Origin of the sequence: Paucibacter sp. B2R-40 (assembly GCF_025717555.1) — a bacterium.
Lineage (GTDB): Bacteria > Pseudomonadota > Gammaproteobacteria > Burkholderiales > Burkholderiaceae_C > Paucibacter_A.
This window is the reverse complement of record NZ_JAJIRP010000003.1, coordinates 113214-574586: the sequence shown is the minus strand read 5'-3', so window position 1 is coordinate 574586 and position 461373 is coordinate 113214. Positions and strand designations below refer to the sequence as shown.

Below are 461373 nucleotides of genomic sequence, written 5' to 3'. Positions count from 1 at the left end.
CTCAGGCCCGCGTCACGCTGGACCCGAATGGAGGCTGGCTGCTCAAGGATGCGATACGCCTGATGCGCGATATGCGCGGCGTTCTGGCTTATGCCGAAGATCCTTGCGGCGCCGAAGACGGCTATTCCGGCCGCGAGGTGATGGCCGAATTCCGCCGCGCTACCGGCTTGCCCACGGCCACCAATATGGTCGCCACGGACTGGCGTCAACTCAGCCATGCCCTGGCCTTGCAGGCGGTAGACATCCCCTTGGCCGACCCGCATTTCTGGACCATGGCCGGCTCGGTCCGAGTGGCGCAAACCTGCCGCGACTGGGGCCTGACTTGGGGTTCGCATTCGAATAATCATTTCGATGTTTCGCTCGCCATGTTCACCCATGTGGCGGCGGCGGCGCCCGGTCGGGTGACTGCCATCGACACCCATTGGATATGGCAAGACGGCCAGCGCCTGACCCAGCAGCCGCTGCAAATCGTGGGCGGCCATGTGCAAGTGCCCAAACAGCCGGGTCTGGGCGTGAGCCTGGACATGGTCGAGGTCGAGAAAGCGCACCAGCTCTATCTTCAACATGGCCTCGTCGCGCGCGACGACAGCATGGCCATGCAATACCTGCTGCCCGGCTGGAATTTCAATCCCAAGCGGCCCGCCCTGGACCGATAAAAAGGCAATTCCCATGTTCAAGAATTTCATTGCCGGCGAATGGCTGGACGGCGCGCGCGTGTCGCGCAATATCAACCCCTCGGACACGCGTGACTTGGTGGGCGAATACGCGCAAGCCGATGCCGCCCAGGCCAGGCTTGCCGTCGCTAGCGCCGAGGCGGCGTTCCCGGCCTGGAGCTTGTCGACGCCTCAACAACGCTTTGACATCCTCGATGCCGTGGGCAGCGAGATCCTCGCCCGGCGCACTGAGATCGGTGATTTGCTGGCGCGCGAGGAAGGCAAGACGTTGCCCGAAGCGGTGGGCGAAGTGACGCGGGCCGGCCATATCTTCAAGTTCTTTGCCGGCGAGGCCTTGCGCCCGGGCGGCGAGCAATTGCCCTCGGTGCGGCCCGGCGTTGGGGTCGAGATCACGCGCGAGGCGCTCGGCGTGATCGGCATCATCACGCCCTGGAATTTCCCTATCGCCATACCGGCCTGGAAGATCGCCCCGGCCCTGGCCTATGGCAATTGCGTGGTTTTCAAGCCGGCCGATCTGGTGCCGGGTTCGGCCTGGGCCTTGGCCGAAATCCTCTCGCGCAGCGGGCTGCCGCAAGGGGTGTTCAATCTCGTGATGGGGCGTGGCTCCGAAGTGGGCGCCGTGCTGCTCGAAGATGCGCGTGTTTCGGCAGTGACGTTCACCGGCTCGGTCGGCACCGGGCAGAAAGTGGCAGCGGCTTGTGTGGCGCGCATGGCCAAGTTCCAGCTCGAGATGGGCGGGAAAAACCCGCTGGTCGTGCTGGATGACGCCGATCTGGATGTGGCGGTCAATTGCGCGGTGCAAAGTGGCTTTTACTCAACCGGCCAGCGCTGCACGGCTTCTTCCCGCGTGATCGTCAGCGAGGGCCTGCAGCAGCGCTTCGTCGCGGCCATGGTCGAGAAGATGAAGACGCTGAAGGTGGGTAACGCCCGCCAGGCCGGCATCGACATTGGCCCCGTGGTCGATCAGACGCAGCTCAATCAAGACCTCGACTATGTCCGCATTGCGCAGCAGCAAGGGGCCAGTCTGGCCTTTGGCGGCGAGGCCTTGGCCGAGAACGACCAAGGGCAGCCCGGCTTTTACTTGCGGCCGGCCTTGATCACCGAGACTTCGCCCGAGATGCGCATCAATCGCGAGGAGGTCTTCGGCCCGGTGGTGAGCGTGCAGACGGCGCGCGACTACGAACATGCTTTGGCGCTCGCCAATGACACGCCGTTTGGCCTGGCCGCAGGCATCGTCACCCGCTCGCTCAAACATGCCACGCATTTCAAACGCCATTCACAAGCCGGCATGGTGATGGTCAATCTGCCCACGGCGGGTGTCGACTACCACGTGCCCTTTGGCGGGCGCAAGGGCAGCAGCTACGGCTCGCGCGAGCAGGGCCGCTACGCCGCCGAGTTCTACACGGTGGTGAAGACGGCCTATACGCTGCCCTGAACAAGCCTCAGCAAGCCTGCCTCGCTGTATCAGGGTGTTTGCTGTTCCGAATTTCCACTTGATAGATATAAAATAAAGAAACACCGTTTCAAAATATCAGGTACACGATGAAAACAAGTAGAACGATGCAGGTGGCCCTGGTGGGGGAGTGCATGCTGGAGTTGCAAGGCCAGGCCTTTGGCGCGATGCAGCAGAGCTACGGCGGAGACACCCTCAACACGGCGGTCTATCTGGCGCGCTGCGGCGCCGCGGCCGGTGTTCGCAGCCATTACGCCACCGCTTTGGGTGACGACAGCCTGAGCAGCGGCATGCTGGAGCGCTGGGCTGCGGCCGGCATCGAGACCGATTTGGTGCGGCGCATTCCCGGCCGCATGCCGGGGCTCTACATGATCGAAGTCGACGCGCAGGGCGAGCGCCGCTTCAACTATTGGCGCGACACCAGCGCCGCCAAAGCCCTGTTCGATGATGGCATCACGGCGCTGGAGCAAGGCCTGTATCGCTGGGACGCGCTCTATCTGAGCGGCATCAGCTTGGCGATATTGCCGCCCGGCGGGCGTCAGCGGCTGTTGATGTTGATGCAAGCGATGCGTGAGCGCGGCCAAATGGTGGTGTTCGACAACAACTACCGGCCGCGCCTGTGGCGGGATGTGGCCGAAGCGCAAGCCGCTTTCATGCAGGCGTTTGAGCTGGCCAGCATCGCCTTGGTGACGGCGGACGATCATCAAGCGCTGTTCGGCCTGCCCACGCTGGAGGCGGGTGTGGCCGCCGCGCAAGCGCTGGCGCCGCCCGAGTTGGTGATCAAGCGCGGCATGGCGGCGACCTTGGTGCGTGCGCCGGATGCGATCGAGCTGGGCTGGCAGCAAGCGGCCACCGAGCATGTGCCCAAGGTGGTGGACACCACGGCCGCCGGCGACTCCTTCGCGGCCGGCTATCTGAGCCGCCGCCTTGTGGGCGCTTCGGCCTTGGAGGCGGCCCGCTTCGGCAATCGCCTGGCGGCACGGGTGATACAGCACCGCGGCGCCTTGATCGCGCCCGAGTTGATGGCCGATTTGTTGCATGAACCCTTGATCGCTCCACAGGCGCCTCAGCTATGACACCTCCCACCTATCGAAACCGGCCGTCCAAAAGCCAGGGCCTGAGCAAGCTGATCAGCCTCACCGTTGGTATTGGCCTGGGTGCCGCCGTCTTGATGACGGTCGCTTCGCCGCCAATGAGTGAGCCCGCCAGCAAGCCTGCTTCCGCATCTCAGACCTTGGCGCTGCCCGCAGCCGACGCAGCGCCGGGAGCCTTGCGCGTCTTGGCGCAGCTCAACCCCGCCAGCTACGACATCCTCGGTTGGGCCGCAGGCACGGTGGGCGGGCAGGGCGGCCGGATCATCCGCGTGCGCAATCTGAAGGAATCGGGGCCGGGCTCCTACCGGGAGGCGGTCGAGGCCGAGGGGCCGCGCATCGTTGTCTTCGAGGTCGGCGGCGTGATCGATATGGGCGGCAAGAACCTCACCATTCGCCACCCCTATTTGACCGTGGCGGGCCAGACCGCGCCCAAGCCCGGCATCACCATCATCAAAGGGCAAACCAATATCGCCACTCACCAGGTGATCATCCAGCACTTGATGATTCGGCCCGGCGAGTTCGGCCGCGCCAAGCGCAGCGGCTCTGATCAAGACGGCATTGGTACGGTAGGGGCGCCGGGCGGCGCCCACCATGTGATCGTCGACCACTGCAGCTTTTCATGGGCGACCGACGAAAACCTGTCGGCCAGTGGTCCGCGCTTTGAGGGTGCTAAGCCCGAAGAATGGCGGCGCAACACCTCGCATGCGATCACCTACAGCTACAACCTGATCTATGAAGGCCTGGCCAATTCGGTCCACAACAAGGGTGAACATTCCAAGGGCAGCCTGATTCACGACAATGCCAATGGCATCCTGCTCTACGCCAATATCTATGCCTCGAATCAGGAGCGCAATGCCTTGTTCAAGGGCGGCGTGCGCGCGGCCATGGTCAACAATCTGATCTACAACCCCGGCGCCAAGGCTGTGCACTACAACCTGGTTGCACATGAATGGGTTGGCCGAGAGCCGCAAACCGGCTGGGTCACGCTGGTCGGCAATGTCTACCGCCAAGGGCCGGACAGCAAGCCCAACACGCCGCTGTTCGCGCTCGGCGGCGTCGGCGATGTGGAACTGTTTTTGCAAGACAACCTGGCGGTTGATGATGTCGGCAAGCCGCTCGCCCAGACCGGCCTCTACACGGCCAGCCAGGCGCGCATATTGCAGGCGGGCAAGCCCTATCTGCCGGACGATATCCAGGTCTTCCCGGTGCAAAAACTTGAGCGCGAGCTGCCGCTGGCCGCAGGCGCGCGGCCCTGGGACCGCGACCCCATCGACTTCAAGCTGCTCTCCGACGTTGCCGAGAGTCGCGGCAAGATCATCGATTCGGAGCTGGATAATGCCCACGGATATCCGCGTTATGCGCCGACCAGCAAGGCCTTCAATCCGGCCGAATGGCAGCTGCAGGACATGAGCCCGAAAGCCGGTTGGGGCTCGCTCTTCCAGCTCGTCGCATCCCATTAAGCTTGGGTCATCCCAAGGCCCATATATTCGGAGTCAACGAGATGAAACTTTTACGCTGGGGCGCAGCCGGTCAGGAGAAACCGGGCATCTTGGGGTCGGACGGCCAGCGCCGCGACCTGTCCATGCTGCTGAGTGATATTGGCCCGGCGCAGCTGAGCCCGCGAACCTTGGCCGCTTTGGCCTTGCTGGATGTGGACAGATTGCCGCTGGTGCCCTTGGACCAGCGCCACGGCACGCCGTTTGGCGGCACCGGCAAGATTGTCTGCGTCGGCCTCAATTACGCCGACCATGCGGCCGAGGCCGGGCTGGCCTTGCCGCCCGAGCCGGTCTTGTTCTTGAAGCCCAGCAGCGCGATCTGCGGGCCTTTTGACGAAGTGATCATTCCGCGCGGCTCGCGCAAGACGGACTGGGAAGTCGAACTGGGCGTGGTGATCGGCAGTACCGTCCGCGACGTCAGCGAAGCCCAGGCGCTGGCCCATGTGGCTGGCTACACCATCGTCAACGACATTTCCGAGCGGGAATTCCAGCTCGAGCGCAGCGGCCAATGGGACAAGGGCAAGGGCTGCGATACCTTCGCGCCGATTGGCCCCTGGTTGGTGACGGGCGATGAAATCGCCGATCCGCAAGACCTGAGCCTATGGTTGGAGGTCAATGGGCAGCGCGTGCAAAACAGTTCGACCCGGCAATTGGCTTTCGGCATCGCCGCCTTGGTCAGCTATATCAGCCGCTTCATGACCTTGCAGCCCGGCGACGTGATCAGCACGGGCACACCACCCGGGGTCGGCTTGGGCCAGAAACCCGAGCCTTGGTTCCTCAAGGCCGGGGACCGCATGAGCCTGGGCATTCAGGGCCTGGGCGTGCAGGAGCAGCGCTGCGTGGCGCCCGGCGATCCGCAGATGCCGCATGTCTGAGAGGAGGGGGCCTGACGCGCTTGTGATGGCCCGATGTTGGCTCCGTTCGTCCCTTCAGTTGCTGTGCCTGGTGCTGATGACCTTGAGCCCGGTCTATGCGGACGGTCTGGTGGTCAGCTATCGCTCGCCGGAGAGCGATAACGATCGTCGGCTTGACTACACGACCGACCTGTTGCGCTTAGCACTCGACAAGACGGTGTCCAGCCATGGCGGCTACCGCTTCGAGCAGCAAGACCGCATGAACAAGGTGCGCAATATCCGGGTCGCCAAGAGCAATATGCATCCCAACTTCTTTGCGGTCTTGTCCTTTGATGAGGCCTTCGCCAAGGAAGGGCTCGACTATGTGCGCTTCCCTTTGCATCTGGGCGTTGTCGGCTACCGCGTCTGTTTTGTCGCGCCGGCCGCGCGTGCGGTGGTTGCCAATGTGGAGAGCGTGGCTGAGCTCAAAAAAATTGAGCATCGGCCAGGGAGCGGGTTGGCAAGACGTGAATGTGCTGCGCAGCAATGGCTTCGAGGTGGCGGAGGTGCCTTCGTATGAAAGCCTGTTCGCCATGCTCAGCAAAGACAGGTTTGATCTGCTGTGCCGCGGCATCAATGATGTGGCGGGCGAAATGCAAGCCCATCCCGAGCTGGTGTTGGACCACAGCTTCATGCTGAGCTATCCGATGCCGCAGTTTCTCTATACCCACAAAGACAATCAGGCCGCCCGTCAGCGCGTGGAGTTAGGGCTCAAACGGGCCTATGCCGATGGTTCGCTGTTGAACTTGTTCAAGCTGCATTTTCGCCAGAGCATTGAAGCGGCGGAGCCGCGTAAGCGCCGGGTCATCAAACTGAGCAATGCAGCGGTGATGGGCATTGACTTCGATTGCAAAAAGTATGACTTCGACTTGAATGAATTTTCGCGTTAGGCCCGCACTTCAGCCACCCCAAGGAAAGCGAATAGCAGTGAGCATCACATTCCCCTCATCCCGTTCGCGCTGGACTGCAGCGCTGTTGCTGGGCCTCGCCTGCGCAGTTCAATCCGCCGTGATTGGTGTCAACGCCCCGGTCGTGCCGCTGACGCCCGAGCGTCTGGGCGAGCTCGAATCGGCCGATCTGCGGCGGGCTTGGGGCCAATATCTGGAACACTCAGCCCAGCAACGCGCCGCCGACAAGGCCGCGTTGGCGGCCGAGCGTGCGGGCAGTGCAGCCACGCCAGCCGGCCCTGATGGGGGCAATAGCGAAAAGAGCATGCCGCTGAATCAGCCGGCGGCCTGGTACGGCTCGGCCCAGGCCTTGCTCGTGGCCAACAATATCGTCAGCTTTCAAACACCCGCCGGCGGCTGGGGCAAGAACCAGCCGCGTGATCGCCCGGTGCGCCTGCCGGGCCAGGACTATGTGGCCAATAGCAATTCCAAGCACCCGACGCCGGGCGATTTTGACCAAGCGATGGAGCCTCACTGGAGCTATGTGGGCACCATAGACAACGATGCCACCGTGACCGAAATTCGCTTCCTGGCCAAGGTCGCGGCGCAATTGCCGCCGGAGCAGGCGGCAGCTTTTCGCCAAAGCTTGCTCAAGGGTCTGAGCTATTTGTTCAGCGCGCAGTTCCCCAATGGCGCCTGGCCCCAGGTCTGGCCCTTGCAAGGGGGTTATCACGACGCCATCACCTTGAACGATAACGCGATGGTTGCGGTGGCCGAGTTGATGGGGGCGGTGGCGCGCGGCGAGCAGGGGTTTCATGGTCTGCCCCAGCGCGTGCAAGAGCAAGCCGCGCTGGCGGAGCGCCGGGCGATCGAGAGTCTGCTGGCGACGCAGGTTAGCGCCCACGGCCGCAAGCTGCTGTGGGCACAGCAATACGATGCCCTGAGCTTGGCGCCGGTGTCTGCCCGCAACTATGAACCCGCCGCCTTGAGCAGCGCAGAGAGCGCGCAGGTATTGATTTACTTGATGAGCTTGCCGCAACCTTCGCCGGCCGTGGTTCAGGCCGTCGAGGCCGGCATTGCCGCCTTGCGTGCAATAGCCATCGAGGGCATGGTGTGGGGCAAGGTCGACGAAGCGCAGGGCCGACGCCTGCGGCCACGTGCCGGCGCTGCTCAGCTCTGGGCGCGGTATTACGACATTCAGACCTTGAAACCGGTGTTCGGTGACCGTGACAAGAGCTTGCACGATGACGTGGACGACATCAGCCTGGAGCGCCGCAATGGCTACGCCTGGTACGGCACGGGGCCGGCCAAGGCGCTCGCGGCCTATGCCGAGTGGCTCAAGTCATGCTGTGCGCCGCCGCAGGCGCAGCAGAGTCATGATATTCGTCGCAGCGATGGTCGCCTCCAACAGGCTGCCTCCGATCGAGCCGACCCATAGGTTGTTGGCGAGCCAGAGCAGCGTGCCTACCAGCATCAGCAAGCGCATCTGCATGCCTTTGAGAAAAAACAGCGCCGTCGTGCCTATGCAGGATGCGGCTATCGGCAGCAGCGAGAGCCATCCGGTTTGCAGCCGGGCGCCCAGGCTCAGACTGAGTGCAATGAAGAACCCTGCGACCCAAGGCGAGCGACTGCGAATTGCTGCCACCGAACGGCCCAGGGAAACCAGGCTGCTGGCCACGGCTGTGGGTTGGCCAAGCAGGCTGAAATGCAGGGCGTAGCTCAAGCACTCCAAGGCCATGAAGATCTTGAAACGCCTGTCGTCGGTCTCCGCAAAACAGGCCACGCCCAGAGCAAAGGCCGCATAACCGAAAAGCTGAGCGGGCTCGAATGGGTTGCTTATTGGGAGTTGCGGCATCGGCGGGCATTGTGCCCGAGGGCCAGCAGACCCACTGCCAACAAGCCATAGCTGTTGGGCTCCGGTACCGCGGAAATGCCGGCGAAGCTGAGCGTGCCAGAGTTCCATTGGCCGTCCGCGACACCGGTGACATCGTCATAGTCTTCATAAAACTCCAGCCGCAGCAGCCCGTCGCCAGCGAGCTGGAAGGCAAAGCCCAAGGCGTTCAGATCAGCCGAGCCGATATAGCTCTTGGTGCCAGGCTCTTGCAGAGAGTCCAGGGTCAAGGTGATGCCGTCCCCGGCTGAATTGCCGATGCGCACGCGCATGTCCTGCAACCAGCTGTCGCCGAAGGCGCTCAGCGATACATTCCATTCGAGGCTGTTGATCATCGAATTTGGGGCGACGCTGCGAGTGATGACGGTGTTGGCGCTGGCGCCCAAAGCGTCAAAGCTCGCCGTATTGCTAACGTCTATGCTGAGCGTGGCAGCATGCGCCGCGCCAAGGGCGAGTGCGGGCATCGTCAAGGCGCCGAGGCTCAAGCGCAATGCATTGAGAATCTTCATGGTTGCTCCCGAATGCTTCTGCTGATGGTGCTCGGTGCAGCCATGCGGCCCGCGCCGGCGTTGACCATGACCTTCTTGGTGACTTGCGCGGTCGGCAGCAAGCTGTAGCTGTAGGGAATCATCCAAGTGACGTTATTTCCCATGCTGCCGGTATTCAGACATTGCGCCGGGTCCAATGCGACGCCGTTGATGCTGCTGCCGTTGTCGAGAATGTCGCCTTTCAGGCTGGCCGGATTGTGGATGACATCGAAGCAGCTGGCGGCGCCGGCAATGGCGAAGACATTGTTCTGCGAGTAAATCTTGGCCAGGTAGCCGACGCCAATGCTGTAGGAATGGGGGTAGACCGGGTGCGCCTTGCTGCCTGTAAATAGATTGTTATAGCTGTGCAGCATGGCGAAGCGCACGCGCGGTGCGCGCTGGCCGATCTGGCGGAACAAATTGTTGTTGAAGGTGATGGTCTGGTGACCGTTGTCGCCGGTGTTGCTGTCGGACGAGCCGATCAGGCTGTTCTTGTTGTGGTTCTCGAAAACGCTGTTCGAGACAGTGACGTAATCGGAGGCCTTCTTGATGTCCAAAGCCCCGTCATGGCATTGCTTGGTTTTGCCGTTCTCGATCGGCAACAGGTCGTCGGTCAGGTCGCCATCGGTGAAGGTCATATGATCAACCCAGACATGGCTGCTGGTTTCAATCGTCATGCCGTCCCACTCGGAATTCCAGTTGCCTGCCGCGCCATCGCTGGGGTCCCAGACCGGCAGCACATCGCAGGGGTTCTGGATGCTGATATTGCGCAGAATGACGTTGTTGACCTTCTTCAAATAGAACCATCCATTGATCAGCTTGGCGTTCGTCCCCAGGCCGATCAAGGTGGTGTTGGCGCTGACATCGATTTGGCCACGCAGGCGCTGGTCGTTGTGGTCGGTGAACGGGCGACCTTCCGAGGCGTCGATCAAGCCTCGCACGCGGATGATCTTGGGGCGGGGCACGGCCAGCGCCGCAACCAGTTGGGCGCGGTTGCTGACCGTGTAGATGTCGGCCGCGGCCGCTGCGGCGCCGCCGCTGGTGCCGCCGGCCTGGCTGGCCCAGCCGGGGCCAGGCTCCAGCTCGAAGGTGGTCGGAGCGGCGTATGCGACAAAGCTGGCCAAGCTGGCGAGCAGGGCAGCAAGGCGTGGGAGGGGCTTGATCATGGGCATGGTGGGCTCTCTTTCCTGCTGACAGCCCCGGGCGGCCGCCGGGGCTGTTCGGTGGGTTTAGGCTGGGCGGCGGCGGCGGGCAACAGCGCCAATGGCGGCCAGCCCGGCCAGCAGCAGTGCGTAGCTTTGCGGCTCGGGCACGGCGGCTGTGACGGCCAGAACGTCTGACACCACCGGAATCGTGTTGGACGCCGAGACCGTGGTCCAGTTGGCGTTATCGGCCAGCGCGGTTTTCAGCTCTGCCATGCTGCTGAACGGTGTGTCGTTGGTGCTGATCTGGGCGCTGAACTGGCTGTAGCGGGTCGCGGTGCTGTTATTGATTCGGTACTCCCGCACCTGTATGCCGCTCAGGCCGGTGGCCGCAAAGGGGTTGTCGGAGCTCGCGTAAGGCGTGGTTCGGTTTGATGCTGCACCGAGGAAGGTGATGTCGGCGGCTTGGTAGTTGGTGGCGTAGCTGGCGGCCTGGAAGGCATACAGGATGTCGCCGCTGCTGGAGATGTTGGAGGTGGCGCCGTTGTGGTTGGTGACCGTGCCATTGGCGCTGCCGCCGGCCGCGCCCGACTTGGCAGCGTAGGCCCCCGACACGCCGGTGCCGAGCAGCGCAACCGAAGTGCCCGCGGCCACATCGGCGCTGGCCGTCCAGGACCAGAAAGTCTCGGCGGTGGCGGAGAAGACGCCGGCCGCGACCGTAGTCTGCAGCACATTGGTGTCGGTGAAGAAGATCCTTGTTCCTGCTGCGATATCGGTGAAGGTCACAAAGGACCAGCCGCCCAGCGTGGTGTTGCCATTGATGCCGGTGAAGGCAAAGTCGCCGTTGCTCAGGCTGGTGGCTTGGGCCGAGGCGAGGGCGCCCAGGCTGAGGGCTACTGTGCTGGCCAGTTTGATGATTTGATGCTTCATTTCAAGTCTCCGTTGCTTTGATGATTCGCCGGCGGCTGCCGGCTTGGGGTCGCCAGAAAGAACTTCTCAAGCTTGGCGGGCGGTAGAGAAGGAGGGAAATCTGCGCTGGGTTGCGGCGCCCAAGCCCAAGCTCAGCAGGCCGATCAACAGCGTCCAGGCCGAGCGCGGTTCCGGGACGGCGCTGACGCTGCCGTAGACCAGGTTGTCTATGGCGACGCCGTAATAGCTGTCCACATTGGTCAGCGAGAAGCCGGCAATGTCGGCCTCGCCGCCGCTGCGTGCGAAGGCATAACTCTGATCGGCCACGGGTCCAAGATGGAGGGACTGGATCAGGCTGCCGTCGGCGCGGTACAGGCTCAACAGTGCGCTGCCGCCATTGGCGTCGCGCAGCTGAAAGCCGATCGCCTGTTGGCCGCTGCTGAAGCGGGCCGAGATGGCACCCAGGCCAAAAGCGTCGCTGCCGTCGGTGTTCTGCGGGCCGATGCCGGCCAGCGCTTGGGCGCGGGCGTCGCCGTAGTCATAAACGCCCAGATTGGCGCCGCTGGCGCCCGCCTGCAGCAGCAGGCCAGGGCTGGGCAGGCCGAAGCTGAGGTCGTCGAACCAGTCCTGCGCGATCTCGCCGGGGCGCGGTGCCTTGGTGACGCTGAGTTCCTGGCCGGCAAAGCGCTCGCCGAACTGCATGCCGCCGCTGCTGAGCAGGCCGTCGAGTAGGCCGTCGGCGCCCAGTTCGTTGAAGCTGACCGAGGTGCCGTTGAGTGTTGTGTAGTCAACGCTATTGAGCGCGGTGGCGCCGGCGAGATGGGGCAGTGCCAGCAGAAGGGTGATGAGTATTTTCATGGGATGGTCTCGTGCTTGTTGGTGTTCAGCGGCCGCCGCCGACTATGCTGACCTGGTCGAAATCGGCGCTGACCACCGCCGTATTGCTGCCCGAGGACACAGCCAGGCCGACCTGCATCTCGGCCGCGCTGCTGCTCAGATTGCTGGTCTGCACCCAGTTCACGCCGTTGCTGGAGGCGGCTGAGTAGACGGTGCTGCCGATGCGCTGCACGCGCACCCAGACCGGCGGCGTCGAAGTGGCGAAACCGGTCAGCGTGTTCTTGGCGTTACCGTTTATGGCGGCGCGGATCTCGCCGGTATTCGCGTAGCGGGCGGTCCAGGCATAGGCCGGTGTGCCTGAGGTGCCGGCGCTGGCGACGATGCCGGCACGCGCCGACGAGCTTGCGCCGCCCTGCTTGAGGATGCGTGCGGTGAAGGTGAAATCCCCGCTCAGCGTGGTGTAGCGGAACTTGAAGTTATAGCTGTTGCTGTTGTCGACCTTGCCCGCGCCGCTGACGGTGTAGGTGTCGGTCGTCGCCACATAGCTGACCGGCGGCACGCTGGCGGTGACGGCGCTGCTCATCAGCAGCTCGCCATTGCCGGCGGTGCAGGGCAGCGCCGTGCTGCAGTCGCCGCCGGGCGGTGGAGTGGGTGTTGGGGCGGGCGCTGGTGCCGGCGTGGGTGCAGGTGTTGGGGCCGGTGAAGGCGCCGGCGAGGGGGCTGGTGGCGGCGCGGCGCTGGCAAACATGCCGATGCGGCCGGCGCCAGCGCTCAGCCTGAGACTTGCGCGCAGCGGGTCGGCGGCGCGCAAGGTGTAGGCATAGGGCGGCACCCATTTCTGCGCCACGGGCAGTCCTTCGCAGCCCTGCAACTCGACGTCGATGATGGCCGTCATCGGCTTGCCCAGATCGTCCTTGTCGCTGATGAAGCGGTGGCCCGAGCTGCGAAAGCTGAAGGCATCCTTGCCGCCGGCCAGCTTGCCGCAGATCTCCTTCGGCTTCAGCCCGGTGAAGTCATAGAAATTGTTTTCCGAAATCACGTCGGATTGGTAGCGCACGTCCAGGCCGCCCTCGTACTTCATGTCCGGGTCGTCAGTGGTGGTGCTGCCGCTGATCAGGTTGTTGTACAGATGGACCTGGCCGAAGCGCACCAGCGGCAGTCGGCTGGCCGGGCTGTCCCACCAGTTGCCGGTGAAGGTCACATGCAGGCGGCCTGCATCGCTCCAGGCGCGACCCGAGTCGCCATTGCCGACCAGGGTGGTCTTGTGATGCTTGGTGAAGTAGTTGTTCGACAGCGTCACATAGTCGGAGCCGCGCACGATGTCGAGCGCGCCGTCATGGCGGGTGTCGCTGGCCAGCGAGTCGGGCGTGTCGCCGTCGCTGATCGACACATGGTCAATCCAGATGTACTGGCCGCGGGTGATGGTCATGCCGTCGGCGTAGGCATTGGCGCTGTCCTCGGGGTTGACGTCCCAGGGCGTGTCGATGCGCAGATTGCGCAAGATGATGTTGCGCGTCCAGGTCGGAAATGTTTCCGGGTCCTTGCCGTCGGCGACCCATTTCTTGAAGTCGGCCTCGCTGCCTGCCGCCGTGGTCGCCGCTTCGATTCCGATCAGCAGCGTCGTGCCGCTGATGCGGGCCGGGCGGCCATTCGCATCATTGATGCCCACCAGCGTGGTGTTGGACGGAATGGAAAGCGAGCCCCCGTGCTTTTGGTCAAGATAGCTGGTGTACTCTTGAAATACCGTGTTGCCTTGGCTCCAGCGGAAGTCGATATGACCGACGATGCGGATGATCTTGGGCTCGTTCTTGGCCTCCCGCAAGGCCGCCAGCAATTGCTCCTTGTTGAAGACCGTGTAAACGCGATTGGCGGCGGCCGAGGCTCCACCGCTTACCAGCAGCTTGCCCTTGCGCGAATAGCCATGCCAGCCAATGTCGGGGGCTGTTTCGCGCTCAAACGTCAGGGCGCCGCCGGTCGGGTCAACCGTAGCGAATTGCCAGTCCGGCAGCTTGGGCGCGGCGCGGTAGTTTTCGGGCTTGTGTTTGCCGTCGATGGCGACGGCGGCGGAGTAGGTGCGGTCGCCAATGTCGAACAGCAGTGGCGCGGTGGTGTCGGTCAGGCTGATGGCGTAGATCACTGGCGCGGGTGCCGGTGCCGGCGCTGGCGGCCGATTGGCGCGGGCCGCCAGGGCCTTAGACATGCTGTCATTGGCACTGGCCAGCGTGCTGGATTGACTTGCGCTGTCATTGCCACCGCCACAGGCGAGCAATCCCAGGGCGATCGAGGAGGCCAGCAGCGAGCGGGTGAAGGCAGGCATGCGCTGGCGCCGCAGATTGGATAGTCGGGTCACGTTTTGTCTCCTACGCCGGTCAAGTCAAAGAGGTCATGGCCTCGCTGATCACGCCGACGTGTCTCGTTTTTCTGGCGGTTATTGCGTGCCCTGCAGTCCTCTACCGATTCGGCCCACCATGCGGCAGCCCAATCAAGTACCGATTTACATCGGCGGTATCGACAGTGAACCTGCTCAGGTACGCAATGAGGGTAGGGACTTCAAGCGATCGGCGTCGGGCCGAGGGGCAGGGCAGCTGGCGCCCAAATCAAGCGGCCCCCCACTTGCAGACGCTTCAGGCGACTGGTGCGGCCTTGCCAGAGGGCAAGTCGTTCGGGGCTTGACACAGGATACGTTGCTCGGCAAATTCAGCATGGAACTTGCCGGCTATCAGCAAGAGGCCGGTCCGTTCAGCCAGGAGCGTAGGTTTGGCTGTGGGTCGGATCAGCTGGAGAAGGTAGCTTCTCGCAGCGTTGGTACTGCATGGCGCCTTCTTTGAAACAGTGTTTCACTTCTGTCAGCCTGCGTCCATGCAAGAAAACCCTGATAGGCGCATTTTTAAGCCCCTCGCTTCAGGGGGGGCACCCCGGCTAAATTTCGACCGGGCGCGAGTCCAAATACAGTGGCAGATGCAGGTCGAAGCGGCATCCAAACCCTGGCTTGCTGCTGACTTCAATGCGTCCGCCCAAGACGCTGGTGACGAGGTTGTAGACGATGTAGAGGCCCAGGCCGCTGCCGCCCTGGCCGAACCGGGTCGTATAAAAAGGCTCGAAAAGATGGCGCAGTGCGGCCGGCGCTATGCCACAGCCATTGTCGGCATAGCTGATGGAGACCTCAGTGCCCTGTGCCTGCGCTTGAATGGTGATGCAGCCTTCGGCCTGTGCCTCAAAGCCATGTTTGACGGAATTCGTCAGCAGATGACTGAGAATTTGTTCCAGCGGCCCGGGGAAGCTGTGCAGGTGAATGCCGGGGTCGATATCGACTTGAATTTGCACCTGGCCCAGCAGGTGGCTGCTGCTCAGCATCGACAGGGTGTCATTGACCAGATCCTGCAAGGCAAATTCACGTCGATGCGTGCTGCTTTGATCCACCGCGATTTGTTTGAAATCCGCCACCAGCTTGGCCGCACGCTTGGCGTTGCGCTCGATCAGCAGGCTGGCTTCATGCAATTGGTTCAAGCGAGCCTCAACCTCGGCGCGGCGCAGGCGGCCACCGAGCAATTCTTGGCCAAAGGCCTTGCTGGTGTCCGCTATCGTCGAGGCGACGGTCAGTACATTGCCCAGCGGCGTGTTCAGCTCATGCGCTACACCGGCGACCAAGCTGCCCAGCGCGGCCATCTTGTCGGCCTGCAGCAGTTGCTCCATGGCCAGCTCCAACTCATGGCTGCGCGCCTCAACGCGGGCCTCCAATTGTTGATTGAGGGCCTGCAGGCTTTCTTGCGTGCGTTTGAGAACCGTCACGTCGATCACGGTTTCAATCGCCCCGACCACCTGACCCTGCTCGTCACGCAAGGGCGCCGCGCAAAAGCGCAGCCAAAGCTCGGCGCGTTCGCCCTGCGCGGGAATACAGGACTCGCCTTCCATTGCCCCCAGCACCTCATCACTGCTGCGGAGTTGGTCGCCGTAGAGCTGAGTCAGGCTTTCGACGCCAAGGCCGTCCACCACCGCATCAACCAGGCAAGGTCGGGCCGTAGGGTAGATGCCGCGCCAAGCCTCATGACTGCCGATGATGTCTTTTGCCTCGACCCCGGTCAGCCGCGTCATCTGCTCATTCCAGAAGCTCACCCGGTGCAGGGCATCGATGACAAACACCGCCACCGGCAGGTTTTGATAAATCTGCTTGACTTGATGCTGGAAGGCCTGGGCTTGTGTCTCCAACTGTTTGCGGTCGGAGATATCGCGTACCGTGGAAATGATGCGTTCGCCCTCCGGTAGTTTGAAGGAGGTCAGCGATACGTCGGCCCAAAAATGGCTGCCATCTTTGCGGCGCGAACGCCATTCAAAAAACTGCGGCCCTTCGTTTCTGGCCTTGTCGATTCGCTCGGCCACCATGGCGCCGGTGTAGAAGTTGGCTTCGTCGCTGAGTTGCGATGCGCTGAGCAAACGGGCTTCATCCGGGCTATAGCCATAGAGGCTGCAAAAACGCGGATTGACGTCGATGATGGCCAGGCTTTTGCCGTCGCGCACCAGTATGGCGTCGCTGCTGCTGTTGAACAGCGCCAGATAATTTTGAGTGCTTTGCCGCATGGCCTGCTCCGAGCGGTGGCGCAGTCGAATTCCGTTGATCAAGAGCGCGATGATGACCAGCAAGCTGCCAAACAGGCTGAACAACCAGCCCAGATAGGGCCGCAAATCGGCCCACCAATTGATTGGGCGATGCAGTACCACGGCACTTTTGGGCAAGGCGGCCTCGTCAATGCCCCAGCGGCGCAGTTGTTGGTGTTCGAAAGTTGGCACACCCAGGCCGGTCAACATCGGCAGTTCATCTGCGTTTTTGCCCTGCAAGACCTGCACGGCAAGCCGGCCCAGATGTTCGCCCTGCTGGCGGCCGGTGACCAGAAAGCCGCCCAATACACCCGGCCGCATGCTGACGTCGCGCGTGACCGTCAACGGGGCCGCTGCAGCTTCGGCCCAGAGTTCGCTGGCCTCCTCGTGGCTGATGACGCGACCCTGGGCGTCGAGATTGAAGGGCAGGGCCAATACGAGATCGGTGCCGCTCAAGGCCCGCAAACGGGTCTGTACCTCCTGCACCGACATCCGCGTCAGATGTTCGACCTGCAGGCCGGGGTGCTGGGCCAAAACAGGCGCGAGGCTGCTCACTTGGGCCAGGCTGGTTCTGCTTTGGTCGTGCACGATCACGGCCCGTTTGGTTCGCGGTAGCAGTTTCAACATCAAGGCGAGGTTTTGGCTGTCGTCGACGTCATCGAATACACCACTGATGTTGCCCTCATCCTGCAGGCTGGCCCGGCGACTGCCCGAAACGCCGGAGAACAAAATCGGCACAGCCGGGAAATGGCGGGCCCGCATGCGCAGGGCTAAGTCCAGCGCATCATCATCGGTGGCCAGTAGCAGGCGCGGCGGCGTGAGGCCGTACTTGCTCAGCAGCAGGTCTTCGAACTGTTGCTGATAAGCGGGCAGCGGTTGCACATTCTTGGTGTCAAGAAAGTCCAGGCTCAGCTTGAGGGGCCGCTCATACCGGCCCAGTTCGCGACGCAAGCCGGCGATTTGCTCGTCACTCCAGGCCATGCCGGCGTGGTAGGACACCAGCAGCATGACTCTCGCGGCTGGTGCTGACTCGCTCTCAGCTGCCGTCTGAGGCGGCTTGTTTGGCTGCGTCTGTTGGGTGGCTTGCGCCCCAGCCTTGGCAGTGCAAACGAGCCAGAAGGCAAGCAGCAAAGCCTTCAGCCAGTACCCCCAAAAGCCAAGGAAGCGGGCCACGGAAGTACGGCTGATGGGCCGTGGTGTACGCATGAGCGACGCTTAGCGATGAGCGCGCCTATCCGCCAACTTGAAGATCGCCATGACCTGCACCAAGGCCTGGGCCTGGAGGCGCAAACTGCTGGCCGCCGCCGCCATCTCTTCGACCAAGGCGGAGTTCTGCTGCGTCACCTGGTCCATCTGCTGTACCGCCGAGCCGATTTGCGAAACGCCCGAACTTTGCTCGCTGCTGGCGGCGCTGATCTCGCCCATGATGTGGGTGACTTTCTGAATCGAGGCCACGACCTCGGTCATCGTCACACCTGCTCGGTCGACCAAGCTGCTGCCCAACTCGACCCGCTCGACGCTGGTGCTGATCAATGACTTGATCTCCTTGGCAGCCTCGGCCGAACGCCCCGCCAAGCTGCGCACTTCGGACGCCACCACTGCGAAGCCGCGCCCCTGCTCGCCGGCCCGCGCCGCTTCCACGGCGGCGTTGAGGGCCAGGATATTGGTCTGAAAGGCGATGCCGTCGATCACGGTGATGATGTCGGCAATGCGTTTGGAGCTGTCGTTGATCCCCTTCATCGTCTCGACCACTTCGTTGACGACATCGCCGGCTTTGATGGCCACGTTGGATGCCGTCAAGGCCATCTGATTGGCTTGGTGAGCGTTCGCCGCGTTTTGCTTGACGGTGGCGCCCAACTCTTCCATTGACGCAGCCGTCTGCTGGATGGCGCTGGCCTGCATCTCGGTGCGCGCGCTCAAATCATGGTTGCCCTGCGCAATTTCGGCGCTGGCAGTGGAGACGCCCTCGGCGTTCTCCCTGACCTCGCCGACGATGTGGGCGAGCTTGTCACGCATGGCCAACAAGGCTTGCAGCATCTGCGCGGATTCGTCACTGCCCTGTGTGGCAATGCTCACAGACAGGTCGCCGTCGCTGATCGCTTGAGCCGAACTCACCGCCTGGCTGATCGGGCGCGTGATGGCGCGGGTCGCCACGATGGCAAATCCCAGGCCCAGGCCCAAGGACAGAACGGCACCCAGACCCAACATCCATTGACCGGTCTGGGCCACGGCATTGGTTTCGGCCTGACTCTTGCTCAGCATCTGATCCATATGCTGATCGAGCTTGTCGAGCGCGGCCAAATAGGTCATGGCCAAGGGTTGCAGATTCGACTTGACCGCTTCTGCGACATCTTCTCCCGCCAGCTTCTTTTTCATCAACTCACTGCGTGGCCCACGGTAGATCTCGCGCGCCTTGCTGATGTCGGCCAGCAAGTCTTTGCCCTTGGTGTCGGTAATCAGGGGCTCCAACTGCTTTTGGGTCTCGCCTATCAGCTTGGAGGTGGCTTCCATGTCGGCTTGCAAGGCCTTGACATAGGCGGCGTCGCTGGCGAACAAGGCGGCCGAGGTGCGAACCCAGTTCAGATTGATATTGGCCGACCAGCGCGCAGCTAAGCTGCTGCGCTCCATCTCGACGGTGGCTAAATCATTGGCGGCGGCCTTTAGTGTGCCGAGCCGCCAGGCGCCAATGCCCGCGATCAAGGCAGTGATCAACAGCACCACGCCAAACGCCAAACCTAAGCGGGTGCCGATCTTGATATTACTGCCAGATCCCATGCTTGTCTCCGTTCTCATCAGCGCCGTGATGGCGCCTGTTTTTTGGTGCCCGAACAATTCGCCCATGGCACTGGTTTTTTCTGCTGACTGAGTCGGCGGTATGCTCGTGTCAGCATACAGTGGGCTTGCATGGCAAAGAAGACAATTTTGGTGAAAACATCAGTGCAGCCAAACATTTGTAGCCTCAGTGCCATGTGGCGGCATGTTTTGTGTCTTCGTCGATCCTTGGCCGTTGCCTGGCCTTTGCTAGCCCTGCTTCAAATTGGCCCGGCCCGGGCCGATTATCAGAACCCTGGATTGCTGGCCCCCGAGAGCCAGCTGCCGGTCTTCCACCAACAACTGCGTGACAAACTGACTTTCAGCCTGGGCTGGGCGAACGAGCATCACGCCAAGCCCCAGGACTGGACCCAGGCGGGTTTGCGCAAGGCGCGTGAATTGATGCTGTTGCCCGGGCAAGACCTGACCCCGTTCTCGGCCCGCGTGATTGAAGAGCTGGATCGCGGCAGCTATCTCGCCCGCAAGCTTGAGTTCAATGTCAGTGCAGAAAGCCGTGTCGCGGCGCTGTTGCTCGTGCCCAAGGGCAAAGGGCCGTTTCCGGCGGTTTTGGCATTGCATGATCACGGCGCGCGTTTTGACATCGGCAAAGAGAAGTTGATCCAGCCCTGGGGCAACCCAGCCCGTGAACGTGCGGCTGCCGAATGGGCTGGCCGCTACTTTTCTGGCCATTACCCCGGCGACGAATTGGCCAAGCGCGGTTATGTGGTCTTGGCGGTCGATGCGCTGGGCTGGGGCGACCGCTCCGGTGCTGGCTTCGAGCGTGATTCGCAACAAGCGCTGGCGGCCAATCTGTTCAATCTGGGTAGTTCCTGGGCCGCTTTGATCGCGAGCGAAGATGCACAAGCGGCGAAGTTTCTGGCAGAGATGCCCGAGGTTGACGTCCGCCAGGTCGCAGCGCTTGGTTTTTCGATGGGCGCCCAGCGGGCCTGGCAGGTGGCAGCCTTGTCCGACGCTGTGACGGCCAGCATCGCCGTCAACTGGATGGCCGGCTTGCAAGGCTTGATGGTGCCAGGCAACAACCAGCTCAAGGGCCAGTCCAGTTTCGCCATGCTGCACCCCTATTTGGCGCGTTACCTGGACTACCCCGATGTGGCCGCTCTGGCGGCGCCCAAACCTATGCTGCTCTATGCCGGCGCACAAGATGCCTTGTTCCCGCTAGCCTCGGTGAGCCAGGCGTTCGCCAAGATGGCGCAGGTCTGGTCGGCCTATGGTGCGGCCGAGCGCTTGCAGACTTGCATCTGGCCCGGTGCCCATCAGTTCACGGCAGCGCAGCAGGACGCTGCCTTTGACTGGCTGGACCTGCAGTTCAAACGGTCGAATCGGATGCCGCTGCCCGCCTGCGGCGAGCCGTCCAAATGAGTCGCATCAGCCGCCTACTCCAGATGTACCAGGCCGTAAGCCGCTGCCGGCGGCGTCGGCACCCTGAATGGACCAATTTCGGCCGTTTCCTTCTTGCCCATCAGAACGCCGTGTTCGGGGAACCGTTCAGATCCATGCTGCCGAACACCGAGCTGAGCATGGAGACGGCACCGAAAGGACTTGATCCACGGAAAAGGGCGGTGCGACTGAAGAGTCGCACCGCCCCATCCGTTCAGCCGTGGCCTGACTTAGAGCTTGTAAGAAACACCCACATTGAAGCGCCGACCGAACTGGAAGTTAGTCTGGTGGTAAGCATTCATCGGATCGGTGTAGATGACCTTTTGGTTGGTCAGATTTTCGACCCCGAAGCGGACCTGCATCTGCTGCGTGATCTGCTGGGACAGATTCAATGAGACCCAGGTTTCCGCACCGTTGAGCTGGAAGGCGGTCGAATCCCAGGTCGGGGCGCGGTTGAAGGCCGAGTGGTAATTGGCCGCCAGGCGAGCCTCGAAGCCATTGTGCTCGTACCAGAGTGTTAGGCCACCGTTGTGCTTCATCAGGCCGTTGGTGGCGATGGGGGTGAAGCTCTGGCCGCTGCGGTCACCGTTCTCCTTGATATTGCTGTCGGAGTAGGTGTAGTTGCTCAGCAAGCCCAAGCCGTTGAACGGCGCCGGCAAGGCAGTGAAGGCCTGCTGGTAGACCAGCTCAAAGCCCCGCACATGGCCGCCGTCGCGATTGACCTGCTGGGTGAAATAGGCCGGCTTGCCTTCGAATGAGCCCTTGACCGAAGCGATGCCGATGTAGTCGCTGATCTCCTTGTAGAACAGGCCGGCAGAGACCAGGCTGCCCTTGCCGAAGAAGCGCATAAAGGTCAGATCGAACTGATCAGCCATCATCGGCTTGAGCCGCGGGTTGCCGCCGCTCACGATGGTCGGGTCAATCCCCTTGGGATCAATATAGACCGTGTGGGCGTTGTTCATCACGTCCAGCGGCGCGCGCGACATCGCACGTGCCAAGCCGAAGCGCACCTGATTCACTTCCTCTTCGTCCAGATTCAGGATCAAGTTCATGCTGGGCAGGAACTTGGTGTAGCTGGTGCCATCGGAGACGGCGGTGGGCTTGCCGCCATTGCGCTGCTCGTAGCCATAGCCGGTCTGGCTGGTGTGGATGGCGCGCAGGCCAGCGTTGCCGCGGTAGCTCATGCCGCCGAAGGCCTGGCCGGCCAAGTCGGCTTGGGCGTAAAGGGCGGCATTGCTTTCTTTAGCGCGCCAGTTGTCTTGCACCAGATTGGCGTCGGTCGAGGTGCGGCCAGCCGAGCTCAGTGCTGCCGGGCCGAAATACTTGCCGACGGCATCGGCGAAGCCGCCGACCAGTTCGACAAAGTCGGGCCGGCCGTCAACCGTCGCGCGTTGGAAGCCTGAGGTCGGGATCGTTACCGTGGGCCCAAGGTTCCAGGAGATCGCCTCGTAAGACTTTTCGCGCTGGGTGGCGCGGGCGCCGAACTTGATCTTGTTGACGTCGCCCCAGTCCACCAGCCGGCTGGCGCTCAGTTGTTGGGAGTTCAGCGAGTCGTCCAGCTTGCCACCCTTGGTCGGCCCCCAAGTCTCACTGACCTGGTTCGCGTAGTTGGCCGGATTACCGGTGTCCAGATTGCTGGAATAGGTCATCCACTGGTCTTTGCTGAAGTCAAAGGTGGTGGCGCCGGACTTCAGGTTTTTCAATTCGACGGCCGACCACAGCGTGTCGCGGCTGGCGGTCGAGTGGGCAATGTCGGCGTCGAGCTGCCAGCCATTGGTCTTGAACTTGCCGTTCAAGCCGGTGGCGAAATTCTTCATGTCCTGCTTCCACAGCGAATTCAGCGTCTGCAGGGTCACGTCCTTGACCGTTGCGGCGGTGACGTATCCGCCATCGACCTTGACATTGCTGAAGTTCGCGCTTTGCCAGCCATCCCAGTTGCCGATGCCGTCTTGCACATGGGTCAGCGCCGGTTCTTCAATATTGGAGCGCGCCGCGTAGATGTCGGCGGTGATGGCGAGGTCGGCATTGGGCTTGTACTCGAGCTTGCCTGTGGCGCTGGAACGCTTGTTCGTGCCCTTTTTGACGCCGGTCTGGAAGCCCCAGCGGGTTTTGTCGATCTTGCCGTCGCCGGTGATGTCGGCGGAATGGTCGTTATTGAAGTCCCAGCTCTCCACCCGGTCTTCCAGGGAAGGCTGGTCGAAGTAGCTGAAGGCTACCGCCACACCGACGGTGCGGTCGGCAAACTGATCGACATAGATGCCACCCAGGCGAGGTGCCGTGGTCTTGGCGCCGTCGATCTTGCTGCCCATTTGGTAATACAGCGCATCGGCCTTCAGTGCCAACTGGCGCTCTTTGTAGGCCAAGGGCTGAACCGTTTGCAAGTCAATCGTCGTGGCGATGCCGCCTTCGATCAGCTCGGCGGATTGGGTCTTGTAGACAGTGGCGCCCGATACCGATTCGGACGGGAACATCTCGAAGCGCACCGCCCGGTCCGGCTCGCTGGAGGCGAACTCGCGGCCGTTCAGCGTCGCGCCGACGAAACGAGGGCCCAGGCCGCGTGCCACGATCTGGCTGGCGTTGCCGCGGTCGATGCCGGCCGACAGGCCCGGCAGACGAGCTAGAGACTCGGCGATGGTGGTGTCGGGCAGCTTGCCGATGTCCTCAGACGCGATCACCTCAACCATGCTGTTGGACAGCTCTTTGGTCGCCAAAGCACTGCGCACCGAGGCGCGGATGCCGGTCACCACCACCGCTTCAAGCTCGGCGCTCGGCTTTGCTGCAGGGGCGGCTTGTTGCGCCAGCGCCTGACCGCCGACTGCCGGCAGCACGAAGATTGCCCGAATCAGCCAGGCCATTTTTTTCTGTCTCATGTCTTGTCCATTCTTATATTGACAAACCGGCGGAGCGCTGAGGGCAGGCCGAGCCGGCAGCAGTGCTGTCATTGATGTTGGCTGCTGGAGGCCATGCTAAGGACACAGGCGTATGCCGTCTTATCACTTATCTCGCAGGAAATATATGAATTTCGGATGCCAGGCCTTTGCATGCAGTGCATGCTCACTCAAGGTCGAGCTAAAGCCGAGTTATGGCCGAGTTATGGCCACTTCCCGCAGGGTCTGCAGCATGGCCAGGGCACCAGGGGAGAGCTGGTTATTCTTGCGGGTCACGATGCCGTACAGGTCCATGCGAATGCCGAGTTCTATCGGCAAAATGGACAAGAGTTTGGCGTCCAAATAGGGCTGCACCAGCTCGGTAGGCAGCGCGCACACCATGTCGCTGTCAAGCAGTAGATTGGTAATCACCGGCAGCGCCAGGGTTTCGACAATCTCGGCCGGTTGATCCAGGCCTTGGGACAGAAACAAGGCGGTCAGCCGATCGCGCAGGATGCTGCCGCTGGGCGGCAAGATCCAGCCCAGGCCTACTAACTCGGCCAGCTGCAGATTGGCCCGTGTGGCCAGCGGATGGCCGGCACGCGCGATCAGGCTGTGTGGCTCATCATTGAGGGGCTCAAAGTTCAAGACGGCGGCCGATTCGGTGTCCAGAATGCGCCCGATCACCAAGTCCAGTTCGCCGGCGCGCAGGCGTTGAATCATCGGCTTGCTGGTGTCGACCGTGATCGCGACATGGACGCGCGGGTAGTTCTGCTTGAGCCGCTTGACCGCCTCCGGCAGCAGCGAGGTGGACGGCGTCATCACTGTGCCCACCGCGACCCGGCCACTCAGGCCCGACAGCAACTCCATCACCTCTTGATGGGCGGCGTCCATCTCGGCCAGCGCGGCACCGGCGCGTCGGATCATCACGTCGCCGTACAAGGTCGGCGCCACGCCGCGCGGCAGCCGCTCGAACAATTGCACGCCTAAAGCATGTTCCAGCTCGGCCAATAGTTTGGAGGCGGCCGGCTGCGTCAGGTTGGCGGCCTGCGCTGCATGCAGGATGGAACCATGCCGACCCAGTTCGACCAGCAAGACCAATTGCCGCGTCTTCAGATGGGATCGGACAAAGCGGTCGGAGGGCTTGTTGGTTCGATGTTCGGTCATGCTTTCAGTGTAGGGCGAGGGCTCGGGTGCTAGAACTTGCGCAAAACAGTTCCAGCGAGGCGCGACGCCGCAGACAGTACGCTGAGTACGGCAAGGCGGAGCAAGGACGCTGGAGCGGTTTTTGCAAGTCCTACTCGTGATACAGCTGGCTGCGGCCGCCGTCGATCAAGATGTCTGCGGCGTTGATGAAGCGAGCCTCATCGCTGGCAAGGAAGAGGGCGGTATAGGCCACCTCGATCGGCTCGCCCAAGCGCTTGACCGGCAGCAGCTCGGCCTGCCGCTGTGCTTCGGCGGCCGGGTCGGCAAAGCCGGCCAGCCAGGCCTGGTTCGACTCGGTCATGATGAAACCCGGTGAGATCGAATTGACCCGCACGCCGCGCGCCGCGTACTCGATACCGAGCGACTTGGTCAGGCCCAGCAAAGCATGTTTGGCCACCGGGTAGGGAAAGCAGCCGGGGATGATGCGGTGACCATGGACCGAGGCGATGTTGACGATGCTGCCCGCGCCTTGCGCCAGCATGTGGGGGAGGGCGGCGCGCGCGCAATGCCAGGCGCCGTCCAGATCGACGGCAAAGCAGCGCTGCCATTGCTCGCTGCTCATCGCCAAGGGGTCGGCAAACACATTCATGCCGGCATTGTTGATGAGGATGTCGAGGCGGCCGAAGCGCTGCACCGTCTGCGCCACCATGTCATTGACGGCAGCTGCATCGGCCACATCGGCCTGCACGAACAGGCAGCGCCCGCCGTCTATGTCTGCATGCAACTCGGCACGCAAGTTGGCAGCATCCGCATCATCGCGGTGGCTGTTGATGGTGACGCAGGCGCCTTCGGCCAGGAATAACCTGGCGATGGCGCGGCCTATGCCCAGCGTTGAGCCGGTCACGATGGCGACTTTGTTTTGCAGTCTTAGGGTCATGGTTTTACCTGGGGAGATTGATGGTTCAAGGACTGCTCACGCCAAGCGTCGAGCACTGGCAAGGCGCGGCCTTTGAAGTCAAACAAGGTGGTGTTGGACACCACATTCGGGCCCGCCTGGGCCTTGCCGCCGCCCTTGCCCTCAAGCAGGGCCCAGCCGACGCCCGGCTTGGCAATCATCACCGGGTCCCAGTAGAGCAGGCCCAGCACACGCGGCTCGCGTTTGAGCAGGCCGAACAGCTCGGCCATGAAGTCGCGCTGGCCCTGCGCCGAGCTCATGCTGGCGGGGTAGGGGCCGTTGTCGCTCAACTGGCCGGGCCAGCCATTCGGCAGCTTGGGCGTCCAGTTGAAGCCGACCTCCATCACCAGCAAATCCTTGTCATACAGCGCCGTCACCGCACGGCTGAATGCTGCCATCTGGGAGGCTGTCTTCTGGGTCCAGAACGGGTAATAAGACGCACCGATCACGTCCCATTCGACGCCATGCGCCTTGGCCTGATCGAACCAGTCGCGGTACTTGCCCAGATTGCCGCCGTCGTCCAGATGCAGCACGATCTTGGCGCTAGGAGTGACTGATCTGACCGCAGCATGGCCGGCGCGCAAGAGTGGCGCCAAGCCGTCCCAACCTTCGGCGCCGGGCGGCGAAATCCTGCCGTAGGGGTAGAGCATGCCGTGCTCGATCTCATTGCCCAGCGAGACGAACTCTGGGCTGGTGCCCTGTGCCTGCATGGCCAGCATGACCTCGCGGGTGCGTTCGAACACCAGCTCGGCCAAGCGGGCGCGGCGCGCCGTCTCGTCGGGTAGGCGAGCCAGCTCACGAGCCCAGGCGGTGGGCAGGTTTTGCGTCTTCGAGTTGGTCCAGAAATCGCTGTAATGCAGGGTCAGCTGAATCTGCATCTGCAGTGCCTTGGCGCGGCGGGCCAGTTTGAGCAGATCGGGCAGATCCATCGAGCCTTCGGGCCAGTAGTAGCCGTCCGCACCCGTGCCCGGGCCGGGGCTGTCGTACAGGCGCAGGCGGGCGATATTGTGGCCATAGTCGGCCAGTATCTTCAGCGCGTCGCCGGGCTTGCCCTGGCGGTCAGAGTAGATCGCGCCATGTGCTTCCATCAAGGGCAAGACCGAGACATCGCCGCCGGCCAGAAAGGGCGCCGCCTGCGCGGCCGAGCAGGCCAGCAGCGCCGCTACAAGCAACTTAACCATGCTTGCTACCGCGCGCCTTCAGCTGATCCAAGAGCACAGCGGCCAGCAGAATCAAGCCGCGCATCAGGTACTGATAGAACGCGTCAACATTCATTAGATTCATCACGTTCTCGACCGTGCCCATGATGAGCACGCCGATCAGCACGCCGAAGATGCGCGCTTTGCCGCCCTGCAGCGAAACGCCGCCCAGCACGCAGGCCGAGATCACGTCGAGCTCGAAGCCGGTGGCCGAATTGGGCTGGCCGCTGGTGATGCGCGAGGCCAGGATCAGGCCGGCCAGCGCCGTCACCAGACCCTGCAGCAAGAAGATCCAGACGCGCAGCTTTTCGACCTTGACGCCCGCCAGCCGGGCGGCTTCCGGGTTGCCGCCGATTGCCAGCGTGTTGCGCCCGAACACCGTGTGGTTGAGCAGCACGCCGAAGACCAAGAAGCAAGCACCCGTCACCCAGATCGGCAGCGGCAGGCCGAGGATGCGGGCGTCGCCGAAGGCGATAAAGCCTTCGTCGGCAATGCCCACCGCTTGGCCCTGCGAGACGATGAAGGCGAGGCCGCGCACCATCAACATGGTGGCCAGCGTGGCGATCAAGGCGTTGACCTTCAGATAGGCGATCAGCACGCCGTTGCCGGCGCCGATCAGGGCGCCGGCGAGCAAGCCGCCGCCGACCGCCAGCGTCACGCTCTGGGTGTGTTCCAGGATGATGGCGCCGAGCACGCCGGCAAAGGCAATCGTCGAGCCGACCGAGAGGTCAAAGTCACGTGAGGCCAAGCACAGCATCATGGTGCACGCGACCATGCCGATCTGTGCCACCGACAGCATCAGGCCGACGATATTGGCGGCGGAGAAAAAGTTCTCGACGCTGACGGCCAGCACGAGGAACAAGACGGCATAGCCGAGTGTCATGCTGTGCTCGGTCAGCCAAGCGCGGTTCAGGGGTTTCTTCATGGTGGCTTGGTCGAGCGGAGTCTTGCTGATGGCAGTCATGGTGAAAAATGTTCCGTGCAAATATCTAGTTACGGTCTCAGACCAGGTCGGGCAAGGCCATGCGCAAGACAGCGGTTTCGCTGGCAGCCGAGCGGTCGAGCTCGCCGCTGATGCGGCCTTCGCGCATCACGATCACGCGGTCGGCGATGCCCAGTACCTCGGGCAGTTCGCTGGAGATCACGATCACGCAGCAGCCGCTTTCAGCCACCTCGTGAATGATCCGGTAGATCTCATTCTTGGCGCCGACGTCGATGCCGCGGGTCGGCTCGTCCAGGATCAGCACCTTCAGGTCGGGCTCAGCCAGCCAGCGCGCCAGAATCACCTTTTGCTGGTTGCCGCCGGACAGCAGGCGGATCTCCTGCTCGCGGTTCGGGGTCTTGATGCGCAGGCGCTTGATGAAAGCATCGGCCAGCGCCGCCTCGCGCGCGTGGCGCAGGAACAGCCCGCCCAGCAGACCGTGGCGGCGGCAGCTGATATTGATGTTCTCGGCCACCGAGGATTGCGCCAGGATGCCTTGCTCCTTGCGGTCCTCCGGGCACAGCACGATGCCGGCCTCAATCGCCGCTGACGGGCCCCTGGCCGAGACGGTCTTGCCGTCCAGCAAGACCTGACCCTGGCTGCGCGCATCGGCGCCGTAGAGCAAGCGCATCAGCTCGCTGCGGCCGGCACCGACCAGACCAAAAAAGCCCAAGACCTCGCCGGCGCGGACCGCAAAGTCCAGCGGTGCTGCAAGGTGTTCGCCGAGCATGCCGCGCACCTGCAGGCGCTCCTGGCCCAGCTGGCGCGGCCGGTAGTCATAAATATCGCTGACCTCGCGGCCCACCATATCGCTGATCAACAGATCGCGCGGCACATCGGCCATCACCGGATGCGTGGCGACCTTGCGGCCGTCGCGGAAGATGGTGCAGCAGTCGCACAGCGCGTACAGCTCTTCCAGACGGTGCGAGATGTAGATGAGGGTCTTACCGCTAGCGCGCAGATCCTTCACCAGCTTGAACAAGACCTCGCTCTCGCGATGCGAGAGGCTGCTGGTCGGCTCGTCAAAGGCGATCACTTGCGCGTCCTGCAGCACCGCCTTGCAGATCTCGGCCATCTGGCGCTGCGCGATCGAAAGATCGATCATCAGCGCGTCCGGGTCGAGGTCAACGCCGATCTCGGCCAGCCGCGCCGCCACCTGGGCGCTGGCGGCTCGTTTGTCGACGAAGCCGAAGCGCTGCGGCAGCCGGCCCAGCAAGACGTTCTCGGCCACCGTCAGCTCGGGCACATATTGCAGCTCTTGGTGGATGACTGCGATGCCGGCCTTGATCGCGTCCGCCGCCGAGCCGAAATGGCATTCCTGGTCATTCAAGAGCAGGCGGCCGCCATCCGGCCGGTACTGGCCGCCGAGTATCTTCAGCAGCGTGGACTTGCCCGCGCCGTTTTCACCCAAGAGGCCATGGACCTGACCGGCGCGCGCCTCGAAGCTGACGCCATTGAGCGCCTTGACGCCGGGGAAGACCTTGCTGACTTGGTCGAACTGAAGGGATGCTGTGTTCATCTGGATCGGGCGGTGACAAAGGTTGCGTCAGAGCGGTCGTCTAGCAAGTGGAGCCCGCGGAACCGGCCTTGCCGGGTCGCTGGGCTCGCCCCCTTGAGGTGGGCGTTGCTCGAACACAAAGAGTCCTGTGGACTGTTTGCGCCTAGCAAGGGCCAAGCCCTCTGGGCCTGGCGGCGCGCAGCGCTTCGGGGGTGAGTCACAGCCCCATCTGCTTGCGCAGCTCGGTTTGGTTCTGGCGGGTCATCAAGGTGCCGCTGGTCAGTGTGACGGCCGGCGGCGCTTGGCTTGTAGTGATCCAGCTGTACATATTGGCGGCGGTCTCGTAGCCATGGCGCTTGGGGCTGATCAAGACTGTGCCGAAAAAGGCGGTCGGCGCCGGCTTGGTGAACTCGTTCAGTGCGGTCTGGCTGCCGCCGATGCCGATGGCGATCAGCTCATCCTTGCGGATGCCGCGGCCCTCACCGGCGCGCACGGCGCCCAGCACCGCTTCGTCATTCATGCCCATGGCCACCCAATGCTTGAATTTCGGGTTCTTGGTGAAGGCGATATTGGCGGCGTTGAAGGCGTTCTCGGTGTCGGTCTTGGCCTGCGGCGCGGCTATCACATTGTCAGCAGGCAGGCCGGCGGCCTTCAAGGCGTCAACGGCACCTATGGTGCGCTCGCGCCCGGTCGGCAACTGGTCAAAAGCGACGCGCAGCGCGCCGACTTCGTTCAAATTCCAACCGCGCTTTTTGATTTCTTCCAGCAGACCGAGGCCGACCTGCTTGCCGATCTCATAACCCGAGATGCCCATGTGAGGGATGCCGGCAATCGGCTTGCCGGCGCCGTCGACCAATTGATCATCGACCGAGATGACCTTCAGGTCATGGCGCTTGGCGGCGCGGGCGACCGCCGCGCCCAGCTTCACATCGGGGGCGCATATCACAAAACCTTGCGCTTTTTGCGTGGCCAGATTGTCAATCGCGGCCATCATTTTTTCGCCGTTCGGGATGCCGATCTTGACGAGCGTGAAGCCCTTGTCCTTGGCGGCTTGCTCGGCGTATTTCCATTCGTCCTGGAACCAGGGCTCCTCGGCTTGCTTGACCAGGAAGCCGATTTTGACGGGGTCGGCGGCATGGCTGGCCAATGGCAGCAGGGCCAGCAGGGCGCTGGCCAATAGGGGCTTGGCCCATTGTTGTAGTTTGATTTTCATGGCTTTTTTGTCTCCGTTCTTGGGGCGTAAAACTAAGCAATCGGACTGTCGTCGAACAAGGCATCCGGCAGGCCGCGCACCAGCGGCTGCCGGCCTCCGAACAGGCTGCCTGAGCCGGGCAAGCGCTCCAACTCCTCGCGGCTCAAATCGGCGCGCGCCGAAGTCACCATCAGCTGATCAAAATCATCGCCGCCGAAGGCTGGGCAGGTGGTGTTGGTGGCCGGCACGCCGACGATGTGCATCAGCTGCCCATCAGGCGAGTACTGCGCGACGCGGCCCGCGCCCCATTGGGCATTCCAGAGGCTGCCGTCGGCCGCGATGACCGAGCCATCAGGCCAGGCATGGTCCGGTGTGACGCGAGTGAACAGGCGCAGATTGGCGACCTGCGCACTGTCCGCGTCGTAGTCGCACTGCATGATGGCTTGGCTCAAGGTGTCGCAGAAGTACATGGTGCGGCCGTCCGGGCTGAAGCAGATGCTGTTGGCAATCGCCACCGCCGGCAGGGCCAGGCGGCGCAGGCCGTGCTGCAGCGAATATTGGTAAAAACTGCCGATCGGCCGTTTGTCGCTGGCCTGGTTCATGGTGCCGAAGACGAAGAAGCCGCGCCGGTCGGTGCGCCCGTCGTTGATGCGGGTGCGCGGCTCGGCCGGGTCGACCGGCACCAGCGATTGGATGGCGGGAACGCTGCTACCTGTTGCCTGAAGGTCCGCCAGCGTGGCCAGGCATAGGCGCTTGGCCAGGCCCAACAGCAAACGGCCCGAGCGGCAATGGGCAAAGCTGCCGAGCCGGTCAGGCAGTTTGACGTTCAGCGTGCTTTCGTCGCCCGGTGTCCAGGCGTGCAGCGTCGATGCCTCGATATCGGTCCACCACCAGCGCGCGCTGCCGGCATGCCATTGCAGGCCCTCGCCCAAGGTCGCGCCTTGCGCGAGGGCGAGGGTGAGCGAGGCCTGCTCATCAGCGTGTTCAAAAGGGCTCGGTGTTTCGGTGGGCATGGCTGGCTGAGGGCGAATGTGGTGGCGAGTGCAGTCGGCAATGAGCGACAAGAACCCTTAAGTTAACGGCCTTTGCAATGCCTAACAAATGGTTTATTCGGCTGCAGCTATCAGGATTATGTATAGCTACAAGGCTCCGGGCCGCAGGCTCCAGCGGTAAACGGGGATCAGATCGATCTTGCGCAGGGCGGCTATTTGCGCCTCGCCCTTGAAGTCCGGGCGAGCTTCGCGCGGCAGGTAGATTGGCGCATCGGCGCGCAGCGGCAGCACGCTCAGGTTTAGGTTTAGTTTCAGGTTCAGAGGGCTCTTGGTCTTCAAACCCTTCAAACCGATTTGCCATTGCTGGCCGTTGTAATACCAGTCGTCCAGCATTTTTGTGCCGGCAAACAGGCGCCCAATGTCGCCGACGAAATCGATCTGCAAAAGCATATCGTCGACACCGTTCAAGGCCTGGTCCGGCAAGTCGATCTTCCAGCTGGCCGCCGCCTTGAAACTCTCCGGTATGGGCTGCAGCGCGGCGCGCGCCAGCCCGCCGATCATGACGGGCGGTGCTTTTTGTGCCTCGCGCACCTGCGTGACCTTGGCGGCGAGTTGGCTTGGCGCATGCTCGGCGGCCAAGACTTGGAACAGCCCGTCGCGGGCCGCCGGCTTGAGCGGCAGGCTGGACTTGGGCAACTTGGGTAAGGCGGGAAAGACGGCCACGCGCAGGCTCGGCGCGCCGGCCGACAGCACATCCAGGCCGCTAGCAGCGAAATGGCTGTCCTGCGCGCTCAGTACCAGGCGGCGCTGGCCGGCCAGCTCGCCAATCGACAGTTGTTGCGTCTGCTCCGGCGTCAGCAACAGGACGGTGACGGGGCGGGCACCAGGGCGCTTGATCGTCAGGGCCGCGTCGAGGCCGGGCTGCAACTGGTCGAGCACCAGCTTATCTCCGAGCGATTGGCTGCGCGCATGTGGTGCGCTGATATGCGTGCTGCTAGCCGCATAAAAACCCAGCTCGACCGGGATGCCGGCCTGGGCCGAGAACACATAGACGAGGCCGTCCTTGCCCTGGTCGAGCCGCGCGACCGGCTGGACCGTTGCGTAGCGCAAACGGGTGCCGCCCAGATCCAGATTGAGCGGCCAGATGAAGTAGGCGCCGTCGGCGATGTCGACCGGCTGCTGCGGGAACTGCAAGGTCTCCGTCGCCAGTTTCACCGAGAAGCGGATCTGCTTTTGCGCCGGCATCGCGTACTGCCGCACATGATTGTTGAAGAACAGGAAGCCGCTGTCACCGTTGGCGCGCACCGACCAGCGCGGCGTGCTCAGCTCGGCCGCGTCCGCCGGCGTGCTGGCCGGCTTGCGCACCGTCATGGTCGCCAGTTGCGGGCCGAAGTCCTGCAAGAAGTAGTGAAAGGGCCGCAGCTTGTTCAAGACCGGGCGCTGCTGGCCATCGGGCCCGAGCGGGGCATTGAAGTCGTAGTTGATTGCGGGCGTGTCGTTGTAGCCGCCGCTGAGGGTGCTTTCCTCTAATGTGTTGACGCCGTTCACGCTGAGCGGATTGCGCCCGCCGTGGAACATGTAATAGCCCATCAAATTGACGCCCGAGCCCAGCTGTACCGGCAGCATCGATGCGATGTCATCCGCCGACACGAGCGTGCGGCGGCGGTACATGGCCGGCAGGCCGGCACCATATTCGGCACCCAGGAAGGGCGTCAAGCCGATATCGGTCTCGGCCGTGCCGGGCGCGGTCGCGGCCGTCTGCGCGCCGAGGTCGCCGGAGACGCGGCTGTCGAAGCGAAAGGCATAGGTCTCCTTGGGCGGCAGCTCGGTCGTCGAAACGCCCCAGGGCTCGTCGGGGTAGCCGCCGAAGACGGGCGTTACTTCGCCGGATGGGTAAATCGTGCCGTCCCAGCCGGTGACGGTGTAGAGCGGCGCGTCCATGCCGGCTTGCCGGGCCAGGAGCTTCAGCTTGCTGATATGGGCGGCGCCTTGGCCGGGTCCATTCAGGTTGTATTCGTTTTCAAGTTGAATCGCGATGACATGGCCGCCGTCTTTCCACATCAGGCCCTTCAGTTGCTGACCGATCTGGCCATACAGGCGCTCGACCAGGGCCAGGTACTGCGGGTCATTGCCGCGCGTGGGCATGGCAGCCACGACCCAATCCGGGATGCCGCCGAAGCGTGCCTCGGCATGGGCCCAGGGGCCGATGCGCACCACCACATCGAGGCCGATCTTGCTGGCCAGCTGCACAAAGCGGCGCAGATCGCGGTTGCCGCTCCAGATGAATTGACCTTCTTGCTCTTCGTGGTGGTTCCAGATCACATAGCTGGCGACGATGGTGATGCCGGCCGACTTCATCTTGCGCAGCTCGCCCTCCCAACTCTCGGCCGGGCTGCGGCTGTAGTGGAATTCACCCATCACTGGCAGCCAGGGCTTGCCATTGCGTGTCAGGTACTGGTTGTTGGCGCCCAGCGTCTCGCCTTTGGGCGAGACTGCACTGCCGAGTTGCAAATGGCCGGTTTGCGGTGCCGGGGCTGGCGCACTGGCGTCGATCTGCAGCAGGGTCTGTGCCTGGCTGAGGCTGCTGACGAAGCTGCCGACGCAGGCGCCAAGCAGTCCTGCCGCGATTCTTTTTTTGTTCATGGTGTCTCTGGTTTTTTTCTTGATCAGCGCCTCGGCGCGGCGGTTTATAGCGCGCGCCAGGCCTGTACAAAAGCACGCGCGCGCTCGGCGACGGCTGCGGCAGAGTAGCCCGGCGCATACAGGGCCGAGCCGAGGCCGAAGCCGGAGGCGCCGGCCTGCACATAGGGCGCCATGGTTTGTGGCGTCACGCCCCCGACGGGCAGCAGAGGCAGGCTGAGTGGAATCACCGCTCGCATTGCTTTGACGATCTGCGGCGTGATCAGCTCGGCCGGGAACAGCTTGACGGCGTCGGCGCCTGCATCGGCGCAAGCAAAGGCCTCGGTCGGCGTCACTGCACCGGGCACGCAGAACATGCCGTCCGCCTTGGCGGCCCGCACGACGGCAGTATCAGCATGGGGCATCACGATCAAGCGGCCACCGGCATCGCGGACCTGGCGCGCAGCGGCGGGGCTCAAGACGGTGCCGGCGCCCAAGAGTGCGTCGGCCGGCAGGCAGCGCGACAGGCGCGCGATTGAGTCCAGCGCCTGTGGCGAATTCATAGGCACCTCTATCAGGCGAAAGCCTTCTTCATAGAGGCCCAGCGCGATTGCCTCGACTTCGTCGGGGCGTACGCCACGCAGGATGGCGACCAGGGGCAATTCGGCAAAAACTCGGTCGAACAAGGAAGTCGTCATAGGTCGGTCCAATTCAGTGCGAGGTCTGTAGCCAACCGGCGCTTTGCGCCAGCCGCCAAAGCCCTGTCGGTGCGGTGTTGTCGAGGCGCAGCGCGACCCCACAATCAAAGGCGTTCAAGCCTTGCTCGTAGCGAGCGCAAAGTGCCGGTTCGCCGATCAGCAGCAGTGGCGCCAAGCCCAAGCCATGCGCTGTGCGCCAGGCCAGGCCGGTGCGCAGTTCATGGCCGATCAGCAGGCCGGACATATAGTCGGCCAGGCCGCTGGCAGGCAGTTGCTCGGTCAAGCCCAGGGTGCGCACGGCAAACAGCTGATGGCCCAGGCCCAGGTGGCCAGCGTCCCGCGCGGCCCGCACGCCGGCTAGAAAGGTGCTGGAGTCGGTGGCCGCCACAGGCTCGGGCATCAGTCGCCCTAACACCGAATGTTGACGCAGCAGGGCAAACAGCTCGCCGGTCATCTGGGTGGCAAAGCCGCGCACCTTGGCGTCGCGCAGCTCGGCCCATTTCGAATGGGTGCCCGGCATCACGACGCAGGCCGCCTCGGCCAAACCGGGGTGCAGCGCAAGGGCGCCGAACAGCTGTGTCTCTTCGCCCCGCATCACATCGGGCGGCATGCCCTGGGGCTGGTATCGCAGACCCGGCAGTATGCGCAAATGTTGACCCACGCCGAAAGCTACTTCGACGGAGCTTGCGGCCAAATCGGCTCCGCTTGCGGGGCAGTCCACATAGGGCGCCTCGCGCCAGCCATGTTTGGCGCCGACCATGCCACAGGCCAAGACCGGCAGCTGCGGCTGGACTTGCAGCCAGTCGCCGGCGATTTGTTCGAGCGCCTGTGCGTAGGCTTGGGGCTTGCCGTCCATCACGCTGGCACCCATGGCCGAGCTGCGGGACGCGAGCGTCTGGCCCTGCGCGTCGATCAGAAAGGCGCGCAGCCCGCTGCTGCCCCAGTCGAGGGCGAGCAGGGCGGCGTGCTGGCCGCTGCTGGAGATCACCATTCGGCCACGCTGCCATCGGCATGGCGCCACAAAGGGTTGCGCCAATCGGGTGCATTGCGGCTGGCTTCGATGACGCGGGCCTCGTCGATCACGACACCCAGGCCCGGTTTGGGCAGTGGCGAGATGTAGCCGCCTTCGATATGGAAGTCGTCCTTGTTCAACACATAGTCCAGCAGCTCGCCACCCTTGTTGTAGTGGATGCCCATGCTCTGCTCTTGCAGTACCGCGTTGTGCGACACAAAGTCCACCGCCAGGCAAGCGGCCAAGGCTACCGGGCCGAGCGGGCAATGAGGTGCCAGCGCTACGTCATAGGCCTCGGCCATGGCGGCGATCTTCACGCATTCGGTGATGCCACCGGCATGCGAGAGGTCGGGCTGCACGATGGCGATGCCGCCTTGCTCGAACACGCGCTTGAATTCGAAGCGCGAGTACATCCGTTCGCCGGCGGCCAGCGGAATCGAGGTGCTTTCGGCCAGTCGGGGGTAATGCTCGGCCTGCTCGGCCAGCACCGGCTCTTCGACGAATAGAGGCCTGTAGGGCTCCAGCGCCCGCAGCAGAACCTTGGCCATGGGCGCAGCGACGCGACCGTGGAAGTCAATGCCGAACTCAATCTCGTTGCCAAAGGCGGCGCGGATCTCAGCGATACGGGCGACGGCGCTATCCACCGCCGCCGCACTGTCGATGATGCCGAATTCCTCGGTGCCATTCATCTTGAAGGTATCGAAGCCACCGGCGCGCAGGCGCCGGATATCGGCAATCACATCGGCCGGGCGGTCGCCGCCGACCCAGGAATAGGTCTTCATGCGGTCGCGCACCAAGCCGCCCAGCAGCTCGTAGACCGGTACACCCAATAGCTTGCCCTTGATGTCCCATAGCGCTTGGTCGATGCCGGCAATTGCACTCATCAGGATGGCGCCACCCCGGTAGAAACTGCCGCGGTACATCACCTGCCAGAGGTCATTGATGCGCGCCGGGTCTTGGCCGATCAAAAACGGGGCGAACTCCTGGACAGCGGTTTCGACGGTGCGGGCGCGGCCCTCAATGACAGGTTCTCCCCAACCCACCACGCCCTCATCGGTTTCGATCTTGAGCAACATCCAGCGTGGCGGCAGGCGGTAGGTCGTGAGCTTGGTAATCTTCATGGGGCCGTTGGCAGTCAAGAAACAGCCGTCAGCTTAAGTCTGCGAGATAGCTTCAAAGTATCACTTTTGAGTGATTAACTATGTTGGATCCGGATAGGTGAGAGCGTGGCCGATGGCGATGCCCAGCGGTCAATGGGCCGCTGCTGCCGGCGCCGCTTGGGCCCCGGGGCCCAAGACCTTGAGCAAGAAGGCATCGAGCTCTTGCAGCAGTTGCAGCTGATAAGGCTGGTGGCTCAGTTGATGGTCTCCGCGGTCTTGGCTGATGAAGCGATAGTCTTTGCCGGCGGCCTTGAGTGCATCGGCCATCCAGACGCTGTGCTCGTAAGGCGCTTGGCGGTCCAGGGTGCCATGCACCAGCACCACCGGGACTTCGATTTTTTCGACTTGCAGCCGGGGTGACGTGGCTTCAAGTCGAGCCCGGTCGGAGACCAAGCTACCGATTTGTCGCTCAAGCGCATGGGTGCTGACCAAGAGTCGGTTGTTCGCGATCTCGCGCGCGTACTCGACCAGATCGGTCAATGGCGCAAAGGCGAAGGCGCCGCGATATTGCTGCGGTGTTTTGACCGCGCCCATCAAGGCGGCATAACCGCCATAGCTGGCTCCCACGATCGCTACGCGTTGGGGGTCGGCGATGCCGCGCCTGACCAGTTCCGCGACGCCGTCGCTGAGGTCATCCTGCATCTCCAGGCCCCAGCGCTTCAGACCTGCCTCCATAAAGGCCTGACCAAAGCCGGTGGAGCCGCGGAAATTGACCTGCAAGACCGCGTAGCCCCGCTCCGCCAGAAAGGCTGGCCAGGTTTCGAATTGGCTGCCGGTCGCCGCTTGCGGACCGCCATGGGGCAACACCACCAGCGGCAAGTTCTTGCTCGGCACTCCCTTACTGAGTTCAGGCAGGCTCAGATAGGCCTGCAAGGGCAGGCCGTCGCGGGCCTTGAATCGGATGCTTCGCTTGCGGGCCAGGTGCTCTGGGTCGAGTTGCGCGTTGAGCTCGGCCAGTACCGCCAAGGCACTCTTGCTGCGCTGACCGAGCAAGTATTCACCCGGTTGGCCGTTGCCAAAGGAGCGCAGCAGGTAGACATCGTCGTCCTTGACCAACTGCAAGAGGCGGTTGGCCCGCTTGGGCAAGGCTTTGTCTATGCGTTCAAGCAAGGCCTTATGTTCCTCGCTCCAAAAGTAGGCGGCAGCGTCTTGGCCGTTGGAGACGAAGCCCACGGCCTCACCGGTTTTGCTGGAATGCAGCAAGCGGCCCTCCAGGTCTCTGCCGGACTTGGGCTGGAACTTCAGCGTCAAAGGCAAGGCCGGGTCGCTCAGGTCCATGGTGTAGATGGCTTGGAAGCCTTCATGCATGGCACTGACGAAAAGGACTTGCGGGTCGAGCCCGAAGCCCAGTGGCAGGACGCGGGCGGGGTCAAAGTAGCCGAAGCTGCGTGCCAGCCGCCAGTTGTCACCCGCCGGGTCGCTGACCCAGAGCGAGAACCGGCCCTCGGTGAAGCCGACACCGACCCTTACCCGGTGCTGGGCATCGGTGAACCAGCTGCGGATGTCGGCCTTGGCCTCGCGCAGCAATTGCCGCGCGCCGGTGTTGACGTCGACTTTGAAGACGGCCGGCGCACCGCTGAATTTGGCATTCGGCTGACTCATCAGTATGTGATGGCCATCGTCAGCCAGCCAGTCAATCACCACCGCTTGGTCGAGCGCTTGGGCGATGTCCTCTTGGCCCCGCATGCGGCTGAGATTGAGCAGGTGTGAGCCATCGGCGTTGACCGCCAAGAGACGCGATTCCATGCTGTCGGCGCTGCTGAACCAGCTCACTTGGCGCGTGCTGGGGTAGCGCAAGCTGACCACCAAACGGTCGGCGTTGACCCAGCGCAGCCAGTTGAACTGGTGCTCCAGATTGTCGCTGGCCATCAGTTGCTTGAACGTGCCGCCCTTGACCGGGCGAGTCACCAGCACACTGAGCTTGCCTTGGTTGAGGACGGCGGCAATTTGCTTGCCATCCGGCGAGAGCTGCACATGCTGCAGCAAGGGCGCACGAGCGAAATCTTCTATGGTCTGGGCCGGCAGTTTCTTTGTGCTCGGGCTGCTGCTTGGCTGCGAGGCCTGCACGGTTGACTGCTCGGTAGGCTCGCTGTCTTCGGCTTGTGCAAATGCAGCGCTGCTGCTCAGGAGCATCAGAGCGCCCAGAGCCAGCAGCGCTCTGGCGAAATGCTGGTGGGATTTCATGCGTGCTGATCTCGTTGTTGATGGCGTTGGCGGGCGGGGCCAGGCTGCAGAACTCAAACAGCGACCTTCAACCAGCTGCAGAGCGGGTGGTTTTGCAGCCGCAGCGTTTGTTCGGCCAGGCCAGCCATTGCGCGCGCGCCGGCTTCGCTGAAATGGGTGTTGTCTTTCTTGCCGGCCGGGTAACGTTCATACTCACCGGGTTTGGCCCAGAGAAAGAGCGGCTCGGATTGAGCCGGGCCGAGTGCTTGCAGCAGCACGGCGCTGGCGCGGTGCAGGTCCAGCAGGGGCACGTCCATTTCAACGGCGACTTCCCGCATCACGACGGGGTAGTCGGCATGGGTGTCTTTCAAGCGGCCTGTGGCGTCAAACTCGCGCCGCATCAGGGAGGTCGCCAGCAACGGTGTGGCGCCGCGCTCACGCACATCGCGCACGAACAGCCGCAGGTTGTCGCGGTAGGCGCCGTGCGCGGCGGCGTAGCGTGCCAGGTCCTCTTTTTTTGCGTCGTTGTGGCCGAACTGGATCAGCACAAAGTCACCCTGCGCCAGTTGAGCGAGCAGATGGGCCCAGCGGCCTTCGTCTTGAAAGTTCTTGCTGCTGCGGCCATTGACCGCGTGGTTGACGATGCGCACCGGCTCTTTGACCCGCTCGCGAAACATTTGGCCCCAGCCGCGTTCGGGGTTGGGCGGGTCCAAGGGCTTGTCCGCCATGGTGGAGTCGCCGACCAGATGCAGGGCAGGGTGGACGGTGGCCAGCGGCGGCGGAGCAGGGGGTGGCGGTGGTGGGTTGACGGCGGCGGGCAAGCCGGCATCGGCCCAAACCGGCTGGCCAGCGCCGACGGTTAAGGTCAAGGCACAAGCCTGTTTCAAAAGCTCGCGCCTCTCCAAGGGCATGGTCCTGGGCATGGCATCTCCAAATTGACATCAAACAGCCGGCGAAAAAAGGGGTGCCGAGCTTGCACTCGCACCCCTTGGACTACAGCTGCAGTTTCAAGCGCGGGGCTTAGAACTTGTAGCGGAAGCCAATCAAATACTCACGGCCGGTCACGTTATTGACCACCACGCTGTCGCGCTGGCTGCTGATGTATTGATCATTGGGCTGGTTGGTCAGGTTGACGCCTTCCAGCGTGATGTCCAGCTTGTCATTGACCTTGTAGGAGATCGATGCATCAACGTTGAAGGTCTTGTTCTTGCCTTCCACATCGTTGTTGTTCTGACCCGGCACGCGCGTCAAATAGGCCTCGCGCTGCGAGCCCGACACCCGGGCGCTGAAGGTGCCGTCGTCGTAGTACAGGGTGGTGTTGTAGCTGCGCGGTGACAGATTGATCAGGTCATTGGTGATCGTTGCCGTGCTGGTGGGCGAGACGATGTATTCGATCTGTGACTTCACATAGGTGTAGTTGAACAGTGCGCCAAAGTTTTTGCCCCAGGCCGGCAAGAAGCTGAACGGCTGCTGGATATTGAGCTCGAAGCCGCTGAGCTTGCCGCCATTGGTGTTGACCGGCGAAGTGACCGCAAAGACCTCTTCGCCCGTCATGCCTGGTGGCAACAAGGACATCGGCAAGCCGGTCTGGTTGTAGGGCAAATTGGTCTTGACGGTCTGGATATAGGTCTTGATGTTCTTCTGGAACAGACCCAGGCCGACGAAGGCGTTTTTCTCGTGGTACCACTCCAGGCTGGCGTCGAAGGTGTCGGCGCGGAAGGGCTTGAGCAGCGGGTTGCCGCCGGTATAGGTCAGCGTGCCGGTAGTGCTGAGCGTGCCGCCGGGGCTCAGGTTGGCCAATTGAGGCCTGGACATGACCTTGGCAGCGGCACCGCGCAGAATCAAGTTCTTGCTTAGGTTGGCGGCGACGTTTATCGCGGGCAGCCAGTCGTCGTAGCTGTTTTCCGCTGTGACCGGGGTGCCGCCGGCCGTGGCCAGATAGCCATCCGCCGTCATCTTGGTCTTGACGTAACGCACGCCCACGTTGCCGCGCAGCGGAATGCCGCCCAGCTCGGAGGCGAAGTCTGCCATCGCGAAGCCGCCGCTGTCGGTTTCGGTGACGGTGCGGTTGTTGCCTCGGGCGTTGGCGTTCGTGGTCGAAGTCAGCGTGTAGTCGCCTGGGCCGCCGGCTGCGCCGGTTTTCAGGCAGTTGCAATAGATGTCGTAGGCGCTGCTGATGGCATTCAGGTCGGGCAGCACCCAGCTGGTGATGGTGCCGGCCGGAATGCTTTGGCCCTTGCCGAAGCCGGTCAAGCTGGTGACCAAGCTGGCCTGCGTGACCCCGGCGGGCAGGGTGTTCATGGTTTCGACCGTGCGGCGGGCCTCATAGGTCTCGAACTTGAACTTTTTGAAGTCACCGCCTACTTTAAGCGTCAGCTTTTCATTGAGCTCCCAGGCCAGATCCAGATGTGCCAGGTCGTTGGTGTTGGTGGTGCCGTTCGGGCGGATACGCACTTCGCTGGGCGTGAAGTTGCTGATGCTGGCCGAACCGACCGGCACGCCGATGATCTTCAGACCGCCATTCGGGTCGGACGGGTTGAGCGAGCCGTAGTTCAGTATGGGCAGGCGGTCGCTATTGCGGAAGTCCATCTCGTAGCCCTGCACATTGGCGGCGTCCAAGGTGGTGGTGGTCTGGATCGGGTTCCTGAATTTGGATGTGGCGCGGCCGAACCTTGCGTTGAGTTTCAAGGTGTCGGTCAGATCCTGCTCCAGCGTCAGGGTGGGCTGGGTGAAGGTGGTAGAGAGCTGATCGAAGCGGGACTCCGAACGGATATCGACACCGTTGTACTTGCCGTACAGCAGGGCGCCGTTGGGCGCATATTCGGTTGCCAGCACGCTGGTTTGCGGCTTGCCGCCCTGCGACAAGGAGCGGCTGAAGGAGATCGCTTCGAGGAAGTCTTCCTTGCGCGTTGCGTCGAGCTTGGAGTACAGCATGTCGACGGTAACCAAAGTGCCTTCGGCCGGCTTGATCTGGAAGGAGCCGGTCAGACCCAGGCGTTCCTGGTCGTGAGTCAGGCGGCCATAGCGTGGCAGGCGCGGGTGGAAGTTCTCGGCCTTGCTGGCTTCTTGGTAGGCAGCTTGGTTGGCCGGCGTATTAGCCAGGCGAGGCACGCCGTTGGCGGCCGGGCCGCACGTCGTTGCGGTGGAGCCGGTCGGCAAGGTGGTGCCGGGGGCGATGGTGGCGCCCTGTGGTGGGCACCAGCCGCCGGACGATGGGCCGTTGTCCCAGCGCACGGTGCTGAAGCCTTCTTCCAGAACCTCACGTTTGGAATAGGCGCCGGAGAACAAAACACCGATCTTATTGTCGGCGAAGGTGTTCGACAGTAGGAAGGAGGCTTTGGGCGTGGTTTTGCCGGACAGGTCGTTGTACATGCCCTTGAGCGACATCGCACCAGTGAAACCCGCTTTGAGGTCCAGGGGGCGGGTTGTTTGCAGGTCAACGGTGGCACCCAGCGAGCCTTCGTCGATATCGGCGGAGCTGCTCTTGCGCACGGTCAGGGAGCTGAACAGGTCGGCGGCAAAGACGTTGAAGTCAAAACCGCGCGACCGGTTGGCGCCGCCCGAGCTGTCGGTGCCGCCGGTGGTGGCCAGCGCCTCGATGCCATTGATGCGCACACGGGTGAAGTCCTGGCCCAAGCCGCGCACGGTGATGGAGCGTCCTTCGCCGGCATCGCGGTCGATCACCACGCCGGGCACGCGCTGCAGCGACTCGGCCAGATTGGTGTCGGGGAACTTGCCCATGTCCTCGGCCTTGATGACGTCAACAATGCTGTTTTCGTCGCGCTTGGCGCGCAAGGCCGTTTCCAAGGAGGCGCGAAAGCCGGTCACCGAGATGGTGTCCAGCCTGGACTCGCTGGCCGCCGCGGGCTTGCTCGCTTCTTGCGCATGGGCCGAGCCGATCAAACTCAGCACGGCCAAGGAAATCATCGACATCACGAGGGCGTGGGGATGGGACTTGTTACTGCTGCTGGGGCGCGGGTTCATGGTTTGTCTCCTGCTGTTTTTCAATGAGCGCACCGCCGCTGGGCAGCGGTACACATAGCTGGCTTGGCCTGGATGACATGTCTTCGCATGTTTGAGGGCCGGTGTTGTGTCGAATTGCATCGCGGTGCGCGCAGGGCGCCGCGATGTCTTCATGTCTGCCCGGGCGCTGCAGTGCGCCCCGGGCGAGAAAGGGGGTTTAGAGATAGTCCTCGCGGCGAGGTGAAAACTGGTCCAGCAAGGTGCTGCCGGCTGCCAGCGCGACCACGCCATGCGGTGTCAGGCGCGGCGCCACAAAGGCGTCGCCGACGCGCAAGACCTTTTTGACGCCACCGACGTCGGCCTCAAACTCGCCGCTGATTACAAAAGCGATCTGGTCATGGTCGTCATGCGCATGGACGGAGCCAATCGCACCCTGATCAAATTGCACCAGCACCGACATCAGCTCCGGCGTATGGCCGACGACCTTGCGGCGTATGCCGTCACCCAACTCGGTCCAAGGTGTGGCGGCATTGTCAAAGTAGGCGGTCATAGGTTTGGGTTCCTGCGGTCGTTGTGCTGTGGCGTCTTGCCTGCGACCTCGGCTGCTGCTTGAAGTTGCAAGTCTGAGGCTGCGATGGACTCACTATACCGTCTGCGTGAAAAAATGAAACAGTGGTTCACTAAATAGAAACCATTATTCCGGGAAAGCACTAACATCGGTTACGCTTGCACCCAACAAGACCGCAGAGTGCCAGATTAGGGCACTCGAGACCCCAGCCGAGACCAAGGAGCACCCTATGCAAGTCCGTCAACCCGTTCACAGCGAACACGCCCGCAGCCTCGATACCGAAGGCCTGCGCCGCCACTTTTTAGTGGAAGACATGTTCAAGCCCGATGAGGCCACGCTGACTTACAGCCAGATCGACCGCATCATCGTTGGCGGCATCATGCCTGTCAGCAAGGCAGTGACCTTCGCTGCTGAGTTGGGCAAGTACACCGGCACCGATTTCTTTCTGCAGCGCCGCGAGTTGGGTCTGATCAATATCGGCGGCGCAGCGCGCGTCACGGTGGATGAGCAGGTCTTCGAGGTCTGCGCCCGCGAAGCGCTTTATGTGGGCCAAGGCGCCAAGGTCTTGGCGTTTGAGAGCGTCGACGCGGCCATACCGTCCAAGCTCTATTTCAATTGCGCACCGGCGCATACGGCTTACCCGCACCGAAAGGTGACCTTGGCCGAGGCTTCGCCCGAAACCTTGGGCGCGCCCGAGACCAGCAATCGCCGCACCATCTATAAATTCCTGGTGCCCGATGTGCTACCGACCTGCCAATTGCTGATGGGCATGACGCAGTTGGAGCCGGGCAGCTTGTGGAACACCATGCCTTGCCACCAACATGACCGCCGCATGGAGGTGTATTTCTATTTCGATATGAACGAGAACGCCGCCGTCTTCCACATGATGGGCGAGCCGACGCAGACGCGCCACCTGGTGGTGCGCAATGAGCAGGCGGTGATCAGCCCGAGCTGGTCCATCCACTCCGGTGTGGGCACCCAGGCTTACACCTTCATATGGGGCATGGTGGGCGAGAACCAGGTCTTCAAGGACATGGATCATGTGCCCATGACCGCGCTTCGCTAAATTTCAAACAAGAAGAACACCGAAAGCCAAGCATCATGATTCTCGAAAACTTCCAACTCAACGGCCAGGTCGCCATCGTCACCGGTTGCAATACCGGCTTGGGGCAAGGCATGGCCCTGGCCTTGGCGCAGGCCGGTGCCGACGTGGTCGGCATCAATGTGACCGAACCGACCGAGACGCGTCAGCAAGTTGAGGCCACCGGCCGGCGCTTTCTGGACCTGCGCGCGAATCTGTCCGACATCAGCTGCATCGATGGGCTGATCAAAGAAGCGCTGACCTTGACCGGCAAGATCGACATTCTGGTTAACAACGCCGGCATCATCCGCCGCGAAGACGCGATCAAATTCAGCGAGAAGGATTGGGACGATGTCATCGACCTGAACCTGAAGACGGTGTTCTTCTTCTCGCAGGCCGCGGCCAAGCAATTCATTGCGCAGGGCAATGGCGGCAAGATCATCAATGTGGCCTCGATGCTGTCCTACCAGGGCGGCGTGCGGGTGCCGTCCTACACCGCGTCCAAGAGCGCGGTGATGGGCATCACCCGCGCGATGGCGAACGAATGGGCTTCGCACGGCATCAATGTGAACGGCATTGCGCCCGGTTATATGGCGACCAACAACACCGCTGCACTGCGCGCCGATGAGGGCCGCAGCGCCTCCATCCTTGAACGTATCCCGGCTGGCCGCTGGGGCTCACCGGAAGACTTGGCCGGCCCGGTCGTGTTCCTGTCTTCCAAGGCGTCCGACTATGTCAACGGCTACACCGTCGCCGTCGATGGCGGCTGGTTGGCTAGGTAGAACACCCCCGTAGGCGCTGCGCGCCACCCCCTCAAGGGGGCGAACTCAGTGGCCCGGCGGAGCCGGTTCCACGAGTTCTACTTGAGAGGTCGGCTCCTACTGCTGCGCAGTGGGGCCTCCAAGTTGTTCCGTCGGAGACACGGTGACGCTATGTATGAAAACAAAAAACTAGGCTTTCTGTTCGTGCTGCCCTTTGTCTTGGGCGTGCTGGGCTTCAAGCTATTTCCCTTCGTGATGAGCTTCGCGCTCGGCTTCACGCAATACGATCTGATGGACCCGCCGGTGTTTGTCGGCCTCGACAACTATGTAGAGATCGCCAGCGCCGACCCGCTGTTCCGCAAGTCGCTGGGCGTCACACTCTTGTTCGCCGTGCTGGCGGTGCCGCTGCGCGTCGGCTTCGCGCTCTTCATTGCCCATGTGCTGAACTACAAGCTGCGCGGCATCAACTTCTTCCGCGCCGCTTTTTACCTGCCGTCCATCCTCGGCGGCTCGATCGCCACTGCGGTGCTGTGGCGCTTCATCTTCGCCAAGGAGGGTCTCGTTAATCTGCTGATGATCAAAGTGGGCCTGGAGCCTATCGCCTGGCTGGCCGACGAACACTACTCGCTCTGGACCATCGTGCTGCTGTTCACCTGGCAGTTCGGTTCGGCGATGGTGATATTTTTGGCCGCGCTGCAGAACGTGCCGGTATCGCTGTACGAGGCGGCCGAAATCGACGGCGCCAACAAGCGCCAGCAGTTCTTTCGCATCACTGTGCCGCTGATCACGCCCGTTATCTTTTTCAACATGATCATGCAGATGGTGCAGGCCTTCCAGGAGTTCAACGGCCCTTATGCCATCACCGAAGGCGGCCCGCTGCATTCAACCTATGTGCTGGCGCTGTACATCTATGACCAGAGCTTCCGCTACTTCAACCTCGGCTATGGCGCGGCGCTGTCCTGGGTCTTGTTCGCCCTGGTTGGCGGTCTGAGTGCGATCTCGTTCTGGAGTTCCAAGTACTGGGTCTTCTACTCGGGTGAGAAGGAGACGTCCAAATGAGCGGCGCAAATAGTGATGTACCTGCGCTGATCCTGGGGCGCGACCAGGGCAATTCCTGGCTCCGCTACGTGGCGCTGTTTGCCGTCGCTCTGGTGATGCTGTATCCCTTGGCCTGGCTGATCGGTGCATCGTTCAAGAGCAATGTTGAGATCTATAGCGAAATCGGCTTCTGGCCCAGCCGATTCGATTTCGGCGCCTACGTCAAGGGCTGGAAGACCAGCACCGAGTACACCTTCGCGACCTATTTCCTGAATAGCTTTTTGATCACCATCCCGCGCATCATCGTGACGGTGATCTCCTGCGTGCTGGTGGCCTATGCCTTCGCCCGCTTTGACTTCTGGGGCAAGAAGTTCCTGTTCAGCATCATGGTCGGCACGATGATGTTGCCGCTGATCGTCTTGCGCCTGCCGCAATACCTGATGTTCCGCGAGTTCGGTTGGCTCGACACCTATCTGCCGCTGATCCTGCCCTCGGCCTTTGCCACCGACACCTTCTTCGTCTTCATGCTGGTGCAGTTCCTGCGCGGCATCCCGCGCGATATGGAAGAGGCGGCCCAGATCGACGGCTGCAACGCCCTGCAACTGCTCTGGCACATCATCGTGCCTATGCTCAAGCCGGCCATCATCTCGGTCATCGTGTTCCAGTTCATCTGGACCATGAACGACTTCATGGGCCCGCTGATCTATCTGGCCTCGGTGGAGAAATACCCGGTTTCGCTGGCCTTGAAGATGAGCATAGGCGCCACCGAAGAGGTCGAGTGGGCCAGCGTGATCGCGATCTCGGTGGTTGCCCTGATCCCATCGGTGGCGGTGTTCTTCGCCGCCCAGCGCCATTTCATTGAAGGTTCCGCTTCAAGCGGAATCAAAGGATAAAGAGAGAGACAACAAAATGGCGCAGCTAAGCCTGAAGAAAATAGAGAAGGTCTACCCGAATGGCTTCAAGGCCGTGCATGGGGTGGACTTGGAAATCCGCGACGGCGAGTTCATGGTCTTTGTCGGCCCCTCGGGCTGCGCCAAGTCCACGCTCTTGCGCATGATCGCCGGCCTGGAGACCATCACCGGCGGTGAACTGCATATCGGCGGCAAGCTGGTCAATACCCTGGCGCCCAAGGCGCGCGGCATTGCGATGGTGTTCCAGAACTATGCGCTCTACCCGCATATGAAGGTCTATGACAACTTGGCCTTCGGATTGAAGCTCGCCGGCGCCAAGAAGGACGAGGTCGACCAACGCGTGCGCCATGCGGCCAAGCTGTTGGAGATGGAGCATCTGCTGGACCGCTACCCCAAGCAGCTGTCGGGCGGCCAGGCGCAGCGCGTCGCGGTCGGCCGCGCCATCGTCAAGAAGCCCGAGGTGTTCTTGTTCGATGAGCCGCTGTCCAATCTGGATGCCAAGCTGCGCGCTTCGATGCGGGTGCGCTTGACCGAGCTACACCGCACGCTGCGCGAGTCGGGCCAGCCGGCCACGGTCGTCTACGTCACTCACGACCAGGTCGAGGCGATGACCATGGGCGAGCGCATCTGCGTGCTCAAGGACGGCGTGATCCAGCAGGTCGATACCCCGACCGCGCTCTATGACCGTCCGGCCAACGCCTTTGTCGCCAGCTTCATCGGCTCGCCGGAAATGAATATCCACCCGGCCACCCTGCAGGCCGACGGCGCCGGTTTGGCCGTGCTGCTTGGGGGTCAGGTCTTGCCCTTGCCCGAGGCCAAGGCCCAGCGCATGCGTTTGCAAACAGGGCCAATCAAGTTCGGTCTGCGCCCGGAACATATCTCGGCCGAGGCGCGCCCGCAGGGCGACAGCTTCCCGGTGCCGGGGGCGCTGCGTTTCTCCGAGCATATGGGCAGCGAGGTGTTTGTGCATTTCGACATCGGCAACGTGCCCATGACGGCGCGCGTGCCAGCCGACCAACTCGGCAGCTTGGCTGGCAAGACGCGCGGCGCGGCCCATACATTTCATCTGCAGCTCGGGTGCAGCCACTTGTTTGATGGCGCTGAAGACGGCAGCGGCGCCAACCTGCTGCTCTGAAGGTTGATATGAGCTTATTTGAAAGACGCCGTTCGCTGTTTGCGCTGGCCGCCGCCAGCTTGGTCGCTTTGGCCAACGCCCCGGCAAATGCCGCCGATGCTGCCGAGCCCACCGTCTTGCGCTTCGCCTGGTGGGGCGGCGGTGCCCGCCACCAAGCCACGCTGAAGGCAATCGCCGCTTTCGAGCGCCAAAACCCCGGCCTCAAGATCAAGGCCGAGTACATGGGTTTTAACGGTTACCTGGAGCGCCTGACCACGCAAATCGCCGGCGGCTCCGAGCCCGACGTGATGCAGATCAATTGGGCCTGGATGGCGATGTTCTCCAAGCGCGGCACCGGCTTCACCGACCTGAATCAGTACCGCCATGTGCTGGCGCTGAATCAGTTCAGCGAGCAGGATCTCAGCATGGGCATGGTGGCAGGCAAACTCAATGCCTTGCCGGTGGGCTATAGCGCGCGGATATTCCTGTGGAACAAGGCCGCGTTTGATCGCGCCGGTTTGCCTCTGCCCAAGACCTGGGACGAGTTGTTCGCCGCCGGCGCGGTCTTCAAGCAGCGGCTCGGCCCTAAGGCCTTCCCGCTGGACGGTGAGCTTTACGACATGATTCTGCTGTCGCAGGCCTATGTGCACCAGAAGCTCGGCACCGCCTATCTGGACCCCAAGCAGCCGCGCGTGGCGATGAGCCCGGCGGCGGCGTTGGAATGGGTGCAGACCTATAAGCGCCTGGTCGACGGCCACACCGCCACACCGCTGCGGCTGCGCGCCAGCCTGGGTGGCGCGGAAAAAGCGACCGAGCAGCAGCAGGATTGGGTGGTCGGCAATTGGGCCGGCAACTACACCTGGGACAGCGCGATCGCTTTGCGCGCCAGCACGCTGGATGCGCAGCAAAAGCTGGCGCTGGGCGAGTTCCCGACCCTGCCCGGAGCGGCCAATAGCGGCATGTTCGGCCGTCCCTCGCTGATGTTTGCGGTTGGGCGCAACAGCAAGAAGGCTGAGCTGGCGGCGCGCTTCATCAATTTCCTGCTGACCGATCCGGAAGCCGCGCGCATCCTCGGCAAGACCCGTGGCGTGCCCGGCGCGCAGAGCCAGTTTGATTTGTTGGTGCGCGAGAACGCCTTGCCGCCGCTGGAGCTGCAGGCCCATGCGCAGATACAGGCGCAAAAGCAGGCCGGGCGTATCGAGCTGCCGTCGCCGCTGTTCGAGCATGCGCGCATGCAAAAGTTCATGCGTGAGGTGTTCGAGACGGTCGCCTATGGCAAGACCACCGACGCTGAGGCCGCAAAACGTCTGGTCGAAGAGGGTAATGCCTTACTTAGGCGTATCAAGTAGATGCTGGCATGAATGACGAGAGAGGGCCGGAGAGCCGGAGAGTGAGCTGGGTGGCGAGCGGATGGCCGCAGCCGCCAATGGCTGCCACCTTCAGCCTGACGCTGAGGGTGGCCCATATTTTCTTGAAACTATTGATGTGCCGAGCAGGCAAAGAAGAGCAATCACCATGAGCAAATCAACGCAGCGACAAATGCAATTCGTGTCCCGCCAGGACCCCGATACCGGTGCTCGCGTGACCCGCCTGACGCCCTTGGATGTGACTTGTCATCGGAATTATTTCTACCAAAAATGCTTTACCAATGACGGCAGCAAGCTGATCTTTGGTGCCGAGTTTGGACCTGATATTGGTGATCCCGCGAGGCCGAACTGGAACTACCATCTGCTCGATCTGCAGACGCAGGTCGCCACCCAGCTGACCGACCAGGCGGGTGAAAACACCTTCGGGGGCTTCTTGAGCCCGGATGACCAATACCTGTACTTTGTGCGCGCCGAGCGCCAGCTGATCCGCCTGCATCTGAGTGATCTGAGCGAAGACATCGCCTACACCGTGCCTGCCGGCTGGGTCGGTTATGGCACCTGGGTGTCCAACAGCAGTTGCACCCAGATGGTCGGCATCGAAATCCATGCCGATGACTGGTTTCCCTTGAGCGACTGGAAGAAGTTCCACGAGATGTTCCATAAAAAGCCGCGCTGCCGCTTGATCCGTATCGATCTGGCGTCGGGCGAGCGCGAAGTGATCCTGGAGAAAGACGGCTGGCTCGGCCATCCACAGTACCGCCCCTTTGATGACAACACGGTCGCCTATTGCCATGAAGGCCCGCATGACTTGATCGACGCGCGCATGTGGTTCATCGATGAAGACGGCCGCAATATGCGCTGCGGCAAGACGCATGAGAAGGGCGAAAGCATCACGCATGAGTTCTGGGTGCCGGACGGCTCGCAGATGATGTTTGTGTCCTATTTGGAAGGGCAGACCGAGCGCTGGATCTGCACACTGGACCCGGTCACTTTGGAGTCGCGGCGCATCACTTTGATGCCGCCCTGCTCGCATTTAATGAGTAACTTCGACGGCACGCTGCTGGTCGGTGACGGCAGCGGCTCGCCGGTCGACGTGGCCAATGCCAGCGGCCATGAGATCAAGAACGACCCCTATCTGCATCTCTTCGATCTGAAGGCCGACACCCGCCGCACGATTGCCCGGCATGACAGCAGCTGGCGCGTCTACAAGGGCAACCGCCAGGTCACCCATCCGCACCCCAGCTTCACGCCGGACCAAAAGCAGGTCTTGTTCAGCTCGGACGCCGAGGGTGAGCCGGCGCTGTACCTGGCCGACTTGGGCTGAGGCTCAAGCGCCATGCGAGCCTGGCTCTTGCTGATGACCCTGAGCGCCAGTGCGGCTTTCACCCAAGCCAAGGCCCAGCCCCGGCCGCAGCTCAGTGAGGCCGAGGCCAGCCACCATCAGCGCGCCGACTACCTCGGCGATTGGCAGCCGCAGCCCTTGCTGGACGCGGCCCGCAGGCCGGCCGATTTCATCGTCGCGGCTGACGGCAGCGGCACACACGGAACGCTGCAGGCGGCGATCGATGCCGTGCCCTTGGCCGGCGCCGGGCAGCGGCGTTACTTCATTCGCCTGCGGCCGGGCATTTACCGCGAATCCGTCTGCGTGCAGGACAAGGCGCCCGTCAGCTTGTATGGCGAACCCGCGGATGCGGCCGCCGTGACCCTGGTCAACGGCAACTACAGCGCCAAGCCCAAGCGGGCCGGGATAGATGCGGCCAACGCTTGCGTGCCGAATCTGGCCGCCGCTACTTATGGCACTGCGGGCAGCGCCACGCTGAGCTTGTTCAGCGACGCGGTGCATGTGGCGCATCTGACGATCTCCAATGACGCGATGGATGGCGTGCGCGCGGGTGTCGGCTATCCGCCCCAGGTCGGGGAGGGCGGCGGCGCGCAGGCGGTGGCCCTGATGACGCGCGGCGACCGGCAGCAATTGCACAAGGTGCGCTTGCTCGGCCACCAGGACACTTTTTATGCCGCCAGTCCGGCGGATGCGCTCAAGCCTGCGCGGGTCTGGGTGCAGGCCAGCCTGATCGCCGGTGATGTCGACTTTGTGTTCGGCAACGCCCGGCTAGTGATCGAAGACAGCGAGATTCTCAGCCGCGCCGGTCGGCGCAGCCTAGGGGAGGGCGGCATCGTGCTGGCGCCCAGCACAGCGGCCGCTGAAGCGCTGGGCTTTTTGGTTTTGCACAGCCGCTTCGTGGCCGAGCAAGGCTTGGCTGCCGGCTCGGTGGCGCTCGGCCGGGCCTGGGATCAGGGCGTGGCCAAGGGGGCCTGGCTAGCGGGCCAGTCGCCGAATGGCCAAGCGCTGGTGCGCGACAGCCAACTCGGGCCCCATATTGCGCCCTGGGCCCCGTCAACCTCGCGGCGGCCGTTCGCTAGCAGCGGTGAGCAGGCCAATCGCCTGTTGGAGTACCGCAATCAATCACTACCCTGAGTTTTAGTCGGCTTGCACTCGCTCGGTGCAAGCCCTCATGGGGGCGGGCAACCGTTCAGAGATAATTCAATTCAATTGAAACGCTTTACCAAGGCATTTGGAACAAATGGACGATGAGTCAAACGATGCCAAGCAACCGGAATCGGTTGCGGCGGTACTGAAGGTTTTTGCGATCTTGCAGGCCTTGTCAGAGCGCAGCGAGACCGGCATTTCGGATCTGTCGGTGCGCTTGGCCATGCCCAAGGCGACGGTCTATCGCTTCTTGCAGACCATGATGACGCTGGGCTATGTGCATCAACAAGCCGACAGCGAGCGCTATGGCCTGACCATGCGGGCTTTCGAACTGGGCGCCAAGGCCTTGCAGTACCCGGATCTGGTGGATCTGGCCAAGCACCATATGCAGATGCTGGCCGACAAGACCGGCGAGACGGTTCACTTGGGCACTTTGATCGACAGCGAGATCATCTATGTGCACAAGATCGATTCACGCCACACGCTGGGCATGTATTCCAAAGTAGGGCGGCGCGCGCCGCTGCACAACACCGCCATCGGCAAGGTGCTGATGGCCTGGGAGCATCCCGAGCGGCGCGACCGCATCCTGGATGGCGCCGAGTTCAAGCGCTTCCGCGACAAAACCATCGTCGACCGGCAAGCCTTTTTGGTCGAGCTGGAGCGAGTCAAGGCGCAAGGGTATGGCGAGGACAGGGAGGAGTTCGATGAACATATCCGCTGCCTGGGCATCCCGATTTTTGACCGGCTGAACCAGCCGATTGCCGGCATGAGCGTTTCCTTTCCGACCTTTCGCTATGACGAGGAAAAGGCGCCGGAAGTCATTGCGATGCTGACTGCGGCCAGTCGCGATATCTCCAGCAAATTGGGTTGCACCAAGTTCCCGCTGGACCGGTAAGGTCGCTCGATTGCCTGTGATCCTGTCATTGCCGGAGTCCACGCCTGCGGGCCATGGTCTTTCACCCGAATAGCTCTGCTCGGCGCTCTTGCGCGCGGTCGACTGACAGCCCCGGCACCAGTCTGCTGCGGCTGGGCGGCGAGGGCAGTTGGTCGAACACGCCGACGGTGACCTACCAGCCGGTCATGGGCGACCGCTTCACCCAATCGCTGCTGCAGTCGGTGCCGCCGGCGGCCGTGATCCAGCTGATTCAGGGCAGCTGGCCGGTGTAGTTGGTGCCGTTGAGGTGCTTAGTTTCTGCTTGCGGGGTGCAAAGATTCTGCTACCGTCTGCGGCAATCGTTAACGTCGGCATGTAAGGTTCTTGGCAATCGCTGGAGGAGTGAGCGACTGGTCTTGTCTACCGCGAATGATTTCTAAGGATCGGTACCGCCTATTCGACGGTTCAAGCGTTGGACATTTGACCGCGGCCTATTGAGGCCGAATGAGTTGCCGACCTGAATGACCGCAGCACATTCGATACCCGACATCGGTGCAGCCAACACTGGGGCGGGTCAGTGACCGCTGAGTGGCAGGCACCGTGAGTCTGGCCCTTGACCGCCAAAGGCTGCAGCAGCTGCATCGTTGACTTAGAAAGCGTGACTTTGGATGCCCGCAATGGGCACACTGCTGCCGCAGATGACGAGGGAACGATCGACTCCTATGGAGTCGATCGCGCTTATTCGACGAGTCAAACAGTAGCCCTTCGACTCCGGTTGACCGACGATTTCGTGAGCGGCTCCTCTGAATGACTGCAGCACATTCGAGACCGGACATCCGCGCCGCAAACTCTGCTCCGGTCAGTGACGGCTGGGCGGCCCGCACCGTGAGTCCGGCTCTCCACCGCCAATGGCCGCAGTCGCTGCGGTGCAGACGCTTTCCATTTGGTATTTCAACCCTGCATCGCTCACAGCGGGCCGCTAGGTTTTTGTGCTGGGCAACCAGATTTTGCACAAATCAGACTGGTTTCAAGGCGCCGTTGTCGCCTAGTTTCCAACCTCAGAATGCAAATAGCCCTTGAAACCTTCGACGCACAGGGCTGCCTATCTGCCACTGGTTGCCTTTCGGACCTTTGCTGCTTATCCGCTAGCCTGCAGCCAGCATCGCCATCAGTTCCTCGCGGACCGTCGTCAGAAGCTTCTCCACAGCGTCCTCTCCAGCTTGATCAGGAAGGTAGGCAAGAGCAACAAGTGCTGCGGGGTGTATCTGCAACACGGAGGCGAGATCATCAATCTTCGCCAGCGTGGCTTGGCGTTCACCTCGCTCCAACTGGCTGATGTACGTCCGCCCAGAGACCGCGCCGAACTCCTCTTGGGACAGACCGGCTGCATTTCGAGCCTTGCGCAGCGCGCTAGCGAGGTGGTTCTGAGGTGAGTTCTTCATATCAAGGCGTAAAACCTTGATTTCCTCACCTAGAATGCCAAAGCGCTACACGCTATAGCGTTCATTGCGCGAATCTGGAGAAACTATTGATGCCTGTGTGCGAAACGAACCAACTGGGAATCCTCTCCTGATATGAAGGCACCAGGCATCAGAGAACGGATCAAACTGCAGGCGGTGGAGTTGATCAAGGCGCACCCTGAAGGGCTGCATTACTCGGAATTGTTCCGCAGGCTGCGCGATGGGCCGCCGTCGTTCAACACGGGAACAATCAACTCGACAATCTGGAACTTGGACGTGGTCCTGCCTGAGTCGGTCTGGAAGCCATCAAAAGGCCTCTACCGCCACGCTGACTATAAGGAGCCTGAAGCCACCGACGAGCCCATCGTCCGAGCGGGACCAGCTCAACCAAAGGTCCGTCAAGATCAGTTCTATTCGCCGTTCGCAGACTGGCTGAAGAACGAGGCCGAGGAAGCAACCCACGCCATTCCACTTGGCGGTAACATCTTCCGGGATCGTTGGGGAACGCCTGATGTGATCGGCAAGCGAGAGTCAAAGCGCAGCGACGTGATCAAGGTTCCCACTGAAATCGTCGCGGCAGAGATCAAGGCGGACACAATGCAACTCGTAACGGCCTACGGCCAGGCCTGTGCATACCGTCTGTTCAGCCACCGCTCGTATCTAGTCATTCCTCGTCAAGCAAATGCCGACGAAATCGCTCGCTTGGATGCACTCTGCGAGATCTCTGGTGTCGGCCTGGTCACCTTTGATCTTGATGATCCGAAAACTCCCGGCTTTTTGGTCCTGGTTCGTCCGCGACCACATCAGCCCGACTTGTTCTATACGAATCGCTACTTGGCACTGATCGAGCGAGAACTGTTTTCTTAGTCGGCTGAGGGCAACCGCCAGAGCTTAGAAGCCATTTGCATTCAATGGGGTGGCTCGGTGGTTGGCATGCTGCTCCGCTGTAGCAGCATGCAGCGAGTTGGCGCAGCACCTACGTATTTCAGACCTGCTCGTCACGGATCTGGGCCTTGTCGCAAGCGGTGACGGCTTTGGTGCCATCCGCCACGTACAGGCGGCATGCGGCGAAGAACTCTCCGCGCTGATTGTCACAGCAGACGTCGATGCAGCCTCGGCTGCGGAAGCGGCTCGCCTGGGCTTGCCCTTGATGCACAAGCCAGTATCCGCCTCACGCCTTGTAGAGACCTTTGTTCGCGTCCTGCGCGAGGCTGCTGCGCTACAAGGCTCCTGCCCAAGCAACCGCGTCAGGCGAGGCCAGGGCTGGCGTCAAGGTATTGAACGACACGCACCAGACCTTCAGTGTTGCGAATCATCTCGATTGGCTTGGCGTTCAAGCAAAGGTTGTCACTGCCAAGCCACTTGCGGGCGATCGATGCGTCACCGACGACGGAGTCCAGCGCGTGAAAAACGCGCACGAACAGCAAGGCAAATTCCCACTCCTTGTGGTTTTTGTCCAGCAGGTAAGTGCCGCTGTAGAGGCGCGTGATGGTTGGTGGGCTACTACATGAAGGAAGAGTCCAAAGAGCCGGGCATTGCCGAGATCATCATCGCCAAGCAGCGAAATGGTCCCGTCGGTACGGTCAAGCTGTTCTTCCAGCGCATGCACACCAAGTTTGAGAATCTCGCACCCGGCTATGTGGGGGTGAGTGGCGACGAGTATTGATTTTTCTTGCGCCGCGCGCGAGGGTGCACTACGGCATCAGGTGCGCAAAGCCAGTCCGCCAGCCGCTCGCTTGCGGTTGGCCGTGCCGCCCAGCGGCAGGACATACTTGGTGTGCAGCTGCTGAATCGTTTCAGCCAGATCTTCGGCGTCCTCAATTTTTTCGGTATGACGTTTGAGCACCAGGCTGGCCATATCAATGAGCTTGGCGTTGCGAGTGGCTTCACCCTGCTGAATCAACAGTTCCACGCCGACCCGAGCCGATCCGCGCATTGAATGGCGCATCGCGGTTTCGGCGATGCTGAAAATCTTGGCGTGGCTGTTGCGCAGCTCCTCAGCCACACGTTGATTGCCTTCGCTCATGGCAACGAGCACTTCAGTGGCTGCCTTGGCCGTGCAAAAACGCAGACCCAGTTGAGTCACCAACTGATCCATTTCATCCAACTCGATCATCGCGGCCAGGCGCACCCACAGGGCCAACAAAAGACTCGCCGCCTCTAGGTCGAAGTCTTCTTGTTCACTGGCTCGGCGGGTCAAGTTGCGCGCCAATTCAAGCGCGTCGGCGACGCGCTTCTCCATCATGAAACGCAGGCATTGGAACAGCACATCAAAGCGCTGCAAGCGCTTGGAATTCGGGTGGCGTTCAAGCTCGCTGGTCATCGCGTCGCAAGCGTACTTGAGCCCTTTGCTGTCCCGGTTATCAAATCGCATCAAACCAATCAGGGCCAGGCTCAGCATGTCGAACAGCTTGGAGCGCAGACCCTGCGCCATCGTCTGCTCAAGCTGTTTCAGCGCTTCGGGGCGTTGGCCGGCGTAGAAGGCCAGGCAGCCGCAGCGCTGTGCCCGCAGCAGGCAGCCCGGTGTCAGGCGCGCAGCGGTTCGATAGGTGGCCAAGGCGCCTTCGATTTCGCCCAAATCCATTTGCACCCGGCCCATCACATCGTGGGAATCCGCATGGTCGGGTATGTCGCCAATCAAGGTCTCCAGCGTACGGCGTGCCGCAGCCATATTGCCCGAACCCAGCTCGGTGCGGGCCACACCTAAGCGAGCCCATGGCACTGTTTTGGCCTCGATGATGGCGTCATAAAGCTTGCGGGCGTCATCGAAGCGGTTGAGCCGCAGCAGCAGCTCAGCGCCAATGCGGGCGGCGTAGAGCCAAAACTGACCACGCGCCTCGAAGCGTTTCAGGCAATGACCGGCCGCACTTTCAAAGTCCTGTCGCTCGATCGCCTCAAAGATATCCTTCAGGACACGCTTGCGATGGCGTGCATTGGCCAAGCGGTCGGCCAAGGACGCCATGGTGTAGGGCTTGACCAGGTAGGCATCAAGTGCCGCTTCGGCAGCCTCCGCCACCTTGCTGTAAGACGCTTCGCCAGTGACCATCACGAACACGGTCGAATAAGGCAGTAAATGTTCGCGTCGCAGTTCATCCAGAAGGTCCTGCCCCGACATCTCGCTGCCATCAAAATGGTAGTCGCATAGCACGATGTCATAGGCCTTGTGCTCAAGGATCACGCGCGCATCGTTGATGCGCGTGGCTTGGCGCACCTGAGCCACGCCCAAGTCTCTCAGTTGGGAGGCCATCAGGCTGCGCGATGTTGCGTTACTGTCGATGACCAGTGCGCAAGCATTCTGAATATCGCTGTCCATCATCGCCATGCCTGGCTCCCGCGCGCTTGCTGAGTCATCTGTGGATTTGAGCTTGGTTGGGGTGCAGGGCTTCTCACACCGACTTTATCGGCTGGACTGCGGAGAACATGAATCAAGCTGACCTTGGGGCGTGCAAGTTGACACAAAAAAAGCGCCCTTGCCTGTGGGGACAAAGGGCGCTTTGGCTTCATGGCGGTGAAGCTGATTACTTGAAAATATCCTTGACCCGGTCAGTCCAGCTCTTGGTGTTGGGCGAATGGCGCTCACCACCGTCACGGAAGGACTTGTCCAGCTCCTTCATCAGCTTGCGCTGATGCTCGGTCAGCTTGACCGGTGTTTCGACGCTGATATGGCAGTACAAGTCACCCGGGTAGCTCGAGCGCACGCCCTTGATGCCCTTGCCGCGAAGGCGGAAGGTTTTGCCATGTTGCGTACCCTCAGGCAGGTCGATCTCGGCCTTGCCACCCAGGGTCGGTACTTCAATGGTTCCACCCAATGTGGCCGTGGTCAGCGGCGTTGGCATGGTGCAGTGCAGATCATCGCCGTCACGCTCGAAAATCTCGTGCTGTTTCAGACGGATCTCGATATAGAGATCGCCGGCCGGGCCGCCATTGACACCGGGCTCACCATTGCCGGCCGAACGAATCCGCATGCCTTCGTTGATGCCGGCCGGGATCTTGACTTCCAGCGTCTTGCTCTTCTTGACCTTGCCTTGGCCATTGCAGGCCGTGCAAGGGTCGGGAATGATCTTGCCGGTCCCGTGGCAATGCGGGCAGGTTTGCTGCACCGAGAAGAAGCCTTGGCGCATGTGCACGGTGCCGGCGCCATTGCAGGAGCCGCAGGTCTTGGCGCTGGTGCCGGGTTTGGCGCCACTGCCGCTGCAGGTCTCGCAGCTTTCCCAACTCGGGATGCGAATCTGGGACTCCTTGCCGCGCGCCGCCTCTTCCAGCGTGATTTCCATCGCGTAGGACAGATCACTGCCGCGGTAGACTTGTTGGCCACCGCCGCCACCGCGCCGGCCAGCACCACCGGCGCCGCCATTGAATATGTCGCCGAAGATGTCGCCAAAGGCCTCGGCAAAGCCACCAAAGCCTTCGCCGCCGGCTCCGCCTCGGCCACCCATATTCGGGTCCACCCCCGCGTGGCCATGCTGGTCATAGGCAGCGCGCTTTTGCGGGTTGGAGAGCATCTCGTAGGCTTCTTTGCCTTCCTTGAATTGCTCTTCGGCCTTTTTCGCACCCTCGCCCTGATTGCGGTCAGGGTGGTACTTCATGGCCAGCTTGCGGTAGGCCTTCTTGATTTCGTCCTCGGTCGCATTTTTTGCGACACCGAGGGCTTCGTAATAGTCACGCTTTGCCATGAGCCAGATCCGTGCATTTCAAACAACAGCGCCGCGACGAGCTTTTGGGATTTGAACCCGGGGCTGCGACGCGGCGGCGGTGACGGCCAAATTCTTTGCCGGAGCAAAAGACTTGGCTCGCCAGGAACATCACTTCGAGTCTTTGACTTCCTTGAACTCGGCGTCGACGACATTGTCATCGGCCGGTTTGGCAGAAGCCTGAGCTTGTGGCTGCTCGGGAGCACCTTCGGTCGCACCACCGGCTGCCGCTGCTTGCGCTGCTTGCGATTCGGCATAAACCTTCTCGCCCAGCTTCTGGCTGGCAGTCATCAGCGCTTCGGTCTTGGCTTCGATATCGGCCTTGTCCTCGCCCTTGATGGCTTCCTCGGCATCCTTGAGTGCCGTTTCGATCTTCTCTTTCTCGGCCGCGTCGAGCTTGTCGCCATGCTCGGTCAGCGACTTCTTGACCGAGTGCACCATGCCGTCAGCCTGGTTGCGGGCCTGTACCAGCTCGACCTTCTTCTTGTCCTCACCGGCATTGGCCTCAGCGTCCTTGACCATCTTCTCGATCTCGGCTTCGGTCAAACCAGAGTTGGCCTTGATGGTGATCTTGTTTTCCTTACCGGTGCCCTTGTCCTTGGCGCCGACATGCAAGATACCGTTGGCGTCGATGTCGAATGAGACCTCGATCTGCGGCGTGCCGCGTGGTGCCGGCGGAATGCCTTCCAGATTGAATTCACCCAGGCTCTTATTGCCCGAGGCCAGCTCGCGCTCGCCCTGATACACCTTGATCGTCACGGCCGGCTGGTTGTCGTCAGCGGTCGAGAAGGTCTGTGCGAACTTGGTCGGGATAGTGGTGTTCTTGGTGATCATCTTGGTCATCACGCCACCCAGGGTTTCAATACCCAGGCTCAGCGGTGTGACGTCCAAGAGCAGCACGTCCTTGCGCTCGCCGCCCAAAACCTGGCCTTGAATCGCGGCGCCGACGGCCACGGCCTCGTCCGGGTTCACGTCACGACGGGGCTCCTTGCCGAAGAACTCCTTGACCTTGTCCTGCACCTTGGGCATGCGGGTCATGCCGCCGACCAAGATCACGTCGTCAATGGCGGACACGGCGATGCCGGCGTCCTTCATGGCGATGCGGCAAGGGGCGATCGTGCGCTCGATCAGCTCGTCCACCAAGGACTCCAGCTTGGCGCGGGTCAGCTTGACGTTCAAGTGCTTGGGGCCGGTCGCGTCAGCGGTGATGTAAGGCAGATTGACGTCGGTCTGGGCGGAGTTGGACAACTCGATCTTGGCCTTCTCGGCCGATTCCTTCAGGCGCTGCAGGGCCAGCACGTCCTTGGTCAGATCAACGCCCTGGTCCTTCTTGAACTCGCCAACGATGTAGTCAATGATGCGCTGGTCGAAGTCTTCGCCGCCCAGGAAGGTGTCGCCATTGGTCGACAGCACTTCGAATTGCATTTCTCCGTCGACGTCGGCGATCTCGATGATGGAGACGTCAAACGTGCCGCCGCCCAAGTCATAGACGGCGATCTTGCGGTCGCCCTTGCCATGCTTGTCCAGACCAAAGGCCAGTGCCGCAGCGGTTGGCTCGTTGATGATGCGCTTGACGTCCAGACCGGCAATACGGCCGGCGTCTTTGGTTGCCTGACGCTGTGCGTCATTGAAGTAAGCCGGCACCGTGATGACAGCTTCGGTGACTTCTTCACCGAGGTAGTCCTCGGCGGTCTTCTTCATCTTGCGCAAGATCTCGGCCGACACTTGCGGAGGTGCCAGCTTCTTGCCGCGCACTTCAACCCAGGCGTCGCCGTTATCGGCCGCAGCAATCGTGTAAGGCATCAGGTCGATGTCTTTTTGCACTTCTTTTTCGGTGAACTTGCGGCCGATCAGGCGCTTCACCGCGTACAGGGTGTTCTTGGGGTTGGTGACAGCCTGGCGCTTGGCCGAAGCGCCGACCAGGATTTCGCCATCTTCTTGGTAGGCAATGATGGACGGTGTCGTGCGAGCGCCTTCAGCGTTCTCGATCACGCGCGTCGTGTTGCCTTCCATGACGGCCACGCACGAATTCGTGGTGCCCAAGTCAATACCGATGATCTTTCCCATTGTCTTTTCTCCTGAAGATTTGTTGATGGCCGAAGCTTTTTTGCTTTGCAGGCCGCCTGAAACTGATGCTTATAAGCTGTGGATAACTTGCCGGCTTTCAAGCCCCGCAAGTCATATTTATTTAGGTGCAGTGACCGTCACCAGGGCCGGGCGCAGCGTGCGATCGGCGATGGAATAGCCTTTTTGCAGCACCATCACCACGGTGTTGGGTTCTTGCTCGGCCGGCACGACCGAGATCGCCTGGTGCTGATGGGGGTCGAACTTGGTGCCGGCGGCCGGGTTCAGCTCGATCACCTTGTTGCGCTCCAAGGCGGCTGCCAGCTGGCGCTTGGTGGCGTGCACGCCTTCCAGCACCGTTTCAACTTTGGCGTCGGGCAGGGCGATCGCAGCTTCCATGCTGTCCATCACCGGCAGCATCGATTCGGCAAAGGACTCGACTGCGAACTTGCGCGCCTTGCTCACGTCTTCATCGGCGCGGCGGCGGATGTTTTCCACCTCGGCCTTGGCGCGCAGATAAGCGTCCGACATTTCGGCCAAACGCGCTTCCAGTTCAGCCACTTTGCTGTCATCGGCGCTGTTGACAGCGGCAATCAGTTCGTCCGGGCTGAGGGGCTCTTGGGGGGGGGTATTGGATGTCGTCATGATGCGGAAATAAGCAATGGTGTTTATATGGACGCCATTCCAGTAATTTCAAGAGGGCTATTTGGGACTGTTGATGCGGAAATTCGCGCGTCAGTCCCGGTCTGAAGTTGCAGACCAGCGATCCCAGTCCGCTAGCTTGCGGCGATCCTGCTTGGTGGGCCGCCCTTGCGTGATGCTTTGGGCGGGCTCAGGGGCTAAGCGCCGTGCTTCGCTGAGCTTCTCGCGCAGGGCGACGCTGTCCGGCGTTTCCTCGTACAGCGCCTGCGCCTGCGGCGCCGGGCCGCGCACATGGCTGAGGCCGCAGACCCGTACTTCGCGCTCCACCACGCCTTGGCGGAATTTCAGCAGATCGCCGAGTTTGAGTTCACGCGAGGCCTTGGCCACTTGCTCATTGACCTGAACCCGGCCGCGGCCAATCTCCTCCGCCGCCAGGGAGCGGGTTTTAAAGAAACGCGCCGCCCACAGCCATTTGTCCAATCGCACGGGGGAGATGGTTTTGTCTGGGCTGCCGGCTTGCTTCAACATGACAATCAGGTGGCGGCACCCGCCGCCAGTGCCATTTGCCGCTGCGCTTGAAGCGCAGACACATCTGTTTTGAGTTGTGTTGGCCAGCCTTGCAGATGCCGCTCAGCCAGCGCTGTCAGCGCCCGCATACCGGCCGGGCTGTCGTTCAGGCAGGGGATGTAGCTGAATTGCTGGCCACCCGCCGCAACGAAGGCATCGCGCGCTTCCATGCTGATTTCTTCCAGGGTTTCCAGGCAGTCGGCGCTGAAGCCGGGGCAGATCACGGCGATTCGTTTGACACCTTCGGCGGCAAGCTTCTTCAGTGTCGGCTCGGTGTAGGGCTCTAGCCATTTGGCTCGGCCGAAGCGGCTCTGGAACGTTACAACGTATTCGGTCTTGCTCAAGCCCAGCGCTTCGGCCAGCAGGCGGCCTGTCTTCAGGCATTCGCAATGGTAGGGGTCGCCCAATGCCAAGGTGCGCGCCGGCATACCGTGAAAGCTGATGATGAGCCGCTCGGGTCGGCCGTTAGCGGCCCAGTGCGCGCGCACGCTCTCGGCCAGCGCAGCAATGTAGAGCGGCTCGTCGTGGTAGCGATTGACGAAGCGCAACTCAGGCAGGTGACGAGTCTGCAGCGCCCAGTTGGCCACATCATCCACCACGCTCGCGGTGGTGGCGCCCGAGTACTGCGGGTAGGCCGGCAGCACCAGAATGCGGGTCGCCCCCTCGGCTCGCAGTTGGTTGAGTGTGTCGGCAATCGACGGCGAGCCGTAGCGCATCGCATAACGCACCGTGACGGCGTGGCCGCGCTCACCCAGATAACCTTGCAGCAGCTTGGACTGCTTTTCCGTCCAGACCTTCAGTGGTGAGCCTTGCGAGGTCCAGACACTGGCGTATTTGGCGGCCGACTTGGCCGGGCGCACGCGCAGGATGATGCCGTGCAGGATGGCCAGCCAGATCAGCCGGGGGATTTCAACCACGCGCGGATCGCTCAGAAACTGCGCCAGATAGCGGCGCAAGGCTGCAGGCGTGGGTGCGTCGGGCGTGCCTAGATTGCAATAGAGCAGGGCGGTCTTCGGCGAACTGCCGTGGCTGTAAGCGGCTTCGGGGCGCGTCGTCATTCGGTCTAGTGCTCTCTTTCGATGGGTTTGGTGATGCGGGGTCAAGCTCGACTGCGCGTATGGCCAAAGCTATGCGGCTCGGTATCGGCGAAATGCAAGACTTCGAATTTGACAATCGGTGAACTGGCATCGACCGGTGGGCTGCCCAAGCCAATCACGCCGCTGCCGTGCAGCGTGCAACTGCCGCGCTTCAAGCTGACCACATCACCGCTGCTGCCAAAGCGCACAAAGCTGCCGTTGTAGCTGAGGTCGGTGATCGAAAAACTGCCCGCATGCCAGTCGATGCGGGCGTGCGAGCGCGACACGCGGGCGTCGGTGATGCAATAGGTTGCCTGCACGCTACGACCCAAGATGATGGGCATATTGTCGACATCAAAAACACGGTCCAGATCCAGCCAAACGAGCCGAATGCCGTCGGGTTCGACCGCATGCTGAATCTCGCCAAATTGAGTCGCGGCCACGTCGCCATGAGTCGCTTGATCAAGCACATGCACATGTACCGGTTCGGCCCGGCCGCGAATGGCGATCAAATCCAGGCTGCGAAAACGCAGCTTTTTGGCCGAGGGCAGGCCGTGCAAGACTTCGGTCGTGATCAGGGTTTCGTTGTCGCCGGCGTGATTCAGCAGGCGGGCCGCGACGTTGACCGCGTCGCCGAAGCAGTCACCATTCATTTCGACGACCTCACCGCGCGCCAAGGCGACCTGCATGCGCAAGGCGCGCAGGCTGGGCGAAGCGCCATGGCTTTTGCCCCGGGCCACCACACGCTCCAACATTTCGTGCATACGTATGGCCGCCTGCACGCCGTCATTGGGAGTTTCAAAGACAGCCATCAACCCATCACCCAAGGTCTTCACCAAGCGGCCCTTGCATTCGTCGACGGCCTGTGCGATCAGGCCCACCGTTTGCGTCACTAGGGCGGTCGCCTCGGCATTGCCCAAGGTCTCGAAAAGCCCCGTGCTGCCACGCAGATCGGCAAACAAAACAGTGCGTTCCCGGATTTGGGTCATGGTCAATGAATGAAAAGAGCTTCAGCTGTGAAATTGTTGGCAGTGTAGCCGCGCCGGATTGCACCGTCGCTATGGGCGGTTAAACGAAAAAAGGGGCTGGATTGCGCCAGCCCCTTTTTGCCTCAGTCAGGTCCTGATCAGAGGTTGTCCAAATACGTGCGTAACTTGTGCCTGCGGCGCAAATTGCGATGCGCCCTTGGCGCACAAGCGAGTGACAAGCACTCGCTTGCCTATTTGGCCAATCAGAGATTGTCCAAATAGGTCCGCAATTTGTCACTCCGGCTTGGGTGCTTGAGCTTGCGGATCGCCTTGGCTTCGATCTGACGAATGCGCTCGCGCGTCACGTCGAACTGCTTGCCGACTTCTTCCAGCGTGTGGTCGGTGGACATCTCGATGCCGAAACGCATCCGCAAAACCTTGGCTTCGCGCGGCGTCAGGCTGTCGAGGATGTCTTTCACCACATCGCGCAGGCCCGCTTGCATCGCGGCTTCGATAGGCGCGGTGTTGTTGGTGTCCTCGATGAAGTCGCCCAGATGCGAATCATCGTCGTCGCCGATCGGCGTTTCCATCGAGATCGGCTCCTTGGCGATCTTCATGATCTTGCGGATCTTGTCCTCGGGAATCTCCATCTTCTCGGCCAGCGTTGGGGCATCTGGCTCGAAGCCGAATTCCTGCAAATGCTGACGCGAGATGCGGTTCATCTTGTTGATCGTTTCGATCATATGCACAGGGATGCGGATGGTGCGGGCCTGGTCAGCGATCGAGCGGGTGATGGCCTGACGAATCCACCAGGTCGCATAGGTCGAGAACTTGTAGCCGCGCCGGTATTCGAACTTGTCGACCGCCTTCATCAAGCCGATATTGCCTTCCTGGATCAAGTCGAGGAACTGCAGACCGCGGTTGGTGTACTTCTTCGCAATCGAGATCACCAGGCGCAAGTTCGCCTCGATCATTTCCTTTTTGGCATCACGCGAGGCCTTTTCGCCCTCGTTCATCTTCTTGTTGATGTCCTTCAGGTCCTCGATCGGCACCACCGCCTTGGACTGGATGTCCATCAGCTTTTGCTGCAGTTCCTGCACCGGCGGCAGATTGCGCGCCAGCACATTGGCAAACGGCTTGCCGGAAGCGATTTCCTTCTCGGCCCATTGCTTGTTCAAGGCATTGGGCGGGAAGCTCTTGATGAAGTACTCCTGCGGCATGCCGCATTTGTCGACCACGATTTTGCGCAGTTCGCGCTCATAGCGGCGCACATCATCAACTTGCGAGCGCAGCAGATCGCAGAGCTTCTCGATCGTCTTGACGGTGAAGCGGATCGTCATCAGCTCTTGGCTGATGGCTTGTTGTGCCTTGTTGTAGGAAGCTGACTTGTAGCCGTCCTTCTCGAAGGACTTGCGCATTTTGTCGAAGTTGGTCGACAGCGAGTCGAACTTGACGAGCGCGGCGTTCTTCAACTCTTCGAGCTTCTTGGTCAGCGCCTTGGAGCCGCCGTTGCCGTCGTCGTCGTCTTCTTCGTCGAATTCGTCGAAGTCTTCTTCTGCCACATAGTCGTCGGCCTCATCGGCGGCAACAAAACCGTCCACCACTTCGGAGATGGTCTTCTCGCCGGCGCGGATCTTCACGCCCAGGTCGATGATGTGGGCGATCGTGGTGGGCGAAGCGGAGATGGCCAGCATCATCGCCTGCAAGCCACCTTCGATGCGCTTGGCGATTTCAATTTCGCCTTCACGGGTCAGCAACTCGACCGTGCCCATTTCGCGCATATACATGCGCACCGGGTCGGTCGTGCGGCCGAACTCGGAGTCCACCGTCGACAGCGCGGCTTCGGCTGCTTCTTCGGCTTCTTCTTCGGTCGCGGTCGCGGTGGTGCTGCCCTGGATCAGCAAGGTAGCCGCGTCAGGGGCCTGCTCGTAGACCGCGATGCCCATGTCGTTCAACATGGAGATGATCGCCTCGAGGATTTCCTCGTTGACCAGTTTTTCTGGCAAGTGGTCGTTGATTTCCTGATGCGTTAGGAAACCACGCGTCTTGCCCATCTTGATCAGCGTCTTCAGCTCATGGCGGCGCTTGGCGGCTTCTTCTTCGGTAAGCGCCGTTTCTTCCAGGCCGAACTCACGCATCAGCGCGCGTTCCTTGGCCCGCGAGACCTTCATGCGCAGTGGCTTGGCCTTGGGCTTGTCGGCCTCGACCTCGGCGACTTCCGCGACATCACCTTCTGCTTCGGGTTCGCCTTCCAGGTCAGCTTCCAAGTCGGTGAAGTCTTCTTCATCAGCCTCGGCGGCCTTTTTGGCCGGAGCGGCCTTCTTGGCCTCGGTGGCTGCCTTGGGCTTGCGACCGCGCTTGGGCTTGTCGTCTGCAGCGGCTGCAGCCTCCTCTGGCGCGGCGGCCTTGGCAGCTTTGGCGACTCTCACGACTTTGCCGGCGGGCTTTTTGAGCTCTTCAGCAGCGGCGACGGTGGGCTCGGTCTTCTTGGCAGTCATGCAGATCCTCGGGTGGATATTGGCGGGCGGGCCGGGGAGTAGGTCATTCAGTAAAAAAATCTGAAAATATTTTTAGCTAGCAATGCAGCAGCCACCTGGGGGCGTTTACTGCGCTTTTCAAGGCGAAGCTCGTCTCAGGTGGCATTCATACGCTTCAAATCGAATTGTTTTCGCAATCCTTTTCTCAGCGCGGCGCGTGCAAGCTAGCGTGGACGTTTGAGTTTGCAAACTTGTGCGGATACAGGTGACCTTGATACCTCGATGGGTGCCCAGTTTCGCTGGGTGGCCGGGTCCGGCAAGCTTTGCCGTCACTCTTGACGCGCGCGGAAAACCCTTAATTATCGCTCAAAACGGTACGGAGCACAAATCCCTACGAATTTTGCGCGCTGTTTGGAAGCTTCAGAGTCCTAATTTGAGCGAGTAGGCGTTTGTAACGCTCGAAGGCCTCGCCTTGCGGATTGCTGGCGGCGATACGAGTGGTTTCGGCTTCCAGCTGCACGATCCAAAGCTTCTTGAGCAGGTTTTGCAAGCCCTCAAACTCCGATTCGTCCTCGCTGTGCAGGCCGCCCAGCAGCCGCTTCGCACGTTCGAGCAGGCCGTCCTCGGCCAGCGCCGCTTCCAGCACCGACCAAGCACAGTGACCGTGATTCAGCAGATGGCGATCCAGCCAGTTGATCAATTCACCGTGAATGCCAGGCAACTGATGCAGCAATTGGTGATCGTCCGGGCTGAGTCGCTCCCACCAAGCACTGTTGAGAAGCAGCATGCGCAGCGCATGGTCGGCCGGTACATTCGGCGCGCTGCGCGGCGTGCCGATGGTTTCATCGTCCGGCTCACCTTTGCGTTTCCAATTGCCGCTGGGCTTCCAATCTTTCTTCCATTCCTTCTTCTTGGCAGGCCTGGCTTCGCCGCCGTGGGTGCTTGGAGCTTCTTCGGGCGGGTGTTCGCGACCGTCGGCATGTGGCTGTTCTTGCGGCGCCGGCCCGCCCACCTGCCACAAGCCCATCAGTTCCTGATCCGGCAATTGCGCGCGGCGCGCCAAGTCGCCCAGCAACTGGCGCTTCAGCAAGCCCTGCGGCAGGGTTTGCCAGAGCGGCCGGGCAGTCGCCAACATGCGTGCCCGGCCTTCCGCGCTGCTGAGGTCGCAGCCCTCGCCGGCGACCTCCATCAACTGCCTGGAGAGTGGAATGGCTTCAGCAATGCAGCGCTCGAAGGCGTCGGCGCCCAAGTCCCGGACATAGGAGTCGGGGTCATGCTCGGTCGGCAAAAACAAGAACTTGACCGAGCGGACGTCGGTGGCATGAGGCAGCGCGGCCTCGAGCGCGCGGCCCGCCGCGCGGCGTCCAGCCGCATCACCGTCGAAGCTGAAGATCACCGATTCGGTGAAGCGGAACAGCTTCAGCACATGTTCGGCCGTACAAGCTGTGCCCAGCGTCGCCACCGCATTGTTGAAGCCATGCTGGGCCAGTGCCACCACGTCCATATAGCCTTCAACCACCAAGGCGTAGCCACGCTGACGCAGGCCCTGACGGGCTTCATACAGACCATACAGCTCGCGGCCCTTGCTGAACACCGGCGTCTCCGGCGAGTTCAGGTATTTGGGCTCGCCTTTGTCCAACACGCGACCGCCGAAGCCAATCGTTTCACCCTGCACATTGCGGATCGGGAACATGATGCGGTCGCGAAACCGGTCGTATCTTTTTTGCTCTTCACCTTCTTCGCCTTGCGTGATGACCATGCCCGATTCGGTCAGCAAGGGGTCGTCATAGGAGGGGAAGGCGCTGGCCAGGCTGCGCCAGCCTTCCGGCGCGTAGCCGAGTGCGAACTGGGCGGCGATCTGACCGGTCAGGCCGCGCTTCTTCAGGTAGTCAATTGCGCGCGATGTTTTCTTCAACTGCGCGCGGTAATGGTCGCTGGCGCGCAGCAAGACTTCGGTCAACGTGGCTTGGCGTTGCTTTTGCTGGGCAGCGCGCTCGCGCTCTTCGCTGGAGCGCTCATCCTCGGGTACTTGCATGCCGGTCTGCTGCGCCAGGTCCTGCACCGCTTCGACAAAGCCCAGGCCGCTGTGCTCCATCAAGAAACCGACTGCATTGCCATGCACGCCGCAGCCGAAGCAATGGTAGGTCTGGCGCGTCGGACTGACGATGAAGCTGGGCGACTTTTCGCCGTGGAAGGGACACAGGCCCTTGTGGTTGATGCCGGCTTTTTTGAGCTCGACATGGCGACCCACCACCTCGACGATGTCGACGCGTGAGAGCAGGTCCTGAATAAAGCCGGGTGGAATCACCGCGCGAGTCTAAGGCAAGGCCGGTGCAGCGCCGCTCATTTGAGTCAGCCACTTGGAGTTGGCGAACTCGCCCACCCAGCCTTGCACCTCGGCGGCCGGCATGGCCGGCGCAATGCCATTGCCTTGACCTTGCTCGCAACCCAGCCGCAACAGCGCGCGCGCATGTGCGGCCGACTCCACGCCCTCTGCGATCACGCTGCAGCCAAAGTTGCCGGCCAAACGGATCACGCCTTCGACCAAGGTGCTGTCTTGCGCGTCGATCAGCATATTTTGCACAAAGGAGCGATCAATCTTAAGCACGTCCACCGGCAGGCGCTTCAGGTAGGTGAGGGTCGAATAGCCGGTGCCGAAGTCATCCAGGGCGAACCTGACACCGAAGGCGCGACATTGCTGGATCAGGGAGTGGGTGGTGGCGATGTCGGCCAAGGCGGCCGACTCCAGCACTTCCAAACACAGATGCGCCGCCACCGGTTCTTGATGGCGTTTGATCAGCTCTTGCAAGCGTTGCGTGAAGTCAGGCATTTGCAATTGCCTGGCCGTCACGTTCACGCTGATGTTCAGGCGCAGGCCTGCCTTCAACCACCGCGAGCTTTGTCGCAAAGCCTGCTCGAGCACCCAGTCGCCGACCTGTACACCCAAACCGGTCGACTCGATCAAGGGCAAGAAGTGCAAGGGCGCGAGCAGACCCCGGTCCGGGTGTTGCCAGCGCAGCAGTGCCTCCATGCCCAGCACGAGGCCGCTGTTCATATCAATCTTGGGTTGGTAGAACAGGCGCAATTCACCCGCGTCCAAGGCCTGCTGCACGCGGGCCAAGGCGATCAAGCTGGCTTCGTCGCGCAGGCGCTTGGCGGTGTCAAACAATTGGTAGCCGTGGCGCCCCGAATGTTTGACCCGGTAGAGCGCATGGCCGGCGTGGCGCAGCAGGGTTTCCGCGTCGGAGTTGTCCTGCGGGAATAGCGTTGCGCCGATGCTGGCGCTGATGTTGATCGTCATCGTCTCGCCCGTTGGCGCGGCGTCCTTGCGCGTCAGATAGGGCTCGGCCAAGACCTTCAGCAGGCGCTCCATCGCGAGCTGCGCTTCCTCCGGGCTGTTGCTGCGCAGCAAGAGGCCGAATTCGTCGCCTCCAAGCCGGGCAAGGCAATCCGACCATTGGGGCGAACTGCGCAGGGCTGCTTGCAGGCGCTGTCCAACCAGTTGCAGCAAAGCATCGGCGACAGCGCTGCCATATTGGCTGTTGACGAGCTTGAACTGATCCAGGTCGACCCGGCATATGCTCAGACGAAATCCTTCGCGGCCGGCCATCTCCAAGCCTTGGCGAAGCATTTGCATGAATGCGTCCGCATTGGCCAAGCCCGTCAAGGGATCGACACGCGCCCGCGTTTGTAGCAAGTCTTGTTGGCTCAGGGTTTCCGTCAGATCCGAGACGCTGACCACTTGGTAGCGCAATGGCCCGTCGGGCTCGGGAATGCTGGAGACGGTGACTTGCAAATGGCATCGCGACCCGTCTGCCCGTTCGGTCTGTACTTGACCCTGCCAGAATCCTTGGCTTTGCAGCGCGTATTGCACCTGGGCAGGCGTCAGCCCCGAGCGATGCAGGCTAAGTGATTGCAGCGGCGCGGCAGGTCGGCCAATCAAGGCTTCGCGACTCAGCCCCAACATGCGGCAATAGCTGGGGTTGGCGTCTAGCACGAGGTGTTCGGTGTCGGTGACCAGCAAACCTTCATGCAGATGCTGAAACAGGCTCACGCTCATACGCTGGCGTTCTTGTGCTGTATGGCGCCAGCTGACATCGGTCAAGGTCATCAGCAAGCGCGTTGCCAAACCTTTTGCATCGCGTTGCTGAACATGAGCTCTCAGTTCGAACCAACTCCAATCGGCTGCGTGGCCAGCCAGTCGCAGGGGCTCGCAGCAAGCTGCTTGCACTGACTCCCCTGTTTGGCGCCTATTCAGCAGCGCGTCAAGGGCTGCGCTGACTCGATCCTTGTCGAGAGGATGTGCGGCGGCCAAGCAGTCTTGTGGGCGCCCAGAGCGCTCGGTGAAGGCGCCGATACGGTTATGCCAGTCCGTGGAGGCGTAGGTCTGGCGGCTTCCGGTCGGGCCCAACTGCCATTCGGCCAAACTCATGCCGGCCGATTCGAGCGCGCCCCGCCAGCGTTGGCGCTCACTATGTAATTCGCTGCGCAGGCTGTGGATCAGCAGCGGCAAAGCCGCTGCGCTGCCCGAAAAGCCCCAAAGCAGCGCCAGACTCTGTTGCAAGGGCAACTGCCTGAAAGGACCGCAAGCCTGAGCTGCCGCTGCGGCTGCGGACAGTGTGATCAAAAACGCAGCACCTGCTGTCGCAGCCAAAGATCCAAGCAGCGCCAGGCCTGACAGCAGCAATAGAGGCAGCAGCAGCCATGGGCTCAGGCCCGTGACCGCCGTCTGTGCGTTGACAAAAATGAGCGCGGCACTGCCGCCGCAAGCCAGCATCAAAGCGACCGAGCCGGCCCAATGGGCACTACCGCGGCGCCAAGCGGACCCGCCCGCCTGGGCCAACTGGCATTGCTGTCTACTTTGCAACTGGCCTTGCCAATGCACCAGTGCGGGCGCAAGGGTCAATGCGCCCAAGGCTTGACCGCCGAATCCGCTGCTCAAAGCGTCCCGCCACATGCCGACCTGCAATTGATCTTGCAGTAGCAAAGCGCTCACGCCGGCCAAGGCGCTCATCAAGGCCCCGCCCAATACCCCGACCACCAAGAGCAGCGGCAAGTCGGTGCGGCGCCGAGGCGCCGCGCCATAGCCCAGGCGACGCATCAGGAGCAAAGCCATGGCTGGACCCAGCAGGCCGCTCAAGGCCAGCAAGACGGCCAAGCTCAAAGATGCGCCTTGCAGCAAGCCCAAGGCCAACAAGCCTAAGAGCAGCGGAGCAGTCATGCCCCAGCCCCAGCAGGTCAAGGCGGCCAGCGCAATGCCGGCAGGGGGCCAAAACAGAGCAGTATGAGGCAGTAGGCCAAGCGACAACTGCCCCAAAGCGCCGCCAGCCAAGCAAGCGAGCAGTGTCGCCAGCAGGCGTAGGCTTTCCAACTGCCGCTTGGCTAGGCGGGGCTGGTCGATCGACCCTGAGTCCAATTTGAAAGTTAATTCATCCACACTTTATTTGGGACGTCAAAGTTTTAGCTGCGGCGGGGAGTGAATCGCTGAATGAATAGGGCAATACCGAGCAAAACAAACCAGACAAGCACAGGATCGATCAGCGTCAAACATGCCCATAGTTTGAACGCGGCGCGATGCTAGCAGTTAACGCAGCTAGACAGGTGAACAACACCCCCCTTGAATCGGGCGGGTGGTCCAGCAAAATAGCTGACGACCGGGTTCTTTTTGGGCAAGAAAAAAGCCACCCCTTGCAGGTGGCTTTTCTAACTACAGCTTCGGCCAATAAAACCGAGGCGCAGTGTTTCCTTAGACGTGGAATTCGGCCAAAGTGGCGCCCGCGCCTAATGCGGCCTTCAGCCATTTAGGTTGCAAGCCACGGCCACTCCAAGTTTCCCCGGTGGCTTGGTTGCGATACTTGGCTGCAACCTTGGATGTTTTGGCTGCTTTGGGTGCGCGGGTATTCAGATCCGCTACCGTCAAACCGTAATCATCCATCAAGGATTTAACCTTGGCGATCGCGTCAGCCCGCTCGCGATCTTTGGTTGACGAAATTTGTTCATCAAGTGCAGCCCGTTGGGCCAGAAGTTCTTTTAGCGATGCCATCAGTGCAAATCCTCGCGAAGTTTTAGAGTTCAGCCAAAGCGAACAGAGCAATTATAGGCGCAGCAAGAATAAAAAATCCAATAAGTAATTACTCTTGCCCGCGCCAGCCCAAAGGCGCACGAAATTTACACGCTCGGCCCTCGCCATTTAGATATTGCAGAGCTTTGCAATCACTTATAGCCGACCCGGTCCAACATTTGCTGAACCTTGGGTAAATGGCTGCCCATCACCGCCACGGGTATGGTTTCGGTCTTGAATTTCCCCATAGCTTCAAGGGCCGGGTTGCTGATGCGCAGTCCGGGCACGGCTGGCCATTCATTGTTGCCATTGGCAAAGTAGGCCTGCGCTTCGTCGCCGCTCAAATACTCGAGAAACTTGACGGCACTTTCGCGATTTTTGGCATGTTTGGCGATTGCGCCACCGGCAATATTGATGTGCGTACCCCAGCTTTGCTGGTTCGGAAAAACCACGCCAATCTTTTCCATCGCCGCGCGGTCCTCCGGCTTCTCGGAGCGCATGATGCGGGCCAAATAGTAACTATTGGTAATTGCTACGCCGCACTCACCACTGGCAACCGCCTTGATTTGGTCGGTGTCGCCACCTTTGGGAGGGCGCGCCATATTGGCCACCATACCTTTGAGCCAGTTCTCGGTTTCGACCGCACCCAAATGTTCGTAAACCGCGCCAAATAATGACAGGTTGTAGGGGTGCGAGCCCGAGCGTGTGCACAGCTTGCCTTTGATCTTTGAGTTGGCGAGATCTTGGTAGTTCAAAACGTCTTCTTTATTGACGTTTTGTTTGTTGTAAACGATCACGCGGGCGCGCGTCGACAAGCCAAACCAAGCCGTGCCTTTGTCGCTCGGTTTCGCGCGCAATTGGGCGGGTATGCGCTCTTCCAAGCGGCTGGATTTGAAGGGCTGGAATAAGCCGTCTTCCTCTGCCTGCCAAAGGCGTGCCGCATCGACCAACAAAATGACGTCGGCCGGGCTGGCCGAACCTTCGCTCTTTAACCTGGCCAACAGCCCCGCATCATCGGTATCAACTCGGTTGATACGAATGCCGGTGGCTTTGGTGAAATTGGCGTAGAGCGCCTCATCGGTTTGATAATGGCGCGCCGAATACAGATTCAATACCTGTTCCTGCGCATTGGCGGAAACGATGCTGCCGGCGAGCAGGCCGGCGGCCCACAGGGTTTTTTTGAGGACAGAGAACGGCATGACGGCTCCAAATCGGTTGAAGATTGATGTGGAGTGCATCTTAACAAGAATGATTCTTGTTTGCTTTGGCCTTGCAGATTTCGAGTGGCATCTGCGCCGAAAGAGAATTCTTGGTGAGCACATCACCTGCGCTGCGCGCAGATGAGGGCTCACCGCAGTTTTTTGCCCGAGCTTCGCTCAGGCCGTTGGCGGGACGTAACCCGCCACCGCTTCGGCGCCTTCGCCGAAGAAAAACTGCTCCATTTGCCTTGCCAGGTATTGGCGGGCGCGTTGGTCGGCGAGGTTCAGACGGTTTTCATTCACCAGCATGGTCTGGTGCTTCATCCAGGCTGCCCAGCCTTCTTTGCAGACATTCTGGTAAATGCGCTTGCCCAAGTCCCCAGGGTAGGGCGCGAAGTCCATGCCTTCGCCCTCTTTTTTCATGTAAATGCATTGCACGGTGCGGGCCATATTTACCTCTTTGAATGAAATTAAAAATCAGCTGAGTTTCTTGACCAAGACTTGCGAGCGTCGGTCCCAGTTGTATTTGCGCTTGCGCTCTTCGGGCAGCCACTCGGGGTCAACCGGCTGGAAGCCGCGCTTGATGAACCAATGCATGGTGCGCGTGGTCAGCACAAAGATGCTGGCCAGTCCCTGTGATTTGGCTTGCTGCTCGACGCGTTTCAAGATGCGGTCGCCGTCGCCCTGGCCTTGCACGGCCGGCGAGACGGTCAAAGCTGCCATTTCACCGGTACGGGCCTCGACATAGGGGTAGAGGGCCGCGCAGCCGAAGATCACACCGTCGTGCTCGATGACGGTGTAGAGGTCAATATCGCGCTCGATTTCGGTTCGATCGCGCTTGACCAGGGTGCCGTCCCGCTCCAGCGGTTCGATCAGCGCGATGATGCCGCCGATATCGTCGGAGCCGGCCTCGCGCAGGCTCTCCAGCTTCTCGTCCACGACCATGGTGCCGATGCCGTCATGGGTGTAAACCTCCTGCAGCAGCGCGCCGTCCACCGCGAAGGGGATGATGTGTGAGCGCTCCACGCCGGCCTGGCAGGCCCGCACGCAATGGCGCAAATAAAACGCCACATCGGTCGGCTCGGTCGCGGCGGGCAGGTTGGCCAGCATGCGCACGGCATCGGCCAGGGTCAGCTCGGTGTCGACCGGGCTGCTGACATCGCCGGGCTGCTCGTGCACGCCGTCAACCTCGCAAACGAACAGCAGCTTGTCCGCCTGCAGGGCGATCGCGGCGCTGGTCGCCACGTCTTCCATATTCAAATTAAAGGCTTCGCCGGTCGGCGAGAAGCCAAATGGCGACAGCAAGACAACCGCGCCGCTATCGATGGCGCGTTGAATCGCCGCCCCGTCCACTTTGCGGACTACGCCGCTGTGTTGGAAATCGACCCCGTCGACGATGCCGACCGGGCGTGCGGTCAAAAAGTTGCCCGACACCACCCGAACCGTGGCATTCGCCATCGGCGTATTGGGCAGGCCCTGCGAGAACGCAGCTTCGATCTCGAAGCGCAGTTGGCCGGCCGCTTCTTGAGCGCAGTCAAGCGCTAAGGCATCGGTGACACGCATGCCGTGGCTGTATTGAGGAGACTGTCCCTTGGCGGCCAATTGTTCATTGACTTGCGGTCTGAACCCATGGACCAGCACGATCTTGATGCCCATCGCATGCAAGATCGATAAGTCCTGCACAAAGGCATTCAGTTTGCCCGCGGCAACCAGCTCACCCGGCATGCCGACGACAAAGGTTTCACCTCGGTAAGCGTGGATGTAGGGTGCGACGGAGCGAAACCAGGGGACGAAGGTATGGGGAAAGACAAGGCTCATGGGCGCAATTGTGCCGCAGGCCGTTGCCAATGACTGCTTTTGGCCAGCTTCTGGCCTGCTTCTAGGGGCTTGATTTGCCTCAAACCCTCGCTCAAGATCGGGTGCGTTTTCTAAACTAGGAGATGACAAATGGATGCTTACAAAACCCATGGCGCATTCAGCTGGGCCGAGCTGATGACGTCGGAGCCGGCCAAGGCGGCCGAGTTCTATGGCTCGCTGTTTGGCTGGGTGGTCGAGACCATGGCCATGCCCATGGGCGATTACCACGTCATCAAAGTCGACGGTACGCCGATGGCCGGCATGATGGCCTGCCCCGACCCCGCCCTGCAGATGCCGACCAGCTGGAGCAGCTACGTCACCGTCAACGATGTGGACGAAACGATTGCCAAGTGCACCGAGCTAGGCGGCGCGGTGCTGATGCCGGCGATGAATGTACCCACGGTAGGGCGCATGGCCACCATCCGCGACCCTCAAGGTGCGGCCATCAACATCATCACTTACGTGGCAAAAACTTGAGTTTTCGGCGGGCGCGGATAATCCGCGCCTCGTGAATGATTCCAGCCCCCCCACCAAACCCACCGCGCCAGCCGCGCCCGGCTTCAAGGCTAACGCCAACGCAAGCAAGGCTGGCGCTGCGCGCCGTCCAGGGCCGCCCGCCAATCCGCTGCCGCCGATAACTTTTCCCGAGTCGCTGCCGGTCTCCAGCCGGCGCGATGACATTGCGCAGGCGCTGCGCGAGCACCAAGTCATCATCGTCTGCGGTGAAACCGGCTCCGGCAAGACCACCCAGTTACCCAAGATTGCGCTCGCATTGGGGCGTGGCCGCGCCAACACCGGTAAGCTGATCGGCCATACCCAGCCGCGCCGGATCGCCGCCAGCAGCGTCGCTAAACGCATCGCCGAGGAGCTGAAAACGCCGCTGGGCGAGGTGGTCGGCTTCAAGGTGCGCTTCCAGGACCGGCTCTCGCCGGGGGCCTCGGTCAAGCTGATGACGGACGGCATTTTGCTGGCCGAGACCCAGACCGACCCGCTGCTGCGCGCCTATGACACCTTGATCATCGACGAGGCCCATGAGCGCTCGTTGAACATCGACTTCCTGCTCGGCTACTTGCGCGAGGTGCTGAAAAAACGGCCCGATCTGAAGGTCATCGTCACCTCGGCCACCATCGACGCTGACCGCTTCGCCAAGCACTTTGAATCAGCCAAAGGTCCGGCGCCGGTGATCACCGTGTCGGGGCGGCTGTTCCCGGTCGAACAGCGCTACCGGCCGTTCGAGGAGTCACGCGAGTACGACCTCAACAACGCGATTTGCGATGCGGTCGATGAGTTGTGGCGCGAAGGTGGCGGCGATGTGCTGGTCTTCCTGCCCGGCGAGCGCGAAATTCGCGAGGCGGCCGAGGCGCTGAGAAAACACCATCCGCCCGGTGTCGAGGTCTTGCCGCTGTTCGCGCGCCTGTCCCAGCAGGAGCAGGACAAGGTCTTCGAGCCGCACGGCCAGCGCCGCATCGTCTTGGCCACCAATGTGGCCGAGACCTCGCTGACCGTGCCAGGCATCCGTTATGTGATCGACCCCGGCACCTCCCGCGTCAAGCGCTACAGCTACCGCAACAAGGTCGAACAGCTGCAAATCGAGCCGGTCAGCCAGTCTTCGGCGAATCAGCGCGCCGGCCGCTGCGGCCGTGTCGCTAACGGCATCTGCATACGGCTCTACGCCGAGAAAGACTACCTCGCAAGACCGCGCTTTACCGACCCGGAGATCCTGCGCAGCTCGCTGGCCGGGGTGATTCTGCGCATGAAGACGCTGGGCCTGGGCCAGGTCGACGACTTCCCCTTCATCGAGCCGCCGCCGCGCAAGGCGATCGCCGATGGCTACCAATTGCTCAACGAGTTAGGTGCCGTTGACGACGCCAATGAGCTGACGGCGATGGGCAAGGAGCTGGGCAAGCTGCCACTTGACCCGCGCGTCGGCCGGATGATTCTGGAGGCGCGCAGTCGCGAGGCTTTGGCCGAGATTTTGATCATCGCCAGCGCCTTGTCCGGCCAGGATGTGCGTGACCGGCCGATGGAGCAGCAACAAGCGGCGGACGAGCGGCACAAGAAGTTCGATGACGACAAGTCCGAATTCTTGGGCTATCTGAAGCTGTGGAAGTGGCTGGAAGAAAGCAAGGGTGGTGCGGGTGAGCACAAGCTCAGCCACCGCCGCTACGAGGCCTTGCTGCGTGAGAATTTCGTTAGCCCGCGCCGCGTGCGTGAGTGGCGCGATGTCTATTCGCAGCTGCACACGGTTGTTGCCGAACATGGCTGGCGCATGAATACCGCGCCGGCCACCTATGAGCAGGTGCATTTGTCGATGCTGGCCGGCTTGCTCGGCAATCTGGGGCTCAAAAGCGACGAGGACGAGTGGTATCTGGGCGCGCGCGGCATCAAGTTCTGGCGCCACCCCGGCGCGCATCTGAGCAAGAAGCCGGGCCGCTGGATCGTCAGCGCCGAGTTGGTCGACACCACACGTCTGTTCGGTCGCGGCATCGCGGCGATTGAGCCGCAATGGCTGCCGGGCATCGCCGGCCATTTGATCAAGACCCAGTTGCTTGAGCCGCATTGGGAGAAGAAGGCGGCCGAGGTGATCGCCCTGGAGCGGGCGACGCTTTACGGCATTGTCATCTACGCCAACCGGCGTGTGAACTTTGGCAATGTGGATGCAGCGGCCGCGCGCGCGATCTTCATTCGCGAGGCGCTGGTCAATGGTGAGTGGGAATCGCGACTGCCGTTTCTGGCGCACAACAAGCGTCAGATCGCTCATGTCGAGGAGTTGGAGCACAAATCCCGCCGCCAGGACGTGCTGGTCGATGATGAGCTGATCTACGCCTATTACGACGAGCATCTGCCCGCCGATGTGGTGTCCGGCGCGACGCTGGAGCGCTGGTATCGCCACGCCTCCAAGGCCGAGCCCAAACTGCTGCAATTGAGCCGTGACGAGTTGATGCGCCATGAGGCGGCCGGCATTACCAGCAATGCCTTCCCCAAAACCTTGCGCATGGGCGGTGTCGATTGCCTGGTCAGTTACTTGCACGAACCCGGCGATGCGCGCGACGGTGTGACGGTCGATGTGCCGATCTACGCGCTCAACCAGGTCAGCGAGGAGCGCTGCGAGTGGTTGGTGCCCGGCATGTTGGCGGCCAAGGTCTTGGTCTTGCTGAAGAGCCTGCATCAGCGCCCGCGCTCAAGATTGGTGCCGCTGCCTGAGTTTGTGGCCGAGTTCATCGCCGCCAATCCCTTCGGGCAGGGCGCGCTGATCGAGGTGCTGCTGAAGGCGGTCAAGGAGCGCACGCAACTGGCGATCCAGCGCAATGACTTCAAGCTGGAGCAGTTGCTGCCGCATCTGTTCATGAACTTCCGGGTCATCGACGAGCATGGCCGGCAGCTCGGCATCGGTCGCAATCTGGCGGCTCTGAAGGCCGAGCTGGGCGGGCAAGCCAGGTCGGCGTTTCAGGCGCTGGCGGCGCTGCGTCTGCCCGCGTCGGCGCCTGCTGTCGCTGAGCAGCAGCCGGTCAAACCGGGCGGCATCCGCGCCGAGGTCAAGGCGCCGCCTAAACCGATACGCGAAGTCAGCAAGACTTACACCGCATGGACCTTCGGCGAGTTGCCCGAGCTGATGGAGGTGACGCGCGGCGCGCAGACGCTGATTGGCTTTCCGGCGCTGTTGGACCGTGGCACGCATGTCGAGATCGAAGTCTTCGATGAGCCCGATGTGGCCGCGGCCCGCCACCGCCTGGGCCTGCGCCGTTTGCTGGCCCTGCAGCTGAAGGAGCCGCTGAAGTTTCTGGAAAAGAACATCCCCGATCTGCAAAAGATGTCGGTGCTGTTCATGAGCTTGGGCACGGCCGAAGAGCTGCGCGATCAAATCATCGGCGTGGCGCTGGACCGGGCCTTTCTGGCCGAGCCGCTGCCGACCGATGAGTTCAGCTTCAAGAAGCGTATTGATGAAGGCCGGTCGAGACTGAATTTGATTGCCCAGGAGGTCGCGCGGCAGGGCGGCGTGGTGTTGCTGGAGTACGCCGCTGCAGTGCGCAAACTCAAAGACGCGCGGGCACCCAAAGAAGCTGCCGATGACATCACCGCGCAATTGCAGCGCTTGGTGCCCAAGCAATTCGTCAGCGCCACGCCTTGGGCGCAGTTGCAGCATCTAGCGCGTTACTTGAAGGCCATCACGGCGCGGCTGGATAAGCTGCGTGCCGACCCTGCGCGCGATGCAAAGTTGCTCGCCGAGCTGCGCCCGCTGGAGCAACGCTATCTGAGGCGCGTCATGGAGATGAAGGGCGCACCGGACCCGCGCATGACTGATTTCCGCTGGCAATTGGAGGAGTTGCGGGTCAGTCTGTTTGCACAGGAATTGCGCACGCCGCAGCCGGTCAGCGTCAAGCGCCTGGAGAAGGTTTGGGCGCAATTGGGGCATTGAGGGCTCAGTGCAGCCCCGAAGCCGAGGGCAGAGTTTGCATTAGATTGGGGATTAGGGCTGAGAATCTTGCTCAGCTTGGTCTATCGAGACGCGGCGAAATTGGGTTAAATGGGGGTCAAGTAGATTTATTGGCACAAGTGCCCCTTTCTCGTGTCCGATTCCACGCCCAGTTCCAAGCCAGCCAACTCTCCTGCTGCCGCTAAGCCAGCCGCGCCGATGCGTCGCTTCGGCCGTTTCGAGCTGCGCCAACTGCTGGGCAAGAGTACGCGCAGCATGATCTGGTTGGTGTTTGATGCCAAGCTGGATCAGGAGTTGATGCTGTGCATGCCGCGGGTGGTGCCCAATAGCGCCGCGGCCACCGAGCATTGGATCAAGACCGCCAGTGCCGGCGCGCGCGTCCTGCATCCGAATCTGGCCCATGTGATCGAGGTCGGACAGGTCGAGAAATGGCCTTATATGGCGTACGACCGCGCCTTGGGCGAGACCTTGGACGAGCGTTTGACGCGCCAGCCCACGCCCTTGCCACTGGAGGTCGCCGAATGGGTTTGCCAATATTTGGAAGGCTTGGCCTTTGCCCATGAAGCCGGCCATGCGCACCGGGACGTGCAGTGCGCGACGCTGATCATCGGCCCGAACAACCAGGTGCGGGTCCTGGGCCTGGAAGCAGCGCAAGAGGTTTTTCCTGCCAATGCCGACTACAACTCGGTCACGCGGCGCGCGGTGCGAGATTCAGCCGCTGAAGACATTTTGTGTGTGGGCCTGATGCTGCACCGCCTGTTGAGCGGGCGGCCGGTGCTGGAGCAGCCCGACTTGCATTTGGTCGTGCAACAAATGCAGCCGACCGGCCATGAGTTGGTGCGCATGGGCTGGGAAACGCCGCATCCGATTCCTGAGCCGCTGCGCGCGATTTGCAACCGCGCCACCGACCGCCAAGAGCGCCAGCGCTATCACATCGCCCGCAGCTTTTTACGGGCGCTCGATGGTTGGCGCACCTCGGCCGGCCATGATGAGCAAGGACCGATTGCTTTGCTGATCGACAAGTTGCAGCGCATCGGCCATCTGCCCAGCACCTCGACTGCTTTGCAAAGAGCCGGGCAATCGTCAGCCATGGACAGGCAGCACACCAGCGCACTGGCCACGCTGGTGATGCAAGACATGGCGCTGGCCTTGGAGCTGCTGCGCCGGGTCAACAACGCCTTGAAGCAAAGCGGTGCGGCGGTCGACGGCACGGTGCTGAATATGCAGCGGGCCATCGCCATGCTGGGCCTGGAAGGTGTGCAACAAGCGGCCCGCGCGCTCAAGCCCTGGCCCGGGCCCTTGAACGAGACGCAAGCGGTGATGCTGCAAAGCCTGATGAAGCGGGTGCACCGTGCAGGGCAAATCGCGCAGGCGCTGCGCCCGGCCGGCTATGACGCCGAGGTGGTCTACCTGATCACGGTGATGCAAAACCTGGGCCGCCTGCTGCTGCAATATCACTTCCCGGATGATGCGCAGCAGATCCGCCAATTGATGCAACCGCCTGAGCCGACCGCCGATCAACCCCATCCTGCCAGTATGAGCGAGCAGGCGGCGGCCTTTGCGGTGATGGGTTGCGACCTAGAGTCGCTGGGCACGGCGGTGGCCAAGCATTGGAGTCTGGGTGAGGAGTTGCTGCACATGATGCGGCGCCAGCCGCCCACTGCCGCGCTGCGCGCCAGCGCCCACGGCAAGGAAAGCGATAACGAAGTGCTGCGCCTGACCTGCAGTCTGGCGAATGAATTGGTCGACGCCTTGATGCAGCCCGAGGCCAAGCGCGTGGCCGGCGTCGAGGTCGCGACCAAACGCTATGCGCGCACCTTGGGGCTGGGATTGAAAGATATTCAGCTGGCGCTCAATCCAGAAGCCGCGCCGCCAGTGGATCGGGGTCGCTCCGGCTTTATGCCGCTGGACGGCGACGCGCCAAAGCCTTCCGCCCTGCGCGCCCGGCTTGCGGCCAAGGCAGCAGCGGACGGCGGGGCCAATGGCGATCTGCCGCATTGACCGTGGGTCTGCAACGAAGGCCGCGAACTCCACGCGAAGGTCAGGATAGAGCAATATATTCGAGATGAACCCCGACGACTCCTTGACCTACTCTTCCGCTGCGCCCCATTTGCCCGACCTGGGCCGCTTTCATTTGCTCAAAAAATTGGGCGAGGGGGCCCAAGCCACCGTCTGGCTGGCCCATGACCCCAGGCTCGACCGGGATGTGGCGCTGAAGGTCTTGCGGCCGGGCGCCGATCCGCTCAGCGTCGATGAATGGCTGCACGAGGCGCGCGCGGTGAGTCGGCTGACGCACCCCCACATCGTGCCGGTGTTTGAGGCCGATAGCCAAGATGGGCAGTCCTATTTGGTGTTTGAATATGTGGCCGGCGGCACCTTGGCGGATCGTCTGCTGGGTGGGCGCAACGCTCGCTTCGGTGTGCGTGCTGCGGTCGAGCTGCTTCTTGGCATCTTGGATGGCTTGCAGGCAGCTCATGCGGTCGGCGTCGTGCACCGCGACTTGAAACCCAGCAATATCCTGATCGATGCCAAGGGCCGTGCGCGCGTGATGGACTTTGGCATTGCGGCGCGCTTGTCGGCTGAGGAGGCCGGGCAGGCATCGGCCCAGCCACAGCGCGTGGTCGGCACGCCCGGCTATATCTCGCCCGAGGCGGCAAGTGGTGAGCCGCCTAGCGCGCAGATGGACGTTTTCGCGGCCGCCGTGATCTTGGGTGAAATGCTCAGTGGCCAGCGACTGAATTACGACCCCGATCCCTGGGTGTCGGTGCAGCGCGTGCTGGAGCAAGACCTGACCCTGCCGTCTGATCTGGGGTTGGACGTCGATGATGCGCTGCGAGCCATCGTGCAGCGCGGCCTGGCGCGCAAGGCCGTAGAGCGTTGGCCAACGGCCAAGGCCATGCATGATGCCTTGGCAGAGTGGCTGTATCCGGCACAAACAGCCGTACCCGATGTGGTGGACGGCGCGGCGCTCGAGTTCTTGCTGCGCCGCATGCGCCACAAGAGCGACTTCCCGGCCATGTCGGACGCAATCGGCCGTATTCAACGCCTGACCGCGTCCGAGAACGGCAGCCTGGCCAGCTTATCAAATGAAATCCTCAAGGACGTGGCGCTGACCCACAAGCTGCTTCGTCTGGTCAACACGGTGCAATTCAGCCATGCCGGGGGCGGCAGCATCAGTACCGTCTCGCGGGCGGTCGCCTTGGTGGGTTTTTCCGGCATCCGCAATCTGGCTTTATCGCTGATCCTGCTGGAGCGCATGGAGAACAAGGCTCATGCGCAGCAATTGCGCGAGGAGTTCTTGCGTTCGTTGATGGCGGCGTCGCTGGCGCGAGAGCTGTGCCTGAATCCGCGCGAGGCCGAGGAGGCCTTTTTATGCGCGATGCTGCACAACCTGGGCCGCTCGCTGAGCGAGTTCTATTTCCCCGAGGAGGCACAACAAATCCGCCGCATCACGCGCACCGAGCGGATCGCCCAAGCCACCGGTCAAGCCGCCCCGCCTTTGAGCGAGGCGGCCGCTTCGGCGCAGGTGCTGGGCATGAGTTATGAGCAACTCGGCCTGGGCGTGGCCCGTCAATGGGGCTTGCCGGAGTCCTTGCAGCTGAGCATGCGCCGGCCCGACGGCGATCCGCCGACACGCCGCGCCGAGCACAGCGATGAGCGCCAGCGCTGGCTGGCCCATGCGGCCAATGATGTGGCGGATGTCATCTTGCACACCGACCCGGCCGATGCCCATGGTCGCGTGCATGCGATGGCGCAACGCTACGCACGCGTGCTCGGCGTGACGGCGCAGACCTTCGATGTGGCCGCTGATCAAGCGCGCCAGCGCTTGGCGCAGGTGGCCGATGCGATGGGGATTCATTTGCCCAAGAATTCGCATGCGCGCCGGCTGCTGTCGCCGCTGGCGCCTACGGTCGATGACTCGCTGGCCGCTCATCAGCTGCAAGCCACGCAGATCTTGGAGCCCACGCAAGGACTGAGCCCGCAGCAGCTGACGCGCGAGCAGGCCGTCGAAATGATGGCCGCCGGCATTCAGGACATCACCAATGTGATGGTGGAGAACTTCAAGCTCAACGAAGTTTTGCGCATGATTTTGGAGACCATCTTCCGCGCCCTGGGCTTCAGGCGGGTGGTGTTTTGCCTGCGCGACCCCAAGACCGAGACCTTGACCGGGCGCTTTGGTTTGGGGGAGGGCGTCGAAGCTGTTGTGCCCGCCTTCAAGGTGCCCCTGCGCTTGGTTGATGGCGCCAACGCGGATCTTTTTGCCGCTGTCTGCCAAAAAGGTGTGGACACCTTGATTGCCGATGCCACCGTGGCCAAGATCGCCGACCGCCTGCCACTTTGGTACCGCGGGGAAGTGCGCGCACCCAACTTCTTGTTGCTGCCGATGACGCTCAAGGGCGCGCCATTTGCGCTGATTTATGCCGATAAGGCTAAGGCCGGCGGCATAGACCTGGGCGAGAAAGAGCTGCAACTGCTGCGCACGCTGCGCAATCAGGCGGTGATGGCGTTCAAGCAAATCGGCTGAAAAAAGAAAGGCTCCACGAGGGAGCCCTTTTTTTGCAGCGCGAGCCGAGCTCGCACCGTTTTCAGCTGTTGCGACGACGGGCCACGAAGCCCAGCACGCCCAGACCGGCCAGCAGCAAGGCATAGCTTTCGGGCTCTGGTACTGCGCTAACGTTCAATGTGCCACTGTAGCTGGCGTTGGCAGCCGATGTGCCCTTGACGATCAGCGTCAGCGGGCCTGTCACAGCATAGGCTGACGGCGTATACAGCAGTTCAACAAAGCCGCCGGCATCGGTAGTCAAGACCAATGGCATGCCATTCAAGGTGGCCGAGGCGAAGTCGATGTCGGCCGCACCCGCGCCGATGGTGACCACACTGGCGTCGGCCGAGGTGATGCCGGGCAGCGTGAAGGTGAAGGTATCGATGAACGAACCGGCGGTATGCAGGGCCGCAAAAGTGGCGGTCAGGCCGGTGAACGAAGGTGAGCTGCTCACGTCGTTTGCAACCGCGGCATTGGCGCCGGCGGCGAGCGCGACGGCGACGGCAAGGGATTTAATCAACATGGTAACTCCTGTGGGGTAGATGGCTGCGGGCAATAGGGAATTGGCGCGCTTGCAGGCGAATGTACCTGAACAGTGATGGCGCGCGAACTCCCTGGTTCGGGGGGGGCGGGAATTCCCGCCCCAGACTTCCATTCTGCTTCTATCTTGTTTTCACCTTGCAGCACTGCCCCAAATAGGGGCTGGGCTAGACTGTTCGGACAAAGCCTTGCTACCCAAGCAAAAGCCGCCTCTAACCGACCGCTGACATGTCCACGATCCAAGAATCCTCCCTGCTGCAAGCCCTGCAAACCGTCGTCGACCCCAATACCGGCCAAGACTTTGTCGCCGCCAAACAGTTGAAGAATCTGCGCCTAGACGGCGCGGATGTGTCCTTCGAGATCGAGCTGGGCTACCCGGGCGCCAGCCAGGTCGCCGAGCTGCGCCGGCAATTGGTGGCCGCTGCCCGCACGGTGGCCGGCGTTGCCAATGTCAGCGTGCAGATCCACAGCAAGATCGCTGCGCACGCCGTGCAGCGCGGTGTGCAACTGCTGCCGGGCGTGAAAAACATCATCGCCGTGGCCTCGGGCAAGGGCGGGGTTGGCAAGAGCACTACCGCTGCCAATCTGGCGCTGGCGCTGGCCGCCGAGGGTGCACGCGTGGGCATGCTGGACGCCGATATTTATGGCCCCAGTCAGCCGACCATGCTGGGCGTCAGCGGTCGCCCCGAAAGCGAAGACGGCAAGCTGATGGAGCCTATGGAGGCTTACGGCCTGCAGATCATGTCGATCGGCTTTCTGGTCGAGGAAGACCAGGCGATGATCTGGCGCGGCCCTATGGCCACGCAGGCGCTGGAGCAGTTGCTGCGCCAGACCCGCTGGCAAGACTTGGACTATTTGATCGTCGACATGCCGCCCGGCACCGGCGATATCCAGTTGACGCTGTCGCAGCGCGTGCCTGTGACCGGTGCCGTGATTGTCACCACGCCGCAGGACATCGCGCTGATCGATGCCAAGAAGGGCTTGAAGATGTTCGAGAAAGTCGGCGTGCCGATTTTGGGCTTGGTCGAGAACATGGCCGTACATATCTGTACCAACTGCGGCCATGCCGAGCACATCTTCGGCGCCGACGGCGGGCAGAAAATGGCGCAGCAATACGGCATCGATTACCTGGGTGGCTTGCCGCTGGCGATGTCCATCCGCGTTCAAGCCGATGCCGGTCAACCGACCGTGGTGGCCGATCCGGACGGCGAAATTGCTGGCCTCTACAAGACCCTGGCCCGCAAGGTGGCGGTGAAGATCGCGGCGCAGTCCAAGGACTATTCGGCCAAGTTCCCGAGCATTTCGATTTCCAAGGGCACTTGAATTGATCCCCTGGCTGCTCGGCCGGGGTAAGGTGAAAAATCACCTTCAGCTGAGTTTGGTTTGATCCGATAGGCCATAGGCGTCGGAACCGGCTGCCCGATGGGGCATGGGCCGGTCATCGGCGGGTGAATTCGTTTCGCTATCGGCCTAGGGATGATCAAATGAAAACTGTCAAGCAGATGTTCGGCATGGCTTTGCTGGCGATGGGGGTGGCCGTGTTGCTGCTGCTGTTTGCTATTTCCCGCTTGCATGCTGCCGGCAGCGCCTTGTCCGCCGCTGAAAATTCTCGTTATGTGTCCTCGATGCTGGCCGATGAGCTACGGCAGAGTTCCGATGATCTGACACGGTTGGCGCGCACCTATGTGATGACCGGCGATGCCCAATGGGAGCAGCAGTACTTCGAGGTGCTGGACATCCGCAACGGCAAGAAACCCAGGCCGGCGGGGTACGAGAAGATCTATTGGGACTTTCGTGCTGCCGGCAGCGAGCCGCCTATGGGCAAGGGGGGCAGCACCAGCACGCCCTTGCTTGAATCCATGAAGGCGGCCGGTTTCACCGAGGCCGAGTTCGGCAAGCTCAAAGAGGCGGCCGGCAATTCCGATGATCTGGTCAAGACCGAGACCGTGGCGATGAATATGGTCAAGGGCCTGTTCGATGATGGCGCGGGCAAGTTCACCAAACAAGGCGAGCCCGATCTGCCCAAGGCGCAGGCCATGATGCATGACAAGAACTACCACCAATACAAGGCTAAGATCATGAAGCCGGTGGATGAGTTTTTGCGCATGCTGGACGCGCGGACCGAGGCACAAGTGAGCGCCGCCCAAGCCGCCGAGGGTCGCTGGTTCGGCATCGTCATGGGCTTGGCGTTTTTATTGGCGAGCCTTGGCTTGGGTCTGCTTTGGTATGCCAAGCATTGGATGGCCCAGCGTTTGGGGGGTGAGCCTCATCAGGTGGTGGCCGCGGTCAAAGAAATCGCCGAGGGCAATTTGGCCCAGCGCCTGCACAACGAGAGCCAGGACGCGCACAGCGTGATGGGCGTGTTGATGACCATGGTGGAGCAGTTCTCGCAGGCGGTTTCGCAGGTGCGCAATGGCACCGACGGCGTGGCCACGGCCAGTGCCGAGATCGCGCAGGGCAATAACGATCTGAGTGTGCGCACCGAGCAGCAGGCCAGCAGTCTGCAGCAAACCGCCTCGTCAATGGATGTGTTGGGCGACACCGTGCGGCGCAATGCCGACAGCGCTGCGCAGGCCAACCAGCTGGCGGCCAACGCCAGTTCGGTGGCCATCAAAGGCGGGGCAGTGGTCAGTCAGGTGGTCGACACCATGAAGGGCATCAACGACAGCTCGCGCCGCATTTCGGACATCATCAGCGTGATCGACGGCATTGCCTTCCAAACCAATATCTTGGCCTTGAACGCGGCAGTGGAGGCGGCTCGTGCCGGCGAGCAAGGGCGCGGTTTTGCGGTGGTGGCCAGCGAGGTGCGAAGCTTGGCGCAGCGCAGCGCCGAGGCGGCCAAAGAGATCAAGCAGTTGATCAACGACAGCGTCGAGCGGGTCGAGCGCGGCACCAGCCTGGTTGATCAAGCCGGTGCCACGATGGAAGAAATCGTTACATCCATCAAGCGCGTGACCGACATCGTGGCCGAAATCAGTCATGCCAGCCGGGAGCAAAGTGCCGGTGTGGCCGAGATCGGCGCTGCGGTCGGCAAGATGGATCAAAGTACACAGCAAAACGCGGCCTTGGTCGAGCAAAGCGCAGCTGCCGCCGAAAGTCTGCGCCACCAAGCGCAAAACCTGCAACAGGCGGTGGCTGTGTTTACGCTGCGCTGAATTCCCTGGCTTGACCAGGTTGTGCAAGTGGGCGGCGCAGCTCAATTGGCAAGAGGGCGCTAGACTGGCTGCATGAATTCGGATCTTGCTGCCGCGCACCCGCCCTCTTTGCCTGGCTCAACAGCCCTGGCCTCGCCCGCACAGCGCCCGTCGGTGCGCGTGGCTGTCGTGATGGAGCGGCAGGCGCAGCCCAATCAATGGGAAGCTTGGCGTTTTTCGGTCGTGGATGTGGTCGCGCATGAAGCCGGGTTTGGCCATCAGCCGCGCGTGCTGCGCGATGACGGCAAGCTGCAGACCAGCCTCTACCCAAACTTCGAACTGGCTCTGTTTGCGGATGAGGCCGAAGGCTATTTTCTTAATTTGAATACGCGCGCCCCGGTTTGGTTTGTGGTCTGGCGCATTGATGATGAAGACCCCTCATCGGCCTGGGCCGAACGCGTGAGCCTCAGCTATACCGAAGCTGGCCGCTGGTTGGACGCGCAGGAGCGGGTCGACAACGTGCCGCTGCCGGCCGATCTGGCAGCTTGGTTGCAAGCCTTTGTTGAGCAGCATTACCGCCCCGAAGTGAAGAAGGAGCGGCGCCGCCCGCAGTCCTTCTTGCCGCCGGAGCAAAGACGCTGATGGCGGCTCAGGACAAAGACGCGGCCGCCCAGGAGCCGGTCGGCTTTTTGGCGCGCTGGGGCAAACGCAAGGCCGAGGCTCGCGCGCCAGTGGCGGCGGCGCCCTTGACGCTGCCCTTGACGCCGCCGCAAGCCAAAGAAGCTGCGGCAGCAGAAGTTGCCGCCGAGCCCGCCCCGAGCTACGCCGATGTCGAACTGTTGACGCAGGCCAGCGACTACACGCGCTTCATGAGTCAGGATGTTGATGCCGGCGTGCAGCGTGCGGCGATGAAAAAACTGTTCTTCTCCGACCCCCATTTCAACTTGATGGACGGGCTCGATACCTATATTGATGATTACAGCCAGCCCGACCCGCTACCCTTGAGCATGTTGCGGCAGTTGCATCAAAGTCAGGCCTTGGGCTTGTTCGAGCTTGAAGAAGAAGCGCCAGTTGCCGCAGCGCAAGACCTGACCCCGCCAAAACTTGTCGCACCCGAAACCCCGAGCCCTATCCATGACGACGACCACGCTGATTTGCGACTGCAACAAGACGATGCCGCTGGACGGCCCGGCCCTGAAGACGGCTCTGAAAGCGGCGCTCGGGCCTGAAGCCGGCGCGGGTCTGGAGACGGTTCACACCTTGCTGTGTCGCCGCGAGGCCGCCGCGTTTCAGCGCGCAGCCAAGTCCGGTGACGATCTGTTGGTGGCCTGCACCCAGGAAAGCCGGCTGTTCCTGCAGCTGAATGAGCAGACCGAGGGTGCGCTGCCGCTCAGCGAGCGGCCGATTCGCTTCGTCAATATTCGCGAGACGGGTGGCTGGTCCAAGGACGGCCTGCAGGCCAGCCCCAAGATCGCTGCGCTGCTGGCGCTGGCGCAATTGCCCGATGCCGCGCCGGTGCCGACGGTCAGTTATCGCTCGCAAGGCCGTGCCTTGATCATTGGTGATGCTGAGCGCGCCGCGCGTGCGGCCGAGATGCTGGCCGATAAGCTGGACCTGAGTTTGCTGCTGCACCCAGGGCAGGGCGCATTGCCGCAGACCCGCACGCTGCCGGTCTTTGCTGGCGAGCAGGTGCAGATCAGCGGTTGGCTGGGTGCGTTTGAAGTCAGCTGGACGCAGCGCAATCCGATTGACCTGGACCTGTGTACCCGCTGCAATGCCTGCGTCGAGGCCTGCCCTGAAGGCGCGATCGATTTCAGCTACCAAGTTGATCTGAGCAAGTGCCGCAGCCACCGCGACTGCGTCAAGGTTTGCGCCGCCGCCGGAGCCATAGATTTTGATCGCTTGCCACAGAGCCGCAGCGAGTCGTTCGATCTTGTGCTGGACCTGAGTCGCGCGCCCTTGATCTCCCTGCATCAGCCGCCGCAGGGCTATTTCCACGCTGGTGACGACGCGCAGCTGATGGCCGCCGTCTTGCAACTGCGCGAGGCGGTCGGTGAGTTCGAGAAGCCCAAATTTTTCAACTACAAGCAAAAGCTTTGCGCGCACAGCCGCAATGAGCAGATCGGCTGCACGGCTTGCATCGATGTCTGTTCGGCGCAAGCGATTCGCAGCGATGCGTCCAGAAAAGGCAAGGCCGGCGGGCCGACCTTGGCCGGCATCATCGTGGAGCCGCATCTGTGTGTGGGTTGCGGTGCTTGCACCACCGTCTGCCCGAGCGGCGCGTTGCAATACGCGACGCCCGGGCCTGATGCCCAGGGTCAACGCATACGCACGCTGCTGAGCACTTATGCCCGCGCGGGCGGGAAGGACGCGGCGCTGCTGATCCACAGCCAAGGCGGCGGCGCCAAGTTGGTCGGCGAGCTGGGCCGCGCGGCGCGTACGCGGGCGGCCGTGCAGGGCGTGCCGGCCCGTGTGCTGCCGCTCGATGCCTGGCATACCGCCTCAATGGGGATGGAGTTGTGGCTGTCGGCGATTGCCTACGGCGCCTCCCAGGTCTGGGTTTTGATGACGACGGAAGAAGCGCCCGACTACCGCGCCGCCGTGCGTGCGCAGATGGCCGCAGCCCAGGCGATCCTGCATGGCCTGGGCTTCAAGGGGCAACATCTGACCCTGATTGAGGCCACGGACCTTGCGGCCTTGGATCTGGCTTTGCAGGCGCAGCCGGCCCAATCCGTGCCGCAAGTCGCCAGCTACCGCGTGCTGGCCGACAAGCGCGCCACCTTGGAGTTATGCCTGGACCATTTGATGACCCAGGCGACACAGCTGCCCGACGAGATTGCCTTGCCGGCTCTGGGCAGCCCTTTTGGGACATTGCAGGTCGACCCGGATCGCTGCAGCATGTGTTTGAGTTGCGTCAGCGCCTGCCCTGCAGCCGCCCTGGCCGACAACCCGGACAAGCTGCAACTGCGCTTCATCGAAAAGAACTGCGTCCAATGTGGCCTGTGCGCGAGCACCTGCCCAGAGCGCGCGATCAGCTTGCAGCCCAGATTCTTGCTGGCCGACGGTGGGCGGCTGCGCAAGCAAATGCGAGTGTTGAATGAGGTCGAACCGTTTTGCTGCGTCCGCTGCGCCAAGCCCTTCGCGACGCCGAAGGCGATCGAGCTGATGTTGGCCAAGCTGGGTGCTCACCCGATGTTCCAAGGAGCCGCTGCCGATCGATTGAAAATGTGCGGCGATTGCCGCGTCATCGCGATGCACAGCAACCCCAATGAAGTCAGGATCGATCAGCTATGAGCAAGACTGCCTCAATCGACTTTCACAGCCCGGATGCGGCTGAAGAGTTGGCCCGTGCCGAGGTTTACGGCTTGCTGGCCGAGTTGTTCTACGCGCCGCCCTCGAATGACTTGTACAGCCAGTTGCGCGTGGCGGTGACCGAGGCACCCATGGCGGGCGCCTTCTTGGAATCGTCTTGGGGTGAGTTGGTGGCAGCCTCGCGGCGTCTGGGCTTGGCGGCCATAGAGGCCGAGTTTGTCGCCCTGTTCGGCGGCGTCGGCAAGCCGGCGGTTTGCCTGTTCAGCTCGCAGTATTTGGCCGGCTCGCTGAATCAACAGCCCTTGGTCGAGTTGCGTAGCGCCTTGGCGGCGCTGGGCCTGGAGCGACCGCAAACGGTGCTGGAGACCGAGGACCATGTCGCCAGTCTGTGTGAAGTGATGCGTTACCTGATCGCCGGCGAGGACGCCGGTGTCAGCAATCTGGCCGGGCAGCAGCGCTTTTTCAACCTTCACCTGCGCGGCTGGGTTGATGGACTTTGCGATGCGCTTAGCGCCCAGCCACAGGCTGATTTTTATCGCGCCTTGGCCGGCTTTGCGCGGGACTTCTTTGCCGTCGAAGCGCAGGGTTTTGATCTGCTTGAGACCTGAGTTTTCTCTGCCTGTGCGCTGCGCGGGTGTAGCCCGATGCAAAAACCAGGCAACAGGGCTATATTCGTCCAGCAAGCTTGTTACGGAGTTGATGACCATGAGTATGAGCAAACAGCAAGTCACCGAAAAGATGGACAGCATGGCAGCCAGCGCACCGTTGAAGCGACGCGGTTGGCTATTGGGCTTAGGTGCGGCGGGTGCTGCCGCCGTGGTGGCCAAGGCCTTGCCCGTCGTTGCGGTCGAGGAGCAGGCCCCTGCTCTTGCTGAGAAGGTGGCGGCCGACACCGCCGGTGGCTATCAGCTCAGCCCGCATGTGCTGCGCTATTACGAAACCGCGCGCTCCTGATTTCACCTTCTGGTACTGGGTTTTGACGGGCCGACAACAGGCCCCGCTGGAGACAATATGCTGCTGACACGCAAGACTTCTGCCACTGCGTCGACTTCGACGGGCCTGCTGAACAGCCTGAGCCGGGGCCTCGATGGCCAACGCAGGGCCATTCCGACCATGGACCGACGCCTGTTCCTGCGTCGCTCCGGTTTGGGCTTGGGCGCTGGCTTGGCCGCCACGCAGCTCAGCCTGGTGCAGCGCAATGCCCAGGCCGCCGAAACTGCGGCGCCGGCCGCCGGTCCTGGCGCCAAGGTGGAAGTCAAGCGCACCATCTGCGGCCATTGCTCGGTGGGTTGCGCGGTCGACGCGGTGGTCGAGAACGGCGTCTGGGTGCGCCAAGAGCCGGTGTTTGACTCACCCATCAATCTGGGCGCGCATTGCGCCAAGGGTGCGGCCTTGCGCGAGCATGGCGCCGGCGAGCACCGGCTGCGCACGCCGATGAAGCTGGTGAACGGCAAGTACCAGAAAATCAGCTGGGACGTGGCGCTGACCGAAATCAGCGCCAAGATGCTTGAGTTGAAGAAACAGTCCGGCCCGGACTCGGTCTTTATCGTCGGCTCCTCCAAACACAATAACGAGCAGGCCTATCTGCTGCGCAAGTGGGTGAGCATGTGGGGCAGCAATAACTGCGACCACCAGGCGCGCATCTGCCATTCCACCACGGTGGCCGGCGTGGCCAATACCTGGGGTTACGGCGCGATGACCAACTCGTACAACGATATGCGCAACTCCCGCGCTGCGATGTACATCGGCTCGAACGCGGCCGAGGCCCATCCGGTCTCGATGTTGCACATGCTGCATGCCAAGGAAAACGGCTGCAAGATGATCGTCGTCGACCCGCGCTTCACCCGCACGGCGGCCAAGGCCGATGACTATGTGCGCATCCGCTCCGGCTCTGACATCCCCTTCGTGTTCGGCCTGATTTATCACATCTTCAAGAACGGCTGGGAAGACAAGCAGTACATCCACGACCGTGTCTTCGGCATGGACAAGGTGCGTGAGGAGATCATGGCCAAGTGGACGCCGGACAAGGTGCTTGAGGCCTGCGGCGTCGACGAGGCCACTTGCTACAAGGTGGCCAAGACCTTGGCCGACAACCGGCCCAGCACGGTGGTCTGGTGCATGGGCCAGACCCAGCACACCACCGGCAATGCGGTGGTGCGGGCGTCCTGCATCCTGCAGTTGGTACTGGGCAATGTGGGCGTGAGTGGCGGCGGCACGAATATCTTCCGTGGCCACGACAACGTTCAAGGTGCCACCGATGTAGGCCCGAATCCCGACTCGCTGCCTGGCTATTACGGCCTGGCCGAGGGTGCCTGGAAGCATTTCGCCAAGATCTGGGATGTCGACTTCGAGTGGATCAAAAAGCAGTACGCGCCGGGTATGTTGACCAAGCCCGGCATGACCGTCTCGCGCTGGATCGATGGTGTGCTGGAGAAGAACGAGCTGATCGACCAGGACAGCAATCTGCGCGGCCTGTTCTTCTGGGGCCATGCGCCCAACTCGCAGACCCGTGGTCTGGAGATGAAGAAGGCGATGGACAAGCTCGACCTGCTGGTTGTGGTTGACCCGTTCCCGTCCGCTACCGCCGCGATGGCCGCCATGCCTGGCAAGGCGGAGGAGCTGAACCCGAACCGCGCGGTCTATCTGCTGCCGGCCTGCACGCAGTTCGAAACCAGCGGTTCCTGCACCGCGTCGAACCGCTCACTGCAATGGCGCGAGAAGGTGATCGAGCCGCTGTGGGAGTCGCGCACCGATCACATGATCATGTACCAGCTGGCGCAAAAACTTGGCTTTGACAAAGAGCTGATGAAGAGCGGCAAGCTGGTGGCGGGCAAGGGCGGCATGATGGAGCCGGAGCCCGAGTCGCTGCTGCGCGAGATCAACCGTGGCCTGTGGACGATTGGCTATACCGGCCAGAGCCCTGAGCGGCTCAAAGCGCATATGCGCAATATGAATGTCTTCGATGTCAAGACCCTGCGCGCCAAGGGCGGCATCGACAAGGAAACCGGCTACAAGCTCGACGGCGACTACTTCGGCCTGCCTTGGCCCTGCTACGGCACGCCCGAGCTCAAGCACCCCGGTTCGCCCAATCTCTACGACACTTCCAAGCATGTGATGGAGGGCGGCGGCAACTTCCGCGCTAACTTCGGCGTTGAGCGGGATGGCGTCAGCTTGCTGGCCGAAGATGGCTCTCATTCCAAGGGCTCGGCCATCACCACCGGCTACCCGGAGTTCGACCATCTGCTGCTCAAAAAACTGGGCTGGTGGAACGACCTGACCGAGGCCGAAATGAAGTTGGCCGAGGGCAAGAACTGGAAGACCGATCTGTCCGGTGGCATCCAGCGTGTGGCGATGGCACATGGCTGCCATCCCTTCGGTAACGCCAAGGCGCGGGCGGTGGTCTGGAACTTCCCCGATCCGATTCCGCAGCACCGGGAAGCCTTGTTCTCGACCCGGCCAGACTTAATTGCCAAGTACCCCACGCATGATGACAAGAAGAGCTTCTGGCGCTTGCCCACGCTGTACAAGAGCGTGCAGGACAAGAACATCGACATTGGTAAGACTTATCCCCTGATCATGAGTTCGGGCCGTTTGGTCGAGTACGAGGGCGGCGGCGAGGAGACGCGCTCGAACCGCTGGCTGGCTGAGTTGCAGCAGCATATGTTTGTCGAGATCAACCCGGCCACGGCCAATGACCGAGGTATCCGCGACGGTGAGGATGTCTGGGTGACCACGCCGACTGGCGCCAAGCTGACCGTGCGGGCCCTGGTGACCGAGCGGGTCGACCGCGATACCGTCTGGCTGCCGTTTCACTTCTCGGGCCGCTGGCAGGGCGTTGATCTGCTGCAGCATTACCCGGAAGGCGCAGCACCCATTGTGCGCGGCGAGGCGGTCAATACCGCCACGACTTATGGTTATGACAGCGTGACGATGATGCAAGAGACCAAGACGACGGTCTGCCAAATCGCTAAAGCGACCGTCTAAGGGGAGTACTGACATGGCAAGAATGAAATTCATCTGCGACTCGGAGCGCTGCATCGAGTGCAATGGCTGCGTGACCGCCTGCAAGGCCGAGCATGACATCCCCTGGGGTGTCAACCGCCGCCGCGTCGTCACCTTGAACGATGGCGTGGCGGGCGAGAAAAGCATCTCGGTCGCCTGCATGCATTGCTCGGACGCGCCCTGCATGGCGGTCTGCCCGGTCAACTGCTTTTACCGCACCGACGAAGGTGTGGTGCTGCATGACAAAGACATCTGTATTGGCTGCGGCTACTGCTCCTACGCCTGCCCCTTTGGCGCACCACAGTTCCCCAGCACCGGCGCCTTTGGTCTGCGCGGCAAGATGGACAAATGCACTTTCTGTGCCGGTGGCCCCGAAGAAAATGGCAGCCAGGCCGAGTTTGAAAAATACGGCCGCAACCGTCTGTCCGAGGGCAAGTTGCCGGCCTGTGCCGAGATGTGCTCAACCAAGGCCTTGCTGGCCGGCGACGGTGATGTGGTCGCCGACATTCTGCGCAACCGGGTGCTGGTGCGTGGCAAGGGCAGCGAGGTCTGGGGCTGGGGCACTGCTTACGGCAAGCCCGTCGGCGGCAAGCCCGGCGAGGCGAAATCATGAAGGCCCGGCTCTTGGCGCTCGCCGCGATTGCTTTGTTGAATCTGCAGGCTTGTGCCGAACGCGAGCAAAAGCTGCTCAAGAGGGCGGGCTCCGATGCGTCGACCTGGAGCGTCAGCGCGGCCGCCAATCCGGCCTTCAAGGCGCCCGGCTGGACGCCTGGCGACCAAGCCTCTTGGGAGGGCCAGATACGCCGGCGCAACCAGGCGCAGAACGACTATTCACGCTGAAGACGGAGGCCAAGATGCGCAACTTCTTTGCTTCTTTGCTGGCGTTGTTGACACTGTCGGTGGCCTGCGCGCAGGCCGCACCGGACTCCGCAGCTTCGGCCGCTGCGGCGGTCGCGCCACCGGCTGGTTTTGTCGCTCCGGCCCTGCCCAAGGCGGACGACAGCAACGCCCAGCGCGCCAAATCCCAGCCCGGCAATAACGCGCCTTTTTGGCGGGCCGTGCATGGCTCCGGTGATCATGCCGGTACCAGCAATCTGCCCGGCGCTGAGAAGGGCGTCTTGATTCAGTCCATGATCCAGTACCCCGGCTCCAAGCTGACCACGGCCGGCGAGGCCTGGCGCCAAGTACGCAATCAGTGGATCATTCCCTATGGTGGGTCGCTGCTCTTGATCACGGTGTTGGCCTTGGCGCTGTTCTATTTTTCCAAGGGCACGCTGGGCGGCCATGTGCCCTATACCGGCCGCCTGATCGAACGCTTCACCTATTTCGAGCGCGCCGCGCACTGGAGCAACGCGGCGGCCTTCAGTCTGCTGGCCATCTCGGGCCTGGTGATGGCCTTCGGCAAGTTCTTCTTGCTGCCGGTGCTGGGTGCCACGCTGTTCGGCTGGCTGACCTATGCGCTGAAGACCGCACACAATCTTGCCGGCCCGCTGTTTGCGGTCTCGCTCTTGGTGGTGTTCATGACCTTTGTACGTGACAACTTGCCTACAGTTCATGACCTCAAATGGATGCTCAAGGGCGGTGGTCTGTTCGGTGAACATGAAGTGCCGTCGGCGCGCTTCAATGCCGGTGAGAAGGTGGTGTTCTGGGGTGGTGTGTTCTTGCTCGGCTTCACCGTTGTCGGTTCGGGCCTGGTGCTTGATCAGTTGCTCCCGGGTCTGGCCTATTTGCGCGGTGATATGCAGATCGCTCACATGATCCACGCGGTTGCGGCCATGCTGATGATGGTGCTCTTCCTCGGCCACATTTATATGGGCACCGTGGGCATGAAGGACGCGCTGAAGGCGATGCAGACCGGTATGGTCGATGAGGGCTGGGCAAAAGAACATCATGAACTCTGGTTCGATGACATTCGCGCTGGCAACATCCCCGCCCAACGCTCGACGCCAGTGGATCAGTCGCGGCCAGCGAATCCGGCCGCTCAGCACTGAACAACGACGACATTTGACAAGGAAGCCGATCATGCGCCGCTTGACCAACTCTTTTCCTAGACTGTGCCTGGCCACCTTGATCTGTCTGGCGGCCGCGGGCGTTTCAGCCAAGTTGCCGGCGGCCAGCGATGAAGCCAAGGCCAAGGCGGCCGCTGCAGCTGCAAAGACGGCTTGGTCCGACAAGCTGGCGGCCTACCAGCTCTGCCAAGCGATGAACCGGGTTGCCGATGGCTACCGAAAAAATGCCAAGGCCGAAGGTCGCGAGGTCCAGCCTGCTGTGGATACGCCGGCTTGCGTCGATCCAGGAGCCTTTGTGCCGCCCGAGCTGCTTGCCGTATCAGCCGCTGCCTCTGCTCCTGCGACAGCTCCAGTTCCGGCCAAGAAGTGACGACCCTGGATCTGAACCCTTCGACATCCTTGCATGATTTCTGGGACCTTGGCGCGCGCTCAAATTTGACGACGAACGCCCAGGGTTGGCTGCTGCCTAACGATGATTTTCTGCGGCTGTGGCTGCAGGGCCCCGAGTTGACCTTGTTGGACGAGTCATGTCCGGCCGAGATCGCGCTCCACCAAGCCTTGTCGCTCGCGCCCTCAGTAGCTGTTTCGCCCGCCCAGTTGGTGGAAATCGCGGACCCCGACGCGCGCGCCAACTATCAGTTCTTTTTGCGTTTCAGAGACGAGTTGCTGGCCGCCGGCACCTTGGAAGCCTGCTATTTGGGCCTGCTCGGGCGCCCCTTGAACCTGCCGCCGGTGTTTCTGGACGGACTGGTTGCAGCCATCGTGGGCCACCTGCAGGCCGGCCAGGCGGATGCTTTTCAAGTCCGGGCTGGGCAAATGCTATTCCGCACGCAGCGACTGAGCTTGGTCGAGGGCCGGCTGCTCTGTGTCGATCAGCAGGGCTTGGATCAGCGCCAAGCCGCTGCAGGCCTGTTGGACGTGCTGAGCCCGGGCAATGCCGCCGACTTCTGGCGCGCTGGCGCTGATGGTCTGTTCGCGCTCGACCTGACGCATGAGATCAGCACCGAACTCGGCCATGGCTTCAAATTCAATCTCACGCTGAAACATTCGGGCCTGAGTGCGCTGGCCCGCGTGCTTGAACAATGGCTGCAGCATTTTCTGGGGCAGCCGCTCAGCATCACGCCGCTGCAAAAGGTCGATGACCCAGCTTGGAGCTGGCATATCGGCCTGGATGTGGAGGCGATGGGCTTGCTGAACGATTTGTACGAGGGCCAGCCGCTTGCGAACGAGCGCCTGACGCAGCTGATCAGCCTGTTCAGACTTGATGTTCCGGGCGGCTATGCCAAGCCCATTTACCTGGGTCTGGCGATGACGGCCGACAAGCGGCTGAAGCTGAAGCCGCAGAACCTCCTCCTGAATTTGCCGGCCGAGCTGGCCTTGCTGGGGTGATCGCCGTTTGAGCGCAGCATTTTCCGAGAGCCTGGGCGCGGCGTGGGCGATGCTGCTGAGCGCCGACCCGGTATTGATGCACACCTTGCGCCTGTCCTTGCTGGTCAGCGGCTCGGCCTGCTTGATCGCCGCCGGCTTTGGGCTGGCCGCAGGCGCCTGGGTGGCGGTCGCGCGCTTCCCCGGTCACCGCATCCTGCAGGGCTTTTTGGCGACCTTGTTGGCTCTGCCCTCGGTGGTGGTGGGTCTGGTGGTCTATCTGCTCTTGTCGCGCAGCGGGCCACTTGGTTCCTGGGGCATTTTGTTCACGCCGTCAGCGATGGTGCTGGCGCAGACCATTTTGGTCTTGCCGGTGATGGCCGCGCTCTCGCAGCAACTGGTGCGCGACGCGCTGCGCGACGGCGGCGAGCAGCTTCGCTCGATGGGTGCGCGGCCTTTTACCGCTGCCTTGCTGATGCTGGTCCATGAGCGCTGGGCCGTGCTGACGATTTTGCTGACCGCCTTCGGGCGCGCGATCTCTGAAGTTGGCGCGGTGATGATTGTCGGCGGCAATATTGACGGGGTGACCCGTGTCATCACCACCTCGATTGCTCTTGAAACCAGCAAGGGCGATCTGCCACTGGCGTTGGCGCTGGGCCTGGTGCTGCTGGGTCTGGTCGCTCTGATCAATCTCATGATTGCACTGGTGCAGGCATGGCAACGGTCGCAGGGCGGGCAGTCGGAGTATGCCAAGTGAGTGATGACTTGCTGAATCTGAAGGACGTCGGCGTTTCCTTCGGCTCTGTGCAGGCGCTGAGCGAGGTCACGCTGCAAGTCCATCAGGGCGAATTCATTGCCCTGGTCGGCGCCAATGGCTCGGGCAAGACCACGCTCTTGCAGGCCTTGCACGGCTTGCTGCCGCTGAGCGGCAGTCGCACGGTGGGCCAGAGTTGCGGGCCGCAGGTGATGGTGTTTCAGCGGCCCTTCATGTTGCGGCTGTCGGTGCGGCGCAATCTGCTGTTGGCGCTGTGGCTGGCTGCCGTTCCGCGGCTAGAGCGGGCGACGCGGGCCAATGAGGCCTTGCAACGTGCAGGGCTGATGGCGCTGGCGGACCGCCCGGCGCGCGGCCTTTCGGGCGGCCAGCAGCAGCGCTTGGCTTTGGCGCGGGCCTGGGCCGTCAGGCCGGCTATTCTTTTTCTGGACGAGCCGACCGCCAACCTCGACCCCTCGGCCAAACAGGAGATCGAGCAACTGCTGGCCGGCTTCAGTGCGGAGGGCATGACCCTGATCATGAGCACGCACAATCTGGGTCAGGCCAAGCGTTTGGCCAGCCGGGTGATCTATCTGGACCGTGGCAAGATCCGTGTCGATCTGCCCAGCGCTGATTTCTTCAACAAGCATGCACTCGATGCAAGGCTTGAATTGTTTCTAAAAGGGGAGTTGACATGGGATTTGCTGTGAAGTCTGTTCTTGCATTCTTGTTCGCCGCAGCCCTGAGCGCGAGCGGCCACGCACAGGATCGGTCTATCGTGATGGCTTCGACCACCAGCACCGAGCAGTCGGGCCTGTTCGCTCATTTGTTGCCGGCCTTCAAAAAAGCCAGTGGCATCGAGGTGCGCGTGGTCGCCCAAGGTACCGGCCAGGCGCTTGATATGGGCCGGCGCGGCGATGCCGATGTCTTGTTCGTGCATGACCAAGTGGCCGAAGAAAGGTTCGTTGCCGAGGGTTTCGGGTTGGCCCGCCGGCCGGTGATGTTCAATGATTTCGTCTTGGTCGGACCGAGCAGTGATCCGGCCGGCGTGCGCGGCCAGGATGTGGTGGTGGGCTTGAACAAGCTGGCCTCGGCCAAGGCGATCTTCGTGTCGCGCGGTGACAAGAGCGGCACCCATGCGGCCGAGCTGCGCTTCTGGAAGGCCGCCGGCATCGCCGACCCCGCCGTCAAGGCAGACGGCAGTCTGTTCGACTACCGCGCCTGTGGCTGCGGCATGGGACCGGCGCTGAATATCGCGTCCAGCGTCGATGGCTATGCTTTGACCGACCGCGGCACCTGGCTGTCCTTCAAGAATCGCGGCAATCTGGCCGTTTTGGTCGAGGGCGACAAGCGCCTGTTCAACCAATATGGCGTGATCGTCGTCAATCCGGCCAAGCACCCGCACACCAAGACCGCGCTGGCACAGGCCTTCTCCGACTGGGTGGTATCGCCGGACGGCCAGGCCACCATTGCCGCCTACAAGATTGGCGGCGAGCAGTTGTTTTTCCCTAACGCAAAAAACTGACGCAAGTTGGAGCAGTGACGTGATTGATCCCAAAGACATCACCGGCCTGATCCTGGCCGGCGGCCGCGGCAGCCGCATGGGCGGCGTCGACAAGGGCCTGCAGCCGTACCAGGGCACGGCCTTGGCCTTGCATGCGCTGTTGCGTTTAGGGCCGCAAGTGGGCGAAGTCATCATCAATGCCAACCGGAACTTGAGTGCCTACGAGTCCATGGGTGCGGCAGTCTGGCCGGACAGCTTGCCCGATTTCGCCGGCCCGCTGGCCGGCTTCATGGCGGGGCTGGAGCATTGCGAGACCCCGTATATGGTCACGGTGCCCTGCGACTCGCCCTTGTTTCCCACTGATATGGTGGCGCGGCTGGCGGCGGCCATGGAGCATGAGAACGCCGAGCTGGCGATGGTGCTGACGACAGACGCCGAGACCGGCCGTCCGCAGCCGCAGCCTGTGTTCTGCCTGCTGAAGACCGAGCTGCTGGAAAGCCTTGTGCGCTTCACCCAAGGCGGCGAAGCCAAGATCGGTAAATGGGCGGCGCAGCATCGCTGTGCGCGGGTCCTGTTTGACGATGCCGAGGCGTTCGCCAATGCCAATACGCTGGACGAGTTGCAGCGCTTGCCTGCGCCTCGCTGAGCTCGAATGCGAAATTTGCCAAGGCTGACCCAATGCTCAGCGCCTTTGACCCATGAAGTGACGGTGCTGGACGAGTTCGGTGCGCGCCGCCCCATGCACATCCCGGCCGAGCGGCCGCTGACGGTGTTCGTTGACAAGCGTGAGTTGGTCACCTTGATGACCCTGGGCCTGGCGCCCGAGCTGCTGGTGCTGGGCTACCTGCGCAACCAGCGTCTGATCAATGACGTGACCGAGATCGAGTCGATCACGGTCGACTGGGAGGTCAATGCGGCGGCCGTGCGCACGCGCGCCGGCATTGCCAATATCGAGCAGAAAACGGCGCAGCGCATCGTGACCACCGGCTGTGGACAGGGTACGGTGTTCGGTGCCCTGATGGCCGATGTGAACAGCGTGCAACTGCCCAGCGCGGCCAGCGCCCGTCTGCGCCAGAGCAGCTTGTACGCGATGCTGGAGCAGGCCCGCAAACTTGACAGCGTCTATAAAAAAGCCGGCTCGGTGCATGGCTGCGCGCTTTTCTGCGGCGAGCAGATGCTGGTTCACATGGAAGACGTGGGTCGCCATAACGCGATCGACAGCATTGCAGGCTGGATGTGGATGCAGGCTGGGGAATTACCCGTTAGCGGGGCAGACAAGTGTTTCTACACCACCGGCCGCCTGACCAGCGAGATGGTGATGAAGTCGGCGCAAATGGGCGTGCCCATCATCGTCTCGCGCAATGGCATCACGCAGATGGGCCATGCCTTGGGGCAGCAACTTGGCCTGACCTTGATAGGCCGCGCCAAAGGCCGGCATTTCATTTGCTATAGCGGTTTCGAGCGCTTCGATGGCGAGCCGGAGCCGGCGCGACTATTGTCGGAGGCGTCGTGAATGAATGACGAACACAAGGCTTTGCAGGCGCTGCTGAGCCGCTATTCGGTCGGACCCAAGCACCTCGCCGAGCCGGGGCCGAATCAGGCGGAGCTGAGTCTGATGGTGGAGGCGGCGCTGCGCGCGCCCGACCATGCCGAGCTGCTGCCCTTTCGCTTCAAAATCGTGCGCGGCGAGGCGCGTGTGCGCATGGCCGAGTTGTTCGTGGCGGCGGGCCGGGCGGCTGGTAAGGACGAGGCCGGTGCCGCGATCGATGCCGAGCGGGCCTTGCGTGCGCCGGTCACCGTGGCGGTGTTGGCGCGCATCGATCTGAGTCATCCCTTGGTGCCGGCCCATGAGCAATGGGCTTGCGTGGGCGGGGCGCTGACCAACTTTCTCAATGCCGCGCATTTATTGGGTTATGGCGGCAAGATGCTGTCCGGCGCCAAGGTACGCGATGCCGCCATCATGGCCGCGTTTTGCGGCCCCGGCGAAACGCTGCTAGGCTGGATCGCCCTGGGCACGCCGCTGCGGCGCGCCACCGGACCCTCGAGAAAGGGCGGCGTGGCGCTCGCCCTTTCTGAATGGCCTTAGCCGGCTAGGCCGACGTAGACGTTTTGCACATCATCCTGGCCGTCGATGGCATCCAGAAAATGCTCGACCTCGGCCATTTCGGCCTCACCCAAAGTGACCGGACTCTTGGACTTGTAGCCAATCTTGGCCGACAGCACGGTGAATCCGAAGTTAGGTAGGGCGCGGCAAACCAGATCCAGGTCGGCCGGCTCGGTCAAGAACAACGTGGCACCGTCCTCGCCGGGCTCGAAGTCCTGCGCGCCGGCTTCGATCGCCGCCAGTTCCGGGTCTGCACCTGGGTTCGGTGCGGCTTCGATCATGCCGAGGTGATCAAAATCCCAGGCCACCGAGCCGGCGGCACCGAGCTGCCCCTTGCGGAAGCAGACGCGGATCTCGGAAACAGTGCGGTTGATGTTGTCGGTCAGACATTCGACGATCACCGGCACACGGTGTGGTGCAAAACCCTCGTAGGTGACGCGCTCGAAATGCACCGGCTCGCCCAGCAGCCCGGCGCCTTTCTTGATCGCCCGCTCAATCGTGTCGCGCGGCATCGAGACTTTTTTGGCCTGCTCGACCACCAGGCGCAGGCGCGCATTCATGTCGGGGTCGGCGCCATTGCGGGCTGCCACCATCAAGTCCTTTGACAACTTGCCGAAAGCGCGACCGCGGGCATTCGCCGCCAGGTCCTTGTGTTTGGCTTTCCATTGCGCACCCATCTGAGAGTCTCCTTGGTTGAAGGCCGGGTTTATACAGCAGCCCCGGGCCTCGATATGAAATAGTTCTTACATCAAGCCGTCAAACGGCAGCACATCAACGAAGTCGCCTGTGGCCACATCGCCTTGTTCATGCCCCAGCAGCACCAGGCCATTGGCCTGACACATGCTGGACAAGATGCCCGAGCCTTGGTTGCCGGTGATGGCGACCTGCCATTGTCCGTCCGGGCGGCGCGTCACGACGCCGCGCTGATACTCGGTGCGGCCGGCTTTCTTGCGCAGCGCGCCGGTGCTGGCCGCGCGCAGCATGGGCATGGGCTCGGAGTTGGCGCCGCTCATGCGCAGCAAGGCATCGCGCACAAAAGCATAAAAAGTCACCATCACCGCGACCGGGTTGCCCGGCAGGCCGAACAGCAGTGCTGATTTTTCACCACTGCGAATGCGCCCAATCGCCATCGGCCGGCCCGGCCGCATGGCGATGCGCCAGAACAGCACTTCACCGAGTTCGGCCATCACCCGCTTGGTGTGGTCGGCTTCGCCGACGCTGACGCCGCCTGAGCTGATGATGGCATCGGCCTGCTGCGCCGCGCGGCCAAAGGCTTCGCGCAGCGCTTCGGGTTGGTCACGCACGATGCCCAGATCGATGATTTCGACACCGAGTCGCTCCAGCATCGCCCACATGGTGTAGCGGTTGCTGTCGTAGACGCAGCCGGGGGGTAGTGGCTCGCCCAAGCCTCTTAACTCGTCGCCGGTGGACATGATGGCGACCCTGAGTCGCCGCCAAACCACCACCTCGGCCAGCCCCAAGGAGGCCAGCAGCCCCAGGTCGGCCGGCTTCAAGACACGCCCAGCCGCCAGCGCCACGCTGCCCAGCGCCAAATCCTCACCGGCCAAGCGGCGGTTGTCGCCGGCGCGCAGGAGACCGGCGGGAATTACGACGAATTCGCCGTCCCTTTGGGTGAATTCCTGCGGCACCACGGTGTCCAGCCCCGGCGGCATCAAAGCGCCGGTCATGATGCGTTGGCAATGGCCCGGCGCCAAGGCCGCGCTCGGTACAGCGCCGGCCAGGCTGGTGCCGGCCAGCCGCAGCCGCGTCTGGCCGCCAGGCAAGAGGTCGCTGGCGCGCAAGGCATAGCCGTCCATGGCCGAGTTGTCGGCAGCGGGCACTTGCAGCGGCGAGATGAGGTCGGCCGCCAGCACCCGGCCCAACGCGGCGCGCAGGCCCAGTTTTTCCGTCTCTTGCGGCAAGGGCAAGAGCGCTTTGATGAACTGCTGCGCCAGCTCGACCCGCAGTGCTTGCGGGTCATAACCGTCCAGCCGGGCGGCAATGGCTTCAAAAGTTGGGTTCATGGCTGAGCTTCCGGCAGCGACTTCGGCGCATTCAGAGCTGTATGCACGCGCAGCGCCACATAGGCATCGTTGGCGGCGTAAAGCAGCTGGCGCTCCGTCAGCTGGCGCTCGGCCCAGTTGGAGGTGGTGATTTTTTTCGACTTGTGAAACTTCTGCTCAAACATGATGGCCACGGCGGCGCGCGCGCCGGTCGAGTTGGCGTAGCCGTCTTTGCGAAAAACCTGGTTCAAGTCCAGCACGTTGGCCAAGCGAAAGCCCAGCTTGTGCTGAATCTGTTCATGATCGGACTCCAGCCCGAAGCCGACCTTCAGGACCTCGCTGGAACACAGCAGGTCGGCCAAAAACTGCCGGCAGTCGCCCTGGTGCAGCTGAAAGATATAGGCCTTTTGCTGAGTCGCAAATTGCACGATGTGCGGGCCTTCACTGACGCTGTCTTTTAAAAAAGTCGGTTTGGACTCGGTGTCAAAGCCGACCACGCCGGCTTGTGCGATGTCCACGGCCGCTGCCTCAAATTGGAGCCGGGTGGTCGGCACCAGGATCTGGTCCAGACGCAAGCATTCAAACGGCGGCAGCAAGGTGGTTTGCTCTTTGCTCGGGGCTATTTTTCTTGTCATATCCGGGTTTCAGTTCGGTCAGTTTCAACGCAGGCGGCGGCTCATCAAGTCCTTGGCCAGCACCTGTCCGTCCTGCAGCTTGATCGCGCCCTCCAGCCGGCCATAACGGGTGAAACCACAGCCCTCGTACAGGCGCACGGCGCGGGTGTTGCTGCTGGTCACCGTCAGCGTGACCAACTCCAGCACCGGCTCGCCTTGCAGCAGCGTCAAGGCACGCTCCAGCAAACGACGGCCCACGCCTTGCCCATGCATCTCGTTGCTGACCATCATGCCGACGATGTGGGCGATGTGGCGCACCTTGACGCGCGCCTCATGCTCGCAACTGATGGCGCCAATCATGCGCGGCCCGGCCCAGGCGCACAGGGTGAAGAGGTTGGCGCCGTCGCCGCCGGCGCTGAGCCGGCCCCGGTAGCTGTCGGCGTCGCGCAAGAGCTCGGTTGCCGCATCCGAGGTAAAGGCTTGCGGATGGTCGGCCAACATGCCGTCGCGCAGCTCTTTGTAAGCCGCCAAATCGGCCAAGCGCATCAGCCTGATGGGTGGATCGGCGGTGAAGTCCTTGCTTGGCATGTGCGCTCAGCCTCCGATGTAGTGCATTTCAACCCGTCGCTCGCCCGGGCCAAGCTCGGCAGCGCCACTGGCGCGCAGTTGTGAATAGCGATCACTTCGCGAGCCCCAGAGCAAGCCCAGCGCGCCACTGAGTTCGGCGTCGCTGGCCTCGCTGCGCAGCAGCGCACGCAAATCATGGCCGCTGTGAGCGAATAGACAGGTGTAGAGCTTGCCCTCGGTGGACAGGCGTGCGCGGTTGCAGTCGCCGCAAAAGGCTTGCGTGACGCTGGAGATCAGCCCGATCTCGCCCTGGCCGTCGGCGTAGCCCCAGCGTTCGGCCGTTTCGCCCGCGACGCTGGCCGACAGCGGCTGCAGCTCAAATTCTTCGCGCAGCCGCGCCAGCACCGCACTGGACGGCAGCACCTCGTCCATGCGCCAACCGTTGGTGGCGCCGACATCCATGTATTCGATGAAGCGCAAGCTGACGCCGCAGCCGCGAAAATGCCGCGCCATCGGCAAAATCTCTTGGTCATTGACGCCGCGCTTGACCACCATATTGACCTTGATGGGGCCCAGGCCGGCCGCTTGGGCTGCGTCTATGCCGGCCAGCACGTCGGCGACGGGGAAGCCGACATCGTTCATACGCTGGAACACCGCGTCGTCGAGCCCGTCCAGGCTGACCGTCACGCGCTGCAGTCCGGCCGCCTTCAAAGAAGCGGCCTTGCGGGCCAGCAGCGAGCCATTGGTGGTCAGGGTCAGGTCCAGCGGCTTGCCCTCGGGCGTGCGGATCTCGCTGAGCATTTCGATCAGCGCCTCGATATGTCGGCGCAGCAGCGGCTCGCCGCCGGTCAGGCGCAGTTTTTGCACGCCGTGGGCGACAAAGACGCGCGCCAAGCGGCTGATCTCTTCGAAGCTGAGCAGGTCGCTGTGCGGCAAGAACTCGTAGTGCTTGTCAAACACCTGCTTGGGCATGCAGTAGCTGCAGCGGAAATTGCAGCGGTCGGTGACCGAAATGCGCAGATCGCGCAAGGGCCGGCCCAGGGCGTCGACCAACAAGCCGCTTGGAGGCACAGACTGCGCCGGGATGGCCGGCCTTGGCTGCAAGCGACGCTGGTCGAGGAGGGGAATCACCTTGTCTGACATAGCGCTGCATTGTGCCCGCTTCAAGCGGGTCAAATCAGCAAATGGCTCCGGTTGCGCTCAAGCTCGTCTTGCAGTTGCTCGCTGCGCCACATCGCATGATGAGCCAGGCCGTGTTGAGCCGGCTCGGCTGCAGGCGATTCGGTCGGCGCCGCCTTGTCGGTCAAAAGATTGGTCGAGGGGCCTTGCAGCAAGTCATGCAGAGTCGGACCTGAGTTTGCCGTGTTGCTGGACGTGGGTGCCTGCGCAAACCAGACGTCGACCAACTCATGCTTGGCGCCGTCCGCAGACTTGAAGCTGGACGCCATGCCGACAAGATTGCCGTTTTGCATCACTTCTTGGTGATTGGCGTTGAGGTCCAACTCGACGATGCCCAACTCGGCCAGGCTATGCAGTTGGCCTTTGCTGGTGTTGCTGGCGCCAACCCAGACCTGCAGATGATTGAACTCGGCGTCGGCGGCCGAAATCTTGCCGTCGTGATTGCTGTCCAGCTGAGCCAGCGCCTGAAAGCCGTTGTCGGCCAGATGACCATTGTTCAGCTTGGTCGCGGTGCCAAACAGCTCGCTGCCGTTGTCAATCTGGCCATTGCCATTGCGGTCCAAGGCCAGCATGCCGTTGTGGGCTCCGGCCCAACCGATTTGCGAAGCGTGGCCGGTGGCATTGATGTCGAAGGTGACGCCGTTTTCCACGCCAAGGGTATGAATACCGGCAGCTTCGCCGACACCGATGCCGCTCAGATCCAGCATCAAAGGCGAGGCGGCCGCCAGCACGCCCAGTTGGGCCGCTGTCATGGCTTCGCGCTGTGTGCCGGTAAACGCGGCCGCATGCGGCATGTCCAAAGTTGCCAGCTGTTGGGTGCTCAGCGCCGAGATCTGGCTTTGCGTGAAAGCAGCAAGGTCGGCAACGGGCAGCCCATTGAGCTGAACGCCCGAAAGCGCCGCGACAGCGGTGACGTTGAGTGCGGCAATTTGTGTCGGCGCGAACAAGGCCAGGTGGCTCGGGCCAATCGCCTCTACCTGTGATGCGCTCAGTGCAGCCACCTGGGTGGGCAGCAAGGCCTTCCATTGCAAGGGCTCCATCGCCGTGATGTGCGAGGCGCTCAGATGAGACAAATCGGCCGGTGACAAGGCGACAACTTGGGCCGAGGTCAAGGCCGCAAACTGGTCGGGACGGAACTCGCCAAATTGCGCCGGCGCCATCGCACGCAATGCGTCGACGCTGATGCCGGGTATTTGCGCTGCACTGAGCGCGCCGAACTGCGCGTCGGTGAGCGTCAAGACTTGCGGCACCGTCAGCCCGGCCAATTGGCTGGCGCTGAGCGCGGCTATATGGGTGGTGGGCAGCTCGCTGAGTCTGAACGGTGCGATGGCAGCCAGCTGTGTCGCAGACAACTCGCCCATATGGGTGGGGCTCAGCCCTTTCAATTGATCCAGGCTCAAGGAGCCAATTGCGGCCGTGCTCAAGGCCACCAATTGCTGCGGCGCAAAAGCGTTGATCTGACTACCGCTGAGGCCTTGCAATTGCTGCGTCGTCAGCAAATTGAGTTGGCCCACATTGAGGGCCTGCAAGGCCGAGGCCGACATGGCATGCAGCTGCCCTGCGTCAAGCACAGCGATCTGCGCTTCGCCCAGGGCGGCAATTTGGGCCGGTCTCAAGGCGCCGAAATTCTCGGCGCTGATCGCATCCAGTGCGGCCGTGGTCAAGGCGCGCAAACTGTCCGGATTGATGGCCTGCAGCTGTGCGCTGCTCAGCAGCACGACTTGCGCCGCGCTCAGGGCTTGAATCTGATTGGCTTTGAGCCCCTGCATGGTGTCCGCACCCAGGAAGGGCAAGTCGTTTTTGTCGAGCGTTTCGATTTGAGCCGAGCTCAGCGCCAACAGCTGTGCGCTGCTGAAGGCCGCGAACTGTGCGCTGCCCAGGCCATTCAGGGCCGCCACCGACAGCGCTTCCACTTGGCCGGTCGTCAGGCTGCTCAGCTGGACGGTGCTGAGTCCGGGCGCCTGGGTCGAGGTCATCGCCGCCAGTTGGGCATTGCTGATCTCGGGCCGGGCTTGAGCGGTGATCTGGGCCAGGGCCATGCTGCTGAGGCTGGCGAAAGTGGCCGTGCTGACGGCTGCCAGGTCATTCATCACCAAAGCGGTCAATTGCGCGCTGCTCAAGGCGGCGATGGCCGAGGGCTGCAGTGCATAGACTTGCTGGCTTGAAAAAACATCCAACTGAGCCGTGTTCATCACGCCCAGCTCGCTGCTGGTGAGGGCTTGCGCTTGCTCGGTCGTCAAGGCGGCAATATGGGCGTTGCTCAGCAGTTTGATCGCCGACGTCGACAAGGCCGCAATCGTGCTCGCGCTCAAGGCCGCGACCTGCGCGGTGTTCAGCGCCAGGATGTTGGCGCTGCTGAAGGCTTGAATCTGGTTGTTCGTCAGGCCGGCGACTTGGGCCGTGCTCAGCGAGGGCAGGGCGGCGTTCATGGAGGGCCAGACATTGGCCGCCAACGCGCCGATTTGTCCGCTGCTGAAAGCTTGAATCTGCGTGCCGCTGAATTCCTGCATCTGGGTGCTGTCGAGTTGGCGCAGCGCCACGTTGGACAGGGCTTGAATTTGCAGCGTCGACAGCGCTTGAACCTGCGCCTGCGACAAACTGATCAATGAGCTGCCGCTGAGTGCGCGCACGGACTCGGTCTCAAAGCCCTGCAGTTGCTGCGTGCCCATGGCACGCCATTGCTGGGTACTCAAGCCACTCAGGGCCGCGGCATCCAGGGCGCTGGCTTGCGCGACGCTGAGATGGGAGATCTGTGCCGTAGCCAGCGCGTTCAGCTGGCGCGAACTGAGTTCACCCCATTGCTCATCGCTGAGTTTGCCCAGTTGCTGGCTGCCGAGGCTGCGCAGTGCGGCGGTGGACAGGCTGAGCACTTGGCTCGAGCTCAAGGCCAGCACCGCGTCGGCTGCCAAACTGTTGAATTGAGCGGTGCTGAGGATGGCAACTGTGGCCGTATTCAGTGCGGCCGCTTGGGCGCTGCTGATGCCTGCCCATTGTGCGGTTGACCACGCATGGGTCGCCTGGGTGCCCAGCATTTGCATCTGCGCGGCGCTCAGGCTATCGACTTGCGCGGCAGACATGGCCTGCGCCGCTTTGGCCGACAGCGCGCCAATCGCGTCGGTGCTGATGGCCGCGATCTGGCCGGGTGAGAGCAGGTCTATTTGATGGGCGGTCAGGCCGGAGACCTGGACGGCGCTCAATCCAGCAACTTGGGTATTGCCGAAAGTGGCAATCGCCGCATCGCCGAGCGACTGAATTTGCACCGCCCGCAGGCCGGCCAACTGGGTCGGCGTCAGGGCGTCCAGGCTGAGTACTTTGACGGCATCCAGCGACAGACTGCCGATGGCCGAGGGACTCAGGGCCTGGACCTGCAGATGTGAGAGCGCTTGCAGCTGTGTGCTGCTCATGGCCTGCAGTTGGCGGCTGCCAAGTGCTTCAATTTGCTCGACGCTCAGGCCTGGTACGGCGGCAGCGCTGAGGCGATTGAACTGGCTGGCGCTGAGCGCAGCCAGCTCGGCCGGCGTCAGCATCGAGGCTTGTGCAGCACCCAGCGAAGCGATTTGTGTCAGCGTCAGCGCCGCCACGTTGGCGGGCCCAAGCGCCGCCCATTGGTCGATGTTGAGCACCTGGAGCTGGCTCGCGTCCAAGCTGGTCAAGGCCAATTTGGAGAGCGATGCAATTTGATTCGGGTCAAGCGCACGGAGTTGGTCGGCGCTCAAAGCCTGCGCTGCACCGGCGCCGAGCGCGCGCAAGGCCACGCTGCTGAAGGCAGCCAGTTGATCGGGCAGCAGGGTTTGAATTTGATGAGCTTGCAGGCCGGCGGCTTGGGTTGCGCTCAAGCCCCCCAATTGGTCGATGCTCAACGACACCAGGACCGCATCGGGCAAGGCCCGCAACTGGGCGGGGCCGAGACCGGCGAACTGCGTCCCACTCAGCGCCGCGATGTCGGCCGCACTCAAAGCGGCGACTTGACTGTTGTTCAAGGCGCCCAAGGCCGCCGGGCTGATGAAGCGGAACTGCTCCGGGCTGAGCAGGCCGATCTGCGTGGGCGTGGCGCCGGCAATTTGGCGCGCCGTGATGGCGGCGAGTTGATCCGCGTTGAGGGACGCGATGGCTTCGGCGCCAAGTCGGCTGAACTGATTCGAGGTCAATGCCGCGACTTGAGGCGCGCTGAGTGCGTCGATCTGAGCTGCCCCCAAGGCGCTGATCTGAGCCGTGCCGAGCAAGCCGATTTGCGTCGGGGAGAGGGCGGCCAACTGGGCCGGCGTCAAGCCGACCATCACGCCGCTGGTCAAGGCGTTGATGGCCGAGCCCGAAAGGGCGCGAAACTGATCCGCGTCCAAGGCGGCCACTTGGCTGGAGCTCAGCGCACTTGCCCCGGCACTGCCCAGGCCGCTGATCGCTTGGGTGCTGAGTACGGCGATTTGTTCCAGGCTGAGCTGGTGCAGCTGAGCGGCGCTGAACCCACCCATTTGCGCCGAGCTGATGGCGGCGATTTGCTCAATGCCCAGCTTGTCGATCAAGCCCTCGCCCAAGCCCTTCAATTGACTGGCGCTGATGGCCTGGAATTGCTTTGCGCTGAGGGCCTCAAAGTCGTCCGAGCTCATCCCGGCCAGCTGCCCGCTGCTCAGACTGCGCAAGCTGCCCAGCGACAAGGCTGCCACATCACTGCTGCTCATCAGCGCGAACTGCGTACTGCTCAAGCCCATCAGCTGCTTGCTGCTCAGCAAGCCCACTTGATCGGGTGTGAGGTCGGCAATCGCAGCATTGCTCAGGCGCGCAAATTGGCTGGAGCTGAGCGACATCAATTGGCCGCTGGACAAGCTGCCCACGATGCCCGCGTCCAGGCCGGCCACTTGCGTGCTGCTCAAGGCGCTGATTTGAAGGCCGGTGAGCGCACCCAACTGATCCGAGTCGAGCTGGTTCAGCTGGGTAATTTGGAGCGCGCGCACGGCCTGTGTGCTGAAGGCCCGCACCTGCTCAACCAGCAAAGCGTCGAGCTGCGATTCGGTCAATGCGGCGACGCTGGTGCCGGCCAGGCCACGCAAAGCAGCGGTACTCAAGGCCGCAATCTGATCCTCACCCAATTGCTGCAATTGATGGGTGCTGAAGGCATTCAGCTGGCTGGCGCTGAAGGCCGGCATTTGTTCGGTATTGAAGGCGGCCAGCGCAAGATCCGACAGCCCGCGCAGAGCGGCGGTGCTGAGGGCTTTGATCTGCGCCGGGTCGAGCGCGGCAATCTGTTCCGGACTGAGTGCTTGCAAAGCGGTGCCGCTCAAGCCGGCCAGCGCCGAGCTCGACAATGCTTGCAGTTGCAGGCTGGACAAGCCGCTCAAAGCCAGGCTGTTCAAGCCGGCTGCTTGAGCCGAGCTGAATGAGGCAAGCTGGGCCTCACTCAGGCTGCCCAATTCGCTCGCATCGAGTTGGGCTATATGCCGGCTGCCCAGGCCACGCAGCTGCGAAGTCTCAAGGCCTTGCAGGTCGTCCGCGTTCAAGGCATTGAACTGCACCGTGCTCAGCAGACCCAGTTGGTTGCTGGTCAAACCGTCGAGTTGAGCCGCGCTGAGCGCGTTGATTTGGGAGCTGCTCAGGGCATGCACCTGCGCGCTGACCAAGGCGCGCATATGATTGGAAGCGAGCGCACCCAGACCCTCGTCCTCGAAAGCGGCGATCTGTTGGGTTTTCAGGACGCGGATTTGATTTTCTGAAAAACTCTGCACCGTCTGCGCATGCAAACCCGCAATCTGACCGGTGTCCAGCGCCGTAAGCGCTGCGTTCGAGATGGCCTGAACCTGCGGCGAGGCCAAGGCCTCCAGCCAGTCGGGCCTGAGCGCAGGCGCTTGGGCACTGGTCAGGGCGCGCAGGCCGATCGCGCTCAGCGCGGCAATCTGATCCTGCTCCATGGCGCCAAGCAGCTTGATCGGCACCAGTGGCATCGAATGCGCATTGAGGCCCGCTACCGCGTCAACGCTCACTGAGACAAATTGCTCGGCGGCAATGCTCATCCAGCCGCGTGCCGTGATGGCGCTGATTTGGATCGCCGTCAAGGCGGCCATTTGGCTGGCGCTGAAGTCCTGCCAATCGCTGCTGGTCAATGCGGCTATCGCCTTGGTGGACAGCTTGGCAATTTGTTCGGGCGGCAGGGTTGATATGAACGACATCTTGAACTCCGGAATCAAGACAGACCCAGCCGGCCCAGAAAAATTCGAAAGTCTGGAAGATACGGCTAAAGCTTTGTTTATCTTGTCCGATAAATGTAGGTAAGCCGGGGCCTTGGTGGTCGCCGGAAATGAACTGCTCTTTGGACTAGTTCAGCGCGCTGGGCGGTCCATTTGATGCAAACGCCAGAACTGGACGGTAAAAACGGGTCAGTTCTTTCGTTGTGGCGCCGGGCCTACTCGGCCGAAAAGCATTGCAAGCATTGCGCTGTTCGGCTCGTGATGTTTGAATGGCGGGCATGCCCTACACCCCCACCATGTTGCACCCCGACCTGGCTCGTTTTGTTTCCTTTGGCGAGGTCCGCATCGACCTCGTCAGAGCAGGCGACGGGAGCTGGCGCAGCGCCTGCGCGGGCTCGCCTTGGCAAGTCGCGATGGCGATGTCCAGCTTGGGCGAGCTCAGCGCCTATGGCGGCGCGATCAGCTCGGACCTGTTCGGGCAAGAAGTTTGGGCGGCCTGCACCGACGCCCACCTGGATCTGCGTTATTTGCAGCAACTCCCGCGTCCGCCACTGCTGAATTTCATTGACGCCGATGAGGCGCCCGAGGGGTTTTTTGTCGGCGCCGATAGCGCCGACCTGCACTTTCGGCCCGAGGGTTTGCCCGCCGGCTGGGTCAAGGCCTTGCGCTGGGCTCATTTTGGCGGCCTCGGCCTGGTGCGCCAACCACAGGCCCAGCGACTTGAAGCCTTGGCCGCGGGACTCAAGGCGGAGGGCAAAAAGATTTCCTATGCGCCGGGCTTTCGGACCCTGATGGATTCGCGCTATGACGACTGTCTGGAGCGCATGTGTCGCTTGGCCGATGTCATCAAGGTCTCTCCCGCCGAGCTGTGCGGCTTGTTTCGCACGGCCGACTATCACTCCGGTCTGGCCCAAATCGGGGCCTGGAATTCGGGTGCTTATGTCTTGCTGACGCGTGGCGCTCAAGGTGCCACGCTGTACAGCGGGACCGGCGAGTGGCATGCAGCACCTCCCCAATTGGAGGATATTGCGGGCAAGACCGCGCTTGGTCTGGGTGACGCTGCGGCAGCGGGATTGCTCTTGAGTTTGATGCGTGAACCCGCCGCCGCCGCCGAGCAGCATTTGCGCTGGGCGGTCGCCGCTGCCTCGGCCGCCTGCACGGCCTGCAGTGACTACGCGTTGCCGCGCGCTCAGCCTTGGACCTTGCCGCCGGCCTTGGTGGCGACCTTGGCCGCGTCCGTTCGGGTGCTGCCGGGCGAGTGACTATGTGCCGGCCTGGCTGGGCGCACGCGGTTTGTGTTGCTGAGTCGGGAGCGCGGGACGGTCAGCTTCCAATTCGGCCAGCGGCTGCACTTCTTGCAGCGTCGCCAAACAGCGCTGGGTCAGGTCTTGATAGGTCCGGGTGCCGGCCAACTTCCAGTTGATCTCGTCCTCGCTCAAAGCGCGCAACACCTTGGCCGGCAGGCCGGCGATCAGCGACTTTTCGGGCAGCTTCATGCCGGCCCGCACAAAGGCGCAGGCGGCCACGATGCTGTAGGCGCCCACCTCGGCCTCGTCCATTACCACTGCGTTCATGCCGACCAAAGCGTCATGGCGCACCACGCAGCCATGCAGCACCGCGCCATGGCCGATATGGCCGTTGGCCTCGACAACGGTCTCCGAGTCCGGGAAGCCGTGCATCACACAGCTGTCCTGCACATTGGCGCCGGCGTGCAAGACGATGCGGCCGAAGTCGCCGCGCAGGCTGGCCAAGGGGCCGATATAGCAGCCCGGGCCGATGATCACGTCGCCGATCAGCACGGCTGTGGGGTGAACATAGGCGCTGGGGTGAACGACGGGAATCACGCCGTCGATGGCATAGCAAGGCATAGGGACATTCCTTTTCAAAGAGCGGGCAAGGCGCTCCTAGGGTTTTCACCAGGGCGGCCCGACTTGCGCTAAATCAATGCCCACCTTACGATCTACCGACCGGTCGGTCAAGAGTGTTTGCGGGTATTTCCGTGAGTCGCGTAGACCGATTTGATGCCTGAGGCCTTCCATGAATGACCCTTTGATCGAGATCAGCCAGGATGGCGCTGTACGGACGCTGACGCTCAATCGGCCGGCCGCGCTGAATGCCTTTACGGCCGCAATGCTGGCGCAACTGCGTGGAGCCCTGGATGCCGCAGCGGATGATGCAGCCGTGCGCTGTGTCGTCATCACCGGCGCCGGCCGTGGCTTTTGTGCCGGTCAAGACTTGTCCGACCCCTTGGTCAATCCGCAGTTGCAGCCCGGCGAGGCGCCCAAGGACATCGGCCATCTGCTCGATGCCTATTACATCCCGCTGGCGCTGCGGGTGCGCAGCATGCCGGTGCCGGTGATCGCGGCGGTCAACGGCGTGGCGGCGGGCGCCGGTGCCAATCTGGCGCTGGGTTGTGATCTGGTCATCGCCGGGGCTTCGGCGAACTTCATTCAGGCCTTTTCCAAGATTGGTTTGATCCCGGACTGCGGCGGTACTTGGCTGCTGCCGCGCCTGGTCGGCCGCGCACGCGCCTTGCAATTGGCTTTGCTGGGCGAGAAGTTGTCGGCCGCCGAAGCGCAGGCGATGGGCCTGATCTATCGCTGCGTCGCCGATGAGGACCTGGTCGTCACGGCACAAGCCTTGGCGCAGCGTCTGAGTCAAATGCCGGTGCGCGCGATGGCCGAGACACGCCGCGCCTTTGACGCGGCGGGCAGGTTGGAGTTTGAGGATGCCTTGAAGTTGGAGGCGACGCTGCAAAGCCGGCTCGGATTTGCCGATGATTACCAAGAAGGCGCGGCCGCATTTCTGCAAAAGCGCGCGCCCAAGTTCAGCGACCGTTGAGTCAGGAGAAAGCCTATGACCTCACAAGAAATTGCCGAGGCCGTCCGGGACGGCATGCTCGCCAACGACAGAGCCAGCAAAGCGCTGGGCATGGATGTGCTGGCGATCGGCCCCGGCTCGGCCACGCTGGCGATGACGGTGACCGAGGCGATGCTGAACGGCTTCGACATCTGCCATGGCGGCATGGTCACGGCGCTGGCCGATTCGACCTTTGCCTTCGCCTGTAACTCCTACAACGAGCTGACCGTGGCCTCGGGTTTTTCGATCGACATCGTGGCGCCCTCAAGGCTGGGTGATCGCTTGAAGGCGGTGGCCAAAGAAACTTCGCTGGCCGGCCGCACCGGCGTCTATGACATCACCATCACCAACCAGGCCGATGAGCTGATCGCCGTGTTCAGGGGGCGCTCCTACCGCATCAAGGGCAAGCCGGTGGTGGCACTGCACGGTCCCAGCGAGCCGCAAGGCTGAGCCTGAATCAAGGAAGACAAACTATGTATACCCAAGCGATGAGTGTGGGCCCGCAGGACGCGGCCGCCAAGGTCAAGAGCGCCGAGGATGCGGCCAAAGAAGCGGCTTTTGAGGCGCGCATCGATGCCGGTGATTTCATCGAGGCCAAGGACTGGATGCCGGAGCATTACCGCAAGACGCTGGTACGCCAGATCAGCCAGCATGCGCATTCAGAAATTGTCGGCATGCTGCCCGAAGGCAACTGGATCAGCCGCGCACCGACGCTCAAGCGCAAGGCGATTTTGTTGGCCAAGGTGCAAGATGAAGGCGGCCATGGTCTCTACCTCTATTCGGCCGCAGAGACGCTGGGCACCAGCCGTGATCAGATGCTGAACGCGCTGCATACAGGCAAGGCCAAGTACAGCTCGATCTTCAACTACCCGACCACCAGCTGGGCTGATATCGGCGTGGTCGGCTGGTTGGTGGACGGCGCGGCCATCATGAATCAGGTGCCACTGTGCCGCTGCTCCTACGCGCCTTACGCTCGGGCCATGATCCGCGTTTGCCGCGAAGAGAGCTTCCACCAACGACAGGGTTATGAGTCGCTGCTGGTGATGATGCGCGAGGGCAATGCCGCGCAAAAAGCGATGGTGCAGGACGCGGTCAACCGCTGGTGGTGGCCGTCGCTGATGATGTTCGGCCCGGCTGATAAAGACTCGCCGAACTCCGAGCAGTCGATCCGTTGGGGCATCAAGCGCATCACCAATGATCAGCTGCGCCAGAAGTTCGTCGACGCGACGGTGCCGCAGGCCGAATTGCTCGGCATCACGCTGCCGGACCCGGACCTGAAGTGGAACGAAGCGCGCGGCGAATACGACTTCGGTGCGATCGACTGGGCCGAGTTCTGGCGCGTCGTCGGCGGCGACGGGCCCTGCAACCGCGAGCGCCTCTCAGCCCGCGTCAAGGCCTGGGACGACGGTGCCTGGGTGCGCGAAGCCGCGCTCGCCCATGCACGCAAACAAACGATGAAGACACAGGAGCAAGCAGCATGAGCAGCGTGAGCAACACGGGTACTGACAAAGAATGGCCGCTGTGGGAAGTCTTTGTGCGCAGCAAGGCAGGGCTGGATCACAAGCACTGCGGCAGCCTGCATGCGGCCGACGCCAAGATGGCAATTCAGATGGCCCGCGAGGTCTACACCAGGCGCCAAGAAGGCACAAGCATCTGGGTGGTGCTGTCAAACCAGATTGTCGCCTCGGACCCGGGCGAGAAGGGCATGTACTTCGACCCGATGGAAGACAAGGTGTATAGGCATCCGACCTTCTATGAGTTGCCTGATGCCATCAACCACATGTAATCCAGCCATGAGCCAAGCCTCCGTACAAGTCGGTTCCTCGCCACAGGTCCAATACCTGCTGCGCATCGGCGACAGCTGCCTGATCTTGGCCCAGCGCCTGGGTGAGTGGTGCGGCCATGCGCCCATCCTCGAAGAAGACCTGGCCCTTGCCAATATGGCCTTGGACCTGCTCGGCCAAGCACGCGCCTTGCTGACCCATGCCGCTCGCTTAGACGGGCAGGGCCATGACGAAGATCAACTGGCCTTTCTGCGCGAAGAGCGCCAGTACCTGAACCCGGTGCTGATGGAGCTGCCGCGCGGCGACTTCGCCTTCACGCAAGTGCGCAACTTCGCTGTGGCGACTTGGCTGCTGCTTTTGTGGCGGCGCCTGCAAAGCTCGACCGATCCGGATGTGGCGGCAATCGCCGCCAAGGCGGTCAAGGAAAGCGCCTACCACCAGCAGCATGCGGCCGATTGGCTGGTGCGCCTGGGTGACGGCACGGCCGAGTCCACAGCCCGTATGGTTGAGGCTTTGGCGCAGTTGTGGCCCTTGTTCAATGAACTGTTTGATGCGGATGCGGTTGATGCCGCAGCTGTCGTTCAAGGCCTGGGCCCGTCATGGGCCGAGTTGGAGCCTGAGTGGACCGCGCATCTGAACGAAGTCTTGGCCGATGCCGGTCTTGCTCATCCAAAAGCCAGTGCTTATGTGTCGGCCGGCCGGCGCGGTGTGCACAGCGAGCATATGGGCCACCTGCTGGCCGAGATGCAGTATTTGCAGCGCGCCTACCCTGGCGGAAAGTGGTGAGTTTGGACATGCCATCCAGTCCCTGCGGGCGCTTGGCCGCTGCCTGGGAGGTGTTGCGCCAGATCCCTGATCCGGAGGTGCCGGTGATCTCTTTGTGCGAGCTGGGCATTGTGCGCGGCCTGAGAGAAACAGCCGGCGGCCTGGAAGTGGTGCTGACACCAACCTATTCCGGTTGCCCGGCGACAGAGTTGATTCAAGACGATGTGCGCGCCGCGCTGGCCGCGTTCGGCGAGATTCAAATCACGATGCAACGCGCGCCGGCCTGGACGACCGACTGGATCAGCGAAGAAGGGCGCGAGAAGCTGCGTGCCTACGGCATTGCGCCGCCCGGCCGGGTCTTGTCGGCCGATGCGCAGCCGATCCGCTTGGTTCACCGTGCGTCTTTGAACAAGCTGGCCTGCCCGCGTTGCGGCAGCGATCACACCGAGAAGCTCTCGGCCTTCGGCTCCACCGCCTGCAAGGCCTTGTACCGCTGCCTGGCTTGCCAAGAGCCCTTCGAACACTTCAAACCTATTTGACAAAAGAGAGCGCGGCAATGAGCAGCTTGCATTTTCATCCTCTGACGGTACGCGCCATAACGCCCGATACCGACGAAGCGGTCGTGGTCTCGTTTGACGTGCCGGTCGCGCTGCGCGAGGCCTTCAAGTTCAAGGCCGGGCAATACCTGACCCTGCGCCACGAGATCAATGGCCAGGACCTGCGCCGCAGCTATTCGATCTGCGCCGGCGCGGATGACGGCGAACTTCGCGTCGGCGTGCGCCAGGTCGAAGGTGGCGCGTTCTCGACCTGGGTCAACCAGGACTTGAAGCCCGGCGCGGTGATCGAAAGTTATCCGCCGCAGGGCCGCTTTGGCGCGGTGGCAGCGGCCCCGGGCGAAGCGCGCCACTATGTCGGCATTGCCGCCGGCTCGGGCATCACACCGATTTTGTCCATCATGAAGACGCTGCTGGCGCGCGAGCCTTTGAGCCGCTTCACGCTGATCTACGGCAATCGCGCGCAGGCCTCGACGATGTTCAAGGAAGAGATCGAGGACCTGAAAAACCGCCACATGACGCGGCTGGCCTTGCATCATGTGTTCTCGCGCGAACATGTGGATTCGCCGCTCCAGGCCGGGCGCATCGACGCCGCCAAGCTGAGCGAATTCATGCAAGCCTTGCTGCCGGCCAACAGCATTGACCATGTCTTTGTTTGCGGTCCTTTCGAGATGAACGAAGCGGCCGAGGCCGCGCTGAAGGCGGCCGGTGTGGCCGATGATCGCATTCATGTCGAGCGTTTCGGTACCGTCGAGATGCAGACCGGCCGGCCTGCGCCGCATCTGGTCTTGGCGGGCGATGCCGACAGCGCCCGCGTGACGGTGATTCGCGACGGCGTCAGTCGCGAGATCGAGTTTGCCAAGACCGACGCCAGTCTGCTCGACGCGGCGGCGCGTGCCGGCATGGACGTGCCGTTTTCCTGCAAGAGCGGCGTTTGTTCGACCTGCCGCTGCAAGCTGATGGAGGGTGAAGTGCGCATGGACAAGAACTTCGCGCTCGACAAGGCCGAGGTGGCAGCAGGATTCATCCTCAGCTGCCAGGCCCATGCTTTGACACCGCGCGTGGTGATTTCTTTTGATGAACGCTGATTGAGGACTGAGCAGCCATGGCTCGTGGACGCGCCCCCGGTTTTGAGAATCAACGCGATGAAATTTTGCGCAACGCGGCGCGCCTGTTCGCGAACCAGGGCTACCCCGGCACCTCGATGAATGCGGTAGCCGAGGCTTGCGCGGTCTCTAAGCCCACGCTTTATCACTATGTGCGCGACAAACATGAACTCTTGATGCAGATCTGCGAGACCCATGTGCAGTGGTTGGAGACTCTGGTCACCGAGGTGCAAGCGCAGGCACGTGAGCAAAACCTGGCGCCCGAGGCCTTGTTGCGGCGCTTGATTGCGCGCTTTGTGCAGGCTTACGGCGAGGCGCAAAACGAACACCGGGTCTTGACCGAGGACGTCAAGTTCTTGAACGACGAGGACCGCGCCCGCCTGTTAGAAATCGAACGCCGTGTGGTCGCCGCCTTTGCAGACGCGGTGGCGGCACTGCGGCCGGAGTTGAGTGCGGCCAAGCTGCACAAGCCGCTGACCATGCTCTTGTTCGGCATGATCAACTGGACTTTTACTTGGCTCAAGCCCGATGGTGATTTGAGTTATGAGGCGGTGGCGCCTATGGTCGCCGACCTGTTCTTTGGTGGCATCTCAGCCGTCAAGGCTTGACGAATATTTGAATAGCGAGACATTGATGAACATCCAAGCCCCCATTCTGCAAAGCTTGATCGCCAACCGCTGGGTCGGCACGCAGGCCGCGCGCAGCCTGCACAGCGCCGTCAACGGCCGCATCGTGGCGCAGACGCATGCGGACGAGATCGACTTCGCCGAGAGCCTCGCCTTTGCCCGGGGTCAGGCCTTGCCGGCCCTGCTGAAGTTCGACTTCCAACAGCGCGCCGCCTGCCTGAAGGCCTTGGCCACCTATTTGATGGAGCACAAAGAGTCGCTCTACGCCGTGTCGGCCCATACCGGCGGCACGCGCAGCGACAACTGGATCGATATCGAAGGCGGTATCGGCACCTTGTTTGCGTATGCCAGCATAGGCCGGCGCGAGTTGCCGTCCAGCAACGTGTTGCACGAAGGCCCGGCGATTCCGCTCAGCAAAGAAGGGCAGTTCATCGGCTCGCATGTGCTGGTGCCCAAGCGCGGCGTGGCCGTGCACATCAATGCCTTTAACTTCCCGATGTGGGGCATGTTGGAGAAGTTTGCGCCGAGCTTTTTGGCCGGCATGCCTTGTATCGTCAAGCCCGCCACCGCCACCTCCTTTGTCGCCGAGGCCTGCGTGCGCTTGATTCACGCCAGCGGCCTGCTGCCGGCCGGCGCTTTGCAGCTGATCATCGGCGGCTCCGGCGATCTGCTTGATCGCTTGGAGGAAACCGATGTCGTCACCTTCACCGGCTCCGCCGACACCGCTGCGATGCTGCGTGTGAATGCCAATCTGGTGCGCCGCTCGATTCCGTTCAACGCCGAGGCCGACAGCCTGAATTGCTCGATTCTCGGGCCCGATGTCGAAGCCGGTGATCCGGAGTTCGAGCTGTTCGTCAAGGAAGTAGCAAAAGAGATGACGGCCAAGGCGGGCCAGAAGTGCACGGCCATTCGGCGCGCCATCGTGCCGGCCCGCCATATCGATGCAGTAGCCTCGGCGCTGCGCGAGCGGCTGGCCAAGATCAAGGTCGGTGACCCGGCGGTCGACGGTGTGCGCATGGGCGCGCTGGCCTCGAAGGCGCAGCAGGCCGATGTGGCCGAGCGGCTGGCAGCGCTAAGCGCCGGCAATGAAGTCATCTTCGGTGAGCGCGATGGCTTTGCACCGATCGGGGAGGGCGTTAGCGAAGGCTGCTTCTTCGCGCCGACCCTCTTGCTCTGCCGGGATGGCTTCGCCAATCAGGCGGTCCACAATCTGGAAGCGTTCGGCCCGGTCTCGACCTTGATGCCTTATGACGATCTTGATCAGGCCCTGAGTCTGGCCGCCAAGGGGCGCGGCAGCCTGGTTGCCTCGGTGGTCACCAAGACGCCGGCAATCGCGGCGCAAACGGTCTATTTCGCCGGTGCCTTCCACGGCCGTATCCTGGTGCTGGATCGTGATGCCGCGAAGGAGTCGACCGGCCACGGCTCACCGATGCCGCAACTCAAGCATGGCGGCCCGGGCCGCGCCGGGGGCGGCGAGGAGCTGGGTGGTTCGCGGGCCATCAAGCATTACCTGCAGCGCTGTGCGGTGCAAGGCAGCCCGACCATGTTGAGCGCCATCACCGGCGAATACCAGCGCGGCGCCAAGGTGCAAGAGCACGCCGTTCACCCCTTCCGCAAGCATTTCGAGGAGATCCAGATTGGCGACTCCTTGTTGACCCACCGACGCACCGTCAGCGAGGCCGATATCGTCAACTTCGGTGGTGTGTCGGGTGATTATTTCTATATGCACTTTGATGCGATCGCCGCCAAAGATACACAGTTTGGCCAGCGCATCGCGCATGGCTATTTTGTCTTGTCGGCGGCGGCCGGCTTGTTCGTGTCTCCTGCACCGGGGCCGGTGCTGGCCAACTATGGCCTTGACACGCTGCGCTTCGTCAATCCGGTGGCCATCGGCGACACGATTCAGGCACGGCTGACCTGCAAGCGCCGTATCGATCGGGGCAATCGCCCGGATCAGCCGCCGCAAGGCGTGGTCGCTTGGGACGTGCAAGTGATGAATCAGCGTGGCGAAATGGTGGCCAGTTACGACATTCTGACCCTGGTGGCCAAGATGTCGTGATATCGTAGCTGTATGGATATACAGCTTGAATCACCATTGAACGAAATGGCGTTGAACGCCGAAGAAACCTGGACCCAGGGCGACCTATGCTGGCGTGACGAGCGCTGGACTGCCCAGGTCATCAAGAACGAAGATGACGAGGGCTGGGCCGTCGCGATGACCTTGGCGGGTGAGGTCGAGCCGGCGCTGGTCGGGCCTTGGACCATGGGGCGCGATAAAAAGAACCCCAAGCCGCTGTCGGCGCCGGCCTTTCACACCTTGGTGAAAACGGCCTCAGAAGTCTTGCGCCGCCATGAGCAGCAACTGCATGCGCAACTGCACAAGAGCCTGAAGATAGACAGCGAGAAGGGCCGTTTGACCGTGCTGCTGGACATCGTGCCCGATGAAGATAACCCTTATGCCACGCTGAGCGCCAAAAATGCCGATGGCGATGTGTTGGCCGAGGTCAAAGTCAGCGCTGGTTTCAAATTGACCGAGAACAGCGCGCAGGCCTGGGTGGAGCGGGACTTCTTAAAGCCGTCGAAATAGCTTCAAACTTGCTCAGCGTGAACTGTCGATGGCTGCGGCGCCGGCGGACTTGAGGTCGGCGCGGCGTGCGCCGGTGAAGCGTTTGGCCCAATAGGCTTCACGCATATCTTCTACACGCACGGCTCCGCCCACGCGCGGCGAGTGGATGAACTTGCCTTCGCCGACATAGATGCCCACATGCGAGAAAGTGCGCTTCATGGTGTTGAAAAACACCAGATCGCCAGGCTTGAGCTCGTCCCGCTTGACGCTCAGCAGATTCGACATCTTGGCCTGCTCATCAGCGCGGCGTGGCAGGATCATGCCGACACTGGACTCGAAGATATGGCGGGTAAAGCCACTGCAATCGAAGCCACTTTCTTCTGACGAGCCGCCGCGCGTGTAACGCACGCCCAGAAAGTTCATCGAAGAGATCACCAGGTTGGAGGCCGCGTCGCGCACCTGCTCCATCAGGCGGCCAGGCTCAGACTGAGCGGCCGACAAGAAGCCCCGTTCCTGCAAGAAGCGACTGACCGGGTCAGCCACCGGATTCGCAACGGTGGCGGGCACGGCAGCCGCCTGCACCGCTGCGGAGGCTATAGCGGCTGATGCGGGCGTCGCAGCAGGGGCCGGTGCAACAAGGGCTGGCGCTTGCGCTGACTTTGCTGAACTCGTGGTCTGCAGCAGGCTCAAGCCCCAGGCGCCGGTGACCATGCCTGGCGGTGGCGCGTTCTGTGCCTGGCTTGCCGTACTGACGCACAAAACCAAGCCAACCGTGCTGGCCGTCAGGCGGCACAGGGTCAAGATGGTGTTGATTGGAGAGGAGTGGCGGAGGCTGGCGTCGAGCATAGGTTCGGCGCGCAGCTTAGGCGGGGGCTGTTGCAAGTGTCAAGCAGTCGGGCGTGTAAGCGATGAAAAGCGAGGGAAAGCCCGGAGCAAGCCAGGTGTTGGACAAAGCATTTTACCGGAATTTAAGGGTAATCCCCAATCTAACTCAGATGCACTACCGCGCCGGTGACTGAGGGCAAGAGTTTCCCTGTCCCTAACTTTTTTTCACAGGGGTGTGCTGCTCTGCATAGACAATCTGCGCACGGTGAATGGCATCGTGGTTTTGAACTAGGGAGCGAAACATGGGCTTGATGGATTCTTTGATTGGTGCGGCAACGCAAGCATTGGCAGGCCAGGGGCAAGGCCATGGCGGCAGCGGCCCGGACTGGGTCGGTATCGTTTCAGGCCTGCTGGCCAATGGCTCGGCGCAGGGCGGCTTGGGCGGTTTGTTGAAACAATTGGAAGGCGCCGGCCTGGGCGAGCAAGTGCAGTCCTGGGTGGGCCACGGCGCCAATCAGCCGGTCTCGGGCGATCAACTCAGTGCGGCCTTGGGTGGCGATCTGATGTCTCAATTGGCCGGTCAGGCCGGTGTCTCGCACGCGGAAGCGGGCTCGCAATTGAGCCAAATGCTGCCGGAAATCATCAATATGCTGACGCCTCACGGTGAAGTGCCGGCAGCCGGTGCCGGCGGTCTGGGCGATATGGGCGAATTGGCCAGCTTGCTGGGTGGCCTGCTGAAAAAAGCTTGACCCTCAGCGTCGCCAGTCTGCGTCAATAAAGCGCAGCACACTGTCCTCAAAATGTGGCCCGATCACCTGATGGGCCTCATCTTTGACCGCTGCGATCGCGTTCGAGACCGCGATGCCGCGATGCGCGGCGCGCAGCATCTTGATGTCGTTGACATGGTCGCCGAACACCACGACTTCGCGCTCGGCCAGCCCGTAACGCTCGGCCACCGTCTTGATCCCTTGATCCTTGGTGGCGCGTCTATCGTGTACGGTCAGCCAGGGCCAGCCGGGTTTGTAGAGATCTTCGGCCAGATGGGTTTCGACCGCATCGCCGCATAGTTCGTCGATCGCCGCTTGCAGCGCGGCCAAAGGCGCCTCGCGCGCCACCACGACAAAGGTCACTGCGGGGTCCACTAACTCGTCTTGTAGACGGGCGCTGTGGCGCAGGCGCGGGTCGGCATTGCGCAGGCGTTCGTCGACAAAGGCCTGCTGTGCCTCGTTGTGCACCGATTGGTAGAACAACTGGTCGCCCTTGCGGCCATGGGTTGAAACAAAGGGCATCAAGCCGTACTGGCGTATCAAGGCGAATACCGCTTGCGCCATGGCGGGCTCGATCGCGTGCACCAATTCGTGCCGGCCTGTGGCCATCTCGCTGATATAGGCGCCGTTGGACGCGATCACGGGCAGGCGCAGCGGCAAGTCGCCCAAAATCTGGCGTATCGATGAGACATGGCGTGCACTCGCCACGGTGAAGGTCAGGCCGGCGTCGAGCAGGCGCATCAGGCCTTCGCGGGTGCTCAGGGCCAATTGCCCCTGCTGGTCCAGCAAGGTGCCGTCAAGGTCAGAGATGTAGAAACTCATTTTTTGAATTCATCAAACAAGAAGGGCGACCGTTGGGTCGCCCTTGGTGAAGAGTCGAAGCAGGCTCCGGCGTCAGAGCACCTCGGAGGCAAAGTCGGCCAGCCTGGATCGCTCACCCCGCGCCAGCGTCACGTGGCCACTGTGCGCCCAGCCCTTGAAGCGGTCCACTGCAAAGGTCAGGCCCGAGCTGCCTTCGGTCAAATAGGGTGTGTCGATCTGCGCCAAGTTGCCCAGACAAACAATCTTCGTGCCGGGGCCGGCCCGCGTGATCAAGGTCTTCATCTGCTTGGGCGTCAGGTTCTGCGCCTCATCGATGATCACGTACTTGTTCAAGAAGGTGCGGCCGCGCATGAAGTTCATGCTCTTGATCTTGATCTTGCTGCGCACCAAGTCATTGGTGGCGGCGCGGCCCCATTCGCCGGCCGCGTTATCGCCGCGCCCCAGCACTTCCATATTGTCGTCCAGCGCACCCATCCAGGGGCTCATCTTCTCCTCCTCGGTGCCAGGCAGGAAGCCGATGTCCTCACCCACCGGCACAGTCACGCGGGTGACGATGATTTCGGAATAGCGGCGCTCGTCCAAGACCTGAGACAGACCGGCTGCCAGCGTCATCAAGGTCTTGCCGGTGCCGGCCGTGCCGGTCAGGGTAACGAAGTCGACATCGGGGTCCATCAGCAAGTTAAGCGCAAAGTTTTGCTCGCGGTTGCGTGCGGTCACACCCCAGACCTTGTGCTTCTGGTTACCGTAGTCTTTCAGCGTCCTCAGCACGGCGGTCTTGCCGGTGATCTCCAGCACCTTGGCATAGAGCGGTGCGGCGCCCGCTGCTTCCAGATAGACCAATTCGTTGACCAGCAGCGAAGGCACCAAGGGCCCGCTGATGCGGTAGAAGGTGATGCCGCCTTGGCTCCAGCTCTCCATGGTCTTGCCGTGGCGCTCCCAGAAGTCGGCCGGCAAGGCTTGCACGCCGGTGTAGAGCAGGTCGGAGTCTTCCAGTGTCTTGTCGTTGCGGTAGTCCTCGGTCGGCAGGCCCAAGGCCCGCGCCTTGATGCGCATATTGATGTCTTTGGACACCAACACGACCTCGCGGCCGGGCTCTTGCAGTTTCAGCGCCGTCACAACGGCCAGAATCTGGTTGTCGGCCTTCCCTTGTGGCAAGCCGGCGGGCAGCGGCGCGTCAACCAACTGGGTCTGGAAGAACAGTTTGCCGCCGGCTTCGCGGTGGCCGGTGTGGTTCAGTGGCAGGCCCTTGGCCATTTCCTCCAGACCGCTGCTTTTCAAGCCACCGGCGAGGTTGTCCAGTTCGCGGCTGACCTGGCGCACATTGCGTGCGACCTCGGTCATGCCCTTCTTGTGACCGTCCATTTCCTCCAGCGTAATCATCGGCAGATAGATGTCGTGTTCCTCGAAGCGGAACAAGCACATCGGGTCATGCATCAGCACATTGGTGTCGAGCACGAAGAGCTTGGGCGCTCCGGCCGCTGCGGCCTTTTTCGATTTGGACGACTTGGGCTGGGCGGCGAGGTCGGTCAAAGCGGGCTTGGCGGCGGGGGTCGCCGTCGGGCGAGGCTTTGCGCCGGTCGCGCGTGGCGGCGCAAAAGTCGTCTGCACGTCCTGGCTTGTAACTGCCGGCGTGGCAAGCTTGCTGCTTGCTGCGGGCTTGGCGCTGGCTACGGGCGCGGCTTGGCTGACGGTCGGTGCCGGTTTGGCGGCGGCGATAGGCGGCGCTGACTTACGCGGCGCATCAGGCTTGCTGACGGCCAAGTTGGCCTCGAAGGCGGAAGACTCCAGGCGGCTGGCACGTTTGGTCGGGGGCTTTGGCAGGGGCATGGTGGGCGTCAGTCTGCGTTGAGAAATGGGGTCGGTGCGCAAAAAACAAAAGCCGCACAGGCAGCTGTGCGGCTTTGGGGTTTGGCTTTGCGGCTCTCGGGCATGGACCCATTATGCACAAAGCATGGTGACACAAAAGGAAGGTCTTGGCCCAAGAAAAAACCGGCCGGGCTTGAACAGCGCGGGCCGGTTTTCCTGTCTCAATGCAGCAGTTGCAAGGTTCAGGCAATTTCCTTCTTCAAGTTGCCAACTTCCTTCAGCACTTCGTCCACATGGCCAGCGACCTTGATGCCGCGCCATTCGGCGCGCAGCACGCCGGCCGCGTCGATCAAGAAGGTGGAGCGCTCGATGCCCTTGACCTTTTTACCGTACATGATCTTGTTCTTGACCACGCCAAACATATGGCAAAGCTTTTCTTCGGTGTCGGCAATCAACTCAAACGGCAACTCAAGCGTTTGCTTGAACTTGTCATGTGAGGCCATGTTGTCACGCGAAACTCCCAGCACAACCGTGCCGGATTTCACAAAGTCTTTGTAGCGATCGCGGAATTGCATCGCCTCGGTGGTACAACCCGGCGTGTTGTCCTTGGGGTAGAAGAACAAGACAACGGCATGTCCGAGGTAGGTGTGCGGAGTGAACTTCACGCCTCCCGTGGCAAGGGCTTCAATTTCCGGGAGAGGTTTGTTGAGCGCTGGCGTCATTTGGCGATGTAGGTATGATGCGCCCGAGTAGGCATAGCTGCTGATTATACGTTGTTCGGCAGGCCCCTCCGAGGAGGAGTGGTCCGCACGCTCAGGAGACCGCTGCTGCGGGCGGCGCAGGGCGTGCCGCAAAGCCTGCTGCGTAGCCGCCTTGCTCGGCCTTCAAGCCTCGATCAGCAAGGCCGCTAACACATTGCGGCCCTCGCTCGCCAACACGTTGTAAGTGCGGCAAGCCGCCGCCAAATCCATAGTTTCGACACCTATGCGGGCCTGAATCAGCGCCTGGTAGAGCGCCGGTTTGGCAAATCTGATGCGCGCACCGCTGCCGAAAATCACCAACTCGGGACGCAGACTCAAAATTTGCTCAAAGTGCTGTTCGTTGAGATCTTCAAAGCGCTGCAAGTCCCAAGCCTGCACCTCACCGCGCCAGGGCACCAGCAAACTCGCTGCATGTGCAGCGCCATTGACCCAGACGGTCTGGCCATCATGCTTTGAGATGCTATTGCCACCCAGTGGCTCATCGAGTTGAAATTTCATGTGGCTTGTGGAGGTTGATGCTGAAAGTTGCTGACGAGGCTTGCCTTGAAAGCTGGCTGAGTCTGGAGGGGATTCAATCCGGCTGAGCGTGCGCTTCGTAGCCCGCTCGCTCGCCTGTGATTAAATTGTATGTATTGCGGCGCAGCATTTGCGCGCCTCTGGCGCTTATCCCTGTCGAAGACCCGCCATCTTTCAGCCGTCCCTGAGGAGTTCAAGTCTTGTTGAAGCCCACGCTCAAGTCTCGCAAATTGTCCAATGTCTGCTATGACATTCGCGGGCCCGTGCTCGACAAGGCCCGGCAAATGGAGGAAGAAGGGCACAAGATCATCAAGCTGAACATCGGCAATATTGCCGCCTTTGGCATTGAGCCGCCGGACGAGATCGTGCAAGACATGATCCGCAACCTGCCCGCTGCGGCCGGCTACACCGACTCCAAGGGCCTGTTCGCCCCGCGCAAGGCCGTGGTGCACTACTGCCAGGAAAAGAAGATCGCCGGCGTCACCATCGACGATGTCTATCTGGGCAATGGCGCGTCTGAATTGATCACGATGAGCATGAACGCCTTGCTGAATAGCGACGACGAAATCCTGGTGCCGGCGCCTGACTATCCCTTGTGGACCGCTTCGGTGGCGCTGGCCGGTGGCACGCCGGTGCATTATGTGTGTGACGAGCAGGCCGACTGGATGCCCGATGTGGCCGACATCCGCCGCAAGATCACGCCCAATACCAAGGGCATCGTGGTCATCAACCCGAACAACCCGACCGGCGCGCTCTACCCGGATAGCGTGCTGCTGGAAATCGTTGAAATCGCCCGCCAGCACCAGTTGATTATTTTTGCCGACGAGATCTACGACAAGACGCTCTACGACGGCAATGTGCACACCAGCCTGGCCTCGCTGGCCGACGATGTGTTGTTCGTGACCTTCAACGGCCTGTCCAAGAACTACCGCTCCTGCGGCTACCGCGCCGGCTGGATGGTGGTGTCGGGCGAAAAGCGCCACGCGCAGGACTACATCACCGGCCTGAATATGCTGGCCTCGATGCGCTTGTGCGCCAACACGCCGGGTCAGTTGGCGATTCAGACCGCCTTGGGCGGCTACCAGAGCATCAACGACCTGGTCGCACCAACCGGCCGCCTGTGCCGCCAGCGTGACCTCGCCTACGACTTGCTGACGCAGATTCCTGGCGTCAGCGTGGTCAAGCCGAAAGCGGCTTTGTATATGTTCCCCCGCCTGGACCCGAAGATCTACCCGATCGAGGATGACCAGCAATTCGCCTATGAATTGCTGGCCGAGGAAAAGGTACTGATCGTGCAAGGGACGGGCTTCAACTGGATAGCCCCCGATCATTTCCGGCTCGTTTTTCTGCCCAACTCCGACGACCTGCGGGAAGCGGTGGGGCGAATCGAGCGTTTCCTGACGCATTACCGCAAGCGGGCCGGGCGCTAGTCGCCGGTCGCCTTGGTTTATGAGCGAAGAGCAGAGAGAAAGAATCCCCATGAAAGCGATCAAAGTTGGCTTGCTGGGCATTGGCACCGTGGGCAGCGGCACTTTTAATGTGCTGCGTCGCAACCAGCAAGAAATTCGCGGCCGCGCCGGCCGGGGCATCGAGATCACGACGGTGTGCCGCCGCAATGTGGCGCTGGCCCGGCAAATCGTTGGTGAAGGCGTGACCGTGACCGCCGACCCTTACGACATCATTCGCGACCCCGAGATTGACATCGTCGTCGAAACCATTGGCGGCTGCGATTTGGCGCGCACGCTGGTGCTGGAAGCGATCGCGGCCGGCAAGCATGTGGTCACCGCCAATAAGGCCTTGCTTGCCGTGCATGGCACCGAGATTTTTGCCGCCGCGCGTGCCAAAGGTGTGATGGTGGCTTTCGAAGCGGCGGTGGCCGGTGGCATCCCCATCATCAAGGCCTTGCGTGAAGGCTTGACCGCCAACCGCATTGAGTGGATCGCCGGCATCATCAACGGCACGACCAATTTCATCCTGTCCGAGATGCGCAGCAAGGGCTTGGACTTCGCGACCGTGCTGAAAGAGGCGCAACGCCTCGGCTATGCCGAGTCAGACCCGACCTTCGACGTGGAAGGTGTGGACGCCGCGCACAAGCTGACCATCATGAGTGCGATCGCTTTCGGTGTGCCGGTGCAGTTTGACAAAGCGCATGTCGAAGGCATCAGCCAGTTGCAGGCGGCCGACATCAAGTACGCCGAACAACTCGGTTACCGCATCAAGCTGCTGGGCCTGACGCGCCGGCGCGAGAAGGGCATCGAGCTGCGTGTGCACCCGACCTTGGTGCCGATCACGCGCTTGATTGCCAATGTGGAAGGCGCGATGAATGCGGTGGTGGTGCAGGGCGATGCCGTCGGCACCACGCTGTACTACGGCAAGGGCGCGGGTGCGGAGCCGACCGCCTCGGCCATCATTGCCGACCTGGTGGACATCACCCGCCTGCACACCGCCGACCCTGATCACCGCGTGCCGCACCTGGCCTTCCAGCCCGATGCGATCAGCGATACCGCCATCCTGCCGATGGAAGACGTGCTGACCAGCTACTACCTGCGCCTGCGCGTGGCCGATGAGGCCGGCGTGCTGTCCAGCATCACCACCATCTTGGCCGAGGGCGATATCTCGATCGATGCGGTGCTGCAACGCGAATCTGCTGATGGTGAGCGTCAGACCGATCTGATCATCCTGACGCATGAAACCAGCGAAGGCGGCATGAACAAGGCCTTGGCACGCATGCAAGGTCTGCCGACCGTGTTGGCGCCTATCGTGCGACTGCGCAAGGAAGAGTTGGCATGAAGTACATCAGTACCCGTGGCGACAAGACCGAGCGTGCTTTTTGCGAAATCCTGCTGGAAGGCCTGGCGCCCGATGGTGGGCTGTATTTGCCGGTCAGCTATCCGCAGATCGACGCCGCGACGCTGAGCAAGTGGCGTGGTCTGAGCTACGCCGATCTGGCCTTCGAGATCTTGTCGCTCTATATCGACGACATCCCGACAGAAGACTTGCGCGCGATTGCCCGCCGGACCTATACCGAGGCAGTGTTCGGTACGCCCGAGATTACGCCGCTGAAGGTCTTGGAGCCCGGCCTGGCCCTGCAAGCCTTGTCCAACGGCCCGACGCTGGCCTTCAAGGACATGGCCATGCAGCTGCTCGGTCAGCTGTTCGAGTATGAGTTGAAGCGTCGCGGCGAGACGCTCAACATCCTTGGCGCCACCTCGGGTGACACCGGCAGTGCGGCCGAGTATGCGATGCGCGGCAAGGCCGGCGTCAATGTCTTCATGCTCAGCCCGCATGGCCGCATGAGCCCGTTCCAGCAGGCGCAGATGTTCAGCCTGCAAGATGCCAATATCCACAACATCGCCATCGAAGGCGTGTTTGACGATTGCCAGGACATCGTCAAGGCGGTTTCCAACGATCTGGATTTCAAACGCAAATACAAGATCGGCACGGTCAACTCGATCAACTGGGCGCGCCTGCTCGCTCAGGTGGTCTATTACTTCGCTGGCTACTTTGCCGCCACGAAGTCGAACGAAGAGAAGGTGAGTTTCACCGTCCCGTCCGGCAATTTCGGCAATGTCTGCGCCGGCCATGTGGCCCGAATGATGGGCCTGCCCATTGTGAATCTGGTCGTGGCGACGAACGAAAACGATGTGCTGGACGAGTTCTTCCGCACCGGCGTTTACCGCGTGCGCGGCAGCGCCGATACGCATGAGACCTCCAGCCCCTCGATGGATATTTCCAAGGCCAGCAATTTCGAGCGCTTTGTGTTTGACCTGCTGGGGCGTGACGGCGTGCGAGTGAAGTCGCTGTTTGATGACGCCATCGCCAAGGCTGGGCGCTTCGAGATCAGCTCGGACGAACTCGCGCAGATTCAGCCCTACGGCTTTGTCTCCGGCAGCAGCAGCCACGCTGACCGGCTGGCGACGATACGCTCGACCTATCAGAAATACGGCGTCATCGTCGACACCCATACCGCCGACGGCTTGAAGGTGGCGCTTGAGCACCGCCAGCCAGGCACCACCATGCTGGTGTTGGAGACAGCTTTGCCGGTGAAGTTCGCCGCGACCATCGAAGAGGCGCTGAATCTGACCCCGCCGCGCCCGGCCGGTTTGGACAACATCGAGTCGCTGCCCAAGCGTGTGAGCGTGATGCCGGTCGACGTTCAAGCGGTCAAGTCCTTTATCCAAGCCCATGTCTGAAGCTGCCCCTCACCGTCCGGCCATGCAAAGCCTGGACGAGGCGCTGGAGCGCTTGCTGTCAACCGTCCAGCCGCTGGGGCTGAGCGAGTGCATGCCCACCGGCGACGCGCTGGGTCGGGTACTGGTTGAGCCAGTGGTGTCGCTGATTGATGTGCCGCCGGCCGATAACAGCAGCATGGATGGTTATGCGCTCAGTGCGGCCGACGTGCAGGCGCTGGGCAGCTTGCTGCCGGTCGCTCAGCGAGTGCCGGCCGGCGTGGTCGGCGCTGTCCACCAAGCGGGCACGGCCGCGCGCATTTTTACCGGCGCGCAGATCCCCATCGGTGCCGATGCCGTCATCATGCAGGAGCAGTGCGAGGCGCTGGCCGGCGAGGGTTTGGGCAGCGTGCGCGTCAATGCTGCAGTGCAAGCTGGTCAGTGGATTCGCCGCCGTGGCGAGGATGTGAAAGAGGGCGCCACCGTGCTCGCCGCGGGCTGCCGGCTTGATGCCGCAGCCTTGGGCCTGGCTGCCTCGGTTGGCGCAGCGCAGCTGACGGTCGCACGCCGTCCGCGCGTGGCGCTGTTCTCGACCGGTGACGAGTTGGTGATGCCGGGCGAGCCGCTCAAGCCCGGCGCGATTTACAACTCCAATCGCTACACCTTGCGCGCCATGCTGCAAGGCCTGGGCTGCCAGGTGATCGACTTGGGCATCGTGCCCGACAAACTAGACGCCACCCGCGCCGCGCTGCGCGAGGCGGCTGGGCAGGCCGACCTGATCATCACCTCGGGCGGCGTTTCGGTCGGCGAGGAAGATCATCTGCGCCCGGCCGTGCAGGCCGAAGGCAGCCTGGATCTGTGGCAGATTGCTATTAAGCCGGGCAAACCGCTGGCTTTCGGTCGAGTGGCGGGGGCTTGGTTCATTGGCCTACCCGGCAATCCGGTCTCCAGTTTTGTGACCTTTGCCTTGCTGGTGCGGCCGGTGATTCTGCGACTGCAGGGCGCCACCAAGCTCCAACCGCGCGGCTTCATGCTGCGGGCCGATTTCGATTGGCCCAAGGCCGACCGGCGGCGTGAATTTTTGCGTGTCCGGCTGAACGACGCCGGCGGCTTGGACTTGTTTCCCAATCAGAGCTCGGGCGTGCTGACCTCGGCCGTGTGGGCCGATGGCTTGCTCGACAATCCTGCCGGCCAAACCATCACTGCCGGTCAACTGGTGCGTTACTTACCGATGAGCGAGCTATTGGCATGAGCATGATCACGGTCAAGCTGAAGTTCTTTGCGGCCTTGCGCGAACGGCTCGGTGCCAACGAGGTGTTGAGCTTGCCGTCCGGCACCACGGTGGGCAAGCTGCGCGATCTGCTGCTGGCCCGCTCTGACCTTCACGCCGAGCTGCTGGCCCGAGGCCGCGCGGTTCGTTGTGCCTTGAATCAGCAGTTATGTGCCGAAGACGCAGTGATCACCGACGGTGCGGAAGTCGCCTTCTTTCCGCCCGTCACCGGCGGCTGAGCCAAGCCAATTCGGTATGCAAGGCTTGCACCTGACGGCCGATTTGAGCGGTGTCCAGGCCGACCATGCCTTGATGCTCGAGCCGGCCGCGCTGCAAGCGCTCTGTGTCGACGCGGTGGCGCAGGCGGGCCTGGGCGCTGTGGCCGAGTTGTTTCATCGTTTTACGCCGGCCGAAGGCGAAACCCAGTCCGGCATCACCGGCGTCGTGCTGCTGGCCGAGTCGCATCTGGCGGTTCACACCTGGCCCGAATTGGGCAGCGTGACGCTGGATGTTTATGTCTGCAATATGGGGCAGGACAATAGCGTCAAGGGGCAAGTCCTGATGGCGCGCTTGATCAGCGCTTTCGGGCCGACGAACGTGCAGCAGCAGGCTTTGCAGCGCGGCGGCTTGCTTTAGCGGCCTCGGCCATTACGGCCTGAGCGCTGTCTCCCAGCAAGTAGCGCGCGCCTGATCCGGCCTTGGCGGCGGCGTCGGCGGGGTTGTAAAGCGCGCATTTGCTCAGCGACAGGCAGCCGCAGCCTATGCATGAAGTCAAGGTGTCGCGCAGCCTGGTCAATTCGGCAATGCGTTGATCCAGCAAGGGCCGCCAAGCGCTAGACAAGCGCTGCCAATCGGCGGGGGTCGGCGTGCGTCCGTCCGGCAACTCCGCCAAGGCTGCGCGAATTTGCTCCAGGCTCAAGCCGACCGCTTGGGCGGCACGAATAAAGGCGACTCGGCGCAAATCGCCGCGCGCATAGTGGCGCCGGCCGCCCTCACTTCTTGTGCTGAGCAGCAGGCCTTGCTCTTCATAAAAACGCAGGGCGCTGGCCGCCACACCGCTGCGCCGCACCAACTCGCCAATCGGTAGGCGGGTCTCTACCGCGATTGTTTTGTATGGGGCCTCAGGCTTTGTCATCATGGTTTGAAAAGGCGCTTGACTTCAAGTTAACTTGAACTTTCAGTATAGAGGCCTTGTTAATCAATTCGACGGCTTTGCCATGCACCACGCTGAAATCAATTCCAATTCCGCCTTGGCCCCTTGGCTGGAACTCAATCTGCAGCAATTCCCGCCCGACTATGGCGATCAGCTAAGCAGCCATCTGCCGATGGCGCTGCATGCGCTGCACAGCCTGGGGGCGGATGAGCCGCGCATGCGCGCCTTTTTCGATCGCTACACGCGCCGGTTTGAGGGCATGCCTGCGCCGACCTCGGCGCTAGTGCCGAAAGATTGGCTGGCAGTGCGCGGCGACTTCTCGGCCTATAGCGGCTTGCGCTGTTTTTTTGAGCGAGCGCTGGCCGAGCAAGGTGCCGACGCGCTTTTGCGCCGAGCATTGCCCGAACTCTTGCCGGGCGTGTCGGCGGTCGCTTTTCATGGCCTGATTCGCTTGGCCCATGCGGTTCAGGGCGGTCATCAGGGCGAGTTGGCTGCGGCACTGGCCTACTGGGCCAGTCGTTGGCAACTGCTGCCTGCGCCGCCGCAACTGAGTGGAGTCAGCAGCCTGTCTTTAGGCGAATGGTCGGCTCGCTTAGTCAGCGAAGCGACGGGCTGGCGCAGCGATGCTCCCTTGATCTTTTTGCGCATGATGGAGGCCAGTGCAAGGCCCTTGTATGCCGAGCTGGCAGGTGGGGTCTTGCCCGCAGCCCCGTCTTTGCAGCTGCGTGTTTCGGAGCTGGCCGGCCTGGCCCTGGACTACTACCTGCACAGCGGCAATTTCACCGTGCTGCACATGATTACCGGCCTGCGCTCCATGCGGGTGCTGGCGCCTTGGCTGCCGAATGACGCGGCCTTTCAAGCGCAAGCGCAGCAAATTTTGATGCAGGCTTTTGTTGCCGCTTATATGGCCGGCCGTGTGCAGCGACGCGATCTTCCGAGCCCCGAGCCTACACTGAATTGGCTCGATCTCGCTGCTGCCGCGACACGCGCCGAAGACGATCATGCAATCAAGCTGGTGCATGCCTGCCGCGACGAGTGGGCCTTCTATGGCGACTCGCGCTACCTGCAGGCGGCGGCGATGGCTTTGCGATGAAATGGCAAGCTAAACCCCGAGTTGAGCGGCTAGGCCGGACGCAACCTGCCGCCCCCGCGTATAAGCCTCTTCAAAGACCGAATAGCCGGCCAGATCGCTGTGCGCAAAGTGCAGCCGACCTTGCGGCAGCAGCAGCGCGCTCAAGGCTGCCGAGCTGCGCAGCCCCGGCACCGGGATGCTCATCGCATGACCCCAGCGCACCAAGTCGGCACGCTGCAGTTGGTCAGCCAGATCGGGGTGCACAGGGCTTAAATCCGCCAGCACTTGGCGCAGCCAGTGGCGCCAGTCTTGCGTCAACAATTCAGCTCGCCGCGCTTGCGGCAGAGCCCAGTAAGCGCTCAGCACCGTTGGGCCAGCCTGCGGCTTGAGGCTTTGGTGCATCGCATCGACATAGCCCAAGCCCTGGCTGGCGTAGAGCACATTGTCCCAAGAGGGAGGTGCGCCCGTACGTTGCAGCAGCGGCGCCTTGAGTTGAAGATTGGCCACCAGCCAGGGCGCATAACGCAGCTGTTCGGCGGCGGCTTTGAGTGGTGCGAGGGTTTGATCCAGCAGCTTGTTGGCAATGAAGAGAGGTGTCGCAAACACGATTTGATCGGCCACCCAGCGCTCGGGCGACTGTGTGGCTTCATGCCAGGCCAGCAACTCAACCTGATGCTTACCTGGCTCAACGCGCATGACGCTGCGGCCGGGGTGAATGTGCTCGGCCAGAGGCGCGGTGATTGCGTCGGTCAAAAAGGCGTTGCCCTGCGGCCAGGTCAGCACTGCTTCGCGCTCGCTGTTCGAGTTGGCCGGATGAAAGCCGTGGCGGCTGGCAAAGTAGTGCAGCCCGGCCCAGGCCGACACATCTTGAATGCCCGCGCCGTAGTCGTCGCGGCAGCAGTAGTCCAGGTACCAGAGCAGATGTGGCTCATGCAGGCCCTGGCGTGTCAGCCAAGCGGCAAAAGTCTCGGCGTCCAAGGCCGCATGACCCGGCGTCCAGCGCGCGCGCCGGCTCGGCATGGCAAAACCCAGCGTGGCCTGGGCCGCTTCGACGGCGCGTTCGAACAAGTGCTGCTGAGCGACGGCCGATGGCGTCTGCGGCGGCGGCAACAGGCCTTCATGCCAGCTGCCCTCGAAAAACAAGCGTTCCTGCGGGCTGTGGCAGAGATGGCGCTCATCCCACACCGCCCGGCCGAGCTGCTGGCTCACCAGGCCTAGCTCTTCAAGCAGTTGGTACACCTCTTGGGAATGCGGCCCCGGCAAGGGCAGGTAATGCGCGCCGGTCGGGCAGGCCATGCCGCCCATCTGGTGGGCGCGACTGTTTCCCCCGCTAGCGTCCTCCAGCTCCAGCAGGGCAAAGTCAGTGATGCCGGCCTGGCTCAGACCCCGCGCACAGGCAAGACCTGACACCCCGCCGCCAATGATCAAGATCTTGGTGCGGCGCAGCGGCCCCTCGCCGGCCTTGGGCAATGGCGCGCGCAGGCGATGGCCGCGCGCTGCATTGGCGCCACCCACCCAGCCGCCGGTCAGCTCGGGGGCAGGCGAATCACAGCCCGCCAGCAGCAGCGAGGCGCTGCCGATCAAAAGCTCACGCCGTTTCACTCAATGCACCTTGCCCCATTCGGCCTCGAATTCATGCACCAGTTGCTGGTTCGACAAGCGGTTCACTTCGGTCCTCACGCGGGCCATATCGGGGGGGAAGTTCATCAGCACGGGCAGGCCCTCGAGGTCCAGAAACTTGAGGCCGGCAGGCAAGGCCCGAGGCGGCGCCCAGGGCCGCCGCCCAGCAAGCACAAAGCCCCATTCGCCAAAGCTCGGTACATGGGCGTGGTAAGGCGTCGTCGTCAGGCCCACCGCTTCCAAGGTACTGACCACGGTCCAGTAGCTGCGCCGCGCGATCAAAGGCGAAGTCGTCTGCACGACCGTATATCCGCCGGCCGCCAGATGCTGATCGATCAGCTGGTAGAAGCTCGTCGTATAGAGCTTGCCCAAGGCGAAATTACTCGGGTCGGGGAAGTCGATCACGATCACGTCGAAGTGCTCCGGGTGCTGCTCCAACCAGCCGAAGGCGTCGGCATTGACGATGCTCAGCTTCGGCGACAGCAGTGCATCGCCATTGAGCTGGCGCAACAAGGGCAGGGTGGAGAACAGGCGCGTCATATGCGGGTCTAGCTCAACCAGGGTGATGCATTGCACGCTGGGGTAACGCAATATTTCCCGCACCGCCATTCCGTCGCCACCGCCCAAGACCAAGACTTTTTTCGGCGCACCGTGGCCGGCCATGGCCGGGTGTACCAGCGCCTCGTGATACCGATACTCATCTTTGGAATTGAATTGCAGATTGCCATTCAGGAATAGCCTTGTGCCGGCATTGCCCTGGGTGATGACGACGCGCTGGTAGTCCGAGCTTTCGCGCACCAGCATGTGCTCGCCGTAGAAGCGATCCTCGGCCCAGCTTGTCAGCCGGTCAGCGCCTGCCATTGCCACCAACAACAGCCCCAAACTGGCCGCGCAGGCGACTGCATGGCCACGCCAAGCGCGCAGTTGCGCGCGAAACAGCCACAGCGCCCAGATCGCCACCAGGACATTCAAGAGCCCAAAAAACAGCCCCGTGCGCACGAGACCCAAATGCGGCACCAGCAGCAGCGGAAACGCCAAGGCCACGACCAAGGCGCCAAGGTAATCAAAGGTCAGTACCTGCGAGACCAGATCGCCCAACTCATAGCGTTCGCTGAACTGCTTTTTGAGTATGCGCATGACCAGCGGAATCTCCAGCCCGACCAGCGCCCCGACCAAGAGCACCAGGCCATAGAGCAAGACCCGGAAGGCCGCCACTTGGCCGGGCGGCAAGAGGCTGTGAGCCATAAAAAGTGCCGCCGGCATCAACCCGCCGATCACGCCGACCAGCAGCTCGATCTTCAAGAACTGCGCGACCAACTGGCGCTTCAAGTAGCGGCTCAACCAGGAGCCCAGTCCCATCGCGAACAGATAGCTGCCGATGATGGTTGAGAACTGCAAGACCGAGTCACCAAGCAAGTAACTGGCCAGCGCACCGGCCGTCAACTCATAGACCAGGCCGCAGGCGGCGATGACAAAGACGCTGGCGAGCAGCAGCAACTCGGGCAGGGAGATTCGGCCGGTGGTGGAAGTTGGTGACATGGTCGCGAGCTTAGCCGATCGCGCAAACCGGCAAGGCGGCCTAGACGGGGAGTAGACGGGGAGTAGGCGGGGCCCTCGAACAGGGGGGATTTTCAGCGTCTTTTCAACCGCTCGTGATATGCGTCACTGCGGCAGGCAAATGCAGGGGTCAGGTCTTGTTTTTTGCGTAGACACTGCGGCCAGCAAGTCCTTCACTACCTGGAACTCAACATGAAAAAGCAGATGATTTCGACCTCCTTCTACAGTGCCTTGAGCCTGGCTGCGACGCTGATGTTGGCCGCTACGGCGCAAGCTGGCCCTGTGACCCATGTCGTGAAAAACGGAGGCTTCGAAACCCAGACCGGCAGCAATCTTGGTGGCTATTGCTATACCTACCAGGCCGGCTGCACGCTGGCCGACTGGACCTCCTCGGGCAACACGGTCGTGATCGGTGCCAATAGCGGCGCTTGGGGTGGCCCGTCCAGCTTGGCCAATGGCCAGACCGGGCTGGGCAGCTTTGTGCTCGGCCTGCAGGGCACCGACGCAAAGTTGTCGCAATACCTGACCCTGGATGCCGGCACGCAAGTGGCTTTGAGCTGGTTTGATGCTGGTCGCAGCAATTGGTCTAACGGCTTGCAAAGCTACGAAGTCTCTTTTGCGGGTGCGAGCTTGGGCATCTTCTCCAATTCCGTCGGCCAGGGCTGGAACCAACACAATCTTGCCTTCACGGCCAGCGGCTCCGGTGCTTTGCAATTCCGCAGTCTGCATGTGAGTGACTTTGACCGCACCAGCTTCATCAACGGCATTGATGCCGTAGCCAGCATCAGCCAAGTGCCCGAGCCGCAGTCCTTTGCGCTGGTTTTGATGGGCTTGGCAGCAGTTGCCGTGGCGCGCCGACGCAGCCCCCGCGCTTGAACTTGAAGGGCCTGGCGGTGTCGAACTGCCGGGCGCCTAGCGTCGGCGCCTCGCTCGGCCCCTTCATGTTTGAGACAATCAGTGCATGAAGATCTCTCAAATCGAATTTGAACTGCGCGGCGAGTACATCGAGTTGGACAAGCTGCTCAAGGCCAATGGCTTGGCCGAGAGCGGCGGGCGCGCCCGCGTGCTGATCAGCGAAGGCCATGTGCAAGTCAATGGGCAGGATGAGTTGCGCAAAACCGCCAAGATCCGCGCCGGACAGGTCGTGTCCATGCAGGGCGTGCGGATCAAGGTTTTGGCCGACCCCTTGTCGAATGAGGGGGTGATGCCATGACCCAGGCCTTTTCGACCTGCGATTTCTGTGACGCCCACAAGAGCGATGACTCGGGCAACTTCCGCTGGCTGCCCGGCGTATTTCGCAGTTATGGCGGACTGAGCCGCTTTGCTGGCCCGGTCGGCACGGTCAAGTGCTTTGAGGACAATAGCCTGGTCAAGGCCGCCGTGGAGAGCCCTGGAAACGGGCGCGTCCTGGTGGTTGACGGCGCCGGCTCGCTGCGTCGCGCCTTGCTGGGCGGGCAACTGGCCATGGCCGCCGCCCATCACGGCTGGGCCGGACTCGTGATCAATGGCTGTGTGCGCGATGTGGCTGAGCTGGCACAGGCGCAAGTCGGTATTTTGGCGCTGGGACTGGTGCCCATGCCCACCGATCGCAAGGGCCAAGGGTTGGCCGATGTGCCGCTGCAGGTACAAGGTGTCAGCGTTCGTCCTGGCGACTGGCTGTATGCCGACGCTGACGGCGTGGTGATCAGCTCAAATCGTTTGTAGCTTTCGTCAGCGTAGCTTGAGCCAATCCTGCAAGTCCTGCGCCGACTGCGGGCGGGCGAACAGATAGCCTTGTGCGATTTCGCAGCCAGCTTCGATCAGCACGCGCCGCTGCCCCTCGGTCTCGACCCCTTCGGCCACCACGGCCAGCCCCAAGGCGCGACCAATGCCGATCACGGCACTGGACAGCGCACGGTCATCGGCGTCGCTCTCCAGATCGCGCACAAAACTCTTGTCGAGCTTGACTTCGCTGACCGGCAGGCGCTTCAAATAGCTCAGGCTGGAGTAGCCGGTGCCAAAGTCATCGATGGACAAACGTACGCCCATCGCATGCAACTGATTGAGCTGATCGACGGTGCGCGGCTCATGCTCCAACAGCAGGCGCTCGGTCATCTCCAGCGTGATCTGTTCGGCGCGCAGTTCATGTTTTTGCAGCAATGAGTGCACATGCGCCGCCACATCGTCTTGCTGAAAGCGGGTGGGCGAGACATTGACCGCGACCGCTTGAATAGCCACGCCTTGCTCGCGCCAACTCGCCAGCTGCGCGCAAGTCGCCTCCAGCACCCAGGCGTCGAGTGCATTGACCAGACCACATTCCTCGGCCATCGGAATGAAGGTGTCGGGCGGCACCTGTCCGAGCTGCGGGTGCCACCAGCGCAGCAAGGCTTCCGCACCCACCAGCGCGCCGTCCAGCAATCGCACCTTGGGTTGATAGTGCAGGGCCAGGGCGTTGCTGGACAAGGCTTGGCGCAGCGCACTTTCAAGTGCCACGCGGGTGTCCAAGGCCTGATTCATCGCCGGCAGATAAAAGCGTGCGCAGTTGCGTCCGGCGCGCTTGGCTTCATACATGGCGATGTCGGCATGCTTGAGCAGCTTGTCCAGCTCATGGCCGTCCTCGGGGTAGCAGCTCACGCCGATGCTGGCGCTGATCAGCAGCGGCGCGGTCTGGCCCACCAGTTCCAGGGGTGACGCGAGGCTGGCAAGCAGCTTGGCGGCCACTTGCATGGCATAGCTGGCGCTGCAGCCAGGCAGCCAGGCGACAAATTCATCACCGCCAAACCGTGCCAAGGTGTCCGCCTCGCGCAGGCAAGCGCTCAGGCGCTGCGCGGCTTGGCGCAGCACCTCGTCGCCGCTGGCATGGCCGAGCGTGTCGTTGACGGTTTTGAAGCGGTCCAGGTCCAGCAAGAGCAAGGCCGCCGGCGCGTTGGTGCGCCCGGCCAAGGGCAAGGCCTGCTTAACCCGGTCGGCAAACAAGCTGCGATTGGGCAGACCGGTCACACCGTCGAAATAGGCCAGGCGTTCGATTTGGCGCAGGTGCTCGTCATGCTTGAGCGCCACCGTGCAGAGCTGCTCGCAGGCCTCGACCATGCGGCGATGGAAGGGCGCCGCGCCGCGTGCCTCGCGGTAATAAAGCGCAAACGTGGCGCCCACGCGTTGCGGGTTGAGAAAAATCGGCGTTGACCAGCAGGCACCCAGGCCGAAGGATTGCGCCAAGTCTTTGTAATTGGCCCACAGCGGATCATGGGCAATATCGCTGACCTGGACCGCCTTGCCGCGCCAGGCGGCCGTGCCGCAAGAGCCGACCGAAGGACCAATCGCCAGACCGTCCAAGGCGGCGCTGAAATTGGAGGCCAGGCTGGGTGCGGCCAAAGGGTGCAGCAAGCCGGCCTCGTCAACCGCTAGCACCGAGCAGATCACGTCCGGCGCCAAGGCCTCGACGCGCCGGCACAGCAGGTCCATCACCACCGGCAAGGGCCGCCCCAGCGCCACGGCTTCCAACACCTCATGTTGAAGCCCGGATACGGCCTCGCGCTCGCTGCGATCATCCATAGGGCGCAGCAGCATCAGCGTCAGCCTGGACTCACCGTCAGGCAGTGACTGGAACTGCAACTCGAAGCTGCGCTCGCCGCCCTCGGCCAAGCTCAGCTGCAGCAAGAGGGTCTGCTGCTTCAGCTCCGCCGGGCCATCCTGGCGCAGCAAGGCCTGCCAGCGTTCAAGGCTGAGGTCCCGAAAGCATTCATGCAGATAGTCGGCCGCGACGCTGAAACGACGGAAAAAATGGTTGGCATGCCGAATCGTGCTTGCTTCGTCCACCCAGATCAGGCCAAGACTGGCCCTGTCCAGCGATTCGAACAACTGCTCGGGCGGCAAGGCGGGCGGGGCAGCGTGATCAGGCATAGGGCTAGGGCTCGCTTGGATGGTCCAAGTTCATCCTACGCCAGCTTTGGCCTGGGCTAGTTGCGAGTCATCAAACTCAGCAATTTTTCCAGCCCGCCTTCATTGATCGCCACCATCGCCTGCTCGCGCACCCGGGGTTTGGCGTGATAGGCCACCGACAGGCCGGCCGCGCCCATCATCAAGAGGTCGTTGGCGCCGTCACCGACCGCGATGCATTGCTCGGGGCTGCAGCCAATCTCGGCCGCGCATTGCAGCATCATGCGGCGCTTTTCTTCGCCGTCACAGATATCGCCCCAGTCTTGCATCACCAGTTCGCCGGTGAGCAGGCCGTCTTTGACTTCCAGCTCATTGCTGCGCACAAAGTCCATGCCCAGCTCAGCGGCCACATAGCGGGTAAAAAACGTGAAGCCACCCGACACCAGCAGCAGCTTGATGCCGGCGGCCTTCAGCGCCGCGCACAGCTCGCGCGCGCCGGGGTTGAATTGCAGACGCTCTTTCAAGACGGCATCCAGCGCCGTGACCGGCACGCCCTTGAGCAGCGCCAAGCGCCGGCGCAAGCTGTCTTTGAAGTCGGTGATCTCGCCTCGCATCGCCGCCTCGGTGATGGCCGCCACTTCGGCCTTGCGGCCGGCGGCGTCGGCGATCTCATCGATGCATTCGATGCTGATCAGCGTCGAGTCCATATCGAAGGCGGCCAGCTTGAAATTAGCCAAGGCCAGCGGCGGAGTGAAGCCTTGCACCAGCAAATCTTGTGTAGTCATCTTGAAGCTCAGTCGCTCAGTCTTGTTTGATCGGGGCGCCCAGCAGCCGCAGCACTTCACGGATCGCCTGCGCCCGGTCCTTGGGGTCGCTCAGCGCCTTGTCGATGCGCAACTTGTCGTTGCCGACCAGTTTGATGTTGCGGTTCTTCTGCACCAGCTCGATCACGCGCATCGCATCGATCGGCGGATTGGGGCGGAAGTTGATATTCATCGCCAGTGGCGCAGCGTCGATCTTGCTGACGCCATAAGGCTTGGCCAGCACACGCAGGCGGTGCGTATCGAACAAGGTCTGACCCTGGCTGGGCAGCTTGCCGAACCGGTCGGTGACTTCTTCCAGCAGCTTATCGATCTGCTCGCTCTTCTCCGCCGAGGCAAGGCGCTTGTAGAGCGAGAGGCGCTGGTGCACGTCGCCGCAGTAGGCGTCGGGCAGCAGGGCCGGTGCGTGCAGATTGATTTCGGTGACGGCGCCCAGCGGGCTGAGCAAATCGGGCTCTTTGCCGGACTTGAGTGCGCGCACCGCCTCGGCCAGCATCTCGTTATAGAGCTGAAAGCCGATTTCCATCATATTGCCGCTCTGGTTCTCGCCCAGCATCTGGCCGGCGCCGCGAATTTCCAGGTCATGCATGGCCAGGTAGAAGCCCGAACCTAACTCCTCCATCGCCTGGATCGCGTCCAGCCGCTGCGCCGCCTGCTTGGTCAGCCCTTCGATATCGGGCACCAATAAATAGGCGTACGCCTGATGGTGCGAGCGGCCAACCCGGCCGCGCAGCTGGTGCAGCTGGGCCAGGCCGAACTTGTCGGCGCGCGCCATGATGATGGTGTTGGCGCTCGGCACGTCGATGCCGGTTTCAATAATCGTCGAGCACAGCAGCACATTGTGCTTGCCGCCGACGAACTCGCGCATCACCCGCTCCAGCTCGCGCTCGGGCATCTGGCCGTGCGCAATGATGATGCGCGCCTCGGGGACCAGCTCGGCCAATTTTTGGCGCCGGTTCTCGATCGTCTCGACCTCGTTGTGCAGGAAGTAGACCTGCCCACCGCGCTTGAGCTCGCGCAGAATCGCCTCGCGTATCGTGCCGCTGCTCTCGGCCCGCACAAAGGTCTTGATCGCCAGGCGGCGCTGCGGTGCCGTGGCGATAACGCTCAAGTCGCGCAGGCCTTCGAGCGCCATCCCTAAGGTGCGCGGAATCGGTGTGGCGGTGAGCGTGAGCACATCGACCTCGGCCCGCATCGCCTTCATCTGCTCCTTGTGGCGCACGCCGAAACGGTGTTCCTCGTCGATCACCAAGAGGCCCAGCCTAGCGAACTTCACATCCGGGCTGAGCAGCTTGTGGGTGCCGATGACGATGTCGATGGTGCCGTCGGCCAGGCCGGCCATCGCCGCCTTGATCTCCTTGGCGGAGCGGAAGCGGCTCATCTCGGCCACCCGCACCGGCCATTTGCCGAAGCGGTCGGCGATGTTCTGGTAATGCTGTTCGGCCAGCAGCGTGGTCGGCGCCAGGATGGCGACCTGCTTGCCGCCCATCACGGCCACGAAGGCCGCGCGCAAGGCCACCTCGGTCTTGCCGAAACCCACATCGCCGCAGACCAGGCGGTCCATTGGTTTGGGGCTGATCATGTCCTGGATCACCGCGTGAATGGCAGCGCGCTGATCCGGGGTTTCCTCGAAGCCGAAGCTGGCCGCAAAGGCCTCGTAGTCGGGGCCGGAGTATCTGAACGCGTGGCCTTCGCGGGCGGCTCTGCGGGCATAGAGATTGAGCAGTTCGGCGGCGGTGTCGCGCACCTGCTCGGCGGCCTTGCGTTTGGCTTTTTCCCATTGGCCGGAGCCGAGGCGGTGCAGCGGTGCTTCCTCGGCGCTGACGCCGGTGTAGCGGCTGATCAGATGCAGCTGCGAGACCGGCACATAAAGCGTGGCCTCATCGGCATAGACCAGGTGCAGAAACTCCGATGGACCGTCACCGATATCGATATTGATCAGGCCCTGGTAGCGCCCGATGCCGTGGTTGTTGTGCACCACCGGGTCACCGACCTTGAGCTCGGACAGATCCTTGATCAGCGCATTGACGTCGGAGACCTGCTCTTGCTTGCGGCGCCGGCGCGTAGTCGGCGTGGTCGCAAACAGCTCGGTCTCGGTGAAGAGTTGAATCTGGCGGCCATCCTCAGGCTCATGCCAGAAGAAACCGGCTGCCAAGGGTGCGGCGGTGATCGCGAATTTTTCCGGGCTGACTTCGAACTCGGCCAGATTCGTGACCGAAGGCGGGTCGATCTTGTTGTCGCGCAGCAGCTCCAGCAGGCTCTCGCGCCGGCCTTCGCTTTCGGCCAGCAGCAAGACCCGGTGCGGCGTGGCCTTCAGGTGGGCAGCCAAACGCGCCAGCGGCTCTTGCGCGCCGCGCTCGACGCTGACATCGGGCAAGGGCCGCGCATAGTCGACCGGTTCGTTGCCGCGGATGGCGAGCACTGGATGCACATGGGTCAGTGCAAAAAAATCCTCGACCTTCAGGAAGATTTCTTCCGGCGCCAGAATGGGCCGCTCGGGGTCATGCTGCAAGAAGCGGTGGCGTTCGCGGGTGTCGGTCCAAAAGCGCGTCAGCGCCTCGTCGACCTCGCCGTGCAGCGCCAACGCGCATTGCTCCCCCAGGAACTCGAAGATGCTGGCAGTCTGCTCAAAAAAGATCGGCAGGTAATACTCGATGCCGCCGGTGGCGATGCCTTGATCGATGTCTTTGTAGATGCGCGAGCGGGTCGGGTCGCCGTCCATCTTCTCGCGCCAGCGCGAGCGAAAGGCCTTGCGGGCTGCCTCATCCATCGGGAACTCGCGGCCCGGCAGCAGCCGCACCTCGGGCACCGGGTAGAGGCTGCGCTGGCTGTCGGGGTCGAAGGTTCGGATCGAGTCAACCTCGTCACCGAACAGATCGACCCGGTAAGGCACCAGCGAGCCCATCGGGAACAGATCGATCAGGCCGCCGCGCACCGCATATTCGCCCGGCGACACCACTTGCGAGACATGCGAATAGCCGGCCAGCGTCAGCTGCGACTTCAGTGCGGCCTCGTCAAGGCGTTGCTTTTGCTTGAAGTTGAAGGTGGTGGCGGCAAAAAAACTCGGTGGCGCGAGTCGGGTCAAGGCGGTCGCGGCAGGCAGCAAGACCACATCCAGCTCGCGCTGGTCGGCGGGTTTGCCGCGGCTCTGCAGCAGCTGCCATAGCGTGGCCAAGCGCTCCGAGATCAGGTCCTGATGCGGGCTGAAGGTGTCGTAGGGCAGGGTCTCCCAGTCCGGGAACACGCCGACGCGCAGCTGCGGGGCGAAGAATTTCAGCTCGTCCTCGAGGCGCTGGGTGTCACCCGGCTCGGCCGTGAAGATGGCCGTGATGCGCCCCGCAGCCATCTGCTGCACGGCAAAGCGGGCCAGCAGCAGCGCGTCGGCCGAGCCGGTCGGGCGCGCCTGGGTGAATTTCTTGCCGGGAGAGATCAGAGGAAGCTGCATGGGGCCACAAATGGAAACAGCCCCGGGGTGGGGCTGCTGTGATTGTAGGCAAGCCCTGAGAGCCGTATCAGTTGTGGGGTCGCCGGGGGTGCAGCTTGACCGGGATGCTGTCGGCTTGCGCCCGCGCGCGCAGCTGCCCGCAGCCGCCGTCCACATCCTGCCCCGCTGAGTCGCGCAACTTGGTCAGAATGCCGCGCTGGTGCAGATGGCGTGCGATCGCGGCGGCTTTCTCCCAGCTCGGGCGCTGGAACTCGAGGTCCGGGATGGTGTTGTAGGGGATCATGTTCAAGAGCGCGTATTTGCCGCTGAGCAGGCGCACGATGCCGTCGAGTTCCTCGGCGCTGTCATTGATGCCGTCCAGCAACGTCCACTGATACTGGATTGGGTAACCGGTCGCGCGCGCATAGCGTTCGCCGAGCTCGACCAGTTCATCCGGCGTCAGGCGCGGCGCGCGCGGCAGCAGGCGTTCGCGCAGCTCTGGCTTGCTGGTGTGCAGCGACAGGGCCAGGGCTGGCTTGACCGGCCCCTCGGCCAAGCGCGTGAAGATGCGCGGGTCGCCGACGCTGGAGAAGACCAGGTTCTTGTGGCCGATATTGCCTTCGCTGCCGAGCAAGTTGATCGCCTCGATCACGTTGTCGAGGTTGTGCGCGGGCTCGCCCATGCCCATGAAGACGACTTTTTTGACCGGTCGCAGGGTCCGTGCCAGCGTCACTTGGGCGACGATCTCGGCGCTGGAGACTTGGCGAATCAAGCCGTCCCGTCCGGTCATGCAAAACACGCAGCCGACCGCGCAGCCCACCTGGGACGACACGCACAGGCCGTCGCGCGGCAAGAGCACAGACTCGACTGTTTGGCCGTCCTGCAAGCCCACCAGCAGGCGCGCCGAGCCGTCCTCGCCGGGGTGGCTGGAGATCAAGCGGGTCAGGCCCGCCAACTCGGCCTCGATGGCCGGCAAAGCCTCCCGCAAGGCCAGCGGCAGGTAGTTGCCGGGGCGCCGCCGGCCACTGTCGCGCACGCGCACCTGCACCCAGTCGCGCAAGACGCGTTGTTCGTGTTCGGGTTTGGCGCCGAGGGCGCGCAGGCGCTGGCGTAGGTCTTGGATCTGCATGGAGCCGGGCATTTTAGAGCGCGACCCTAGAATGAAACGATGATGAGTCAGAACAACTACACGGTGGGCGTGCAGCCACGCTGTTATGCCTTGGTGCCGGCCGCCGGCATCGGCAGCCGCTCGGGCGCCGAGGGCCCCAAACAATATGTGGCGCTGGCCGGTCGGCCGATGATGGCGCATACCTTGAGCGCCTTGGCGCAGGTGCCAGGTCTTGCCGCCACGCTGGTGGTGCTGGCGCCGGATGACGATGTGTTCGAAGCGGCGCTGCCGGAATTCAAGGGCGATACCTGCTGGTTGGCGCGTTGCGGCGGTGCCAGCCGGGCCGAGACCGTCGCCAATGGCTTGCGTGAACTGCTGGCGCGCGGCGCCCAGCCGCATGACTGGGTGTTGGTGCATGACGCGGCGCGCTGCCTGCTGCGCCCCGAATGGGTCGAGCGTTTGATCGCGGCCTGCGACGCCGATGAAGTGGGCGGTTTGCTGGCTCAGCCCTTGGCCGATACCTTGAAGGCATCGAGCCAGGGCCGGGTGGCGGCCACCATTCCCCGCGCCGAGAAATGGGCGGCGCAAACGCCGCAGATGTTTCGCCTCGGTCTCTTGATGCCGGCGCTGGCGCATGCCGGCGAATCCATCACCGACGAGGCCAGTGCGGTTGAAGCCTTGGGTCACAGCCCCTTGTTGGTGCCATGCTCGATCGAGAACTTCAAGGTCACTTGGCCCGAGGACTTCGCTTTAGCCGAGCGCTTGCTCAGCACGAGGTCTTGAGGGTTGGTTTATCAATTTATAGAACTCCTTGGGTGGTTTTTCATGTTTGGTATTAATATTCGCCACCAAATAAGCCGAGCCTGGGAGGGCGTATGAGTAGTCCAGAAGTTTTGATCCAAGTGCTGCGCAGCGAAATGCGAGCTGCAGACATGACCTACAAGCAGCTGGCGCTGCGATTGGGCATGAGCGAGTCCAGCGTCAAGCGGGTGTTTTCGCAGGGCGATATGAGCCTGAGCCGGCTGGAGCAGATCTGCAAGGCGGTCGGTGTGGCGATGGAAGATGTCTTGCGCCAGGCGGCTGATTGCGCGCCGCATGCCGACACGCTGACGCTCGATCAAGAGCGCTCATTGGTGCGTGACCCCAAGCTGCTGCTGGTGGCGATCTGCTGCCTGGGCCACTGGACCTTGGCGCAGATCATCGAGGTCTACGCGATCAGCGAGACCGAATGCATCGGCTATCTGGTCAAGCTCGACCGGCTGGAGCTGATCGAGCTCAAGGCGATGAATCGCTACCGCATGCGGGTCTCGATCGCGTTTCGCTGGATCGCGGACGGGCCGGTGCAGCAGTTCTTCCGCAAGCATGTGGTGGATGATTACTTCGGCGGACGCTTTGATGGCGCCGGCGAGGCCTTGCTGTGCGTGCATGGGCGGCTGTCCAACCCGAGTGCGCAAGAGTTGGTGCAAAAGATTCGCCAACTCGCGGCCGAGTTGGCGCGCCTGCACCAAGACGATCAGCGCCTGCAGGCCAGCGAGCGCGACGGCTTCACGCTGCTGCTGGGCCTGCGCTCCTGGGAGTTTGCGCAGTTCACCGCGATGCGGCGGAGCGCGGATTAGAACAAGAGCGCATCAGTTACCAGATCGGCCCGAGGAACAGATACAGCGAAGATCTGCCCTGGTAGGTGCTGCCCGCCGCTAGGTAGAAGGGGCCAAAGCGGGTGTCCAAGGACAGAAAGCCGCTGCCGGCCAGCTTTGATTCGGGCAAGGCAAATGCGAACAAGCTGTTGTCGCTGGCGCGCAAGATTGATCCGGCTTCCAGCGAGAAACCGGCACGTATGGCGCCGCCCAAACCGACCGGCATTTGCGCAATATTGCGCGCCATCACCAGGCGCGTCATCGCCACGGCCCGGCCGTTCAAAGAGCCTTGCGGCGAGCCGGAGAGGCGTAAGAAGCCACCCAAATCTCCGGTCGTGCCGATCGAGGAGGAGGCCACTTCGCCATACACATGGCCGGCCCATTGACCCCAGCGGAAGGCGCTCAGACCGCGCAACTCCACCTTGCCTACTGACTCCTTGTTGCGGTTTCGGTATTCTTCCAAGCTGAGGCCGAACAGCAGGCCCCGGGTCGGGAAGGCCAGGGAGTCCAAGGTGTCGGTCCGGATTTCCATGAATCGATGCGAGTAGTAGCCGCTCAGCTGCTCGGCATTCTGAGGCTCGGGAATCGTCAGTCTGGCGCTTTCCCGCAGCTTGCCCACGCCAAGGCGCACATCGCCCCAATTGGAGAGTTGCCGACCCAAGGCGAGCGAGACTTCCGCACCATTGGCGCTCAGCCTAGCGGTACGCAAACCCAGGCTGCTGTATTGGTCAATGCTGCCTGCCCGGTAATGCGCTTCGGTGCTCAAGAACCAGGGTGAGCCGGCGCCCAAGGGTTGAAACAACTCCGTGCCCAGCCAGCGCTTGTCGCCGATGCTGGCATTGGTGCGCAGCTCGGCCCCCCAGGGGTTGAGCCAGGTCCAGACATGCATCAGCCGCACCGTGAATCGATTGGCGTCATCAAAGTCGCTGTAAAGCTCCAGGCCGACTCTGAGACGGCTGCTGGCCCAATCGGCCTCGCTGACGTTGAGGGTGACCTGGCGTTGGCCTTTTTCGTCGCTGATCTGCGTGTCGATACGCTCGAAGTCGCCGCGGCCGTAGAGTTGCGCGCTGGCTTTTTGAATGTCGCCAACGCTGACCGGCTCGCCCAGCGGCAAGTCGATCTCGGCCTTCAAGGCAGCCGGGTTGCTGCGTTGCGTGCCGCGAATCTCCAGGCTGGCCAAGGGCAGGCGGCTGATATGGCTGGCCAATTCACCCGCTTGTTGCCGATTGGCTTCTAAAGCGGCGTAGTCCTCGGCTTTGAGCGCCAATTCGCGCAGCCGCTCGTGCGATGCAAAAGCGGCGCGCTGGCCGGATGCGATCGCCTCTTGATGGCGGCTAAAGTCCATGAATGCGATATTGCCCAGATCGGGGTCGATCAGCACGTCGTTGGAGCGCAAGTCCCGCAAGGAATGTGCCACGTTCTGATTGGTCAGAATTTGCAGCATCTGGTTGGCCACGCCGACCGCGCTGTTGATCTCGCGCTCCTCCAGTAACGGTGAGCCTACATTGACCGCGATGATGATGTCGGCGCCCATTTTGCGGGCGATGTCGACCGGCAAATTGCGCACCAAGCCGCCGTCCACGACCGCCCGGCCATTGATGCGCACCGGGGTGAAGACGCCCGGCACCGCCATCGAGGCACGCATGGCCAAGAATAGCGGCGTGTCAATCATCTCGAGCATGTCGCCGCTGAGCAAGTCGGTGGCCACGGCGCGAAAGGGCAGGCTCAGCTGACTGATTGGCGCCTCGGCCTGCGCGGGCCGCACCAGGCGCTCAAGTGCGAACTCCAGCGCGCTATTGCCCGCAGCCGAGGGCGGCAGGCTGACGCCGGTGGCGCGGTGCAGGCCCAGCTCGATGCGCGAAGGCAGCAACTGGTCTTCCTCGCGGCGGCGAAAACTCAAGGATTGGCGGGGCGGGCGGTCGGCCAAAATGGCCGGCCAGTCGGTGGCGCGAACAAAGTCTTCCAACTCCTCAATGCTGCGCCCTGACGCAAAGGCACCGCCCACCACCGCGCCCATGCTGGTGCCCACCACCACATCCACCGGCACATGCAACTCATGCAGCACGCGCAGCACGCCGATATGGGCCAAGCCGCGTACGCCGCCGCCGGACAACACCAGGCCGATCTTGGGCCGTTTGAGCGCTTGTTCAGTCGTGGCGGGCGCTTGTTCTTGAGCAAAGCCAGCGCCGGCCCCCAGCGTCAGTGCCGCCGCGACAAATTGAAGAACGGTTCGGCGCGCCGAACTTGTGGGAGACCCGGGGCGTGTTTGAAAAATGAGTGCAAGCATGGTCAGCAGATCGGCAAGGCCGCGAGCGTAGCTCAGCTTTAGTTGAATCCGCGCTAAGCTCGCGGCGATTTTGACCTACGCTTACCGCCGGACTTGCTTGCAAACCATGAAACCAACTCAAATCCTCCCGATCCCATCCCCCATCTCGATCCGCATTGGAGAAGGCTGGGACACCCATGCCCTGGTGTTGGGCCGGCCGCTGGTGCTGGGCGGGATCACCATTCCGCACAGCCACGGCTTGCTGGGTCATTCGGACGCTGATGCGCTCGCGCATGCGATCACCGACGCGCTGCTGGGTGCGGCGGCGCTGGGCGATATCGGCAAGCTATTCCCCGACACGGCGGCCGAGTTCAAGGGCGCTGATTCAATGGTTTTGCTGGCCGAGGCCTACCGGCGCGTGCGCCTGGAGGGCTGGCAGATCGTCAACATTGACAGTACCATCAAGGCGCAAGCGCCCAAGATGGCGCCACATATCCCCTCGATGCGCACCCGCTTGGCCGAAGTGTTAGGCCTGGAGATCGGGCAGATCAATGTCAAGGCCAAAACGGCCGAGAAGATGGGTCCGGTCGGCGAGGGCCAGGCCATCGAAGCGCAGGCGGTGTGCTTGCTGGCCAAGGGCTGAGCGTCGCTGCATTGAAAAGGCCCCTGCCGCACATTTTGCGCTGCAGGGGCCCTTTTCAGATGCCGCTGGTGATGTTTACAAGGTTTTCTTTACCAAGGCCTCCAACTCGGCCGCGCTGATGGTCTTGGTCAAGACCGGCGTGGCGTTGCCGGGTTCGCGCAGCTCCAAGGTGTAGGTTTTACCGTCGGCGCTTTCAATCGCCGTCAGCGAGGAGCCGTCGCCGCGACTGCTGATCTTGACGCTATTGGTCTTGGCGTCGCCTGTGATCACCAGTTTTTGAGGGAAGCGTGAGGTGTCGATCACGACCAAAAGATTGCCGCTGGCGTCCAGCGTAAGCGCAAAAGCGTCGGTGCGGGTAGCGCGGGTCACGCTGAGGTCGATCGCGGCGCTCACCGGTGTGCCATCGGCCTTGGCGACGACCTTCAGGTCGCCGTTGACCTTCAGCATGGTCAGCTCGGTGTCGCTGGTGCGCAGGTTCAGATCCTTGATCTTGACGCTACGGCTCAGGCCGTCGGGGCTGTCAACGCTTTCGGTCAACGTGCCCGAGGCAATGAAGACCGGTCCGGTCTTGCAATTCACGGCCGTGTAGGTCCGCAGCTTGTCAGCAATGTTCAATTCCAGGCTGCCGCCATCGACACAGGCCAAGCTGCCCGACTGGGTTTGCGTGAAGCCGACGGCAATGGGAGCCAGACCGGCCCTCATCAAACCCTCGCTCTGGTCCGTACTGCCCGCAGCGATCCCCAAGACGTCGCTGTAGTTGGCGCTGTTGATCGACGCGGTTTTGGGCTCCGGCTTTGGCTCCGGGTCGCTGCCGCTGCCGCAGGCGCTCAAGATGAGTGTGGTGGCGCTCAGGCACAGCAGGCCGGAAATGGATTTCAGGGTCGCTTTCATCGCAAGTCTCTCCGATCTTTAGGCTCCGGTAGGGGCCTGTAGGGGTGGTGGTTTGGGTGGACGCGCTGCAGTGTTGCGCAGTTCGCGAGCCCTTGCCAGCAGGCCCTCAGAGGTAGCGAAATTTGCACCCTCAGGGGGCCTAACTTGCTACTTGCCTGTGCAAGCCAGCGGTGTCAGAGCGCGCGCCAGACCAACTCTTGCAAGTCGTTTGCGGAGATGATTTTTTCAAGCGTCGGGGTGTCGGAGCCGTAGGCTCGCACTTCGAGTTTGATGCTCTGGCCGGTCGGCGCCAGCTTGGTGCCGGTGACCGAGGATTTGTCGCCGCGGCCGGTGACGATCAAACGCGTGTCGCCCAGTTCGGCGCGCACATCGAGTGTCTTTGCGTAGTTGACGGCGCCGGTCGCTTTGTCCACGTCGGTATGGATGGCAATCCAGCTTGGCGTTTCAGCCTCAGCGCCCGGTACTTTGGTGACACTGCCCGCATAGCGCTGCTTCTTGTCGTTCTGGCTGACAAAGAAAAAGTAGGCCACGTCCAGGGTCTTGCCGCCGCTGATGAAGCGCTCGCCCACGCTGGCATCCATCACCTGCAGCAGTTGCGCGGTGCTGTCGGCCCGGTAGCTGAGGGTCTTGATGTTGACGCCATATTCGACCGGTGCTTGACCGGGCACGATGACCTGGTCGTTGACATCGAGGATGAGTTGGCCGGACGACACGAACATGCTGCCGACATCGCAGTTGTTGAAGCTGAAGCTATAGGTCTTGCCGACGACATCCATGCGCAGCGAGCCGCCCAGACCACAGCGGTAGTCGCCGCTTAGACTGGCTTTGTTCAGCATGGTTTGGACCGCGAGCTTGCGCAAAACGTTGACCTCACCGAAGCGTCGGTAGGCGCCTTCGCCCAAGGCGTAGACATAGGCGTAGTTGTAGTTGTTGACCCGGTTGAAGTCTTGCGCGTCGGGCAAATTGCCGTCGCTGCCTTCATTGCCGGCGCCTCCTCCTCCGCAGGCGCAAAGACTTAGCGCCGCCAAGAAAGTGGTGATTCGAGGAATGAAGTTTGAAGTTTGCATGGTGTTTGAGATCCGCTAATCGCGGGCCGCGCCCGGCCGCGCCTGAGTGTCGGGTCGCTGTGCTTGCTTTGCCAAATGCGCCGTCGCCGGTGCCGGCTTTTGCTGCTCTCGGGTTCGAAATTTGCTACTTTGGCGCTTTCACCACAGCGGCCCGAGGAAGAAGTAGACCGTGCTGTCGCCATCGCGCGTGCCGCCATAGGCCAGGTAGAAGGGACCCAGGCGGGTGTCAACGGCCAAGAAACCGCTGGCCGCTGTGCGCAGTTTGGCGTCACCCAGTGGGCGCCCCAGGCTGGCCGATTTGCCGGCTTCCAAAGAAAAGCCTGCCCGCACCGCGCCGCCCAGGCCGACCGGCATTTGCGCCAACTGCTTGGCCATCACCAGGCGTGTAAAGGCCAGCGAGCTGGCGCCATTGGGCAGCGGCGGGCGGCTGCCCGACAGGCGCAGAAAGCCGCCCAGCGGGTTATCCACCTTGCCGCGTGGTCGCGGCACGGCATCGGTCTTTTTGGCAGCGGCCTCGGCATATTCGGCATACAAATGGCCGGCCCAGCTATTGATCTGGAAGGCCGCCATCGCGCGGGCCTCAAATGGCATTTCGCCCGTTTGATCACCGCTGCTCAGTCGCCGGCCATGCAGGTCTAGCAAATAGCCGCGACCGGGGAAGGCCGGGGCGTCCAGCGTGTCGATCCTGAAGCGCGCTTCCGGACCGGATTCCACGGTGGCTTCGTTGCTGTCCGGGAAGCCGAAGGCGACGCCGATGCCGCTGGTTTTGTAGGTTTCGCTGCTGTGGCTATAGCCCAGTTGCAGATCGCCCCAATTGCCCAGCCGCCGGCCCGCCATCAAGCCCGCACGGCTGCGGCGATAGGCCAGGTCGGAGAAGAACAGCGGCATATAGGTGTTGTAAGCCCGGTAGTTGAACTGCGGCTCCAGATACCAGGCCGAGCCGGGGCCCAGCGGTTGATTGAAGCTCAGGCCCAGCTCGCGCTCGCTACCGACGCGGGCCAGCGTGCGCAGCTCGGCGCCCCAGGCGTTGATCCAGCCCAGGCTGTGCAGCAGCGTCAAGGCATAGGCGTTGTTGCGACCAAAGTCGCTTTCCACTTCAAAACCCAGGCGCAAGCGGCTGCGCGCCCAGGCGGCCTCGCTGACGGTCATTTGCACATCGCGCACGCCGGCGTCGTCGATCACGTGCGTGTCAATGCGGTCAAAATCGCCACGCCCTTGCAGTGCTGCGCTGGCCTCATTGATTTGCGCATGCGTGACCGGCTGGCCGGGCTTCAAACCTTGGGCTTCCACCATGAGCTTCAAAGCGGCCGGGTTGGTGAAGCCTGTGCCGTCTATGGTCAGTCGGCCCATGGGCAGCGCAGCGACGCTGCTTGTTGCGGCCGCACCCGGTCGTCTGCGCGAGTCCTCGTGGCGGCGGTAATCAAGCTCGCTGAGCGCCAGTGCCTGGAGTTGCGCGGATGCAGCCAGCGATGCCTGTTGCCCGCTTTGCAAAGCCTGTTCGCGGCGGCTGAAGTCGGTCAGTCCGATCTGCTCCATGGCGGGCGTGATCAGCACGTCTTGGGGGCGCAACTCGGCCAATGAGTGTTCGACGTTCTGCGTGGTCAGCAACTTGACCATCTGATCCGTCACGCTCAGGGCGCTCAGCAGTTCTTGCTCGCTCAGCAGCGGTGAGCCGACGTTGACGGCAATGATCACGTCCGCTCCCATGGTGCGCGCCACGTCCACGCCGAGGTTGCGCACCAGGCCGCCGTCCACCACCAGGCGCCCGTCGACCCGCACCGGCGAGAACAAGCCCGGCACCGCCATCGAGGCGCGCATGGCGAGGAACAAGGGCTGATCGCTCAGGGTGACCAATTTGCCGTCCAGCAAGTCGGTGGCGAGGGCTCGAAAGGGCAGCGGCAACTGCTGCAGACCTTGCTCGCTCTTGGCGCCCTGGGCCAGCCGTGTCAATGTGAACTCCAGCGCGCTGTTGCCGGCTGCGGCGGGCGGCAGCGTCACGCCCTTGAGTCCGACGCCAAAATCAATTCTGGATGCCACTAAACGGTCATCCTCGCGGCGCTGAAAGCTCAGCTCACGGCGCGGCGCACGGTCCGACAAAATGGCGTCCCAGTCGGCGCTGCGCACAAAGGCCTCGAGTTCCTCGACACTTTGGCCCGATGCGAACGCGCCGCCGACCACCGCGCCCATGCTGGTGCCTACCACCATATCGACCGGCACGCGCAGCTCTTGCAGCGCCTTGAGCACACCGATGTGCGCTATGCCGCGAGCGCCGCCGCCCGACAGCACCAAGGCAATGCGTGGACGTTTGGGTTCGAGAATTTTTTCGTTTGCCTGTGCCAGGCAGGGGCTGGTAAAGCAGGCGATGGTGCTCAAGCTCAGCAAGAAGGCAAGGGCGGTTTGGCGCATGATGAATGTCGGCGGTGCAACAAGGGCGGGTAGCCCCAAGTGCCGCTTCAAGGGGTGATGAAGCCGGCGCAAATGGCGCGGATTCTAGCCAGCCAGCCGGCCAAACACTTGCGGGTTTAGCCTTAGCCTAGCTGGCTTTTTGCAGTTTGATCAGCGCGAACAAACCGCCACCTTCGGCATTGCCGATTTCCAGTTGGCCGCCCAGGCGCTGGACTGACTTTTCAACGATGGCCAGCCCGAGGCCCGCGCCATTGGCGGCGGTGCGAGCGGCGTCACCGCGAAAGAAGGGCGTGGTCAGTTTGGCAAGTTTGTCTGCCGGCACGCCGCGGCCAAAGTCTCGCACCAGCAAATGCACCCAATTACCGCTTAAAGTCGCCGTCACTTCGACCTTGGTGGCCTGGTCAGCGGCATCGCCCGAGCGACCATAGCGACGTGCGTTTTCAAACAGGTTCAGCAGCACGCGACCGAGTTCGGTGTCGTCGGCCCAAACTTTGAGATCCGACAGCACCGCGTTGTGAATCCGGATTTGTTGTGGCTCGCGAAAACCCTGCGCGACCCGCTCGACCAGCTCGCCCAACAGCAGCGGCTGCAATTGCAGCTCGCTTGGCCGCGCGTAGTCCATGAATTTGTGAATGATGGCGTCGAGCTGATCGATGTCTTGCGCCATGAACTGGCGCGCCTGCTCGTCCGGCACACTCATCTCGGCTTCAAGACGCAAGCGGGCCAGGGGGGTGCGCAGATCATGCGAAATACCGGCCAGCATGACGGTGCGGTCTTCTTCCATCTTGGCCAACTCGCGCGCCATCCGGTTGAAGCCCATATTGACATCGCGGATCTCGCTGGTGCGCGTGCTTTCGTCCAGCACCGAGTCGTACTCGCCCTCGCGAATGCGGTGGGCGGCCAGGCTCAGGTCACGCAGTGGTTGATTGATCAGCCGGGTGATCGCGGCCGACGCCAGCACGGTGCCGATCAAGGCAATCAGCAGCCACCAACTGCTGGCCGAGGCGGCAATGCTGAAAGGCCGCGCGCTGGTCTGCAGCCAGTAGGCGTCCTCGCCGATGCTGAATCGCACCCACAGGCCGGGTGCCTCGTTGACGCTGCGCGCCACCACGGTGTCGGGCCCAAGACGCCCACGCATCTCTGCCGCCAGTTGCTTGGCGAAGGCGGAGGTGTCGTAGGGCTGCCAGCGGTCATGCGCCTCGGCCACGCGCACTTGAACCGTCTCGCTGCGCGCCAGCGAGCTCAACACGGCAACCCGGTTGATGCTGTCGGTGTCGGCCAAGGCGACCCGGCTCAGATTGACCAAGCCGGCCAATTGCTGGGCCGCCTCGAGTGCACGCGGTTCGGCTTCCAGCACCTTGAAGGTCTGCTGCCAAGCCAGCACCCCGCCGGCCAAAAGCAGGGCCAAGAGCGCGAAGGTGCGCCAAAACAGATTGAGTGCGAGCTGGGGACGGGTCATGAGGTCACCCGCCGCACAGAAGCGGCCCGCCCTGCGATAGGGCGCCGATGATCACGGGGCTTTCCCCGCGATCACTTCGGCAGACGCCGTCCTTGGGGCTGCCGGTTGAACGGCTAGGGCTCCTAGGCATCAATAGACTCAGACTGCCTCATCCGGCACAAACACATAACCCACGCCCCAGACGGTCTGGATATAGCGCGGCTGCGCCGGGTCGGTCTCCAGCAATTTGCGCAAGCGCGAGATCTGCACATCGAGGCTGCGATCAAAGGGCTCGAAGTCGCGGCCGCGTGCGAGCTGAGCCAGCTTGTCGCGGGTCAGCGGCTGGCGCGGGTGGCGCACCAAGGCTTTCAGCATCGAGAACTCGCCGGTGGTCAAGGGCAAGGCTTCACCGCCACGCGACAAGCGGCGCAAGGCCAGGTCAAATTCAAACGGGCCGAAACTGACCGTCATGGCCTCCAGCGATGGCGCACCCGGCGCCTCCATCACGGGCCGACGCCGCAGCACCGCGTTGATGCGGGCCAGCAGTTCGCGCGGATTGAAGGGCTTGGACAAATAGTCGTCGGCGCCGACTTCAAGGCCGACGATGCGGTCCACGTCTTCGACCTTGGCCGTCAACATGATGATGGGCGTGAGGTCGTTGCCGGCGCGCAGGCGGCGGCAGATCGTCAGTCCGTCTTCGCCCGGCAGCATCAGGTCAAGCACGATGAGGTCCACGGTCTCGCGGCTGAGCTGCTTGTTGAGCGCGCGACCGTCCTCGGCCAGCAAGACCTCGAAGCCTTCTTGGCTCAGGTAGCGGCGCAGCAGGTCGCGGATGCGCGCGTCATCGTCGACGATCAAGATGCGGTTAGGCCTTGCGGGGGGCGTGCTGGTCATGGCCTTGGTCCTTGTTAGTCCTGGTTAGTCTTGGTTGCTGCCAATTTGTAACAGTGTCATTGTCAGTGTCTTTTGGCCAATTTCTGTGCCGCAGGGACGGCTCGTTACAGTTCATTAACATCTTGGTCTTGGCCCAAGCCGATTCCGTGCAATGCTGCGCGTCCTTGGGCGCAATGCGCTGTCAGTCAAAATTTGGAGTGTCATGAAAACAATCATTTATCTTGGGTTGCTGACCTTGGCCGGCGGCGCCTGTGCAGCGCCCGATGCTTTACCCAGAGACCGCCTCAACCTGACGGCCAATGCCAGCGTGGAGGTTACGCGTGATGTGCTGGGCATTGCCTTTTCGACCAGCAAGGAAGGCAGCGATGCGGCCGTGGTGCAAGCTCAGTTGAAGCAGGCACTCGACGCCGCCTTGGCCGAGGCTCGCAAAATTGCCCGGCCGGGTCAGGTGGAAGTGCAAACCGGTAATTTCTCGCTGTACCCGCGTTATGCGGCTAAGGGGGGCATCAATGGCTGGCAAGGCAATGCGGAGCTGCTGGTGGAGGGTAAGGACGTCGCCGCGATCGCGCAGCTGAGCGGTCGTATCAGCAGCATGAGCATTGCCCGTGTCGGCTATAGCTTGTCCAAGGAGCAGCGCGAGAAGGTCGAGGGTGAGGTGACGGCGCAGGCGATTGCGCACTTCAAGGCGCGCGCCGCCGATTACGCCAGGCAGTTTGGCTTCAATGGCTACTCGATCGGAGAAGTTACCGTCAACAGTTCTGACCCGGGCAATATGCCGATGTCCGCGCCGCCCATGCGCTTCAAGGCGATGGCCGCGTCGGCCGATGAGGCCTTGCCGGTAGAGGCGGGCAAGGCCTCGGTCAGCGTGACGGTGAATGGCTCGGTGCTGATGACGGCGCGGTGAGCGTGGCATCAAGCGCCTTGTTAGGATGAGGCGAGGAGGGCCGTAAAAATGACAGAGCCGCAACTGAAATTCGTGCAATGCCTGGGCAGCGCCGGGCTGCGTCGCATGGCTTATTGGGAATGGGCTTGCAGTGGTGCAGCCGCAGCGAAGGCGCCGGTCTTGGTGTGTGTGCACGGCCTGACCCGCCAGGGACGCGACTTTGATGCTCTGGCCCGCCGCATGAGCGAGAGCCACCGGGTGATATGCCCCGACGTGGCCGGCCGCGGGCGCTCGGACTGGCTGCCTCAGCCCTTTGGCTACCAAATCCCCACCTATGTGGCCGATATGGTGGTGCTGCTGGCGCGACTGGATGTGGAGCAGGTCGATTGGGTCGGCACCTCGATGGGCGGGCTGATCGGCATGGGTTTGGCGGCCTTGCCGGCATCGTCGGATACTGCAGGTAAAGCAGGTAAAGCAGATAAAGCAGGTACAGCGATCAGTTTGGTGCGCCGCATGGTCTTGAACGATGTCGGTCCGGAGCTGGGTTTCGAGGCCTTGCAGCGCATCGGCAGTTACTTGGGCCAGCACATGAGCTTTGATTCGCTGGAGCAGGGCGCGGCCTATTTGTCCAGCATCTCGCAAGGCTTTGGCCCACACAGTGCGGCGCAATGGGCGGCGCTGTCGGCGCCGATGTTCAAGCCCGTTCAAGGAGGCGCCGGCGGAGTGTGCCTGCACTATGACCCGCAACTGGCCGCACCTTTTGCGCAAGTCTCGCGTGAGGCGGCGGAGGCCGGCACGGCCGCGCTCTGGCAGGCCTATGACAGCCTGACTTGCCCGACTCTGCTGCTGCGCGGTGCCGATTCTGATCTGCTCTCCAGCGCAACTGCGCAGGCCATGACGCAGCGCGGGCCGCGGGCACAACTGCATGAGTTCGCCGGCGTTGGTCACGCGCCTACGCTGGTGCAAGCCGATCAAATCGAGGTCGTGCGGGAGTTTTTTGGAGCAGTATGAAGACGGGTTCACAGGCGGGGCAGGCGCAGACCGCAGCGATCGTGAGTTTGCTGGAGGCGTCGCCGGCGCTTGAGCTGACGCCGGTCGGGTGTGCGCCGACGCCCGATATTCCGGCGCTGGACGCGGTGGCCAGGGCACGGGCCTTTGCGGAGCCCTTGCTGGCAGGCCAGTTGTTGGACACGGGCGAGGAAGCGCTGGTCCATGCCGACGGTGTGGCCGCGATTTTGGCCGGCATAGGCGCAGCGCCGGCCATGCAGGCGGCCTCATATTTGGTTTACGCGGGTGACTTTCTGACCCGCCCTGAGGAGTTGGTCAGCAAGGCCTTTGGCGAGTCGTACGCAAGCTTGGTCATGCACACGCGCAAGCTGGTGCAGATTCAGCGTGCCGCACGCGAAGCGCGGGTGCTGGCCTCGGATCGCGCCGAGCAGACCGAGCGGGTGCGCAAGATGTTGCTGGCCTTCTCGCGCGATCTGCGCGTAGTGCTTTTGCGGCTGGCTTCGCGATTGCAGACATTGCGCTTCTTCGCCTTGTCTAAGCAGGCTTGCCCAGGCAGCTTGGCGGCCGAGTCGCTGCAAGTGTTTGCGCCGCTGGCCAACCGTTTGGGTATCTGGCAAATCAAGTGGGAGCTGGAGGATTTGTCCTTTCGCTTCCTGCAGCCGCAAGCCTACCGTGAACTCGCGCGCGCGCTGGACGAAAAAAGGCTGGGCCGAGAACAGAGCATTGAGGCCGCGCGTGCCGCGCTGCAGGCGGATTTGCTGGCGCTCGGTATCGAGGCACAGGTTCAGGGGCGGCCCAAGCATCTCTACAGCATTCATAAAAAAATGCAGGGCAAGGGCTTGGGTCTGGAGCGTGTGTTTGACCTGCGTGCGCTGCGCGTGGTGGTGCCCGCTGTGGCCGACTGTTATGCGGTGCTGAGCCGCTTGCATGAGGTCTACACGCCGGTCGACGGTGAGTTCGATGACTACATCGCCCGACCCAAGCCAAATGGTTATCAGTCGCTCCATACGGTGGTGCTGGGCGCCGATGGCCGAGCGATGGAGGTGCAGATCCGCACAGCGGCGATGCATGAACATGCCGAGCATGGCGTAGCCGCGCATTGGGCCTACAAAGAGGCCGGTGCGCGGGGCTATGCCGGCGTTAGTGCGGCCGGTGACTTCGAGGAGCAGGTCGCGCAGGCCCGCAAGGCAGTGCTGCGCCAACTCTTGGCTTGGGAGCGTGATTTTGTGGAGGCCGAGGCGAGTGCCGAGGCCAGTGCGGTATTCGATGACCGCATCTATGTCTTCACTCCACAGGCCTCCATTGTTGAGCTTGCTGCGGGCGCAACGCCGATCGACTTTGCCTACGCCGTTCACACCGACCTGGGGCACCGCTGCCGAGGTGCCAAGGTGGACGGCGCGATGGTGCCGCTGAATACACCGCTCAAGAGCGGACAAACGGTTGAGGTGACGGCCGCCAAAGAGGGCGGGCCGTCGTTGGATTGGCTCAACGTCGAGCTGGGTTTTTTGCAAAGCCAGCGTTCACGCACCAAGGTGCGGGCCTGGTTCAACGCGATGGCGCAGCGCCAGACCGCAGCGCGGGGCCGCGAGGCTGTCGAGAAGCTCTTGCAGCGCGAAGGCAAGACGGCGGTCAAACTGGAAGATCTGGCCGGCAGGCTTGGCTTTAAAAATGCCGACGCCTTGTTTGAAGTGGTCGGCAAGGACGAGTATTCGCTGCGCAATATCGAGCAGTTGTTGCGCCCGCCGGTGCCCGAGGCCGATAGCGACGAGTTGCTCGCTCAGCGCCGCAGCAAGGCCGGAGCTACAGCACCGCGCGGCGGGGTCTTGGTGGTGGGGGTCGATTCCCTGCTGACCAATTTGGCGCGCTGCTGCCGGCCCGCGCCACCCGATGCGATTGGCGGTTATGTGACGCGCGGCAAGGGCGTCGCGATTCACCGGCGTGATTGCAGCAACTTCAGGCAAATGGCGGCCTTGGCTGGCGAACGGGTGATCGAGGTGGAGTGGGGCGGTCGACCGGGCGAGCAGGGCGTCAAGGGTCCTGGCGCGGCGCAGTATCCGGTCGATGTGATCGTGGAGTCGAGTGAGCGCCAAGGGCTGCTGCGTGACGTGCTGGAGGTGTTTTCGAAGGAAAAAATGAATGTGGTGGCCGTCAATACGCAAGCACTCAAGAGCTCCGTGAGGGCCGCGCGTAGCGGCACCACGTGGACCAATTTCACCGTAGAAGTGGCGGATTCAGGGCGATTGGCCCAAGTGCTGCGCCATGTAGCTACGGTCAACGGTGTACGTTCAGCAAGAAGAAAATGAATGATTTGCAAAAATTCTTGCGGACCCGCGAAAAGCGGGCTATACTGCGAAGCTCTTGAGGCGCGTAGCTCAGCTGGTTAGAGCACCACCTTGACATGGTGGGGGTCGTTGGTTCGAGTCCAATCGCGCCTACCAAATTAGGTAGGCGTTACCTTCAAGTAACGTTGAAATAAGAAGCCCGGTAGATCGCAGATCTGTCGGGCTTTTTGCTTTGCGGCCCGCTTTCAGATCTGGGTTCTTACGCCATGCTGGTTGGTGGTCGCGTCTTGGACATGTACTCCAAAAAGGCCCTGCCTAAGGGGTAATCCCCTTCGGAATGCCTGTGGGCGTCTTCTAGAATATTGTTGCACCTGCACAAATTGATGCAATGACAGCCCTGCTCGGCAGAGGGCCCTAGGCGCGGCGTCTAAAGCGCTGCCGCTAATCGAATCGAAGAGGAGTTGTCCATGGTTACTGCCCGCAAAAAGGCCGCGGGAAGCTCGGCGCAAGAGGCGGGAGCAGAGCAGAACAGCGGCGTTCGCGTGCTCAAGAAGTATCCGAATCGGCGTCTCTATGACACTCAAACCAGCAGCTACATCACCTTGGCCGATGTCAAGAAGATGGTGTTCGCCGGTCAGGCTTTCGAGGTGCGCGACGCCAAAACGAGCGAAGACCTGACGCGCAGCATCCTGCTGCAGATCATTCTGGAAGAGGAAACCGGCGGTGTGCCGATGTTCAGCACCGCCGCGCTGGAGCAGATCATTCGTTTTTACGGCCATGCGATGCAAGGCGTGATGGGTGACTATCTGGAAAAGAATGTGCAGAGCTTCGGCGACTTGCAGACCAAGTTCGCCGAGCAAAGCAAGGGTTTGGCCTTCAGTCCCGAGTTGTGGACGCAATTCCTTGGTGCTCAAGCGCCAATGATGCAGGGATTGCTGGGTGGCTATGCCGAGCAGTCAAAGACCTTGATTTCGCAGATGCAAGAAAAAATGCAGGAGCAGATTCAGCAGGCGTCTGCGCTCTTCCCGGGCATTCCAGGGCTGCCTGGATTTCCCAAAAAGTAGCGCATTGCCGCCTTTGTGTTGGGCCTTTGAGCCCGGCCGCTTCGGGATGAGCGAAAATCCCCGGATGAACACAATCAACACAAGCGGCGTCAATGTCGCCGCCGCGCCCAAAATCGGCTTTGTATCCTTGGGCTGCCCAAAGGCTCTGACCGACTCTGAACTGATCCTGACCCAGTTGCGGGCCGAGGGCTACGAGACTTCCAAGACCTTTGCCGGCGCCGATTTGGTGATCGTCAATACCTGCGGCTTCATTGATGACGCGGTGCGGGAGAGCCTGGATACCATCGGTGAAGCCTTGGCCGAAAACGGCAAGGTGATCGTGACGGGCTGCTTAGGTGCTAAAGCTGGGGCGTCGAGCCCGGACGCGGGCGGCTTGGTGCGCGAGATGCACCCCAGCGTCTTGGCCGTGACCGGCCCGCACGCCACGCAAGAGGTGATGGACGCCGTGCATCTGCATGTGCCCAAGCCCCATGACCCATTTTTGGATCTGGTGCCCGAGTCGCGCGGCATTGCGGGCATCAAGTTGACGCCAAAGCACTACGCTTACTTGAAGATCAGCGAGGGCTGCAACCATCGCTGCACCTTCTGCATCATCCCGAGCATGCGCGGTGATCTGGTGTCGCGTCCGATCGGCGATGTGCTCAATGAAGCGCGAGCATTGTTTGAATCCGGCGTGAAGGAATTGCTGGTTGTCAGCCAGGACACCAGCGCCTACGGCGTAGACGTCAAATACCGCACCGGCTTTTGGGACGGCAAGCCGGTCAAGACCCGCATGTACGACCTGGTCGCGCAAATGGGTGAGATGGCCAAGCAGTACGGCGCCTGGGTGCGCCTGCATTACGTCTACCCCTATCCGCATGTGGACGAGGTCTTGCCGCTGATGGCCGAAGGCCTGATCCTGCCTTACCTGGACGTGCCGCTCCAGCATGCCCACCCTGACGTGCTCAAGCGCATGAAGCGCCCGGCCAATGGCGAGAAGAATATGGAGCGCATCCTGCGCTGGCGCGAGATCTGCCCGGACATCGTGATTCGCTCGACCTTCATCGCCGGTTTCCCCGGTGAGACTGAAGCCGAGTTCCAGTATCTGCTGGACTTCATGGCCGAGGCACGTATCGACCGCGCCGGTTGCTTTGCCTATTCACCGGTGACGGGCGCCACGGCCAACGAATTGGACGGCGCGCTGCCGCAGGAGGTGCGCGAAGAGCGCCGAGCGCGCTTCATGGCCATGGCTGAAGCGGTGTCCACCGACAAGCTGCGCGCGCGCATTGGCTCCACGATGCAAGTCTTGGTCGACTCCGCCCCGGCGATGGGTCGCAAGGGCGGCGTCGGCCGCAGCTACGCGGATGCGCCAGAGATCGACGGCACGGTGCGCCTGGCTGCGCCGCAAAAGGCCAGCAAGACGCTCAAGGTCGGTGAGTTCACCAAGGCCAAGATCGTTGCGACCGAAGGCCATGACTTGATCGGCGTGCCGATCTAGTCGCTGTTCTTGACTCAAACGGGCTGCGGCCCGTTTTCTTTTTCCTGGTCGGAGTATTCACTTGAGCAAACGCGCCATCTCCACGGATCAAATCCACCACCCTTACCATGCTCCCGAGGGCTGGAATGCGTTCCCGCCCGGCGTCTTCAAAGCGTCCACGGTGCTGTTCAAGAACACCGCTGACCTGCATCAATACCGCCCGCGCGACGGCCTCAGCTACCGCTACGGGCTGCATGGCACGCCGACCAGCTATACCCTGGCGGCCCGCATCGCCAGCCTGGAGAGTGCCAAGCATTGCTTGTTGGTGCCCAGCGGCTTGGCGGCGGTGACCTTGGTCAGCCTGGGCTTGCTGCGGCCCGGCGATGAGGTGCTGGTGCCCGATAACGTCTATGGACAAAACCGCTATTTGAGCGAGTCCTGGTTGCCGCAGTTCGGCATCACGCACAAGTTCTATGACCCGCTCGATGCGGCGGGGTTCAAGACGCTGTTGACGCCGCAGACCAAGCTGGTCTGGCTGGAGGCGGCCGGCTCGATCACGCTGGAGTTCCCCGATTTGCTGGGACTGTTGGCCGCTTGCAAAGCGCGTGGCGGCGTTATCACCGCCTTGGACAACACCTGGGGATCAGGCGTCGCCTTCAATCCTTTTGAGATCGTGCCCGGTGTGGGGGTGGATATCTCCATGCAGGCGTTGACCAAGTATGCGTCGGGTGGTGCTGATGTACTGATGGGTTCGGTCTGTACGCGCGATTTGGACCTGCATGAGCGGCTCAATCATGCTCATGAACATCTGGGTTATGGGCTCGGCCAGAACGATGTGGAAATGGTTCTGCGTGGACTGCCTACGCTGGAGTTGCGCTACCGCGCGCAAGACGCCACCACGCGCGCGCTGGCCGCCTGGATGCAGACCCAGCCGCAAGTGGCGCAGGTCTTGCACCCGGCGCTGCCGGGCTCGCCAGGCCATGCCCATTGGTTGCAGGCCAGTTCGGCCGGCGCGGCCTGTTTGTTCTCCGCCGTGTTCAAGCCCCAGTACAGCGCGCGTCAGGTCGACGCCTTTGTCGATGCGCTGGCGCTGTTCGGCATCGGTTATTCATGGGCCGGGCCGATGAGCTTGGCGGTGCCCTCTGACATGAGCCGCAGCCGCAGCTTGGCTCGAAGCTTTGCTGATGGCGTGATCGTGCGTTTTGCGATCGGCCTGGAGGCTGAAGCCGATTTGCGTGCCGACTTGGCGCAGGCGCTGGCTATTCTTTAGTCTCGGGATGGGGCTTTGGCGGCGTGACGCATCAGCTGCCCCTTCTCCTTTTCCCAGTCGCGTTTTTTCTCGGTGTTGCGCTTGTCATGTTCGGCCTTGCCCTTGGCCAGGCCGATCTCGACCTTGACGTAGCTGCCCTTGAAGTGCAGGTTGAGCGGCACCAGGGTGAAACCTTTTTGCTCGATCTTTCCAATCAGGCGACGGATGTCTTCGCCTTTGAGCAAGAGCTTTTTGATGCGATCGGCCAGCGGGCTGATATGGGTGGAGGCATTGCGCAGCGGGTTGATGCGGCAACCGATCAAATACATCTCGCCGCCCTTGATCATCACGTAGCCGTCGGTCAGCTGAACCTGGCCAGCGCGGATGGACTTGACCTCCCAGCCCTCCAGCACGATGCCGGCCTCATGCCGCTCTTCGATGAAGTAGTCATAGCGGGCGCGGCGGTTCTCGGCGATCGGGGCGCTGGATACAGCCGGCTTTGCTTTGGCTGGTGGTCTGAAGGACGAGTTGGAAGCAGTGGACATGGGCTCTTGTTTTCGGGTGCCGTTGGCGGCGCTGTGTTGAGGCGGCTGCGCCAATACAATCCCTGCATTGTATGAAGCATGTTAAAAAATCCGTTCTGCTCTGGTACTCGCCGCGCGAGATGTATGACTTGGTCGTCGGCATTGAGCGCTATCCCGAGTTCTTGCCATGGTGCGAGCGTGCTGAGTTGCTGGAGCAGCAGGACGACGCCGTCACCGCGCGCCTGTCGCTGGCCTATGCTGGCGTGCGCCACGCCTTCACCACCCGCAACAGCCATGAAACCGATCGGCGCGTCAGCATGCGCTTGGTCGATGGCCCTTTTTCAATGCTGGACGGTGACTGGCGCTTTGTGCCCCTGGCCAAGCCGGGCGGCAACGCTGAAACCGAGCTCGCCTGCAAGATCGAGTTCGAGTTGCGCTATGCCTTCTCCAGTGTGGCGCTGGAGGCGGTGGTCAGTCCGGTGTTCGATCGGGTGGCCAATACCTTTGTGGAAAGATTTGTCCAACGCGCCGAGGCGGTTTATGGGCCACGCTGAAGCTGCTGCACCAGCGATTCAGGTCGAACTGGTCTGGAGTCCCTGTGCGGGTGATGTTAGGCGTTTGGAACTGCGGGTGGCCGAAGGCGCGACGATAGAGCAGGCGCTGCGGGCTTGCCCTGAATTTGCTGATCAGCTGCCGCGCTTAGGCACAATGAAAATCGGTGTTTGGGGGCGTTTGATGCCCTTGAGTACAGCCCTGCGCGAACGGGATCGGATCGAGATTTACCGGTCTCTGACGGTGGACCCGAAAGAATCGCGGCGACTGCGCTTTCGCAAGTCGCCCGAACGGGTCGCTTCTCGGCACCGCCCGCTGGGCGGCAAGATCGGGCTCTAGCGGGCTCGGGCTGCGCCGATCGGTCAGCGGCGGCACTCGCTGTCAATGACGCTTCGGGTGCGCGCTATTTCGTCGGCACGCTGACGCTCATCGATGACGATCGGTTCACCCTTGTCGTTGTTGCGCGTCAGCCGCACGCCGTCTTGCAGCAGCTTCATGTTTTCCTGGGCGCGCAGGCAGTTGTCGCGGCGTTGCTCGACCAGCCTTGCTTCGTTTTCCTTGCGGAGTTTTTGCGCGTCCTTGTCTTGCTGCTTCTCGCGAGCCTGGCGTTCCAATTCAGCCTTGTTCGGCGTGCTTGCGGCCTGGGTTGGGGCGCTTGCGGCGCTGGCGCTGCTGCCGTAAGGCACGATGACGATGCGCTCTTGCTGTTGGTTTTTGGGTCGCTGCAGAATGTCTTTCTCAGCCGTGCCCTGGGGTGGCGGTAAGTCGCTGAACTGCAGCTTGCCTGCAGCGTCACGCCATTTCCATTGTGCTTGCGCGGGAGACGCGATGCAAAGCAGCAACAGGCCAAGCAGGCCAATGCGTTTGAGGTCGAGAGTAGCGAGTAGATTTGGCATATTTTGAGTGTAGCCTTGGCCACCCAAAGTTGGGGGCCTTGCGCGCCTCCGTATAATGCCGCTTTGCGTCTGGAGCTTCCCCTATGCGCCTACTCGGCAAAGCGCTCACCTTCGATGATGTTCTCTTGGTGCCAGCGTTCTCGCAAGTCTTGCCTCGCGACACCAGTTTAGCCACTCGGCTGTCCCGCAATATCCGCCTCAACCTGCCCCTGGTGTCAGCCGCCATGGACACGGTCACCGAAGCGCGTTTGGCCATCGCCATCGCGCAAGAGGGCGGTATCGGTATTGTTCACAAGAATCTGACTGCGGCGCAGCAAGCGATCGAAGTCGCTCGCGTCAAGCGCTATGAGTCGGGCATCGTGCTCGAGCCCTTCACGATCACGCCCAGCACCACGGTGCGCGAAGTGATCGAGCTGCAGCGCTTGCACGGTGTGTCGGGCTTCCCGGTGCTGGACGGCAAAAAAGTCGTCGGCATCGTCACCGGCCGCGATGTGCGTTTCGAAACGCGCATGGATCTGGCCGTCAGCCAGATGATGACGCCGGCCGACAAACTGATCACTGTCAAGGAAGGCGCTTCGCTGGAAGAAGCCAAGGCTTTGATGCACAAGCACAAGCTGGAGCGCGTGGTCGTCATCAATGAGGCCTTTGAGTTGCGCGGCCTGATGACGGTCAAAGACATCACCAAGCAAACCAGCTTCCCGCTCGCGGCGCGTGATTCGCATGGCAAGCTGCGCGTCGGTGCTGCGGTCGGCTTTGGTGATGACACCGAAGAGCGCGTGACGCTGCTGGTCAAGGCCGGCGTGGACGCCTTGATCGTGGACACCGCCCATGGCCACAGCGCCGGCGTGCTCGAGCGCGTGCGCTGGGTCAAGGACAAATTCCCCGGCGTCGACGTGATCGGCGGCAATATCGCCACCGCAGCGGCTGCCTTGGCGCTGGTGGAGGCGGGCGCCGATGGCGTCAAGGTCGGTATCGGCCCAGGTTCCATCTGCACCACCCGCATCGTGGCCGGTGTTGGCGTGCCGCAGATCACCGCGATCGACAACGTCGCCACTGCTCTGCGCGGCACCGGCGTGCCGGTGATTGCCGACGGCGGCGTGCGCTTCTCGGGCGATCTGGCCAAGGCGATTGCCGCCGGCGCCGACTGCGTGATGATGGGCGGCGCTTTTGCCGGCACCGAAGAGGCGCCCGGTGACCTGATCTTGTATCAGGGCCGCAGCTACAAAAGCTACCGCGGCATGGGCTCGATGGGCGCGATGGCCAAGGGTTCGGCCGACCGCTACTTCCAGGACACCTCGGCCAACAACCCCAACACCTCCAAGCTGGTGCCCGAGGGCATCGAAGGCCAGGTGCCATACAAGGGCTCGGTGGTACAGGTGATCTTCCAGATGGCCGGTGGCCTGAAGGCGTCCATGCATTACTGCGGCTGCGCGACCATCGAAGACATGCAGAACAAGGGCGAGTTCGTCGAGATCACCTCGGCGGGCATGCGCGAAAGCCATGTCCACGATGTGCAGATCACCAAAGAGTCGCCGAACTACCGAAGCGAGTAGTCGGCAGGAAGAAAGGGGCCTCGGCCCCTTTTTCACATTGAGCAGCAGCAAGGATTTCGATTGAGCGAACGAGCGACAGAGCCAAGCCAGGGGGCCAAGATCAGATCGGCCGGCATGGGTTTCATCATGGTGGCGGTGTTGATCGACATGATCTCGATCGGCCTGATCATCCCGGTCTTGCCGCCGCTGGTGGGCAGCTTTACCAATTCGGCCGCCAATCACACGCTGGCCTATCTGATGGTGGCCTTCGCCTTTGGCTTCGCCAACTTCATCGGCTCGCCAATTCTTGGGGCCTTGTCCGACCGCTTTGGCCGCCGGCCGGTGATGCTGATTGGCTTTTGCGGCCTGGCACTGAGCTTTTTCGTCACTGCAATGGCCACCGCCTTGTGGATGTTGGTGGCGGTGCGCCTGGTCAGCGGCGCGATGCAGGCGAATGCCTCGGTCGCCAATGCCTATGTGGCCGACATCAGCGCACCGGACGAGCGTGCCAAGCGCTTCGGCATGCTGGGCGCGGCCTTCGGCATGGGTTTCATCCTCGGCCCGGTGATGGGCGGCATTCTGGGTGATATCGACCTGCACCTGCCGTTTTACGTGGCCGGTACGCTGGCACTGATCAACTGGTGCTATGGCTTCTTCGTCCTGCCCGAATCGTTAAAGATCGAGAACCGCCGGCCCTTCACTTGGCAGCGCGCCAATCCAATCAATTCGCTGAAGAAGTTGAGCAGCTTGAAGGGCGTCGGTCCTTTGGTGTTCGTAATTGGCTTGTCGGGTTTAGCTCAGATGGTTTTGCAGTCCAGCTGGGTGCTCTACACACATTTCAAATTCGGTTGGGGTCCCAAGGAAAACGGCTGGTCGCTGTTCGCAGTGGGCGTGATGTCGGTGCTGGTGCAGGGCTTTTTGTTACCGCATCTGCTGAAGATTTTCACGCCGCAGCGCTTGGTCGTGCTGGGTTTGCTGTCCAGCGCCGTGACGAATTTTGTCTGGGGCGCCTCGACAGCGGGCTGGATGATGTACGCCATCATCGGCTTCAACCTCTTGGGCTTTGCCGTCAGCGCCGCGATGCAAAGCCTGATCTCGAATGCCGCCGACGCCTCGACCCAGGGCGAAACGATGGGCGCCGTGTCCTCGCTGAACAGCATCATGGCCGTATTGGCGCCTGCGGTTGGGCCGGGCCTGATTTATTTCGTTGCCGACTTGCCCAAGGGCGACTGGCGTATCGGCGCGCCGTTCTATTTTTGCGCCGCCTTGCAGGCGCTGTCGCTGCTGTTCGCCTGGCGGCATTTCGCCCGCACGCGGTCTGCGGCGCCGGCGGCGGCTTGAATACAAGTTTTAAAAAGATTGAAGAAGAGAGAACGCTATGCATGACAAAGTCCTGATCCTCGATTTCGGCTCCCAAGTCACCCAGCTGATCGCCCGCCGGGTGCGCGAGGCGGCGGTGTTCTGCGAGATTCACCCCAATGATGTGTCGGACGAGTTCATCCGTGAATTCGCACCCAAGGCCATCATCTTGTCAGGCAGCCATGCCTCGACCTATGAAGACCATGAGTTGCGCGCGCCGCAGGCAGTCTGGGACCTGGGCGTGCCGGTCTTGGGTATTTGCTACGGCATGTTCACCATGGCCGTGCAACTCGGCGGCAAGGTCGAGGCCAGTGATCACCGCGAATTCGGCTATGCCGAGGTGCGTGCCCATGGCCATACCCGGTTGCTTGACGGCATCCAGGACCACGCCACGCTGGAAGGCCACGGCATGCTCAAGGTCTGGATGAGCCATGGCGACAAGGTCACCGTGATGCCGCCCGGCTTCAAACTGATGGCCGAAACGCCGAGCTGCCCGATTGCCGGCATGGCGAACGAAGAAAAAGGCTATTACGCGGTGCAGTTCCACCCCGAGGTGACGCACACGGTCAAGGGCCAGGAGCTGCTGACGCGCTTTGTGCGCGAGATCGCCGGCTGCAAGGGCGACTGGATCATGGGCGACTACATCGAAGAAGCCGTCGCCAAGATCCGCGAGCAGGTCGGTGATGAAGAAGTCATCCTGGGTCTGTCCGGTGGGGTTGATTCCTCGGTCGCTGCGGCGCTGATCCACCGCGCCATCGGCGATCAGCTGACCTGCGTGTTTGTCGATCATGGCCTTCTGCGCTTGAACGAGGGCGCGATGGTGATGGAGATGTTCGCTGGCAAGCTGCATGCCAAGGTCGTGCATGTGCAGGCCGAAGCGCAGTTCCTCGGTCATCTGGCGGGCGTCACTGACCCCGAGCAAAAGCGCAAGATCATCGGCCGCGAGTTCGTCGAGGTCTTCAAGGCCGAGGCGGCCAAGCTCAAGGCCGGCAATGACAAGTTGCAGGGCGCTAAATGGTTAGCTCAAGGCACCATCTACCCGGATGTGGTGGAGAGCGGCGGTACCAAGACCAAGAAGGCGATCACCATCAAGAGCCACCACAATGTCGGCGGCTTGCCCGAGCAATTGGGCTTGAAGCTGCTGGAGCCGCTGCGCGAGTTGTTCAAGGACGAGGTGCGCGCCCTGGGCGTGGCGCTGGGTCTGCCGGCCGATATGGTGTATCGCCACCCCTTCCCAGGCCCGGGCCTGGGTGTGCGCATTCTCGGCGAGGTCAAGCAGCAATATGCTGATCTGCTGCGCCGGGCGGACGCGATCTTCATCGAAGAGTTGCGTGGCTGGAAGGATGAGGCCACCGGCAAGAACTGGTATGAGCTGACCAGCCAGGCCTTCACCGTCTTCTTGCCGGTCAAGAGCGTGGGCGTGATGGGCGACGGCCGCACCTATGACTACGTGGTGGCGCTGCGTGCGGTGCAAACCAGCGACTTCATGACGGCCGACTGGGCCGAGTTGCCCTATGGTCTGCTGAAGAAAGTGTCGGGTCGCATCATCAACGAGGTGCGCGGCATCAACCGGGTCACTTACGACGTGTCGAGCAAGCCGCCGGCGACGATCGAGTGGGAATGAGTTGAGCCATTGGCCAACTGACTGATTTGCCGAACTACTGAAAGCCGCCCAGCATCGCTGAGCGGCTTTTTTCATGTCGGTTGATCAAGACTTCCAGTTGAAATTCATCGCCAGGAAGATGAAGTTGACCTTCTTGTATTCGCCGACCACGCTGCCGCGTCCACCCAAAACGACGGGCACCGCGCTCTGGGCATTGCTGCGCAAAGTGCCTTGCGGCGTGTACTCCAGGCTCCAACCCCAGTTGAAGCTGCTGGATTCTTCCTTTTGGCCGCCGACACCGAAGCGCCAAGTGGCATTGACTGGCAGCGCCAAAGCAATCTGGCCATTCCTCTGAAAACCCGAGTCATAGCCGATCCCGGCATTCAGCAGCCAAGCATTTGACCATTTGTACTGCGTGCCGACCGACAGATGCCAGGTGTCCCTGAAGGGCAGCTGTGTCGACAGTCCGACGGGGTTGTTGGAGTCGATGCCGATTTCGGCCTCGCCAAATTTCGACCATTGCTGCCAACCGACGCTGCCCAGCAGCGCCCAGTCCCCTGCGATTTGCTGGTAGGTGCTGGCCATCAGCCCTTGCGGCACTGTCACGCCGAGATCGACTTGCGTGTCCAGCAAGCCTCGGGCGTTGAGCAGCGCTCGCACGCCGGGCGCCAAGTCGCTCCACTGCGCTTGCGCCTTGAAGTTGAGCTTGACCGGCGAGGTATAGGTCAGACCGAAGCGTCGGCCGGCATCGACTTCGTACATCAGCCCCAAGTTGGCGCCTGCGCCCCAGCTATTGTCTTTGAGGGTCAGGCTGGCGTCGCTGCCGATGATGTTGTTGATGGCCACTTTGTTGTCCAACATGCCGTACATCAGGTTCAGGCTGGCTCCGAGAGACAGCTTGTCGTTGATGCGGGTGGCCACCGAGGGCAGCAGCGAGACGCCCAGCAGCTTGCCTTCTTGGACGCGGTAGCGGCCCACCCAGCCGTCCTCAAACTTGGTGGCCGAGCCAAAGTTGCCTGTCACGCCGAAGCCGAGTTTCAAATCCTGTGACAAGCTGTGCGTGTAGAACGCACCGCCGCCCGGAAACCAGCCGACCGGGTTGCCGCCGCTCTTGTTGCCCAGCGCGGCGGAGGTGCCGTCACCGATCGAAAAACCCACATCGCCGTGCAGTACTTGCGCGCCCAGCGTGGCTTGATTGCCGCTCAGTCGCGTCATGCCGGCCGGGTTGGTCAGCACGGTGGATGCGTCTTGCGCGCGAGCCGCATAGCCCGCAGCGGCCAGGCCGACGTCGGCTGTGCCGACCTCGTACAAAAGGATGCCGCCGGCTTGAATAGCCGGGCTCAAAGAGAAGAGGGCGGCAGCGACGGCCGTCGCCAACAAGGTCTGTTGAAAGTTGTTGTTAGCCATGGCGGCGTTCTCCAAAATGATAAGCGCCGGGAAGCAGCCGCAGCCGCCATCCCGGCGCTCAAAGAGGTGTTAAACCGAGATCAATCGCTGTCCAACTGGTCGGGCAAGGCAAAGGCCGGCAGGCCCTGGCTAGCCGCCTTGGGCTTAGATCCCGGAATGATCTCGAAGCTTGGCGAGAACGAGACCATCAAGCTGCGCAGCTGATCAAAAGGCTTGCGCTCGCCTTCGAATTTGGCCTTGCCTGCCTTGAGCAAGTCATCGAAGGAGCTCAGGCCCATCATCACGCGGTTGAGCTCGCTGCGATTCAGCGTGATCGTCAGATCGGCGTTCTTGGCTTGCTGGCCTTTGATATTGGTCAGCGTGGCATTGCTCAACTCGATCAGGTACTTCTCGCCGTTGTCGGGCGTGATGAGGTTGATAGCGAAACGCATGCCGTCGGCCTTCTTGGGGTCCATGCTGATGCCCAGGAAGTCCAGCCACATCTCGGTCGACATGGCGCGCACCACGTCGGGGCCGGTGCTCTTTTGCGGCGTGCCGCCGGGCAGGCCGTTGCGCAGCTCATAAGCGCCCTGCAAATAGCTGTTGCGCACGCTGGTGCTTTCGCCTTGATAGCCGAGTTGCTCATAAACGCTGGCCAGCAAATCACGCGCCGGCTGGTTCTGATGCTCGGCGAACACCAGCTTGTTCAAAATCTCCGACGCTTCCAGATACTTGCCCTTGGCCATCAGTTGCTTGCCCTTGGCGATGATCTTGGCCGAGCCGCCCATCATCTCGACGTAGAGCGGCGCCGAATCTTGCGGCGACAGCGGATGCAGATTGACCGGGTTGCCGTCATAGAAGCCCAAGAAGCGGTTGATCACGGCACGCGCGTTGTTCTGCGAATCACCGTGGTAGCTGCGCGCCGACCATTGCTGCTGCAAGCTCTTGGGCACTTCGTAGACGTTGTGGATCTCGTTGATCGTCACGCCCTTGTTGGCATAGTGCAGCGCCTGGTTGTTCAGGTTGGCGTAGGCATCGCGCTGCGAGCGCAGCACCTCTTGCACGCGAGCGTTGCCGAAGCGCGGCCAGCTGTGCGAGGCGAACATCACCTCGGCTTCTTGACCGAACTGCCATAGCGCCACATTGATCTGCTTGGACCAGTTCAGCGCATTGCGCACCGGAGCGCCGCGCAGCGTGTAGATATTGTGGATGGTGCCGGTGACATTCTCGGCCGCCCAGAAGGCCTTGAACTGCGGGAAGTAGGTGTTCATCTCGACCGGGGCTTCGGTGTCCGGCGTGTTCTGGAACACCATCTTGACGCCGTCCAGCGTCAGCTCCTCGATGTCTTTGTTGATCAGCAGATTCGGCGCAATCAGTCCGGTATTGCCGTTAGCGACGTTCTTGCCGATGGCTTGATCGACGTGGCCATGCGGGTCGCGTGGCAACAGGATCGCGTATTGCCACTGCGTGCGGCGCGACATCGCGTTGCCGGCCAGCACGTTCTCTTCGATCGCGGCCTGCATAAAGCCTACCGGTGCGATCACCTTGACCTTGCCGCTGGCCACATCGGCCTCGTCAACAACGCCGCGCACACCGCCGAAATGGTCCACATGCGAGTGCGAGTAGACGACGCCGACGACCGGGCGTTTACCCAGCTTGTCGTTGATGAACTCTAAAGCGGCCCGGGCGGTTTCTTTGGCCGTCAGCGGGTCAAAAATAATCCAGCCGCTGTCGCCCTTGATGAAGCTGATATTGGCCAGGTCGAAACCGCGCACTTGGTAGATCTTGCCCGGCACCACCTCAAAGAGGCCGTAGCTCATATTCAGCACCGCTTGGCGCTGCAGCGAGGGGTGGATGCTCTGAAAGTCTTTGCCTTGTAGCAGCCACTGATAACTGCCCATATCCCAGGCGACTTGGCCGGCATCGGCCATGATCTGCTTGTAGGCAGGCTCGGCGATGAAGCCCTTGTTTGCTTCATCGTAATCACGTTTATCACTGAAGGGCAGGGAAGCGGTGATGCCACGGCGCAGCTCCAGCGTGAAGGTCGACGGCGGGCTGCCCTTGGGGTCGAAATGCTTGACCTGCGCAGGTGGCATGCCGACCGATGCGCCCTTGGCTTGGTTGGTTTGTGCCTGTACGCTGACTGCAGCCGTTAGCCCGACGCAAGCCGCAGTGATCAGTGCCACATGTGAGGCTTGTATGGAAAGCTGTATTTTGGATTTTTTCACTCTATGCTCCTGCGACACCAGCAAGCCCCGGAGTAGGGCTATAACTGTTCAAATCGGCGCAGAGTTTTAGCCTTTGGTGGACCTTTGTCAAATGAATCCTGGGCACATCAGCCTGACATTTGATCTTTGGCAAGTTCGCTGGATTTTGTTGTCGATCAATCCTGGCCCTGCGCTGCTAAGGGTAGGCAATTGGCTGTTGCGAAGTGGCGTCCCAGCTCGCTTGCTTGCTTCTTGTGCTGAGGCACAATCAGGCCGTCTTGGACCCAGCCAGCCTCTCGATCGACGAGCGGAAAATCATGCGCGCAGCACTCAGCATCCTCGGATTGGTCATCGTGTTCGCCATCGTGCTGACGCAGATGAAAAAGCAAGCGGTCTCATTGACCAAGGTCGGCGTGGCAGCCTCCGCAGCCAGCGGCAGCGGAGTGGCCCAAAATGTGCCCGACGCCTTGCGCCAGCAGTTGCAGGATGCCGCGCAGCAAGCTGCCAAGGCGGCGTCCGAGGCAATGCCCTGAGGCAAATCCCCGAGGCCAATGCGTCCAGGGCTTTGGCCTCACGTCACTGAGGCGGCCAAGTGCAGGCGGCAAGAAGCACCGCCCTTGTCGCTTTTGCTCAGATCACCTGTCTTCAGAAGAAGCCCAGCGCATCGGGCGAGTAGCTGACCAGCAGGTTCTTGGTCTGCTGGTAATGGTCCAGCATGGCCTTGTGGGTCTCGCGGCCGATGCCGGATTCCTTGTAGCCGCCAAACGCCGCATGCGCCGGGTAGGCGTGGTAGCAATTGGTCCAGACCCGACCGGCCTGTATGGCGCGGCCCATGCGATAGGCGCGGCTGCCGTCGCGCGTCCACACACCCGCACCCAGGCCGTAAGGCGTGTCATTGGCGATCTGCAGGGCCTCTGCTTCGTCCTTGAAGGTGGCCACGGCCAGCACCGGGCCGAAGATCTCTTCGCGGAACACGCGCATATTGTTATTGCCTTTGAACAGCGTCGGCTCGATGTAATAGCCGCCGGCCAACTCACCCTCCAGCTGCTTGCGGCTGCCGCCGATCAGCAGTTGCGCACCTTCTTGCTTGCCCACTTCCAGATAGGACATGATCTTGTCCATCTGCAGTGACGAGGCCTGCGCACCCATCATGGTGTCGGTGTCCAGCGGGCTGCCTTGCTTGATTGCGGCGACGCGCTTGAGTGCGCGCTCCATGAAGCGGTCGTAGATGGGTTCCTGGATCAGCGCGCGGCTCGGGCAGGTGCAGACTTCGCCCTGATTAAAGGCGAACAGCACCAGGCCTTCGATCGCTTTGTCGAGGAATGCATCGTCCTTGGCCATCACATCGTCGAAGAAGACATTCGGGCTCTTGCCGCCCAGCTCCAGCGTGGCGGGGATCAGATTGGTCGCCGCGGCCTGCGCGATCACGCGGCCGGTGGCGGTAGAGCCGGTGAAGGCGATCTTGGCGATGCGCTTGCTGGTAGCCAAGGGCATGCCGGCTTCGCGGCCATAGCCGTTGACGATATTGAGCACGCCCGGCGGCAGCAGGTCGGCGATCAGCTCGGCCAGCACCAGGATGCTGATCGGCGTCGACTCGGCCGGCTTGAGCACCACGCAGTTGCCCGCACCCAGGGCCGGCGCCAGCTTCCAGGCCGCCATCAGAATGGGGAAGTTCCAGGGAATGATCTGGCCGACCACGCCCAGCGGCTCGTGAAAGTGGTAGGCCACGGTGTGATCATCGATCTGGCTTAAAGCGCCTTCTTGCGCACGCAAGCAACCAGCGAAGTAACGGAAATGGTCAGCGGCCAGCGGGATGTCGGCATTGAGCGTTTCGCGGATCGGCTTGCCGTTGTCCACCGTCTCGGCGTAGGCCAGCAACTCCAGATTGGCGTCGATGCGGTCAGCGATCTTGAGCAGGACGTTGGCGCGCGTGGCGGCATTGGTGGCCGCCCACTGGGCGGTGGCGGCATGGGCGGCGTCCAAAGCCAGCTCGATGTCCTCGGCGCTGGAGCGGGCGGCGCGGGTGTAGACCTGGCCGCTGATTGGCGTGATCACGTCAAAGTACTCGCCCTTCACCGGCGGCACAAAGCGCCCGCCGATGAAGTTGTCGTACTGGGCCTTGAAGGCGAGTTTGGCGCCTGGGGTATTGGGGCTGGCGTAAAGCATGTCGGTCTCCGGTTTGGTTTGAATGAGGTCAAGAGCCTCTGGCTAGGCTTGAGCAGAAGGCGTGCCAGCCACTCGGTTTGAGCCGAAAGCATGCTGTTTAGGGCCGTCAAGGCGGCTGCAAGGCGGCGGTCAGGCCTGGCACTGACACTGGGCGGTGACTCACCGCTGGGCAGACCTGTCACGAAACGGTACAGCGCCTGTACCGATAGTCAGCAATTGCCTCTATTTGGTTGAATCGCTTGGCAGCGAAGCTTGAACTGCTATGGTTGGCGCAGCGCCGTAGCAAAGGCTGGGCGCTGCAAGCAGCGCCTGAAGAGCTCGAACCAATAGCGAGCCGGACAAGGAGACAAGAATCATGACGATGTATGCACCGCCGCGTCTGAATACGCCGCCGAGTCGCCTGCGCCTGGCGCGCCGGCAGTTGCTGGAAACCGGCGAGCTGGCCACTGGCCTGCTGGAAGCGCGGCTGCAGCAGAGCTGGCAGCGCAGCCGTCAGCACGGCCTGGTGCCCGAAGGGCGCGCCAGCGGCGTGCCGCATGCCTCTGCCGCGCAGCTGGCGCGGGCCCTCGAGCAGCGCCGCACTTTATTGGCGCAGGCCCGGCCGGTGATGGAGTTTGTGGCCGAGCAGGTGCGTGCCAGCGACAGCCTGGTCATCTTGGCCGACCCGCAGGGCATGCTCCTGCACGCCCTGGGCGACGACGGTTTTGCGGATAAGGCGGCACGGGTGGCGCTGCGTCCCGGCGCGGTTTGGCTGGAACAATGGCGCGGCACGAATGCCATCGGCACGGCTTTGGCCGATGGTCAGGCCGTGGTGATCAACGGTGCCGAACATTATCTGCAGCGCAATGCTTTTTTGACCTGCGCCGCTGCCCCGATTGCCGATGCCAACGGCGCGCTCTTGGGCGTGATCGATATCTCCGGCGACAGGCGCAACCATCATCCTCACACGCTGGGCCTGGCACGGTCGGCTGCACGCTTGATCGAGCACCAGCTGTTTGAGGCGCGGCATGGCGCTGGCCTGGTTCTGCGCCTGCATGGGCGGCCCGAGGGACTATGCAGTGTGACCGAAGGCTTGGCGGCTTTGTCGGAAGAGGGCGTGATCATCGGCGCCAATCCGATGGGCCTGGAACTGTTGGGGCTGTCCAGCTCGGCGCTGGGCCGCTGCACGCTGGAGCAGGCCCTGGGCCTGACTTTGCGCAGCCTGCTGGCCGGCAGCCCTGAATTGGGCGTGCGCCCGGCCGGTCTGCCCTGGCAGCTGCGCGGCGTGTCTGGAAGCCTGCTGTGGTGCAGGCTAGACGGCGCGCGCAGCCGCGCACCGGCGCCGGCACAGGTGATGGCGCCCGCGTCATTGCAGCTGACCAGCACCCCGCCCGTGCCCGTGGCGGCGCCTCAGAATGATGCGCTTGCTCGCCTAGATAGCGGCGACGCGACCATGCGCAACTTGATCGCCAGGGCCCGGCGCGTGATCGGCAAACCAATTGCCCTGCTTCTGCAAGGTGAGTCGGGCGTGGGTAAGGAGTTGCTGGCCCGCGCTTGCCATCTCAGTGGACCGCGCCGAGCCGGCGCTTTTGTGGCCATCAATTGCGCGGCCATGCCCGAGAGCTTGATCGAGGCCGAGTTGTTTGGCTACCGCCCCGGCGCATTCACCGGCGCCAGCCGGGACGGCGCAGCGGGATTGCTGCGCCAAGCCGACGGCGGCACTTTGTTCCTGGACGAAATTGGCGATATGCCGCTGGCGATGCAGGCACGCCTGCTGCGGGTCTTGCAGGAGCGCCAGGTTGTGCCTCTTGGGGGCGGCGCACCCTTGCCGGTGGACTTTGCGCTGATCTGCGCGACGCATCGTTGCTTGCCGGTCGAAGTGGAGGCGCAGCGCTTTCGAGAGGACTTGTACTACCGCCTCAACGGTCTGAGCTTGCAACTGCCGCCGCTGCGACAGCGCACAGACTTCTCGGCCCTGGTGCAAGCCTTGTTGATCGAGGCGGCTCCCGGGCGCTGCGTCAGCCTGCATCCCGAACTGCACAGGGCGCTGTCCGCTTACCGCTGGCCGGGCAACCTGCGACAGTTGGCGAATGTGTTGCGCACCTGTTGCGCTTTGCTGGATGAGCACGAGGACTGCATAGACTGGGCCCATTTGCCGGACGATATGGCCGCAGCGTTGGCGCCCTCGCGGCCCTTACCGGAAAGGGTGCGTGAGGAAGGCAGAATGACCGAAGATTTGCGCCAATCGTCGGCGCGTTGCATCCAGCAAGCCTTGGGCCTGGCCCAGGGCAATCGATCGGAGGCGGCTCGACGCCTGGGTATCAGCCGCAACACGCTCTACCGCAAGCTGAGGGAAGTCGGGTCTTGAAGAAGGGCGCTTGCTAAACTGCAGCCGCCCACTATGACAGCAGCCCCCTTTCCTCCACAGCCACCCGCCGTCCAGTCGCTCAGCGCTGCGGGCGATGAATTCGCAATTCGAAGTGCAGCCGATGAATACGCAATGCGCATCGCGCTCGACCAAGCGCAAAACGCCTGGCTGGCCGGCGAGGTGCCGGTCGGCGCCGTCGTGATGCGCGCCGGCCAAGTGATCGCCACCGGCTACAACCGCCCCATCACCACGCATGACCCGACCGCGCATGCCGAGATTGTGGCGCTGCGCCATGCCGCCAGCTTGTTGGGTAACTACCGTCTGCCGGAATGCGAGTTATTCGTGACGCTGGAGCCTTGCGCGATGTGCGCGATGGCGATGCTGCATGCGCGCATCAAGCGGGTGGTGTTCGCCGCGACCGACCCCAAGACCGGCGTGGCCGGCTCGGTGCTCAATCTGTTCGAGCAGCCGCAACTCAATCACCACACCTGTATCCAGGGCGGCGTGTTGGCCGACGCTTCGGCGCAACTATTGCGGGAGTTCTTTGCCCAAAGGCGCGAGGCTGCGCGCGAGCGCCGGGCCGCCATGCGGGCCTTGGCTCAAGCGCCTTTTGATCCCATTCCCACCGGCGACGCAACGCATCTCGATGTGCTGCCGGATTTCACTTCTACGGACAAGCCCCAATGAGCAATTCACTGACCCTCTACACCCCGGCCGGCGTGCTGGACAAGGCCCAGCCGATCAAGCGCGCCGCCAAACGCCTGGCCAAGCTCGGCTTCGAGGTGAGCATTGACGGGTCCGCATTCGACAAGCACCAGCGCTTTGGTGGCGACGATGACACCCGCCTCGCCGCCATCCACCGCGTCGCGGCTGCGGCGCCCAGCGTCGCGCTGGCCACCCGGGGCGGCTATGGCCTGACCCGTTTGCTGGACCGCATCGATTGGAAACTGCTGGCCAAGAGTGTGGAGTTGGGCACTCGCTGGGTCGGGCAGAGCGATCTGACTGCCTTGCAGCTCGGCCTGTTGACGCATGCCAAGGCGCAAAGCTGGGCCGGCCCGCTGGGGGTGGATTTCGGCCGCCCGGACAAAGACGGCGGCGTTGACGATGTCACGCAGGACTGCTTCACCGAGGCGATGAACGGCCAGCTCGAGGCGGTGGGTTTCAGGACCGAAAAAGGCTTGGACGGTCTGTGCCTGCGCGGACAGCTCTGGGGCGGCAATCTGTGCATGGTGAATTCAATGCTGGGTACCGCGCATTTCCCGCGCATCAAGGGCGGCGTGTTGTTCCTGGAAGACATCAACGAGCACCCCTACCGGGTCGAGCGCAGCCTTTTGCAGCTGGCGCAAGCGGGCGTGTTGGACGCGCAAAAAGCCATCGTGCTGGGAGACTTTGGCGGCTGGCGTGCCTCGCCGCTGGACCGGGGCTATGACCTGAAGTCGGCCATCTCTGCGGTGCGCGCCATCACCAAGACGCCGATCCTGACCGGCCTGCCTTTCGGCCATGTCGACACCAAGGTCTGCCTGCCCGTCGGCGCCAAGGTCGATTTGGTGGTGCAAGGGCGTAATGTGCTGCTGGGCTGGCAGAACGATCCGCTGCTCAAGCATGAGCACGGAAATGCTGATGGGCATACCCATCAGCATTGAGGCGACTTGGATTGAGTGCAGCGCTTGCCGTTTGCGCTTGGTTTAGCCGCCACAAGCTCTGCACGATATTCGGCATTGTCAAATTGGTTATCGTCGCGCCAAGGCAACATTGAATTCGTTTAGCGCGCTGAATTCAAGGGGTTAACCCTCGTTATTTTGAGTGAAATCAGGCTTTGAGGGGCCTCTTAGGGACATCACGGGGGTGCATTGGCGTTCAGCGGCAGGACACTCAAACGACAAAATGCAGGGCTGGTGAACACGCTCCCACAAGGTGTCTGGCCCGCGAGTTGCATTTTCTATGTACCTATCCATACACCCCCTTGGTTTTTCTATGACGGAGTTCACAATGTTCCAAAGAAAACGCATCAATATAGCGGTCTTGACGGTCCTGGGCAGCGCTCTGGCCGGCGGGGCTCAGGCCCAAACCGAAGCCCCGCAGAAAATTGAACGAGTCGAAGTCACTGGCTCCTCGTTTGTGAAGCGAATCGATGCTGAATCCGGTTTGCCGATGACAGTCATCAGCAGGGCAGAAATTGCCCGTACCGGCGTGACATCCGCTCAGGATCTGGTCAATTTGATCCCGGCCAACTTTGGTGGTGGCGTTGTCGCCAACAATGTGGGTGCGACAGGCGGTGCTTCGACGGCCAACTTGCGCGCACTCGGCTCCAAGTACACCCTGGTGTTGCTCAACGGTCGGCGTGTCGCCAATTTTGCGTTCGGTAACAGCCCGGTTGACCTGAACTCCATTCCCTTGTCAGCGGTCGAGCGCGTTGAAGTGTTGCGGGACGGCGCTTCGGCAATTTACGGCGCTGATGCCGTGGCAGGCGTGATCAACTTCATCTTGAAGAAGGACTATCAAGGTGCCGAGGTCAGCGCTGGTCAAACGAGCTCAGACCAGGGCGGCGGCAACACGTCGAACATCAACTTTGTCGGTGGCTTCGGCGATCTGAACAAGGACAAGTTCAACGTGATGCTGAGTGCGAGTCGTGAAGATACGACCGCCCTGAAAGCGACCCAGCGCGATTTCGCGAATACGGCCGTACGGCCCGATTTGGGCCTGGACAAGTCGTCCCCTCGCAACGGTGTTCCCAACCTGAATTTCACCGATACCTTGGGGAACTCCTACCGCGGCGTGAATCCCTATAGTTATAAAGGGTGCGATAGCGCTGAATTTGCGTTGACTGTTCGTCCCGGCACGGCTTGCGGGACTGATTATGTGAAGTTCATCGATTTGATTCCTGAGCAGACGCGCTCAAACTTCGTTGCGCGTGGCGTGTATCAGCCCAATCTTGACAATCAGATCTATGCCGAGGCGATGCATACGAGTGATAAGGTCACCTCGGTCTATTCACCGTCCCCGTATACCAAGACCATGACCTATCCGGCCACGGGTCGGTTCTACCCCAAGAGCATTACCCTGCCCAAGGGTATGACCCTCGCAAAGGGCTATGTCATGCCGAATGGCTCGGTGCTGGCGGCTGATACGGTGCTGGCGGCGGACATGGCTGTGACGCCTCAGGGCGATATGGGGGGGACATGGCGCACGGTCGCGGGTGGCGGTCGATCCGACATTACTGAGACCGAAAATGACCGCTACGTTTTGGGTGCCAAGGGTTTGATGTTCGGATGGGATTACGACACGGCCTTCACTTACTCGCGTAACAAGGGCGAAATCAGTTACGGCCCGGGCAAATTCAGCTACGCCAAGCTGACGCCGCTGTTGGCGTCAGGTGAAGTCAACGTTTTTGGTAGTCAAGATGCCAAGAGCCTTGCGGCGTTGAACAGCGCCTTGATTCTCGGTACGCAGCAGACGGCTGAGTCGATTTCTAAAGAAGTCGATTTCAAGATTTCGCGCGAAATCTATCAAATGACTCATGGCGCCGTCGGCTTGGCTTTTGGCGCCTCGTATCGCGATGAATCATTGGCGCAGGTGTCCTTCCCGATTCTGGCCAGCGGTGACGAAGTCGGCGGATCAGGCCCGATCCCGAGCGTGACCGGTGACCGCAAGGTTTATGGTCTCTACAGTGAGATCGTTGTGCCGGTCCTCAAAGAGTTGGAGCTCAATTTCGCAGGCCGTTACGACAACTACAAGAACGGCTTTGGTACGGGCTTCAATAACTTCAGTCCAAAGGCCAGCTTCCGCTACCAGCCTGGCAAGGAAATGTTGTTCCGTGGCTCGATTGCGCAAGGCTTCCGTGCCCCGACTTTGTATGAAAACCTTCGTCCATTGACGACCGGTAACAATACAAACGGTAACTTCAGCGATCCAATCCGCTGCCCGAACGGCGTGGCGATCAAAGATACGGTGAACCCGGTCGATGCAGACACCGAGTGCAATGTGCAAATGCCAACTGGCACTTCAGGTTATGCCAATCTGAAGCCAGAAAAATCCACGCAGTTCTCGCTCGGCATGGCGTTCACCTTGAGTGATAACTTGAACACCACGTTTGATTACTGGAATGTGGACATCAAGGATCCGATCGTGACCAAGTCGGAGCAGCAAGTGTTTGGCGATCCGGCCAAGTACCTGGACTACTACTACCGCTATGACCCAAAGAAGGACCCAGATCAGGCCAATCCGATCAAAGGCAGTTCCAACAAGGACTTCCCGCTGGCCTATGCTTACTTGCCGATTGAAAATACGGCCAAGACCTATGCCTCTGGTTTGGACGTTAGCGCGCAGTACCGTTTCAAGACGGCTGAGCTGGGTCTTTTTGGCGCATCGATCGACGGTACTTACTTCCTGACGCACGGCTATCAGTACACCGGATTGGCCAAGGTCAGCGATTTGGGCAAGTACAAAGACTTTGGTCCCGCACCGAAGTGGCGTCATGCCCTGAGCTTCACTTGGCTGAAAGGTCCGTTCGCCGTCTCCCTGACGAACAATTACACGATGGGCTACGAGGACTTTACTGATCCACTTGCGATCGGTCCTGATTACCCGCTGGTGCGCAATGTCTCCAACTATTCAACCTGGGATACTCAGTTCAACCTGCGTCCTACCAAGTCCCTGGAGTTCACGGCTGGTATCAAGAACTTGCTCAACCAAGACCCGCCAGTCTCGCGGACCACGCAGGGCTTCCAGACCGGCTATGACGCCACGTTTGCAAACCCAATCGGTCGCCAGTACTACGGCCGGGTGAAGTACAGCTTCTTCTGATCTGATATCTAAGATCTAGTTTGCACGTCATAGGAGGGGGCCCAGTTTGGGCTCCCTTCTTTTTGGGGATTGAATCTTCAGCTAGCGTGGGCCAACATCAAGGGCACCAAGCGCCAGTTAGTCATTCATCGAAAGAATTTTTCAAGGGAGAGGTCAATGAACCGAAGAACTGTGAAGTTACTTTTCTGGGCTGCTGCGGCTGTGTCGCTATTGCCAGCATGCAGTAGTGTGGAATCGGTTGATTCAAAGCCGAGCTTCAATACCTCACTGGAGGATAGGCCGGAAGTTGCTACAGGCAGCAATCTTGTGAGGCGCGACAAAAATGCGATGAGCAGCAATGTGCGTCAGGCCGATAAGGATGGGCTTGAAATCAGGCGAGCGCCGGTGAATACAGGGGGTGGTTGATTGAGTGGTGGTGCAAAGACGATTTCTTGACCTTCGACATCGCAAATCCTCCAGGATGGCGGCATGCCGATAGGGCTTGTTTGCGATGGGCAACAGAAGGTTTGATCGGTACTCGCATGTGTTGTCGGCGCCGCCTATGAGATATAGCCAAAGCAAAGGGTTGAGGACCAGCTGGCTGGGTGTCGTGGTACCGAAGGCGACTAGGGCGCCTTTGTAATTTAAAGTGACAAATTGGTGAAAACCCTAGGTCGACTGCAGCGCACGCCAAGTCTGATACCAGTAAAATACCAACTGCTCAAGCGGGCTGAAACTGCCTGGTAACTTTGGGTGCAGCGCCGAGCCGCCTCGGGTAATCCCCATGATCGAGTGGCTTTGGAACTCGTTTATGATCCGGGGCGCTGAAGATTTGGGCTCTTGCTGCAAGCTGCAAGTAAGGTCTTTTGCTTTCGGCGAGGCCCGTGGTCCAAAGCTGACGGGCATTTTTTTTGAAGTGGCAATCGGTTGACTTGCCTTGTTCTGGTGGTCTTGCTGTGATGGTGTGGCCGCTGCGGCGAGCAAGTAGATGAGCGCCTCAGGTTCGAGACGGGCACTGCGCAGGGCGGAATTTGCTCTCGCGTCTTGATGGAAGAATTTCGCAGTCTTATGAAGGAGCGCGCATGAACTTTGCGCAGGAGAAGAACGGCTCGTCACGTTTCATGGGTTTCGGCATTGTGGTCCTGATCCACGTGTTGCTCGTGTGGGCGATCGCCAGTGGTTTGGCACGTAAGGCGGTTGAAGCCGTCACGGGCCCGATCGAGACCAAGGTGATTGAAGAGAAGGTCAAGCCGCCAGAAGAGATCAAGAAGATCGAGCTGCCGCCGCCTGATCTGAAAGCACCGCCGCCGCCATTTATTCCGCCGCCTGAGTTTCAGGTGACGGCACCGGCACCGCCAGCGCCTGCGATTGCGTCAACTCAGGTTGCGCCACCGCAGCAGCAGGTGCAGGCCGCCAAGCCACCCGTGGCAGCAGCGCCACCGGCACCTCCGCCAGTGCGCACCGGTCCGGTCAAGGCTGGTATGGTCTGCACCAAGATGGGCAAGCCAGAAGTGCCGTCGGTGAACTGGAGTGGCGAGGCCTTGTTCAGGGTCGTGGCAACAGTCAAGTCGGGACGTGTCTCCGGCATCGAGGTGCAAAGCCTGCGCGCCGGTGTCGATCGCAAGGCTCAGCGAGCGCTGGTTGCGGCGATCGAAGAAACGCTGCGCGACACCTACGAATGTCCAGGTGATCACGTGTTCGAACAAGAGTTCCAATTCAAGATCGAATAAGAACTCGCTAAGTCCTCATCTACGGGGCTGGAATATCCTCTGGCCTTGTTTCTCTCTTTTTTGTTTCGATTTCATCCGCAGGAGCTGACTCCATGATCTCTCGTATTTCCGGCCTGTTCGCCGCCATCGCTTTTGCCGCGGCAATCGCTGTTTCCCCTGTCCACGCTCAAGAAGCCAAGCCTGCTGATGCAGCTTCGGCGGTGGTTGAAGGCGCTGCAGCTGATGCAGCTGCTCCTGCTCCTGTCGCTGCCGCTGCGGCCAAGCCGGTTGACAATCCATACGGCCTGAAAGCCATGTTGGAGCACGGTGACTTCGTCTCCAAAGGCGTGCTGGCTTTGCTGGTCATCATGTCCATGGGCAGCTGGTACATCCTGATCACCAAGCTGTGGGATTCGCATAAGCTGTCGGCCGAAGCCAAGAGCGTGCGCACCAACTTCTTCAAGAAGGCTTCTTTGGCCGAAGGCATCAAGGGCCTGAGCGAAGGCAGTGCCTTCCGCTTCATCGCCGCTTCGGCGATTGAGGCTTCCGAGCATCACGAAGGTGCATTGACTGAAAACATCGACCACAGCACATGGGTGACGATGAATGTTGAGCGCTCGGTGAGCGAAGTCAACAGCCGCGTCCAAGGTGGCCTGGGCTTCCTGGCTACCGTCGGTTCGACCTCGCCGTTCATCGGTTTGTTCGGCACGGTGTGGGGCATTTTGCAAGCGCTGACCGCCATCGGCGTTGCCGGCCAAGCATCGATCGACAAGGTTGCCGGCCCAGTGGGTGAAGCGCTGTTGATGACCGCCTTCGGTCTGGCAGTGGCTGTGCCTGCAGTGTTGGGTTACAACTGGATGGTGAACCGCAACAAGGAAGTCATGGGCCAGATCCGTGCTTTCGCCGCTGACGTGCACGGCGTGCTGATGGGCAACCGTCAAGTCACCAAGCGTTAATTCTCGCGTTCAAGCAAACCTCAGCGCGGAGAAGACAATATGAGCATGAATGTCGGATCCTCTTCCGGCGAAGACGAAGTGGTTTCGACCATCAACACCACGCCCCTCGTGGACGTGATGTTGGTGCTCTTGATCATCTTCCTCATCACCATTCCAGCGGTTATCAACGCGGTCAAGGTCAAGCTGCCCAGCGAAACCAATATCGCGCGGGTCACGAAGCCGGAGAATATTGATATCTCGGTGACCAAGGATGGCGAAATCTACTGGAACACCACCCCAGTCAATGACACCGACGAGCTGGTCAAGCGTTTGGGCAAGGTTTCGGTCTTGAACCCTCAGCCTGAACTTCATGTCCGCGGTGACAGCGGTGCGCGTTACGAGTCGGTCGGCCGTGTGGTTTACGCCGCTCAGCGCGCTGGCATCATGAAAGTCAGCTTTGTCACGCAGCCACCTGAGCGTGGCGGCTGATTGAAGGGATAAGACATGGGTATGAATGTAGGTAGTTCGTCCGGCAGCGACGAACCCGAAGTGATGATGGACGTCAACACGACGCCCCTGATTGACGTGATGTTGGTTTTGATCGTTATGTTGATCATTACCATCCCGATCCAGTTGCACTCTGTGAATCTGGACATGCCGCCACCGAGCACTCAGCAGCCGCTGAAGGATCCGGTTGTGCATGAAGTCTTCATCGACTTTGACGGCACGGTCAGCTGGGACGGCGTGGCTTTAGCCAATCATGCTTCGGTCGAAGCAAAGCTGGCAGAAGTTGCGGCTGAGCCTGATCAGTCCGAAGTGCACATCAAGCCTAATAAGCTGGCCGAGTACGGCAGTGTCGCGGCCGTGATGGCAGCAGCGCAGCGCCTCGGTGTCAAGAAGATGGGCATGGTCGGTAACGAACAATACGTCAAGTGACGCGGCTCGGTACATGAGTATCGAGTGAAATAAGAGACGCGCAGCCTGAAAGGGCCGCGCGTTTTTTTTCGCTTAAGTCGCACGATCAAAAATTTTTCGCAGAAAGTAGCTAACGATGAAGTTAAAGACACTGTCCCTGGTAGCTATCGGCGCCATGGCATTTGTGATGGGTTCGGCCCCTGATGGACAACTGGGTTTTGCGCCCGCGCAGGCGCAGTCAGAAGGCGTGCGCCCGGCGGTCGGCAAGAGCCTGAAAGATGCCAGCGCCTTGTACAAGGCTGGCAAGTACCGCGAAGCGCTGAGCAAAGTCGCTGAGGCCGAGGGCGTCAGCGGTCGCAATGCCACCGAGAACTACAACATCGAAGCGATGCGCGTGGCGGCAGCCTCGGGCGCCGGTGACACCGAGGCCATGGTCAAGGGCTTCGAAGCCTTGAAGGCCAGCGGCCGTTTGGCACAGCCCGAGCAATTGCGCATGATGGAGTCGATTTCCGGCACCTATCTGCGCAACAAGGACAATGCGCGCGCCCTGACTTGGGCTCAGCGCTACTTCAAGGAAGGCGGCAACAGCGCCACCATGAAGCAAGTCTTGACGACGGCTCAGTTCAACTCCGGCGATATGGGTGCCATCATCAAGGACACTGAAGCCGAAATCAATGCGGACGAAAAGGCCGGCCGTACGCCTTCAAAAGACAAGCTCAATTTGTTGCTGAGCGCTGCCATGCGTCAAAAAGACGGCAATGCCGAGCAATTGGCGATTGGCAAGCTGCTGACCTATTACCCAAGCAAGGAGCTGTGGGTGCAGGTGTTGGGTACGCTGCCGCAGAAGAAGGGTTTCTCGGATCGTTTCACGCTCGACGTCTATCGCCTGAAGTTGGCGACCGGCAATATGCGTGATGCGGCCGACTATATGGAGTACGCGCAGTTGGCTGCTCAAGCCGGTTTCCCTGAAGAGGGCAAATCGGTAGTGGACAAGGGCCTGGCGGCCGGCGTCCTGGGCCAAGGCGCCGAAGGTGCGCGCCACAAGCGTTTGCTGGACTTGATGAACAAGCGCATCGCTGAAGCCAAGGCTGGCCAGGTAGAAGCCGAGCGTTCGGCCAATGAGTCCAAGGATGGCAATGCCATGATCTCCATGGGTCTGGCCTATGCCTTCCGCGGCGAAGCTGCCAAGGGCGTCAAGATGATTGAGGCCGGCATCGAGAAGGACGCCTTGAAGCGTCCCGAAGATGCCAAGCTTTATCTGGGTTTGGCTCAAATGATGGCCGGCGACGTCAACAAGGCCAACGCAACTTGGCGCACTGTCAAGGGCACGGACGGCTCGGCCGATCTGGCGCGTCTGTGGATTGTGCAGACACGTGGTGCCAAGCGCTGATCGCTGCTTAGTCTCCTGAATGCAAAACGGGCCTGATCGATTTGATCAGGCCCGTTGTTTTTGGCGATTCGCCAGCTTACTTTGGTGCCAGCCTGATCGCACCGTCAAGCCGGATCACTTCGCCGTTGAGCATCTCATTGGTGATGATTTGATGGACCAGCTTGGCGTAGTCAGCCGGGGTGCCCAGGCGCGAAGGGAAGGGCACGCCAGCCGCCAGTGCGTCCTGTACTTCTTGCGGCATGCCAAACAGCATTGGTGTCCCGAAGATGCCCGGTGCGATGGTCATATTGCGGATGCCGTTGCGCGCCAGATCGCGGGCGATGGGCAGCGTCATGCCAACCACGCCACCCTTGGACGCAGCATAGGCCGCTTGGCCGATCTGGCCGTCGTAGGCCGCCACCGAGGCGGTGGAAATCAACACGCCGCGTTCGCCGGTGGGCTCGGGCGCGTTCTTGCACATCGCCTCGGCCGCGAGCCGGATCATATTGAAGGAGCCGATCAAATTAACCGTTATGACCTTGCTGAAGGCGGCCAATGAGTGCGCCCCCTCCTTGCCGACAGTCTTGGCTGCGGGCGCAATGCCGGCACAATTGACCAAGCCGAACAAGGCACCCAACTCCAGCGCTTTGGCCACCACGGCTTGCCCTTCAGCCTCCTGGCTGACATCGGCGCGTACAAAGGCACCGCCCAACTCCGCCGCCAGTGCTTCGCCGCGCTCGACCTGCAAGTCTGCGATGACGACCTTGGCGCCGTGGGTGGTGAGCATTCGAGCCGTGCCTTCGCCCAAGCCCGACGCGCCGCCGGTGACGATGAATACCTTGCCTGCGATGTCCATTTTCTATCCTTTAGTTGACGTTGACGTAAACGTAAATTGTCCGGCAAAAATATAGCCACAGTGATGCGGCTATGCTTGTTTCGGGCCTGGCTCAGGCCAGCGCTGCCAGGGCGCGTTGGGTAATTTCGTCCACCGAACCGATGCCGGCAATGCAGCGGTACTTCGGAGCGTTCACATCGCCTTGGGCCGCCCACTGAGAGTAGTAGTCCACCAAGGGGCGCGTTTGGGCCTGATAGACCTCCAGCCGCTTGCGCACGGTCTCTTCCTTGTCGTCGTCGCGCTGCACCAGCGCTTCGCCGGTCGCGTCGTCAATGCCGTCGACCTTGGGCGGGTTGAACTTGACGTGGTAGGTGCGACCCGAGGCCGGGTGCACGCGGCGCCCGCTCATGCGCTCGATGATGGCGCTGTCCGGCACATCGATTTCCAGCACCAGATCCAGCTTGACACCGGCGGCCTTCATCGCGTCGGCTTGCGGGATCGTCCGGGGGAAGCCGTCGAACAAAAAGCCGTTGGCGCAATCCGCCTGAGCAATGCGCTCTTTCACCAGACCGATGATGATGTCGTCACCGACGAGGCCGCCAGCGTCCATCACCTTCTTGGCGGCGATACCCATGTCTGTGCCCGCCTTGACGGCCGCGCGCAGCATGTCACCGGTTGAGATTTGCGGGATGCCGAATTTTTGGCAGATGAAGGCGGCTTGAGTGCCTTTGCCGGCGCCGGGGGCGCCCAGAAGAATCAGTCGCATGGGTCTCCTTGTTATGTCTCTAAACAGTCGCCAATCTTGCTTGCCGACCCGTCCAACGGTCACGCGAGTGTGCTTGACACGCGCGTGTTGATAGCGGGCGAGGATAGCATGTGCAGGCCTACGTCAGCCTGACGCCGATGCAGCTTGTTCCTCTATGTAACTTGACTCGATTGGCCCGCTCTGATGATGGCCCGCACGCGCTCCAGATCCTGCGGCGTGTCTACACCTGGCCCGGGCTTGTCGGCGCTGACGTAAACCGCGATGCGCTCGCCATGCCACAAGACCCGCAACTGCTCCAGCGACTCGATTTGCTCCAAGGGGCTCGCTGTCAGCGTCGGGAAGCGCCGCAGAAAGCCGGCGTGATAGGCGTACAGGCCTACATGGCGCAAGGCGCTTGCGGCCTGAGGCCTCGCTTGCTCCGGCGCCGAGCCATCGCGCCACCAAGGGATCGGCGCGCGCGAAAAATACAGGGCCAGTCCCTGCGCGTCCAGCACCACCTTGACCACATTCGGGTTGGCGAACTCGGCCGCGTCATCCAAGGCATGGGCGACCGTGCTCATCACGCATTGCGGCCGCGCACGCAGCAGTTCGGCGCAAGCATCGATCATGGCGGGCGCAATCAACGGCTCGTCGCCCTGCACGTTCACCACCATGTCTTGACCCTCCAGCCCCAATTGCTCGCAAGCTTCGGCGAGGCGGTCGCTGCCCGAAACATGGTCGGCGCGAGTCAGCAAGGCCTGCACACCGTGCGCGCGGCAGGCCTCGATGACGGCTTGCGAATCGGTGGCGACGACAACTTGGGCAGCCTTGGACAAAGCCGCGCGCTGGGCCACCCGCACAATCATCGGCAAGCCTTCGATGTCGGCCAGGGGCTTGTTGGGCAGACGGCTGGAGGCCAGTCGCGCCGGTACGATCACCGTGAAACTCATGGCGCAGTCGGACGCGGTGGACGCGGTTCGGTCTCTGGGTCGATCGCCCGTGCTTCATTCTCCAGCATCAAGGGAATACCGTCGCGGATCGGATAGGCCAGCCGGTCGGCATAACAAATCAGTTCCTGGGCCGTTTCACTGCGCTTGAGCTCCAGCGGCCCCTTGCACAGCGGGCAGACCAACATTTCCAGCAATTGCTTATCCATTTTTCGGGGTCAGGTTGTTGGCAGGACGCAGCAAACGCTCGACTCGCGCTTGCACGGCCTGCTGAAAAGCTTGTTCGGGGCTGAAGTCTAGCGCCACCACCCAGACCCGCATGCCTTGGCAACGCTCGGGCTGCAGCTTGACCGCGTCTTTCTCTGTCAGCAGCACATCCTCCATGCCGGCGTAGGAAACACTTTGCCAAGGCAGGCTGCTGAAGTCGAAATGATCGGCCAAGGGTATGGGCTCAATGGTCAAGCCGGCGTCGCTGAGCATGTCAAAAAAGCGCTGCGGGTGAGCCATGCCGGCAGTCGCCAATACTGGGCGGCCGCGCAAGGCCTTGAGCGTTTCGATCTTCGCCGGCTCACCACGCCACCAGTCGGCCAAGCTGACAGCGCCGGCCAAGCTGCGCTGCGCCAGATAGCCCGGCAACAAGGTGCTGGGGGACGCTGCGTTATAGAGCACCAACTCATGCGGCGCCAAGTGGCGGCTGGTCGCTTGCCGCAAGGGGCCGGCGGGCAGCAACTGGCCATTGCCCAGGCCGCGCTCATCAAACAGCAGCACGGCCAAATCACGTGGCAGGCGCAGATGCTGAAGCCCGTCATCGCTGAGCAGGATTTGCAAGTCCGGCCTGGCCTGCAGCAAGAGCCGGGCTGCCGCGACCCGGTCGCGCCCCACGGCCACCGGCGCGCTGCTGCGCAAATGGATCAGCAGTGGCTCATCGCCGACTTGACCTGCCGTGCAATCTCGGCTGACCAGGCGCGGCGCGTCGTCCGCTCGACCGTAGCCGCGCGAGATCACACCGACCTTGAAGCCTTGGGCTTGCAACTGTTTGAGCAAGGCCAGGATGGTCGGGGTCTTGCCGGCGCCGCCGACAATCCAATTGCCAACCACGATGACCGGTACCGGCAGGCTTTCGGTGCGCAGCCAGCCCCAACGGTAGAGCTGTGTGCGCAGGAGCAGCAACAGGCCGTAGATCCAAGCCAGCGGCCGCAGCGAGGTGGCGAGGGCGCCGCCGCCATACCACTGCGCTTGCAAGCGCTGGCCCCAGGCGCTCACGTTCAAGGGCTCAGCAAGGGTCTATCACTGCGCATTGGCTTGCGCGGCAAAGGTCAGATGGGACAGCCCCGCGCGGCGTGCGGCGTCCATCACATTGATGACGGCCTGATGCGCGGCCGCGGCATCGGCCGAGACGATCACCACGCTGTCGGCGCGGCCTTCCGAAGCCTGGCTCATTGCCGCGCTGAGCAGTTCGACCGCGCGCCCCTCGACCGGCTGTGAATTCACCACATAGCGTCCATCTGCCGCCACTGAGACGATGATTTCCCGCGGCCTGTCCTTGAGTTTGTCGGCGTCCGCCACCGGCAAAGTGATCTGCAGTTCGGTGAATTTGGAATACGTGGTGGAGAGCATCAAAAAGATCAAAATCACCAACAAAACGTCGATGAAAGGGATCAGATTGATCTCCGGCTCTTCGCTGCGCCGTTGCCTGAACTTCATCGCCGGCTCAGCCCGTGAAGCGCTGCAGATGGCTCAACATGCGGTCGCTGGACTGCTCCAGCTCCAGCACATATTCCTCCACCCGGCCGCGGAAATAGCGATAGAACATCAAGGAGGGAATAGCCACCATCAAGCCCAGCGCGGTGTTGTACAGCGCCACCGAGATACCGTGCGCCATTTGCGCCGGGTTGCCGCCCGCGCCACTGCCTTGGCTGCCGAAAATTTCAATCATGCCCACTACCGTGCCCAGCAAACCCAGCAGCGGGGCGGCGGTGGCGATGGTGCCCAAGGTATTCAAGTAACGCTCCAGTTGATGAATGGCGCGCCGCCCCGCCAATTCGAACACCTGTTGTAGTTTGGCCGCAGGCAGGCGCGGCTCGCTGGTGACGGCACGCAGGCCCGCCGCCAGCACTTGACCCAACAGCGAGTGCTCGGCCAAACGATTCACCACGTCCGGGGTGGGCAGGCTTTGGCTGGTCAGCCCGAGCACTTCGTCGAGCAAACGAGTGGGTGCCACTCTGCTGGCACGCAGACTGGAAAAACGTTCGATGATCAGGGCGAGGGCGATGACCGAGCAAATGAGCAAGGGCCAAATCGGCCAACCGGCGGCTTGTATGATCGAAAACAACGGGCGACCCCTGTGCGAAAAAGCTGAAAAAAGCAGCGGGGCGCCGAGGCGGCGCCGGCTGCCGGCGTGCGGGCGATTATGGCCCGAACCGACGCCGGATTTTTGGTCCAATTTTTGGGAGCAGTTCGCTCTGTAACAATCCACTTTTGCTGTGGATAACTTTGTGGGCAAGCGGCTTCAAGTGGCCGTAAAAGCCCGAAAACCATGGCCTGAGGATAAATTGCTTAATTCTTGGGCAGGAAAAAGATCTTGAAAAACAAGCGTTTATATGCTTATGTCAGCGCCGTGACGGGCCAATTCGCCAGACGGCCCATGATGATGGCCGCTGTGGAGTTCTCGCTCGTCAGGGCCGAGAGCTGCCCTCATGTTTGACCGAGCACAAGCCGCGCCGCAGCGCACGGTGTGGGGCGTTGCTGCGCTGTTGGCGGCAGTGACGGAAAGCCTCAACACCCGTTTCGCCGTCTGCGTGGTGGCAGGCGAGCTATCGGGGTTTACGCGCGCGGCGAGTGGGCATTGTTATTTCAATCTCAAAGACGCCAACGGCCAAACTGCGATGCTGAGATGCGCGATGTTTCGTCGCGCGGCCAGCTTGCTGGACTTTGCGCCCGCCGATGGCGGCTTGGTCGAGATGCGCGGCCGGCTCACGCTGTACGAGCCGCGCGGAGAATTGCAATTTGTGGTCGAAGGCATGCGCCGGGCCGGCGCCGGGGCGCTGTATGAGCAGTTTTTGCGCCTGAAGGCCAAGCTTGAGGCCTTGGGTTTGTTTGACCCGAGCGTCAAGCGGCCATTGCCGGCTTTTCCTCGCCGGCTCGGTGTGATCACGTCCACGGCGGGTGCGGCCTTGCATGATGTGCTGACGGCCTTGGCTCGGCGCGCACCGCATATTGAAGTGATTGTTTATCCCAGCGTGGTGCAAGGCGAGCAGGCGCCGGCGTCTCTGGTGGCGGCGCTGCAAGTTGCCAATAGCCGCGCCGAGGTCGACGCACTGCTGCTGGTGCGCGGTGGCGGCTCGCTGGAAGACCTTTGGGCATTCAATGACGAACGCGTGGTGCGGGCGGTGGCGGCGTCCCGCTTGCCGCTGATTTGCGGCGTGGGCCATGAGACGGACATTACCTTGTCCGACTTGGCGGCTGACCTGCGGGCACCAACGCCGACCGCAGCAGCGGAGCTGGCCGCGCCCTCGCGCCAGGCCAATCTGGATGCCCTGGCGGCTTTGTCTGCCGCCTTGACGCGCCGAGTTCAACAGCGTCTGGATCTGGCCGCACAGCGGCTCGACCGTATGGCCTTGAGGCTGGCGCGGCCGACCGATATGTTGGCGCGCCAGCGCCGCCATTTGGCGTTGTTGGCGCAGCGCTGGGCGCAGGCCTTGCCCAAGGTGCAGGCGATGCAGATGCAGCGTTTGGCTCATCTGGAGCAGCGCGTTCGGCGCGCCGCACCCGTCCTGATGAGCCAACAGGATCAGCGCTTGGCCGGCTTGCAGGCGCGGCTGGCCGCGCTCGACCCCAAGCGGGTGCTGGCGCGCGGCTATGCTTGGCTGGACGACGGTCAGGGCCGCGCACTCACCTCGATACAGCAGTTAGTTGTGGGCGAGCAGGTGCACGCTGTCTTGGCCGACGGCGAGGCGCAGATGCAAATACTCTCGGCTGCCCCTAAAGTCTGACGGGCACTGTCGGGCGCCAAGACGCAGCGCCCGCAAAGACCTAGAATCGCGCCCGAAGCTCAACACCACAGTATTTTTTCACCGAGGAATCGATATGGAACATACCCTGCCCGCACTGCCCTATGCCAAGGACGCCCTGGCACCACACTACAGTGCCGAGACGCTGGAGTACCACCATGGCAAGCATCACAACGCCTATGTGGTGAACCTGAACAATCTGCAAAAAGGCACTGAGTTTGAGGCCATGGATCTGGAGGCCATCGTCAAGGCGTCTTCCGGCCCGATCTACAACAATGCCGCGCAGATCTGGAATCACACCTTCTTCTGGAATTGCATGAAGCCAAACGGCGGCGGCGCTCCAACGGGCGCGCTGCTTGAGGCCATCACCGCCAAGTGGGGTTCCTTCGACGCTTTCAAGGAAGCCTTCACCAAGAGCGCGGTCGGCAACTTCGGTTCCGGCTGGACCTGGCTGGTGAAGAAGGCGGACGGCTCGGTCGACATCGTCAACACCGGGGCAGCTGGCACGCCGTTGACCGGCGCCGACAAGGCCTTGCTGACTGTTGACGTGTGGGAACATGCCTACTACATCGACTACCGCAATATGCGCCCGAAGTTTGTTGAAGTTTTCCTGAATAGCCTGGCTAACTGGGATTTCGCGCAGGCAAACTTTGCATAAATGCAGGCGATGCGTAGGCGGGGCGCAAGCCCTGCGTACCTCTGAGCTTGAACTATTTTTTAAAGGCCGGTCACTGACCGGCCTTTTTTAATGCCGTTGCGGCGCAAGGCGCTCGAACACGCGCCCGCGCCTACCGCCTTGATCGCCTCAAATCGGCGTCAAGACCCCCAAGGCCGGCCGGTCAATTTGCTGCCGGTCTTGATGCCGCGTTTAGCGAACCAGCCTTGGTTCATCTCCAGCGCATAACGCACCGGCTTGGCGGAGCAATGTGAATCAAGGGCCTGCGGCTTCATGTCGGCGATGTTGACGACCGTGCCGTCATCGGCGATGAAGGCGATGGACAGCGGCAACAAGGTGTTCTTCATCCAGAAGCATTGCGGGTTGGCTTCCTCGAAGACAAACAACATACCCTCGTTGGCGCCCATGCTGGGTCGGTTCATCAACCCTGTGGCGCGCTGCTCGGGTGACTGCGCCACTTCCGCACTGATCACATGCATGCCGGCACCGAGCTTGATGGCCGGCAGGCTTTGCGGCCGGTCTTGCGCCAGCGCTAGCTGGCTGCCGAGCAGGCCAGCACTGGACAAAGCCAAGATTGCCGCTGCGCTGTAGACACGATGCGACAGGCTGGCATGCTGCGCAGCGAATGAATGGTGAAAACGCTTAAGAAAACTGGTGGTCTTGATATATATCATTTGGCTTGCCCTTGGACTCGCCTAGATTATGGTGCCGAACCCCGCATGATGATCTCCGCCTCTAAGCTTCTTCTCCCAGCCGACCTTGGCCTCGCAATGGCCGATCAAGGTATTGCCGCGCTTGACGATCCCGATCTGTTGGCCCCGTTCACGCGTTGGTTGGCAGTTGAGCCTGGGGCGCCGGGCGTGGCGGTATCGCAGTTCCAACTCGCCGGCCTGCACTGCGGCGCCTGTGCGGGCATCATCGAACGCGCCTTGCTGGAGTTGCCCGGCGTGAAGTCGGCCAGGGTCAATGCTGCCAGTGCACGCTTGACTTTGACTTGGCTGCCGGCGCAGACCCGTTTGGCAGGCATTCTGGAACGCGTTGAGCGAGCCGGTTATGGCGCTGCGCCGGACGCGGCGGCGCCGGCCCGCGAATTGCGCGAACGCGAACAACGCACGGCCTTGTGGCGCTTGTTTGTGGCGGTCTTTTTGATGATGCAGGTGATGATGATGGCCGCCCCGGCCTACTTTGCCGCGCCCGGCGATCTGAGCCCTGATCTAGCCCGCCTGCTGCAGTGGGCTTGCTGGGTTTTGAGTCTGCCGGTCTTGCTGTTTTCGGCCGGACCCTTCTTCAGTGCGGCGTGGCGTCAAATCAGAGCACGCCGCTTGGGCATGGATGTGCCCGTGGTGCTGGGGCTGGCGGTGACTTTTGTGGCCAGCAGCGGTGCGCTGTTTGAGCCCGGCGGCTTCTTTGGCGATGAGGTCTATTTTGATTCGCTGACGATGTTCGTGGCTTTTTTGTTGTCCGGGCGCTTTCTGGAAATGCGTGCTCGGCACCGCGCTGCCGCCCAGTTGGAGCAATCCAGCGAAGCCCTGCCGGACGCGGTGGAGCGCATCGAGCTTGATGGCAGCAGTTGCAGCGTGGCGCCCAGCCGTTTGCGCGTCGGTGATCTGGTGCGGGTCTGCGCCGGTCAAGCGTTTCCGGCCGACGGCAGGATTGAATCGGGGGCCACCAGCGCGAATGAGGCGCTGCTGACCGGCGAGTCGCTGCCGGTCGCCAAAGGTGTTGGCGATGAGGTGGTGGCGGCGAGCTTGAATTTGCAGTCACCGGTGCTGGTGAGAGTGCAGCGCGTCGGTGCGGACACCCGCCATCAAGCGATTCAGCGCCTGATGCGCGAGGCGATGACGCAGCGCCCGGCCACGACCGAGTTGGCCGACCGTGTGGCCGGACCCTTCCTGTGGGCGGTGTTGGCGCTGGCGCTGGGCGGCGCGCTGTTGTGGAGTTTCATTGATCCGTCCAAGGCGGTCTGGGTTGCCGTCTCGGTGTTGATCGTCACTTGCCCATGTGCGCTGTCGCTGGCCGCGCCTTCGGCCCGCTTGGCCGCGACCGGCGCCTTGGCCAAACGAGGTGTTTTGCTGCTCAGGCTGGAGTTGCTGGAGACCTTGTGCAAAGTGGATACGGTGGTGCTGGACAAGACCGGCACCTTGACGCAAGAGCAGATGGTGTTGCTGCAGCAGCAGGCTTTTGGCGGCGAGGCGGCCGATTTGTTGAGTGCTGCACGAGCCTTGGCGAGGCATTCGCAGCATCCGTTCTCGCGCGCCTTGGTCGAAGCGGGCTCATCCGCCGTGCCTCAGAACGACTGGACCCAGGTCCAAGAGCTGCCGGGGCTGGGTTTGCAGGCCGTCGATGCAGGGGGTCAGGTCTGGCGTCTGGGCGCGCCGGCTTGGGTGGCCGAATTGGGCCATCTTGAGCCCAAGCTGGCTGATACTCAAATTGAAGCTCAATTGGCCTTCGGCAGTGGCGAACAAGTATTGAAGATGCGTTTCGGCGAAGTGCTGCGCCCTGATGCGCGCGAGGCCTTGGCGGCCTTGCACGGCCAAGGTCTGCGCAGCCTGCTCTTGTCGGGGGATGGCAGCGAGCGGGTCACGCGCCTGGCCGCCAGCGCCGGCGTGCAGTCTGCGCAGGGAGATGCGACGGCGGCCATGAAGTTGGCGACGGTGGCGCAGTTGCAGGCCGAGGGCCGCTGTGTGCTGATGGTCGGCGACGGCATCAATGACGCGCCGGTCTTGGCGCGTGCCGATGTCAGCGTGGTGATGGGGCAGGGCGCCATGCTGGCGCGCGCAAGTGCCGATGCCTTGCTGCTATCGAATCGTTTGTTGGACTTGGCCTTGGCGCGCGGCTTGGCGCTGCGCACCGCTCAAATCATCCGTCAGAACCTGCTTTGGGCTGCTGCTTACAACGCTGCCTGCATTCCCATGGCTTTGGCCGGTTGGTTGCCGCCATGGGCAGCCGGCTTGGGTATGGCTGGCAGCTCGCTTTTCGTCGTGCTGAACGCTCAGCGTTTGGCCAGGCCGCTCCACTGAAGCCCCTATGGACATTTTGTATTTGCTGATTCCTCTGTCCGTACTCTTGGTGCTGCTGATCGTTGGTGTCTTCGGGTGGGCAATAAACAACGGTCAACTGGAAGATTTGGAACGTGAAGGCAATCGAATCCTTGAAGATGGAGATGGGTTTGATGAACATCAAGTTCCCCCCCCTGGCGATGGCAAAGAATCGCCTTCGTCTAATTAGAAGCCGTAAGGAGCCGACACAATGGCAAAAACCGCTGGACCGGTAAGTTCTACCGGAGGAGTGTACGAAGATGGCGTAGTGCGAGCATTCGCACTGGCCGCCGTACTGTGGGGTGTTGTGGGTATGTTGGTGGGGGTGATCATTGCCGCCCAATTGACATGGCCAGAACTCAATTTGGGCATACCGTGGCTGACCTATGGTCGCTTGCGACCGTTGCACACCAATGCCGTGATTTTTGCCTTTGGCGGCTGCTCGCTGTTCGCGACCGCTTACCACGTGGTTCAGCGCACCGGCTACACGCGTTTGTTCGCGCCCGGGCTGGCCTGGTTCACGTTCTGGGGCTGGCAATTGGTGATTCTGTCGGCGGCGATCACGCTGCCGTTGGGCATCACCAGCGGCAAGGAATATGCCGAGCTGGAATGGCCGATCGACATCTTGATCACCTTGGTTTGGGTGGCTTATGCGGTCGTGTTCTTCGGCACGGTGGCGATCCGCAAGGTCAGGCACATTTATGTGGCGAACTGGTTCTTCGGCGCCTTTATCCTGGCCGTGGCACTGCTGCACTTGGTCAATAGTGCAGCCATCCCGGTCACTTTGTTCAAGAGCTACTCGGCCTATGCCGGTGTGCAAGACGCGATGGTGCAGTGGTGGTACGGCCACAATGCGGTGGGCTTTTTCCTGACGGCGGGCTTCCTCGGCATGATGTATTACTACATCCCCAAGCAAGCGGGTCGCCCTGTTTACAGCTACCGGCTGTCCATCGTCCACTTCTGGGCGCTGATCTTCACCTATATGTGGGCCGGCCCGCACCATCTGCACTACACCGCGCTGCCTGACTGGGCGCAAAGCGTGGGCATGGTGTTCTCGCTGGTGTTGCTGGCGCCAAGCTGGGGCGGCATGATCAACGGCGTGATGACCTTGAGCGGCGCCTGGCACAAGCTGCGTGATGACCCGATCCTGAAGTTCCTGATCGTGTCGCTGTCCTTCTACGGCATGTCCACGTTTGAAGGTCCGATGATGTCGATCAAGACCGTCAACGCCTTGAGCCATTACACCGACTGGACCATCGGCCATGTGCACTCCGGCGCCTTGGGCTGGGTCGGTCTGATCTCGATGGGCTCGCTCTACCACCTGATTCCGCGCATGTTCGGTCGCACCGAGATGTACTCGAAGTCGGCGATTGAGTTGCACTTCTGGGTCGCCACGCTGGGCATCGTGCTCTACATCGCTGCGATGTGGATCGCCGGTGTGATGCAAGGCCTGATGTGGCGTGCGGTCAACCCTGATGGCACATTGGTTTACACCTTTGTGGAAAGCGTCAAGGCGACCTACCCCTTCTACGTGGTGCGTCTGGTGGGTGGCGTGCTGTATCTGGGTGGCATGTTGATCATGTCCTGGAACGTGATCAAGACAGTGCAAGTCGGCCGCGCTCAGTCAAGCGCCATTCCGACCGCCCTGGCTCACGCTTGATGTATCGCTGACCAAGGAGAAATTGATATGGCATCGACAAACGATAAAGCCACAGGTCACGCGAAAATCGAGACCAATAGTTTTCTGATGATTGTGCTGGTGCTGCTGACGATCATCGTCGGCGGCGCGGTGGAAATTGTCCCGCTGTTCTTTCAGCGCTCGACCACCGAAGCCACCCCCGGGCTCAAGCCTTACACCGCGCTGCAACTGGCCGGGCGCGACATCTATATCCGCGAGGGTTGCTACAACTGCCATTCGCAGATGATTCGCCCCTTCCGTTCGGAGACGCTGCGCTACGGTCATTTTTCGACCGCCGGTGAATTCGTCTATGACCACCCTTTTCAGTGGGGTAGCAAGCGCACCGGGCCGGATCTGCACCGGGTCGGCGGCAAGTACAGCGACGAATGGCATCGCATTCACATGACCAATCCGCGCGACTTGGTGCCCGAGTCCAATATGCCGGCCTACCCTTGGCTCGCCAAGAACATGCTGGATCCGGCCGAGTTGGCGCCCAAGATGCGCGCACTGCGCATCGTCGGCGTGCCCTACACGGACCCGGAAATTGCCGAAGCCGCTGAAGCCGTCAAGGGCCGCAGCGAGCTGGAGGCGGTAATTGCTTACTTGCAGGTGCTTGGCACTGCGCTGAAGTGAAAGGTTGATTGCTATGGATATCAATACTTTGCGGGCTGCAGTGACAGTGTTTTCGCTGCTGGTGTTTCTGTGTATCGTGGTTTGGGCTTATTCCAGCCGCAACAAGGCGAGCTTTGAAGAGCAGGGCCTGCTGCCGCTGGGTGACGATGTGATGGGGAGGCCCCAATGAGTGATTTTTTCAATGATGGCTGGTCCTTGTTCGTTGCCGCCGGCACGATTCTGGGCTTGGTTTTTTGCATCTTCTTGCTGTTCATCGCCAGCCGCCGCAAGGTCATGGCTGATGACAACAGCACCGGCCATGTGTGGGACGAAGACCTCGTTGAGCTGAACAACCCCTTGCCGCGCTGGTGGGCAATTCTGTTCGTGCTGACCGTGGTGTTTGCCGGCATCTATCTGGCCATGTACCCGGGTCTGGGCAGCAAGCCCGGCTCCTTGGGTTGGACCAGCGAGGGCCAGTACCGCCAGGAACAGGAAGCCGCGCACAAGGCGATGGCGAGCTTGTTTGCGAAGTTTGAGGGCAAGCCGGCCGAAACGCTGGCGCAAGATCCGGTCGCAATGGGTATCGGCGAGCGCCTGTTTGCCAATAACTGCGCCGGCTGCCACGGCTCCGACGGCAAGGGCAGCAAGGGCTTCCCGAACCTGACCGACACCGACTGGATTTATGGTGGCAGTCACGAGACCATCACCCAGACCATCACCAACGGTCGCACCGGCATGATGCCGCCGATGGCCGCTGCGGTGGGCACTCCGGACGATGTGCGCAACGTCGCCAACTATGTGCTGAGCCTGTCCGGCAGTGCGCATAACGCGATCGCTGCGCAGATGGGGCGTGCCAAGTTTGGCGTTTGTGCCGCTTGTCATGGGGCGGACGGCAAAGGCAACCAAGCGATTGGTGCGCCGAATCTGACCGACAAGGTCTGGCTGCATGGCTGGGGTGAAGACGCCGTGATCAGCATGATCAACAACGGCAAAACCAATGTCATGCCTGCACAGTCCAGCCGCCTGAGCCCAGAGCAGATTCATGTGCTGGGGGCGTATGTCTGGAGCTTGTCGAGCAATGCTGCAGCCGCAGCGAAGTAGAGTCTGAGCAATGAGCTCCACCCAAGGTAGGCATGAACGCAGAGTCAGGTAAGAGCCAGAACAAGACCCTTGAACCTGCCGCGGCGGGCAAGGGCCGCGACACGGTCATCGAGATCGTTTCTTTGTACCAAGCGCAAAGCAAAATCTACCCGCGCTCGGTCAGCGGCTTGTTCGCGCGCTGGCGTTGGGGTTTGGTCTGGTTCACCCAGCTCTTGTTCTACGGCCTGCCTTGGTTGCAGTGGAATGACCGCCAGGCGGTCTTGTTTGACCTGGCCACCCGGCGGTTTTACATCGGCGGCCTGGTGCTTTACCCGCAGGACTTTATCTACCTGACGGGGCTGTTGATGGTGTCGGCCTACGCCTTGTTTCTGTTCACGGCGGTGGCCGGGCGGCTGTGGTGTGGCTTTGCCTGCCCGCAGACGGTCTATACCGAGATCTTCATGTGGATAGAGCGCCAGTTTGAGGGCGACCGGCAAGCACGGATCAAACTTGACGCCGCCCCATGGGGCTTCAACAAACTATGGCGCAAGAGTGCCACCCAGCTGGCCTGGATCTCCTTGGGCTTGTGGACCGGCTTCAGCTTCGTTGGCTACTTCACCCCGATCAAACAGTTGTGGGCCGAGGCCTTCACCTTGGGCTTCGGGCCCTGGGAATGGTTCTGGGTCTTGTTCTATGGTTTTGCCACCTACGGCAATGCGGGCTATATGCGTGAGCAGGTCTGCAAATACATGTGCCCTTATGCGCGCTTTCAAAGCGCGATGTTTGACAAAGACACGCTGATCATCAGTTATGACGCCGAGCGCGGTGAGCCGCGCGGCTCGCGCAGCAAGAAGACCGACATCAAGGCCGCCGGCCTGGGTTCTTGCATCGATTGCACGCTGTGCGTGCAGGTCTGCCCAACCGGCATTGATATTCGCAAGGGCCTGCAATACGAGTGCATTGGTTGCGCGGCCTGTATCGATGTGTGCGACGGTGTGATGGACAAGATGGATTACCCGCGCGGGCTGATTCGCTATGACACCGAAAATGGTTTGAGTCAGCACCTGAGTCCGGCGCAAAAGCTGCGCCGGGTCTTCCGTCCGCGGGTGGTGATTTACACCATTGTTCTAGTGATTTTGTGCGCGGCCTTGCTGGGCAGCCTGTTGTTCCTGCGCAGCCCCGTCAAGTTGGATGTGGTGCGCGACCGAGGCGTGATGGCGCGTTTGGTCGAGGACGGTTTTATTGAAAATCTGTACCGGCTGCAGGTGATGAACACCACCGAGCAGCCCCAGCAGTTCACTGTGTCGGTCACAGGTTTGGACGGCGCCACGCTGGCACGGCCGGTTGCCTTGACGGTAGGCCCCGCTGAAGCGCGCTGGGTGTCCGTGGCTGTTCGAGTGCCCCCGGAAGTGGCGGCCCGGGCCGGTGCCGGCGCACACCCGATTCAATTCCAATTGATGCGCCCACAGCAGGCGGGCAAGGAGCCGGTCCAGGCTTCAATAGAGAAATCAACGTTTGTCGTGCCGCGCTGATGCGCAGCCGCACAGCCGCACAGCCTTGGAAGAGATCATGACAGAGCATCAAAATATCAATTCATCCGCCTCATCGTCTGCATCGGGCTCAATTGCGGCTCCTACTGCGGCACCCGAGGCGACACGCCCCTGGTGGCGAGAGCCGGTGATGTGGTGGGTGGTGGGCGGCCCGTCCTTGGTCGTGGTGGCGAGTTTCATCACCCTTGGATTGGCGCTGCGCTATCCCGATCCGGTGCTGCAAGAGCAGGCCTCCGCCAAAGCCATGCAGCCTGCGAAAGAGGCCCGCAATCACGCCGCGACAGGTGGAAAATGAGCGACTCGCCCGCCCCAGCTTCAGGCTCGAGCTCAGAGTCAACAACACGGACGGCCTTGGGCCGGGTCGCGATGGCGGTGGTGTGGCCCTCGTTCTTGATGGCCGGGGTGTTGACGGCGCTGGTGTTCGCGCTGGTCGATCCGGGTGATCTGACTTGGTTTGGCGGCGCGCCGGTCGAGCTGCCGCGTCAAGCGGTCTACACCATGGGCTTTTTGCTGTTCTGGCTCATCATCAGTCTGGCGGCCAGTTTGAGCGTACTGATGGCCACCTTGCCCGAGCTGCCGCAGGACAGGCACCCCCGAGCCTGGCCTCGCTGAACTTGCGTATCAGCAGTTGGTGCTATTGACCAAGCGTTGCAAGCCGGCTTGATCGAGGATGCGTAACTGGCGCTGTTTGACTTCCAGTAAACCGTCGTCTTGGAATTTCGAGAAAGTCCGGCTGACGGTTTCGAGCTTCAAGCCCAGGTAGCTGCCGATTTCTTCGCGCGTCATGCGCAGCACCAGGGCGGCGGCCGAGAAGCCGCGCGCTTGCAGGCGCTGGGTCAGATTCAGCAAGAAAGCCGCCAGCCGCTCTTCGGCGCGCATGCTGCCCAGCAGCAACATCACGCCATGGTCACGCACAATTTCGCGGCTCATGATCTTGTGAAACTGGCGCTGCAAGTCGGTGAATTCGCGCGACAGCTCTTCCAGTTGCTCATAAGGGATCACGCAGACCGACGAATCCTCCAGCGCTACTGCATCGCAGCTATGGCGATCGGTGCTGATGCCGTCCAGGCCCAGCAGCTCGCCGGCCATCTGAAAACCGGTGACCTGGTCGCGGCCATCTTCGGACGTTACGCAAGTCTTGAAGAAGCCCGTGCGAACTGCGTACAAAGAAAGAAAACTGTCGCCACTGCGAAACAAAGTGTCGCCGCGGGAGACTTGGCGGCGCGTCGCGACCAGCTGGTCAAGTTGCTCCAAGTCGCCCGACGACAGGCCCACCGGCAAGCACAACTCGCGCAAATTGCAACTCGAGCAGGCAACCTTCAGGGGTTCGATTTTGATCGGGATGGTGGCGTTCATTTGGCTCTTTTCAACTGATTCGCCGCCTTAACAGCGGGGCTGCGAATCTTTGGGGGAAAGTGGCTCCCGAGATCATCAGCCTGATGTATCTCAAGAACTGCTGCATTGTTGGTCTCGCCAAGCGGCTCAAGCTTGATCTTGATCAAGGAGCGAAAGCAAACTCTTGGCAAAGTGTGTGCCATGGTACAGATCATTCACGCTAGCCCCGCTTTGGGCGCCGTCCAAGCCTCCGACAATATCAGCGAAGAGCTGTTGCGCCGCTTCGATGTCTCGGGGCCGCGTTACACCTCTTATCCGACCGCAGACCGGTTTGTTGAAGCCTTTTCGGCCGAACAGTACACGCAGGCCTTGCAGCAAAGAGCTGGCGGCTCTTTAGGCAGTGCCTCGCCCTTGTCGCTGTACATCCACATTCCGTTTTGCGAGTCGGTCTGCTACTACTGCGCTTGCAACAAGGTCATCACCAAGCACCACGACAAGGCGGTCGAGTATTTGCAGGCCTTGGTCACCGAGATGGATTTGACGCTCGCTCATCTGGGGCGCGGCGCGGCGGTGTCGCAACTGCATTTGGGTGGCGGATCACCGACTTTTTTGAGCGACGCCGAGTTGAGCCAGTTGATGCTCGCGTTGCGTGAGCGCTTTCGCGTGGCGCCCGGGGCCGAAGTCTCGATCGAAGTGGATCCCCGCACGGTCACCAAGGACCGGCTCAAGCATTTGCGCGAACTGGGCTTCAACCGGCTCAGCTTTGGCGTGCAGGACTTTGACGCAGCGGTACAAAAGGCCGTCCACCGTGAGCAGAGCTACGAGAGTGTCGAGGCCTTGATGATCGCCTCGCGCGAACTGGGTTTCGAGTCCACCAATGTCGATCTGATCTACGGCCTGCCGCTGCAGACGCCGGACTCGTTTGCTCGCACGATTGCGCAAGTTGGGGCCTTGAAGCCGGATCGCATCGCGCTGTACGGCTACGCCCATCTGCCGCAACGCTTCAAGCCGCAACGCCGCATCGACACGGCCCAACTGCCGCCGGCCGGCGACAAGGTCGCGATGCTGGCGGGGGCCATCGCCGGCTTCCAAAGCCATGGTTACAGCTATATCGGTATGGATCACTTCGCCCTGGCGAGCGACTCGCTGGCTGTGGCCAAACGGCAAGGGCGTCTGCACCGCAACTTCCAGGGCTACAGCACCCAGCCCGATTGCGATCTGGTGGCGCTGGGCGTGTCGGCAATTGGCCGTGTCGGCGCCTGCTACAGCCAAAACGCCAAGACCTTGGACGAGTATTACGACGCACTGCGTCAAGGCCAACTCCCCATCGTGCGCGGCTTGGCATTGACGCGCGATGACATCGTTCGGCGTGCGGTCATCATGGCCTTGATGTGCCAGGGCAGGTTGGAGTTTGAGTCGATCGAGTTGTCGCACTTGGTCGACATGCAGGCCTATTTCAAGCCGGAGTTGGCCCGCATGGCCGAACTGGCCGAGCAAGGACTGGTGACACTGGAGCCGGGCGCCATTCAAGTCACGCCCATGGGCTGGTATTTCGTGCGCGCGGTAGCCATGGTGTTTGACCGTTATTTGCAAGCCGACCGGAGCCGCGAGAGATTCTCTAGAATCATCTGATGCTTGATGTCGCTTTAGCCGGTTCGGCCCTATTGATGGGGCTGGCCGGTACTCCCCATTGCTTGGCCATGTGCGGCGGCGCCAGTACGGCGGTTGCAGGCCCCTCACGTTCGGCCATGCTCGGCTTTCAGATCGGGCGTCTGTTCAGTTATGCCGTCGCGGGAGGGGTGGCCGCAGCCAGCGTGGGCTTGTTGGCGCAATGGGGGCAGGCCTCGGCCCTGTTGCGGCCACTGTGGGTGCTGCTGCATGTGGCGGCTTTTCTGCTCGGCTTGGCCTTGCTGTGGCATGGGCGCCAACCGGCCTGGCTCGAAGGCATTGGCCAGCGTATCTCCAACGGCATTCGTCCCTCGGTGACAACGTCCTTGGACGGTTTGAAGGGGGGCGGCAAGATCTTCGCTCGGCCCGCGCGAGCCGGCATTCTTGGGCTTGCCTGGGCCGCTTGGCCCTGTGGGCTATTGCAGTCAGCCTTGCTGGTGGCGGCCTTGGCCTCGGGGCCGGCCCAGGGAGCGGCGGTGATGGCGCTGTTTGCGATGGCTTCCGGCTTAGGGTTGGCTTTGGGGCCGCTGCTCTGGGTCAAACTGCAAGGGCAGGGCGGTGCAGCGGTCGCAGGCATGCGCTGGTCTGTGCGGCTCAGCGGCCTGGGTTTGGCGGCCGCTTCTGGCTGGGCTTTAGGCCACGGCGTGTGGGCACAGGTGCTCGCGTTTTGCCGATGAACAGGGGCGTTCGGGTCGCGGTCAACTAGCAGCTTGCCGCGACACTGGGAGTAACCGGCGTTTCAAGCGGGCATTGCTCGCATAGAATTAAAAGCGAATTTTCTCAATCACGCTCCGTGGAGACGACATACATGTACCAACACATCAAGGTGCCCGAGGGTGGGCAGAAGATCACCGTCAACGCTGACTTCTCGCTCAACGTGCCCGATCAGCCCATCATTCCTTTCATCGAAGGTGACGGCACTGGTCTGGACATCACCCCGGTGATGATCAAGGTGGTTGACGCAGCAGTGGCCAAGGCCTACGGCGGCAAAAAGCAAATCCACTGGATGGAGATCTATGCCGGCGAGAAGGCGACCAAGGTCTACGGCCCCGACGTTTGGCTGCCGGCCGAGACGCTGACGGTGCTGAAGGACTATGTCGTGTCCATCAAGGGCCCGCTGACCACGCCGGTCGGCGGCGGTATCCGTTCGCTCAACGTGGCACTTCGTCAAGAGCTGGATCTGTATGTGTGCCTGCGCCCAGTGCGTTACTTCCCCGGCGTGCCTTCGCCGGTGAAAGAGCCCCACAAGACCGATATGGTGATCTTCCGCGAGAACTCGGAAGACATCTATGCCGGCATCGAATTCGAAGCCGAGAGCGACAAGGCCAAGAAACTGATCAAGTTCTTGCAAGAGGAAATGGGTGTCAAGAAGATCCGTTTCCCCGAGACTTCAGGTATCGGCGTCAAGCCGGTCTCGCGTGAGGGTACCGAGCGCCTGGTGCGCAAGGCGATCCAGTACGCGATCGACAATGACAAGCCCAGCGTCACCATCGTGCACAAGGGCAACATCATGAAGTACACGGAAGGTGGCTTCCGTGATTGGGCCTACAACCTGGCGCAGAAGGAATTCGGCGCCGAGTTGATCGACGGCGGCCCATGGTGCAAGCTCAAGAACCCTAAGACCGGCAAGGACATCATCATCAAGGATTCGATCGCCGACGCCTTCTTGCAGCAGATCCTCTTGCGTCCAGCCGAGTACTCGGTGATTGCCACGCTGAACCTGAACGGCGACTATGTGTCCGACGCCTTGGCCGCTCAAGTGGGCGGTATCGGCATCGCCCCGGGTGCCAACCTGAGCGACTCGATCGCGATGTTTGAAGCCACGCATGGCACAGCACCCAAGTACGCCGGCAAGGACTATGTGAACCCGGGTTCAGAAATCCTCTCGGCCGAAATGATGTTGCGTCATATGGGCTGGCTGGAAGCGGCCGACCTGATCATTGAATCGATGGGTAAATCGATTCTGAGCAAGCGGGTCACTTATGACTTTGCGCGCCTGATGGACGGCGCGACGCAAGTCTCGTGCTCGGGTTTCGGCGCCGTCATGATTGAGCATATGTAAGACGAACGTCGGCTTCGGCTGACGGACAAAAGCCCCGTTCTCCTGTGGAGAGCGGGGCTTTTTTACGCGCAGTGCATGAGAAAACAGCCGCCAATTTGGCGGCATGGGCTTCAGCCCTGTAGCGCGGCCGAGGCTGCCAAAGCGGCGTTAAGCGTCGTGCTTGGGCGCATCACAGCTTGGGTCTTCACCGGGTCGGGCAGGTAGTAGCCGCCGATGTCGGCTGCTTGACCCTGAATGACCTGGAACTCGTCCACGATCTTCTGCTCATTGTCGGCCAGCGACTTGGCCAGCCCAGCGAAGTGCGCGGCCAATGCGCTGTCCTCGGTCTGGGTCGCCAGTTCCTGCGCCCAGAACATGGCCAGGTAGAACTGGCTGCCGCGATTGTCGAGTTGGCCGGTCTTGGGCGAAGGGTTCTTGTTGTTGTCGAGCAGCCGGCCTGTGGCCGCGTCCAGCGTCTTCGCCAGCAGCTTGGCGCGTGCGTTGTCGGTCTTGATGCCAAGATCCTCCAAGGACACCGCCAAAGCCAGGAACTCACCCAGCGAGTCCCAGCGCAGATGGTTTTCTTCGACCAACTGTTTGACGTGCTTAGGTGCCGAACCGCCAGCTCCGGTCTCGTACATGCCGCCACCAGCCATCAAGGGCACGATCGACAGCATCTTGGCCGAAGTACCGAGTTCCATGATGGGGAACAGGTCGGTCAGGTAGTCGCGCAAGATATTGCCTGTGACCGAGATGGTGTCCAGGCCGCGCACGACGCGCTCCAAGGTGTAACGCATGGCGCGCACCTGCGACATGATTTGGATGTCCAGACCCGTCGTGTCGTGATCCTTCAGGTAGAGCTTGACCTTTTTGATCAGCTCGTTTTCGTGCGGGCGGTACGGGTCCAGCCAGAACACGGTTGGCATGCCCGAGTTGCGCGCGCGTGTGACGGCCAGTTTGACCCAGTCGCGCACCGGCGCGTCCTTGACCTGGCACATGCGCCAGATGTCGCCGGCCTCGACGTTCTGGCTCAGCAGCACTTCGCCGGTGGCGAGGTCGGTGATGTTGGCCACGCCGTCCTCGGGCGCCTCGAAGGTCTTGTCATGTGAACCGTACTCCTCGGCCTGCTGCGCCATCAGGCCCACATTGGGTACGGTGCCCATGGTGGTGGGGTCGAAGTTGCCATGCCATTTGCAGAAGTTGATCATCTCCTGATAGATGCGAGCAAAGGTCGATTCGGGCATCACGGCTTTCACGTCCTTCGGACGGCCATCGGCGCCCCACATCTTGCCGCCCATGCGGATCATCGCCGGCATCGAGGCGTCGACGATGATGTCATTGGGCGAGTGGAAATTGGTGATGCCTTTGGCCGAATCGACCATCGCCAACTCGGGACGCTTTTCATGGCAAGCGTGCAGGTCACGCATGACTTCTTCGCGCTGCGAGCTGGGCAGCGTGGCGAGCTTGTCATACAGATTGACCATGCCGTTGTTGACGTTGACGCCGAGTTCCTCGAAGAGTTGGGCGTGTTTGGCGAAGGCTTCCTTGTAGAAGATCCGCACGCAGTGGCCGAAGACGATCGGGTGCGAAACCTTCATCATCGTGGCCTTGACGTGCAGCGAGAACATCACGCCGTGCTTGTAGGCGTCTTCAATCTCTTGCTCATAGAACTCGCACAGCGCCGTCTTGCTCATGAACATCGAGTCGATGATCTCGCCATCTTTCAAGGACACCTTGGGTTTCAAGATGATGGTCTGGCCGCTCTTGGTCACCAATTCCATCTTGACGTCACGCGCTTTGTCCAGCGTCATCGACTTTTCGCCATGGTAGAAATCACCGTGGTGCATGTGCGAGACGTGGGTGCGCGAAGCCTGCGCCCAATCGCTCATGGAGTGAGGGTGTTTGCGGGCGTATTCCTTGACGGCACGCGGCGCGCGGCGGTCAGAGTTGCCTTCGCGCAGGACCGGGTTGACGGCGCTGCCGGTGCAGCGTGAGTAGCGTGCGCGAATGGACTTTTCTTCCTCGGACTTCGGGTCTTCCGGATAGTCGGGGATGGCGAAACCCTTGGACTGCAATTCGCGGATGCAGGACTGCAGCTGACCCACCGATGCGCTGATATTGGGCAACTTGATGATGTTGGTGTCGGGCAGCAAAGTCAGGCGCCCCAGCTCGGCCAAGGTGTTCGGCACACGCTGGGCTTCGCTCAGGAATTCAGGGAACTCGGCGAGCACGCGCGAGGCCACCGAAATATCGCTCTCCTCGATTTGGATACCAGCGGGCGCCGTGAAGGTGCGGATGATGGGCAGGAAGGCGCAGGTCGCCAGCAAGGGGGCCTCATCGGTGAGGGTGTAGATGATGGTCGGCTGCTTGGTGGTCATTCACAAATCTCCGGAAAGGGCTGCTGAGTGTTGCATCGTTTGAGCTGATGGCTTTTGGCTTTGCGCGATTGGTTTGCGCAGACCCGTCACTGTGCCATCAGTTGCTGATACAGGTCTGACGGATGGGTCAAGCGGCCTGCATTCTACGGACAGGGCGTCATAGTTCCCAGGTATGTCTGCGGGCGCCGTGGCGGTGAGCTCGCACGGATGGCCCAAATGCGTGACCAGTTTGATGTGGACGAGGCCGCTGGTGCGACCCGTTTGCAAGGCCGCGTTACCTGCTGTGAGCGGCCGGATTCAAGCCGCTTTCGCAAAAAATCGGCGGGCGCTGAGGCGTCCTGAGCGCTCGCCTTTTTCGAGTACTCGTGCGCCGGTTCAGGCCATTTCACTCAACTCACTCAATGCCTTTGGGTGGGCTGAGCTCTGATTGGCAGGTGTATCCATTGGCGTGATGTTCTGCGCCAGCTGACCCTTGGGGCCTTGGATCAGTTCATAGCTGACCCGCCCGCCTTGCGGCAAAGTTCGAAAACCGTCCATTTGTATGGCCGAAAAATGGGCGAATACATCGTCGCCGCCGGCTTCAGGTTCGATGAACCCGAAACCCTTTGCATCGTTGAACCACTTGACTGTCCCAAAGGCCATAGCCAACTCCTTCCCCATAGTCACGGTGCTGTTTGCACCGCCGGGGATTTTGAAATTCAGCCAAGGCTGTGTCAATTCGGGACCTGCCCGAATGGGGCAGACCCTTGGTCTCTCTCAAGTTTGTGAAAAAAGCCTTGTGGACGCACCAATTCAAGGCTTGCAATTGGCCGCTATGGCGCAAGATGCAACTGAGTCCAAGCGTGGCTTGGACTCAGTCGATAGAATCAAGACATGCCAGATATTCCCAGTCAACCGCCGGTGCCGCCGACCCTCAATCCGGGTCGCGAGGGTACCGACGGCACCACCACCCTCGAGCGTGCGACCCAAAAAACCGAACCACCGCGGCTTTATCAAGTCCTGCTGCTGAACGATGACTTCACGCCGATGGAATTTGTCGTGATGGTTTTGCAGGAGTATTTCCGTCATGACCTGGATACCGCAACCCAGATCATGCTAAAAATCCACCACGATGGTCGTGGGGTGTGCGGCGTCTTCAGCAAGGACGTCGCAGCGACGAAAGTCGAATTGGTGCTGGCAGCCGCAAGGCGAGCCGGCCATCCTTTGCAGTGCATTATGGAGGCCGCATGATTGCGCAAGAGCTTGAAGTTAGCCTGCACATGGCGTTCGTCGAGGCGCGCCAGCAGCGCCACGAATTCATTACCGTCGAGCACTTGCTGATGGCATTGTTGGACAACCCTTCAGCAGCCGAAGTGCTGCGGGCTTGTTCGGCCAATCTTGATGATTTGCGCAAGAGTTTGGCGCAATTCATCAAGGAAAACACGCCCACCGTGGGCGGAGCAGATGAGGTGGATACGCAGCCCACGCTGGGTTTTCAGCGTGTGATTCAGCGCGCCATCATGCATGTGCAATCCACTGGCAGCGGTAAGAAGGAAGTCACCGGCGCCAATGTGCTGGTGGCGATCTTCGGCGAGAAAGACTCGCACGCCGTCTACTACTTGCATCAGCAGGGTGTGACCCGCTTGGACGTGGTGAACTTCATCGCCCATGGGATCAAGAAGTCTGATCCCCCTGACGCACCCAAGGGTGCCGACGCCGCGGCTAACCCCGAGGCAGAGCGTGAAGATGGCGAAGGGCAGGGCAAGGGCTCGCCTTTGGATCAGTTCACCCAGAACTTGAATCAACTCGCCAAAGACGGCAAGATCGATCCGCTGATTGGCCGTGAGCTGGAAGTCGAGCGCGTGGTGCAAGTGCTGTGCCGCCGGCGCAAGAACAATCCGCTGCTGGTCGGTGAGGCCGGTGTGGGCAAAACGGCCATCGCCGAGGGCTTGGCCTGGCGCATCACCGAAGGCCAGGTGCCCGACGTGCTGGCCGAGGCAGTGGTTTATTCACTCGATATGGGCTCGCTGTTGGCAGGCACCAAATACCGGGGTGACTTCGAGCAGCGGCTGAAGGCGGTCTTGAAGCAATTGAAAGATCAGCCCAACGCGATTCTGTTCATCGATGAAATCCACACCTTGATCGGTGCCGGTGCCGCCTCGGGCGGTACGCTGGATGCCAGCAACTTGCTCAAGCCGGCGCTGTCGAGCGGCGCCATGAAGTGCATCGGTGCGACCACTTTCACTGAGTACCGCGGCATCTTCGAGAAGGATGCGGCGCTGAGCCGGCGCTTCCAGAAGGTTGATGTGGCCGAGCCCTCGGTCGAGCAGACGATCGAGATTCTGAAGGGTTTGAAGTCGCGCTTCGAGGAGCATCACAGCGTCAAGTACGCTTTGGGTGCCTTGCAGGCTGCCGCCGAGTTGTCAGCCAAATACATCAATGACCGGCATTTGCCCGACAAGGCGATCGACGTCATCGACGAGGCCGGCGCCGCTCAGCGCATCTTGCCCAAGAACAAGCAGAAGAAGACCATCACCCGCAGCGAAGTCGAGGACATCGTCGCCAAGATTGCGCGCATCCCGCCGGCATCCGTGTCCAGCGACGACCGCAGCAAGCTGAAGTCTTTGGACCGTGACCTCAATAGCGTGGTGTTTGGTCAGGGGCCGGCGATCGACGCCTTGGCTGCGGCCATCAAGATGGCGCGTTCGGGTCTGGGCAAGCCGGACAAGCCGATCGGCAGCTTCTTGTTCAGCGGCCCGACCGGCGTGGGCAAGACCGAGGTGGCCAAGCAGTTGGCCTATATCCTGGGCATCGAGTTGGTCCGCTTCGACATGTCCGAATACATGGAGCGTCATGCGGTCAGCCGATTGATCGGGGCCCCTCCGGGCTACGTGGGTTTCGATCAGGGTGGGCTGCTGACCGAGGCGATCACCAAGAAGCCACATGCGGTGCTCTTGCTCGATGAAATCGAGAAGGCGCATCCGGATGTCTTCAATGTGCTGCTGCAGGTGATGGACCATGGCTCGCTGACCGACAACAACGGGCGCAAGGCGGACTTCCGCAATGTGATCATCATCATGACGACCAATGCGGGCGCCGAGACGATGAACAAGTCGACCATCGGCTTCACCAACTCGCGCGAGCAGGGCGATGAGATGGCCGATATCAAAAAGCTGTTCTCGCCCGAGTTCCGTAACCGCTTGGATGCCATCGTGTCCTTCCGTGCGCTGGATTCCGAGATCATCATGCGCGTGGTCGACAAGTTCCTGCTGCAACTGGAAAGTCAGTTGCAGGAGAAGAAGGTCGAGGTCACCTTCAGCGACAAATTGCGCAAGCATTTGGCGGTCAAGGGTTTCGATCCGCTGATGGGTGCACGTCCTATGCAGCGTTTGATTCAGGACACTATTCGCCGCGCTTTGGCGGATGAGTTGCTGTTCGGTCGCCTGGTGGATGGCGGGCGCTTGAGCGTGGATGTGGACGATGAGGGTCAGACCTTGCTGGACATCCAGCCGCTCAAGGTGCGTGACAACAAACCCAAGGCAGAGCCGGCCACGGCCAGCTGAGCCGCTGCGTTAGTGAGTTGTAAAAAGAGACCCTGCGGGGTTTCTTTTTTTTAGCCGGCCGGGTCTTGCTGGAAGAAGCCGGCGAGCAGCAGGTACAGCGCAGGTTGTTCGCCCAGCAGCGCCCGTGGTGCTACAAAGAAAGCCTCGACCGCGACGGCGAAGAACTCCTCCGGGCTCTCGGCGCCATAGGGGTCGATCAGCGTCGCAGCGCCCGCATCGACGCGCTCGCAAAACCATTGCCACTCCGCTTCGATCACCGCCAGCCAATGCGCGTGAGCGGCCTTGTCAGCCTGGCGTGGTACGCCGTCGGCCCAGCCGCCGTGCATATCGATGATGTGGGCGAATTCGTGGATGACGACATTGAAGATCGCAGCATCTGCTGATGCACTGCCCGGATCAGGCTCGAAGGCCGACCACACCAGCATCAGCGGGCCACCTTCCATCGCCTCGCCGGCCAGTTCTTCTTCGAATTCGTGGACCACGCCGTCCTCGTCCATGAACTCGCGCTGGGCCACCACCTCGTCGGCATGGATGACGATGCCGACAAAGCCCGCGTACCAGCTCAGCCCCAAGCGTAGCACCGGCAGGCAGGCTTGCGCCGCGACGGCCAGGGCGATGTCATCGCTGACTTCGAAGCCGGCCACCCCGTGAAACTCTTTTTCGGCCAAGAATAGGGAGCACAGTCGGCGCAGCTCGGCCAAATCGGCGGCGCTGCGCTGCGCCAAGAAGGGGTAGCGCAGCAAGGTCAACTGCCAGAGCGGCTCGGGGATGGGGTGGCGGCGTAGCGTGCGCGCCTCAAGTTTAGCGGCCCATGCATGCTGCAGGCGGCGCCACATCAGACCAGCGGGATGCGACGCAGGCCGGAAGCGCGCAGGCGCAGTACATCGCCGCGCGGTGCCTCGGACTCGAAGTCCCAGTCCGACAAGACATGGCGGATCAGCCCCGGCGCCAGCACATGCTCGGCCGGCCGGTGGGTGTGGCCGTGGATGAGCGCCTTGCAGTCGGTGGCCTTGAGCCAGGCTATGCAGGCCTCGGTGTCAAGATCGGCCCACAAGTCCTCTCGCTGCATCGCTTGCTGAGCTTTGCTGCCGTCGCGCATCTGCTGGGCCAGTGCACGGCGTACGTCCAGCGGCTGCGCAAGGAATTGAGCTTGCCATTGCGGTGTCCTGACCTGCGTCCTGAAGGCCTGGTAAGCGCTATCGGCCAGGCACAAGGCGTCACCGTGCGTGAGCAGCCAGCGCTGGCCAAAAGCGCACAGTACGGTGGGGTCGCTCAAGGCCTGCGCGCCGCAGTCTTTGAGCATGTCGGGCCCCAGCAAAAAGTCGCGGTTGCCGGCCATGAAGTAGAGCTTCAGGCGTGCGCCGGCGCTGCGCAGAATCTCAAGGCAAGAGGCCTCGAATTCATCAAAGCGGGCATCGTCACCGACCCAGACCTCGAAGATATCGCCCAGCAGCAGCACAGCGTCCGCGCTGGTCGCTTGGAGATGGGCCTGCAATGCCGCCAGCGTCGCCGGTGTTTGCGGCGAAAGGTGCAGATCGGAGAGGAATTCGATGCGGCGCCACGCGGGCGGCGCCGTCAGTTCGTCAAAAGCCAGCGAGGGGGCCGCTTTTGCCGGCCCCGCATCAAGCGTTTCAGGCGAGTTCAACCGCGCGCTCAATGATCACGTCTTCCACCGGTACGTCACCATGACCGCCCGAGTTGCCGGTGCGGACTTTTTCGATCGCGTCCACGACTTCTTTGCCGGCGATGACCTTGCCAAAAACCGCATAACCCCAACCGCCAGCGGTTTCTGATTTGAAGTTCAGAAAGTCGTTGTTGGTGGTGTTGATGAAGAACTGGCTGGAGGCCGAGTGCGGCGCGCTGGTACGTGCCATGGCCAGCGTGTAGTGCTCGTTCTTGAGGCCGTTATTGGCTTCGTTCTGGATCTCGCCGGTGGTTGGCTTTTGCTTCATGCCGACCGCGAAACCGCCGCCCTGGATCATGAAGCGCTTGATGACGCGGTGAAACACCGTGCCGTCATAGTGGCCGCTGCGCACATAGGCGAGGAAGTTTTCGGCCGAGATGGGCGCTTTGGCCAGATCAAGCTCGACGGTGATCAGGCCATGGTTGGTATGCAGTTCGACGGTCTTGGTGCTCATTTGTTGGACTCCACAATGGCTTTGTTGATGATGACGGGTTTTAGGGGAATGTTTTGGTGCTGGCCACTATTGCCAACCGGCACCGAGCGGATCTTGTCGACCACATCCATGCCTTCGATGACCTGGCCGAACACCGCATAACCGCCTTGGCCGCCGGGCGAATTGGCGGCGTCGAGGAAGGCGTTGTCGACGGTGTTGACAAAGAATTGCGAGGTGGCCGAATTGGGGTCGTTGGTGCGGGCCATGGCGAGGCTGCCGCGCAGATTCAACAGACCGTTATTGGCTTCAAGCGGGATCGGCGGCTTGGTCGGCCTTTGCTTCATGTCGACGCTGAAGCCGCCGCCCTGAATCATGAAGTTCTCAATCACCCGGTGAAAGATCAGCCCGTTGTAATGGCCTGACTTGACGTATTGCAGGAAGTTGGCGACCGTCTTGGGCGCCTTTTCGGCGTCCAGCAAGATGCGAATATCGCCCTCACTGGTGCTGAGCTTCACAGTCTGAGCCTGGGCTGCGACGGCCGCCAAGGCAATGCCGGCGGCCAGCAGAAGGCTGCGAATCAAAGGGGTGCGTCTTGGAGCGTGCATAGATTCTGTTGTTGGAACAAAAGTCTGGGTGACTGGATTGTCACTCACAAGAAAGAGCCGGGCCGTGCTGTGTCTACTTGACTCTCTCGACACGGGTGACGTGGCTTGATGGCCCGGGCGCTCACTGCGCGGACAGCTTCAGGGTTTGCAGCAGCGCTTGCGTTTGCGTCAGCTTGAGGCCAAGCGAGCTGGAGGGGGCGGTCTGGCTCGCTTGCGCGCGCTGATAAGCACGGTGTGCTTGGCGAAGCAAGATATCGCCCAGGTTCTCTTGCGCTTGAGCATGGCCGGGCTGCAAGGCCAGCGCTTGCTCCAAGGCCTGCTGGGCCAGATCCAGCTCGCCCATGCCGGCATGCAGGACGGCAAGATTGTTAAATGGGTCTGCGAGATCTGGGAAGTCCTGAGTCAAGGCGGTGAAGATGGCGAGGGCGGCGGCGGTCTCGCCCAGCTCCATACGCATCACCCCCAGGGCGAAGCGAAGCTTCAATTCATGCGGCGTTTTTAGCAGCGCGGCCTCCAGCGTGGCGACCGCTTGCGGGCGCTGGCCGGCCAGCCATTGGCGCTGGGCGGCCTCGACGTCACCGGCGCGCGCCGAACTCAAGGTGAGTAGCAATGCCAGCAGCAAAAACAAGGTGTTTGGCTTTATATATTTGCTAAATGGCATGAGGATTTGGGCTGGTTTTCCACCGCTTGCGCGCGCTAGATCAGGGTCAGTCCGGGCTTGAAAGCCCGGGTCAACCGCTATACTGATGGCCATTCTACGGCGACCCGCCTGAAGCCGGACCGCTCTTGGAACGGCCTATGACGGGGCGCTTTGTAGGCCCCCATGAACCGCAGGTCAGCCCGTCGGCACCTTGCCGACGTAGCCCCCGAGAGCTCCATGTCCCTTCGCATTTACAACACGCTGACCCGCGCGGTGCAGCCCTTTGAACCCCTTGAACCCGGCCACGCACGCATGTATGTGTGCGGCATCACGATTTACGATCTTTGCCATGTCGGTCATGCGCGGATGATGGTGGCGTTCGACCTGATCTACCGCTGGTTGCGTGCGAGTGATTATCGGGTGACTTATGTGCGCAACATCACCGACATCGATGACAAGATCATCCGCCGCGCGCTGGAACGCGCTATTCCGATCCGCCAGTTGACCGAGGAGATGGTCGCGGCCATGCATGCCGATCTGGATGCGCTGGGCGTCGAGCGGCCCACCCATGAGCCGCGCGCGACCGAGTTTGTGCCGCAGATGTTGTCGATGATTGGCGCGCTTGAGGGCAAGGGTCTGGCCTATCGCGCCAGCAATGGTGACGTCAATTATTCGGTTCGCAAGTTCGAGGGTTACGGCAAGCTGAGTGGGCGTTCGCTGGACGATCTGCGCTCGGGTGAGCGGGTGGCGGTTGACGAGGGTAAGCAAGATCCGCTCGACTTCGTGCTTTGGAAGGCTGCCAAGGCCGAGGAACCCGAGGACGCCAAGTTCGCCTCGGACTACGGACCCGGCCGGCCCGGTTGGCATATCGAATGCTCGGCGATGGCCTGCGCGCTCCTGGGCCAGCAGTTCGACCTGCATGGCGGCGGTGCTGATCTGCAATTCCCTCACCACGAGAACGAAATTGCCCAGAGCGAAGGCGCCAGCGGTCTGCCGCCTGCCACCATCTGGGCGCACAACGGTCTTTTGAATGTGGATCAGGTCAAGATGTCCAAATCCCTGGGCAACTTCTTCACGATCCGCGAAGTGCTGGCGCGCTATGACGCAGAGACTCTGCGTTACTTCATGCTGCGCACCCATTACCGAAGTCCCTTCAATTTCAGCGATGTGAACTTGGATGACGCTCGCGTCGCCTTGTGCCGGCTGTATACCGCGCTGGACGGTTTGGACGTGCCCCAGGGTGGCAGCGAGATCGACTGGACGCATCCTCAAGCGGCAGCCTTCCGCGCGGCTATGGATGATGACTTCAACACACCGGGCGCGATCGCCGCGCTTTTTGAGTTGGCGGCACAAGTCAATCGCAGCGCATCTCTCGCCGATGCCACATTGTTGAAGCAGTTGGGCGCCATCTTGGGGGTGTTGCAGCAGCGGCCGCGTGACTATCTGCAAAACGGTGGTGTTAGTACGGTCTTGGATGAGTCGGCCATTGAGCAGCAGATTGCAGCACGCGCCGCGGCTAAAGCGGCACGTGACTTTGCTGGCGCCGACAGGATTCGTGCCGAGTTGCTGGCCGCCGGGATTGTTTTGCAAGATTCGGCCAACGGTACGACCTGGATGAAGGCCTGAAGTGGGGCGCACAAGTGCGACCGGTGTAACGCCGGACTATTGGGACGAGGCCTGCCGGCATCTGGTCAAGCGTGATCGGGTGATGAAGAAGTTGATTCCTGCTTTCGGCGAAGCCCGTCTGCAGAGCCGCAGCGATGCCTTTACGACCCTGGCCCGCTCCATCATCGGGCAGCAAATTTCCGTCAAGACGGCGCAGGCTGCGTGGGAGAAATTCTCCGGCTTGATCGGTGGTTCGGCCAACCGTGTGCAGCCTGCAGCGGTGCTCGCTTTGCCCGATGGTGCTCTGCGAGCAGCCGGCCTGTCGGCGCGCAAGGTGGACTATCTTTGTGATCTGGCGCAGAACTTTGAGGCCGGCAAGGTCCATGTGCGTCAATGGGCGCAGATGGAAGACGAGGCCATCATTGACGAGTTGGTCGCCATTCGCGGCATTGGCCGCTGGACGGCCGAGATGTTCCTGATCTTCCACCTGATGCGGCCCAATGTGATGCCGCTGGATGACCCCAGGCTATTGAAGGGCATCAGCGAAAATTACTTCTCCGGCGAGCCGGTTTCCAGGGCCGAAGCACGCGAAGTAGGTGACGCTTGGTCACCTTACCGCTCGGTAGCCACATGGTACATTTGGCGCAGCCTCGATCCGCTCCCGGTGGAGTAACGATCTTCCGTTCTCGGGCAGCCCTTAAAATGGGCGGCCCGGCATAGGACCTTCCTCACTGAAAAAGATTCGCAGGATGAGCAAGAAACATTTTCTAGACTTCGAGCAGCCCATCGCTGAACTCGAGACCAAAATCGAAGAGCTGCGCTACGTGCAAAGCGAGTCAGCGGTCGATATCTCCGAGGAGATCGACCGACTCAGCAAAAAGAGCATGCAGCTCACCAAGGATGTCTACGCCAGTGTGGCGCCTTGGCAGGTCTACCAAATCGCCCGCCACCCGCAGCGCCCGCAGACCCTCGACTACTGCAAGGAAGTCTTCACCGAATTCCAGGAACTTCACGGTGACCGTCACTTTGCCGATGATGCGGCGATTGTGGGCGGCTTGGCGCGCTTCAATGGCCAGGCCTGCATGGTGGTTGGCCATCAGCGCGGAGCAGACTCCAAGGAGCGTGCGCTGCGCAATTTCGGCATGCCGCGCCCCGAAGGCTATCGCAAGGCCCTGCGGCTGATGAAGCTGGCCGAGAAGTTCGGCCTGCCGGTGTTCACGATGATTGACACCATGGGTGCTTATCCCGGCATTGGTGCCGAAGAGCGCAGCCAGTCGGAAGCGATTGGCCGCAATATCTTCGAGATGGCCCAGTTGGAAGTGCCCATCATCGCGACCGTGATCGGTGAGGGCGGCTCCGGTGGCGCGCTCGCTATTGGCGTGGCCGATCAGGTGTTGATGTTGCAGTTCTCGGCCTATTCGGTGATTTCTCCGGAAGGCTGTGCGTCGATTTTGTGGAAATCGGCTGACCGTGCGGCGGAGGCCGCCAGCGCCTTGGGCATCACCGCCCATCGGCTCAAGGCCATGGGCTTGATCGACAAGATCGTCAATGAGCCGGTCGGTGGCGCGCATCGCGACAACAAGCAGATGGCCTCGAATTTGAAGCGCGCTTTGAGTGATGCGCTGCGTCAAGTCAGCGACCTCAAGCCCAAGGAATTGCTGGATCGCCGCTATGAGCGCCTGCAGTCCTATGGCCGATTCGGCGATACCAAGAATCGCTGATCGCAGCGAGCCGTCGCTGATCGCCGTCGCCTATAGCGGCGGCCGAGATTCCACCGCCTTGCTGCATGCCTGTGTCCAACAAGCTGCAGCCTTGAATGCGGCCGGCGCCCAACTTCAGGTGCTGGCTCTGCATGTGCATCATGGGCTTAGCGCCTTTGCCGATGATTGGCTGGAGGCTTGCGAGGGGCAATGCGAAAGCTGGTCGGCAGCGGGTCAGCCGGTACGGTTTTTGTCGACCCGACTTGAAGGCAAACCGGCCCCGGCACAAAGTACCGAAGCCTGGGCGCGCGAGTTGCGTTACGCCGCTTTAACCGCTATGGCCAAACAGGCGGGCGCCGATTTGATCTTGCTTGCGCACCATCAACGCGATCAGGCCGAGACGCTGTTGCTGCAAGCACTTCGTGGTGCCGGTGTGGCAGGTATGGCCGCTATGCCGGCGCAGCAATGGCGCGATGGCATCTGTTGGGCCCGGCCTTGGCTGAATCAGCCTCGTGAGGCTATTGAGTCTTATGTGCTGGCGCATAGCCTGACCCACATTGAGGACGACAGCAATAGCGACCCCCGCTTTGCCCGCAATCGGCTGCGCCTGACGGTCTGGCCGGCCTTGCTGCAAGCCTTCCCGCAGGCGCAAGCAAGCCTGGCGCAGGCGGGGACTTGGGCGCAGCAAGCCTTGGCCTTGCAGCAGGAAATCGCAAGTGCAGACTTGGCCGGCTTGGCCAGCTTGGCAAGTCAAACGGGTTTGGCCGTCGACGGCTTGCTGGCCTTGTCACCAGCCCGTGCCAGTAACGCCTTACGTGCCTGGTTGGCAGCGCAATTGGGGCGGCCTGCTTCGGCCAGTTTGGTACAGCGCTTGCTGCTTGAGTTGCCGGTGAGCAGTACCGGGACTTGGTACTGTGGCGGTGGTGAGCTGCGGCTTTACAGGGGGGAGCTGCAATGGTTTTTGAAAGCCGATGCCGGCTTGAGCAATGAACCAGTATTGCCGCCGCAGGAGATCGACTTATCCAGCGTCGGTGTACATCCCGTGCCGGCATGGGGTGGTGCGTGGCTGGTCGAGCCGGTGGGGTCTGGCGGTGTCGAATTGGCCAAATTGACGCAGTTGACGTTGCGAACCCGTGGCGGCGGCGAGCAGTTCCAGTTCAAGGCCAAAGGCGTGCTGCGCAGCCTGAAGAAGGTCTATCAAGAGCAGGCTGTGCCGGCTTGGTGCCGGCGGGGCCCCTTGCTGTTTCTGGGTGAGGACTTGCTTTTTGTTCCTGGCCTCGGTTTGAATGCGCGCTACAGGGCAGCGGACGGCCTGCCTCAAGTCAGCTTGGCTTGGTGGGTCGATCCGGGATGAGTAGAGCCGGGATGATTTGTTGCTAAAGCCCGGTGCTTGCAAGCGATGTAACCCGATTGAATGTCATATTGCTGCAATGCAACAGTAGAATTGGCGCCGGCGACCGCGGCGCTTTTCGATTCTTTCTTACTTATTTCGACCCGACAGGGCCTTTCGACCCCTCCGCGAAAAATACAAAGCTATGGCATTGATTGTTCACAAATATGGCGGCACCTCGATGGGTTCGGCCGAACGCATCCGCAATGTCGCCAAGCGCGTTGCCAAATGGGCGCGCGCCGGCCACCAGATGGTGGTTGTGCCTTCGGCGATGAGCGGCGAGACCAATCGCTTGCTCGGGCTTGCCAAGGAGTTGTCCCCCGCCGTCGGCAGCCCCGAGTTGAACCGCGAGCTTGACATGATTGCCGCCACCGGCGAGCAGGTGTCGGTTGGCTTGTTGGCGATTGCCTTGCAGGCCGAAGGCGTCGAAGCGGTCAGTTATACCGGCTGGCAAGTGCCGGTCGCGACCGACTCCAGCTTCACCAAGGCGCGCATCGAGAGCATTGACGACACCCGCGTGCGCGCCGACCTGGCGGCAGGCAAGGTGGTGGTCATTGCCGGCTTCCAAGGCGTGGACGAAGACCAGAACATCACGACCCTGGGTCGCGGTGGTTCAGACACTTCGGCGGTCGCGATTGCGGCGGCCTTGAAGGCGGCCGAATGCCTGATCTACACCGATGTGGACGGCGTCTACACGACCGACCCGCGCATCGTGCCGGAGGCCAGGCGCTTGCACACCATCAGTTTCGAAGAAATGCTGGAGATGGCCTCCCTGGGCTCCAAGATCCTGCAGATCCGATCGGTTGAATTTGCCGGCAAGTACCGGGTGCCGCTGCGTGTGTTGTCCAGCTTCACACCCTGGGATATTTCCATCGAAGAAGAAGCCAAGTCTGGCACTTTGATCAGTTTTGAAGAGGACGAGAAAATGGAACAAGCCGTCGTATCCGGCATTGCCTTCAACCGCGATGAGGCCAAGGTGACCTTGCTGGGCGTGCCCGACAAGCCAGGCATCGCTTTCCAGATTCTGGGCCCGGTGGCAGACGCGAATATCGACATCGACGTCATCATCCAAAACGTCTCGCATGACGGCAAGACCGACTTCAGCTTCACCGTTCACCGCAACGATTACGCGCGCACGATGGAGTTGCTGGAGAAGACGGTTGGACCGGCCACACAGGCGGCCAAGGTGGTCGGCGATGCGCGCATCTGCAAGGTTTCTATCGTCGGCATCGGCATGCGCTCGCATGTGGGCGTGGCATCCAAAATGTTCCGCGCCTTGAGCGAAGAGGGCATCAATATCCAGATGATTTCCACCAGCGAAATCAAGACCAGCGTCGTCATCGACGAGAAGTACATGGAGTTGGCCGTGCGTGCCCTGCACCGCGCGTTTGAATTGGAACAAATTCCTACATAAGTCTTCTCAGTCTTGAATTCTTAGTATAGAATTCAAGGCTGTGCTGGAGTCGTGACCGAGTGGCCGAAGGTGCTCCCCTGCTAAGGGAGTATGTGGGCAAAACCTGCATCGAGAGTTCGAATCTCTCCGACTCCGCCAAGATGAAATTGAGTAAGGCCCGCTAGTTTCTAGCGGGCCTTTTCTCATTTCAGCCCGCGAAAAACTTCGGGAATTTCATGGGCTATGGGCTATAGGCTTTGCACCTAATTCAACCTTGTTGGCCCTTCGCCGACACCCAGATTCCACTCACGATCAGGGCAAAGGCGAGGCCGTGGTACCAATGCGGCCATTCGCCCAGAAGTGCGGCCGACAGCAGCCCGGCGAATACCGGCGTTAGGTTGTTGAAAAAAGCCGCCACGGCCGGCCCGGCTTGGGCGACGCCCTGAGCCCAGCAGCGGTAGGCAATCAGGGACGGGCCTATCGCCACAAAGGCCAGCGCCAAGCCAAGGCTTGGCCCCCAGTGAATTGGCGCCGGCCCGGCAAATTGCTCCAGCCCGGCCATGCTGCCCGCAAACAAAAGGCCAAAGAGGATTTGCGCCAGCAAGAGCTCGGCCCAGTTCCAGTCGGGTTTGGCTGCCTCACGCATGGTTGCCGTCGGGCGCGCCAGCAACCAGCTGTAAATGGCCCAACTGAAAACCGCCAACAGCATCAGCAAGTCGCCACTGACGAACTGCACTGCGGCCAAGTTGCCGATTTGGCCGCGCGCAATCACACAGGCCACGCCGGCGAGCGACAAGACTGCGCCGATCAATTGTGGCCGCTTCGGCCTAACGCCAAACATCACCGCACCCACAGCCAGCATCCAGACCGGCATGCTGGCGGCAATCAGGGTGACGTTGAGCGGGGTTGAGGTGCGCAGCGCCTGGTATTGCAGGGCGTTGTAGCAGCCCATGCCCAGAAAGCCGGTCAGCGCCAGGTAACGCCAATGCTGCAGCAGCGGCGCTGGCCTGGCAAGTAGCCGCCAGGCCAGCGGCAGCAAGAGCAAGGCGGCCAAGGTCCAACGCATCGCATTCAAGGCCAATGGCGGGACGCTGCCCACCATCAAGCGGCCGACGACTGCATTGCCAGCCCACATCAAGGGCGGCAGTGTCAGCATCAATGCCAGACGAGGGCTGAGATGCAAAGCTTGCGTCCTCAGGACCCCGCCGCAACGGTCGGCTTGGGCTCCATCTTCAAGGCCACTTCAAAGCTGAAGCAGGAGCCGGTGCCGGGCTGACTTTCGACCAAGATGCGCCCACCCATCAAGTTGACCAAGCGCTGGACGATGGTCAGCCCCAGACCGGTGCCGCCATAGCGACGCGTGATGCTGCCGTCGGCTTGGGTAAAGGGCTCGAAGATCTGCGTAATCTGGTCTTTGGTCATGCCGATACCGGTGTCGTGAACGCTGAAGCGCAGGCGCAGGCCGGTGTCGTCGATCGCAAGGTCTTGACCAGCTTGAGGCTCGCTGAGATCTGGTTCCACCATTTTCACTTCCAGCCGCACTTCGCCTTTCTCAGTGAACTTGAGCGCATTGCCGACCAGATTGACCAGCACCTGGCGCAGCCTGAGCGCGTCGCCCAGCGCACGTTGGGGAACGCCAGGTTGGACGCGGGCGTGCAGCTGTATGCCTTTTTCATGCGCTTGCAGCAGCAAGGGGTGCAGGGCTTCGCGCAGGCAGTCATGCAGCGAGAAGGGCGCCTGATCGATCTGCACTCGGCCGGCTTCGATCTTGGCGACGTCGAGCAAATCGTTGATGATGACCATCAGACCTTTGGCCGAGTTGTGCGCCAATTCGATGAATTTGCGTTGCTTGTCGGTCAGCTCGGTCAGCAGCACCAACTCGGTCAGACCCAGTACGCCATTCATCGGCGTGCGGATCTCATGGCTCATATTGGCCAAAAAGCTACTCTTGGCCTGACTGGCCGCTTCAGCGGCTTCGCGCGCCGTTTCCAACGCTGCCTGACTGGCCTTCAAGTCGGCGATATCGCGGGCATTCAAAAGCAGGACGGGCTCTCCGGTGGCCGGGTCGCGCATCAGACTGGCATTGATGCCATGCCAGCATTGACCGGCACTGGTGAGTAGCTCGAAGTCCGCCTTGACGTTCTGGCCGGCACGCACTTGTGCGATCACGTGAGCCGCGTCATCCGCGTGGGCAAAGACGGCGGCCAACTCGGTTTGTTGGGCCGGCTTGGAGGGCTTGCCCTGCGCAAAAGCCAATGCGGCGGCCGGATTACGCATCAAGCAGCTTCCGTCCTTGAGACTGAAAACTGCGATGCGAACGGAGGTGTGTTGCAACGCTTCGATGCCGCGCAGCGCGCTCAGGTCCGCGCCACTGGCCAGGGAGTCGGCGGCGAACAGCATCACCTGGCGACGATCTGGCGTCAGAATGCCGCGCGAAACCAGCATGACGGTCGTTGGCAGGCCCTTGGGGTAGAGCGTCCATTGCTCACGCACGATCTTGCCTTGCGCGTGGTCGGCCGCAGTGACGGCCAGGCGCTCCCGCACGGCCATGCTGGTGTCCGAAAAATCACTGGAGAGAAACTTTTCGGCCGTACCGGCCTGCCAAAACCGCAGAGCGGCCGCGTTGGCCCAAAGATTGCGCTGGCGCTCGGCGTCGAAGACCCACATGGGTACGTCAAGCCAGTCGTAATGCGTCAAACAAGAAAAGTCGAGCATGAGAATTCAGTTGGGACCGTACAAGAGAGGGAGCTAACCCTGCATTGTGTCTTGACCCGCTTGACGTGGCCCGGAGTGGCCAAGTTTTATTGCTCGACCAAGCCCAAGAAATTGCTCAATCGACCACGGCCGCACGGTAAGCATGCCAACTGGCGTGTCCCAGCACCGGCCCGGCGATCAAGAGTCCGGCAAACCAAGGCAGGAGTGCCAGCACCACGATGCTGGTGATCAAAAATCCCCACAGCAGCATCACGCCCGGCTGTGCCAGCACCAAGCGCAAGCTGGTCAGGCCGGCCGTCACCGCGTCGGCTTGACGGGCCAAGAGCATGGGCATTGCAATCACACTGATCGAAAAAATCAAGCCCGCGAACAGGCCGCCTACGGCCATGTAGGCGACGATGAAGCCGAGGTTCTCAGGGTCAAGCAGCTTGGTGATCGAGCCGGCAAAGTCGGGCATGCCGTCAAAGCTAACCGCAAAAACAATCAGCGCGGCGCGCCCCCAGATCATCTCCAGTATCAAGAGTACGCCACCAAAGATGGCGATTTGCGACAGGCGGCGCCGCCAAGCGGTCAGCGAGTCGAGCAAGGTCGGTTTCTCGCCTCTCTCCAGCCGCGCACTCACTTGGTAGAGGCCCAGGCACATAAAGGGCCCCATCAGCAAGAACCCGGCCGACAAGGCCAGGGTGTAAATCGGCGCATGCCGAAACACGCCCAGAATTGCCCAGCCCATCAGCATGAAGCACAGGCCGTAAAACAGGCCGATAGCGGGCGCCCGGCGGAAATCGCGCAAGCCCGCTGCCAGCCAGCACAAGGGGTCGCGCAGACTCAGGCTACGCAGCGCAATATTGAAAGAGTTGTCGAGCGGCGGTGGCTCGGTGGCCAGTTTTTCCGAAGCGGACGGGGGCAGGTACGCTGGCTCGTTTTCTGGCGTGTTGGGCATCATGCGCGCAGCGTAGTGCACAGCCGACCCGGCGCGCCACCGGGCTTTCCAGCAGACTGGCGAACTAATTCAAGATTCAGCCGCGCCGCACGCGCCGGATTTCGTCCCAGATCAGCAGCACCGCGCCGACCGTGATCGCGCTGTCGGCGATATTGAAGGACGGGAAGTACCAGCCGCCCGCGTGCACCTGGATGAAGTCGACCACATAGCCGTGCAGCAGGCGGTCGATCACATTGCCGATGGCGCCGCCCAGAATCAGGCTCAGCGCTGTTGCGAACAGCGTCTGCTGGCCATGGCGGCGCAGCATGACGGTGATGAAGATCGTTGCAAGCGCGCCCAGGCCAACAAAGAACCAACGCTGCCAGCCGCCCGCGCCGGCCAGAAAGCTGAAGGCCGCCCCGGTGTTGTGAACGCGCACGACATTGAAAAAACTGGTGACGAAGCGGCTATCCCCTAACTGAAAGTTCCCCAGGATCAAGACCTTGGTGAACTGGTCCAGCAGGATCACGATCAGGGCCAGGCCTAGCCACTGACCGAGCTTGTTGCCGCCGCTGCTTTTCCCTTTGGTCGCCATGGCTCAGGCCACCAAGCGGGTTTCACCGCGGCCGTGCAGATTGCTGTCGCAGCGCCCGCAAATCGTCGGATGTGCCGGGTTGGCGCCCACGTCCGCGCGGTAGTGCCAGCAGCGCTCGCACTTGACTTGCGTCGACGGCGTGACCGAGACGGTCAGTTCAGCCGCTTCGACCAAGGTGGCGGCCGAAGTGATCAACACAAACTTCAAGTCATCTGCCAGTGTTTGCAGCAGCGCCAGGTCGGCGGCCGGCGCACCCAGCACCACGTCGGCTTGCAAGGATGAGCCGACATCGCCGGCCTTGCGCACCTCTTCGATGCTGCGGTTGACGGCCTCGCGGATCTCGCGGATGCGACTCCACTTGGCCAGCAGTTCGGCATCGACAGCCTCGAACTTCCAGTAAGTCTCGATGAAGATGCTCTTGCCTTCGTGGCCGCCTTCAAAAATGCCCCAAGCCTCCTCGGCCGTGAAGCTCAAGAACGGCGCCATCCAGCGCAGCATCGCGTGGCTCAAATGCCAGAGCACGGTCTGGGCCGAGCGGCGCGCCAAGCTGCCGGGCGCGGTCGTGTAGAGCCTGTCCTTCAGTACATCAAGGTAGAAGCCGCCGAGGTCTTCCGAGCAATAGACCTGCAGCTTGGCCACGACCGGGTGGAATTCATAGCGCTGGAAATGCGCCAGGATCTCGCCCTGCAACTCGGCCGCGCGGGCCATCGCGTAACGATCTACTTCCAGCAGCTGATCCAGCGGCACGGCGTCCTTGGCCGCATCGAAGTCGCTGGTATTGGCGAGCAAGAAGCGCAGGGTGTTGCGGATGCGGCGGTAGGCGTCGACGACGCGGGCGAGGATTTTTTCATCCAACCCTAAGTCACCCGAATAGTCGGTGGAGGCGCACCACAGGCGGATGATCTCCGCGCCCATCTTGTCGCTGACGGTCTGCGGCGCCACCACATTGCCGACCGACTTGCTCATCTTGCGACCCTGGCCATCCACCACAAAGCCGTGGGTCAGCAATCCCTTGTAGGGCGCACGGCCGTAGAGCGCGCAGGCGATCAGCAGCGAGGAATGGAACCAGCCGCGATGTTGGTCATGGCCTTCCAAGTAGAGGTCAGCCTCGGGGCCCTTGTCGTGCGCGGCACCCAGATGGCTGCCCTTTAAGACATGCTGGAAGGTCGAGCCGGAGTCGAACCAGACGTCCAGGATGTCGCTGCCCTTGCTGTACTCGGCGGCTTCGGCACCCAGCCACTCGGCCGGGTCCAGCTTGGCCCAGGCCTCGACGCCACCGGCCTCGACGATGACGGCCGCACGCTCGATGAACTCCAGCGTGTTCGGGTGCGCCAGGCCGCTGTCTTTGTGCAAAAAGATCGGCAGCGGCACGCCCCAGCTGCGCTGGCGCGAGATGCACCAATCGGGCCGCCCGGCGATCATGTCGCGCAGGCGGGCGCGGCCATTTTCCGGGTAGAAACTGGTCGCCTCAATGGCTTCCAGCGCGGTCTGGCGCAGCGATTTTTCGGGTGTCTCGCTTGCAAACAAACCCACACCTTCGTCCATGCGTACAAACCACTGCGCCGCCGCGCGGTAGATCACTGGCGTCTTGTGGCGCCAGCAATGCGGGTAGCTGTGGGTGATCTTGGTGTGCGAGAGCAGGCGGCCGGCGTCTTCCAAGGCTTGGGCGATGACCGGGTTGGCTTTCCAGATATGCATGCCGCCGAACAGCGGCAGTTCGGCCTCGTAAGCGCCGTTGCCTTGTACCGGGTTGATGATGTCCTTGAAGGCCATGCCATGGGCGACGCAGGACTGGAAGTCATCCAGGCCATAGGCGGGCGCCGAGTGGACGACGCCGGTGCCGTCATCGGCGGTGGCGTAGTCGGCCAAGTAGACGGGGCTCAGGCGATCGTAGCCGGCGTCCACATGGGCCAAAGGATGCTTGAAGTTCAGACCGGCCAGATTCTTGCCGATGGTTGTGGCCAGCACGGTGCCTTCGAGCTGCCAGCGGCTCAGACACTTCTCGACCAGCGCCTCGGCGATCATGAAGATGCCGCGCGGCGTGTCGACCAGCGCGTAGCTCAGATCCGGGTTCAGATTCAGCGCCTGATTGGCAGGGATGGTCCAGGGCGTCGTCGTCCAAATGACGGTGAAGGCTTCTTTGTCCAGTTGGGCCAGGCCGAAAGCAGCGGCCAGCTTTGCCGGCTCCGCACTCAAGAAGGCCACGTCCACCGCCGGGCTTTGCTTGTCCTGGTATTCGATCTCGAATTCGGCCAGCGAGGAGCCGCAGTCAAAACACCAGTACACGGGCTTCAAGCCACGGTAGACAAAACCGCGCTCGAACAGGCGCTTGAGCACGCGGATCTCGCCGGCTTCGTTCTTGAAATCCATGGTGCGATAGGGCTTGGCCCAATCGCCCAACACGCCCAGGCGCTTGAAGTCCTGGCGCTGCGCGTCGATTTGCTCGCCCGCATAGGCGCGGCTCTTGGCCTGCACCTCATCGCGTGGCAGGCCGCGGCCGAAGGTCTTTTCGATCTGGTTTTCGATCGGCAGGCCGTGGCAGTCCCAGCCGGGGATGTAGGCGGCGTCAAAGCCCTCCAGCTGGCGCGCTTTGACGATCATGTCCTTCAAGATCTTGTTGGCGGCGTGGCCGATGTGGATCTGGCCGTTGGCATAGGGCGGGCCATCATGCAGGACGAATTTGGGCGCCCCGGCGCGCGCTTCGCGCAGACGCTGGTAGGTGCCTTGCTCTTCCCAGGCCTTGACCCAGCCCGGCTCGCGCTTGGGCAAGTCGCCCCGCATCGGGAAAGGCGTGTCCGGCAGATTCAGCGTGGCGCGGTAGTCTTTTTTGTCGGTGGTCATGATGGCGGAACTCAAACGTTTGGGCTGCCTGCACGCTTGATGCATGAAGCCGCAGCTAGGGAGGAAGGGCGCTTGTTCGGGCGGCGTCCGGTGCGAATCTAAAGCGAGCGGCGCGATTCAAAAGGCCGCAGCAGCAGCGTCAAATTCGGTCGCGGGTGGTTTGGCGCAGGCTTGCCGCATGGGTGGCCAAAAAAGCGCGGGCGTGCGCCACATCCTGCCGGATGGCGGCCGTCAAGGCGGGCAAGCCGTCGTAGCGGGCTTCGTCGCGAAGTTTATGCAGTAGTTCCACACGCACGAGTTTACCGTAGGCCCCGTCTACGCCGATTTGCGCGGGCCAGTCCAGGCAATGCACCTCCAGCAAGACGCGGCCTGCGTCCTCTACCGTGGGCCGGCGCCCCAGTGAGGCGACGCCGTCCAAATTCTGCTTGGCCAAGCCATGCACGCGCACGGCAAATATGCCATTGGCGGCCGGCTTGTCATGGGCAAAGCGCAGGTTCAAGGTGCGAAAGCCATCGGCCGCCCCTTCGGCCGACTCGCCCAGGCTGCGGCCGAGCTTTTTGCCGTGGACCACGTGACCGGAGATCGAGTAAGGCCGACCCAGCAGCCGGGCTGCCGCCGCCATATCACCGGTGCCCAGCGCTTGACGCACGGCCGAGCTGCTGACGCGCAGGCCGTGGACTTCATAACTCATCATCCGAGCGACATCAAAGCCCTGGACGCGGCCGGCCGCGTCCAGCGTCGCGTAGTCGCCCTGGCGCTTGGCGCCGAAGCGAAAGTCGTCGCCGACCAAGATGTATTTGGCGCCCAGACCTCGCAGCAACACTTGCTGAATAAAGTCCTGCGCACTCAAGCTGGCCAGGCGCTCATCAAAACGCAGCACCACCACCTGCTCGATGCCGCAGCGCTCTAACTCGCTGAGCTTGTCGCGCAGCGAGGCGATGCGCGCCGGGGCCAGTTCGGGCTGACCCAGTTTGGCGGCGAAGAAATCCCGCGGATGCGGCTCAAAGCTCATCACGCAAGACGGCAAGCCGCGGTGCTGCGCCTCAGACTTGAGCAGGGCCAGCATGGCCTGGTGGCCGCGGTGGACGCCGTCGAAATTGCCTATGGTCAGCGCGCAAGCGGGCGCGATGCCGGGGTGGTTGAAGCCGCGAAAAACATGCATGGCCGAGATTATGCGTCGGGTGCGGCGGGCATCATGCGAAGTGCGGCCGAGAGCGCAAGCACCTGGGGCTGAGCCTGGGTGAAGCCAAACGGCTATCAGGCTTTGCAGCTTCTATCCAGCCAAGCCGCAGCCGCTTGCTCGGCGCTCAATTGAGCACCATGGGGCTCGATGCGCTCATCCGGCTGAATCGGACCTGGGTGCGGCGCGCCGCTTCGGTCCAGCGTCGTGGAAGTCGCCAGATTCAAGACCCCGCCATGTCTGAGTGGAAAGGGCTGGTTGGCGCTGGTGACGCCGGCCGTAGGCAGACCGAAGGAGCGGGTGTTGGTGCGGCCCTTGAAAGCCAACACCAGCATTTCTCCCGAACTGCCCGTTTGCGGCCCGGTCAATACAGCGACATGCACCGGCATGACGGGGATGGCAGGCATTGATGAGACGCTTTCAAGCGCGTCGGTGGCTTTGTTGCCGGCCAGCCAGATTTCCCCGCCCTGGCGTGATACATCGGTCGACACACCCTTGACCGACTTGAAACTCAACATCAGGCCCTCCGGTAACAAGGGCAAGATGCCGACCAGCATGGGGTACATATTGCCGCCTGAATTCGTTCTGAGGTCCACGATCAAACCACATGAGTTGCTGGCGCTGGCTCTATTGAGCAGGGCTCTCAAATGACCAGCTGCGGCCAATGCCATCGCAGGCTCGAAGGTCAAAAAACTCTGTACAGCAATCGCAGGATAGCCATGGAGCGCCGTCAAATCGGCGATTGATGCGGGTTTCTTCGGGCTCGCGGCTGGCTCTGCCAGCAAAGGTTCGACCGCAGCACGCGGCATGTAGAAGGAATGCCCATCAGCCAGCTTCGAAACGAGGTAGTGCAAAGCCGAATCTAAATCGCGCTCACGCTCGCCACCATTGTTGCGAGCAACTTGATTGGCCAGCGCTTGGATCTCCGGCCAGTCCGAGCGCTCGCCATTGAGCGCGTTGGCTCGCATGAGGTCAATGACTTCGGCCACGATCTCTGTCGGCCTATCGATCACGGCGCTTGCACGGTATTGGTAGACGCGCAGCAGCACGTAAGCAATGACGCAAGCGCAAGCAATCGACGAGGACAGGACCAGCCAGAAAGCTCGCCTTGAGCGGCCGGCGACAGGGCCGACGGTATCGCCGGCATTGCCCGATTGGGCCGGCAGTGGCCGACTCAAACCAGCTCTGCCACCTGAATATGCCGCTGCACGACGGCGACCAGGTCATCCATCTCGAAGGGCTTGACCAAGTAGTCGTCCATGCCTGACAAGATGCAGCGATCGCGGTCGCCGTTGACTGCGCTGGCCGTCAGGGCGACGATGGGTACATGACCGAGCGAGAGCTTGCGCTCATGCGCGCGCCAGCGCCGCGTGGCCTCAAAGCCGTCCATTTTGGGCATCTGGCAGTCCATCAAGACGAGGTCGTAGGCGGCGGTCTCGAGCCGCTCAAGTGCTTGCAGGCCATCTTCGGCTTGCTCGACCTGCAGGCCGCAGCTCTCCAGCATGGCGGTGGCGACCAGCACATTGACCATGCTGTCGTCGACCAGCAGCACGCGGCCAGACAATTTGGGCGCGGGTTGCACTACACCGCGCGCTGTGCTGAGCGGGGGGATCTCACTGACGCAGGCCTGCAGCGGCAAGGTGAACTCGAACAAGGAACCCTGACCGGGGACCGAGCTGCAGCGCAGGTCGCCGCCCATCGCGCGCGCCAGTTCGCGTGAAATGGTCAGGCCCAGGCCGGTGCCGTCTTGGCGGCGCGGTTTGCGCGCCTGGCCCTGGGCGGCCTCGGCCTGTTCGGCCTGCTCAAAGGGCGCGAACACGCGCTCCATCTGGTCGGCCGCAATGCCCTCGCCGGTGTCCCGCACGGCAAAGCGCAAGAGCGTGCCGGCGCGCATGTCCAGCGTGGTGCCGACCTCGATCAAGACCTGACCCCGCTCGGTGAACTTGATCGCATTGCCGATCAGGTTGTGCAGCACCTGCTTGATGCGCGAGGCGTCGCCGAGTGCATAGTGGGGCAGGGCGGGGCTCATTTGAAGTTCGAAGGCCAGACCCTTGTCGCGCGCTGTTTCGCCCAGCAGGCGGCAAACGTCGTCGACGGTCTCGCGCACATTGACGGGCCCGGCATCCACGGCCAGCTTGCCCGACTCGATCCGGGCCAGATCAAGAATGTCATTGACCAAGGCCAGCAAGTGGTGGCCCGAGCGGCGCATGATGTCGACCTGCTCGCGCTGCTGCACATCCAGCGTGGATCGCTCCAACAGCTGTGTCATGCCCAGAATGCCATTCAGCGGGGTGCGAATCTCATGGCTCATGTTCGCGACGAAACGGCTCTTGCTGGTGCTCGATTGCTCGGCTGACTGCAGTGCCTGTTGATGCTGCTGGGCGACCCGATCGGTGATCAAGCGCAGGCGCAAGAGCTCGGTGCTGCGATGGTCGGCACGGCGCGATTCATTCAGGCCGATGGCCACAAAGGCCATCAGACCCAGCGCGGTCAGGGCGCCAACTTGGCTGCCCAAGCTCAGATGATAGGCAATCAATGGTGCCAAAGCGAAGCCGCTGAAGAGCAGATTGGCACGCCAGCGCCCGCCCAGATTGAGCAGGCCGATGCCACTCAAGGCCACCAGGGCCGCCAAGATGACGCCCTCGAGCTCGGGTGCTGCAGTCGCATGAAAGATCCAACCGGCCGCGCCCCAGCTCAGCGAGTCCAGCCCCAGCGCCAGCATGAAACGCCGCCGCCATGGGGCCAGCTCAGCGGTGCTCGGTGTTTGGCTGCAGGCCTGCCAGTAGCGCCTGAAGCGCAGAACATCGAAGCAGCGCAGACCACTCAGAGCCAGGCGTACGCCGAACCAGGTCAGCAAGACGGCATGTGGCAAGTGGGGCCAGAACAGGAGTACCGGCATCAGACTGAACACCAGACCCATCAGTGTCGGGATGGTGATGCGTTCGCACAGCGATGCGAAACGCTCCGACTTCACCTGCTCGGTGATGTCGGGTCTGGCCGTTTTGCTCGGCGCCACAAGGCTGGGCGCGGTCGCGTTCATCTGCCCCAAGGCAGCTGCTGCAGTCATAAGTCGGTATTCCCTCGGCAAATCGGCTGCACTTTCTGGGCAGCTCTTTGACAGTGGGCGCTTGGCCCCTGTGTTAAGGACGAGGTTCTACAGACAGTTTGTTACAACATGACTCGGGTCTTCCCTAGATCGTCGCAAAGTTGCCGCATTTCTAGGGCAAACACCGATCGGTGATGCCGTGTCATCAACTTGTTATGTGGGTGTGATCAAGCTCGGGCTGCTGAGCCAAATCCACTCGCCCGGCTTCAAATCGGGCGGCAAGGTGAGCGCGCCAAACTGCGGGCGATGCAGGCTCTCGACCCGGTTGCCGACGGCAGCCACCATACGCTTGACCTGATGGTATTTGCCTTCGATCAAGGTCAAACGCAGACCATGCGTGCCGAAGGCCTCGGCGCCCTCGGCGCGCACCTGTTCGGGCTTGTAGGGCACGGTGCGCTCGGGCTTTGCGCCAGGAGATCCGGGAGGCTTGCTGGATTCCGGCTCGCGCAACTCCACGCCGGCCAGCAACTGTGCCACCATTTCAGGCGTTACGGGGTGCTTGCACTGCGCCTCATAGACCTTGGGCACATGGTGCTTGGGGCTGGTCAGCTTGTGGATCAGGGCGCCGTCATCGGTCAGCAGCAGCAGGCCGGTGGTGTCTTCGTCGAGCCGGCCAATCGGCTGCGCGTCACGCTCACGCAACGGGGCGGGCAGCAGATTCATCACGCTGGGGTGATGCTTGGGTTTGCGCGAGCATTCATAGCCGCTGGGCTTGTTCAGCAGGATCAAGGCCTTGGCGTAATAGGGCCAGGTCTTGCCCGACACCTCGAACTCCAGACCCTCGGTTTCGAACTCCTCCCAGGGGTCGGCAATGACATGGCCGCCAATGCTGACCTCGCCGTTGAACAGCAGGCCGGAACACAGGCGACGGCTGCCGAAGCCTTGGGAAAACAGGATTTGGGCGATATGCATCTTCATGAGCGCATTGTCCCTCAAGGCCGTCCGAGGGTTAGTCGGGGTGAGGCCGCCGGCGTCAGGCTGAAAGAATGCGGGCTTCGAGTCGAGGCTTTTGACCGGCGGGGTGAATTTTGGGATGCGTGCGATGTCAAACAATCAAATGATGCCGGTCCTGGCCATCCACGGCGGCGCCGGCACGCTGCTGCGCAGCCAGATGAGTGCCGCGAAAGAGGCCGAATATCTGGCCGCCATGGCCCGCATCTTGTTGGCCGGCCAGGCCCAACTGGCTGCCGGTGTGGCGGCGCTTGAGGTGGTGGTTGCGGCGGTGCGGCAGATCGAGGAGTGCGAGTTGTTCAACGCCGGGCGCGGCGCTGTCTATACCGCCGCCGGCACGCATGAGTTGGACGCCAGCGTGATGGACGGCAGCAATTTGCAGGCGGGGGCGGTAGCCGGCCTGAGTACCACCCGCAACCCGGTGCTGGCGGCCCGCGCCGTGATGCAGCACAGCGAACATCTGATGTTTGTGGGCGCGGCGGCCGACGCGTTTGCGGCCAGTTATCAACTCGAGCAGGTTGCGCCGGAATGGTTCGGCACCGAGTTGCGGCTGGCGCAATTGCGTGCGGCCCAGCGCGCGCAGCGCGGTGCCTTGCTTGACCATGATGGCGAAAGTTCAGGCTCGGGCCCGATCGATGACGCTTGCAAACTCGGCACCGTTGGCGCGGTGGCTCTCGATGCAGCCGGGCACTTGGCCGCCGCCACCTCGACCGGCGGCATGACCAATAAGCAACTCGGCCGGGTTGGTGATTCACCCATCATCGGTGCCGGCTGCTACGCCAATGACGCCACGGTGGCGGTGTCTTGCACCGGCACGGGCGAAGCTTTTATGCGCGCTTGCGCCGCACATGATGTGTCGGCCCAGATGGCCTATTTGGGGCTTTCGGTACAGGCCGCGGCCGACAATGTGGTGAAAACCAAGTTGCCGAATCTGGGCGGCAGCGGCGGCTTGATCGCGGTGGCGGCAAATGGCGATATTGCCTTTAGTTTCAACTCCGAGGGCATGTACCGGGGCTATGCGCGCGTCGGCGAGCTGCCGTTTGTGGCCATCTATGGGGACCAGGCATGAGGGCCAAGCCGATGGAGGTCTTTCCCCGCATTGGCGTGCTGCCCAGTGGCCCGCTGGACAGTTTGGCCGATGTGGCCGGGGTCACGGTGGGCCACCACACGCTGGCCGCCGGCCCGGTGCAGACCGGAGTGACCGTCATCAAGCCGCATGACGGTGATTTGTTTTTGAACAAACTGCCGGCCGGTTTGGCCGTGCTGAATGGTTTCGGCAAGAGCATGGGACTGCTGCAAATGCAGGAGTTGGGGCAATTGGAGACGGCCATCGTGCTGGGCAGCACCATGGCGGTGGGCACCTTGGCGACCGCCTTGACGCGAGAGACCATCGCCCGCCACCCGCAGATTGGCCGCGACTGGCCGACCGTCAATCCGCTGGTCTTGGAATGCAATGACGGCTATCTGAATGACGCACAGGCCTTTGCCGTACAGCACTTGCACTTGGCGCAGGCCTTGGCCGACGCCGGAGCTGACTTCGCTCAGGGCAGCGTCGGGGCAGGGCGGGGCATGAGCGCCTTCGGTCTGAAGGGCGGCATCGGTTCGGCCTCACGGCAGATAGAGGGTTATGTGGTCGCAGCCTTGGTGCTGGCCAACTTTGGCCGCCCCGAGGCCTTGACGCTGCAAGGGCGCTGCATCGGGCCCTTGCTGCAACAGCGGCTGCGTGAGTCGGACAAGACGGCCGGGCCGGAGAAGGGCTCCATCATCCTGATTCTGGCGACCGATGCGCCGCTGGACGCCCGGCAGCTGAGTCGATTGGCGCGCCGGGCCGGGGCCGGTTTGGCGCGAACTGGCTCCGACTATGGCCACGGCAGCGGCGATATTGCCTTGGCTTTCTCCACCGCTTACCAGCTACCGCACAGCGCCACGCAGGCAATGCCCTCGGTCGCCATGCTGCACGAAGCAAGACTTGACTCTTTGTTCCAGGCCGCCGCCGAGGCCTGTGAGCAGGCGATTGTGAAGGCCCTATTTGCTGCCACCACGGTGGAGGGGCGCGATGGACACCGCCGTATCGGCTTGAGTGATTTGGCGCCGGACTGGCGCGAACTGCTGGCTTAGCTCAAACGAACACGCCGGCCTTGTCCGTCATGCGGGCACTGACCTCGGCGAGTTGGTGCAGGCTGTCGCCAAACTGCATTTCCATCACGGTCAGACGTTTGAAGTAATGGCTGGAAATGTATTCATCGGTGACGCCGATGCCGCCGTGCAACTGCGTGCATTGCTGGCCGACATAGCGCATGGATTGGCCCAGTTGCAGCTTGGCCTGCGCCAAGGCGCGGCGCCGGGCTGCCGGCTTTTCGCCCAGCTTCAAACTGGCAAAGTAGCTCATCGAGCGGGCCAACTCGAGCTGCATTTTGACGTCGGCGATACGGTGGCGCAGCGCCTGAAAACTGCTGATCGAAACACCAAATTGCTTGCGCTGGTTCATATAGTCGGCGGTGATGGCGATCAGTTCTTCCATCGCGCCTACGGCCTCGGCGCACAAGGCGGCAATGCCGATATCGACGGCCAACTCCAGTACGGCCAGACCTTGCTCGGGTCCGACCAAGCATGTGGCCGGCGTATCGCACAGGCTCAGGTCTCCCGCACGCGACCCGTCTTGCAGGCTGTAGGGGCGAATCCCGACACCTGCCGCGTGCCGCTCGATCAGGTAAAGCGCGATGCCGTCGGCAGCATTGATGCTTCCATGCACACGCGCCGGCACGATGAAGGCATCCGCCGCGTCAGCCGCGGCGACCAGGTTTTTGACGCCGCTGAGCTTGCCGTCTAAGGCGCGGGCGCCGACATGGTTCAGGCCGTAGCGCGCCCCGCGTTCTTGTTGGGCCAGCGCGATCAAGGCTTCGCCGCCGGCTATTCTGGGCAACCATTCGGCCTGCACCGCCTCGGGCGCATGGCCGAGTACGGCGGGGGCGATCAAGCCGGCTTGTGCGAACGGCTCCATCACGAGGCCACGGCCTAACTCTTCCATCACCACCATCGCATCGACGCTGCCCAAGCCCATGCCGCCATGGGCTTCGGGCACGGCCAGCCCCAACAAGCCCAGGCCTGCCATCCCGTCCCAGGCCTCGCGCGAAAAGCCGCCGGAGCGCACAAAACCTTGCCGTTGCGCGAAGTCGTAGTCTTTGGCTACCCAGCGGCGCACCGCGTCGCGCAAAGAGGCTTGGTCGTCGGTGAAATCGAAGTCCATCCTGCTAACCCCTTAGCTCAAGACCGTCTGCGCGACGATATTGCGTTGCACTTCGTTCGAGCCACCGTAGATGGTGGTCTTGCGGGTGTTGAAATAGTGACTGGCCAAGGGCGCGCAATAAGCCGCGCCGACATGGTCGCCCTGCCAGCCGGCCTCCATCGCCTCATGGATATAGGGCAAGCTGAAAGGGCCGGCGGCCAGCATCATCAACTCCGTATAGCGCTGCTGAATCTCGCTGCCGCGGATCTTGAGCAGGCCCGCCACATCAAGGGACTGCTTGCCACTTTTTTCGGCTGACAGCACGCGCAAGACCATCATCTCCAAGGCAATGATGTCGACCTCCAGCAATGCCACTTGGTCGCGAAAGCGTGTGTCCTTCTCCATCAAGCCCTCGGCCGTGGCAATGCGCTTGAGCCGCTCCAACTCCCGCTTGGCGCGGTTCACGTCGGCGATATTGCTGCGCTCATGCGCCAGCAAATATTTGGCATAGGTCCAGCCTTTGTTTTCCTCGCCGATCAGATTGTCGGCCGGCACCTGGACATTGTCGAAGAACACCTCGTTTACCTCATGTTCTCCGTCCAACATGATGATGGGCCGCACGGTCACGCCGGGCGACTTCATATCAATCAGCAAAAAAGAGATGCCGGTCTGAGGCTTGCCGGAGGAATCGGTGCGCACCAGGCAAAAAATCCAGTCGCCATATTGGCCCAAGGTAGTCCAGGTCTTTTGGCCATTGACGAGGAAGCTGCCGCCCGCTTGCCGCTCAGCCTTGCATTTGACCGAAGCCAGATCCGACCCCGACCCCGGCTCGCTGTAGCCCTGGCTCCACCAGACCTCGCCACTCGCGATGCCGGGTAGAAAGCGCTGCTGCTGCTCCGGTGTGCCGAAGGCCATGATGACTGGAGCCACCATCACCGGGCCAAACGGGACGATGCGCGGCGCACCGGCCAGCGCACATTCTTCCTCGAACAGATGGCGTTGCACGGCGTTCCAGCCCGGACCTCCAAACTGCTTGGGCCAAGCCCAGCCCAGCCAGCCCTGCGTGCCCAGGATCTTGGCCCAGCGCTGCATATCGCTCTTGCCCAGGCGCTGCGCCTGATGCACCTTGGCGCAGATGTCTTGGGGCAGGTGCTCCGCCACCCATTGCCGGATTTCGGCGCGGAAAGCAATTTCTTCCGCCGTGAAGTTCAAGTCCATGCTGTGTTGCTGCCTTGTTCAGAACCTTGCTACAGAGCTGGGTTTTAGCACGAACGTTCTATTTTTCTTTGTCTCGGCAGCGACAGTGGAGTCGCCGCCGCTGAAAAACAAAAAAGCGGCCACAAGGGCCGCTTTCGCTATTCAAAAAACCGAAGATCTATTCTGGCTCAGAGCTGTTTTGCCTTGCTCTGGCGACGGGTGTAGACCATGCCGAACAGCGCCAAGCCAGCGAGCGCCAAGGAGCCTGGCTCAGGAACTGCGGTCGCAGACATCACCGCTTGGCCACTGCCCGATGGGTTGGGGTTGTAGACATTGAAGGTGTAGTTGGTCACCGTAGTGAGGCCGTTTGCCCAGGTGCCAGTGTTCAAACCGGCTAAATATTTATCAACCGTGGCAGTGAAAACTCCGTCAGCGCTGTCTGTGCCGGTGTATTTAAAGCTGCCAGTGGTCCTTGAATAGGCGCCAGCCCCATCGCCTTCAATTTCCCAAATTGCATATTGAAAGGCGGCAGATTTCTTGGCGTCGGTCAGGCTGTCGGCATAAGCATGCTGATAAAGCGACGTCAAATTGTTCAGCACTTTCGCTGTTGTCGCATTTGTTGAGTCATCGTATAAGTTCACGATGCCATTCGCTTGATAAGGCGTACTGGCGAACAGCTTGGTATAGCCTGCGTCTGCTGCGGCCGCAGTAACGAAATTGCTCAAGCTCACCTTGTCATAGGTGTCCGGCGAAATGCTTGTGTGCAAGGGGTCAAGGCAATAGACCCAAAAATTCTGCGCCCCATTGGTTTCGTTGACCTTCCAGGCGCCCATGGTTGATTGACCACCCGGAACTACAGAACCAAATTGCACCGTACGGCCGTCAAATAAGTTTGCGCCGGTCTTGGTCAACTCAACCGTGGCATGGGCAGCACCAGTGGCAAGACCGAGCAATGCGATGGCAGTACACGCAGTGAGTTGATTCACGATCTTGCTAAGCTGCGATGTGTTTGTCATGGTGTTTGCCTTGTGTCCGGAAATTCTGGTGTTCATGTTGTTGGCTGCGATCCTAACGATTTCAGCTGTGCGAGCAATCCCGCGAATCGGGGGGTAATGCGTCGCGTGGGGTGATGCATGCGCTGAACGAGTGCGCCTGTCGGCACTTTAGCGACCTTGAACCCATCAAGCGCCGCCCTTAGAGGCCTTCACGTAGCTTTTGCACGAACTCTTGGCATTATTTACAGGCCCAACTCCGTTTTCAGCTTTTCCAGTTGTGCGCTCGGCCGCACCTTGTTGGGCACAGAGGAGGCCGCCGCCAACTCTTCCTTGGCCTCAATCTTGCGGCCGGACTTGGTCAGCGCATAGGCGAGGTGAAAACGGATGTCGCCCGAGTTGGGGTTGCGCAACCTCGCTTCGCGCAAATGACGCAGGCCGGCGTCCACATTGCCGCGCTGCACCAAGATCCAGCCCAGGTTGTCGGTTGCCTCGGCATTGCCTGGCGCGAACTTGACGGCTTTCTCGGCCGCGTCAACGGCGGCCGGGTCGCCGAGTCGCTGCAGCAGCGCGGCGTAATAGATCAAGGTGGCCGCATCATTTGGTTCGATCGCCAAGACCTGCACAAAACTCTTGCGTGCGGCCTCATTCTTACCGGCTTGTAGTTGCACCTGCGCCAGTGCCTTGAGTGCATTGCGGTCCTTGGGGTTCTTTTTGGCCCATTCCTCCAGGCCGCTCAAGGCCTTTTCGACCTCGCCGGCGGCAATTTGCGCCTGTGTGATCAGGATCGCGTTGCCGGTGCTGGGCTCCTTCGCCATCACGGCTCGGTAGCCGCTGAGCGCCGCCTGGTATTGGCCGCGAGACATCGCCACATGCGCCGTAGCCATCAAGCTCAAGCTTGCTCCAGGGTGAGCTGAGTTAAGCGTCTTTAACGCCGCGTCGACTCGCGCCACATCGCCGCGCCTGGCTTCAACTTCGACCTGCAGACCCAAGGCCTCTAAATAGTTCGGCTGCGCCTGCAAGGCCTTTTGAACGTTGTAGGCCGCGCCGTCTATGCCGCCCGCCATCAGGTTCATGCGGCCAATCTGCACTTGCTGCGCCGGATTGAATTCGGCAATGCGGGTGGCGGCTTGCAGAGTGAGGCGTGCATTATTGCCGTCTCCGGCGTTCAAATAGAGGCGACTCAGCGTCAGTTGAGGCGTCAGCAAGGTGGAATATTTCGCCGCCAAGGCTTTGGCCAAGCTCAGCGCCTTGTCGTTTTGCTGTTGCCCGCTCAGCAATTCAATCATCAGCAGTCCGGCACGCGGGTCGGTACGCTGCAGTTCATCTGACTTTTGCAGGAAAGTCATCGCTTCGGCTGAGCGCTTGGCGCGCAGTTCCAGCACACCCAGTTGAAACAACACATCGGGGTCGTCTTTTGCGCCCACCACCATTTTGCTCAGGCGGCTGCGAGCCTCGTCAAAGCGCAATTCCTCCATGTCCAGCCAACTCAGATTGATGGCAGCCGGCCTGAAGTTGGGGTCTTTAGTGAGTGCCTGTTGAAACGCCTCGCGGGCACCCTTTTTATCGCCGGTGCGGCCTTTGATATTGCCCAAGAAATTGAGCATGGTCAGGTTGTCGGGATCCTTCTTGACGATGGCCTGTGCGGTCTGCATGGCTTTGGCGTTATTGCCCTGAGCCAGGTATGTCATCGTCAATTGAACACCGGCGCGAGGGTCGCCAGGTTTGGCCGCAAAGGCCTTCTCCAGATTGGCCATGCCGGCCTTGTCCTGCCCCAAACTGAGCTGGCTGAAGCCCAATTCACGCACGGCGGAGGCGGTGCCGCTTTTGGCGGCAGCCTTTTCAAACAACTCACTGGCCAACTGATATCTCTTGCGGGCCATTTGCAGTGAGCCCATCAGATACATCACTTGCGCGTCATCGGGCTTGGCGCGTTGCGCATTCTCGAGCAGTGGCGCGGCGCGGTTGTAGTCGCGCTTGTCGATATAGACACCGGCCAGCATCACCATGGCGTTGTAATGCTTGCTGTTCGACGTCAGCAATGTCTCCAGGTAGAACTGCGCCTTTTCGGCATTGCCTAGCGCGCGATGTGACAAGGCGCCGGCCATCAGCAAGGGCTCATTGCCGGCAATGATTTCGGGAGGAATGGCATCGACCAGGCCAACTGCTGCGCCAAAGGCGGTTTTGGCTGCGGCGTCGTCCCCCTTGCGGCTGGCCAGCAGGCCGGTCAAGTAGTAGGCGCGAGGATCTTCTTGCTCTTGCTCGACCAGCAGCGCCAAGTCCTTTTCGGCCTCCTTCTCCCGCCCCAGACCAATCAAGAGCGAGGCGTGGGCGATGCGCGCATCAACCTGTTTAGGATTCAGTGCCAAGGCTCGCTCTTGCGCGACCAGCGCTCCCTTGGCCTCTTGCAAGGACTGCAGGATCACACCCTGCGTGTACCAGGCAGCAGCATTGGTCGGTGCCAGTTCTACCGCCCTGGCTGCCATCGCGCGAGCCTTGTCGGGCTCGCCCATGCGCAAGAGCAGGGGGGCCTCCGCAATCAGCGGTGTGGCCGAGTTAGGGTTGAGTTGCTTGGCCTCGGCGTAACTCTTGCTGGCCATTGCCATGTTGCCGGACATGGCGTAGGCCGATCCGCGCAAGGTCAAGATGTCGACATGGATGGACTGCGGCATGCCGGTCAGCGTCAATTCATCCAGCAGCTTCTTGCGCTCACCCAGCTGCAAATACAGCTGCCCCAGCGGCACGGCGACTTCGCTGCGATTGACGCCTTGCTTCAATGCTTCTTCAAAGGCAGCCTCGGCGCCTTTCAGCTCACCGTTTTTGAGCAAGACCTTGCCAAGCAGCAAATGCGCGGCCAGCATTTTCTGGTCCTGCTGAATGGTGTTCTTGAGTTGAACGGTGGCGCCGTCAAGGTCGCCTTTTTCATAGCGCAACAAAGCGTCTTCATAGAATTTAGCGGCCTTTTCTGGCGTTGCCTGGGCCAGCGACATCACGCCGGCCAACATCAGGCCCAGGAGTGGCTGAAGAACTGAAGGGCTTTGGGTCATGGTTTTTTTCGCGCGCATCCGGCCAGTATCGTAAAACGCAGGAGTTTCTTGAACTTCAAAGCACTCTGTTGGGTGAGTTTTTTCATGGCCCAGGCGGTTTTTTCAAACCGGTTTTAGTAGCGCAAATCCAGCGTCAGCACATCGTTATGTCTTTGCATCTGAAAACGGGTCAAAAAGCTATTGCCCAGCAAGACATGGCTCATCTGACCCGGAATGACGATGGCCTCGACATTGCGGACTTCGACATCGCCGATGCGCACGCTGTTCAGCTGCATCATGTGGGCGGGCACCACGCCGTTGGCGGTTTGCGTCATGATGCGTCGCCCGGCCGAAAAATTCAGGCCCATGCGTTCGGCCTCGGTCTGGCTGATCGAGATGGCGGTGGCCCCGGTGTCGATCAAGAATTGCGTGCTTTGGCCGTTGATACTGCCGATGCTGGTGAAGTGGCCGCCGGAGCCGGCGCTCAAAATGATCTTTCGCCCACCGTTTGGGGGCGGCGCGTTGTCGCCGATGCGTCCCGGCGTGGCTCCCATCAACAGCGTCTGGCGGCGCCCGCCCAGTTCGATCTCGGCCCGGTTGTCATCGACCGAGAGCAGGCGTACGCCGCGTAGGGTGCTGCCTACCGTCAATGTGCGCGCCTCGCCGTCTATCATCAGCAGCGCGGCCTTGGTACCCAAACTGCCATTGAAACTGACCGTACCGGCGGTTTGTCCGCAAGCGGCCGTGACCCACAGGCCGCAGCCCAAGGCCCAGCAAACATACGCCGGCATTTTCATTGGTGGTCAGTCGCGGAAGTTGTCGTAGCTCAGCGGCACATCCGCGAATTCTTTTTTCAGCAAGGCGATGCCGACTTGCAGGTCATCGCGGTTTTTGCCGGTGATGCGCACGGTGTCGCCCTGGATCGAGGCTTGCACCTTGAGTTTGGCGTCTTTGACCGCCGCAACGATCTTCTTGGCCAGCACGGACTCGATGCCGTTCTTGATCTTGTAGACCCGGCGTACTTTGTCGCCGCCGAGCTTTTCGATCTTTTCCTGCTTGTCCAGAAAGCTGATGACCACGCCTTGCTTGATCAGCTTGGCGTAGAACACGGCCTCGATCTGTTCGAGCTGAAAATCGCTGTCGCCGGTGGCGTGGATTTCCTTCTCTTTTTCCTTCAAGACGACTTCGGCGCTGGTGCCTTTGAAGTCGAAGCGAGTGGCGATCTCTTTGGCGCTGGTGTCAACGCCATTTTTGATCTTGGCCATATCGGGTTCGAGAGTGGTGTCAAAACTTGGCATGTTTATTTATCGCTGAGTGGTGAGTGGGCCAAGGATAGCCCGATTGATCTGGGAAAATTCTGCCATGCAGGATCAAGCTGTAAATCCCCCGAATGAGTCCCAGCCCGAATTGGCAAGCCGGGCTTTGCCTATCGAATTGAGCGTCAACCTGAAGCCATACAACAGCTTCGGCTTGCCGGCGACCGCGCAGCGCTTGGTGCGCATTCGCTCGGCCGCCGATGTGCGCCGAGTCGTCGATCATCCGCTACTGGGCCGTGCGCCCAAGTTTGTGCTGGGCGGCGGCAGCAATATCGTGTTGACCCAAGACGTCGATGCGGTGGTGCTGAAGATGGAAATACCTGGCATTCGCCTGCTGGAAGAAAGGCCAGACGCCTGGATTATCGAGGCAGGCGCGGGTGTGCCCTGGCATCAATTGGTGCAATGGACGGTTGAGCAAGGTTTTCCGGGTCTGGAGAACCTCGCTTTGATTCCCGGCACGGTGGGTGCGGCTCCGGTGCAAAACATCGGCGCCTACGGCCTTGAAATCAAGGACAGGCTGGACAGCGTCGCCGTGGTGGACCTGGTGACCGGGCGCAATGTGCTGCTGCCGGCTTCGGTGTGCAACTTCGGCTATCGGGACAGCGTATTCAAACAAACCGGCTTTGGCGGGCTGGCGGGCAAGAGCGTGATCACCCATGTGCGCCTGCGCTGCCCCAAGCCCTGGCAGCCGGTGCTGGGCTATCTGGAGTTAGAACGCAAGATGGCCGAAACCGGCATAGTTCAGCCGACGGCCGGCCAAATTTTTGACTGGATCTGCGCGATTCGCCGCGCCAAGCTGCCCGACCCGGCTGTGATCGGCAATGCCGGCAGCTTTTTCAAGAACCCGCTGGTCAGTGCCGAGCAATGCCGCGACATCATCGGCCGTGACCCGCACATCGTCCATTACCCCATGCCTGACGGCAGCATCAAACTGGCCGCCGGCTGGATGATCGATGCCTGCGGCTGGAAGGGCAAGGCGGTCGGCGGCGCGGCCGTCTATGACAAGCAGGCCTTGGTCTTGGTCAATCGGGGCGAGGCACGCGGCGCGGAGGTCGTCACCTTGGCGCGTGCGATTCAAGAAAGCGTTTACGGGCGCTTCGGCATTCGCCTGGAGACCGAGCCGCTCTTGCTTTAGGCCCGCTCAAGCAGACCCTGCTCGGCACAGACGGCTTCACTGCGCAGCAGCGCTTGCAGCAGTGCCTGTGCGAGTTGCTGCAATTGCGCCCATGTTTCTACATCGCTGGGGCCATCAAGCATCGCCTGTCTGGCGCGCATCTCCAAGGCCAAGGCCGGCCGCTGAACCAAAACGAGGCCGAGGTTGGCGGCCGCACCCTTGATGCTGTGAGCGGCCGCCTGCAAGGCGGCGCTATCGCGCTGTTCACTTGCCTGCTTGAGCGCGAGGCGAGTCTGGGCAAGGCTGGCGATATAGGTCGCGTAGAACTTGGCAACAATGGCCTCGGGCAGGTTTTGGCGCAACTCTTGCAGCGCGGCCGGGTCGAACTCCAAAGCTTCACTCAAAGCAGCCGGCACTATCTGGCTGGGCGCTGGGTGCGCCTCGGCTATTTGGCCACCCAATGTCTGGGTCAGCACCTCAATGCTGACCGGCTTGGCCAAAAAGCCGTTCATGCCGGACTGCAGCGCGCGGGCACGCGATTCCTCGAAGGCATCGGCGGACAAGGCAATGATTTTGATGCCCGATTTGGCGCCGGGTAGCGCCCGTATCGCGCGACTTGCCTGGTAGCCGTCCATCATCGGCGTGTGCAAATCCATCAACACCAAATCGAAGTCGTCTTGTTCTTCTTGCTTTAAACGCTGCAAAGCTTCCAGTCCATTGGCGCAAAACACCGCGCGGTGCCCGAGACGCTCCAGCACCGCTTGCAGATAGGCTTGATTGGTGGGGTGATCCTCGGAGACCAAGATGCGCAGGGACTTGCCGCTGACTTGACCGGTTGTGGCTGCGGCCGTCACGTCCGGCGCTTGGCATTCATTCAGCGGCAGCTGCAGGGTGAAGGTGGAACCTTGGCCGATTTGACTCTTCACGGTGATGTCGCCACCCATGGCGCGCGCCAGATTGCGTGAAATTTCCAGGCCCAAGCCACTGCCGCCAAATCGTCGAGAGCTGGAGTCATCACCTTGGCTGAAGCGCTGGAACAGCTTGGCCATGGTGGCCGCGTCCATGCCGATGCCGCTGTCTTTGACTTGAAAGCTTAAACACCCCTGGCCGCTTGATCCGTCGGCGCGGCTCAAGCGCAGCGTGACCTGACCTTGCGGCGTGAATTTGATCGCATTGCCGAGCAAATTGAGCAGAATCTGGCGCAAGCGAGTGGGATCGGCGCTGACCCAATCGGGCAGCCCTGCCTCGACGCTCAGATTCAACTCCAAGCCGCCAGCCTGGGCCTGCGAGCGACTCAATTGCTCTACTTCGGCCAAAAGATCGGGCAAAAACAGCGCCTGCGTATTGATGCTGATACCGCCGGCCTCCATCTTGGAGATGTCCAAGATGTCGTTCAGCACCGCCAGCAGATGTTGGCTGGCGTTGGCGGCAGACTTGAGTTGGCGCGCTTGTTCGGGCTTGAGCGGGCCGTCTTTGAGCAGGTCCAACATGCCCAACAAGCCGTGCATGGGCGTGCGTAACTCATGGCTCATATTGGCCAGAAACAAGCTCTTGGCGCGGCTGCCTGCCTCGGCTGCATGCTGCGCTTCGAGCAATTTGGCAGCTTGGATCTTTTGGTCGCGTGCATTGCGCAATAAACTCCTGAATTGATGCACCACCAGCAAGGTCAGGCCCAGCGTGAGTGCGCATTGCACCAGCGTTAGCCAAAGGCTCAGACGTGCATGGTGGCGCACCGTATCACTGCGCTCGGTAGCCTGTTGCGATACCTGGTGCGAGGCAGTCAGCGAAAGATCGTGAATGCCCTCGGCCAAGCCCGCCAATTGCGCCAGTACCGCGCCAGCATGTGCGGGCTGGCGTGCGATTAATTCGGCCGTTAGCGGCAACTTGTCGGCAGACTGCACAAAGCTGCGAATCTGCGCCAGTGTTTGGCTGTAATCTGGGTCGCGCTGCAGCAAGCGGGTGGCATATTCATCCTCCACCAGCCCGAGCCTGCTGACGAAAATCTCAAAGCGCTTTTCGACCAAGTCGGCGGCAATCTGCAGGTCGGCGGAGCTGCCTGTCGATGAAGCCGAGGCCGCCGCTGCGGTCTGGTCTAGTGCTTGGCGCAGCTTGAGAAAGTCGACCTCGAACTGAAACAAGCTCCACACGACATAGTCGTCTTGGTAGCGCTGGGCCGAGCTGATCAGCTCGAATTGACGCGTTTGCAGCCAGCCGACCGCGCAGAAGGTGAGCACCAACAGGCTGCACATGGCGCCCAGAAAAATGCGCAGGCGGCGACGTTGATGGCTGTGGTTGCTCAAGCAGGCCTCACTTGATCCGCAAGGACTTTAACTGCCATGCCGAGCGGCTGTAAAAAATGCTATTGCGCAATTGCTCATCGGAGTCGAAGGGGTAAATAAGAAAGAGCGGGCCTTTGTCGCGCAGCGCCATCGGCTTGTCATCGAGCAACCGCGCCACGATCAATTTGTGCCGCCAGGCGTCCTCAATCGGGATGCTGACCTTGTAGTCATTGATGGCGATGGCTTCGATTACCTTGCCCTCGGTCTGGGTTTTGACACCGGCCGCGGCCAACACATCCCTCAGCAAGGGCCCGCTGAATTTGCGGGCTGTCGGGTACCAAGGCGTGCCGGTGATGAAGCTGTGCTGGGGCAGGGCCGCCAACATGGCCATATCAAACTTGGCCTCGCTCTTCAGGCCCATGCCGCTGATCGTCAGCACCACGCCAGCGCCGGCCGGCTCCAAGCCCCAAGCCGGCACGAAGAAGAGCGCGGCCGCCGCCCCACATAGCAGGCGGCGTGACCATGTTTGTGGGAGCAGTCCGGTCAAGGCTTGTCGGCCAGCTTGCCTTCGGGCTTGCCCTGCAACTGCGGCAAGCTATTCGCCGTGGCCGGTGACAGCAGGCCGACCTTGGCATAGGTCATCAGCTTTTCACGTGTGTCGACAATGTCGAGATTGCGCATGGTCAGCTGGCCGATCCGGTCCAGCGGCGAGAACGGCGCGTCCTCGACCTTTTCCATGCTCAGGCGCTCGGGCTTGTAGGTCAGGTTGGCGCTGCGGGTGTCGAGCAGTGAGTAGTCGTTGCCCCGGCGCAGCTCGATGCTGACCTCGCCGGTGATGGCGCGCGCCACCCAGCGCTGGGCACTCTCGCGCAGCATGATGGCCTGCGGGTCGAACCAGCGGCCCTGGTACAGCAGGCGGCCGAGCTTCATGCCATTCATTCGGTACTGCTCGATCGTGTCCTCGTTGTGGATGCCGGTTAGCAGGCGTTCATAGGCGATGTGCAGCAAGGCCAGGCCCGGAGCCTCATAGATGCCGCGGCTCTTGGCCTCGATGATGCGGTTTTCGATCTGGTCGCTCATGCCCAGGCCGTGGCGGCCGCCGATGCGGTTGGCTTCCAGCAGCAACTCGACCGGATCGGCAAACTCGACACCGTTCAAGGCGACCGGCTGGCCTTCCTCGAAGCGCACCGTGACCTGCTCGGCCTTCACGACCACGTCGTCACGCCAGAAGGCCACGCCCATGATGGGGTTGACGATCTTGATGCCGCTGTTCAAGAACTCCAGGTCCTTGGCTTCGTGTGTCGCGCCCAACATATTCGAGTCAGTCGAATAGGCCTTTTCGGCCGACATCTTGTAGCCGAAGCCGGCCGCGGTCATGAAGGCCGACATTTCGGCGCGGCCGCCCAACTCGTCAATGAACTGCTGATCCAGCCAGGGCTTGTAAATCTTCAGCGCCGGGTTGGTCAGCAAGCCGTAGCGGTAAAAACGCTCAATGTCATTGCCTTTGAAGGTCGAGCCGTCGCCCCAGATATTGACGTCGTCGGCCTGCATGGCGGCCACCAGCATGGTGCCGGTGACGGCGCGGCCCAGCGGCGTGGTGTTGAAGTAGGTGATACCGGCCGTGCTGATGTGGAAAGCACCGCTTTGCAAGGCGGCAATGCCTTCATGGGCGAGCTGGGCACGGCAGTCCACCAAGACCGCCTTCTCGGCGCCGTACTGCATCGCCTTGCGGGGGATTTCCTCGTAGTCGGGCTCGTCCGGCTGGCCCAAATTGGCGGTGTAGGCATAGGGGATAGCACCCTTGTTGCGCATCCAGTGCAGGGCAGCACTGGTGTCCAGGCCGCCGGAGAAAGCGATACCGACCTTTTGGCCGACGGGAATGTTCTGAAGAATGGTGGAGGACATGGGCTGAGGTCTGGAGCTGGCGAATGGGGAGAGGTCGAGGGATTTGGCGCAGTGAGTGACGCAGTTAGGCTATTTTCTGTTAATTTTCAAACAGGCCTAGAAGCCCGCACCGGGCTGGGCCAAATAGTCCAGTTCGGCAGCGCTTGAGACACGTCCTAACAAATCATTGCGGTGGGGGTAGCGGCCAAAGAGAGCGATCACCTCGCGGTGCTTGTGCGCATAGTCCAAAGCCCCTTGCAAGCGAGAGTCTTGCTGCGCCAGTGCGGTGAATTCAGCCACCGACCGATCTTGCATGAGCAGACTCTCGGCATGTTCCAGCGGCATCAGCGCGAACCAGCGCTGCAAGGGTTCCAGTTCTTGCAGCTGTTCGCCATCAAGCAGAGCCAACGTGTCCAGCAAGGCCGAGGCGTCGCCGGCAAAGGACGCGGCGGTGCTCCGGTAAACATTGCGGGTGAACTGATCCAGCAGCAGGATGCGGGCGAGGCGGCTCGCAGGCGTTTCGCTCCAGGTGGCCAGACGACCGGCCAAGGCATCTTCGATCAAGGCGCCGAAGCGCTGTTTGATCTCGGCATCGGTGTCTTCGCTCTTTTTAAACCAGAGCGGCCGGATCTGCCCGTCATCGGCGCTGCCCAAGGGGCCAAACCAATAATTCAGCACGTTTTGTACGGCAGGGGTCAACGTCAAACGCTGCCAACGCGGGTAGCGCTTGAGATGGGCGGCCACATAGCTGCAGGCCGGCACGATTTGCAGGCCCTGCGGCGCTGCCCATAGCAGGCCATGCTCGACCAAACGGCCAGCCAAGCCGCGCCCGCGCAAGGCCGGCGCGCTGCCGGTGTGGGTGAAGAAAAGTTGTTCACCTTGGCGCTCGTAGTCCAGCTCCAAGCCATGGCCGTCGACCGTAGCGCTGAAGCGCTGCAAGCTCGGCTCATGTTGAATGTCCAGCGTTGTTTCGGGCATTGTTGTCCTCCCAGAGGCTTGCTGCTGTTCGACCAGGCGCTTTTATTCGCTCGCCAACTTCAAGGCCACAGGCGTGATTTCCAAGGAATCAGCCGAGCTGGAGACATAAATGCCGCCGTCTTGCACGGTGACTTGCAGCTGCATGCTGCGCTGGGCAAATTTGGCCAAGGCCAGCGACTGCTCGGACGGAATCTGCCAGACCGACAAGCGCGGCGCCCGAGTCAGCTTGGCCTCGATACCGGCCCACCAGATGGCGGTGCTGTAGGAGTAACCGTAGACGCTGACATGTTCGGCGCGGCCATGCGCCTTGAGCAGGCGGCGATCATCGGGCTGACCCAGGTCGATCCAGTGCAGGATATGGCCGGTCAGGTCGCGCTGCCACAGCTCAGGCTCATCCACATCGGTCAGCCCCTTGCTGAGCTCAAGCTTGCCGCGCATCTCGTCGGCCGGCACATTGAGCGCAAAGGCCAGGATGCGAATCATCATGCGCTCGTCGGTTTCAGAAGGCTGACGGGCAATTGTCAGGCTGTGCTCGCCGTAAACATGGCGGTCCATGTCGGCGATTTGCAATTGGGCTTTGTGGATGGTGGCTTTGAGTGCCATATTGGACGGGGCTCGGCTACGGTGCGGTCTGCACAAGCTGGCAATTATCGGCCAGCCAAGGCGCAAGGCTTGGCCGAGCCGGTCCATGGGAGACAATCGAGCCCTTCAACAAACAGCGGCTGACCCAAAATATGAATATGAAAAAGACCGATCTCGACCGCCTCGCCGGTATCAAGCTGGACGCCCAAATGCGGGGCGCGCCGGTGTCGGGGCGTTTCGGTCAAGGCGCGGCACAGCTGCCCGATCGTAAAGAGCAGCGTCGCCTGGACAGCGCTGCCGGCTTGGTGCCGTTTGCCTGCAAGCTGCCGTCCGAGCTGACGCAGACCCTGCGCGAGCGCGCTGCAAGCCATGCCGGCGGCATCAATGGCTTGGTGGCCGAGTTGCTGCACAAGGGCCTGGCCTGATTTTTTGCCAGCCTATGCCATGCGGCAATTGGCTCATGGCATGATGCGAGCGCGGCGCCCGGCATGGGCGCTTTTCCTCATGTGCGTGCCCGTCTGCTGAGCGGCGCCATGGTTTTTTTGTCAGCGCTCCTTCGGTGGCGCATTCGAAAGAAAAAGTTTTTGCCATGAAACGACTCCTTGTCTCCTTGCTCGCTGCGGCCCTGTTGCCCGCCTTCGCCCAGACCACCGGCACTGCGAAAGTTGACCCGAAGAACAACAAGGTCAGCAATCCGGTCGTTGAAAAGCCCAAGGCCAAGCTGATGACGCGCGACGAGTTGCGCGCCTGCATGGACCAGGCCGACTTCAATAACAGCGAAGCCTTGGCAATCAAGGCCGACCAGACCACTTATAACGACACCGCCACCGCTCTGAAGGCCGAGAAGGTCGAATTGCAAAAGGGCGAAGACGCCGGTGTCGCCGGCACCGCTGCTCTGAAGAAAGAGCGCGAGGGCATCCTGCAGATGTTCGAGGAAATCAAGGCCGCAGCACCTAAGCTGGAAAAGGCCGAGCTTGAAGAGCGCAACAAGGCCTATCAAGCCCGTGCGGCCGCCTTTGACACCAGCGTGGCCTCCCTCAATGAGGGTATCAAGGCCAACTTGGAAAAGCGCAAGGCCTTCGCCGACAAGGTTGACGCTTTCAACGCCAGCTTCAAAGCGCTTGAGGCGCGCCAGGAAGCGCACTTCGACAAGACTGATACCTGGAAGACCGATTGCAGCAAGAAGTCCTATGACGAAGCCGACGAAAAGGCGATCAGGAAAGAGCGCGCTGCGGCCGCCCCCAAGTAAACCGAGCAAGGCAGGGCGACCCTCTGCATGATCTGGATTGCCCCGATGCGGCGCCAGGCCTTGACCAGGCCGGCGCCGTTTTCATTTGAGCCGGACTACCCACCGACCCGGAGACAAAAAATGACATTGCCGAATACAAACCCGCTTTTGCAAGACTGGCAAACGCCTTACGGCTTGCCGCCGTTTGGCGCCATTGAGCCTGCCCAATTCGCCCCTGCATTCGAGGCCGCGCTGCTGCAGCACCGGGCCGAACTTGATGCGATCGCAGCCCAAGCCGAGGCGCCGACTTTCGCCAACACCTTGGCCCGCTTTGACGCCAGCGGCCGCTTGCTGGGGCGGATCGAGATGGTTTTCTACGCCTTGGCGGCCTCGGCCACCTCGCCCGAGTTGCAGGCGGTGCAGCGCTCGCTGGCCGCACCGCTGGCGGCGCATAACAACGCCGTCTATATGCATCAGGCTTTGTTCAAACGGGTTGATGCGCTGTACCAAGAGCGCCAGGCGCTGGGCCTGACGGCGCAAGAGTTGCGCTTGTTGGAGCGTGTGCATCTGGACTTTGTGCGCGCGGGCGCCAAGCTGGTCGGCGCGGCGCAGACGCGCTATGCCCAAGTGATGGAGCGGCTGGCCGAGCTCAATACCCAGTTCGGACAAAACGTGTTGGCCGATGAGAGCAATTACCGCCTGGTCTTGAACGGCGAGGCCGAGCTGTCCGGCCTGCCGGACTTTGTGCGCGCCAGCGCGGCGCAGGCGGCGTCCGAACGGGGCTTGGGTGGCGCCCATGTGATCACGCTGTCACGCTCGCACATCGTCCCCTTCCTGACTTTCAGCGAGCGCCGCGATCTGCGCGAGCAAGCCTGGCGTGCCTGGACAACGCGTGGTGAACAAGCCGGCCCCACCGACAACCGCGCCATCGCCCAAGAGATCCTCAGCTTACGTAACGAGCAAGCCCGGCTGCATGGTCACGCCTGCTTTGCCGACTACGCCTTGGCCGACACCATGGCCGGCACGCGCGCGGCTGTGACTGGCCTGCTGTCCAAGGTCTGGGAGCCGGCCTTGGCCGCCGCCGAGGGCGAGCGCCAAGACTTGCAAACGATGATGACGAGCCTGGGCCACGACTTTGCGCTTGAGGCTTGGGACTGGCGTTTCTATTCGGAAAAGCTGCGCGTCGCCCGCTACGACCTGCAGGAGTCCGAGGTCAAACCCTACTTTCAGCTCGACGCCATGGTCGCCGCCGCTTTCGATTGCGCGCAGCGCCTGTTTGGACTGAACTTTGTGGCCAAGCCTGAGGTGGCCGGCTACCACCCTGACGTCAAGGTCTACGAGGTGCAGAACAGTGACGGTTCGCTGCGCGGCTTGTTCTTGCAAGACAACTTTGCTCGCACGACCAAACGCAGCGGCGCCTGGATGAATGCGCTGCGCTGGCAGGCCAATAATGGCCGAGCCGGCATTGATCGCCTGCCCATCATCCAGAACAACAATAACTTCGCCAAAGGCGCGCCCGGCGAGCCGACCTTGCTGAGTTTTGACGACGCGCGCACGCTCTTCCATGAGTTCGGCCATGGCTTGCACGGTCTACTTTCCGAGCTTGAGTTCGAGCGGCTCTCGGGCACGCAGGTCTTGCGTGACTTTGTCGAGTTGCCCTCGCAGATCTTTGAGCATTGGATGAGTGAGCCCGAGGTCTTGAAAAAGCATGCCTGCCATTACCAGACCGGCGAGCTGATCCCCGATGCGCTGCTGGCCAAGCTCAAGGCAGCCGAGCACTTCAACCAGGGTTACGAGACGGTGCGCTACACCGCCAGTGCCTTGGTCGATTTGGCCATCCATTCGTTGAGCGACGAAGCCGCGCCAGATGTGGTCAAGTTCGAGGCCCAAACGATGGCGGCCTACGGTTTGCCGGCCGCCATCGGCATGAACCACCGCCTGACGCATTTCCAGCATCTGTTCTCGGGCTCCAGCTACGCCTCGGGCTACTACGTCTATATGTGGGCCGAGGTGCTGGACTGCGACGGTTTTGAGGCCTTTGTCGAAGCCGGCAGCGCCTTTGACGCGAACGTGGCGACGCGACTGCGAGAGTGCATTTTGTCCACGGGCAACAGCGTTGAGCCGGGTGCGGCGTTTCGGGCCTTCCGGGGCCGCGACGCGGTGGTGGAGCCGATGCTCAAGAGCCGGGGGCTGCTGCCGGCTTGAGCGTCCGGTCTCTCAGGGCTTGGCGTCAAAGAACTCGTCCAAGCCCTGTAAAAAAGCCTTGAAATCGATCGGCTTGGTCCAATAGGCGAGGAATCCCGCCAGCTTGGCGCGCCGGACATCTTCGGGCATGGCGTTGGCCGATAAGGCGATACAAGGGATGTTGGCCGTGCGCGGGTCCAGACGCAGCCTTGCGATCACCTCATAGCCATCGAAGTCAGGCAGCTGCATATCGAGCAGAATTAAATCTGGCTGCATGCTGAGGGCGCGCGCCAAGCCGCTTGTGCCGTCGACTTCACATAACAGCGTGAACTGCGGGCGAGTCGCCAGTAACTCCTCCACGACCAGGACATTGACCGGGTTGTCTTCAATATAAAGTAGGCGCGCACAGTGCGGCCTGCCGGCAAGGACAGGGATTTCAGTCAGATCGGGTGGGGCGTTATTGCTTGGGCTGGACATGTCGCCAGTCTAGTGGGGCTTGTGGCCACAAAAGCGCTTTTGACTGCCTTGTGCTTTAAAAAATGCGACGCCGCACTGTCTGTTTGAATTCTTACCTGTCGCGTATCAGCTCCTGGATCGCTTGCACGACCGCTTCCGGATTGGCCTTTTGGATTTGGTGGTCGGAATCCAGCACCACCGTCTTGGCGCCGGGGTAGAGCGCGCGCACGCGGGCAATGGTCGCCTCGTCGGCGTTGACGACACCGAAGTCGACGCCGACCGCGCCGGCGGATTTGGGCACATTGATCAAACGGATCACGGGGATGTGAGCCGGCCAGGGCAAGGCCAGCACCGCTTCGCCGGTGGCGTGGATAGCGTCGATTTCACGCGCGGCCATGCGGCTGAAGAACAGCTCTTTCCCCCAGCGCGCATAGAAGGGAAAGTCTTGGGGCTTTTTGATCACGCCGGGATAGAGCGCGTCAACCAGGACCAGGCCTTGAACCTCGTTGGCGTACTGGCGTGCAAACAGCTGCATATAGAGCCCGCCGAGCGAATGTCCGACCAAGAGATAGGGCGGCTTATGGCCTTGCTGCAGCAGCAAGGCGTGCAGGTCGGCCACGACCTGGCGCCCGTCGCGCGGGCGCTCAGTCGGCTCGCTTCGGCCGATGCCCGGGCGGTCGTAGGCAAACACAGACCAAGCCTTGCCGATCGCACCGCCGCCTTCCTTGGCTTGGGCATCAAGGCCCCCCAGGCCAGCGATCACGCCACTCCAGCCCTCCAGGTCGGCGCGGGCGCCATTTTCAAACACTACTGTGCCCTTTGTGTCAGCGGCGTTAATGCTCCACTGTTCAATCGCCTGCCCGTGCAGTCGAGCTAGCGTGGTGTTGGGTGGGGGGGCTTCAATCGCATGGGCGAGTTGGCCGGCCGCCGTGATCGAGATCAGCAACAGGCCCAAGTAGACGCTGCGTGTGCGAAGCTGCCTGGCCGTGCGCAACCAGAGAGTAGGACATGATTTCATGGGTGTGGAGCAAGTGCGTTGTAAGAAGTACGCCTTTGTACCCAGGCGCAGCGCGGCGACATAGCCGTTTGCGATAGTTCGCTCAATTGCAAGGACAGGCTGCTTGCGGCGTCGCTGATGCATGAGTGCTGGACGAGGGTCTTGCAGCGACCTTGATTTCCGCCACAAGCACCCCAGATACGGCCGGTTCCCTAGACTCGACAAGCGCGATGACAAAAATTTCCAAGTTTGCCCTGGTGACCGGCGCCGGCTCCGGCATTGGCCGCGCTTGCGCACTGGCCTTGATCGAGGCCGGCTATGGCGTGGCGCTGGTTGGCCGGCGGTTAGAGACTTTGCAAGCAACCGCGGCGGCTGCCAGCGCGCCAGAGCGGGCGTTTACCTGGACCGCCGATGTGACGCAGCCCGAGGCCGTGGCGGCGCTTTTCGAGCGCGTGAGAGCCGAGTTCGGCCGGCTTGATCTACTGTTCAATAACGCCGGGATCGGTGCGCCGGCTGTGGCCATCGACGAGCTGACGTTCGAACAGTGGCAGGCCGTGATTGACACCAATCTGAGCGCCAGTTTTTTGTGCGCCCAGGCCGCCTTCAAGCTGATGAAGAGCCAGTCACCGCGCGGTGGGCGCATCATCAATAACGGCTCGGTCTCCGCTCATGCGCCGCGCCCCAACTCCGCGCCCTACACGGCCAGCAAGCATGCCATCACCGGCCTGACCAAGGCGCTGTCGCTGGACGGCCGTGCCTTTGATATTGCTTGCGGGCAGTTGGATATTGGCAATGCCTTGACCGATATGGCGATGCCGATGACGGTGGGCGTGCCTCAGGCCAATGGCAGCATTGCCGCAGAGGCGACAATGGACGTCGAGCACGCAGCCAGCGCCTTGCTTTATATGGCCGGTTTGCCGCTGTCGGCCAATGTGCAGTTCATGACGGTGATGGCGACGAAAATGCCGTTTGTCGGTCGTGGCTGAAAGCTGTTTTAGCTAGACCTGAAAGAAAGAGTCGTATTTTGTTGTCTGCCTTGTTTACCTTTATCACCCGCGTGATCTTCACGCTGGCCACCGTCGTGCTGGTGTTGGCCCTGATGGGTGTGGCCGTGGTCACCATGATTGGCTTGCTGATCTGGAGCCTGCTGCGCGGGCGCAAGCCGGTCTTTGATACCTCGGGCTTTGCGCGGGCGCGCAGCTTTCGGGCCGGCCAGCGCGCCCCGGCAAAACCGGCGGGCGAGGTGATCGACGTCGAGGTGCGCGAAGTGGCCGACAAGCTGCCGCCGCAAGCTTGAGTTAGGTTTTTTACCAGCGCTTGGTCGTCAACTCGGCCAGGATCTCACCGTAGATCCGGTAGCGTGAGGCACTGATCAGCCCAGCTTCGACCGCATCGCGCACGCCGCAGCCCGGTTCATGCTGGTGGGTGCAGTTGTAAAAACGGCAGTTGCCGGCATGCTTGCGCAGGTCGGGCATCAACAGCGGCAACTGCATGGGCTCAACCTGCTTGACGCCGAATTCCTGAAAACCCGGTGAATCGATCAAGGCGGTTTGGCGCTCGGCGTCGACCCAGTACCACTGGGTCGTCGTCGTGGTGTGGCGGCCCGAATTCAGCGCCACCGAAATTTCGCCGACCTGCGCCTTGGCGTCCGGGATCAGCAGATTGATCAGCGTGCTCTTGCCGGTGCCGCTGGGGCCCATCACAAAAGTTTTCTTGCCGGCCAGCCAGGGCGTTAGCAGGGCGGCGGAGCCCTCCCGGTCGGCCGTCAGCGCCAATTCCATCATCGGCAATTCCATCGCCCGATACGGGGCCAGCCGTTCACGTGCTGCAGCGGTGCCTGGTAAATCGATCTTGTTGAGCGCAATGGTGGTCGAGATACCGGCGGCCTCGGCAGCGATCAGCGCGCGGCAGAGCTGGGTTTCGCTGAACACCGGCTCGACGCCGACCAGGATCAAGAGTTGATCGACATTGGCGGCAAAACTCTTGGTCTTCCATTCGTCTTGGCGAAACAGCAGGTTGCGGCGCGGCTCGACCGCCTCGACCACGCCCTCGTCGCTGCCCGACGGTGCCCAGCGCACCAGGTCGCCGACCACACAGTCGCTCTTCTTGCCGCGTGGGTGGCAGACCCGGCGCAGGCCGTCGGGGCTTTCGACGATGTAGTGGCGGCCGTGGCCGCGCACCACCAGGCCGATGTCAAGATGGTCGAAGCGGCTCACACCGAGCCTTCCGGCAGGGCCGAAATCTGCGCGGCGCAGATGAAGTCATTGCTGGTCAGGCCCTTGGCCGAAAGGGTGCTCAGGCTCAAGGCACAGGCGTCGAACGAGACCTGCATCTCGGGGTGATGGTCCTGGCCATGGGCGATCTCGGCTACCGCGTTGACGAAGGCCATGGTTTGGTAGAAGTTGTGGAACTCGAAGCGGCACTCGATCGTGTCGCCGTTCGCCGCCAACTTCCAGCCCGGTACTTGCTGCAGCCAGCCCTCCAAGTCGGCGGCGGCGATGGCTTCGCGCTGCGGTGAACATTGAGCGATCAGTAGATTCATGGAAGTGGACATATCAAATTGCCTGAGTGGCCTGAGGAGCTTGCGGGCCGGCCAGGATGGCGCCTAAACGTTCAGTGGCAGGGGGGTGCGAATAGTAAAAACGCGCGAACAGGGGGTCCGGCGTCAAGGTGCCTGCATTGTCTTCGTGCAGCTTGAGCAGGGCCGATGCGAGGTCAGCCCCGCGCGCATGGGCGCAGGCATAGGCATCGGCCTGGAACTCGTCGCGCCGCGACAGCAGGCTGCTCAAGGGCGTGAAAAAGAAGGCGAACACCGGCAGCACCATCATGAACAGCAGCAGGGCCAGCGCGTCGTTAGGCGCGGCCAGATTCGGCTGCACCGCGAAAGCCAAGTAAAAGCCGCTTTGGCTCGACAAGTAACCCAGCAGCGCAAAGCCGGCCAGGCTGAGGGCGAACATGGTCAGCATGCGCTTGAGCACATGTTTATGTTTGAAATGCCCCAGCTCATGCGCCAGCACGGCCTCGACCTCGGGGCCGTTCAGGCGGGCCAGCAAGGTGTCAAAAAACACCACCCGCTTGGCGGGGCCAAAGCCGGTGAAATAGGCATTGCCATGGGCCGAGCGGCGGCTGCCGTCCATCACGAACAAGCCCTTGGCAGCAAAGCCGCAGCGCGCCATCAGGCCTTCAACGCGACTCTTGAGCGCCTCGTCCGGCAGCGGTTCGAACTTGTTGAACAGCGGCGCGATCACGGTCGGGTAGAGCACCAAAATCAACAGATTGAAGCCCATCCAGCTGGCCCAAGCCCACAGCCACCAGTAGGCGCCAGCCGCCCCCATCAGCCACAGAATCAGCGCGGCAATCGGCAGGCCGATCACGGCGCCGACCACGGCGCCCTTGAGCGCGTCGTTGACGTACATCTTCCAGGTCATGCGGTTGAAGCCAAAACTCTGCTCGATTCGGAAGGTGTCATACAGCTCCCAAGGCAGGTCGAGCAGGGCGCCGATCACGACAAAAGCCAGCAAGAGGCTGAGTTGATAGGCCATCGCGCCGAAGCGGAGATAAGTCGCGTCATAAACCCAGATGTTGAGCGCGTCCAGACCGCCCAGCAGGGTCCAGGCCAGCAGCAAGGCGCTGCTGAAGGCCAGATTCAAGAGCCCGAAGCGGCTGCGGGCGACCGTGTAGTCGGCCGCTTTTTGGTGGGCGTCCAAGGGCACGGTGGCGGCAAAACTGGCCGGCACTTGGCCGCGATGTTGCACCACATGGCGGACCTGCCGGCTGCTGAGCCAGAACTTGACGGCCAGGCTCAAAAGCAGCGCGGTAGCGAAGGCCAGGCTCAAGGCGCCGGGCTGAACAGGGGGTAAATAGCTTGCAAACATGGGCGAAGTGTAGGGCTGCGACAATGCCGCCGATTCAAGAACGCTAGAAAGCACGACGCCATGACCACAGAAACCGCCCTCAGCCCTGTGCTGAGCAGCAACGAGCAAAACCTGATCTGGATCGATCTGGAGATGACAGGCCTCTACCCGGACAGCGACCGCATCATCGAGATCGCCGTTGTCGTGACCGATGCCAACTTGAACATCAAGGTCGAAGGCCCGGTATTCGCCATCCATCAAAGCGACGAGACGCTGGACAAGATGGACAACTGGAACAAAGGCACGCATGGCAAGAGCGGGCTGATCGACCGGGTCAAGGCCTCGACCATCACCGAGGATGAGGCTGTGGCGCAGACCATCGCTTTCTTGAAACAATATGTGCCGGCCGGCAAGTCGCCAATGTGCGGCAACAGCATCTGCCAGGACCGCCGTTTTCTGGCCAATTACATGCCCAAGCTGGAGTCCTTCTTCCACTATCGCAATTTGGATGTGTCAACGCTGAAGGAGCTGGCCAAGCGCTGGAAGCCCGGCATCACCGCCGGCTTCAAGAAGGCGCAGGCGCACACGGCGCTGGCCGATATTCATGAGTCCATCGACGAGCTGGCCTATTACCGCGAGCATTTCCTGAGCCTTTGATGGCGAGAAGGCGCTGAGTCGGTCTGATATGTCTGCCAAGCCTCTGGACCAACTCTGGGCCGCGTTTGACTTCCCTCGCCACCCGCTGGCGCGCGAAGATGGCGAGCGGGTGCGCGGCGCTTTCTATGCGCCGCCTTCGCGCTGGCTGCGGGCGCAGACGGCCGCCGATCTGGCGGATGTGATCGACGTTGCCCATCGGGCCAGCCGAGCCGGTGCCTGGGTCTTGGGCGGCTTGCGCTATGAAGCGGCGGGCGCCTTGGACGCGGCGCTGGTCGGGCGGGCGAGTGATTTGGCCTTGGCCGAGTTTGCGGTGTTTGAGCAGGCACCCGAGGCTTGGCCCGAAGTCGCGCCCGCCGGACCTTTGAGTACGGCTTGGGCGGACGTGCAATCGGACGCCGCCGAATGCGAGCAGATCGAGCGCATCCGCGAATGGATACGTTGCGGCGATTGCTACCAGGTCAACCTAACGACGCGGCTACAGGCCCAACTGCCCGAGGGCGTGACCCTGGCCGAGTTGTTCCTGGCCTTGCACCGTACTCAGCCGGGTGGTTTTTCGCTCTTTTTGCGCGGGCTTGCAGGTGGGGAAGGCGTCGCCAGTGTGTCGCCCGAATTGTTCTTTGACTGGCGGCCGGTGCCCAGCGCCGAGCGCAGCTGGCTGCTGGCAGCGCAGCCGATGAAGGGCACCACGCCGCGCGGCCATGACAAGGCCTCGGACGAGGCGGCGCAAGCGCATTTGCGTACCAGCGAGAAGGAGCGCGCCGAGAACCTGATGATTGTTGACCTCTTGCGCAATGACATCAGCCGCGTCGCCACGCTGGGCTCGGTGCGGGTGCCTCGCTTGTTTGAGTTGTTGGCCTTGCCGACGGTCTGGCAGATGACCTCCACCATCACCGCAGTCAGTCGGCCGAAGCTGCGCTTGTCCGAGCTGTTCGCCGCGCTCTTCCCTTGCGGCTCGGTGACCGGTGCGCCCAAGGTGCGGGCTATGCAGATCATCAAGACGCTGGAGCCGGAAGCGCGCGGCTGGTATTGCGGCGCGCTTGGTTTGATGCAGCCGGGCGGGGTGGTCAGTTTCAATGTGCCGATCCGTACGGTCGAGTCCGCGCCCACCGGTTTAAGCGCCGGGGTCGGCAGCGCCATCACGCTGGATTCAGATGCCGCGGCCGAAGTGGCCGAGTGGCGCGCCAAGAGTCGGTTTTTGCTGCGCGCGCAGGCGCCGATCGCGGCGCTGGAAACGCTGCGTTTGCAGGACGGTGTGTGCGTCCGCCAGGCCGGCCATATGGCGCGCATGCAAGGCACGGCAAAATATTTCGGGCTGAAATTGAACCTGCCCGAGCTGCGTGAACTGCTCGTGCAAGCCGGCCGCAAGCATGCGCAAGGCGCTTGGCGCCTGCGTCTGACGCTTGAAGCGAGCGGCGTGCTGCGCAGCGAATGCACGGCTTTGTTGGATACGCCGCAGCCCGTCATGCTCGCCTTAGCCGATACTGCGATCCAAACCGATGGCGCCGGGGCCGAATTCATTCGGCACAAAACCACCCGGCGCGAAGTGTATGCAGCGTTTTCCGAGGCCAAGCCGCCGCAGGCTTTTGACGCGCTGCTCTGGAATCAGGCGCAGGAGCTGACCGAATGTACGTTTGGCAATATCGCCTTGCGGATTGACGGTCAGTGGCTGACGCCGCGCCTGGAGGCTGGGCTTTTGCCCGGCGTCTACCGTGAAGAATTATTGAATCTTGGGCGCTTGCGCGAGGCCAGGCTGATGAAAGCCGATCTCGCGCGCGCTGAAGAAATTGCCTTTTTCAATAGCCTGCGCGGCTGGTGTCAAGCCAGCTTGTTGCCGGGCTCCGGTGGGGCTTTGAGCCACACCTAACTCATCAAATACTCTTATGGCCATCGCCCCAAAATCGCGCAGCAAGACCGGCGCCAAGACTGTCGTTGCCGCAGCTCCTGCTGCTGTCGCCGCTGCACCAACGAGCAAGACCAAGGCGAAAGCCAAGACTCCGGCAGTCAGCAAGGCTGCCGTGGCCGATAAGCCGGCTGCCAAAGCCGCAGCCAAGCCTGCTGTCAAAGCAGCTCCCAAGGCCACTGCCAAGACTGCGGCCAAGGTAGCGGTAAAAGCGCCAGTCGCCAATAAAGCAGTGGCGGGCAAGAAGACCGCTCAGCCGGTCGCTGCCAGCCCGGCTCCGGTGGCGAAGAAGGCACCGAGCAAGAAGACGGCCAAGGTCGTCGAGGCCGCGGTCGCTGCGGCAGCAGCCCTTGCACCGGCCCCGGTGAAGGCGACCAAGCGCCCGACCAAGGCGGCGGCTGAATTGCCGGTCGTGGCGGTGGCAAAGCCTGCCAAGAAAGTGGCGACCAAGAAAGTCGCCAGCAAAGAGGTAGTCGTCGCGGAAACTGTATTGGGCAAGGTTCAGCCAAAACCGGTGACAAAGACGGGCAAGGCGACCAAGGCGAGCAAGTCGACCAAGGCGATCGCGGCGGCCCCGCTGCCGGCAGAGCCTTTGATCCCGGCCAAGAAGGCGGATGAGAAAAAGTCTAAAACGCCAACTCCGTCTAAGACGGCTAGCAAGGCCAATCACAAGCCCGCGCCAAAGACGGTAGCAAATCCGGCAACCAAGCCGGCAACCAAGCCAGTTGTGGCTGCGCCAATCCAGTCAGTTGCTCCCTCGGCCAAGCGGACCAAGAGCCCGGTCGCAAAAACCAAGCCGGTCGCCACAAAACCAGCCCTTGTGCCTGCGCCGCGGCCAACTCCTCCCGCTCCGCCGGCCGTTCCGAAGCCGCCCGCCAAGTTCTCCTTGCAGCGTCCCGGCTCTGCCGCAAGCGGCGTGTTTGGCGACTATGTGGTGGCCGAGTTGGCCGGCGAGCAGCAGTGGCGCGTGTCGATTCGCGGCACCAGCTTGAGTGATTGCCGTTGCACTTGTGAAGTGTTCCGCTTCGGTGAGCGCGGCAGCTGCGAGCATGTGGAGTTCGCCTTGGGCAGTTTGCTGGACGAGCCGCAACAGCGCGCTGCGCTCGAGCAAGGTTTGCGGCTGGATTACAGCGAAGTGCTGCTGGGCTTTGGTGCCGCGCGCTATCTGCGCTGGCGCCAAGGCCAGCATTGCCCCGAGGCGGTGGCGCGTGAGGCGCAGGCCTTGCTGGATGAGCGCGGCCGGCTGCCGGCGGATGCGGCCGATGATGTGGGCTTGCTGACTGGCTTGCTGCAATTGGCGGCCGAGTTGGGTCATGAGGTGCGCGTCGAAGCCGGCGTGTGGGAACAGGTGGCTCTTGGTCGCGATGCGCGTCAGCGCGTGCAGCGTTTGGCACAGGCCTATCCGCAGGGCTTGGAGAGCCCCGCATTGCGCGGCTTGTTGAAGCTGCCGTTGCCGCTTTATCAGCTGGAGGCGGCCTTGTTCGCGGCTTGTGCCGGGCGCAGCCTGGTGGCCGACGATTTGGGCCTAGGCTTGTACGCGCCGGCCTATGCGGCGGCCGAGCTGTGTGCCCGTCATTTCGGCACCGAGCGGGTCTTGGTTTTGTGTTCCGAGTCCGCTCAGGCGCGCTGGTTGGGCGAGGCGCAAACCCTCAGCCTGGCGAGGGCGCAAATGGTCTGGGGTGACGCGCAGACACGCCAGGCCCAGCTGCAAAACCTGGGGCAGGGCCTTGAGATCAAGATCGCGTCGCTGGCCTCGCTGGGGCAAGACCTGGCCCTGCTGCAGGGCTTTGCACCCGAGCTGATCATTGTTGACGAGGCTGCGCGCTTGGACGCTGATGCCTTGGCCTTGCTGCGGCAACTCGACAAGGGCTTTTTGCTGATGCTCAGCGGGCAAATTCTGGATGAGCAGCCGCAAGCCTTGCTGGGCTTGGTGGACCTGCTGGATAGGCACCGGAACGGGCCTTGGGAGCGTTTCCTGAGTCGGCATTTGCGCCGCAGCGGCCAAAGCAATAGCTTCTTTGCCTTGGAACGCCTGGACCATACATTGGAGCGGGTGATGTTCAGCCGCAGCCGTGCCGAGCTGCTGCCGACCTTGCCTGTGGCCCTGGTGCAACTGCGTGCGGTGGCCTTGAGTCAGCAGCAAGAGCAGATGCAAGCGCCCTTGCTGGCCGATTTGCGCCGAGCAGTCGCGCGCTGGCAGCGCAGCGGCTATGTGTCCGAGAGCGAGCTCTTGCAAGTTCAGCAAACCCTGCAGCAATTGCGCCGGTTGGCGATCAGCCCACAACTGCTGGATGCGCAGCTGGGCTCGGCTGAGGCGCCGAAGTTGTCCGCAGTGGCGGCGCTAACGCGCGAGTTGCTCGGTGCGGCGGCTGAACGTTTGGTGGTGTTCTGTCAATGGGATGATGCTTTGAGCTTGTTGGCGGCGAGGCTGCAGGCCAGTGGCACGTCCTTTGTTCAGCTGCATACCGAAGCCACACTGGCGCAGCGTATGGAAGCGCTACGCCGCTGGCGAGATGGCTCGGGCAGCGCAGTTTTGCTCTGCAGTGACCGGGCCGCTGCGGGGCTGGATCTGCAAATGGAGCGGGCTGCCTTGGTGAACCTGGAGCTGCCCTGGGGCGAAGCGCTGCTGGAGCAGCGCTTGCTGTGCCTGGCCGACGAGCAGTCGCGCGGCCTGCCGCTGATTCAGCTGCTGGCGCAAACAGGGTTTGAGCAAGCGATGTTGCAAACACTGGACGGTGTGGTCGATCTGCCCGCAGGCAGCTTGGACGGCGACGTGAGTCGGCAGCTGCTGCAAGGCGAGGAGCAGGGGCGCTTCATGCAGGCCTTGGTGGCGCTGTGCGGGGCCTTGTCGAACTAAACGGGAGCTTTGGCGGCGGCGCGCGTGATTTTTCGCACGCGCGGGCCGCTTCATTAAAGCTGTTTGCCTAAAGTCTTTCCGTGGAAACCCTAGTGTGCTATAGTCGCAGTCTTGCTTCGGTGATTACCGCTGCATTTCGTACGTCTCCTCTGACCTCCGTTCAGGCAGCTGCCCAATCCGAAACACAGGATTGCGCGCAGTGACACCGGCCCACACTCATCGTGCGGCGCCAGTGCACCCCTCCAGGGTGAAGCGCTGAACACCCTTCGGGTTCGGTCGGCGGCGATGCCGTCGCTTTGACTGTTCCCCCGGCGCCGCACCTGGCACCTCTCGGCATGCTTTTGCCGACTCAACAAGACCCGGTGCACGACGCGAGCTTTCTCCCAGCGACTTTACTGGCTTGATGCGCAAAATTTTGCGGCGCATCGGGTGCGTGTGTTCGTTTGCATTTTGCGAGCGGGGCACGGCATTGTTGAAAGAAATACATGAGTTTTGAAAATCTAGGCCTCCAAGAAGCCCTCCTGCGCGCTGTTAAAGATTCCGGCTACGAGACAGCCACCGAAGTACAAGCATTGGCGATTCCTGCCGGCCTGAAGGGCCTGGATATGATGGTGTCGTCGCGCACCGGCAGCGGCAAGACCGCCGCCTTCATCTTGCCAGCCCTGCACAAGGTGCTGGAAAGCCGTGCCAACCCGACCGCTCCTGTGCTGGACGAAAAGGGCCGTCGCAAGGTCCAAGGCCCCAAGGTCTTGGTGCTCTGCCCAACCCGCGAACTGGCGATGCAAGTTGCCAAGGCCGCTCAGACCTACGGCCGCTATGTGCCGGGCCTGCGTTTGTCGACCGTTTTGGGCGGCATGCCTTACGCCCTGCAACTCAAGCAATTGAGCGGCCCGCTTGACATCTTGATCGCCACCCCTGGCCGTCTGCTGGACCATATGCAGTCGGGCCGTGCGGTGCTGGACAATGTCGAATTGCTGGTGCTCGACGAAGCCGACCGTATGTTGGACATGGGCTTCATCGACGACATCAAGACCATCGCCGATCGCATCCCCGCCACACGTCAAACCGTGATGTTCAGCGCGACCTTTGCCGGTCACGTGGGCCGCTTGGCGCAAGACTTGCTGCGTGACCCAATGCGCATCGACGTCGCTTCGCACACCGACACGCATGAGAACATCACCCAGCGTCTGCACTGGGCCGACAACAACAACCACAAGGACCAACTGCTTGAGCATTTGCTGGCCGACAAGGATGTTGACCAGGCCTTGGTGTTCACCAGCACCCAGCGCGATGCTGACTGGTTGGCTGAGCGTCTGCAGGAACTCGGCCACTCGGTCGCGCCTCTGCACGGCGGTATGCCGCAAGGTCGCCGCAACCGCGTGCTGATGGCTTTGCGCCGTCGTGAAGTGAAGGTTCTGGTTGCCACCGACGTCGCCGCTCGCGGCATCGACGTGCCGACCATCACCCACGTGATCAACTACGGCTTGCCGATGAAGGCCGAGGACTATGTGCACCGTATCGGCCGTACCGGCCGTGCCGGCCGCGCTGGCTTGGCTGTGACCTTGGCCGGCCGTGATGATGTGTCGATGATTCGCCGCATTCAGCAGTTCACGACCCAGCAAATCCCGGTCGCGCAGATCGAAGGTTTGGAGCCTAAGTCGCAAGAGCCACGCATCTTCCCGCCACGGCCAGCCGGTGCGGGTGGTTTTGAAGACCGCGGTGCGCGTCCTGCATGGGGCGGCAAGCCAGGTTTTGGCGGCAACAAGAGCTTCGGCGGCGGTAAGAGTTTTGGTGGCGGCGCAGGTCGGCCGTTCCAGCCTCGTGAAGGCGCTCGTCCAGCTGGTTTCGAGCCGCGTGGTGACTTCCGTCAGGACAGCCGTCCATCGTTCGACCGTGCACCGGCTGACCGTGGCAATGACCGTGGTTTCGCACCACGCGGCGACTTCGCCCCACGTGGCGACTTCGCTCCCCGCAATGACCGTCCGGCCTTTGGCGACAACAAGCCATCGTTCGGCGGCAAGCCAAGTTTCGGTCAAGACCGTCGTCCGGCCGGTGGTGGTTTTGAGTCACGTGGCCCCGGCGGCCCAAAGCGCAGCGGCCCTCCAAGTGGCGGCCCACGTCGCAGCGGCTTCGGTCGTTAAGATCCGCTCTTGACGGCGGCGCACTAACGGCGCGCCCGGTCAGGCAGTAGAACAAGAAAAGGCCCGCTGCAAAGCGGGCCTTTGTTGCTTGAATCAAGACAATTTCAGCAGCGATCTCAATGCGGCAGCACGGTTTTTTAACTCAGTGGGACGACGCCAAGGGCTATGGATTCATCACGCCGAATCACGGTGAAGCCAAGCTCTTTGTTCACATCAAGGCTTTTGGCCTGCGTGCCGAGCGGCCGCAGCTGGGGGAGTTGCTGAGCTTTGAGTTGGAACACGATGCTCAGGGCAAGCGCCGCGCCGTGAAAGTGCGGGCAGACAAGGCTCGCTTGGCGTCAAGTTCGTCAAGCCCTGGCATCGCATCGTCAAGCAGCTTAAGCAGCCTGTATTTGATTCCAGCCTTTGCCGCTTTCTATTTGCTTTGCCATTTGCTGTGGTCCTTGCCCGCCGGGCTGTGGGGGGCTTATATGGCGATGAGTTTGGCGACTTTCATCGTTTACGCCGGTGACAAGCGTGCGGCGAGCAAGGGGCAGCCGCGCGTTCCCGAACGAACTTTGCACGGCCTGGCTTTTGCCTGCGGCTGGCCCGGCGCCCTACTGGCGCAGCAGTTGTTGCGGCACAAGAGCAGCAAACCCGCGTTTTTGCGGCGCTTTTGGGGCACTGTGAGTGGCAATGTGCTCTTGTTCACTCTGGCCGCTACACCGATGTTGAAGATGCTGTGGTCCTGGCTCGCAGGCCGCTAGCGCTACACCCATAATGGATTGGCGTGATGACGATTGAAGGTTCTGGAGTGAACATGGATTTGTTGGCGCCGCATCTTGGTCCGAACCCCTTGCTGGTACTGATGGTGGGTTTGCTGGCGGCCTTGCTGCAGGGTTTGGGTGCGGAGATTCTTGATCTGGCCCAGCGCAACTCGCGCCAGCAAACGCGCGGCGCTCGTATGGCGGCCGCTTGCTTGATGGGCAGTGGACTTTGGTGGCCGCTGCAGGCGCTGGCGCTTAAAAGTTCGGCAGATCCAGGTTTAGGCTTTGGCTTGGGGCTGGGCCTGCCAATGCTTAATCTGGGGCTGGCATTGGCCGCAGCCGAGCTGATGTGCGAGGCCGTGCGGCCGCAGCGCGCTCGCATGATGCAGTCGCGCGGCCTGATGGCGCTGTTGGCCATCGGCTTGGGCGGCCTGCAAGCCTTGTTTGCAACCGAAAGTTTGGGTGCAAACTGGCTGATCAAGCTGCAAGCGATTGCGGCCAGCGCCTTGTTGCAAATGGCGATGTTGGCCTTGCTTTTGCGCTTGCGCGGCGATACCCGTTTGACGCGCGCGGCACGAGTGGCTTGTGCATTGGCTGCGGCAGGCTTGCCAATTTTTGCGATCACTGAGTTTGCGCCGGCCTTGCTGGCCAGCAACTTGGTTGCTTTTCCGCTCAGCTTGGCGCTTTTGATTGCCGCCGCGCTGGGGGGCTCGCTGTTGATGGCCCTGCGTCAATATTCTGAAGTTCAGGCCGAGTTGAAGGAGGGTGCTTTGCCGGCCTTCACCGATCCACTGACGGGTCTTGCGACGCGCTTGGGCATGGACGAGCAGTTGGCCCAAGCGGTGATTGCGAGTGATCGCGGCGGCCAGCCATTGGCCTTGTGCTTGTTTGATCTGGACGGCTTCAACCCCGTCAACAGCAGCCTCGGGCATGACAGCGGGGACGCCTTGCTGCGCCAAGTGGCGAGCCGTTTGCGGGCCTGCCTAGAGCCTGGTGATGTGGCGGCCCGCATCGGCGGCGATGAGTTTGTCGTGCTGCTGCGCACGCCCGCCGACAAGGAGGCAATGGCCGACTTTGCACGCCGAGCACAAGCCGAGCTGGCCAAGCCCTTTGTGCTTGAGCAGCGGGAGTTGACGCTGTCTTGTTCGATTGGCATCGCCCGCTACCCGCTCGATGGCGGCAAGGCCCGCATGCTGGTCTGTGCCGACGCGGCCAAGAACGCAGCCAAGCGCATGGGTGGTGCTTGTTACTGTTTCTATGCACAAGGTATGGACGGCGACACGCGCGAGCAACTCGATCTGCTGCGCGATTTGCGCCTGGCGATTGAGCGCAATGAGCTGGAGCTGTTCTACCAGCCCAAGATAGACGCCCACAGCGGCCAAATCACCGCCGCCGAGGCCTTGCTGCGCTGGCACCATCCGACCCGCGGCATGGTCTCGCCGGTGGTCTTCATTCCGATCGCCGAACGATTCGGCTTTATGCGCGAACTGGGCAATTGGGTCATTGTGGACGCCTGCCGGCAGGCGCGCGTGTGGCGCGAGAGCGGTTTGCGCATGCGCGTCGCGATCAATTTGTCGGCCCACCAGATGCGCCAAGCCGATCTCGTCACGCTGATCGAAGACGCGCTGCATGAAAACCGCGTGCACCCTTCGCTGCTGACCTGCGAGATCACCGAGTCGGTGGTGATGGAGAACACACAGGCGATTCAAGACACTTTCAAGCGCTTGGGCGAACTGGGCGTGCATTTGTCGATCGATGACTTCGGCACCGGCTATTCTTCTTTGAGCTATTTGCGCCAGTTGCCGGCCAAGGAGTTGAAAGTAGACCGTGCCTTCATCATTGATATCTGCGGCAGCGAAGATGCGCGCGCGGTGGTCGACGCCGTCATCAAGCTGGCCCATGCTCTGGGCTTGCGGGTGGTGGCGGAAGGGGTGGAAACGCAGGGTCAGCAGGCTATTTTGTGCGCGATGGGCTGTGATGAGCTGCAGGGCTATTTGTTCGCTCGGCCGATGTCTGCCCAGGCCATTTTGCTCTGGGCCATCGACGACAAACAGGCTGCGCCGGCCTTTCGAGCTTCACTGTTTGGTGACACGACCTTTACCCCGAAGCTGTAAAACACCGGCTTTGCGCCGGAGCCCTTGCATCTAGCTGGGATAATCGCACCCATGCGGGAGAACCCAAACCCAGCGAGCGAAGACGAAGCTCGCTTTGAAGACTATTTTCGCGATGCGGCGGCTCCCAGTGAGGCGCAACTTTTGTGGCAGCTGGAGCGCCAAGAGGGCTTGACGGCCGGCTTGCGTGCGCTCTTTCACGGCCCGGCCAGCTTGGTCAAACTGCGCGTTTGGGTGTTCCTCGAGGTGATGGCGATGCCGGCTTCGCGGATCAGCCGCGAGGTTTTCAACCAGCATTTCCATATGCTGCGCGATGAGCCGCTGGAACTGGTGCTCAAGCGTTTCCGCGAGGCCGATCTGCTGCTCTGGGACGGCTCCAACCAGCAATACAGCGTGACGCCCTTGGCGCAGCAATTGCTCGGGGTGTTGACGCCGCTGATCACCAGCGTGGGCCAGGACGCCGATCTGACCGCCTTGCTGGCCAATGTGGCCGGCGCGCATCAGCTCGGCACCTTGGACCCGGCGCAGCTGCAGCATCTGCAGGCACAGCTGTCCCGGCTCTACGACGAGTTTGCCGACGCGATCGCGAGCGGCTCCGAGTTCCATCTGCGCCGCGCCCGCCAACGTTTCGGCAAGGCCTTGAACCTGGTGGCAAAAGCCAGCGAGGCCTTGACCGCCATCATGGTGCAAGCGCAAGAGCAGGGTAACGCCAGGCTTGAGCGGCTGGCACGCGAGCTGGGCCTGGCGCAGGCGCGGCTCTTGGCGATGGCCAGCCAGTTCAACCGCGCGCTGCAGCAGGCCGACCGCCAGCGCGTCACCTTGGGTTCCACCGGCATCACCACCACCGATGTGCGGCGCTGGCTGCAGAGCGTGCATTTTCTGGAGAACCTATCTTTAGGCGCGTTGTCGCGGCCGGTGCATCCGGTGCTGGTTTCGCAGCATGAACTGCTTGACACCGCCGAGGCTGAGTTCGAGCGTGACCGGCCCAAGCCCAAAGAAGCCGAGCCGCTGCCGACGGCTCAGGCCGCGCCCGAGGGCGAGCTGGCGGTGATGAGTTTGCCGCCCGAGATGGGCTTGATGCAGGCCTTGTTGAACCGCTGGGCCGAAGCCGGCGAGCTGGAGCAAGACCTGGCCCCTGCCGTGCTGGGTGGCAGTTATGCCCGAGCATCCTACCGAGCGCAATTGCTGCCCTTGCTGGGCGACCCGCAGGCCCAGCACTTGGTCGGCGCCACCGGCGATATGGCGCGCCAACCCTGGCGCGTGCATTGGGGCGTGGAGCAAGGGCCTATCGATGATGAATACATACGCTGGATGAGCCGAGGCGTGCTGCGAGCCAGCGGCCCTGACGCCTCTGCCGGCCTGAGCAATGAGGAAGACAAAGCATGAGCGCTGCTCTTGATGATGCCGCCGCCTTGGCGGCCCAATTACTGGCGCGCCGCTGGCTGCCGCGCAGCCACCCGCTGGTGCGCCGCGCACTGATCGATACCGATGTCTGGACGGCGCTCTCCGAGCGCCTCGCTGCCGTTGGTTTGCGCGTGATCGACAACCTCTACGCCGATCACATCAGCGTGGCCATGCTGCGCCCGGCCGAGGTGGCGGTGTTTGGCGAGACTGGCTTGGCCGCGAATAACAACCTCGATCTGCCGCGTGACGGTGTCGCGCTGCTGGTGATTTTGTGGTCGCTGATCGTCTTGCCCAAGCGCCAGCGCCAGGTCGCCCGCGCCGATGCGAAGGAAGCTGGCCAGAACGAGATGTTTGCCACCGACAAGCCGCTGCCTACGGCCGCCAGTGTCAGCCCGACGCTGTCCTACCGCAGCTTGTTGGTCGACTTTGGCAACCAGCTGGGCAAGAAGATGCGCCTGGACTCGAACCTGAAGCTGCTGGAGCGCAACGGCTTCATCACAAGGCGCGGCGAAGACATTGCCGAAGGCCCGCTGCTTGATTTGCTGCTGGACTACGACACGTTGGCGCCGCGCATTCTGGACGGTGCGCTGGCCGATGTGCTGGCGCGCTCGACCGATCTGTTGGCGGCGCCAGCCATCGCGGCCCTGCGGCGGAATCAAGAAGAAGAAATTCAAGAAGAAATAACAACAATAACGCCCGAGCAAGACTGACCATGTTTCATCTGCAATCTCTGGAACTGCTGCACTGGGACTATTGCCAGCGCGTCACCATGCCGCTGGACGGCGCCATCATCACGATTGCCGGCCCCAACGGCTCGGGCAAGACCACCTTGCTGGACGCGATGCGCACCTTGCTGGGTCTGGAATGCTCGGGCGGGCGCACTTACAAGACCTATGCCCGCCATGCTAACGCCGAAACCGCTTGGCTGCGGGCCTTGGTCGATAACCGCCCGCGGGGCCGCCAGAACAGTTCGCGCCCCTTTGCCAGCTCGCTGATCTATTCCGATCAGGTCACGCTGGCCTGCCGCATCGAGCGCCATGGCGGCGACTGGCAGCGCCGCTACATGATGGTGGACGGCGTCCAAACGGTCGAGCAGCTGGCTGAAGCTGCCGAGAAGGAATGGATGGGCATCGAGGCCTGGCGGCGCCGCCTGGAGGCTGCCGGCCTGACCCGTGCGATCGGCCGGGTGCTGGCGCTGGAGCAGGGCCAGACCGACCGCCTGTGTGAGCTCAGCCCCAAGGAGCTGCTACGCCTCGTGTTCGAGGTGTTTGGCGACCAGGAGGTGCTGGACCGCTATGACCAGGCGCGCAGCCATCAACAGCATTTGCTCAAGGAGGTGGAGCAGGCCGGCCACGAGCTCTCGCACACGCAGGCGCAGCTGTCCGATCTGGCCAACCGCGTCACCAGCTATCAGCAGTACCAGTTGCGCCTGCGAGAACGCGAGCGCATTGCCTCTGAAGTGTTGCCGGTTTTGCAGTGGAGCGAGGCGCGCGCGCGTACCGCGCAAGGCCTGCGCGACTTGCATCGCCAGCGCCTGTTTGCTGGCGCCGACGCGCGCGCTCAAACGGCCAAGCGGGCCGAGTTGCATGCCTTGTTTGAATCGTCGCAGCAGGCCAAGCAGCGCCTGAGCGAGTTGGAGCAGGAGCGGCGCCAGAATCGCGCCGGTTTTGATGCGGCCCGCGAGGCCGAGCGGCCGATGGAGCTGTTGGCCAAGCGCGAGGAAGAGTTGAAGGTCTTGGCGGCGGTGGAAACCGATGCGCAGGAATTGGCCCAGCGGGTCGAGGATTTGAGCGGGCGCCAGCACAGTCTGCGCGAGAGCTTCACGCGCGCCAATGACCAAAGCAGAAAAGCGCAAGCCGCGCTCGACGGCCTGGCCGGCCAGCGCCTGCCGCCGCCACCGGTCGATGTGACGCGCTTTCGGCGCGCGCTGGACGATGCCGGCATTCATCACCATGTGTTGGCCGACTGCATAGACATTGCCGACGAGACCTGGCGTGCGGCTGCGGAAGGCATGTTGCGCCCATCCCGCTGGGTGGTGGTGTTGGCCCGGCCCGGCGACGAAGCCCATGCTTTTGCGCTGGCCTCGCGCGAGCGCTATCGCCATTACGTGGTGGCTGAGGGCGAGAGCGCGCCGGCCGCGGTGCCGCCAGACTCTTTGCTGGCCGCGCTGAAGATCAATGCCAAGCTACCGGGCTGGCTGCTGCGTCAATTGGGCGGCATTCGCCGGGTCAAGGACACCGAGGCTGGTGCCAAAGTTGGCGGCGAATGGATCACGCCCGAGGCCTATTACCGTGACGGTCGCGGCGGGCGCAGCCTCTGGGTCGAGCCACGCGATTTTCAGTTCGGTGTGTCGGCGCTGGAGGGCCGTCGCAAGGCGCTGGAGAGCGAGCTGGCACGCTATGACGCCGAACTGAGCCGTTTGGCCAAGGAGCAGGCCGAAGTCGAGCGTCAGTTCAAGGACGCGCAGCGCGCTGCGCAGGGTCACAAGGCAGCCAAAGAACTGGGCGAGCGGGCGGAAGAGTTTGCGGCCGCTCGCAGCCGTTTGCCGGCCTTGCGTCAAGCCCGCGCCGAGGCGTCCAGCCGCATGACAGCGCTGGAGGCCGAACATGACCGGGCCTTGACGGCGCAAAGCCGCAGCGAGCGCGACTATGAAGCGGCGCAGCTGAGCCTGAAGGCCAGTGAAGAGAACGTCGGCCGGGCCGAGCGTGAGCATCATGGGCGCTTGCAAGACTTGAAGGCGCAGGCCAAGGCATCCCGCGAGGCGCGAGCGCGCTTTCCCGCCGCGTGGATACAGACGGGGACGCTGCAGGCCTTGCGCGACGAGTTCGAGAATGCCAAGCAGGCCGAGATTGCCGGCCGCCATGTGCAGGCCGAGCTAGAAAAAGGCGTGTGGGAAACCGACCCGCAGGTGCAAGAGCGCCACCACCGCATGGCGGTCGCGGTGCTGGAGCAGACCACCCAGCTCGATGACCGGCGTGCCAGCAACGAGATGGCTCGTATTGCCGCCTTCAATGCGCGCGAGCGCTATATCGACGTCTTGCGCGCCACGGTGCGGCGTTACAAGAAGAATGTGCAGGAGCTGGGCGAGTTGGCCGGCGTGATCGCGGTGGCCGAGCTGCCGCATTTGGACAATGACGATATGGTGCTGGCGCAGGCCGGCTTGCAGGTCAAGTTCAACTTCGACGGCAAGGGCGAAGTGGGGCTCAATGACGGCGAGGCCTCTGGCGGCCAGCAGGTTTTGAAGAGCCTGATTCTGTTGGTCGGCTTGATGAAGGACGATGACAGCCCAGGCGGCTTCGTCTTCATCGACGAGCCCTTTGCGCATTTAGATGTGCGCAATATTCAGCTGGTGGGTCACTTCTTGCGCTCGACCCGCGCGCAGTATTTGCTGACCACGCCGATCACCCACAACGTCGAAGTCTTTGAGCCCAGCGAGATCACGCTGGTCACCAGCAAGAAGGGCAGGGGCGAGCGCTGGGCGCCGCCGATCGCGGTGCTGGCGCGTAGGCCCGAGAAATCTATTTACGATTGAGTGTCATCAAGGAGTTCGTGCGTCATGCCTTTCGTCAACATCCAGATCACCCGCGAGGGTGCGACGCCCGAGCAAAAAGCCGAGCTGATCGCCGGCGTCACCGAGCTGTTGGTGCGCGTACTGAATAAGAACCCGGCCACCACTTTTGTCATCATCGACGAGGTCGACACCGACAACTGGGGCATTGGAGGGCAGTCGGTGACGGCGCTGCGCTTGGCGCAGTCAAGCAAGGCCATATTGGGCGCATAGGCCGCTTAGGGCGCAAGCATGTCCCGGTCGGCCCGTCTATTCGAGCTGCTGCAACTATTGCGCCGCCATCGGCATCCTATTCAGGGTGCGGCGCTGGCGCAGCAAATGGACGTGAGCCTGCGCACGTTGTACCGCGATATCGCCACCTTGCAGGCGCAAGGCGCGCAGATTGAAGGCGAGGCGGGTGTGGGCTATGTCCTGAAGCCCGGCTTTGTGTTGCCGCCTTTGATGTTCTCGGTGGATGAGCTGGAAGCCTTGGTGCTGGGCTCGCGCTGGGTGGCTGGGCGCGTCGACGATGGGCAGTTGGCAGAGGCGGCGCGCAATGCCTTGGCGAAAATATCAGCAGTTTTGCCCGCAGACTTGCGCCACGAGCTCGAAAGCTCCACCTTGCTGGTCGGGCCGGGTGAGGCGCCGTCCGGGCCCGAGCAACTGATGGCGAGGCTGCGCTCGGCGATGCGCAATGAGCTCACTGTGAAGCTGCAATACCGCGATCTGAAAGAGCGGGCCAGCGAGCGAACAGTCTGGCCTTTTGCGCTGGGTTTTTTCGACTCGGCGAGAGTTCTGGTGGCTTGGTGCGAGTTGCGTCAGTCAATCCGTAACTTCAGAGTCGACCGGATAGAAGCGATGGCAGTGCTGGAGACCCGCTACCCCAGACCACGCCAGGCCTTGCTGGCCGAATGGCGGGCGTTGGAGGGCATTGCGCCGCAATAGTTCGGTCTTGCCCGGCCGTCTGTTCGCTGCTGCCAGAAATTGACACTGCGGCTTTTTACGATGAACGCTTGTTCAACCAGACAGCGCAAAGTTCATCATCATGACGCAGCCCAATTTCATTCTTCTGTATGTCAGCAGCCCGGTCGAGAGCGCGGCCTTTTATGCTCGGCTGCTTGGCCGCGATCCCATTGAAGCATCGCCGACCTTTGCCATGTTCGCACTCGACGGCGGTCTTATGTTGGGCCTGTGGGCACGTCACACGGTGGAGCCCATGGTTGCACCAGGCACAGTGAATGCCAGCGGCGAGTTGGCCTTTGCTCAGCCTGATGTGGCTGCCGTTGACGGCCTGTATGCAGCATGGTCTGCATTTGGCTTGACCCTCATTCAGGCGCCTTGTTCGATGGACTTTGGCTACACCTTCACGGCAGTGGATCCGGATGGTCACAGGCTGCGGGTCTTTGCGCCGCACCGGGCTTGAGCGCAGCGCAGCTAGGCAGTCCGGCCCAGCGGCTTTGAATCAGGCGGCAGACTCAGGCCAAGCTCGCCAGAGCTTGCGCGGGCAGGCGTTCGAGCTGGCCGCGGTCACCCAGCACGGCATGTATGCAATAGCCGCGCTCAGCAGTGTCACGGCGCATGGGTTGGGGCAGGGGGCTGCCGTACGGTGTGGTGAGCGCGGCGACGATAGGTGTCATCACACTGGCACCGCGCTTGACCACGACACCGGTCTCGCCAGAAGCCAATCGCACGAAACAGCCGGGCGGGTAGAGACCAAATTCCTTCACCAAGGCGGCGGTCATCGGATGGCTGCCGTCTTGCATGAACATCATGCGGCCGGCCCTGTCAGCTGCCATGGCAGCGCGGCCGTGGCGGGGGTTGAGCATGGCGGTATAGGTGTCGGCGCGTTGCACCAGCGTGGCCAGGTCACCGGGCTCGCGACAACCATGCGGGTAGCCTTTGCCGTCCGGGGTTTCATGGTGACGAGCCACCGCCAGCAACCATTCGCTGTCGGTGATGCCGGCCAAGGCCAGCATTTGTTCGCTGCGCTCGGGGTGGCTGTGGACCGCCGCGCGTTGCGCGGGCGTGACCGGGGTTTTCTGCTCGGCCATCTGAGCTTGCAGTTCCAAGATCGAAATGTCCATGGTCAAGCCGACCTTGAACGCTTTGTGAGATTCGGCGTCCGACCAGCCCAAGCGCTGCGCGACCAAAAAGCTGGTGATCGCGCAGTGCAGCGCGTGCCTAATGCCGTATTGCAGGGGTTCTTGGTCCATGCGTTTGATGATTTGGAAGATCGCCAGGTCTCTGTCGCGCTCGATCAGGGTCAGTACGGCGGGCGTTACATCATCAAGCGCCTGTACAAAACCCGGCCGATCAGAGGCGCACAGCGCCGCACCGAGTTGCTGCAGGCTTTGGCGCCAGATCACCGGCAATTGCTCGGGGCTTGCGAGGCGAATCAAGTCGGATGGCGACTGCAATTCCGCGAGGTCGACCAAGCTGCCTCGCTGGAGCAGCGCGTCCAATTCGGCTTGGCTGCCGAGTATTTGGCCGCGCGCCAGCAGCAGGCTGCAGTCCAGGTTGTAGACATTGAAGGGCAGGCCAACGCCTACCGAAATTCGGTGTTTGACTGCGGAAAGCAGGGAATATTGCATTCGCTTTTCCACCAATCTATGCACGCCAACGTTCTCAAAAACAACGCCGCATCCTCGTCTGCGTCCTGATGCGAATCTTATATCGCAAGCCTTGTATATTAGGGGAAGTACTTTAATAAATGGTGAGCCATGCCCCCACCCAAGCGCCGACAGCCAGAAGTCAAACATCAGGCGAGTTGTGAAGATCTGCTTAGACAGGCGCAACAGGTGTTTGATGGCGAGCGCCCGTTGGCGGCCGTCGCTCTTGCGCTGTTGGCCGAACAAAGTTGCGGCGGTTCGGGGCCTCAACCCTGTGCGGCAGCTGCAGCCCGGCTGCAGGCCGAGGCCCATTGGGCCAACGGCGCGTTTGATCAGACCTTCAATTGCGCCATACGAGCTGCCGAGCATTACGCTGCATTGAATCAAGCCACGGGTCAGGTGGCGATGCTCAATCAGGCCGCGCTGGCCGCGTGTGCGGCGGGTTTGGCCGAGGACGCCTTGCCGCTGGCCTTGCAAGCCTTGGAGTTGGCCAGTCAGGCGGCGCCGCTGGAAAGCCTGGCCAGTGCCTTGTCCACGTTTGCCCATGTGCAGGCCAATTTAGGTGAGTTCGAGGCGGCCGAGCAAGTCCATCAGCAGGCGCTGATCAAAGCGCAGGAATCGGGCAATGGCCCAGCCCTGGTGCGTTGCTTCGCCAATGCCTTGATGGCCGGGGTGCTGGCATTTGACGAGTTGCTGGCCGGTGGCAAAACGCTGCTGGCTCAGGCCAGTTCGATGCGACTATTGCCCTTGGCGCAGCAGGCCCATGGTCTGTTGGATATGAGCTTTATGTCGGACGCGCAGCGCGCGATATTGCGGCTCAATGTCGGCCATGCCTTGATGAATGCGCAGCGCTTTGAGGAAGCCGGGCGCTTGTTCCACGACAGTTTGCAGCTATTGGCCGACTCGACCTCTGAGGTGCTGCACTATTCGGCCGCCCATGCGCTGTGCGAGCTTGATCTGCGTTGCGGTCATTTGGCTTCGGCGCAAGAGCGTTTGCAGGAGTTGTTGCTCAAGCGCTCGGTGTCTTTGAATCCCTTGCAGCGCGAAGACTTCTTGCGCACAGCGATGGCCTTGTGCCAGGCCCTGAAAGAGCAAGAGCAGTCATTGAAATATGGTGTCCGGCTCAGCCAAGTGCTGGCTGAGCAGGCTCAAAAACGCCAGCGCGCCGCGCTGCAAATACGCGCGGTGCAGGCGTCCGGCCAGGTTTTGCTGGCGGCAGCCAGTGAAACGGCGGGGCAGCAACCAAGCTCGAACCCCGAGCCCGGTCCGCTGACGACTTAGACTGACTTCAGCGCGATCACCGAGCCTTGGCCCGAGGCAATGCGTTGCTGCCACTCGGCCGGGCCGGTGATATGGGCGCTGGTGCCGCCGGCATCTACCGCCACTGTGACCGGCATATCGACAACGTCGAATTCGTAGATTGCCTCCATGCCCAGGTCGGCAAAGCCGACCACCGGTGCGGCCTTGATCGCCTTGGACACCAGGTAGGCGGCACCGCCGACGGCCATCAAGTAAGCCGAGCCGTTGTCCTTGATCGCTTCGATCGCCACCGGGCCGCGCTCGGCCTTGCCGACCATGGCGATCAGGCCGGTTTGCTCCAGCATCATGCGGGTGAAGCCGTCCATGCGGGTGGCGGTGGTCGGGCCTGCAGGCCCCATCACCTCGTCGCGGACCGGGTCAACCGGGCCGACGTAATAGATCACCCGGTTGGTGAAGTCCACTGGCAGCTTCTCACCCTTGGCCAACATATCGGCAATGCGCTTGTGGGCGGCGTCACGGCCGGTCAGCATCTTGCCGTTCAGCAGCAACGTGTCGCCGGGCTTCCAGCTCGCGACCTCGGCCTTGGTCAAGGTGTTCAGATCGACGCGCTTGCTCTTGTTGTAATCAGGTGCCCAATGCACATCGGGCCACAGGTCCAGGCTCGGGGCTTCCAAGAAGCTGGGGCCGGAGCCGTCCAGCACGAAATGCGCGTGCCGCGTGGCCGCGCAGTTAGGGATCATCGCCACCGGCTTGGAGGCGGCGTGCGTCGGGTAGGTCTTGATCTTGATGTCCAAGACCGTGGTCAGGCCGCCCAGGCCTTGCGCGCCGATGCCCAGCGCATTGACCTTCTCGTACAGCTCGATGCGCAGCTCTTCGAGCTTGTTCTGCGGGCCACGCGCCAGCAGTTCATACATGTCGATGTCTTCCATCAAGGCTTCTTTGGCCATCAGCATCGCCTTTTCGGCCGTGCCGCCGACGCCCAGCCCCAGCATGCCGGGCGGGCACCAGCCGGCGCCCATCAGCGGCACGGTCTTGAGCACCCAGTCGACGATGGAATCGTTCGGATTCATCATCACGAATTTGCTCTTGTTCTCCGAGCCGCCGCCCTTGGCCGCCACCATCACGTCGACGGTGTTGCCGGGCACGATTTGCACACTGATGACCGCCGGCGTGTTGTCCTTGGTGTTTTTGCGCTCGAAGATCGGATCGTTCAAGACCGAGGCGCGCAGCTTGTTGTCGGCGAAGTTATAGGCTTGGCGCACGCCCTGGTTGACGGCGTCCTCGAGCGAGCCGGGGAAGCCTTCCCAGCGCACATCCATGCCGACCTTCAGGAACACATTGACGATGCCGGTGTCCTGGCAAATCGGGCGGCGGCCCTCGGCGCACATCTTCGAGTTGGTGAGGATCTGCGCGATCGCGTCCTTGGCGGCGGCCGACTGCTCGCGCTCGTAGGCGCGCGCCAGATGGGCGATGTAGTCGGCCGGGTGGTAGTAGCTGATGTACTGCAGCGCGCCGGCGACGCTTTCAACGAAGTCGTTGTATTTGATCGAAGTAGACATGATGGGGCGGGGTCCAGGATGAGATGAAACTGCCGCAAGTTTAGCGAAGCCGGCTTGTTGCAAGCTTTCAGCGGGGCTTATGCAGCCGCGTCCTACAATCGGCCGCCCTCAAAACCATCCCTCATCGATGAACCTGTTGCTCGCCACGGTGGTCCTCTTGCCCTTGCTGCTAGGCACTGTGTTGTGTGGCTGGCTGGGTGGCTTGAAGAGCAGGCCGCAAGCGCCCGCTTGGGTGGCGGGCTTGATCACGGCCGCCGCCTTCGGCTTGCTGCTTTCGGCTGCGCCAGAAGTACTGCAGGGTCAGGTTTTGCTCAGCCATGCCGATTGGGTGCCGGCGATCGGCCTGAATTTGGGCTTACGCTTGGACGGTTTGTCCCTGTTATTCGCCGGCCTGATCACCGGTATCGGCTTGCTGATCATTCTCTACGCGGCCTTCTACCTCGGAGCCGAGGACCCCAAGGGCAAGTTCTACAGCCAATTGATGCTGTTCATGGCGGCGATGCTGGGCATCGCGCTGTCCGACAACCTGCTGTTGTTGGTGGTGTTCTGGGAGCTGACCAGCATCTCCTCTTTCTTGCTGGTCGGCTATTGGGGGCACAAGGAAGAAGCTCGCCAGGGTGCGCGTATGGCGCTGGCGGTGACCGGCGGCGGTGGCCTGGTCTTGCTGGCCGGCGTGATCGTGCTGGGGCAAATCTGCGGCAGTTACGACATGGGCCAGATGCTGAGCCAGGGCGAGCTGGTGCGCGCCGACTCGCGCTATCCGCTTGCCTTGGCGCTGATTCTGATCGGCGCTTTCAGCAAAAGCGCGCAACTGCCGTTTCATTTCTGGTTGCCCGAGGCGATGGCCGCGCCCACGCCGGTGTCGGCCTATTTGCATTCGGCCACCATGGTCAAGGCCGGGCTGTTTTTGCTGGCGCGGCTCTATCCGGTGTTGGGCGGCACGGGCCTGTTCGAAGGCGTGGTCGCCAGCGTCGGTCTGGCGACGATGGTGTTCGCCGCTTTTGTGGCGATCTTCAAGCATGATATGAAGGGGCTGCTGGCCTATTCGACCATCAGCCACCTGGGCTTCATCACCTTCATGATTGGCTTGGGCACGCCCATGTCTGCCGTGGTGGCGGTGTTTCACATCCTCAACCATGCCTGCTTCAAGGCGGCGCTGTTCATGACGGCCGGCATCGTCGATCACGAGACCGGCACGCGCGATATGCGCCGACTCGGCGGCCTGATGCAAGTGATGCCCTGGGTCGGCAGCCTCGGGCTGCTGGCAGCCGCCTCGATGGCCGGTGTCGCTCCGCTCAATGGTTTCTTGTCCAAAGAGTTGATGCTGGAGCAGTCTCTTCATGCCGACTTCTGGGGGGCGCTGTCCTGGGCGATTCCGGTCCTGGCGACCGTGGGTGGTCTTTGTTCGGCGGCCTATTCGCTGCGACTGGTGCATGCGGTTTTCTTCAACGGTCCGGCGCGCGACCTGCCAATGCCGCATCCCCATGAACCACCCTGGGGCATGAAGCTGCCGGTGCTGGTCCTGGTGGCGATGTGCATCGCCGTAGGCCTGGCGCCGATGTGGCTGGCCGGGCCGCTGGTGCGCGTGGCCGCTGCTGCGATGTTGGGCGGGCCGGCGCCCGGGTTTCATTTTGCGCTGTGGCATGGTTTGAATCTGCCGCTGCTGATGAGTCTGATCGCCCTGGCCGGTGGCGGGCTGCTGTATTTCGGTCTGCAGGCAGGCGGGCGGCTGCATCGTTACTTGCCCGGACCCTTCAGTGGGAAGGCTGTTTTCCACTTTGCAATCAACGGCTTGTTTGGCTTGGCCGGACGCTGCACCTGGCGGCTGGAGAACGGCTCGCAGCAGAGCTATCTGGCCTGGCTGTTGGCGCTGGCCATTGGCCTGTCGGCATGGGTGATGGCGCGCAGTGATGGTCTGACGGCCGGCTCGCGTGAATTGCTGGCCGCGCCGCCGCTTGCCGTCGGCATTTGGCTGTTGCTGATCGCGCTGGGCTTGGCCTTGGTCTTGCTGCATCGCCAGCGTTTTGTTGCGGTGATTTTGGCCGGTGGCGTGGGCCTGGTGTGTTCGATGGCGTTTTTGGCCTTGTCGGCGCCCGATTTGGCGCTGACGCAGTTGTCGGTTGATGTGGTGTCGACCGCCTTGCTTCTGATGGGGCTTGCCTTGCTGCCGCAGATCGGCAAACTGGAGTCCAGCAATTTGCGGCGCGGGCGCGACGCTTTGCTGGCGCTGCTGGGAGGCGGCGGCATGGCTTGGCTGAGCTGGTTGATGCTGACGCGCAACCATGATTCGATTTCCTGGTACTTCCTGGAGAACGCGCTGTCGGGCGGTGGTGGCAACAATATTGTCAATGTGATCCTGGTCGACTTCCGCGGCTATGACACCTTCGGCGAGATCACTGTGCTGGGCATAGCGGCAGTGGGTGTGTTGGCTTTGCTGGACGGTTTTCGGGTCAAGCGACCCCAGGTCGATGGGGCCGGCCGCGCCTGGAGCTTTGCGCAGGAGCCCTTGATGCTGCGGGTGGTCGCGCGCTTGGTGCTGCCGCTGGCCTTGCTGGCGTCGGCCTATATCTACTGGCGCGGCCACAATCTGCCGGGCGGCGGATTCATTGCCGGCCTGGTCACCGGCGTGGCGCTGGTCCTGCAATACATGGCCAATGGCCAGCAGCGGGCCGAGGCTGTCCTGCACGCCCAGGGCGGACGGCGTTATGTGCGCTGGATAGGCCTGGGGCTCTTGATCGCCTGGCTGACCGGCGTCGGCGCGTTCTTGTTCGGCCGGCCATTCTTGAGCAGCGCCCATGGCCACCCCAGCCTGCCTCTGCTTGGTGAGTTGCCGTTGGCGACAGCCGCCTTGTTTGATCTGGGTGTTTACATCACCGTGGTGGGTGCCACGATGTTGATGCTGTCGGTGCTGGGCGCGGCCAGCAAGGAGGGCGCGAAGCCCGCGCCGCGAGGAAGCTACGCATGACGATTTCGATGGAATTTTTGCTCGCCAGCGGGATTGGCTGGGTGACGGCCTGCGGCATTTATTTGCTCTTGCGCGGGCGCAGTTTTTCGGTCGTGTTGGGCCTGAGTCTGATTGGCTACGCGGTCAATGTGTTTATCTTCGCGATGGGGCGGCTGTGGCGCAACGCGCCGCCGATCCTGGGTCAAAGCTCGGGGCTGGTGGCCGACCCCTTGCCGCAAGCCTTGGTGTTGACGGCCATCGTGATCGGCTTTGCCACAACCGCCTTTGTGATCGAGCTGGCGCTGCGCAGCCGGCATGAAAGCGGCAGCGATCATGTCGATGGGGCCGAGCCTGTAGACGCCCTTGCAGCGAGGCCGCTTCGATGACTTGGCTCCATCAGCACTTGGCCGTTTTGCCGGTCTTGCTGCCGGCGTTGACCGCGATGGCCCTGCTTTTGCTGGGTGACCATGGCGGCGATCAGCATGGTGGCCACGGGCATCACAAATTGTTGTGGGCGCGTCGCATCGCGCTGGCGTCCACAGCCTTGGGTCTGGTCTTGGCGCTGGCGCTGGCTTTGCGTGCCGCCGAAGGCGAGTTGATCACCTATCGGCTGGGCGACTGGCCGGCTCCGTTTGGCATCATTTTGTTGGTCGACCGGCTGGGCGCGCTGATGCTGGTGTTGGCCGCTTGCGTGGCGCTGCCGGTACTTGGGTATGCGAGCGGCGGCTGGGATGCGCATGGGCGCTATTTCCATGCGCTGTTCCAGTTTCAGCTGATGGGTTTGAACGGGGCATTTGTGACCGGCGATCTGTTCAATTTGTTTGTCTTCTTCGAGGTCTTGCTGATCGCCTCCTATGTACTGATGGTGCATGGCCAGGGGGCGGCGCGCTTTCGATTTGGCATGCAATATGTGGTGCTGAATTTGGCGGCCTCGGCACTCTTTTTGATCGGCCTGGCGCTGATCTACGCCAAGGCCGGCACGCTCAATCTGGCCGATCTGGCCTTGCGCGTGCCGGCCGTGGCGGCGCCCGACGCGGCCGTGCTGCAGGTGGCTGCGGTGCTGCTTTTGGTGGTGTTCGGTTTCAAAGCGGCGCTGATGCCTCTTGCGATGTGGTTACCGTCGACTTATGCGGCGACCAGTCCGCCGGTGGCGGCGCTGTTTGCCATCATGACCAAGGTCGGCGTTTATGCGATCGTGCGCGTGCATGGCGTGGTGTTTGGCGACAGCGGCGGCGCGACCGCCTTGACGGTGGAGCCGATTTTGCTGCCGCTGGCCCTGGCCACCAGCGTGGTGGCGGTGCTGGGTGCCTTGGCGGCCAAGACCTTGGCGCGTCTGGTGGCTTGGCTGACCGTGGTCTCCGTAGGCACGGTGTTAGCGGGCATAGGCCTGTATGGTCCGGCGGCTTGGGGTGCGGCGTTTTATTACATGATCAACAGCACTTTGGTGATTGCGGCGCTGTTCTTGCTGGCCGAGTTGGTGGCCGCGCAGCGCGGCGACGCCGATGGCCAGTTGCAGCCGGCGGCGCCTGTCACCCAGCCGACCTTGTTGGGTTTGATGATGTTGCTGGCGGCGGCTTCCGCCGCCGGTTTGCCGCCGCTGCCGGGTTTTATCGGCAAGCTGATGCTGCTGGAGGCGGCCAGCAGTCATGCTTGGGCGCCGCTGGTGTGGACGGTGATGCTCGTGGTGGGTTTTTGCACGTTGCTGGGCTTGGCTCGGGCTGGCAGCATTTTGTTCTGGCATGTACGGGATGATCTGCCAGCCAGCGCCAGCGCGGGCGGCAGCCCAAAGCTGGTCTTGGCAACCTGTTCGCTGTTGGCGGCCAGTGTTTTGCTGAGTGTTGCTGCCGCTCCGGTTCAAAGTTATTGCCAGGCGGCGGCGCTTCAATTGACGGACCGTGCGGCCTATGCTGGCGCCGTGCTGGCCGAGCCAGGTGCTGGGCTTGGGTCCGCCGGCGTACTTCCGCAGACCACCCGGCCCTATCGAGGAGGCGCGCGATGAAGCCAAAAGCAAGGCCCGCCATGCCGCGCCGCTTGAGTCATCCGGCGCTTTCGGTCCTGTTGTTTGCTGTTTGGCTGATCTTGCAGCAAAGCCTGAGCATTGCGCATCTGCTGCTGGCCGCTGCTTTTGGCCTCTTGCTGCCCAAGCTGCTGCACGGCTTGCTCGGCCCCGCTTTGCGGCCACGCCGGCCGGGCTTGCTACTGCGCTTTGCCGTGATCGTGCTGTGGGACATCATCCGCGCCAATCTGGCGGTGGCCCGCCTGGTACTGGCGCCCAGCGCCAAGCCCGAGCCCGCTTGGGTGAGGGTGGCGCTGGAACTGCGCCAACCCGGCGCCATCATGCTGCTGGCCACCCTCATCACCACCACGCCCGGCACCGTGTCTTGTGTGGTTGACGACGAAGCACACGAAATCTGGGTTCACGCCTTGGATTGCGCCGACCCGGTCGCGATGGCCGCCGAGATCAAGGCTCGCTACGAGCGACCCTTGCTGGAGATTTTTGAATGACTGAGAACTTGTTGATGGGCCTGCCCTTGCTGGCCTGGGCCTTGGACTTTGCCAGCGCCGCCATCGGCCTGGCTCTGCTCTTGTGCGGCTGGCGTTTGCTGGTCGGCCCCGCCATGACCGATCGGGTCCTGGCGCTGGACACCATGTACGTCAACCTTGTCGCCCTGGTCGTGTTGCAAGGCCTGCGCGAGGGCAATGGCTTGATGTTCGAGGCGGCAATCATCATCGCGCTGCTGGGCTTTGTGTCGACGGTGGCGGCGGCGCGTTTTTTGAGCCGCGGTGACGTTTTGGAGTAAAGGGAGCAAGCCAGATGGCCAATTTTGAAATTCACCCGCTGCTGCAACTGCTGATCATCGCTTGCTTGCTGGTCGGCGGCTTGTTTGCCTTGATTGGCGCGATCGGTATGCTGCGTTTTGCGGATTTCTTCATGCGTTTGCACGCGCCGACCAAGGCCACGACTTTAGGCGTCGGCGGCGTATTGATCGCCAGCCTGCTCTATCACTGGAGCCAGCGGCAGTTTGGCGTGCAAGAGCTGCTGATCACGCTGTTCTTGTTCATCACCGCGCCGGTGTCCGCCAACTTGCTGGCCAAGGCGGCGCTGCATCTGCGCCTGCCTTCCAAGGCCGGGCTCCCGCCTGGGCAACCCCGGCCTTGAGTGCGTTTCAATATCAATGCTTGTCGTCGCTGCTGTGCGCGCTCGACAGCAGCTTGTCGGTATAGGCAATGGCCAGCGCCGAGAACAAGAAGGTCACGTGGATGATGGTCTGCCACATCAAGGTCTTGACCTCGTAGTTGTCGGCGTTGATGAAGGTCTTGAGCAGATGAATCGATGAGATGCCGATGATGGCCGTGGCCAGCTTGACTTTCAGTACCGAGGCGTTGACATGGCTGAGCCACTCGGGCTGGTCGGGGTGATCCTCCAGCCCCATGCGTGAGACAAAGGTTTCGTAGCCGCCAACGATCACCATGATCAGCAGGTTGGAGATCATCACCACATCGATCAAGCCCAGCACCACCAGCATCAAAATGGTTTCGTTGAGCTTGCCGATCGGCTCAAAACCGATCACTGCATCGGCCGCATCCTTGATGGCAACGGTCTTATAGCCAATGCTCTTGACCAGTTGGGCCAAGGCGTCTTGGTTGCCGAAGGCGGCCTCGATCAAATGCAGCAACTCGGTCCAGAACTGGAACACATACAGCGCCTGCGCCACGATCAGCCCCAAGTACAGCGGCAGTTGCAACCAGCGGGTTGCAAAGATCATTTTTGGCAGGGTACGCAAAGGTCGCGGTGGCTGGGTCATAGGGTTCTCACTAGGTGCGCGAAGTGGCGGGGCGATTTTAGGGGCCTATTTGCGATCAGGCGCACGGAGTACGTCGAGTTACCGCGCTAGAGTAAGCGCTTCGTCAGAGACAGGACGCACAGTAGCGCTCAGTAGTTCAAGTCATTTGTCATTTTTGTAATCCGCGAGTGCCAGAGGAAACACATCATGAGTCAGAACGATCTATATCTGCCCAGCCCAGCTTGGCAAGAACAGGCCAATGTCAAAGGCATGGCCGGCTACCAGGCCTTGGTGGATGAGGCCGAGGCCGATTACCAAGGCTATTGGGGCCGATTGGCGCGCGAGTTCGTGACTTGGCAGACGCCGTTCACCAAAGTGCTCAATGACAGCGATGCACCATTCTTCAAGTGGTTTGAAGACGGGCGCCTGAATGTGTCCTACAACTGCCTGGACCGCAATGTCGAGCGTGGCCTGGGTGACAAGGTCGCGATCATCTTCGAGGCCGATGATGGCTCGTCCACCAAGGTCACTTACAGCGAATTGCTGGGTCGGGTGGCGCAGCTGGCCAATGTGCTCAAGGCACGCGGGGTCAAGAAGGGTGACCGCGTGGTCATCTATATGTCGATGTCGGTCGAAGGTGTCGTGGCGATGCAGGCCTGTGCTCGTATCGGCGCGATCCACTCGGTGGTGTTCGGCGGCTTCTCCGCGCAAAGCCTGCGCGACCGGGTCCAAGATGCCGGCGCCGTGATGGTGATCACCGCCGACGAGCAGCTGCGTGGCGGCAAGGCGCTGCCATTGAAGGCCATCGTGGACGAGGCGCTGGAAGGCGGTGTGTGCCCAACGCTGAAAGATGTGATTGTCTACAAGCGCACCGGCGGCAAGATTGGCTGGGTTGAGGGGCGTGACCACTGGCTGCATGAGGAATTGGCCGGCAAGCCTTTGACTTGCGAGCCCGAGTGGGTCGAGGCCGAGCATCCCTTGTTCCTGCTCTACACCTCGGGCTCCACCGGCAAGCCCAAGGGCGTGCAGCACTCCAGCGGCGGTTATTTGCTGCACGCAGCGCTGACCACCAAGTGGACTTTCGATCTGAAGGACAACGATGTGTTCTGGTGCACGGCCGATATCGGCTGGGTGACAGGCCACAGCTATATCACCTACGGCCCCTTGGCGCTGGGCGGCACCGAGATCGTCTTCGAGGGCGTGCCCACCTATCCGGATGCCGGGCGCTTCTGGCAGATGATAGAGAAGCACAAGGTCACGATTTTCTACACCGCGCCGACGGCGATTCGTTCGCTGATCAAGGCGGCGGAAGGCAATGCCGCCGTGCATCCGGACCGTTATGACCTGAGCAGCTTGCGCTTGCTGGGTTCGGTCGGCGAGCCTATCAATCCCGCTGCTTGGGAGTGGTATCACAAGCATATCGGTGGCGGCCGCTGCCCGATTGTGGATACCTTCTGGCAGACCGAAACCGGTGGTCATATGATCACGCCGCTGCCGGGCGCCACACCCTTGGTGCCGGGCTCTTGTACGCTGCCATTCCCCGGCATCACGACGGCCATCGTCGACGAGATGGGCAATGATGTACCCAACGGGCAGGGCGGCATTCTGGTCGTCAAGAAGCCATGGCCATCGATGATCCGCACCATTTACAACGACCCCGAGCGTTTCAAGAAGAGCTACTACCCTGAGGAACTGAAAGGTTATTACCTCGCCGGTGACGGCGCGATCCGCGATGCCGAGACGGGTTACTTCACGATTACCGGCCGTATCGATGATGTCTTGAACGTGTCGGGTCACCGCATGGGCACGATGGAGATTGAGTCGGCGCTGGTCAGCTGCACCGAGCTGGTCGCGGAAGCGGCCGTGGTGGGCCGTCCGGATGACACCACGGGCGAGGCCATTTGCGCGTTTGTGGTGCTCAAGCGCGCCCGCCCAACGGGGGACGAAGCCAAAGCGATTGCTAAGCAGTTGCGCGACTGGGTGGCCAAGGAAATCGGCCCGATTGCCAAGCCCAAGGACATCCGTTTCGGTGACAACCTGCCCAAGACCCGTTCCGGCAAGATCATGCGCCGTCTCTTGCGCTCGGTCGCCAAAGGTGAGGCGGTCACGCAGGACACGAGTACCTTGGAGAACCCAGCCATCTTGGATCAGTTGTCGGAAGCCAACTGATCCAAGAGACGCATGCGCAGCATGCGTCAGCGCCAAAGGCGCTTGGCTGGGTTAGGGATCACTCATATCGCGCAGCGATGTGGGTGATCACAGAATCCTGCAGCTCTGATCCATTCGGAAGCCAACTGATCGAGAGCCGGCCGTGCAGCGGCCGTTTGCGCCGCAGGCGCTCGCCGGGGTAGGGATCACTCATATCACGTAGCGATGTGGGTGATCACAGAACCCCGCTCCTTTTATCAAACGCCCGCCCTGCGGGCGTTACTCATTCCGCCCGTTAGAATCCGCCCCGATCTGAATCGAAGTCGATTCATCTAATTTTGCTACTCTCTGGAGATTCCCTCATGGCTTCCAACAATCAAGACGACAACGAACGCATCGCCCTTTGGCTGGTAGGCCTGGTCATCGCAATTTTGCTGGTCAGCATCACTTCTTACGTGTTGATCAAGCAGCGCCACCGGCTTGCCCCTGCGCCGGCTGCGGTCGCCGCTATCGCCGACGCCGATCTGTATGACGCACCGCTGAGCGGTGAATTGCTGGCGACTGTGCATTTCGGGTTTGCTGAAGCCACCGTGCCGGTCGAAGCTGCCCCTGACCTAGCCCGTGCGATGGAAGCCTTGATGGCTGCGCCGACGCGCAAGATCGTGATCGCCGGTTTCCATGATGCCAGCGGTGATGCCGTCAAGAATGCCGAGTTGGCCAAGCATCGCGCAATTGCGACCCGCTCGGTGCTGACTGCCGCTGGTGTGGATGCCGCGCGCATCTTGCTGCGCAAGCCAGAGTCGACATTGGCAGACGGTACGGCCGAAGAGGCGCGCCGGGTTGAGATTCGCCTGCTGGACTAAAATTCTGCTGCGCCTGTCGCAAAAAACAAGCCGCCCCTGGGCGGCTTGTTTCTTTTTGGGGCTCCAAGGCTTGCGCGTTCGTTTGCCGTTGGTATGAGTGCTTAGCCGATGCGCAGCTGCCCCGGCTTGTCCTGCGCTGTGGCAATGCGACCCACCGCAGCAGCGTCTTCAAAACCGTGGCGTTTGAAGATATCAAGTACGGCGCTCACGGCCTGCGGCGCGCAAGACACCAGCAGTCCGCCGCTGGTTTGCGGGTCGCTCAGCAAGGCCTGCGCAGTATTCGAGAACTCCATCGGCAAATGAATGTCGTGGCCGTAGGCGGCCCAATTCCGCCCCGAGGCACCAGTGACGATCCCTTGTCCGGCCAAGTCTGCCACGCCGGGCAGCAAGGGCACTTGATCCCAATCAAGCCAGACATCACAGGCCGCGCCGCGCGCCAACTCCAGTGCGTGGCCTGCCAGGCCAAAGCCGGTCACGTCGGTCAAGGCGTGCACCCCGGCGAGGGCGGCCAAATCTGGCCCCGGTGTATTCAATTTCGTCGTGACTTCAATCATGCGCGCATAGCCTTCCGCGCCCAGCAAGTCCTTCTTGAGTGCCGCCGACAGAATTCCTACGCCCAGCGGCTTGCCGAGCACCAGCACGTCGCCCGGCTGCGCGTCCGCATTGCGCTTGACCCGGCTTGGGTGCACCAGGCCCAGCGCCACCAGGCCGTAAATCGGCTCGACCGAATCGATGGTGTGGCCGCCGGCAATCGGGATGCCCGCCGCGCGGCAGACCGAGGCGCCGCCTTCCAGAATGCGGCCTATCGTCCGGGTTGACAGCACATTGATGGGCATGCCGACCAGGGCCAAGGCAAGAATAGGCCGCCCGCCCATCGCATAGACATCGCTGATTGCATTGGTGGCGGCGATGCGACCGAAGTCAAACGGATCATCGACGATGGGCATGAAAAAGTCAGTGGTGGCGATCAGCGCCTGCTCGTCATTGAGCTTGTAAACGGCCGCATCGTCGGCGGTCTCAATGCCCACCAGCAGCTCGGGCGGGACCGGGAATCCTGTCGTGCCTTTGAGGATTTCGGACAACAGGCCGGGCGCAATCTTGCAGCCGCAGCCGCCGCCGTGGGAGAGGGAAGTCAATCGGGGTTCTGGCTTGGACATGGTCATGCGTGTGGTTTGCAGCTTTGCTGGATCAGTCGGCACAGCATAGCCGCATCGTTGCCAAGAGCGCTGCTGGTTTTCGCACAGCGGCAGGCACACCGGGTCGACTTGAGTTCCAATGCCGGCTGAGATTTCTTTTTGGAGTGAGCCATGTCTGTCGTCAATCGTCGCCATCTGAACCAAACCCTCGTTGCGGCTGTGTTGGCCCTGGCGGGCCTGTCCGCGCAGGCACAAGCGCAGGTGTTCCGCGTCACCGCCATTCCCGATGAATCGCCGACTGAGTTGGCCCGCAAGGCCGCGCCACTGATGCGTTACTTGGAGACCCAGCTGGGTATGAAGGTCGAGTTCACGCCAGTGAGCGACTATGCGGCGGCCGTTGAAGCCTTGGTCAATAAGAAGGTCGATCTGGCCTGGTTCGGTGGCTTCACCTTTGTGCAGGCCAATACTCGCTCGGGCGGCAAGATGCTGCCCTTGGTGCAGCGCGAGGAAGATACGAAATTCCGCTCGGTCTTCATCACCTCCGACCCCACGATCAAGACCCTGGCCGACCTGAAGGGCAAGGATGTGTCCTTCGGCTCGCAAAGCTCGACCTCGGGCCATCTGATGCCGCGCAGCTTTGTGCTGCAAGCCGGCATCAATCCGGACAAGGACTTCCGCCGCGTGGCATACAGCGGCGCGCATGATGCGACCATCGCGGCCGTGGCGGCCGGCAAGGTGCAGGCCGGTGCTTTGAATATCTCGGTTTGGGACAAGTTTGTCGCCGACAAGAAGGTCGACACCGAGCGTGTCAAGGTCTTCTACACCACGCCGCCTTACTTCGACTACAACTGGACCGTGCATGCCGATATGCCAGCGGCGCAGCGCGAGAAGATCAGCAAGGCCTTCTTGAGCTTGAGCCGCGATGACGCCGCCGGCAAAGAGATTCTTGACTTGCAGCGCGCCACCCGTTTCTTGCCCAGCCAGCCCGAGAACTACAAAGGCATTGAAGCCGCCGCGCAAAGCGCCGGCCTGCTGTGACGCGGCTGAGTTGATTTGAAGCTGACTCTCTCTGGCGTTGACGCCGCCCCCTTGGGCACGGCTGCGGGTCAAGCCGCCGTTTTGCGCGGCCTTAGCCTGACAGTGGCCGAGGGCGAGGCGGTGGCCGTGATCGGGCCGTCCGGTGCGGGCAAGACCACGCTGCTGCAGCTGCTGGCCTGCGCGCTGCGGCCCAGCGCTGGTCAGTACCAAGTCGGCGCTTGCGATCCTTGGCGGCTCGGTCGCTCCGATTTACAGGCTTTGCGCGGCAAGCTGTTTTTGGCGCCCCAAGTGCCGCCGCTGCCACCGCGTCAACGTGTGGTCACGGCCGTTCTGGCCGGCTGCCTGCCTGCGTGGAGTTTGCTGCGCAGCCTGCGTTCGCTGGTCTACCCCAGCGATATCGCTGCAGCGCATGCGGCCTTGGCCAGCTTTGATCTGGAGGAGAAGTTGTTCGAACGGGTCGACCGGCTTTCGGGCGGCGAGCGCCAACGGGTCGGGCTTGCGCGCGCCTTGGTGACGCCGGCCCAGCTGTGGCTGATGGATGAACCCTTGTCCGCGCTGGACCCGCTGCGCACGGCGCAGGCCGCCCAGACCCTGATCCAAGAAGCCCGTCGGCGCGGCGTGACGCTGCTGGCTTCGCTGCACCATGTGGAGATGGCCTTGGCGCATTTTCCGCGCATTGTCGGGTTGCGCGAGGGTCAGGTCTTGTTCGATCTGCCGGCACCCAAGGTTTCGCCGGCCTTGTTGGCGCAGCTCTATGCGCAGCATGAAGAGGAATTGCACGGCGGGGTGCCTGACTCAGCCGACTCGGCCATGGCCCGGCCCGCCTTGCTTTCAACGCCATGCCGATGAGTTTGCCGGCCAGCACGCGAGTGCCGCCGCGTGATCCTGCCTGGCTGGGCCGGATGTTCTGGTTCAGCGCCGGCTTAGGCTCGCTGTGGCCCTTGATGGTGGCGACCGAGTTCCGCCCTTGGGTCTTGCTGGAGCCGCAGAGCCTGGCCGTGACGGTGAGATTTTTGGCTGATTTCGTGCCGCCAAAACTGGATCTTGAGTTCTTGATCCTCGTGGCGCGTGAAGCCTGGCGCACGGTGGCGATCGCGACGGCCGGCATCAGCCTTGCGCTGCTCGCGGCCGCGCCCTTGGCGCTGCTGGCCACGCGCAGCCTGTCGGTCTCGGCCTTGAGTGGGCGTATGGCGAGCGGGCCGGCATTGTTGCGCCTGAGCGTGCGGTGGCTGTTGATCTTGCTGCGCAGCGTGCCGGAGCTGGTCTGGGCGCTGATTTTTGTGCGCGTGGTGGGCTTGGGCGTCACCGCCGGCGTGCTGGCGATTGCGCTCACCTACGCCGGCATGCTGGGCAAGGTCTATGCCGAGGTGCTGGAGAGTGGCGATACCGAGCCCACGCGGGCCTTGCTGCGCAATGGCGCGGGGCGGGTGCAAGCATTTTTCTATGCTTTGCTGCCGCAGAATGCCGCTGAGCTCAGCAGTTACACGGTCTACCGCTGGGAATGCGCGATTCGCTCCTCGGTGGTGCTGGGCTTTGTCGGCGCGGGCGGTTTGGGCCAGCAGATCGACGCTTCGATGAAGATGTTCAATGGCGGCGAGGTGGCCACCATGCTGCTGGTTTTTGTGCTCTTGGTGGCGGTGGCTGATGCGCTCAGTGCCGGCCTCAGAAAGTCCTTGCTATGAAGCCCTGCCCAGCACCTCAAGTGCAGATGAGCCGCAGAGCCTTGGGCCTGGTGCTGGGGCTTGTGACCCTGGTGCTTTTGAGCTTTGCCACGCTTGATCTGCAATGGGCGCAGATGTTTTCACTCGAGGCTGCGCGCAGCATGGGGCGCTTTGTGGCGGAGTTTTTTCCGCCCGACATGAGCCCGCCTTTTGTTGCCAAGGTCGGCTGGGCGAGCCTGGAAACCTTGGCTATGTCGGCCTTGGGTACCTTGATCGCGGCGCTCTTGGGTATGTTGCTTGCCTTGCCCGCAGCGCGCTTGCACGGCCAAGACTCAGCGCTGGCGCGGCGCCCGACGCGCTGGCTCTTGAATGCCTTGCGGGCGGTGCCGGACTTGGTCTGGGCCAGCTTGGCGCTGATCTCGGCCGGCTTGGGGCCTTTTGCGGGCACCTTGGCTTTGGCGGTCCACACCACCGGCGTGCTTGGTCGGCTGTTCGCTGAGGCGATGGAGAACTGCAGCGAAGGGCCAGGCTTTGCCCTGCGTGTGCAGGGCGCTGGCAGCCTGCGGGTGTTTTTGTACGCAACGCTGCCGCAGATCTTGCCGCAGCTGATCAGTTACACGCTGTACCGCTGGGAGAACAATATCCGCGCGGCCGCCGTACTGGGCGTGGTGGGCGCGGGCGGCCTGGGTCAGATGTTGAGTTTTCATATGGGCCTGTTCCATATGCACAAGACCGCCACCATCCTGGCCGCGATGCTGCTGCTGGTGGCCTTGGTGGACTTGCTCAGCGATAGGCTGCGCCGCACGCTGGCCTGAGAGGGAGAGAACTTTCGTAGCGAGCGCCCGTCAGGCAAGGCGGACGGAGCACAGAAACCGCAACGTACTCCCTGTACGTGAGGATTTCGAGCACCCGGCCAACGACGCATGGCGGGCGCGCAGTAGAAAGATCTCTCGCTCTGGGGGCTTTCCCGCCTCTCCGAATGGAGGGTACGCAAGGCCAATAGCTTGGCTCGCAAAGTCGGTCGCCTGGGCTCAGCTGCCGCCATCATCGGCAGCTGCTAAAACAAGCCGAGCAAGGGGCGTCAAGATGCTGGACCAGAGACCGCGTGGCGAGGGCGCATGTGTGCCGGTGCATGAGCCAATGCATGAGCCGATGTCGCGGCGCGACTATTGCTGGTTTCGCATGGACGGGGCCAGCAATCTGATGGTCATCAACAGTGTGTTGATGTTCGAGGGCGCGCTAGATTTCGATACCTTGCGTGCGACGCTAGCGCAGCGCCTGCCCAACTACGCCCGGTTTACGCAGCGTGTCAGTGTGCGGCGGCACGGCTTGCTTTTCAAGGCCAGTTGGGTCCATGACCCTGACTTCGAGATCGCGCGGCATGTGGCCTTCGATGCCGCGGCCGCGCCAATCAGCGAGGCACAATTGCATGCCTTGCTCAGCGGCCAAGCCTTGCAGCCCTTGGACAAAGCCCGGCCGCTCTGGCATATGCAGGTTTTCAAGCGCGCGGCCGGCGGGTTTGCGATCGTGTTTCGCCTGCACCACTGCATCACCGACGGCCTGGGTCTGGTTCATGTGCTGAAGCATTTGACGGACGACAGCATGCATCACGACGGCCAAGCTTCGATGGAATGGCACCCGGCACATGCCAAGCCGCAAGGCCAGGCTTTGCTGTGCAAGCGCGTGCACCGGGCGCTGTTTTGGGCCCGGATCAGCGCCCAGCTCGCCCGTTTGGCCCTATTGATACCGGACCCGCGCAGCTCCTTGAAGCGGCCGCTGAGCGCCGAGAAATGCTTGTTGCAGTTGCCGGCCATGCAGCTTGAGCTGGTGCGCGGCATCGCCAAGAGTATGCAGGCCACCGTCAACGATGTGTGGGTGGCGGCGGTGGCGGGCGCGCTGCGTGCTTATTTGCAAGAACGCGGCGAGCCGGCGGCCAAGAGATCTCTGCGCGCGGCGGTGACCTTTAGTTTGCGCAACAAGGGTGACGCCTTTTTGCTCGGCAATCATTTCGGGCTGGTGGCCGTGGATTTGCCCAGTGATAAAGCCAGCGCCCTTGAGCGCCTGACCCTGGCCAGCGCGCGCATGAAGGCCATCAAGGCCTCGCATCAGCCGCATGCGACGATGTTCTTTTTGAGTCTGAGTGGCTATCTGCCGGCGCGCCTGCAAACCGTCTTGCTCAAGCTCTTCACGGCCAAGGGTTCGGTCGTCTTGACCAATGTGGAAGGCCCGCCGCAGCCGCGCTATTTGGCCGGCTCGCTGCTGCAAGACGCGATTTGCTGGGTACCGCAGGCGGGTACTTTTGGCGTGGGCTTTGCGCTGATGTCGTATGCGGGGCAAATCCAGATCAGCATGTTCGCCGACCGAAGCCAAGTCGCCGATCCGCAGCGCTTGATGGACTTGGTCGGCGAAGCTTTTGTCGAGCTGGAACAGCAAACGCGCTTCAGCGCATTGGACCTTTTGCCTCGCCATCTAGCCGCGCCATCAAGCCTTGCTGGCGGTGACTACTTGGTCGGCGGAGTCGGCCGGGTCGGCGGGTTGACGCCGCACAGGTCAACATGATTGGGGTTGTGCACAAACCAGCCACCGCGGTTGCGCCTGGAGGCCAATAACTCGGTCCAGGTGTCGCTGTCGGTGCGCAGCACTTGCAGGGCAGGGCGCTCTTCAAGCGGCATATCGGCCAACAGTCGAGCGCGCTGAATCGGCTGGCGCTGCTCGGCTTGCTCGTAAAAACCCATATTCGGGCCGCCGCGCTGTATGCTGGCCAAGAGCTCCATGCCCTTGAGCACACGCCCGACCACCGTGATATTGAGGTCCAGGCCGCGCGGCGCCTGACCAATCACCGCATAGAGCTCGGCGCCCGTGCTGGAGTCGACCGCGTCGCCGCGCCCCGCGCCAACCGCCCCATAGCAATGCGCGAGCCAGGCCCGGCCGGACTTGGGGTCGGCGGCGACGGGGAAGCCGTCGACAAAGCCCGTGACCGAGGCCCAGCCGTCCAGATCGGGCAAGCGTGCCAGCGGCAGCCCTTTGAGCGGCACCGAAAACTCGGCCGGCAACTTGGGTGAGGCCGGCCCCAAGGGCTTGGCCAATGCCGGGTCGTCGGCATTGGGGTCGCCCCATTGAGTGACAAAGTTATCTTGCACCCGCACGACGGCCAGACCGTCGTAGTAGCCGCCATGGGCTAGCGCGCGGATATTGAGTGTGTGCAGTGGCGCGAAACGCGGCGCCAGCTCAATCAAGACCTGACCCTTGACTTGGCCCTGTGTCAATTCCATCAGCAGCGTGTTCTCGGGGTCAAGCCCGCGCCAGTGAGCATCGGGTGACTGCGCCAATATTTCAGCGCCGCTGCGGGGCTTGGCGCTGGTACTGATACTGCTGCCGGGCTTGGCCGCGACCGCTGGTTTGGGTGCCACTGCCGGCTTGCCGGCGGGCTTCTTCTTCACTGGGGCCGTTGGCTGGGCCGGCGTCTTCTTGGCCGTGTTCTTGTAGCTTGTCGTGGCGCCGGCGCCGGTGCTGATCAGCAGGGCCGCGCTCAGCAGCGCAATGAGGGGGGTGAGTTTTGTTGGCATCTTGGGGTCTTCTCCAGGTGCGGCAGCATACGTCCTTTGCGGGGTGGTCTCCGAGGTCGAGTCTCTAACTTGTAGGCAAGACTTGACCCGTTCGGCGATTCTTTTATCCGGAGCGACTCGGCGCAACTGCTCGCTCGGCACGATGCCGGGAGTTCGGCCCGGCGGCCGACCTTCTTTCTTGTGCGCCCAAGAAAGAAGGCAAAGAAAGCGCCCCTGCCGCATGGCCCTGCGGGTTCGCTCGGATGCTCAAATTTGCCGGGCCGCGCCCAACTCACTGCGCTACGCTCCGTTCAAACAAGGGGCGCGAATCCAGTTCTTGAAGTCGCTGCGCGACGCCCGGCAAATTCTCCGCGCCTCGCCCATGCAGAAGGGGTGAGTACCCAAGAACACGGCTCGCTGCGCGTCGCCTCGAAGGGTGCTGCGCTGCGCGCAGGCACCTTGCAAGTCGGTGCCCCGCCTCTCAAGTCTTGCCGATATTTTGAGACCCCGGCTTTCGGTGGCCAAATGGGACGCCGAAATGTTTGGGGGGGTATTTTTTCACCTGACCCTGGCCTTTACGATTCGCGTGGAATCATGACTTTCACTGCTTATGAATGCGTGGAACTTGACGGGCAGAGGCAGCGAAAATGAATTGGAAATGGGTATGCAAATGACGGAGTTTTAACGTGCGTTGAAGGGTGGTGGCATCGATGAGACTGAGGCGAGTGGAGGGCTGACCAGGCTACCTTCCCTACGGAAACTGTCACTTGCCGTGCTTGGACTGACTGTAGCGCTAACGCTCTTTGGCTGTGGGCCATTCGAGCAGCAAAAGGCCGAACAGCGGCGGATCGACTGCTTGAACAAGCCATGCGAAGGTGACGTCGTTCCGAAGGTAAGCGCCGGCAACGAAGCCATGAAAGTCGGCGGGCGCTATTTTTCTGTGCCCAAAGCCTATCGAGACGGCTTTACGGGCGTGAACTTTTATTGGCCCAGCAAAACGCCGAACACTGGCCCCCCAACCGAAGGAGGGGCGTTCCCCGAGAAAGGTCAACGCTTCTATGAAGCAGCGATTGAGCTTTTCTTTGTCGATGAACCGGCCCCGATTGAACTCAGCGACATGATCGCAATGGCCGAGAAGAAGGGTCGACCCGTGACCCTCGTCAGCCAATCAACAAACCTTGATGTTGTGACTGTTCAACTTCGAGAACAGCCGACCGAGTTGAGCACGATCTACATCGCAAAGTGCGCGAGCTATCCATCTGGCAAACCGGCGGCAATGGGGTGTACACATGCCAGAAAAGATGACCGATGCTCGGCCTACTTTGCCTGGGGCCAAGGTATGCATATCAGCGTCCGATTCAACCAGGGGCATGCCCAGGATTGGCCGCAGATCTACGCCGAGATCGAACGTGTCTTGGCGCTAGTGAAACCACTTTGAAAATCCACACCTCTCGGGGTCAGATCCCAAAAATATAGTGAAGACCCGACCCTCAAGCCATCGACTGGCGAGGTGCCAGCGCGCTGCGCGGCACCCATCGAGGCGATGCGCAGCGAGCCGAGTTCTTTGGAGTTCACCCCTTCTGCATGGGCGAGGAGCGCAGAATTTGCCGGGCGTCGCGTAGCGACTTCGAGAACTGGCTTCGCGCCCCTTGTTTGAACGGAGCGTAGCGCAGTGAGTTGGGCGCGGCCCGGCAAATTTGAGCATCCGAGCGGACCCGCAGGGCCATGCGGCAGGGTCGCCTTCTCTTGCCTCCTTCTCTTGGCGAGACAAGAGAAGGGGGTCGCCCGCCGGGGCGAACTCCCGGCATCGTGCTGGTAGCGTAATTCAGCCGGAGCCGAACACACAGCAGATTCCCACCAACCGGCTGCAGCATGCCGCGAAGACCATGGCAAAAACGATGCCTCCTTACAATCACGCCCATGGCCTTTGTTCACTTACGCACCCACACCGAATTCTCCGTCGTTGACGGCACCCTTAGAATCGACGACGCCGCCTCCGCGGCCGCCAAGGACGGGCAAATCGCCTGCGCGATCACCGACCTGGCCAACCTGTTTGGCGGCATCAAGTTCTATAGCGGCATGCGCAAGAAGGGCGTCAAGCCGATTCTGGGTGCCGATTGCTGGCTGGAGCCGGAAGGCTCGGACAAGAACCCCAGCCGCTTCTTGCTGCTGGTGCAAAACAAACAGGGCTATCTGAATCTGTGCGAGTTGCTGTCAAGGGCTTGGATTCAGAATGTGCAGCGCAACCAGGCCTGCCTGAAATGGGAATGGCTGAGCGAGTTGAACGAGGGCTTGATCTGCCTGTCGGGCGCGCAGTTTGGCGGCTTGGGCGCTGCCTTGTTGGCCGGTGACAGGCCGCGCGCACTGGACTGGGCCGGGCGCTTCCAAGAGATCTTTCCACAGCGTTTTTATATCGAGTTGCAGCGCGCGGGGCTGGCCGGGCAAGAGGCGCTGGTGCAGGCCAGCGTGCCTTTCGCTGCCGAACTGGGCTTGCCGGTCGTCGCCACGCATCCGGTGCAGTTTTTGGGCACCGAGGATTTCGAGGCCCATGAGGCGCGGGTTTGCGTGGCCGAGGGCGAGACGCTGAGCAACCCCAAACGCATCAAGCGTTTCTTGCCGGGCCAGTACTTTCGCAGTCAGGCCGAGATGGAGGCGCTGTTTGCTGACATTCCCTCGGCGATTGCCAATACGGTGGAGATTGCACGGCGCTGCAGCCTGAGTCTGGTGCTGGGCAAGCCGCAGCTGCCGGAGTTCCCGACCCCGCTGGTCGATGGCGTCAAGATGACGCCCGATGATTATTTCCGTTATGCCTCGCACGAGGGACTGAAAGAGCGGATGGTGCTGCTCTATCCGAACGAGGATAAACGCGCCGAGCAGATGCCACGTTACATCGCCAGGCTGGAGTTCGAGCTCGAGACGATTGTGAAGATGGGCTTCCCCGGCTACTTCCTGATCGTGTCGGACTTCATCTGGTGGGCCAAGAACAATGGCTGCCCGGTGGGGCCCGGCCGGGGTTCGGGCGCGGGCTCGCTGGTCGCCTATGTGCTGAAGATCACCGACCTCGACCCGTTGCAATACAACTTGCTGTTCGAGCGCTTCTTGAACCCGGAACGGGTCTCGATGCCCGACTTCGACATCGACTTCTGCCAGGGCAACCGCGACCGCGTCATCGACTACGTCAAGGACAAATACGGCCGCCCGGCGGTCAGCCAGATCGCCACCTTCGGCACCATGGCGGCCAAAGCGGCGCTGCGTGACATTGGCCGCGTGCTGGGCATGGGCTATGGCCAAGTCGACTCGATCGCCAAGCTGATTCCCGCACCTCCGGGCAAGACGGTGACGCTGGCCAAGCTGCCGGAGAACTTCGATCCCAGCAAGGAAAAGATGATTTACGCGCGCCATGAGGCGCCCGAGATCGATCAGCGCGAGGCGCAGGAAGAAGAGGTGGCCGAGCTCTTGAAGTTGGCCGCTCGCGTCGAAGGCATGGTGCGCAATATCGGCATGCATGCCGGGGGTGTGTTGATCGCGCCGGGCAAGATCACCGACTTCTGCCCGCAATACCAGCAGCCCGGCTCGAACAGCGCGGTCAGCCAATACGACAAGGACGATGTCGAGGCGGTGGGTCTGGTCAAGTTCGACTTTTTGGGCCTGGCCACGCTGACGATTCTGGAGTTGGCGAAAGACTTCATCATTGCCCGCTACCCGGAGCAAAAGAACTTCAGCTTCGAGACCATTCCGCTCGATGACCGCAAGACCTACAAGCTGTTCTCGGAAGGTCTGACCGAGTCGGTATTCCAGTTTGAATCCAGCGGCATGCAGCGCATGTTGAAGGATGCCAAGCCTTCGCGCCTGGAAGATCTGATCGCGCTGAACGCGCTGTATCGGCCGGGTCCAATGGACCTGATCCCGACCTTTGTCGCGCGCAAGCATGGCAAGGAAGTGGTGGTCTACCCGCATCCCTTGACGGAGCCGGTGCTGAGCGAGACCTACGGCATCATGGTCTACCAGGAGCAGGTGATGCAGACCGCGCAGGTCTTGGGCGGCTATTCCCTGGGCGGCGCCGATATGCTGCGCCGCGCGATGGGCAAGAAGAAAGCCGAGGAGATGGCCGAGCACCGGGCGATCTTCCGCAAGGGTGCGGCCGTCAACGGTCTGGACGAGGCCCAAGCCGACGAAGTGTTCGACTTGATGGAGAAGTTCGCCGGCTACGGTTTCAACAAGTCGCATGCTGCCGCCTACTCTTTGCTGGCCTATCACACCGGTTGGCTCAAGGTGCACTTCACGGCCGAGTTCTTCGCCGCGAACATGACGATTGAAATGGACGACACCGACAAGCTCAAGGTCTTGTTGAATGACGCCAAGCTGTTCGGCATCACTTTTGAGCCGCCTAACGTCAACCTCGGTGTGCACCGGTTCGAGCCGATTACCAACAAGCTGATCAATTACGGGCTGGGTGCGATCAAGGGCACCGGCAAGGGCGCGATCGACTCGATCGTGGCGGTCCGAAAAGCCGGTGGCGAGTTCAAGAGCTTTTACGACTTTTGCAAGCGCATCGATCGCAAGGCGGTCAATAAGCGCGTGGTTGACGCGCTGATCAAGGCCGGCGCATTCGATAAGCTGGAGCCAGACCGGGCGCGTCTGCTGGCCAGCGTGGCGCGCGGCTACACCCATGCCGAGACGCAGGAGGCGAATGCCGATCAAGGCGGGCTGTTCGACTTTGGCGATTCACATGCATCGAGCACCGCCGAGCCCGATCTGGTCGACGCCGCACCCTGGAGCATCAAGGAGCGGTTGACGCTGGAGAAGACAGCGATCGGCTACTACCTGAGCGGTCATCTGTTCGACCAAAGTGGCGAAGAAGTGCGCCGCATGGTCAAGCGCCGGGTCGCCAATATCGAAGACGCGGCGCAGAGCCGGGAAGTGGTGATGCTGGCCGGCATCGTCAGCGATCTGCGCGTCATCAATGGCAATCGGGGCCGGGTGGCGATCTTCAAGCTTGACGACAAGAGTGACTTCATCGAGGCGGTGGCCAACGAGGAATTGCTGAACCTGCACAAGGATTTATTGGTCGACGACGAGTTGCTGATTCTGCAAGGCAAAGTGCAGATGGACCGCTTTGCCGGCGGCTTCCGTTTCAATGTGCAAGCGGTCTGGGATTTGGCCGGTGCACGCGCGCGCTTTGGCAAGTATTTCTATGTGCCGGTGCGCAGCAAACTGCCGGCGCTGCAAGACATCATCCGGCAATGGCCGGCGCGGCTTGTGGATGGCGAGCAGGGTCAAGTTCGGCAGGGCTTGAAGATGACCACTCACCATTTCTTGTGCGGCGAGCAAGAAGGCGCGGAGTTCAAGATCGAGTTGGGCGAGGAGAGTCGCTTTTGGCCCAGTGATGAGGCCTTGGCGCAACTCAGGCTCGCTACGCTTGATCCGCAAGGTGGGCCAGTGTCGCAAATCATCTACGACTGAAGATCCTGGGCGCTCTACCGCTTGTTTTCCGCCTTTTTTGAAGGCTTGAGCCGCGACAAATAGGCGATGATTCATGCCATTGCCGACCATGCCTAACGCCAACTCACCCCTCAACACAGCTTCGAGGCCATCCGTGGGGCCTTGCGGACTCATCCTCACCGGAGGCGGCGCGCGTGCGGCCTATCAGGTGGGTGTGCTGGCGGCGGTAGCGCAGTTGCGCCGCGACGCGGGTTTCAGCGGTTCCAGCCCCTTCCCCATCATCGCCGGCACTTCGGCGGGCGCCATCAATGCGGCCACCCTGGCCTGCCATGCGGATGATTTTGATGGTGCCGTGGACGGCTTGGTGCATCTGTGGCAGAACTTGCATGTCGACCAGATTTACAGCGCTGACGCCTTTGGCATCATTCGCACCGGTGCCCGTTGGCTGAGATTGATGAGCTTGGGCTGGGCGGTTGCGCGTTGGCGGCGCACGCAGCCTCGCAGCCTGCTCGATAACTCACCGCTGGCCGCGCTTTTGCATCGCTGGATTCAGATGGAGCGCCTGGACGACATGCTGGCGGCTGGCCATATGCATGCCTTGGCGATCAGCGGCTCCAGCTACACGTCCGGCCAGCACGTTACGTTTTATCAAACTCACAAGGCCATCACACCTTGGCTGCGCTCGCAGCGCATTGCAGTGAGGGCACAGTTGACGGTTGAGCACCTGACGGCCTCGTCTGCGATTCCATTCATCTTTCCGGCTCAGTCGCTTGATCTGGATGGTCAGTCCGAGTGGTTTGGTGACGGCTCGATGCGCCAAAGCGCGCCGATCTCGCCGGCCATCCACCTCGGCGCCGAGCGCATCTTGGTGATTGGTGCGGGCCGCATGCATGAGCCGCCAGGCAGCCGACGCGCCGCCTTGGTCACGGGCCACCCCAGCATGGCGCAGATCGCCGGTCATGCCTTGTCGAATATCTTTCTGGATGCGCTGGCCGTCGATGTGGAGCGCTTGCAGCGCATCAACAACACGCTGTCGCTACTGCCGCAGCAGGCCCGCGAGGCGACGCCTTTGCGGCCGGTAGAGGTCTTGGTGATTGCGCCCAGCCGGCGTCTGGATGACTTGGCGGCCGAACATCAAGGCAGCCTGCCGCCGGCCATCAAGGGCCTCTTGCGCAGCGTCGGAGTGGTGGGCGAGGGCAAGGGAGCGAGCGGCTCGGCCTTGACCAGTTATTTGCTGTTTGAACCTTCGTTCACCGGTGAGTTGATCAATCTTGGCATGAGTGACACTTTGGCCAGGCGTGCCGAGGTGCAGGCCTTTTTTGGCTGGCCGGCGCAAGCTTTGCAATGCGACCCGGCCGCCATGCGGCGGCGCAAGGCCGGCTTTGCCGAGACCTTGCCCGGCGCTTTGACTCAATCGGGGTAATCCAATCCGTTCACGCGCAGGCCAAGTGCCGAGAGTTTTTTGGCGCTGGTCGGGCCAATGCCGCGCACCCGTTGGCGCAAATCGGCCCAATCGCTGAACGCCATCTTGGCCCGCTCGGTCAAGATACGCTCAACCAAGTTCGGCCCCAAGCCGGGCAACGATTCAAGTTCGGCCCGGCTGGCTTGATTCACTTCCAGCGCTTTGATCTGGGCCCGCAAGCCTGGCGTAAATCCACAGAAGGTGATGATCAGCCAGCTGCGCCGGCGCAGAGCCTGCATTGGGCTATTCGCCGTGCTGCGCCCGCACCATCGCGGCATAGGCGCCATCGTGCTCGATCAGCTCGGTGTGCGAGCCGCTCTCCAAGACCCGCCCGGCGCCCAGCACATGGATGGTGTCGGCCGAGCGAACGGTGGACAGGCGGTGCGCAATCACGATCAGCGTCTTGCGCCCCTGCCACAGTTCCAAGGCTTGTTGAACCGCGCGTTCGCTTTCGGTGTCGAGAGCGGAGGTGGCCTCATCAAAAACCCAGACCGGCGCGTCCCGGTAGAGCGCGCGCGCGATCGCCAGTCGCTGGCGCTGGCCGCCCGATAGCTTGCTGCCATTGGCGCCGATGATGGTGTCCAGCCCTTGCGGCAGGCCCAGCGCGAAGTCCCACAGATTGGCGGCACGCAGGGCCTGCTCCAACTTGGCTTCATCGCGGGGCTGGGCATAGGCGATGTTGTCGGCCACCGAGGCGTCAAACAGCACGATGTCTTGCGACACCACCGCAAACTGGCGGCGCAGATTGCCCTTGCGAAGTTCGCTGACCTCAACCCCGTCGAGCATGACACTGCCGGAATCGGCCTGGCCAAAGCCCAGCAGCAGATGAACGATGGAACTCTTGCCGGCACCCGAGGCACCGACCAGGGCGGTGGTTTGACCGGCTGCGAACTTGAGCGTCAGCCCATTGAGCGCCGGGCGATCGGCGTCAGGGTAGAGCAGATGAACATCCTGCATCTGGATCTCGCCCTTGCAGTCCTGAAGTTCCTTGGTCCCCTTGTCGGGCTCAACCGGCATGTCCAGCAAACTCATGCAGCCGCGTGCGATCACCAGCGCGCTGGTGATGGGCGGCATCAGGTCGCTGAGATGGCGCAGGCGTGAGGTCAGCAAGAGCAGGCCGGTGATGAAGGCGGCGAACTCGCCCACGCCGGTATTGGCTTGGCGCGCCTGCAGCAAGGCCAAGCAGACGATCAAAGACAAACCCCAGCTTGCGACGAACTGCGACAAGGGCTGCGTCATGGCTGCCGCCGCTGCCGACTTCAGGTTGTTGCGCTGCACCTGCCGGGCCAGCGCGTTGAATTGAGCCCGCTCATGGTCGGCCGCATCAAAGCTGCGCACCACCCGCCAAGCGCGGGTCAGATCGTCGACCTTGTTGACCAACTGCAGCTGCGCGTCATAGGCAAGGCCGCCGAGCCGGCGCACGCGCGTGGCGACCTTGCGCATGACGAAAGCCATCAAGGGCGTTGTGATCATGGACAGCAGCGTCAACTGCCAGTTCAGCATGATCAAGTAGCCCAGAATCGCAATGGCCGGCAGGCCATCGCGCAACACGCTGATGAAGGGGTTGGTCAGCGTGCCCATGATTTGCTGCGGGTCGTTGACCACTTTGGTGACCGCTGTGCCGGGTTGCAAGCTGGTGAAGACGCGTGCATCGGCCTTCAACAAGGCATCCAGCAGCGCACAGCGAAAGTCCATCACCACCCGTGTAACCGACCAGTTGAGCAGGTACTGCCCCAAGAAGCCGAGCAAGCCACGCAAGGCAAACAGGCCAATCAACACGACCGGCACCCACCACACCGAAAAGGAGCTGCTGGCGAAGCCTTGACCGAACACGGTCTTGATCAGGTGCGGAATCAGCGGCTCGGTGGCCGCCGCTGCGGCGTAGGCCAGCAAAGTCAGCGAGAGGCCGGTGCGGTAGGGTTTGACAAAGCGCATCAAACGCTTGGCAACGGGTTTGAGTTCGGAAGGATCAGTCGTCATGGCGAAGGATTGTCGCTGGCATTTTGGGTCTGGGCCCAGCCGCCATTGCAGGTCTGCCTGCGTTGATAATGGCGTGATGTGAATGGCCCACAGCAGATCACTGCAGCGCCCGAGCAACTCTTTACTTTTCATGGATTTTCATCAATGAATTCACTGTTTTTGCGCAATCTTGCCGAGCATCAGCAACTGATGACCGTGTTGCACGACTTGGACCCCGCTATCGCCCAGGCCGGACAACATTTGGCCAAGGTGCTCACGCAGGGCGGCAAGATCATGTTTTGCGGCAACGGGGGTTCGGCCGCTGACAGCCAGCATCTGGCCGCCGAGTTGACCGGCCGCTTCATCAAAGATCGCCGCCCGCTGGCGGCTATCGCGCTCAACACCGATACCTCGGCCTTGACCTGCATCTCGAATGACTACGCCTTCGAGCAGGTGTTCGCACGCCAGCTGATTGCGCTGGCGCGTTCGGGCGACGCCTTGGTGGCGATCTCGACCTCGGGCAACTCTGCCAATGTCTTGCGCGCGGTCGAGGCGGCCAAGGCGGCCGGCGTTTACACGTTGGGCTTGTTGGGACGCGATGGCGGCCAACTGCGTGGCCTGTGCGACGGGTCAATCGTGGTGCCGCACCAGGTGACGGCGCGGATCCAGGAGGCGCATATCTTGATCGGCCACACCTTGTGCGGTTTGATCGAAGCCGAACTCGGCCTGGACTGAGAGGGCGGGGACTGTGACTAAGAACTTACTTCAAGGCCTGCAAAGTTTGCCGACGCGCGAGCAGCTGGCGGCCATGCGCGTGTTGGTGGTCGGTGACGTGATGCTGGATCGCTACTGGCACGGCGCGGTCGAACGCATCTCGCCCGAGGCGCCGGTGCCGGTGGTACGCGTGGAGCGTGAAGAGGAACGCTTGGGCGGTGCGGCCAATGTGGCGCTGGGCGTCAAGATGCTCGGTGCGCGCACGACCTTGTTGACCGTGGTGGGGCGTGATCAGCCTGCCGTCAAGCTGCGCGAGCTACTGCATGCGCAGGGCGTGGAAACGGTCTTGCGCGACGACCCCAAGCTGCAAACCATCGTCAAGTTGCGCGTGATCGGTCGGGCCCAACAGTTGCTGCGCATCGACTTCGAGAACGAACCGGATCATGAGCTCTTGGGCGAGATGACCGACGCATTTGAGCAGCAGCTGGCCGACCATGACTTGGTGCTGTTCTCCGACTACGGCAAGGGCGGCCTGGCACATATTCCGCAGATGATCGCGCTGGCCCGGGCGGCCGGCAAGCCGGTCCTGGTTGACCCCAAGGGCAGTGATTTTCAGCGTTATGCGGGCGCGACCGTGATCACGCCGAACCGGGCCGAACTGGCGCTGGTCAGCGGCCAGTGGCGCAGCGAAGCAGATTTGAAGGCCAAGGTTGATGCACTGAGAGAGGCGATTGGCGTCGAGGCCGTCTTGCTGACGCGCTCGGAAGAAGGCATGACGCTATTTGCCGCTGACGAGGTCAGCCATGAGCCGGCGCAGGCGCGCGAGGTGTTCGATGTGACCGGCGCCGGCGACACGGTGATCGCCACTTTGGCGGTGATGATGGCGGCGGGTCTGAGCATGGATCAGGCGATGCGCTGGGCGAATCGGGCCGGGGGCATCGTGGTGGGCAAGTTCGGCACCGCGACGGTCAGCTATGCGGAGTTGCAAGCTTGAGCGCGACCTTGAATTGGGCCTTGCAGGACAAGCTGCTGGACGCTACAGCACTGGATGACATGGCCTTGGCGGCTCGGTTGGCCAGCCTGCCGCGGCCGCTGGTGTTCACCAACGGCGTGTTCGATATCTTGCACCGCGGCCATGTCAGCTATTTGCATGCGGCGCGCCAACTGGGTGGCAGCCTGATTGTTGCGATCAACACCGATGCCTCTGCGCGCGGTCTGGGTAAAGGCCCAGAGCGGCCGATCAACCGCGAGCTCGACCGGGGTCTGGTGCTGGCCGGACTGGCGGCGGTAGACGCCGTGACCTTTTTTGATGAGCCCACGCCATGCGCTTTGCTCGTGCGCATTCGCCCCGACATCTACGTCAAGGGCGGTGACTACGATATGGAGCTGCTGGAAGAAACGCGCTTGGTGCGTTCCTGGGGCGGCCGGGCCGAGGCGCTGTCCTTTGTCGACGGCTACTCGACCACGGCTCTGGTGCGCAGCTTGCGTTTGAGCTGAATGAAGGCGGCCTTTTTGGATCGCGACGGCGTGATCAATATCGACCACGCCTATGTCGGCCGCTGGGAAGACTTTGAATTCGTGCCCGGCGCAATCGATGCCATGCGCCTGCTGCATCAGGCCGGCTATGCGCTGGTGGTGGTGACCAATCAATCGGGCATTGCGCGGGGCAAATACAGCGAGGCCGAATTTCTGCGTTTGAGTGAGCGCATGAGTGAGTTTTTGCTGGCGCAGCAGGTGCCTCTGGCAGCGGTTGAATATTGCCCGCACCTACCCGACGGACAAGTGCCCGAATACCGGCGTGATTGCGATTGCCGCAAACCGGCGCCGGGCATGATTTTGCGTGCGGCGCGACGCTTGCAACTGGATTTGGACGCATCGGTCTTGTTTGGCGACAAGCCCTCCGATATCGAGGCTGCGCAGGCGGCCGGGCTTGGTCGTGCCTTCTTGGTCGCCAAAGACGGTCGCGGTGAGCCGGCTGGATTGCCTGTTGGCCTTGCGGCCGAGCGCTGCGGCAGTTTGGCGCTGGCGGTGTCGGTCTTGCTGGCCTAAACCGCTTCCAAAGGCCGACCGGCGCGTTCCAGCAACTCCGCGCTGGCCTCGGCCCAGGTCCTGATTTTTGCTGTCTTGATCAAAGCCTCGCGGGCTTGCAGGGCGGCGCCGTCATTCAGGTAATGGTTGAGCTTGGCCAGCATCTCATCTTCGTCATAGGGATTGAAGTAGTCGGCATAGATGCCGGCCGCCTCGGGGATGGATGTGGCGTTGGAGGCCAAACAAAATTTGCCGTAGGCGACCGACTCCGCAGCGGGCAGCCCATAGCCTTCGATGGTGGACGGGAACACGGTGAACAGGCAGTTCTGGTACAGAGTGTTGAGCAACTGGTCGGATGCTTTTTCCAACAAGATCAGCTTGCCCGTCAAGGCCTTGGCATCTTTAAGATAGTCATGGAATTCGCGATAGCTGCCGCTGAGTTCACCCAGCAAAACGAGCTTCACGCCGCCGTCAGCGCCTGTCTGTACCAGTTTGTGCCAGGCCTTCATCAAGCGGATCTGGTTCTTCGAGGCCGCAACCCTGCCCACGCATAAGAGATAACGACCAGGCTCCAGGCCCTCAGGCAAGGCGGTCGGGGCCAAGCCCATCGCATTGATGTTTTGCCCGAAGCCGAGTTTTACGACCGGCTTCTCATAGCCGACAAACTCATGCATGTACTTGATGATCTCGCCCCGGTTGTAGTCGGAGCTGGTGAAGAAGCGGTCGAAGGTCTTGAAGGCATCGATGACAAAGGTCAAAAAGCGCTTGGCAGTGCCGGCTTGTTTTTCGCCCGGAATCGGGATCATGTCGTGAAGAAAAAGCTGCGGCCGGATGCCGTAGCGGTCCTTCAAGCGCTGGATATTGGCGACATAGCCCTCCATCGTCCAGTCTCTCCCGATGCTGAGCAGCGCATCGCCCGGCTTGAAGTCCGGGCTTTGAGCGGGGCGCTCAAACAGCCAGCGCTGGGTATGAAAGCGCAGATGGCCGCCGACGGTGTGCAGCCAGTATTTGACCGGGCGGTGAGCGTATTTTTGGCTGTAGTCGGGCCAGGGAAAGAGCCGCGCGTTCGGGCACATCTCAAAAAACTTGCGCTTGTCCATCTTCACGCGGCTGCTCAGCACGTCGCCCATGAAGCGCACGAACTCGTTGCTGACCAGGGCCACATCGCGGCATTCCCGGCCGTAAAACATCAGGCATTGAGCCCCGTGGTCCAAGGCATTGACGGCATAGTTGATGTGCACGCGTTGAATACCGGTGACGGTGGTTTTGCGCCGGACCCACAGGATGAGATCGGTGACGTCAATGTAGATCATGGGATGATTCGATTCTCAGGAAACGGTGCCGATCGACAGCGGCGTATTTTGCGGCATAACTTGTATATGAACTCGTCCAAACCACAACTCAGCCAGGTCAGCTTGGTTTGCGTTGAAACTCGTCGTACCCAGTTGGCGCGCTATGCCTTGGAGCGCTGCATGGCGGCGGCATCCTTCAAGGAATGCTTGCTGTTGTGCACCAGCCGACAAGCTTTGCCTGCCACTATCGAACAAGTATTGATTCCGCCCTTCAGTGATATGGAAGGCTATTCATCTTTCATGTTGAAGGATATCGGAGACTATTTTTCTGGCGACTTTGTCCTGGTTGTGCAATGGGACGGATTTATTCTCAATGCGGATTGTTGGGACGATGAATTTTTGCAGTATGACTATATCGGTGCACCTTGGCCGCATCGCCCGGTTGCGGTCGGCAATGGTGGGTTTTCCTTGCGCTCAAGGCGTTTGATCGAGGCGCTGAAGAAAATTGATATTCAGCAGGTGCATCCCGAGGACTATGTGATTTGTGAGTTGCACCGCGAGCAATTGATCAAGGAGCATGGCATTAAGTTTGCGCCTATCGAGTTGGCTTCAAAATTCGCCTTTGAATTTATTCCGCCGAGCGGGCCGACCTTTGGTTTTCACGGTTTTGCCAATTTCCATGCCGTGTTCAAAGACCCGCAGTTAGCCGAGTATCTTGCGCGATGTGAGCCCGCCATGCTCCAAAACAGGGCAGCACGCAATCTTTTCAAGAATTTGTGCCGCACCGGGCGTCAAGCCACAGCGCAGCAACTGTTCAAGAAGAATATCCGCAAGACAGCCAGAGGCATTTACGACGCGCTTGGTTTTTATTGTTGGATGAAGTGGCGCCAGCTCTCAGGCCGGTTTGACTGAATCCAGAACTGCTGTGACCTGCTCGGCGGTGATCGCCTTGACCCAGTCACTGCGACTCAGCGTCGTGATCACGGTGCTGTTCTTCTCGTCAATCGGTGCCCATTCCGGGTTCTTCTGACGCATCAGGGCGATCACCGGAATATGCACCGCATTGGCCAAGTGCATCACTGCAGTTTCCACCGAGATGATCAAACTGCATTGGCTCAACATCGCCGGCAATTGGAAGAAGTTTTCTTCGGCGCTGAAGAGTTGCACCCGCTCCAAGCCCTGGGTGGCGAAATAGGCCCGCACCTGGGTCATCTGCTCGGGCACCACATTGACGACGAAACAAGTGTTGGCCCAAGCCGGTAGCTTGCGCATGGCCTGAATCAGCTCGACCACCCGGCTCAAGGGCCAGCAGCGCTTGTTGTTCTTGGCGAAAGGGTTGATGAAGACAGGCCGTACGGGCTTGTCGCTTGTGGCGGTAAAACCCCATTGCAGCAATTGCTGCTGGCTTGCGATCAACCACTTTGGCGGAACATCGAGAAAGGGGAAGCGTTCCTCTGCGGCCAAGTCCATGCCGAAGTACGAGTTGAACCAACCGTTGTAAATGCCCGTGATGTGCTGGCCGGCCTGCGTTCGCGCATCAGGATTGAGGGCGGCGTCGAGCTTTCGGTAGGCCCAGTGTCTGTGCAAGGCCAAGAGGCCGGGCTCATGCTTCATGCCGACCACAAAACCGCTCGGGCTGATCTCGCGCGCCAAGGCCGCATATAGATGCGGGCGCAAAGTGGCTAGAGACACGACCAGAGGATATTGCTGCTGCCGAGCTTCTTGAATCGATTGCTGATACAGCGCTGGGCTGTAGGTCTTGTCATAGGTCTTGGCGACAAAAGGGCAGGCCGCCAACCAGTCGTACAGGGCATATTTTTTGAGATGCACCCAATCCGCGGGTTTGCTGCTGCGGCGTAATTCGTCGACCCAGATATGCACTTCGATATGCGGAAAGTGCTTGGCAAAGGCCTGGAAAAAATTCTGCAAATAGGTGTAGTCGCCCAGCGCCAGGTGGGTGATGAACAGAATTTTTTTTGACTTCGCGAGCAGGTCGCTGGGCACGAGTTGGGATGACATAGGTTGCTAGCGGGTGTTCGCTTGTTGGACTTCGGCGCAGGCCTTTGAAACACGAGCCACATCCAACTGGCGCATGCAGTCATAACGGCCATGGCAAGTGGGCTTGCGGTTGCAGGGGGAGCAGGCCAGTCGCTCGTAAAGCACCTGGGTCCGCGCGTTGGGGCCGCGCAAATAGGGTGTGGTCGAGCCAAACAGGGCGACCGTGGGGATGTCCAGCGCGATGGCCATATGGGTCAGCCCGGTATCGACACCGATCAGCAGGCTGGCGCCCCGGATGGCGGCCACGGTCTCGTCGAGTTTGAATTGGCCGACCAAGTTGATGATGGCAGGGCTGCTGGCGGCGATACGCAGCGCCGCGGGCAAATCACCTGGGCCGCCGAGCAGCAGCGGCGTGAGGCCTTGGGCGAGCAAGGCTTCGGCGAGGCCGGCCCAATTGCCTTCGATCCAGTGCTTCTGGGGGCGGGTGGTGAAGGCCGCCAAGACCGCATACTTGGGGCCGAGCTTGGCTTGGCTCAAGAGACTGCGAGCCCGCTCTTGGGCCCGCACCCCCACGGCCAGATCCATCCGGTAGCTTGTCGGGTCGGCGCCGAGATAGACCGCCAGATCGCGGTACTCGTGTGCAACGAGGGGCAATGTGGCGTCAAGCCCTGAGCCTGCTGCGGGCCGTACGCTTTCATGCATCAAGTACTGGCTGGATTCGCGCGGCTTCAGGTTGACTCGTCTGGGTGCGCCCGTGAACCAGGCCATCAGGCCGCTTTTGAGCAGGCCTTGCGGGTCTATGACCAAGTCGAACTGGGCGGCGCGCAGGCTGGCTCGAAAGCGCAAGACTTCCCGTAAGGCCTGCAGCTTTTGGCCCTCACGCCACAGGGTCTTCCAGCGCGCTGTCGGCAACACAATCAGCTCATGCAAGCGCGGGTTATGTTCGAGCAGCGGTGCGGCCGCAGGCTCCACCAGCCAGCTTATACGCGCCTCTGGCCAGCGGCTGAGCAGCGCCGGGATCAGCCCCGAACTCAGTACGACATCGCCCAGGGCACTCAGACGGACGATCAGGATGCGATCTACAGCCTTGGGCGGGCTATTCGTCAACATGATGGGGTGGGTAGGTGTCCCAGTTCAGGCAGCCCGGGCATTGCCAGAAGTAATGCTGGGCCTCGAAGCCGCAGGCGGCGCAGCGGTAGCGCTGTAGCGGCCGCACGGCCCGGTCGATCGCGGTGGCGACCAAGGGTGCTTCTTCCTCGCTCAGCTTGAACTGGCTTTGCGTCAGCAGCAAGCGCGCGGCCGATAGATTGGGCTGCTCGCGCAGATGGCGGCTCAGGCGTTCGCGCTGCAGGTCTGCGGCCGGCTCCAGTTTGGCGATTGCCTGCAGTAAATGCATGCCGGGCGTGCGGCCATATTGATCACTCAGAATGGCTAAAGCGCGCTGCTGGCAGCCGCAGGTTTGTGCCGCTTCGGCAAAATCTCGCGCGACCAGATTGAAGGCTTCGGGGTTGACCGCCAGGAGCTCGGCATAAGCCGCCATCGCCAGTTTGGGCTGCCCCAGCCTGGCCTGTATCTGCCCGCCCAGCACATGGGCGCGCGCGGCATGAGGCGCCACCTTGCGGGCCTCGGCGAGCAAGGTCAAAGCTTCGTCGTCTTGATCGCGAGCTTGCGCTTCCAGCGCCAATTCGCACAGGTAATGCGCTATGCGAGTTGCAAAAGAGGCGGTGCCGGTCTGCTCCAAATGGCGCGCCACATCCGCAGCCTTGCGCCAGTCGCGCGTGCGCTCGTAGAGGGCCAGCAAGGCCAATTCGGCCTCGCTTTCGAACGGCGTGCCGGCGAGGGCGGTGAAGGCGGTTTCGGCGCGGTCAAACAGGCCGGCCTTGTAGAAATCTTGGGCCAAGGCGTGCTGGGCGCGCTCGCGCTCCGATCGGGGCAGATCGCCGCGCTGCAGCAGATGCTGGTGCACCCGCACTGCGCGCTCGTACTCGCCGCGGCGGCGGAAGAGATTGCCCAGTGCGAAGTGCAGCTCCGAGGTGTCGGGGTCGTTTTGCACCGCCTCGATGAAGGCATCAATGGCCTTGTCTTGCTGCTCATTGAGCAGCAGGTTCAGGCCTGTGAAATAGGCCTTGGGTGAGCTTTTTTGCTCGCGCTTCCATTGCCGGGTGTCGAGCTTGGAGGCCAGCCAGCCGATGGCGAAGGCTGCAGGCAGAGCGAAGAGCAGCCAGCGAAGGTCAAATTCCATCGCGGATCACGCTCGGCGGCTGAGCTTCGTCGACGCTGTTCATCGTTGCAGCTGTCGCGCCAGCGGCAGCAGGGCTGCGGCTGGCAATGCGGCGGTGGTGCCACCAAGCCGGCACCATGGCCAGCACACCCAGGGCACAGCCCATGCCGAAGGCCAGCAGGACCACGATCACCAAGGGCGAGCGCCATTCATGGCCGAAGAACCAACGCACGACGACTTCGTGGCTGTTGTTCAGCGCAAAGGCAAAAAGGGCAAAAAAGAGGAAGGCGCGGAAGGCCCAAACAAGGATACGCATTGCCCGGGATTCTAGTGCCCGCGCCGGCGTCCTTCAGCGCTGTCAGCCCTTAATCTGTTGCGCGGCGAGAACTTCTTTGTCTGCGCCATTGACCGCATCAACGCCTTCACGCAGCGCTTTGCCGGGCTTGAAGTGGGGCACCAGCTTTTCTGGAATCAACACCTGCTCGCCGCTGCGCGGATTGCGGCCCATGCGGGGCGGGCGCCGGTTGACCTGGAAGCTGCCGAAACCGCGAATCTCGATCCGGTGGCCACGCGAGAGCGAGTCGGACATCGCGTCCAGAATCGTCTTGACGGCGAACTCGGTGTCACGCTGCGCCAGTTGGCCGAAGCGCTCGGCCAGCAATACAACGAGGTCGGATCGGGTCATGTCTTGGTGGCTTCAGAGTTGGTATGTTTTCATAAAAAAGGCCCGCGCTCCTTGCGGAGGCGGGCCTTCTTGACTTGATTCGAAATTTGGCCCGACCCCGACCTAGACAGTGGGGCCGAGCCAAAGAACTTCGATTTAGCCTTGGTTGTCCAGCTTGGCGCGCAGCAAAGCACCCAGGCTGGTGGTGCCGGCGTTTTCACGCTCAGCTGTGGCCGACAGACGCTGCATAGCTTCTTGATTGTCGGCGTTGTCCTTGGCCTTGATGGACAACTGGATGTTGCGAGTCTTGCGGTCGATGCTGACGATCAGCGTCGAGACTTCGTCGCCTTCCTTCAGCATGGTGCGGGCATCTTCCACGCGGTCGCGGGAGATTTCCGAAGCGCGCAGATAACCCAGCACTTCGTCGGCCAACTCGATCTCGGCGCCACGTGCATCAACCGTCTTGACCTTGCCAGTCACGACCATACCGCGGTCATTGACCGTGGTGTAAGTGGTGAACGGGTCGCTGTCCAGCTGCTTGATGCCCAGGGAGATGCGCTCGCGCTCGACGTCAACGGCCAAGACCAGGGCTTCGACTTCTTGGCCCTTCTTGAAGTTGCGCACAGCAGCTTCGCCAGTCTCGTTCCAGGACAGGTCGGACAGGTGCACCAGACCATCGATGCCTTGAGCCAGGCCAACGAACACGCCGAAGTCGGTGATCGACTTGACGGGGCCCTTGACGCGGTCGCCGCGCTTGACGGTTTCAGCGAAATCTTCCCAAGGATTGGCCTTGCACTGCTTCATGCCCAGGGAGATGCGACGCTTGTCTTCGTCGATTTCCAGGACCATGACTTCGACTTCATCACCCAGGGTGACCAGCTTCGAAGGTGCAATGTTCTTGTTCGTCCAGTCCATTTCGGAGACGTGCACCAGACCTTCGATGCCCGGCTCGATTTCAACGAATGCACCGTAGTCAGCGATGTTGGTGATCTTGCCGAACAGGCGGGTGCTGGTTGGGTAGCGACGTGCGACACCGAACCATGGATCGTCGCCCAACTGCTTCAGACCCAGCGAAACGCGGTTCTTCTCGGCGTCGAACTTCAGGATCTTGGCGGTCAGTTCCTGACCAACAGTGACCACTTCCGATGGGTGACGCACACGACGCCATGCCATGTCGGTGATGTGCAGCAGGCCGTCGATACCGCCCAGGTCCACGAACGCACCGTATTCGGTGATGTTCTTGACCACGCCCTGAACGATGGCACCTTCGGCCAGCGTTTCCAGCAGCTTGGCGCGCTCTTCGCCCATCGAAGCCTCGACCACAGCACGGCGTGACAACACGACGTTGTTGCGCTTGCGGTCCAGCTTGATGACCTTGAACTCCATGGTCTTGCCTTCGTACGGGCTCATGTCCTTGACCGGACGTGTGTCCAGCAGGGAGCCTGGCAGGAAGGCGCGGATGCCGTTGACCAGAACGGTCAGGCCGCCCTTGACCTTGCCCGACACGGTACCGGTGACGAAGTCGCCCGATTCCAGGGCCACTTCCAGCGACAGCCACGAAGCCAAACGCTTGGCCTTGTCGCGCGACAGGATGGTGTCGCCGTAGCCGTTTTCGATCGCGTCGATGGCGACGGAAACGAAGTCACCGATTTGAACTTCCAGCTCGCCCTGGTCGTTCTTGAATTCTTCGATTGGCACGTAGGCTTCGGACTTCAGGCCGGCATTGACGACCACAAAGCTGTGCTCGATACGGACCACTTCGGCGGAGATAACTTCACCGGCGCGCAGGTCGGAACGCTGCAGCGACTCTTCGAACATGGCGCCAAAGGAGCCAGCTTCGAACGAAGTAACTTCGGCGAGGTTTTTGATTTTTGTCATGGTGTTTCCTGTGTCGGCGCGGCCAAGGCGTTTGACGGTCCGACTGTGGGTGTCTGACGTTTGACCGCCGGACGGGTTAGGTTGTGGATATCGCCGACTGCAGCGAACCTTGGCTTTGCACCAGGCTCAAAAGCCGAAGTCGGCGGGTTTCATTGAGCCTTTTCCGAATCAACGCTGATCCGAAAAAGGCCCCGCCTTGGCCCACCAAGCCAACACCAAATCCTTTGATTCCTCAATGGACAGGGCCGAGTTGTCGAGCGCCAGCGCATCTGCGGCAGGGGCTAGTGGCGAGGCCTTGCGGGATTTGTCCTGCAAGTCACGCGCCTCCAAATCTTGACGCAAGCCCGCGATACTAGCCGAAATCCCCTTGGAAATCAATTGCTTATAGCGCCTCTCGGCCCTGGTTTCGGCCGAAGCCGTGAGAAAAACCTTCAGTGCAGCATCCGGGAACACCGCCGTGCCCATATCGCGGCCGTCGGCCACCAGGCCCGGCAGGCGACGGTAGTCGAGCTGCAACTGGTTCAAAGCGTGGCGCACTTCGGTGTGAGTGGCAACCTTGGAGGCCAAGAGGCCGGTGGTTTCCAGGCGCAAGGCTTCGGTGATATCGATTTCGCCCAGCGTGACCCGGCCCTTGCGGAAATGCAGGTCGAGCCGCGCTGCGACCGCCGCGACCGCTTGCCCGTCGTCCAGATCGACGCCGGCGCGCTGGGCGGCCAGGCCGCTGGCACGGTAGAGCATGCCGGAGTCCAGCACCACATAGCCCAAGGCATGCGCCACTTCATCGGCCAAGGTCCCTTTGCCGGAGGCGGTCGGGCCGTCGATGCAGATGACGGGAATGTCTTTGCTGCGTGCCTTGCTGACCTCGAACAGGGTCTCGAAATAGTCAGGAAAAGTCTTGGCCACGCAATGCGGCTCAAGAATCCGCACCGGCACGGCCGGGCTGGTTTTACCCGCCACCAGACCGTTGAAGGCCGCCAGCGAAAAGCACATGGCGATGCGGTGGTCGTCATAGGTGTGGATGCTGGCCGCGTTCCAGCTCAGCAGCGGGTGCACGCGCAGCCAATCCTGGCCTTCCTCGACCGTCGCGCCGAGCTTGCGCAGCTCGGCCGCCATCGCGGCAATGCGGTCGGTTTCCTTGACGCGCCAACTGGCGATATTCGTCAACGTGGTCGGGCCGTCGGCGTACAGCGCCATCACGGCCAGCGTCATCGCTGCATCCGGGATGTGGTTGCAATCCAATTCAATACCGCGCAGCGGCCAGGCCCCGCGTCGTACTTCCAGCCAATTTGGCCCGGCTTCAACGCGCGCACCCATGGCCTGTGCCGCCTCGATGAAGCGCACATCGCCTTGCAGCGAGGCGCTGCCGACGCCTTCGATGCGCAGCGGTGCCTCGGTGGCGGCCAGTGCGCCCAACGCGACAAAGTACGAGGCCGAGGAGGCATCGCCCTCGACATGCACAGCCCCGGGCGAGCGGTAGTGACTGCCGGCGGGGATGATGAAGCGTTGCCAATCCTGGCGCTGCACCTGGATGCCGAAGCGCTTGAGCAACTCCAGCGTGATGTGGATATAGGGCTTGGAGATCAACTCGCCGACGACCTCGATCACTACGTCCTGTTCGCCAGCGACCAGCGGCAGAGCCAAGAGCAGGGCGGTCAGGAACTGGCTGGACACATCGCCGCGCACCTTGACTGGCTGGGCCAGGTTCAGCTTGGAGGGACCTGTGAGCTTTAAGGGCGGATAACCTTCTTGGCCCAGGCAATCAATCTGGCAGCCAAGCAAACGCAAGGCGTCCACCAAGTCGCCGATTGGCCGCTCATGCATGCGGGCGACGCCGCTGAGCTCGAACTCGCCGCCCTGCGTCGCGGCCAGTACGGCCAGTGCAGCGGTCAGCGGGCGCATCGCCGTGCCGGCATTGCCGAGGAAGAGTTGCGCCGCATCGACCTTCAGCCGCCCGCCGATGCCGGTGACTTGCAGCACGCCGTGGTCGGAGGTTTCGAGCCGGCAGCCCAGGGCCTTGAGTGAATCCAGCATCACGGCGGTGTCGTCGCTGTCCAGCAGGTCGTGCACCTCGGTCACGCCCTCGGATAAGCCGGCCAGCAGCAGCACGCGGTTGGAGATGCTCTTGGAGCCGGGCAGGCGCACGGTGCCGCCGGCACTGCGCAGCGGCGGCAGATCGAGGAATGGAATTTTGAACATGGTGGTCGACAAAAAGTTGGGGCTGCTGGGCAGCCGGGCGGGCCTGAGGGCCTTATTTAGGCTGACGCGACACGGCAGATGGCAGTTGCCATTGCGCGCGGGCTTCCGAAATCAAACGAATGCGGGTTTCGAGCCCTGATGCATCGTCGTCCTTCAACAGCGCCTCAATCGCGTCCAAGGCCTGACGAAAGCGCTGCGACTGGATCAAGACCTCGGCCTTGTTGGCCATCAGGATGTCGCGCCAGACGGTCGGATCACTCGCGGCTATGCGGGTGAAGTCTCGAAAGCCCGGGCCGGCCAGACTCAGATAATCTCGCCCAGCCGGCTGGGCCGCGACCGACTGAAAGTAGGCGTATGCGAGCAGATGCGGCAGGTGGCTGACGGCGGCGAAGGCGGCGTCATGATTTTCCGGCGTCATCTTGAGCACTCTGGCACCCAGCGCCGACCAGACATCGGTCGCGCGCTGCACCAGTTCCGCATTGGTCTGCGGCAAGGGCGTCAAGATGACTTGGCAGTCGGCATACAGCCCGGCGTCAGCGTTTTGCACGCCGCCGGACTCTTTGCCGGTGATCGGGTGCGCGGGAACAAAAGCATCGATGTGCTTGCCCAGGGCCCGCTTAGCTGCGCTGACCACATCGCCCTTGGTCGAGCCGACGTCCATGACCAGCACATTCGGGTTGACCATATGGCGAATCGCCTTCAGCGTCGATTCGGTCGCCGACACCGGCACGGCAATCAGCACAAGATCCGAACCCGATACGGCCAAGAGTGCTGACTCGGCTGCCACATCGATGACGCCCAGGCGTTTGGCTAGGTCGGTGGTCGATGGTGACTTGCTATAGCCGACCACCCGTTTGACCAGGCCCGCCTTTTTGAGCCCCAAAGCGAAGGAGCCGCCCATCAAGCCGCAACCAATGACGCCGAGCTGGTTGAAAAGCATCGCGGCCATCCCGCCTCAGGCCTTCAAGGGGTAGGAGCCGATCACCTTGAAAAAGGCACTCAACTCTCGCAACTCGGCCAGTGCGGCGGCCACATTGGGCTGCGAGGGATGACCGTCCAGATCGATGTAGAAGTAGTAGTCCCACTGGCCGGTACGGGCCGGGCGTGACTCCAGCCGTGTCATCGACACGCCGTGGGTCTTCAACGGCACCAAGAGGTCATGCATCGCGCCGGGCCGGTTCGGCACCGAGACGATCAGGCTGGTGCAATCATGCGCCGACGCTGGAGGTGTGGCCATGGTCTGCGGCAAGCAGATAACGGCAAAGCGCGTGCGGTTATAGGCTTCATCCTGCACCGCATGGGCAACGATGTGCAGGCCAAAGATCGTCGAGGCACGCTCGCTGGCGATCGCGGCCCAGGCCGGGTTGGTGGCCGCCAGCCTTGCGCCTTCGGCATTGCTGGATACCGCTCGTCGCTCGGCATTGGGCAAATGCTTGGCCAGCCAGTTCTGGCATTGCGCCAGTGCTTGCGGGTGGGCCAGCACCGCCTCGATGCCGTCTTGCGAGTTGTCCAGCCGCATCAGGTTGTGCCGGATCAACAAGCTGACTTCACCGACCACATGGGTGGGGGTGTGCAAGAACAAATCCAGCGAGCGCGTCACCACGCCTTCGGTCATGTTCTCAACGCCGACCACGCCGTATTGCGCGCTGCCCGAGGCGGTGGCGTGGAAGACCTCATCAAAGCTATTGCAATAAATCAGATCGGCCGCGCCGCCGAAATATTCGATCGCGGCCTGCTCGCAAAACGTGCCCAGGGGCCCGAGGACGGCAACGCGCTGAGGCGATTCGAGTGCCAGGCAAGCGGACATGATCTCGCGCCAGATGGCGGCCACATGTTCGCCCTTGAGCGGGCCGGTGTTGGCAGTCTTGATCTTCTCTATCACCTGGGCGACGCGGTCCGGGCGGAAGAAGGGCGAGCCTTCGCGGCGCTTGATCTCGCCGACCTGCTCGGCCACATGGGCGCGCTGGTTCAGCAGGGTCAGTAGCTGGGTATCGAGTGAATCGATTTGCTGGCGCAGCGCCAACAAATCGGGCGTGGCGGCGCCGCTTGTTTCAGCCATATTGAGCCTCAAAGTCCTTCAGATACGCCACCAGCGCTTGCGCGCCTTCGAGTGGCATGGCGTTATAGATCGATGCACGCATGCCGCCCACGGACTTGTGGCCCTTGAGTTGCAGCAGTTGTCGCTCTTTCGCTCCGGTCAGGAAGGCTTGAGTGAGTGTCTCGGTATTGAACTTGCCGCTCAGGTAGAACGGAATATTCATGCGCGAGCGGCAATCCGCCGCCACACGGTTTTCAAACATGGTGGAGGCGTCCAGCGCTGCGTACAGCAGCTGCGCCTTGTCGATATTGCGTTGCTCTATGGCGGCCACGCCGGTTTTGCCGGCATAGCTGAAGCGCTTGAGCCACTGGAACACCAGGCCGGCCACATAGATGCCAAAGGTTGGCGGCGTGTTGTACATGGACTTGGCCTCGGCCACCACCTTGAAGTCAAAGGCGGAAGGGCAGATACGCAGGGCATGGCCCAGCAAGTCTTCGCGCACAAAAACCAAGGTCAGGCCGGCCGGGCCGATGTTCTTCTGGGCTCCGCCAAAGGCCAAGCCGATGCGAGACCAATCCATGCTGCGCGACAGCTGCTGCGAAGAGCAATCAACCACCAGCGGTGCGGTGCTGCCCAAAGCCATCAGGTCGGGCAGTTCTTGAAATTCGACCCCGTCTATCGTCTCGTTGGAGCAGATGTGCACATAGGCGGCGTCGCCGCGCAGCTGCCACGTGGCCGGCGCGGGCAGGGTGGTGAACTTGGCTGCGGCGCCACTGGCCGCGACGCTGACATCGGCATAACGCTGCGCTTCCTCGGCGCTCTTGGCCGACCAAGAGCCGCTGACGATGACATCAACCTTGCCGCCGCGTGATAAATTCATCGGCACGATGGCGTTCTCGGCCAAGCCTCCGCCTTGCATGAACAGGATGCGGAAGTTGGCCGGCACCTGCAGCAGCTCGCGCAGGTCGCTTTCCGCCGCCGCCGCAATCGAAGTGAACTCCGCGCCACGGTGGCTCATCTCCATCACGCTCATGCCTGAGCCATGCCAGTCCAACATTTCGCCGGCCACTTGGCGCAGAACCTCTTCAGGCAAGGCGGCGGGGCCGGCGGAAAAATTAAACGGGCGAAGGCTCATCGTGTCAGGGCAAGGGGCTAGATCAAAAGAAACTTACTTCTTGGCTGGCGAGGAGGCCGGTGCGGCCGGCTTAGGCGTCACGCCCAACTGCTTGGCAATGCTTTGCTGCAGAGTCTTGAACTTGGTGTCCAGCGATGGACCGACTTCGGCCATCAGTTTTTGGCCCAGGGCGTTTTGCATTTCGGCACCGAGCTGCTGGTACTTCTTGCTGGCGGGCGACTCCAGCCAAACGATGATTTGCTTGAGCTCTTCGTCGCTGAATTTCTCGTCCAGCATCGGTGCCCAGACGCTGGCCGACATCTTGGCGCCCTTGTCCTTCACCATCGGCACTGCCTCGTCGACAAACTTGCGCACCTCGGCTTCTATGCTCTTGGCGGTGGCTTCGCGCTTCTCGGCAGGCACTTGCGTTTGCAGGGCCTGGCCAGCACCTTGCATCAACTGGCCCACCGGCTGCTGAATCAGCATGCGGGCAATGTTTTCGACGCCGGGTTGCTGCAGCTGAATCAGCTTGGCAATCAATTCCTTCTTGGCGGCCGATGGGGCGGTGGCAGCCGGCGTGGCAGCAGGCGCTGTGGTCGCCGCCTGGGCGAAGCCGGTGTTAACGCAAACTGCGAGGGCCGCTGTGGCCAAAATCTTCATGGACTTGTTCAAGCTTATTCCTTGTTAGCGTCGTCAAGAGCGCCACCGTCTTCGGTGGCTGCGCCGTCTGGGGTTTCTGTGTCTACAGCATTGCCTTCATTCGCATCGTTTTCGACGATGCGTTGCAGGCCCGACAGTTTAGAGCCGTCGTCGAGTGCAATCAGCGTCACGCCTTGGGTGGCGCGACCGAGTTCACGGATTTCCGACACGCGGGTGCGCACCAGTACGCCGCGGTCAGTGATCAGCATGATTTCGTCATCCGGTCGCACCAAGGTCGCAGCTACCACGCGGCCATTGCGCTCGGTTTGCTGGATCGCGATCATGCCCTTGGTGCCACGGCCGTGGCGGGTGTACTCAAGGATGTTGGTGCGCTTGCCGTAGCCGTTTTCGGTGGCCGTCAGCACCGACTGCGTGCCGTCATTTTCGGCCACCAGCATCGCGATCAAGCGTTGCTCGGGCTCCAACATCATGCCGCGCACGCCGCGAGCTGTGCGGCCCAGCGAGCGCACATCATCCTCATCGAAGCGCACCGCCTTGCCGCCGTCGCTGAACAGCATCACATCGTGCTTGCCATCGGTCAGCGCGGCACCGATCAGGTGGTCGCCTTCGTCCAGCGCGATCGCGATGATGCCGGACTTGCGTGGGTTGGCGAAGTCTTCCAGCGAGGTTTTCTTGACCGTGCCCAAGGCCGTGGCCATGAAGATGAAATGGCCTTCAGGGAAGACGCGGAATTCACCCGTCAGCGGCAGCACGACGGTGATTTTCTCGTCCTGTTGCAGCGGGAACATATTGACGATGGGCTTGCCGCGCGACGCGCGCGAGCCCTGCGGCACTTCCCAGACCTTGAGCCAATAGACGCGGCCACGGTTGCTGAAGCACAGCAGCCAGTCATGCGTGTTGGCAATGAAGAGCTGGTCGACCCAGTCGTCATCCTTGGTTTGCGTCGCTTGCTTGCCGCGGCCGCCGCGCTTTTGCGCCCGGTATTCGCTCAGTGCCTGGCTCTTGATATAGCCGGTGTGCGAGAGCGTCACCACCATATCGGTCGGCGTGATCAAGTCCTCGGTGCCGAGTTCTTGCGGGTTGTGCTCGATCGAGCTGCGGCGTGCGCCGATCTTGGTTTGGCCGAACTCGAGGCGAACCTGTGTCAGCTCATCGGTGATGATGGCGGTGACACGAGCCGGCTTGGCCAGGATGTCGAGCAAATCGGCGATTTGCGCCATCACTTCGCGGTATTCGGCGACGATCTTGTCCTGCTCCAGGCCGGTCAAGCGCTGCAGACGCATCTGCAGAATTTCGCCGGCTTGCTCGTCCGACAGCCGGTACAGGCCATCGCTCTGCAGGCCATAGGCCGGTGGCAGGCCTTCCGGGCGGTAGGCATTGCGGCCGCCTTCCGTGTCCCCCTCGGCGCGTGCCAGCATCTCCCGCACCAGCGAGGAGTCCCAGCTCTTGGCCATCAAAGCGGCCTTGGCGACAGGCGGCGTCGGCGAGGCCTTGATGGTGGCGATGAACTCGTCGATATTGGCCATCGCAACGGCCAGACCTTCCAGCACATGGCCGCGGTCGCGGGCCTTGCGCAGCTCGAAGATTGTGCGGCGCGTCACCACTTCACGGCGATGCTCCAGGAAGACGATGATCAGCTCTTTCAGATTGCACAGCTTGGGCTGGCCGTCAATCAGCGCCACCATATTCATGCCGAAGGTGTCTTGCAGCTGAGTCTGTTTGTACAGATTGTTCAGCACCACCTCGGGCACTTCGCCGCGCTTGAGCTCGATCACCACCCGCATGCCGGACTTGTCGCTCTCGTCCTGGATGTGGCTGATGCCTTCGATCTTCTTCTCGTGCACCAGCTCGGCGATGCGCTCGAGCAAGGTCTTCTTGTTGACCTGATAGGGGATCTCGTCAACGATGATCGACTGGCGCGAGCCCTTGTCGATGTCCTCGAAGTGAACCTTGGCGCGCATCACTACCTTGCCGCGGCCGGTGCGGTAGCCATCGCGCGCACCGGACAAGCCGTAGATGATGCCGGCAGTCGGGAAGTCCGGTGCCGGGATGATTTCCATCAACTCGTCAATGGTGACATCCGGGTTCTTCAGCGCATGCAAGCAGGCGTCGATGACCTCGTTGAGGTTGTGCGGCGGGATATTGGTCGCCATGCCGACGGCAATGCCGGTCGAGCCATTGACCAGCAAACTCGGCAACCTTGTGGGTAATACCAGCGGCTCACTTTCCGAGCCGTCATAGTTGGGTCCGAAATTGACGGTTTCCTTGTCAATATCGGCGAGCATTTCATGCGCGATTTTCGCCAAACGAATTTCGGTATATCGCATCGCGGCGGCGTTATCGCCGTCGACCGAGCCGAAATTACCCTGGCCATCCACCAACATATGGCGCATCGAGAAATCTTGCGCCATCCGCACGATGGTGTCATACACCGCGGTGTCGCCGTGCGGGTGATATTTACCAATCACATCGCCGACGATACGGGCGGATTTTTTATAAGGTCGATTCCAATCATTATTGAGCACGTGCATCGCGAAGAGCACGCGTCTATGCACCGGCTTGAGGCCGTCACGTGCATCGGGTAGAGCACGACCAACAATCACGCTCATCGCGTAATCGAGGTATGAACGCCGCATTTCCTCTTCGAGGCTGATGGGCAATGTTTCCTTGGCGAACTGGGTCATGCGCTTTGTGCTCGGCCCGCACCCAGCGGGAGCGGCCTGCATCGTTGGGGACAGGAACTGGCATTCTAAAGGCCTGCGGCTGTCGCAGCGACGCAACATCACCACTAACCTTCACATCAAGCACCGCCACAATACGAAGTTATCGGTGCCCTATGGCACAATCGATGAGTCCCTAGGAGAAACCCGTACTGCGGGAGTTTCCGAGGTTTTTTTGTTCCAGTACTAGGCAATCGCAGGGCAACTGCGGCATTCCTTGAGAGGAGAATCATGAAGAAATTGAATCGAGTGGCGTCGCTTTTCGCTATCGCAGCGGTTGCCGCGTCCGGCGCCTTCGCGCAGACCACGCAGCAAACCATTGATAACTGGCGCGCTACTGATGGCACCGCTGTCAAGAACGGTACCAACGAGCTGTGCTGGCGCGATAGCAACTGGACGCCTGCTACGGCACTCCAGGAATGCGATGGTGCGTTGAAGCCAGCTGTCAAGGCTGCTCCAGTTGAGCCAACACCTCCTCCAGTGGTGGCTCCTGTTGCACCGAAGCCAGTGGTTGTGCCTCCAAAGCCAACCAGCGAGAAGGTGACTTTCGCTGCTGACGCATTCTTCGACTTCGACAAGTCGGTGTTGAAGCCAGAAGGCAAGGCCGTGTTGGCTGACCTGTACGGCAAGACCAAGGCTCTGAATCTGGAAGTCATCATTGCCGTGGGTCACACTGACTCGATCGGCACTGAAGAGTACAACCAGAAGCTGTCGGTCCGTCGCTCCGAAGCCGTCAAGGCCTATTTGGTGAGCTTGGGCGCAGAGAAGAACCGCGTCTACACCGAAGGCAAGGGCAAGAAGGCTCCTGTTGCTGACAACAAGACTGCCGAAGGCCGTGCTAAGAACCGTCGTGTTGAGATCGAAGTGGTCGGTACACGCGACACCAAGTAATCAGCCGACAAGCGCCCAAGCGCTTGAATGCTGAAATTGAAAGCCCCGCTGATGCGGGGCTTTTTCGTTTGTGTAAGCAGTTGGCGCTCTAGATTCAAAACCTGCTTGCCAACTTGCTGGTATCAACCCGCTACGATTGCGCCATGATGATCAATGCAGACCCACTAGAGCTTGCCAAATTTGGCGACTTGGCCCACCGCTGGTGGGACACCGAGAGCGAATTCAAGCCACTCCATCAAATCAATCCACTGCGCCTGGACTGGATTTGCAGCCTCAGCCCTTTGGGTGGCAAGCAAGCGCTGGATGTCGGCTGCGGCGGCGGAATTTTGAGTGACTCGATGGCCCGACGAGGCGCGCAGGTGCTGGGCATTGACCTTGCAAGCAAGGCGCTCAAAGTAGCGCAGTTGCACGCAATGGAAGCCGGCACCGAGGGGATTGACTACCGCGAAATAGCCGTGGAAGCGCTGGCCGCCGAGCGTCCTGCCAGTTTCGATGTCGTGACTTGCATGGAAATGCTTGAGCATGTGCCCGACCCCGCCTCGGTCGTGCGTGCTTGCGCCGAATTGGTCAAGCCGGGCGGCTGGGTGTTTTTGTCGACCCTGAATAGAAACGTTAAATCGTTTTTGTTCGCGATTCTTGGCGCCGAATACCTGCTCAAGATGCTGCCGGCCGGCACGCATGAATATGCGCGCTTTTTGCGCCCCTCCGAATTGGCGCAGTTCTGCCGTGATGCGGGTCTGGATTTGCAATGCAGCCGTGGCCTGAGCTACAACCCCTTGAATCAGCGCTACAGCCTAGGCTCGGATACCGACGTCAACTACCTGCTGGCCTGCCGCAGGCCGCTATGAACTCGGCTTTCTTTCAAAAATGGCAAGATTCACCTAGCGCCGTGCAAGCGCTGCTGTTCGATTTAGATGGCACTCTGGTTGACAGCGCGCCGGATCTGGCAGGTGCCGCCAACGAAATGCGTCTAAACCGGGGCTTGGCGGCCTTGCCGCTTGAGGCCTTGCGGCCCATGGTGGGAGCCGGTGCGCGCGGGATGTTGGGTGTGGCGCTGCAAATCACGCCCGCTGACGGTGAATATGAGGCCGCCAGAGTCGAGTTTCTGGACCGTTACGAAGCCCGCATTGCGCAAGAAACACGGCTGTTCGACCAGGTCCTGGAGCTGTTGGATTCGCTGCAACTCGCCGGCATCCCCTGGGGTATTGTGACCAATAAGGCCGAGCGGTTTGCGCTACCTTTGACCCGCCACCTCGGCCTGCACGGCGCTGCTTTTGCTGTCATTGGCGGCGACACTACCGAGCATGCCAAACCGCACCCGGCGCCGCTGCTGGAGGCGGCCAAGCGCGGCGGGATCGATCCACAGCGTTGCGTCTATGTGGGCGACGATGAGCGTGACATCATTGCCGGTCGCGCCGCGGGCATGGGCACGGCTGCCGCCGGCTGGGGATATTTGGGCAATGGCAAGCCGATTGAGGCCTGGAATGCCGATATTGTTCTTTCTTCACCCGTCGGGATCTTGAAATTGCTCGGATTGACCTAAAATGCAAGGCTCTGGGGCCGACCAGGTTTCGACGTGGGTGCGGATCCGGAGTAGGGCATGCCGAGCACCAGTTCGCTCGTAAAACCACTGGAAACAAAGTAACTGCAAACGACTCTACGTTCGCACTCGCCGCTTAATTGCGCGTGAGCTTCTCAACGGTTGGCCAATGGGCCGGGCTTAAGTCGCAAGGCTGAAGGCTGAGAAGTCATTCACATTGGCTGGTTCTGCATCGGGTTACAAGGTGTGGAACGAGATTAAGTGACTGGCGGGAAGGATAGCGTGCCACTGCGCGATTCAACCGTGAGATTCAAATCAGACGGCTAAGCATGTAGAACTGCCCGGTGATGGCTTGCGGACGGGGGTTCAATTCCCCCCGGCTCCACCAATTTAGCATCCCAGGGGATGTAAGAAAGTAGAAATGCCCAAGTAAATCAACGACTTGGGCATTTTTTTCGTCCAAAAATGTTCAAGGAGATGTGGGGGCATCTCTTGCCATTGGGGGCAACTTTGGGGGCAAGTCTAAAATTGGGGAAAACTGGCTTTGCAGTTGCCCCCAATTGAAGGATTTCTCCCATGGCAAACGACAAACTGAGCGACATGCAGCTGCGCAAGGCGAAGCCTGGTGAAAAGCCCATAAAGCTGGCGGATGGAGGCGGGCTGTATCTCGAAGTGCAACCTAGTGGGGCCAAATATTGGCGTTTGAAATACCGCATCGCCGGCGTCGAAAAACGGCTGAGCTTGGGGGTCTATCCTGCGATTGGCCTGAAGGAAGCCAGGAGCAAGGCCGAAGACGCGCGCAAGCTGGTTCGGGATGGCACTGATCCGAGTGAGCATCGACAGACCCTGAAGGCAGAAATCCTGAATAGGCGTGAGGTCGATCGACTGGCTGACGAGGGTTTGCCTCCGTTGGGGTCTTTTGAAAATGTTGCCAGAGACTGGCTCAAGACCGTTCATGAGGTGAAAGTCAGCCCTGGCCACGCGCAGCGAACTCAGATCCGCCTGGAGCAAGACGCCTTCCCATGGATTGGAAGGCGGCCGATAGGCGAGATTGAGGCGCCCGAACTATTGTTGATGCTGCGCCGGGTAGAAAGTCGGGGCGCTATCGAAACAGCCCATCGGGTCAAGGATGCCTGTGGCCAGGTCTTCCGGTACGGCGTAGCGACCGGCGCTTGCCAGCGTAACCCGGCGGCGGATCTACGTGACGCGATGCGGCCGGTGCAGACGCGCCATCATGCGGCAATCACCGACCCCGTCCTGGTTGGCAAACTCTTGTGTGATATCCGAGCCTACCAAGGCCACCCGGTGACTCGCATCGCTTTGGAGTTGTCTGCGCTGCTCTTGCTTCGGCCGGGAGAATTGCGCAATATGGAATGGGCTTGGGTTGATCTTCCTGGTGGCACGGTGACACTCCCGCCCGAAGTGATGAAACGCAAGAAGTCAGACAAGGTGGACGGTCCGCCACATTTGGTGCCGCTTGCATCGCAGGCCTCTGAATTGCTGTGTGAATTGCAACGGCTTACCGGCGGCGGCCGCTATGTGTTTCCGGCGCTGACGACCAGCCAGCGCTGCATGAGCGAGAACACCGTGCGCAGTGCATTGCGGCGTTTGGGCTACGGCAATGACGATATGACGGCGCATGGATTCAGGGCGACCGCCAGAACAATGATCGCTGAACGTTTGAGTATCGAGCCTCAGGTCATTGAAGCGCAGTTGGCACATGCCGTTCCAGACGCGCTTGGGCGAGCCTATAACCGCACGCAGTACCTAGAGCAGCGCAAAACCATGATGCAGGCTTGGGCCAATTACCTCGATCAACTCTGGGCTGGCGCGCAAGCAGGAAATCTGAGGGTTGTCTGAGGGAACATGCCGATCGGCGCATACCATGCCTCCACCTTCTAGATGTTTATCGACTCCACTCGGCGACTGATATGGCTGCCAGGCACCTAATATCCCCGCCGTGGGGCCCGTCCGTCTTGAAGCCGTCAGCGATTAAACGCCGCTCACGCCGAAGTGTCGGTGGACCACTTCAGGCTGCCAGCTGCCGTTCACTTTTGGCAAGCCGGCGGCCGCTCCAGCCGGGACCGGCCATTGAGCACTTCGTTGGACGAATGTCTGCAGCACCTCCCGAAGCTGCCAATCAGAAAGTTTCCAGCGCGGCACCATTTGGGCACGAGGCTCTGACTGATGAACGTCAGCTTTCACAAGCTGCGTATTGGCATCAAGGCGCCGCTAGCGTAACCGGAGAGCGTGCCCGTGAAGTGCTGCTCTGTGCCCAAAGCCTAAGTACAACTCGAGGGTTGACGGTCCACTGGAGCGATTGCCGTCCGTACGTTGCTGTGGCCTAACATATGCCTTAGTCTGCCGCGGGCCAGTCCACGGTCGCGCCTCACTGGGGAAAACGTCATGCATCTAAGTAGCCCTCTCAAGAAGGGGTCGGAAGACCCTTACGTGAAGACTGCCCAGCAGCAGCTCATCGCGCTGGGATACAGCCTCCCCCGCTATGGCGCGGACGGTGACCTTGGGGACGAGACGCTGAGAGCTTATGGCGAGTTCCTCGTTCTGGAGGGGATGCGAGCACCAACCGACGAGGTACCTAAGAGCATCACGGTCCCTGGAGCAGCGGCGCTTGACCGGGCATTCACAGGCATCCCGCCGGTTGTTCAAGGCCACAAGTACTTCGATGAGCGCAACAAGCATCCGCACGACGGCCGCTCGAAGTCCTACCCGTATATGAAGTGGAGCGAGGTCAAGGCAATCGTTCTCCACCAGACTGCGACGCAGCTCGGCGAGAAGCCTGAGCGTTGGCACAGCGTCCCGATTCACTTCGGAATCACACGAAGCGGGAAGACCATTCAGCTCTACGACCTGACGGAGGTGTGCAACCACGCAGGCAACTTCAACCGTTGGACCGTGGGAGTCGAAATCGACGGCTGGTTTGCAGGCGTCGAAGGTCGTGCGGAAACACTCTGGCAGCCCAAACCGCCTGCCCCGAAGCGAACGGCGATGAACCTGCCGGCAGCTCAAGCCGATGCGGCAAGAGCTTGCGTAAAACGAATCATCGACATCGTGGCTGCCAATGGGGGCAAGGTAACTCACATTCATCCACATCGTCAGTCGAGCGGAGACCGCCAGTCAGACCCTGGTTCGCTGATTTGGCAGGCAGTTGGACTGTGGGCACAGCAGCAGTTCGGTCTCTCTGACGGTGGGAAGAGCTACAAGATTGACACCGGTCGCACTATCCCCGTCGACTGGGACAGCAGGTACGCCGGCAACAAGTATTGAGTTCGGACTGGGTCCGCGCCTTGCAGGACTGCCACTGTCTGGCTACCCTTATTGACGCGGCCCGCGCCCATGCCAGCGGATCGCGGGCATTGTTTCTTCAAGCTGCGCTTGAACAAGCCCGCTTGACGAACTGGTCGGCACTCCGCGCGCACGGTTGCACCGCACTTGCTGCGCACCGGCCAGATCGCCACCCCTGGCATTCGCCAAGCCCGAAGCCGGGCCGCAGGTAAATTCAATTTGAAGTGATCGGTCCGGCTCGACCGTCGCGCCAGTCGCTGCCTGAAGTCAGCTTGATGGCACGCCGGTCGCATCAGGCGCCGGACCTCAAATCCTGACGGGCGCTGCGCGGCAAGCTCTGCGCCAGGCGAGCTGTCACATCTCTTGCTGAACTGCGCGTCCGAATGATTCGGCAGCCATCAGCGCCAGCATGTCGCCCACCGCGATCCCCCCACGCACCCCCGTCCCTTGTGAGGGGGACTTGTGGGGGGATCTCAATACGGTGGGCCGGGAAGCTGGCTCACCAGTAAGGCTGCGTAAACCCCAAAAAACCAATACCGCCCACCCTCCGCCCGCCCCCGGGCGGGAACGAGGAGTCCGAGCAAGAGGATCAGTTATCAGGCTCACCAAAACGGTGGCCGGCTGAATTCTTGAGCAAGGAGCCCATCATGGCTTTCGTTCGTGTGGAGCAGCGCAATGCGCATCTGGCCGGCTCGGTGAAGCTGGAATTCGTCAATGGCCGCGAAGGCAAGATCGCCAAGGCCACGCTGACCGCCATCAGCAACGCCCGGCGCGGCAGCGGGGAAGGGCGCGAAGAAGATGCCACCGCCATTCTGTGGACGCTCTGGGGCAAGCAAGCCGAGAACGCCGCCGAGTACCTGGGCAAGGGCAGCCACGTCAACATCGTCGGCCGCCTGCGCAATAACAACTACCAGGACAACGAGGGCAGCGAGGTCTACGCACTGAACTTCAGCTGCGAGGAAATCGACTACCTCGACAGCCGCGCAGCCTCCGAAGCCCGGCGCGCCAAGCAGGAAGGCGGGGAAGTAGTACCGGCCGAGGACCAGCCGATGCCGTCCAACGTCGCCAAGAACGCAACACGCAGCCGCAAAGCTCGCAGCGAGGCCGACAGCCTTCAATCGGCAGCTAACGCTTCAGCGCCAAGCACGGGCGGGGCGCCGCTGCGTTCCGCCTGCTGATCAACCCCGTCAAGGAACCATCATGCAAACCCAAGCCACACTAGCCACCCGCTTTGCCCGCAATACCTTTGTGATGCGCAGCGATACCCCCTTGGCCGAGGATCAGATGCGCCGGGCCGCGCCGTCGATCTTCGCCACCGGCAAGCACAACAGCCGCTCCAAGCGCTACACCTACATTCCGACCATCGAGGTGCTGCGCGGCCTGCGTCGCGAAGGCTTCGAGCCCTTCATGGTGGCGCAGAGCCAGAGCCGCATCGAAGGCAAGACCGAGTTCACCAAGCACATGATCCGCATGCGCTACCAGGGCCATACCGCAGGGCAACTACACGCCAAGCCCGAGGCGAACGAGATCATCATGATCAACAGCCACGACGGCGCCAGTTCCTACCAAATGCTCGCTGGAATGTTCCGTTATGTCTGTTGCAACGGCCTGATCGTTGGCACCGTCTCGAACGATATTCGCATTCCGCACAAAGGCAATATTCAGGGCGAGGTGATCGAAGGCGCGTTCCGCGTGCTGGACGACTTCGAAGCGGTTGCCGCTTCTACCGAAGGCATGAAGTCGCTGACGCTGGAGCCGGCCGAAGAGCGTGCTTTCGCGACCGCCGCCCTGGCTTTGCGTTATGGCGAGCGAGATGAAGACCAAGCGCCGGCACCGGTCACGGCCGATCAATTGACCGAGGCCCGGCGTTTTGAGGATCAGGGCCCCAGTCTTTGGCTGGCCATGAATCGGATTCAAAGCAATGTGATGCAGGGTGGTCAGGCGGGCCGCACGGTGCAGGGCCGGCGCACCCATACCCGGCCGGTCGGCAGCATCGACCGCACTGTCAGCTTGAACCGCGCGTTGTGGGTACTGGCCGAGGAGATGCGCAAGCTCAAGAACTGAGGGCGCAAGTCAAAAGGCATGCGCTGGATTTCAACCAAATTCCAGCGCTGCCTTTGATCGCTTCCGGCGCGACCATCGGCGAGAAGCTTCGTGCTTCAAAAACGCGGGCTCGCCGGCACCGCCGACTCGCCCAAACCCGGTCTTTGGCCATCGAGGCCTAGTGACCGGGCAACTGTTTCTGATCGTCACCTTTTGATCGGCATTGCGATCAGTTCGGCTACCTCAAACATTGCGCACCGGCGCTGGAGAACATTGTGAAAACTCTCGTACTCGCCAACCAGAAAGGCGGCGTCGGCAAGTCCGCCGTGGCGACCTTGCTGGCCCATTACTTTGCCCAGCAAGGTCAGCGCGTGCTGGCGATCGATCTGGACCATCAGGGTAATTTCAGCAAACCCCTACGCCGCTCCGGCCGCGCTGAGTTGGCCAACGTTGGCGCTGATGCTCTGATGATTTCCAGCGCGACCTTGCTGCCGACGAAGCCCTTTGTGTTGGTGCCCAGCGCCGCCGGGCTGCTCGGTCTTGAGCGTCAGCCGGCGCTGCACAACCCCTTCGCCCGCAACTTCCGCGCGGCACTTGCCGCTGTCAATGCGCAATTCGATCTCTGCATCATCGACACCAACCCTAATCCCGATATCCGCCTGATTGCCGCCCTGGCGTCAGCCGATTTCGTGCTGTCGCCGATCCAGTTGAACCAAGAGGCGCTGGACGGCGTGGGGGCGCTGCTGAATCATGAACGCGTTGGCATTCGCAAGATCAAGGCCGTGCTCAATCCGAAGTTGAAGCTGATCGGACTGTTGCCCACGCTGGTGGAGCCGACGCCGTTCCAGCGGAGTAACTTTGCGCAGCTGATTCAGCAATACAAACCCTTGTTGATACCGGTCGGCAGCGGGCCGGGCGACTTTGCCTTCATCCCCAAGCGCTCGGCGATCGCGGAGGCGCAGGCCAATGCCGAAGTGTTGTGGGAAATGAAGAAGACCGCCGCTCGTGATGCTTGGAAGGAGATAGTCCCGAGCTTTGAGAAGATCTCCGGCATTGTTCTGTCAGCAGGTGAGCATCATGGCCTTGCAGCTTGATGATCTGGCGTTGCTTGAGGTCGAAGCCGATGTTGCTGCCGGCCTCAAGCAAGGAACACCGTTGATCTTGCCAATTGGCAGCATCGACGAAGACCCGGCGCAACCCCGGCACGAGTTCGATCTGGTCGCGTTGCAAGAGCTGGCCGACACTATCACCCTACGCGGCGTGCGCCAACCAGTATCGGTGCGCCCGCATCCCGACGCGGGTCAAGCCGGCCGCTGGATGTTGAATTTCGGCGCGCGGCGGCTGAGGGCTTCCAAGCTGGCCGGCAAGCTGGAGATTCCGGCCTTTGTGGACGTGCTGGCCGACAGTTATGACCAGGTGATCGAGAACGAGCAACGCGAAGGCTTGAAGCCTTTGGAGCTGGCCTTGTTCGTACAGGAGCGTTTGCGCTGCGGCGAAACGCAGGCAGACGTTGCCCGCCGGCTGGGCAAGAGCCGCCAGTATGTAACGCGCGTCACTGCATTGATTGAAGCCCCGCAATGGCTGCTCGACACTTACCGCGCCGGCCGGTGTCGCGGCATGAACGAGCTCTATGAGTTGCGCAAACTGCACGCCGAATCCCCGGTTCAAGTCGAGACCTGGGTCAATGAAGGCAAATCGATTACCCGCGACCGACTGCAGCTAATGCGGGCGTCACTGCTTTGCGAGCCCGAGGCCAAGCCCTTTGCCTCGCCGCCGGCCGCCGATACCGGTTCGCCAGTCGTGGCGCGCGCCGCCGCTAGCGCTGAATTCGGCCAGGCTGCAGCTCCGGCAAGGGCGCCGACAGTTGCCCCAAAACCGTCGCCAAGCTGGATTCTGCAGGCGAGCTTGGACGGAGAAATTGTTTCCATTGTTGTTGACGCCGTGCCCGAGCAAGCGGGTTGGGTTTTCGTTTGGCACGCTGCGTCCACAAGCCAACAAGCGGTGAAAGCGTCAAGGCTTGCGCTGCTAGGCTTCGTTGTGGATCCTCTGTCTAGGGATTGAGTTAGCCGGCTCCTGTTGCTATAGGGAATTTCAACGTTTCACGCCGCCACCGAAGTTCGCATGCCGGCGCCGTGGGATTTCTCGTGTCGCTCAAGCTGGTCAGCAAGCTCTCGGAACGTGCCGGAGTTGCTGGTCCACATCTGCTTGTCTCCGACTACATAGAGACGCTTCTTGGCGCGAGTCAGGGCCACATTGAGCAGGTTTGGCGCCTGTTCGTTGCCCGCGAAGAACGAAACGGCGCCTTGCTTGTCCGGATTGCCGCCCAGGAGGAGGATGACGACGTCGGCTTCCTTGCCCTGGAAGGTGTGGACGGTTCCCGTCATCTTGTAGATGTCGTCGATGTCGTTGAACTGCTGACGCAACATTGCGGTAAACGCGGAGCCGACATCCTTGTATGGCGTGATGACGTTGATGTGCCACTCGCCTCTGGCATTCTTCAACTGGCCGCCCAACGTCTTCGACTCCAGGAGCTGATGCACAAGGTCCATGGCGGCCTCACCCTGGGCCTGGACCCAATGCCCGTCGCCGGTTCCTCGGACGTCGTACCAGCAACTATGGCCAAGCCAGTCGTCGCGGTTGGTATCGTCCTCGACCCCATGGACCATGAGATTTGCGTACGCGATCTTGTTGGCCACATCGAACATGGGATTGAGGCAGCGCCGGTGCACTCGAAGTGGACTGCTGTTCAACAACCCATTTGTCGAAACGATCCGCGAGCGGTCAATTACTGACGACGAGAAGTGGCGCGAATGGACTGTCTTGTTCGCCCAAGACGCCACCAAGCATGGCGATGAAGAAATGAGTTATTTGCGCACGGCGTTCTCGAGCTTTGATGACTTCGCCAAGGCCATCGAGCTGCTGCGGTCTTCAGCGTTCGAGGCCCGCAGCAACAAGCGGTGGAGCTCTAAGTTCGTTTTTCCATTTGGACCCGACGCGATGTTTGAGGACTTGCGGATCGACTCGGGTGGAGCGAGCAATGACCGCCGGTTTTTTGCGCGCACCGGCGAGCTGCTTTATTTGATGCTCAGCCGTGCATCTCGAGGTCCGGAGCTTGGCACGCAACTCTCGCAGCGCCTTTTCAACCGAGCGGCCCCGATGAATCGTCTTGTGCGAGCGTTGCAGGGTGAACCGCAGTTGGCATCGAATGCGCGCGACGTAGGGCATCTGCCTCCCGAGTCGCATCCGCGCTTTGATCAGCTCTGCGAGGACTGGTTGGCGATCTTGGCTAAAGACATGCCGATCTACGATGCGTTAGAGCACCTGATTGCCTCGGCAGGTTTGAATCTCCTGTTGTACTTCCTCGAACAGGCCAAGGCGCAGACAGGCGATGCCGACCCCGTGGAGTTTGTATGCGAGATCGTCTCAAAAGAGCGCACCAAGATTCGTGCGCTCTCAGGCGATAGCTACCAGCTCAACCAAGGTCTTTCTCTTAAGGCAAGCGACGCATGGCGCTGTACTCGGCGGCAAATGTGGATTTTGGCGGGCGCTATGACATGAGGCGGCCACCCGACGTTTGGAGGCTGGACCCGCGCATAGCGGCGGATGCGCAGTTGACGAGCTTCTACTATGCGAACAACCAATTTGACCGGGGCCATCTGACACGCCGCGAGGATATGGAATATGGCGCGACACGCATGCAGGCTTTAGTGAGTGCAGCAGATACTTGCCACTGGACAAATTGCACGCCACAGCATGCGCAGTTCAACCAAAACAAGCAGCTGTGGCAGGGCATTGAGCGACACCTGCTTGAAGGGGCAGTTGAGCTCCAGAGCTTTCGTGCCCAAGTCATCACGGGGCCTATTTTTGACGCTGGTGACCCAAGCTGGTCGAAGTATCCGGAAATTCAATACCCGGTCAAATTCTGGAAAGTTGTCGCTGCGTTAACCGACGCGGGGCGGTTGTTCGCGACCGCAAACATCCTCGATCAGTCGGCCGTCATCGAAAAACTAGGCATTGAAAAGGCGCGCGAAGTTCCGTTCGGTGTTTTCAAGACTTTTCAGGTGCCGATTTCTGAAGTGGAGCGCCTGACTCAATTGACCTTCAATGGCGGGCCCTTGAAAAAGCCGTTTTCTTTGACAACAGTAGACCCTTTGGCGTCGGCTATTTTGAATATGCCGAAGAAACCAGGAGGGCGTTCTACTAGAGCTTTGGGTGTCGATTCCAGTCCTGCTTGGCGCCAGCTTGACGCTTTGGAGTCGATGACTGTCCCCTCCTGAATTTCAACGACCGACCGATACACGCAGCTCATCAACGACTTGGCACCGCCCGTTCCTGTCTGTGCTGCGCTTGCGGTGCAAGCGTGGGCACGGCAACCGGCCGCTGTGATGGCGCGGCCTTGTCGAAGACTTTGACCTTCAGCGTTTGCCCGGCCTGCAGCCTTTGCGCCAGGTTATCGGCAGCGGCGCTCATCACGGCCAGGCGCTGTTTTTCGGGCACATGCTTGGCAACCAGCACGGCTTCCAAGGCCGCGAGCACGGCCTTGCGGCCTCCGCCGCCGCGTGCGGATTGCTTGGCTGGGTTTGCCGTAGAGTTGCCGACATTCGCGCCGCTGGCGCCGGCAGGCAGATGTTCGATGCGATTGAGCATGCGGGCTTCGCGCTCGCGATTCAGCAGGTCCTGGTCGGCGCGCTGTGGCTCGTAGCCATGCGCCTTGATGCCGCGCAGCGAGGCTTCCAGCCAGATCAGGCGCTTGAAGTCTTCGTTGCCGGATACCCGCAAGGACTTCCAGTTACGGGACTCGGCCACGTCAACCATGGAGCGAGCGACCGATGGGTTGTTGTTGTCGGTACTTAGCTTGAAGGCGGATTCGGTGAAAGCGACCCGGCTGCTGTCGCCTCGGTAGCGGTATTCTGTGTGACCGATGCCGATCTCGCCCAACTTCAAGGGTGGGCGTTTGATCAGGTAGCGCTCCTGCAGTGTTTCGGTCAATTGCTCGGCGCGTGCCGCACGGTCTGCGGTCAGGTCGATCTTGGATGAGCTTGGCGAGTTGGCCGGTGCCGTTTGTTCAATCGGCTGCTGCTGCATCTGCCATTGCCCATTCACCTTTTCGACTGGCGTGCGCTTGCCGTCCTCGTCCACCGCATGAAAGCGACTGGCACCGAGTTGATCGGCCTTGGCGCTCATCGCTTCAAGGCCCTTGATCCGGTAGGTCACTTCAGCAAATGGATCGTAGAGTTCATAGCGGTGCCCGGCCGTTTCAGTAGCTGCTTGCTGAATTGGCAGTGTGGCGGCGTTGGCACGTTTGATGGGCTCAACACTGCCGCCGGGTTTCTGGGCTGGTCGTCCAGTTTCAGCATCCATGGGAAGTCCTTTCAGGGTTGCACTTGACCGGACAGGGTCGCCATCTGAGGCACCCAGCGGTACAGCTCGATCTCAACGCGGCGGTTCAGGCTCTGGCCATGGTTGCTGAGGTTGCCGGCCGCGTGGTCACCGGTCGGCTGCCAGGTGCTGCGAATGCGCGTGGCTTCGACGCCGGACTGGACGAGGTAATCGCGCACCGCTGCCGTGCGATCCCTTGCGATACGACTCTCGGCGGGTCGGTCTGCCAAACCGTCGGTGCGCCCGCGCAGCATGATCAAAGCGGCGCCGCGCGCTTGCTCGATCAGCTGTGCGGCCTCAGGGGCGGCCATTTTCAGCGCGGTGCTGCCGAAGGCGAAGTGCACGGTGAAGACGGCATTAGCCAGGTCGGTTGACGCGGGCTTTGGCATCACCGCCTTTTGCAGCAAGGCCAGGCTCAGCGCCAAGTCGTTGGCTTGTTGTTTCGAGAGTTCGGCGAGGCGGGTCTTGTCGTCCAAGGCCAGGCGTTTGCTGTGCAACTCGCCCTTGCAGGCCTGCAAATCGAGCGCCGTGGCCGTGTTGGCCGGGCGCTTCAAGGACTCGTCAACGCTGGGCGGCTTGGGTGGCGAACTGCAGGAGCCGAGCAGCAGCGGCGCAAGAAAAACAGCAAGCACAGAAGAGAGCAAGGGCAGGGCGGTGCGCATGGTGGGCTCCTTGGCGACTCAAAGATCAGGATTGATTGGCAAGCTCGGCTTGGGCTGATTCAGCGACTTCTTCAATCACGCCGCCCATGGCTTGCTCCGGCATGGACACGACGGTCCTGGCGAAAAAGTCATCGACGCAGGCCATGATGTCGGCCTCGCTGGCCGATTCACCTGGCAGCAGCAGATCGCTGAAGTCTTGCGCCAGTCGGTTGATGTCAAAGGCTTTGTCCGCCGGGACTTCGTCCTCGGCATAACGCCAGCGTTGCTGGACGCGGGCGAAGTGCAGGTCCATATCAATCTGCGGTACTTTCGGCGGCGGGAGCAGGCGGGTTTTGAACAGCTCGTCGCGGTGGTAGCGGATCTTTTCCGCCAGGATGGGCTTGCAGTTCTCAAAGATCACGACGAGCCGCTCGCTGCCCAGCTCCTTGAACTCTTGCGGCAGCAGCAGAGCGCGACGCTGATCGCTGTCGTTCTGGCTGACGCTGCTATGGCCATGCTCGCTGAAAGAGCGGCTGCGCCCACGCGAGGTGGCCCGTTCGGTGAAGTGACCCAGCATCGCGCTGTACTCATCGGCGTCGCGTTGCTCGCGCGGTGCATACAGAATTTGCAGGCCGTGGTTGGTGGCGAAGGTGCGCGCCTCCTTTTCGCCGTAGACCGCATCGAGCTGGGACATCGCCTGCACAACGGTCAACAAGCGCAGGTTGTAGCCGGCCAGGAAGGCGGCCGCCGACGAGATGATGCCGACCCGGCCCATCGCGGTGAATTCATCGTTGACCAGCAGGCATTGAACGGTGAGGGTCGGGTCTTGCTCGGACAGGTGCTGGGTGTTCAGGCTGACAAGTTGCGAGAAGAACAGATTCAGCAAGGGCCTGGCGTTCTGCAGGCGATTCGGCGGGATGCGCACATAGATGCTCATGCGTCGGCGCCGCAGCTCATCCAGCCGGAAGTCGTCGGCGCTGGTGGCTGCGTCCACCACGGCGTCGGCAAAGATCGTCAGCGGCGCATTGAAGGTGGCGACGATGCTGGTGAGCGTGTTCTCGGAGTTAGCCAGCAGGCGCTGCAAGGCGTCCACGCATTCATCGGAATAGGGCGCGGCGTCGCTGCGACGCTGTTCGATCAACGCCGTCAAATGACTTTTGAGCGATTGACCCTTGCCCGAGGACTGGCGCAAAAGCTCGCCGATGGTTCGAGGCAGCGCGGGCGACTCCAGCAAGAACAGACCCAGGCCGAGAAACAGGTTTCTGGCTTGATCGTTGAAGAAGGCCTCGGACGAGGTGCCGCTGCCGTCGTTCGGGAAGAAGACCTGGCCGATGGTCAACAAATCGCCGACCCGGTGCAAAGGGCTGCTGCGCACGGCGCTCAGCGGGTTTCAGCGGTGACTGCGGGCAGCGTCGTCGAAGGGCGAGAACGCAAACACGTCTTGGCCATGCGCGGCCCGAAAGCCGGCCGTGATGTCGTAGTTCTCGCCCTTGATGTCCAGCACCACGGCCGAATCGGGCCAGTGCAGCAGATTGGGGATGACCACGCCCACACCTTTGCCGCTGCGCGTGGGCGCGGACAGCATCACCGAGAGCTGGCCGGGCAGGGTCAGGAAGCTGCCCCGGTAGCGGCCGATCAGGATGCTCGGCGATGGTGTGGCCTGCCGATTCAGCAGCCCAGCACGGGCTACCTCGCCGGGATGGGCGAAACGGGCATCGCCATGCAGCCGGCGCTTTGTCTGCGTGGCCGACAGCAAGGCCGCCGGCAAGACCAGCAGTAAGCCCACGCCAGAGACCACCGTGGATGTAATCAGTTTCTTGCGCAGTAACGCGTCGTCGGCATACAGCGCCCAGTAGTGCGTGATGCTCAGCAAGCGCGCCTGGCTCGGGTTCGCCTTGTTCAACAGCAAGAAAATCACCGCCGACAGATACAGCGCCGCGCAGGCCAGCACCGCGAAGCCAAGCAGTGCAAACAAGCCAGCCGCCAGCTTGCGCTCAGTCGGCCTACTTGACATCGATACCGTTGTCGGCAGGGCGGTGCTGCAATTCACGATGCGGCCTCACTTGATTGGCCGCCTTCGCTGGCCACCAGCACCGATTCGTCCCAGCGTCCCAGCCGCTGCCTCCGAGGTTCGTAAAAGATCTCCGAGATGAAGCGCCCGCGTTCATCTCGGTCGAACTGCACCACCACATCGATCACCACGCCCAGCAGCCACTTGATCTCGTTCATGCGCAGGCCGCCACCGGCCCCGCTCTCGCGGATCATCAGCGACATCTGCTCAAACGCCAGCGCGCAACTGCCCGCATGCACGCTGGTGATGCTGCCGGGGTGGCCGGAGGCGGCAAGCCGCACGAAGTAGAAGCATTCGTCCCCGCGCAGCTCGGCCAGGAAGATCCTGTCTGGCTTCATGCGCAAGCAGGCTTCCAGCAGCGACTTGGCCGTGACCCGCGCCGTCCCTTGTGCGTCCTTGCTGTAGAAGAGGTGGACGACGTTGGGATGGTTGGGCAGGGTCAGCTCGGCGGTGTCCTGGATGGTGATCAGGCGCTCATGCCGGGCCACCTCTTCGACCAGGCCCTTCATGAAGGTGGTCTTGCCGGAGCCGGTTTTGCCGCTGACGACGATGGTCTGGTGCTTGCGTACCGCCAGACGCAAGAAGTCGGCATAGCGGCCGGCTTGTCTGAAGGCGACCAGATCGCGCTCAAACGGCAGCAGCTCGCAGCCGGCCGTACGGGTGACCGTCGCGTGATTGGCATCGACCCGCTCGAAAAGGCCGTCACGCTCAAAATCATCCAGGCGCTTGATCATGTGCGAGGGTTTGCGCACCGTGATCGACACGGTGCCGCGCGAGACCGCCGGCGGGATGACGATTTGTATCCGCTCGCCACTGGGCAGGGTGGCCGACAGCAGCGGGTGCTCCTGGCTGATTTGTTGGTCGGAGAAGGTGGCTATCGCCGTGGCCAGCGACAGGCAACGCTCCAGCGTCAGTTCAGGCACCGCGACGGTCTGCCAGCCCTCAAACGTTTCGACCAGCAACTCGCCCGGCCGATTGACGCAGACCTCCAGCACGCCGGGCGCGTCAAGCTGCTCGCGCAGCGGGCGCAGGAACTCGATCACCGAGGTGGCGTCGCCGCACCAGCCGTCTGCGGAGGCTGCCCGGTCAAGTAAGAGGCTACTCACTTGGACACCTCCGTCAAAGCGTAGACCGAGGAGAAGTCCACATCGCGTGCAACGTAGATGGCGACGATGGCGCCCTGGTGCTGATAGATCAGGGGAGGGATGTTGATGGTGCTGTCCAGCACCTTCTCGGCCAGCTTGCTGGTGTTGGCCGTTGTGGCGGGCAGCAGAATGGTGTCGGCCTGGTTGTTGTTGGAGTGGTTCTGCATCACCAGCTTGACCGAGTCATCGATCAGCGACAGCAGCATCGCCGCGCCCAGGCGTTCGCCCCAACGGTTGTCGACAAAACCGTCAATGCCTGACTCGCCCAGCGGGCCGGTGGCGGGGGATTCGATATCGACCGTGACGCCAAGCGGTGTGCGAACTCTGGTCCAAAGCACCGGGATGCGCACCATGCCGGGCCGCACGGCGGCGATGCGGTACTCGCCGTCCATGTGCGAGCCGCGCTCGATCAGCAGCACCCGGCCGTCGTCGCCATAGACATTGCGCTGCACCTGGCAACTGACCAGGCCCGAGGCGGCGCTGATGATGCGGGTTTTGAGGGCGCAGGTGAAAGCCGTACCTTTGGGCAGGGTCAGGCTGCGCTGGTTTGGCGTGCTGGCGAGCATGGCGGCTGCCACGCGGGGAGTTGCCGAGGCTTGCAGTTGGCCGCCGAACAGGCCGGTGTTGGGTGTGCTGGAAGTGTGGCCTTGCACTGTTTGACCGGGGTGATTAGGCGGCGAAGGGCTGTCTTGCGCGCCCAGCGCCGATTCGGAGCTCTTGGTCAGCGTGTCCAGCAAGCCTTGCAGTTGCCGTTGATAGCCTTCCAGGTTGCGCTTGGTTCCGGCGAGTGGGTCATCGGGGTTGTCGATCGCTGAGGGCCGACTGGCCGCCGTAGCTGCCGTACCTCCGCTAGGCCTGCTCGAAACAAGCGTTACGGGCGCATCCTGCGGTGAAATGCGTTGCGGGCCTGAACTTGTAGGCTCGCCGGTGCGGCGCACCCCGATCGGCTCCGGTGATTCATCGTCTGCGCTGGCGATGATGGCTGGAATCATTCGATCGCTTGATGCCGAGGCCGGCGCGTTGGGCTGCACTTTGGCGGGAGTAGTCATGTCGAGCTTGCGTGGCTCGGCTGCGGCCGCACTGGGCCGATCGGTCAGCCTCCTGGCCTCGGCTTCAGCATCCTTTTTGCCGCTGGAGAGAGCTCGGGTGACGGCGAAGGTCGTTGCCGCGATCAGGGAGAGCAGCATCAACGCGACCGCCAGAATGGCTTTCCAAGACAGCCTGCTCTCGCGGGCCTCTTGCGCGATGTCCGGTATGCGTGGGTTCTTGTCGCTGGGTTCATCTTCCACCGGCTCGACGCTGTTGATGCCGGCGTTGGCGCTCGTGGCGTTCATGGCAAGCTCCCGGCTTCATCGGCGCGCTCATCAACCTTTAGTGTTCGCCGCAGCCCGGCTACCGTGCTGGCGCCGATGGGAGGGCGCCCGTCCAGATCGAAAGCCTCGTTCCAAACCCCCACCACCGCCGAGCCGGCCCGCAACATCAAGCGCCGACTGACCCGGTCCGCGACCAGCAGCTCACCGGCCATGCGCGCGTTGACCAAGGACTCCGTGCCATCCCCTTGGACGTGAAACACCGCGGGCAGCTCTGCATTGCCGGGGAAGCGAAAGTAGGTGAAACGGCCATCGTCGAATACCAGCGTGGGCACGATGTCTTGCGAGTCGCGACCTTCGGCGATGGCGTAGTTGGCGTTGACCAAGTCCGCCGGCGCTGTAGTTCGCTCTTTCATAGAATCGACATTCGACTCGACCGGCGCCATGCCGAACTGTGTTGGCGCGACCAACATGGCGTTCGGGAGATTCGCGACCCGCGCGGCCGGCGCCTTGATCAGCAGCCGGTAGATCGGCTGTCTCACATCGCCATCGGCCAAGAGCACGAATCTGAAGGCGTGGCTGCGTTTGTCGGTAACCACGGCCAGGTTGTTGGGGCCGCTTGCCAGCGTCTTGGGCTTGACGAAGATGTTGCGGCCACCCACTTGGGCGGCAATGCACCAACTGGCCTCGGGCTTGCTGCAGTCGGCCCCCAGGCCCGAGCCCGCATCGGTAATTGCCTCGCCTGCGTCCAGCATCAGATGCGTGACGATGCCTCGTTTGACCGGCACGGTGACCACCGCCTGTGGGTCATACCAAAGCTCTTTCAGTCGGGGATCGGTACCGGCGGTCTGCGCATTCGCGGCACTGTTGGCGGCCGCCAAGCCGACGATCAGCCATGCGGCGGCGAACGGGCCTTTGGTTTTGTTAGGCATGACGACCTCACGGCTTTGGTGTGCTGACCTGCGCGGCGGCCAGCGTGGCCGGCTGCGTATTGATCTCGGGGTCGGACCGGTAGGCGGTGACGACGAAGCCGAACGGGTTCTCCAGCCGGTCTTTCTCCTTGGCCAGCACCTTGGGTTGGTACTCGAAGATGACACTGGCGACATGCCGCGTGGTCACGTCCGGCAGATTGCGCTCGGGCTGGCGGATCAGCTTGTCATAGGTGACCGTGGCCTCGCCCCGGTTGCCGCGCCGGCCGGCCGCCGAGAGCCGCACGCCGACGATGTTGATGCGCCATTCTTCGCTGCTGACGAGCTTCTTCTGCAGGGCGGCCTCACCTTCGAACAAGCGGTTGTAGTCGGTGAAGACGGTCGGCACCGCCATCCTGGCCACCTGATCGAAATCGCGCTGCAGCCACCACCAGCTATAGCCTTCGCGGGCGCGCACAAACACCGCCAGATTGTGTTTGTCCAAGGCCTCTTGAGGCGGAATGGCTTCTTCGCTCAGGCGCTGCTGTATCGTGGTTTCGCCGGTGGTCTTGTCCACCACGATAGGAATGCCGACCACTTGGCGCAAGGGCCCTTGGGCGAGCGCGGCCAACACGCCCAGCGTGCCCAACAGCAGGCCAGCTCCGCCGACCAGCCAGCCACGTCGCTCGGACTTCTCCAGCATCAGCGTGCGGTCAATCTCCCAGGCCCGATTGGCGGCCGTTGCGTTACGGCTTGACTCGGCCGAAGCCGTAAAGCCTGTGTTTTCCAAAATGGCGCTGTCCATGACTCACCTCGCATCTCTCGCTGGATCGCATTCGTGACTCAAGGCAAGAAGTCAGAGATCTTGCCGGTCCGGTTCAGCATCTCGTATTGGCGTTCACGGTCGCGCGAGCGGGCAATGCGCTCCTCGCTGTCGGCCATGCCTTGCAGCATTTGCACCTGGGACATTTCATGCGCCAGCAAGGCGTTCTCGGCGCCGACGCGGGCCTGAATCTCCTGTACCGCTTTTTGGTCTGCTGTGGCGTCAATCTGCCCCATCAGGGCATTGATCTGCGACAGCCGGCCCGAGGCGGACTTCATCGCATCCTGCAGCAAGCCCTTGTGCTGGTAGGGCTGGGCCAGCGCGGCCTGGCAGTTGGTGCGCGCTTGGCCGACCAGGTCCAGGCAGTTGTAGACCATGCCGAAATCCCTCAAGCCCTTGGCCGTGGAGTTCAGTCCGCCGTAGCCGGAGCTGCCGACGGCATTGACGGCGGTATACGCGTTGGCCGGCACATAGTTGCGCAGCAGCGGATTGTTGGCCACGGTACCGAGCAGTCGCTTGCCGTTCATGCTGGCGATCTGCGCTTGCAGCTGGGTGATCTGCTGAATCTGGTTCTGGATCGCAGTGATGTCGTTAGCGACTTGCTGGACGGTTTGCACCAGATTGGCAACGTCAATGACGGGGATACCTTGGGCGTGGCTGCCGGTCGAAGTGACGATTAGCAGCAGTACGGCAAGGGCAATGGGGGTGCGAGGTTTGGGCATGATGACTCCTCAGGAACGGCCGCGCAGGGCCGCGAGTTTGTAGGCTGCGACGCGTGCTTGGCCATAGCCTTGGCGCGCCAATCCACCGGCAGCGCCGACGGCATAGCCTGCGGCGTGTGGGATGCCGGCACCACTGCGCATGGTTCCGCCGCCTGAGCCCGCAGCGGCGGACCGGCCAGAACTTGAGCGCAGGCTAGACACCATCATGGCGCTTTGGATCATCTGAATGCCTTGCTGTATGGCCGCACCGCCGGTCAGCGCCGAGGCCAGGCTGGGTGCCTGGAAGCAGATGATGGCCATGACCAGCATCAGCACGCAGTAGCGGGAGGCTTCGCCGAGAGCGTTCAGCGTTGGTCCAAGAAAGCCACCGGCGTTTTGAATGCCGATGAACATCTCACGTCCGAGGAAGGTGCTGAGACCCAGAGCGAAGAAGGCGAACCAAGTCAAGACCACCGAATTGAGGAGCATTGACAGCCAACTGTCGAAGAATCGCTGCGTGGGCTTCCACGCAAGGCAAAAGATGAACAAGGGGCCGACGGCAACGACAAAGTTCAGGAACACCGTTGCCAGCGTCACCACGAAGACGGCGATGCAGAGAAACGCCACCGAGCCCAAAGAAAATACTCCAGCGGCAAGCAGCAGGTCTGGCCGGGTGATGCTGGCTTCCTTCATGATGTCGCCGACTTGATTGCTGGCACTGTCGTTGAACTCGTCAATCAGCTGATATGGCGTTGTTACTGTGTTCGCTGGTGCCCCGGCCGGAACAAAGGTCGTTGCAACGCCAGTAGAAAGACTGTTGACGGTGTCGGCGACGTTGGTGATGTACACGCCCGACTGCAGCGCCAAAGCCAGGATCAAGCCGATCTTGGTGACCTTCCAAAGAAAATTTGGAACTGTTTCCGATACCTCGTTGCGCAGCACTGCCCAGCCATACAAGAGCACCCAAAGCGTCATGGCCGTCAATGCGATTGGCGCAATGGCGGTCATCAGCGCCGACACCACTCCGAACACATAGGTGCTCAGAATCGCCGTTAGCTTTGTGCCCAACCAGGTAAACATGAGGCGTCCCTTTTGACTATTGAATGGCGTCGAACGGCAGGTTTGCTGGCGGACGTACAAACATGGGCGTGCACTTGCTTTGCAGGTCTGGGTATTGGCATTGGAGCCAGTCCTTGCCTCGTTTGACTACCCAAACACGAGACAGCTTTTGCGCGCCATAGCTGGAGCCTCGGCAACTACCGGGCCGCGCCCAAGGCTCCGTGCACTCGACCAGACCAGCGGCGGTCTCAATCATTCGCCATGAACCTGCATGGCAATTCGCGTCCGCGCCGCACACCTTGCTGACTGAAGCCGGCACCGGCGGCGTCTCCACCTTCGTTCCTGCAGCCGTCACCTTGACCGCGTCATTGCCCTTGACGAACTGCGCCTCGGCCGGCGTGCTGACCAAGCATTGCGAAGCCAAGAGGATGGCGGTGAGCTTGTATTCGAGAAACTTCATGACGATCTCCTTTCCAAACGGGCTTTGCGCTCGTGGATGGCAGCCAGCAGCAAGGGCAGCCAGCGCTGCGGGTCGTCGCCCACTTCGGCACGGATGCCATCGAGCAAGTTCACGTTATCCGTCGTTCCCGACAGGACCGCAACAAAATCTTCCAGCCCCGCAAGGTCGAGTTCGCAGATGGCGCTGTTGCTGCGGCCTTGCTTGACCAAGAAGCTGCGCCCGCCTCTGGAGCCCAGGCTCTTGACGATGTCGAATTCGGCGTCGCTGAGCCCGAAGCCATCGACATATTCTTCCCGCAAGGCCTCGGGGTTAGCCAGGAACATCTTGGTGACGCTTTGCTCGACCATGGTGCGGCCGATTGGGTGGCGCAGCACGTCGGACGGGCTTTGCGTGTCGAAGATGCCGAGTCCGTTTTGCTTGCGGATGGTTTTTTGCTTTTGCTTGGCGAAGTCGCTGAAAATGTCGTTGTCCAGCGCCTTCCAGAATTCCGAGATCACATAAATCAGCCGCTCGCCATTGACCAACTCGCCCATTACATCGAGCAGATAGAGCATCAACGGCGTGCGCACCTCGGGCAGGTCAAGAAACTCGGTGGTGTCGAAGCCTATGGCCCTGGCCAGTTGCAGATCGGTCAAGCGGTCATCCGCCTCGTCAAAGACCCAGCCGAGTGCGCCGCCCTGGCACCAGCGGCCCAGCCGCTCAAACAGGCTGTTATCGCCCGACTTCGGCAGGTTCTGACGTACGGTCGAAAACCTTCTCAGCGCCTTGGGCATGCGCGCGACCGAATGCACGGCCTCGGCAATCGCGTGCTCGTCGGCCGGCAGCAAGGGCAGGGAAGGGCTCGCGATGCAGGTGCGAATCAGCTGCTCCCAGAACTGTATGCGTGCAGGGGTGGGCTCGCGCTGCAGCGGGTTGCAGCCGGTCGGCTTGCCGGCCTCCAACGTGAAGTAGCGGCCACCCAGGGCGCGCAGGGCGATCTCGCTGCCGCGATCCAGGTCAAACAGCACGATGCGCGGCGCCGGCTGCCATTTGCGCGTCAGGGCCAGCAACAGCATCACCAGCGTTGTCTTGCCGACCCCGGTGGAGCCGATGATCAGCGTGTTGCCGGGCAGTTTCTTGTCTTCGGAGTCTTCGCCGTCGGGGCTGGCGTGCAGATTCAGGTAGTAGGGCTGGCCGCTGGGAGTGCGCAACAGTGCCAGGGCCTCGCCCCAGGGGTTGCCGTCGCGCTTGCCGCGTGCGAAGTTGTGGCCGCTGGTCAGCGCCGCAAAGGCCCGCGAGGAGAGTTTGGCTTCGCGTGGCCGCCAGGCCCAGTTTGCCGGCAGTTGCGCGAACCAGGCGGCGTCGGCCACCAGATCCACAGGCCGCATTTGCAAGCTGCAGGCTTCGCCCACCGCGCCGATGGCTTGCACGGCGCGCCGGCCCGCATCGCCTGCGCTGTCGCCAAAGACCAGCAAGCTGTAGTGATACTCGCCCATGCAGAATTGGCCGTCACCCAACTCGTTCAGCGCCAGGTCCATCTCGGCGACCTGGCTGGCGACCACATCGTCACTGGCGATCAGTTGATCGCGCTGCAAGGTCAGCGAGTGCAGTGCCTCGCGCCTGGGCAGGATGGAGAAGCTCTGCGTTTCGATGAACTCGCTGGCTTCGTAAAGCAGCGGGTTCAAAACACCCGGCTCGACCGCATCGGCGTACTCGTGGATGTCGACGAAGGCCGCGTAACGGCGAGAACCGTCGGCATCGCGCAGCTCCAGCTTGTCAGCCCCAAAGGACAGTCGGGTGGTGGGCAGCGTGCGATACAGCGGCCCCGCATGCACGGGCACCGGCCGCCAAACGCCGTTGATCAAGAAGGACAGGAACTCGGCCACTTCGGAATAGGCCTGACCCTTGCGGCTGTTCACGCCCAATAGCGTAGGCTGAAAGGCCCGCAACAAGCGCTCGACCAGTGCGGACTTCTCGGCCATCACGGTCAAGGCCTCGGCCTGCGCCCTGGCAATGTCCTCGCGACTGCGGCGCACTTTTTGAAATGCCCGGCCGACTTTTGAAGCGCCCGGCCGGTAGACCAGGCTCAGGTACAGCTCATTGCTGATCATCCGCTGGCCGCGCAGCGAGGCGGCATAGGCCTGCGCCAAGTCATGGGCGAAGCCAGGTTCTGCAGGTTCAGACATTCGGTCTTCCACCAGGCGGTGCAGTCGGTGCTCCCAGATCGCGAATTGACCACCGGCCAGATTGCGCAGCAAGCTGCATTTGGCTTCATGGCGCTCGGCGATCAGTTGCTCGTCCGCGCATTCGAACGGAATACCTTCCAGGCGCCAGACCCGCAGATAGTCACCGCCTCGGGTCATCACGTCATGATCTGACAGCAGAGAGGAAAACGGCACAAAGCGGGACAGCGGATTCTCGGCTTGCGCACGAGCCCAATGCTGGGGTCTCGCGGTGGTTCTTGACCAAGGCCAGCTTGATTCGTCGGCATGCCGCTGGCCTGTTGGGTTATTGATGCCAAACATCGGAAGTCCCCCGGTAGAGGTAGGGCGAATAGCTGCGGCATTGCCAGAAGCGGTGGTTGTGGTTCTTGAAGCCAAGCTTGGTGGCAATGAACATCTGCCTGAAGCGTTGATCGTCCCGCCGTGTCACGAAACGCATCCAGCCAAGCAGGGGGCCCAGGGCCGTCACCACGATGAGTGCGATCCACCAACTCAGCAGCAGGCCGCCCCACAAAATGATCAGCATGCCGCTGCCGAACAAGATAACCAAAGGCACCAGCGGGATGCCCAGCTTCATCGCCGGCCGGGTGGCGCCCTTGTAGATCGCTTCGGCTTGCATGACGGCACTCGTTCAAGCGACGATGAAGGCGGCGAAGGCGGCGGCCCCACCGACCAAGGTGCCGCCGATCAGCACATTGGCCACATCCGCCAGCCGCGCCCCCTGAAAAATCATCTTGAAGCCGGCCCACATGATGGCAATCGTCACCACGGCGATCGAGATCGTGACCAGGATGGTGTTGACATTGGTGACCGTGGTGTTGATTTTGTCGAAGCCTTGGGGCCATGCGGCTTCAGACATCGCCAGCAAGGCGAAAAGCAGCGGGGCGAACTTGGAAGCGGCGCGGGTTGAGACGATGGATTGCATGATGGCTACTCCTCAATGAAAGATGACGGGTTCCTCACAGGTGTTCCGGGATTTCACGGCGGCTGAGCCAGCGCTGGTGGGCGGCGACTTGCCGCCGTCACCACCCGCTGGACATAACCTTGTCTGAAGCCGGTGACGAAATTGCCGCTGTAGTAGCAAGACAGCGCTTGGCGCAAGACTTGCTGCGTCGGTGTTTGGCTCGCCCCGCGACCGGCTCGCTCAAAGCACTCGCTCAGCACCGTTTGCATGGCCTTCAGATTGGCGCAGGCATCGAATGCCGAGGCGACGGTGAGCCCCAAGCGTTCAAAGTTGCGTAAGTTGATTTGCGCCAGCCCAACGCTGAAGTTCCAGCCCTGTTCTTGCAAGGCTGCCGCCGTGACGCGCGCTTCGCTCAAGTTCTTGGGTTGGCGCTCCAGCACGCCGCCGACCACGCCGATCGCATGCGGATTGAAGCCGCTCTCAACTTCCACCAAGGCGCGGACCGTGCTCGGATGTACCAGCGGCGCACAGAGGGCGGCCATTTCCGAAAAATTGATCTCGTCCATGGCGGGCCTCAGCAGTCGGGGCAGGGCGGAGGTGGAAGGGCGGCGAGCCAGGCCGTGTAGTCGTCTTCGAACTTGCTGTCCCAACTGCCCAGCTTGGCTTTGGCGGCCGGCATGAATTCGGTGACGGTGTCGCCGCCCATGCTCCACCAGGTGCGCGCCCAAGATTGGCCTTCGACCTTGACCTCGACCGCGCCGTCGAAGTCGCAGCGATAGATGGGGCCTCGCGGGCCATCGAATTCACGCGTGTACTGCAGCGGGCAAAACGACGGGGCTTGTGCCCATCCATGGCTTGAGCCATTGCCGGGGCCCGACATGCCGCAGCTGGGAAACATACGCCCACGGGCCAGATCCTTGAACAGCTGCCGGATCGGCGGCACGCATTGCGGAATCGCGCGCCAGCTGGGCGCGGCGAGGCACAGCAGGACGGTACAGCCATCGACGGCAAAAGCGGGCTGCGGCATCGTAGCTGCGCCTGTTGCCAGCGTCATTGCCAGCAAGACGCTGGGCAGGAATCTCGGGGCTTCACGGTCCGCGCCGTTGCGCTTGGCAAGGCGTAGCGATGGCTCTAAAGTGAATGCATAACGATGATGAAGCATGACATGGCCTCGCGGTGACTCGGCAGCGCTGATGCGCTTGCTTGGCGCCTCTTGCGGCGTCATGAAGTAAATCTAGTGCCTCAAACGCCAAGCCTTGATGCTGGATTCGAGGCAATTTCTAGCAAGTCGAGAAGGTCCAAACCGCTATGACTGAAACCGCTTTTGCCTTCGAGGCAATCGTGCACCCGCATCAATTGGAGGTGCAGGACTTTGCGACCTACGGTTCGGTGATCGATGCGCGCAGTGCGGCTGAATTCGAGGCCGATCACATCCCGGGCGCGGTCAATTTGCCGGCAGCTTTGGCCGCCACCAAGTCGGAGTCAAGCAGGGCTCAAGACCTGCCGAACGAGTTGTCGGCACTGCTCGCGCGTTTGGCAAGTGCCGATACCTTGCTCATCTATTGCGACCGAGGCGGTCTGGACAGCCAAGTCTGGGCCGAGCGTTTGCGACGCGATGGTTGGTTGGTCGACGTGCTGCCCGGTGGGTGGCCCAGCTATCGGCGCTGGGTCGATGCCGGGCTTGAACTGCTGCCACGCAGCTTGCGCTGGCGACGGCTGCTTGTGCCGGCTGCGGACATAGCTCGTGTACTTGCCGAGCAAACTGCCAATGGGCATCAAGTTTTGGATATTGCTGAGCTGGTGTGCAGTCAAAACTTGCCGGATGCGTCAGCGTCGGCTGTCTTGCTCGGCGCCCCGATGACTCAGGCCAGATTTGAGTCAGAGTTGCTCGAGGCTCTACGCCGTCTTGACCCCGAGCGGGAAATCTTTGCGGCCGAAGGGCTGCTGCCGAGTAATCTGACCTTGCCTTCGGCGTTGTGTGAGGCGCTTAACCGCTTATGACTTCGGCGCCATCCGCCCCAGCATCTCTAACCACGACATGCAGTAGGGTCTGAATCAGCCGCAACTCACCTCCAAGATAGGGGCGAACAGCCTCCGCAAAGCCCTGGTTCTCGGCCTCAATCTCGGCCGCCAATGTTGGCAATGCTTTCATTAGGCCCGGCATCATGCTTTTGAGCTCACTCGGTGAGGCAGGCCCAAAGCCGCCCCGGCTTCCAGGATTGAGGCACGCGTGACCTCGCCAAAACGCCACGTGTTCGGCAGCGGAATCATCATGTTGACTGCCGGCTAAATCGTATTTTCCGCCCTCTCATTGGCGAACGCCCTGGTGTGGCAATAGGCCGTACTGAGCAAATCATAGAAAGGCGCCAGCTAAATACCGTCAGGCGACACCAGGAAAGACAGGTTTCTGAGGTGGCAGTCGTCATTTCCCATGAGTACATTGAAAACCAGCCAAGAGAATAGCCGCAAGCGTGTGCTGGCCCGTCGCGATGGGCAAGGCCATCGGACAGACCGAGCTGTTCGTCATGCTGCTGAGTACCAACTTCCTCAGCTCGCGCTACTGCATCGAGACCGTGTCGGCGGAGGCCCTGGAGGCGATGGCCGAGCGCGACAAGCGTGTCTTTGTAGTGCTGGTCGGCACCTGCATCTACGACGCTGTGCCGCACGGCGCGCCCGGAGGACGCGTGCTCGGCGAGGTGGCGACGCAGACGATCAAAACCATCGTCCGCGACCTGCAGGCTGCCGGGCCCTTCGACGAGCACGGCCGGCTGGTAGCGAAGTATGCGCTGAGCCCGCCGCGGCAGGACCTGGCCGGGTCTGCCGTCGTCGGCCAGATCTACCGCCGCTTCAACCTGACGCGGCCGGCGGGCGGCGCCGACGAGGACCGCGCTGCTGTCGACCCGGACCGCGGCGCGCTGCTGGCCCGCTGCGACCGCAAACCACTGCTCGACCGGCTGGAGACCTGGTCGCGCGGCAGCGCGCCGGCGCTGGTCGTGACGGAGAGTGAACCAAACCGTGGGAGGGTAATTTCGGATTTGATAGGCTTGTCGCCCTGCCTTCCGACTGGAATTGCCTTGCGCCTATTCATCGAAGCCCGCATGGAGCGGTAAGCAAACAAAAGCGAGAGAGGAAACGATCGTTGCATAAGCTGCCGTCCCACGGTTTGGTTCTCTCTCCATCTGAAAAAAATAAAATGAAACTCAGGACAGGCTCTCACCTATGAGCTGTGGGCTACAAGATGTTCCACATTTACTTTCGTCGACTAAGTCCAAGAGCTTGGGCTTAGGTTTTGCGGCAGCCTTGGCTGGCACGCCGCCATCGCGTCGCCTGGCCGCGTGGACCCAGCGTCGAGCTGGCTTGGGATTGATGCCCTGGGGCATGGCGACCTCAGCGGTCGGCACACTGGCGCGCTGCAAGCCGCGACGATCTGCGCCTAGAACTCGTTGCTGTGGATTCGACGGCCACGGCTGACTTCATCGGGGATAGGGTGCATTTGTCCACCAAAAATGTAGTGGAGAAGTGCATCCTAGAGCGGACTTACTCGATGAAGGTGCCGCGCCTAGACGCTACATTTGTCCCGCCGACTTAGCCTTCGTGAGCCCCTATGTCACTACAAAGCTCAAGGGGTTCGGCGGCGATCCAACCGATCTGAAACCTGAGGGGATGCCGACTTACACGGTCCTGCCAATAAAGGATTTGATTGAAGTGGCCGGTTTTCATACGAATATTACTGACGGGCCATTAACCGTCTGCAGTACCGGCAGGTATTGAATAGCGAGAGCGCTTCAGGGTCTAGTTTTGCTCCCACTTTGGCCGGCTCTCTCCTGTCTCAGGCGGTTCGATTCGGCATGATGCATCTGAGCATTTTCAGGCAGCCAGCGCACCGGGATCGTCACGTTCATCAAGGTCTGGCGCGCATGTTGCTCTCCCGCGCCGAAGGTCCAGGTCACGCTGACGTTGGGCCATGGCGTCTTGACCAGGGCCGGGTTGAGGAACATGAGCTTGTGCGCATCGGATGCCTGCACGCGCCGTTCGAGCAGCAAGCCGCCACTGGTGAGGAAGGTGCGTATCTTGGCGTCTTCCCGCTCGGCAACCACGGCCATGGGTGTGGCGCCGAGCTCGGTGCTACCGACCCGCGGCGCCAGTTCGCGATCGACATAATCGACCCGGCCTTCGACCATGAACGCGTTGTCTTTCATCAGTTTCACGTTCCAAACCGGCATCTTGGGGAAGTTGGGATTCAGATGATCGAGCGTGAGGTTATGGAACGCGTTCTTGAATGCGTCTTCGATCGAGAACGGGGTGTCGGGGTGACTGGCGCCAGCGGCGAGCCATTCGGAAACACCGACGCTGCCGATCATGGTGCGCAGGGCCTTGTTCAGGGTCGGTTGCTTGTGGAAATCGATCCACGTCGTCGAGGGATCGACCCACACCAGTTCCGACTTGTCGCTGGCCATGACGAAGCGCTCGTTGATGTCGGCGCCATTCTTTCCGTCAAGATCGAGCAGGTTGCGCTGGATCGACAAGGTCGCATCGAGCGAAGACCAAGGCTGGTGCAGGACCACCAGGTGCAGTAGGAAGGTGCGCTGCGCCGTTTGCGAGGCCAGCACGTCGATGCCGACCACACCGCCCAGTTCACTGGTCCATGTGCCATCCTGCTGGAACGTTTCACTGAACGCCCAGCCGGCCTCCGTGCGCCGCAGCGTGATCTCGAACGATTCGACCGGTTCGGAGGCCACCGCCAGGGCCGGCGCGGGGGATGGCCACAGCAGGCCGATGGCGGTGCGCAGCGCCGGATCGAGCTTGTCATGGTGCAGCGCGGGAGGGGCGACTTGCGGCGCCGCTCCTGCATTGCGCTGCTTGGCAACGTGGTAGGTATGCCATGCAAGCAAGGCGCGCAAGCCGTCGCGCTCGTCGTCGGCCACCAGCTTGGCCAATCCCGTCGACGAAGCGCCGCGCAAGGGGCGCCGTTTCAGCGTCATCGTGAACTGGTCAAGGTCGATGGCATTCGACTCCGAACTCTCGACCAGAAAATAGAAGTGCGCGTAGCTGGTGTCGACATGGTGCCATCCCTTGGGCATGGCGTCCGGCGCTTGCGTGTTCTTGAGCGGAAATTTGTCTGGCGTCAGGCGCTTGTATTGCGTCAGGTCGGTGGAAGCTCCGTCCGCCAGTTCGAGCATGCTCGGGAAGTGGCGATGCAGCGGATCGGCCAGTCCAAAAAAGATCTTCTCGAACGCCTCGGCCAGCGATTTGTCCGCGCCGCCTGGTTTACTGGTGCCGTACAGCTGCTGCCATGCGGTGGTGATGCGCCCGGGCGTGACAGGCAGCACCGGCTTCGGCGTTGCCGGCGGTTTGCGGGCCGGAAGGATGTAGACGGGCTGGTTCTGGATGCGCCACGCCGTCTCTTCGTGCACCACCGTCAGTTCGATCGCGCGCTCGCCGGGCTTCTGCGCAGACAGGTTATCGAACAAATTACTTTGGGTAAGGAAATCCGCTGCCGAACGTGCTATCGCGTCGCCAAATGGGCGGTCCTTCCGGGGCATGGCGATGTCGAAGAAGTCGCCATATGTTGCGTCCTCGAGCACATCGACAAAGTATCGGTGCAGCTTCGGCAAATCAGCGACGGTCTCTCCCGGCGCGGCCGGGCAGGACTGGATCTGCATGACCGGGAACCGCTCGGTATTGACCAGGTCCAAGCTGGCATCCTTGTTGGCCGCCACCCCGCTCAAGCGCAACACGCGCTTGCTAATCTGCAGGTAGGCCAGTTGGTCAGGAAACTTGCCGGTTTCGAAAGCACCGATCGCAATGCCTTTCGATTTAGCATATAGCGTGGGGTCGGTGCGCAGCAAGGACGCCATGCAGTCGCGATACTGCCCGCCATAGGCGCCGATGAAACGCTTGACCATGGTTGCGGTCGAATTTTTCGGATGATGAACGGGATCGAGCCAGTGCTGCGCAACCTGGATCGCAAACAGGTTGGCGGTGGCGCTTGCCTGTTGCTTCAGTGTATTGGCCGCTTCGGCCGGCTTGACCGAGCCAAGTTCGATATTGATCAGCCCCGCCAGGACGCTGGTTTCGCCGCGCATGACACTGCCGAGAATCTCGGCCACGAAATTTCCGAATTGAAAAGTCGTCGCTGCATCCAGGCTCAAGTCGCCCGCCGACAATGCCGGCAAGGGAACGAAGCCATACAGGACGTAGTACAGGTTTGCCTGTTGGCGCGGGATCGTCGCGAACGGCGCTGCCAGGAACTGGACTTTGGCCGCGAGCTCGCCCAAGACCTGGGCCGGCTTGATTTCGCTGGCCGAGCGCGGCCCCGAAGGCGAAATCCAATCGTGGGCCTGGCGCCATGGGCTGTCCGCCACCTCGGCCAGGCGCTGGTACTCGGCGAGTGCATCGCTCTGGGTGTCCTCGTCATTCTCCAGCAGCAAAGCGCGGCATGCCTCGGCCGATAGCGCACCGGCGCGCGGTGCCGTCGCGGCGGCCGGGCCGACCAGGCTTTGCTGGCGGAACATGATCTGATCGGGCTTGTCGGGCGGCACCACGACGAAGCCAGCAGGCTCTTTCGGGCAAGGGACGATTGCCGCGGCGTTCCGATTGATCTCCAGGCCGACGCGATACACCAGCGCCTGCTCGGCATGCGCGGGCGATCCGGTCGCCAGCAGCAGCTTGATGTCGAGCGCATTCGGCGCCGGATCATTGGCCATGCCTTGCAGCGCAGCGATGAAACCGGCGTAGGTCGGCGTCAACGCCTTCAGCCATGGCGCCAGAGCGGCCGCATCGAGGTAATGCGCGGCGCCGGCGCCCAGCGCGATCTTGCGTAAGCCGGCGACAATTGCAGGAAACTCCTGATGGTCGGCCGGCAGCTGCGACACCGGCGCGTCGGCGGCGACGGCGTTGCCATCGTAGCGCCACGCTTCGAGGATCAGTTTGACTCCGGTGCGGCCTTCGCTGACGTCTATCGATGCGTCGCGCAGGTCGCACAGGGTTTCATACAGCGAGCGCAGCATCTTCGGGCCCTTGTCGAGCACCGATCCAGACGTCAGCGATGCCGGCCCGGCTTGCAAGCTGGCGGCGATCGCCTGCTTGTCCAGTGTCAGCACAATCCTTTTGTGCGTGGCATCGGCGTCGGTGACGAGGAAGTGCAGGAAGGGCAGCGGCATTGTTTTTCCGGCGCCATCCTGGATGCCGATTTCGGTGCTGGCCAGGTTCTGCACCGGCGCGGCGTAGCCGAGCCTGAGCTGATCCTGGTACGCCGCGCCGAGCCGGATGCCGAACGGATTTTCCAGCGTGGCCCCCAAGTGCCAGTTCGCTTGCGGCCCTATTAGGCGCGCCAAGTAGCGCCGTTCTTCAGGATGGGTGGCGAGATTGCCGATGCCGTGCTGGGGCGCTGTTTTCGGCGGGGCCGTGAAGTGCTGGATCACCCAATAGGCGCGCCCTGAGGCGAGTTTGGCCGGGCGATTTTTCGCCGGGTCGTCGCGCAGGCCCGTTTCCGGCTTGAGCGGCAGCACTGCGGCAGGATAGGACAGCCAGAAATCGCGCCGCGTAGCCATGGCCGTTTCCGCGCCAGGGCACAGGAAAAAGCGGGCCTTTGCGAAGCTTTGCAGCATGTCCTTGAGAAAATGGTCATTGTCCGGCGCCAATGCCGGCACCGGTTGGCTGGGGCCGGATATCTCCAGCGAAAAACGTTCCATGATGCCGTCGACGCCGATGGCCGGCTTGAAATTGAAGAGTGCGCGCGGAATCATCTGGCTCTTGTCCAGATCCGCCGCCAGCGCGTTCGTAATCGCCAGCAAATTGAAATGCCCCTGCATCATGAGGGCATCGGCGACCAGGTCGATCGGTATCTCTGCTGTGCCGCTGGCGGCCGTCCCCACGCCCTGCAGCCATTTGCCCGCCTTGGTCGCGGCGGTGCTGTCCAACTGGACCAGGCAGCCGACGCTATAGCTGATGCCGTCGATCAGCTTGGTCGTCAGCGACAGTACCACGCATCCTTGCAGCGAGCCGAGCGCGTCGAATGCCATGTCGGTCCCGACGCTGCTTTCCTTCCACAGGTCGGCCTTGGCGCGGGCACCGCCGTCGGCCTTGAGCTGTGTGAACAGCATCGAATACAGTTCACGCTCGGGCGCAGGCATGTTCGCCGCCAGCGCGAACTCGAAGATATCGTCGCCCGAATAGGCGCCCAGCGATGCTCGGCGCAACATCACCGGCGCGCGCGCAAGCCATTGCACAGCGTTCCATGGCGCCTTCGCGCGATCATTTGACAGGTTGTCCTGCGCAAACAGCTGCCTGCGCGGCTTCATCTGGCGAATCTGGTCGCTGGCGGGGGTCACGTTGAACGCGACGGTCGGTTCGACTGCGTCGAGCAGCGCGGTCGGCACGCCGAACAGGACGGGGTCGTCCGTGTCCTTGAGCAGCTCGCTCGCCGGCGGCTTGACCCTGGTGCGCGCGACGCTGAACATTTGTCGCTCGTAAAAAATGCGGCCGGGATGGTAGGGGTCGAGGCCGAGCGCCATCTTGACGGTGCTGCCGTTGGCCCGGTAGCCGCGGGCTTCGCTCACCAGCCCGCTGAAGAGCCGATCGAGCTTGGCCAGTTCCGTCTTGTCCTTCGGGAACACGTTGACCGCTGTCGGGTGGCCGGGAAGCTGGATGTCGAGCGATTCGAACTGGATGGAGTGTCCCGGATGGGCGTCGGCCAGCGGACCGAGGCGCAAGGTTTGCCCCAGCAGCGAATGATTGCACGTGACCATCCAGTCTGGGTCGTCGATGTCGTCGGCCGATGGCTTGAGCACGATGATGTTGTGGTTGTCGAACGGCGTCGGGCGCGGCATGCGCAAGCGTTCGCCGAAGGCAATGGCGGCGGCAATTTTGGCGCCAAGGTCGACTTCCTTGCGCATCGCTTCTTCATAAGCCCCGCTCGTCGATTGGCCTGCCAGCACCGCGATCTTGGCGGCCTCGCGGGCAAACCCATCCCAGAAACGCGCATGGTAGCTGCTCAATACTGGCTCCAGCGCGGCGGAATGCTGATCGGCGGCGGCCAGCATCCACTCCTTGAGTTTTTTTCCACCAATATAGTAGCGAGGAAATTGCAGGCGACCCGTGTGTTCCCAATAAGGCGATACTTCCAGCGGCGGCTTGACGAAATTGCGCGGGTTGCGCAAGAAGGCGAACAGGGATGCGTCGGCCATGAGGGGGGCGCCGCCAGGAACGCTGGTCTTGGTAATCCAGGCTGTCCAGCGCGTGCGCGGAGATTCATCGTTCGTGGGACGTACCGACAGCACCGCGTGGGCGTGGGTGAAGTAGTTGTCCCAGACGACCTGAAGCTCTTGCGCGACCGCTGGATCCGGATCGAGCGGTCCGGCTACTTTGGCGCTGGCCATGGCCACGTAAACCCCTTCGGCCCAGTCGCGGAACTGGGTCTTCTCGTCCTCGGCCAAATCTACCCAGTTTTCTTTCTCCTGCTGGATGAAATTATTCTGGCAAAAGGTGGTCCATTGCGCCGTCGATAACTTCATAAAAGCCGGTACGGGATTGACCGGGTCGAGGTCGATATGCACATCCTGGTGGACGCCGGCGCCTGCCGGCCCCAGGAGAAAATTGAGCGCGATTTTCGTGTTCGGCGGAAATGGCACGGGTATGTAATCGGGGTCGGCCAATGCTTCATACGCATCGTACGCTGACTGCACCGGGGCGATGGCACCGGCATTCTTTTGACTGCCCATCAGGTCGCGCAGATGCTGGAAGCCGAGCGCGGCAAGTTCGGATACTGGCTTGCTCGAATCGCTTAGCAGATGGGCGCCGATCGGCGCATTGCTCGTGAAGTGTTGGTCCATCTTGGCCAGCTGTCTATTGCGCGCGATGGCAACATTGCGGCGCGTCGTAAAGTCTTTCTGGATGGTCGCCGGGGGCAAAACAGCGACAGCGAGCTCATCCCAACTGGTGGCAGTCAGGTACTCGACGATACCGGGAGAGTCGCTCTCATCGGCCAAAAAATGCGTCCCGCCCTGGTCCTTGAGGTGGCGCAGCATCGGCTGGATCACCAGGTAATAGTGGTCTGCGTCGTGGCTATAGCTTTCCGGAAATGAAGGCTGCCCCGCGTAAGGTGCATCGCCCACATAGGCGCCCATATGGAATGGAAGGATTTGCAAATACAAGGTCTTTTTCTGCACCGCGAACGCATCGTTCATTCAATCTCTCCTCGTAGGTGTGGACGGACTAGCGGGTTCGGTTCAGCTCAGGCACAAGCATCCGTTCGCTTCGATCGCGTATTCGCCGCTGACCGAAAATGTCCACGAAAAAAATCCCGACCCGACCCTGCAGGATGCGGCGTAGTTGGCCGCGAGGCTGGCCCTGTAGGACAGGGTCGAGCCGCCTGATGGGATGTACAGCAAGTGCGCGGCGATCGCCGCCTGGACCGACGCGACGATGGATGCCGACAGTATCCAGATCCGGATGCCACCTTCCGCGTACGCGTAAATGCCCACCACGCCGATCACTTCCAGGCTCTTGACCGAGGTGCGCAGCAGTTCCATGCCGGGCAATTCGCCCGGTTTCAGTGCGGGGCTCAACAAGGTCACCGCCCCTTCCAGGATGGCAAACACGCCGATGCCCGCTCGCACCCAGACGCCCGAGCCGGGCGAGCCCAAGCCCCAGTAGTAGCCGACATAAAAGCCGACGCCTGCTGCCAGCGTGATGTATTTAGCACCCTCCGGCGCGGCAGCGACCCTGCGCTCGAAATAGAAACCGAACTTGGCTTCGTAGGTGCCCATCGGCATGCGCGCGGCGCGGTCCCACAGATAGGCGCCGTTGCGTTTCCACGGAAAGAAGAAGTCGAGCAGGAAGCTCCAGTTGAGGCCCCATTCGATACCGAATTCGCCGGCCTCGAGCTGGGCGATGAAGCTCAATGCTGGGATCCGGAAGGTGGTGCGGAAGCGGTCTTGGTCGCGCGTCTCGCCCGGAATATAGGCCATCTCCAGCGTGTCTTTGCCGATGATCGTTTCGATCAGGCTGCCTTTGAGCCGAATCCCATAGTAGCGCTGGTCGTGGAAGACCAGCACCAGGTCCTCGACAAATGCCCCGATGCTGCCGCGCAGCGCGAACAGCCAGGCATTGTCGGTTCCGAGGTCGACCAGAATATCGGCCGTTCCGCCTGCGATGGTGGGCGCCGTCTTGGCCTTGCCCTGCGCGATCTCCAGGAGCTTGGTCTCGGGCGGAAACTTGATGACGTTTTTGAACAGCTCATCGGTCGCGCCGGATTTCTTGCCCTCGAACAGATAGTCCTTGTCTTTTTGGGGCAGTTCGATGTTCCGTCCCAGGACGATCCAGTTCAGCTTGACGGTGCCGCCGCCATCACCGGCGGTCGCGTCGGCGGTCATCAGGAAGGCGCTGTTCGCGTCCTTGCCATTGCCGTATTGCGCCATCAGCAGATTGAGTTTCTTGAACGGCTCCCATCCGCAGATCGACAGGCGCACGTCACGCGCGGCGATGATGGTCGCCGGGTTCCTGGCCGCGAGCGGTTTGCCATAGGTTGCGGCACCGACGTACAGTTGTTCAAGCTGGAGTTTGAGTACGCCGAAAATATCGAGCTTGAGCTTGGTGGCGTCGAGGCTGCTGATGCCGAGGATTTGTGTCGGCAACGCCGGCAGCGCGGGTTGCAGGATTCCGATCAGCATATTGAATTTGAGGCTGTCGAGGCTGGTGCCGCCAAATTGTGGCAATTTGCCGAAGCTGACCGAGAAATTCACATAGGGGATAACCGTCCCCTTTTTCAAGCCCGTCGTGGGGGGCTGCTGGAATAGCCATACGTGGGAATCGATCAATCCCTTATACACGTCGCTTGGCGAGCCATCTTCCCGCGCAGCTTCACGCACGAAGCCGACGCCTTCCGGCCGGATATCGATATGGGCCATGAGCGAGACTGCCTTCGCTCCGGGAAAGGGAATGTGAATCGAAGGAAAATCGAATTGCAACCAACGATTTTCACCCATGCGCGTCACATCGCCCTTGTTTTTCGCGGGCAGCAGGATGCGGAAGTCTTGCAGTGTGATCGGCTTGTCCCCCTTCTTGATGTACTCGCCCCAATCCTTGACGGCGATATCGCCATCGATTTCGACCGATGTCTTGCCGTCGTGCGTGCCGACCTTCATTCCCTTGAATAAGAATTTCTCTATGAAGGCGACGTTGATGTCGAAGCTGACCGGCTTGGGCAGTTCGGCGGAAAATTCGAACGCGCCCGCGCCCGCGTCTTCCGGGATCTTGCCCTTGATGACCACGATTTTTTTATTTGCGCTCGGATCGCTCTTGCCCCACAGGTTGGTCAGATAGAGATTGAGTACGACTTCGCCGCGCACCAGCGTCGCGTTGCGGATTTGGGCCTCGAATTTGACCAGTGCCAAGGCGATATCAGTGCCGGGATCCGTCTTCTGAACGTCAGTAATTTTCTCTTGCGTGCGGCTATGCTTGACGTAGGCATAGGTGTTGAGCGTGTTTACCGCATCCTTCCCGATGCCGCCAATGGCAACGTAATCCATTTCGAAGTGGCGCAGGCCGAGTAGGTCGCGCAGCTGCTGATGCCGACCCAGGTCCAGCGTGGGGCGAATCACGACGATGCCGCGCCAGCTTGCATCATCAAGCACTTGCGGATCGATTTTGGCGAGCAGGTTGCGCAGTGCTTCGTCCGGTGTCTCTGCATCCACCACCACGCCCAGCGGATCCGGAATGGCCGGGCTGGCGTTCGTTTTCGCCGCTTCCAGCAACAGATCGCGCAGTTTGCGCTTGCCCGACAGCTTGAGGATGATGGTGGCCTGGTTGTCGAACATGAAGTCCCAGTTCGCGCCCGGCATCGCCAAAGGAAACGCATGGTTCCATAATTGGCCGACTAGTTCGTTGGCCCTGGTTTGCAGCGGCAAGCGCTCGGAGAACAGCAAATATTCAGGCGGTTCGAAGCGGAACTTGGCGAACATTTCGATCGCCAGTTTCTGGAAGTTCAAGCCTGCTTTGAGCGAAAAAAGCTGTTCGATGCGTTTGAAGTCCCATGCCGCGTCGAGCGCATAGTCGTCCCATTTCTTCAGCTCTTGAGCGGGATACTTCGCGTTCCAAAGGCTTTTGAGTTCGCCGAACAGCGCATATTTTTCGAATCCGGCGTAGGTCTTGGTCCAGGCGGCAAACAGGTGCCAGAGCTCATTGGACAGGCGCCCGGCGCTCGCCTCGGCCAGCAGCCGGGCATAAACGCTGGTTGCTAGCTTAGTCCCGTAAGAAAGGCGTAGCGCCTCGATTTCCTTGACGATCAGCGCAACGTCGGTGGCCGGCAGGATATCCTTGAGCAGCGGCACCAAATCCTTTTGCTCGCGCCACAGCTTTTCGAGCGTCTCGATCTCGCTCGGAAGGCCTTGCGCCACCGACGTCAACATGGTGCCGATCTGTCGCAGATCGGTCACCGCGGGATCGTCGAATCCCGGCAATTCCATCGCCAGTGCCACGAATTTTTGGTCAGTCAACGCTTCGAGTGCCAGCCCGAACACTGCCCGTGTTCCTGGAACGGTGATCGAGCAGAGCAGGGCATACAGCAAATCGGTCTTGGGCAACAGCTCCCAGAAATTCCTGAGCTTGGCGGCCGCGACAGGAAGGTCGCCAGCCAGGATGAGAGCGCCGTCCACGTGGGCAGTAATTTTTTGCTCGAGAATCCGAAGCTGCGCCTTGTCATACCCGATCCATGATGCCTCGCCGCGCAGGATTCGCCGCAGTTCGGCGACGGCAAGTAGTAATGGATCGACGCCGTTCGACGATGGCGGCGGAAATCGGCGATTAGTTCCGCCGAACGCGACCCTTTCACGCAGCAGCAGCAGCGCTGCGCGTACTTTGTTCCAGTCGCCGATCAGGGGTAGCTCCGCTGGCAGCTGGGGAAGGTTCGGCAGATCGGCACAATTCCACAGGGCAGCGAACTTCGTGAAAAGATCCGCAAGTTTGGGCTGCGGCGCGAGCAGAGGCAACAGTGATTTGACGCTGGCGGCCTTTTCCATCTGGCGCGAGAGTTCCAGGAGGGCAAGTTCTTCGCGTTTGGTCCCGCCATGAATAAACAGACTGGTTGCCGCACCGATGATCGGACTGCCGCGCGACGCAATAGTCAGCGGATTGGGCGCGACGGAGGCCAAAGCCACGCTCTGCTCAACCACGCGGGCTTCGCCGGCTGGCCACCCAAACAGGCCGAGCAGTTGAGGGGGGGCTTTTTCCTTGTCTGACCGCACGAACCCGGACTGGTGGATTTGGTCGACGGGCTCGTCCAGCGCAAAAGCACGGGCCGAAGCGAGGTTGAGCTTATCGAGCCAGCGTGCGGCGCGTATGAGAAAGGGTTTCGAATTCGCGCTGACCATCGCCGCCAACCCGGCATTAGCGCAGTTGACGAACGCATAGTTGTAGTCAAAGAGCGGCAAGCTAAATTCGGCTTGGTTCTCGTCGCTACTTATTTCGCAGACCCTGCCAGTGGTGTTGCCACTCTTCTCCAGCAAGGAGTATTCGCGTTCGTGAGATTGGACATGCAAGGTCAGGCCCGTCTTTGTCGGAAAGACCAGTCGAGAAAAGATAAAACTCGGAAAATTTTCACTGAAGGAATATTCAAACGGCTCACAATCGATCTTGGCTTCCAGCATTCCGGCGCCGGACCAGCGCAGGTAGGCGCCGTTCGAAAAGCCGTGAATTTCGAGCGCGGTAGGTGCCTTGGTAGTCAGTTCGATCAAGCCCTGCGCTCCGAAAAGCCAGTCCAGGTAGCGCGGATCCGGCAAAGCGGAATCAATATCGACGCTGTCCGGACGGATCGAGCGGACGATGACTTTCAGCTGCTGTTCATGCGGGTGGGAAATCTGGATCGACGCGTTCGACAAGTGCAACTCATCTTCGATGCGTGCGGAGGTCACGCCGGCACGCGAGGTCAGCGGAAATGAATCGCGCACCAACGCTAGCGGGAGTCCGAATTCATCGGTTAATCCGAACGCGATCAAACACGTCTCGCCGAGGACGGTTTTTGGAACCCAGTTGCATTCCGTGTCAGGCTGGCCTGGGTCGTCGACGTTGTAGACGATGCGTTGCCGCAGCATTCCGTTCGCCAGCATTTGATGGGCGAGCAAATGGTTCGATTCGAACGGCGCGGCATCGGGATCGAGGATGTCGATGTTGACCAGCAAACCCTTGTGAAAATCCTGGTTCAGCCCATACGTGCGTGAGGCGCGCTCGACTTCGCTATCGATCGTGAGTGTGCCCGTCGATCCGTCGAATGATCCCCGCTGCAGTCCCAGGAACTGCTCGTTTTGTGCCCAAAGCCCCGTCGGGCCGGGTTCCTTGAAATGCGTGTCGATGACTAGCAATCCGGATTGTTGGTCATCGAGCAGCGGCTGCCAGTGCATAGTCGCTGGGGCGGCTTCGGCGGCCCAATACATGACTGTCTGAAAGCGCTGTTCGATGCGCGGTCCCGCCCCCACCAGATTGCGGGCGACAAAAGATGTCGCAGTCTTCAGTGGGGCGAGCGGGCTGAGCCACATGTTCTCGTCGGCCGCCGTCAGAACTATCCCGGTGTGGGGCGCGACATGTGCCGGCGCCACCATAAGTTGCATTCGGACAGATTCGGCAGACTGGCTGAGCGGCTTGGAAAAAATGCACGCCGCAGGTCTTGTGGCGGTGCGGCCCAGGAGTACGATTTCGCCACCGTGGACATCGCACTCCCATTCGCCTTCCAGTGGTGCTCCCGACGCCGGGCCGAAGAACGGTGCCGCCGCAATGGAAACCGTGGCTCGCCTCATGACCAGGCTCACAGCAATGCTAAAACGGGGATCGGTTGCCAGCGCCCTATACTGCTTCGAACCATCGGTCTCGAAACGGCAGCCAAATAGCCAGATAAACATAAGTTACCATCCTTTGCAGTTTGCCAGCAACACTCGTTCTCCATTGAGTTCCCAAATGATCGCTGTGACGTCTGCCATCGTCAGACTCTTTAGACTCGACCTGCCAAGGGTGCTCCACAATGAGGTGCGTTTCCCATCCAAGCGCCGCACCATGCGATCGTTGCTTGTGTCGAGCATCACCTGAAACTGGGCATCGTCATCCGGATCGATGCGGTACCAGGCGCTCGCGAAGAAATCAGGCTTCGTGCGTAAGCGAATATGTTTGATCTTGATGGGGCGCAACTTGGCTAGGTTGGTTGCGCGTATTCCATCGTCGCAGATGCCGGATGCTTCCCAGTCGGCGAGGGACCAGCGCCGTTCAACGCCCAACGGGTTGACTGCGTCTACGCCGGAAAAATCGACCTGGGTTACGTCAGTGCGGGAAAACTTCTCCCCGGAAAGAAATGGCGAGCCCGGCGGATTCTCTCCATTCAACCCGTTATATTGGAATAAAGATGATGCGATGGAGCGCGCCGAGCCAGGCAAGCCGGAGATGAGTAGTTCGTCTTCTTCCCCTTCCCTGAGAAAGGAGATAGGTGTTGGCCCACATTTTGGATATTTAATGGCAATGGGTGGTAACAGGCCAGCCAACTCCTTTTCCAACGGCGTGCGCGAAATATATACATTCAGTGCCGACGTGCCGTTGGTCACGATGGACCTTTTTGCGTGAAGCGAGGCAACGAAAGTATTCCAAATCAAATTTTCGTTTTTCTGCAGCGATTGCGTTAATTTATCGCGGCAGTCGGTATTCCCCAGCATCGGGTTCAGTTCATCGTTACGGGAAGCCACCAATACCGCAAACAGAAACTGCCGTTCAGCGTCGGTGAGCGTGTTTTCGCTACCGAGAAATCGGAGGGGGAGGCGGTCGGTAAGACTAAAGGGCAAGTAGATGTTTCGCCTCGAAAGTACCCCGCCGTAGACGGCCGTGGAATACACCACATCGCCTGCCGCCAGTTGTATGGTGGGATTCGGGGCTTTGGGATCGACCGGATGTGCTGGAGCCCCCTTTATGTTGTACATCGGCCCGGCCCCATCTGCCAGGATCGGCCCGGGAATGTCCGTGGCGCATCCTGCCAGACAGGCCGCCGCGGCGATGGCGCCAAGGGTCGTCCTGAAAGGCGCTGATACATCTGGAAACAACCGCGCAAACCGCTTTTGATGGAGCATGAGCTTCTCCGGGGTCAACCAGTTCGCAATCGCGAACCGCGATTGTTTGATATGTGTTTAGGACGCCACTTGAGCGGTGGCGAATCAAAAGCGACTATTTTCCCGGCAAGCGCCAACGGCAATTACGAGTTCGATCGCTGCAGCATGCCTTGCCGTTCATACATGAATGTGCGGAACGGCAAGGAAGCATTCCTTAAAATTCACGTTGAGAAACTAATGAAACGTAATAAGTTGGAATGAAATTTAAATAGGGAAAATATCAAAGATACTGACCACCAACGTCTGACTGTAAGCGCTACAATTTTTCGCGTGTAATCTACGCCGGCAGTTTTGCCTTGGTGGCGTCGATATACTTGCGCAACAAGTCAGTGATTGCCGCAATACCGGCACTGCCACCCGCGATCAAACCAGCGGTCAGCACAATGTCGATCAAGTGATAAAAAACAAGCTGAAATACTGGCAGGCTCGCCGGCACCACGTCTTGCAGGACTTCGAGTGTACGAAGCCCGGCGGCGCTGACCCCAAGCGCAATGAAAAGTGCTGCCCAAGCTTGCGCCTTGTCGCGTTTGGCTTCAACTGTGGCCAGCGTTTGTGCAGCCGGCTTCATCTTGTCCAAAAATTCTGCGCCAAAGTTGGCGTGACTCCAAGCAATCCTGGCAAGCCGTTCTTGGGTTTCCGCCTCGCGCAACGCAGCACCAAACCAGATTGAATTGAGAACGGCTGTTGAACGTTCAACGAAAACGGCCACGACAAAAAGCGAGGCGATCAGGTTGGATCCGACTGTGAGAATATCGGTTTTATACTTTATTCCAATAAATCCGTTGAAGGCTGCCCAATATGCAAGCATTAACACAGCGACGAGCAGAAATCCATTCCGTGCTTTCATTTTTTCTCCTGTGATCATTATGAAATGTATCCGCAGCAGCTCCCGACCATATCCGCGGACGGAGGCGGGGATTCTCATTAATTATTGAAAATTAATAAAAACAGAAAAATTGACAGCGCTTTATTATTGCTGTGATATTTTTTGAATTATTCAATATAACTTCATCAGCGCCCCATTGGAAGTGGTTTCTATGCGAATTGAATAAATTTCGCTAAACCTTTATTAAATCAAATCAGGGTACGTATAAATGCTATCTCTTTCGGGAGTTTTGGCAAATTAATTGATCTACCCAACGGCGGCACGGCGGGCGACTCGGCTTCACTCCGGTGGGCGCTGAACAAGTCCCCAGCACGCGGGGCCGATCAACCTCGTGCGAAAGGTGAACGTCGATCACTTAAGCAATCCAGTATTCGTGCAAATAACACTTTACTTAATGTGACCTTGCGTTGTCAATGGCGCATATCGAAGTTAGGGGGCACGTAATTGAACCGACGACTGTCCTGGTCCAGCTAGCAATCGCGCGCATGGATGACGGCAGATCTTCTCCAGTGTCGACCTAAACCTCCCTGCTGGCGTAGGTCACACTGTCGAGAGCAGATTGTTTCCTAGCATGATCGACGGGCTTGTTAAATCCGGCATCCGCCGGATCGTTGAACTTGCCTCAATAGGCCAACGGGTACTTGCCGTGGTCGAGCGGAGTTCCTTGCACGAGGACTACCACGTATCCGTTGCCATGCTCCTTGCGCGCCCCGACGACGAATACGCCTCTGACCGCCGTCTTAGCAGCCTTCACGCCCGCCTGAGCGCCCGATCCGATTTCGGTCCAACTGCTTATTGCGACAGAACCAAATAATGACCTGACACCGCTCCACCGACCCTAAACTTCACCCCCTTGCGCAACACTCGCCGCCAGCCCGGTGGGCACGATCGACGAAACGGTCGGTCACGATGACCGAAACGACAGGTCACGTTCGCTGAAATACGCAGCCAACTCGAAGAGTGTTCCCTCATTCGTTCCGCCGGTCAACTCTAGGGTCCTAACGCCAGGAACATTTAACGCGACAGCGACGATTTTATTGGGAGGTTGAATCTGCTGTTGATGCAGCAACGTGCCCATCGCATCCAGAGCACTCAGAGTGACGGGTTCTGCAAAACTACCAACCTTTAGTTCCAGTTGGTCGAATGACTTCGACAGTTGGATTCTCAACCCCGCCGAATCGAAACCCAGTCCTATGTCATTTTCCCGGGCATGCACCATCAAGTGGCCAGCAGCACCGCCAATGGCATCAAAGCGCTGACTAGCAATCGCGAATGAAGTTTTCATGACGTGACCGGCCGGATACGTACGGAAGTCGATGACCAAATTTGCACTCATAGTGTCTTTCTTTAGGCTAGGTTGAAGCGTGCCGAACCTGCTCCGCGCCTACGCTGGCGCGATCAACCAACTGCTTGCAAACGTAGACCGGCTTAGGTTGATCTGAGTCATTCGCAGCCAGCGGCCTGAGCGGCTGCGTTTAGCGGAAGCAGAAATCGCAGTGCGAAAACTACAGCGTGCATACCACCCTCAACAGAATGCGATACAAATGCGAGCGGGAAGACGCGGAGGCTTATGAAGCCGTTTGTACCGAGTGCGTCGAGGTGCGCGGCTGGCTACAGCCGACCGTTGTGCCGCTGGTCACGCCAGTTCGAGGACGACTCCAATAAATTGAATCGGCAACTCGAGGTCGAGCTTCTGGTCCCGTGCGAACTCCCGCACATACAACGTGCGCAGCCCAGTGTCGCTCGCAGTTTCATTCTCGATGCGAGTTAACCTGACATCGATCGCATCACCGACCGGACCCCCATTGGGTCCGAGGTTCTGCAATGATGCCGTGATCGTGTGGGTGCTGTCGCGCGAGGGTGTAGGATGGAAAAAATGGCGTTCGCGTCCACTTATTTCGATGACCACCCCAGGCCAGATTGCGGAATTGATCAACGTCAAGGAGATCTCCAGATCTTCGTAAATTGCGAGGCTGGTGCTGCGTCCCGAATTGAGTTTCGTTGTCGACGAGCGCAGCCGGAATTTCCTAGATTGGCTAGCACCAGCGGCGAGCACCGCTTCTTCGGGGGGCTCTGTTTGTGAGGTGGGCGCCGGTGATACTTCGAGTATGAGATGTTGCGAAAAAGCCTGCCCGCACGGAACGTCCCTCGTATCGTGTTCATAGTCCAACGCCCAGCCGAACAGCGTGGAAGGATCAAGATAGGCGGCGCCAGAGACCGACTCCCGAACAGCAATGTGGAGGTGGCTCGAATAACCGTTGCAACGGTTCGGCACCGTGCAGGCGTTGTCGTCGGCATTGCCGGTGCATCCTGTATACCCTATCAAATCCCCCTTCCTCACTTGCCGGCTAACTCCGACTACAGCGCTAAGGTGTCCATACAGTACGTCGTACTTCCTGTTGTCCGACCCCGTGAACGTGATACCGACCTTGATGCCCAGATCGTCGCCGGGAGCTGGGTCGGGGTAGAGCATTGCGTAACCGTCCGCGATCGCAACAACCGCGGTGCCAACCCGTGCATAGATATCGTCGCCACGGTGCGTTGCGCCGTTGCGCGGGTGGCCGAACCGGCTCCAACTCGGTTTCCATCGGTCGTTGCCGTCTGAGCGCCGGTAGTAGCCCCGTAGCTCTCCGGCATACCCCGAGCTCGGACTGCCCCCGGGCTTCTGTACCGGGTAGGGATCCTTGAACGGCGACGCCCGGATGCCTTGGAGCGCTTCTACACGCGGTGCAGCGGCCTCGCGCTCGGGTGTTTCGCCCGACTCAAGAAATCGATGAAAGTCCCCGGATGCGGGGCCGAGAGTGTGCGGTTTGTCCATGGTGAATATCCAAATCAAGAGTGTTCATGCGTCCTTGCCTCGGAGCGCCGGTTCGACTCCGAGGGCCAGCCGCGAATGCTCCGAGTAACAGGCCGACGAAGGTATTGCCCTGGCTCTTTATCAATGTGTGGGTGAAGGGGCTGTCGGTCACACCCTGTTAATTCCCGGTATCAATATACAAATAGTAAAAAACTATCATGACACCGGCGAAGTACACGAAACCCGTTAGCGTCTGTAACACAGCAAGTCAACCAGCCGGTGAACCTATTGGTCCTCCCCACCTGAGCATTGAGGGAAACCGCGACTTAAGTCTAGCCCGTGCCTTGGCTAAACCAATGGCGGCGCCGAAGAGCGTTGCCAGCGTGGCGGGCAATGGCAAGGCCAGCCGCTCTAGCCACGGGTTGATACGCGGGTATTTCGTTGTCAGGTCGCAATGCTCGCTGATGGCCCTTACTCCGGTGCAATCTACACTCTCCTGCCCTCCCGTAATGGTTGCAGCGAGGAAGATGAAACAGCCGAACAGCAGCGTAGCAATGATGATGATGAATCTTGCAAGAACTTTCATTCTTCTGCCTCATGGGGTTTAGCACTAATTCATTCGCTGAGGGGACTTCCGGGAGCCTGGTCGCGTCCTGCTCGCTTCCACACGCAACTTCGGTTTGTCGACTGAGCCCTTCTTGGCCGCGACCGGACCCCGCACTCGACACAGCGCGAGGAATCGCGCCGGTGCCGCCCCGTTTACGGAGCGGAATCTGGCTCCCTCATCACACCAGAGCCCCAGCGCGCATAACCCTCGCACCTCGGTAAACCAAGCGTAAGCCGCTCCTACTTTGCCGGCCATCGCTCTTTTGCGACCACTAAAAAACGCTGAAAAAAATTTCGTCCATAATACTTCCAGCGAGAGTATTCAGATATGTCAAAACATCTCGCTTGTAGCCGGCGACCAGCTGTAATCCAGATGGGCTTCAATAAAGCGATAAAACATCTTCTCATTCGAGACGATAATGAAATTCAGCTACATTGGTTGCTCTCAATAATTCAGCTAGGCCTGTTAGTATTTTAGTTATTTTTATTATTAAAAAGTGCATTCGCTGTTATTGTTGTATTACTTGTGTGCTTGTTGAATGGGGGGGCTTTGCAATAAATATTTCAATTGGTTGGTTAAAATGGCTCATCAAACGAGTTTGTCGGCGCTTTGAAATTTCTGTGATTTCCCCCAAACTTTACCGACGGGTTGGTTCAATAGATATATTCTTTCTAGGGGGTGAATTTGGGTGTTTTTACCAAAATGAAGGTATGGCAAATTTGTGTCCTGCTTAGCATCCCAACCCCCGCGCCGTATGGCCTGCGTTCTCAAAGAAACGTAGATCTGGTGAAACACGGAGTGCAGCATCCACATGATCGACGTATCGCTGGCGCCAGCAGTTTCGAGCCGTTGATTGGCATGGTTTGGGAGTCGTCAGCGAGATTGGTGAGCGCCGAGCGCCGAATCCCGTTTGAGATATCGAGTCGAATTTCGACGTTTCCCATGGCGCTGCCTTTCATCATCAATGGTGGAAGTTGGCATGCCAGTACGTAGAGAAGAATACGATGTGTTCCTCAACGCCGCCGGGATTGACGTCGGCGTACTTAGTCACTGGGTGGCGGTGCCGTGGTCGCTGGCCGCCGCGGCGGCGAGGAGCAGATCCGCGAAGTCGGCACGATGACTGACGACTTGGTTGGACTTGCACTCTGGCTGGTGGCTCTCGGTGTGGACACCGTGGCCCTAGAGCCGACGGGCGTTTCTGGAACCCGGCGTTTGAGGTACTGGAGCAGCACGGGCTGAAAGTGTGGCTGATTGATGCTCGACAAATGAACTAGTCCGGCCAGTAAAACCCCGCCAAGCCCCATTGCCATTGACATCTCGGGGTGAACGCCAATTGTGCCCATGAGTGCTCGCTTCGTAACAGAAATTTCTTGATCGGGAAATTTGCGTGATTCCAACTCAAATCGGCGTGAAATTGCCCCGTTCGGGAAATTTCCTGATCACCGGGCGTAACGCGAAAAGCCCGTCCATCAAATCAAGTTGTGCAGCTTGGCAATTCGAAGTGCTGAACGGCGATTGGGGGCACCGAGCTTGTTGTTGAGTCGCTGGAACCGGCAGTCGATGGTTTTGGCTTCGGTGTTCAGGGCGGCGGCGATGACTTTGCTGCAGTGGCCAGCTTCCTCATGGCGCAGCAGCGCGAAATCGTCAGCCGTGAGGTGGGATTTGGCGAGCAACTCGCGCTTGATCTGGTATTGCCACCATTGGCTCAATTCCATCGCCAAGGGCCAGGCCAACAGTTTGAAGAGCGCATATCCACCCCCTTCAAAGTAGCCGTCCACGAAGGAACCAATGGTCAGCACCGCCGCACGAGAGTGGCCGGACGATGAAGGCGCTGGCACGATCACGGCTGATTTGAAGCCATGCTGCGACGCTGCCTGCGCCCACTCCTGTTGACGCGGCGTCTGCAGTGTCAATTCGCTGGCCCGAATGGGTTTGGAGCAGTGCATCGCGTGAAGTAGCCAAGGGTCGTCCGAAAACCAGCTGTTTTCTGAACAGAGCCGCCCCCACGCAGGGTCGCAGGCCAGCAGTACGCGGTAGGACGCAAATATGGCGTCGTTGCGAATGAAACTGGTGAAGACTGCCGCGTCGGCACCAAGACGAGTGACGGCCAGTTTGAGCAGTCCGAGGCATTCAGCGCAATCCGCTGCATCCTCAATCAGCGCCACCACTTCACAGACTTTTTGGGCGTAGCCAGGTGACTGGGTCAGTGCCAACAGACTGGGGTGGTCACCGGTCAGCATGATGTATGTCCCCACCCAGGCGCTTGAGTTGGCCGAACAAGATCGGGTGCTCAAAGCGGATCGAGTCGCTGTCGCACCACAGGGTAAACAACTTGCTGGACTCGAAGATCATGCACTGCACGTATTGCTCGGTCAGCGACACCCACTGGTGGTGTTCAAGGTACAGCCCTACGGCTGAGGCTTGCAGCAAGAAGCTAATGCGGCCGTCTTCGCTGGTCAAGGCAAAGTGGCCGCCGGCCTCGGCCACATTCGACGCCCGTGCCGCCTGGGCCATCATCAAACGGAGTCGCCTGGCGTGCAGTTCGGCGGTCTTTGGACCGAGCGCTGGCCATGGCTCTTGGTCCGGATCGGCGGCTTCGGTGTTCGCGTCTTTATGTCGACTCATCACTGCTCCCCTGGGCTTTGAAAGCCTGTGGGCCGCTCGAAACGGCGGCTGAGCATCGTTCAGTGGCGGGCGGCCACTGCGATGTCTGATTGGATGCCTCAATAACAAGGCAGTCCATCGCAGCTTGGTGTCAACGTGTAACCCAGTCAGCGCGTCAAATGACTTCTCAAACAGGTGCGCGGCTGGCAATTTCGTCAGCCACTGCCTGTAAATGAATGGAGCGCCGATGGAGTACCAAGTCCTTGGTGATATCTGTTCTCTTTGAAAGTTAGCGATGTGGGTAGCGATTGCAAGGGAACCTCGCCCTGACAGCGAATATTGGCCCGGCCGCGAGGTACTGGCGGCCTTGGATGCGATTGCCTGGCCTGTGGCGTGGGTCTATGTGCTGGCGCATTTGCCGGTGCCTTTGGGCCTCGTCGGTCCGTTCTTCAGCACCGTGGCAATCTTGTTGGGCTTGAACCGTTTACACCGGGCGTTATGGATCAATCATCGCTATCGGTTCACGACTTGGGCGGTGGCGAAATTTCTTGGTCTGCTGATGGTGACGGGTTGGATTCTGAAGGCCGCCATGCTGTGGACGGCGCACTGAAAATGAAGGCGAGATGACGATGCAACTTGCAACTCAAGTTACATGTGCCGCAAGTCGACGTCATTCAGTGTTTGGCCGATGGCCGAGCTTCGCTCCACCGATCCAAGTCGGCCCGTCGCCAAGCCACGGCTCGCAGACCGAGGCGAACCGGGCAGGGGAATTGCTGGTCGGCGATCAAGCGGTAAATGGTTGATCGACCCAAACCCGTCAGACGGATGACTGAATGCATGCGCAAAAACTGCGGGGCGAGGGCGTCGATTGAAGCGGCGCTTGGTTCTGGTTGCGAAGTTGGCATGGCTGGCCTCTTTTGCTGCAAGTGCTTCAACTTTAGAAGGTCATGGAACAGCGGCGGTGCTGGATTTGCGCTCAAATCTTGCTTTAGGTGGCCATTGGGCCGCACAAACCGATGGTGGACTTTATGATGTGGTCAAGTGCGCTTCGAGTAGCGGCTCAAATTCTTTGCCCGTATTGATTTGATCAAACGCTGGCAGTTCACGCTGAGGCTGTGAATTTTTGACGAGCTCGGTATCGCTCCAAGAAATAACGTCTGAAATGTTCGGTATGTGTGAATGGGCTTCAAGCATGCCGGTGTCGATCGCGGACTTGAATTATTGCGAACGTGAACGGGGGCAAAATTGGGGGCAACTTTTTATGAATTTGGAAAAATTTCATAGTGCGTTCAATTCCCCCCGGCCCACCAATATAAAAACCCCTAAGTATTTGATTTACTTAGGGGTTTTCTCTTTTTCGGCATTCTATTTTTGTCCTGCTCCTTCCTGTTTCGACTTGGTTCTCACATAGGATTCACATATTTCTCACATGCGAATGAACAAGCACAGCCCAGAGTAGTTGGACGCCGTACTGGCGGGGCGGCCGATCGAAGCCAAGTTTCTCGCCCTCGGATACCCAGCGCCCATAAGTGCGCTGCACCATTTCGACGGTCTTGTGGCCCAGCGGCTTGGAGATAAAGGCAGGGTTGTCGCCCTGGCTGAGCGTCTGGCTGCGAAGGTGTGGCGCAACTGGTAGGGGTTGCGGTGGGCGATCTTGGCGTCTTTGTGGGCCGCCTTCCACACCCGGGCCAGCGTGCTGTCGCGCCAAGCGCTATCTTTCGCGTCGGCCGGGGTGTTGGTGAAGAACTGCTGGCCCGCCAGCTGCATCAGCTGTCGAGCAATCGGCTGCTCAGGTACAGTCCTATCCGCATCTGGAGATGGGCCGACGCCCACGCCAACCTGCCTTCCCGGGCAAGGTGGATCGCGCAAGCGGATGAGGCCTCAGCGGGGGCAAAAATACGGGAGCTGCGTCGGCCCTGCTCATTTGTTATTTCGGAGGGCTTTGTTTTGTTTGAATCAATCATTGGTAGCGGCCTCGTGCAGGCCTATCGGGAAACCGAATACAAGGTGCATGGCGACGAAACCTTCACGCTGAAAGTGGAGGAGGCCAGCCCGGCCCTGGCCGCCGCACACAAGCTTCACGGCTGCGATTGCAGCGCCTACATCACCGCCTGGAATCCCCTCGGCGAAGACCAAGAGATCGAAGTCAACACCCAGCGCAACGCTGGACTGGCCGCCGAGCTTGCCCAGCTCAGCCTCGCCAGCATCGAAGGCATCGGTCAGCATCCGACCAACCAGCGGCCCGGCGAGGCGAGCTACCTGATCTTTGGTTTAACTTTGCCGGAGGCCAAGGCGCTGGGCGAAAGTTATGCGCAGAACGCGATTGTCTGGAGTGGCGCTAACGCCGTGCCGCAGCTGATCATGTTGCGCTGAATCCGGGTGACCTATGAATAGCTCGCACGTCGCCGCGCACCGGCCCTGGATGGTGTTGCAGCTGCCGCACCATTCGGTCGAGTTGCTGTCTGAAATGCCTACTTTTCATCATGGATAAATTCTTGCTGCAACAGCAGGTGCTGGAACGGCTCGCCGAAGACCTGCTGCAAGCCGAACAGGCCGCGCGGGCTGCCCATGAAACGGCGACTCACGAAGAAAACATCGCCGAAAACAAGTACGACACCTTAGGTCTAGAAGCCGCTTACCTGGCCACCGGCCAAGCTCGTCGCGCCGAAGCCATCCGCCAGGCCATAGTCAATTGGCGCCAATTCCGCCCGCGCCCCTACGATGCCAGCAAAGGTATACAGCTCGGCGCGCTGGTCTGCCTGGTCGATGCCGACGACAAGCAGCAACAGCTCTTTCTCGGCCCGGATGGGGGCAGCATGAAGTTGCTCAGCGGCGCTCAGCTTGTTCAGGTCATCAGCGGCGAAGCCCCGTTGGGCAGGGCCATGCTGGGTAAATGCGAGGGTGATGAGGTGGCTATACAGGTCGCTGCAATCCGACAGCAGTTTGAGGTGCTGCGGGTTCAATGAGCCGCAAGCAATTTCACGCCGAAGCGATGAGAAATTTATCGCCCTGAGCCCTTTTGGACGCTTTGCACAACTCCTAACGGCATTCCCTGGCGGGGCCTGCGGCCTTGCATTTTTTGCCAAAAGCTGCGGCTACGGCAGTGGTTCGCGCCTTGCCTGACGAACGAGTGCATCTATTTCGTTTGCAAGCTTGTTGGCGAACCTATGCCTTGGCAGCCGCGTCGGCGTCCAGCCCTCATTGCTGTAGGCGCCCAGCAATCGATCGAAGAGCCTGCCGGCGTCGTCAATCAAGGCTGGGTCCAGGCCTTGCAGATGGGGCTGCAGGACGATCGCGACCTTTTCATCGCTGTTCTTGTTGTTGTTCTTGTTCTCGGGCAGCGGATTGCGCCTGTCTATCCAGTCGGCAAGCAGCAGCCACATGACGCCAGGGCTCTTGACCAATTGGCCCAAGCGCCAGAAAGCCCGGCTGACGTTCGGGTGCACGCACAGCGCCTGGCAATGCGAAGCCAGCCCGTAGATTTGGCCACCATGCTCGAGGTGCTCGGCGACGGCCAGGCACAGCTGCGTCAAACTGGCAGGCAGCGCCGGTGGCTTGAATTCGAAGGGGCTGCCCCCGCTCGGGCGACGGCCGCCGGTGTTTTTGTCTCTGAGGCTTTGCACCAAGGCTGCTGCGAGATCTGAGCTTGTCATCGTCATCATCATTTTTCTGTTCTCCGGGGGGGTATGCCAAAACTGGAAAAAAGGGGCGCAAGAGATCGATTGACGGGTCTCATCGCAGCCTTCTTGGAAACAATGATGAAGATCCAGAAGCTCAAATACCGAGCTAGTCCATGGAATAGGGCGCTTGGGCAGCGATCGGTCGGTCGCATTTGGAGGCTACAGTCTGGGTGGCTCAAGTCCTGAGCGTGTCAAACGATTTTGTTCAATTCCGCCATGTCAAAAACTGCTCGCGTCTACAAGATCGAAATGTTGATCCGCAATCGCGGTCATGTGAGTTTTCAGGAGATGAAGGAAGAGTTGGAGGTGTCGGACGCCACGCTCAAGCGCGACCTCGAATATTTGCGCGATCAACTCGGCGCGCCGATCGAGTACAGCCGCCTTGATGGGGGCTACGGCTTTGGCGCCGGCTACCGAGGGCAAGAAAAGCATGAGCTGCCGGGCCTGTGGTTCAGCGAGCGCGAGCTGTACTCGCTACTGATGGCGCACCAGATGTTGAGCGAGTTGGGCTCCGACGGAGTCATCAGCCGCCATCTGGCGCCCTTGCTGGAGCGCATTCATGTGCTGCTGGCCCCCGGCGAGGCCGACGCCAAGGGACTGCTCAAACGCATCAAGATCATCAGCCCGGCCAAGCGCCCGGTGCCGACGCAATTCTTCGAGATGGTGGGTGAGGCACTATTGAAGCGGCACCGTCTGCACCTGCGCTATTTGACGCGTGGCAGGGCCGCGGTCAGCGAGCGCGATGTGTCGCCGCAGCGCCTGGTTCATTACCGAAACACCTGGTATCTGGATGCTTGGTGCCACTCGCGTGATCAGGTCTTGCGTTTCGCCCTGGACGCGATCGAAGAGGCGACGACGCTGGAAGCCCGGGCCAAGGAGATTCCGCTCAAGCAGATTCAGGCCGAGATGGACGGCGGCTTCGGCATCTTTGCCGGCGAGAAGCGGCAATGGGCAACACTGGTGTTTCAGGAGAAGGCCGCCCAATGGGTCAGCCGCGAGGAGTGGCACCCGGAGCAGCAGGGCGTTTGGCTGGAAGACGGCAGCTATGAGCTCAAGATCCCCTTTGTTCACGAGACCGAGATCGTGATGGACATTCTGCGACATGGCAATCAGGTCAAGGCGGTGGCGCCGGCAAGTCTTGTGGCCGAGGTGGCGAGGCAGTTGGCAGAGGCCGCAGCTCTGTATTGAATGGGCTTGGGGTGAGCGGGGTTTGGCATGCCGACACCTGCGCGATGTCGACCCGCGAGCAGGCTGCACCAAGGTAACTTCGAGCTCGGCATGGCCGCATTGTTGGCCGAACTGCTGGCGGAACAGCGTCGGTGCGCCAAAGGTGGGCAAAGCATAGTTCCTCTGGCTCATGCTATGAGCCTTTGTGCGCAAAGTTGTCGATGAAACCAAGCAGAAGCTGACATGCACAGCGCACTCCCACTAAGGCCTATCATCCTGCTGCGCCCGACCTTGTACGGCAGCCTGAAGCAAGGCGAAAGCAACCAAACGACTTGATCATGAAAAACATCCTTCCCTTGCAGCTCCTGTTTGCCCCGTCTTTGAGTGACCCTCAGCCGCTAATTCTGTATCACGGCAAAGGCTGCTCCGACGGTTTCGCTGCGGCGCTTGCCGCCTGGATCTACTACGAGGGGAGGGCCGAGTTCATGGGTCTCGATCATGGCCAGATTCAGACCTTGGCGGACTTGCCGGTTGTTGCAGGCCGCGCGATCTATGTGCTTGACTTTTCTTTTCCTGCCGAAATTCTGAGCGCCATTGAGGACGGTGGCGCCGCCAAGCTTGTGCTGCTGGATCACCACAAGAGTGCGGCCGAAAAGCTCACAGGCTTTAACTGCCGCTGCGGCGTAGTGCACTTCGACATGAGCAAGTCTGGCGCTCGGCTTGCGTGGGAGTTTTTTCATCCCGAACAGCCTTTGCCCGACCTGGTGCGCTACATCGAAGACCGGGACATCTGGGCCTGGCAATATCCGGAAAGCGGCGCCTTTTTGTCGGCGCTGGATATGGAAGCCAAGGAGTTTGTGCGCTGGCAAGAAATCGCGAACTTTGATCCGGATGAGGTGGCTAGCTTCATGTCTCGCGGCGCGGCGATGGACGAAAAATATCGCAAGCTGTGTGCCGACTTGGCCGAAGGCGCTCAGCCGCTGAGCTTCAATGGCGTCGAGGGCTTGATGGTCAATGCACCGGGCATGTTTCACAGCCTCGTCGGTGATTTGCTGTCGGCCAAGTCAGGCACTTTTGCCCTGATGTGGAGCGCGGGGCAGGGCGGCGCAGTGAAATGCGGGCTGCGCTCGCAGCGCAACTTTGATTGCATCTCCTTGGCCGAAAGCATGGGCGGCGGTGGGCACGCGCAGGCCTGTGGTTTCAGGATGGGGGTGGAACGTTTGCCGGACTTGCTCGGCGGCACATTCAATGCCCGAAGTGGCGCGGACATCAGTCAAGCTGACTAAGAGAAGTCGGAGCCATTCTAGGTCTAAGACGTCCGCGCAAAGCGGCATCGATCAGCTTTTTGACCTTAAGCGCCTGTTCTCGCTCGGCCATCATCTACAGTCCGGCAAGCCAATGCTTCATACCCATGTGAAGTAGCAAGCACCATCAGAGGCGCCATGATCACTGCCCCGACTCCTGCGAACGAAGACGACAGGCTGAGCGCCTTGCGCCAATTGCTGATTCTGGATACGCCGCCGGAGGAGCGTTTTGATCGCATCGCCGCCTTTGCCGCCGACGAGTTCGATGTGCCGATTGCCGTGGTTTCGCTGGTTGATTCAGACCGCACTTGGTTCAAATCCCATTGCGGCATGGAGGCCTGCGAAGCACCGCGCGATATTTCGTTTTGTGGCCATGCCATTCTGAGTGATGAACCCCTGATCGTTCCAGATGCCTTGCTGGACCCACGCTTTGTGGACAACCCTCACGTCGCGCACGAGCCGCATGTCCGTTTCTATGCCGGCGCATGCCTGAAACTCCCCAGCGGCCAAAACGTGGGCACGCTCTGCCTGTTCGATTTCAAGCCCAGGGAGATGGACCGGGTTGCCCTGGCCATATTGGGCACGCTGAGAGACTTGGTGGTCGAGCAGCTTCTGATCAATTCGGCGCCGCCATGATCGGCCTGGAAAAACCGCTCCTCGCCGTCAATGGCCCTGAAATATTGATCATTGAGCACAGCGCCATGGTCGGCAACATCATTGTGTCGACGGCGCGGCAGTTGGGCTTGCAAACGCTGAGGCTGGTCAGCAGCGCCCGCAGCGCTCACCACTTTATGGAACACCAAGCCTTTGTCGGCTTGATTGCTGCGCTGGATGATGAGGAAGAAGCGATGGCGCTGATCCAAAAACTGCGCACAGGCCAGTTCAGAAGTCCCGAGAACATGCCTGTGGCGATCACCACCGGATTTTGCAGCGCGGATCTGGCCCACCGGCTCAAGGCCTTGGGTCCGCGCCGAATACTGATAAAGCCGTTCAAGATTCGTGATCTTGTGACAACCATTGAGGCGCTGACAGATCACCCCTAGATCACTTCTTATTCCCTTTTCTTATTCCTTTTTGTTCGCAACTGAAAGCCCACCTTCCCCGCATGCAAGCAGCCGCCGTACCCTTTGCCGACGCCACGGCCCAAACCATCTCGACCGCTGTGCCCCATGCGGTGCGCACGGCAACGGTGCGTGATGATCTGGTCGGCTGGGTGATGGCAGGTCATAAGCGGCTGGTGACGCCGGCCGGTGAAGTTAGCTTTGCGGCGGGCCGGGTGTTTGTGGTCCCGCGCCTGACGCAGTGGGACATGGTCAACGAGCCCCGGCCGGGCGGGCGTTATGAGGCGCGGCTGATCGCGTTCGCGCCGGCGCTTGTCGAGCGCTTTCACGAACAGTTCGGCCAGTTTGCCGGCACGCCGCCAGTGCAGGGCTGTGCCAGTTCTGCCGCAGATGAAGAATTCACCGCGACCTTTGGTCTTGCCATGTCGGCGCTCTTGTCTTCGAGATCCGACGGCAAGGCTTCACCCGCCGTCTGTGAGCACCGGGCGCTCGGCGTGCTGCTCTTGCTGGCGGAGCGCGGCCTGGTGTTCTCGGCCGCCCGCGAGTTGGCTTGGGGCGACCGGGTGCGTCGTTTGGTCGGTCAGCGGCCGCAGGCGAATTGGTCTTTGAACGAGGTGGCAGCAGCCTTCCATTTGAGTACCAGTACCTTGCAACGTCGCCTGGCCGATGAGGAGGTGACCTTCAGTCAGTGCCTGCGGGAGGTGCGGCTCGAAACCGCGATGGCCTTGCTGCAAGATTCGGCGCTGCAGGTTTCCGAGGTCGCGGCGCGTTGTGGCTACGACTCTCACAGCCGGTTCTCGGCTGCGTTTCGTGAGCGCTTCGGATTCACGCCGTCCCATCTGCGGCCTTGAACAATTGTCCAAAATTGCAAGCTTGCGCTATCGCGCACAGCAATTGAGGCCTGCGGGCTAGGGCTAGGCCGCCAGTCGGCGCACCATAGCGTTTCTGACATTTTTTTTGAAAGTTTGATGATGAAAAGCATCCTCCTGGCCAGCGCGCTGATCGGCGCCTCCTCCCTCATTCACGCCGCCGGCTTCCAACTCAGCAGCCCCGAGATCAAGGCCGGCAGCGTGATGGACCAGAAGTTCGAGTTCAACGGCTTTGGGTGCTCGGGCGAGAACAAGTCGCCCGCGCTGCAATGGAGTGGCGCACCCGCCGGCACCAAGTCTTTTGCCGTGACGGTGTATGACCCCGACGCCCCCACCGGCTCGGGCTGGTGGCATTGGTCCGTCATCAATCTGCCGGCCGAAACCACCTCGCTGGCGGCCGACGCTGGCCTGGTCGGCGGGGCCAATCTGCCCAAGGGCGCCAGCCATGTGCGGATTGACTATGGCGTCGCCGCGTGGGGCGGCACCTGCCCGCCACAGGGTGACAAGCCGCATCGCTACATCTTCACCGTGCACGCGCTCAAGACCGAGAAGCTGGAGATCCCGGCTGACGCCACTGCCGCACTGGCCGGCTACATGATCAACGCCAACGCACTGGGCAAGGCCAGCTTCACGGCCAAGTACGGGCGCCCCAAGGCCCAGTAAAGCCCAGTAAAGCCCAGTAAAGCCAGGACCAGTCGAAGTCAGCCGACGAAATTCCCATTTCGTCGGCCTCGAACCGGACCGGTCGCACAGGGCTTTCCGGCCGTGCCTGGCCGCTCAACAATGAGCGCAGACGGGCGAGCAAGCGTGGATGCGGGGCCTAAGTCGCCTCAATCCATCCGTCAATCGCTCGCTCGCATAATGACGCTCCGCCTAGCCCTGCCTCGATGAAAAAAGCCTTTCTGTCGGTCTTCAATTTGCGCGTGATCGCTGCCATGTTGGCCTTGAGCGTGCTCTTGGCTTTGGCGCGGGCGCTGACTTGGTTCACAGAAGAAGGCGAGGGCGCAGGCGCCCGGCAATGGCTGCTCATGGTCGCTTCCTATGCGGGCCTGGCGCTGTTGCCGGGCTTATTCATTTTGCTGAGCGCCGCCTGTGCCGAGGCCGCCTTGGCTGCTTGGCGCAAGTGGCATGCCATCGGGCCGCGAGGCGAATGGCTGCTGCGTGTGGGGCTGGTGGTGTCGGGTCTTGCCCTGGCCATGTTGCTGCGTTTTGCATGGACCCAGCACAAGGTCCCCGAGGCGGCGATGCCCTGGGGCTTCTTCTGGACGCGCTTGGCGCTCTATAGCTTGCTCGGCTGTATGGCCTATGCGGTGCTGATTGCGCGTATGAAAGACCGGCAGATCCAAGAGAGCTTGGTTTTGGCCCGGCGCCAGAGTGAAGCCCTGCGCACGCAGCATATGGAAGCGCAGATGGTGGCCTTGAACGCGCAGATCGAGCCACATTTTCTTTTCAACACCTTGGCGACCACCCGCCGCTTGTACGCGACGACCCCCGATCGGGGGCGCGACATGCTGGGCAGCTTGATCGCCTATTTGCGCGCGGCGCTGCCCGGCATGCGCGAGCAAATGTCGAGCTTGGGGCAGGAGTTGGAGCTGCTGCGCAATTACCTGCACATCCTGCAAATGCGCATGGGCGAGCGGCTGAGCTTTGAGATCACCGCCGAGCCCTGCTTGCTGGGCCTGCGCCTGCCGCCCTTGATTCTGGCCACCTTGGTGGAGAACGCCATCAAGCATGGGCTAGCGGCGCTGCCCGAGGGTGGGCATCTACAAATCAGCGCTCAAACCCTGGCCAGCGCTGATCGCAGCGAGGTGGTCTTGGAAGTGCGCGACAACGGCGTCGGCTTTGGTGCGAGCGCCGGCAGCGGCACCGGCAACATAGGCGGTAGCGGCGTCGGCCTGGCCAACACCCGGGCCAGATTGCTGGCCTGCTTTGGGCCCCGCGCCAGCTTGGAGTTGGAGGCGCTGCAGCCCCGAGGCGTGCTGGCCCGGATTCGCCTGCCTTTGCCGCAGGGGGATGGACGGTGAGCAACCTGTCTTTGGCCATGGCTCATCTGCTGCGCAGTTGGCGATCCCTGCGCGGCCGCGAGTTGATTTGCGCTTTGTTGATGGCGCTCTATCTGGGGACCGAGAGTTTGGGGCCCATGGTGGACTTTGCCCCGGTCGCCCAGCCTTGGGTTCCGTTGGCCATCGCCACGGCTAGGCTCTTGTTTCAAGCGCTGGTCTTTTTGCTGTGTTGGTTGCCGGCCGATCGCAGCGAATCCGCTGACCTTGGCGCGCGCACTCGGCGCCTGATCTTGGCGGTCGGGGTCGGGGCCGGCGCTGCGGCGATCTCGTCCAATCTTCTTATCCCTTTGCTTGCCCCGCTGGTCCTGCCCTGGCTGCTGGACCCCGCTGCCTTACTGTCGGCCTGCAGTGCCTGCCGGGCTCAAAACCTGCTGCACAAATCCTGGATCAATGTGCTGGGCGAGGCTTTGTATGTGGGGCTTGTGGGGGGCTTGTTGGTGGCGCTGGCCGAGATGCGCGCGCGCCGCCGAAACAAGGACTTGGCGCTGCAGCGCTTGCTCGGTGAGCAGAGTCGTTACGCCGAGGCCGCGATGGCCGCGCGGCTTCGCGCCAAGATTGCCCAAGTTGACCCGCAGCAGTTGTTTGATTCGCTGCTGTCGATTGAACAAGCCTACGCCCAAGGGCAGCCCCAAGCGCCGGCGCAATTGGATCAGTTGATTGCGCGCTTGCGCAGTGCCATGAGCGCTGGCCGGCAAGCTTGAACCCCAGCTCTGATGGAGATGATTGATGAGCAGAACCTACACCGCCGTGGTGGCCGAAGACGAGGCCACGCTCAGGCAAGAATTGATCGAGGCTTTGGGCCAAGTCTGGCCCGAGCTGTGCATTCTGGGCGAAGCCGCCGACGGTATCGCGGCGCTGCGCCTGGTGGCCGAGCACCAGCCTGATGTCGTGTTTTTGGATATTCAGATGCCGGGTGCCACCGGGCTGGAAGTAGCCGCTCAGCTAGCTGGGCAGGGGCGCTCGCATATTGTTTTCGTGACGGCTTACGACCAGTACGCGATCGAGGCCTTTGACGCCGGCGCAGTGGACTATTTGCTCAAGCCCTTGTCGGTGCCGCGCCTGTTCACCACCATCCGCCGCCTCAAAGAGCGCCTGCTGGGGGCACCCGCTGACCTCGGGAGCGTGTTGAAGCAATTGTCGCGAGATCCGCTTGAGGCAGAGCGGAGTTCGCCATCGAGTCCGCAGCCTGGAGCGCAAGCGCGTGCGCCGCTGCGCTGGATCAATGCCTCGGTCGGGCAGACACTCAGGCTGCTGACCGTTGACGAGATCTTGTACTTCCAGGCCGACACCAAATACACCCGTGTGGTGACGCGCGACGCCGAGGCCTTGATTCGCAAGCCGCTCAAAGAGCTGGCGGAGGAGCTCGATGCCCATCAGTTCTGGCAAATCCATCGCTCGACGCTGGTCAATGTCGCAGCCATCGCCGGCGCCAGCCGAGACTTCCGCGGGCGCTTGCAGTTGAAACTGAAAGACAGACCCGAGTCGCTGCTGGTGGCCGAGAGCTATACGCATCTGTTCAAGCAGATGTGAGCGCGGCTCAAACTCAGCTTTAAGCACAGACCTGCGGCTCCAACATCTTGCCCGCAGACAAGCTGATCTGGCGCCCGCAGCGCGCCGCCAGCCCCTGGTCATGCGTGACCATCACCAGCGTGGAGCGATGCTCGCGGGTCAGGTCGAACATCAATTGCATCACGGCTGTTCCGGTGGCCGAGTCCAGACTGCCGGTCGGCTCATCGGCCATCAACAGCGCCGGTGCGGTGACAAAAGCGCGCGCCAGGGCGACCCGCTGCTGCTCACCGCCCGACAGGTATTTGGGGTAGTGGCGCAGCCGGGCTGCCAGACCCACCCGGTCCAGCATCGCGCGCGCTTTCTCGCCGGCTGACTTTTCACCGCGCAACTCCAGCGGTAGCGCCACGTTTTCCAGCGCGTTGAGATGTGGCAAGAGCTGGAAAGACTGAAACACGAAACCGAGCTTGTGCTTGCGCAGAATCGCCCGGCCGTCTTCATCCAGAGCAAAGATGTCCTGCCCCTCCAGCCAGACGCTGCCCTGGCTGGGGCTGTCCAGGCCGGCCAGCAGGCCCAGCAGCGTGGACTTGCCGGAGCCCGACGCCCCGAGCAAGGCCAATGTTTCGCCCTTTTGGACCGAGAACGAAATGTCTTGCAGAATCGTCAGCGCGCCACCGGCATCGGGGACTTGTTTGCCAAGATTTTTGACGCTGATGGCTGCGGTCTGCGCTGTTGCCGGCGGGGCATCTGTGTTCGAGTTGTTCATGTTGATGGCCTGTAGATAACAAGTTACGGTCTAGACGCCGCGCAAGCTCAGCAGCGGTGCTTGTGTGAGGATCTTGCGCAGGCCCAACCAGCCGCCCAGCACTGCGCAAACGGCGCCCAGGATCAGGCCCGCCAGCCAGAGCTGAGGCGAGAGGCCCCATGCGAGGTGGAAGATGAATTTGGCCAGCGCCCAGCTGATGGCCGCAGCGCCGCTCGCGGCCAGCAGGCCGGCCAGGCCGCCCATCAGCAGGTATTCGAGCCACTGCGCGCTGCGCAGCTGCTGGCGCGTCGCGCCCAGGGTTCGCAACAGGGCCGCTTCTTGCATGCGCAGGTCTTGCGAGCCGGCCAGCGCCGCGTACAGCACCGCCACGCCGGCGGCCAGCGTGAAGGCAAACAAGAACTCCACCGCCGCCGCGACCTGATCCAGCATCTCGCGCGCTTGCTGGAGCAGGGTGCCAAAGTCGAGCACGCTGAGGTTGGGGAACTCGTGCAACAGCTCGGTGATCAGCCGCTGCTCGCCGTCCGGCAAGAAGAAGTTCGTCAGATAGGTGCGCGGCAGATCGACGCTGCTGTCGGGCTTGAACAAAAAGCCGAAGCTCAGGCGCTGGAACTGCTCTTCGTCCTGGCGCAGGCTGGTGATGCTGGCGCTGTAAGTCTGGCCGGCTAACGCGAAACTCAGGCGGTCACCCAGTTTCAGCCCCAGCCGCTTGGCGATTTGCTCGTCGACCGATACCTCGGCCCTTTTGGGGTCACTCGGCTCAGCCGCCCCATGCTGCTGATGCCAACGACCGGCCGTGATTTTGCTTTTCGGCGGCAGCCGGTTGGTGTCGGACAGATCGAACTCCCGCTCGGCCAGCGCCTGCGCCTTGGCGTCGCTGAACTTGATGTCGGCGATGTTTTTGCCGTTGATTTGCGCCAAGTGGCCGCGCATCTGGCTTTGCATCTCGGGCGAGCCGATGCTGGCCAGCCTGGCGCTGATCGCGGCGGCTTGCTGCGGCATGATGTTGAAGATCACATGGTTGGGGGCGTCGGCCGGCGTACTGTCTTGCCATGACTTGATCAAGTCCTGGCGCACCAGGGTCAAGAGCAGCAAGGCCATCAAACCGATGGACAAGGCGACGATCTGGGTCACGGTGGCGGCCGGTCGGCGTTGCAGCGCAGTGACGGCGAAGCGCCAGGTGGGCAAGGTGGGGAAGGCCCCCGCTGTCAGCTTGAGCGCCCGCATGCTCAAGACTGCGGCAGCAGCGAAAAGCGCAAAGCCGAGCAGGAAGCCGATCACGCTCAAACTGGCCAGGCGCACATCGCCGGTCTGCCACAGCAGCAGGCCAACAAAGGCCAGCAGGCCTAGGCCGTAGCTGGCCAGGGTCAGCCCCTTCATCGGCAGCGGTTCTTGGCGCATGACGCTGACCAGCGGTACATGGCGCAGCTGCAGCAAAGGCGGCAGCGCAAAGCCCAGCAGCAAGACCAATCCGCTGGCCAGGCATTGCAAGGCCGGCAGCCAGCTTGCAGCAGGCAGTTCTTTGCCGAGCAGCTTGCCCAGCCATTCCAACAGCAGCAAATGGCCGGCGTAACCGATGGCCACACCGGCTGCGCTGCCGAGCAGGCCGACCAGCAAGAACTCGATAAAGAAGACGGCGCCGAGCTGATTTTGGGTCAGGCCCAGCACGCGCAGCATTGCGCTGGCGTTCAGGTGGCGCAGCATGAAGCGGCGTGCCGCCATCGCCACCGCCACCGCTGCCAACAGCGCCGAGAGCAGGCTCACCAGGGCTAAAAATTGCTCACCCCGCTGCAGCACGGCACCCAGTTGAGCGCGGCTGGAGGCCAGCGAATCGATCTGCAGATTCTTCAATTTGCGCGCCTCGGCCTTGGCTTGCAGCTCGGTCTTGAACGCTTCCACCGACGCGGGCGCCCCGGCCAGCAAGAGGCGGTAAATCGCCAGCGAGGCGGGCCCGATCAACTGGGTGGCGGCCAGGTCGGCCTGCGCGATCATCACCCGGGGCGCGAACCTGCGCATGGCGCCGCTGCTGTCGGGCTCGCTGGCAATAATCTGCGTGACCCGAAAGGTCTTGTCGCCGAGTTGCAGCGGCTCACCCAGCTTGAGCTTGAGCTCGCTCAGCACCAGCTTGTCGACCCAGGCGCTGCCTGCTGACGGCGTTGCGGGCGTGGCAAGGGTTCGTTCCTCCCCTGGCTTCAAACGGATCTGGCCGCGCAGCGGGTAGCCAGCGCTGACCGCCTTGACCCCAACTAAATGCGAGCGGGTGTCGATTCCTTGGCCGGCCATGGCCACGCTGAGGGTTTCAATGGTTTGGGCCGCCTGCAGGCCGCGCTGCAGGGCAGCTGCCTGCCAATCGGGGCTGAGCGGCGTATCGCTGGCGATGCGCAAGTCGGCGGCCAGCATCTGGCCCGCATCGCGGTCCATGCCGGCCCGGATGCGGTCGACAAAAAAGCTCACCGAAGCGATCGCCGCAACCGACAGCGTCAGCGCGATCAACAGGAACTGCAATTCACCGGCGCGCCAATCGCGCAGCGTCATCGACAAGGAAAACTTGGGGGTGTTCATGGGCATCCACCGGAACTGGGTGGCCCAATGTAGAAGGCCAGGCGCGGCTTGGCAGGCGGCTTGCGACCAAGCACGCTTTGCGTAGGACGAAATTGGCCAGGGCGGCTTGAAATTTGTCCGGGCCCGAAACGCAAAGCCCTGTGCCAGCCGTTTCAGGCGGCGCTGGTGGACAATTCCGCGCCATGGATTCACCTCTCAATGCACTCAATGCTCTCGATGGCGACCCGATGCCGCAGCCGCCAGCAGCAGCCGATCTCGATGCTTGCTGCGGCAATGGCTGCGAGCCTTGCATCTTCGATTTGCACGACTTGGCCATGGACCAATACCGGCAAGACCTGCGCGCTTGGCGCGCCCGCCATACCGAGTCCGCCCAGGACCCTCAGCCTTAGCCCGCCGCGATCAAGAAAGACGCCCCAATGCCCCTCACGCTTTACGACTGCGCCAGCGCGCCCAGCCCCCGCCGCGCCCGCATCTTGCTGGCCGAAAAAGGCATTGCTCACGACACGGTCGAGATCGACCTGCGCCGTGGCGAGCAGATGGGCCAGGCCTACCGGCAACTGAACCCGCAATGCACGGTGCCGGCGCTGCGCACCGAGGAGGGCCTACTGCTGAGCGACAACGCGGCCATCGCCGCCTATCTGGAGGCGCGTTTTCCGCAGCCGCCGCTGCTGGGCATCTCGCCCGAAGAGAAGGCCGAAATCGCCAGTTGGAACTGGCGCATCGAGTTCGAGGGGTTGCTGGCCATTGCCGAGGCACTGCGCAACAGCTCGCCGGCGATGGTCAACCGGGCGCTGCCCGGCCCGGTGAACTATGCGCAGATTCCCGCGCTTGGCGAGCGCGGTCGTGCCAGAGTGCAACAGTTCTTCACGAGCTTGGACGAGCGTTTGAAAGGGCGCGACTTCATCGCCAGCGAGCGTTTTAGCGTGGCCGATATCAGCGCCGTGGTGGCGGTGGATTTCGCGCGCGTGCTGCGCATCAAACCCGATGAGAATAGCCAGCCCGATCTGCACCGCTGGCACTTGGCGATGGCGCGGCGGCCGACGATGGCGCTGCCGCCCAAGGCATAGCCAAGTCTATTTTTCGAACTTCAGCAACTCACTTGCCATCACTCTGATGGCGCTCAGGCATTTGCCCTTGGATTCGGTGAACTTGTTCAGCGGACCCATTTCGCAGCGATCAGCACCGCTGACCTGAACCTTGGCAATTTCGGTGCAGGGGATGCCGGCGAATTGAATCGAACGGTTGCGCGATTCGCCCGGCTTGACGGCCGCAAAACTGGTCAAGGCATTGCCGTAGACCGCGCCGTTGGATCGCAAGGCGATGAAGTCTGGCACCAGATTGCTGATCTCATACGGCAAGTTATTGGCCAGGCTGAGATCGAAACGGCAGCCGGCCGGCGCATCAAAGCGTCGCAGCAACTGCAGCTCGATCATGTTCTCGATCTTGAGCTCTTCTGTTGCTTGGGGCGCCGATGCAGCAGCTTCTTTGGACTCTAAAAAACGCCAGGTACCGTTGTCCTTCAACAGGATGCGGCGACCCTTCTTGTCGGTCATCTCGAAATCGGCGCGAGCACTCCCGTGGGCTCCAATGGCCAGGGCAAGCATCAATAAACTGCTCTTCAATACTGTGGCTGGGCGCATGCTAAGAAATCTCTCGAAAAAATGAATGGGGCGGGCACTTGAAATGGCCAACGAGCGCTATTGTGCCGGCGATGCGAGCCAGCACTTCAAGTCCAGCGTCGACGGTGAGCGCTCAGGCCAGCATGAAGCTGAGCCGGGCCTCGCCTTGAACGCCCATGCTGTTGACGCGCAGCATGAAGTCGGAGCGGCCGGCATTGGCCTCGATCAGGCTGGCCAGTCTTTCCAGTGGCTGGCTGCTGATGCGTGCGGCGTTGAGTGTCGGGGCGTCGCTAGACGAGCGTTTTTTCAACAAAGCGGCCATCGAGCGCATAAAGCGCGTGGCCTGTTCGACTTGTTTGCTGCTGGGTGCATGCTGGGTGCGGCTGGCCTGCATTTCCTGCGCGCTGCAGCCCGCTGCAAGCCCTCCGATCAGCACGCAAGCGTTGAGGTCGAGCAGGCCCACCGCGTACACGCCCTTGCGGCCGGCGCTGCCGTAGAGCGCGATCAACTGTGGCGATTGTTGAATGAACAGACCCTGCTCGTGCATGCGTGTCAATTCAAAACCGCGCATGCCCAGATGGGCGAACAGCGCTTGTTGAGTTTGTGCCAATGATTCGATGGCCTGGGGTGGTCGGGTCTTGGCAGCGGGCAAGATGTCCGCGTTCTTGGGCCTGCCGGCTCGCTGATTGAAAGAGCTGCGGCCCAGGCCAAGCGCCACGGCGCTGCGCAGAGTGAGGTCGTCAAAGGGCTTGTTGAGAAAGAACAAGGCACCGTTGCTGCGCGCCTGGGTGCGGCATTCGCTCGCCGTGTCGGTGGTGATGAAGCCCACAGCGACATGGTGGTGACCGGTCTGCCTGAGGGTTTGCAGCATCTCGATGCCCGAGACTCCGGGCATATGCCAGTCCGACAGAACCAGGTCCGGTTTGAATGAAGCCACCTTGTCGAGGGCGTCGGCCCCATCGCTGGCGGTTTGAAATAGCAAGTCGCCGAGCTCCTCGCATTCAAGCGTGCGGCGAATGATGGCCTGTATGGCCCGGCTGTCATCAACAATCAAGATGCGCTTACTATTTGCGTTAGCAAAGGCGGACATCGGTGCTTCCCTCGCGGCCCTGTGATGACGTCGGGCCGAATCCTGAATGGTCTTGCTGAGCTCCCCGTGACCATGCCGCTTTTGGCGTGCTGGTTGATTGCCCTTGACAGCAGGGCTTGTTGGGAGCGCAGTTTCAGTGTTCCAAGATGAAGCATTCGCCGGAATATCGACCTAAATACCTGCCAAATTGGCCGTTAGGAAATGACCCCCCACAAGCCTGCGAAATAGTGCGCAGCAAGGCCGATTTTGACCTAAGTGTTTACGCGGGGTTTGCTCACTCGCCGCACAATCGAGTGATGGAAAAAGCAGTTGAAATGGTCGATGCGGTCGTGATTGGCGCCGGCGTGGTGGGCTTGGCCGTCGCGCGTGCCTTGGCAATGAGTGGCTTGGAAACGCTGTTGCTGGAGCGTGCCGAACGCATCGGCAGTGGTGTCAGTTCGCGCAGCAGCGAGGTCATCCACGCCGGGCTGTATTACCCGCCGGGCTCGCTGAAGGCGCGGGTTTGCGTGCAGGGGCGTGACATGCTGTACGACTATTGCGAGTCGCATCAAGTGGCTTTTCGGCGTTGCGGCAAGCTGGTGGTGGCGACCGATGCCGCTCAAGTGAGCGGTCTGCAGGCCTTAGCGGACAGGGCGCGGCGCAATGGTGTCCACGATTTGCGCTGGCTCGACGGAACACAGGCGCAGGCCTTGGAGCCGGCCCTGACCTGCGTGGCCGCGCTGGCCTCGCCGTCGACCGGCATCATCGACAGCCACGGTTTGATGCTCGCCTTGCTGGGCGACTTCGAGGCGGCCGGTGGCGCCCTGGCCCTGTGTTCCACCGTCACCCGGCTGCGGCGCGATGAGCAAGTCTGGCGGCTGCTGGTGCAAGCGGGCGGTGCTGAAATGGCCTTGCATGCCGGCGTCGTCGTCAACGCGGCGGGCCTGTGGGCGCCAGGGCTGACGCAGTGCACCGAAGGGCTGCCGCTTGAGCAGCAGGCGCGCGCTCATTTCAGCAAAGGCAGCTATTTCGCCTTGGCCGGTCCGGCGCCTTTTAGCCGGCTGATCTACCCATTGCCGCAAGATGCCTGGCTGGGTGTGCATCTGAGCCTGGACCTGGGCGGGCAAGCCCGTTTTGGCCCGGATGCCGAATGGCTGCACGGCATCAGCGACCCGCAGCAACTCGACTACCGTGTTGAGGCGGGTCGGGCCGAGGCTTTCTATGCCGATGTGCGGCGCTACTGGCCGGCCTTGCCGGACGGCGCCCTGCAGCCGGCTTATAGCGGCGTGCGGCCCAAGATCCACGGGCCGCAAACGCCGGCGCCGGACTTTCGCATTGACGGGCCGAGCCAGCATGGTCAGCCCGGCTTGGTGAATCTTTTGGGGATAGAGTCGCCGGGCTTGACCAGTTGCTTGAGCATCGCGCAACAGGTGTTGGTCAGCTTGGAGCTCGCTCAGGCCTCGTCGGTGAGCCAGACGCCATCGCGCAGCAGCTGATAGGGCTTGAAATCCGTCTTGTAAGCCATCTTGGGGCTCTCGGCGATCCAATAGCCCAGGTAGAGGTGGGTCAGTTGCAGGTCGCGCGTTTGTTGTAGCTGCCACAGCACGTTGTAGGTACCGTAACTGGTTTTTTCTTCGGGCTCGTAAAAGGTATAGACGGCCGACAGGCCGTCGCTGAGGATGTCCAGAATCGAGACCATTTTCAGCCGCAGTGAACCATCGGCCTGCGGCTCGCGGAACTCCACCATGCGCGAATTGATGCGGCTTTGCAGCAAAAACTGCGTGTATTGATCAACGCTGTCGTGGTCCATGCCGCCGCCCGAGTGTCGGCCGGTCTGGTAGCGCAGATAGAGCTCGTAGTGCTCTTGGCTATAGCCCAGGCGCATCACCTTGGCTTGCAGATTGCGGTGCTGATGCCAAGCGCGACGCTGGCTGCGGGTGGGCGTGAAACTTGCGGCCGGCACACGCATCGGCACGCAAGCTTTGCAGCCGTCGCAATAGGGGCGGTAGGTGAACAAGCCGCTGCGCCGAAAACCCGCCGCCACCAGCCCCGAGTAGGCGTCGGCATGAATCAAATGACTGGGCGTGGCCACTTGCGAGCGCGCTTGCCGGTCGGGCAAGTAGCTGCACGGATAGGCGGCAGTGGCATAGAACTGCAATTGCGCCAGCGGGAGCTCTTTGGGGTAAGTCACGGCTGATCCAGCAAGGCCCAAAGGGCCGGATGATAAGACCAGTCGGCCGGTCCCGGCTCGGTCACCGCCGCTCTGACATGCGCCTCGAAGGCGCTGCGCGGCACTTCGGCTGCACCCAGTGAGGCCAGATGACCGGTGTTTTGCTGGCAGTCAATCCAAGGGATGCCATGCTTGCGGCACAGGCAGACCAAGGCGGCCAGTGCGATCTTGGATGCATCGGTGCGGCGCATGAACATCGATTCGCCGAAAAACATGCGGCCGATGTTGACGCCATAGAGTCCGCCGACCAGTTCGCCGTCCATCCATGTCTCGATGCTGTGGACCGCACGCGACTGCGCTGCCCATGCCACATAGGCGGCCTGCATTTCCGGCAAGATCCAGGTGCCGGCCTGGCCCTCGCGCGGTGCGCCCGCGCAGGCGCTCAAAACCTCGGGCAGCGCGCTGTCAACGCGGATTTCACAATTGGCCGAGCGCCTGAAATGGGCCAGGGTCTTGCGCAAAGAGCGCGCGAGTTTGAAGTGCTGGGTTTGCAGCACCATGCGTGGATCGGGTGCCCACCACAGCGGCGGCTGCCCAGCACCGTACCAGGGGAAGATGCCGCGCGAATAAGCCGCTTGCAGGCGCTGCGGGCTCAGGTCGCCGCCGGCGGCGAGCAGGCCGGGTGCGTCCGATTCAGCGCTCAAGGCTTGTTCGCTGGGCGGGAAATCCAAAGAGTTTTCATCAAGCCAATCAATCATGGCCGTCATGGTAGCGTGCGCCCAAGATCAACGTCCATTTAGTCCTCACCTCATGATCACTCTGTACGGAATCAAAAACTGCGACACCGTCAAGCGCGCAAGCGCCTGGTTGGCCGAGCAAGGCTTGGCCTATCAATTCCATGACTTCAAGAAGGCCGGCGTGCCGCCCGAGGCCTTGGCCCAGTGGTGCGAGCAACTGGGCTGGGAACGGGTCTTGAATAGGTCCGGAACGACCTGGCGCAAGCTTGATGAGGCCAGCCGCGCAGCGGTGGTCGACAGCGCCTCGGCGCAAGCGCTGCTGCTGTCGCAGCCCAGTGCCATCAAACGCCCGGTGATGCAATGGGCGGACGGTCGCTTGAGCATAGGGTTTTCGGCCGAGCTGTTTGCCTCGCATCGCTGACAAAGCCAACAAAGCCGAGGCCCGTCTGCCGAACTGATAAGCTGAGCGGCTCTGCAATCAGCGTTGTCATTTCCCCATGTTCACAGGCATTGTTCAAGCCGTCGCCAGCGTGGCGTCCATCACCGACCGGCCCGGCTTGCGCAGCTTCACGCTGCAATTTCCGGCCGGGTTTTGCGCCGGTCTTGAGATCGGTGCCAGCGTCGCTTGTGATGGCGTTTGTTTGACCGTCACGGCCTTGGGGCCCCAAGACAGTGCTGACTTCGACGTGATGCAGCAAAGCCTGAAGCTGACCACCTTGGCAGAGCTGGAGCAGGGCAGCTTGATCAATGTCGAGCGGGCCGCCCGCGACGGCGCCGAGATTGGCGGCCACCCACTGTCCGGCCATATTGATTTCATGGCCACGGTCGCCGCGATCCGCCGGCCTGAGAACAATGTTTGTGTACGCATTCAAGTGCCACCGAACTGGATGCGGTATATCTTCGCCAAGGGCTATATCGCCATCAATGGCGCCAGCCTGACGGTGGCCGAGGCGGACCGCAAGCAAGCCTGGTTCGAGGTCTGGTTGATCCCCGAAACGCTGCGCATGACAACTTTTGGCGCCAAGGGCGAGGGCGCCTTGCTCAATATCGAGATCGAGCGGCAGACGCAGGTTTTTGTCGATACGGTGAGGGCGGCGATAGATGAGCGTCTGGGCCCCTTGCTGCCCGCATTGGAAAAACTCCTGGCCGCGCAGGGCCAAAGCTTGGACGATCTTGCCAAGCCCCCTGGTCTGAATGGGTAGGCAGACCGCTGAACTGCTTTGATGAGCTACATCAAGCGGCACAAAGAAATCCATGAATTTTTGAAGGAAATGGTTTTCCCTGAGGTTCTCCCTTCTACACTGCGTGCCAATTGTTCGGGCCCTGTTGTAGTCGGTTCGAAAGGGAAACTATGGAACAGTCAAGCACTCCGATTCATGCTGTGCAGGCTTGGTTGGCCGCGCAGACACCTGGTGCAGTCTTGGACGGCGTTCCGGTAGGCGTATTGCTGGAGCATTTTCTGCAAGCGCAGGCCCAGGGCTTGCCCTCGGCCGGGCATGAATTGCAGGTGTTGGAAGTGTTGGTCGATCATTGGCTCAAGCGCATGCAGGCCGATATCGAGAGCTTCCCGCCCGCTGCCGTGGCGGTGCTGGATGAACAGAAAAAGCAGATACTCGGCATGCATCAAGCCCTGAGTGACTTGCAAAACTGTTTGCAACTACTGCGCCTGAGTCAGTTCAAGCAGTTCAAACTGTCCGGGCTGGCTGCCCGGGCTTCGGAGCGGCCCAAGTCATGGCAGTCCATGCAGCCCCAGCCCCAGCCCCACGCCCAGCGGCGCAACAAGGCTATCGTTCAGCCGGTTTGACTCAGCTGCGCGCGTGCAGCTTGGCATGCACGCGCCGGGTCGCCCGCCAGACGGACCACAACACCAGCGGTATGACGGCGCCCACGGCCATCTCCGGATTGACACCGAGGCCAGCCGATTTCAAGGCCTTGGCGGCATAGAGCAAGAGGCTCACGACATAGTAGGAAATGGCCGCGATGGAAAGGCCTTCCACCGTCGTCTGCAGGTTCAGCTGCAAATCCTGACCCCTGGTGAGCTTGGCCAGTAACAGATGGTTTTGCTGTTCGGTGGCGATGTCGACCCGGGTGCGCAGCAGCGCGCTGACGCGCTCGATGCGCTGCGACAAGGAGGCCAACCTTTGCGCGGTCGCTGCCACAGTGGCAATCGCCGGTGAGAGCCGGCGCTGCATGAATTCCCCCAAAGTTTGCGTGCCTGGAATCGGTCTCTCGCGCAGCTCGGCAATGCGCTGACGCACCAGCGTGTCGTAGGCTTGGGTCGCGGCGAAGCGGTAGGCATGCTGGGCGGTGGCGCGTTCAACCCCCGCAGCAACATGGATCAAGGTGTCCAGCAGCTCGCTCTCGGACGCCTGCTTACCCTCGAGTTTGAGTGTCACATCGGCCAAGCTGGCCTCGGCCTGCGCCAACACCGGCGCAATGTCTTTGGCCACCGGCAGGCCGCGTAAAGCCATCAAGCGGTAGACCTCCAGTTCCAGCAAGCGCTGCGAGATCCGGCCGGCGCGTGTTGGGCTGGTGCCGGGCGGCGCGATCACCAAAATGCGTTCGAAGCCACTGGGCAGCAAACGGAAGTTGGTGACCACCACCGAGTGGCCGGCATGGCCGGACTCTTCCGAGTTGCCCATCATGGAGGCCACCACAGTACGCCCTCCAAACCATTGCTGGCCCAAGGCTCGAGCCTCATCGGGGCGGCTGATGTCATGCTCCAACATCACCAGCTTGACGGCGGCCACCGTGCGCCCGGGCAGCTGCCGCAGCCAGTCTGCATCCACTCGCATGGCCGACATCAGCTCCGGCTCGTTGCAGCCTAGAAGGGCTCGGGTTGGCAAGGCTTGGACGATAGCGTAGCGGGTGAACTCGCTGTGGCGCTCCCATTTGACCGTGTGGCCGTCGCCGCGCAGGCGCAAAAAATTGCCCTGCATCGCTTCCAACTGCAAACCCTCTTGGCCGGGCAGGCGGCGCAGATGTTCGCACTCGGCCTCGCGGCTCACGCCCTCGTTGAGCACGGCCACGCTGATGATCAGGGCGGGCAGGTGGATGCGCGCCGATGGCCGGGCATGTACCTCGTTGTGGAGCAGATAGCGCAGCCCATCATCAGGCGGCAGGATAGAGGGGGCGGCAGTGGCGGCTAAGTTATGCATGATCTTGGGCATGATCTTGGGCAAGAAGACGGAGAGCAGGAAGCAGTAAGCACAAAGCAGGCCAGTGGTGGCAAAGTACCCACCGCCATGCTGTCAACATGAGCGCGCCGGCTGGATAAGCCGGCGCGCAGGTTCATGTGTCGTGCTTTGCCCCTCGTCTTGCAAGGAAGCCAAGCCGGGTAGCAGCTTAACCCTTGGTTGCTCAAGCCAAGTTGCGCAACTCCCGCAGCGCGACCGAGAGCATCGCCAGATCCACCGCCTTGGCTTCGCTGAATTCGCCCAAGAGCTTGTGAGCGCGCTCCAGTGCATCCTGGTTGCGGGTGGCCCAGTTGCTGAGCAGTTCGGGCGCGGATTGAGCGCCGCCTTGCCCCAGCACATCCAAGGCGATCGCGCGTTGCAGACCGGACAGGTCGTCGCCCAGCGCAGCCTTGGCCTGGGTTTGCCAGTAGCTGTCTGCGGCCAAGGCATCGATCTGCTGGCGCAGCCGCTCCAGGCCCAGCTTCTGACCCAGCTTGGCGTGCACTTCGCAAACGACTTCCAGCGAATGCTGGGTGGCATCGGCGATCTCGGCGATATCGAGTGCCGCAAACAGCTCCTCGGCATGGCTGACGTCGCGCGCAATATCGATCGGCACGCCAGCCTCGACACGAGCCGCAGCACGCGCAGACAGATCGTTATGCTGGACCAGCGTGGTGCGCAAGACCTCCACTGCCGGTGCAAAGCGCTTGATTACCTGCTCCATCGGCTCAGCCAGGCGGCGCGAGCGCAAGAACCAGTTGGTCGCATGCGCGCCCAAACGGCCCAACTCGTCGATCATGTCGGCCTGCACCTCATCGGGCACCAGATTGTCCAGTGCCTCGATCTTCAGCCACAGCGGCACATAGCCGAAGACCTCGCGGGTGGCCAGGTAGGCGCGCACGATCTGCGCCGGCTTGGCGCCGCTGGATTCACTCAGACGGTGGACAAAGGTCGCGCCGACCCGGTTCAGCATGCTGTTGAGCACATGGGTGACGATGATTTCGCGCTTGAGCGGATGGCGCGGGATGTAGGAGGCGAATTTCTCGCGCAGCAGCGCCGGGAAGTAACGCTCTACAGCAGTACCAATCCAGCTGTCCTCAGGCAGATCGGAGCTCATCAACTCGTCAGACAGCCACATCTTGCTATAGGCCAGCAAAACCGCCATTTCCGGTGTCGTCAGGCCGATGCCGCGGGCCTTGCGCTCCTTGATCTGGTCATCGGTGGGCAAGAATTCGATCGCCCGGTTCAAACGCCCGGCCCGCTCCAGGAAGCGGATAAAGCGCGCTTGCTGGTCAATCAGCGCTGCACCTTGGCGGCTGGCGATGGAGAGCGCCTGGGTTTGGAAATAGTTGTCACGCAAAACCAGCGAGGCGACCTCATCGGTCATCTGCGGCAGCAGTACATTGCGCTGCTTCAGCGTCATCTCGCCGTCACCCATGGCCAAGCCCAAGAGAATCTTGATATTGACTTCATGGTCCGAGGTGTCCACGCCGGCCGAGTTGTCGATCGCGTCGGTGTAGATGCGCACACCGGCCAGTGCCGCCTCGACCCGCCCGCGCTGCGTGCAACCGAGGTTGCCGCCTTCGCCCACGACCTTGCAACGCAAGTCCGCGCCGTTGATGCGCAGCGCGTCATTGGCGCGGTCGCCCACATCGGCGTGCGTTTCACTGGCTGACTTGATGTAGGTGCCGATGCCGCCGTTGTAAAGCAAATCAACCGGCGCCTTCAGGATCGCACTGAGTAACTCGTTAGGAGCCAGTCGCTCGGCCGTGATACCGAGCACGGCCTGTGCTTGCGGTGAAATAGGGATCGACTTTTCAGAGCGTGCCCAGATGCCGCCACCGGCCGAAATCAGGCTGGCCTCATAGTCAGCCCAGCTGGAACGTGGCAGCTTGAAGAGGCGCTCGCGTTCGGCAAACGAGGATGCTGCGTCCGGGCTCGGGTCGATGAAGACATGGCGGTGGTCAAACGCTGCCACCAAGCGGATATGGGGTGACAGCAACATGCCGTTGCCGAACACGTCGCCCGACATATCGCCGACGCCGACCACCGTGAACTCTTCGTTCTGGGTGTTGACGCCAATCTCGCGGAAGTGCCGCTTGACCGACTCCCAGGCACCGCGCGCGGTGATGCCCATGGCTTTGTGGTCATAGCCGACACTGCCGCCTGAGGCGAAAGCGTCGCCCAGCCAATGGCCATATTCCAAGCTGACCGCGTTGGCATAGTCGGAGAAGGTGGCGGTGCCTTTGTCGGCTGCCACCACCAGATACGGGTCGTCCTCATCCAGGCGCACGACTTGGGGCGGTGCCACCACCAAGCCGGCGGCGTAGTTGTCGGTCAGGTCCAAGAGTGCGCGCAGATAGTCCTGATAGCAACTGATGCCTTCCTTCATGAAGGCTTCGCGGTCCGACTGAGGCGGAGCCTTTTTCAACACGAAGCCGCCCTTGCTGCCGACGGGCACGATGACGGTGTTCTTGACCATCTGCGCCTTCACCAACCCGAGGACTTCGGTGCGGAAGTCTTCCGGCCGGTCCGACCAGCGCAGGCCGCCCCGAGCAACCTTACCGCCGCGCAAGTGGATGCCCTCAAAGCGTGGCGAGTAGACCGATATTTCATACAGCGGCCGCGGCTCCGGCAGGCCGGGAATCTTGGCCGAATCGAGCTTGAAGCTCAGGAAACTGCGGCGTGGGCCGGCAGCACCCGTGTGGCCGATGCCGGTGCGCCAGAAGTTGGTGCGCAGCGTCGCTTGAATCAGAGCCAGCAATTGGCGCAAGACCCGGTCTTCTTGCAGATTGCTGACCTTCTCCAGCGCCTTTTCAATCCCGTTGACTTGGGCGTTGGCGCCAAGCTCATCATGGGCCGCGGGGTCAAAGCGCAGCTTGAACAGCGTCACCAGCATGCGGGCAATGCGCGGATGCGCGGCCAGCGTGGCCTCGATGGTCGCCTGCGAGAGTGCAAAACCGATCTGGCGCAAATACTTGGCATAGGCACGCAGCACGACGATTTCGTCGTTGGCCAGGCCGGCGCGCAGCACCAGGCGGTTGAAGTCGTCGTTCTCGACCTCGCCGCGGAAGACGCGTGCAAAGGTGTCTTCGAACAAGCGCGCCAAGGCCTCGGGCTCGATCTCGTCGGACACGCTCGCTTGCAACTCGAAGTCGTGCAGCGAGACGCTGCTATTTTGACCCGCGGCATCGAGAATGCGGTGGTTGTGCTCGCCCAGTACGCGCACGCCCATATGTTCCAGCATGGGCAAGCTGTCGGACAGCACGACCGCTTGACCTGAGCGGTAGACCTTGAAGCCCAGCGTGCCGGATTCCGCGCCGAAGGGGCGATACAGGGCCAGTGCCAGCGGCGCCTCCGGGCTCAGGCTGGCCAGCTTGACGACATCGGGCACAGCAGCGCGCGCACTCACGCGCTCGCGGTAGCCGGCGGGGAAGCCCGCTCCCCAGCGCTTGAACAACTCCAGCCCGCGCGCCTCGCCTTCGGCGTCGACCAGCGCGTCGCGCAAGTCATCGTCCCAGCGGCGTGCCGCGGCCGTCAGGCGCGCCTCCACCTCCTTGCGATCAAACACCGGCACCTGGCCCGGCGTCGTGCGTACGGTGAAGTGGATGCGCGCCAGCACCGCGTCACTCAGCTGCACATCAAACTCGGCGCTGCTGCCGCTGAAGACCTGCATCAAAATAGCCTGGAACTTGATCCGCATATCGGTCGAGTAGGCCTCGCGCGGGACGTAGACCAGGCAGCTGAAGAAGCGGTCAAACGGATCGCGGCAAACGAATAGACGCAGCCGTTGGCGCTCTCCCAAAGCCAGGATGCCCAGGGCGGTCTCATACAGCTCGTCGTTGGAGATCTGGTAGAGATCGTCGCGTGGATAGGTCTCCAAAATATGCTGCAAGGCCTTGGCCAAGTGGCCACCCGCAGGCAGGCCGGCGCGCTGTGTGATGGCGTCAACCCGGCCACGCAGCAGGGGTGTCTCAGAGACCCGCGCACTGTAGGCGGTGGACGTGAACAAACCTATGAAACGGTGCTCGCCGGTGACCTGCCCTGACGAGTCATAACGCTTGACGCCGACGTAGTCGGTATAGCCGGCCCGGTGCACGGTAGAGCGAGTATTGGCCTTGGTGATGACCAGCAAGGGCGAGGGCGCGCGCGCCAGTGCGCGGGCATTGGCGGGCAGCATCGAGAAGCTGCTGGAGAGTTTCTCCTCCGATGTTTCACGCAAGAGGCCCAGACCACTGCCCGACACCAGACGCAAGGCGTCTGCACCTGCTTCGGTGACCAATTCATGGCAGCGATAGCCCAATAGCGTCATATGGTCATCGGCCAACCATTGCAAAAAGGCCAGGCTTTCCTGGACTTCGGCCTTGTCCAAGGCTGCCGGAGCCTGCTCCAATTCTTTGATGGTCGCGCGCAAGGCGCCGACCATAGGTTGCCAGTCCTGTACCGCCGCGCGCACATCGCCGAGCACGCGCTCGATGCCGGCCAGCAACTCATGGCGCTGCTGCGCATCGATGATGCGGTCGACCTCGATATGCATCCAAGATTCGCGCTTGAGCCCCGGCGCGTCGACTGCCTCGCTGCGCGGGCGGATGCTCAGCAGTTGGCCGTCGGCATCGCGCTCGACGCCGAAAATCGGGTGCACAATCAGATGCAGGGTTAGGCCCTGGCGATTGATCTCGATGGTCGTCGTGTCGACCAGAAAGGGCATGTCGTCATTGATGATGTCGATCACCGAATGGCGCGAAGCCCAGCCGTTGTCGGCCACGCTGGGGCTCAAGACCCGCGCCAAGGTCTGGCCGGGTTGGCGCTTGGCACCAAATTGCAGGTGCGAAAGCAGGGCGCCGAGCAGGTCTTCCGGCGTGCGCGCCAGCAGGTCTTCGGCGTCGACGCGGCGAAAATACTCGCGCCCGAAACTTTCAATCATGGCCCCTTGTTCGGGCGCTTGTTGACGGGTGGCGGCCAAAGCCAGCACCGCGTCGATTCGTTCGCGCTGTAACGCGTTGAGAGGGTCAGTCATTGCTTGTCTCCTTGGAATCATGAACGCCACCAGGCAGTTGCCTTGCCGCGCGTCTGGCCAGCAGTGTGCCTCAGCCAAACCAGGGCAATGGCCTTGACTGGCCGAAAAACCCGTCTATATGCATTTTCTGCATCGCCTATGTACTTTGCCTAAGCTGCTCGGCGATCCAGTCGTCGACCTTGCGGTCCAGCAGGTCCAGCGGCAAGGCGCCGTCGTCCAGCAGCATGTCGTGATAGGCCCGCAGATCAAATTTCTCGGCCAGGCCAGCCTCGGCGCGGGCCCGCATCGCCAACACACGCAACTGGCCAATCTTGTAGGACAGCGCTTGACCCGGCCAGCCGATGTAACGGTCTACTTCGTTGACGATATCGACCTCGGTTTTGGGCGCATTGGCGCGGAAGTAGTCAATCGCTTGATCGCGCGTCCAGCGCTTGGCGTGCAGACCGGTGTCCACCACCAAACGCACCGCCCGCCACATGTCGTAGGTCAGTTGACCAAAATGCGAGTAGGGGTCTTGGTAGAGCCCGAGCTCAAAACCGAGCTTCTCGGCATACAGCGCCCAGCCTTCCAGATAGGCGTTGTAGCCGGCGAAGCGGCGAAACTTGGGTAGGTTTTGCTGCTCTTGCGCCAAGGCGATCTGCAGATGGTGGCCGGGCACCGCTTCGTGGACGGTCAGGACTTCGATCTCATAGATCGGCCGCATCTCGGGCCGGTAGAGGTTGACGTAGTAGTAGCCGGCGCGTTTGCCATCATCGGACGGGCCGCTGTAATAGGCGGCCGTGGTGTTGGGCGCGCTGGTCGCGGGAATGGCGCGCACACCGTAGGGCGTGCGCGGCAGCTTGCCGAACAGCTTGGGCAACTCCGGTTCGATCTTCTTGGCTGTCAGCACGTAGGCGGCGAACAGCTCTTGCTCACTTTTGTAATAGAACTTGGGATCATTGCGCAGATGCTCGAAGAACTCGGTCTTGCTGCCGCTGAAATTGAGCCGATCCATGACCGCCTTCATTTCGCCGTGGATGCGTGCCACCTCGGTCAGGCCGATCTGGTGAATCTGTTCGGCGTCGAGCAAGGTGGTGGTGTGAAAGCCGATGCGGTTGGCGTAGTAGGCGGCGCCGTCGGGGCTGTCCCAGATGCCCACCGTCTCCCGGCAGGCGGGTAAATAGAGTTCGGCAAAAAAGCGCCGGAACTGGCGGTAGGCCGGCACGATCTGCTCGCCGATGAGCTGGCAGGCTGCGGCTCTCAGGCGCGCCACTTCGGCCGCCTCAATGCGCGGCGGCATGTGCCGAAAGGCCGTGTAAAAGGGGCTTTGTTCAGGAACGTCCACCACTTGCAGATCCAATTGAGGCAAGACGCGGGCCATCAATATGCGCGGTTGGGTGCGACCGCTTTGGGCGGCGTCGCTGAGCAGCTTGGCGTATTGCGCCAAGTAGGCGGGCAGGGCGCGCAGCCGCTGCAGCCAGATGTCGAAATCAGCGGCCGTGTCCAGCGGCATGAACTCGGCCACTTCATTGAGTGATTGGGGCCCCTCACGGGCAGACATTGCCCAGGCCCAGGGCTGAAATGGAGCCACATCCAGTCGGGCCAGCAATTCATGTTTGAACAACTGTGCGTTGAGCTTCTCTGCCTCGGGCAGGCCCGTCTGCATCAAGGACTCCAACTCACGCAGGGCGGCTCGATTGGCCTGCTCTGCTTTCACCAAAGCAGCCGGATGCAGGTCTGGCCAGAAGGCGTTGAAGCGTGGGTCGCCGATATAGGTGGCCTGCAATGGGTTCTCGGCCAGTTCGCGCTCCCAGCAAGCATCGAACAAGGCGTGCAGGCGCTGCACCGAGTTGGGGTAAGACTGGGGCATGGTGATCTGGCCTTTGCTGCGTGCGAGTGATGGGCGGCCCAGCATTCTTGCCGATTTTTGCAGGCCTTTTCAGCGACTGGCGCGGCCACCCAGACTGGCCTTCGCAAAGTTGCTGTTGTAGGCGACGGACTTGCAAGCAAAGCTCCGTCATCAAACCTGTGAATGTGCAGCCCTCATTGGGGAAACCCTGGGTGCAAGGGCTTCGGGTGGCTCGGCAGGCTGGTCTAGACTCTGCGCATGCGTGCAACCACCGAGCCTGGGTTTTTGAGTCGCCGAGACGTTCTAGCCGGTGCTGCGGCCGCGTCGCTTGGCGCGCCGGCGTGCTGGGCCGCCGGCAAGGGCGATATACAAACGGTCAAACACGATATGCAGCCTTTGCAGGGCGAGACCGAGTCTCTGGCCTTGCTGGTGTTGCGCCTGCTGATGGAAAAAACCATTGCCAGCCATGGGCCCTATCGCTTTGAAGCGCTGCCACCGCGCGACAGCATCACCCAAAGCCGAACCTTGTTGGAGCTGCGAGCCGGCAGTTTGGACGTGGTGGCCAGCATGAACTCGCTGGCACGTGAGGCCGACGGCATCCAGGTGCGCGGTTGCCTCAGGCGTGGCCTGAACGGCTTGCGCTTGCCGGTTTGCTTGGCCAGCCGGCAGGCCGAGCTTGAGGGCATCAAGGACTTGGCGCAGGCCAAGAAATTGCGCGTCGCCCAGGTCTCGCATTGGCCCGACGCCACGGTGCTGGAGAGCAATGCTTGGCCGGTGCAACGGATTCAGCGACTGGGCGTTTTCGACGCGATGTTGGGCTTGGGCCGTTTCGATGTTTTTCTGCTGGCCTCGGACGAGGCCTTCGGTATCGTGCAAGCCCTGCCCAAGTTGGCGGTGCTCAAGCAATGGCTGGTGGCCTACCCGTCCACCTTCGCCTTTATGGTCAGCCATGCGCGGCCCGAATTGGCCGAGCGATTGCGCCAGGGTTGGAAGCTGGTGCAGGCGGACGGCAGCTTTGAGGCCTTGCACGACAAGGCGGTGGGTTGGCAAGTCAGGCAGGCCCATCTGGCCGAGCGGCGCTGGCTGATCCTGAATAACCCGGATCAGCCGCCGCAGGCGCTGCAGCAAGATGCCAAACTTTGGCATCCGCTGGTGCGCCAGCGCTTGATCGAGCCCTTGTTGAAGGGCTGAGCTTGCTTAAAGCAAGTCAAGCACCGCGCCTGAACTGGCGCTCGACGCGTTCTTGGCGAATTTGGCCATCACGCCGCGGGTGTAGCGCGGCGCTGGCGCCACCCAGGCCGCGCGGCGACGCGCCAGTTCTTCATCGCTGACGTGCAACTCCAGCAGCAGCTGGTGCGCGTCGATGGTGATGCGGTCGCCTTCTTGCACCAGCGCAATCACGCCGCCGGCATAGGCCTCAGGCGCCACATGGCCGACCACCATGCCCCAGGTGCCGCCGGAGAAGCGCCCGTCGGTGATCAGGCCGACGCTCTCGCCCAGGCCTTGGCCGATCAAGGCGCCGGTAGGCGCCAACATTTCCGGCATGCCGGGGCCGCCCTTGGGGCCCAAGTAGCGCAAGACCATCACGTCACCGGCGACGATCTTCTCGGCCATGATGGCGGCCAGCGCCGACTGCTCGTCTTCGAACACCCGTGCCGGCCCGCTCATCACCGGGTTCTTGAGGCCGGTAATCTTGGCCACGCAGCCCTCGGGTGAGAGATTGCCCTTCAGGATCGCCAGATGTCCTTCGGCATAGATCGGGTTGGTGACCGGGCGGATCACCGTTTGGTCGGCGCGCAGATCGGGCACCTCGGCCAGGTTCTCGGCCACCGTTTTGCCGGTGATGGTCATTGCGTCGCCGTGCAGCAGGCCGTGTTTCAGCAGCTCCTTCATCACCGCCGGGATGCCGCCGGCATGGTGCAGGTCGATGGCGAGGAACTGGCCGCTGGGCTTCAAGTCACACAGCACCGGCGTCTTGCGGCGCATGCGTTCGAAGTCGTCGATGCTCCACTCGACCTCGGCCGCATGAGCGATCGCCAAGAAGTGCAGCACGGCATTGGTCGAGCCGCCGGTGGCCATGATCACGGCTACTGCGTTCTCGATTGCCTTTTTGGTGACGATATCGCGCGGCTTCAGATCTTTTTTGACCGCCTCCACCAGCACGGCCGCTGCCCGCTTGACGTTCTCGGTCACTTCGTCTTCGACGTTAGCCATCGTTGACGAATAGGGCAGGCTCATGCCGAGCGCCTCGAAGGACGAGCTCATGGTGTTGGCTGTGTACATGCCGCCGCAGGAGCCGCTGCCGGGGATGGCGCGCTTTTCGATTTGGCAAAAATCCTCTTCGCTCATCTTGCCGGCCGAGAACTGGCCGACCGCCTCGAACACGCTGACGATATTGAGATCCTGGCCCTTGTACTTGCCCGGCAAAATCGTGCCGCCGTAGACATACAGGGCCGGCACATTGGCGCGCAGCATGCCCATCATGCCGCCGGGCATATTCTTGTCGCAGCCGCCAATCACCATCACGCCGTCCATCCACTGGCCGCCGACGCAGGTCTCCACGCAGTCGGAAATCACTTCGCGCGAGACCAGGCTGTATTTCATGCCCTCGGTGCCCATGGCCATGCCGTCCGAGATCGTCGGCGTGCCGAAAACTTGCGGGTTGGCGCCAGCTTCCTTGAGGCCAATGACGGCCGCGTCGGCGAGCTTTTGCAGTCCGGAGTTGCAGGGTGTGATGGTCGAATGGCCGTTAGCGACGCCGATCATCGGCTTGCCGAAGTCGCTTTCCTGATAGCCCATACCGTAATACATGGAACGGTTTGGTGCGCGGGCGACGCCTTCGGTGATGTTCTTGGAGCGGCGGTTGGCTGCGGTCATGGGGGGTCTCCTTGGGATGTGCTCGCAGTATGCGGTGCGCTTGTTTTATGTTCAAATATATTATTAACTCTACATTAATACACTTTTCATATCAATGACTGATTTGCGGAGCTTGCGCCAGTTCCTTGCGGTGGCCGAGGAGTTGCATTTCGGCCGTGCCGCCGAACGCCTGCACATGACGCAGCCGCCTTTGACACAGGCGATCCAGAAGTTGGAGGCCAGCCTAGGCACGTCGCTGTTCGAACGCAGCAGCCGTTCGGTCGCCTTGAGTGCAGCCGGCTTGGCCTTGCTTCCACTAGCGCGTGCCTTGCTGGCGCAGGCCGACACGCTGCCGGCCTTGGTTCAAGCGGCGGCGCGCGGCAGCAGTGGCCGGCTGCGCCTGGGCTTTGTGTCGACCGTGGGCTATGGTGACTTGCCGCGCTGGTTGCGGCTGTTCCGTGAGGTGTATGCCGACATTGAGCTGACGCTGCGCGAGGCGACCCTGGATGTGCAATTGCGCGAGTTCGAGCAAAACGACTTGGACGCCGGCTTCATCATCCATGCGCCTGGCGCTCATCCCGCCGGCTTTGAGCGGCTGAAAATTTCCAGCGAGGCAATGGTGCTGGCGCTCAGCACCGAGGCGGTCGGGGCCGATGCCGCCAGCCTGGATGCGGCGACGGTGCTGGCTCAACCCTTGGTGATTTTTCCCCGAGACATTGCGCCGTCCTTGTTTGACGCGTTGCTGGGTTTTTACCGCCAACACGGCTTGGCTCCAAATATTGTGCAGCAGGCGATCCAGATGCAGACCATCGTCAATCTGGTCTCGGCCGGCATAGGCCTGGCCTGGGTGCCGGCCAGTGTGATGGCGTTTCAACGCGCCGGTGTGGTCTATCGGCCCTTGGCCGGGGTGGCCCCTGTGTGCGAAACAAGTCTGATCTGGCGCCGCGGCGCTGCCCCGACGGTTTTGCGTTTTGTGGAGCATATCGAGCGTTTGTTGAGCCCTTGAGCATGAAAGCGTGCTTGAGTCACTTGTTGTTGCAGTTCGTCGCAGCACTTGGCTTGCTGCGTCGGCAGTGGGGACAATAGATACTCTCGCACTCAAGCTCACACATTGCCTATGCCCATCAAGTTCTTGCCCCGCCGTTTTGCTCACATGCTTTGCCTGATCGCCCTGTTTGGTGGTGGTCCTGTCGCGCAGGCCGCACTGTTCAAGGATGCGCAGTTTCAGATTTTGCTGGATGCCGGCCGCTTCGAGGACTTGGAGCGTGCTGCAAAGGCCCGGTTGAAGCTCAAACCCGATGATGTGCAGGGCTTGGCCGCCGCCGCGCTGGCCAGCAGCGATGCTTACGACACGGGGCGACTCGACACTGCGGCCAAGCTGGCGCAGACTTGCCGCGAGCGCGGCCCGCAAGAAGCGATTTGCTACTACGCGGCGGCCGAGGTGATGGGCCATCAGGTACAGATGATCAACCCCTTGAAAGCGGTCAGCATGGTGGGCCGCCTGAAGGACGCCTTGCACAAGGCGCTGGAGCTTGACCCGACGCTGTACGCCGCGCGCAGCAAGCTGGTGCAGCTCTATTTGTTCACGCCGCAGATGCTGGGCGGCAGTGCGGCCAAGGCCAAGGCGCTGGAGGCTGAAATTCGTGCCAGCCAAGCCGAGCAGGCGCGCTTGCTCAGATCCTTGGTGGCCGCTGCGGCCGAAAAATGGCCCGAGGCCGAACGTGAGTTGATGGCCGTGCGCGCGGGCAGCGACGGCGCCTTGTTGGCCGATGTTCGCGAGGCCTATTCACAGCTGGGCCGGCATTGGATGCGGGAGCAGCAGTTTGACAAGGCGCGGGCCTTGTTCGAGCAGTTGCAGCGCGATCAACCGAGCCAGGCCATGGCGGCCTATTGCCTGGCTCGCTTGGCGTTGGATCAGGGGCAAAACGAGGCCGCGGTGCGCCATCTGGAGCGCGCCAAGAGCTTGGCCGGTGCGCAGCAGTTGCCCATCGACCATAGGCTTGGCGAAGCCTGGTTGGCGCTGGATGACAGGGCCGCAGCCAAGGCCGCTTTTGCCCGCGCCGCCGCGGATAAATACATCCGGCCCAATTACGCCAAGGATGCACGCAAGAGCTTGGCCGAGCTCGGTTGATCGGCACTCGGTCAGCCTTCGCATGCGGCGCACTATGATGCGCGGCTGATTTCCCAAGCTGAACTTCCCAAGGACTAGACGATGTGGGTGCATCCCCAATTTGACCCTATCGCCATCAAACTCGGCCCCTTGGCCGTGCATTGGTATGGCCTGACCTATCTGGCCGCCTTCGGTCTATTCCTGTTCCTGGCCAATCGGCGGGTCGCGCAAACGCAGTTCGCGCAAGCGGGCTGGAGTCGCCGCGATGTCGACGACCTCTTGTTCTTCGGCGTGTTGGGTGTGGTGCTGGGCGGACGGCTGGGTTTTGTGCTTTTCTACAAGCCTGATTACTACTTGCACCACCTCGGCGAAGTGTTGGCGGTCTGGAAGGGCGGCATGGCGTTTCATGGCGGCTTGCTCGGCGTGATTGCCGCGATGGCCTTGTTCGCCAAGCTGCGCGGACGCAAGTTCTTCGAGGTCACCGATTTGATTGCGCCCTGCGTGCCCACAGGTCTGGCGATGGGGCGGCTGGGTAATTTCATCAACGGCGAGTTGTGGGGCAGACCGGCCGACGCCAGCCTGCCTTGGGCGATGGTGTTTCCGCAGTCGCCGACCTTGGATCCTCGCCATCCCTCTCAGCTCTATCAATTCCTCGGCGAAGGTCTGCTCTTGTTCGTCTTGTTGTGGTTTTATGCCCGCAAGCCGCGCCAGACCGGCCAGGTCTCGGGCATGTTCTTGATCGGCTATGGCATCTTCCGATTCATGGCCGAATATTTCCGCGAGCCCGATGATTACCTCGGGCTGCGCTGGCTGAATCTGAGTCAGGGTCAGTGGTTGTGCGTGCCCATGGTGGCCGCCGGCTTGCTCATCTGGATTTTGTCGAGCCGCCGCAAGGCCTGACCCTAGTTAATTTCTGCCTGCTCCCATGCGTCAAATCTTCTTCGACACCGAAACCACTGGCCTGGCCGCCGAGGGCGGCGACCGTATCATCGAAATCGGCTGCGTCGAGATGGTCAACCGCCAATTGACCGGCAACAATCTGCATCTTTACGTCAATCCGCAGCGCGCCAGCCATGAGGACGCGCTGCGTGTGCACGGCCTGACCGAGGCGTTTTTGTCCGACAAGCCTTTGTTTGCCGACATCGCCGACCAATTGTTGGAGTTCTTGGCTGGTGCCGAGTTGGTGATCCACAACGCGCCCTTCGACATTGGCTTCGTCAATGCCGAGATGAAGCGGCTGCGCCGCCCGCCCATCACCGACACCGTCGGCAGCGTGCGAGACACGCTGTTGATGGCGCGTGATCTGTTCCCGGGCAAGGCCAACTCGCTCGACGCGCTGTGCCGCAGGCTGGAGGTCGATAACTCGAACCGCAAACTGCACGGCGCTTTGCTCGATGCCGAGTTGTTGGCCGAGGTCTATATCCGGCTGACGCGCGGTCAAGATTCGCTGGTCATGGATGACTCGGGCGGCAATGATCAGTCGGCTGAATTCAAACTGGCCGCTATTGATCTGAGCAGCTTTGCGCTGCCTGTTTTGCAGGCCAGCGAGGAAGAGTTACTGGCTCATGAGCGCGTGTTGGGCGAGCTGGACAAGGCCAGCGGTGGAAAAAGAATTTGGCAAGCCGCTTGAGTACTCTTTGAACTTCATGGCATAATTGTGGGCTTCGCAGTTAGCGAAGATTTGAAAGTTCGGGCGGTTAGCTCAGGGGTAGAGCACCACATTCACACTGTGGGGGTCGCAGGTTCGAAACCTGCACCGCCCACCAGATGCCTCGATCGGCGTTAGCGACGAGACAAGCTGGTGGATTCGATTCAGAAATTCAGGGCGGTTAGCTCAGGGGTAGAGCACCACATTCACACTGTGGGGGTCGCAGGTTCGAAACCTGCACCGCCCACCAGATCAACCTCGCCAAGTCAGACGACTTCGCGAGGTTTTTTCTTGCCTGCTCGCTTGGCGCGATGGGCAACAAACAGACTGTGCGATGCTGCGGGTTTTTGTCGAGTGGCAGGTTTGGCGCGAGCGCCGACACTTGAGACCAACCATTGAAGCAAGGAGTCACCAAGCATGACCCGTCATAGCCCCGCCTGGTTCGATCAGCAATACAACAACCGCGCCCGCGTGGCCGACAGCGCCGATATCTTGAACCGTTGGGCCAAGGCCTCGCAATTGGTGCGCGAAAAGTCCCGCTGCTTGCTCGATATTCCCTATGGTGAGGCCGCGGCCGAGCGGCTGGATGTATTCCCATCGGACGTGCCCCATGCGCCGGTGCTGGTGTTCTTGCACGGCGGCTATTGGAGAGCGCTGGACAAGTCGGACAGCTCTTTTGTGGCGAGCTCCTTCACCGATGAAGGAGCGATGGTCGTGATACCCAACTATTCGCTGTGCCCGGCTGTCGGCATGGCCCGCATTCCGCTGCAACTGGTGCAGGCTCTCGCCTGGGTCTGGCGTCATGCGGCGGAGCATGGGGGGGATCCGTCGCGCGTAGTGCTGGTCGGGCATTCCGCGGGTGCGCATTTGGCCAGCATGTTGAACTGCTGTGATTGGAAAGCGGTGGCACCGGATCTGCCGCATCACCTGGTCAAGGGCGTGTTGGCGATCTCGGGCGTCTATGACCTTGCCCCCGTCCGGCAGGCGCCGTTTTTGCAGGCCGATTTGAAGCTCGACGCCGACACCGTGCGCCGGCTCAGCCCGGTACAGTTTCCCGCACCCGAGGCGCCGGTCTATGCGATCGTGGGCTCACAAGAGAGCGAAGAGTTCAAACGCCAAAATCGTTTGATCCGCCAGGCCTGGGGCCGCCGCGTGGTGCCGATTTGTGAGGAAATCAAAGGCTGCAATCATTTCGATATCTTGCATGACCTGGCCGACCCGCAAAGTCGCAGCCATCAGTTGGCGCGGCGCTTGCTAGAGTTGCGCTGGTATAGCGCATTGCTCTGATCAGTAGTTAGCATTTTCAATAAATCGGCAGTGCCATGAATAGTTTGATGATCAGCGCGTTGGCGATGTCGATGAAGAAGGCGCCCACCATGGGCACCACGATGAAGGCCAGATGCGAGGGGCCGAAGCGATGCGTGACGGCCTGCATATTGGCGATCGCGGTTGGCGTCGCACCCAGGCCAAAGCCGCAGTGCCCGGCGGCCAGCACGACGGCGTCATAGTTGCGCCCCATCACGCGGAAGGTGACAAAAATCGCATAGGCGGCTATCGCCAGCGTCTGCACGGCCAGGATCAACAGCATGGGCAGTGCTAAATTGGCCAATTCCCACAGGCGCAAGCTCATCAAGGCCATCGCCAAAAACAGCGCCAGGCTGACATTGCCCAAGACCGAAACTTCGCGGTCAAATACTTGGTGCAGCCCCAGCCCAGCCAGCACATTGCGCAGCAAGACGCCGGTGAAGAGCACGCAAACAAAGGTCGGCAATTCGAACGCCGTGCCGGCGATGGCGCCGGCCAGCAGCTCTCCGCCGGCCAAGCTCAGCGCGATCAAGGCCAAGGATTCGATGAAGGAGTTGACCGTGATCAGCCGGGTAGCCTGCGGCTCTTCAAAGTTGCTCGGCGCTTGATCTTGCTTGTGCTGAGTGCCGGGTGGTGTGACCTTGTTCATCAAAATCTTCGCGACCGGCCCACCGAGCACGCCGCCCAGCACCAAGCCGAAGGTGGCGCAGGCCATCGCCAACTCGGTCGCACCCTGGATGCCGAACTGTTCGCTGAAGACTTTGCTCCAGGCCGCTCCCGTGCCATGCCCACCGGACAAGGTGATGGAGCCGGCCAGCAGGCCCAGGTGTCGATCCAGGCCCAGCAGCGAAGCCATGCCGATGCCTATCATGTTTTGCATCAGCAAGAGGCCCAGCACGACGCCCAGGAACTTGACCATGATGCTGCCGCCGGCCTTCAGACTCGCCAGGTTGGCAGACAGGCCGATGGTGGCGAAAAACGCCAGCATCAGTGGCGTTTGCAAAGAGGTATCGAACTTGACCGTGAAGCCGCTCAACTGCTGCACGAGCAGCATCAGCAAAGCCACCACTAAACCGCCCGCGACCGGCTCCGGAATCGTCAAAGCCTTCAGAACGGCGATGCGTGACACCAGCATGCGGCCAAACAGCAAGACAAGCGAGGCGGCTACGAGGCTACCGTAGCCACTGATATTGCTGACATTCATCGTTTGGTGTCCTAGCAGTTGGCAAGTTAGCTAGCTTACAGGACTTGCGTGACCACCTACACCGCCATATAGCGGCCCGGCCGATGGTTGATGGCCAGTGCTGCGTTGATGGCCAGCATGCCCACAATTGACAGACCGATGCGACCCGGCGGCACAAAGGCCAGTCCGCACAGCAGGATCAGCAAGTCCAGGCCGGCTTGAACATAGCCGGCGCGCCAGCCGTATTTCTCTTGCAGATACAGCACCACCACATTGAGCCCGCCCAGCGAGGCGCGGTGGCGGAACAAGATCAACATGCCGGCGCCGATCAAGAGGCCCCCGGCTATCGCCGCGAACCAGGCGTTGAGTTGGGCAAACTGCAGCCAGCGCGGCAAGGCTTCCGCTAACACCGCCATCAAGCTGACCGCGCAGATGGTCTTGAGCGTGAAGGGCAGGCCCATGCGCTTATAGGCCAGCCAGTAAAAAGGCAGGTTGATGCAGAAAAACAGCGCGCCAAATGGCAGGCCGCTGGCGTAATGCAGCAAGAAGGCGATACCCACCGTACCGCCGGTCAACATGCCCACCTGCTTGAACAGCGCCACGCCCAAAGCGACAAACAAGGTGCCGGTGACCAGCGCTTGTACATCCTCCAGCTTGGAATGCTTGAAGCTGCGGGTGATGGTGTCGCGCAAGCTCATCGAGGGGTCACCCACCAATACCCGACATGAACCATTTGATGGCGCCCTTGGCCAGGTAACCGACCATGCCAAACCCCAGGCCCAAGAGCAGCACAAAGGTGCCGAAACGCCCGGCCTTGGATTCGCGCGCCAGCTGCAAGATGATGAACACCATATAGACCATGAAGGCGCCGACGCCCCAGCTCAAGCCGAACTGGGCAATTTGCTCTTCGCTGTATCCAAACATAATGTGTGTCGCCCGCGCCGTCAGTCGTTGCTGGAAACGAGGTCGCGATAGGCATGCCAGCTGGCATGACCCAGCCAGGGCAAGACCACGATCAATCCCAGCATCAAGCTGGCCATGCCGAGCAAGGTCAGCAACATGATCAAGGCGGCCCAAAGGGCGACCGCCGCCGGATAGGCCATCACCACTCGCCAACTGGTGAATACGGCGCCCAGCACGCCGACGTCCGAGCGGTCCAGCAGCAGCGGCACGGCGATCAAGGTCGAGGCGAACATCGGTGCGGCCAGTACCGCACCCATGGCCAGCCAGATCTCGAATAGATGCGACTCATCATTCAGCACCACATGGCGCAAAAAGTCGGCAGGCTCGCGGATGGGTGCTCCTGCAAAGCCGGTGATCAGCGAGGCCGAGGTCATCACCCAGCCGGTGCCTGCAAAAGCCAGCAGCACGCCGAACACCACCATGCGCCCGTCGCGCGGCCGCCAGGCCTTCACAATCGCGGCGAGACTTGGCGTGCGGCCATGTTCAAGATCGCGGCTGATCACATACAAGCCGGTGGCAAGAATGGGGGCCACCAAAAGAAAGCCGCTGAAGGCTCCCGCCAGCAGCCAGAAATGATGGCGGGCCAGCACAAAGATCAGCGCGCCCAGCGCGGCCAGCACCACGCCATGGGCGAGTGAGGGCCCGGGGCAGCGCAGCAAATCCTGCCAGCCCCGCGCCAGCCAGCCCAGCGGCCGCAGCACCGGCACCGGTTTCACCCCAAACTGGCGGGATTGGCGCAGCGCTTTATCGGTTTCTAGAAATTGCATCTGGACTCACTTTGAAGAACTCATCTTGCCATGCGCGGCGGTCTCAGGTCTTGATGCCCATCAAGACATGCGCGAGGCCATCCAGGCTGAACTTGGAACCATCGGTCAGACTAAGTCGCCTTGCCCGCTCAAGCTGCGGGTAATGCCCGGCCAGCGAACGCTCGTAGCCGGGGTCGTAGTGGTCGCGCATCAGCTCACCAAACACCGGCCCCCATGCGCCGGCGCGGGCAAGTGCTTGCCAGCCTTGCACGCGCTCGCGCCCACGCATGCTGATCAAGGCGTCGAGCTTGGCGCAAAAGTAGTCGGGCCTCTCGAAGAAATGAGCATAGTCCTGCAGCAGCAAGTCCACGCGCGCCGCATCGGGCATGTCCAGCCAGTAGATATGCTCGCTGGCCCGCATCGCTGCGTACATCGATTCGGGCATGCGCACCTGGCCGATCTTGCGGCTTTCGCTTTCAACAAAGACCGGGCGGCTTGTATCCAGCTGGCGCAAATGCTGCCACAGCAAGGTATCAAAGCCTTTTTGGCTGGGCTGGGGCTGATCCGGTAATGCGCCCAGGATAGAACCCCGGTGAGCCGCCAACTTTTCGAGGTCGAGCACTTGTGCGCCTAGACCGGCGAGGGTCTGCAATAGCCGGGTCTTGCCGCTGCCGGTGCGGCCGCACAGCACATGAAACTCGAAGCCGGCCGGCTGCGTCAGCAAGGCTTCGCGCACCTGCGCCCGGTAGGCTTTGTAGCCGCCTTGCAATTGCCGCGTCTTGAAGCCGATCTGGCCCAGAAACCAAGTCATGGCACCCGAGCGCTGGCCGCCGCGCCAGCAGTAGACCAGCGGCCGCCAGTTGCGATTCAAGGGCTCGGAGTGGGCCTCGATATGGCGGGCAATATTGCGCGCCACCAGGGCCGCGCCGATCTTGCGCGCTTCGAACGGCGAACTCTTGTAAAGCAGCCCGACCCGGTGGCGCTCTTCGTTGTCCAGCACGGGCCAATTGAGTGCGCCGGGCAGATGGTCTTCGGCATATTCGGCCGGCGAGCGCACGTCGATGATGGCGTCAAAAGCGTTCAGCGCGCTGATCGCTTCGTCGGCGGCAATCAGCGGCGAAGGCGGACCATGTTTTGGCGCGGTTGCTGAATTCATTGTTGCAGTGCCACGGCGTCGAGCAGCTCGCTCTCGATTTGAAGTTGAGCCTTGTTGTGCTGCAGCGCGGCCCCGTCGACCAAGAATGTATCCTCTACCCGCTCGCCCAGGGTTGAAATTTTGGCCAATTGCAGATTGATGCCGTGGCGCGCCAGCACGCGCGCGATCGCGTAGAGCAGGCCGGCGCGGTCACTGGTGCTGATGGTCAGCAGCCAATGTTGCGCCCTCTCGTCCGGGCGCAGGGCGATGCGCGGCGTGTAGGGGAAGGATTTGACCCGGCGCGACAAGCGCCCGCGCCGAGGTTCTGGCAAGGGGCCCGCGGTCAGCAGCGCTTGCGTAAGCTTGTTCTCCACCAGCGAGACCAAGTCGCGGTGGTGCAGGTCCAAGTCGGGGCTCAGCACCTGAAAAGTGTCGAGCGCATAGCCGGTGCGCGTGGTGTGCACCTTGGCATCCAGAATATTGAAACCGGCGCCGTCGAAGTAACCGCATATGCGGGCGAACAGATCCTGCGCATCGGGCGAGTAGACCAAGACCTGCAGGCCTTCGCCGACCGGCGAGGGGCGAGCCTGCACGACCGGCACCGGGCTTTGCACATGGCGCCAAAGCGAGCGCGCATGCCAGGCCAGATCAGCCGCCTCGTGACGCGCAAAGTAGCTGATCTCCAGCGTTTTCCAGAGCGGCTCTTCGGTGCCCGGCAGCACCGAATGCAGGGCCAGCGCTTGCCTGGCCTCTTGTTTGCGGGCCTCGATGTCGGCCGTCAAATTGGGCTGCGCGCCGCCCAAGGCGCGCAGGCTGACGCGGTACAAATCCTCCAGCAACTTGCCCTTCCAGGCGTTCCAGACCTTGGGGCTGGTGCCGCGGATGTCCGCCACCGTTAGCAAATACAGGCCGGTCAGATGCCGCGCATCAATCATCTTCAGCGTGAAGCGGTTGATCACATCCGGGTCGGACAGGTCTTCTTTTTGTGCCACCCGGGAGAGGGTCAGGTGTTGCTGCACCAGGAACGCCACCAGGTCGGTGTCCGCCTTATCCAGCCCATGGTCGCGGCAAAACCGTCGCGCCAGCACGGCGCCCAAATCCGAATGATCGCCGCCCCGGCCCTTGGCCACATCATGGAACAGCGCGGCGATATAGAGCAGCTCAGGCTTGGCCCATTGCGAGGCCAAATGCGAGCAAAAGCTGTACTCATGCGCATGCTCGGGGATGAAGAAGCGCCGCACATTGCGCAGCACCATCAGGATGTGCTGGTCGACCGTGTAGACATGGAACAGGTCATGCTGCATTTGGCCGACGATGGCGCGGAACACCCACAAGTAGCGCCCAAGCACCGAGGTCTGGTTCATCAAGCGCATGGCGTGGGTCTGGCCCTCGGACTGGCGCAGAATCTGCATAAAGGTGGCGCGGTTGACTGGGTCGCGCCGGAACGCGCTGTTCATCAAATGACGCGCGTTATAGAGCGCGCGCAAGGTGCGGGCCGACAAGCCCTTGATGCCGCGGGTCTGTTGGTAGACCAAGAAAGTGCGCAAAATGGCATGCGGCTCGCGTTGGTAGAGGTCGTCCGAGGCGACCTCCAGCATGCCGGCGCGGTCCAGAAAATGCGCATCGATCGGGCGCATCAAACCCTGCTGCGAGCCGTTGATTTGTTCTTCCAGATTCAGCAGCAGGATCTGGTTCAGCTGCGTGACCGCCTTGGCCGCCCAGTAATAGCGCCGCATCAGCACTTCCGAAGCGCGCTGACCCGCGCTGCTTTGGTAGCCAAAACTCTCGGCCACGGCGGTCTGCTGGTCAAACACCAGGCGGTCTTCGCGCCGGCCGGCCACGCAGTGCAGGCGGGCGCGTATCAGCTTGAGCAGGCCTTCGTTGTGCTGCAACTGGCGGCTTTCAAAGGCGGTGATCAACCCGGCCTGGGCCAAGCCCTTCCAGGTCTGGCCCAGGCCGGCTGCACGCGCGATCCAGATCAGCACTTGCAGATCGCGCAGGCCACCCGGGCTTTCCTTGCAATTGGGCTCGAGAGAGTAGGGCGTGTCGTCGTATTTGGTGTGACGCTGGTTCATCTCCAGCGTCTTGGCGCGCAAGAAGGCACTGGCGTCCATGGAGGCCGTGAGTAATGCTTCCAACTGTGCCACCAGCGGCTTATCGCCGGCCAGCCAGCGCGCTTCGAGCAGCGCTGTTTGGATGGTCACATCGCCGGCGGCCTCGTGGCGGCATTCGTCCAGCGTGCGCACCGAGGAGCCGATCTCCAGACCGATGTCCCAGCAAGCGGTGATGAAGGCTTCGATCCCGGACTTGACCGCGCCGCATTGATGGGCCTCGACACCGTTGGGCAATAGCAGCAAGACATCGACGTCGGAATAAGGGAACAGCTCCGCGCGTCCGTAGCCGCCGACCGCCAGCAAACTGGCGCCGGCCGGCATCGTGCTGCGGGCCCACAGCCCTTGCAAGGCCATGTCCACATGCTTGGCCAGCGCGCGCAGCAGGACGGCCGCTGCGGCGGCCGTCGGGCGGCCCTTACGAAAAGCCTCGACCAGCGCTTGCTTGCCGGCCTTGAAGTCTTGGCGCAACTCGGCCAAGCTCTTGGGCTCTACAGCTGCGATCGCCTTGCCCACCCCCTTGCCAAGCGCTTTGTTCACCCTATCAGCCAGTGATGAAAGCAGGCGGGGGCGGGCTGCCGGCCGAGAGCGTGAACACCTCGTAGCCGGTCTCAGTCACGATCAGCGTGTGCTCCCATTGCGCCGACAGCGATCTGTCCTTGGTCTTGATGGTCCAGCCGTCATTGCCTTCCTTGATCTCGCGCCGGCCGGCGTTGATCATCGGCTCGATCGTGAACACCATGCCCTCGACCAGTTGCACCAAGGTACCGGGGCGGCCGTAATGCAGCACTTGTGGCTCTTCGTGGAAGACCTGGCCAATACCGTGACCGCAGAACTCGCGCACGATGCTGAAGCCGGCGTTCTCGGCAAAGGTCTGGATTGCGTGGCCGATGTCGCCCAGATAAGCGCCCGGCTTGACCTTGGCAATGCCCTTCCACATCGCTTCGTAGGTGAAGGCGCACAGCCGCTTGGCCGCGATCGAGCCTTCGCCGACCACAAACATGCGGCTGGTGTCGCCATGCCAGCCGTCCTTGATGACGGTGACGTCGATATTGACGATGTCGCCATTCTTCAAGGCGCGGTCATTCGGAATGCCGTGGCAGATCTGGTCATTGACCGAGGTGCAGATCGACTTGGGGTAGGGGATGTAGCCGGCGGGCGTGTAATTCAGCGGGGCCGGGATCGCTTGCTGCACATTGACGATGTAGTCATGTGCCAGCTTGTCCAACTGATCGGTGGTGATGCCGGGTTTGACATGCGGGGTCAGCATGTCCAGCACCTCGGAGGCCAAGCGCCCGGCAATGCGCAAAGCAGGAATATCGGCGCCGGATTTGATCGTGATCGTCATAGCCAGCAGTTTAACTGGGGGAAGCCTCGGGCCCTGAGTTATGCCGAGGGATTCACCCCAGAAGCTTGGGGCGATCGGCGACCTAACATCCGGCCTTCTCGAACACCGCGCCTTGACCGTGAACCATCATTCCTCCCAGCGACTGTTTGCCATTGATTTGTTGCGCGGCTTGGTCATCGTCTTGATGGCGTTGGACCACACCCGCGACTTCTTCGCCCCGACGCCGTTTAATCCGCTGGATCTGCAATTGGGCTCGCCGGCCTGGTTCTGGACGCGCTGGATCACCCATTTGTGCGCGCCGATTTTTGTGTTGCTGGCGGGCATGTCGGCGTTTTTGCGCTCAAAGCGGCGCAGCAAAGCCGAGATGACGCGTTACTTGCTCGGGCGCGGCGCCTTGCTGGTCTTGCTTGAGCTCACTTGGGTCAGCTTCAGCTGGCAGTTTGGCTTCAATGTGCTGATCTTGCAGGTGATCTGGGCGATTGGTGTGTCGATGATGGTCTTGGCACTGTTGGTTTGGCTGCCGCTACCCCGCATTGCTCTGGTGGCGGCAGCGCTGATCCTGCCGCACAACCTGCTGGACAGTTGGCACGGCAAGGGTGCCTCGTGGCCGATGATGGCCTGGCATCAGGGGGGCTATCAGCAGCTCTGGCCCGGCCTGGGTGTTGTGTTCGCCTATCCCTTGATGCCCTGGGTGGGTCTGATCGCTGCCGGTTACGCCTTGGGGCCGGTGCTGGCTTGGGCGCCCGAGCGCCGACAGCGATTTTTGCTGCGCGCGTCGGCAGCGTTGCTGCTCGCTTTTGTGCTGCTGCGCAGCGGTAACTTTTATGGCAACCCGCAGACCTGGCAGGCGCGCTTGGGGCAGAGCAGCGGCTGGGCCTCGGAGCTGATGGCTTTTGTCGATGTGCACAAGTACCCGCCCTCGCTGCTCTATTTGTGCATCACCCTGAGCGTCGGCTTGGCGGCCTTGGCCCTGATCGAACGCTGGGTGCGCAAGCCGTCCCGCGTCTTGCTGTTGTTCGGCAGCCGGCCGATGTTTTTCTACCTGGTGCATATCGCCTTGATTCATGCCCTGGCCTGGATCTATATGCAGTGGCGCTTTGGCGGCCAAGTGCTGGAGCAACAGGGCTGGCAAGCGCCGCCGGGCTATCAGCCTTCGCTGCTGGTTTGCTATCTGGCCTGGTTGGTGGTGTTGCTCATGATGTTGGGCCTGACCCGACTTTGGGTGAGGCAAACCCGCCACTGGCGCGGGTAAACCCACGGGCAAGTACCTGACTTGCTGGCGACACAATCGCTGCAACATATCCTCTGCGCGCTAGATCATGAAAAAACTGTCCTTGCTCGACCTGGGTTTCTTTGTCGCCGAGTCACAGGCCAGCCCCAAGCATGTAGGGGGCTTGTTGATATTCAAGCGGCCGGCCAAGTCCACCGCTGCATTTGCCAAGAACCTTTACCGCGAATATCTGGGCTTCACCGAGGTGGCGCCGCCCTTCAACCGGGTGATCCGCTTTTCGCTCACCGCCATGCCTTGCTGGCAAGACGCCGAAGTGGACCTGAGCCAGCATATTTTTTATCACAAGCTGCCACGCGGCGCGAACGACCGGGAGGCGCTGTATGCCTTTGTGGCTGGCCTGCATGAGCCGATGTTGGAGCGCTCGCGGCCCCTGTGGGAACTGCATGTGATCGACGGCCTCAGCGAAGGCCGTTTCGCCCTCTATCAAAAAATGCACCATGCCTATGCCGACGGCGTGACGATGGCGCGCTGGACGGCCGAGGGCCTGGCCGATTCGGCTGACCAGCTTGAGTTGACGCCGGTGTGGACGCTCAAGCATGGCGGCCATGGCAGCAAGCGTCGAATCGGTGCCAAGCGCCAAGATGAAATGCTGGCGGCCGTCTGGAAAGAAATCAGCGGCACCAGCTTGCGGATTCTGGGCATCAGCCGCTTGGCGGCGATGTTGTTTCTAGAAAGCGTCAAGCTGACCAAGAACGCGATCGCCTTGCCCTTTGTGTCCAGCGCCAAGACGCCGTTGACGGGGCAAGTTACGGCTGGCCGCCAGTTCACCACCGCTGGTGTGTCCATGGAGCGGGTCAATCGCATCCGCGAGCGCACCCGCTCGACCATCAATCATGTGGCCTTGACCTGTCTGGACGGTGCTTTGCGCCGCTATCTCTTGGACCAGGGCGTGGAGCTGCGCCGGCCGATCACGATTCAAATGCCGGTCAATCTGCGCAAAGAGGGCGAGAAGACCGCCGGCAACAAGATCGGCATCATCCAGGTGGAACTGTCGGCACCTACCGAAGACCCCTATGTGCGGCTGCGCAATATCGGCTTCTCGCTGCGCAATGTGCGCACCATGATTGACAGCGTGTCGGCCGAAGCGATCGAGTCCTACACCATCATCACCGGCCTGGTGGCGCAGATCGCCGAGATGCTGGGCCTGAGCAATACCTTGCCGCCGATGGGTAACACCTTGGTGTCGAATGTGCCGGGGCCGAAGTCGCACCTGTTCGTGAAAGGCGCTCGGATGGAGGAGATGCACCCGATCAGCACGCTGCCGCCGAGTAACTTGCTCAATATCACGCTGTTCAGCTATGCCGGTGACTTGTTCTTCGGCCTGATCGCGACCGACGAATTGCCCAATCTACCGCTGCTGGGTCGCTATGTGCAGGACGCGTTCAGCGAGCTGGAGGCGTCGGTGAGCGATGCGCACGCGGCCTGATTGCAATTGAACGAGGCTTGATAAAGCGCTCTTGAATTCATGCCCAGCTCAGCTCTGCGCTCTTTCTTGATCCCTCCCCCCTTCATCCTAGCTAAAAAGTTTCCCCTGCAGGATTCAGCAGCATCGTGCAATGCAATAAAACTTAGCCAGGATAGAGGGGATGAAGGGGATAGGTGCGGATCTGGTGCAAGTCCGCACTGAAAAGCTAGTCAGTCAGGCAGTCAGTCTTTCCAGACGATGGTACCGGTGTAAGCGGTCACCAAAATCAAAACGCCGAAGCCGATGCGGTAATAGGCAAAAGGCGTGAAGCTGTGGCTGGAGATGTAGCGCAGCAACCAGCGCACGCAAACCCAGGCGCTGAGAAACGAGAACAGCAGGCCGATGCCGAACATCGGCACATCGGCCATGCTCAGCAGCGCGCGTTCCTTGAACAAGCTGTAGGCGCCGGCACCGATCAAGGTCGGGATGGCCAGGAAGAAGGAGAAGTCGGTCGCGGCCTTGCGGGACAAACCCATCAGCATGCCGCCGATGATGGTGGAGCCCGAGCGGCTGGTGCCGGGCACCATGGCCAGGCATTGAATCAGGCCAACCTTGAGCGCGTCCAGCGGTGTCATATCGTCCACCGAATTGACGCGGACCGTTGCTTGTTGGCGTTTCTCGGCCCACAAAATGATGAAGCCGCCGAGGATGAAGGTGCTGGCCACCACGATGGGTGTGAACAGATGAGCCTTGATGGCCTTGCCGAACAAGAGGCCCAGGATCACGGCCGGCAAGAAGCCGACGGCGACATTGATGACGAAGCGGCGTGCGCGTTCGTCATTGCCCAGGCCGACTGCCACCTCACGCAGGCGCTGCCAATAGACCAAGATCACGGCAAAGATCGCGCCGGTTTGGATGGCGATGTCAAAGACCTTGCTCTTGGCGTCATCAAAGCCGAGCAAAGAGCCGGCCAGGATCAAATGACCGGTGCTGGAGATTGGCAAGAACTCGGTCAGGCCCTCGACGACGCCCATGATGGCGGCCTTGATCAGCAAAATGGCGTCCACGCGGGGCTCCCTTGTTTTTTGAATGGCCGCGATGATAACAAGGGCCGATACGGAAAGTTCCTTTCCTAAAGTCAATCGGCAGGGGGCGAGCTGGCCCTGGTGCGTTGCACAAGCTAAGTTCTGAGGCCGCCACGCCCACGCCCACACCCATGGTCAGCGCCATTGCTTGTGCGCTGACCAAGCTCACGATGACAGCCACGGTGGCGCCTCCGGGCAGTTCCAGAATTGCCACGCGCTCCAAGCGCAAGAGCACAAATGGCCAGTCAGACCTAGGCCCAGGCACTGCACGCAGCGCATGCCATGCCATGCCATGCCATTCATTTACAGGCGTGCAGCCGATTGGCAAAAGGCCCTTTTTGCTGGCTCGGGCAACTCAGGCGTGGTCCAGGTCCGGCCGGCGCCAGGGGTCCACATGGGTCATCAGATTGAGCACCCGGTGGCGCAGCAGCACGCGCTGGCGGGCCAGCACCGCGATTTCATGCCCGGCCTCGACCGAGATGCTTGCGTCCACCTCGATATGGGCATCAACGACGATCATGTCGCCCATCTTGCGAGTGCGCACGTCATGCACGCTTTGCACGCCCGGTGTCTGCAGCAGGGTTTGGCGTATCGCCTCGACCTCCTGCTCGTCGGCCGACCGGTCCATCAAATCATGCAGCGCGTCCCAGGCAAAGCTCCAGCCCATTTTGCCGACCATAAAGCCGACGATCAGCGCGGCGATCGGGTCAAGAATGGGGTAGCCCGCCAAATTGCCGACGATGCCCAAGCCGACCACCAAGGACGAAGCCGCATCGGAGCGCGCATGCCAAGCGTTGGCCACCAGCATGCTGGATTTGACCCGCTTGGCCACGGCCAACATATAGCGAAACAAGGTCTCCTTGGCCACCAGCGCAGCCCCTGCGACCCAGAGCGCAATGCCGTGCACGGTGGGCACGGTTTCGGGTGATTGCAACTTGAGCACGGCGGACCACAACATGCCGATGCCCACTGCCAACAGCAGCGCCCCCAGCACCAAGGAGGCGGCCGTCTCAAAGCGCTGATGGCCATAGGGGTGATCTTCGTCAGCATCCTTTTTTGCATGATGACTGGCCAAAAGCACCACAAAGTCCGCCACCAAATCGGACAAGGAGTGAATACCGTCCGCGACCAGGCCCTGCGATTTGGACAGCACGCCGACCACGACCTGGACGACGGTCAACACCGTGTTGACGGCGACGCTCACCCAGGTGCTGGTGGATGCGGCGCGAGCGCGCTCTTGCGGGCTGTGCGAGGGGTCTTCGGCGTCGTCGGCCAAGTCGTTTTGATTCATTGCTGGTAGAGAAAACGGGGGCAAGCGGGAGGGGCGTGTGCTGAAAGGGTCGCGCACCCAGCTCGGCAAACTCGCGAATGGCGGGCATCGCTCGGTCGGCGCAGACGCCGTTTCAGATCAAGAGTACGGCGGCATCCGGGCCAGCACAACAGCTCAAACCAGCCCTTGTTTACTCGCCAGCACAGCGGCTTCGGCGCGGCTGGAGACGTTGAGCTTTTTGTAGATGGATTTGATGTGGTCATTGACGGTGAACCACTTGATGCCCATCAAGTTGGCAATTTCCTTGATGGTGAAGCCTTTGCTGAGGTAGGTCAGCACTTCGCTTTCGCGCGGCGTCAGGCGTTCCCATTCGGGCGGCGGGTCCAGCACGACGCTGCGACCTGCACTGAAGGCCGCGCTCGAAGACAGAGCGCCAAACCCCGAGTTCAAGGTCATGGGCCCGGAGTCGCCGCTGGAGTTAGGGCGAAAGTGCGAGAGCAAGCGCCGAGCGATCGCGGGTGATAGCGGCGGCTGGCCGCGCACAATGCGCTGCAACTCTTCCACCAAGACTTCAAAACGATCTTCCTTGAGCAAATAGCCGTCGGCGCCGCATTGCAGTGCGGGGAAGAGGTGGTCATCGTCCGAGTACAGCGTAGTGACGATCTTCAAGGCAGGTGAGCCGGCCATCTCGGCCAAAAACTCCATGCCATTGCCGTCAGGGAGTTCCAAGTCCACCAAAATAAGCTTGAAGCCAGCATCGGGCGACAGTTCAGCCAATTTGGCGGTTTGGCGGCGCGCACCCTCGAGATCACCGGCTTCGGTGATTTCCATGGGGTCGCTGAAACTCTCCCGTACAACTCTGCACAAGAAGCTTCGGGCAACCGGGTTGTCTTCGATGATCAGTACTTTGACGGCCATAACTAGGAATGTCCAGATGGCGCCAATCCTATCTCACATCTGTGCATTTCTCCCCCTTGCAAGGCTCCGGCAGGGCATTCCTTTGTATCTTCTTGTGCACCGACCACCTGCTGAGTTAGGGATTGCTTGTGACGGCCCTTACAGATTGCCTCGTCAGTTTGTCCAAAACGGCGCCGGGGATGCAGATGCATCCCCGGGCTTTTACCTAAGTAGAACGGCGGTGAGCGCGCTCGATCCGAAACTCAGCGGAAGGAGTAGCTCAGGCTGGCGTAGAAGTTGCGGCCACGCGGGTCTGTGTAGGTCGGGTCATAGGTGGCCAAGAAGTAGTAGCCTTGGTTGGAGAAGGGCGGCTGCTTGTCGAGCAGATTCTGCACGCCAACGCGCAGCTTCATTGCCTTGTTGACGGCCCAGGAGCCCGACATGTCCCACAGCGAGTAGGCCTGCACATCGCGTGCCGGCAGCAGCGCGCTGGTGTTGGGGTTGAAGGCGGTGTTGTGGTCGGTGTAGCCCGAGTAATAGGTGTTGCCCAGGGTCAGACCGAAGGCGCCGATGTCCCAATCCACCGACACGCGGTGACGCCATTTCTGGATCACTTGGTCGCTCAAGAAGCGTCCGGCATTGCTCTCGAAGGGCTCGCCGGCGCCGAACTGGCGCTCGTACTTCAGCACATAAGTGCCGTTGGCATTGGCACGGAAGCGGCCCGCCTCACCGGCGTTGAAACGGTAGCTCACGTCCAAATCAATGCCCGAGGTACGCAACTCGCCCTGGTTTTCCTTTTTCAACAAAATGGTGTCGATGAACTCGCCGAATTCGTCGCGCTTGACATAGCCTTTTTCGTACTTTGGCAAATTGCCCAGGATCACTTGCTCAGACAGATCGCTGATCACATCGGTCTTGTTGATCATCCAGTAGTCGATGCTGGCACTCAAATCACGCACCGGCTCCAGCACCAGGCCGAGCGAGAACTGTTTGGACTTTTCGGGCTTGAGCTTGTCATTGCTGCGGCGCTCAACCCGCCATTGGTCGGTGCAATCAGCCACCGAGAAGCCTTGCGAGACGCAGCCCGGGTCGGTCAAGAAGGCCGAGCTGGAACCAAACGAGGTCGGGCGGGTCAGCTCATTGATGCTGGGCGCGCGAAAGCCAGTGCCGGCCGAGCCTCGCAGCATCAGCTGCTTGGATGGCTGCCAGCGCGCGCCGAGCTTGGGGTTGAAGGTATTGCCCACGCCGCTGTAGTCATCAAACCGGGCGGCCAGTTGCACCTCCAGCTCCTTGGTGAAGGGGGCGTTCAACTCGCCATAGACGGCAGCCACATTGCGGCTGTTTTTGCTGGCTGGTGGCGAGTCACCGCGTGAACTGCGGTCGCCCTGGATATTGTTCGTTAGCAATAGCGCCGACGGATTGAACTCGGTTTCTTCGCGGCGGAACTCGGCGCCGAAAGCGGCTCCCAGCGCGCCGCCGGCCAACTGCATCAGCTCACCGCTGAATTTGGCGTCGACCGTGGTCGTGGTGCCCTTGGAGCTGCGCGCCGTGTCTTGCACCTTGATGCTGCTGAGCAGATCCTGGCCGGCTTGGGGTGATTTGCCGAAGGGGTTGATCTGGCCGGCGCGCACGCCCGCGACGAACTTGTCGTACAGGAAGTAGCCGTCCTTGAGTGCGTCTTCGGTCTCGTTGACGGCGCGGTTCAAGGCGACGTCGTAATCCCAAGTTCCCAGCGAGCCGCTGACCCCGGCGACGATGCGCTCGGCGTCGCTGGTCACCTCATTGCTGCGGTTGCCGCCCTCGGAGACACGCTGACGTACATCGACCGTGCCGCCGAAGGGCAGCGGCTTGGGCAAGAAGGGGTTGATTGCGGCGGTGGGCACGCCCGTGATCTCGATCGGGTTCGGGCTGGCCACATACAGTGTCTTGGTCTTGCTTTTGAGGACTTCGGCGAACAGCTGTGTCTCGTTGTTGAGCTGGAACACACCGCGGCCCAGGAAGGCGGCCTTGTCCGACTCCGGGTAGAGCTCGGTATCCTGCATATAGTCAAAGCTGCAGGCCTCGGACAGATTGTCTTTGGCGTAGACGGTGGCCGGTGGGTTGCAGGCCGGCGCGTACAAATTGATGGTGCGCTGTGTGAAGGGCTTGCCGTTGAAGGTGAAGCCGGCCGCATTGAGCGCATCAAGCTGGACCTTGCGCGGGGCGGACTTGCTGGCCAGGCGGATATTGCCGGGGAAGGTGCGGCTGGACATATAGAACGGCAGCGTCGTCGCCAGCGGCCGGTCTTGCAGGAATTCCCGCTCGGTTGAGCGCAAGCTGCCGAGCTTTTGCACATCGATCACGCCGAACACATTGAACTTGTCCTTGGCCAGATCGCCGAAGCCGCCGCCCACCGAGGCCGCCGTCTTTTCTGCGCCGCCTTCTTGGGTGCGCGAGGCATAGACATTGATGTCGGCGCCGCGGTAATCCTTGCGGGTAATGAAGTTGATGACGCCGCCGATTGCGTCGGTGCCGTAGATGGCAGAGGCGCCGTCCTTCAGGATTTCGACCCGCTCGATCGCGCCGGCCGGGATATTGTTCAGGTCCACGCCCGAGTTGTCACCGGGCGAGGCGAAGTTGGCCATGCGCCGGCCGTTCAACAAGATCAAGGTGCTGGACACGCCGATGCCGCGCAAGTTGGCGCCGTTGAAGCCGCGCTGGCCGCCGGTGCTGTCGGTGATGCTGGCGCCGTCGGTCAGGCCGGCGGTGTTGCCGCTGATCGATCGCATGATTTCGGCCGCCGTGGTGGCGCCGGTCTTGTCGATGTCGGAACGTTTCAAGGTCTGCACCGGCAGCGCGGTCTCGCCCTCGATGCGCTTGATGCTGGTGCCGGTGACGTCAACGCGTTCGAGTTTGGCCTCTTGTGCTTGGGCCTGCAGGCTGACGCCGCTGGCGATCAGCAGCGTGGCCGCTTGGGCCAAGCACTTGAGCTTGAAAGGATGCGGCATGCGGGAGTAGGTCATGATGAAAGTGGCCTCGTTTGACTGAAGGGAAAGAAACAGGGGACGCAGGAGAATCTGAGGCCGCAGCGCTGATTGCTTGGGACTGCGCTAGGGGCCTTGGATGCACTCTAGGAGCGCGTCGCATGACTTGCCTATGGGGTTTTGGTGGCTCGGTCGCTTGTGCGCAAGTCCATGTCGCTTGACCGCAAACCCTCGATGAACACGTGCAACAGCGCTTGCAGCGATGCGACACGCACTTGCGCTTTGCGGCCAAACAGGCTGTTTCTTGGGCCATACCCGCTGGCAAGAGTGCGGCGGCGCTGACAGACTGACGCCATGCAATTCAAACCACTCTTCATCAAGGCCGGCGCAGCAGCTGCCTGCTTGTTGGCGGCCATGCAGGTTCTCCCTGCCCCAGCGAGCGCGGCCGCAAGCCCGGTCAATGTGCCCGGCACAGTCATCATCATTGGCGGTGCGCTCAAATACGACAACGACGCGGTCTGGAGGCGCATCGTTGACGCCGCGGGCGGACCCGGCGCGCGCTTTGCGGTCTTTGCTACGGCGGCGGCCAGCCCCGAGCGCAGCGCGGCGCAGATCGTCGCGGCACTGAATACCCAAGGCGCCCGCGCGGAGGCCATACCGGTCGCACCCCGGCTCACCGGCGTGGACTTGCAAGCCAATTTGAATGACCCGACTCTGTTGGCCAAGGTGGCTGCCGCGCAAGGCGTGTTCTTTTCTGGCGGCGCGCAGGAGCTGATCGTCGATACCTTGCAGCCGGGCGGCGAGCCCACCGAGATGCTCAAAGCAATCTGGTCGGTGCTCAAGCGCGGCGGCGTGGTGGCGGGCACCAGCGCGGGGGCCGCCATCATGAGTACGACTATGTTTCGCGATGCCCAAGACGCGTTGCAGGTGATGAAGGGCAATCTGCGGCGCGGCAAAGAGCTGGACCGAGGTCTCGGCTTTGTCGGGCCTAACTTATTCGTTGATCAGCATTTCCTCAAGCGCGGCCGCATTGGCCGCATGCTGCCGCTGATGCAGGCCGAAGGCTACAAGCTAGGCTTGGGTGTCGAAGAGAACAGCGCGGCCTTGCTGCGCGGCGATGAGTTGGAGGTGCTAGGCGCCAAGGGCGTGCTCTTGGTCGATCTCAGCCAAGCCAGCCGTGATCCCAAACTGTCCAGTTTCAATATCCGCAATGCACAGCTGAGCTTTCTGGACCGGGGCGATAGGCATAACTTCACCAGCGGGCTGACCACGCCTTCGGCCCAGAAGTTGGCCGGCAACGCCATTGATCCTGCAGCCACCGGCTTCAAGCCTTTCTTCAGCAATCAGCCCTTCTTTCTGGACATCTTGGGTGACACGACCATCCTCAATGCGATGAACCATTTGCTCGACAGTCCGCATGCGGAGCTGCTCGGCGTGGCCTTCAACGGCAGCAGCAAAAACGGCGACAGCCAGCCCGACCTGGGCTTTGAGTTCCGCCTGTACAAGGGCGAGGGCAGTCGAGGCTGGTTCAGCGGCGCGATGGGTGGCGAAGACTACACGGTGCTGCGCCTGCGCCTGGATGTGCAACCGGTGCTGATCAGGCGGCCGTTCTATTCGCCAATCAACACATCAAGCAACTCCTCAACCCACGCAGCCATCGGCCTGTCGCTGAACAGCGTACGCTGACTTTCTACACCCGAGCAAATCCGCACCTCAGCTCGGCCTTGGCGCCGGGCTGTGCTCAAGCTTTGACTGGACATTTGATGCGAACCCATCTGCACCCGCTGACGCCCGCCAGCGCCGGCACCGCCCGGCAGTTACGCAGCCTGCATTTCGGCCGTTGCGAAACCGGCCAGAAGGTCTACATCCAGGCGTCGCTGCATGCCGACGAAGTGCCGCCCATGCTGGTGGCGCAGGCCTTGCGCGAACGCTTGGCTGCGCTTGAAGCGGCCGGCCTGATTGCCGGCGAGATTGTGTTGGTGCCGATGGCCAATCCGATCGGCCTGTCGCAAGAGATGCAAGGCGTTTTGTGTGGTCGCTTTGATATGGGTACCGGTCTGAACTTCAACCGGCACTTTCGCCATCTCACGGCAGAGTTGATCCCCTTGCTGGAACCCATTTTGGGCGCCGATCCTCTGCAGAACCAGCGCTTGGTTCGCGCTGCTTGTCTGGCATTGCTGGCTGTGCAGGGCGCAACGAAGCTGAGCGAAACCGAAGGGCTCAAGCACTTGCTGCAAACGCTGGCGATGGATGCCGACATCGTGCTTGATCTGCACTGCGACACCCAGGCCGTCATGCATGTCTATGCCGGCACGCCGCTGGCCGAGCCGGCAAAGCCTTTGGCACGACTGCTGGGCGCACAGGCCTTGCTGCTTTCGCGCGACTCGGGCGATCACCCGTTTGATGAAACCGTGGCCCGAATTTGGTGGGAGCTGGCCGAGCATTTCGGCCCCAGCCGGCCGGTGCCACCGGCCTGCTTTGCGGCCACCGTGGAGCTGCGCGGTGACTTGCAAGTGGAGCCCCAATTGGCCGAGCAAGATGCGCGCGCCTTGCTGGAGTTCCTGCGCCAGGCGGGGCATATCGATGGCCCCGCCGACCTTGAGGCAGATGCCAAGGCGGCACTATGCGAGGCGACGCCACTGGAAGGCGTTGAGCCCATTACCGCGCCGCACAACGGCATCTTGGTGTTCTGCAAACAGCCCGGCGATGTGGTTGCCGCCGGCGAGGCGGTGGCCGAGGTCATCGACCCCCTGAGCGACCAACGTAGCTTGCTGTGCGCCACAGTGGCGGGGCGGCTATTTGCTAGGGTCTCTCGGCGTTATGCCGGCGCCGGCATGCGGGTCTGCAAAGTAGCCGGCCAACAAGCTTTTCGCAGCGGCAAGCTGCTGTCGCTCTGAATTCTTTGCGCATTGGACCTATGTTGAAACTCAAATTTCCCAATACCTTCGTCCTGCTGTTCAGCCTGCTGGCCTTGATCGCCTTGGCGACTTGGCTCGTACCCGGCGGCAAGTACGACACGCAGCAGATAGGCGGCAAGACCGTCATCATTGCGGACTCCTTCCACACCGTGGCCAGCCATCCGCAGGGCCCGGCGGCGCTGATGATGGCGCCCATCAAAGGCTTTGTCGAGGCGGCGCTGATCATCGGCTTTGTGTTGATCGTCGGTGGCGCGTTCTCGGTCTTGCAGCGCACCGAGGCGATCGACAGCATGATCAAGTCGGTGGCCAAGGCGCACACCCATTCCGCCTGGGTGCGGGTGGCCATCATCCCGGTCTTCGTGACGATGTTTTCGCTCGGCGGCGCCACCTTTGGCATGGCCGAGGAGGCGATTCCGTTTGTGTTGATCTTCATCCCCTTGGCGCTGGCGCTCAAGTACGACAGCATCGTTGGCGTGGCGATCCCCTTTGTCGGCTCGCAGATCGGCTTTGCGACTGCCTTTTTGAATCCTTTCAACGTCGGTGTGGCGCAAAGCATTGCCGGTGTGCCGATGTTCTCGGGCCTGGGCTACCGGCTGATCTGCTGGGCGATTGCCACCACGCTGACGATTGCGTTTTTGATGTGGTACGCGGCGCGCATCAAGCGCACACCGGCGCTGAGTCCTTGCTTCGAGATGGATGAGGAGAAACGCAGGCACCTGCAAACCGCCGACTTCGAGAGCTTCGCCGGTATGACGGCGCGCCACAAGCTGGTGCTGAGCCTGTTTGTGGCCACACTGGCGGTGATGATCTTTGGTGTGGTCAAGTTTGGCTGGTATATCGAAGAAATCGCGGCCTTGTTCCTGGTGATGGCCATCTCGGTGGGCTTGGTCGGGCGCTTGGATGCCGATGAGTTTGTGGCCAGTTTCATGGCCGGTGCCAAGGACTTGGTCGGTACCGCTTTGGTGATCGCGCTGGCCAAGGCCACGGTGGTGCTGATGCGCGACGGCCACATCATCGACACCATGCTGCATGCCTTGGTGCCCTTGGTCGAATCGAGCAGCCCGATTCTTTCGGCGCAGAAGATGTTCTTGATTCAGTCGTTGATCAATTTCTTCATCCATTCCGGCACGGGCCAAGCCGCGCTGACCATGCCCATCATGGCGCCGCTGGCCGATTTGGTCGGGGTGAGCCGGCAAACAGCCATCCTGGCCTTTCAGTTCGGCGAGCTGACCACGCCGCTGATTCCGACCTCGGGCATCACGGTGGGTGTGTTGGCGTTGGCCGGCATTCCGTGGACAAAATGGGCGCGCTGGATGGTCCCGCTGCAGCTGATGTATCTGTTGATGGCCTTGGCCCTGCTGGCCGTGCCTTCGATGATCAATTGGCAATGAGGCTAGACAGGGCGGTGTCTGAATTACAGTGCAGCGGTGAATAGCCTCAGTCCAAATTTTGCGGATGCGTCGCCGGGCATGGCCGAGTTGCGGCCCTGCGCGGTGCTGCTGCTGCCGGGTTGCTCGCTATTGGCCTTGGCCGGCGTGTTGGAAGCGTTGCAGGCCGTCAATGACTTGCAACTAGATGCGCGTTATGTGGCCGAGCTGCGTTCGGCGGATGGCGGCTTGGTGAAATGCGGCTCGCTCGCCTTGCCCACTATCGCGCTGGCTGATCAGGCGGCTTGGCATGCGGTTCTTTTGCTCAGCGGTGAAGGTGCAATGCCGAGCTTGGCGCTGCTGCAATGGCTGCGCGAGCAAGCGACGGCTGGTGTGGCTTTGGCCGGCATCGACGGCGGCAGTGCGGTCTTGGCTGAGGCCGGCTTGTTGGCCGCCGAGCGCGCCACCGTCAACGCCCATCTGGCCGAAGCGCTGCAAGACGAGTTCCCGGACGTGGTCTGGAGTGGCAATGTCTGGGAGATCAATGCCGACGCCTCGCGCCTGAGTTGCGCCGGCGGCAGCGCCAGCCTTGATTTGATGATCGCCTGGCTGGGCCGCAGCCATGGCGAACGCTTGGCGCAAGACCTGACCCTCAAGCTGGGCCTGGAGCGCGCGCGCGGCCGCGATGAGCGCCAGCGCCGTCCGGTGGCCGAGCAGCGCGGCGGCAGCCCCAAGCTGGCCGAAGCGCTCAGCCTGATGGAGGCCAATTTGGCCGAGCCGCTGCCGACCGAGGATGTGGCACGCCTGGTCGGTGTGTCGCGCCGCCAGCTGGAGCGATTGTTCAAACAGCATCTAGACGCCTTGCCTTCGCGCTATTACCTTGAGCTGCGGCTGAACCGGGCGCGGCGCTTGCTGCAGCAAAGCGGCCAGTCGATTTTGCAGATTGGCCTGTCCTGCGGTTTCTCATCCGGGCCGCATTTTTCCAATGCCTACAAGGCACACTTCGACAAGACACCGCGCGATGAGCGCAGCCAGCGCGCCATCGCCTGGCGCCGACCCGCTGGAGACCCGACATGAACCCCCGTGACTTGCTGCTGCGCCCGGTGGCGCTGGCCGACCTGCCGGCGCTGGAGCGCATTGCATGCGCCAGCGAGCATGGCATCAGCTCGCTGCCTAACGATCAAACCAAGCTGCTTGCGCGCATCGAACGCTCGCTGGAGGCCTTTGCCAGCCCGGACGACGCCAGCGGCGAGGAAACCTATCTCTTCGTGCTGGAAGACTGCGCGCGCGGCGAGGTGGTCGGCAGCAGCGGCATCGCGGCCAGCGCCGGTTTTCATGACCGCTTCTACAGCTATCGCAATGAGTTCGTTGTGCACGCCAGCCCGGCTCTGGGCGTCAGCAACCGCCTGCACACGCTGCACCTGTGCCACGATTTGAGCGGCTACACGCTTTTGACCTCGTTTTACATCGACCCGGCCTATGCTCACGGGCCTGCGCCTCAGCTGCTCTCGCGCGCCCGGCTGCTGTTCATTTTGCAGTTCGCGGAGCGATTCAACGAGCGCATCGCGGCCGAGAATCCGGGCCTGGCCGACCCGTCTGGCCAAAGCCCGTTTTGGGATGCGGTCGGGCGGCGCTTCTTTGACATGGACTATCCGCAGGCCGAGGCCGTCACGGGTGGACGCAACAAGGCCTTCATTGCTGATCTGATGCCGCACTCACCAATCTATGTGCCGCTGCTGCCCGAGGCCGCGCAATGGGCCATCGGCCAGCTGCACCCGGTCGGCGAGCTGCCGTTCTCGATCCTGCAGGATGAAGGATTTGACGCCGACACCTATATCGACATTTTTGACGGCGGGCCGACGGTCGAGGCGAATTTGGCCTTGCTGCGCAGCGTGCGCCACGCGCGCAAGCTCGAGTTGCGCGCGGCCGACTTGAACGCAGGTTTGCCGGTCTGGCATCTGGCAGTCAATGGTGAGCGGGCCGGCTTTCGCGCGGTCCTGGCCGAGTTGCCTGTGGCGGCGCAGGCTTTGGCGCCTGAGCATGAACTGCACTCCCGCTTGGGGCTGGCGCCCGGTGCGGTGCTGTGGGTGAGCGCCTTGTGGCCCGACGCGGGCGCGGGGAGCCGGCCATGAGTCAGCCTGTGATGCCGGGGGCCTGGCACTTGCGTGGCTGGCAAGCGGCAGATGCCGACCTGTTGAGTGCATGGTGCAATCAAGCCGGTGTGGCGCCGGATTTGAGCGGCGACGCGGCGCAGTGGCTGATCCTTGCCGACGCCGCTTCCGGCGCGCCGCTGGCTTGCCTGCGCTTGGTCGAACATCTGGGCCATGAACTGCCGCGCTTCAGCTACCACGTCGGCCGCGTCGTGCATGCGGCTGCCGAGTTGGCTCTGTTCCGTACGCAGACCACCTTGTTGCTGGGCAATGATCACTGCGGCGAGAGCGAGCTGGCCGATTTGGCCTGCGCGCCTGGTCTGCCGGCCCAGGTCCAAACCGCCTATCTGACGCAACTGATACAGGCGGCCCTGGTGCGCATTCAAGCGCAGCCGGCGCGTTTTGGTGAATGCCTGATGGTCGAGCTGGCCGGGCCGCGCGACGATCGAGGCCAGGCGCCATTCTGGCAAGGCCTGGGTGCACATTTCTATGCCGGCAGTCCACTGGCCGCACAAACCAAATTTGGCGACGCCTGGCGCAGCCATTTGGCCGCCTTGCTGCCGCGGCAGACCCTGTACTTGTCGTTTCTCAGCGCAGCTGCGCAGGCGGCGCTGGGGCAGGTGGGGGCCGCGGCTCAAAGCGCTGCACAGGCCTTGGCCGCCTGCGGATTCGTCTACTCCCGCCATGTGCGCGTCGATGATGGCGGGCCGATATGGGAGCTGCGCTTGGCGCCTCAGGCCGACATCAGTTGCTAATATCAGTTGCTGATCTCGACGCTGCCTAACACCACATCGCCGCTGATCAATAAACGCTTGCCCGGCTGCAAGGGCGCTGCGCTTTTGTCCTCAATGCTGCCCAAAACAGGCCTGCCCATGATGCTGACACTCCAGTCGCCGGGCAGCTTGATTTTCAGCCCTCCCATCAGCACCAAGAGCTGGACCGTGGCGCTGGCGCCATGCGGCATGGATGCCCGCCTGAGGTCCAGTTCCGCCGCACCCATCAGCACGGTGATGTCGCCGCCGGCAAAGTGCTGCTCGTCGATCTGGGCTTGATTGCCGCCCAGCACAGCGTTGATGGAGATGCGCCGCGCGTCACTGTTGGGCTCGACCACGGCCGGCTGGGCAGACACCTCAAGGCGCCGCCGCCCATTCAAAATCACCATCACGCCAGCAGCGATCAGCAGCAGCGGCCATCCGTCGCGCCAGCGGAAGTCAAAAATGCCCAGATGCCGCAAGGTCAGCAAACTGCCCACCAGCACCAGAGCGGCAGCGAACAGACGCGCCGATGGCGGTTCAGACGACGACTGGCTCAGTTTCAAGACGCCCACCACGATCAGCACCACCGGCCAAAAAGGCAGGATGGCGCGGGCATCAAAAAGGTGCAGGTTGTCGAGCAGGAAAATAAGGCCCAGGACGGCCAGCGCGATGCCGACCAGCACCTGTGTCTTTTGCTGCTGGTCTTGCGGTGAATTTGGCGTGCTCATGAGGCGCTTTTGTCTGCGTCTGAGCCGGCCGGTCTGAACAAGCCGCTGAACACCTTGCTCAGGCCCACCGCAATCAAGACCAGCGGCCAGCTGTTGTAAAAATTCAGGCCCCACAACTGTTCGAGCGAGACGTAGAGCCAGACCGACAAAAAGACCAGCAGGCCGCCCTTGCTCATCTGATCTGCATTGCGTGCGCCTAATATTTGACCCAGGCCGACCAGGCCGATGAGCGCGGGCCAATAGGATTGCAGTTGGCGCAGATCCAACCAGCCCCGGTTGTCGGCGAAGAACAGACAACCCAGGCCGATCAGGATCAAACCGGCCCAAACCGATTGATGTCGGCCTGGGCCGCGGCGCTTGGAGGAATCGTCAGACATGTTGCGGGTCTCCTCAAACGGCTTACCGAACTGAGCTCAAACCCTCGTGCAAGCTGGGTTCCATTCCGCTGCACACAACTTGATTGCGCCCGGCCCCTTTGGCGCGGTAAAGCGCCCGGTCCGCATCGTGGACCAAGGCTTGCGCCAAGGACGGCGAATCGCCGTTCAGATGGCCAGCGGCCAGCATGGCCAAGCCGATCGAGACGCTGATAGGCACGATCTCGCCGCCGGGCAAGGGCAGTGGCGCTGCCGAGATACTCAGACGGATGCGCTCGGCGATGTCGCGAGCATGCTGGGCCGGCGCTTGCGGCAGCAAGACCACAAACTCCTCGCCACCAAAACGCGCCACCGTGTCGCCGGCGCGCAATTGCGCTTGGATGATGTGGGCAATCCGCTGCAGCACCGCGTCACCGGCCGCGTGACCGAAGCTGTCATTGACGCTCTTGAAGTGATCAAGGTCGAGAAACAGGCAAGCCAGATCATGCTGGTAGCGGCGCGCCTGGCTGACCTCGATCTGGCTGCGGTGCTCGAAGTAGCGGCGGTTGTGTACGCCGGTCAACATATCGCTGAGGCCGGCCCGTTTCAGGCGTTCGTGGTTGAGGGCGTTGTCCAGGCAAACCGACACGATCGCGGCCAGGCGCTGCAGCAATTGCGTGCCGGCCGCGCGCTCATAGCGGCCCGGATCGGTGCTGCCGAAATGCAGGCTGCCGATCAGCTCGCCGTGCCGGCTCAAGGGCAGCAGCGCCACCGAGGCCAAGGCAGGCGAGGGCGTGCCGAACAGCGGCCGGTGCAGGCTTTCATTGAAGGGGCCCAGGCTTGGGCTGCTCAAGTCTTTGAACAATGACTCGATCGGCGTCAGGCTGTGCAGCAAGGTCAAGCCGTCGAGCTGCGCGCGCTCGGCCTGGTCATCGCGTGGGCGCTCGGCGTCCAGCAAGCCGCTGGTTTCTTGATCGCGGTCGAGCAGGGCCAAGGTCACGCTATCGATGCCGAAACTCTGGCGGTATTCGTTCAAGAGCAGGCGCAGCAGGTCGGCCATTGAGCGCGCGCCGATCAGGCGATGCTCCAACTGCTCAAAGCGCCGCATCTTGTCTTCATTGCTGCGCGCCTCGCGCAGCAATGATTCCAGCTGCTGGCGCAGCTTTTGGTTTTCGGCCTCGAGTTCGCTGCTGCTATCCATCAATGGCTAAGTTCCATGCAGATTGAATGATGCCAACGTTACTTGAGCCAGCCCTGAGCGAAAAGCAGGGGCCGACCATCAAATGACTCATTAGCTCCGCGCTTTTGTATAGGCGCAGGGCCTGACTGTAGCGGTTCAGTCTTGCCTTAGCTTTGCTGCACTTGGGCGAGCTGATCTTGCAGACTACGGACCTGATCTTTCAAGGCCTTGTTTTCGGCCGTCAGCTCCAGCACCGTGCTTTGCAGCAATTGGAGTTGCGCCTCACGGTTGCGCTGGTCGGCGTCGCCTTCTTCCGTCTTGCTGCCTGCTTCGGCGCTGCTCTCGGTGCCGGCCTCGGCCTTGGCCGCCCGGCCGCCGGATTTGCTCTCACGCACGCGCTTGGCGGCCTGCTGTAGCTCCTTCTTTCCGCCCGCCACGGCCGCGACCTGTTCGTCGTGACCCAGGCTTGAAACGGCAGCGGCAGCATTGATCGAGATCGTGCCGGCCTTGACCGCCTGCACCAGCTCAGGCGCGGCGCTTTTTTGGATCTTTTCGATCTGCACCACGGTATTGCTGCTGATGCGGGCGGCCTTGGCCACACCTTCGCGGCTCGTCAGCGGCTGATCGGTGGCTGCTGCGGCTTGCGCGTCGGCGCTGATGTTTGCAGCGAACTCCGTGCCTATGCCCGCACCCGCCTCGGCCAGCGCGGTCACGGCGGCCTGTGCCCGTTCCGCGGTGATCTCTTTCTTGCGCAGCGCCAGCACGCCGCGCTGGAAGTCGGACAAGCTGCGTCGCCCCAGATGCTGGTCGATCATCCACAGATGCACGTCTTCCATCGACTTGAAACGCGTGTTTTGCACCGTGTTGAAGGGCAGGCCATGCTGTTGGCAGATGCCGTAACGGTTGTGGCCGTCCACCAAGATGTCTCCCCACAGCACCAGCGCATCCCGGCAACCTTCACTCAGGATGCTGCGCTCCAAGGCTTGGTGTTCCTCGGGCGTCAAGGGGTCGATGTAAATGCGCAGTTCTTCGAGGACGGTGATGGTCATGGGCTGATTTGGATCTTTGGCGAGGTGGGCGCGCATTTTAGGGCTTGAGGCGATCTCGCAGCCCTGGCTCGCCATGCGCTGGCTTGACGGAATTCGAGAGCAAGCTCTAGGAATGTCAGAGCAAATGGCCAGTTTTGGGTATCGCTCTCTAGGGCTTTGACGGGAAACTGAGTTCATCGCCGGTGCAGTGCTCGAGAAAGAAATTTCTCGGTGGCTGACACAAATTGGCGAGCTGAATTGAAACCATTGAGAAAGCCAAGTATGAACAAGCAAACCCTGAGCACCACCGCCCTGGCCGCCATCGACAACTACGCCCGCGCCGCCAGCCTGACCGTCAAGGCCTATCGCGCCGGCAGCAGCCGTTTGCTCGACGGCGTCGCCCGTGGTTTGCAAACGCAGGTCTATAGCCGCAGCGTCAAAGTAGCGCCGAACTTGACCGAAGCCCTGACTCAGCTGCGTGACAGCCTGAGCGAGATCATCGACGGCGGCGTCGGCAAGCTGAGCAGCGGCAGCGAGCGCGCTATCAAGGCCGGCACTGCCAAGGCCCGCGTCGGTGTTTCCCGCGTGGCAGGCTTCAGCGCCAAGGTCAAGAACCCACTGCTGGCGCGCAGCCTCAACACGGCGGCTCGCTTGAGCATGCCGGGTGCCCGCGCTGCGCTGGCGGTTTCGGCCGGTCTGGTCGAAGGTGCTGGTCGCTTGTCGCGCTTGGCCGGCGGCTCGGTGACGGTCAAGAAGAGTGTTCGCAAAACGGCAGTCCGCGTCAAGCGCAGCCTGGCCAGCCAGGTCGAGGCGCAAGTTGCCGCGGCACCCAAGAAGGTCGCGGCGGTCAAACAAGACGCCGACAAGGCTGTGGTGGTGGCCAAGCGTCGCGTGCGCAAAGTTGCTGCCGCAGTGACGGCATAAACTTCCAAGACGGTAGCTGTCCTCAGCCGGGCTAAGCGTGGCTGAGGGCAGGCAATCGACGGGGCCTTGATTGTTCGTTCAATCAAGGCCCTGGTCTTATCCGCTTGTTTTGTATCCAGACGTAATGCTTGTACACGCACCACGCTGCCTGGACGTTGTTGACACAGCGTTTAGCTATTTGGAGTGCGGTATGAAGCGACTGGCCTGTATGTTTTTGAGCGGTTTGGGACTGTTGACCATGGCTTCGGCTCAGGCCAGCGATGTCGGCGTGTCTATCAGCGTCGGTCAGCCTGGCTTTTATGGTCAGATTGACCTGGGCCGCGCGCCGCCGCCAAGGCTGATTTATGCGCAACCGGTCATGATTGAGCGCGTCCAGCGGCGGCCGGAGCCGGTCTATCTGCGCGTGCCGCCAGGGCATGAAAGAAACTGGCGCACCCATTGCGGCCGATACGGCGCCTGCGGCCAGAACGTCTATTTTGTCCGTGACGACTGGTACCGGCAGAACTATGAGCGGCATGACCAGTGGCGCGAGTATGAACACGGACGGGGACGCGGCGAAGACCGTGGCCACGATGGTGATCGTGGCGGTCGCGGCCATGGTCGCGGCGACGACCGCCATTGAGGTGAGACCTCAGGCCGGGACGACCTTGGCCTGGGCCAACATCGCGTGCAGCAGCACATTGCAGCCGGCTTCCAGGTGGGCCGGCTTGGCGTCTTCGATCTCGTTGTGGCTGATGCCATCCTTGCAGGGAATGAAGATCATGCCGGTCGGCGCCAAACGCGCCATATAGACGGCGTCGTGGCCGGCGCCCGAGACCACCGGCATTTGCGAATAGCCCAGGTCGGTGGCCGCCTTGGCCACCGCCTTGATGCAGTCGGCGTGAAAAGGCTGGGCCGGGTAATGCGAGACAAGATCGATCTGAATAGCTAAACCACTCGCGGTGGCCAAGCGCTCGGCACTAGCGCGGATGTCCGCGTCCATCGCCTCGACCAAGTCGTCCGAGCTATTGCGCAGATCGATGCTGAACTTGACCCGCCCGGGGATCACGTTGCGGCTGTTCGGGTGCACCTGCACCATGCCAACCGTGCCGCGTCCATGTCCTTTCCCATCAGGTGGGTGGCGATGCGCCACCGCCACCACTTCTTGCATCAACTGGGCGGCGACCTGCAGCGCGTCTTTGCGCAGCGCCATCGGCGTCGGCCCCGCATGGGCCTCCATGCCGGTGACCGTGCAGTCATACCATTTGATGCCCAAGACGCCGGTGACGACGCCGATGGTGATGTCGTGATCCTCCAGCACCGGGCCTTGCTCGATATGGGTCTCGAAGTAACTGCCTATGGGGTGTGTGCCGGGCACTTCGCTGCCGATATAGCCGATTTTCTCCAGCTCAGCCTTGACCGTCAGGCCCTCGGTGTCTTTTGCCGCGTAAGCATGTTCAAGCGTGAACGCCTTGGCGAACACGCCCGAGCCCATCATCACCGGCACAAAGCGCGAACCCTCCTCATTGGTCCAGAACGCGACCTCGATAGGTGCCTCGGTTTCAATGCCCCGGTCATTGAGCGTGCGCACCACCTCCAGGCCGGCCAGCACGCCGTAATTGCCGTCGAACTTGCCGCCGGTTGGTTGCGTGTCTATATGGCTGCCGGTCATCACCGGAGGCAGATCATTGTTGCGACCGGGGCGGCGCATAAAGGCGTTGCCGATTTGGTCGACCGTCACCGTCATGCCGGCCTCGCGCGCCCAGCCCAGCACCAGGTCGCGGCCCTGGCGGTCCAGCTCGGTCAGGGCCAGCCGGCAGACGCCGCCTTTGGGCGTGGCGCCGATTTGCGCCAGCTCCATCAGCGCGGCCCAGAGCCGCTCCCCATTGATACGTAGTGCTTGAGTCGTCATGATCGAGTCTTTCAACGCGGTACGGCTGTCGGGGTCAGGTCTTGCGTGCGCAGCAGCGCCGCCTTGGTGTTCGGTCCGAAGGCTGGCCGTTTGACATAGCGGCCGGCGCCGACCACCGCGCGCAAATCGCCCTGCGCATAGACGATGGACCCGCGGCTGACGGTGTGGGTGGGCAGGCCGCGCACCTGGCGGCCCTCGAAGATATTGAAGTCGCCCAAAGACCGCTGCGTCTTGACCGAGATCGTCTTGGTCGCTTGCGGGTCCCACAACACCAGATCGGCGTCGGCGCCCTCGGTGATGCAGCCTTTTTGCGGATAGATATTGAACAGCTTGGCGGTATTGGCCGAGGTGATGGCGACGAACTCGGACGGTGTCAGCCGGCCCGTGTTGACGCCGGCATCCCAGATCACTGCCAGCCTCTCCTCGACGCCGCCGCAGCCGTTCGGGATCTTGGCGAAATGCTCCAGCCCAGCCGCTTTCTGGCCCGCGCAGAAAGTGCAATGGTCTGTCGCCGTGGTGTGTAAATTGCCGGCCTGCAGGCCGCGCCAGAGCATCTCCTGGTGGACCTTGGGGCGAAATGGCGGGCTCATCACATGGGCGGCTGCAAACGCGAAATCGGGGTGACGGTAGACGCTGTCGTCGATCAACAAATGGCCGGCCAAGACCTCGCCGTAGACGCGCTGGCCGCGCGAGCGGGCTCTGGCAATCGCGTCAACGGTCTCTTGGCAAGAGACGTGCACGATGTAGATCGGCGTGCCCAGTACCTCGGCGATCGCAATCGCGCGGTTGGCCGCCTCGGCCTCGACCATCGGCGGGCGTGACAGCGGGTGGCCCTCGGGGCCGGTGATGCCCATTTTTGCCACCTCTTGCTGCAGCAGATAGACCAGCTCGCCGTTCTCGGCATGCACGGTCGGCATAGCGCCGAGTTCAAGCGCTCGTTTGAAGCTGTTCACCAGCGTTTCGTCATCGCACATGATGGCATTCTTGTAGGCCATGAAGTGCTTGAAACTGTTGACACCTTCTTGCTGCACCAGCGTGGCCATATCGGCGTGCACGCTGTCGCCCCACCAGGTGACGGCGACATGAAAGCCGTAGTCGGCGGCCGATTTCTCGGCCCAGCCGCGCCAGGTCTGATAGGCCTCCAGCAAGGGCTGCTGCGGATTCGGAATGACGAAATCGATGATGGAGGTGGTGCCGCCGGCCAGACCCGCCGCCGTGCCACTGAAGAAATCATCCATGGTCACCGTGCCCATAAACGGCAGCTGCATATGGGTGTGCGGGTCGATGCCGCCGGGCATCAGGTATTGGCCGCTGCCGTCCAAGCTGATGCAGCCGGAGGGCGCCTCGATCAAGGCTCGTTCACCTATTGCAGCGACTTTTCCGCTTACGCACAAGACATCGGCGGCAAACTCGCGGTCGGCGTTGACAACGGTGGCGCCGCGAATCAGCAAGGGCTTGCTGCTATTTGTCGTCATGTTTGTTCTCCTTGCCGCCCATCAGCAGCCAATAGACGAGGGACGCGATCGCCAGACCTATGAACCAGGCATAGGTGTAGATCAGCTTGAAAAGATCGGGCACGCCGGGAAAAGCAGCCGGGAAGGCCGCATTCAGAAAGCCCGGTACGTTGGGCAGCACGCCCAGCACGAAGGCCGCCACCGCCGCCCAGTTCCAGCCCTTGCGATAGGTATAGGCACCTTGCGCCTTGTAGAGATCGGCGACCAAGAGCTCGGTTTTACGAATCAGGTAATAGTCGACGATCAAGATACCTGCCACCGGCCCCAGCAAGGCCGAATAGCCGATCAGCCAGGTGAAGATATAGCCTTGCGTCGATTCGAGAATTTTCCAGGGCATCATCAGGATGGCGATGCCGGCGGTGATGTAGCCACCGGTCTTGTAGCTGATGGCGCGCGGATGCAGGGCCGAGAAGTCATAGGCCGGGCCAACCAGATTGGCCGCCAGATTGACGCTGACCGTGTCGATCAGCAGGATCAACAAGGCGATCAGCACCGCAGCACCGGTCATCCGCGAGGCCAGGTCGACCGGATCCCAGATCGCCTTGCCGAAGATGACCACGCTGGCCGAGGTGACGATGACGGCCAGGCCCGCCAGCAAGCCCATGGGCACCGGCAGGCCAATGGCTTGACCGATGACTTGATCGCGCTGCGATTTGGCAAAGCGGGTGAAGTCGGGGATGTTCAAGGCCAAGGTGGCCCAGAATCCCACCATCGCGGTCAGCGAAGGCCAGAACACGGCCGAAAACTGGCCGGCTTTTGGCCCGCCTTCGACAAAGGCCGAGGGTTGGCTCAGGATATTGCCAAAGCCGCCGGCCCTGTCATGCACCCACCACAGCAGCACGAAGCAGATGATGATTTTGATCGGCGCGGTATAGGTCTCCAGCTTGCGGATCGCGTCGATACCGTGGACCACGTAGTAGAACTGGATCGCCCAAAATGCCAGGAAGCAGGCCAATTGTCCGAGGTTGATGCCCAAGCCGGGCAGCTTGTCTCCTTCGAGTGGATGGCCGATCAATACGCCCGCCAGGGTGTAAATCATCATGCCGCCAAACCAGGTCTGGATGCCGTACCAGCCGCAAGCTACCAAGGCGCGCAGCAGCGCCGGCAGCTTGGCGCCGCTGGTGCCGAAGGAGGCTCGGGCCAGTACCGCATAGGGAATGCCATGCTTGGCGCCGGCGTGCCCGATCAAGAGCATGGGCAAAAGGACGATCAGATTGCCGAGAAAGACGGTCAGCACCGCTTGGCCGGCCGACATGCCTGACTCGATCAAGCTGGCGGCCAGCGTATAGGCCGGGATGCACATGACCATGCCCACCCACAGCGCGGCGAAGTGGTACCAGGCCCAGGTGCGCTGGGCGGCGGTGGTCGGCAACAGGTCGGCGTTGGCGAGCGAGGGTTCGGTCATGCGCAGGGCTCCTTGGGTCTCATCACGGGACGTGCAATCTTTGTGCCTGAATGCTCAGGGCGCCATGGGGATAAACCGCTAGGGCGCCACCCGCATAGGATTGTTGGCATGCGTGGTCCAGTTGGCATACTCGCCGCTGACCACCTGGCCGGTGCGTTGATCAACCTCGCCCGGCTGCAAGGCCCGCATCGTGATGGTGTTGGGCACCGGGCAGATCGAGACGCAGAGATTGCAGCCCACGCATTCATCATCCTTGACCTCGAAATGGCGCTTGCCGTCCTTGGACGCCGTGATGGCCTGGTGCGAGGTGTCTTCACAGACCACATGGCAGCGTCCGCATTGGATGCAGCTAGATTGCTTAATGACGGCCTTCTCCACATGGTTCAGGTTCAGCTGGTTCCAGTTCTTGACCGAGGGAACGGCCAGGCCGCGCATCTCGTCCAGCGTCGCATAGCCTTTCTCGTCCATGAAATTGTTCAGGCCCGAGCACATGTCCTGCACTATTCTGAAGCCATAGACCATGGCCGCGGTGCAGACTTGCACCGTCCCGCAGCCCATCGCGATGAACTCGGCCGCGTCGCGCCAGTTGCTGATGCCGCCGATGCCGGAGATGGGAATGCCGGCGGTCAGCGGATCGCGGGCGATCTCGGCCACCATATTCAGCGCGATCGGCTTCACCGCCGGTCCGCAGTAGCCGCCGTGCGAGCCCCAGCCGTCGGTGCTGGGGCTCATCAGCATGGTTCCTAAGTCCACCCCCATCACCGAGTTGATGGTGTTGATCAAGGACACCGCGTCGGCGCCGCCGGCCTTGGCAGCGCGGGCCGGCATCCGTACATCGGTGATGTTAGGCGTCAGCTTGACGATCACCGGCAGCTTGCTGTGCAGCTTGCACCAGGCCGTCACCATCTGTATGTACTCAGGAACCTGCCCGACGGCCGCGCCCATGCCGCGCTCGCTCATACCGTGCGGGCAGCCGAAGTTCAGCTCCACGCCGTCGGCGCCGCTGTCTTCCACCTGCGCCAGGATGCTGCGCCAGGCCTGCTCTTCGCAAGGCACCATCAGCGAGACGATCATCGCCCGGTCGGGCCAGGCGCGCTTGACGCGGCGGATCTCGGCCAGATTGGTGGCCAGCGGCCGGTCGGTGATCAGTTCGATATTGTTGAGGCCGATGACGCGGCGGTCGGCGCTCATCAGCGTGGTGTAGCGCGGCCCATTGACGTTGACGACCGGTGGATCTTCGCCCAAGGTCTTCCAGACCACGCCGCCCCAGCCGGCCTCGAAGGCGCGGTTGACATTGACTTCTTTGTCGGTCGGCGGCGCCGAGGCGAGCCAAAAGGGATTCGGGCTGTGGATGCCGAGGAAATTGCTGCGGATATCGGCCATGTTGTTCAGCTCCTCAAAAATGCGTCAATGGAAACAGCGGCCTGTTTGCCATGCTCGACCGCCTCGACGGTCAGGTCACGCCCGCCATAACGGCAATCACCACCGGCCCAGAGTTTGGGGTGACGGGGGATGCGGCCGGACGCGTCGGTTTCGATCTTGCCGCCTTTGAGCGCGATGCTGGGCAGCTCGGCGGCGAAGCTCTGGCCGATGGCGGTCAAGACCATATCGGCGGCCAACTCGAACCGCTCGCCGGTCTCGATCAGCTTGTCCCCCATTTGCTCGGTGACGGCAAAGCGCACGCCGGTGACCTGACCGGCCTCGCTCAGAATCTCGACCGGTGCGGCCCAGCAGCGCAAGTTGACGCCATTTTTCTGCGCCCAATCCTGCTCATACGAAGAGGCGCTGAGCGCCTCGACGCCGCGCCGGTAGACCATAGAGACCTCGCGAGCACCGAGCAGCTTGCATTGCACGGCCGCGTCCACGGCGGTCATGCCGCCGCCTATCACCACCACTTGGCGGCCGACCGCTACCGTGGCAGGGTCCGATTGCCTCAGTTCGGCGATGAAGTCGACCGCAGGGCGCAGACCGGCGCAGGCCGCTGCGGGTAGGTTCAGGGCATTCACGCCGGCCAGGCCCAGGCCCAGAAAGACGGCGTCGAAATCAGCCGTTAGCTGGGCGAGGGCCAAGTCGCGACCAAGCATTTGCCCTGTCTTGACCGTGATGCCGCCAATCGACAGCAGCCAGTCCACCTCTTGCTGGGCAAAGCCACCCGGCGTCTTGTAAGTGGCCAGGCCGTACTCGTTCAGGCCGCCGAGTTTGGGTTTGGCGTCGAACAGCGTCACCGCATGGCCCAAGCGTGCCAAGCCATGGGCGGCGGCCAGACCGGCCGGGCCGGCGCCGATCACGGCAACCGACTTGCCGCTGTCGGCGGCGCGGCTGAACAGCGGTGCCGCGTCCTTGTTGGCGAAGAAGGTGTCGGTGGCATAGCGTTGCAGGCGGCCGATCTCGACCGGCTTGGCCTCGTCGCAGCCATTGCGCACGCAGCTCTGTTCGCACAGCACCTCGGTAGGACAGACCCGTGCGCACATGCCGCCCAGCGGATTGGCGCTCAGAATCGCTTCGGCCGCGCCGCGGACATTGTCTTGCGCGATGCGTTGTATGAAGCTGGGCACGTCGATACCGGTCGGGCAGGCGGTGATGCAGGGCGCGTCGAAGCAGTAGTAGCAGCGCTCGGCCTCGACCAGGGCCTGCGTGCGCGTCAGCGGCGGGTGCGCGTCGCTGAAGTTGGCCGGGTACTGCTCGGCCTTGAGCCGACCGGCCTGAATGCCGGGGGTGTTTTGATCCATGCCAAGCTCCCTGAAGATTTGGTAAACGTTGGATGTCATAATTTACCGATTGGTAAAAAATTACCAGTTGGTAAATTCCCGCATACAAAGCGATTTTGATGTCAGAAACCACAACAGGGCTCAGCCCAAGCCGCCGGGCCAAGGAAGCTGCGATCTGCGCGGAGGCCGAGCGGCAGTTCGCGCAGTTCGGATTTGAGGGCGTGTCACTGGAGGTGATTGCCGCCGGCTTGAACCTGACCCGTCACAACCTGCTGTATTACTTCCCCAACAAAGAGGCGCTGTACCGGCGTGTCTTGGACGAGGTGCTGGACGAGTGGTTGGCACGCATGGACGGCCTGGTGGCCGGCAACGACCCCCAAGTGGCTGTGCGCGACTACATCGCCGCCAAGCTGCGCTTCTCGCGCGAGCGGCCGGCCGGCTCGCAGGTGTTTGCGCGCGAGGTGATGGCGGGTGCACCGCGCTTTCGGGATGCGATTGAGGGGCGGGTCCTGCCGGCCTTGAATGCCGATGTGCAGACCTTTGAGCGTTGGGCCGACGCCGGTCTGGTGGCGAGGCTGGACTACCGTCACCTGATGTTCAGCATCTGGGCCAGCACGCAGGCCTATGCCGACCAAGCCGCTCAGTTCGCGATTCTTTTGGGCAAGCCGGCCTTGGAGCAGGGCGACTTCGAGGCGGCGGAGAAGCTGATTGCGGGGCAGGTGTTGGCGGGGTTGAAGGTCGGCTGAGCTTCAGTGCGGGCATGCGATTTTGGTCTTGGCCGCGCCTCACGGCGCTTAACTTTGCGCTGCAAAGTTAGCCAAGCCCGAACAGAATGCGCCCCGCGGCCGGGGCGCGGCTTGGCTTGTCAGCCAATCCGCCCGAGCAAAAGGTACTCCATGAGTGCCTTTTGCACGTGCATTCTGTTCTCAGCCTCGTCCCAGACGACGGATTGGGGGCCGTCGATCACGTCGGCGGTCACTTCTTCACCCCGGTGTGCCGGCAGGCAATGCATGAACAGGGCATCGGGCTTGGCCACAGCCATCATCTCGGCGTCGACACACCAATCTGCAAAGGCCGTCCGGCGCTTTTCGTTCTCGGCTTCATAGCCCATGCTGGTCCACACATCGGTGGTGACCAGATCGGCATCGCGGCAAGCTTCCAGAGGGTTCTTGAAGACTTTGTAGCAATCACGGTTCTGAATGCCGGCGACCACCGGGTCCACCTCGTAGCCGCTCGGCGTGCTGACATGCACGGTGAAGCCCAGGATTTCGGCCGCCTGCAACCAAGTGTTGGCCATATTGTTGCCGTCACCGACCCAGGCCACCACACGACCCTTGAGGCAATCGACATCGACGATGCCGCGCTGGTTCATGCCGCGCGCTTCGATGAAGGTGAACAGGTCGGCCAGGATCTGGCAGGGGTGGTACTCGTTGGTCAGGCCATTGATCACAGGCACGCGCGAATGCGCGGCAAAGCGTTCGATCTTGGTGTGCTCGAAGGTGCGGATCATCACCAGGTCAACCATGCGGCTGATCACGCGGGCGCTGTCTTCGATCGGCTCGGCTCGGCCCAGTTGGCTGTCGCCGGTGGTCAGATGCACGACCGAGCCGCCCATCTGATACATGCCGGCTTCGAAGCTGACCCGCGTGCGCGTGCTGGCTTTCTCGAAGATCATCGCCAGCGAACGGTCGGCCAGCGGTTGGTAGCGCTCGTAGTTCTTGAAGCGGCGCTTGATGATAGCGGCGCGCTCGAACAGATGGGCGTATTCCTCGGCGCGGAAGTCCTTGAACTGCAAATAATGGCGCATCAAAGCGGTGCCCGGCTTCATGGCTTGACGGCTTCCGCGGCTTCCACGGCGACAAATGCCTTGATCAGCGGGCAAAGAATCGCGGCAATCTGCGCGGCTTCTTCACTGCTCAAAATAAGTGCCGGCACCAGGCGCACGACACGGTCGGCAGTAACGCTGATCATCAAGCCGGCCTCGGCCGCCTGCAAGAGCAGGGCGCCGCAAGGGCGGTCCAGCTCGATGCCCAGCATCAAGCCCTGACCGCGCACTTCGACGACGCCCGCCACGCCGGCTAAGCCGGCTTGCAGCGCTGCCTTCAATTCGGCGCCGACCCGTGCTGCATTGGCCAGCAGATCGTCTTCCTGCATGATGGTGAGCGTCTCAACGCCAGCCCGCATGGCTAAGGGGTTACCTCCAAAGGTCGTGCCATGGTTGCCGGGCTGCATCACCTTGGCGGCGCGCGGGCCGCAGACCACCGCACCGACCGGCACGCCCGATCCCAGGCCCTTGGCCAAGGGCATCACATCGGGTTGAATGCCGGCCCATTGGTGGGCAAACCATTTGCCGGTGCGGCCGATGCCGCATTGCACTTCGTCCAGCATCAAGAGGATGTCGTGTTCGTCGCAAACGCGGCGCAGCTCTTGCAAGAAATTGATGGTGGCCGGGTGGACACCACCTTCGCCTTGGATGGTTTCCAGGAAGACGGCGGTGATGTTCGGATGCTCGGCCAAAGCCTTGCGCACTGCGGCGATGTCATTCAATGGCACGCGCACAAAGCCGCCCACCAAGGGGCCGAAGCCGGCGTGAATCTTTGGGTTGGCGGTCGCCGACAGCGTGGCGATCGAGCGGCCGTGGAACGCACCCTCGAACACCATCACCTCGGGCATGTGGTTGCCACGGTCATGGCCAAATTTGCGGGCGATCTTCAGCGCTGCCTCATTGGCCTCAAGGCCGCTATTGCAGAAGAAAGCCGTGCTCAGGCCGGATAGCTCGCAGAGCATGCCGGCGAGCTTTTCTTGCAGCGGCACATGGTAGTAATTGCTAGTGTGGATCAGCCGGGCAATCTGCTCTTGCAAGGCCGGAACCAGGCGCGGGTGGGCGTGGCCGAGGGTGTTGACGGCGATGCCGCCGAGGCCGTCGAGATAGCGCTTGCCGTTGGTGTCCCAGACCCAGCAGCCCTGGCCGTGCGACAAGGCAATCGGCAGTCGGCCATAGGTTTGCATCACGTGTGGCTCAGATGGTGCATCGGGGCGGACTTGGGGCGCGTTCATCGGCTCTCCATAGGGATCAAGGATTGGTGGGGGTCGGGTCTTGCCTCTCGGTCGGGCCCGTTTGCTCCTTGATTCTAAAGGGCGACGCGAATTCAGCGATTCGTCGGGCCAGCGGATGTGCGATTGTCCTGACTTTGAACCCTTCGTCGCCAGCACTGGTGGTCTTCCGAGGCACAATAGCGGCTGTCGTAAACCCTTGACCCTGCCGTCGTTGGCCTCAGTCGGGCCTGGAATTCAAACCGCCAATTCATGAGCCAAGCCCCCAAACCGCGTGAAGTTTTCATCCAAGGCGTCACCTTGGCGGGGCATACCTTCAGGCCCAGTGATTGGGCCGAGCGTTTGGCGGGGGCCATGTCTTGCTTTCGGCCCGGCGGGGCGCGCGGCGGCATCGGGGCCTACATTGGCTATTCGCCACTTTGCGTGCCGCGCGTGATCAACGGCATCAAGTGCGTGATCGTCAACGAAGAGCTGAAAAAGCTCGAGCCCATGGCCTGGGATTTTGTGATGAACTTTGCCCGCGACAATGAGTTGCAAGTCGCCGAAGCCTGTTTGCTGCCCGAGCCCGGCGTCAAAGCCAAACCCGACAACAAAGCCGCCGGCTGAGTAGGTCGGGCGCTTCAGCGCGATCGTGCGCGCAGCAGAGCCACCAATTCCACCAAACCCCAGAGCAGGCTGCGACCCAGCGCGGCCTTGGCTTGCATCTGCGTGCGAAAGGTGTTGATTTGCTGTGCTTGCATGGACTGGGTGCGCTGGGCTGCGTGAATTGCCGTGAAGGCTAATGGGATTTAATGACAACTCTGTGTCGAATCCCTGAATCGCGCGGTAGTGGCAAAGCGCCGTAGCAGCTATGCTCGCGCCCGGATTCACTTTCACTCGACCCGCAATTCCCTCTCATGCGCCAGCAAGAATCTATCGCTTTGCCAGCCCTGGCGGCACTGGAGGGTCTGATCGAGGCCGGCCGGCCCTATCTTGAGGGCCATCGCTTGGGCGTGGTCACGATGGGCGATGGCAGCGCTTTGCCGCTGTGGGCGGTGACCTTGGGAAACCCCGACCCTGCCGTCCCGGCGGTGGGTTTTTTTGGTGGCGTGCATGGTCTTGAGCGCATTGGCGCCGAGGTCGTGATGGCCTTTTTGGCCAGCCTGGTGTCAAGATTGCGCTGGGACAGCAGCTTGCACCGCAGTCTTGAGGCGGTGCGCATCGTGTTCATGCCTCTGGTCAACCCGGGCGGTCTGCAGCGGGCCACGCGCGCCAATCCTCAGGGCGTTGATTTGATGCGTAACGCGCCGGTTCAGGCGGGCGGTCCCATCCCGTGGTTGCTGGGCGGGCAGCGCATCAGTGCTAAGTTGCCATGGTTTATGGGTGACGCGGGCGCGCCCATGCAGGTGGAGAGCCAGGCACTATGCGATTTTGTGGAACAAGAAATGCTGACCCATGCCCATTCGATTTCGGTCGATTGCCATTCGGGCTTTGGCCTGGCGGATCGCATCTGGTTTCCGTTTGCGCACACGGCCAAGCCGATAGCGCATCTGGCCGAAATGCATGCCCTGTGTGAGATTTTGGATCAAACCCATGTGCAGCACCGCTATGTGTTCGAGCCGCAGAGTCGGCAATATTTGACTCATGGCGATATCTGGGACCATCTTTATATGCAGGCATGCAAGCGTGCAGATTGCTTGTTGCTGCCGCTGACGCTTGAGATGGGCTCTTGGTTATGGGTCAAGAAAAATCCGCGCCAGTTGTTTTCACGCAGCGGCAT

Annotated in this window: 395 protein-coding genes, 4 tRNA genes, 1 other RNA gene, 4 pseudogenes and 1 riboswitch (2 of these 405 running past the window's edge); of the genes and pseudogenes, 211 read left to right on the top strand and 193 right to left on the bottom strand. The window is 61.7% G+C overall.

Annotated features, from left to right (window positions below; all coding sequences use genetic code 11):
• The 8 genes from gudD to pelA all read left to right on the top strand — a co-directional run.
• Positions 1 to 656, top strand: partial view of a glucarate dehydratase gene (gene gudD, locus LNV09_RS09085; RefSeq protein ID WP_263556755.1) — the end only. 679 nt of this gene lie to the left of the window's left edge; only the last 656 of its 1335 coding nucleotides appear in the window; its start codon lies beyond the left edge, outside the window; it ends in the stop codon at positions 654 to 656.
• A 13-nt stretch (positions 657 to 669) separates the two neighbouring features.
• Positions 670 to 2109, top strand: a complete 1440-nt coding sequence (locus LNV09_RS09080) for an aldehyde dehydrogenase family protein (RefSeq protein WP_263556754.1) — start codon at positions 670 to 672, stop codon at positions 2107 to 2109.
• Between the two features lie 107 nt (positions 2110 to 2216).
• Positions 2217 to 3203, top strand: coding sequence for a sugar kinase (locus tag LNV09_RS09075; RefSeq protein WP_263556753.1), 987 nt, complete (start codon positions 2217 to 2219; stop codon positions 3201 to 3203).
• A complete protein-coding gene (locus LNV09_RS09070; RefSeq protein WP_263556752.1) occupies positions 3200 to 4681 on the top strand; it encodes a pectate lyase family protein in 1482 nt (493 codons plus the stop codon). Before LNV09_RS09075 ends, LNV09_RS09070 begins: the two co-directional genes overlap by 4 nt.
• A gap of 41 nt (positions 4682 to 4722) precedes the next feature.
• Complete coding sequence (locus LNV09_RS09065) at positions 4723 to 5592, top strand: fumarylacetoacetate hydrolase family protein (protein WP_263556751.1); 870 nt, start codon at positions 4723 to 4725, stop codon at positions 5590 to 5592.
• 76 nt (positions 5593 to 5668) lie between these two features.
• Complete coding sequence (locus tag LNV09_RS09060; protein WP_263556750.1) at positions 5669 to 6130, top strand: hypothetical protein; 462 nt, start codon at positions 5669 to 5671, stop codon at positions 6128 to 6130.
• Positions 6078 to 6500 carry a transporter substrate-binding domain-containing protein gene (locus tag LNV09_RS09055; protein WP_263556749.1) on the top strand — a complete coding sequence of 141 codons (423 nt, stop codon included), beginning with the start codon at positions 6078 to 6080 and terminating at the stop codon, positions 6498 to 6500. Before LNV09_RS09060 ends, LNV09_RS09055 begins: the two co-directional genes overlap by 53 nt.
• Before the next feature lie 37 nt (positions 6501 to 6537).
• On the top strand, positions 6538 to 7935 hold the full coding sequence (gene pelA / locus LNV09_RS09050) for a pectate lyase (protein WP_263556748.1): 1398 nt from the start codon (positions 6538 to 6540) through the stop codon (positions 7933 to 7935).
• On the opposite strand, the gene LNV09_RS09045 is transcribed toward pelA, so the two are convergent.
• The 8 genes from LNV09_RS09045 to LNV09_RS09010 all read right to left on the bottom strand — a co-directional run bounded on the left by LNV09_RS09045 (position 7840) and on the right by LNV09_RS09010 (position 19171).
• On the bottom strand, positions 7840 to 8352 hold the full coding sequence (locus LNV09_RS09045) for a YgjV family protein (protein ID WP_263556747.1): 513 nt from the start codon (positions 8350 to 8352) through the stop codon (positions 7840 to 7842). The genes pelA and LNV09_RS09045 overlap by 96 nt on opposite strands.
• Positions 8334 to 8897: a PEP-CTERM sorting domain-containing protein gene (locus LNV09_RS09040; RefSeq protein ID WP_263556746.1), complete on the bottom strand. Its 564-nt coding sequence runs from the start codon at positions 8895 to 8897 to the stop codon at positions 8334 to 8336. Before LNV09_RS09040 ends, LNV09_RS09045 begins: the two co-directional genes overlap by 19 nt.
• Positions 8894 to 10087, bottom strand: coding sequence for a pectate lyase family protein (locus tag LNV09_RS09035; protein ID WP_263556745.1), 1194 nt, complete (start codon positions 10085 to 10087; stop codon positions 8894 to 8896). The genes LNV09_RS09040 and LNV09_RS09035 overlap by 4 nt, the downstream gene beginning before the upstream one ends.
• Positions 10088 to 10144: 57 nt before the next feature.
• Complete coding sequence (locus tag LNV09_RS09030) at positions 10145 to 10987, bottom strand: PEP-CTERM sorting domain-containing protein (protein WP_263556744.1); 843 nt, start codon at positions 10985 to 10987, stop codon at positions 10145 to 10147.
• Between the two features lie 66 nt (positions 10988 to 11053).
• A complete protein-coding gene (locus tag LNV09_RS09025; protein ID WP_263556743.1) occupies positions 11054 to 11824 on the bottom strand; it encodes a hypothetical protein in 771 nt (256 codons plus the stop codon).
• A 25-nt stretch (positions 11825 to 11849) separates the two neighbouring features.
• Positions 11850 to 14153, bottom strand: coding sequence for a pectate lyase family protein (locus tag LNV09_RS09020; protein WP_263556742.1), 2304 nt, complete (start codon positions 14151 to 14153; stop codon positions 11850 to 11852).
• A gap of 569 nt (positions 14154 to 14722) precedes the next feature.
• Positions 14723 to 17404 carry a sensor histidine kinase gene (locus tag LNV09_RS09015; RefSeq protein WP_263556741.1) on the bottom strand — a complete coding sequence of 894 codons (2682 nt, stop codon included), beginning with the start codon at positions 17402 to 17404 and terminating at the stop codon, positions 14723 to 14725.
• A gap of 207 nt (positions 17405 to 17611) precedes the next feature.
• Positions 17612 to 19171 (bottom strand): methyl-accepting chemotaxis protein, encoded by a 1560-nt coding sequence (locus LNV09_RS09010; RefSeq protein ID WP_263556740.1) that lies wholly within the window; start codon positions 19169 to 19171, stop codon positions 17612 to 17614.
• Positions 19172 to 19468: 297 nt separating this feature from the next.
• Here LNV09_RS09010 and LNV09_RS09005 point away from each other — a divergent pair, with 297 nt between their 5' ends.
• On the top strand, positions 19469 to 20587 hold the full coding sequence (locus LNV09_RS09005; RefSeq protein WP_263556739.1) for a dienelactone hydrolase family protein: 1119 nt from the start codon (positions 19469 to 19471) through the stop codon (positions 20585 to 20587).
• A 248-nt stretch (positions 20588 to 20835) separates the two neighbouring features.
• Here the strand turns inward: LNV09_RS09005 and LNV09_RS09000 are convergent, their stop codons facing one another.
• The 16 genes from LNV09_RS09000 to LNV09_RS08925 form a co-directional block, all read right to left on the bottom strand.
• Entirely contained in the window at positions 20836 to 23475 is a 2640-nt protein-coding gene (locus LNV09_RS09000) for a TonB-dependent receptor (RefSeq protein WP_263556738.1), read from the bottom strand.
• 210 nt (positions 23476 to 23685) lie between these two features.
• Positions 23686 to 24639 (bottom strand): LysR substrate-binding domain-containing protein, encoded by a 954-nt coding sequence (locus LNV09_RS08995; protein ID WP_263556737.1) that lies wholly within the window; start codon positions 24637 to 24639, stop codon positions 23686 to 23688.
• A 130-nt stretch (positions 24640 to 24769) separates the two neighbouring features.
• Positions 24770 to 25555 carry an SDR family oxidoreductase gene (locus tag LNV09_RS08990; RefSeq protein WP_263556736.1) on the bottom strand — a complete coding sequence of 262 codons (786 nt, stop codon included), beginning with the start codon at positions 25553 to 25555 and terminating at the stop codon, positions 24770 to 24772.
• On the bottom strand, positions 25552 to 26754 hold the full coding sequence (locus LNV09_RS08985; RefSeq protein ID WP_263556735.1) for a glycoside hydrolase family 53 protein: 1203 nt from the start codon (positions 26752 to 26754) through the stop codon (positions 25552 to 25554). Before LNV09_RS08985 ends, LNV09_RS08990 begins: the two co-directional genes overlap by 4 nt.
• On the bottom strand, positions 26747 to 27697 hold the full coding sequence (gene araH, locus LNV09_RS08980; protein ID WP_263534090.1) for an L-arabinose ABC transporter permease AraH: 951 nt from the start codon (positions 27695 to 27697) through the stop codon (positions 26747 to 26749). Before araH ends, LNV09_RS08985 begins: the two co-directional genes overlap by 8 nt.
• 76 nt (positions 27698 to 27773) lie before the next feature.
• Complete coding sequence (araG, locus tag LNV09_RS08975; RefSeq protein ID WP_263556734.1) at positions 27774 to 29273, bottom strand: L-arabinose ABC transporter ATP-binding protein AraG; 1500 nt, start codon at positions 29271 to 29273, stop codon at positions 27774 to 27776.
• Positions 29274 to 29469: 196 nt separating this feature from the next.
• Positions 29470 to 30465: an arabinose ABC transporter substrate-binding protein gene (locus LNV09_RS08970; protein ID WP_263556733.1), complete on the bottom strand. Its 996-nt coding sequence runs from the start codon at positions 30463 to 30465 to the stop codon at positions 29470 to 29472.
• A gap of 32 nt (positions 30466 to 30497) precedes the next feature.
• Positions 30498 to 31457: an SMP-30/gluconolactonase/LRE family protein gene (locus LNV09_RS08965; protein WP_263556732.1), complete on the bottom strand. Its 960-nt coding sequence runs from the start codon at positions 31455 to 31457 to the stop codon at positions 30498 to 30500.
• Positions 31458 to 31583: 126 nt separating this feature from the next.
• A complete protein-coding gene (locus LNV09_RS08960) occupies positions 31584 to 34079 on the bottom strand; it encodes a beta-galactosidase (protein WP_263556731.1) in 2496 nt (831 codons plus the stop codon).
• A 44-nt stretch (positions 34080 to 34123) separates the two neighbouring features.
• Entirely contained in the window at positions 34124 to 34753 is a 630-nt protein-coding gene (locus LNV09_RS08955) for a 2-dehydro-3-deoxy-6-phosphogalactonate aldolase (RefSeq protein WP_263556730.1), read from the bottom strand.
• A 13-nt stretch (positions 34754 to 34766) separates the two neighbouring features.
• Positions 34767 to 35744: a 2-dehydro-3-deoxygalactonokinase gene (locus tag LNV09_RS08950; RefSeq protein ID WP_263556729.1), complete on the bottom strand. Its 978-nt coding sequence runs from the start codon at positions 35742 to 35744 to the stop codon at positions 34767 to 34769.
• Positions 35738 to 36886 (bottom strand): galactonate dehydratase, encoded by a 1149-nt coding sequence (gene dgoD / locus LNV09_RS08945; protein ID WP_263534023.1) that lies wholly within the window; start codon positions 36884 to 36886, stop codon positions 35738 to 35740. Before dgoD ends, LNV09_RS08950 begins: the two co-directional genes overlap by 7 nt.
• A gap of 129 nt (positions 36887 to 37015) precedes the next feature.
• Positions 37016 to 39109 (bottom strand): S9 family peptidase, encoded by a 2094-nt coding sequence (locus tag LNV09_RS08940; protein ID WP_263556728.1) that lies wholly within the window; start codon positions 39107 to 39109, stop codon positions 37016 to 37018.
• Between the two features lie 53 nt (positions 39110 to 39162).
• Complete coding sequence (locus tag LNV09_RS08935; protein ID WP_263556727.1) at positions 39163 to 40011, bottom strand: rhamnogalacturonan acetylesterase; 849 nt, start codon at positions 40009 to 40011, stop codon at positions 39163 to 39165.
• Between the two features lie 97 nt (positions 40012 to 40108).
• Entirely contained in the window at positions 40109 to 43072 is a 2964-nt protein-coding gene (locus LNV09_RS08930; RefSeq protein WP_263556726.1) for a TonB-dependent receptor, read from the bottom strand.
• A gap of 196 nt (positions 43073 to 43268) precedes the next feature.
• Complete coding sequence (locus LNV09_RS08925; RefSeq protein ID WP_263556725.1) at positions 43269 to 43601, bottom strand: cupin domain-containing protein; 333 nt, start codon at positions 43599 to 43601, stop codon at positions 43269 to 43271.
• A 247-nt stretch (positions 43602 to 43848) separates the two neighbouring features.
• On the opposite strand from LNV09_RS08925, the gene kduI reads away from it, so the two are divergent.
• The 10 genes from kduI (at position 43849) to LNV09_RS08875 (ending at position 53546) form a co-directional block, all read left to right on the top strand.
• The gene (kduI, locus tag LNV09_RS08920) at positions 43849 to 44685 is read left to right on the top strand and encodes a 5-dehydro-4-deoxy-D-glucuronate isomerase (protein WP_263556724.1); all 837 of its coding nucleotides are present in this window, start codon (positions 43849 to 43851) and stop codon (positions 44683 to 44685) included.
• Positions 44686 to 44720: 35 nt separating this feature from the next.
• Positions 44721 to 45482 (top strand): 2-dehydro-3-deoxy-D-gluconate 5-dehydrogenase KduD, encoded by a 762-nt coding sequence (kduD, locus tag LNV09_RS08915; RefSeq protein WP_273601084.1) that lies wholly within the window; start codon positions 44721 to 44723, stop codon positions 45480 to 45482.
• 150 nt (positions 45483 to 45632) lie between these two features.
• A complete protein-coding gene (locus LNV09_RS08910) occupies positions 45633 to 46520 on the top strand; it encodes a carbohydrate ABC transporter permease (protein WP_263534029.1) in 888 nt (295 codons plus the stop codon).
• Positions 46517 to 47392: a carbohydrate ABC transporter permease gene (locus LNV09_RS08905; RefSeq protein ID WP_263534030.1), complete on the top strand. Its 876-nt coding sequence runs from the start codon at positions 46517 to 46519 to the stop codon at positions 47390 to 47392. The genes LNV09_RS08910 and LNV09_RS08905 overlap by 4 nt, the downstream gene beginning before the upstream one ends.
• Before the next feature lie 16 nt (positions 47393 to 47408).
• A complete protein-coding gene (locus LNV09_RS08900) occupies positions 47409 to 48545 on the top strand; it encodes an ABC transporter ATP-binding protein (RefSeq protein ID WP_263556723.1) in 1137 nt (378 codons plus the stop codon).
• A gap of 8 nt (positions 48546 to 48553) precedes the next feature.
• The gene (locus LNV09_RS08895) at positions 48554 to 49873 is read left to right on the top strand and encodes an ABC transporter substrate-binding protein (RefSeq protein ID WP_263556722.1); all 1320 of its coding nucleotides are present in this window, start codon (positions 48554 to 48556) and stop codon (positions 49871 to 49873) included.
• Between the two features lie 166 nt (positions 49874 to 50039).
• Positions 50040 to 51215, top strand: a complete 1176-nt coding sequence (locus LNV09_RS08890) for an oligogalacturonate lyase family protein (RefSeq protein ID WP_263556721.1) — start codon at positions 50040 to 50042, stop codon at positions 51213 to 51215.
• Positions 51216 to 51227: 12 nt separating this feature from the next.
• Entirely contained in the window at positions 51228 to 52367 is a 1140-nt protein-coding gene (locus LNV09_RS08885; protein WP_263556720.1) for a pectinesterase family protein, read from the top strand.
• Positions 52368 to 52473: 106 nt separating this feature from the next.
• A complete protein-coding gene (gene kdgR, locus LNV09_RS08880; RefSeq protein ID WP_263556719.1) occupies positions 52474 to 53274 on the top strand; it encodes a DNA-binding transcriptional regulator KdgR in 801 nt (266 codons plus the stop codon).
• 53 nt (positions 53275 to 53327) lie between these two features.
• Positions 53328 to 53546 carry a hypothetical protein gene (locus LNV09_RS08875; protein WP_263556718.1) on the top strand — a complete coding sequence of 73 codons (219 nt, stop codon included), beginning with the start codon at positions 53328 to 53330 and terminating at the stop codon, positions 53544 to 53546.
• A gap of 852 nt (positions 53547 to 54398) precedes the next feature.
• Here the strand turns inward: LNV09_RS08875 and LNV09_RS08870 are convergent.
• A complete protein-coding gene (locus LNV09_RS08870) occupies positions 54399 to 54695 on the bottom strand; it encodes a helix-turn-helix domain-containing protein (RefSeq protein WP_263556717.1) in 297 nt (98 codons plus the stop codon).
• A 132-nt stretch (positions 54696 to 54827) separates the two neighbouring features.
• Between LNV09_RS08870 and LNV09_RS08865 the strand changes: the two genes are divergently transcribed.
• Complete coding sequence (locus tag LNV09_RS08865; protein WP_263556716.1) at positions 54828 to 55580, top strand: hypothetical protein; 753 nt, start codon at positions 54828 to 54830, stop codon at positions 55578 to 55580.
• 380 nt (positions 55581 to 55960) lie between these two features.
• On the opposite strand, the gene LNV09_RS08860 is transcribed toward LNV09_RS08865, so the two are convergent.
• Positions 55961 to 56131, bottom strand: coding sequence for an MbcA/ParS/Xre antitoxin family protein (locus LNV09_RS08860; RefSeq protein ID WP_263556795.1), 171 nt, complete (start codon positions 56129 to 56131; stop codon positions 55961 to 55963).
• Between the two features lie 86 nt (positions 56132 to 56217).
• Between LNV09_RS08860 and LNV09_RS08855 the strand changes: the two are divergent.
• Positions 56218 to 56379, top strand: a pseudogene (locus LNV09_RS08855) (DnaB-like helicase C-terminal domain-containing protein); the annotation flags it as partial.
• A 36-nt stretch (positions 56380 to 56415) separates the two neighbouring features.
• On the opposite strand, the gene LNV09_RS08850 reads toward LNV09_RS08855, so the two are convergent.
• The 14 genes from LNV09_RS08850 to argA form a co-directional block, all read right to left on the bottom strand.
• Complete coding sequence (locus tag LNV09_RS08850; protein ID WP_263556715.1) at positions 56416 to 58035, bottom strand: response regulator; 1620 nt, start codon at positions 58033 to 58035, stop codon at positions 56416 to 56418.
• A 196-nt stretch (positions 58036 to 58231) separates the two neighbouring features.
• Positions 58232 to 59386: a molecular chaperone DnaJ gene (gene dnaJ / locus LNV09_RS08845; RefSeq protein WP_263556714.1), complete on the bottom strand. Its 1155-nt coding sequence runs from the start codon at positions 59384 to 59386 to the stop codon at positions 58232 to 58234.
• 129 nt (positions 59387 to 59515) lie between these two features.
• A complete protein-coding gene (dnaK, locus tag LNV09_RS08840; protein WP_263556794.1) occupies positions 59516 to 61498 on the bottom strand; it encodes a molecular chaperone DnaK in 1983 nt (660 codons plus the stop codon).
• A gap of 90 nt (positions 61499 to 61588) precedes the next feature.
• Positions 61589 to 62113 (bottom strand): nucleotide exchange factor GrpE, encoded by a 525-nt coding sequence (grpE, locus tag LNV09_RS08835; protein ID WP_263556713.1) that lies wholly within the window; start codon positions 62111 to 62113, stop codon positions 61589 to 61591.
• Positions 62114 to 62203: 90 nt separating this feature from the next.
• Entirely contained in the window at positions 62204 to 62638 is a 435-nt protein-coding gene (locus LNV09_RS08830; RefSeq protein WP_263556712.1) for an Hsp15 family ribosome-associated heat shock protein, read from the bottom strand.
• A 5-nt stretch (positions 62639 to 62643) separates the two neighbouring features.
• Positions 62644 to 63735, bottom strand: coding sequence for a ferrochelatase (gene hemH / locus LNV09_RS08825; RefSeq protein ID WP_263556711.1), 1092 nt, complete (start codon positions 63733 to 63735; stop codon positions 62644 to 62646).
• A gap of 41 nt (positions 63736 to 63776) precedes the next feature.
• Positions 63777 to 64742, bottom strand: a complete 966-nt coding sequence (locus tag LNV09_RS08820; RefSeq protein WP_263556710.1) for an adenylate/guanylate cyclase domain-containing protein — start codon at positions 64740 to 64742, stop codon at positions 63777 to 63779.
• A 242-nt stretch (positions 64743 to 64984) separates the two neighbouring features.
• Positions 64985 to 67219: an RNA polymerase sigma factor RpoD gene (rpoD, locus tag LNV09_RS08815; RefSeq protein WP_263556709.1), complete on the bottom strand. Its 2235-nt coding sequence runs from the start codon at positions 67217 to 67219 to the stop codon at positions 64985 to 64987.
• 370 nt (positions 67220 to 67589) lie between these two features.
• Complete coding sequence (dnaG, locus tag LNV09_RS08810; RefSeq protein ID WP_263556708.1) at positions 67590 to 69506, bottom strand: DNA primase; 1917 nt, start codon at positions 69504 to 69506, stop codon at positions 67590 to 67592.
• A 9-nt stretch (positions 69507 to 69515) separates the two neighbouring features.
• Complete coding sequence (locus LNV09_RS08805; RefSeq protein WP_263556707.1) at positions 69516 to 72635, bottom strand: bifunctional diguanylate cyclase/phosphodiesterase; 3120 nt, start codon at positions 72633 to 72635, stop codon at positions 69516 to 69518.
• Between the two features lie 309 nt (positions 72636 to 72944).
• A complete protein-coding gene (locus LNV09_RS08800) occupies positions 72945 to 73292 on the bottom strand; it encodes an H-NS histone family protein (protein WP_318023279.1) in 348 nt (115 codons plus the stop codon).
• Between the two features lie 119 nt (positions 73293 to 73411).
• Complete coding sequence (locus tag LNV09_RS08795; RefSeq protein ID WP_411969245.1) at positions 73412 to 74458, bottom strand: extracellular solute-binding protein; 1047 nt, start codon at positions 74456 to 74458, stop codon at positions 73412 to 73414.
• Between the two features lie 177 nt (positions 74459 to 74635).
• Positions 74636 to 74908, bottom strand: a complete 273-nt coding sequence (locus LNV09_RS08790; RefSeq protein WP_263556705.1) for an oxidative damage protection protein — start codon at positions 74906 to 74908, stop codon at positions 74636 to 74638.
• A gap of 27 nt (positions 74909 to 74935) precedes the next feature.
• Positions 74936 to 76276 (bottom strand): amino-acid N-acetyltransferase, encoded by a 1341-nt coding sequence (gene argA / locus LNV09_RS08785; protein WP_263556704.1) that lies wholly within the window; start codon positions 76274 to 76276, stop codon positions 74936 to 74938.
• A gap of 129 nt (positions 76277 to 76405) precedes the next feature.
• Here argA and LNV09_RS08780 point away from each other — a divergent pair, with 129 nt between their 5' ends.
• The 4 genes from LNV09_RS08780 (at position 76406) to LNV09_RS08765 (ending at position 85275) form a co-directional block, all read left to right on the top strand.
• The gene (locus tag LNV09_RS08780) at positions 76406 to 76792 is read left to right on the top strand and encodes a VOC family protein (protein WP_263556703.1); all 387 of its coding nucleotides are present in this window, start codon (positions 76406 to 76408) and stop codon (positions 76790 to 76792) included.
• A gap of 31 nt (positions 76793 to 76823) precedes the next feature.
• A complete protein-coding gene (hrpA, locus tag LNV09_RS08775) occupies positions 76824 to 80732 on the top strand; it encodes an ATP-dependent RNA helicase HrpA (protein WP_411969239.1) in 3909 nt (1302 codons plus the stop codon).
• Between the two features lie 150 nt (positions 80733 to 80882).
• Positions 80883 to 82751, top strand: a complete 1869-nt coding sequence (locus LNV09_RS08770) for a serine/threonine protein kinase (protein ID WP_263556702.1) — start codon at positions 80883 to 80885, stop codon at positions 82749 to 82751.
• 64 nt (positions 82752 to 82815) lie between these two features.
• Positions 82816 to 85275 carry a serine/threonine protein kinase gene (locus tag LNV09_RS08765; protein ID WP_263556701.1) on the top strand — a complete coding sequence of 820 codons (2460 nt, stop codon included), beginning with the start codon at positions 82816 to 82818 and terminating at the stop codon, positions 85273 to 85275.
• A gap of 61 nt (positions 85276 to 85336) precedes the next feature.
• Here LNV09_RS08765 and LNV09_RS08760 read toward each other — a convergent pair whose 3' ends face one another.
• Positions 85337 to 85816, bottom strand: a complete 480-nt coding sequence (locus LNV09_RS08760) for an FxDxF family PEP-CTERM protein (protein WP_263556700.1) — start codon at positions 85814 to 85816, stop codon at positions 85337 to 85339.
• Between the two features lie 245 nt (positions 85817 to 86061).
• Between LNV09_RS08760 and apbC the strand changes: the two genes are divergently transcribed.
• The 19 genes from apbC (at position 86062) to LNV09_RS08665 (ending at position 103996) form a co-directional block, all read left to right on the top strand.
• Positions 86062 to 87156, top strand: a complete 1095-nt coding sequence (gene apbC, locus LNV09_RS08755; RefSeq protein WP_263556699.1) for an iron-sulfur cluster carrier protein ApbC — start codon at positions 86062 to 86064, stop codon at positions 87154 to 87156.
• Between the two features lie 161 nt (positions 87157 to 87317).
• Positions 87318 to 88988, top strand: a complete 1671-nt coding sequence (locus tag LNV09_RS08750; protein WP_263556698.1) for a methyl-accepting chemotaxis protein — start codon at positions 87318 to 87320, stop codon at positions 88986 to 88988.
• Between the two features lie 72 nt (positions 88989 to 89060).
• A complete protein-coding gene (locus LNV09_RS08745; RefSeq protein WP_263556697.1) occupies positions 89061 to 89609 on the top strand; it encodes a DUF3305 domain-containing protein in 549 nt (182 codons plus the stop codon).
• The gene (locus LNV09_RS08740) at positions 89609 to 90196 is read left to right on the top strand and encodes a DUF3306 domain-containing protein (RefSeq protein WP_263556696.1); all 588 of its coding nucleotides are present in this window, start codon (positions 89609 to 89611) and stop codon (positions 90194 to 90196) included. Before LNV09_RS08745 ends, LNV09_RS08740 begins: the two co-directional genes overlap by 1 nt.
• Positions 90141 to 92261 carry a 4Fe-4S dicluster domain-containing protein gene (locus LNV09_RS08735; RefSeq protein WP_411969244.1) on the top strand — a complete coding sequence of 707 codons (2121 nt, stop codon included), beginning with the start codon at positions 90141 to 90143 and terminating at the stop codon, positions 92259 to 92261. Before LNV09_RS08740 ends, LNV09_RS08735 begins: the two co-directional genes overlap by 56 nt.
• Positions 92258 to 92887 carry a TorD/DmsD family molecular chaperone gene (locus LNV09_RS08730; RefSeq protein WP_263556694.1) on the top strand — a complete coding sequence of 210 codons (630 nt, stop codon included), beginning with the start codon at positions 92258 to 92260 and terminating at the stop codon, positions 92885 to 92887. Before LNV09_RS08735 ends, LNV09_RS08730 begins: the two co-directional genes overlap by 4 nt.
• Positions 92888 to 92984: 97 nt before the next feature.
• Entirely contained in the window at positions 92985 to 93233 is a 249-nt protein-coding gene (locus tag LNV09_RS08725) for a formate dehydrogenase (protein ID WP_263556693.1), read from the top strand.
• Positions 93234 to 93290: 57 nt separating this feature from the next.
• On the top strand, positions 93291 to 96263 hold the full coding sequence (locus LNV09_RS08720; RefSeq protein ID WP_263556692.1) for a formate dehydrogenase subunit alpha: 2973 nt from the start codon (positions 93291 to 93293) through the stop codon (positions 96261 to 96263).
• Between the two features lie 13 nt (positions 96264 to 96276).
• Positions 96277 to 96894 carry a formate dehydrogenase FDH3 subunit beta gene (gene fdh3B, locus LNV09_RS08715; protein WP_263556691.1) on the top strand — a complete coding sequence of 206 codons (618 nt, stop codon included), beginning with the start codon at positions 96277 to 96279 and terminating at the stop codon, positions 96892 to 96894.
• The gene (locus LNV09_RS08710; RefSeq protein ID WP_263556690.1) at positions 96891 to 97121 is read left to right on the top strand and encodes a hypothetical protein; all 231 of its coding nucleotides are present in this window, start codon (positions 96891 to 96893) and stop codon (positions 97119 to 97121) included. Before fdh3B ends, LNV09_RS08710 begins: the two co-directional genes overlap by 4 nt.
• Before the next feature lie 14 nt (positions 97122 to 97135).
• A complete protein-coding gene (locus tag LNV09_RS08705; protein WP_263556689.1) occupies positions 97136 to 98272 on the top strand; it encodes a formate dehydrogenase subunit gamma in 1137 nt (378 codons plus the stop codon).
• A 31-nt stretch (positions 98273 to 98303) separates the two neighbouring features.
• Complete coding sequence (locus LNV09_RS08700; RefSeq protein WP_263556688.1) at positions 98304 to 98660, top strand: hypothetical protein; 357 nt, start codon at positions 98304 to 98306, stop codon at positions 98658 to 98660.
• Positions 98657 to 99679: a DUF6352 family protein gene (locus LNV09_RS08695; protein WP_318023278.1), complete on the top strand. Its 1023-nt coding sequence runs from the start codon at positions 98657 to 98659 to the stop codon at positions 99677 to 99679. Before LNV09_RS08700 ends, LNV09_RS08695 begins: the two co-directional genes overlap by 4 nt.
• A 49-nt stretch (positions 99680 to 99728) precedes the next feature.
• On the top strand, positions 99729 to 100412 hold the full coding sequence (locus tag LNV09_RS08690) for an ABC transporter permease (RefSeq protein WP_263556790.1): 684 nt from the start codon (positions 99729 to 99731) through the stop codon (positions 100410 to 100412).
• Positions 100409 to 101116, top strand: a complete 708-nt coding sequence (locus LNV09_RS08685) for an ATP-binding cassette domain-containing protein (RefSeq protein WP_263556687.1) — start codon at positions 100409 to 100411, stop codon at positions 101114 to 101116. The genes LNV09_RS08690 and LNV09_RS08685 overlap by 4 nt, the downstream gene beginning before the upstream one ends.
• Positions 101101 to 101931, top strand: coding sequence for an ABC transporter substrate-binding protein (locus tag LNV09_RS08680; protein ID WP_263556686.1), 831 nt, complete (start codon positions 101101 to 101103; stop codon positions 101929 to 101931). Before LNV09_RS08685 ends, LNV09_RS08680 begins: the two co-directional genes overlap by 16 nt.
• 19 nt (positions 101932 to 101950) lie before the next feature.
• Complete coding sequence (gene mobA, locus LNV09_RS08675) at positions 101951 to 102556, top strand: molybdenum cofactor guanylyltransferase MobA (RefSeq protein WP_263556685.1); 606 nt, start codon at positions 101951 to 101953, stop codon at positions 102554 to 102556.
• A gap of 6 nt (positions 102557 to 102562) precedes the next feature.
• On the top strand, positions 102563 to 103423 hold the full coding sequence (locus LNV09_RS08670) for a formate dehydrogenase accessory sulfurtransferase FdhD (RefSeq protein WP_263556684.1): 861 nt from the start codon (positions 102563 to 102565) through the stop codon (positions 103421 to 103423).
• A complete protein-coding gene (locus LNV09_RS08665) occupies positions 103424 to 103996 on the top strand; it encodes a nitroreductase family protein (protein WP_263556683.1) in 573 nt (190 codons plus the stop codon). It begins immediately after the preceding gene.
• On the opposite strand, the gene LNV09_RS08660 is transcribed toward LNV09_RS08665, so the two are convergent.
• The 6 genes from LNV09_RS08660 to LNV09_RS08635 all read right to left on the bottom strand — a co-directional run bounded on the left by LNV09_RS08660 (position 103993) and on the right by LNV09_RS08635 (position 114535).
• On the bottom strand, positions 103993 to 104691 hold the full coding sequence (locus LNV09_RS08660) for a YebC/PmpR family DNA-binding transcriptional regulator (RefSeq protein WP_263556682.1): 699 nt from the start codon (positions 104689 to 104691) through the stop codon (positions 103993 to 103995). The genes LNV09_RS08665 and LNV09_RS08660 overlap by 4 nt on opposite strands.
• A 66-nt stretch (positions 104692 to 104757) precedes the next feature.
• Complete coding sequence (gene moeA / locus LNV09_RS08655; protein ID WP_263556681.1) at positions 104758 to 106038, bottom strand: molybdopterin molybdotransferase MoeA; 1281 nt, start codon at positions 106036 to 106038, stop codon at positions 104758 to 104760.
• Positions 106035 to 106652 carry a 3'-5' exonuclease gene (locus tag LNV09_RS08650; RefSeq protein ID WP_263556680.1) on the bottom strand — a complete coding sequence of 206 codons (618 nt, stop codon included), beginning with the start codon at positions 106650 to 106652 and terminating at the stop codon, positions 106035 to 106037. Before LNV09_RS08650 ends, moeA begins: the two co-directional genes overlap by 4 nt.
• A 24-nt stretch (positions 106653 to 106676) precedes the next feature.
• Positions 106677 to 107219 carry a GNAT family N-acetyltransferase gene (locus LNV09_RS08645; protein ID WP_263556679.1) on the bottom strand — a complete coding sequence of 181 codons (543 nt, stop codon included), beginning with the start codon at positions 107217 to 107219 and terminating at the stop codon, positions 106677 to 106679.
• Between the two features lie 6 nt (positions 107220 to 107225).
• Entirely contained in the window at positions 107226 to 108341 is a 1116-nt protein-coding gene (gene moaA / locus LNV09_RS08640) for a GTP 3',8-cyclase MoaA (protein WP_263556678.1), read from the bottom strand.
• 29 nt (positions 108342 to 108370) lie between these two features.
• The gene (locus LNV09_RS08635; RefSeq protein WP_263556677.1) at positions 108371 to 114535 is read right to left on the bottom strand and encodes an SPM autocatalytic domain-containing protein; all 6165 of its coding nucleotides are present in this window, start codon (positions 114533 to 114535) and stop codon (positions 108371 to 108373) included.
• 296 nt (positions 114536 to 114831) lie between these two features.
• Here LNV09_RS08635 and LNV09_RS08630 point away from each other — a divergent pair, with 296 nt between their 5' ends.
• Positions 114832 to 115815 (top strand): PfkB family carbohydrate kinase, encoded by a 984-nt coding sequence (locus LNV09_RS08630; protein ID WP_263556676.1) that lies wholly within the window; start codon positions 114832 to 114834, stop codon positions 115813 to 115815.
• Here the strand turns inward: LNV09_RS08630 and paaY are convergent, their stop codons facing one another.
• On the bottom strand, positions 115816 to 116421 hold the full coding sequence (gene paaY / locus LNV09_RS08625) for a phenylacetic acid degradation protein PaaY (protein WP_263556675.1): 606 nt from the start codon (positions 116419 to 116421) through the stop codon (positions 115816 to 115818).
• A gap of 169 nt (positions 116422 to 116590) precedes the next feature.
• Between paaY and LNV09_RS08620 the strand changes: the two genes are divergently transcribed.
• The 10 genes from LNV09_RS08620 to LNV09_RS08575 are packed head-to-tail and all read left to right on the top strand — an operon-like array spanning position 116591 to position 124834.
• Positions 116591 to 117394: an enoyl-CoA hydratase-related protein gene (locus LNV09_RS08620; RefSeq protein WP_263556674.1), complete on the top strand. Its 804-nt coding sequence runs from the start codon at positions 116591 to 116593 to the stop codon at positions 117392 to 117394.
• 15 nt (positions 117395 to 117409) lie between these two features.
• The gene (gene paaI / locus LNV09_RS08615) at positions 117410 to 117862 is read left to right on the top strand and encodes a hydroxyphenylacetyl-CoA thioesterase PaaI (protein WP_263556673.1); all 453 of its coding nucleotides are present in this window, start codon (positions 117410 to 117412) and stop codon (positions 117860 to 117862) included.
• Positions 117863 to 117885: 23 nt separating this feature from the next.
• Entirely contained in the window at positions 117886 to 118893 is a 1008-nt protein-coding gene (paaA, locus tag LNV09_RS08610; protein WP_263556672.1) for a 1,2-phenylacetyl-CoA epoxidase subunit PaaA, read from the top strand.
• Positions 118890 to 119198 (top strand): 1,2-phenylacetyl-CoA epoxidase subunit PaaB, encoded by a 309-nt coding sequence (gene paaB / locus LNV09_RS08605; protein ID WP_263556671.1) that lies wholly within the window; start codon positions 118890 to 118892, stop codon positions 119196 to 119198. The genes paaA and paaB overlap by 4 nt, the downstream gene beginning before the upstream one ends.
• A gap of 7 nt (positions 119199 to 119205) precedes the next feature.
• A complete protein-coding gene (gene paaC / locus LNV09_RS08600) occupies positions 119206 to 119982 on the top strand; it encodes a 1,2-phenylacetyl-CoA epoxidase subunit PaaC (RefSeq protein ID WP_263556670.1) in 777 nt (258 codons plus the stop codon).
• An 8-nt stretch (positions 119983 to 119990) separates the two neighbouring features.
• Positions 119991 to 120500, top strand: coding sequence for a 1,2-phenylacetyl-CoA epoxidase subunit PaaD (gene paaD, locus LNV09_RS08595; RefSeq protein ID WP_263556669.1), 510 nt, complete (start codon positions 119991 to 119993; stop codon positions 120498 to 120500).
• A 17-nt stretch (positions 120501 to 120517) separates the two neighbouring features.
• The gene (gene paaE / locus LNV09_RS08590) at positions 120518 to 121603 is read left to right on the top strand and encodes a 1,2-phenylacetyl-CoA epoxidase subunit PaaE (protein WP_263556668.1); all 1086 of its coding nucleotides are present in this window, start codon (positions 120518 to 120520) and stop codon (positions 121601 to 121603) included.
• Positions 121604 to 121620: 17 nt separating this feature from the next.
• A complete protein-coding gene (locus LNV09_RS08585) occupies positions 121621 to 122229 on the top strand; it encodes a TetR/AcrR family transcriptional regulator (protein WP_263556667.1) in 609 nt (202 codons plus the stop codon).
• Positions 122230 to 122254: 25 nt separating this feature from the next.
• Positions 122255 to 124306, top strand: a complete 2052-nt coding sequence (gene paaZ / locus LNV09_RS08580) for a phenylacetic acid degradation bifunctional protein PaaZ (protein ID WP_263556666.1) — start codon at positions 122255 to 122257, stop codon at positions 124304 to 124306.
• A 45-nt stretch (positions 124307 to 124351) separates the two neighbouring features.
• Positions 124352 to 124834 (top strand): hypothetical protein, encoded by a 483-nt coding sequence (locus tag LNV09_RS08575; protein WP_263556789.1) that lies wholly within the window; start codon positions 124352 to 124354, stop codon positions 124832 to 124834.
• Between the two features lie 12 nt (positions 124835 to 124846).
• On the opposite strand, the gene LNV09_RS24710 is transcribed toward LNV09_RS08575, so the two are convergent.
• Positions 124847 to 125695: a C40 family peptidase gene (locus LNV09_RS24710; RefSeq protein ID WP_318023277.1), complete on the bottom strand. Its 849-nt coding sequence runs from the start codon at positions 125693 to 125695 to the stop codon at positions 124847 to 124849.
• A 254-nt stretch (positions 125696 to 125949) separates the two neighbouring features.
• Here LNV09_RS24710 and LNV09_RS08565 point away from each other — a divergent pair, with 254 nt between their 5' ends.
• Entirely contained in the window at positions 125950 to 126387 is a 438-nt protein-coding gene (locus LNV09_RS08565; RefSeq protein ID WP_263556665.1) for a YidB family protein, read from the top strand.
• Between the two features lie 3 nt (positions 126388 to 126390).
• On the opposite strand, the gene LNV09_RS08560 is transcribed toward LNV09_RS08565, so the two are convergent.
• From LNV09_RS08560 to LNV09_RS08545, 4 genes are all read right to left on the bottom strand, one after another.
• Positions 126391 to 127227: an HAD family hydrolase gene (locus tag LNV09_RS08560; RefSeq protein ID WP_263556664.1), complete on the bottom strand. Its 837-nt coding sequence runs from the start codon at positions 127225 to 127227 to the stop codon at positions 126391 to 126393.
• A 72-nt stretch (positions 127228 to 127299) separates the two neighbouring features.
• Positions 127300 to 129054 carry a PhoH family protein gene (locus tag LNV09_RS08555; RefSeq protein WP_263556663.1) on the bottom strand — a complete coding sequence of 585 codons (1755 nt, stop codon included), beginning with the start codon at positions 129052 to 129054 and terminating at the stop codon, positions 127300 to 127302.
• A gap of 221 nt (positions 129055 to 129275) precedes the next feature.
• Positions 129276 to 129755: a peroxiredoxin gene (locus LNV09_RS08550; RefSeq protein ID WP_263556662.1), complete on the bottom strand. Its 480-nt coding sequence runs from the start codon at positions 129753 to 129755 to the stop codon at positions 129276 to 129278.
• Positions 129756 to 129917: 162 nt separating this feature from the next.
• Positions 129918 to 130292 carry an Mth938-like domain-containing protein gene (locus LNV09_RS08545; RefSeq protein ID WP_263556661.1) on the bottom strand — a complete coding sequence of 125 codons (375 nt, stop codon included), beginning with the start codon at positions 130290 to 130292 and terminating at the stop codon, positions 129918 to 129920.
• 221 nt (positions 130293 to 130513) lie between these two features.
• Between LNV09_RS08545 and LNV09_RS08540 the strand changes: the two genes are divergently transcribed.
• From LNV09_RS08540 to speD, 6 genes are read left to right on the top strand one after another with little or no spacing between them, the layout of a single operon-like run.
• Positions 130514 to 131740: a pyridoxal phosphate-dependent aminotransferase gene (locus LNV09_RS08540; protein ID WP_263556787.1), complete on the top strand. Its 1227-nt coding sequence runs from the start codon at positions 130514 to 130516 to the stop codon at positions 131738 to 131740.
• 49 nt (positions 131741 to 131789) lie between these two features.
• Positions 131790 to 133100 carry a homoserine dehydrogenase gene (locus tag LNV09_RS08535; protein ID WP_263556660.1) on the top strand — a complete coding sequence of 437 codons (1311 nt, stop codon included), beginning with the start codon at positions 131790 to 131792 and terminating at the stop codon, positions 133098 to 133100.
• Positions 133097 to 134503: a threonine synthase gene (gene thrC / locus LNV09_RS08530; protein WP_263556659.1), complete on the top strand. Its 1407-nt coding sequence runs from the start codon at positions 133097 to 133099 to the stop codon at positions 134501 to 134503. The genes LNV09_RS08535 and thrC overlap by 4 nt, the downstream gene beginning before the upstream one ends.
• A complete protein-coding gene (locus LNV09_RS08525; RefSeq protein ID WP_263556658.1) occupies positions 134496 to 135731 on the top strand; it encodes a molybdopterin molybdotransferase MoeA in 1236 nt (411 codons plus the stop codon). The genes thrC and LNV09_RS08525 overlap by 8 nt, the downstream gene beginning before the upstream one ends.
• A 5-nt stretch (positions 135732 to 135736) precedes the next feature.
• Positions 135737 to 135988 (top strand): molybdopterin converting factor subunit 1, encoded by a 252-nt coding sequence (gene moaD / locus LNV09_RS08520; RefSeq protein WP_263556786.1) that lies wholly within the window; start codon positions 135737 to 135739, stop codon positions 135986 to 135988.
• 16 nt (positions 135989 to 136004) lie between these two features.
• Positions 136005 to 136385, top strand: coding sequence for an adenosylmethionine decarboxylase (gene speD, locus LNV09_RS08515; RefSeq protein ID WP_263556657.1), 381 nt, complete (start codon positions 136005 to 136007; stop codon positions 136383 to 136385).
• On the opposite strand, the gene soxR is transcribed toward speD, so the two are convergent.
• Positions 136324 to 136887, bottom strand: a complete 564-nt coding sequence (gene soxR, locus LNV09_RS08510; protein ID WP_318023276.1) for a redox-sensitive transcriptional activator SoxR — start codon at positions 136885 to 136887, stop codon at positions 136324 to 136326. The genes speD and soxR overlap by 62 nt on opposite strands.
• A gap of 79 nt (positions 136888 to 136966) precedes the next feature.
• Here soxR and LNV09_RS08505 point away from each other — a divergent pair, with 79 nt between their 5' ends.
• Complete coding sequence (locus LNV09_RS08505; protein ID WP_263556656.1) at positions 136967 to 137995, top strand: questin oxidase family protein; 1029 nt, start codon at positions 136967 to 136969, stop codon at positions 137993 to 137995.
• A gap of 9 nt (positions 137996 to 138004) precedes the next feature.
• On the opposite strand, the gene LNV09_RS08500 is transcribed toward LNV09_RS08505, so the two are convergent.
• Positions 138005 to 139576, bottom strand: a complete 1572-nt coding sequence (locus LNV09_RS08500; RefSeq protein ID WP_263556655.1) for a flavin monoamine oxidase family protein — start codon at positions 139574 to 139576, stop codon at positions 138005 to 138007.
• Positions 139577 to 141133 carry a polyamine aminopropyltransferase gene (locus LNV09_RS08495; RefSeq protein WP_263556654.1) on the bottom strand — a complete coding sequence of 519 codons (1557 nt, stop codon included), beginning with the start codon at positions 141131 to 141133 and terminating at the stop codon, positions 139577 to 139579.
• A 210-nt stretch (positions 141134 to 141343) separates the two neighbouring features.
• Here LNV09_RS08495 and LNV09_RS08490 point away from each other — a divergent pair, with 210 nt between their 5' ends.
• The 3 genes from LNV09_RS08490 (at position 141344) to rraA (ending at position 142855) form a co-directional block, all read left to right on the top strand.
• Entirely contained in the window at positions 141344 to 142027 is a 684-nt protein-coding gene (locus LNV09_RS08490; protein ID WP_263556653.1) for a PEP-CTERM sorting domain-containing protein, read from the top strand.
• 85 nt (positions 142028 to 142112) lie between these two features.
• Complete coding sequence (locus LNV09_RS08485; protein WP_318023275.1) at positions 142113 to 142364, top strand: RNA-binding S4 domain-containing protein; 252 nt, start codon at positions 142113 to 142115, stop codon at positions 142362 to 142364.
• Positions 142361 to 142855, top strand: a complete 495-nt coding sequence (gene rraA, locus LNV09_RS08480) for a ribonuclease E activity regulator RraA (protein WP_263556652.1) — start codon at positions 142361 to 142363, stop codon at positions 142853 to 142855. Before LNV09_RS08485 ends, rraA begins: the two co-directional genes overlap by 4 nt.
• A gap of 6 nt (positions 142856 to 142861) precedes the next feature.
• Here the strand turns inward: rraA and LNV09_RS08475 are convergent, their stop codons facing one another.
• The 4 genes from LNV09_RS08475 to LNV09_RS08460 form a co-directional block, all read right to left on the bottom strand.
• Positions 142862 to 145030 (bottom strand): putative bifunctional diguanylate cyclase/phosphodiesterase, encoded by a 2169-nt coding sequence (locus tag LNV09_RS08475; RefSeq protein ID WP_263556651.1) that lies wholly within the window; start codon positions 145028 to 145030, stop codon positions 142862 to 142864.
• 56 nt (positions 145031 to 145086) lie between these two features.
• Complete coding sequence (serB, locus tag LNV09_RS08470) at positions 145087 to 145791, bottom strand: phosphoserine phosphatase SerB (RefSeq protein WP_263556650.1); 705 nt, start codon at positions 145789 to 145791, stop codon at positions 145087 to 145089.
• A gap of 16 nt (positions 145792 to 145807) precedes the next feature.
• Positions 145808 to 149272 carry a transcription-repair coupling factor gene (gene mfd / locus LNV09_RS08465; protein ID WP_263556649.1) on the bottom strand — a complete coding sequence of 1155 codons (3465 nt, stop codon included), beginning with the start codon at positions 149270 to 149272 and terminating at the stop codon, positions 145808 to 145810.
• A gap of 67 nt (positions 149273 to 149339) precedes the next feature.
• Entirely contained in the window at positions 149340 to 150380 is a 1041-nt protein-coding gene (locus tag LNV09_RS08460; RefSeq protein WP_263556648.1) for an RNA methyltransferase, read from the bottom strand.
• 39 nt (positions 150381 to 150419) lie between these two features.
• On the opposite strand from LNV09_RS08460, the gene ispD reads away from it, so the two are divergent.
• Positions 150420 to 151142 (top strand): 2-C-methyl-D-erythritol 4-phosphate cytidylyltransferase, encoded by a 723-nt coding sequence (ispD, locus tag LNV09_RS08455; protein ID WP_263556647.1) that lies wholly within the window; start codon positions 150420 to 150422, stop codon positions 151140 to 151142.
• A gap of 92 nt (positions 151143 to 151234) precedes the next feature.
• Positions 151235 to 151975, top strand: coding sequence for a helix-turn-helix domain-containing protein (locus tag LNV09_RS08450; RefSeq protein WP_263556646.1), 741 nt, complete (start codon positions 151235 to 151237; stop codon positions 151973 to 151975).
• Between the two features lie 16 nt (positions 151976 to 151991).
• Here LNV09_RS08450 and LNV09_RS08445 read toward each other — a convergent pair whose 3' ends face one another.
• Entirely contained in the window at positions 151992 to 154280 is a 2289-nt protein-coding gene (locus tag LNV09_RS08445; protein WP_263556645.1) for a patatin-like phospholipase family protein, read from the bottom strand.
• A 106-nt stretch (positions 154281 to 154386) separates the two neighbouring features.
• Here LNV09_RS08445 and ispF point away from each other — a divergent pair, with 106 nt between their 5' ends.
• Entirely contained in the window at positions 154387 to 154902 is a 516-nt protein-coding gene (ispF, locus tag LNV09_RS08440; protein WP_263556644.1) for a 2-C-methyl-D-erythritol 2,4-cyclodiphosphate synthase, read from the top strand.
• 75 nt (positions 154903 to 154977) lie between these two features.
• Here ispF and LNV09_RS08435 read toward each other — a convergent pair whose 3' ends face one another.
• The 5 genes from LNV09_RS08435 to ompR all read right to left on the bottom strand — a co-directional run bounded on the left by LNV09_RS08435 (position 154978) and on the right by ompR (position 161598).
• Positions 154978 to 155793, bottom strand: a complete 816-nt coding sequence (locus tag LNV09_RS08435; RefSeq protein WP_263556643.1) for a hypothetical protein — start codon at positions 155791 to 155793, stop codon at positions 154978 to 154980.
• A gap of 173 nt (positions 155794 to 155966) precedes the next feature.
• A complete protein-coding gene (locus tag LNV09_RS08430) occupies positions 155967 to 156860 on the bottom strand; it encodes a hypothetical protein (RefSeq protein ID WP_263556642.1) in 894 nt (297 codons plus the stop codon).
• Between the two features lie 138 nt (positions 156861 to 156998).
• The gene (locus LNV09_RS08425) at positions 156999 to 159266 is read right to left on the bottom strand and encodes a patatin-like phospholipase family protein (RefSeq protein ID WP_263556641.1); all 2268 of its coding nucleotides are present in this window, start codon (positions 159264 to 159266) and stop codon (positions 156999 to 157001) included.
• A gap of 127 nt (positions 159267 to 159393) precedes the next feature.
• Positions 159394 to 160725: an ATP-binding protein gene (locus tag LNV09_RS08420; RefSeq protein WP_263556640.1), complete on the bottom strand. Its 1332-nt coding sequence runs from the start codon at positions 160723 to 160725 to the stop codon at positions 159394 to 159396.
• 138 nt (positions 160726 to 160863) lie between these two features.
• Complete coding sequence (ompR, locus tag LNV09_RS08415) at positions 160864 to 161598, bottom strand: osmolarity response regulator transcription factor OmpR (protein ID WP_263556639.1); 735 nt, start codon at positions 161596 to 161598, stop codon at positions 160864 to 160866.
• 202 nt (positions 161599 to 161800) lie between these two features.
• On the opposite strand from ompR, the gene LNV09_RS08410 reads away from it, so the two are divergent.
• The 7 genes from LNV09_RS08410 to LNV09_RS08380 all read left to right on the top strand — a co-directional run bounded on the left by LNV09_RS08410 (position 161801) and on the right by LNV09_RS08380 (position 169561).
• Positions 161801 to 162502, top strand: coding sequence for an SIMPL domain-containing protein (locus tag LNV09_RS08410; protein WP_263556638.1), 702 nt, complete (start codon positions 161801 to 161803; stop codon positions 162500 to 162502).
• Positions 162503 to 162550: 48 nt separating this feature from the next.
• The gene (locus LNV09_RS08405; RefSeq protein ID WP_263556637.1) at positions 162551 to 163492 is read left to right on the top strand and encodes an alpha/beta fold hydrolase; all 942 of its coding nucleotides are present in this window, start codon (positions 162551 to 162553) and stop codon (positions 163490 to 163492) included.
• Complete coding sequence (locus LNV09_RS08400; RefSeq protein WP_263556636.1) at positions 163489 to 165792, top strand: RelA/SpoT family protein; 2304 nt, start codon at positions 163489 to 163491, stop codon at positions 165790 to 165792. The genes LNV09_RS08405 and LNV09_RS08400 overlap by 4 nt, the downstream gene beginning before the upstream one ends.
• A gap of 58 nt (positions 165793 to 165850) precedes the next feature.
• A tRNA-Val gene (locus LNV09_RS08395) sits at positions 165851 to 165927 on the top strand.
• A gap of 311 nt (positions 165928 to 166238) precedes the next feature.
• Positions 166239 to 166835, top strand: a complete 597-nt coding sequence (gene phaR, locus LNV09_RS08390) for a polyhydroxyalkanoate synthesis repressor PhaR (RefSeq protein WP_263556635.1) — start codon at positions 166239 to 166241, stop codon at positions 166833 to 166835.
• Between the two features lie 64 nt (positions 166836 to 166899).
• Positions 166900 to 168312 (top strand): 30S ribosomal protein S12 methylthiotransferase RimO, encoded by a 1413-nt coding sequence (gene rimO, locus LNV09_RS08385; RefSeq protein ID WP_263556634.1) that lies wholly within the window; start codon positions 166900 to 166902, stop codon positions 168310 to 168312.
• 61 nt (positions 168313 to 168373) lie between these two features.
• The gene (locus LNV09_RS08380; protein ID WP_263556633.1) at positions 168374 to 169561 is read left to right on the top strand and encodes a PLP-dependent transferase; all 1188 of its coding nucleotides are present in this window, start codon (positions 168374 to 168376) and stop codon (positions 169559 to 169561) included.
• On the opposite strand, the gene smpB is transcribed toward LNV09_RS08380, so the two are convergent.
• Positions 169558 to 170085, bottom strand: coding sequence for an SsrA-binding protein SmpB (gene smpB, locus LNV09_RS08375; RefSeq protein WP_263556632.1), 528 nt, complete (start codon positions 170083 to 170085; stop codon positions 169558 to 169560). The genes LNV09_RS08380 and smpB overlap by 4 nt on opposite strands.
• A gap of 71 nt (positions 170086 to 170156) precedes the next feature.
• Here smpB and LNV09_RS08370 point away from each other — a divergent pair, with 71 nt between their 5' ends.
• Both LNV09_RS08370 and LNV09_RS08365 read left to right on the top strand, forming a co-directional pair.
• Positions 170157 to 170618, top strand: a complete 462-nt coding sequence (locus tag LNV09_RS08370) for a type II toxin-antitoxin system RatA family toxin (RefSeq protein ID WP_263556631.1) — start codon at positions 170157 to 170159, stop codon at positions 170616 to 170618.
• On the top strand, positions 170605 to 170955 hold the full coding sequence (locus tag LNV09_RS08365; RefSeq protein ID WP_263556630.1) for an RnfH family protein: 351 nt from the start codon (positions 170605 to 170607) through the stop codon (positions 170953 to 170955). The genes LNV09_RS08370 and LNV09_RS08365 overlap by 14 nt, the downstream gene beginning before the upstream one ends.
• Before the next feature lie 23 nt (positions 170956 to 170978).
• Here LNV09_RS08365 and LNV09_RS08360 read toward each other — a convergent pair whose 3' ends face one another.
• Positions 170979 to 171512, bottom strand: coding sequence for a DUF4124 domain-containing protein (locus LNV09_RS08360; RefSeq protein WP_263556629.1), 534 nt, complete (start codon positions 171510 to 171512; stop codon positions 170979 to 170981).
• 83 nt (positions 171513 to 171595) lie between these two features.
• On the opposite strand from LNV09_RS08360, the gene guaB reads away from it, so the two are divergent.
• The 3 genes from guaB to guaA are packed head-to-tail and all read left to right on the top strand — an operon-like array spanning position 171596 to position 176027.
• Entirely contained in the window at positions 171596 to 173065 is a 1470-nt protein-coding gene (guaB, locus tag LNV09_RS08355) for an IMP dehydrogenase (protein WP_263556628.1), read from the top strand.
• Between the two features lie 60 nt (positions 173066 to 173125).
• Complete coding sequence (locus LNV09_RS08350) at positions 173126 to 174385, top strand: MFS transporter (protein ID WP_263556627.1); 1260 nt, start codon at positions 173126 to 173128, stop codon at positions 174383 to 174385.
• 37 nt (positions 174386 to 174422) lie between these two features.
• On the top strand, positions 174423 to 176027 hold the full coding sequence (gene guaA / locus LNV09_RS08345; protein WP_263556626.1) for a glutamine-hydrolyzing GMP synthase: 1605 nt from the start codon (positions 174423 to 174425) through the stop codon (positions 176025 to 176027).
• A gap of 84 nt (positions 176028 to 176111) precedes the next feature.
• Here the strand turns inward: guaA and LNV09_RS08340 are convergent, their stop codons facing one another.
• The gene (locus LNV09_RS08340; RefSeq protein ID WP_263556625.1) at positions 176112 to 177413 is read right to left on the bottom strand and encodes an OmpP1/FadL family transporter; all 1302 of its coding nucleotides are present in this window, start codon (positions 177411 to 177413) and stop codon (positions 176112 to 176114) included.
• An 80-nt stretch (positions 177414 to 177493) separates the two neighbouring features.
• Positions 177494 to 179578 (bottom strand): alkyl/aryl-sulfatase, encoded by a 2085-nt coding sequence (locus LNV09_RS08335; protein ID WP_263556624.1) that lies wholly within the window; start codon positions 179576 to 179578, stop codon positions 177494 to 177496.
• Positions 179579 to 179916: 338 nt separating this feature from the next.
• Here LNV09_RS08335 and LNV09_RS08330 point away from each other — a divergent pair, with 338 nt between their 5' ends.
• Complete coding sequence (locus LNV09_RS08330; protein ID WP_263556623.1) at positions 179917 to 180132, top strand: hypothetical protein; 216 nt, start codon at positions 179917 to 179919, stop codon at positions 180130 to 180132.
• Positions 180133 to 180244: 112 nt separating this feature from the next.
• Here the strand turns inward: LNV09_RS08330 and exaC are convergent, their stop codons facing one another.
• Positions 180245 to 181765: an acetaldehyde dehydrogenase ExaC gene (gene exaC, locus LNV09_RS08325; RefSeq protein WP_263556622.1), complete on the bottom strand. Its 1521-nt coding sequence runs from the start codon at positions 181763 to 181765 to the stop codon at positions 180245 to 180247.
• 355 nt (positions 181766 to 182120) lie between these two features.
• Here exaC and LNV09_RS08320 point away from each other — a divergent pair, with 355 nt between their 5' ends.
• From LNV09_RS08320 to LNV09_RS08275, 10 genes are all read left to right on the top strand, one after another.
• Positions 182121 to 184112, top strand: a complete 1992-nt coding sequence (locus tag LNV09_RS08320; protein WP_263556621.1) for a sigma-54-dependent Fis family transcriptional regulator — start codon at positions 182121 to 182123, stop codon at positions 184110 to 184112.
• A gap of 132 nt (positions 184113 to 184244) precedes the next feature.
• Positions 184245 to 184799, top strand: a complete 555-nt coding sequence (gene tadA, locus LNV09_RS08315; RefSeq protein ID WP_411969243.1) for a tRNA adenosine(34) deaminase TadA — start codon at positions 184245 to 184247, stop codon at positions 184797 to 184799.
• Positions 184796 to 185755 carry an LD-carboxypeptidase gene (locus LNV09_RS08310; protein WP_263556619.1) on the top strand — a complete coding sequence of 320 codons (960 nt, stop codon included), beginning with the start codon at positions 184796 to 184798 and terminating at the stop codon, positions 185753 to 185755. Before tadA ends, LNV09_RS08310 begins: the two co-directional genes overlap by 4 nt.
• A gap of 346 nt (positions 185756 to 186101) precedes the next feature.
• Positions 186102 to 188915, top strand: a complete 2814-nt coding sequence (locus tag LNV09_RS08305; RefSeq protein WP_263556618.1) for a TonB-dependent receptor plug domain-containing protein — start codon at positions 186102 to 186104, stop codon at positions 188913 to 188915.
• A gap of 156 nt (positions 188916 to 189071) precedes the next feature.
• Complete coding sequence (locus LNV09_RS08300) at positions 189072 to 189320, top strand: hypothetical protein (protein ID WP_263556617.1); 249 nt, start codon at positions 189072 to 189074, stop codon at positions 189318 to 189320.
• A gap of 605 nt (positions 189321 to 189925) precedes the next feature.
• Positions 189926 to 190624, top strand: coding sequence for an ABC transporter substrate-binding protein (locus LNV09_RS08295; protein WP_263556616.1), 699 nt, complete (start codon positions 189926 to 189928; stop codon positions 190622 to 190624).
• A 92-nt stretch (positions 190625 to 190716) separates the two neighbouring features.
• Positions 190717 to 191559: a MotA/TolQ/ExbB proton channel family protein gene (locus LNV09_RS08290; RefSeq protein WP_263556615.1), complete on the top strand. Its 843-nt coding sequence runs from the start codon at positions 190717 to 190719 to the stop codon at positions 191557 to 191559.
• 39 nt (positions 191560 to 191598) lie between these two features.
• Complete coding sequence (locus LNV09_RS08285; RefSeq protein ID WP_263556614.1) at positions 191599 to 192027, top strand: ExbD/TolR family protein; 429 nt, start codon at positions 191599 to 191601, stop codon at positions 192025 to 192027.
• 15 nt (positions 192028 to 192042) lie between these two features.
• Positions 192043 to 192474: an ExbD/TolR family protein gene (locus tag LNV09_RS08280; protein WP_263556613.1), complete on the top strand. Its 432-nt coding sequence runs from the start codon at positions 192043 to 192045 to the stop codon at positions 192472 to 192474.
• Between the two features lie 115 nt (positions 192475 to 192589).
• Entirely contained in the window at positions 192590 to 193843 is a 1254-nt protein-coding gene (locus LNV09_RS08275; RefSeq protein WP_263556612.1) for a hypothetical protein, read from the top strand.
• A 76-nt stretch (positions 193844 to 193919) separates the two neighbouring features.
• On the opposite strand, the gene LNV09_RS08270 is transcribed toward LNV09_RS08275, so the two are convergent.
• The 7 genes from LNV09_RS08270 to LNV09_RS08240 all read right to left on the bottom strand — a co-directional run bounded on the left by LNV09_RS08270 (position 193920) and on the right by LNV09_RS08240 (position 198681).
• Positions 193920 to 194678 carry a 3-hydroxyacyl-CoA dehydrogenase gene (locus LNV09_RS08270; protein WP_263556611.1) on the bottom strand — a complete coding sequence of 253 codons (759 nt, stop codon included), beginning with the start codon at positions 194676 to 194678 and terminating at the stop codon, positions 193920 to 193922.
• 91 nt (positions 194679 to 194769) lie between these two features.
• Positions 194770 to 195423, bottom strand: coding sequence for an adenylate kinase (gene adk / locus LNV09_RS08265; protein WP_263556610.1), 654 nt, complete (start codon positions 195421 to 195423; stop codon positions 194770 to 194772).
• A gap of 152 nt (positions 195424 to 195575) precedes the next feature.
• Positions 195576 to 196352 (bottom strand): 3-deoxy-manno-octulosonate cytidylyltransferase, encoded by a 777-nt coding sequence (kdsB, locus tag LNV09_RS08260; RefSeq protein ID WP_263556609.1) that lies wholly within the window; start codon positions 196350 to 196352, stop codon positions 195576 to 195578.
• Complete coding sequence (locus LNV09_RS08255) at positions 196349 to 196558, bottom strand: Trm112 family protein (RefSeq protein WP_263556608.1); 210 nt, start codon at positions 196556 to 196558, stop codon at positions 196349 to 196351. The genes kdsB and LNV09_RS08255 overlap by 4 nt, the downstream gene beginning before the upstream one ends.
• Positions 196551 to 197612: a tetraacyldisaccharide 4'-kinase gene (lpxK, locus tag LNV09_RS08250; protein ID WP_263556783.1), complete on the bottom strand. Its 1062-nt coding sequence runs from the start codon at positions 197610 to 197612 to the stop codon at positions 196551 to 196553. The genes LNV09_RS08255 and lpxK overlap by 8 nt, the downstream gene beginning before the upstream one ends.
• Before the next feature lie 24 nt (positions 197613 to 197636).
• On the bottom strand, positions 197637 to 198053 hold the full coding sequence (locus LNV09_RS08245; protein WP_263556607.1) for an ExbD/TolR family protein: 417 nt from the start codon (positions 198051 to 198053) through the stop codon (positions 197637 to 197639).
• A 7-nt stretch (positions 198054 to 198060) separates the two neighbouring features.
• The gene (locus tag LNV09_RS08240; protein ID WP_263556606.1) at positions 198061 to 198681 is read right to left on the bottom strand and encodes a MotA/TolQ/ExbB proton channel family protein; all 621 of its coding nucleotides are present in this window, start codon (positions 198679 to 198681) and stop codon (positions 198061 to 198063) included.
• A 364-nt stretch (positions 198682 to 199045) separates the two neighbouring features.
• On the opposite strand from LNV09_RS08240, the gene xseA reads away from it, so the two are divergent.
• Positions 199046 to 200341, top strand: coding sequence for an exodeoxyribonuclease VII large subunit (gene xseA / locus LNV09_RS08235; protein WP_263556605.1), 1296 nt, complete (start codon positions 199046 to 199048; stop codon positions 200339 to 200341).
• 94 nt (positions 200342 to 200435) lie between these two features.
• Complete coding sequence (locus LNV09_RS08230) at positions 200436 to 201017, top strand: superoxide dismutase (RefSeq protein WP_263556604.1); 582 nt, start codon at positions 200436 to 200438, stop codon at positions 201015 to 201017.
• Positions 201018 to 201175: 158 nt separating this feature from the next.
• Here the strand turns inward: LNV09_RS08230 and LNV09_RS08225 are convergent, their stop codons facing one another.
• Complete coding sequence (locus LNV09_RS08225; RefSeq protein ID WP_263556603.1) at positions 201176 to 201709, bottom strand: DUF192 domain-containing protein; 534 nt, start codon at positions 201707 to 201709, stop codon at positions 201176 to 201178.
• A gap of 96 nt (positions 201710 to 201805) precedes the next feature.
• Between LNV09_RS08225 and LNV09_RS08220 the strand changes: the two genes are divergently transcribed.
• From LNV09_RS08220 to LNV09_RS08180, 9 genes are read left to right on the top strand one after another with little or no spacing between them, the layout of a single operon-like run.
• Entirely contained in the window at positions 201806 to 204055 is a 2250-nt protein-coding gene (locus LNV09_RS08220) for a heavy metal translocating P-type ATPase (protein WP_263556602.1), read from the top strand.
• A gap of 7 nt (positions 204056 to 204062) precedes the next feature.
• On the top strand, positions 204063 to 204263 hold the full coding sequence (gene ccoS, locus LNV09_RS08215; RefSeq protein ID WP_263556601.1) for a cbb3-type cytochrome oxidase assembly protein CcoS: 201 nt from the start codon (positions 204063 to 204065) through the stop codon (positions 204261 to 204263).
• Between the two features lie 21 nt (positions 204264 to 204284).
• The gene (ccoN, locus tag LNV09_RS08210; protein ID WP_263556600.1) at positions 204285 to 205733 is read left to right on the top strand and encodes a cytochrome-c oxidase, cbb3-type subunit I; all 1449 of its coding nucleotides are present in this window, start codon (positions 204285 to 204287) and stop codon (positions 205731 to 205733) included.
• Between the two features lie 27 nt (positions 205734 to 205760).
• Positions 205761 to 206384 (top strand): cytochrome-c oxidase, cbb3-type subunit II, encoded by a 624-nt coding sequence (ccoO, locus tag LNV09_RS08205; protein WP_263556599.1) that lies wholly within the window; start codon positions 205761 to 205763, stop codon positions 206382 to 206384.
• Between the two features lie 13 nt (positions 206385 to 206397).
• Positions 206398 to 206553 carry a cbb3-type cytochrome oxidase subunit 3 gene (locus LNV09_RS08200; RefSeq protein ID WP_263556598.1) on the top strand — a complete coding sequence of 52 codons (156 nt, stop codon included), beginning with the start codon at positions 206398 to 206400 and terminating at the stop codon, positions 206551 to 206553.
• The gene (gene ccoP, locus LNV09_RS08195) at positions 206550 to 207464 is read left to right on the top strand and encodes a cytochrome-c oxidase, cbb3-type subunit III (protein WP_263556597.1); all 915 of its coding nucleotides are present in this window, start codon (positions 206550 to 206552) and stop codon (positions 207462 to 207464) included. Before LNV09_RS08200 ends, ccoP begins: the two co-directional genes overlap by 4 nt.
• A gap of 32 nt (positions 207465 to 207496) precedes the next feature.
• A complete protein-coding gene (gene ccoG, locus LNV09_RS08190; protein ID WP_263556596.1) occupies positions 207497 to 208975 on the top strand; it encodes a cytochrome c oxidase accessory protein CcoG in 1479 nt (492 codons plus the stop codon).
• 37 nt (positions 208976 to 209012) lie between these two features.
• A complete protein-coding gene (locus LNV09_RS08185) occupies positions 209013 to 209288 on the top strand; it encodes a hypothetical protein (RefSeq protein ID WP_263556797.1) in 276 nt (91 codons plus the stop codon).
• The gene (locus LNV09_RS08180; RefSeq protein ID WP_263556595.1) at positions 209285 to 209605 is read left to right on the top strand and encodes a hypothetical protein; all 321 of its coding nucleotides are present in this window, start codon (positions 209285 to 209287) and stop codon (positions 209603 to 209605) included. The genes LNV09_RS08185 and LNV09_RS08180 overlap by 4 nt, the downstream gene beginning before the upstream one ends.
• Before the next feature lie 9 nt (positions 209606 to 209614).
• Here the strand turns inward: LNV09_RS08180 and fnr are convergent, their stop codons facing one another.
• Positions 209615 to 210349, bottom strand: coding sequence for a fumarate/nitrate reduction transcriptional regulator Fnr (gene fnr, locus LNV09_RS08175; protein ID WP_263556594.1), 735 nt, complete (start codon positions 210347 to 210349; stop codon positions 209615 to 209617).
• Positions 210346 to 210495 carry a hypothetical protein gene (locus LNV09_RS08170; RefSeq protein WP_263556593.1) on the bottom strand — a complete coding sequence of 50 codons (150 nt, stop codon included), beginning with the start codon at positions 210493 to 210495 and terminating at the stop codon, positions 210346 to 210348. Before LNV09_RS08170 ends, fnr begins: the two co-directional genes overlap by 4 nt.
• Positions 210496 to 210529: 34 nt before the next feature.
• On the opposite strand from LNV09_RS08170, the gene hemN reads away from it, so the two are divergent.
• From hemN to icd, 3 genes are all read left to right on the top strand, one after another.
• Positions 210530 to 211960: an oxygen-independent coproporphyrinogen III oxidase gene (gene hemN / locus LNV09_RS08165; RefSeq protein WP_263556592.1), complete on the top strand. Its 1431-nt coding sequence runs from the start codon at positions 210530 to 210532 to the stop codon at positions 211958 to 211960.
• Complete coding sequence (locus tag LNV09_RS08160) at positions 211960 to 212673, top strand: sulfite exporter TauE/SafE family protein (RefSeq protein WP_263556591.1); 714 nt, start codon at positions 211960 to 211962, stop codon at positions 212671 to 212673. The genes hemN and LNV09_RS08160 overlap by 1 nt, the downstream gene beginning before the upstream one ends.
• A gap of 131 nt (positions 212674 to 212804) precedes the next feature.
• Positions 212805 to 214058, top strand: coding sequence for an NADP-dependent isocitrate dehydrogenase (icd, locus tag LNV09_RS08155; protein WP_263556590.1), 1254 nt, complete (start codon positions 212805 to 212807; stop codon positions 214056 to 214058).
• 110 nt (positions 214059 to 214168) lie between these two features.
• Here icd and LNV09_RS08150 read toward each other — a convergent pair whose 3' ends face one another.
• Both LNV09_RS08150 and LNV09_RS08145 read right to left on the bottom strand, forming a co-directional pair.
• Positions 214169 to 216415 (bottom strand): NADP-dependent isocitrate dehydrogenase, encoded by a 2247-nt coding sequence (locus LNV09_RS08150; RefSeq protein WP_263556589.1) that lies wholly within the window; start codon positions 216413 to 216415, stop codon positions 214169 to 214171.
• 375 nt (positions 216416 to 216790) lie between these two features.
• Positions 216791 to 217057 (bottom strand): cold-shock protein, encoded by a 267-nt coding sequence (locus LNV09_RS08145; RefSeq protein WP_263556782.1) that lies wholly within the window; start codon positions 217055 to 217057, stop codon positions 216791 to 216793.
• 231 nt (positions 217058 to 217288) lie between these two features.
• On the opposite strand from LNV09_RS08145, the gene clpS reads away from it, so the two are divergent.
• Together clpS and clpA are read left to right on the top strand one after the other, a co-directional pair.
• Positions 217289 to 217645, top strand: a complete 357-nt coding sequence (gene clpS / locus LNV09_RS08140; RefSeq protein WP_263556588.1) for an ATP-dependent Clp protease adapter ClpS — start codon at positions 217289 to 217291, stop codon at positions 217643 to 217645.
• Positions 217642 to 219957, top strand: a complete 2316-nt coding sequence (clpA, locus tag LNV09_RS08135) for an ATP-dependent Clp protease ATP-binding subunit ClpA (protein WP_263556587.1) — start codon at positions 217642 to 217644, stop codon at positions 219955 to 219957. The genes clpS and clpA overlap by 4 nt, the downstream gene beginning before the upstream one ends.
• 50 nt (positions 219958 to 220007) lie before the next feature.
• Here clpA and LNV09_RS08130 read toward each other — a convergent pair whose 3' ends face one another.
• The 5 genes from LNV09_RS08130 to LNV09_RS08110 all read right to left on the bottom strand — a co-directional run bounded on the left by LNV09_RS08130 (position 220008) and on the right by LNV09_RS08110 (position 223340).
• Entirely contained in the window at positions 220008 to 220793 is a 786-nt protein-coding gene (locus LNV09_RS08130) for a M90 family metallopeptidase (protein WP_263556586.1), read from the bottom strand.
• Positions 220793 to 221602 (bottom strand): UDP-2,3-diacylglucosamine diphosphatase, encoded by an 810-nt coding sequence (locus LNV09_RS08125; RefSeq protein WP_263556585.1) that lies wholly within the window; start codon positions 221600 to 221602, stop codon positions 220793 to 220795. Before LNV09_RS08125 ends, LNV09_RS08130 begins: the two co-directional genes overlap by 1 nt.
• Entirely contained in the window at positions 221589 to 222095 is a 507-nt protein-coding gene (locus LNV09_RS08120) for a peptidylprolyl isomerase (RefSeq protein ID WP_263556584.1), read from the bottom strand. Before LNV09_RS08120 ends, LNV09_RS08125 begins: the two co-directional genes overlap by 14 nt.
• The gene (locus tag LNV09_RS08115; RefSeq protein WP_411969236.1) at positions 222092 to 222679 is read right to left on the bottom strand and encodes a peptidylprolyl isomerase; all 588 of its coding nucleotides are present in this window, start codon (positions 222677 to 222679) and stop codon (positions 222092 to 222094) included. Before LNV09_RS08115 ends, LNV09_RS08120 begins: the two co-directional genes overlap by 4 nt.
• A gap of 121 nt (positions 222680 to 222800) precedes the next feature.
• A complete protein-coding gene (locus LNV09_RS08110) occupies positions 222801 to 223340 on the bottom strand; it encodes a tetratricopeptide repeat protein (RefSeq protein ID WP_263556583.1) in 540 nt (179 codons plus the stop codon).
• A gap of 216 nt (positions 223341 to 223556) precedes the next feature.
• On the opposite strand from LNV09_RS08110, the gene cysS reads away from it, so the two are divergent.
• From cysS to LNV09_RS08080, 6 genes are all read left to right on the top strand, one after another.
• A complete protein-coding gene (cysS, locus tag LNV09_RS08105; protein ID WP_263556582.1) occupies positions 223557 to 224945 on the top strand; it encodes a cysteine--tRNA ligase in 1389 nt (462 codons plus the stop codon).
• A gap of 1 nt (position 224946) precedes the next feature.
• Positions 224947 to 225597, top strand: coding sequence for a DNA-3-methyladenine glycosylase family protein (locus LNV09_RS08100; RefSeq protein ID WP_263556581.1), 651 nt, complete (start codon positions 224947 to 224949; stop codon positions 225595 to 225597).
• Positions 225598 to 225673: 76 nt separating this feature from the next.
• Positions 225674 to 226645 carry an acetyl-CoA carboxylase carboxyltransferase subunit alpha gene (locus LNV09_RS08095; protein ID WP_263556580.1) on the top strand — a complete coding sequence of 324 codons (972 nt, stop codon included), beginning with the start codon at positions 225674 to 225676 and terminating at the stop codon, positions 226643 to 226645.
• On the top strand, positions 226596 to 227978 hold the full coding sequence (gene tilS / locus LNV09_RS08090) for a tRNA lysidine(34) synthetase TilS (protein WP_263556579.1): 1383 nt from the start codon (positions 226596 to 226598) through the stop codon (positions 227976 to 227978). The genes LNV09_RS08095 and tilS overlap by 50 nt, the downstream gene beginning before the upstream one ends.
• Before the next feature lie 181 nt (positions 227979 to 228159).
• Positions 228160 to 229428: an aspartate kinase gene (locus tag LNV09_RS08085; protein WP_263556578.1), complete on the top strand. Its 1269-nt coding sequence runs from the start codon at positions 228160 to 228162 to the stop codon at positions 229426 to 229428.
• 45 nt (positions 229429 to 229473) lie between these two features.
• Positions 229474 to 229566 (top strand) — tRNA-Ser (locus LNV09_RS08080).
• Positions 229567 to 229675: 109 nt separating this feature from the next.
• Here LNV09_RS08080 and LNV09_RS08075 read toward each other — a convergent pair.
• The 9 genes from LNV09_RS08075 to LNV09_RS08035 all read right to left on the bottom strand — a co-directional run bounded on the left by LNV09_RS08075 (position 229676) and on the right by LNV09_RS08035 (position 241675).
• The gene (locus LNV09_RS08075; RefSeq protein ID WP_411969242.1) at positions 229676 to 230563 is read right to left on the bottom strand and encodes a DMT family transporter; all 888 of its coding nucleotides are present in this window, start codon (positions 230561 to 230563) and stop codon (positions 229676 to 229678) included.
• 38 nt (positions 230564 to 230601) lie between these two features.
• Complete coding sequence (locus LNV09_RS08070) at positions 230602 to 232122, bottom strand: ATP-binding protein (protein ID WP_263556576.1); 1521 nt, start codon at positions 232120 to 232122, stop codon at positions 230602 to 230604.
• Between the two features lie 115 nt (positions 232123 to 232237).
• Entirely contained in the window at positions 232238 to 233062 is an 825-nt protein-coding gene (locus LNV09_RS08065; RefSeq protein WP_263556575.1) for a DUF2189 domain-containing protein, read from the bottom strand.
• 76 nt (positions 233063 to 233138) lie between these two features.
• Complete coding sequence (gene lspA, locus LNV09_RS08060; RefSeq protein ID WP_263556574.1) at positions 233139 to 233636, bottom strand: signal peptidase II; 498 nt, start codon at positions 233634 to 233636, stop codon at positions 233139 to 233141.
• 3 nt (positions 233637 to 233639) lie between these two features.
• Positions 233640 to 236477 carry an isoleucine--tRNA ligase gene (gene ileS, locus LNV09_RS08055; RefSeq protein WP_263556573.1) on the bottom strand — a complete coding sequence of 946 codons (2838 nt, stop codon included), beginning with the start codon at positions 236475 to 236477 and terminating at the stop codon, positions 233640 to 233642.
• Positions 236478 to 236616: 139 nt separating this feature from the next.
• Positions 236617 to 237639, bottom strand: a complete 1023-nt coding sequence (locus tag LNV09_RS08050) for a bifunctional riboflavin kinase/FAD synthetase (protein WP_263556572.1) — start codon at positions 237637 to 237639, stop codon at positions 236617 to 236619.
• 95 nt (positions 237640 to 237734) lie between these two features.
• Complete coding sequence (locus LNV09_RS08045; protein WP_263556571.1) at positions 237735 to 238835, bottom strand: S41 family peptidase; 1101 nt, start codon at positions 238833 to 238835, stop codon at positions 237735 to 237737.
• A complete protein-coding gene (locus tag LNV09_RS08040; protein ID WP_263556570.1) occupies positions 238832 to 240724 on the bottom strand; it encodes a response regulator in 1893 nt (630 codons plus the stop codon). The genes LNV09_RS08045 and LNV09_RS08040 overlap by 4 nt, the downstream gene beginning before the upstream one ends.
• 192 nt (positions 240725 to 240916) lie before the next feature.
• A complete protein-coding gene (locus tag LNV09_RS08035) occupies positions 240917 to 241675 on the bottom strand; it encodes a pseudouridine synthase (RefSeq protein ID WP_263556780.1) in 759 nt (252 codons plus the stop codon).
• Positions 241676 to 241805: 130 nt separating this feature from the next.
• Here LNV09_RS08035 and LNV09_RS08030 point away from each other — a divergent pair, with 130 nt between their 5' ends.
• Together LNV09_RS08030 and LNV09_RS08025 are read left to right on the top strand one after the other, a co-directional pair.
• Positions 241806 to 242783, top strand: coding sequence for an isoaspartyl peptidase/L-asparaginase family protein (locus tag LNV09_RS08030; RefSeq protein WP_263556569.1), 978 nt, complete (start codon positions 241806 to 241808; stop codon positions 242781 to 242783).
• Positions 242780 to 243832: a DmpA family aminopeptidase gene (locus LNV09_RS08025; protein ID WP_263556568.1), complete on the top strand. Its 1053-nt coding sequence runs from the start codon at positions 242780 to 242782 to the stop codon at positions 243830 to 243832. The genes LNV09_RS08030 and LNV09_RS08025 overlap by 4 nt, the downstream gene beginning before the upstream one ends.
• Position 243833: 1 nt before the next feature.
• On the opposite strand, the gene LNV09_RS08020 is transcribed toward LNV09_RS08025, so the two are convergent.
• The 6 genes from LNV09_RS08020 to LNV09_RS07995 all read right to left on the bottom strand — a co-directional run bounded on the left by LNV09_RS08020 (position 243834) and on the right by LNV09_RS07995 (position 251453).
• Entirely contained in the window at positions 243834 to 244961 is a 1128-nt protein-coding gene (locus tag LNV09_RS08020; protein WP_263556567.1) for an acyl-CoA dehydrogenase family protein, read from the bottom strand.
• A gap of 12 nt (positions 244962 to 244973) precedes the next feature.
• Positions 244974 to 246158, bottom strand: a complete 1185-nt coding sequence (locus LNV09_RS08015; protein ID WP_263556566.1) for an acyl-CoA dehydrogenase family protein — start codon at positions 246156 to 246158, stop codon at positions 244974 to 244976.
• Between the two features lie 167 nt (positions 246159 to 246325).
• Entirely contained in the window at positions 246326 to 247189 is an 864-nt protein-coding gene (locus LNV09_RS08010; RefSeq protein ID WP_263556565.1) for a PEP-CTERM sorting domain-containing protein, read from the bottom strand.
• Between the two features lie 185 nt (positions 247190 to 247374).
• Positions 247375 to 250176, bottom strand: a complete 2802-nt coding sequence (gene prsT / locus LNV09_RS08005) for an XrtA/PEP-CTERM system TPR-repeat protein PrsT (protein ID WP_263556564.1) — start codon at positions 250174 to 250176, stop codon at positions 247375 to 247377.
• Positions 250177 to 250289: 113 nt separating this feature from the next.
• On the bottom strand, positions 250290 to 250952 hold the full coding sequence (locus LNV09_RS08000; protein ID WP_263556563.1) for a retropepsin-like aspartic protease family protein: 663 nt from the start codon (positions 250950 to 250952) through the stop codon (positions 250290 to 250292).
• Positions 250953 to 250958: 6 nt separating this feature from the next.
• The gene (locus LNV09_RS07995; protein WP_263556562.1) at positions 250959 to 251453 is read right to left on the bottom strand and encodes a YajQ family cyclic di-GMP-binding protein; all 495 of its coding nucleotides are present in this window, start codon (positions 251451 to 251453) and stop codon (positions 250959 to 250961) included.
• 124 nt (positions 251454 to 251577) lie between these two features.
• Between LNV09_RS07995 and murB the strand changes: the two genes are divergently transcribed.
• Positions 251578 to 252606: a UDP-N-acetylmuramate dehydrogenase gene (murB, locus tag LNV09_RS07990; protein ID WP_263556779.1), complete on the top strand. Its 1029-nt coding sequence runs from the start codon at positions 251578 to 251580 to the stop codon at positions 252604 to 252606.
• Here the strand turns inward: murB and LNV09_RS07985 are convergent.
• The 5 genes from LNV09_RS07985 to LNV09_RS07965 all read right to left on the bottom strand — a co-directional run bounded on the left by LNV09_RS07985 (position 252603) and on the right by LNV09_RS07965 (position 258329).
• The gene (locus LNV09_RS07985) at positions 252603 to 254885 is read right to left on the bottom strand and encodes an ATP-binding protein (protein WP_263556561.1); all 2283 of its coding nucleotides are present in this window, start codon (positions 254883 to 254885) and stop codon (positions 252603 to 252605) included. The genes murB and LNV09_RS07985 overlap by 4 nt on opposite strands.
• Before the next feature lie 7 nt (positions 254886 to 254892).
• Complete coding sequence (locus tag LNV09_RS07980) at positions 254893 to 255411, bottom strand: putative pterin-binding protein (RefSeq protein ID WP_263556560.1); 519 nt, start codon at positions 255409 to 255411, stop codon at positions 254893 to 254895.
• Positions 255408 to 256769 (bottom strand): argininosuccinate synthase, encoded by a 1362-nt coding sequence (argG, locus tag LNV09_RS07975; RefSeq protein ID WP_263556559.1) that lies wholly within the window; start codon positions 256767 to 256769, stop codon positions 255408 to 255410. The genes LNV09_RS07980 and argG overlap by 4 nt, the downstream gene beginning before the upstream one ends.
• A gap of 96 nt (positions 256770 to 256865) precedes the next feature.
• Positions 256866 to 257726 carry a DUF924 family protein gene (locus LNV09_RS07970; RefSeq protein ID WP_263556558.1) on the bottom strand — a complete coding sequence of 287 codons (861 nt, stop codon included), beginning with the start codon at positions 257724 to 257726 and terminating at the stop codon, positions 256866 to 256868.
• Positions 257727 to 257768: 42 nt separating this feature from the next.
• On the bottom strand, positions 257769 to 258329 hold the full coding sequence (locus LNV09_RS07965; protein ID WP_263556557.1) for a YaeQ family protein: 561 nt from the start codon (positions 258327 to 258329) through the stop codon (positions 257769 to 257771).
• A 131-nt stretch (positions 258330 to 258460) separates the two neighbouring features.
• Between LNV09_RS07965 and LNV09_RS07960 the strand changes: the two genes are divergently transcribed.
• From LNV09_RS07960 to LNV09_RS07950, 3 genes are all read left to right on the top strand, one after another.
• Entirely contained in the window at positions 258461 to 258733 is a 273-nt protein-coding gene (locus LNV09_RS07960; protein WP_263556556.1) for a hypothetical protein, read from the top strand.
• Between the two features lie 164 nt (positions 258734 to 258897).
• On the top strand, positions 258898 to 259557 hold the full coding sequence (locus tag LNV09_RS07955; RefSeq protein WP_263556555.1) for a hypothetical protein: 660 nt from the start codon (positions 258898 to 258900) through the stop codon (positions 259555 to 259557).
• 120 nt (positions 259558 to 259677) lie between these two features.
• The gene (locus LNV09_RS07950; protein ID WP_263556554.1) at positions 259678 to 261741 is read left to right on the top strand and encodes a M3 family metallopeptidase; all 2064 of its coding nucleotides are present in this window, start codon (positions 259678 to 259680) and stop codon (positions 261739 to 261741) included.
• Positions 261742 to 261753: 12 nt separating this feature from the next.
• On the opposite strand, the gene LNV09_RS07945 is transcribed toward LNV09_RS07950, so the two are convergent.
• On the bottom strand, positions 261754 to 262197 hold the full coding sequence (locus tag LNV09_RS07945) for a response regulator (protein WP_263556553.1): 444 nt from the start codon (positions 262195 to 262197) through the stop codon (positions 261754 to 261756).
• Between the two features lie 91 nt (positions 262198 to 262288).
• A complete protein-coding gene (locus LNV09_RS07940; protein WP_263556552.1) occupies positions 262289 to 263194 on the bottom strand; it encodes an alpha/beta fold hydrolase in 906 nt (301 codons plus the stop codon).
• 209 nt (positions 263195 to 263403) lie between these two features.
• Here LNV09_RS07940 and LNV09_RS07935 point away from each other — a divergent pair, with 209 nt between their 5' ends.
• Together LNV09_RS07935 and LNV09_RS07930 are read left to right on the top strand one after the other, a co-directional pair.
• Positions 263404 to 264159, top strand: coding sequence for an SDR family oxidoreductase (locus LNV09_RS07935; protein ID WP_263556551.1), 756 nt, complete (start codon positions 263404 to 263406; stop codon positions 264157 to 264159).
• A gap of 41 nt (positions 264160 to 264200) precedes the next feature.
• The gene (locus tag LNV09_RS07930) at positions 264201 to 264470 is read left to right on the top strand and encodes a hypothetical protein (protein WP_263556550.1); all 270 of its coding nucleotides are present in this window, start codon (positions 264201 to 264203) and stop codon (positions 264468 to 264470) included.
• A 10-nt stretch (positions 264471 to 264480) separates the two neighbouring features.
• Here LNV09_RS07930 and rsgA read toward each other — a convergent pair whose 3' ends face one another.
• From rsgA to LNV09_RS07915, 3 genes are read right to left on the bottom strand one after another with little or no spacing between them, the layout of a single operon-like run.
• A complete protein-coding gene (gene rsgA, locus LNV09_RS07925; RefSeq protein ID WP_263556549.1) occupies positions 264481 to 265389 on the bottom strand; it encodes a ribosome small subunit-dependent GTPase A in 909 nt (302 codons plus the stop codon).
• A complete protein-coding gene (locus LNV09_RS07920; RefSeq protein ID WP_263556548.1) occupies positions 265386 to 265715 on the bottom strand; it encodes a 4a-hydroxytetrahydrobiopterin dehydratase in 330 nt (109 codons plus the stop codon). The genes rsgA and LNV09_RS07920 overlap by 4 nt, the downstream gene beginning before the upstream one ends.
• 13 nt (positions 265716 to 265728) lie before the next feature.
• Positions 265729 to 267048, bottom strand: coding sequence for a M48 family metallopeptidase (locus LNV09_RS07915; protein ID WP_263556547.1), 1320 nt, complete (start codon positions 267046 to 267048; stop codon positions 265729 to 265731).
• Between the two features lie 60 nt (positions 267049 to 267108).
• Between LNV09_RS07915 and orn the strand changes: the two genes are divergently transcribed.
• The 12 genes from orn (at position 267109) to LNV09_RS07855 (ending at position 283813) form a co-directional block, all read left to right on the top strand.
• The gene (gene orn, locus LNV09_RS07910) at positions 267109 to 267684 is read left to right on the top strand and encodes an oligoribonuclease (protein ID WP_263556546.1); all 576 of its coding nucleotides are present in this window, start codon (positions 267109 to 267111) and stop codon (positions 267682 to 267684) included.
• Between the two features lie 28 nt (positions 267685 to 267712).
• The gene (locus LNV09_RS07905) at positions 267713 to 269548 is read left to right on the top strand and encodes a chorismate-binding protein (RefSeq protein WP_263556545.1); all 1836 of its coding nucleotides are present in this window, start codon (positions 267713 to 267715) and stop codon (positions 269546 to 269548) included.
• 16 nt (positions 269549 to 269564) lie between these two features.
• Positions 269565 to 272441, top strand: coding sequence for an SNF2-related protein (locus LNV09_RS07900; protein WP_263556544.1), 2877 nt, complete (start codon positions 269565 to 269567; stop codon positions 272439 to 272441).
• Between the two features lie 485 nt (positions 272442 to 272926).
• Positions 272927 to 274582: a DEAD/DEAH box helicase gene (locus LNV09_RS07895; RefSeq protein WP_263556543.1), complete on the top strand. Its 1656-nt coding sequence runs from the start codon at positions 272927 to 272929 to the stop codon at positions 274580 to 274582.
• A 119-nt stretch (positions 274583 to 274701) separates the two neighbouring features.
• A complete protein-coding gene (locus LNV09_RS07890; RefSeq protein ID WP_263556542.1) occupies positions 274702 to 275328 on the top strand; it encodes a DUF1294 domain-containing protein in 627 nt (208 codons plus the stop codon).
• A gap of 53 nt (positions 275329 to 275381) precedes the next feature.
• Positions 275382 to 277442: a putative bifunctional diguanylate cyclase/phosphodiesterase gene (locus LNV09_RS07885; protein WP_263556541.1), complete on the top strand. Its 2061-nt coding sequence runs from the start codon at positions 275382 to 275384 to the stop codon at positions 277440 to 277442.
• 51 nt (positions 277443 to 277493) lie between these two features.
• On the top strand, positions 277494 to 278825 hold the full coding sequence (locus tag LNV09_RS07880) for a hypothetical protein (RefSeq protein ID WP_263556540.1): 1332 nt from the start codon (positions 277494 to 277496) through the stop codon (positions 278823 to 278825).
• Positions 278822 to 279553 carry a hypothetical protein gene (locus LNV09_RS07875; protein ID WP_263556539.1) on the top strand — a complete coding sequence of 244 codons (732 nt, stop codon included), beginning with the start codon at positions 278822 to 278824 and terminating at the stop codon, positions 279551 to 279553. The genes LNV09_RS07880 and LNV09_RS07875 overlap by 4 nt, the downstream gene beginning before the upstream one ends.
• 2 nt (positions 279554 to 279555) lie before the next feature.
• Positions 279556 to 282375: an ATP-binding protein gene (locus LNV09_RS07870; RefSeq protein ID WP_263556538.1), complete on the top strand. Its 2820-nt coding sequence runs from the start codon at positions 279556 to 279558 to the stop codon at positions 282373 to 282375.
• 24 nt (positions 282376 to 282399) lie between these two features.
• The gene (locus tag LNV09_RS07865) at positions 282400 to 282624 is read left to right on the top strand and encodes a tautomerase family protein (protein ID WP_263556537.1); all 225 of its coding nucleotides are present in this window, start codon (positions 282400 to 282402) and stop codon (positions 282622 to 282624) included.
• 18 nt (positions 282625 to 282642) lie between these two features.
• Positions 282643 to 283335, top strand: coding sequence for a helix-turn-helix transcriptional regulator (locus tag LNV09_RS07860; RefSeq protein ID WP_263556536.1), 693 nt, complete (start codon positions 282643 to 282645; stop codon positions 283333 to 283335).
• Between the two features lie 100 nt (positions 283336 to 283435).
• A complete protein-coding gene (locus LNV09_RS07855) occupies positions 283436 to 283813 on the top strand; it encodes a VOC family protein (RefSeq protein ID WP_263556535.1) in 378 nt (125 codons plus the stop codon).
• A 52-nt stretch (positions 283814 to 283865) separates the two neighbouring features.
• Here the strand turns inward: LNV09_RS07855 and LNV09_RS07850 are convergent, their stop codons facing one another.
• Positions 283866 to 284981 (bottom strand): HD-GYP domain-containing protein, encoded by a 1116-nt coding sequence (locus LNV09_RS07850; protein WP_263556534.1) that lies wholly within the window; start codon positions 284979 to 284981, stop codon positions 283866 to 283868.
• A 129-nt stretch (positions 284982 to 285110) separates the two neighbouring features.
• Here LNV09_RS07850 and LNV09_RS07845 point away from each other — a divergent pair, with 129 nt between their 5' ends.
• Positions 285111 to 286280, top strand: a complete 1170-nt coding sequence (locus tag LNV09_RS07845; protein ID WP_263556533.1) for a tetratricopeptide repeat protein — start codon at positions 285111 to 285113, stop codon at positions 286278 to 286280.
• Here the strand turns inward: LNV09_RS07845 and LNV09_RS07840 are convergent.
• Positions 286277 to 287818 carry a fumarate hydratase gene (locus tag LNV09_RS07840; protein WP_263556532.1) on the bottom strand — a complete coding sequence of 514 codons (1542 nt, stop codon included), beginning with the start codon at positions 287816 to 287818 and terminating at the stop codon, positions 286277 to 286279. The two genes, LNV09_RS07845 and LNV09_RS07840, sit on opposite strands and share 4 nt — an antisense overlap.
• 127 nt (positions 287819 to 287945) lie before the next feature.
• On the opposite strand from LNV09_RS07840, the gene LNV09_RS07835 reads away from it, so the two are divergent.
• From LNV09_RS07835 to LNV09_RS07810, 6 genes are read left to right on the top strand one after another with little or no spacing between them, the layout of a single operon-like run.
• Entirely contained in the window at positions 287946 to 290783 is a 2838-nt protein-coding gene (locus LNV09_RS07835) for a monovalent cation/H+ antiporter subunit A (protein ID WP_263556531.1), read from the top strand.
• Between the two features lie 8 nt (positions 290784 to 290791).
• Complete coding sequence (locus LNV09_RS07830; RefSeq protein ID WP_263556778.1) at positions 290792 to 291148, top strand: Na+/H+ antiporter subunit C; 357 nt, start codon at positions 290792 to 290794, stop codon at positions 291146 to 291148.
• Positions 291145 to 292761, top strand: a complete 1617-nt coding sequence (locus LNV09_RS07825; protein ID WP_263556530.1) for a monovalent cation/H+ antiporter subunit D — start codon at positions 291145 to 291147, stop codon at positions 292759 to 292761. Before LNV09_RS07830 ends, LNV09_RS07825 begins: the two co-directional genes overlap by 4 nt.
• On the top strand, positions 292758 to 293267 hold the full coding sequence (locus LNV09_RS07820; RefSeq protein WP_263556529.1) for a Na+/H+ antiporter subunit E: 510 nt from the start codon (positions 292758 to 292760) through the stop codon (positions 293265 to 293267). The genes LNV09_RS07825 and LNV09_RS07820 overlap by 4 nt, the downstream gene beginning before the upstream one ends.
• Positions 293264 to 293563, top strand: coding sequence for a K+/H+ antiporter subunit F (locus tag LNV09_RS07815; RefSeq protein ID WP_263556528.1), 300 nt, complete (start codon positions 293264 to 293266; stop codon positions 293561 to 293563). The genes LNV09_RS07820 and LNV09_RS07815 overlap by 4 nt, the downstream gene beginning before the upstream one ends.
• 14 nt (positions 293564 to 293577) lie before the next feature.
• Positions 293578 to 293922 (top strand): Na+/H+ antiporter subunit G, encoded by a 345-nt coding sequence (locus tag LNV09_RS07810; RefSeq protein ID WP_263556527.1) that lies wholly within the window; start codon positions 293578 to 293580, stop codon positions 293920 to 293922.
• Between the two features lie 13 nt (positions 293923 to 293935).
• Here the strand turns inward: LNV09_RS07810 and LNV09_RS07805 are convergent, their stop codons facing one another.
• The gene (locus tag LNV09_RS07805; RefSeq protein WP_263556526.1) at positions 293936 to 294568 is read right to left on the bottom strand and encodes a TIGR00645 family protein; all 633 of its coding nucleotides are present in this window, start codon (positions 294566 to 294568) and stop codon (positions 293936 to 293938) included.
• A gap of 186 nt (positions 294569 to 294754) precedes the next feature.
• On the opposite strand from LNV09_RS07805, the gene acs reads away from it, so the two are divergent.
• A complete protein-coding gene (acs, locus tag LNV09_RS07800) occupies positions 294755 to 296716 on the top strand; it encodes an acetate--CoA ligase (protein WP_263556525.1) in 1962 nt (653 codons plus the stop codon).
• Positions 296717 to 297057: 341 nt separating this feature from the next.
• Entirely contained in the window at positions 297058 to 297558 is a 501-nt protein-coding gene (locus LNV09_RS07795; protein ID WP_263556524.1) for an OmpA family protein, read from the top strand.
• A gap of 101 nt (positions 297559 to 297659) precedes the next feature.
• Here the strand turns inward: LNV09_RS07795 and selD are convergent, their stop codons facing one another.
• Positions 297660 to 298715 carry a selenide, water dikinase SelD gene (selD, locus tag LNV09_RS07790; RefSeq protein ID WP_263556523.1) on the bottom strand — a complete coding sequence of 352 codons (1056 nt, stop codon included), beginning with the start codon at positions 298713 to 298715 and terminating at the stop codon, positions 297660 to 297662.
• A gap of 150 nt (positions 298716 to 298865) precedes the next feature.
• On the opposite strand from selD, the gene LNV09_RS07785 reads away from it, so the two are divergent.
• The 5 genes from LNV09_RS07785 to LNV09_RS07765 all read left to right on the top strand — a co-directional run bounded on the left by LNV09_RS07785 (position 298866) and on the right by LNV09_RS07765 (position 303952).
• Positions 298866 to 299732, top strand: coding sequence for a putative selenate ABC transporter substrate-binding protein (locus LNV09_RS07785; protein WP_263556522.1), 867 nt, complete (start codon positions 298866 to 298868; stop codon positions 299730 to 299732).
• Positions 299733 to 299747: 15 nt separating this feature from the next.
• Positions 299748 to 300581 (top strand): phosphonate ABC transporter ATP-binding protein, encoded by an 834-nt coding sequence (locus LNV09_RS07780; RefSeq protein WP_411969234.1) that lies wholly within the window; start codon positions 299748 to 299750, stop codon positions 300579 to 300581.
• Positions 300578 to 301414 carry a PhnE/PtxC family ABC transporter permease gene (locus tag LNV09_RS07775; RefSeq protein ID WP_263556521.1) on the top strand — a complete coding sequence of 279 codons (837 nt, stop codon included), beginning with the start codon at positions 300578 to 300580 and terminating at the stop codon, positions 301412 to 301414. Before LNV09_RS07780 ends, LNV09_RS07775 begins: the two co-directional genes overlap by 4 nt.
• Before the next feature lie 26 nt (positions 301415 to 301440).
• The gene (phnE, locus tag LNV09_RS07770; RefSeq protein WP_263556520.1) at positions 301441 to 302208 is read left to right on the top strand and encodes a phosphonate ABC transporter, permease protein PhnE; all 768 of its coding nucleotides are present in this window, start codon (positions 301441 to 301443) and stop codon (positions 302206 to 302208) included.
• Positions 302209 to 302479: 271 nt separating this feature from the next.
• Positions 302480 to 303952 carry a WS/DGAT domain-containing protein gene (locus LNV09_RS07765; protein WP_263556519.1) on the top strand — a complete coding sequence of 491 codons (1473 nt, stop codon included), beginning with the start codon at positions 302480 to 302482 and terminating at the stop codon, positions 303950 to 303952.
• Here LNV09_RS07765 and LNV09_RS07760 read toward each other — a convergent pair.
• A complete protein-coding gene (locus LNV09_RS07760; protein ID WP_263556518.1) occupies positions 303895 to 304959 on the bottom strand; it encodes a peptidylprolyl isomerase in 1065 nt (354 codons plus the stop codon). The genes LNV09_RS07765 and LNV09_RS07760 overlap by 58 nt on opposite strands.
• A gap of 751 nt (positions 304960 to 305710) precedes the next feature.
• On the opposite strand from LNV09_RS07760, the gene LNV09_RS07755 reads away from it, so the two are divergent.
• The 3 genes from LNV09_RS07755 (at position 305711) to LNV09_RS07745 (ending at position 311803) form a co-directional block, all read left to right on the top strand.
• Positions 305711 to 306376, top strand: coding sequence for a hypothetical protein (locus LNV09_RS07755; RefSeq protein WP_263556517.1), 666 nt, complete (start codon positions 305711 to 305713; stop codon positions 306374 to 306376).
• A 482-nt stretch (positions 306377 to 306858) separates the two neighbouring features.
• Positions 306859 to 310401 (top strand): DNA polymerase III subunit alpha, encoded by a 3543-nt coding sequence (gene dnaE / locus LNV09_RS07750; protein WP_263556516.1) that lies wholly within the window; start codon positions 306859 to 306861, stop codon positions 310399 to 310401.
• Positions 310402 to 310489: 88 nt separating this feature from the next.
• On the top strand, positions 310490 to 311803 hold the full coding sequence (locus LNV09_RS07745) for a patatin-like phospholipase family protein (protein WP_263556776.1): 1314 nt from the start codon (positions 310490 to 310492) through the stop codon (positions 311801 to 311803).
• Here LNV09_RS07745 and LNV09_RS07740 read toward each other — a convergent pair.
• The gene (locus LNV09_RS07740; protein ID WP_263556515.1) at positions 311791 to 312081 is read right to left on the bottom strand and encodes a ComEA family DNA-binding protein; all 291 of its coding nucleotides are present in this window, start codon (positions 312079 to 312081) and stop codon (positions 311791 to 311793) included. The two genes, LNV09_RS07745 and LNV09_RS07740, sit on opposite strands and share 13 nt — an antisense overlap.
• 4 nt (positions 312082 to 312085) lie before the next feature.
• On the bottom strand, positions 312086 to 313822 hold the full coding sequence (locus LNV09_RS07735) for an ATP-binding cassette domain-containing protein (RefSeq protein WP_263556514.1): 1737 nt from the start codon (positions 313820 to 313822) through the stop codon (positions 312086 to 312088).
• A gap of 144 nt (positions 313823 to 313966) precedes the next feature.
• Between LNV09_RS07735 and LNV09_RS07730 the strand changes: the two genes are divergently transcribed.
• The 4 genes from LNV09_RS07730 (at position 313967) to gmhB (ending at position 316564) form a co-directional block, all read left to right on the top strand.
• A complete protein-coding gene (locus tag LNV09_RS07730; protein WP_263556513.1) occupies positions 313967 to 314536 on the top strand; it encodes a D-sedoheptulose-7-phosphate isomerase in 570 nt (189 codons plus the stop codon).
• A 73-nt stretch (positions 314537 to 314609) separates the two neighbouring features.
• Positions 314610 to 315509, top strand: a complete 900-nt coding sequence (rfaE1, locus tag LNV09_RS07725) for a D-glycero-beta-D-manno-heptose-7-phosphate kinase (RefSeq protein WP_263556775.1) — start codon at positions 314610 to 314612, stop codon at positions 315507 to 315509.
• Between the two features lie 59 nt (positions 315510 to 315568).
• Positions 315569 to 316012: an adenylyltransferase/cytidyltransferase family protein gene (locus LNV09_RS07720; RefSeq protein WP_263556774.1), complete on the top strand. Its 444-nt coding sequence runs from the start codon at positions 315569 to 315571 to the stop codon at positions 316010 to 316012.
• Positions 316013 to 316564 carry a D-glycero-beta-D-manno-heptose 1,7-bisphosphate 7-phosphatase gene (gene gmhB / locus LNV09_RS07715; protein WP_263556512.1) on the top strand — a complete coding sequence of 184 codons (552 nt, stop codon included), beginning with the start codon at positions 316013 to 316015 and terminating at the stop codon, positions 316562 to 316564.
• Here the strand turns inward: gmhB and LNV09_RS07710 are convergent.
• Positions 316561 to 317856: a glycosyltransferase gene (locus LNV09_RS07710; RefSeq protein WP_263556511.1), complete on the bottom strand. Its 1296-nt coding sequence runs from the start codon at positions 317854 to 317856 to the stop codon at positions 316561 to 316563. The genes gmhB and LNV09_RS07710 overlap by 4 nt on opposite strands.
• A 3-nt stretch (positions 317857 to 317859) precedes the next feature.
• Between LNV09_RS07710 and LNV09_RS07705 the strand changes: the two genes are divergently transcribed.
• Positions 317860 to 318747 carry a DUF5672 family protein gene (locus tag LNV09_RS07705; protein ID WP_263556510.1) on the top strand — a complete coding sequence of 296 codons (888 nt, stop codon included), beginning with the start codon at positions 317860 to 317862 and terminating at the stop codon, positions 318745 to 318747.
• Here LNV09_RS07705 and LNV09_RS07700 read toward each other — a convergent pair.
• From LNV09_RS07700 to gyrA, 12 genes are all read right to left on the bottom strand, one after another.
• Positions 318730 to 319854, bottom strand: a complete 1125-nt coding sequence (locus LNV09_RS07700) for a glycosyltransferase family 9 protein (protein ID WP_263556509.1) — start codon at positions 319852 to 319854, stop codon at positions 318730 to 318732. The two genes, LNV09_RS07705 and LNV09_RS07700, sit on opposite strands and share 18 nt — an antisense overlap.
• 6 nt (positions 319855 to 319860) lie before the next feature.
• Entirely contained in the window at positions 319861 to 320943 is a 1083-nt protein-coding gene (locus LNV09_RS07695) for a glycosyltransferase family 9 protein (protein ID WP_263556508.1), read from the bottom strand.
• Positions 320930 to 322075, bottom strand: a complete 1146-nt coding sequence (gene lapB / locus LNV09_RS07690; protein ID WP_263556507.1) for a lipopolysaccharide assembly protein LapB — start codon at positions 322073 to 322075, stop codon at positions 320930 to 320932. Before lapB ends, LNV09_RS07695 begins: the two co-directional genes overlap by 14 nt.
• Complete coding sequence (locus tag LNV09_RS07685; protein WP_263556506.1) at positions 322065 to 322370, bottom strand: lipopolysaccharide assembly protein LapA domain-containing protein; 306 nt, start codon at positions 322368 to 322370, stop codon at positions 322065 to 322067. The genes lapB and LNV09_RS07685 overlap by 11 nt, the downstream gene beginning before the upstream one ends.
• Before the next feature lie 42 nt (positions 322371 to 322412).
• Positions 322413 to 322739 carry an integration host factor subunit beta gene (locus LNV09_RS07680; protein WP_263556505.1) on the bottom strand — a complete coding sequence of 109 codons (327 nt, stop codon included), beginning with the start codon at positions 322737 to 322739 and terminating at the stop codon, positions 322413 to 322415.
• Positions 322740 to 322874: 135 nt separating this feature from the next.
• Positions 322875 to 324596 (bottom strand): 30S ribosomal protein S1, encoded by a 1722-nt coding sequence (gene rpsA / locus LNV09_RS07675; protein ID WP_263556504.1) that lies wholly within the window; start codon positions 324594 to 324596, stop codon positions 322875 to 322877.
• Positions 324597 to 324764: 168 nt separating this feature from the next.
• A complete protein-coding gene (locus LNV09_RS07670; protein WP_263556503.1) occupies positions 324765 to 326792 on the bottom strand; it encodes a bifunctional 3-phosphoshikimate 1-carboxyvinyltransferase/cytidylate kinase in 2028 nt (675 codons plus the stop codon).
• 52 nt (positions 326793 to 326844) lie between these two features.
• Complete coding sequence (locus LNV09_RS07665; protein ID WP_263556502.1) at positions 326845 to 327741, bottom strand: prephenate dehydrogenase; 897 nt, start codon at positions 327739 to 327741, stop codon at positions 326845 to 326847.
• 6 nt (positions 327742 to 327747) lie between these two features.
• Positions 327748 to 328851, bottom strand: coding sequence for a prephenate dehydratase (gene pheA, locus LNV09_RS07660; RefSeq protein WP_263556501.1), 1104 nt, complete (start codon positions 328849 to 328851; stop codon positions 327748 to 327750).
• On the bottom strand, positions 328844 to 329965 hold the full coding sequence (gene serC, locus LNV09_RS07655) for a 3-phosphoserine/phosphohydroxythreonine transaminase (RefSeq protein WP_263556500.1): 1122 nt from the start codon (positions 329963 to 329965) through the stop codon (positions 328844 to 328846). Before serC ends, pheA begins: the two co-directional genes overlap by 8 nt.
• A gap of 33 nt (positions 329966 to 329998) precedes the next feature.
• Complete coding sequence (locus tag LNV09_RS07650; RefSeq protein ID WP_263556499.1) at positions 329999 to 330604, bottom strand: DUF2059 domain-containing protein; 606 nt, start codon at positions 330602 to 330604, stop codon at positions 329999 to 330001.
• Positions 330605 to 330618: 14 nt separating this feature from the next.
• The gene (gyrA, locus tag LNV09_RS07645) at positions 330619 to 333288 is read right to left on the bottom strand and encodes a DNA gyrase subunit A (RefSeq protein ID WP_263556498.1); all 2670 of its coding nucleotides are present in this window, start codon (positions 333286 to 333288) and stop codon (positions 330619 to 330621) included.
• Positions 333289 to 333555: 267 nt separating this feature from the next.
• Between gyrA and ompA the strand changes: the two genes are divergently transcribed.
• The 10 genes from ompA (at position 333556) to LNV09_RS07595 (ending at position 343162) form a co-directional block, all read left to right on the top strand.
• A complete protein-coding gene (gene ompA, locus LNV09_RS07640; protein WP_263556497.1) occupies positions 333556 to 334215 on the top strand; it encodes an outer membrane protein OmpA in 660 nt (219 codons plus the stop codon).
• Positions 334216 to 334358: 143 nt separating this feature from the next.
• Positions 334359 to 335063, top strand: a complete 705-nt coding sequence (ubiG, locus tag LNV09_RS07635) for a bifunctional 2-polyprenyl-6-hydroxyphenol methylase/3-demethylubiquinol 3-O-methyltransferase UbiG (RefSeq protein ID WP_263556496.1) — start codon at positions 334359 to 334361, stop codon at positions 335061 to 335063.
• The gene (gene gph / locus LNV09_RS07630; RefSeq protein WP_263556495.1) at positions 335060 to 335758 is read left to right on the top strand and encodes a phosphoglycolate phosphatase; all 699 of its coding nucleotides are present in this window, start codon (positions 335060 to 335062) and stop codon (positions 335756 to 335758) included. Before ubiG ends, gph begins: the two co-directional genes overlap by 4 nt.
• Positions 335759 to 335771: 13 nt before the next feature.
• Positions 335772 to 336143: a transfer-messenger RNA gene (ssrA, locus tag LNV09_RS07625) on the top strand.
• Between the two features lie 188 nt (positions 336144 to 336331).
• Entirely contained in the window at positions 336332 to 337615 is a 1284-nt protein-coding gene (locus tag LNV09_RS07620) for a tyrosine-type recombinase/integrase (protein ID WP_263556494.1), read from the top strand.
• Between the two features lie 591 nt (positions 337616 to 338206).
• A complete protein-coding gene (locus LNV09_RS07615; protein WP_263556493.1) occupies positions 338207 to 339040 on the top strand; it encodes a peptidoglycan recognition protein family protein in 834 nt (277 codons plus the stop codon).
• A gap of 665 nt (positions 339041 to 339705) precedes the next feature.
• On the top strand, positions 339706 to 340236 hold the full coding sequence (locus LNV09_RS07610) for a single-stranded DNA-binding protein (protein ID WP_263556492.1): 531 nt from the start codon (positions 339706 to 339708) through the stop codon (positions 340234 to 340236).
• Between the two features lie 22 nt (positions 340237 to 340258).
• Positions 340259 to 341122: a DUF932 domain-containing protein gene (locus LNV09_RS07605; protein ID WP_263556491.1), complete on the top strand. Its 864-nt coding sequence runs from the start codon at positions 340259 to 340261 to the stop codon at positions 341120 to 341122.
• 254 nt (positions 341123 to 341376) lie between these two features.
• A complete protein-coding gene (locus tag LNV09_RS07600; protein ID WP_263556490.1) occupies positions 341377 to 342195 on the top strand; it encodes a ParA family protein in 819 nt (272 codons plus the stop codon).
• Positions 342179 to 343162, top strand: coding sequence for a ParB/RepB/Spo0J family partition protein (locus LNV09_RS07595; protein ID WP_263556489.1), 984 nt, complete (start codon positions 342179 to 342181; stop codon positions 343160 to 343162). The genes LNV09_RS07600 and LNV09_RS07595 overlap by 17 nt, the downstream gene beginning before the upstream one ends.
• A gap of 38 nt (positions 343163 to 343200) precedes the next feature.
• On the opposite strand, the gene LNV09_RS07590 is transcribed toward LNV09_RS07595, so the two are convergent.
• Positions 343201 to 343806 carry a DEAD/DEAH box helicase gene (locus LNV09_RS07590; RefSeq protein ID WP_263556488.1) on the bottom strand — a complete coding sequence of 202 codons (606 nt, stop codon included), beginning with the start codon at positions 343804 to 343806 and terminating at the stop codon, positions 343201 to 343203.
• Here LNV09_RS07590 and LNV09_RS07585 point away from each other — a divergent pair.
• On the top strand, positions 343805 to 344659 hold the full coding sequence (locus LNV09_RS07585; RefSeq protein WP_263556487.1) for a hypothetical protein: 855 nt from the start codon (positions 343805 to 343807) through the stop codon (positions 344657 to 344659). The genes LNV09_RS07590 and LNV09_RS07585 overlap by 2 nt on opposite strands.
• Positions 344608 to 345378: a DNA/RNA non-specific endonuclease gene (locus tag LNV09_RS07580; protein ID WP_263556486.1), complete on the top strand. Its 771-nt coding sequence runs from the start codon at positions 344608 to 344610 to the stop codon at positions 345376 to 345378. Before LNV09_RS07585 ends, LNV09_RS07580 begins: the two co-directional genes overlap by 52 nt.
• 31 nt (positions 345379 to 345409) lie before the next feature.
• Here the strand turns inward: LNV09_RS07580 and LNV09_RS07575 are convergent, their stop codons facing one another.
• The 15 genes and pseudogenes from LNV09_RS07575 to LNV09_RS07505 form a co-directional block, all read right to left on the bottom strand.
• A complete protein-coding gene (locus LNV09_RS07575; RefSeq protein ID WP_263556485.1) occupies positions 345410 to 346462 on the bottom strand; it encodes an LPD7 domain-containing protein in 1053 nt (350 codons plus the stop codon).
• An 11-nt stretch (positions 346463 to 346473) separates the two neighbouring features.
• Entirely contained in the window at positions 346474 to 347142 is a 669-nt protein-coding gene (locus LNV09_RS07570) for an OmpA family protein (RefSeq protein ID WP_263556484.1), read from the bottom strand.
• Between the two features lie 25 nt (positions 347143 to 347167).
• Positions 347168 to 348907: pseudogene (locus LNV09_RS07565) on the bottom strand (type IV secretory system conjugative DNA transfer family protein).
• Between the two features lie 260 nt (positions 348908 to 349167).
• Positions 349168 to 350298 carry a P-type DNA transfer ATPase VirB11 gene (gene virB11 / locus LNV09_RS07560; RefSeq protein WP_263556483.1) on the bottom strand — a complete coding sequence of 377 codons (1131 nt, stop codon included), beginning with the start codon at positions 350296 to 350298 and terminating at the stop codon, positions 349168 to 349170.
• Entirely contained in the window at positions 350295 to 351671 is a 1377-nt protein-coding gene (gene virB10, locus LNV09_RS07555) for a type IV secretion system protein VirB10 (RefSeq protein ID WP_263556482.1), read from the bottom strand. Before virB10 ends, virB11 begins: the two co-directional genes overlap by 4 nt.
• Positions 351668 to 352579 (bottom strand): TrbG/VirB9 family P-type conjugative transfer protein, encoded by a 912-nt coding sequence (locus tag LNV09_RS07550; RefSeq protein WP_263556481.1) that lies wholly within the window; start codon positions 352577 to 352579, stop codon positions 351668 to 351670. Before LNV09_RS07550 ends, virB10 begins: the two co-directional genes overlap by 4 nt.
• 7 nt (positions 352580 to 352586) lie before the next feature.
• On the bottom strand, positions 352587 to 353360 hold the full coding sequence (locus LNV09_RS07545; RefSeq protein ID WP_263556480.1) for a VirB8 family type IV secretion system protein: 774 nt from the start codon (positions 353358 to 353360) through the stop codon (positions 352587 to 352589).
• A 38-nt stretch (positions 353361 to 353398) separates the two neighbouring features.
• Positions 353399 to 354100: a TrbJ/VirB5 family protein gene (locus LNV09_RS07540; RefSeq protein ID WP_263556479.1), complete on the bottom strand. Its 702-nt coding sequence runs from the start codon at positions 354098 to 354100 to the stop codon at positions 353399 to 353401.
• A 9-nt stretch (positions 354101 to 354109) separates the two neighbouring features.
• A complete protein-coding gene (locus LNV09_RS07535; protein ID WP_263556478.1) occupies positions 354110 to 355159 on the bottom strand; it encodes a TrbL/VirB6 family protein in 1050 nt (349 codons plus the stop codon).
• A 16-nt stretch (positions 355160 to 355175) separates the two neighbouring features.
• Complete coding sequence (locus tag LNV09_RS07530) at positions 355176 to 355598, bottom strand: hypothetical protein (protein ID WP_263556477.1); 423 nt, start codon at positions 355596 to 355598, stop codon at positions 355176 to 355178.
• A complete protein-coding gene (locus LNV09_RS07525) occupies positions 355595 to 357988 on the bottom strand; it encodes a VirB4 family type IV secretion/conjugal transfer ATPase (RefSeq protein WP_263556773.1) in 2394 nt (797 codons plus the stop codon). Before LNV09_RS07525 ends, LNV09_RS07530 begins: the two co-directional genes overlap by 4 nt.
• 97 nt (positions 357989 to 358085) lie before the next feature.
• Positions 358086 to 358418, bottom strand: a complete 333-nt coding sequence (locus tag LNV09_RS07520; protein WP_263556476.1) for a VirB3 family type IV secretion system protein — start codon at positions 358416 to 358418, stop codon at positions 358086 to 358088.
• 12 nt (positions 358419 to 358430) lie between these two features.
• Positions 358431 to 358724: a TrbC/VirB2 family protein gene (locus LNV09_RS07515; RefSeq protein ID WP_263556475.1), complete on the bottom strand. Its 294-nt coding sequence runs from the start codon at positions 358722 to 358724 to the stop codon at positions 358431 to 358433.
• A 53-nt stretch (positions 358725 to 358777) separates the two neighbouring features.
• On the bottom strand, positions 358778 to 359269 hold the full coding sequence (locus LNV09_RS07510; RefSeq protein WP_263556474.1) for a lytic transglycosylase domain-containing protein: 492 nt from the start codon (positions 359267 to 359269) through the stop codon (positions 358778 to 358780).
• A gap of 8 nt (positions 359270 to 359277) precedes the next feature.
• Positions 359278 to 359865 (bottom strand): hypothetical protein, encoded by a 588-nt coding sequence (locus LNV09_RS07505; RefSeq protein WP_263556473.1) that lies wholly within the window; start codon positions 359863 to 359865, stop codon positions 359278 to 359280.
• Positions 359866 to 360011: 146 nt separating this feature from the next.
• Between LNV09_RS07505 and LNV09_RS07500 the strand changes: the two genes are divergently transcribed.
• Entirely contained in the window at positions 360012 to 360704 is a 693-nt protein-coding gene (locus tag LNV09_RS07500) for a rhodanese-like domain-containing protein (RefSeq protein WP_263556472.1), read from the top strand.
• 369 nt (positions 360705 to 361073) lie between these two features.
• On the opposite strand, the pseudogene LNV09_RS24800 reads toward LNV09_RS07500, so the two are convergent.
• A pseudogene (locus LNV09_RS24800) lies at positions 361074 to 361178 on the bottom strand (HipA domain-containing protein); the annotation flags it as partial.
• A gap of 14 nt (positions 361179 to 361192) precedes the next feature.
• Here LNV09_RS24800 and LNV09_RS07495 point away from each other — a divergent pair.
• Entirely contained in the window at positions 361193 to 361813 is a 621-nt protein-coding gene (locus LNV09_RS07495; protein ID WP_263556471.1) for a toll/interleukin-1 receptor domain-containing protein, read from the top strand.
• Between the two features lie 675 nt (positions 361814 to 362488).
• Here LNV09_RS07495 and LNV09_RS07490 read toward each other — a convergent pair.
• From LNV09_RS07490 to LNV09_RS07460, 7 genes are all read right to left on the bottom strand, one after another.
• On the bottom strand, positions 362489 to 368890 hold the full coding sequence (locus tag LNV09_RS07490; protein ID WP_263556470.1) for a hypothetical protein: 6402 nt from the start codon (positions 368888 to 368890) through the stop codon (positions 362489 to 362491).
• Between the two features lie 42 nt (positions 368891 to 368932).
• On the bottom strand, positions 368933 to 374593 hold the full coding sequence (locus LNV09_RS07485; RefSeq protein ID WP_263556469.1) for a hypothetical protein: 5661 nt from the start codon (positions 374591 to 374593) through the stop codon (positions 368933 to 368935).
• Between the two features lie 3 nt (positions 374594 to 374596).
• Positions 374597 to 375799 carry a hypothetical protein gene (locus tag LNV09_RS07480; RefSeq protein WP_263556468.1) on the bottom strand — a complete coding sequence of 401 codons (1203 nt, stop codon included), beginning with the start codon at positions 375797 to 375799 and terminating at the stop codon, positions 374597 to 374599.
• A 316-nt stretch (positions 375800 to 376115) separates the two neighbouring features.
• Positions 376116 to 376685 carry a hypothetical protein gene (locus tag LNV09_RS07475; protein WP_263556467.1) on the bottom strand — a complete coding sequence of 190 codons (570 nt, stop codon included), beginning with the start codon at positions 376683 to 376685 and terminating at the stop codon, positions 376116 to 376118.
• 943 nt (positions 376686 to 377628) lie between these two features.
• A complete protein-coding gene (locus LNV09_RS07470; protein ID WP_263556466.1) occupies positions 377629 to 378060 on the bottom strand; it encodes a hypothetical protein in 432 nt (143 codons plus the stop codon).
• Between the two features lie 300 nt (positions 378061 to 378360).
• Positions 378361 to 379542 (bottom strand): M23 family metallopeptidase, encoded by a 1182-nt coding sequence (locus LNV09_RS07465; protein ID WP_263556465.1) that lies wholly within the window; start codon positions 379540 to 379542, stop codon positions 378361 to 378363.
• Positions 379543 to 379789: 247 nt separating this feature from the next.
• Positions 379790 to 380107, bottom strand: a complete 318-nt coding sequence (locus LNV09_RS07460) for a hypothetical protein (RefSeq protein ID WP_263556464.1) — start codon at positions 380105 to 380107, stop codon at positions 379790 to 379792.
• A gap of 1000 nt (positions 380108 to 381107) precedes the next feature.
• Between LNV09_RS07460 and LNV09_RS07455 the strand changes: the two are divergent.
• Positions 381108 to 381396, top strand: a pseudogene (locus LNV09_RS07455) (IS110 family transposase); the annotation flags it as partial.
• Between the two features lie 201 nt (positions 381397 to 381597).
• Here the strand turns inward: LNV09_RS07455 and LNV09_RS07450 are convergent.
• Positions 381598 to 382368 (bottom strand): autoinducer binding domain-containing protein, encoded by a 771-nt coding sequence (locus tag LNV09_RS07450; protein ID WP_263556463.1) that lies wholly within the window; start codon positions 382366 to 382368, stop codon positions 381598 to 381600.
• Positions 382355 to 382753 (bottom strand): hypothetical protein, encoded by a 399-nt coding sequence (locus tag LNV09_RS07445; protein ID WP_263556462.1) that lies wholly within the window; start codon positions 382751 to 382753, stop codon positions 382355 to 382357. Before LNV09_RS07445 ends, LNV09_RS07450 begins: the two co-directional genes overlap by 14 nt.
• Positions 382754 to 383027: 274 nt before the next feature.
• Here LNV09_RS07445 and LNV09_RS07440 point away from each other — a divergent pair, with 274 nt between their 5' ends.
• Positions 383028 to 383342 carry a hypothetical protein gene (locus tag LNV09_RS07440; RefSeq protein WP_263556461.1) on the top strand — a complete coding sequence of 105 codons (315 nt, stop codon included), beginning with the start codon at positions 383028 to 383030 and terminating at the stop codon, positions 383340 to 383342.
• Positions 383343 to 383406: 64 nt separating this feature from the next.
• On the opposite strand, the gene LNV09_RS07435 is transcribed toward LNV09_RS07440, so the two are convergent.
• The gene (locus LNV09_RS07435) at positions 383407 to 383571 is read right to left on the bottom strand and encodes a helix-turn-helix transcriptional regulator (protein ID WP_318023274.1); all 165 of its coding nucleotides are present in this window, start codon (positions 383569 to 383571) and stop codon (positions 383407 to 383409) included.
• Positions 383572 to 383612: 41 nt separating this feature from the next.
• On the opposite strand from LNV09_RS07435, the gene LNV09_RS07430 reads away from it, so the two are divergent.
• From LNV09_RS07430 to LNV09_RS07420, 3 genes are all read left to right on the top strand, one after another.
• Complete coding sequence (locus tag LNV09_RS07430) at positions 383613 to 383819, top strand: hypothetical protein (RefSeq protein WP_263556796.1); 207 nt, start codon at positions 383613 to 383615, stop codon at positions 383817 to 383819.
• A gap of 715 nt (positions 383820 to 384534) precedes the next feature.
• Positions 384535 to 384640, top strand: a riboswitch (SAM-I-IV-variant riboswitch).
• A gap of 39 nt (positions 384641 to 384679) precedes the next feature.
• Positions 384680 to 385105 carry a DUF3293 domain-containing protein gene (locus LNV09_RS07425; protein WP_263556459.1) on the top strand — a complete coding sequence of 142 codons (426 nt, stop codon included), beginning with the start codon at positions 384680 to 384682 and terminating at the stop codon, positions 385103 to 385105.
• Positions 385106 to 385215: 110 nt separating this feature from the next.
• Entirely contained in the window at positions 385216 to 385698 is a 483-nt protein-coding gene (locus tag LNV09_RS07420) for a GreA/GreB family elongation factor (RefSeq protein WP_263556458.1), read from the top strand.
• 129 nt (positions 385699 to 385827) lie between these two features.
• Here the strand turns inward: LNV09_RS07420 and LNV09_RS07415 are convergent, their stop codons facing one another.
• The gene (locus LNV09_RS07415) at positions 385828 to 386385 is read right to left on the bottom strand and encodes a hypothetical protein (RefSeq protein ID WP_263556457.1); all 558 of its coding nucleotides are present in this window, start codon (positions 386383 to 386385) and stop codon (positions 385828 to 385830) included.
• A gap of 243 nt (positions 386386 to 386628) precedes the next feature.
• On the opposite strand from LNV09_RS07415, the gene LNV09_RS07410 reads away from it, so the two are divergent.
• From LNV09_RS07410 to LNV09_RS07370, 9 genes are all read left to right on the top strand, one after another.
• Complete coding sequence (locus tag LNV09_RS07410; protein WP_263556456.1) at positions 386629 to 387600, top strand: helix-turn-helix transcriptional regulator; 972 nt, start codon at positions 386629 to 386631, stop codon at positions 387598 to 387600.
• Between the two features lie 317 nt (positions 387601 to 387917).
• Positions 387918 to 388865: a DHH family phosphoesterase gene (locus LNV09_RS07405; RefSeq protein WP_263556455.1), complete on the top strand. Its 948-nt coding sequence runs from the start codon at positions 387918 to 387920 to the stop codon at positions 388863 to 388865.
• Between the two features lie 156 nt (positions 388866 to 389021).
• Positions 389022 to 389519 carry a GAF domain-containing protein gene (locus tag LNV09_RS07400; protein WP_263556454.1) on the top strand — a complete coding sequence of 166 codons (498 nt, stop codon included), beginning with the start codon at positions 389022 to 389024 and terminating at the stop codon, positions 389517 to 389519.
• On the top strand, positions 389516 to 389926 hold the full coding sequence (locus LNV09_RS07395; RefSeq protein WP_263556453.1) for a response regulator: 411 nt from the start codon (positions 389516 to 389518) through the stop codon (positions 389924 to 389926). The genes LNV09_RS07400 and LNV09_RS07395 overlap by 4 nt, the downstream gene beginning before the upstream one ends.
• Positions 389927 to 389988: 62 nt before the next feature.
• Positions 389989 to 390795 (top strand): helix-turn-helix transcriptional regulator, encoded by an 807-nt coding sequence (locus LNV09_RS07390; protein WP_263556452.1) that lies wholly within the window; start codon positions 389989 to 389991, stop codon positions 390793 to 390795.
• Between the two features lie 120 nt (positions 390796 to 390915).
• Entirely contained in the window at positions 390916 to 391476 is a 561-nt protein-coding gene (locus LNV09_RS07385) for a YbhB/YbcL family Raf kinase inhibitor-like protein (RefSeq protein WP_263556451.1), read from the top strand.
• Between the two features lie 224 nt (positions 391477 to 391700).
• Complete coding sequence (locus LNV09_RS07380; RefSeq protein WP_263556450.1) at positions 391701 to 392837, top strand: sensor histidine kinase; 1137 nt, start codon at positions 391701 to 391703, stop codon at positions 392835 to 392837.
• The gene (locus tag LNV09_RS07375) at positions 392834 to 393577 is read left to right on the top strand and encodes a hypothetical protein (protein ID WP_263556449.1); all 744 of its coding nucleotides are present in this window, start codon (positions 392834 to 392836) and stop codon (positions 393575 to 393577) included. The genes LNV09_RS07380 and LNV09_RS07375 overlap by 4 nt, the downstream gene beginning before the upstream one ends.
• Before the next feature lie 25 nt (positions 393578 to 393602).
• Positions 393603 to 394406, top strand: coding sequence for a LytR/AlgR family response regulator transcription factor (locus LNV09_RS07370; protein ID WP_263556448.1), 804 nt, complete (start codon positions 393603 to 393605; stop codon positions 394404 to 394406).
• Between the two features lie 19 nt (positions 394407 to 394425).
• Here the strand turns inward: LNV09_RS07370 and LNV09_RS07365 are convergent, their stop codons facing one another.
• Entirely contained in the window at positions 394426 to 395148 is a 723-nt protein-coding gene (locus tag LNV09_RS07365) for an ABC transporter ATP-binding protein (protein WP_263556447.1), read from the bottom strand.
• A 30-nt stretch (positions 395149 to 395178) separates the two neighbouring features.
• Positions 395179 to 397707 (bottom strand): ABC transporter permease, encoded by a 2529-nt coding sequence (locus LNV09_RS07360; RefSeq protein WP_263556446.1) that lies wholly within the window; start codon positions 397705 to 397707, stop codon positions 395179 to 395181.
• Between the two features lie 182 nt (positions 397708 to 397889).
• On the opposite strand from LNV09_RS07360, the gene LNV09_RS07355 reads away from it, so the two are divergent.
• Entirely contained in the window at positions 397890 to 398096 is a 207-nt protein-coding gene (locus tag LNV09_RS07355) for an oxidoreductase-like domain-containing protein (protein ID WP_263556445.1), read from the top strand.
• 27 nt (positions 398097 to 398123) lie between these two features.
• The gene (locus LNV09_RS07350; protein WP_263556444.1) at positions 398124 to 398774 is read left to right on the top strand and encodes a glutathione S-transferase family protein; all 651 of its coding nucleotides are present in this window, start codon (positions 398124 to 398126) and stop codon (positions 398772 to 398774) included.
• Between the two features lie 6 nt (positions 398775 to 398780).
• Here the strand turns inward: LNV09_RS07350 and LNV09_RS07345 are convergent, their stop codons facing one another.
• The gene (locus LNV09_RS07345) at positions 398781 to 399311 is read right to left on the bottom strand and encodes a hypothetical protein (protein ID WP_263556443.1); all 531 of its coding nucleotides are present in this window, start codon (positions 399309 to 399311) and stop codon (positions 398781 to 398783) included.
• Positions 399312 to 399459: 148 nt separating this feature from the next.
• Positions 399460 to 400416 (bottom strand): response regulator, encoded by a 957-nt coding sequence (locus LNV09_RS07340; protein ID WP_263556442.1) that lies wholly within the window; start codon positions 400414 to 400416, stop codon positions 399460 to 399462.
• Positions 400417 to 400712: 296 nt separating this feature from the next.
• Between LNV09_RS07340 and LNV09_RS07335 the strand changes: the two genes are divergently transcribed.
• A complete protein-coding gene (locus tag LNV09_RS07335) occupies positions 400713 to 401891 on the top strand; it encodes an NAD(P)/FAD-dependent oxidoreductase (RefSeq protein ID WP_263556441.1) in 1179 nt (392 codons plus the stop codon).
• On the opposite strand, the gene LNV09_RS07330 is transcribed toward LNV09_RS07335, so the two are convergent.
• Complete coding sequence (locus tag LNV09_RS07330; protein ID WP_263556440.1) at positions 401849 to 402586, bottom strand: arginyltransferase; 738 nt, start codon at positions 402584 to 402586, stop codon at positions 401849 to 401851. The two genes, LNV09_RS07335 and LNV09_RS07330, sit on opposite strands and share 43 nt — an antisense overlap.
• On the bottom strand, positions 402583 to 403332 hold the full coding sequence (gene aat / locus LNV09_RS07325; protein ID WP_263556439.1) for a leucyl/phenylalanyl-tRNA--protein transferase: 750 nt from the start codon (positions 403330 to 403332) through the stop codon (positions 402583 to 402585). Before aat ends, LNV09_RS07330 begins: the two co-directional genes overlap by 4 nt.
• Positions 403333 to 403375: 43 nt before the next feature.
• Here aat and LNV09_RS07320 point away from each other — a divergent pair, with 43 nt between their 5' ends.
• The 3 genes from LNV09_RS07320 to LNV09_RS07310 all read left to right on the top strand — a co-directional run bounded on the left by LNV09_RS07320 (position 403376) and on the right by LNV09_RS07310 (position 405106).
• On the top strand, positions 403376 to 403723 hold the full coding sequence (locus tag LNV09_RS07320) for an ArsC family reductase (RefSeq protein ID WP_263556438.1): 348 nt from the start codon (positions 403376 to 403378) through the stop codon (positions 403721 to 403723).
• Between the two features lie 76 nt (positions 403724 to 403799).
• Entirely contained in the window at positions 403800 to 404504 is a 705-nt protein-coding gene (locus tag LNV09_RS07315) for a riboflavin synthase subunit alpha (protein ID WP_263556437.1), read from the top strand.
• A 149-nt stretch (positions 404505 to 404653) separates the two neighbouring features.
• Complete coding sequence (locus LNV09_RS07310) at positions 404654 to 405106, top strand: hypothetical protein (protein WP_263556436.1); 453 nt, start codon at positions 404654 to 404656, stop codon at positions 405104 to 405106.
• A 1-nt stretch (position 405107) separates the two neighbouring features.
• Here LNV09_RS07310 and LNV09_RS07305 read toward each other — a convergent pair whose 3' ends face one another.
• The 3 genes from LNV09_RS07305 to LNV09_RS07295 form a co-directional block, all read right to left on the bottom strand.
• Positions 405108 to 406460, bottom strand: coding sequence for a DUF3422 family protein (locus LNV09_RS07305; protein WP_263556435.1), 1353 nt, complete (start codon positions 406458 to 406460; stop codon positions 405108 to 405110).
• Between the two features lie 202 nt (positions 406461 to 406662).
• The gene (locus LNV09_RS07300; protein ID WP_263556434.1) at positions 406663 to 411495 is read right to left on the bottom strand and encodes an NAD-glutamate dehydrogenase; all 4833 of its coding nucleotides are present in this window, start codon (positions 411493 to 411495) and stop codon (positions 406663 to 406665) included.
• Positions 411496 to 411631: 136 nt separating this feature from the next.
• Positions 411632 to 413344, bottom strand: coding sequence for a DUF885 domain-containing protein (locus tag LNV09_RS07295; RefSeq protein WP_263556433.1), 1713 nt, complete (start codon positions 413342 to 413344; stop codon positions 411632 to 411634).
• A 237-nt stretch (positions 413345 to 413581) separates the two neighbouring features.
• Here LNV09_RS07295 and LNV09_RS07290 point away from each other — a divergent pair, with 237 nt between their 5' ends.
• Positions 413582 to 414514 carry a transporter substrate-binding domain-containing protein gene (locus LNV09_RS07290; RefSeq protein ID WP_263556432.1) on the top strand — a complete coding sequence of 311 codons (933 nt, stop codon included), beginning with the start codon at positions 413582 to 413584 and terminating at the stop codon, positions 414512 to 414514.
• A 6-nt stretch (positions 414515 to 414520) separates the two neighbouring features.
• Here the strand turns inward: LNV09_RS07290 and ilvD are convergent, their stop codons facing one another.
• A complete protein-coding gene (gene ilvD, locus LNV09_RS07285) occupies positions 414521 to 416200 on the bottom strand; it encodes a dihydroxy-acid dehydratase (protein ID WP_263556431.1) in 1680 nt (559 codons plus the stop codon).
• 94 nt (positions 416201 to 416294) lie between these two features.
• Between ilvD and LNV09_RS07280 the strand changes: the two genes are divergently transcribed.
• The 7 genes from LNV09_RS07280 (at position 416295) to LNV09_RS07250 (ending at position 421224) form a co-directional block, all read left to right on the top strand.
• Positions 416295 to 417185: a LysR family transcriptional regulator gene (locus LNV09_RS07280; RefSeq protein WP_263556430.1), complete on the top strand. Its 891-nt coding sequence runs from the start codon at positions 416295 to 416297 to the stop codon at positions 417183 to 417185.
• Positions 417186 to 417296: 111 nt separating this feature from the next.
• A complete protein-coding gene (locus tag LNV09_RS07275) occupies positions 417297 to 418310 on the top strand; it encodes a tetratricopeptide repeat protein (protein WP_263556429.1) in 1014 nt (337 codons plus the stop codon).
• 81 nt (positions 418311 to 418391) lie between these two features.
• The gene (gene lgt / locus LNV09_RS07270; RefSeq protein ID WP_263556428.1) at positions 418392 to 419189 is read left to right on the top strand and encodes a prolipoprotein diacylglyceryl transferase; all 798 of its coding nucleotides are present in this window, start codon (positions 418392 to 418394) and stop codon (positions 419187 to 419189) included.
• Between the two features lie 25 nt (positions 419190 to 419214).
• Positions 419215 to 419919 carry a DNA polymerase III subunit epsilon gene (gene dnaQ, locus LNV09_RS07265; RefSeq protein WP_263556427.1) on the top strand — a complete coding sequence of 235 codons (705 nt, stop codon included), beginning with the start codon at positions 419215 to 419217 and terminating at the stop codon, positions 419917 to 419919.
• A gap of 61 nt (positions 419920 to 419980) precedes the next feature.
• Positions 419981 to 420055, top strand: a tRNA-Val gene (locus LNV09_RS07260).
• Between the two features lie 57 nt (positions 420056 to 420112).
• Positions 420113 to 420187: transfer RNA gene (locus tag LNV09_RS07255), tRNA-Val, on the top strand.
• 167 nt (positions 420188 to 420354) lie between these two features.
• Entirely contained in the window at positions 420355 to 421224 is an 870-nt protein-coding gene (locus LNV09_RS07250; protein WP_263556426.1) for an alpha/beta hydrolase, read from the top strand.
• A 16-nt stretch (positions 421225 to 421240) separates the two neighbouring features.
• On the opposite strand, the gene gltS is transcribed toward LNV09_RS07250, so the two are convergent.
• Genes gltS through map form a run of 7 tightly spaced genes read right to left on the bottom strand, consistent with a single transcriptional unit; the run spans position 421241 to position 428728 of the window.
• Positions 421241 to 422446, bottom strand: a complete 1206-nt coding sequence (gene gltS / locus LNV09_RS07245; protein WP_263556425.1) for a sodium/glutamate symporter — start codon at positions 422444 to 422446, stop codon at positions 421241 to 421243.
• A 56-nt stretch (positions 422447 to 422502) separates the two neighbouring features.
• Complete coding sequence (locus LNV09_RS07240; RefSeq protein WP_263556424.1) at positions 422503 to 423123, bottom strand: YitT family protein; 621 nt, start codon at positions 423121 to 423123, stop codon at positions 422503 to 422505.
• A 7-nt stretch (positions 423124 to 423130) separates the two neighbouring features.
• On the bottom strand, positions 423131 to 423349 hold the full coding sequence (locus LNV09_RS07235) for a DUF2788 domain-containing protein (RefSeq protein ID WP_263556423.1): 219 nt from the start codon (positions 423347 to 423349) through the stop codon (positions 423131 to 423133).
• 20 nt (positions 423350 to 423369) lie between these two features.
• Positions 423370 to 424155, bottom strand: a complete 786-nt coding sequence (locus tag LNV09_RS07230) for a DUF2189 domain-containing protein (protein WP_263556422.1) — start codon at positions 424153 to 424155, stop codon at positions 423370 to 423372.
• A 43-nt stretch (positions 424156 to 424198) separates the two neighbouring features.
• The gene (gene mnmH, locus LNV09_RS07225) at positions 424199 to 425290 is read right to left on the bottom strand and encodes a tRNA 2-selenouridine(34) synthase MnmH (protein WP_263556421.1); all 1092 of its coding nucleotides are present in this window, start codon (positions 425288 to 425290) and stop codon (positions 424199 to 424201) included.
• Positions 425287 to 427920: a [protein-PII] uridylyltransferase gene (locus tag LNV09_RS07220; protein WP_263556420.1), complete on the bottom strand. Its 2634-nt coding sequence runs from the start codon at positions 427918 to 427920 to the stop codon at positions 425287 to 425289. Before LNV09_RS07220 ends, mnmH begins: the two co-directional genes overlap by 4 nt.
• A 4-nt stretch (positions 427921 to 427924) precedes the next feature.
• The gene (gene map / locus LNV09_RS07215; RefSeq protein WP_263556419.1) at positions 427925 to 428728 is read right to left on the bottom strand and encodes a type I methionyl aminopeptidase; all 804 of its coding nucleotides are present in this window, start codon (positions 428726 to 428728) and stop codon (positions 427925 to 427927) included.
• Positions 428729 to 428846: 118 nt separating this feature from the next.
• Here map and LNV09_RS07210 point away from each other — a divergent pair, with 118 nt between their 5' ends.
• Together LNV09_RS07210 and LNV09_RS07205 are read left to right on the top strand one after the other, a co-directional pair.
• A complete protein-coding gene (locus LNV09_RS07210) occupies positions 428847 to 429980 on the top strand; it encodes an acetyltransferase domain-containing protein (RefSeq protein ID WP_263556418.1) in 1134 nt (377 codons plus the stop codon).
• A gap of 67 nt (positions 429981 to 430047) precedes the next feature.
• The gene (locus LNV09_RS07205) at positions 430048 to 431445 is read left to right on the top strand and encodes a wax ester/triacylglycerol synthase family O-acyltransferase (protein ID WP_263556417.1); all 1398 of its coding nucleotides are present in this window, start codon (positions 430048 to 430050) and stop codon (positions 431443 to 431445) included.
• Positions 431446 to 431666: 221 nt separating this feature from the next.
• Here LNV09_RS07205 and LNV09_RS07200 read toward each other — a convergent pair whose 3' ends face one another.
• From LNV09_RS07200 to LNV09_RS07185, 4 genes are all read right to left on the bottom strand, one after another.
• The gene (locus LNV09_RS07200; RefSeq protein ID WP_263556416.1) at positions 431667 to 432491 is read right to left on the bottom strand and encodes an undecaprenyl-diphosphate phosphatase; all 825 of its coding nucleotides are present in this window, start codon (positions 432489 to 432491) and stop codon (positions 431667 to 431669) included.
• 373 nt (positions 432492 to 432864) lie between these two features.
• On the bottom strand, positions 432865 to 433800 hold the full coding sequence (locus LNV09_RS07195; protein WP_263556415.1) for a cation diffusion facilitator family transporter: 936 nt from the start codon (positions 433798 to 433800) through the stop codon (positions 432865 to 432867).
• 153 nt (positions 433801 to 433953) lie between these two features.
• Positions 433954 to 434697 (bottom strand): LuxR C-terminal-related transcriptional regulator, encoded by a 744-nt coding sequence (locus LNV09_RS07190; protein WP_263556414.1) that lies wholly within the window; start codon positions 434695 to 434697, stop codon positions 433954 to 433956.
• A 242-nt stretch (positions 434698 to 434939) separates the two neighbouring features.
• Positions 434940 to 437678: a TonB-dependent receptor gene (locus LNV09_RS07185; RefSeq protein WP_263556413.1), complete on the bottom strand. Its 2739-nt coding sequence runs from the start codon at positions 437676 to 437678 to the stop codon at positions 434940 to 434942.
• A gap of 315 nt (positions 437679 to 437993) precedes the next feature.
• Here LNV09_RS07185 and LNV09_RS07180 point away from each other — a divergent pair, with 315 nt between their 5' ends.
• From LNV09_RS07180 to LNV09_RS07155, 6 genes are all read left to right on the top strand, one after another.
• Positions 437994 to 439325, top strand: coding sequence for a cyanophycinase (locus tag LNV09_RS07180; protein WP_263556412.1), 1332 nt, complete (start codon positions 437994 to 437996; stop codon positions 439323 to 439325).
• Positions 439326 to 439402: 77 nt separating this feature from the next.
• Positions 439403 to 440536 (top strand): succinylglutamate desuccinylase/aspartoacylase family protein, encoded by a 1134-nt coding sequence (locus LNV09_RS07175; protein ID WP_263556411.1) that lies wholly within the window; start codon positions 439403 to 439405, stop codon positions 440534 to 440536.
• Between the two features lie 20 nt (positions 440537 to 440556).
• Complete coding sequence (locus LNV09_RS07170) at positions 440557 to 441948, top strand: YfcC family protein (RefSeq protein ID WP_263556410.1); 1392 nt, start codon at positions 440557 to 440559, stop codon at positions 441946 to 441948.
• A gap of 36 nt (positions 441949 to 441984) precedes the next feature.
• Positions 441985 to 443001, top strand: a complete 1017-nt coding sequence (locus LNV09_RS07165; RefSeq protein WP_263556409.1) for a GlxA family transcriptional regulator — start codon at positions 441985 to 441987, stop codon at positions 442999 to 443001.
• Positions 442998 to 444056: an arginine N-succinyltransferase gene (gene astA / locus LNV09_RS07160; RefSeq protein WP_263556408.1), complete on the top strand. Its 1059-nt coding sequence runs from the start codon at positions 442998 to 443000 to the stop codon at positions 444054 to 444056. Before LNV09_RS07165 ends, astA begins: the two co-directional genes overlap by 4 nt.
• Positions 444053 to 444829: an arginine N-succinyltransferase gene (locus LNV09_RS07155; RefSeq protein WP_263556407.1), complete on the top strand. Its 777-nt coding sequence runs from the start codon at positions 444053 to 444055 to the stop codon at positions 444827 to 444829. The genes astA and LNV09_RS07155 overlap by 4 nt, the downstream gene beginning before the upstream one ends.
• 2 nt (positions 444830 to 444831) lie before the next feature.
• Here the strand turns inward: LNV09_RS07155 and LNV09_RS07150 are convergent, their stop codons facing one another.
• From LNV09_RS07150 to LNV09_RS07135, 4 genes are all read right to left on the bottom strand, one after another.
• Positions 444832 to 445557 (bottom strand): LiaI-LiaF-like domain-containing protein, encoded by a 726-nt coding sequence (locus LNV09_RS07150; RefSeq protein WP_263556406.1) that lies wholly within the window; start codon positions 445555 to 445557, stop codon positions 444832 to 444834.
• Complete coding sequence (locus LNV09_RS07145; RefSeq protein WP_263556405.1) at positions 445554 to 445934, bottom strand: LiaI-LiaF-like domain-containing protein; 381 nt, start codon at positions 445932 to 445934, stop codon at positions 445554 to 445556. The genes LNV09_RS07150 and LNV09_RS07145 overlap by 4 nt, the downstream gene beginning before the upstream one ends.
• Before the next feature lie 22 nt (positions 445935 to 445956).
• Positions 445957 to 447111 (bottom strand): GGDEF domain-containing protein, encoded by a 1155-nt coding sequence (locus LNV09_RS07140; protein ID WP_263556404.1) that lies wholly within the window; start codon positions 447109 to 447111, stop codon positions 445957 to 445959.
• A gap of 146 nt (positions 447112 to 447257) precedes the next feature.
• A complete protein-coding gene (locus LNV09_RS07135) occupies positions 447258 to 448139 on the bottom strand; it encodes a plasmid replication/partition related protein (RefSeq protein WP_263556403.1) in 882 nt (293 codons plus the stop codon).
• Between the two features lie 261 nt (positions 448140 to 448400).
• Between LNV09_RS07135 and LNV09_RS07130 the strand changes: the two genes are divergently transcribed.
• A complete protein-coding gene (locus LNV09_RS07130; protein WP_263556402.1) occupies positions 448401 to 449042 on the top strand; it encodes a hypothetical protein in 642 nt (213 codons plus the stop codon).
• A 190-nt stretch (positions 449043 to 449232) separates the two neighbouring features.
• The gene (locus tag LNV09_RS07125; protein WP_263556401.1) at positions 449233 to 449664 is read left to right on the top strand and encodes a hypothetical protein; all 432 of its coding nucleotides are present in this window, start codon (positions 449233 to 449235) and stop codon (positions 449662 to 449664) included.
• A 9-nt stretch (positions 449665 to 449673) separates the two neighbouring features.
• Here LNV09_RS07125 and LNV09_RS07120 read toward each other — a convergent pair whose 3' ends face one another.
• From LNV09_RS07120 to LNV09_RS07100, 5 genes are all read right to left on the bottom strand, one after another.
• The gene (locus LNV09_RS07120; protein ID WP_263556400.1) at positions 449674 to 450933 is read right to left on the bottom strand and encodes a Zn-dependent hydrolase; all 1260 of its coding nucleotides are present in this window, start codon (positions 450931 to 450933) and stop codon (positions 449674 to 449676) included.
• Positions 450934 to 450944: 11 nt separating this feature from the next.
• On the bottom strand, positions 450945 to 452408 hold the full coding sequence (gene hydA / locus LNV09_RS07115) for a dihydropyrimidinase (protein ID WP_263556399.1): 1464 nt from the start codon (positions 452406 to 452408) through the stop codon (positions 450945 to 450947).
• Positions 452395 to 453852 carry an NCS1 family nucleobase:cation symporter-1 gene (locus LNV09_RS07110; RefSeq protein WP_263556398.1) on the bottom strand — a complete coding sequence of 486 codons (1458 nt, stop codon included), beginning with the start codon at positions 453850 to 453852 and terminating at the stop codon, positions 452395 to 452397. The genes hydA and LNV09_RS07110 overlap by 14 nt, the downstream gene beginning before the upstream one ends.
• 78 nt (positions 453853 to 453930) lie before the next feature.
• Entirely contained in the window at positions 453931 to 455235 is a 1305-nt protein-coding gene (gene preA, locus LNV09_RS07105) for an NAD-dependent dihydropyrimidine dehydrogenase subunit PreA (protein WP_263556397.1), read from the bottom strand.
• A 5-nt stretch (positions 455236 to 455240) separates the two neighbouring features.
• Positions 455241 to 456581: an NAD(P)-dependent oxidoreductase gene (locus LNV09_RS07100; protein WP_263556396.1), complete on the bottom strand. Its 1341-nt coding sequence runs from the start codon at positions 456579 to 456581 to the stop codon at positions 455241 to 455243.
• Positions 456582 to 456679: 98 nt separating this feature from the next.
• Here LNV09_RS07100 and LNV09_RS07095 point away from each other — a divergent pair, with 98 nt between their 5' ends.
• The gene (locus tag LNV09_RS07095; RefSeq protein ID WP_263556395.1) at positions 456680 to 457306 is read left to right on the top strand and encodes a TetR/AcrR family transcriptional regulator; all 627 of its coding nucleotides are present in this window, start codon (positions 456680 to 456682) and stop codon (positions 457304 to 457306) included.
• Between the two features lie 119 nt (positions 457307 to 457425).
• On the opposite strand, the gene argF is transcribed toward LNV09_RS07095, so the two are convergent.
• Together argF and LNV09_RS07085 are read right to left on the bottom strand one after the other, a co-directional pair.
• Positions 457426 to 458388, bottom strand: a complete 963-nt coding sequence (gene argF / locus LNV09_RS07090; RefSeq protein WP_263556394.1) for an ornithine carbamoyltransferase — start codon at positions 458386 to 458388, stop codon at positions 457426 to 457428.
• Positions 458385 to 459617 (bottom strand): aspartate aminotransferase family protein, encoded by a 1233-nt coding sequence (locus tag LNV09_RS07085; protein WP_263556393.1) that lies wholly within the window; start codon positions 459615 to 459617, stop codon positions 458385 to 458387. Before LNV09_RS07085 ends, argF begins: the two co-directional genes overlap by 4 nt.
• A gap of 249 nt (positions 459618 to 459866) precedes the next feature.
• On the opposite strand from LNV09_RS07085, the gene LNV09_RS07080 reads away from it, so the two are divergent.
• Together LNV09_RS07080 and LNV09_RS07075 are read left to right on the top strand one after the other, a co-directional pair.
• On the top strand, positions 459867 to 460220 hold the full coding sequence (locus LNV09_RS07080; protein WP_263556392.1) for a DUF3579 domain-containing protein: 354 nt from the start codon (positions 459867 to 459869) through the stop codon (positions 460218 to 460220).
• A 290-nt stretch (positions 460221 to 460510) separates the two neighbouring features.
• A protein-coding gene (locus LNV09_RS07075) for a M14 family zinc carboxypeptidase (protein ID WP_263556391.1) crosses the window boundary here: on the top strand, positions 460511 to 461373 show its 5' portion. It continues 199 nt past the right edge of the window; 863 of the gene's 1062 nt are visible here — the first part of the coding sequence; it begins with the start codon at positions 460511 to 460513; the stop codon falls past the right edge of the window.

Bases quoted from the DNA above. Each gene is read 5' to 3' on its own strand.
- LNV09_RS07890 (WP_263556542.1), top strand. From the start codon at position 274,702: ATGCGGCAGCACGGTTTTTTAACTCAGTGGGACGACGCCAAGGGCTAT.
- rpoD (WP_263556709.1), bottom strand. From the start codon at position 67,219: ATGACTGCCAAGAAGACCGAGCCCACCGTCGCCGCTGCTGAAGAGCTC.
- gmhB (WP_263556512.1), top strand. From the start codon at position 316,013: ATGAAGGCGGCCTTTTTGGATCGCGACGGCGTGATCAATATCGACCAC.
- LNV09_RS08940 (WP_263556728.1), bottom strand. From the start codon at position 39,109: ATGAAATCCCACCAGCATTTCGCCAGAGCGCTGCTGGCTCTGGGCGCT.
- LNV09_RS07490 (WP_263556470.1), bottom strand. From the start codon at position 368,890: ATGAACGATGCGTTCGCGGTGCAGAAAAAGACCTTGTATTTGCAAATC.
- LNV09_RS07475 (WP_263556467.1), bottom strand. From the start codon at position 376,685: ATGAAAGCACGGAATGGATTTCTGCTCGTCGCTGTGTTAATGCTTGCA.
- LNV09_RS09000 (WP_263556738.1), bottom strand. From the start codon at position 23,475: ATGAGACAGAAAAAAATGGCCTGGCTGATTCGGGCAATCTTCGTGCTG.
- gyrA (WP_263556498.1), bottom strand. From the start codon at position 333,288: ATGACCCAGTTCGCCAAGGAAACATTGCCCATCAGCCTCGAAGAGGAA.
- LNV09_RS07415 (WP_263556457.1), bottom strand. From the start codon at position 386,385: ATGACAAGCTCAGATCTCGCAGCAGCCTTGGTGCAAAGCCTCAGAGAC.
- LNV09_RS08120 (WP_263556584.1), bottom strand. From the start codon at position 222,095: ATGAGCACCAAGACCGTCGAACTGCATACCAACCATGGCCTGATCACC.
- LNV09_RS08850 (WP_263556715.1), bottom strand. From the start codon at position 58,035: ATGGCGATGATGGACAGCGATATTCAGAATGCTTGCGCACTGGTCATC.
- icd (WP_263556590.1), top strand. From the start codon at position 212,805: ATGTACCAACACATCAAGGTGCCCGAGGGTGGGCAGAAGATCACCGTC.
- fdh3B (WP_263556691.1), top strand. From the start codon at position 96,277: ATGGCAAGAATGAAATTCATCTGCGACTCGGAGCGCTGCATCGAGTGC.
- LNV09_RS07205 (WP_263556417.1), top strand. From the start codon at position 430,048: ATGAAAAAACTGTCCTTGCTCGACCTGGGTTTCTTTGTCGCCGAGTCA.
- serB (WP_263556650.1), bottom strand. From the start codon at position 145,791: ATGACTACACAAGATTTGCTGGTGCAAGGCTTCACTCCGCCGCTGGCC.
- LNV09_RS07540 (WP_263556479.1), bottom strand. From the start codon at position 354,100: ATGCCCAAACCTCGCACCCCCATTGCCCTTGCCGTACTGCTGCTAATC.
- LNV09_RS07875 (WP_263556539.1), top strand. From the start codon at position 278,822: ATGAGCGCTGCTCTTGATGATGCCGCCGCCTTGGCGGCCCAATTACTG.
- lspA (WP_263556574.1), bottom strand. From the start codon at position 233,636: ATGGCGACCAAAGGGAAAAGCAGCGGCGGCAACAAGCTCGGTCAGTGG.
- ccoP (WP_263556597.1), top strand. From the start codon at position 206,550: ATGAGTGATTTTTTCAATGATGGCTGGTCCTTGTTCGTTGCCGCCGGC.
- LNV09_RS07185 (WP_263556413.1), bottom strand. From the start codon at position 437,678: ATGACCTACTCCCGCATGCCGCATCCTTTCAAGCTCAAGTGCTTGGCC.
- LNV09_RS08225 (WP_263556603.1), bottom strand. From the start codon at position 201,709: ATGATATATATCAAGACCACCAGTTTTCTTAAGCGTTTTCACCATTCA.
- LNV09_RS07305 (WP_263556435.1), bottom strand. From the start codon at position 406,460: ATGCATAACTTAGCCGCCACTGCCGCCCCCTCTATCCTGCCGCCTGAT.
- rpsA (WP_263556504.1), bottom strand. From the start codon at position 324,596: ATGACAAAAATCAAAAACCTCGCCGAAGTTACTTCGTTCGAAGCTGGC.
- LNV09_RS07100 (WP_263556396.1), bottom strand. From the start codon at position 456,581: ATGGATCAAAACACCCCCGGCATTCAGGCCGGTCGGCTCAAGGCCGAG.
- LNV09_RS09025 (WP_263556743.1), bottom strand. From the start codon at position 11,824: ATGAAAATACTCATCACCCTTCTGCTGGCACTGCCCCATCTCGCCGGC.
- LNV09_RS08990 (WP_263556736.1), bottom strand. From the start codon at position 25,555: ATGACCCTAAGACTGCAAAACAAAGTCGCCATCGTGACCGGCTCAACG.
- LNV09_RS07920 (WP_263556548.1), bottom strand. From the start codon at position 265,715: ATGAATCTACTGATCGCTCAATGTTCACCGCAGCGCGAAGCCATCGCC.
- LNV09_RS07400 (WP_263556454.1), top strand. From the start codon at position 389,022: ATGATCACTGCCCCGACTCCTGCGAACGAAGACGACAGGCTGAGCGCC.
- LNV09_RS07670 (WP_263556503.1), bottom strand. From the start codon at position 326,792: ATGTTCAAAATTCCATTCCTCGATCTGCCGCCGCTGCGCAGTGCCGGC.
- LNV09_RS08650 (WP_263556680.1), bottom strand. From the start codon at position 106,652: ATGACAAGAAAAATAGCCCCGAGCAAAGAGCAAACCACCTTGCTGCCG.
- LNV09_RS07385 (WP_263556451.1), top strand. From the start codon at position 390,916: ATGAAAAGCATCCTCCTGGCCAGCGCGCTGATCGGCGCCTCCTCCCTC.
- LNV09_RS08765 (WP_263556701.1), top strand. From the start codon at position 82,816: ATGAACCCCGACGACTCCTTGACCTACTCTTCCGCTGCGCCCCATTTG.
- LNV09_RS08665 (WP_263556683.1), top strand. From the start codon at position 103,424: ATGAATGACGAACACAAGGCTTTGCAGGCGCTGCTGAGCCGCTATTCG.
- LNV09_RS07390 (WP_263556452.1), top strand. From the start codon at position 389,989: ATGCAAGCAGCCGCCGTACCCTTTGCCGACGCCACGGCCCAAACCATC.
- gph (WP_263556495.1), top strand. From the start codon at position 335,060: ATGAACTCGGCTTTCTTTCAAAAATGGCAAGATTCACCTAGCGCCGTG.
- LNV09_RS07420 (WP_263556458.1), top strand. From the start codon at position 385,216: ATGGATAAATTCTTGCTGCAACAGCAGGTGCTGGAACGGCTCGCCGAA.
- LNV09_RS08050 (WP_263556572.1), bottom strand. From the start codon at position 237,639: ATGCATGTTTTTCGCGGCTTCAACCACCCCGGCATCGCGCCCGCTTGC.
- LNV09_RS07450 (WP_263556463.1), bottom strand. From the start codon at position 382,368: ATGCTGACCGGTGACCACCCCAGTCTGTTGGCACTGACCCAGTCACCT.
- LNV09_RS07720 (WP_263556774.1), top strand. From the start codon at position 315,569: ATGGCCTTGGCGGCTCGGTTGGCCAGCCTGCCGCGGCCGCTGGTGTTC.
- LNV09_RS07405 (WP_263556455.1), top strand. From the start codon at position 387,918: ATGAAAAACATCCTTCCCTTGCAGCTCCTGTTTGCCCCGTCTTTGAGT.
- clpS (WP_263556588.1), top strand. From the start codon at position 217,289: ATGCCAGATATTCCCAGTCAACCGCCGGTGCCGCCGACCCTCAATCCG.
- LNV09_RS08420 (WP_263556640.1), bottom strand. From the start codon at position 160,725: ATGACCCGTCCCCAGCTCGCACTCAATCTGTTTTGGCGCACCTTCGCG.
- dgoD (WP_263534023.1), bottom strand. From the start codon at position 36,886: ATGAAGATTACCAAGCTCACGACCTACCGCCTGCCGCCACGCTGGATG.
- LNV09_RS07855 (WP_263556535.1), top strand. From the start codon at position 283,436: ATGACGCAGCCCAATTTCATTCTTCTGTATGTCAGCAGCCCGGTCGAG.
- LNV09_RS08960 (WP_263556731.1), bottom strand. From the start codon at position 34,079: ATGAACAAAAAAAGAATCGCGGCAGGACTGCTTGGCGCCTGCGTCGGC.
- LNV09_RS07120 (WP_263556400.1), bottom strand. From the start codon at position 450,933: ATGACGACTCAAGCACTACGTATCAATGGGGAGCGGCTCTGGGCCGCG.
- LNV09_RS07535 (WP_263556478.1), bottom strand. From the start codon at position 355,159: ATGTTTACCTGGTTGGGCACAAAGCTAACGGCGATTCTGAGCACCTAT.
- hemN (WP_263556592.1), top strand. From the start codon at position 210,530: ATGGTACAGATCATTCACGCTAGCCCCGCTTTGGGCGCCGTCCAAGCC.
- LNV09_RS08495 (WP_263556654.1), bottom strand. From the start codon at position 141,133: ATGTCACCAACTTCCACCACCGGCCGAATCTCCCTGCCCGAGTTGCTG.
- LNV09_RS09075 (WP_263556753.1), top strand. From the start codon at position 2,217: ATGAAAACAAGTAGAACGATGCAGGTGGCCCTGGTGGGGGAGTGCATG.
- LNV09_RS08505 (WP_263556656.1), top strand. From the start codon at position 136,967: ATGCACCACGCTGAAATCAATTCCAATTCCGCCTTGGCCCCTTGGCTG.
- LNV09_RS08075 (WP_411969242.1), bottom strand. From the start codon at position 230,563: ATGCTGACACTGCCGCCCTTGATGTGGGCTGGCAATGCAGTCGTCGGC.
- paaC (WP_263556670.1), top strand. From the start codon at position 119,206: ATGAGCCAAGCCTCCGTACAAGTCGGTTCCTCGCCACAGGTCCAATAC.
- xseA (WP_263556605.1), top strand. From the start codon at position 199,046: ATGTTTGACCGAGCACAAGCCGCGCCGCAGCGCACGGTGTGGGGCGTT.
- virB10 (WP_263556482.1), bottom strand. From the start codon at position 351,671: ATGAACGCCACGAGCGCCAACGCCGGCATCAACAGCGTCGAGCCGGTG.
- LNV09_RS07315 (WP_263556437.1), top strand. From the start codon at position 403,800: ATGTTCACAGGCATTGTTCAAGCCGTCGCCAGCGTGGCGTCCATCACC.
- LNV09_RS07360 (WP_263556446.1), bottom strand. From the start codon at position 397,707: ATGAACACCCCCAAGTTTTCCTTGTCGATGACGCTGCGCGATTGGCGC.
- tilS (WP_263556579.1), top strand. From the start codon at position 226,596: ATGAGCGCCTGCAGTCCTATGGCCGATTCGGCGATACCAAGAATCGCT.
- LNV09_RS07840 (WP_263556532.1), bottom strand. From the start codon at position 287,818: ATGTCTACTTCGATCAAATACAACGACTTCGTTGAAAGCGTCGCCGGC.
- LNV09_RS07785 (WP_263556522.1), top strand. From the start codon at position 298,866: ATGTCTGTCGTCAATCGTCGCCATCTGAACCAAACCCTCGTTGCGGCT.
- LNV09_RS08040 (WP_263556570.1), bottom strand. From the start codon at position 240,724: ATGACTGCAGCAGCTGCCTTGGGGCAGATGAACGCGACCGCGCCCAGC.
- LNV09_RS07150 (WP_263556406.1), bottom strand. From the start codon at position 445,557: ATGAGCACGCCAAATTCACCGCAAGACCAGCAGCAAAAGACACAGGTG.
- LNV09_RS08830 (WP_263556712.1), bottom strand. From the start codon at position 62,638: ATGTTGAAGCAAGCCGGCAGCCCAGACAAAACCATCTCCCCCGTGCGA.
- LNV09_RS07300 (WP_263556434.1), bottom strand. From the start codon at position 411,495: ATGACTGACCCTCTCAACGCGTTACAGCGCGAACGAATCGACGCGGTG.
- paaD (WP_263556669.1), top strand. From the start codon at position 119,991: ATGCCATCCAGTCCCTGCGGGCGCTTGGCCGCTGCCTGGGAGGTGTTG.
- LNV09_RS08965 (WP_263556732.1), bottom strand. From the start codon at position 31,457: ATGCCCACCGAAACACCGAGCCCTTTTGAACACGCTGATGAGCAGGCC.
- LNV09_RS08735 (WP_411969244.1), top strand. From the start codon at position 90,141: ATGCCGCTGGACGGCCCGGCCCTGAAGACGGCTCTGAAAGCGGCGCTC.
- LNV09_RS07685 (WP_263556506.1), bottom strand. From the start codon at position 322,370: ATGCGTATCCTTGTTTGGGCCTTCCGCGCCTTCCTCTTTTTTGCCCTT.
- LNV09_RS08270 (WP_263556611.1), bottom strand. From the start codon at position 194,678: ATGGACATCGCAGGCAAGGTATTCATCGTCACCGGCGGCGCGTCGGGC.
- ispD (WP_263556647.1), top strand. From the start codon at position 150,420: ATGATGAGTCAGAACAACTACACGGTGGGCGTGCAGCCACGCTGTTAT.
- paaA (WP_263556672.1), top strand. From the start codon at position 117,886: ATGTATACCCAAGCGATGAGTGTGGGCCCGCAGGACGCGGCCGCCAAG.
- speD (WP_263556657.1), top strand. From the start codon at position 136,005: ATGCAAGGCTTGCACCTGACGGCCGATTTGAGCGGTGTCCAGGCCGAC.
- serC (WP_263556500.1), bottom strand. From the start codon at position 329,965: ATGAGCCTTCGCCCGTTTAATTTTTCCGCCGGCCCCGCCGCCTTGCCT.
- mfd (WP_263556649.1), bottom strand. From the start codon at position 149,272: ATGCAGCTTCCTCTGATCTCTCCCGGCAAGAAATTCACCCAGGCGCGC.
- LNV09_RS07515 (WP_263556475.1), bottom strand. From the start codon at position 358,724: ATGCAATCCATCGTCTCAACCCGCGCCGCTTCCAAGTTCGCCCCGCTG.
- LNV09_RS07550 (WP_263556481.1), bottom strand. From the start codon at position 352,579: ATGCCTAACAAAACCAAAGGCCCGTTCGCCGCCGCATGGCTGATCGTC.
- paaE (WP_263556668.1), top strand. From the start codon at position 120,518: ATGAGCAGCTTGCATTTTCATCCTCTGACGGTACGCGCCATAACGCCC.
- fnr (WP_263556594.1), bottom strand. From the start codon at position 210,349: ATGAACGCCACCATCCCGATCAAAATCGAACCCCTGAAGGTTGCCTGC.
- LNV09_RS08230 (WP_263556604.1), top strand. From the start codon at position 200,436: ATGGAACATACCCTGCCCGCACTGCCCTATGCCAAGGACGCCCTGGCA.
- LNV09_RS09010 (WP_263556740.1), bottom strand. From the start codon at position 19,171: ATGGGATCTGGCAGTAATATCAAGATCGGCACCCGCTTAGGTTTGGCG.
- LNV09_RS08955 (WP_263556730.1), bottom strand. From the start codon at position 34,753: ATGACGACTTCCTTGTTCGACCGAGTTTTTGCCGAATTGCCCCTGGTC.
- LNV09_RS07440 (WP_263556461.1), top strand. From the start codon at position 383,028: ATGTGGGTAGCGATTGCAAGGGAACCTCGCCCTGACAGCGAATATTGG.
- LNV09_RS09035 (WP_263556745.1), bottom strand. From the start codon at position 10,087: ATGCCCATGATCAAGCCCCTCCCACGCCTTGCTGCCCTGCTCGCCAGC.
- LNV09_RS07155 (WP_263556407.1), top strand. From the start codon at position 444,053: ATGAGTCAGCCTGTGATGCCGGGGGCCTGGCACTTGCGTGGCTGGCAA.
- LNV09_RS07710 (WP_263556511.1), bottom strand. From the start codon at position 317,856: ATGATCTACATTGACGTCACCGATCTCATCCTGTGGGTCCGGCGCAAA.
- argG (WP_263556559.1), bottom strand. From the start codon at position 256,769: ATGTCCTCCACCATTCTTCAGAACATTCCCGTCGGCCAAAAGGTCGGT.
- LNV09_RS07170 (WP_263556410.1), top strand. From the start codon at position 440,557: ATGTTGAAACTCAAATTTCCCAATACCTTCGTCCTGCTGTTCAGCCTG.
- LNV09_RS07130 (WP_263556402.1), top strand. From the start codon at position 448,401: ATGAACAAGCAAACCCTGAGCACCACCGCCCTGGCCGCCATCGACAAC.
- LNV09_RS08935 (WP_263556727.1), bottom strand. From the start codon at position 40,011: ATGCCCAGGACCATGCCCTTGGAGAGGCGCGAGCTTTTGAAACAGGCT.
- prsT (WP_263556564.1), bottom strand. From the start codon at position 250,176: ATGACCCAAAGCCCTTCAGTTCTTCAGCCACTCCTGGGCCTGATGTTG.
- LNV09_RS07290 (WP_263556432.1), top strand. From the start codon at position 413,582: ATGCGTGCAACCACCGAGCCTGGGTTTTTGAGTCGCCGAGACGTTCTA.
- ompA (WP_263556497.1), top strand. From the start codon at position 333,556: ATGAAGAAATTGAATCGAGTGGCGTCGCTTTTCGCTATCGCAGCGGTT.
- rimO (WP_263556634.1), top strand. From the start codon at position 166,900: ATGAACACAATCAACACAAGCGGCGTCAATGTCGCCGCCGCGCCCAAA.
- LNV09_RS07445 (WP_263556462.1), bottom strand. From the start codon at position 382,753: ATGAGTCGACATAAAGACGCGAACACCGAAGCCGCCGATCCGGACCAA.
- LNV09_RS08275 (WP_263556612.1), top strand. From the start codon at position 192,590: ATGAAGTTAAAGACACTGTCCCTGGTAGCTATCGGCGCCATGGCATTT.
- LNV09_RS08710 (WP_263556690.1), top strand. From the start codon at position 96,891: ATGAAGGCCCGGCTCTTGGCGCTCGCCGCGATTGCTTTGTTGAATCTG.
- exaC (WP_263556622.1), bottom strand. From the start codon at position 181,765: ATGCTTTACGCCAGCCCCAATACCCCAGGCGCCAAACTCGCCTTCAAG.
- LNV09_RS07530 (WP_263556477.1), bottom strand. From the start codon at position 355,598: ATGAAGTTTCTCGAATACAAGCTCACCGCCATCCTCTTGGCTTCGCAA.
- LNV09_RS08535 (WP_263556660.1), top strand. From the start codon at position 131,790: ATGAAAGCGATCAAAGTTGGCTTGCTGGGCATTGGCACCGTGGGCAGC.
- LNV09_RS08565 (WP_263556665.1), top strand. From the start codon at position 125,950: ATGGATTCTTTGATTGGTGCGGCAACGCAAGCATTGGCAGGCCAGGGG.
- LNV09_RS07825 (WP_263556530.1), top strand. From the start codon at position 291,145: ATGACTTGGCTCCATCAGCACTTGGCCGTTTTGCCGGTCTTGCTGCCG.
- LNV09_RS08245 (WP_263556607.1), bottom strand. From the start codon at position 198,053: ATGAAGTTCAGGCAACGGCGCAGCGAAGAGCCGGAGATCAATCTGATC.
- LNV09_RS08740 (WP_263556696.1), top strand. From the start codon at position 89,609: ATGGCGGCTCAGGACAAAGACGCGGCCGCCCAGGAGCCGGTCGGCTTT.
- LNV09_RS09080 (WP_263556754.1), top strand. From the start codon at position 670: ATGTTCAAGAATTTCATTGCCGGCGAATGGCTGGACGGCGCGCGCGTG.
- LNV09_RS07095 (WP_263556395.1), top strand. From the start codon at position 456,680: ATGTCAGAAACCACAACAGGGCTCAGCCCAAGCCGCCGGGCCAAGGAA.
- LNV09_RS08645 (WP_263556679.1), bottom strand. From the start codon at position 107,219: ATGCCAAGCAAGGACTTCACCGCCGATCCACCCATCAGGCTGATGCGC.
- LNV09_RS07145 (WP_263556405.1), bottom strand. From the start codon at position 445,934: ATGTCTGACGATTCCTCCAAGCGCCGCGGCCCAGGCCGACATCAATCG.
- LNV09_RS07695 (WP_263556508.1), bottom strand. From the start codon at position 320,943: ATGTTGACGAATAGCCCGCCCAAGGCTGTAGATCGCATCCTGATCGTC.
- LNV09_RS07110 (WP_263556398.1), bottom strand. From the start codon at position 453,852: ATGACCGAACCCTCGCTCGCCAACGCCGACCTGTTGCCGACCACCGCC.
- LNV09_RS07575 (WP_263556485.1), bottom strand. From the start codon at position 346,462: ATGGATGCTGAAACTGGACGACCAGCCCAGAAACCCGGCGGCAGTGTT.
- ispF (WP_263556644.1), top strand. From the start codon at position 154,387: ATGAAACCAACTCAAATCCTCCCGATCCCATCCCCCATCTCGATCCGC.
- LNV09_RS09065 (WP_263556751.1), top strand. From the start codon at position 4,723: ATGAAACTTTTACGCTGGGGCGCAGCCGGTCAGGAGAAACCGGGCATC.
- apbC (WP_263556699.1), top strand. From the start codon at position 86,062: ATGTCCACGATCCAAGAATCCTCCCTGCTGCAAGCCCTGCAAACCGTC.
- LNV09_RS08490 (WP_263556653.1), top strand. From the start codon at position 141,344: ATGAAAAAGCAGATGATTTCGACCTCCTTCTACAGTGCCTTGAGCCTG.
- LNV09_RS07465 (WP_263556465.1), bottom strand. From the start codon at position 379,542: ATGGACAAACCGCACACTCTCGGCCCCGCATCCGGGGACTTTCATCGA.
- LNV09_RS07705 (WP_263556510.1), top strand. From the start codon at position 317,860: ATGATTCGATTCTCAGGAAACGGTGCCGATCGACAGCGGCGTATTTTG.
- LNV09_RS08575 (WP_263556789.1), top strand. From the start codon at position 124,352: ATGGCGTTGAACGCCGAAGAAACCTGGACCCAGGGCGACCTATGCTGG.
- LNV09_RS08150 (WP_263556589.1), bottom strand. From the start codon at position 216,415: ATGACCACCAAGCAGCCGACCATCATCTACACCCTCACCGATGAGGCC.
- LNV09_RS07240 (WP_263556424.1), bottom strand. From the start codon at position 423,123: ATGAGCTTGCGCGACACCATCACCCGCAGCTTCAAGCATTCCAAGCTG.
- LNV09_RS07370 (WP_263556448.1), top strand. From the start codon at position 393,603: ATGAGCAGAACCTACACCGCCGTGGTGGCCGAAGACGAGGCCACGCTC.
- moeA (WP_263556681.1), bottom strand. From the start codon at position 106,038: ATGAACCCAACTTTTGAAGCCATTGCCGCCCGGCTGGACGGTTATGAC.
- kdsB (WP_263556609.1), bottom strand. From the start codon at position 196,352: ATGAGTTTCACGGTGATCGTACCGGCGCGACTGGCCTCCAGCCGTCTG.
- dnaJ (WP_263556714.1), bottom strand. From the start codon at position 59,386: ATGGCAAAGCGTGACTATTACGAAGCCCTCGGTGTCGCAAAAAATGCG.
- LNV09_RS09030 (WP_263556744.1), bottom strand. From the start codon at position 10,987: ATGAAGCATCAAATCATCAAACTGGCCAGCACAGTAGCCCTCAGCCTG.
- LNV09_RS07355 (WP_263556445.1), top strand. From the start codon at position 397,890: ATGGATTCACCTCTCAATGCACTCAATGCTCTCGATGGCGACCCGATG.
- LNV09_RS07295 (WP_263556433.1), bottom strand. From the start codon at position 413,344: ATGCCCCAGTCTTACCCCAACTCGGTGCAGCGCCTGCACGCCTTGTTC.
- LNV09_RS08010 (WP_263556565.1), bottom strand. From the start codon at position 247,189: ATGAACACCAGAATTTCCGGACACAAGGCAAACACCATGACAAACACA.
- LNV09_RS08460 (WP_263556648.1), bottom strand. From the start codon at position 150,380: ATGCAGATCCAAGACCTACGCCAGCGCCTGCGCGCCCTCGGCGCCAAA.
- LNV09_RS08870 (WP_263556717.1), bottom strand. From the start codon at position 54,695: ATGAAGAACTCACCTCAGAACCACCTCGCTAGCGCGCTGCGCAAGGCT.
- LNV09_RS08030 (WP_263556569.1), top strand. From the start codon at position 241,806: ATGTCAAACAATCAAATGATGCCGGTCCTGGCCATCCACGGCGGCGCC.
- LNV09_RS08430 (WP_263556642.1), bottom strand. From the start codon at position 156,860: ATGCAAACTTCAAACTTCATTCCTCGAATCACCACTTTCTTGGCGGCG.
- LNV09_RS07590 (WP_263556488.1), bottom strand. From the start codon at position 343,806: ATGTTCGATGTGGCCAACAAGATCGCGTACGCAAATCTCATGGTCCAT.
- ccoO (WP_263556599.1), top strand. From the start codon at position 205,761: ATGGCATCGACAAACGATAAAGCCACAGGTCACGCGAAAATCGAGACC.
- LNV09_RS08905 (WP_263534030.1), top strand. From the start codon at position 46,517: ATGAGCGGCGCAAATAGTGATGTACCTGCGCTGATCCTGGGGCGCGAC.
- LNV09_RS07605 (WP_263556491.1), top strand. From the start codon at position 340,259: ATGCAAACCCAAGCCACACTAGCCACCCGCTTTGCCCGCAATACCTTT.
- lapB (WP_263556507.1), bottom strand. From the start codon at position 322,075: ATGGAATTTGACCTTCGCTGGCTGCTCTTCGCTCTGCCTGCAGCCTTC.
- LNV09_RS07880 (WP_263556540.1), top strand. From the start codon at position 277,494: ATGCGGGAGAACCCAAACCCAGCGAGCGAAGACGAAGCTCGCTTTGAA.
- LNV09_RS08280 (WP_263556613.1), top strand. From the start codon at position 192,043: ATGGGTATGAATGTAGGTAGTTCGTCCGGCAGCGACGAACCCGAAGTG.
- kdgR (WP_263556719.1), top strand. From the start codon at position 52,474: ATGGACGATGAGTCAAACGATGCCAAGCAACCGGAATCGGTTGCGGCG.
- LNV09_RS07915 (WP_263556547.1), bottom strand. From the start codon at position 267,048: ATGTTTGCAAGCTATTTACCCCCTGTTCAGCCCGGCGCCTTGAGCCTG.
- LNV09_RS08370 (WP_263556631.1), top strand. From the start codon at position 170,157: ATGAAGCATGTTAAAAAATCCGTTCTGCTCTGGTACTCGCCGCGCGAG.
- LNV09_RS07815 (WP_263556528.1), top strand. From the start codon at position 293,264: ATGACTGAGAACTTGTTGATGGGCCTGCCCTTGCTGGCCTGGGCCTTG.
- hemH (WP_263556711.1), bottom strand. From the start codon at position 63,735: ATGACGACGCGCCCCGAAGCCGCTTACAGCCACGGCAGTTCGCCGAAG.
- LNV09_RS07835 (WP_263556531.1), top strand. From the start codon at position 287,946: ATGAACCTGTTGCTCGCCACGGTGGTCCTCTTGCCCTTGCTGCTAGGC.
- LNV09_RS08890 (WP_263556721.1), top strand. From the start codon at position 50,040: ATGAGCAAATCAACGCAGCGACAAATGCAATTCGTGTCCCGCCAGGAC.
- LNV09_RS08795 (WP_411969245.1), bottom strand. From the start codon at position 74,458: ATGCCGTTCTCTGTCCTCAAAAAAACCCTGTGGGCCGCCGGCCTGCTC.
- LNV09_RS07230 (WP_263556422.1), bottom strand. From the start codon at position 424,155: ATGCAATTTCTAGAAACCGATAAAGCGCTGCGCCAATCCCGCCAGTTT.
- LNV09_RS08130 (WP_263556586.1), bottom strand. From the start codon at position 220,793: ATGTGGCGCCGCCTGCAGCATGCATGGGCCGCTAAACTTGAGGCGCGC.
- LNV09_RS07235 (WP_263556423.1), bottom strand. From the start codon at position 423,349: ATGTTTGGATACAGCGAAGAGCAAATTGCCCAGTTCGGCTTGAGCTGG.
- LNV09_RS07460 (WP_263556464.1), bottom strand. From the start codon at position 380,107: ATGAAAGTTCTTGCAAGATTCATCATCATCATTGCTACGCTGCTGTTC.
- LNV09_RS07805 (WP_263556526.1), bottom strand. From the start codon at position 294,568: ATGACCCAGCCACCGCGACCTTTGCGTACCCTGCCAAAAATGATCTTT.
- astA (WP_263556408.1), top strand. From the start codon at position 442,998: ATGAACCCCCGTGACTTGCTGCTGCGCCCGGTGGCGCTGGCCGACCTG.
- LNV09_RS08330 (WP_263556623.1), top strand. From the start codon at position 179,917: ATGCGCGCAGCACTCAGCATCCTCGGATTGGTCATCGTGTTCGCCATC.
- mnmH (WP_263556421.1), bottom strand. From the start codon at position 425,290: ATGAATTCAGCAACCGCGCCAAAACATGGTCCGCCTTCGCCGCTGATT.
- rfaE1 (WP_263556775.1), top strand. From the start codon at position 314,610: ATGCGCGTGTTGGTGGTCGGTGACGTGATGCTGGATCGCTACTGGCAC.
- LNV09_RS07965 (WP_263556557.1), bottom strand. From the start codon at position 258,329: ATGGCACTCAAAGCCACCATCCACAAAGCCCAATTGCAAATCGCCGAC.
- paaB (WP_263556671.1), top strand. From the start codon at position 118,890: ATGAGCAGCGTGAGCAACACGGGTACTGACAAAGAATGGCCGCTGTGG.
- LNV09_RS08680 (WP_263556686.1), top strand. From the start codon at position 101,101: ATGGGATTTGCTGTGAAGTCTGTTCTTGCATTCTTGTTCGCCGCAGCC.
- rraA (WP_263556652.1), top strand. From the start codon at position 142,361: ATGACCCAGGCCTTTTCGACCTGCGATTTCTGTGACGCCCACAAGAGC.
- LNV09_RS08630 (WP_263556676.1), top strand. From the start codon at position 114,832: ATGCCCTACACCCCCACCATGTTGCACCCCGACCTGGCTCGTTTTGTT.
- LNV09_RS07970 (WP_263556558.1), bottom strand. From the start codon at position 257,726: ATGCCCGAAACAACGCTGGACATTCAACATGAGCCGAGCTTGCAGCGC.
- LNV09_RS08545 (WP_263556661.1), bottom strand. From the start codon at position 130,292: ATGAAATTTCAACTCGATGAGCCACTGGGTGGCAATAGCATCTCAAAG.
- LNV09_RS08035 (WP_263556780.1), bottom strand. From the start codon at position 241,675: ATGCATATCGCCCAAATCCTGTTTTCCCAAGGCTTCGGCAGCCGTCGC.
- clpA (WP_263556587.1), top strand. From the start codon at position 217,642: ATGATTGCGCAAGAGCTTGAAGTTAGCCTGCACATGGCGTTCGTCGAG.
- LNV09_RS08555 (WP_263556663.1), bottom strand. From the start codon at position 129,054: ATGCCCCTGCCAAAGCCCCCGACCAAACGTGCCAGCCGCCTGGAGTCT.
- LNV09_RS07190 (WP_263556414.1), bottom strand. From the start codon at position 434,697: ATGGCCGTCAAAGTACTGATCATCGAAGACAACCCGGTTGCCCGAAGC.
- LNV09_RS07310 (WP_263556436.1), top strand. From the start codon at position 404,654: ATGGAACAGTCAAGCACTCCGATTCATGCTGTGCAGGCTTGGTTGGCC.
- ccoN (WP_263556600.1), top strand. From the start codon at position 204,285: ATGGCAAAAACCGCTGGACCGGTAAGTTCTACCGGAGGAGTGTACGAA.
- LNV09_RS08475 (WP_263556651.1), bottom strand. From the start codon at position 145,030: ATGCCTGATCACGCTGCCCCGCCCGCCTTGCCGCCCGAGCAGTTGTTC.
- LNV09_RS07595 (WP_263556489.1), top strand. From the start codon at position 342,179: ATGGCCTTGCAGCTTGATGATCTGGCGTTGCTTGAGGTCGAAGCCGAT.
- LNV09_RS07810 (WP_263556527.1), top strand. From the start codon at position 293,578: ATGGCCAATTTTGAAATTCACCCGCTGCTGCAACTGCTGATCATCGCT.
- LNV09_RS08550 (WP_263556662.1), bottom strand. From the start codon at position 129,755: ATGACGCCAGCGCTCAACAAACCTCTCCCGGAAATTGAAGCCCTTGCC.
- LNV09_RS08185 (WP_263556797.1), top strand. From the start codon at position 209,013: ATGACAGAGCATCAAAATATCAATTCATCCGCCTCATCGTCTGCATCG.
- LNV09_RS08070 (WP_263556576.1), bottom strand. From the start codon at position 232,122: ATGCTCGACTTTTCTTGTTTGACGCATTACGACTGGCTTGACGTACCC.
- selD (WP_263556523.1), bottom strand. From the start codon at position 298,715: ATGTCCAAGCCAGAACCCCGATTGACTTCCCTCTCCCACGGCGGCGGC.
- phaR (WP_263556635.1), top strand. From the start codon at position 166,239: ATGGTTACTGCCCGCAAAAAGGCCGCGGGAAGCTCGGCGCAAGAGGCG.
- LNV09_RS07905 (WP_263556545.1), top strand. From the start codon at position 267,713: ATGTCTGCCAAGCCTCTGGACCAACTCTGGGCCGCGTTTGACTTCCCT.
- LNV09_RS07570 (WP_263556484.1), bottom strand. From the start codon at position 347,142: ATGCGCACCGCCCTGCCCTTGCTCTCTTCTGTGCTTGCTGTTTTTCTT.
- LNV09_RS08200 (WP_263556598.1), top strand. From the start codon at position 206,398: ATGGATATCAATACTTTGCGGGCTGCAGTGACAGTGTTTTCGCTGCTG.
- LNV09_RS08285 (WP_263556614.1), top strand. From the start codon at position 191,599: ATGAGCATGAATGTCGGATCCTCTTCCGGCGAAGACGAAGTGGTTTCG.
- LNV09_RS08095 (WP_263556580.1), top strand. From the start codon at position 225,674: ATGAGCAAGAAACATTTTCTAGACTTCGAGCAGCCCATCGCTGAACTC.
- LNV09_RS07745 (WP_263556776.1), top strand. From the start codon at position 310,490: ATGCCTAACGCCAACTCACCCCTCAACACAGCTTCGAGGCCATCCGTG.
- LNV09_RS08925 (WP_263556725.1), bottom strand. From the start codon at position 43,601: ATGACCGCCTACTTTGACAATGCCGCCACACCTTGGACCGAGTTGGGT.
- LNV09_RS08000 (WP_263556563.1), bottom strand. From the start codon at position 250,952: ATGAAAATGCCGGCGTATGTTTGCTGGGCCTTGGGCTGCGGCCTGTGG.
- LNV09_RS07495 (WP_263556471.1), top strand. From the start codon at position 361,193: ATGGGCAAGGCCATCGGACAGACCGAGCTGTTCGTCATGCTGCTGAGT.
- paaI (WP_263556673.1), top strand. From the start codon at position 117,410: ATGACCTCACAAGAAATTGCCGAGGCCGTCCGGGACGGCATGCTCGCC.
- LNV09_RS08085 (WP_263556578.1), top strand. From the start codon at position 228,160: ATGGCATTGATTGTTCACAAATATGGCGGCACCTCGATGGGTTCGGCC.
- LNV09_RS07610 (WP_263556492.1), top strand. From the start codon at position 339,706: ATGGCTTTCGTTCGTGTGGAGCAGCGCAATGCGCATCTGGCCGGCTCG.
- LNV09_RS08720 (WP_263556692.1), top strand. From the start codon at position 93,291: ATGCTGCTGACACGCAAGACTTCTGCCACTGCGTCGACTTCGACGGGC.
- LNV09_RS07795 (WP_263556524.1), top strand. From the start codon at position 297,058: ATGGCTTCCAACAATCAAGACGACAACGAACGCATCGCCCTTTGGCTG.
- LNV09_RS07125 (WP_263556401.1), top strand. From the start codon at position 449,233: ATGAAGCGACTGGCCTGTATGTTTTTGAGCGGTTTGGGACTGTTGACC.
- LNV09_RS07580 (WP_263556486.1), top strand. From the start codon at position 344,608: ATGGCGCTGTACTCGGCGGCAAATGTGGATTTTGGCGGGCGCTATGAC.
- LNV09_RS08300 (WP_263556617.1), top strand. From the start codon at position 189,072: ATGAACCGAAGAACTGTGAAGTTACTTTTCTGGGCTGCTGCGGCTGTG.
- LNV09_RS07320 (WP_263556438.1), top strand. From the start codon at position 403,376: ATGATCACTCTGTACGGAATCAAAAACTGCGACACCGTCAAGCGCGCA.
- LNV09_RS08670 (WP_263556684.1), top strand. From the start codon at position 102,563: ATGCGAAATTTGCCAAGGCTGACCCAATGCTCAGCGCCTTTGACCCAT.
- LNV09_RS08700 (WP_263556688.1), top strand. From the start codon at position 98,304: ATGCGCCGCTTGACCAACTCTTTTCCTAGACTGTGCCTGGCCACCTTG.
- LNV09_RS07845 (WP_263556533.1), top strand. From the start codon at position 285,111: ATGCCCCCACCCAAGCGCCGACAGCCAGAAGTCAAACATCAGGCGAGT.
- ubiG (WP_263556496.1), top strand. From the start codon at position 334,359: ATGATGATCAATGCAGACCCACTAGAGCTTGCCAAATTTGGCGACTTG.
- LNV09_RS08450 (WP_263556646.1), top strand. From the start codon at position 151,235: ATGAGTAGTCCAGAAGTTTTGATCCAAGTGCTGCGCAGCGAAATGCGA.
- LNV09_RS07995 (WP_263556562.1), bottom strand. From the start codon at position 251,453: ATGCCAAGTTTTGACACCACTCTCGAACCCGATATGGCCAAGATCAAA.
- LNV09_RS07900 (WP_263556544.1), top strand. From the start codon at position 269,565: ATGGCCATCGCCCCAAAATCGCGCAGCAAGACCGGCGCCAAGACTGTC.
- LNV09_RS08065 (WP_263556575.1), bottom strand. From the start codon at position 233,062: ATGCCCAACACGCCAGAAAACGAGCCAGCGTACCTGCCCCCGTCCGCT.
- LNV09_RS08865 (WP_263556716.1), top strand. From the start codon at position 54,828: ATGAAGGCACCAGGCATCAGAGAACGGATCAAACTGCAGGCGGTGGAG.
- LNV09_RS08620 (WP_263556674.1), top strand. From the start codon at position 116,591: ATGAATGACCCTTTGATCGAGATCAGCCAGGATGGCGCTGTACGGACG.
- cysS (WP_263556582.1), top strand. From the start codon at position 223,557: ATGTCCCTTCGCATTTACAACACGCTGACCCGCGCGGTGCAGCCCTTT.
- smpB (WP_263556632.1), bottom strand. From the start codon at position 170,085: ATGTCCACTGCTTCCAACTCGTCCTTCAGACCACCAGCCAAAGCAAAG.
- LNV09_RS07135 (WP_263556403.1), bottom strand. From the start codon at position 448,139: ATGACCATCACCGTCCTCGAAGAACTGCGCATTTACATCGACCCCTTG.
- LNV09_RS08690 (WP_263556790.1), top strand. From the start codon at position 99,729: ATGCTGCTGAGCGCCGACCCGGTATTGATGCACACCTTGCGCCTGTCC.
- LNV09_RS08320 (WP_263556621.1), top strand. From the start codon at position 182,121: ATGACGATGTATGCACCGCCGCGTCTGAATACGCCGCCGAGTCGCCTG.
- LNV09_RS08015 (WP_263556566.1), bottom strand. From the start codon at position 246,158: ATGGACTTGAACTTCACGGCGGAAGAAATTGCTTTCCGCGCCGAAATC.
- LNV09_RS07760 (WP_263556518.1), bottom strand. From the start codon at position 304,959: ATGCCAACAAAACTCACCCCCCTCATTGCGCTGCTGAGCGCGGCCCTG.
- LNV09_RS07410 (WP_263556456.1), top strand. From the start codon at position 386,629: ATGTCAAAAACTGCTCGCGTCTACAAGATCGAAATGTTGATCCGCAAT.
- LNV09_RS08025 (WP_263556568.1), top strand. From the start codon at position 242,780: ATGAGGGCCAAGCCGATGGAGGTCTTTCCCCGCATTGGCGTGCTGCCC.
- LNV09_RS07485 (WP_263556469.1), bottom strand. From the start codon at position 374,593: ATGTTTATCTGGCTATTTGGCTGCCGTTTCGAGACCGATGGTTCGAAG.
- LNV09_RS07140 (WP_263556404.1), bottom strand. From the start codon at position 447,111: ATGGATAGCAGCAGCGAACTCGAGGCCGAAAACCAAAAGCTGCGCCAG.
- LNV09_RS07505 (WP_263556473.1), bottom strand. From the start codon at position 359,865: ATGCTTCATCATCGTTATGCATTCACTTTAGAGCCATCGCTACGCCTT.
- LNV09_RS08365 (WP_263556630.1), top strand. From the start codon at position 170,605: ATGGGCCACGCTGAAGCTGCTGCACCAGCGATTCAGGTCGAACTGGTC.
- LNV09_RS08340 (WP_263556625.1), bottom strand. From the start codon at position 177,413: ATGGCTAACAACAACTTTCAACAGACCTTGTTGGCGACGGCCGTCGCT.
- LNV09_RS08110 (WP_263556583.1), bottom strand. From the start codon at position 223,340: ATGCCATTTAGCAAATATATAAAGCCAAACACCTTGTTTTTGCTGCTG.
- LNV09_RS07830 (WP_263556778.1), top strand. From the start codon at position 290,792: ATGGAATTTTTGCTCGCCAGCGGGATTGGCTGGGTGACGGCCTGCGGC.
- LNV09_RS07665 (WP_263556502.1), bottom strand. From the start codon at position 327,741: ATGGCCGCGATGCTTTTCAACCAGCTCGGCGTCATTGGTTGCGGCTTG.
- LNV09_RS07510 (WP_263556474.1), bottom strand. From the start codon at position 359,269: ATGGACGAGATCAATTTTTCGGAAATGGCCGCCCTCTGTGCGCCGCTG.
- LNV09_RS08310 (WP_263556619.1), top strand. From the start codon at position 184,796: ATGAGCAATTCACTGACCCTCTACACCCCGGCCGGCGTGCTGGACAAG.
- LNV09_RS07765 (WP_263556519.1), top strand. From the start codon at position 302,480: ATGCTGGACCAGAGACCGCGTGGCGAGGGCGCATGTGTGCCGGTGCAT.
- LNV09_RS08745 (WP_263556697.1), top strand. From the start codon at position 89,061: ATGAATTCGGATCTTGCTGCCGCGCACCCGCCCTCTTTGCCTGGCTCA.
- LNV09_RS08255 (WP_263556608.1), bottom strand. From the start codon at position 196,558: ATGGATAAGCAATTGCTGGAAATGTTGGTCTGCCCGCTGTGCAAGGGG.
- LNV09_RS07395 (WP_263556453.1), top strand. From the start codon at position 389,516: ATGATCGGCCTGGAAAAACCGCTCCTCGCCGTCAATGGCCCTGAAATA.
- LNV09_RS07945 (WP_263556553.1), bottom strand. From the start codon at position 262,197: ATGTCCAGCCCAAGCAATAACGCCCCACCCGATCTGACTGAAATCCCT.
- LNV09_RS08900 (WP_263556723.1), top strand. From the start codon at position 47,409: ATGGCGCAGCTAAGCCTGAAGAAAATAGAGAAGGTCTACCCGAATGGC.
- LNV09_RS08525 (WP_263556658.1), top strand. From the start codon at position 134,496: ATGTCTGAAGCTGCCCCTCACCGTCCGGCCATGCAAAGCCTGGACGAG.
- map (WP_263556419.1), bottom strand. From the start codon at position 428,728: ATGACGATCACGATCAAATCCGGCGCCGATATTCCTGCTTTGCGCATT.
- kduI (WP_263556724.1), top strand. From the start codon at position 43,849: ATGCAAGTCCGTCAACCCGTTCACAGCGAACACGCCCGCAGCCTCGAT.
- LNV09_RS08725 (WP_263556693.1), top strand. From the start codon at position 92,985: ATGAGTATGAGCAAACAGCAAGTCACCGAAAAGATGGACAGCATGGCA.
- LNV09_RS08585 (WP_263556667.1), top strand. From the start codon at position 121,621: ATGGCTCGTGGACGCGCCCCCGGTTTTGAGAATCAACGCGATGAAATT.
- LNV09_RS07175 (WP_263556411.1), top strand. From the start codon at position 439,403: ATGCGAACCCATCTGCACCCGCTGACGCCCGCCAGCGCCGGCACCGCC.
- LNV09_RS08020 (WP_263556567.1), bottom strand. From the start codon at position 244,961: ATGGACTTCGATTTCACCGACGACCAAGCCTCTTTGCGCGACGCGGTG.
- aat (WP_263556439.1), bottom strand. From the start codon at position 403,332: ATGACGGCCATGATTGATTGGCTTGATGAAAACTCTTTGGATTTCCCG.
- LNV09_RS08970 (WP_263556733.1), bottom strand. From the start codon at position 30,465: ATGAAAATCAAACTACAACAATGGGCCAAGCCCCTATTGGCCAGCGCC.
- LNV09_RS07275 (WP_263556429.1), top strand. From the start codon at position 417,297: ATGCCCATCAAGTTCTTGCCCCGCCGTTTTGCTCACATGCTTTGCCTG.
- ilvD (WP_263556431.1), bottom strand. From the start codon at position 416,200: ATGACCGCAGCCAACCGCCGCTCCAAGAACATCACCGAAGGCGTCGCC.
- LNV09_RS08895 (WP_263556722.1), top strand. From the start codon at position 48,554: ATGAGCTTATTTGAAAGACGCCGTTCGCTGTTTGCGCTGGCCGCCGCC.
- LNV09_RS08560 (WP_263556664.1), bottom strand. From the start codon at position 127,227: ATGAGTTTCTACATCTCTGACCTTGACGGCACCTTGCTGGACCAGCAG.
- LNV09_RS08180 (WP_263556595.1), top strand. From the start codon at position 209,285: ATGAGCGACTCGCCCGCCCCAGCTTCAGGCTCGAGCTCAGAGTCAACA.
- LNV09_RS07435 (WP_318023274.1), bottom strand. From the start codon at position 383,571: ATGCATTCAGTCATCCGTCTGACGGGTTTGGGTCGATCAACCATTTAC.
- LNV09_RS09060 (WP_263556750.1), top strand. From the start codon at position 5,669: ATGACCTTGAGCCCGGTCTATGCGGACGGTCTGGTGGTCAGCTATCGC.
- LNV09_RS07250 (WP_263556426.1), top strand. From the start codon at position 420,355: ATGACCCGTCATAGCCCCGCCTGGTTCGATCAGCAATACAACAACCGC.
- LNV09_RS07700 (WP_263556509.1), bottom strand. From the start codon at position 319,854: ATGTCATCCCAACTCGTGCCCAGCGACCTGCTCGCGAAGTCAAAAAAA.
- argA (WP_263556704.1), bottom strand. From the start codon at position 76,276: ATGAGCCTTGTCTTTCCCCATACCTTCGTCCCCTGGTTTCGCTCCGTC.
- LNV09_RS07940 (WP_263556552.1), bottom strand. From the start codon at position 263,194: ATGAAATCATGTCCTACTCTCTGGTTGCGCACGGCCAGGCAGCTTCGC.
- LNV09_RS08485 (WP_318023275.1), top strand. From the start codon at position 142,113: ATGAAGATCTCTCAAATCGAATTTGAACTGCGCGGCGAGTACATCGAG.
- guaA (WP_263556626.1), top strand. From the start codon at position 174,423: ATGCATGACAAAGTCCTGATCCTCGATTTCGGCTCCCAAGTCACCCAG.
- grpE (WP_263556713.1), bottom strand. From the start codon at position 62,113: ATGACGACATCCAATACCCCCCCCCAAGAGCCCCTCAGCCCGGACGAA.
- LNV09_RS08220 (WP_263556602.1), top strand. From the start codon at position 201,806: ATGGCCGATCAAGGTATTGCCGCGCTTGACGATCCCGATCTGTTGGCC.
- LNV09_RS08400 (WP_263556636.1), top strand. From the start codon at position 163,489: ATGAAGACGGGTTCACAGGCGGGGCAGGCGCAGACCGCAGCGATCGTG.
- hydA (WP_263556399.1), bottom strand. From the start codon at position 452,408: ATGACGACAAATAGCAGCAAGCCCTTGCTGATTCGCGGCGCCACCGTT.
- LNV09_RS09015 (WP_263556741.1), bottom strand. From the start codon at position 17,404: ATGCTGCTGGTGTCCTACCACGCCGGCATGGCCTGGAGTGACGAGCAA.
- thrC (WP_263556659.1), top strand. From the start codon at position 133,097: ATGAAGTACATCAGTACCCGTGGCGACAAGACCGAGCGTGCTTTTTGC.
- LNV09_RS08985 (WP_263556735.1), bottom strand. From the start codon at position 26,754: ATGGTTAAGTTGCTTGTAGCGGCGCTGCTGGCCTGCTCGGCCGCGCAG.
- LNV09_RS07820 (WP_263556529.1), top strand. From the start codon at position 292,758: ATGAAGCCAAAAGCAAGGCCCGCCATGCCGCGCCGCTTGAGTCATCCG.
- LNV09_RS07935 (WP_263556551.1), top strand. From the start codon at position 263,404: ATGACAAAAATTTCCAAGTTTGCCCTGGTGACCGGCGCCGGCTCCGGC.
- LNV09_RS07470 (WP_263556466.1), bottom strand. From the start codon at position 378,060: ATGAGTGCAAATTTGGTCATCGACTTCCGTACGTATCCGGCCGGTCAC.
- preA (WP_263556397.1), bottom strand. From the start codon at position 455,235: ATGGCCGATATCCGCAGCAATTTCCTCGGCATCCACAGCCCGAATCCC.
- LNV09_RS08290 (WP_263556615.1), top strand. From the start codon at position 190,717: ATGATCTCTCGTATTTCCGGCCTGTTCGCCGCCATCGCTTTTGCCGCG.
- araG (WP_263556734.1), bottom strand. From the start codon at position 29,273: ATGAACACAGCATCCCTTCAGTTCGACCAAGTCAGCAAGGTCTTCCCC.
- LNV09_RS08360 (WP_263556629.1), bottom strand. From the start codon at position 171,512: ATGCCAAATCTACTCGCTACTCTCGACCTCAAACGCATTGGCCTGCTT.
- LNV09_RS07620 (WP_263556494.1), top strand. From the start codon at position 336,332: ATGGCAAACGACAAACTGAGCGACATGCAGCTGCGCAAGGCGAAGCCT.
- argF (WP_263556394.1), bottom strand. From the start codon at position 458,388: ATGAAGCCGGGCACCGCTTTGATGCGCCATTATTTGCAGTTCAAGGAC.
- LNV09_RS07955 (WP_263556555.1), top strand. From the start codon at position 258,898: ATGAAACGACTCCTTGTCTCCTTGCTCGCTGCGGCCCTGTTGCCCGCC.
- LNV09_RS07740 (WP_263556515.1), bottom strand. From the start codon at position 312,081: ATGCAGGCTCTGCGCCGGCGCAGCTGGCTGATCATCACCTTCTGTGGA.
- LNV09_RS07585 (WP_263556487.1), top strand. From the start codon at position 343,805: ATGGGATTGAGGCAGCGCCGGTGCACTCGAAGTGGACTGCTGTTCAAC.
- ccoS (WP_263556601.1), top strand. From the start codon at position 204,063: ATGGACATTTTGTATTTGCTGATTCCTCTGTCCGTACTCTTGGTGCTG.
- LNV09_RS07180 (WP_263556412.1), top strand. From the start codon at position 437,994: ATGCAATTCAAACCACTCTTCATCAAGGCCGGCGCAGCAGCTGCCTGC.
- LNV09_RS08160 (WP_263556591.1), top strand. From the start codon at position 211,960: ATGCTTGATGTCGCTTTAGCCGGTTCGGCCCTATTGATGGGGCTGGCC.
- ccoG (WP_263556596.1), top strand. From the start codon at position 207,497: ATGAACGCAGAGTCAGGTAAGAGCCAGAACAAGACCCTTGAACCTGCC.
- phnE (WP_263556520.1), top strand. From the start codon at position 301,441: ATGAGCCGCAGAGCCTTGGGCCTGGTGCTGGGGCTTGTGACCCTGGTG.
- LNV09_RS08875 (WP_263556718.1), top strand. From the start codon at position 53,328: ATGGTCTTTCACCCGAATAGCTCTGCTCGGCGCTCTTGCGCGCGGTCG.
- LNV09_RS08750 (WP_263556698.1), top strand. From the start codon at position 87,318: ATGAAAACTGTCAAGCAGATGTTCGGCATGGCTTTGCTGGCGATGGGG.
- LNV09_RS07480 (WP_263556468.1), bottom strand. From the start codon at position 375,799: ATGCTCCATCAAAAGCGGTTTGCGCGGTTGTTTCCAGATGTATCAGCG.
- LNV09_RS07895 (WP_263556543.1), top strand. From the start codon at position 272,927: ATGAGTTTTGAAAATCTAGGCCTCCAAGAAGCCCTCCTGCGCGCTGTT.
- LNV09_RS08760 (WP_263556700.1), bottom strand. From the start codon at position 85,816: ATGTTGATTAAATCCCTTGCCGTCGCCGTCGCGCTCGCCGCCGGCGCC.
- LNV09_RS07335 (WP_263556441.1), top strand. From the start codon at position 400,713: ATGGAAAAAGCAGTTGAAATGGTCGATGCGGTCGTGATTGGCGCCGGC.
- dnaQ (WP_263556427.1), top strand. From the start codon at position 419,215: ATGCGTCAAATCTTCTTCGACACCGAAACCACTGGCCTGGCCGCCGAG.
- LNV09_RS08705 (WP_263556689.1), top strand. From the start codon at position 97,136: ATGCGCAACTTCTTTGCTTCTTTGCTGGCGTTGTTGACACTGTCGGTG.
- LNV09_RS08660 (WP_263556682.1), bottom strand. From the start codon at position 104,691: ATGGGTGCGCAATGGAAAGCCAAACACAAGGACCTGGCGGCGAATGCC.
- LNV09_RS07735 (WP_263556514.1), bottom strand. From the start codon at position 313,822: ATGACGACTGATCCTTCCGAACTCAAACCCGTTGCCAAGCGTTTGATG.
- LNV09_RS08950 (WP_263556729.1), bottom strand. From the start codon at position 35,744: ATGGTGATCTCCAGCAGCGGCCAGCACGCCGCCCTGCTCGCCCTCGAC.
- LNV09_RS08305 (WP_263556618.1), top strand. From the start codon at position 186,102: ATGTTCCAAAGAAAACGCATCAATATAGCGGTCTTGACGGTCCTGGGC.
- LNV09_RS07860 (WP_263556536.1), top strand. From the start codon at position 282,643: ATGTCCCGGTCGGCCCGTCTATTCGAGCTGCTGCAACTATTGCGCCGC.
- LNV09_RS07850 (WP_263556534.1), bottom strand. From the start codon at position 284,981: ATGCAATATTCCCTGCTTTCCGCAGTCAAACACCGAATTTCGGTAGGC.
- guaB (WP_263556628.1), top strand. From the start codon at position 171,596: ATGCGCCTACTCGGCAAAGCGCTCACCTTCGATGATGTTCTCTTGGTG.
- kduD (WP_273601084.1), top strand. From the start codon at position 44,721: ATGATTCTCGAAAACTTCCAACTCAACGGCCAGGTCGCCATCGTCACC.
- LNV09_RS07085 (WP_263556393.1), bottom strand. From the start codon at position 459,617: ATGAACGCGCCCCAAGTCCGCCCCGATGCACCATCTGAGCCACACGTG.
- LNV09_RS09045 (WP_263556747.1), bottom strand. From the start codon at position 8,352: ATGCCGCAACTCCCAATAAGCAACCCATTCGAGCCCGCTCAGCTTTTC.
- LNV09_RS08405 (WP_263556637.1), top strand. From the start codon at position 162,551: ATGACAGAGCCGCAACTGAAATTCGTGCAATGCCTGGGCAGCGCCGGG.
- LNV09_RS08435 (WP_263556643.1), bottom strand. From the start codon at position 155,793: ATGAAAGCGACCCTGAAATCCATTTCCGGCCTGCTGTGCCTGAGCGCC.
- LNV09_RS08635 (WP_263556677.1), bottom strand. From the start codon at position 114,535: ATGTCGTTCATATCAACCCTGCCGCCCGAACAAATTGCCAAGCTGTCC.
- LNV09_RS07650 (WP_263556499.1), bottom strand. From the start codon at position 330,604: ATGAAGATTTTGGCCACAGCGGCCCTCGCAGTTTGCGTTAACACCGGC.
- LNV09_RS08910 (WP_263534029.1), top strand. From the start codon at position 45,633: ATGTATGAAAACAAAAAACTAGGCTTTCTGTTCGTGCTGCCCTTTGTC.
- LNV09_RS07950 (WP_263556554.1), top strand. From the start codon at position 259,678: ATGACATTGCCGAATACAAACCCGCTTTTGCAAGACTGGCAAACGCCT.
- LNV09_RS08780 (WP_263556703.1), top strand. From the start codon at position 76,406: ATGGATGCTTACAAAACCCATGGCGCATTCAGCTGGGCCGAGCTGATG.
- moaA (WP_263556678.1), bottom strand. From the start codon at position 108,341: ATGTCAGACAAGGTGATTCCCCTCCTCGACCAGCGTCGCTTGCAGCCA.
- acs (WP_263556525.1), top strand. From the start codon at position 294,755: ATGAGTCAGAACGATCTATATCTGCCCAGCCCAGCTTGGCAAGAACAG.
- LNV09_RS08995 (WP_263556737.1), bottom strand. From the start codon at position 24,639: ATGACCGAACATCGAACCAACAAGCCCTCCGACCGCTTTGTCCGATCC.
- ileS (WP_263556573.1), bottom strand. From the start codon at position 236,477: ATGACCACCGACAAAAAAGACTACCGCGCCACGCTGAATCTGCCGGAC.
- lgt (WP_263556428.1), top strand. From the start codon at position 418,392: ATGTGGGTGCATCCCCAATTTGACCCTATCGCCATCAAACTCGGCCCC.
- LNV09_RS07520 (WP_263556476.1), bottom strand. From the start codon at position 358,418: ATGCAAGCCGAAGCGATCTACAAGGGCGCCACCCGGCCGGCGATGAAG.
- LNV09_RS08790 (WP_263556705.1), bottom strand. From the start codon at position 74,908: ATGGCCCGCACCGTGCAATGCATTTACATGAAAAAAGAGGGCGAAGGC.
- LNV09_RS08820 (WP_263556710.1), bottom strand. From the start codon at position 64,742: ATGACCCAAATCCGGGAACGCACTGTTTTGTTTGCCGATCTGCGTGGC.
- LNV09_RS07340 (WP_263556442.1), bottom strand. From the start codon at position 400,416: ATGTCCGCCTTTGCTAACGCAAATAGTAAGCGCATCTTGATTGTTGAT.
- LNV09_RS09070 (WP_263556752.1), top strand. From the start codon at position 3,200: ATGACACCTCCCACCTATCGAAACCGGCCGTCCAAAAGCCAGGGCCTG.
- LNV09_RS08885 (WP_263556720.1), top strand. From the start codon at position 51,228: ATGCGAGCCTGGCTCTTGCTGATGACCCTGAGCGCCAGTGCGGCTTTC.
- tadA (WP_411969243.1), top strand. From the start codon at position 184,245: ATGCGCATCGCGCTCGACCAAGCGCAAAACGCCTGGCTGGCCGGCGAG.
- soxR (WP_318023276.1), bottom strand. From the start codon at position 136,887: ATGATGACAAAGCCTGAGGCCCCATACAAAACAATCGCGGTAGAGACC.
- LNV09_RS07730 (WP_263556513.1), top strand. From the start codon at position 313,967: ATGAATTCACTGTTTTTGCGCAATCTTGCCGAGCATCAGCAACTGATG.
- LNV09_RS08730 (WP_263556694.1), top strand. From the start codon at position 92,258: ATGAGCAAGACTGCCTCAATCGACTTTCACAGCCCGGATGCGGCTGAA.
- LNV09_RS07195 (WP_263556415.1), bottom strand. From the start codon at position 433,800: ATGAATCAAAACGACTTGGCCGACGACGCCGAAGACCCCTCGCACAGC.
- LNV09_RS07345 (WP_263556443.1), bottom strand. From the start codon at position 399,311: ATGCTTGCCCTGGCCATTGGAGCCCACGGGAGTGCTCGCGCCGATTTC.
- paaY (WP_263556675.1), bottom strand. From the start codon at position 116,421: ATGCCTTGCTATGCCATCGACGGCGTGATTCCCGTCGTTCACCCCAGC.
- adk (WP_263556610.1), bottom strand. From the start codon at position 195,423: ATGCGACTGATTCTTCTGGGCGCCCCCGGCGCCGGCAAAGGCACTCAA.
- LNV09_RS07500 (WP_263556472.1), top strand. From the start codon at position 360,012: ATGACTGAAACCGCTTTTGCCTTCGAGGCAATCGTGCACCCGCATCAA.
- LNV09_RS08930 (WP_263556726.1), bottom strand. From the start codon at position 43,072: ATGAACCCGCGCCCCAGCAGCAGTAACAAGTCCCATCCCCACGCCCTC.
- LNV09_RS07545 (WP_263556480.1), bottom strand. From the start codon at position 353,360: ATGGACAGCGCCATTTTGGAAAACACAGGCTTTACGGCTTCGGCCGAG.
- LNV09_RS08115 (WP_411969236.1), bottom strand. From the start codon at position 222,679: ATGCACGCTCCAAGACGCACCCCTTTGATTCGCAGCCTTCTGCTGGCC.
- LNV09_RS07680 (WP_263556505.1), bottom strand. From the start codon at position 322,739: ATGACCCGATCCGACCTCGTTGTATTGCTGGCCGAGCGCTTCGGCCAA.
- LNV09_RS08445 (WP_263556645.1), bottom strand. From the start codon at position 154,280: ATGCTTGCACTCATTTTTCAAACACGCCCCGGGTCTCCCACAAGTTCG.
- LNV09_RS09040 (WP_263556746.1), bottom strand. From the start codon at position 8,897: ATGAAGATTCTCAATGCATTGCGCTTGAGCCTCGGCGCCTTGACGATG.
- LNV09_RS07365 (WP_263556447.1), bottom strand. From the start codon at position 395,148: ATGAACAACTCGAACACAGATGCCCCGCCGGCAACAGCGCAGACCGCA.
- LNV09_RS08425 (WP_263556641.1), bottom strand. From the start codon at position 159,266: ATGCGCCAAACCGCCCTTGCCTTCTTGCTGAGCTTGAGCACCATCGCC.
- dnaE (WP_263556516.1), top strand. From the start codon at position 306,859: ATGGCCTTTGTTCACTTACGCACCCACACCGAATTCTCCGTCGTTGAC.
- paaZ (WP_263556666.1), top strand. From the start codon at position 122,255: ATGAACATCCAAGCCCCCATTCTGCAAAGCTTGATCGCCAACCGCTGG.
- araH (WP_263534090.1), bottom strand. From the start codon at position 27,697: ATGAAGAAACCCCTGAACCGCGCTTGGCTGACCGAGCACAGCATGACA.
- LNV09_RS07870 (WP_263556538.1), top strand. From the start codon at position 279,556: ATGTTTCATCTGCAATCTCTGGAACTGCTGCACTGGGACTATTGCCAG.
- LNV09_RS07865 (WP_263556537.1), top strand. From the start codon at position 282,400: ATGCCTTTCGTCAACATCCAGATCACCCGCGAGGGTGCGACGCCCGAG.
- LNV09_RS07960 (WP_263556556.1), top strand. From the start codon at position 258,461: ATGAATATGAAAAAGACCGATCTCGACCGCCTCGCCGGTATCAAGCTG.
- LNV09_RS07350 (WP_263556444.1), top strand. From the start codon at position 398,124: ATGCCCCTCACGCTTTACGACTGCGCCAGCGCGCCCAGCCCCCGCCGC.
- LNV09_RS08410 (WP_263556638.1), top strand. From the start codon at position 161,801: ATGAAAACAATCATTTATCTTGGGTTGCTGACCTTGGCCGGCGGCGCC.
- orn (WP_263556546.1), top strand. From the start codon at position 267,109: ATGACCACAGAAACCGCCCTCAGCCCTGTGCTGAGCAGCAACGAGCAA.
- LNV09_RS07775 (WP_263556521.1), top strand. From the start codon at position 300,578: ATGAGTTTGCCGGCCAGCACGCGAGTGCCGCCGCGTGATCCTGCCTGG.
- LNV09_RS07885 (WP_263556541.1), top strand. From the start codon at position 275,382: ATGGATTTGTTGGCGCCGCATCTTGGTCCGAACCCCTTGCTGGTACTG.
- LNV09_RS07280 (WP_263556430.1), top strand. From the start codon at position 416,295: ATGACTGATTTGCGGAGCTTGCGCCAGTTCCTTGCGGTGGCCGAGGAG.
- gltS (WP_263556425.1), bottom strand. From the start codon at position 422,446: ATGAATGTCAGCAATATCAGTGGCTACGGTAGCCTCGTAGCCGCCTCG.
- LNV09_RS07080 (WP_263556392.1), top strand. From the start codon at position 459,867: ATGAGCCAAGCCCCCAAACCGCGTGAAGTTTTCATCCAAGGCGTCACC.
- LNV09_RS08145 (WP_263556782.1), bottom strand. From the start codon at position 217,057: ATGGCCTTTGGGACAGTCAAGTGGTTCAACGATGCAAAGGGTTTCGGG.
- pheA (WP_263556501.1), bottom strand. From the start codon at position 328,851: ATGGCTGAAACAAGCGGCGCCGCCACGCCCGATTTGTTGGCGCTGCGC.
- ompR (WP_263556639.1), bottom strand. From the start codon at position 161,598: ATGACCAGCACGCCCCCCGCAAGGCCTAACCGCATCTTGATCGTCGAC.
- LNV09_RS07380 (WP_263556450.1), top strand. From the start codon at position 391,701: ATGAAAAAAGCCTTTCTGTCGGTCTTCAATTTGCGCGTGATCGCTGCC.